This window comes from Microbacterium sp. LWH3-1.2 (genome assembly GCF_040675855.1).
Classification (GTDB): Bacteria; Actinomycetota; Actinomycetes; order Actinomycetales; family Microbacteriaceae; genus Microbacterium.
Genome location: NZ_JBEGIK010000001.1, coordinates 843,686 through 1,297,255, shown reverse-complemented (window position 1 = coordinate 1,297,255; position 453,570 = coordinate 843,686). Strand labels below are relative to the sequence as shown.

The 453,570-nt window shown below is 70.0% G+C and carries 404 protein-coding genes, 7 tRNA genes, 4 pseudogenes and 1 riboswitch (2 of these 416 only partly in view); of the genes and pseudogenes, 199 read left to right on the top strand and 216 right to left on the bottom strand.

The features are described 5' to 3' along the window. Together MRBLWH3_RS06070 and xylA are read right to left on the bottom strand one after the other, a co-directional pair. Positions 1-307, bottom strand: partial view of a xylulokinase gene (locus MRBLWH3_RS06070; protein ID WP_363429657.1) — the 5' end (the start) only. 998 nt of this gene lie to the left of the window's left edge; 307 of the gene's 1,305 nt are visible here — the first part of the coding sequence; it begins with the start codon at positions 305-307; the stop codon falls past the left edge of the window. A gap of 125 nt (positions 308-432) precedes the next feature. Next, on the bottom strand, positions 433-1,623 hold the full coding sequence (gene xylA / locus MRBLWH3_RS06065) for a xylose isomerase (protein ID WP_363429655.1): 1,191 nt from the start codon (positions 1,621-1,623) through the stop codon (positions 433-435). A gap of 363 nt (positions 1,624-1,986) precedes the next feature. Between xylA and MRBLWH3_RS06060 the strand changes: the two genes are divergently transcribed. Both MRBLWH3_RS06060 and MRBLWH3_RS06055 read left to right on the top strand, forming a co-directional pair. After that, complete coding sequence (locus MRBLWH3_RS06060) at positions 1,987-2,253, top strand: hypothetical protein (RefSeq protein ID WP_363429653.1); 267 nt, start codon at positions 1,987-1,989, stop codon at positions 2,251-2,253. Between the two features lie 85 nt (positions 2,254-2,338). Then, a complete protein-coding gene (locus tag MRBLWH3_RS06055) occupies positions 2,339-3,508 on the top strand; it encodes an ROK family transcriptional regulator (protein ID WP_363429651.1) in 1,170 nt (389 codons plus the stop codon). 2 nt (positions 3,509-3,510) lie between these two features. Here the strand turns inward: MRBLWH3_RS06055 and MRBLWH3_RS06050 are convergent, their stop codons facing one another. Further along, the gene (locus tag MRBLWH3_RS06050; RefSeq protein ID WP_363429649.1) at positions 3,511-4,506 is read right to left on the bottom strand and encodes a LacI family DNA-binding transcriptional regulator; all 996 of its coding nucleotides are present in this window, start codon (positions 4,504-4,506) and stop codon (positions 3,511-3,513) included. A gap of 173 nt (positions 4,507-4,679) precedes the next feature. Between MRBLWH3_RS06050 and MRBLWH3_RS06045 the strand changes: the two genes are divergently transcribed. From MRBLWH3_RS06045 to MRBLWH3_RS06030, 4 genes are read left to right on the top strand one after another with little or no spacing between them, the layout of a single operon-like run. Then, positions 4,680-5,969, top strand: coding sequence for an ABC transporter substrate-binding protein (locus MRBLWH3_RS06045; protein ID WP_363429647.1), 1,290 nt, complete (start codon positions 4,680-4,682; stop codon positions 5,967-5,969). Between the two features lie 12 nt (positions 5,970-5,981). After that, positions 5,982-7,007, top strand: a complete 1,026-nt coding sequence (locus tag MRBLWH3_RS06040) for a carbohydrate ABC transporter permease (RefSeq protein WP_363429645.1) — start codon at positions 5,982-5,984, stop codon at positions 7,005-7,007. Beyond that, positions 7,004-7,888 (top strand): carbohydrate ABC transporter permease, encoded by an 885-nt coding sequence (locus MRBLWH3_RS06035; protein WP_414685302.1) that lies wholly within the window; start codon positions 7,004-7,006, stop codon positions 7,886-7,888. The genes MRBLWH3_RS06040 and MRBLWH3_RS06035 overlap by 4 nt, the downstream gene beginning before the upstream one ends. After that, positions 7,885-10,182: a beta-glucosidase family protein gene (locus MRBLWH3_RS06030; protein WP_363429643.1), complete on the top strand. Its 2,298-nt coding sequence runs from the start codon at positions 7,885-7,887 to the stop codon at positions 10,180-10,182. Before MRBLWH3_RS06035 ends, MRBLWH3_RS06030 begins: the two co-directional genes overlap by 4 nt. Before the next feature lie 74 nt (positions 10,183-10,256). On the opposite strand, the gene MRBLWH3_RS06025 is transcribed toward MRBLWH3_RS06030, so the two are convergent. The 3 genes from MRBLWH3_RS06025 to MRBLWH3_RS06015 are packed head-to-tail and all read right to left on the bottom strand — an operon-like array spanning position 10,257 to position 13,290. Next, entirely contained in the window at positions 10,257-11,336 is a 1,080-nt protein-coding gene (locus MRBLWH3_RS06025) for a Gfo/Idh/MocA family protein (RefSeq protein WP_363429641.1), read from the bottom strand. Next, positions 11,333-12,025, bottom strand: a complete 693-nt coding sequence (locus MRBLWH3_RS06020; RefSeq protein ID WP_363429639.1) for a ThuA domain-containing protein — start codon at positions 12,023-12,025, stop codon at positions 11,333-11,335. The genes MRBLWH3_RS06025 and MRBLWH3_RS06020 overlap by 4 nt, the downstream gene beginning before the upstream one ends. After that, positions 12,022-13,290: a Gfo/Idh/MocA family protein gene (locus MRBLWH3_RS06015; protein ID WP_363429637.1), complete on the bottom strand. Its 1,269-nt coding sequence runs from the start codon at positions 13,288-13,290 to the stop codon at positions 12,022-12,024. The genes MRBLWH3_RS06020 and MRBLWH3_RS06015 overlap by 4 nt, the downstream gene beginning before the upstream one ends. Positions 13,291-13,505: 215 nt before the next feature. Between MRBLWH3_RS06015 and MRBLWH3_RS06010 the strand changes: the two genes are divergently transcribed. Both MRBLWH3_RS06010 and MRBLWH3_RS06005 read left to right on the top strand, forming a co-directional pair. Then, a complete protein-coding gene (locus MRBLWH3_RS06010; protein WP_363429635.1) occupies positions 13,506-14,921 on the top strand; it encodes an aspartate aminotransferase family protein in 1,416 nt (471 codons plus the stop codon). 37 nt (positions 14,922-14,958) lie between these two features. After that, positions 14,959-15,258: pseudogene (locus MRBLWH3_RS06005) on the top strand (hypothetical protein); the annotation flags it as partial. 141 nt (positions 15,259-15,399) lie between these two features. Here MRBLWH3_RS06005 and MRBLWH3_RS06000 read toward each other — a convergent pair. The 7 genes from MRBLWH3_RS06000 to MRBLWH3_RS05970 form a co-directional block, all read right to left on the bottom strand. After that, on the bottom strand, positions 15,400-15,723 hold the full coding sequence (locus MRBLWH3_RS06000; RefSeq protein ID WP_363429633.1) for an ATP-dependent DNA ligase: 324 nt from the start codon (positions 15,721-15,723) through the stop codon (positions 15,400-15,402). A gap of 42 nt (positions 15,724-15,765) precedes the next feature. Further along, positions 15,766-16,341 carry a helix-turn-helix domain-containing protein gene (locus MRBLWH3_RS05995; RefSeq protein ID WP_363429631.1) on the bottom strand — a complete coding sequence of 192 codons (576 nt, stop codon included), beginning with the start codon at positions 16,339-16,341 and terminating at the stop codon, positions 15,766-15,768. 68 nt (positions 16,342-16,409) lie between these two features. Further along, positions 16,410-17,969 (bottom strand): SLC13 family permease, encoded by a 1,560-nt coding sequence (locus MRBLWH3_RS05990; protein WP_363429630.1) that lies wholly within the window; start codon positions 17,967-17,969, stop codon positions 16,410-16,412. A 162-nt stretch (positions 17,970-18,131) separates the two neighbouring features. After that, a complete protein-coding gene (locus tag MRBLWH3_RS05985; RefSeq protein WP_363429628.1) occupies positions 18,132-19,292 on the bottom strand; it encodes a cystathionine gamma-synthase in 1,161 nt (386 codons plus the stop codon). Further along, positions 19,289-20,320 carry a pyridoxal-phosphate dependent enzyme gene (locus tag MRBLWH3_RS05980; RefSeq protein ID WP_363429626.1) on the bottom strand — a complete coding sequence of 344 codons (1,032 nt, stop codon included), beginning with the start codon at positions 20,318-20,320 and terminating at the stop codon, positions 19,289-19,291. The genes MRBLWH3_RS05985 and MRBLWH3_RS05980 overlap by 4 nt, the downstream gene beginning before the upstream one ends. Positions 20,321-20,484: 164 nt before the next feature. After that, positions 20,485-21,102, bottom strand: coding sequence for an FMN reductase (gene msuE / locus MRBLWH3_RS05975; RefSeq protein ID WP_363429624.1), 618 nt, complete (start codon positions 21,100-21,102; stop codon positions 20,485-20,487). Continuing rightward, positions 21,099-21,959 carry a sulfurtransferase gene (locus tag MRBLWH3_RS05970; RefSeq protein WP_363429622.1) on the bottom strand — a complete coding sequence of 287 codons (861 nt, stop codon included), beginning with the start codon at positions 21,957-21,959 and terminating at the stop codon, positions 21,099-21,101. The genes msuE and MRBLWH3_RS05970 overlap by 4 nt, the downstream gene beginning before the upstream one ends. Before the next feature lie 192 nt (positions 21,960-22,151). Here MRBLWH3_RS05970 and MRBLWH3_RS05965 point away from each other — a divergent pair, with 192 nt between their 5' ends. Beyond that, complete coding sequence (locus MRBLWH3_RS05965; RefSeq protein WP_363429620.1) at positions 22,152-22,766, top strand: hypothetical protein; 615 nt, start codon at positions 22,152-22,154, stop codon at positions 22,764-22,766. Between the two features lie 3 nt (positions 22,767-22,769). On the opposite strand, the gene MRBLWH3_RS05960 is transcribed toward MRBLWH3_RS05965, so the two are convergent. Beyond that, positions 22,770-24,893 carry a RecQ family ATP-dependent DNA helicase gene (locus MRBLWH3_RS05960; protein WP_363429618.1) on the bottom strand — a complete coding sequence of 708 codons (2,124 nt, stop codon included), beginning with the start codon at positions 24,891-24,893 and terminating at the stop codon, positions 22,770-22,772. 150 nt (positions 24,894-25,043) lie between these two features. On the opposite strand from MRBLWH3_RS05960, the gene MRBLWH3_RS05955 reads away from it, so the two are divergent. Next, the gene (locus MRBLWH3_RS05955; protein WP_363429616.1) at positions 25,044-25,388 is read left to right on the top strand and encodes a DUF6412 domain-containing protein; all 345 of its coding nucleotides are present in this window, start codon (positions 25,044-25,046) and stop codon (positions 25,386-25,388) included. Between the two features lie 83 nt (positions 25,389-25,471). Next, the gene (locus MRBLWH3_RS05950) at positions 25,472-26,224 is read left to right on the top strand and encodes a YidC/Oxa1 family membrane protein insertase (RefSeq protein WP_363435331.1); all 753 of its coding nucleotides are present in this window, start codon (positions 25,472-25,474) and stop codon (positions 26,222-26,224) included. A 20-nt stretch (positions 26,225-26,244) separates the two neighbouring features. Here MRBLWH3_RS05950 and MRBLWH3_RS05945 read toward each other — a convergent pair whose 3' ends face one another. After that, positions 26,245-27,303: an FUSC family protein gene (locus MRBLWH3_RS05945; protein ID WP_363429614.1), complete on the bottom strand. Its 1,059-nt coding sequence runs from the start codon at positions 27,301-27,303 to the stop codon at positions 26,245-26,247. A gap of 11 nt (positions 27,304-27,314) precedes the next feature. Beyond that, complete coding sequence (locus MRBLWH3_RS05940; protein ID WP_363429612.1) at positions 27,315-27,941, bottom strand: TetR/AcrR family transcriptional regulator; 627 nt, start codon at positions 27,939-27,941, stop codon at positions 27,315-27,317. Between the two features lie 131 nt (positions 27,942-28,072). Here MRBLWH3_RS05940 and MRBLWH3_RS05935 point away from each other — a divergent pair, with 131 nt between their 5' ends. Beyond that, positions 28,073-28,891 (top strand): sugar phosphate isomerase/epimerase family protein, encoded by an 819-nt coding sequence (locus tag MRBLWH3_RS05935; protein WP_363429610.1) that lies wholly within the window; start codon positions 28,073-28,075, stop codon positions 28,889-28,891. After that, positions 28,891-30,021, top strand: coding sequence for a Gfo/Idh/MocA family protein (locus MRBLWH3_RS05930; RefSeq protein ID WP_363429608.1), 1,131 nt, complete (start codon positions 28,891-28,893; stop codon positions 30,019-30,021). Before MRBLWH3_RS05935 ends, MRBLWH3_RS05930 begins: the two co-directional genes overlap by 1 nt. Positions 30,022-30,145: 124 nt before the next feature. Here MRBLWH3_RS05930 and MRBLWH3_RS05925 read toward each other — a convergent pair whose 3' ends face one another. From MRBLWH3_RS05925 to MRBLWH3_RS05905, 5 genes are all read right to left on the bottom strand, one after another. Beyond that, positions 30,146-31,423 (bottom strand): ATP-binding protein, encoded by a 1,278-nt coding sequence (locus MRBLWH3_RS05925; protein ID WP_363429606.1) that lies wholly within the window; start codon positions 31,421-31,423, stop codon positions 30,146-30,148. A gap of 308 nt (positions 31,424-31,731) precedes the next feature. Then, positions 31,732-32,592, bottom strand: coding sequence for a 3-methyl-2-oxobutanoate hydroxymethyltransferase (gene panB, locus MRBLWH3_RS05920; protein WP_363429604.1), 861 nt, complete (start codon positions 32,590-32,592; stop codon positions 31,732-31,734). Beyond that, positions 32,592-33,437: a pantoate--beta-alanine ligase gene (gene panC, locus MRBLWH3_RS05915; RefSeq protein WP_363429602.1), complete on the bottom strand. Its 846-nt coding sequence runs from the start codon at positions 33,435-33,437 to the stop codon at positions 32,592-32,594. Before panC ends, panB begins: the two co-directional genes overlap by 1 nt. Continuing rightward, entirely contained in the window at positions 33,434-34,171 is a 738-nt protein-coding gene (locus MRBLWH3_RS05910) for a Rossmann-like and DUF2520 domain-containing protein (protein ID WP_363429600.1), read from the bottom strand. The genes panC and MRBLWH3_RS05910 overlap by 4 nt, the downstream gene beginning before the upstream one ends. Positions 34,172-34,374: 203 nt before the next feature. Next, entirely contained in the window at positions 34,375-36,729 is a 2,355-nt protein-coding gene (locus MRBLWH3_RS05905; protein ID WP_363429598.1) for an arylsulfatase, read from the bottom strand. Positions 36,730-37,061: 332 nt separating this feature from the next. Between MRBLWH3_RS05905 and helR the strand changes: the two genes are divergently transcribed. Next, positions 37,062-39,236, top strand: coding sequence for an RNA polymerase recycling motor ATPase HelR (gene helR / locus MRBLWH3_RS05900; RefSeq protein WP_363429596.1), 2,175 nt, complete (start codon positions 37,062-37,064; stop codon positions 39,234-39,236). A gap of 138 nt (positions 39,237-39,374) precedes the next feature. Here the strand turns inward: helR and MRBLWH3_RS05895 are convergent, their stop codons facing one another. Further along, positions 39,375-39,842 (bottom strand): hypothetical protein, encoded by a 468-nt coding sequence (locus MRBLWH3_RS05895; RefSeq protein WP_363429594.1) that lies wholly within the window; start codon positions 39,840-39,842, stop codon positions 39,375-39,377. Positions 39,843-39,888: 46 nt separating this feature from the next. Next, the gene (locus MRBLWH3_RS05890; RefSeq protein ID WP_363429592.1) at positions 39,889-40,812 is read right to left on the bottom strand and encodes a S1C family serine protease; all 924 of its coding nucleotides are present in this window, start codon (positions 40,810-40,812) and stop codon (positions 39,889-39,891) included. Between the two features lie 263 nt (positions 40,813-41,075). On the opposite strand from MRBLWH3_RS05890, the gene corA reads away from it, so the two are divergent. Next, positions 41,076-42,074, top strand: a complete 999-nt coding sequence (gene corA, locus MRBLWH3_RS05885; protein WP_363429590.1) for a magnesium/cobalt transporter CorA — start codon at positions 41,076-41,078, stop codon at positions 42,072-42,074. Positions 42,075-42,266: 192 nt separating this feature from the next. Beyond that, entirely contained in the window at positions 42,267-42,656 is a 390-nt protein-coding gene (locus MRBLWH3_RS05880) for a DUF5684 domain-containing protein (RefSeq protein ID WP_341994504.1), read from the top strand. A 61-nt stretch (positions 42,657-42,717) separates the two neighbouring features. Here the strand turns inward: MRBLWH3_RS05880 and MRBLWH3_RS05875 are convergent, their stop codons facing one another. The 3 genes from MRBLWH3_RS05875 to MRBLWH3_RS05865 form a co-directional block, all read right to left on the bottom strand. Continuing rightward, on the bottom strand, positions 42,718-43,233 hold the full coding sequence (locus MRBLWH3_RS05875) for a zinc-binding dehydrogenase (RefSeq protein ID WP_363429588.1): 516 nt from the start codon (positions 43,231-43,233) through the stop codon (positions 42,718-42,720). Between the two features lie 88 nt (positions 43,234-43,321). Continuing rightward, positions 43,322-43,762, bottom strand: coding sequence for a VOC family protein (locus tag MRBLWH3_RS05870; RefSeq protein WP_363429586.1), 441 nt, complete (start codon positions 43,760-43,762; stop codon positions 43,322-43,324). Positions 43,763-43,866: 104 nt separating this feature from the next. Beyond that, positions 43,867-44,235 carry a hypothetical protein gene (locus tag MRBLWH3_RS05865; RefSeq protein WP_363429584.1) on the bottom strand — a complete coding sequence of 123 codons (369 nt, stop codon included), beginning with the start codon at positions 44,233-44,235 and terminating at the stop codon, positions 43,867-43,869. A 42-nt stretch (positions 44,236-44,277) separates the two neighbouring features. On the opposite strand from MRBLWH3_RS05865, the gene MRBLWH3_RS05860 reads away from it, so the two are divergent. Further along, positions 44,278-44,739: a methyltransferase family protein gene (locus MRBLWH3_RS05860; RefSeq protein WP_363429582.1), complete on the top strand. Its 462-nt coding sequence runs from the start codon at positions 44,278-44,280 to the stop codon at positions 44,737-44,739. A gap of 177 nt (positions 44,740-44,916) precedes the next feature. Here MRBLWH3_RS05860 and MRBLWH3_RS05855 read toward each other — a convergent pair whose 3' ends face one another. Then, on the bottom strand, positions 44,917-45,318 hold the full coding sequence (locus tag MRBLWH3_RS05855) for a PPOX class F420-dependent oxidoreductase (RefSeq protein WP_363429580.1): 402 nt from the start codon (positions 45,316-45,318) through the stop codon (positions 44,917-44,919). A gap of 124 nt (positions 45,319-45,442) precedes the next feature. Here MRBLWH3_RS05855 and MRBLWH3_RS05850 point away from each other — a divergent pair, with 124 nt between their 5' ends. After that, on the top strand, positions 45,443-46,300 hold the full coding sequence (locus MRBLWH3_RS05850; RefSeq protein WP_363429578.1) for an aldo/keto reductase: 858 nt from the start codon (positions 45,443-45,445) through the stop codon (positions 46,298-46,300). A 46-nt stretch (positions 46,301-46,346) separates the two neighbouring features. Here MRBLWH3_RS05850 and MRBLWH3_RS05845 read toward each other — a convergent pair whose 3' ends face one another. Beyond that, a complete protein-coding gene (locus MRBLWH3_RS05845; protein ID WP_363429576.1) occupies positions 46,347-46,649 on the bottom strand; it encodes a hypothetical protein in 303 nt (100 codons plus the stop codon). A 119-nt stretch (positions 46,650-46,768) separates the two neighbouring features. Between MRBLWH3_RS05845 and MRBLWH3_RS05840 the strand changes: the two genes are divergently transcribed. The 3 genes from MRBLWH3_RS05840 to MRBLWH3_RS05830 all read left to right on the top strand — a co-directional run bounded on the left by MRBLWH3_RS05840 (position 46,769) and on the right by MRBLWH3_RS05830 (position 50,077). Continuing rightward, positions 46,769-46,859: transfer RNA gene (locus MRBLWH3_RS05840), tRNA-Ser, on the top strand. 795 nt (positions 46,860-47,654) lie between these two features. Continuing rightward, positions 47,655-48,638, top strand: a complete 984-nt coding sequence (locus tag MRBLWH3_RS05835; RefSeq protein ID WP_363429574.1) for an alpha/beta hydrolase — start codon at positions 47,655-47,657, stop codon at positions 48,636-48,638. 116 nt (positions 48,639-48,754) lie between these two features. Further along, positions 48,755-50,077, top strand: coding sequence for an MFS transporter (locus MRBLWH3_RS05830; protein ID WP_363429572.1), 1,323 nt, complete (start codon positions 48,755-48,757; stop codon positions 50,075-50,077). A 50-nt stretch (positions 50,078-50,127) separates the two neighbouring features. Here MRBLWH3_RS05830 and MRBLWH3_RS05825 read toward each other — a convergent pair whose 3' ends face one another. After that, positions 50,128-51,123 (bottom strand): LacI family DNA-binding transcriptional regulator, encoded by a 996-nt coding sequence (locus tag MRBLWH3_RS05825; protein ID WP_363429570.1) that lies wholly within the window; start codon positions 51,121-51,123, stop codon positions 50,128-50,130. Between the two features lie 147 nt (positions 51,124-51,270). Here MRBLWH3_RS05825 and MRBLWH3_RS05820 point away from each other — a divergent pair, with 147 nt between their 5' ends. From MRBLWH3_RS05820 to radA, 7 genes are all read left to right on the top strand, one after another. Continuing rightward, entirely contained in the window at positions 51,271-52,107 is an 837-nt protein-coding gene (locus tag MRBLWH3_RS05820) for an alpha/beta hydrolase (RefSeq protein ID WP_363429568.1), read from the top strand. Between the two features lie 41 nt (positions 52,108-52,148). Next, positions 52,149-53,651 (top strand): stalk domain-containing protein, encoded by a 1,503-nt coding sequence (locus MRBLWH3_RS05815; RefSeq protein WP_363429566.1) that lies wholly within the window; start codon positions 52,149-52,151, stop codon positions 53,649-53,651. Continuing rightward, a complete protein-coding gene (locus tag MRBLWH3_RS05810) occupies positions 53,648-54,919 on the top strand; it encodes an MFS transporter (protein WP_363429564.1) in 1,272 nt (423 codons plus the stop codon). The genes MRBLWH3_RS05815 and MRBLWH3_RS05810 overlap by 4 nt, the downstream gene beginning before the upstream one ends. Beyond that, positions 54,916-56,400 carry a sucrose phosphorylase gene (gtfA, locus tag MRBLWH3_RS05805; RefSeq protein WP_363429562.1) on the top strand — a complete coding sequence of 495 codons (1,485 nt, stop codon included), beginning with the start codon at positions 54,916-54,918 and terminating at the stop codon, positions 56,398-56,400. Before MRBLWH3_RS05810 ends, gtfA begins: the two co-directional genes overlap by 4 nt. A 178-nt stretch (positions 56,401-56,578) precedes the next feature. Beyond that, the gene (locus tag MRBLWH3_RS05800; protein WP_363435329.1) at positions 56,579-57,952 is read left to right on the top strand and encodes an MFS transporter; all 1,374 of its coding nucleotides are present in this window, start codon (positions 56,579-56,581) and stop codon (positions 57,950-57,952) included. A gap of 52 nt (positions 57,953-58,004) precedes the next feature. After that, on the top strand, positions 58,005-58,958 hold the full coding sequence (locus MRBLWH3_RS05795; protein WP_363429560.1) for an L-lactate dehydrogenase: 954 nt from the start codon (positions 58,005-58,007) through the stop codon (positions 58,956-58,958). Between the two features lie 127 nt (positions 58,959-59,085). Next, on the top strand, positions 59,086-60,456 hold the full coding sequence (gene radA / locus MRBLWH3_RS05790) for a DNA repair protein RadA (protein WP_363429558.1): 1,371 nt from the start codon (positions 59,086-59,088) through the stop codon (positions 60,454-60,456). 177 nt (positions 60,457-60,633) lie between these two features. On the opposite strand, the gene MRBLWH3_RS05785 is transcribed toward radA, so the two are convergent. The 6 genes from MRBLWH3_RS05785 to MRBLWH3_RS05760 all read right to left on the bottom strand — a co-directional run bounded on the left by MRBLWH3_RS05785 (position 60,634) and on the right by MRBLWH3_RS05760 (position 66,250). Beyond that, positions 60,634-61,044: a dehydrogenase gene (locus MRBLWH3_RS05785; RefSeq protein ID WP_363429555.1), complete on the bottom strand. Its 411-nt coding sequence runs from the start codon at positions 61,042-61,044 to the stop codon at positions 60,634-60,636. 132 nt (positions 61,045-61,176) lie between these two features. Then, complete coding sequence (locus tag MRBLWH3_RS05780; protein ID WP_363429553.1) at positions 61,177-61,893, bottom strand: FadR/GntR family transcriptional regulator; 717 nt, start codon at positions 61,891-61,893, stop codon at positions 61,177-61,179. Between the two features lie 128 nt (positions 61,894-62,021). After that, positions 62,022-62,795 (bottom strand): 3-oxoacyl-ACP reductase, encoded by a 774-nt coding sequence (locus MRBLWH3_RS05775; RefSeq protein WP_363429550.1) that lies wholly within the window; start codon positions 62,793-62,795, stop codon positions 62,022-62,024. Between the two features lie 11 nt (positions 62,796-62,806). Next, complete coding sequence (locus tag MRBLWH3_RS05770) at positions 62,807-64,165, bottom strand: aldehyde dehydrogenase family protein (protein ID WP_363429548.1); 1,359 nt, start codon at positions 64,163-64,165, stop codon at positions 62,807-62,809. After that, a complete protein-coding gene (locus MRBLWH3_RS05765) occupies positions 64,162-64,887 on the bottom strand; it encodes a gamma-glutamyl-gamma-aminobutyrate hydrolase family protein (protein WP_363429546.1) in 726 nt (241 codons plus the stop codon). The genes MRBLWH3_RS05770 and MRBLWH3_RS05765 overlap by 4 nt, the downstream gene beginning before the upstream one ends. A 7-nt stretch (positions 64,888-64,894) precedes the next feature. Next, positions 64,895-66,250 (bottom strand): glutamine synthetase family protein, encoded by a 1,356-nt coding sequence (locus MRBLWH3_RS05760; protein WP_363429544.1) that lies wholly within the window; start codon positions 66,248-66,250, stop codon positions 64,895-64,897. Between the two features lie 189 nt (positions 66,251-66,439). Here MRBLWH3_RS05760 and MRBLWH3_RS05755 point away from each other — a divergent pair, with 189 nt between their 5' ends. Beyond that, complete coding sequence (locus MRBLWH3_RS05755) at positions 66,440-68,008, top strand: amino acid permease (RefSeq protein WP_363429542.1); 1,569 nt, start codon at positions 66,440-66,442, stop codon at positions 68,006-68,008. A 130-nt stretch (positions 68,009-68,138) separates the two neighbouring features. Here MRBLWH3_RS05755 and MRBLWH3_RS05750 read toward each other — a convergent pair whose 3' ends face one another. Together MRBLWH3_RS05750 and MRBLWH3_RS05745 are read right to left on the bottom strand one after the other, a co-directional pair. Then, a complete protein-coding gene (locus MRBLWH3_RS05750; RefSeq protein WP_363429540.1) occupies positions 68,139-68,834 on the bottom strand; it encodes a hypothetical protein in 696 nt (231 codons plus the stop codon). A 76-nt stretch (positions 68,835-68,910) separates the two neighbouring features. Further along, positions 68,911-69,438 carry an amino-acid N-acetyltransferase gene (locus tag MRBLWH3_RS05745; RefSeq protein WP_363429538.1) on the bottom strand — a complete coding sequence of 176 codons (528 nt, stop codon included), beginning with the start codon at positions 69,436-69,438 and terminating at the stop codon, positions 68,911-68,913. Positions 69,439-69,511: 73 nt separating this feature from the next. On the opposite strand from MRBLWH3_RS05745, the gene MRBLWH3_RS05740 reads away from it, so the two are divergent. The 4 genes from MRBLWH3_RS05740 (at position 69,512) to MRBLWH3_RS05725 (ending at position 77,432) form a co-directional block, all read left to right on the top strand. Continuing rightward, positions 69,512-72,895, top strand: a complete 3,384-nt coding sequence (locus MRBLWH3_RS05740; RefSeq protein WP_363429536.1) for a DUF2126 domain-containing protein — start codon at positions 69,512-69,514, stop codon at positions 72,893-72,895. Continuing rightward, positions 72,892-75,426 carry a circularly permuted type 2 ATP-grasp protein gene (locus tag MRBLWH3_RS05735; protein WP_363429534.1) on the top strand — a complete coding sequence of 845 codons (2,535 nt, stop codon included), beginning with the start codon at positions 72,892-72,894 and terminating at the stop codon, positions 75,424-75,426. The genes MRBLWH3_RS05740 and MRBLWH3_RS05735 overlap by 4 nt, the downstream gene beginning before the upstream one ends. Next, a complete protein-coding gene (locus MRBLWH3_RS05730) occupies positions 75,423-76,343 on the top strand; it encodes a transglutaminase family protein (protein ID WP_363429532.1) in 921 nt (306 codons plus the stop codon). The genes MRBLWH3_RS05735 and MRBLWH3_RS05730 overlap by 4 nt, the downstream gene beginning before the upstream one ends. Before the next feature lie 78 nt (positions 76,344-76,421). Further along, positions 76,422-77,432, top strand: coding sequence for a zinc-binding metallopeptidase family protein (locus tag MRBLWH3_RS05725; RefSeq protein ID WP_363429531.1), 1,011 nt, complete (start codon positions 76,422-76,424; stop codon positions 77,430-77,432). A gap of 91 nt (positions 77,433-77,523) precedes the next feature. On the opposite strand, the gene MRBLWH3_RS05720 is transcribed toward MRBLWH3_RS05725, so the two are convergent. Then, the gene (locus MRBLWH3_RS05720; RefSeq protein ID WP_363429529.1) at positions 77,524-80,049 is read right to left on the bottom strand and encodes an ATP-dependent Clp protease ATP-binding subunit; all 2,526 of its coding nucleotides are present in this window, start codon (positions 80,047-80,049) and stop codon (positions 77,524-77,526) included. 205 nt (positions 80,050-80,254) lie between these two features. Here MRBLWH3_RS05720 and MRBLWH3_RS05715 point away from each other — a divergent pair, with 205 nt between their 5' ends. Further along, entirely contained in the window at positions 80,255-80,992 is a 738-nt protein-coding gene (locus tag MRBLWH3_RS05715) for a hypothetical protein (RefSeq protein ID WP_363429527.1), read from the top strand. Further along, the gene (locus MRBLWH3_RS05710; RefSeq protein ID WP_363429525.1) at positions 80,989-81,222 is read left to right on the top strand and encodes a helix-turn-helix domain-containing protein; all 234 of its coding nucleotides are present in this window, start codon (positions 80,989-80,991) and stop codon (positions 81,220-81,222) included. Before MRBLWH3_RS05715 ends, MRBLWH3_RS05710 begins: the two co-directional genes overlap by 4 nt. 682 nt (positions 81,223-81,904) lie before the next feature. On the opposite strand, the gene MRBLWH3_RS05705 is transcribed toward MRBLWH3_RS05710, so the two are convergent. From MRBLWH3_RS05705 to MRBLWH3_RS05690, 4 genes are all read right to left on the bottom strand, one after another. Next, on the bottom strand, positions 81,905-82,867 hold the full coding sequence (locus tag MRBLWH3_RS05705) for an endonuclease domain-containing protein (protein WP_414685298.1): 963 nt from the start codon (positions 82,865-82,867) through the stop codon (positions 81,905-81,907). Between the two features lie 406 nt (positions 82,868-83,273). After that, positions 83,274-84,011, bottom strand: coding sequence for a hypothetical protein (locus MRBLWH3_RS05700; RefSeq protein ID WP_363429523.1), 738 nt, complete (start codon positions 84,009-84,011; stop codon positions 83,274-83,276). 127 nt (positions 84,012-84,138) lie between these two features. Next, the gene (cls, locus tag MRBLWH3_RS05695) at positions 84,139-85,605 is read right to left on the bottom strand and encodes a cardiolipin synthase (RefSeq protein ID WP_363429521.1); all 1,467 of its coding nucleotides are present in this window, start codon (positions 85,603-85,605) and stop codon (positions 84,139-84,141) included. A gap of 164 nt (positions 85,606-85,769) precedes the next feature. Beyond that, positions 85,770-85,964, bottom strand: a complete 195-nt coding sequence (locus MRBLWH3_RS05690) for a hypothetical protein (RefSeq protein WP_056372494.1) — start codon at positions 85,962-85,964, stop codon at positions 85,770-85,772. A gap of 178 nt (positions 85,965-86,142) precedes the next feature. On the opposite strand from MRBLWH3_RS05690, the gene MRBLWH3_RS05685 reads away from it, so the two are divergent. Beyond that, the gene (locus MRBLWH3_RS05685; RefSeq protein ID WP_363429519.1) at positions 86,143-87,450 is read left to right on the top strand and encodes a DUF4192 family protein; all 1,308 of its coding nucleotides are present in this window, start codon (positions 86,143-86,145) and stop codon (positions 87,448-87,450) included. Positions 87,451-87,479: 29 nt separating this feature from the next. Here the strand turns inward: MRBLWH3_RS05685 and lysS are convergent, their stop codons facing one another. Further along, positions 87,480-88,994, bottom strand: a complete 1,515-nt coding sequence (gene lysS / locus MRBLWH3_RS05680; RefSeq protein WP_363429517.1) for a lysine--tRNA ligase — start codon at positions 88,992-88,994, stop codon at positions 87,480-87,482. Positions 88,995-89,121: 127 nt separating this feature from the next. Between lysS and MRBLWH3_RS05675 the strand changes: the two genes are divergently transcribed. Then, a complete protein-coding gene (locus tag MRBLWH3_RS05675) occupies positions 89,122-90,351 on the top strand; it encodes an MFS transporter (protein ID WP_363429515.1) in 1,230 nt (409 codons plus the stop codon). A 28-nt stretch (positions 90,352-90,379) separates the two neighbouring features. Here the strand turns inward: MRBLWH3_RS05675 and MRBLWH3_RS05670 are convergent, their stop codons facing one another. From MRBLWH3_RS05670 to tilS, 13 genes are all read right to left on the bottom strand, one after another. Further along, positions 90,380-91,174 carry an MBL fold metallo-hydrolase gene (locus tag MRBLWH3_RS05670; protein ID WP_363429513.1) on the bottom strand — a complete coding sequence of 265 codons (795 nt, stop codon included), beginning with the start codon at positions 91,172-91,174 and terminating at the stop codon, positions 90,380-90,382. A 27-nt stretch (positions 91,175-91,201) separates the two neighbouring features. Further along, positions 91,202-91,474, bottom strand: coding sequence for a hypothetical protein (locus tag MRBLWH3_RS05665; protein WP_363429511.1), 273 nt, complete (start codon positions 91,472-91,474; stop codon positions 91,202-91,204). Beyond that, entirely contained in the window at positions 91,471-92,184 is a 714-nt protein-coding gene (locus MRBLWH3_RS05660) for a Rossmann-like and DUF2520 domain-containing protein (RefSeq protein WP_363429509.1), read from the bottom strand. Before MRBLWH3_RS05660 ends, MRBLWH3_RS05665 begins: the two co-directional genes overlap by 4 nt. After that, positions 92,181-94,001: a PH domain-containing protein gene (locus MRBLWH3_RS05655; protein WP_363429507.1), complete on the bottom strand. Its 1,821-nt coding sequence runs from the start codon at positions 93,999-94,001 to the stop codon at positions 92,181-92,183. Before MRBLWH3_RS05655 ends, MRBLWH3_RS05660 begins: the two co-directional genes overlap by 4 nt. Further along, positions 93,998-94,639 carry a PH domain-containing protein gene (locus MRBLWH3_RS05650; protein ID WP_363429505.1) on the bottom strand — a complete coding sequence of 214 codons (642 nt, stop codon included), beginning with the start codon at positions 94,637-94,639 and terminating at the stop codon, positions 93,998-94,000. The genes MRBLWH3_RS05655 and MRBLWH3_RS05650 overlap by 4 nt, the downstream gene beginning before the upstream one ends. Next, on the bottom strand, positions 94,611-95,078 hold the full coding sequence (locus MRBLWH3_RS05645; RefSeq protein ID WP_363429503.1) for a DUF3180 domain-containing protein: 468 nt from the start codon (positions 95,076-95,078) through the stop codon (positions 94,611-94,613). Before MRBLWH3_RS05645 ends, MRBLWH3_RS05650 begins: the two co-directional genes overlap by 29 nt. Further along, a complete protein-coding gene (folK, locus tag MRBLWH3_RS05640) occupies positions 95,075-95,632 on the bottom strand; it encodes a 2-amino-4-hydroxy-6-hydroxymethyldihydropteridine diphosphokinase (RefSeq protein WP_363429501.1) in 558 nt (185 codons plus the stop codon). The genes MRBLWH3_RS05645 and folK overlap by 4 nt, the downstream gene beginning before the upstream one ends. Next, positions 95,629-96,024, bottom strand: coding sequence for a dihydroneopterin aldolase (folB, locus tag MRBLWH3_RS05635; protein ID WP_363429499.1), 396 nt, complete (start codon positions 96,022-96,024; stop codon positions 95,629-95,631). Before folB ends, folK begins: the two co-directional genes overlap by 4 nt. Beyond that, entirely contained in the window at positions 96,024-96,851 is an 828-nt protein-coding gene (folP, locus tag MRBLWH3_RS05630; RefSeq protein ID WP_363429497.1) for a dihydropteroate synthase, read from the bottom strand. Before folP ends, folB begins: the two co-directional genes overlap by 1 nt. Then, positions 96,848-97,438, bottom strand: a complete 591-nt coding sequence (gene folE, locus MRBLWH3_RS05625) for a GTP cyclohydrolase I (RefSeq protein ID WP_363429495.1) — start codon at positions 97,436-97,438, stop codon at positions 96,848-96,850. The genes folP and folE overlap by 4 nt, the downstream gene beginning before the upstream one ends. A gap of 9 nt (positions 97,439-97,447) precedes the next feature. After that, positions 97,448-99,457: an ATP-dependent zinc metalloprotease FtsH gene (ftsH, locus tag MRBLWH3_RS05620; RefSeq protein ID WP_363429493.1), complete on the bottom strand. Its 2,010-nt coding sequence runs from the start codon at positions 99,455-99,457 to the stop codon at positions 97,448-97,450. 148 nt (positions 99,458-99,605) lie between these two features. Then, positions 99,606-100,157 (bottom strand): hypoxanthine phosphoribosyltransferase, encoded by a 552-nt coding sequence (gene hpt / locus MRBLWH3_RS05615; RefSeq protein WP_363429491.1) that lies wholly within the window; start codon positions 100,155-100,157, stop codon positions 99,606-99,608. Between the two features lie 14 nt (positions 100,158-100,171). Continuing rightward, on the bottom strand, positions 100,172-101,170 hold the full coding sequence (gene tilS / locus MRBLWH3_RS05610; protein ID WP_363429489.1) for a tRNA lysidine(34) synthetase TilS: 999 nt from the start codon (positions 101,168-101,170) through the stop codon (positions 100,172-100,174). A 73-nt stretch (positions 101,171-101,243) separates the two neighbouring features. On the opposite strand from tilS, the gene ppa reads away from it, so the two are divergent. After that, a complete protein-coding gene (ppa, locus tag MRBLWH3_RS05605) occupies positions 101,244-101,777 on the top strand; it encodes an inorganic diphosphatase (protein ID WP_363429488.1) in 534 nt (177 codons plus the stop codon). A 67-nt stretch (positions 101,778-101,844) separates the two neighbouring features. Here the strand turns inward: ppa and MRBLWH3_RS05600 are convergent, their stop codons facing one another. Further along, on the bottom strand, positions 101,845-103,224 hold the full coding sequence (locus MRBLWH3_RS05600; protein ID WP_363429486.1) for a peptidoglycan DD-metalloendopeptidase family protein: 1,380 nt from the start codon (positions 103,222-103,224) through the stop codon (positions 101,845-101,847). A 249-nt stretch (positions 103,225-103,473) separates the two neighbouring features. Between MRBLWH3_RS05600 and MRBLWH3_RS05595 the strand changes: the two genes are divergently transcribed. From MRBLWH3_RS05595 to MRBLWH3_RS05580, 4 genes are all read left to right on the top strand, one after another. Further along, positions 103,474-103,546: transfer RNA gene (locus MRBLWH3_RS05595), tRNA-Glu, on the top strand. A 20-nt stretch (positions 103,547-103,566) separates the two neighbouring features. Next, positions 103,567-103,640, top strand: a tRNA-Asp gene (locus MRBLWH3_RS05590). Between the two features lie 77 nt (positions 103,641-103,717). Continuing rightward, positions 103,718-103,790, top strand: a tRNA-Phe gene (locus MRBLWH3_RS05585). A 345-nt stretch (positions 103,791-104,135) separates the two neighbouring features. Continuing rightward, positions 104,136-104,261, top strand: coding sequence for a hypothetical protein (locus MRBLWH3_RS05580; RefSeq protein WP_363429484.1), 126 nt, complete (start codon positions 104,136-104,138; stop codon positions 104,259-104,261). 59 nt (positions 104,262-104,320) lie between these two features. Here the strand turns inward: MRBLWH3_RS05580 and MRBLWH3_RS05575 are convergent, their stop codons facing one another. Beyond that, positions 104,321-105,034, bottom strand: coding sequence for a ThuA domain-containing protein (locus tag MRBLWH3_RS05575; protein ID WP_363429482.1), 714 nt, complete (start codon positions 105,032-105,034; stop codon positions 104,321-104,323). 90 nt (positions 105,035-105,124) lie between these two features. On the opposite strand from MRBLWH3_RS05575, the gene MRBLWH3_RS05570 reads away from it, so the two are divergent. Next, positions 105,125-106,144: a LacI family DNA-binding transcriptional regulator gene (locus MRBLWH3_RS05570; protein ID WP_363429480.1), complete on the top strand. Its 1,020-nt coding sequence runs from the start codon at positions 105,125-105,127 to the stop codon at positions 106,142-106,144. Positions 106,145-106,154: 10 nt separating this feature from the next. Here the strand turns inward: MRBLWH3_RS05570 and MRBLWH3_RS05565 are convergent, their stop codons facing one another. Further along, positions 106,155-107,993, bottom strand: coding sequence for a beta-L-arabinofuranosidase domain-containing protein (locus MRBLWH3_RS05565; protein ID WP_363429478.1), 1,839 nt, complete (start codon positions 107,991-107,993; stop codon positions 106,155-106,157). Between the two features lie 65 nt (positions 107,994-108,058). Between MRBLWH3_RS05565 and MRBLWH3_RS05560 the strand changes: the two genes are divergently transcribed. Next, the gene (locus MRBLWH3_RS05560; RefSeq protein ID WP_363429476.1) at positions 108,059-110,245 is read left to right on the top strand and encodes an alpha-galactosidase; all 2,187 of its coding nucleotides are present in this window, start codon (positions 108,059-108,061) and stop codon (positions 110,243-110,245) included. A gap of 23 nt (positions 110,246-110,268) precedes the next feature. On the opposite strand, the gene MRBLWH3_RS05555 is transcribed toward MRBLWH3_RS05560, so the two are convergent. The 6 genes from MRBLWH3_RS05555 to MRBLWH3_RS05530 all read right to left on the bottom strand — a co-directional run bounded on the left by MRBLWH3_RS05555 (position 110,269) and on the right by MRBLWH3_RS05530 (position 117,697). Continuing rightward, on the bottom strand, positions 110,269-111,351 hold the full coding sequence (locus MRBLWH3_RS05555; protein WP_363429474.1) for a Gfo/Idh/MocA family protein: 1,083 nt from the start codon (positions 111,349-111,351) through the stop codon (positions 110,269-110,271). Further along, complete coding sequence (locus MRBLWH3_RS05550; RefSeq protein ID WP_363435323.1) at positions 111,348-112,103, bottom strand: ThuA domain-containing protein; 756 nt, start codon at positions 112,101-112,103, stop codon at positions 111,348-111,350. Before MRBLWH3_RS05550 ends, MRBLWH3_RS05555 begins: the two co-directional genes overlap by 4 nt. A gap of 32 nt (positions 112,104-112,135) precedes the next feature. After that, positions 112,136-114,457 carry a beta-glucosidase family protein gene (locus MRBLWH3_RS05545; RefSeq protein ID WP_363429472.1) on the bottom strand — a complete coding sequence of 774 codons (2,322 nt, stop codon included), beginning with the start codon at positions 114,455-114,457 and terminating at the stop codon, positions 112,136-112,138. Further along, on the bottom strand, positions 114,457-115,365 hold the full coding sequence (locus tag MRBLWH3_RS05540) for a carbohydrate ABC transporter permease (protein ID WP_363429470.1): 909 nt from the start codon (positions 115,363-115,365) through the stop codon (positions 114,457-114,459). Before MRBLWH3_RS05540 ends, MRBLWH3_RS05545 begins: the two co-directional genes overlap by 1 nt. Continuing rightward, a complete protein-coding gene (locus MRBLWH3_RS05535) occupies positions 115,365-116,354 on the bottom strand; it encodes a carbohydrate ABC transporter permease (RefSeq protein WP_363429468.1) in 990 nt (329 codons plus the stop codon). The genes MRBLWH3_RS05540 and MRBLWH3_RS05535 overlap by 1 nt, the downstream gene beginning before the upstream one ends. Positions 116,355-116,416: 62 nt before the next feature. After that, a complete protein-coding gene (locus tag MRBLWH3_RS05530; protein WP_363429466.1) occupies positions 116,417-117,697 on the bottom strand; it encodes an extracellular solute-binding protein in 1,281 nt (426 codons plus the stop codon). Between the two features lie 266 nt (positions 117,698-117,963). On the opposite strand from MRBLWH3_RS05530, the gene MRBLWH3_RS05525 reads away from it, so the two are divergent. From MRBLWH3_RS05525 to MRBLWH3_RS05510, 4 genes are all read left to right on the top strand, one after another. Then, positions 117,964-118,965, top strand: a complete 1,002-nt coding sequence (locus MRBLWH3_RS05525) for a LacI family DNA-binding transcriptional regulator (protein WP_363429464.1) — start codon at positions 117,964-117,966, stop codon at positions 118,963-118,965. A gap of 2 nt (positions 118,966-118,967) precedes the next feature. After that, on the top strand, positions 118,968-119,849 hold the full coding sequence (locus MRBLWH3_RS05520; protein WP_363429462.1) for a nucleoside hydrolase: 882 nt from the start codon (positions 118,968-118,970) through the stop codon (positions 119,847-119,849). 228 nt (positions 119,850-120,077) lie between these two features. Then, entirely contained in the window at positions 120,078-122,561 is a 2,484-nt protein-coding gene (locus MRBLWH3_RS05515; RefSeq protein ID WP_363429460.1) for a glycosyl hydrolase family 95 catalytic domain-containing protein, read from the top strand. Between the two features lie 3 nt (positions 122,562-122,564). Beyond that, positions 122,565-123,890 (top strand): enolase C-terminal domain-like protein, encoded by a 1,326-nt coding sequence (locus MRBLWH3_RS05510; RefSeq protein WP_363429458.1) that lies wholly within the window; start codon positions 122,565-122,567, stop codon positions 123,888-123,890. Here MRBLWH3_RS05510 and MRBLWH3_RS05505 read toward each other — a convergent pair. Then, entirely contained in the window at positions 123,880-124,641 is a 762-nt protein-coding gene (locus tag MRBLWH3_RS05505; RefSeq protein WP_363429456.1) for a FadR/GntR family transcriptional regulator, read from the bottom strand. The two genes, MRBLWH3_RS05510 and MRBLWH3_RS05505, sit on opposite strands and share 11 nt — an antisense overlap. Before the next feature lie 228 nt (positions 124,642-124,869). Between MRBLWH3_RS05505 and MRBLWH3_RS05500 the strand changes: the two genes are divergently transcribed. After that, positions 124,870-125,121, top strand: coding sequence for an SCO7613 C-terminal domain-containing membrane protein (locus MRBLWH3_RS05500; protein ID WP_363429454.1), 252 nt, complete (start codon positions 124,870-124,872; stop codon positions 125,119-125,121). Positions 125,122-125,130: 9 nt separating this feature from the next. Here the strand turns inward: MRBLWH3_RS05500 and MRBLWH3_RS05495 are convergent, their stop codons facing one another. Further along, positions 125,131-125,646, bottom strand: a complete 516-nt coding sequence (locus tag MRBLWH3_RS05495; protein ID WP_363429452.1) for a glycine cleavage system protein R — start codon at positions 125,644-125,646, stop codon at positions 125,131-125,133. A 134-nt stretch (positions 125,647-125,780) separates the two neighbouring features. Then, positions 125,781-126,146 carry a hypothetical protein gene (locus MRBLWH3_RS05490; protein ID WP_363429450.1) on the bottom strand — a complete coding sequence of 122 codons (366 nt, stop codon included), beginning with the start codon at positions 126,144-126,146 and terminating at the stop codon, positions 125,781-125,783. Between the two features lie 147 nt (positions 126,147-126,293). On the opposite strand from MRBLWH3_RS05490, the gene MRBLWH3_RS05485 reads away from it, so the two are divergent. After that, positions 126,294-127,457, top strand: a complete 1,164-nt coding sequence (locus MRBLWH3_RS05485) for a xylanase (RefSeq protein ID WP_363429448.1) — start codon at positions 126,294-126,296, stop codon at positions 127,455-127,457. Positions 127,458-127,705: 248 nt separating this feature from the next. Further along, on the top strand, positions 127,706-129,280 hold the full coding sequence (locus MRBLWH3_RS05480) for a sugar transferase (RefSeq protein WP_363429446.1): 1,575 nt from the start codon (positions 127,706-127,708) through the stop codon (positions 129,278-129,280). 234 nt (positions 129,281-129,514) lie between these two features. Here MRBLWH3_RS05480 and MRBLWH3_RS05475 read toward each other — a convergent pair whose 3' ends face one another. Both MRBLWH3_RS05475 and MRBLWH3_RS05470 read right to left on the bottom strand, forming a co-directional pair. Further along, complete coding sequence (locus tag MRBLWH3_RS05475) at positions 129,515-130,795, bottom strand: glycerophosphodiester phosphodiesterase (RefSeq protein ID WP_363429444.1); 1,281 nt, start codon at positions 130,793-130,795, stop codon at positions 129,515-129,517. A 288-nt stretch (positions 130,796-131,083) separates the two neighbouring features. Then, positions 131,084-137,101 carry a DUF7594 domain-containing protein gene (locus MRBLWH3_RS05470; protein ID WP_363429442.1) on the bottom strand — a complete coding sequence of 2,006 codons (6,018 nt, stop codon included), beginning with the start codon at positions 137,099-137,101 and terminating at the stop codon, positions 131,084-131,086. A gap of 501 nt (positions 137,102-137,602) precedes the next feature. Between MRBLWH3_RS05470 and MRBLWH3_RS05465 the strand changes: the two genes are divergently transcribed. Continuing rightward, positions 137,603-138,970, top strand: a complete 1,368-nt coding sequence (locus tag MRBLWH3_RS05465) for a glycosyltransferase family 4 protein (protein ID WP_363429440.1) — start codon at positions 137,603-137,605, stop codon at positions 138,968-138,970. A gap of 195 nt (positions 138,971-139,165) precedes the next feature. Here the strand turns inward: MRBLWH3_RS05465 and MRBLWH3_RS05460 are convergent, their stop codons facing one another. Beyond that, the gene (locus MRBLWH3_RS05460) at positions 139,166-142,921 is read right to left on the bottom strand and encodes a LamG-like jellyroll fold domain-containing protein (protein WP_363429438.1); all 3,756 of its coding nucleotides are present in this window, start codon (positions 142,919-142,921) and stop codon (positions 139,166-139,168) included. Between the two features lie 230 nt (positions 142,922-143,151). On the opposite strand from MRBLWH3_RS05460, the gene MRBLWH3_RS05455 reads away from it, so the two are divergent. After that, positions 143,152-143,868 (top strand): CDP-alcohol phosphatidyltransferase family protein, encoded by a 717-nt coding sequence (locus tag MRBLWH3_RS05455; protein WP_363429436.1) that lies wholly within the window; start codon positions 143,152-143,154, stop codon positions 143,866-143,868. Positions 143,869-143,878: 10 nt separating this feature from the next. Here MRBLWH3_RS05455 and MRBLWH3_RS05450 read toward each other — a convergent pair whose 3' ends face one another. Further along, positions 143,879-145,081 (bottom strand): hypothetical protein, encoded by a 1,203-nt coding sequence (locus tag MRBLWH3_RS05450; RefSeq protein ID WP_363429434.1) that lies wholly within the window; start codon positions 145,079-145,081, stop codon positions 143,879-143,881. Continuing rightward, a complete protein-coding gene (locus MRBLWH3_RS05445) occupies positions 145,078-146,217 on the bottom strand; it encodes a glycosyltransferase family 4 protein (protein WP_363429432.1) in 1,140 nt (379 codons plus the stop codon). The genes MRBLWH3_RS05450 and MRBLWH3_RS05445 overlap by 4 nt, the downstream gene beginning before the upstream one ends. Before the next feature lie 117 nt (positions 146,218-146,334). Here MRBLWH3_RS05445 and MRBLWH3_RS05440 point away from each other — a divergent pair, with 117 nt between their 5' ends. Together MRBLWH3_RS05440 and MRBLWH3_RS05435 are read left to right on the top strand one after the other, a co-directional pair. After that, positions 146,335-146,889 (top strand): DapH/DapD/GlmU-related protein, encoded by a 555-nt coding sequence (locus MRBLWH3_RS05440; protein WP_363429430.1) that lies wholly within the window; start codon positions 146,335-146,337, stop codon positions 146,887-146,889. After that, entirely contained in the window at positions 146,886-147,989 is a 1,104-nt protein-coding gene (locus MRBLWH3_RS05435) for a glycosyltransferase (protein ID WP_363429428.1), read from the top strand. The genes MRBLWH3_RS05440 and MRBLWH3_RS05435 overlap by 4 nt, the downstream gene beginning before the upstream one ends. Here the strand turns inward: MRBLWH3_RS05435 and MRBLWH3_RS05430 are convergent. Further along, a complete protein-coding gene (locus MRBLWH3_RS05430) occupies positions 147,986-149,401 on the bottom strand; it encodes a hypothetical protein (protein WP_363429426.1) in 1,416 nt (471 codons plus the stop codon). The two genes, MRBLWH3_RS05435 and MRBLWH3_RS05430, sit on opposite strands and share 4 nt — an antisense overlap. Before the next feature lie 267 nt (positions 149,402-149,668). Between MRBLWH3_RS05430 and MRBLWH3_RS05425 the strand changes: the two genes are divergently transcribed. After that, positions 149,669-151,309 carry a polysaccharide biosynthesis tyrosine autokinase gene (locus tag MRBLWH3_RS05425; RefSeq protein ID WP_363429424.1) on the top strand — a complete coding sequence of 547 codons (1,641 nt, stop codon included), beginning with the start codon at positions 149,669-149,671 and terminating at the stop codon, positions 151,307-151,309. 9 nt (positions 151,310-151,318) lie between these two features. Then, a complete protein-coding gene (locus MRBLWH3_RS05420; protein WP_363429422.1) occupies positions 151,319-151,882 on the top strand; it encodes a hypothetical protein in 564 nt (187 codons plus the stop codon). A 9-nt stretch (positions 151,883-151,891) separates the two neighbouring features. Here MRBLWH3_RS05420 and MRBLWH3_RS05415 read toward each other — a convergent pair whose 3' ends face one another. Continuing rightward, entirely contained in the window at positions 151,892-153,790 is a 1,899-nt protein-coding gene (locus MRBLWH3_RS05415) for an endo-1,3-alpha-glucanase family glycosylhydrolase (RefSeq protein WP_363429420.1), read from the bottom strand. Between the two features lie 369 nt (positions 153,791-154,159). Here MRBLWH3_RS05415 and MRBLWH3_RS05410 point away from each other — a divergent pair, with 369 nt between their 5' ends. Together MRBLWH3_RS05410 and MRBLWH3_RS05405 are read left to right on the top strand one after the other, a co-directional pair. Next, positions 154,160-154,891 (top strand): SGNH/GDSL hydrolase family protein, encoded by a 732-nt coding sequence (locus MRBLWH3_RS05410; protein WP_363429418.1) that lies wholly within the window; start codon positions 154,160-154,162, stop codon positions 154,889-154,891. 111 nt (positions 154,892-155,002) lie between these two features. Next, positions 155,003-155,473, top strand: coding sequence for an adenylyltransferase/cytidyltransferase family protein (locus MRBLWH3_RS05405; protein WP_363429416.1), 471 nt, complete (start codon positions 155,003-155,005; stop codon positions 155,471-155,473). A gap of 57 nt (positions 155,474-155,530) precedes the next feature. Here MRBLWH3_RS05405 and MRBLWH3_RS05400 read toward each other — a convergent pair whose 3' ends face one another. Next, positions 155,531-156,679, bottom strand: coding sequence for a glycosyltransferase (locus MRBLWH3_RS05400; protein ID WP_363429414.1), 1,149 nt, complete (start codon positions 156,677-156,679; stop codon positions 155,531-155,533). Positions 156,680-156,854: 175 nt separating this feature from the next. On the opposite strand from MRBLWH3_RS05400, the gene MRBLWH3_RS05395 reads away from it, so the two are divergent. The 6 genes from MRBLWH3_RS05395 to MRBLWH3_RS05370 all read left to right on the top strand — a co-directional run bounded on the left by MRBLWH3_RS05395 (position 156,855) and on the right by MRBLWH3_RS05370 (position 163,939). After that, positions 156,855-157,088 carry a glutaredoxin domain-containing protein gene (locus MRBLWH3_RS05395; RefSeq protein WP_363435320.1) on the top strand — a complete coding sequence of 78 codons (234 nt, stop codon included), beginning with the start codon at positions 156,855-156,857 and terminating at the stop codon, positions 157,086-157,088. Between the two features lie 103 nt (positions 157,089-157,191). Further along, the gene (gene kynA, locus MRBLWH3_RS05390) at positions 157,192-158,040 is read left to right on the top strand and encodes a tryptophan 2,3-dioxygenase (RefSeq protein WP_363429412.1); all 849 of its coding nucleotides are present in this window, start codon (positions 157,192-157,194) and stop codon (positions 158,038-158,040) included. Next, positions 158,040-159,020 (top strand): amidohydrolase family protein, encoded by a 981-nt coding sequence (locus tag MRBLWH3_RS05385; RefSeq protein ID WP_363429410.1) that lies wholly within the window; start codon positions 158,040-158,042, stop codon positions 159,018-159,020. The genes kynA and MRBLWH3_RS05385 overlap by 1 nt, the downstream gene beginning before the upstream one ends. Continuing rightward, a complete protein-coding gene (locus MRBLWH3_RS05380) occupies positions 159,007-160,365 on the top strand; it encodes a kynureninase (protein ID WP_414685297.1) in 1,359 nt (452 codons plus the stop codon). Before MRBLWH3_RS05385 ends, MRBLWH3_RS05380 begins: the two co-directional genes overlap by 14 nt. 143 nt (positions 160,366-160,508) lie before the next feature. Further along, positions 160,509-162,296 (top strand): aldehyde dehydrogenase family protein, encoded by a 1,788-nt coding sequence (locus MRBLWH3_RS05375; RefSeq protein ID WP_363429408.1) that lies wholly within the window; start codon positions 160,509-160,511, stop codon positions 162,294-162,296. Beyond that, a complete protein-coding gene (locus MRBLWH3_RS05370; protein ID WP_363429406.1) occupies positions 162,293-163,939 on the top strand; it encodes a GMC family oxidoreductase in 1,647 nt (548 codons plus the stop codon). Before MRBLWH3_RS05375 ends, MRBLWH3_RS05370 begins: the two co-directional genes overlap by 4 nt. Positions 163,940-164,152: 213 nt before the next feature. On the opposite strand, the gene MRBLWH3_RS05365 is transcribed toward MRBLWH3_RS05370, so the two are convergent. The 3 genes and pseudogenes from MRBLWH3_RS05365 to ypfJ form a co-directional block, all read right to left on the bottom strand. After that, positions 164,153-165,724 carry a DEAD/DEAH box helicase gene (locus MRBLWH3_RS05365; protein ID WP_363429404.1) on the bottom strand — a complete coding sequence of 524 codons (1,572 nt, stop codon included), beginning with the start codon at positions 165,722-165,724 and terminating at the stop codon, positions 164,153-164,155. Between the two features lie 562 nt (positions 165,725-166,286). Continuing rightward, a pseudogene (pip, locus tag MRBLWH3_RS05360) lies at positions 166,287-167,252 on the bottom strand (prolyl aminopeptidase); the annotation flags it as partial. After that, complete coding sequence (gene ypfJ, locus MRBLWH3_RS05355) at positions 167,249-168,118, bottom strand: KPN_02809 family neutral zinc metallopeptidase (RefSeq protein WP_363429402.1); 870 nt, start codon at positions 168,116-168,118, stop codon at positions 167,249-167,251. The pseudogene pip and the gene ypfJ, both read right to left, overlap by 4 nt. Before the next feature lie 94 nt (positions 168,119-168,212). Between ypfJ and MRBLWH3_RS05350 the strand changes: the two genes are divergently transcribed. From MRBLWH3_RS05350 to MRBLWH3_RS05340, 3 genes are all read left to right on the top strand, one after another. Continuing rightward, positions 168,213-169,238 (top strand): malate dehydrogenase, encoded by a 1,026-nt coding sequence (locus MRBLWH3_RS05350; RefSeq protein WP_363429400.1) that lies wholly within the window; start codon positions 168,213-168,215, stop codon positions 169,236-169,238. Positions 169,239-169,295: 57 nt separating this feature from the next. Continuing rightward, a complete protein-coding gene (locus tag MRBLWH3_RS05345) occupies positions 169,296-171,068 on the top strand; it encodes a cation:proton antiporter (protein ID WP_363429399.1) in 1,773 nt (590 codons plus the stop codon). 100 nt (positions 171,069-171,168) lie between these two features. Further along, the gene (locus MRBLWH3_RS05340; protein ID WP_363429397.1) at positions 171,169-171,660 is read left to right on the top strand and encodes a recombinase family protein; all 492 of its coding nucleotides are present in this window, start codon (positions 171,169-171,171) and stop codon (positions 171,658-171,660) included. A gap of 13 nt (positions 171,661-171,673) precedes the next feature. Here the strand turns inward: MRBLWH3_RS05340 and MRBLWH3_RS05335 are convergent, their stop codons facing one another. From MRBLWH3_RS05335 to MRBLWH3_RS05280, 12 genes are all read right to left on the bottom strand, one after another. Beyond that, on the bottom strand, positions 171,674-172,426 hold the full coding sequence (locus MRBLWH3_RS05335) for a hypothetical protein (protein ID WP_363435314.1): 753 nt from the start codon (positions 172,424-172,426) through the stop codon (positions 171,674-171,676). Further along, a complete protein-coding gene (locus MRBLWH3_RS05330; protein ID WP_363429395.1) occupies positions 172,423-174,054 on the bottom strand; it encodes a serine/threonine-protein kinase in 1,632 nt (543 codons plus the stop codon). Before MRBLWH3_RS05330 ends, MRBLWH3_RS05335 begins: the two co-directional genes overlap by 4 nt. Further along, entirely contained in the window at positions 174,051-175,463 is a 1,413-nt protein-coding gene (locus MRBLWH3_RS05325; protein WP_363429393.1) for an FHA domain-containing protein, read from the bottom strand. Before MRBLWH3_RS05325 ends, MRBLWH3_RS05330 begins: the two co-directional genes overlap by 4 nt. After that, positions 175,463-176,314, bottom strand: a complete 852-nt coding sequence (locus MRBLWH3_RS05320; protein WP_363435311.1) for a PP2C family protein-serine/threonine phosphatase — start codon at positions 176,312-176,314, stop codon at positions 175,463-175,465. The genes MRBLWH3_RS05325 and MRBLWH3_RS05320 overlap by 1 nt, the downstream gene beginning before the upstream one ends. Continuing rightward, the gene (locus MRBLWH3_RS05315; protein WP_363429391.1) at positions 176,314-177,570 is read right to left on the bottom strand and encodes an RDD family protein; all 1,257 of its coding nucleotides are present in this window, start codon (positions 177,568-177,570) and stop codon (positions 176,314-176,316) included. Before MRBLWH3_RS05315 ends, MRBLWH3_RS05320 begins: the two co-directional genes overlap by 1 nt. Continuing rightward, on the bottom strand, positions 177,567-180,125 hold the full coding sequence (locus MRBLWH3_RS05310; RefSeq protein ID WP_363429389.1) for a transglutaminase-like domain-containing protein: 2,559 nt from the start codon (positions 180,123-180,125) through the stop codon (positions 177,567-177,569). Before MRBLWH3_RS05310 ends, MRBLWH3_RS05315 begins: the two co-directional genes overlap by 4 nt. After that, a complete protein-coding gene (locus MRBLWH3_RS05305; protein ID WP_363429388.1) occupies positions 180,122-181,384 on the bottom strand; it encodes a DUF58 domain-containing protein in 1,263 nt (420 codons plus the stop codon). The genes MRBLWH3_RS05310 and MRBLWH3_RS05305 overlap by 4 nt, the downstream gene beginning before the upstream one ends. After that, complete coding sequence (locus MRBLWH3_RS05300; RefSeq protein WP_363429386.1) at positions 181,384-182,355, bottom strand: AAA family ATPase; 972 nt, start codon at positions 182,353-182,355, stop codon at positions 181,384-181,386. Before MRBLWH3_RS05300 ends, MRBLWH3_RS05305 begins: the two co-directional genes overlap by 1 nt. 52 nt (positions 182,356-182,407) lie before the next feature. Further along, a complete protein-coding gene (locus tag MRBLWH3_RS05295; RefSeq protein ID WP_363429384.1) occupies positions 182,408-188,467 on the bottom strand; it encodes an Ig-like domain-containing protein in 6,060 nt (2,019 codons plus the stop codon). Between the two features lie 214 nt (positions 188,468-188,681). Continuing rightward, positions 188,682-191,030, bottom strand: a complete 2,349-nt coding sequence (locus MRBLWH3_RS05290; protein ID WP_363429382.1) for an excinuclease ABC subunit UvrA — start codon at positions 191,028-191,030, stop codon at positions 188,682-188,684. Between the two features lie 196 nt (positions 191,031-191,226). Further along, complete coding sequence (locus MRBLWH3_RS05285) at positions 191,227-193,473, bottom strand: LLM class flavin-dependent oxidoreductase (RefSeq protein WP_363435308.1); 2,247 nt, start codon at positions 193,471-193,473, stop codon at positions 191,227-191,229. A 35-nt stretch (positions 193,474-193,508) separates the two neighbouring features. Beyond that, positions 193,509-194,081, bottom strand: coding sequence for a DNA-3-methyladenine glycosylase I (locus MRBLWH3_RS05280; RefSeq protein ID WP_363429380.1), 573 nt, complete (start codon positions 194,079-194,081; stop codon positions 193,509-193,511). A 244-nt stretch (positions 194,082-194,325) separates the two neighbouring features. Here MRBLWH3_RS05280 and MRBLWH3_RS05275 point away from each other — a divergent pair, with 244 nt between their 5' ends. After that, positions 194,326-194,730: a glucose-6-phosphate dehydrogenase gene (locus MRBLWH3_RS05275; RefSeq protein WP_363429378.1), complete on the top strand. Its 405-nt coding sequence runs from the start codon at positions 194,326-194,328 to the stop codon at positions 194,728-194,730. Positions 194,731-194,850: 120 nt separating this feature from the next. On the opposite strand, the gene MRBLWH3_RS05270 is transcribed toward MRBLWH3_RS05275, so the two are convergent. Then, positions 194,851-196,956, bottom strand: coding sequence for an acyl-CoA dehydrogenase (locus MRBLWH3_RS05270; RefSeq protein ID WP_363429376.1), 2,106 nt, complete (start codon positions 196,954-196,956; stop codon positions 194,851-194,853). Between the two features lie 194 nt (positions 196,957-197,150). Here MRBLWH3_RS05270 and MRBLWH3_RS05265 point away from each other — a divergent pair, with 194 nt between their 5' ends. Together MRBLWH3_RS05265 and MRBLWH3_RS05260 are read left to right on the top strand one after the other, a co-directional pair. After that, on the top strand, positions 197,151-197,510 hold the full coding sequence (locus MRBLWH3_RS05265; RefSeq protein WP_363429374.1) for a VOC family protein: 360 nt from the start codon (positions 197,151-197,153) through the stop codon (positions 197,508-197,510). 52 nt (positions 197,511-197,562) lie between these two features. Next, positions 197,563-198,807: a GNAT family N-acetyltransferase gene (locus MRBLWH3_RS05260; protein ID WP_363429372.1), complete on the top strand. Its 1,245-nt coding sequence runs from the start codon at positions 197,563-197,565 to the stop codon at positions 198,805-198,807. Between the two features lie 3 nt (positions 198,808-198,810). Here MRBLWH3_RS05260 and MRBLWH3_RS05255 read toward each other — a convergent pair whose 3' ends face one another. Then, positions 198,811-200,508 carry a formate--tetrahydrofolate ligase gene (locus MRBLWH3_RS05255; protein WP_363429371.1) on the bottom strand — a complete coding sequence of 566 codons (1,698 nt, stop codon included), beginning with the start codon at positions 200,506-200,508 and terminating at the stop codon, positions 198,811-198,813. A 135-nt stretch (positions 200,509-200,643) separates the two neighbouring features. Here MRBLWH3_RS05255 and MRBLWH3_RS05250 point away from each other — a divergent pair, with 135 nt between their 5' ends. From MRBLWH3_RS05250 to MRBLWH3_RS05240, 3 genes are all read left to right on the top strand, one after another. Then, on the top strand, positions 200,644-201,105 hold the full coding sequence (locus MRBLWH3_RS05250) for a GNAT family N-acetyltransferase (RefSeq protein ID WP_363429369.1): 462 nt from the start codon (positions 200,644-200,646) through the stop codon (positions 201,103-201,105). 233 nt (positions 201,106-201,338) lie between these two features. Next, positions 201,339-202,817 carry an APC family permease gene (locus MRBLWH3_RS05245; protein ID WP_363429367.1) on the top strand — a complete coding sequence of 493 codons (1,479 nt, stop codon included), beginning with the start codon at positions 201,339-201,341 and terminating at the stop codon, positions 202,815-202,817. Further along, positions 202,814-203,707, top strand: coding sequence for a universal stress protein (locus MRBLWH3_RS05240; protein ID WP_363429365.1), 894 nt, complete (start codon positions 202,814-202,816; stop codon positions 203,705-203,707). The genes MRBLWH3_RS05245 and MRBLWH3_RS05240 overlap by 4 nt, the downstream gene beginning before the upstream one ends. 296 nt (positions 203,708-204,003) lie before the next feature. Here MRBLWH3_RS05240 and MRBLWH3_RS05235 read toward each other — a convergent pair whose 3' ends face one another. The 3 genes from MRBLWH3_RS05235 to MRBLWH3_RS05225 form a co-directional block, all read right to left on the bottom strand. After that, the gene (locus MRBLWH3_RS05235) at positions 204,004-204,951 is read right to left on the bottom strand and encodes a glycoside hydrolase family 3 C-terminal domain-containing protein (protein ID WP_363429363.1); all 948 of its coding nucleotides are present in this window, start codon (positions 204,949-204,951) and stop codon (positions 204,004-204,006) included. Between the two features lie 66 nt (positions 204,952-205,017). Next, the gene (gene recQ / locus MRBLWH3_RS05230; RefSeq protein ID WP_363429361.1) at positions 205,018-207,006 is read right to left on the bottom strand and encodes a DNA helicase RecQ; all 1,989 of its coding nucleotides are present in this window, start codon (positions 207,004-207,006) and stop codon (positions 205,018-205,020) included. A gap of 217 nt (positions 207,007-207,223) precedes the next feature. Then, entirely contained in the window at positions 207,224-207,760 is a 537-nt protein-coding gene (locus MRBLWH3_RS05225; RefSeq protein WP_363429359.1) for a DUF1697 domain-containing protein, read from the bottom strand. Positions 207,761-207,931: 171 nt separating this feature from the next. On the opposite strand from MRBLWH3_RS05225, the gene MRBLWH3_RS05220 reads away from it, so the two are divergent. Beyond that, positions 207,932-208,810 (top strand): SDR family oxidoreductase, encoded by an 879-nt coding sequence (locus tag MRBLWH3_RS05220; RefSeq protein ID WP_363429357.1) that lies wholly within the window; start codon positions 207,932-207,934, stop codon positions 208,808-208,810. 97 nt (positions 208,811-208,907) lie between these two features. On the opposite strand, the gene MRBLWH3_RS05215 is transcribed toward MRBLWH3_RS05220, so the two are convergent. Together MRBLWH3_RS05215 and MRBLWH3_RS05210 are read right to left on the bottom strand one after the other, a co-directional pair. Then, a complete protein-coding gene (locus MRBLWH3_RS05215; RefSeq protein WP_414685294.1) occupies positions 208,908-211,562 on the bottom strand; it encodes a DEAD/DEAH box helicase in 2,655 nt (884 codons plus the stop codon). 164 nt (positions 211,563-211,726) lie between these two features. Further along, a complete protein-coding gene (locus MRBLWH3_RS05210) occupies positions 211,727-212,584 on the bottom strand; it encodes an SGNH/GDSL hydrolase family protein (RefSeq protein ID WP_363429355.1) in 858 nt (285 codons plus the stop codon). A 203-nt stretch (positions 212,585-212,787) separates the two neighbouring features. Here MRBLWH3_RS05210 and MRBLWH3_RS05205 point away from each other — a divergent pair, with 203 nt between their 5' ends. From MRBLWH3_RS05205 to MRBLWH3_RS05175, 7 genes are all read left to right on the top strand, one after another. After that, positions 212,788-213,114 carry a GNAT family N-acetyltransferase gene (locus MRBLWH3_RS05205; protein ID WP_363429353.1) on the top strand — a complete coding sequence of 109 codons (327 nt, stop codon included), beginning with the start codon at positions 212,788-212,790 and terminating at the stop codon, positions 213,112-213,114. 14 nt (positions 213,115-213,128) lie between these two features. Further along, a complete protein-coding gene (locus tag MRBLWH3_RS05200) occupies positions 213,129-214,115 on the top strand; it encodes a pirin family protein (protein WP_363429351.1) in 987 nt (328 codons plus the stop codon). Between the two features lie 146 nt (positions 214,116-214,261). After that, on the top strand, positions 214,262-214,813 hold the full coding sequence (locus tag MRBLWH3_RS05195; RefSeq protein WP_363429349.1) for an ECF transporter S component: 552 nt from the start codon (positions 214,262-214,264) through the stop codon (positions 214,811-214,813). An 80-nt stretch (positions 214,814-214,893) separates the two neighbouring features. Then, positions 214,894-216,816: an ABC transporter ATP-binding protein gene (locus tag MRBLWH3_RS05190; protein WP_363429348.1), complete on the top strand. Its 1,923-nt coding sequence runs from the start codon at positions 214,894-214,896 to the stop codon at positions 216,814-216,816. Further along, entirely contained in the window at positions 216,813-217,661 is an 849-nt protein-coding gene (locus tag MRBLWH3_RS05185) for an energy-coupling factor transporter transmembrane component T (RefSeq protein WP_363429346.1), read from the top strand. The genes MRBLWH3_RS05190 and MRBLWH3_RS05185 overlap by 4 nt, the downstream gene beginning before the upstream one ends. A gap of 33 nt (positions 217,662-217,694) precedes the next feature. Next, positions 217,695-218,567 (top strand): siderophore-interacting protein, encoded by an 873-nt coding sequence (locus MRBLWH3_RS05180; protein ID WP_363429343.1) that lies wholly within the window; start codon positions 217,695-217,697, stop codon positions 218,565-218,567. Next, complete coding sequence (locus MRBLWH3_RS05175; protein WP_363429341.1) at positions 218,564-219,178, top strand: ECF transporter S component; 615 nt, start codon at positions 218,564-218,566, stop codon at positions 219,176-219,178. The genes MRBLWH3_RS05180 and MRBLWH3_RS05175 overlap by 4 nt, the downstream gene beginning before the upstream one ends. A gap of 167 nt (positions 219,179-219,345) precedes the next feature. Here MRBLWH3_RS05175 and MRBLWH3_RS05170 read toward each other — a convergent pair whose 3' ends face one another. Together MRBLWH3_RS05170 and MRBLWH3_RS05165 are read right to left on the bottom strand one after the other, a co-directional pair. After that, a complete protein-coding gene (locus tag MRBLWH3_RS05170) occupies positions 219,346-220,509 on the bottom strand; it encodes an acyl-CoA dehydrogenase family protein (protein ID WP_363429339.1) in 1,164 nt (387 codons plus the stop codon). A 148-nt stretch (positions 220,510-220,657) separates the two neighbouring features. Further along, a complete protein-coding gene (locus MRBLWH3_RS05165) occupies positions 220,658-221,974 on the bottom strand; it encodes a M15 family metallopeptidase (protein WP_363429337.1) in 1,317 nt (438 codons plus the stop codon). A 217-nt stretch (positions 221,975-222,191) separates the two neighbouring features. On the opposite strand from MRBLWH3_RS05165, the gene MRBLWH3_RS05160 reads away from it, so the two are divergent. Then, positions 222,192-223,910, top strand: coding sequence for an Rv2578c family radical SAM protein (locus tag MRBLWH3_RS05160; RefSeq protein WP_363429335.1), 1,719 nt, complete (start codon positions 222,192-222,194; stop codon positions 223,908-223,910). 10 nt (positions 223,911-223,920) lie between these two features. On the opposite strand, the gene MRBLWH3_RS05155 is transcribed toward MRBLWH3_RS05160, so the two are convergent. Next, on the bottom strand, positions 223,921-224,841 hold the full coding sequence (locus MRBLWH3_RS05155) for an alpha/beta fold hydrolase (RefSeq protein ID WP_363429333.1): 921 nt from the start codon (positions 224,839-224,841) through the stop codon (positions 223,921-223,923). 70 nt (positions 224,842-224,911) lie between these two features. On the opposite strand from MRBLWH3_RS05155, the gene MRBLWH3_RS05150 reads away from it, so the two are divergent. The 11 genes from MRBLWH3_RS05150 to MRBLWH3_RS05100 all read left to right on the top strand — a co-directional run bounded on the left by MRBLWH3_RS05150 (position 224,912) and on the right by MRBLWH3_RS05100 (position 233,668). After that, on the top strand, positions 224,912-225,574 hold the full coding sequence (locus tag MRBLWH3_RS05150; RefSeq protein ID WP_363429331.1) for a TetR/AcrR family transcriptional regulator: 663 nt from the start codon (positions 224,912-224,914) through the stop codon (positions 225,572-225,574). A gap of 406 nt (positions 225,575-225,980) precedes the next feature. Continuing rightward, the gene (locus tag MRBLWH3_RS05145; RefSeq protein WP_363429329.1) at positions 225,981-226,910 is read left to right on the top strand and encodes an MOSC domain-containing protein; all 930 of its coding nucleotides are present in this window, start codon (positions 225,981-225,983) and stop codon (positions 226,908-226,910) included. 88 nt (positions 226,911-226,998) lie between these two features. Beyond that, positions 226,999-227,433: a Rid family hydrolase gene (locus tag MRBLWH3_RS05140; RefSeq protein ID WP_363429327.1), complete on the top strand. Its 435-nt coding sequence runs from the start codon at positions 226,999-227,001 to the stop codon at positions 227,431-227,433. A gap of 62 nt (positions 227,434-227,495) precedes the next feature. Then, positions 227,496-228,458 (top strand): PDR/VanB family oxidoreductase, encoded by a 963-nt coding sequence (locus MRBLWH3_RS05135; RefSeq protein WP_363429325.1) that lies wholly within the window; start codon positions 227,496-227,498, stop codon positions 228,456-228,458. Positions 228,459-228,461: 3 nt separating this feature from the next. Beyond that, on the top strand, positions 228,462-228,722 hold the full coding sequence (locus MRBLWH3_RS05130; protein ID WP_363429323.1) for a MoaD/ThiS family protein: 261 nt from the start codon (positions 228,462-228,464) through the stop codon (positions 228,720-228,722). A gap of 4 nt (positions 228,723-228,726) precedes the next feature. Further along, a complete protein-coding gene (locus MRBLWH3_RS05125) occupies positions 228,727-229,866 on the top strand; it encodes a ThiF family adenylyltransferase (RefSeq protein WP_363429321.1) in 1,140 nt (379 codons plus the stop codon). Positions 229,867-229,906: 40 nt separating this feature from the next. Next, positions 229,907-230,971 carry a GTP 3',8-cyclase MoaA gene (gene moaA, locus MRBLWH3_RS05120; RefSeq protein ID WP_363429319.1) on the top strand — a complete coding sequence of 355 codons (1,065 nt, stop codon included), beginning with the start codon at positions 229,907-229,909 and terminating at the stop codon, positions 230,969-230,971. Between the two features lie 29 nt (positions 230,972-231,000). Further along, complete coding sequence (glp, locus tag MRBLWH3_RS05115) at positions 231,001-232,251, top strand: gephyrin-like molybdotransferase Glp (RefSeq protein ID WP_363429317.1); 1,251 nt, start codon at positions 231,001-231,003, stop codon at positions 232,249-232,251. After that, entirely contained in the window at positions 232,244-232,723 is a 480-nt protein-coding gene (gene moaC, locus MRBLWH3_RS05110; protein WP_363429315.1) for a cyclic pyranopterin monophosphate synthase MoaC, read from the top strand. Before glp ends, moaC begins: the two co-directional genes overlap by 8 nt. Next, entirely contained in the window at positions 232,720-233,217 is a 498-nt protein-coding gene (locus MRBLWH3_RS05105; protein ID WP_363429313.1) for a MogA/MoaB family molybdenum cofactor biosynthesis protein, read from the top strand. Before moaC ends, MRBLWH3_RS05105 begins: the two co-directional genes overlap by 4 nt. Next, positions 233,210-233,668, top strand: a complete 459-nt coding sequence (locus tag MRBLWH3_RS05100; protein ID WP_363429311.1) for a molybdenum cofactor biosynthesis protein MoaE — start codon at positions 233,210-233,212, stop codon at positions 233,666-233,668. Before MRBLWH3_RS05105 ends, MRBLWH3_RS05100 begins: the two co-directional genes overlap by 8 nt. A gap of 79 nt (positions 233,669-233,747) precedes the next feature. Here the strand turns inward: MRBLWH3_RS05100 and MRBLWH3_RS05095 are convergent, their stop codons facing one another. The 4 genes from MRBLWH3_RS05095 to MRBLWH3_RS05080 all read right to left on the bottom strand — a co-directional run bounded on the left by MRBLWH3_RS05095 (position 233,748) and on the right by MRBLWH3_RS05080 (position 238,423). Next, a complete protein-coding gene (locus MRBLWH3_RS05095; protein WP_363429309.1) occupies positions 233,748-234,770 on the bottom strand; it encodes an ABC transporter permease in 1,023 nt (340 codons plus the stop codon). Further along, positions 234,767-235,714, bottom strand: a complete 948-nt coding sequence (locus tag MRBLWH3_RS05090; protein ID WP_363429307.1) for an ABC transporter permease — start codon at positions 235,712-235,714, stop codon at positions 234,767-234,769. The genes MRBLWH3_RS05095 and MRBLWH3_RS05090 overlap by 4 nt, the downstream gene beginning before the upstream one ends. Positions 235,715-235,734: 20 nt before the next feature. After that, positions 235,735-237,279 (bottom strand): sugar ABC transporter ATP-binding protein, encoded by a 1,545-nt coding sequence (locus MRBLWH3_RS05085; RefSeq protein WP_363429305.1) that lies wholly within the window; start codon positions 237,277-237,279, stop codon positions 235,735-235,737. Between the two features lie 136 nt (positions 237,280-237,415). Then, positions 237,416-238,423, bottom strand: a complete 1,008-nt coding sequence (locus MRBLWH3_RS05080) for a sugar ABC transporter substrate-binding protein (RefSeq protein WP_363429303.1) — start codon at positions 238,421-238,423, stop codon at positions 237,416-237,418. On the opposite strand from MRBLWH3_RS05080, the gene MRBLWH3_RS05075 reads away from it, so the two are divergent. Both MRBLWH3_RS05075 and MRBLWH3_RS05070 read left to right on the top strand, forming a co-directional pair. Continuing rightward, positions 238,422-238,571, top strand: coding sequence for a hypothetical protein (locus MRBLWH3_RS05075; RefSeq protein ID WP_363429301.1), 150 nt, complete (start codon positions 238,422-238,424; stop codon positions 238,569-238,571). The two genes, MRBLWH3_RS05080 and MRBLWH3_RS05075, sit on opposite strands and share 2 nt — an antisense overlap. A 661-nt stretch (positions 238,572-239,232) precedes the next feature. Continuing rightward, the gene (locus MRBLWH3_RS05070) at positions 239,233-240,510 is read left to right on the top strand and encodes a glycosyltransferase (protein WP_363429299.1); all 1,278 of its coding nucleotides are present in this window, start codon (positions 239,233-239,235) and stop codon (positions 240,508-240,510) included. Positions 240,511-240,521: 11 nt separating this feature from the next. Here MRBLWH3_RS05070 and MRBLWH3_RS05065 read toward each other — a convergent pair whose 3' ends face one another. Continuing rightward, complete coding sequence (locus tag MRBLWH3_RS05065) at positions 240,522-242,222, bottom strand: DEAD/DEAH box helicase (RefSeq protein ID WP_363429297.1); 1,701 nt, start codon at positions 242,220-242,222, stop codon at positions 240,522-240,524. 275 nt (positions 242,223-242,497) lie between these two features. On the opposite strand from MRBLWH3_RS05065, the pseudogene MRBLWH3_RS05060 reads away from it, so the two are divergent. The 4 genes and pseudogenes from MRBLWH3_RS05060 to MRBLWH3_RS05045 form a co-directional block, all read left to right on the top strand. Continuing rightward, positions 242,498-243,250: pseudogene (locus MRBLWH3_RS05060) on the top strand (hypothetical protein); the annotation flags it as partial. A 128-nt stretch (positions 243,251-243,378) separates the two neighbouring features. Next, the gene (locus MRBLWH3_RS05055; RefSeq protein ID WP_363429295.1) at positions 243,379-244,008 is read left to right on the top strand and encodes an antibiotic biosynthesis monooxygenase; all 630 of its coding nucleotides are present in this window, start codon (positions 243,379-243,381) and stop codon (positions 244,006-244,008) included. 61 nt (positions 244,009-244,069) lie between these two features. Continuing rightward, complete coding sequence (locus MRBLWH3_RS05050; protein WP_363429293.1) at positions 244,070-245,155, top strand: DUF998 domain-containing protein; 1,086 nt, start codon at positions 244,070-244,072, stop codon at positions 245,153-245,155. Between the two features lie 313 nt (positions 245,156-245,468). After that, positions 245,469-246,272, top strand: coding sequence for an MBL fold metallo-hydrolase (locus MRBLWH3_RS05045; RefSeq protein WP_363429291.1), 804 nt, complete (start codon positions 245,469-245,471; stop codon positions 246,270-246,272). Between the two features lie 6 nt (positions 246,273-246,278). Here MRBLWH3_RS05045 and MRBLWH3_RS05040 read toward each other — a convergent pair whose 3' ends face one another. Beyond that, positions 246,279-246,548, bottom strand: coding sequence for a hypothetical protein (locus MRBLWH3_RS05040; protein WP_363429289.1), 270 nt, complete (start codon positions 246,546-246,548; stop codon positions 246,279-246,281). Between the two features lie 49 nt (positions 246,549-246,597). On the opposite strand from MRBLWH3_RS05040, the gene MRBLWH3_RS05035 reads away from it, so the two are divergent. Beyond that, positions 246,598-247,749 (top strand): hypothetical protein, encoded by a 1,152-nt coding sequence (locus MRBLWH3_RS05035; RefSeq protein WP_363429288.1) that lies wholly within the window; start codon positions 246,598-246,600, stop codon positions 247,747-247,749. Between the two features lie 110 nt (positions 247,750-247,859). Here the strand turns inward: MRBLWH3_RS05035 and MRBLWH3_RS05030 are convergent, their stop codons facing one another. The 3 genes from MRBLWH3_RS05030 to MRBLWH3_RS05020 all read right to left on the bottom strand — a co-directional run bounded on the left by MRBLWH3_RS05030 (position 247,860) and on the right by MRBLWH3_RS05020 (position 250,734). Continuing rightward, complete coding sequence (locus tag MRBLWH3_RS05030) at positions 247,860-248,939, bottom strand: ABC transporter substrate-binding protein (protein WP_363428691.1); 1,080 nt, start codon at positions 248,937-248,939, stop codon at positions 247,860-247,862. A 295-nt stretch (positions 248,940-249,234) separates the two neighbouring features. After that, entirely contained in the window at positions 249,235-250,341 is a 1,107-nt protein-coding gene (locus MRBLWH3_RS05025; RefSeq protein WP_363435302.1) for a fatty acid desaturase family protein, read from the bottom strand. A gap of 189 nt (positions 250,342-250,530) precedes the next feature. Continuing rightward, positions 250,531-250,734, bottom strand: a complete 204-nt coding sequence (locus MRBLWH3_RS05020; RefSeq protein ID WP_045296627.1) for a cold-shock protein — start codon at positions 250,732-250,734, stop codon at positions 250,531-250,533. Between the two features lie 621 nt (positions 250,735-251,355). Here MRBLWH3_RS05020 and MRBLWH3_RS05015 point away from each other — a divergent pair. Continuing rightward, positions 251,356-252,570 (top strand): MFS transporter, encoded by a 1,215-nt coding sequence (locus MRBLWH3_RS05015; RefSeq protein ID WP_363435299.1) that lies wholly within the window; start codon positions 251,356-251,358, stop codon positions 252,568-252,570. 42 nt (positions 252,571-252,612) lie between these two features. Here the strand turns inward: MRBLWH3_RS05015 and MRBLWH3_RS05010 are convergent, their stop codons facing one another. From MRBLWH3_RS05010 to MRBLWH3_RS04995, 4 genes are all read right to left on the bottom strand, one after another. After that, positions 252,613-253,107, bottom strand: coding sequence for a hypothetical protein (locus tag MRBLWH3_RS05010; RefSeq protein WP_363429286.1), 495 nt, complete (start codon positions 253,105-253,107; stop codon positions 252,613-252,615). A 377-nt stretch (positions 253,108-253,484) separates the two neighbouring features. Next, entirely contained in the window at positions 253,485-255,578 is a 2,094-nt protein-coding gene (locus tag MRBLWH3_RS05005) for an iron ABC transporter permease (RefSeq protein ID WP_363429283.1), read from the bottom strand. An 11-nt stretch (positions 255,579-255,589) separates the two neighbouring features. After that, positions 255,590-256,624, bottom strand: a complete 1,035-nt coding sequence (locus MRBLWH3_RS05000) for an iron-siderophore ABC transporter substrate-binding protein (RefSeq protein ID WP_363429281.1) — start codon at positions 256,622-256,624, stop codon at positions 255,590-255,592. Positions 256,625-256,707: 83 nt separating this feature from the next. Then, positions 256,708-257,565: an ABC transporter ATP-binding protein gene (locus MRBLWH3_RS04995; RefSeq protein ID WP_363429279.1), complete on the bottom strand. Its 858-nt coding sequence runs from the start codon at positions 257,563-257,565 to the stop codon at positions 256,708-256,710. A 128-nt stretch (positions 257,566-257,693) separates the two neighbouring features. Here MRBLWH3_RS04995 and MRBLWH3_RS04990 point away from each other — a divergent pair, with 128 nt between their 5' ends. Together MRBLWH3_RS04990 and MRBLWH3_RS04985 are read left to right on the top strand one after the other, a co-directional pair. Next, positions 257,694-258,257, top strand: coding sequence for a TetR/AcrR family transcriptional regulator (locus MRBLWH3_RS04990; protein WP_363429277.1), 564 nt, complete (start codon positions 257,694-257,696; stop codon positions 258,255-258,257). Between the two features lie 95 nt (positions 258,258-258,352). Beyond that, complete coding sequence (locus MRBLWH3_RS04985) at positions 258,353-259,777, top strand: DHA2 family efflux MFS transporter permease subunit (protein WP_363429275.1); 1,425 nt, start codon at positions 258,353-258,355, stop codon at positions 259,775-259,777. A gap of 53 nt (positions 259,778-259,830) precedes the next feature. On the opposite strand, the gene MRBLWH3_RS04980 is transcribed toward MRBLWH3_RS04985, so the two are convergent. From MRBLWH3_RS04980 to urtA, 8 genes are all read right to left on the bottom strand, one after another. After that, positions 259,831-260,400 carry a TetR/AcrR family transcriptional regulator gene (locus MRBLWH3_RS04980; RefSeq protein WP_363429273.1) on the bottom strand — a complete coding sequence of 190 codons (570 nt, stop codon included), beginning with the start codon at positions 260,398-260,400 and terminating at the stop codon, positions 259,831-259,833. Further along, complete coding sequence (locus tag MRBLWH3_RS04975) at positions 260,400-260,963, bottom strand: TetR/AcrR family transcriptional regulator (RefSeq protein WP_363429271.1); 564 nt, start codon at positions 260,961-260,963, stop codon at positions 260,400-260,402. Before MRBLWH3_RS04975 ends, MRBLWH3_RS04980 begins: the two co-directional genes overlap by 1 nt. After that, complete coding sequence (locus MRBLWH3_RS04970) at positions 260,963-262,681, bottom strand: purine-cytosine permease family protein (RefSeq protein WP_363429269.1); 1,719 nt, start codon at positions 262,679-262,681, stop codon at positions 260,963-260,965. Before MRBLWH3_RS04970 ends, MRBLWH3_RS04975 begins: the two co-directional genes overlap by 1 nt. A gap of 60 nt (positions 262,682-262,741) precedes the next feature. Further along, the gene (gene urtE, locus MRBLWH3_RS04965; protein ID WP_363429267.1) at positions 262,742-263,422 is read right to left on the bottom strand and encodes an urea ABC transporter ATP-binding subunit UrtE; all 681 of its coding nucleotides are present in this window, start codon (positions 263,420-263,422) and stop codon (positions 262,742-262,744) included. Continuing rightward, positions 263,422-264,243 (bottom strand): ABC transporter ATP-binding protein, encoded by an 822-nt coding sequence (locus MRBLWH3_RS04960; protein WP_363429265.1) that lies wholly within the window; start codon positions 264,241-264,243, stop codon positions 263,422-263,424. Before MRBLWH3_RS04960 ends, urtE begins: the two co-directional genes overlap by 1 nt. Then, a complete protein-coding gene (gene urtC, locus MRBLWH3_RS04955; protein WP_363429263.1) occupies positions 264,240-265,331 on the bottom strand; it encodes an urea ABC transporter permease subunit UrtC in 1,092 nt (363 codons plus the stop codon). The genes MRBLWH3_RS04960 and urtC overlap by 4 nt, the downstream gene beginning before the upstream one ends. Beyond that, on the bottom strand, positions 265,328-266,212 hold the full coding sequence (gene urtB / locus MRBLWH3_RS04950; protein WP_363429261.1) for an urea ABC transporter permease subunit UrtB: 885 nt from the start codon (positions 266,210-266,212) through the stop codon (positions 265,328-265,330). The genes urtC and urtB overlap by 4 nt, the downstream gene beginning before the upstream one ends. A gap of 114 nt (positions 266,213-266,326) precedes the next feature. Next, positions 266,327-267,628, bottom strand: a complete 1,302-nt coding sequence (gene urtA / locus MRBLWH3_RS04945; protein ID WP_363429259.1) for an urea ABC transporter substrate-binding protein — start codon at positions 267,626-267,628, stop codon at positions 266,327-266,329. A gap of 276 nt (positions 267,629-267,904) precedes the next feature. On the opposite strand from urtA, the gene MRBLWH3_RS04940 reads away from it, so the two are divergent. The 7 genes from MRBLWH3_RS04940 (at position 267,905) to MRBLWH3_RS04910 (ending at position 273,519) form a co-directional block, all read left to right on the top strand. Beyond that, complete coding sequence (locus MRBLWH3_RS04940) at positions 267,905-268,207, top strand: urease subunit gamma (protein ID WP_363429257.1); 303 nt, start codon at positions 267,905-267,907, stop codon at positions 268,205-268,207. A gap of 9 nt (positions 268,208-268,216) precedes the next feature. Then, the gene (gene ureB, locus MRBLWH3_RS04935; protein WP_363429255.1) at positions 268,217-268,549 is read left to right on the top strand and encodes an urease subunit beta; all 333 of its coding nucleotides are present in this window, start codon (positions 268,217-268,219) and stop codon (positions 268,547-268,549) included. Further along, positions 268,549-270,252 carry an urease subunit alpha gene (locus MRBLWH3_RS04930; protein WP_363429253.1) on the top strand — a complete coding sequence of 568 codons (1,704 nt, stop codon included), beginning with the start codon at positions 268,549-268,551 and terminating at the stop codon, positions 270,250-270,252. The genes ureB and MRBLWH3_RS04930 overlap by 1 nt, the downstream gene beginning before the upstream one ends. Beyond that, positions 270,252-270,926 (top strand): urease accessory protein UreF, encoded by a 675-nt coding sequence (locus MRBLWH3_RS04925; protein WP_363429251.1) that lies wholly within the window; start codon positions 270,252-270,254, stop codon positions 270,924-270,926. Before MRBLWH3_RS04930 ends, MRBLWH3_RS04925 begins: the two co-directional genes overlap by 1 nt. Next, entirely contained in the window at positions 270,919-271,701 is a 783-nt protein-coding gene (gene ureG / locus MRBLWH3_RS04920; RefSeq protein ID WP_363429249.1) for an urease accessory protein UreG, read from the top strand. The genes MRBLWH3_RS04925 and ureG overlap by 8 nt, the downstream gene beginning before the upstream one ends. A 4-nt stretch (positions 271,702-271,705) precedes the next feature. Continuing rightward, entirely contained in the window at positions 271,706-272,437 is a 732-nt protein-coding gene (locus tag MRBLWH3_RS04915) for an urease accessory protein UreD (RefSeq protein WP_363429247.1), read from the top strand. A 74-nt stretch (positions 272,438-272,511) separates the two neighbouring features. Then, entirely contained in the window at positions 272,512-273,519 is a 1,008-nt protein-coding gene (locus tag MRBLWH3_RS04910) for a HoxN/HupN/NixA family nickel/cobalt transporter (RefSeq protein ID WP_363429245.1), read from the top strand. An 11-nt stretch (positions 273,520-273,530) separates the two neighbouring features. Here MRBLWH3_RS04910 and MRBLWH3_RS04905 read toward each other — a convergent pair whose 3' ends face one another. Next, positions 273,531-273,824: a hypothetical protein gene (locus MRBLWH3_RS04905; protein WP_363429243.1), complete on the bottom strand. Its 294-nt coding sequence runs from the start codon at positions 273,822-273,824 to the stop codon at positions 273,531-273,533. Between the two features lie 516 nt (positions 273,825-274,340). Between MRBLWH3_RS04905 and MRBLWH3_RS04900 the strand changes: the two genes are divergently transcribed. Continuing rightward, a complete protein-coding gene (locus tag MRBLWH3_RS04900) occupies positions 274,341-274,616 on the top strand; it encodes a MerR family transcriptional regulator (RefSeq protein ID WP_363429241.1) in 276 nt (91 codons plus the stop codon). Between the two features lie 37 nt (positions 274,617-274,653). Here the strand turns inward: MRBLWH3_RS04900 and MRBLWH3_RS04895 are convergent, their stop codons facing one another. From MRBLWH3_RS04895 to MRBLWH3_RS04885, 3 genes are all read right to left on the bottom strand, one after another. Continuing rightward, positions 274,654-274,854 carry a hypothetical protein gene (locus tag MRBLWH3_RS04895; RefSeq protein WP_341995034.1) on the bottom strand — a complete coding sequence of 67 codons (201 nt, stop codon included), beginning with the start codon at positions 274,852-274,854 and terminating at the stop codon, positions 274,654-274,656. A 155-nt stretch (positions 274,855-275,009) separates the two neighbouring features. Beyond that, a complete protein-coding gene (locus tag MRBLWH3_RS04890) occupies positions 275,010-275,489 on the bottom strand; it encodes a DUF6326 family protein (protein WP_363429239.1) in 480 nt (159 codons plus the stop codon). Between the two features lie 96 nt (positions 275,490-275,585). Continuing rightward, positions 275,586-275,942: a zinc-binding dehydrogenase gene (locus tag MRBLWH3_RS04885; RefSeq protein ID WP_363429237.1), complete on the bottom strand. Its 357-nt coding sequence runs from the start codon at positions 275,940-275,942 to the stop codon at positions 275,586-275,588. A 114-nt stretch (positions 275,943-276,056) separates the two neighbouring features. Between MRBLWH3_RS04885 and MRBLWH3_RS04880 the strand changes: the two genes are divergently transcribed. After that, a complete protein-coding gene (locus MRBLWH3_RS04880) occupies positions 276,057-276,731 on the top strand; it encodes a TetR/AcrR family transcriptional regulator (protein WP_363429235.1) in 675 nt (224 codons plus the stop codon). 101 nt (positions 276,732-276,832) lie between these two features. Here the strand turns inward: MRBLWH3_RS04880 and moeB are convergent, their stop codons facing one another. The 6 genes from moeB to MRBLWH3_RS04850 form a co-directional block, all read right to left on the bottom strand. Then, positions 276,833-278,008: a molybdopterin-synthase adenylyltransferase MoeB gene (moeB, locus tag MRBLWH3_RS04875; RefSeq protein WP_363429233.1), complete on the bottom strand. Its 1,176-nt coding sequence runs from the start codon at positions 278,006-278,008 to the stop codon at positions 276,833-276,835. Beyond that, positions 278,005-278,817, bottom strand: coding sequence for a thiazole synthase (locus MRBLWH3_RS04870; protein WP_363429231.1), 813 nt, complete (start codon positions 278,815-278,817; stop codon positions 278,005-278,007). Before MRBLWH3_RS04870 ends, moeB begins: the two co-directional genes overlap by 4 nt. Next, positions 278,780-279,019 (bottom strand): sulfur carrier protein ThiS, encoded by a 240-nt coding sequence (thiS, locus tag MRBLWH3_RS04865; RefSeq protein ID WP_363429229.1) that lies wholly within the window; start codon positions 279,017-279,019, stop codon positions 278,780-278,782. Before thiS ends, MRBLWH3_RS04870 begins: the two co-directional genes overlap by 38 nt. Continuing rightward, a complete protein-coding gene (gene thiO / locus MRBLWH3_RS04860; RefSeq protein ID WP_363429227.1) occupies positions 279,016-280,233 on the bottom strand; it encodes a glycine oxidase ThiO in 1,218 nt (405 codons plus the stop codon). The genes thiS and thiO overlap by 4 nt, the downstream gene beginning before the upstream one ends. 8 nt (positions 280,234-280,241) lie before the next feature. Next, on the bottom strand, positions 280,242-281,975 hold the full coding sequence (gene thiC, locus MRBLWH3_RS04855) for a phosphomethylpyrimidine synthase ThiC (protein ID WP_363429226.1): 1,734 nt from the start codon (positions 281,973-281,975) through the stop codon (positions 280,242-280,244). Continuing rightward, a riboswitch (TPP riboswitch) is annotated at positions 281,974-282,082 on the bottom strand. (Overlaps the previous gene by 2 nt.) Before the next feature lie 52 nt (positions 282,083-282,134). Next, the gene (locus tag MRBLWH3_RS04850; RefSeq protein WP_363429225.1) at positions 282,135-282,734 is read right to left on the bottom strand and encodes a TetR/AcrR family transcriptional regulator C-terminal domain-containing protein; all 600 of its coding nucleotides are present in this window, start codon (positions 282,732-282,734) and stop codon (positions 282,135-282,137) included. 77 nt (positions 282,735-282,811) lie between these two features. On the opposite strand from MRBLWH3_RS04850, the gene MRBLWH3_RS04845 reads away from it, so the two are divergent. From MRBLWH3_RS04845 to MRBLWH3_RS04820, 6 genes are read left to right on the top strand one after another with little or no spacing between them, the layout of a single operon-like run. Beyond that, positions 282,812-283,459 (top strand): biotin transporter BioY, encoded by a 648-nt coding sequence (locus tag MRBLWH3_RS04845; RefSeq protein WP_363429224.1) that lies wholly within the window; start codon positions 282,812-282,814, stop codon positions 283,457-283,459. Then, positions 283,456-284,550, top strand: a complete 1,095-nt coding sequence (locus MRBLWH3_RS04840) for a class I adenylate-forming enzyme family protein (protein ID WP_363429222.1) — start codon at positions 283,456-283,458, stop codon at positions 284,548-284,550. The genes MRBLWH3_RS04845 and MRBLWH3_RS04840 overlap by 4 nt, the downstream gene beginning before the upstream one ends. After that, positions 284,540-285,664 carry a thiolase family protein gene (locus MRBLWH3_RS04835; protein ID WP_363429220.1) on the top strand — a complete coding sequence of 375 codons (1,125 nt, stop codon included), beginning with the start codon at positions 284,540-284,542 and terminating at the stop codon, positions 285,662-285,664. Before MRBLWH3_RS04840 ends, MRBLWH3_RS04835 begins: the two co-directional genes overlap by 11 nt. Then, a complete protein-coding gene (locus MRBLWH3_RS04830; protein ID WP_363429218.1) occupies positions 285,661-286,344 on the top strand; it encodes an energy-coupling factor ABC transporter ATP-binding protein in 684 nt (227 codons plus the stop codon). Before MRBLWH3_RS04835 ends, MRBLWH3_RS04830 begins: the two co-directional genes overlap by 4 nt. Continuing rightward, positions 286,338-286,949 (top strand): energy-coupling factor transporter transmembrane protein EcfT, encoded by a 612-nt coding sequence (locus MRBLWH3_RS04825; RefSeq protein ID WP_363429216.1) that lies wholly within the window; start codon positions 286,338-286,340, stop codon positions 286,947-286,949. Before MRBLWH3_RS04830 ends, MRBLWH3_RS04825 begins: the two co-directional genes overlap by 7 nt. Beyond that, positions 286,946-287,272 carry a CHY zinc finger protein gene (locus MRBLWH3_RS04820; protein WP_363429214.1) on the top strand — a complete coding sequence of 109 codons (327 nt, stop codon included), beginning with the start codon at positions 286,946-286,948 and terminating at the stop codon, positions 287,270-287,272. The genes MRBLWH3_RS04825 and MRBLWH3_RS04820 overlap by 4 nt, the downstream gene beginning before the upstream one ends. Positions 287,273-287,314: 42 nt before the next feature. Here the strand turns inward: MRBLWH3_RS04820 and MRBLWH3_RS04815 are convergent, their stop codons facing one another. Both MRBLWH3_RS04815 and MRBLWH3_RS04810 read right to left on the bottom strand, forming a co-directional pair. Further along, on the bottom strand, positions 287,315-287,692 hold the full coding sequence (locus MRBLWH3_RS04815; RefSeq protein ID WP_363429212.1) for a hypothetical protein: 378 nt from the start codon (positions 287,690-287,692) through the stop codon (positions 287,315-287,317). A gap of 61 nt (positions 287,693-287,753) precedes the next feature. Continuing rightward, positions 287,754-288,464: a lysophospholipid acyltransferase family protein gene (locus MRBLWH3_RS04810; RefSeq protein ID WP_363429210.1), complete on the bottom strand. Its 711-nt coding sequence runs from the start codon at positions 288,462-288,464 to the stop codon at positions 287,754-287,756. 90 nt (positions 288,465-288,554) lie between these two features. Between MRBLWH3_RS04810 and MRBLWH3_RS04805 the strand changes: the two genes are divergently transcribed. After that, positions 288,555-289,235 (top strand): DUF2461 domain-containing protein, encoded by a 681-nt coding sequence (locus tag MRBLWH3_RS04805; RefSeq protein ID WP_363429208.1) that lies wholly within the window; start codon positions 288,555-288,557, stop codon positions 289,233-289,235. Positions 289,236-289,476: 241 nt separating this feature from the next. Next, positions 289,477-290,208 carry a flavodoxin family protein gene (locus tag MRBLWH3_RS04800; protein ID WP_363429206.1) on the top strand — a complete coding sequence of 244 codons (732 nt, stop codon included), beginning with the start codon at positions 289,477-289,479 and terminating at the stop codon, positions 290,206-290,208. Positions 290,209-290,261: 53 nt separating this feature from the next. On the opposite strand, the gene MRBLWH3_RS04795 is transcribed toward MRBLWH3_RS04800, so the two are convergent. From MRBLWH3_RS04795 to MRBLWH3_RS04785, 3 genes are read right to left on the bottom strand one after another with little or no spacing between them, the layout of a single operon-like run. Further along, positions 290,262-290,549 (bottom strand): dihydrofolate reductase family protein, encoded by a 288-nt coding sequence (locus tag MRBLWH3_RS04795; protein ID WP_363435296.1) that lies wholly within the window; start codon positions 290,547-290,549, stop codon positions 290,262-290,264. 54 nt (positions 290,550-290,603) lie between these two features. Continuing rightward, positions 290,604-292,274: an alkaline phosphatase D family protein gene (locus MRBLWH3_RS04790; protein ID WP_363429204.1), complete on the bottom strand. Its 1,671-nt coding sequence runs from the start codon at positions 292,272-292,274 to the stop codon at positions 290,604-290,606. A 37-nt stretch (positions 292,275-292,311) separates the two neighbouring features. After that, positions 292,312-292,902, bottom strand: coding sequence for a dihydrofolate reductase family protein (locus MRBLWH3_RS04785; protein ID WP_363429202.1), 591 nt, complete (start codon positions 292,900-292,902; stop codon positions 292,312-292,314). An 899-nt stretch (positions 292,903-293,801) separates the two neighbouring features. Between MRBLWH3_RS04785 and MRBLWH3_RS04780 the strand changes: the two genes are divergently transcribed. The 3 genes from MRBLWH3_RS04780 to MRBLWH3_RS04770 all read left to right on the top strand — a co-directional run bounded on the left by MRBLWH3_RS04780 (position 293,802) and on the right by MRBLWH3_RS04770 (position 297,428). Further along, the gene (locus MRBLWH3_RS04780; protein WP_363429200.1) at positions 293,802-294,728 is read left to right on the top strand and encodes an ABC transporter permease; all 927 of its coding nucleotides are present in this window, start codon (positions 293,802-293,804) and stop codon (positions 294,726-294,728) included. After that, positions 294,722-295,684: a carbohydrate ABC transporter permease gene (locus MRBLWH3_RS04775; protein ID WP_363429198.1), complete on the top strand. Its 963-nt coding sequence runs from the start codon at positions 294,722-294,724 to the stop codon at positions 295,682-295,684. The genes MRBLWH3_RS04780 and MRBLWH3_RS04775 overlap by 7 nt, the downstream gene beginning before the upstream one ends. 103 nt (positions 295,685-295,787) lie before the next feature. Then, complete coding sequence (locus MRBLWH3_RS04770) at positions 295,788-297,428, top strand: ABC transporter substrate-binding protein (protein ID WP_363429196.1); 1,641 nt, start codon at positions 295,788-295,790, stop codon at positions 297,426-297,428. A 1,092-nt stretch (positions 297,429-298,520) separates the two neighbouring features. Here the strand turns inward: MRBLWH3_RS04770 and MRBLWH3_RS04765 are convergent. The 6 genes and pseudogenes from MRBLWH3_RS04765 to MRBLWH3_RS04740 form a co-directional block, all read right to left on the bottom strand. Further along, positions 298,521-301,709 (bottom strand): annotated as a pseudogene (locus tag MRBLWH3_RS04765) (efflux RND transporter permease subunit); the annotation flags it as partial. Positions 301,710-301,803: 94 nt separating this feature from the next. Then, on the bottom strand, positions 301,804-302,175 hold the full coding sequence (locus MRBLWH3_RS04760) for a fluoride efflux transporter FluC (RefSeq protein WP_363429194.1): 372 nt from the start codon (positions 302,173-302,175) through the stop codon (positions 301,804-301,806). Further along, on the bottom strand, positions 302,172-302,585 hold the full coding sequence (locus MRBLWH3_RS04755; protein ID WP_363429192.1) for a fluoride efflux transporter FluC: 414 nt from the start codon (positions 302,583-302,585) through the stop codon (positions 302,172-302,174). Before MRBLWH3_RS04755 ends, MRBLWH3_RS04760 begins: the two co-directional genes overlap by 4 nt. Before the next feature lie 9 nt (positions 302,586-302,594). Continuing rightward, positions 302,595-303,611 carry a DNA topoisomerase IB gene (locus tag MRBLWH3_RS04750; RefSeq protein WP_363429190.1) on the bottom strand — a complete coding sequence of 339 codons (1,017 nt, stop codon included), beginning with the start codon at positions 303,609-303,611 and terminating at the stop codon, positions 302,595-302,597. A 72-nt stretch (positions 303,612-303,683) separates the two neighbouring features. After that, positions 303,684-303,950: a DUF7218 family protein gene (locus tag MRBLWH3_RS04745; protein WP_363429188.1), complete on the bottom strand. Its 267-nt coding sequence runs from the start codon at positions 303,948-303,950 to the stop codon at positions 303,684-303,686. A gap of 45 nt (positions 303,951-303,995) precedes the next feature. Beyond that, positions 303,996-304,880 carry an SDR family oxidoreductase gene (locus tag MRBLWH3_RS04740; protein ID WP_363429186.1) on the bottom strand — a complete coding sequence of 295 codons (885 nt, stop codon included), beginning with the start codon at positions 304,878-304,880 and terminating at the stop codon, positions 303,996-303,998. Positions 304,881-305,092: 212 nt separating this feature from the next. On the opposite strand from MRBLWH3_RS04740, the gene MRBLWH3_RS04735 reads away from it, so the two are divergent. After that, a complete protein-coding gene (locus MRBLWH3_RS04735) occupies positions 305,093-305,257 on the top strand; it encodes a hypothetical protein (protein WP_181911764.1) in 165 nt (54 codons plus the stop codon). A gap of 168 nt (positions 305,258-305,425) precedes the next feature. Here the strand turns inward: MRBLWH3_RS04735 and MRBLWH3_RS04730 are convergent, their stop codons facing one another. Further along, positions 305,426-306,208, bottom strand: a complete 783-nt coding sequence (locus MRBLWH3_RS04730) for a MerR family transcriptional regulator (protein ID WP_363429184.1) — start codon at positions 306,206-306,208, stop codon at positions 305,426-305,428. Between the two features lie 282 nt (positions 306,209-306,490). Here MRBLWH3_RS04730 and MRBLWH3_RS04725 point away from each other — a divergent pair, with 282 nt between their 5' ends. Then, a complete protein-coding gene (locus MRBLWH3_RS04725; protein ID WP_363429182.1) occupies positions 306,491-307,417 on the top strand; it encodes a DUF4097 family beta strand repeat-containing protein in 927 nt (308 codons plus the stop codon). Between the two features lie 5 nt (positions 307,418-307,422). Further along, positions 307,423-308,031, top strand: a complete 609-nt coding sequence (locus MRBLWH3_RS04720; RefSeq protein ID WP_363429180.1) for a PadR family transcriptional regulator — start codon at positions 307,423-307,425, stop codon at positions 308,029-308,031. A 187-nt stretch (positions 308,032-308,218) separates the two neighbouring features. On the opposite strand, the gene MRBLWH3_RS04715 is transcribed toward MRBLWH3_RS04720, so the two are convergent. Further along, positions 308,219-308,758 (bottom strand): universal stress protein, encoded by a 540-nt coding sequence (locus tag MRBLWH3_RS04715; protein WP_363429178.1) that lies wholly within the window; start codon positions 308,756-308,758, stop codon positions 308,219-308,221. A 167-nt stretch (positions 308,759-308,925) separates the two neighbouring features. On the opposite strand from MRBLWH3_RS04715, the gene MRBLWH3_RS04710 reads away from it, so the two are divergent. Together MRBLWH3_RS04710 and MRBLWH3_RS04705 are read left to right on the top strand one after the other, a co-directional pair. After that, positions 308,926-309,123, top strand: a complete 198-nt coding sequence (locus MRBLWH3_RS04710; protein ID WP_018173852.1) for a DUF3073 family protein — start codon at positions 308,926-308,928, stop codon at positions 309,121-309,123. Between the two features lie 31 nt (positions 309,124-309,154). Next, entirely contained in the window at positions 309,155-309,565 is a 411-nt protein-coding gene (locus MRBLWH3_RS04705) for a hypothetical protein (RefSeq protein ID WP_363429176.1), read from the top strand. Between the two features lie 123 nt (positions 309,566-309,688). Here MRBLWH3_RS04705 and purF read toward each other — a convergent pair whose 3' ends face one another. Continuing rightward, complete coding sequence (gene purF / locus MRBLWH3_RS04700) at positions 309,689-311,149, bottom strand: amidophosphoribosyltransferase (RefSeq protein WP_363429174.1); 1,461 nt, start codon at positions 311,147-311,149, stop codon at positions 309,689-309,691. 35 nt (positions 311,150-311,184) lie between these two features. Continuing rightward, positions 311,185-312,336 carry a phosphoribosylformylglycinamidine cyclo-ligase gene (purM, locus tag MRBLWH3_RS04695; protein ID WP_363429172.1) on the bottom strand — a complete coding sequence of 384 codons (1,152 nt, stop codon included), beginning with the start codon at positions 312,334-312,336 and terminating at the stop codon, positions 311,185-311,187. Between the two features lie 94 nt (positions 312,337-312,430). Here purM and MRBLWH3_RS04690 point away from each other — a divergent pair, with 94 nt between their 5' ends. Continuing rightward, positions 312,431-313,042: a zinc-binding alcohol dehydrogenase gene (locus MRBLWH3_RS04690; protein ID WP_363429170.1), complete on the top strand. Its 612-nt coding sequence runs from the start codon at positions 312,431-312,433 to the stop codon at positions 313,040-313,042. 8 nt (positions 313,043-313,050) lie between these two features. Here MRBLWH3_RS04690 and MRBLWH3_RS04685 read toward each other — a convergent pair whose 3' ends face one another. Continuing rightward, entirely contained in the window at positions 313,051-313,404 is a 354-nt protein-coding gene (locus MRBLWH3_RS04685; RefSeq protein ID WP_363429168.1) for a potassium transporter Trk, read from the bottom strand. A 156-nt stretch (positions 313,405-313,560) separates the two neighbouring features. Beyond that, positions 313,561-313,929: a sterol carrier family protein gene (locus MRBLWH3_RS04680; RefSeq protein ID WP_363429166.1), complete on the bottom strand. Its 369-nt coding sequence runs from the start codon at positions 313,927-313,929 to the stop codon at positions 313,561-313,563. Positions 313,930-314,102: 173 nt separating this feature from the next. On the opposite strand from MRBLWH3_RS04680, the gene purD reads away from it, so the two are divergent. Both purD and MRBLWH3_RS04670 read left to right on the top strand, forming a co-directional pair. After that, on the top strand, positions 314,103-315,377 hold the full coding sequence (gene purD / locus MRBLWH3_RS04675; protein WP_363429164.1) for a phosphoribosylamine--glycine ligase: 1,275 nt from the start codon (positions 314,103-314,105) through the stop codon (positions 315,375-315,377). Positions 315,378-315,380: 3 nt separating this feature from the next. Beyond that, a complete protein-coding gene (locus MRBLWH3_RS04670) occupies positions 315,381-315,773 on the top strand; it encodes a hypothetical protein (RefSeq protein WP_363429163.1) in 393 nt (130 codons plus the stop codon). A 94-nt stretch (positions 315,774-315,867) separates the two neighbouring features. Here the strand turns inward: MRBLWH3_RS04670 and MRBLWH3_RS04665 are convergent, their stop codons facing one another. The 3 genes from MRBLWH3_RS04665 to MRBLWH3_RS04655 form a co-directional block, all read right to left on the bottom strand. Continuing rightward, the gene (locus tag MRBLWH3_RS04665) at positions 315,868-316,026 is read right to left on the bottom strand and encodes a hypothetical protein (protein WP_169583593.1); all 159 of its coding nucleotides are present in this window, start codon (positions 316,024-316,026) and stop codon (positions 315,868-315,870) included. Positions 316,027-316,089: 63 nt separating this feature from the next. Further along, complete coding sequence (locus MRBLWH3_RS04660) at positions 316,090-317,592, bottom strand: DHA2 family efflux MFS transporter permease subunit (RefSeq protein WP_363435293.1); 1,503 nt, start codon at positions 317,590-317,592, stop codon at positions 316,090-316,092. A gap of 71 nt (positions 317,593-317,663) precedes the next feature. After that, the gene (locus tag MRBLWH3_RS04655; protein WP_363429161.1) at positions 317,664-318,284 is read right to left on the bottom strand and encodes a PadR family transcriptional regulator; all 621 of its coding nucleotides are present in this window, start codon (positions 318,282-318,284) and stop codon (positions 317,664-317,666) included. Positions 318,285-318,386: 102 nt separating this feature from the next. Here MRBLWH3_RS04655 and MRBLWH3_RS04650 point away from each other — a divergent pair, with 102 nt between their 5' ends. Both MRBLWH3_RS04650 and MRBLWH3_RS04645 read left to right on the top strand, forming a co-directional pair. Continuing rightward, a complete protein-coding gene (locus tag MRBLWH3_RS04650) occupies positions 318,387-318,740 on the top strand; it encodes a hypothetical protein (protein WP_363429159.1) in 354 nt (117 codons plus the stop codon). Positions 318,741-318,819: 79 nt separating this feature from the next. After that, positions 318,820-319,791 (top strand): phosphoribosylaminoimidazolesuccinocarboxamide synthase, encoded by a 972-nt coding sequence (locus MRBLWH3_RS04645; protein WP_363429156.1) that lies wholly within the window; start codon positions 318,820-318,822, stop codon positions 319,789-319,791. 25 nt (positions 319,792-319,816) lie between these two features. Here the strand turns inward: MRBLWH3_RS04645 and MRBLWH3_RS04640 are convergent, their stop codons facing one another. After that, a complete protein-coding gene (locus MRBLWH3_RS04640) occupies positions 319,817-321,394 on the bottom strand; it encodes a hypothetical protein (RefSeq protein ID WP_363429154.1) in 1,578 nt (525 codons plus the stop codon). Next, complete coding sequence (locus MRBLWH3_RS04635) at positions 321,376-322,179, bottom strand: ABC transporter ATP-binding protein (protein ID WP_363429152.1); 804 nt, start codon at positions 322,177-322,179, stop codon at positions 321,376-321,378. Before MRBLWH3_RS04635 ends, MRBLWH3_RS04640 begins: the two co-directional genes overlap by 19 nt. A gap of 142 nt (positions 322,180-322,321) precedes the next feature. Between MRBLWH3_RS04635 and MRBLWH3_RS04630 the strand changes: the two genes are divergently transcribed. Together MRBLWH3_RS04630 and MRBLWH3_RS04625 are read left to right on the top strand one after the other, a co-directional pair. Next, complete coding sequence (locus tag MRBLWH3_RS04630) at positions 322,322-323,668, top strand: uracil-xanthine permease family protein (protein WP_363429149.1); 1,347 nt, start codon at positions 322,322-322,324, stop codon at positions 323,666-323,668. Between the two features lie 122 nt (positions 323,669-323,790). Beyond that, a complete protein-coding gene (locus MRBLWH3_RS04625; protein WP_363435290.1) occupies positions 323,791-324,630 on the top strand; it encodes a VOC family protein in 840 nt (279 codons plus the stop codon). A 175-nt stretch (positions 324,631-324,805) separates the two neighbouring features. Here MRBLWH3_RS04625 and MRBLWH3_RS04620 read toward each other — a convergent pair whose 3' ends face one another. The 5 genes from MRBLWH3_RS04620 to MRBLWH3_RS04600 all read right to left on the bottom strand — a co-directional run bounded on the left by MRBLWH3_RS04620 (position 324,806) and on the right by MRBLWH3_RS04600 (position 330,757). Further along, positions 324,806-325,846, bottom strand: coding sequence for a LacI family DNA-binding transcriptional regulator (locus MRBLWH3_RS04620; RefSeq protein WP_363429147.1), 1,041 nt, complete (start codon positions 325,844-325,846; stop codon positions 324,806-324,808). 55 nt (positions 325,847-325,901) lie between these two features. Further along, positions 325,902-327,380: a glycoside hydrolase family 1 protein gene (locus tag MRBLWH3_RS04615; protein WP_363429145.1), complete on the bottom strand. Its 1,479-nt coding sequence runs from the start codon at positions 327,378-327,380 to the stop codon at positions 325,902-325,904. 67 nt (positions 327,381-327,447) lie between these two features. Then, positions 327,448-328,356 carry a carbohydrate ABC transporter permease gene (locus MRBLWH3_RS04610; RefSeq protein WP_363429143.1) on the bottom strand — a complete coding sequence of 303 codons (909 nt, stop codon included), beginning with the start codon at positions 328,354-328,356 and terminating at the stop codon, positions 327,448-327,450. Further along, positions 328,353-329,381: a carbohydrate ABC transporter permease gene (locus MRBLWH3_RS04605; protein WP_363429141.1), complete on the bottom strand. Its 1,029-nt coding sequence runs from the start codon at positions 329,379-329,381 to the stop codon at positions 328,353-328,355. The genes MRBLWH3_RS04610 and MRBLWH3_RS04605 overlap by 4 nt, the downstream gene beginning before the upstream one ends. Before the next feature lie 134 nt (positions 329,382-329,515). Next, the gene (locus MRBLWH3_RS04600; RefSeq protein WP_363429139.1) at positions 329,516-330,757 is read right to left on the bottom strand and encodes an ABC transporter substrate-binding protein; all 1,242 of its coding nucleotides are present in this window, start codon (positions 330,755-330,757) and stop codon (positions 329,516-329,518) included. Positions 330,758-331,103: 346 nt separating this feature from the next. Here MRBLWH3_RS04600 and purS point away from each other — a divergent pair, with 346 nt between their 5' ends. Together purS and purQ are read left to right on the top strand one after the other, a co-directional pair. Then, entirely contained in the window at positions 331,104-331,352 is a 249-nt protein-coding gene (gene purS, locus MRBLWH3_RS04595; protein ID WP_363429137.1) for a phosphoribosylformylglycinamidine synthase subunit PurS, read from the top strand. Then, positions 331,349-332,056: a phosphoribosylformylglycinamidine synthase subunit PurQ gene (purQ, locus tag MRBLWH3_RS04590; protein ID WP_363429135.1), complete on the top strand. Its 708-nt coding sequence runs from the start codon at positions 331,349-331,351 to the stop codon at positions 332,054-332,056. Before purS ends, purQ begins: the two co-directional genes overlap by 4 nt. Positions 332,057-332,074: 18 nt before the next feature. Here the strand turns inward: purQ and MRBLWH3_RS04585 are convergent, their stop codons facing one another. Beyond that, positions 332,075-332,506: a DUF1761 domain-containing protein gene (locus MRBLWH3_RS04585; protein ID WP_363429133.1), complete on the bottom strand. Its 432-nt coding sequence runs from the start codon at positions 332,504-332,506 to the stop codon at positions 332,075-332,077. Positions 332,507-332,610: 104 nt separating this feature from the next. On the opposite strand from MRBLWH3_RS04585, the gene MRBLWH3_RS04580 reads away from it, so the two are divergent. Next, a complete protein-coding gene (locus MRBLWH3_RS04580; protein ID WP_363429131.1) occupies positions 332,611-333,543 on the top strand; it encodes a 2-hydroxyacid dehydrogenase in 933 nt (310 codons plus the stop codon). Between the two features lie 20 nt (positions 333,544-333,563). Here the strand turns inward: MRBLWH3_RS04580 and MRBLWH3_RS04575 are convergent, their stop codons facing one another. Beyond that, positions 333,564-334,118, bottom strand: a complete 555-nt coding sequence (locus MRBLWH3_RS04575) for a nucleotidyltransferase family protein (protein WP_363429129.1) — start codon at positions 334,116-334,118, stop codon at positions 333,564-333,566. Positions 334,119-334,206: 88 nt separating this feature from the next. On the opposite strand from MRBLWH3_RS04575, the gene MRBLWH3_RS04570 reads away from it, so the two are divergent. From MRBLWH3_RS04570 to MRBLWH3_RS04530, 9 genes are all read left to right on the top strand, one after another. Further along, the gene (locus tag MRBLWH3_RS04570; RefSeq protein WP_363429127.1) at positions 334,207-335,382 is read left to right on the top strand and encodes an XdhC family protein; all 1,176 of its coding nucleotides are present in this window, start codon (positions 334,207-334,209) and stop codon (positions 335,380-335,382) included. Further along, positions 335,379-336,737, top strand: a complete 1,359-nt coding sequence (locus tag MRBLWH3_RS04565; protein ID WP_363429125.1) for an 8-oxoguanine deaminase — start codon at positions 335,379-335,381, stop codon at positions 336,735-336,737. Before MRBLWH3_RS04570 ends, MRBLWH3_RS04565 begins: the two co-directional genes overlap by 4 nt. Positions 336,738-336,747: 10 nt before the next feature. After that, on the top strand, positions 336,748-337,590 hold the full coding sequence (locus MRBLWH3_RS04560) for an FAD binding domain-containing protein (RefSeq protein ID WP_363429123.1): 843 nt from the start codon (positions 336,748-336,750) through the stop codon (positions 337,588-337,590). Beyond that, positions 337,587-340,340, top strand: coding sequence for a molybdopterin-dependent oxidoreductase (locus tag MRBLWH3_RS04555; RefSeq protein ID WP_363429121.1), 2,754 nt, complete (start codon positions 337,587-337,589; stop codon positions 340,338-340,340). The genes MRBLWH3_RS04560 and MRBLWH3_RS04555 overlap by 4 nt, the downstream gene beginning before the upstream one ends. 162 nt (positions 340,341-340,502) lie before the next feature. After that, the gene (locus MRBLWH3_RS04550) at positions 340,503-341,624 is read left to right on the top strand and encodes an ABC transporter substrate-binding protein (protein ID WP_363429119.1); all 1,122 of its coding nucleotides are present in this window, start codon (positions 340,503-340,505) and stop codon (positions 341,622-341,624) included. Positions 341,625-341,646: 22 nt separating this feature from the next. Beyond that, positions 341,647-342,516, top strand: coding sequence for an ABC transporter ATP-binding protein (locus tag MRBLWH3_RS04545; protein WP_363429117.1), 870 nt, complete (start codon positions 341,647-341,649; stop codon positions 342,514-342,516). Then, on the top strand, positions 342,516-343,325 hold the full coding sequence (locus MRBLWH3_RS04540) for an ABC transporter permease (RefSeq protein WP_363429115.1): 810 nt from the start codon (positions 342,516-342,518) through the stop codon (positions 343,323-343,325). Before MRBLWH3_RS04545 ends, MRBLWH3_RS04540 begins: the two co-directional genes overlap by 1 nt. Further along, entirely contained in the window at positions 343,322-344,182 is an 861-nt protein-coding gene (locus MRBLWH3_RS04535; protein WP_363429113.1) for an ABC transporter permease, read from the top strand. Before MRBLWH3_RS04540 ends, MRBLWH3_RS04535 begins: the two co-directional genes overlap by 4 nt. 73 nt (positions 344,183-344,255) lie before the next feature. Beyond that, complete coding sequence (locus MRBLWH3_RS04530; RefSeq protein WP_363429111.1) at positions 344,256-344,873, top strand: TIGR00730 family Rossman fold protein; 618 nt, start codon at positions 344,256-344,258, stop codon at positions 344,871-344,873. 34 nt (positions 344,874-344,907) lie between these two features. Here the strand turns inward: MRBLWH3_RS04530 and MRBLWH3_RS04525 are convergent, their stop codons facing one another. The 6 genes from MRBLWH3_RS04525 to MRBLWH3_RS04500 form a co-directional block, all read right to left on the bottom strand. Further along, positions 344,908-345,597 carry a YoaK family protein gene (locus MRBLWH3_RS04525; RefSeq protein ID WP_363429109.1) on the bottom strand — a complete coding sequence of 230 codons (690 nt, stop codon included), beginning with the start codon at positions 345,595-345,597 and terminating at the stop codon, positions 344,908-344,910. Between the two features lie 55 nt (positions 345,598-345,652). Then, a complete protein-coding gene (locus tag MRBLWH3_RS04520; RefSeq protein ID WP_363429108.1) occupies positions 345,653-346,969 on the bottom strand; it encodes a Zn-dependent hydrolase in 1,317 nt (438 codons plus the stop codon). Then, a complete protein-coding gene (locus MRBLWH3_RS04515) occupies positions 346,969-348,201 on the bottom strand; it encodes a pyridoxal-phosphate-dependent aminotransferase family protein (RefSeq protein WP_363429106.1) in 1,233 nt (410 codons plus the stop codon). The genes MRBLWH3_RS04520 and MRBLWH3_RS04515 overlap by 1 nt, the downstream gene beginning before the upstream one ends. Continuing rightward, positions 348,198-349,823: an AtzH-like domain-containing protein gene (locus MRBLWH3_RS04510; RefSeq protein WP_363429104.1), complete on the bottom strand. Its 1,626-nt coding sequence runs from the start codon at positions 349,821-349,823 to the stop codon at positions 348,198-348,200. The genes MRBLWH3_RS04515 and MRBLWH3_RS04510 overlap by 4 nt, the downstream gene beginning before the upstream one ends. Then, positions 349,816-350,913: an acetamidase/formamidase family protein gene (locus MRBLWH3_RS04505; RefSeq protein WP_363429102.1), complete on the bottom strand. Its 1,098-nt coding sequence runs from the start codon at positions 350,911-350,913 to the stop codon at positions 349,816-349,818. Before MRBLWH3_RS04505 ends, MRBLWH3_RS04510 begins: the two co-directional genes overlap by 8 nt. Before the next feature lie 89 nt (positions 350,914-351,002). Beyond that, the gene (locus MRBLWH3_RS04500) at positions 351,003-352,304 is read right to left on the bottom strand and encodes a dicarboxylate/amino acid:cation symporter (protein WP_363429100.1); all 1,302 of its coding nucleotides are present in this window, start codon (positions 352,302-352,304) and stop codon (positions 351,003-351,005) included. A gap of 295 nt (positions 352,305-352,599) precedes the next feature. On the opposite strand from MRBLWH3_RS04500, the gene MRBLWH3_RS04495 reads away from it, so the two are divergent. Further along, positions 352,600-353,313 carry a FadR/GntR family transcriptional regulator gene (locus MRBLWH3_RS04495; protein WP_363429098.1) on the top strand — a complete coding sequence of 238 codons (714 nt, stop codon included), beginning with the start codon at positions 352,600-352,602 and terminating at the stop codon, positions 353,311-353,313. A 37-nt stretch (positions 353,314-353,350) separates the two neighbouring features. Here MRBLWH3_RS04495 and allB read toward each other — a convergent pair whose 3' ends face one another. The 3 genes from allB to MRBLWH3_RS04480 all read right to left on the bottom strand — a co-directional run bounded on the left by allB (position 353,351) and on the right by MRBLWH3_RS04480 (position 357,201). Beyond that, positions 353,351-354,742 carry an allantoinase AllB gene (allB, locus tag MRBLWH3_RS04490; RefSeq protein WP_363435288.1) on the bottom strand — a complete coding sequence of 464 codons (1,392 nt, stop codon included), beginning with the start codon at positions 354,740-354,742 and terminating at the stop codon, positions 353,351-353,353. Positions 354,743-354,829: 87 nt separating this feature from the next. Further along, on the bottom strand, positions 354,830-355,543 hold the full coding sequence (locus MRBLWH3_RS04485) for an aspartate/glutamate racemase family protein (RefSeq protein WP_363429096.1): 714 nt from the start codon (positions 355,541-355,543) through the stop codon (positions 354,830-354,832). After that, complete coding sequence (locus MRBLWH3_RS04480; RefSeq protein ID WP_363429094.1) at positions 355,540-357,201, bottom strand: NCS1 family nucleobase:cation symporter-1; 1,662 nt, start codon at positions 357,199-357,201, stop codon at positions 355,540-355,542. Before MRBLWH3_RS04480 ends, MRBLWH3_RS04485 begins: the two co-directional genes overlap by 4 nt. 230 nt (positions 357,202-357,431) lie before the next feature. On the opposite strand from MRBLWH3_RS04480, the gene MRBLWH3_RS04475 reads away from it, so the two are divergent. The 4 genes from MRBLWH3_RS04475 to MRBLWH3_RS04460 all read left to right on the top strand — a co-directional run bounded on the left by MRBLWH3_RS04475 (position 357,432) and on the right by MRBLWH3_RS04460 (position 360,916). Beyond that, positions 357,432-358,046 (top strand): helix-turn-helix domain-containing protein, encoded by a 615-nt coding sequence (locus tag MRBLWH3_RS04475; RefSeq protein ID WP_363429092.1) that lies wholly within the window; start codon positions 357,432-357,434, stop codon positions 358,044-358,046. 112 nt (positions 358,047-358,158) lie between these two features. Beyond that, on the top strand, positions 358,159-358,683 hold the full coding sequence (gene uraD / locus MRBLWH3_RS04470) for a 2-oxo-4-hydroxy-4-carboxy-5-ureidoimidazoline decarboxylase (protein WP_363429090.1): 525 nt from the start codon (positions 358,159-358,161) through the stop codon (positions 358,681-358,683). A 5-nt stretch (positions 358,684-358,688) separates the two neighbouring features. Next, positions 358,689-359,873, top strand: coding sequence for an FAD-dependent urate hydroxylase HpxO (gene hpxO / locus MRBLWH3_RS04465; RefSeq protein WP_363435285.1), 1,185 nt, complete (start codon positions 358,689-358,691; stop codon positions 359,871-359,873). A gap of 461 nt (positions 359,874-360,334) precedes the next feature. Then, on the top strand, positions 360,335-360,916 hold the full coding sequence (locus tag MRBLWH3_RS04460) for a pyridoxamine 5'-phosphate oxidase family protein (protein ID WP_363429088.1): 582 nt from the start codon (positions 360,335-360,337) through the stop codon (positions 360,914-360,916). A gap of 11 nt (positions 360,917-360,927) precedes the next feature. Here the strand turns inward: MRBLWH3_RS04460 and MRBLWH3_RS04455 are convergent, their stop codons facing one another. After that, positions 360,928-361,446, bottom strand: a complete 519-nt coding sequence (locus tag MRBLWH3_RS04455; RefSeq protein WP_363429086.1) for an adenine phosphoribosyltransferase — start codon at positions 361,444-361,446, stop codon at positions 360,928-360,930. 73 nt (positions 361,447-361,519) lie between these two features. Between MRBLWH3_RS04455 and MRBLWH3_RS04450 the strand changes: the two genes are divergently transcribed. The 3 genes from MRBLWH3_RS04450 to MRBLWH3_RS04440 all read left to right on the top strand — a co-directional run bounded on the left by MRBLWH3_RS04450 (position 361,520) and on the right by MRBLWH3_RS04440 (position 365,613). Beyond that, positions 361,520-363,226 (top strand): glycoside hydrolase family 13 protein, encoded by a 1,707-nt coding sequence (locus tag MRBLWH3_RS04450; RefSeq protein ID WP_363429084.1) that lies wholly within the window; start codon positions 361,520-361,522, stop codon positions 363,224-363,226. A 36-nt stretch (positions 363,227-363,262) separates the two neighbouring features. Next, positions 363,263-364,279: a LacI family DNA-binding transcriptional regulator gene (locus tag MRBLWH3_RS04445; RefSeq protein WP_363429082.1), complete on the top strand. Its 1,017-nt coding sequence runs from the start codon at positions 363,263-363,265 to the stop codon at positions 364,277-364,279. A 107-nt stretch (positions 364,280-364,386) separates the two neighbouring features. Then, positions 364,387-365,613, top strand: coding sequence for an amidohydrolase (locus tag MRBLWH3_RS04440; protein ID WP_363429080.1), 1,227 nt, complete (start codon positions 364,387-364,389; stop codon positions 365,611-365,613). A 60-nt stretch (positions 365,614-365,673) separates the two neighbouring features. Here MRBLWH3_RS04440 and MRBLWH3_RS04435 read toward each other — a convergent pair whose 3' ends face one another. The 3 genes from MRBLWH3_RS04435 to MRBLWH3_RS04425 all read right to left on the bottom strand — a co-directional run bounded on the left by MRBLWH3_RS04435 (position 365,674) and on the right by MRBLWH3_RS04425 (position 368,100). Next, complete coding sequence (locus tag MRBLWH3_RS04435; RefSeq protein ID WP_363429078.1) at positions 365,674-366,132, bottom strand: SRPBCC family protein; 459 nt, start codon at positions 366,130-366,132, stop codon at positions 365,674-365,676. A 17-nt stretch (positions 366,133-366,149) separates the two neighbouring features. After that, positions 366,150-366,854 carry a hemerythrin domain-containing protein gene (locus MRBLWH3_RS04430; protein ID WP_363429076.1) on the bottom strand — a complete coding sequence of 235 codons (705 nt, stop codon included), beginning with the start codon at positions 366,852-366,854 and terminating at the stop codon, positions 366,150-366,152. Positions 366,855-366,999: 145 nt separating this feature from the next. Beyond that, complete coding sequence (locus MRBLWH3_RS04425) at positions 367,000-368,100, bottom strand: VanZ family protein (protein WP_363429074.1); 1,101 nt, start codon at positions 368,098-368,100, stop codon at positions 367,000-367,002. A gap of 95 nt (positions 368,101-368,195) precedes the next feature. Between MRBLWH3_RS04425 and MRBLWH3_RS04420 the strand changes: the two genes are divergently transcribed. The 3 genes from MRBLWH3_RS04420 to sufU all read left to right on the top strand — a co-directional run bounded on the left by MRBLWH3_RS04420 (position 368,196) and on the right by sufU (position 372,164). Continuing rightward, entirely contained in the window at positions 368,196-370,322 is a 2,127-nt protein-coding gene (locus MRBLWH3_RS04420) for an APC family permease (RefSeq protein WP_363429072.1), read from the top strand. A gap of 91 nt (positions 370,323-370,413) precedes the next feature. After that, positions 370,414-371,715: a SufS family cysteine desulfurase gene (locus tag MRBLWH3_RS04415; RefSeq protein WP_363429070.1), complete on the top strand. Its 1,302-nt coding sequence runs from the start codon at positions 370,414-370,416 to the stop codon at positions 371,713-371,715. Continuing rightward, the gene (gene sufU / locus MRBLWH3_RS04410; protein WP_363429068.1) at positions 371,712-372,164 is read left to right on the top strand and encodes a Fe-S cluster assembly sulfur transfer protein SufU; all 453 of its coding nucleotides are present in this window, start codon (positions 371,712-371,714) and stop codon (positions 372,162-372,164) included. The genes MRBLWH3_RS04415 and sufU overlap by 4 nt, the downstream gene beginning before the upstream one ends. A gap of 92 nt (positions 372,165-372,256) precedes the next feature. Here sufU and MRBLWH3_RS04405 read toward each other — a convergent pair whose 3' ends face one another. Both MRBLWH3_RS04405 and MRBLWH3_RS04400 read right to left on the bottom strand, forming a co-directional pair. Continuing rightward, positions 372,257-373,117 carry a DUF4097 family beta strand repeat-containing protein gene (locus MRBLWH3_RS04405; protein WP_363429066.1) on the bottom strand — a complete coding sequence of 287 codons (861 nt, stop codon included), beginning with the start codon at positions 373,115-373,117 and terminating at the stop codon, positions 372,257-372,259. Next, positions 373,117-373,611 (bottom strand): toxin-antitoxin system HicB family antitoxin, encoded by a 495-nt coding sequence (locus tag MRBLWH3_RS04400; RefSeq protein WP_363429064.1) that lies wholly within the window; start codon positions 373,609-373,611, stop codon positions 373,117-373,119. Before MRBLWH3_RS04400 ends, MRBLWH3_RS04405 begins: the two co-directional genes overlap by 1 nt. Positions 373,612-373,812: 201 nt before the next feature. On the opposite strand from MRBLWH3_RS04400, the gene MRBLWH3_RS04395 reads away from it, so the two are divergent. Next, positions 373,813-376,338, top strand: coding sequence for a sensor histidine kinase (locus MRBLWH3_RS04395; protein WP_363429062.1), 2,526 nt, complete (start codon positions 373,813-373,815; stop codon positions 376,336-376,338). Beyond that, positions 376,335-377,018 carry a response regulator gene (locus tag MRBLWH3_RS04390; RefSeq protein ID WP_363429060.1) on the top strand — a complete coding sequence of 228 codons (684 nt, stop codon included), beginning with the start codon at positions 376,335-376,337 and terminating at the stop codon, positions 377,016-377,018. The genes MRBLWH3_RS04395 and MRBLWH3_RS04390 overlap by 4 nt, the downstream gene beginning before the upstream one ends. 140 nt (positions 377,019-377,158) lie before the next feature. Here MRBLWH3_RS04390 and MRBLWH3_RS04385 read toward each other — a convergent pair whose 3' ends face one another. After that, complete coding sequence (locus tag MRBLWH3_RS04385) at positions 377,159-378,061, bottom strand: TerC family protein (RefSeq protein ID WP_363429058.1); 903 nt, start codon at positions 378,059-378,061, stop codon at positions 377,159-377,161. Between the two features lie 146 nt (positions 378,062-378,207). Between MRBLWH3_RS04385 and MRBLWH3_RS04380 the strand changes: the two genes are divergently transcribed. After that, positions 378,208-378,882, top strand: coding sequence for a GAP family protein (locus MRBLWH3_RS04380; RefSeq protein WP_363429056.1), 675 nt, complete (start codon positions 378,208-378,210; stop codon positions 378,880-378,882). 59 nt (positions 378,883-378,941) lie between these two features. Here MRBLWH3_RS04380 and MRBLWH3_RS04375 read toward each other — a convergent pair whose 3' ends face one another. The 3 genes from MRBLWH3_RS04375 to MRBLWH3_RS04365 are packed head-to-tail and all read right to left on the bottom strand — an operon-like array spanning position 378,942 to position 381,220. Next, entirely contained in the window at positions 378,942-379,820 is an 879-nt protein-coding gene (locus MRBLWH3_RS04375) for an alpha/beta fold hydrolase (protein WP_363429054.1), read from the bottom strand. Positions 379,821-379,838: 18 nt separating this feature from the next. Next, on the bottom strand, positions 379,839-380,819 hold the full coding sequence (locus MRBLWH3_RS04370) for an SRPBCC family protein (protein WP_363429052.1): 981 nt from the start codon (positions 380,817-380,819) through the stop codon (positions 379,839-379,841). A 2-nt stretch (positions 380,820-380,821) separates the two neighbouring features. Next, positions 380,822-381,220, bottom strand: coding sequence for an ArsR/SmtB family transcription factor (locus MRBLWH3_RS04365; protein ID WP_363429050.1), 399 nt, complete (start codon positions 381,218-381,220; stop codon positions 380,822-380,824). Between the two features lie 199 nt (positions 381,221-381,419). On the opposite strand from MRBLWH3_RS04365, the gene MRBLWH3_RS04360 reads away from it, so the two are divergent. Next, on the top strand, positions 381,420-382,223 hold the full coding sequence (locus tag MRBLWH3_RS04360; protein WP_363429048.1) for a CPBP family intramembrane glutamic endopeptidase: 804 nt from the start codon (positions 381,420-381,422) through the stop codon (positions 382,221-382,223). Between the two features lie 109 nt (positions 382,224-382,332). Here MRBLWH3_RS04360 and MRBLWH3_RS04355 read toward each other — a convergent pair whose 3' ends face one another. The 4 genes from MRBLWH3_RS04355 to MRBLWH3_RS04340 are packed head-to-tail and all read right to left on the bottom strand — an operon-like array spanning position 382,333 to position 387,143. Continuing rightward, complete coding sequence (locus tag MRBLWH3_RS04355; protein ID WP_363429046.1) at positions 382,333-382,626, bottom strand: hypothetical protein; 294 nt, start codon at positions 382,624-382,626, stop codon at positions 382,333-382,335. A 29-nt stretch (positions 382,627-382,655) separates the two neighbouring features. After that, a complete protein-coding gene (locus tag MRBLWH3_RS04350; RefSeq protein ID WP_363429044.1) occupies positions 382,656-384,827 on the bottom strand; it encodes a tripartite tricarboxylate transporter permease in 2,172 nt (723 codons plus the stop codon). 22 nt (positions 384,828-384,849) lie between these two features. Continuing rightward, positions 384,850-386,025, bottom strand: a complete 1,176-nt coding sequence (locus MRBLWH3_RS04345) for a hypothetical protein (protein ID WP_363429042.1) — start codon at positions 386,023-386,025, stop codon at positions 384,850-384,852. Between the two features lie 26 nt (positions 386,026-386,051). Continuing rightward, on the bottom strand, positions 386,052-387,143 hold the full coding sequence (locus MRBLWH3_RS04340) for a PrpF domain-containing protein (RefSeq protein ID WP_363429040.1): 1,092 nt from the start codon (positions 387,141-387,143) through the stop codon (positions 386,052-386,054). A gap of 219 nt (positions 387,144-387,362) precedes the next feature. On the opposite strand from MRBLWH3_RS04340, the gene MRBLWH3_RS04335 reads away from it, so the two are divergent. The 5 genes from MRBLWH3_RS04335 (at position 387,363) to MRBLWH3_RS04315 (ending at position 392,831) form a co-directional block, all read left to right on the top strand. Beyond that, the gene (locus tag MRBLWH3_RS04335; protein ID WP_363429038.1) at positions 387,363-388,316 is read left to right on the top strand and encodes a LysR family transcriptional regulator; all 954 of its coding nucleotides are present in this window, start codon (positions 387,363-387,365) and stop codon (positions 388,314-388,316) included. A gap of 62 nt (positions 388,317-388,378) precedes the next feature. Continuing rightward, positions 388,379-390,712, top strand: coding sequence for a phosphoribosylformylglycinamidine synthase subunit PurL (purL, locus tag MRBLWH3_RS04330; protein WP_363429036.1), 2,334 nt, complete (start codon positions 388,379-388,381; stop codon positions 390,710-390,712). A 106-nt stretch (positions 390,713-390,818) separates the two neighbouring features. Further along, complete coding sequence (locus MRBLWH3_RS04325; protein WP_181911767.1) at positions 390,819-390,956, top strand: hypothetical protein; 138 nt, start codon at positions 390,819-390,821, stop codon at positions 390,954-390,956. A 72-nt stretch (positions 390,957-391,028) separates the two neighbouring features. Further along, complete coding sequence (locus MRBLWH3_RS04320) at positions 391,029-391,835, top strand: hypothetical protein (protein WP_363429034.1); 807 nt, start codon at positions 391,029-391,031, stop codon at positions 391,833-391,835. Between the two features lie 39 nt (positions 391,836-391,874). Beyond that, entirely contained in the window at positions 391,875-392,831 is a 957-nt protein-coding gene (locus MRBLWH3_RS04315; RefSeq protein ID WP_363429031.1) for a hypothetical protein, read from the top strand. A 159-nt stretch (positions 392,832-392,990) separates the two neighbouring features. On the opposite strand, the gene MRBLWH3_RS04310 is transcribed toward MRBLWH3_RS04315, so the two are convergent. The 6 genes from MRBLWH3_RS04310 to MRBLWH3_RS04285 form a co-directional block, all read right to left on the bottom strand. Continuing rightward, the gene (locus tag MRBLWH3_RS04310) at positions 392,991-394,058 is read right to left on the bottom strand and encodes a 1-acyl-sn-glycerol-3-phosphate acyltransferase (RefSeq protein WP_363429029.1); all 1,068 of its coding nucleotides are present in this window, start codon (positions 394,056-394,058) and stop codon (positions 392,991-392,993) included. After that, the gene (locus MRBLWH3_RS04305; RefSeq protein ID WP_363429027.1) at positions 394,058-394,966 is read right to left on the bottom strand and encodes a patatin-like phospholipase family protein; all 909 of its coding nucleotides are present in this window, start codon (positions 394,964-394,966) and stop codon (positions 394,058-394,060) included. The genes MRBLWH3_RS04310 and MRBLWH3_RS04305 overlap by 1 nt, the downstream gene beginning before the upstream one ends. A 123-nt stretch (positions 394,967-395,089) precedes the next feature. Then, positions 395,090-395,977, bottom strand: a complete 888-nt coding sequence (locus MRBLWH3_RS04300; RefSeq protein ID WP_363429025.1) for a glycine betaine ABC transporter substrate-binding protein — start codon at positions 395,975-395,977, stop codon at positions 395,090-395,092. Then, positions 395,974-396,975, bottom strand: coding sequence for an ABC transporter permease (locus MRBLWH3_RS04295; RefSeq protein ID WP_363429023.1), 1,002 nt, complete (start codon positions 396,973-396,975; stop codon positions 395,974-395,976). Before MRBLWH3_RS04295 ends, MRBLWH3_RS04300 begins: the two co-directional genes overlap by 4 nt. Continuing rightward, the gene (locus MRBLWH3_RS04290) at positions 396,972-398,321 is read right to left on the bottom strand and encodes a quaternary amine ABC transporter ATP-binding protein (protein WP_363429021.1); all 1,350 of its coding nucleotides are present in this window, start codon (positions 398,319-398,321) and stop codon (positions 396,972-396,974) included. The genes MRBLWH3_RS04295 and MRBLWH3_RS04290 overlap by 4 nt, the downstream gene beginning before the upstream one ends. Before the next feature lie 639 nt (positions 398,322-398,960). Beyond that, positions 398,961-399,254, bottom strand: coding sequence for a chorismate mutase (locus tag MRBLWH3_RS04285; RefSeq protein WP_045302127.1), 294 nt, complete (start codon positions 399,252-399,254; stop codon positions 398,961-398,963). 133 nt (positions 399,255-399,387) lie between these two features. Here MRBLWH3_RS04285 and MRBLWH3_RS04280 point away from each other — a divergent pair, with 133 nt between their 5' ends. Continuing rightward, complete coding sequence (locus tag MRBLWH3_RS04280) at positions 399,388-400,611, top strand: AI-2E family transporter (RefSeq protein ID WP_363429019.1); 1,224 nt, start codon at positions 399,388-399,390, stop codon at positions 400,609-400,611. A gap of 430 nt (positions 400,612-401,041) precedes the next feature. Here MRBLWH3_RS04280 and MRBLWH3_RS04275 read toward each other — a convergent pair whose 3' ends face one another. From MRBLWH3_RS04275 to MRBLWH3_RS04265, 3 genes are all read right to left on the bottom strand, one after another. Beyond that, positions 401,042-402,229 (bottom strand): lactonase family protein, encoded by a 1,188-nt coding sequence (locus MRBLWH3_RS04275; protein ID WP_363429017.1) that lies wholly within the window; start codon positions 402,227-402,229, stop codon positions 401,042-401,044. Between the two features lie 97 nt (positions 402,230-402,326). Beyond that, the gene (locus tag MRBLWH3_RS04270) at positions 402,327-403,613 is read right to left on the bottom strand and encodes an adenylosuccinate synthase (RefSeq protein ID WP_363429015.1); all 1,287 of its coding nucleotides are present in this window, start codon (positions 403,611-403,613) and stop codon (positions 402,327-402,329) included. A 247-nt stretch (positions 403,614-403,860) separates the two neighbouring features. Beyond that, entirely contained in the window at positions 403,861-404,874 is a 1,014-nt protein-coding gene (locus tag MRBLWH3_RS04265) for a GlxA family transcriptional regulator (protein WP_363429013.1), read from the bottom strand. A gap of 151 nt (positions 404,875-405,025) precedes the next feature. Here MRBLWH3_RS04265 and MRBLWH3_RS04260 point away from each other — a divergent pair, with 151 nt between their 5' ends. Further along, the gene (locus MRBLWH3_RS04260) at positions 405,026-405,847 is read left to right on the top strand and encodes an alpha/beta fold hydrolase (RefSeq protein ID WP_363429011.1); all 822 of its coding nucleotides are present in this window, start codon (positions 405,026-405,028) and stop codon (positions 405,845-405,847) included. Positions 405,848-406,096: 249 nt separating this feature from the next. Here MRBLWH3_RS04260 and MRBLWH3_RS04255 read toward each other — a convergent pair whose 3' ends face one another. Beyond that, positions 406,097-406,288, bottom strand: coding sequence for a hypothetical protein (locus tag MRBLWH3_RS04255; RefSeq protein WP_363435282.1), 192 nt, complete (start codon positions 406,286-406,288; stop codon positions 406,097-406,099). 80 nt (positions 406,289-406,368) lie between these two features. Here MRBLWH3_RS04255 and MRBLWH3_RS04250 point away from each other — a divergent pair, with 80 nt between their 5' ends. Next, positions 406,369-406,881, top strand: coding sequence for a DUF1990 family protein (locus MRBLWH3_RS04250; RefSeq protein WP_363429009.1), 513 nt, complete (start codon positions 406,369-406,371; stop codon positions 406,879-406,881). A gap of 9 nt (positions 406,882-406,890) precedes the next feature. Here MRBLWH3_RS04250 and MRBLWH3_RS04245 read toward each other — a convergent pair whose 3' ends face one another. Beyond that, the gene (locus MRBLWH3_RS04245) at positions 406,891-408,147 is read right to left on the bottom strand and encodes a D-alanyl-D-alanine carboxypeptidase family protein (RefSeq protein ID WP_363429007.1); all 1,257 of its coding nucleotides are present in this window, start codon (positions 408,145-408,147) and stop codon (positions 406,891-406,893) included. Between the two features lie 290 nt (positions 408,148-408,437). Between MRBLWH3_RS04245 and MRBLWH3_RS04240 the strand changes: the two genes are divergently transcribed. The 9 genes from MRBLWH3_RS04240 to MRBLWH3_RS04200 all read left to right on the top strand — a co-directional run bounded on the left by MRBLWH3_RS04240 (position 408,438) and on the right by MRBLWH3_RS04200 (position 418,243). Further along, complete coding sequence (locus tag MRBLWH3_RS04240) at positions 408,438-408,581, top strand: hypothetical protein (protein WP_363429005.1); 144 nt, start codon at positions 408,438-408,440, stop codon at positions 408,579-408,581. A 57-nt stretch (positions 408,582-408,638) separates the two neighbouring features. Further along, positions 408,639-408,887: a hypothetical protein gene (locus tag MRBLWH3_RS04235; protein ID WP_363429003.1), complete on the top strand. Its 249-nt coding sequence runs from the start codon at positions 408,639-408,641 to the stop codon at positions 408,885-408,887. Next, positions 408,884-409,639 carry a Pr6Pr family membrane protein gene (locus tag MRBLWH3_RS04230; protein ID WP_363429001.1) on the top strand — a complete coding sequence of 252 codons (756 nt, stop codon included), beginning with the start codon at positions 408,884-408,886 and terminating at the stop codon, positions 409,637-409,639. The genes MRBLWH3_RS04235 and MRBLWH3_RS04230 overlap by 4 nt, the downstream gene beginning before the upstream one ends. Before the next feature lie 253 nt (positions 409,640-409,892). After that, complete coding sequence (locus MRBLWH3_RS04225) at positions 409,893-410,627, top strand: Pr6Pr family membrane protein (protein WP_363428999.1); 735 nt, start codon at positions 409,893-409,895, stop codon at positions 410,625-410,627. A 90-nt stretch (positions 410,628-410,717) separates the two neighbouring features. Next, entirely contained in the window at positions 410,718-412,160 is a 1,443-nt protein-coding gene (argG, locus tag MRBLWH3_RS04220; RefSeq protein ID WP_363428997.1) for an argininosuccinate synthase, read from the top strand. A 130-nt stretch (positions 412,161-412,290) separates the two neighbouring features. After that, positions 412,291-412,932, top strand: coding sequence for a TetR/AcrR family transcriptional regulator (locus tag MRBLWH3_RS04215; protein ID WP_363428995.1), 642 nt, complete (start codon positions 412,291-412,293; stop codon positions 412,930-412,932). Further along, positions 412,929-413,606 carry a hypothetical protein gene (locus tag MRBLWH3_RS04210; RefSeq protein WP_363428993.1) on the top strand — a complete coding sequence of 226 codons (678 nt, stop codon included), beginning with the start codon at positions 412,929-412,931 and terminating at the stop codon, positions 413,604-413,606. The genes MRBLWH3_RS04215 and MRBLWH3_RS04210 overlap by 4 nt, the downstream gene beginning before the upstream one ends. Next, entirely contained in the window at positions 413,603-415,456 is a 1,854-nt protein-coding gene (locus MRBLWH3_RS04205) for a YhgE/Pip domain-containing protein (protein WP_363428991.1), read from the top strand. The genes MRBLWH3_RS04210 and MRBLWH3_RS04205 overlap by 4 nt, the downstream gene beginning before the upstream one ends. 186 nt (positions 415,457-415,642) lie before the next feature. Beyond that, positions 415,643-418,243: a penicillin acylase family protein gene (locus MRBLWH3_RS04200; protein ID WP_363428989.1), complete on the top strand. Its 2,601-nt coding sequence runs from the start codon at positions 415,643-415,645 to the stop codon at positions 418,241-418,243. A gap of 3 nt (positions 418,244-418,246) precedes the next feature. Here the strand turns inward: MRBLWH3_RS04200 and MRBLWH3_RS04195 are convergent, their stop codons facing one another. The 8 genes from MRBLWH3_RS04195 to MRBLWH3_RS04160 all read right to left on the bottom strand — a co-directional run bounded on the left by MRBLWH3_RS04195 (position 418,247) and on the right by MRBLWH3_RS04160 (position 425,935). Beyond that, a complete protein-coding gene (locus MRBLWH3_RS04195) occupies positions 418,247-418,393 on the bottom strand; it encodes a hypothetical protein (RefSeq protein ID WP_363428987.1) in 147 nt (48 codons plus the stop codon). 40 nt (positions 418,394-418,433) lie between these two features. After that, entirely contained in the window at positions 418,434-418,790 is a 357-nt protein-coding gene (mnhG, locus tag MRBLWH3_RS04190) for a monovalent cation/H(+) antiporter subunit G (protein ID WP_363428985.1), read from the bottom strand. Continuing rightward, complete coding sequence (locus MRBLWH3_RS04185) at positions 418,790-419,056, bottom strand: monovalent cation/H+ antiporter complex subunit F (protein WP_220288949.1); 267 nt, start codon at positions 419,054-419,056, stop codon at positions 418,790-418,792. Before MRBLWH3_RS04185 ends, mnhG begins: the two co-directional genes overlap by 1 nt. Further along, a complete protein-coding gene (locus tag MRBLWH3_RS04180; RefSeq protein ID WP_363428983.1) occupies positions 419,053-419,652 on the bottom strand; it encodes a Na+/H+ antiporter subunit E in 600 nt (199 codons plus the stop codon). Before MRBLWH3_RS04180 ends, MRBLWH3_RS04185 begins: the two co-directional genes overlap by 4 nt. Beyond that, positions 419,649-421,232, bottom strand: a complete 1,584-nt coding sequence (locus MRBLWH3_RS04175; protein WP_363428981.1) for a Na+/H+ antiporter subunit D — start codon at positions 421,230-421,232, stop codon at positions 419,649-419,651. Before MRBLWH3_RS04175 ends, MRBLWH3_RS04180 begins: the two co-directional genes overlap by 4 nt. Next, entirely contained in the window at positions 421,229-421,786 is a 558-nt protein-coding gene (locus tag MRBLWH3_RS04170) for a Na(+)/H(+) antiporter subunit C (protein WP_363428979.1), read from the bottom strand. Before MRBLWH3_RS04170 ends, MRBLWH3_RS04175 begins: the two co-directional genes overlap by 4 nt. Then, complete coding sequence (locus tag MRBLWH3_RS04165; RefSeq protein ID WP_363428977.1) at positions 421,783-424,713, bottom strand: Na+/H+ antiporter subunit A; 2,931 nt, start codon at positions 424,711-424,713, stop codon at positions 421,783-421,785. Before MRBLWH3_RS04165 ends, MRBLWH3_RS04170 begins: the two co-directional genes overlap by 4 nt. 154 nt (positions 424,714-424,867) lie before the next feature. Then, on the bottom strand, positions 424,868-425,935 hold the full coding sequence (locus MRBLWH3_RS04160; protein ID WP_363428975.1) for a LacI family DNA-binding transcriptional regulator: 1,068 nt from the start codon (positions 425,933-425,935) through the stop codon (positions 424,868-424,870). A gap of 82 nt (positions 425,936-426,017) precedes the next feature. On the opposite strand from MRBLWH3_RS04160, the gene MRBLWH3_RS04155 reads away from it, so the two are divergent. After that, positions 426,018-427,247 (top strand): MFS transporter, encoded by a 1,230-nt coding sequence (locus tag MRBLWH3_RS04155; RefSeq protein WP_363428973.1) that lies wholly within the window; start codon positions 426,018-426,020, stop codon positions 427,245-427,247. Positions 427,248-427,283: 36 nt separating this feature from the next. Here the strand turns inward: MRBLWH3_RS04155 and MRBLWH3_RS04150 are convergent, their stop codons facing one another. After that, the gene (locus tag MRBLWH3_RS04150; RefSeq protein ID WP_363428971.1) at positions 427,284-428,591 is read right to left on the bottom strand and encodes a MinD/ParA family ATP-binding protein; all 1,308 of its coding nucleotides are present in this window, start codon (positions 428,589-428,591) and stop codon (positions 427,284-427,286) included. Positions 428,592-428,731: 140 nt separating this feature from the next. Here MRBLWH3_RS04150 and nucS point away from each other — a divergent pair, with 140 nt between their 5' ends. The 4 genes from nucS (at position 428,732) to MRBLWH3_RS04130 (ending at position 433,591) form a co-directional block, all read left to right on the top strand. Then, a complete protein-coding gene (gene nucS / locus MRBLWH3_RS04145; RefSeq protein WP_363428969.1) occupies positions 428,732-429,427 on the top strand; it encodes an endonuclease NucS in 696 nt (231 codons plus the stop codon). Positions 429,428-429,490: 63 nt separating this feature from the next. Next, the gene (locus MRBLWH3_RS04140) at positions 429,491-430,210 is read left to right on the top strand and encodes an HAD hydrolase-like protein (RefSeq protein WP_363428967.1); all 720 of its coding nucleotides are present in this window, start codon (positions 429,491-429,493) and stop codon (positions 430,208-430,210) included. Beyond that, complete coding sequence (locus MRBLWH3_RS04135; RefSeq protein WP_363428965.1) at positions 430,203-431,474, top strand: hypothetical protein; 1,272 nt, start codon at positions 430,203-430,205, stop codon at positions 431,472-431,474. The genes MRBLWH3_RS04140 and MRBLWH3_RS04135 overlap by 8 nt, the downstream gene beginning before the upstream one ends. A 38-nt stretch (positions 431,475-431,512) precedes the next feature. Next, the gene (locus tag MRBLWH3_RS04130; protein ID WP_363428963.1) at positions 431,513-433,591 is read left to right on the top strand and encodes a bifunctional lysylphosphatidylglycerol flippase/synthetase MprF; all 2,079 of its coding nucleotides are present in this window, start codon (positions 431,513-431,515) and stop codon (positions 433,589-433,591) included. A 94-nt stretch (positions 433,592-433,685) separates the two neighbouring features. Here MRBLWH3_RS04130 and MRBLWH3_RS04125 read toward each other — a convergent pair whose 3' ends face one another. After that, a complete protein-coding gene (locus MRBLWH3_RS04125) occupies positions 433,686-433,892 on the bottom strand; it encodes a cold-shock protein (protein ID WP_229384785.1) in 207 nt (68 codons plus the stop codon). Between the two features lie 372 nt (positions 433,893-434,264). On the opposite strand from MRBLWH3_RS04125, the gene MRBLWH3_RS04120 reads away from it, so the two are divergent. The 3 genes from MRBLWH3_RS04120 to MRBLWH3_RS04110 all read left to right on the top strand — a co-directional run bounded on the left by MRBLWH3_RS04120 (position 434,265) and on the right by MRBLWH3_RS04110 (position 435,962). Further along, positions 434,265-434,897 carry a GntR family transcriptional regulator gene (locus MRBLWH3_RS04120; RefSeq protein WP_363428961.1) on the top strand — a complete coding sequence of 211 codons (633 nt, stop codon included), beginning with the start codon at positions 434,265-434,267 and terminating at the stop codon, positions 434,895-434,897. 45 nt (positions 434,898-434,942) lie between these two features. Then, positions 434,943-435,434: a GNAT family N-acetyltransferase gene (locus MRBLWH3_RS04115; RefSeq protein ID WP_363428959.1), complete on the top strand. Its 492-nt coding sequence runs from the start codon at positions 434,943-434,945 to the stop codon at positions 435,432-435,434. A gap of 105 nt (positions 435,435-435,539) precedes the next feature. Beyond that, positions 435,540-435,962 carry a hypothetical protein gene (locus MRBLWH3_RS04110; protein ID WP_363428957.1) on the top strand — a complete coding sequence of 141 codons (423 nt, stop codon included), beginning with the start codon at positions 435,540-435,542 and terminating at the stop codon, positions 435,960-435,962. On the opposite strand, the gene MRBLWH3_RS04105 is transcribed toward MRBLWH3_RS04110, so the two are convergent. Next, positions 435,944-436,027 (bottom strand) — tRNA-Leu (locus tag MRBLWH3_RS04105). The genes MRBLWH3_RS04110 and MRBLWH3_RS04105 overlap by 19 nt on opposite strands. A gap of 158 nt (positions 436,028-436,185) precedes the next feature. Here MRBLWH3_RS04105 and MRBLWH3_RS04100 point away from each other — a divergent pair. From MRBLWH3_RS04100 to pknB, 7 genes are all read left to right on the top strand, one after another. Further along, entirely contained in the window at positions 436,186-436,929 is a 744-nt protein-coding gene (locus MRBLWH3_RS04100) for a DUF3662 and FHA domain-containing protein (protein ID WP_363428955.1), read from the top strand. Beyond that, a complete protein-coding gene (locus MRBLWH3_RS04095) occupies positions 436,926-437,459 on the top strand; it encodes an FHA domain-containing protein FhaB/FipA (protein WP_363428953.1) in 534 nt (177 codons plus the stop codon). The genes MRBLWH3_RS04100 and MRBLWH3_RS04095 overlap by 4 nt, the downstream gene beginning before the upstream one ends. Before the next feature lie 18 nt (positions 437,460-437,477). Continuing rightward, a complete protein-coding gene (locus tag MRBLWH3_RS04090; protein ID WP_363428951.1) occupies positions 437,478-438,716 on the top strand; it encodes a PP2C family protein-serine/threonine phosphatase in 1,239 nt (412 codons plus the stop codon). Next, positions 438,713-440,107 carry an FtsW/RodA/SpoVE family cell cycle protein gene (locus tag MRBLWH3_RS04085; RefSeq protein ID WP_363428949.1) on the top strand — a complete coding sequence of 465 codons (1,395 nt, stop codon included), beginning with the start codon at positions 438,713-438,715 and terminating at the stop codon, positions 440,105-440,107. The genes MRBLWH3_RS04090 and MRBLWH3_RS04085 overlap by 4 nt, the downstream gene beginning before the upstream one ends. Next, a complete protein-coding gene (locus MRBLWH3_RS04080; RefSeq protein WP_363428947.1) occupies positions 440,108-441,568 on the top strand; it encodes a peptidoglycan D,D-transpeptidase FtsI family protein in 1,461 nt (486 codons plus the stop codon). Next, positions 441,565-443,274, top strand: a complete 1,710-nt coding sequence (locus MRBLWH3_RS04075) for a serine/threonine-protein kinase (RefSeq protein ID WP_363428945.1) — start codon at positions 441,565-441,567, stop codon at positions 443,272-443,274. Before MRBLWH3_RS04080 ends, MRBLWH3_RS04075 begins: the two co-directional genes overlap by 4 nt. Before the next feature lie 94 nt (positions 443,275-443,368). After that, positions 443,369-445,063 carry a Stk1 family PASTA domain-containing Ser/Thr kinase gene (pknB, locus tag MRBLWH3_RS04070; protein ID WP_363428943.1) on the top strand — a complete coding sequence of 565 codons (1,695 nt, stop codon included), beginning with the start codon at positions 443,369-443,371 and terminating at the stop codon, positions 445,061-445,063. A gap of 22 nt (positions 445,064-445,085) precedes the next feature. On the opposite strand, the gene MRBLWH3_RS04065 is transcribed toward pknB, so the two are convergent. From MRBLWH3_RS04065 to MRBLWH3_RS04055, 3 genes are read right to left on the bottom strand one after another with little or no spacing between them, the layout of a single operon-like run. Continuing rightward, complete coding sequence (locus MRBLWH3_RS04065; protein ID WP_363428941.1) at positions 445,086-445,727, bottom strand: anthranilate synthase component II; 642 nt, start codon at positions 445,725-445,727, stop codon at positions 445,086-445,088. Further along, the gene (locus MRBLWH3_RS04060) at positions 445,724-445,912 is read right to left on the bottom strand and encodes a hypothetical protein (RefSeq protein WP_363428939.1); all 189 of its coding nucleotides are present in this window, start codon (positions 445,910-445,912) and stop codon (positions 445,724-445,726) included. The genes MRBLWH3_RS04065 and MRBLWH3_RS04060 overlap by 4 nt, the downstream gene beginning before the upstream one ends. After that, positions 445,912-446,670 (bottom strand): class E sortase, encoded by a 759-nt coding sequence (locus MRBLWH3_RS04055; protein ID WP_363428937.1) that lies wholly within the window; start codon positions 446,668-446,670, stop codon positions 445,912-445,914. The genes MRBLWH3_RS04060 and MRBLWH3_RS04055 overlap by 1 nt, the downstream gene beginning before the upstream one ends. A 97-nt stretch (positions 446,671-446,767) precedes the next feature. On the opposite strand from MRBLWH3_RS04055, the gene MRBLWH3_RS04050 reads away from it, so the two are divergent. Then, positions 446,768-447,007 (top strand): cell division protein CrgA, encoded by a 240-nt coding sequence (locus MRBLWH3_RS04050; RefSeq protein WP_045301992.1) that lies wholly within the window; start codon positions 446,768-446,770, stop codon positions 447,005-447,007. 163 nt (positions 447,008-447,170) lie between these two features. Here the strand turns inward: MRBLWH3_RS04050 and MRBLWH3_RS04045 are convergent, their stop codons facing one another. Then, positions 447,171-448,064: a rhomboid family intramembrane serine protease gene (locus MRBLWH3_RS04045; protein ID WP_363428935.1), complete on the bottom strand. Its 894-nt coding sequence runs from the start codon at positions 448,062-448,064 to the stop codon at positions 447,171-447,173. Between the two features lie 92 nt (positions 448,065-448,156). Then, positions 448,157-448,729: a peptidylprolyl isomerase gene (locus MRBLWH3_RS04040; RefSeq protein WP_363428933.1), complete on the bottom strand. Its 573-nt coding sequence runs from the start codon at positions 448,727-448,729 to the stop codon at positions 448,157-448,159. A 96-nt stretch (positions 448,730-448,825) separates the two neighbouring features. Here MRBLWH3_RS04040 and MRBLWH3_RS04035 point away from each other — a divergent pair, with 96 nt between their 5' ends. Continuing rightward, entirely contained in the window at positions 448,826-449,341 is a 516-nt protein-coding gene (locus tag MRBLWH3_RS04035) for a DNA helicase (RefSeq protein WP_363428931.1), read from the top strand. After that, complete coding sequence (locus MRBLWH3_RS04030) at positions 449,334-449,831, top strand: aminoacyl-tRNA deacylase (RefSeq protein WP_363428929.1); 498 nt, start codon at positions 449,334-449,336, stop codon at positions 449,829-449,831. Before MRBLWH3_RS04035 ends, MRBLWH3_RS04030 begins: the two co-directional genes overlap by 8 nt. Before the next feature lie 15 nt (positions 449,832-449,846). On the opposite strand, the gene MRBLWH3_RS04025 is transcribed toward MRBLWH3_RS04030, so the two are convergent. The 3 genes from MRBLWH3_RS04025 to MRBLWH3_RS04015 all read right to left on the bottom strand — a co-directional run bounded on the left by MRBLWH3_RS04025 (position 449,847) and on the right by MRBLWH3_RS04015 (position 450,518). Further along, positions 449,847-450,287, bottom strand: a complete 441-nt coding sequence (locus MRBLWH3_RS04025; protein ID WP_363428927.1) for an NUDIX hydrolase — start codon at positions 450,285-450,287, stop codon at positions 449,847-449,849. Between the two features lie 73 nt (positions 450,288-450,360). Further along, a tRNA-Ala gene (locus MRBLWH3_RS04020) sits at positions 450,361-450,433 on the bottom strand. A gap of 11 nt (positions 450,434-450,444) precedes the next feature. Continuing rightward, positions 450,445-450,518 (bottom strand) — tRNA-Ile (locus MRBLWH3_RS04015). Between the two features lie 76 nt (positions 450,519-450,594). Here MRBLWH3_RS04015 and MRBLWH3_RS04010 point away from each other — a divergent pair. Beyond that, on the top strand, positions 450,595-451,320 hold the full coding sequence (locus tag MRBLWH3_RS04010) for a VIT1/CCC1 transporter family protein (RefSeq protein WP_414685283.1): 726 nt from the start codon (positions 450,595-450,597) through the stop codon (positions 451,318-451,320). Between the two features lie 57 nt (positions 451,321-451,377). Here MRBLWH3_RS04010 and MRBLWH3_RS04005 read toward each other — a convergent pair whose 3' ends face one another. Both MRBLWH3_RS04005 and gyrA read right to left on the bottom strand, forming a co-directional pair. After that, complete coding sequence (locus tag MRBLWH3_RS04005; protein WP_363428923.1) at positions 451,378-451,782, bottom strand: DUF3566 domain-containing protein; 405 nt, start codon at positions 451,780-451,782, stop codon at positions 451,378-451,380. Further along, positions 451,779-453,570, bottom strand: partial view of a DNA gyrase subunit A gene (gyrA, locus tag MRBLWH3_RS04000; RefSeq protein WP_363428921.1) — the 3' portion only. The gene runs 851 nt beyond the window's last position; 1,792 of the gene's 2,643 nt are visible here — the last part of the coding sequence; its start codon lies off the right edge, out of view — the gene reads right to left on this strand; its stop codon occupies positions 451,779-451,781. Before gyrA ends, MRBLWH3_RS04005 begins: the two co-directional genes overlap by 4 nt.

Here is a 453,570-nt window from a genome sequence, read left to right as displayed (position 1 = left end):
TGAGGTCGGCCGCGGCCTGGGCCGAGCGGGTGTCGTTCCACAGCAGCGCATCGCGGACGACTCCGCCGTCGGCATCGAGCGCGACCATGCCGTGCTGCTGCCCGCCGATCGCCCACGCCTCGACGTCGTCGATCCCGCCGGCGTCGGCGATCGCCGCCTGCAGTGCGCTCCACCACGCCTCGGGGTCGACAGACGTGCCGTCGGGGTGCGACGCGCGCCCCTGCCTCACCACCGCCTGGGTCGAGGCATCCGTGATCACGACCTTGCAGGACTGCGTCGACGAGTCGACTCCCATGACGAGGCTCATGTGCGCTCCTTCACGCGCTCATCCCTCCGCGAGACTGCATCGGAGCACCGAGACTGCAGCGGTGGCTTGCTGTGTCGGCGCCCCGATGCTGTCTCGCGAGGAGGGAGGGGGGGGGACGGATGCCGTCAGCCGCGGGCGCCGAGCAGGTGCTCGGTCGCGAGCTGCTGAAGGCGGACGAAGCCGAAGCCCTTGCCTCCGAGGTAGACCGACGGGTCGAAGTCCTCGTACGCCGAGCGGTCGGCGAGGAAGTCGTCGTACGACTCGCCCTCGTTCAGGGTCGGCACCGACAGCTCGTCGACCTTCGCAGCGGCGAGCGCCTCCTGCACCTCGGGGTCGGCGCGGAAGGCCGCGGCGCGCTCCTTCAACAGCAGGTAGGTACGCATGTTCGCGGCGGCCGAGTCCCAGACACCGGTCTCGTCCTCGGTGCGCGAGGGCTTGTAGTCGAAGTGACGGGGGCCGTCGTAGGCAGGGACGCCGCCGGGGCCGCCGTTCTCCAGCAGGTCGACGAGGGCGAACGCGTTGTGCAGGTCGCCGTGTCCGAACACGAGGTCCTGGTCGTACTTGATGCCGCGCTGGCCGTTGAGGTCGATGTGGAAGAGCTTGCCGTGGTACAGCGCTTGCGCGATGCCGGCGGCGAAGTTCAGGCCCGCCATCTGCTCGTGACCGACCTCGGGGTTGAGGCCGACCAGCTCGGGACGCTCGAGCGAGTCGATGAACGCGATCGCGTGGCCGAGCGTCGGCAGCAGGATGTCGCCGCGCGGCTCGTTCGGCTTCGGCTCGATGGCGAAGCGGATGTCGTACCCCTTGTCGGTGACGTAGTCGCCGAGGAGGTTGACGGCCTCGCGGTAGCGCTCGAGGGCGGCGCGGATGTCCTTGGCCGAGTCGTACTCGGCGCCCTCGCGGCCGCCCCACATGACGAACGTCTTCGCGCCGAGCTCGGCGCCGAGGTCGAGCTGGCGGAACACCTTGCGCAGGGCGAAACGGCGCACGTCACGGTCGTTCGACGTGAAGCCGCCATCCTTGAAGACGGGAGCCGAGAAGAGGTTGGTCGTCACCATCGGGATGATGAGGCCGGTGTCGTCGAGCGCGCCCTTGAGGCGGTCGATCTGGGTCTGGCGCTCAGCATCCGTCGATCCGAACGCGAACAGGTCGTCGTCGTGGAAGGTGAGGCCGTACGCGCCGAGCTCGGCGAGCTTCTCGACGGCGTGCACGACGTCGAGGTGATTGCGGGTCGGCCCACCGAAGGGATCGGTGCCGTTGTAGCCGATGGTCCAGAGGCCGAACGAGAACTTGTCGGCGCGGGTGGGGGTGGGCATGACGCTCCTTCGCGAGAAATGTTGCTGCCGACAACCTATACCAGAACGCATGCTGCGTCCAGCCCGCATCACTTGCGAACGGCCGTCGGTGCGCCTCGATGGCCGCCCTGTATCCGGTTGTGACCGGAAGTTCACCGGGCATTAACACGGCCGCGGAGGACAGGGCGGACAATGATCTCGGGACGAGATCCGCTTCGCGGCGACGTCGGCATTCAGTCGCTAGTCGGCCTTTCCCACCTGCGTCAACCCCTGTGCGGGCGCTCACCGCCAGGCGGAGGTCGGGGCATGACGAGAGGAGTCTCCCCAATGGTGCTCGAGAGGCCGTCCTCACCCGCGCGGCGCAGTGCGCTGCGATCGCGGGTCATGCCGTCACTCAAGGAACTGCCGCCGCGGCGCCCAGAGCCCCCGGCCCCCGAAGACTCACCCGTCCGGTGGGAGCGAATCGACATCGATCGCTACGAGGTCCGCGCCGGCGGAGCGACCATCGGCTTCATCGACGTCGTCGGAGCGGTGTTCGTCGTCCTCGCCGGACGTCGCTATGACCGGGCCGTCGAGGTGCTCCAGACGCTCGATTTCACGACGGCGGTCAGGTCGATCTCGCCACCCGGCGCCGAGCACGCTTCCACCTGATCCCCCGGACCCCGCGGTGCGACCCGTTTGACCGCCCGCGCAACAAATCCCGGGACGCCGCCCCGCCGCACCCTACAGTGAGACGGTGAGCGATCCGTCCGCAGCCGAGGGTGTGCGTCAGCGCAACCTGGCCAGGCTGCTGCGTCTCGTGCACCTCGAAGGCCCGCTCTCCCGGGCGCGGCTGACCGAGTCCACCGGGCTCAACCGATCGACGATCGCCGACCTCGTCGCCGAGCTGGTGCGGGAGGGGCTGGTCGTGGAGCGTGCGCCCGACCCATCCCGCCGCGTCGGGCGCCCTTCTCCGGTGGTCATCGCCGACGCACGGGTGATGGCGATCGCGGCCAACCCGGAGGTCGACGCCCTCACGATCGCCGCCGTGGGGCTGGACCGGGGCATCCCGGTCCGCGAACGCATCGAGCTCGACCACTTGCTGTCACCGGATGAGACAGCGCGGCTCATCGCCGAGCGCGTCGAGAACTGGCGGGCCGGCGAACTCGCCGGCGCGCGCATCGTGGGCGTCGGACTCGCCGTGCCAGGGCTCGTGCGGGCGGCGGACGGGCTCGTCCGCAACGCCCCCCACCTGCACTGGGCCGACGCGCCGGTTCGCGATCTCGTCGCTGACGCCACCGGCCTGCCGACCGTCGCCGGCAACGACGCGACTCTGGGTGCGATCGCCGAGCACCTCTTCGGCGCCGCAGCCGGCTTCGACGACGTGATCTATCTCAACGGCGGCGCCAGCGGCATCGGCGGCGGCCTGATCGTGCACGGACAGCCGCTGCTCGGCGCCGGCGGCTATACGGGCGAGTTCGGTCAGAATCGCCCCGGCATCGCCTCGGCGACCGACCGTCGCGCCGACGACGGCGTCCTCGAGGACGAGGTCAGCAGATCCCGGCTGCTCGCCGCCGTCGGACTCCAGACGGCCGACGAGCCCGCGCTCGCGGCGGCCGTGGCCGCCGCAGGCCCGACCGCGGCCGAGGAGGTCGCGCGACAGCGCCGCATCCTCTCGACCGCACTTGCCAACGCCGTCAACGCGCTCAACCCCTCGGTGGTCGTGCTCGGCGGCTTCCTCGCCACCATCGCCGCGGTCGATGTGCCGGGACTCGGGGCCCTGGTTCAGGAGCAGACCATGTCGGCGACCAGCGAGGAGCTCCTCATCCGCGTCGCATCACTGGCGGAGGATCGTCTGCTCATCGGCGCCGCTGAGGCCGCCTTCGCCGAACTGCTCCGGGATCCGGGCGGCGCAGCTCGGAGCTGACCTCACGGTGGTGGCGCGGTGGTCTCCCGCGGCACGAGGCGCGTCGGCAGCTTCACATGCGTGACCGCCGGGGTCTTCCCTTCCATGAGCCCCAGGAGCATGCCGACCGCCTCGGCGCCGAGCACCTGCATGGGCTGGCGCACCGTCGTGAGTGCGGGCGTGGCCTTGGACGCCTCGGGCACGTCGTCGAATCCGATGACCGACAGTTCGCGCGGGACGTCGATCCCCAGCTCGGACGCGACCCGGACGATCTCCAGGCCCGAGGTGTCGTTGGCGGCGAAGACCGCGGTCGGCCGGTCAGATCGGCGGAGCATCTCGAGGGCGGCCACGCGCACGGCGTCCTGCTGGTAGCTTCCCGAGCCGACGAGAGCCGGGTCCAGGGGGATGCTCGCATCGGCCAGCGCTCGTCGATAGCCGGCGTCGCGCGCGATCGACGATCTGAGATCAGGGCGACCCGCGATGAAGCCGATGCGCGTGTGCCCGAGTTCGATGAGGTATCGGGTGGCCAGCAGCGCGCCACCGAAGCTGTCGCATTCGACGGTGGGGAGATCGGCGGGACCCGTGTGCGGGTCGATGGCGACGACCGGCACGTCGGCGCCGACGTTCACCACGGTCGGGGTGACCATGATCGCGCCGTCGATGAGCGTGCCGCTCAGCCGTGAGAGCGACCGCCGCTCCCACCCCTCCGCGGCACCGTGCGAGCCGGAGTACGCGAGCAGGTCGTACCGCGAGTCGCGCAGTGCCTCGCCCACGCCCTTGAGTATCTCGGCACTGAAGGGCTCGAAGTCCGCGACGAGGACGCCGATGACACCCGTCTTGCGCGATCGCATGCTGCTGGCGATGAGGCTCGACTCGTAGCCGAGCTCTGCCACGACGGCGAGAACCCGGTCCACCGTCTCACTTGCCACTCCATAGCGCCCGTTCACCGCTTTGGAGACGGTTGCGACCGACACGCCGGCGGCCGCGGCGACATCGGTGATCGTAGGACGACGGGTCATATCTCGAAATCATAACGGCCTCGAAACCGTTATTGAAAACGTTTGACAAGATATTTGTTGTCAACACAGACTTTTCTCACCCGGTCTGCACGCCGGGCGGTACGCGACCCGATCGCGTCGACCACCGGCACCTCGCAGCAGAGGTGCCCCTCGAAGAAGAGACGGGAAATCACATGATGGGCAAGAGAATCCTCGCGGGTTCTGCAGCACTGGTCATCGGCGCGCTCGCGCTCGCCGGATGCAGTGCCGGCGGCGGCAACGAGAGCGGAGACGGCAACGTCGAGATGACGCTGTGGCAGAACTCCACCACCGGCCCGGGCCAGCAGTTCTGGAAGGACGCGATCGCCGCGTTCGAAGACGAGAACCCCGGCGTCACGATCAAGATGCAGTCGATCCAGAACGAGGACATGGACGGCAAGCTGCAGACCTCGCTCAACGCGGGCGACCCGCCGGACATCTTCCTGCAGCGAGGCGGCGGCAAGATGGCCGCCATGGTGCAGGCGGGCCAGCTGATGGACCTGACCGGCAAGATCGAGGGCGAGGCGAAGGACAACATCTCGGAGGGCTCCTTCAAGGCCGAGACCTACCAGGACAAGGTGTGGGCGATGCCCCTGTCGGTGCTTCCCGGCGGCATCTTCTACAGCCAGGACCTCTACAACGCAGCGGGCGTCACCGAGACCCCGACGACCATCGACGAACTCGTCGAGGTGAACGACAAGCTGAAGGCCACCGGCGTCGCTCCGCTCGCGCTCGGCGCGAAGGACGCCTGGCCGGCAGCCCACTGGTTCTACTGGTTCGCGCTGCGCGAGTGCTCCCCGAAGACCGTCGAGGAGACCGGCGACTCGAAGGACTTCAGCGACCCGTGCTGGCTCAAGGCCGCAGAGGACCTCGCGGACTTCGCCGCCACCGAGCCGTTCAACGAGGGCTTCCTCACCACCTCCGCCCAGCAGGGCGCCGGCAGCTCGGCGGGCCTCGTCGCCAACCACCAGGCGGGTGGCGAACTGATGGGCGCGTGGGACCCGGGCGTGATCGCCTCGCTCACCCCGGATGAGAAGCCTCTTCCCGACCTGGCGTGGTACCCCTTCCCGGAGGTTCCCGGAGGCGAGGGCGAGCCGGGCTCGATGATGGGCGGCCTCGACGGCTACTCGTGCTCCGCGCAGGCGCCGAAGGAGTGCGTCGACTTCCTCAACTTCATCGCGTCGGATGCCCAGCAGACCGCCTACTACAAGGCGTTCAACTCGCCCCCCGTCAACCAGGCCGCGCAGGCCGAGGTCACCGAGCCGTACCTCCAGCAGATCCTCGAGGCCTACAACGCGGCCCCGTTCGTCTCGCAGTGGCTCGACACGATCCTCGGGCAGAACGTCGGCAACGCGCTCAACGTCGCCGTGGTCGACATGCTCTCCGGCCAGAGCTCGCCCGACGAGATGATCGCTGCGGCCAACTCGGCCGGCGCGAAGGGATAAGGAACACTCCGCATGCACAAGAGCGCGACACCGAGCACGGACGATCGCCCGGAGACGGATCTCGCGCAGCGGACCGGGGGCGGCGGCGACACGCCACCGCCCCCGGCATCGCCGCGCCGCCGGCGCCGCGGGATCGGATGGTCGGGCCGCCTGGAGATCGCGGTGCTGGTCGGACCCGCACTGATCTTCTTCGTCGGCTTCGTCATCTTCCCGGTGATCATGGCGGCGTACTACGGCTTCTTCAACTGGCACGGCTACGGCCCGCCGACCGAGTTCATCGGCCTCAAGAACTACGTCACGATCCTCACCGACCCTGACTTCCAAGAGGCGCTGGGCCACAACGGCTTCATCATGGTGATGTCACTCGTGCTGCAGGGGCCCGTCGCGCTGCTGCTGGCGCTCCTGCTCAACCGCAAGATGCGCGGGCAGTCGATCATCCGCGTGCTCATCTTCGTTCCCTACGTGATCGCAGAGGTCGTCGTGGGAACCGGCTTCAGCCTGATGCTCGCCACCAACGGCGCGCTCAACGGGCTGCTGGAGAACCTGGGCCTCGACCAGCTCACACGCGACTGGCTGGCAGATCCCAGCATCGCGATCTGGACGCTCATGGCGATCCTGACCTGGAAGTACGTCGGCTTCGCCGTCATCCTCTTCCTGGCCGGTCTCCAGGGGATCCCGGAGGAGCTCTACGAGGCGGCCGCCATCGACGGGGCCACCTACTGGCAGATCCAGCGGCGGATCACGATCCCGTTGCTCGGCCCGACGCTGCGCATCTGGGCGTTCCTGTCGATCATCGGCGCGCTCCAGCTGTTCGACCTCGTCTACATCATCTGGGGCCAGTACGTGGCACCTGTCGCCGGCACCTCGACGATGGCGACCTACATGGTCGCCAACGGCCGCAACGCGGGCAACTTCGGGTACGGCAACGCCGTCGCCGTCGTCATCTTCCTCATCTCCCTCGTCGTCGCGCTCGTCTACCAGCGCTTCGTCCTGCGCCGCGACACGGCGGGGGCACTCACCGAAAGGACCGACGGATGACCGCCGTCCCCGTCGCGATCGACGCTGTCGCGACCACGCCACCGCCCGCGCCGCGGCGCCAGCGCATGCGAGCCGGCACCCCCGCCGTGTACTTCGTCGCGCTCGTCGTGATCGCGCTGATGCTCGGACCGGTGATCTACATCATCCTGGGCGGCTTCCGCTCCAACTCGCAGATCACCACGAACCCGGCGGGCCTGCCCGATCCGTGGGTGTTCACGAACTACCTCGACGTGCTCACGCAGAGCACGTTCTGGACGCTCGTGCTCAACTCGACGATCGTGGGGGTGGCCACCACGGTCGGAGTCATCGCGCTGGGCCTGATGGCCAGCTACGTCCTCGCCCGCTACCACTTCCGCGGGCGCGGGGCACTGTACGCGCTCTTCGCCGCGGGGCTCATGTTCCCGATCACGGTCGCCATCACGCCGCTGTACATCGTGGTGCGCGACATGGGACTGATCAACACATTGGCCGGCGTCATCCTCCCGCAGATCGCCTTCGCCCTGCCGACGACGATCATCATCCTGGTGCCGTTCCTGCGGGCCATCCCCGACGAGATCCAGGAAGCGGCCTTCATCGACGGCTGCAGCAGACTCGGCTTCTTCTGGCGGATGGTGGTCCCGCTCGCGGTGCCCGGGGTGATCACCGTAGGGATCCTCGCGTTCATCGCGAGCTGGAACAGTTACCTGCTGCCGCTGTACCTCCTCAACGACAACGCGAACTTCACGCTCCCCCTGGGCGTGCAGGCCTTCTCGTCGCAGTACTCCGTCGACACCGCGAAGGTGCTCGCCTTCACCTCGCTGTCGATGATCCCCGCGCTGGCGTTCTTCAGCCTGTTCGAGCGACGGATCGTCGGCGGTCTGACGGGAGCGGTCAAGGGATGAGCGACAACGGACTGCGCGCCGCCTCGGAGCGCGTGCTCGCACTGCACGCCCGGATGTCCCTCGACGAGAAGCTCGCGCAGCTCGTCGGGTACTGGGTAGACCAGGGGAACGAGGTCGTCGCGCCGATGGCCGGCGAGATGGTGACCTCGACGCGGTACGAGGACGCCACCGCCCACGGCATCGGACACCTCACGCGCGTCTACGGCACGCGGCCGGTGGAACCGGTCGCCCGAGCCGAGTGGCTCTGGGCGGAGCAGCGACGCCTGCGGGAGCAGACGCGCCTCGGCATTCCCGCCATCGTGCACGAGGAGTGCCTCACCGGGCTCGCCGCGTGGAAGGCGGCGACCTTCCCGACGCCGCTGGCCTGGGGCGCGGCCTTCGACCCCGAACTGACCGAGGAGCTGGGCGCGGCGATAGGCCGCTCCATGGCGTCGCTCGGAATCCACCAGGGCCTCGCACCGGTGCTCGACGTCATCATGGACCCCCGATGGGGTCGTGTCGACGAGTGCATCGCCGAGGACCCCTACGTCGTCGGCACGATCGGCACCGCGTACGTGAAGGGACTGCAGTCGGCCGGCGTCCACGCCACCCTGAAGCACTTCGCGGGGTACTCCGCGTCGCAGGCGGGCCGCAACCACGCGCCCGTGCACATGGGGCATCGGCGGCTGCAGGACATCATGCTCCCGCCTTTCGAGATGGCCGTCCGCGACGGCGGGGTGCGGTCGGTGATGAACTCGTACGCCGAGATCGACGGTGTCCCCGTCGCCTCCGATCCGCAGCTGCTCACCGCACTCCTGCGCGATGAGTGGGGATTCGACGGCACCGTCGTGGCGGACTACTTCTCCGTCGCCTTCCTCCACGCCCTGCACGGGGTCGCGGCGGACCTCGGCGAGGCCGCGCTGCTCGCGCTGCGCGCCGGGATCGATGTGGAGCTGCCGACGGGCGACGCGTTCGTCGAGCCCCTGCGCGCGCTCCTGGACTCGAACGTCCAGGCGCGCGCCGATGTGGACCGCGCCGTGCTGCGCGTGCTCTCGCAGAAGGAGGAGCTGGGCCTGCTCGACGAGGACTTCTCGTCGCCGCCGACCCAGATCGAGCTCGATGGCCCGGAGCTTCGCGATCTCGCCCGGCGGACGGCCGAGGAGTCGGTCGTTCTGCTGGCCAACGACGGTGTGCTCCCACTGGCGGCGCCGCGCACCATCGCCCTCCTCGGCCCCAACGCCGACGCGGCGGAGTCTCTGATGGGCTGCTACTCGTTCGCCAACCATGTGCTCGCACACCACCCGGGCACGCCGCTGGGCTTCGCGATCCCCACGGTCGCGGAGGCGTTGCGCACCGAGTTCCGCGGCGCGGACATCGTGCTCGAACCGGGCTGTGACGTCGAGGGGGACGACGAGCACGGCATCGCGGCCGCCGCCCGCGCGGCGGCCGATGCCGAGGTCGCGATCGTGGTCGTGGGCGATCGCGCCGGCCTGTTCGGACGGGGCACCGTGGGCGAGGGCAACGACGTGGACGACCTGGAGCTGCCCGGTGTCCAGCGCCGGCTCGTCGAGGCCGTGGTCGCCACGGGCACCCCCACCGTCGTGGTCGTCGTCTCCGGCCGCCCGTACGCGATCGGATGGATGCTCGACGGCGCCACTGCTGCGGCTGCGGTGCTGCAGGCCTTCTTCCCCGGGGAGGAAGGCGGACCCGCGATCGCGCGCATCATCTCGGGCGCGGTCGAGCCGTCCGGCCGGCTGCCGGTGTCGCTTCCTCGCTCGGCGGGCGCCCAGCCGTACACGTACCTGCACCCTGTCCTCGGCGGCCCCACCGAGATCACGAGCGCCGACAACACGCCGGCGCGGCCGTTCGGCTTCGGGCTGACGTACACGTCGTTCGTCCGAGATGATCTCGCCGCTTCGGATGCCGCCACCGACGGCACGATCACGGCGCAGGTGCGCCTGTCGAACGTGGGCGACCGTTCGGGCACCGATGTCGTGCAGCTCTACGCGCGGGACCTCGTCGGCTCGGTCACCCGCCCCGTCGCGCAGCTGCTCGCGTATCAGCGTGTCACCCTCGAGCCCGGGGAGTCGGCGACGGTCACCTTCTCGGTGCCGACGTCGCGGCTCGCCTTCACCGGACGCGACGGTCATCGCATCGTCGAGCCCGGCGCGGTGGACCTGTGGGTCGGCGGATCGTGCGCCGAGCGCGACACCGAAGCCCGTATCGAGCTCCTCGGCTCCGTTCACCCGATCACCGCCGACGCGCCTCGGAGGGCGACGGCGACGATCTCGGCCCTGGTCCCCGACCCCCGGTGATCGAGAAGGGCCCGGAGTGCCGCTCGCGGCGCTCCGGGCCCTTCGTCGTTCGCGCTGACCACCGCGCATGGTGGTCAGAGGCTTCTCCAGACCTCCGCGGCGGTCAGGGGCACGAGCGACGGCCGCTCCACCGTCGTCGTCAGCGCCTCGCGCACACCCGAAGCGGCCGATGCGGCGAGCGCGGTCATGATCTCGAGCACGTGCAGCGCCATGGCGCCGCTCGCACGCCCGTCGCCCGCGACCAGGTCCAGAAGCCCGATGCCGCGCCCGGAGTCGACGTACCCCGCCGACGGCTCGAGCGTCTCCCACATGCCGCCGCGCGCATGCAGCTGCACGTCGCCGGCGAAGTTGTTCGGGTCGGGAACGATGAGCGACCCGTCGACGCCGTGCACCTCGATCGGTGCGGCGGTCGAGCGCACGCCGTCGAAGCTCATGGTCACGGTCGAGATCGCGCCCGATGCGTGATGCAGGATGCCTGTGAGGTGCGTGTCGACCTCGACAGGGACGCGCTCCCCCACCCTGGGGCCGGAGCCGATCACACGCTCGTCGCGCGACCTCGACGACGCACCCGACACCGCGGTCACGGGTCCGAGCAGCTGCACGAGCGACGTCACGTAGTACGGCCCCATGTCGAGCAGCGGTCCGCCGCCCTCGCGGTAGTAGAAGTCGGGCTGCGGATGCCACGACTCGTGGCCCGCAGAGATCCACATCGCCGACGCCGACACCGCTCGCCCGATCCGCCCGCCATCGATCGCCGCCCGCGCCGTCTGCACGCCGGTGCCGAGCACCGTGTCCGGCGCACCCCCGACGCGGACGCCCGCGGCGGCCGCAGCATCCGTGATCCGCGCAGCGTCCGCGAAGGTCGCCGCGAGCGGCTTCTCGCCGTACACGTCCTTGCCGTGCGCGATGGCGGCGAGCGCGACCTCGGCGTGCGCGGCGGGGATCGTGAGGTTCAGGATGGCACGGATGCTGCGATCCTCGAGCATCTCGCCGGTCGTGAGCGCGCGGCACCCGGGGATGCCCTCGACAGCGGCCTCGGCGCGGGCCACGTCGAGGTCGGCGACGGCCGCGATGCGCACGCTCGATGCCGGGAGCAGCGTGTCGAGGTACTGGCGGGAGATGACGCCGAGCCCGACGATTCCGATGTCGGTCACCGCGCGGCCCACAGCATCCCCCGTTCGATGATCGTGCGGACGTTCGCGTCCTGCAGCACGTCGAGGCTGTGCCCCGGCGTCGAGACGAAGACGCGGCCCTGGCCCCAGTCCCGCGTCCAGACCGCGGGCGAGACGATCGGCCGATGCCACGGGTGATAGGGCTGCACGGGGTGCGTGGTGGTCGCCAGCACGTCGATGAGATCGTCGTGCAGCACCCAGTACTGCTCGGTGGTGAGGGGGAAGTCATCGATGCCGGCGGTGATGTCGTGCGTGCGGCCGAGCTCGGTGAGCTCGACGGTGTAGTCGAGGTAGTTGTCGGTCTGGTCGCCGTGCACCTCGTCGGGGTGCTTCGACGGGTGGGTCGCGAACTGGCCGCCCACGAGCTGGAGGTAGTCCGAGCTCGCACGGAACGAGTCGGCGATGCCACCGTGCCAGCCGGCGAGGCCGGTGCCCGCCGCGACGGCGTCGCGAAGGCCGCGGATCGCCTCGTGCGATGCCTGCGACATCGTGACGGACTGCAGCACGAGGTCGACGGTCGCCATGCGGTCGGCGTCGGCGTACACCTCGGGGTCGTCCTCGATGGTCACGTCGAAGCCGCTGGAGCGGAGGAACGGCAGGAACAGGTCGGTCGCCTCGATCGGATGGTGGCCGTCCCATCCGCCGCGGACGACGAGGGCGGTACGGGTCATGCGGGGGTCCCTTCTTCATCCCGCTCGTTGAGCGAGCTTGCTTCATCCCGCTCGTTGAGCGAGCTTGCGAGTCGAAACGCGGTGGCTGCCACCGGCGTGAGGATGCTGTCGTGGGCGGCGCTCTGCTCCACGGCGGCGAGGACGCGCTGCACCTGCGTCGCGTCGGCGAAGCTCGGCGACACCGGAATCTCGCCGGCGACCGCGCGCACGAAGTCGACGGCCTGGTGAGCGAACAGGTGCTCGTAGCCGAGCCCGTGGCCTGCGGGCCACCACGCTCCGGCATATGGATGCTGCGCCTCGGTCGCCTGCACGCGCCGGAAGCCCTGCGCGACATCGGCGGCGGCATCATACACCTCGAGCTCGTTCATGCGCTCGAAGTCGAACGCGATCGCACCGCGGTCGCCGTTGATCTCGATGCGGTTGGCGTTGCGGCGTCCGGTCGCCATACGGGTCGCCTCGAAGACACCGAGGGCGCCGCCGTCGAAGCGCGCGGTGAAGGCGGCGGCGTCGTCGACGGTCACCGGCAGCCGGTCGGAGGTGTCGGCGGCGACTCCGCCGAGCCCCTCGACCGCGGAGCGGCGGGGACGCGAGGTGACGAACGTGCGCATGATGGCCGAGACGGCGGTGATCGCCTGGCCCGCGAGCCATTGCGCGGTGTCGACGCTGTGCGCGCCGATGTCGCCGAGGGCGCCCGAGCCGGCGCGGTCACGGTCGAGGCGCCACGTGTGGGGCGAATCGGGGTCGCTCAGCCAGTCCTGCAGGTACTGCGCGCGCACGTGGCGGATCTCACCGATGCGCCCTTCCGCGATGAGCTGGCGGGCGAGTGTCAGCGCCGGCGTGCGGCGGTAGCTGAAGCCGCACATCGCGACGACGCCGGACCGGACGGATGCTGCGGCCGCAGCATCCGTCATCTCCTGCGCTTCGGCGACCGAGTTCGCGAGCGGCTTCTCGCACAGCACGTGCTTGCCGGCGGCGAGTGCCGCGAGCGCGATCTCGGCGTGGGTGTCGCCGGGCGTGCAGATGTCGATCACGTCGATGTCGTCGCGCTCGACGGCTTCGCGCCAGTCGACCCCGTGCTCCGGCCACTCCCAGCGCGCGGCCGCCGCGGCCGTCGCGTCGGCGCGGTGGCCGACGAGGAGCACGCGCTCCGGCGCGAGCGGGAGGTCGAAGAAGTGCGGCGCCGTGCGCCAGGCTTGCGTGTGCATGCGGCCCATGAAGCCGGTGCCGATCAGCGCGACCCGCAGCGGCGATGTCATCGTCGTCATCGTGGTGTCCCTTCCCGGACCGACGATGCCATCGAGGCTCGCGTCGGTCGAAGATCTTGCGCAAAACTGGTCGCCGGGCGTGTGCTCCGTCGCCGCGGCTCCCCGTGAGCGTCCGGACGGACCGCTGGTCGCAGCATCCGTTCCGGACGAAACGTCGCATGTCGACGCGCGGGGCGCGCGAGTAGCGTGGGAGCACGTCCGACGGAAGGCTCCACATGTCCAGTACCGCGCAGTCCGTGACCCGACGTCCTGCCCGCAGCGACGCCGAACTGCAGCAGATGGCGAAAGACCACCTGTGGATGCACTTCGCCCGCCAGTCCGTGATGACCGACGGACCGGGTGTGCCGATCATCGTCAAGGGCGAGGGGCACCACATCTGGGACTCGCAGGGCAAGCGGTACATCGACGGCCTGGCCGGCCTTTTCGTCGTGGCTGCGGGCCACGGCCGCAAGCGCCTCGCCGAAGTGGCCGCGAAGCAGGCGGAGCAGCTCGCGTTCTTCCCTATCTGGTCGTACGCGCACCCCGCGGCCATCGAGCTCGCCGACCGCCTCGCCGACTACGCGCCGGGCGACCTCAACAAGGTGTTCTTCTCCACCGGCGGCGGCGAAGCGGTCGAGACCGCGTTCAAACTCGCGAAGTACTACTGGAAGATCCAGGGCCAGCCCACCAAGCACAAGGTGATCTCGCGCTCGGTGGCGTACCACGGCACGCCGCAGGGCGCGCTCGCCATCACCGGCATCCCGGCGATGAAGTCGATGTTCGAGCCGGTCACCCCTGGCGGCTTCCGCGTGCCGAACACGAACTTCTACCGTGCCGACGACATGGGCGCACCCTCGGGCAGCCTCGAGGAGTTCGGCGTCTGGGCGGCCGATCGCATCGAGGAGATGATCCTCTTCGAAGGCCCCGACACCGTCGCTGCGGTCTTCCTCGAGCCCGTGCAGAACTCGGGCGGCTGCTTCCCCCCGCCCCCCGGCTACTTCCAGCGCGTGCGCCAGATCTGCGACAAGTACGACGTGCTGCTCGTCTCCGACGAGGTCATCTGCGCGTTCGGGCGCATCGGCCACATGTTCGCGTGCGACGCCTACGGGTACGTCCCCGACATGATCACGTGCGCGAAGGCCATGACCAGCGGCTACTCGCCGATCGGCGCCACCATCGTGAGCGACAGGATCTACGAGCCGTTCGCCCACGGCGACCGCGCGTTCTACCACGGGTACACCTTCGGCGGTCACCCGGTCTCGGCTGCGGTCGCGCTCGAGAACCTCGACATCTTCGAGGAGGAGGGCATCAACGAGCACGTGCGCGAGAACTCGCCGCTCTTCCGCTCGACCCTCGAGAGGCTCACCGACCTCCCCATCGTCGGCGACGTGCGCGGCGACGGGTACTTCTTCGGCATCGAGCTCGTCAAGGACAAGGCGACGAAGGAGACGTTCGACGACGACGAGTCCGAACGGCTGCTTCGCGGGTTCCTGTCGAAGGCACTGTTCGACGCCGGACTGTACTGCCGCGCCGATGACCGCGGCGACCCCGTCATCCAGCTCGCGCCGCCGCTCACGATCGGGCCGAACGAGTTCGACGAGATCGAGCAGATCCTGCGCAGCGTCCTCACGGAGGCGTGGACGCGACTCTGACCCCACCCTTCGGCCCGGCCGGGGTTATGGTTGGCGCGTGGGCACGATCTACTACGGCGGCGGCGCCATGCCGATCCATATCGAGGACCGCGCACTCGCGCACCTGAAGGTCGTCATCGCGACGAAGCTGCGACGCGATGAGAGCTTCACGCTGTCGTGGAAGCACCCTGACGACCAGCCCAGGGGCCGCAGCACGATCTGGCTGCACCCGTCGATCCCGCTGCGCTTCGTCTTCGACGATCCCGAGCCCGCGGAGCTCAGCCGCCAGTGGATCGAGGAGCTCGCGAACTCGGCCAGCTCCACCGGCGGCATCATGCTGGTCGCCGAGCACTTCGACACCGGCCCGGTGCCCGTGCAGGGCGTCGAGGGCGACAGCCCCGACGTGACGCTCGGTAATGTCGATGTCGACCACCTGGACGTCGACCGTCTCACCGTGGGCGGCACCGAGGTGACCCCGGACGACGTCGCCCGGTAGCGCTCACTCCTCGGTCGCGGGCCGCGCGTCGTCCTCTTCGGGCTCAGGCAGGATCGACAGCCCGCTGGGACCGCTTGCGGAGAGCATGAGCTCTTCGACCCAGCGGCGATTGATGCGCGGCTGACGACTGCCGAAGAAGTGGAACTGGATCGGCACTGCGGGGTGGATCCAGAAGCTCCGCCGGCCGCTGCCGTCGCCGATCTCGACGTCGAACATGAACGGCTCGGAGCGTCGCAGCTTGTTCATCATGACGATACGAAGATGCGCCAGCGTGCGGTCGTCGATGTCGACCGAGTTGGCGTTGGTGTCGTAGATGAACCGGCCCATGGCAGGAGCCTAGTGCCGGATCAGCGCGGCGCGAATGCTTGATCAGCGCGGTGCGAACGCCGCCGAGAACAGTGCTCGCGCCCGGCGTGCGACCGCCCGACGCCGGGCCGGATCGGCACGGGCCAGCTCGGTCGCCAGCATGCCCGTCGCGAGGGTCACATCCTCGGTCTCGACATGCGATCCGATGCGCCCGGCGGCCCGGTCACGGGCGACGAGACGCTCCACGAGCGCCTGGAATCGCGCGCCGAGCGACGCGACCCGGCGGTCGGAGAGATCCGCGGTGATGAGCTCGATGAACGCCGTCGACACGACCGCCTGATCGACCACGCGGTCGAGCAGGTCGTCGATCGTGCGATCGGGCGACGCCGTGTACTCCTCGAGGTCGCGCACATTGTCTTCGAAGACGGCGACTGCGAGGGCGGTTCGGTCGGGGAAATGACGGTACAGGCTTCCTTGCCCGACGCCGGCGCGCTTGGCGACGGCGCTGAAGGGGGCCTGCAGGCCGCCTTCGGCATAGACCTCACGGGCAGCGGCGATCAACGCCTTCCGGTTGTCGGCTGCTGCGGCGGGGCCTCGGTTCTGGCGAGGGAGCGCACGGGGGGATGCGGTGCTCGGCACGGGTGTAGCCTAGTACCGGACGCTGTTGTCCGGTAGAAGCCGCCCCGAAGGATCCACATCCGGCGGCGTCAGAACGGCCAGACGAGCGGGACGTACCAGACCGCCGTCACGAGGAAGAGCAGCACGAGCGGCAGGCCGAGCTTCCAGTAGTCGCCGAAGCGGTACCCGGCCGGCTCCATCACCATGAGGTTCGCGGGCGTCGCGATCGGCGTCAGGAACGCCGCCGCACCCGCGACCGCCAGCGCCATCATGAACGGTTGCACCGAGACCTCGAGCGACCGCGCGACCGCGATGGCGATGGGCGCGACGATGAGCACCGTCGCGGTGTTGCTGATGAGCTGCCCGAGCACGACCGTCAGCCCGCACAGGGCGAGCAGGGCGACATGCGGCCCCGCGTCACCGAGGAACGACAGCATCCCGTCCGCCACGAGGTCCGCCGTGCCGGTGCTGATGAACGCCGTCGACAGAGGGATCATGCCGGCGATGAGCACGATGGTCGTCCACGAGATCGAGTGATACGCCTGCGTCACCGTCACCGTGCGGGTGAGCACGAGGGCGCACGCGGCCAGCAGCGCGGCCACCGCAGGGGGGACCAGCCCGGTCGCGAGCAGCAGGATCATCGCGAGCAGGATGCCGATCGCACGCTTCGCACCCTTGCCGAGCGGCACTGAACGACGCAGCTGCGCGGGGTCGTCCACGGCGAGCACCCCGGGCTGGTTCGTCTTGCGCGTCAGGTCGTCCCACGCGCCCTGCAGCAGGAGGGCGTCGCCGGCCTGCACGACGAACTCGGTGCCCTTGAGCTGCTCGTCGCCGCGACGCGCCGCGAGCACCACCAGGTCGCCGTCGGGTGTGGTCATGCCGGCGCACACGTGCTTGCCGATGAGCGGCGACCGCGGGGCAACGACCACTTCCGTGACGCCCGTCTCGGGGCCGAGCAGCATGCCGGTGTCGAGGGTGAGAGAGTACTGCTGGCGCAGCAGACGCGCGTGTCGCACGAGGTCGAGCGGCATCAGCGCGCCCGTGCGCTCCGGCACGAGACCGCCGCCGACGAGGAGGATCGCGACGGTGCCGAGCAGGACGGGGATGCCGACCAGCGCGAACTCGAAGAACCCGAACTCGCGCCCGCCCGCGGAGGCGGCGAACTCGGAGACGATGATGTTGACCGGGGTGCCGGTGAGCAGCAGCAGCGAACCGGCCGATGCGGCGAACGCCAGCGGCATGAGGAGCCTCGACGAGGCGATGCCCGCGCGGGCGGCGACGACCACCACGAGCGGCAGCAGCGCGGCGACCGCGCCGTTGATGCTGATGAGCGCCGTGAGTCCCGCGACGAGGAGCGCGATCACGATCAGCAGCGTCGAGCGCTTCGTGCCGGCACGGCCGATCACCTTCTGCCCCGCCCAGGCGGTGACGCCGGTGGCGTCGAGCGCCTCGCTCACCACGAAGAGGCCCGCGATGAAGAGGACGGTCGGATCGCCGAACCCCGCGAGCGCCTGCGGCAACGTCAGCACGCCGGTGAAGAAGAGGGTCAGCGCGACGCCGATCGCCACGACGCCGATCGGCACGTGGTTGCTCACGAAGGCGACCACCGCGAGCCCCAGGATGACGAGCGTTGCGGTGACAGGGTCCACGGCCCCAGCGTAGCCACCGCCCCACAGCCGGTCCGATGTCAGCCGCGGAGCGTTGCGCGGCCGGCGACGTCGTAGGCCAGCTCGACGGCGTCGAAGATCGCCGCGTCGACGGTGCGGATGCCGGGCCTCGCGGGTCATGCCCCGAGCCCGCGTCCGGTCGTGTCAGAGCCCGGAGAGCGCCTGGTCGAGGTCGGCCAGGAGGTCGGCGGACGACTCGATGCCGACGGAGAGGCGAACGACCTCCGGCGGGACGGCGAGCTCGGTGCCGCGCACCGAGGCGTGCGTCATCTCGTCGGGGTAGTTCATGAGCGACTCGACGCCGCCGAGCGACTCGGCCAGCTGGAACAGGCGCGTCGACTCGGCGAAGCGACGTGCGGACGCGGCATCCGCCAGCGCCACCGACACGATCCCGCCGAACCGGCTCATCTGCCGCCCCGCGAGCTCGTGCCCGGGGTGCGAGGCGAGCCCGGGGTAGTAGACGCGCGCGACCGAGCCGTGGCCCGACAGGAACTCCGCGACCTCCTGCGCGTTCTCGCTGTGCCGCTGCATGCGCAGCGCCAGCGTTTTGATGCCGCGCGTCGTCAGCCACGCGTCGAGCGGGCCCGACACGGCGCCGACGGCGAACTGCAGGAACTTCACCTCGCCGTACAGCGTGTCGTCGTTGAGCACGAGGGCGCCTCCGACGACGTCGGAGTGCCCGCCGAGGTACTTGGTCGTCGAGTGCACGACGACATCGGCGCCGAGCGCGAGCGGCTGCTGCAGGGCGGGCGACGCGAACGTGTTGTCGACGACCACCAGCGCGCCGGCCTCGTGGCCCAGGCGCGCGAGCCCGGCGATGTCGGTGATGCGCAGCAGCGGGTTGCTCGGCGTCTCGACCCACACGATGCGTGCCGGGCGCTCTTCGAGGGCCGCGCGCACCGTGTCGAGGTCGCTCATGTCGACGACCCGCACGCCGACCCCCCAGCCGCCGAGCACCCTGGCGATGAGCCGGTAGGTGCCGCCGTAGACGTCGCTTCCGAGCAGCACCTCGTCGCCCGGCTTCAGCGCCGCGCGCAGCAGCGCGTCCTCGGCGGCGAGACCCGACGCGAACGACAGCGCGTGCGCGCCGCCCTCGAGGGCGGCCAGCTGCGTCTCGAGCGCGGTGCGCGTCGGGTTTCCGCTGCGGCCGTACTCATACCCCTGGCGCAGCCCGCCGATGCCGTCCTGCGCGTACGTGGTCGAGAAGTGCACCGGGGGGATCACGGCGCCCGTCGTCGGGTCGAAGGCCTGCCCGGCGTGCACCGCACGCGTCTCGAAGCCGCGGTCGTTCGTGGATTCGGTCATTCGGGTGCTCCTTCGGTGGGGGTGACGGATGCCTCGTGCCCGGCCTGCGCACCGGGCACGAGGTCGGCGGGTGCGACGTCGAAGCCGTGGTCGCGCATCCAGCCGTCGTCGTAGAACCGGTGGAGATAGCCGCGGCCGTGGTCGGGCAGCAGGACGACCACGACGGCATCGGCGGGGAGATCGCGCGCGGTGCGCAGGGCCGCGACGACCGCCATCCCGCTCGATCCGCCGACGAGGAGCCCCTCCTCGCGGGCGAGGCGCCGCGTCATCGCGAACGTCTCTGCGTCGGAGATCCGGTGGATCTCGTCGGGCACCGACGGGTCGTAGCTCTCGGGCCAGAAGTCCTCGCCGACGCCCTCGACGAGGTAGCCGTGCAGGGGTCCACCCGAGTAGATCGACCCCTCGGGATCGGCTCCCACCACCCGCACGCGGCCACCCGACACCTCGTGCAGGTAGCGGCCCGTGCCGGTGATCGTGCCGCCGGTGCCGATGCCGGCGACGAAGTGCGTGACGCGGCCGTCGGTGTCGCGCCAGATCTCCGGTCCGGTGCTCTCGTAGTGACTGAGCGGCCCGTTCGGGTTCGCGAACTGGTTCGGCTTGAACGCCCCGGGGATCTCGCTGACGAGCCGGTCGGCCACGCTGTAGTACGAGCGCGGATCCTCGGGAGGCACGCTGGTCTCGGTCACGACGACCTCAGCGCCGTAGGCCTTGAGAACGTCGACCTTCGCGCCGGCGAACTTGTCGGGTACGACGAAGATCATCCGGTAGCCGCGTTCGATGGCCACGAGCGCGAGACCCACGCCGGTGTTGCCGCTCGTCGGCTCGATGATCGTGCCGCCGGGCTTCAAGAGACCGTCACGTTCGGCGGCATCGATGATGCGGCCGGCGATGCGGTCCTTGGCGGAACCGCCGGGATTGAAGTACTCGACCTTCGCGAGCACCGTCGCGGCGATGCCGTCGGTGACACGGGTCAGCTGGACGAGAGGGGTGTCGCCGACGAGGTCGGCCACGCTCTGGGCGTAACGCACGTTGTGTCCTGGAGTGTTGCCGCGCGGGTGCGCGGGGGGGGGTTGTCAGGGTCTACTGAGGTCTGCGTGAAGCGAGGGCTTCAACAGCAGGGGCGACAACACCGACCGGTCAACACGAACGTCAGTCTATGGGGATTGGCGGCACTGCGTCGAGACGCCGCGGCTCACCAGGTCGCGACGTACTCCGATCGGCGGACGAGTGCGGCCTGCTCGACGAGCGGCAAGGATCGGTCGACGGCCTGCCCGACGCGGCGCACGACCTCGGGCGAGGTCAGCTCGTAGTCCCCGAAGTCGCTGTTCGACGCGTAGACCCCGATCGGCAGGGTCAGCGCCTGGAAGAAGCCGAACAGGGGTCGCAGCTGGTGCTCGATGATGAGCGCATGCCGCTCGCCGCCGCCGGTCGCTGCGAGCAGCACCGGCGTGCCCACGAGGTCGTACTGCCCGACGAAGTCGAACAGGTGTTTGAACAGCCCCGTGAAAGACGCCCGGTACACCGGGCTCGCGACGACGAGCAGGTCGGCGGACTCGATCGCCTGCAGGGCGGTCTCGACCTCGGGGGCGACCTCCTCGCGGGTGAGCGCGCCCGCGAAGCCGGCGCCGAGCCGCGCGATCTCGATGAGCTCCGTCTCCGCGGGGATGCGCTGCGCGACGCCGGCGAGGATCCTTCGCACCAGCGCTGTCGTGCGGCTCGGCTCATGGAGCGAGCCCGACACGCCCACGACGCGCAGCGGACGGTCGGCGATGGTCTGGATCGCGGGGGCATCCCGCAGCACCTCGGTCATACCGGCACCACGTCCAGCGACGGCGCAGGGCCGACGGCGGCGAGACGACCGCGCGAGCGCGACCACTGGCTCCACGAGCCGGGGTAGACCACGACGTCGATGCCGGCGAGCGCCCCGGCCAGCGCCGTGTGGGTCGCTGCAATGCCCGAGCCGCAGTACGCCGCCACCGAGACGCCGTCGGCCACGCCCGCTGCCGCGAACTCGGCGCGGATCTCGTCGGGGGAACGGAACCTGCCCGCCGTGAGGTGGACGGTCGTCGGAAGATTCACGGCGCCGGGGATGTGACCGCCGACGGGGTCGAGCGGTTCGGCGTCGCCGCGGTACCGTTCGGGGGCACGCACATCGAGCAGCAGGCCGTGGTCGGGCCACTCCTCCACGCCGTCGATGTCGGCGACGCCCTCGGTGATCTCGTCGAGCACGACGTCCCCGGACCGCCTGGGCTGGACGTCGCCGGTGTCCAGCGGGAGGCGTTCTGCCAGCCAGCCGCGCAGGCCCCCGTCGAGCACGCGGACGTCGGCGAGCCCCGACCTCGTCAGCACCCACCAGGCACGGGCGGCGGCGACGGAGTGCACGTCGTCGTACGCGACCACCGTGTCGCCGTTGCGAATGCCCCACCGCCGCGCCGCGGCCTCGAGCTGTTCGCGCGGCGGCAGGGGATGACGCCCCTCGCGCGGATCGCCGCGGCGAGCCAGTTCGTGATCGAGGTCGACATAGACGGCGCCGGGCAGGTGCCCGTCGAGGTACGCCGGCCGCCCCTCGGGCCGGTCGAGCCGCCAGCGCACGTCGAGGATCCGCGGCGGGGTGCCGCTGCGGATGAGGTCGGCGAGCTCGGTCGGCGAGATGAGTGGGGAAGGCATGCGGCCATGCTCGCCCGGCCCCGGACCGCGCGGAACGTCGCGACGACACACGCCGCGACACGACGACACGAGGCGTCACACGGTGTCATGTGCCGGCGCACCCGCCCGGCCCTGCGCGGTGTGTCTCGGGGCGAATCCGGGGCGGGCTCTGCGCGCGGCCGTACGATTCCGCAAGAACCGATGGAGGAACGGATGCCGCACCCTCGCGCGACACGTGAATCCCGGGCACCGCGGCGATCGCTCGCGGCCCGGATGCTCGCTGGACTCGCCATCGCGGCGGGGCTCACGCTCCTCGCCGGATGCGGCAACGGGGGGATCCCGATCCCCACCGCGCTCCCGACCCAGTTGCCCACCGGGTTGCCCACGAGCCTGCCGACGCGGACGGCCTCCCCGGAGCCGACGGCCGAACCGACGCCGGAACCGACGCGGACGCCCGTCCTTCCGACCCGCTCCCCCGGGCCGACGCCCGAGCCGACTCCCGAGCCCACCGCCGAGCCCACCGCGACGCCGGAGCCGACGCCCGAGCCCACGACGCCCGTCCCGGTGCGCACGGCGCCGCCCGAGCCGACCGCGACCCCCACGCCCGAGCCGACGGCCACCACGCCCCCCACACCTACCTCGACCCCGACGCCCACGCCCACGCCGACGGCGACGCCGACTCCCTCGCCCACCGCCGAGGCGGGCGACAACGCCGCCGCGCCGATCACCTGGGTGCCGTGGGTCGTGCTGGTGGTGCTGCTCGTCGCGGCGGCCGTGATCTACCTCATCGTGCGTCGGCCGCGGCCGAAGCCGCCGACCGAGACCTGAGGTCTAGCCGCGGAGGGCCAGCGCGAAGGGCAGCACCTCGCTCGCACCGGCGCGGCGGAGCTCGCGCGCGGCGACCGTGAGGGTCCAGCCGCTGTCGACGCGATCGTCGACCAGCAGCACCGGTCCGGCTGGGACGTCGAGGCCGGTGGTGGAGAACCGCCCCCAGACCCCGGCGACCCGGAAGGCGCTGTTGCCGCCGGCATGGCCGTTGGGACCGCCGTCGACGAGGCCGAGCGCGCCCAGGAACGGCAGGCGGCCGATCTCGGCGATCCCTTGCGCAAGCGAGGCGACGAGCTGCGGCTTGGTCCGCGACGGCATCGCGACGACCGCGACGGGGCGATTCTCCCAGCCCCACTCCGCGAGCACGCGCACGCACGCCGCGAGCACATTCTGGGGAAGCGGCGCATCGGTCGCCCCCGCCGCGAACAGATCCCGGAGCGCGCCGCCCCAGCCGAGGTCGGTGAGACGCGCGAGCGCACGCCCTTCGCCGGCCTGCTCGTCGGCGGCGATGCGGCCCTTGACCGGCACGCCGAGCCGGTCGGCGCCGGTGGGCCACTGGCGCCGAGGCTCGATCGGCACTCCGACGCGGTCGAGGGCAGCGGCCGCGGCATCCGTCGCTCCCGCTCCGATGGCCGTCGGGAACCAGGCGCCGGCGCAGTTGTCGCACCTCCCGCAGGGCGCGGCCGTGTCATCGTCGAGCGAGCGCTGCAGGAACTCCATCCGGCACGCGGTGGTCTCTTCGTAGTCGATCATGTGCTGTTGCTCGGCGACGCGCTCCGCAGCGATGCGACGGTAGCGCTCCTCGTCGTACGTCCACGCCTCACCGGCGGCGATCCATCCGCCGCGCACCCGGCCGACAGCCCCGTCGACGTCGAGGACCTTGAGCAGCAGCTCGAGCGGAGTGCGGCGGATGTCGACGACCGCTTCGAGCGCGGGTGTGGACATCGGCCCCGCCGATGCGGCGAGCGCGGCCAGCACCCGCTCTGCGCGGTCGCGGTCGGGCATCGAGGCCGTCGCGAAGTAGTGCCAGATGTCGCGATCCTCGACCCCGGGCAGCAGCAGCACGTCGGCCGAGTCGGTCGCGCGGCCGGCGCGGCCGACCTGCTGGTAGTACGACACGGGCGACGACGGCGCGCCGATGTGCACGACGAAGCCGAGGTCGGGCTTGTCGAACCCCATGCCGAGCGCGCTCGTCGCCACGAGCGCCTTCACGCGGTTGCCCTTGAGGAGAGCCTCGGATTCTTCGCGCTCGTCGGTGTCGGTCTGCCCGGTGTAGGCGCGCACGTCGTACCCGCGCTCACGCAGCAGGCGTGCCGTGTCGTTGGCGGCCGCGACCGTGAGGGTGTAGATGATGCCGGAGCCCGGCAGGTCGCCGAGGTTGCTGATGAGCCACGCCAGCCGGCTCGGCGAGTTCGGAAGACGCAGCACACCGAGGCGCAGCGAGGCCCGGGCAAGCGGCCCCCGGATCGTGAGGACGCTCGAGGAGGCTGCTCCCGAGCCCGCGATGCCGGCGTCGAGCTGCTCGGCGACGTCGGCGACCACACGGCTGTTGGCGGTCGCGGTGGTCGCGAGCACCGGCACGCCCGCGGGCATGCGCGCGATGAGATCGCGCAGGCGCCGGTAATCCGGACGGAAGTCGTGCCCCCAGTCGCTGATGCAGTGCGCTTCGTCGACCACCAAGAGCCCGATGCGGGCGACGAGCTGCGGCAGCTGCTCGTCGCGGAAGGACGGATTGTTGAGCCGCTCGGGCGACACGAGCAGCACATCGACCTCGTCGCGGTCGAGCCGTGCGAGCACGTCACCCCATTCGTGCGCGTTCGTCGAGTCGATCTTCACGGCCCGCACCCCGGCGCGCGCAGCGGCGGCGATCTGGTCCCGCATGAGCGCCAGGAGAGGCGACACGAGCACGGTCGGTCCCGCCCCGCGCCGTCGCAGGAGCAGCGTCGACACGAAGTAGACCGCCGACTTGCCCCACCCTGTGCGCTGCACCACGAGTGCGCGCCGGCGCTCGTCGACAAGTGCTTCGATCGCCTCGAACTGGCCGTCGTGGAAGTCGGCATCGTCGCGTCCGACGAGCGTGCGCAGCACCTCGAGGGCCTCGGTGCGGGTCGTGGTGGTCGCTGTCACCCTTCCACCCTGCCCGACACGACCGACACCGGCGACCGCGCGAGCGCCCGATGGGGAAGCCACGTGCTCCGCATGCCCGAGCGCCGCGGTGGGGGCGCGGCGGACGCCAGTCGCCCGCGTGGTACCGTGGCCGCGACAGAGGGGGTGCGCGTGATCGAGACCATCGCCGCGGGCCTGCGCCTCGTCATCGAGGTGCTCGGCTCCGCACTGCGTCCCGCAGCGGAGTTGCTCGGCTCGGCTGTCCCATCGCTGCTCGAGATCTCGCCGGTTCCGCACCCGGAGGCCGGCGCACTCGTGATCGCGGTCGCCGTGCTCGCGACCCTCGCGCTGCTGGCCGTCGCGATCGCCGTTCTCTTCTCCCCCCTTCGAGGGATCGCCGCCGCGGCGCACCCGCGGCGGGCGATCTCCGACGCGACGCGGCTCACCGCGTCCCACCCCGACGCTCCGGGGCACTCCCGTCCGCGCGCTCCGGGTTCCGCGGCTCTGGCCGCGTAGCCCGACGCACGTCTTCCTCAAGGACCTTCGCCGGTGCCTTCGTGGCCGCACGCCACGAACCGACACCCGACGAATGGACGCCCATGGACCTTTATGCCTTCCCGCCTGTCGCCGCGACCCTCGACGCGGCCTACTCCCTCCTGATGGGGCTCGCCGCGCTGCTCGAGCCTCTCGCCGGATCCGCGGCGGCCGCGGCATCCGTCATCGCGCTCACCCTGCTGGTGCGCGCCGCGCTCATCCCGGCCGGCATCGCGCAGGCCAAGGCCGAGCAGACTCGCAGCCGTCTCGCGCCGAAGCTCAGGGAACTGCAGCGACGCCACAAGCGCGACCCCGAGCGGCTGCAGCGCGAGACCAGAAAGCTCTACGCCGACGAGAAAGCCTCGCCATTCGCGGGCTGCCTGCCGATGCTCGCGCAAGCGCCCGTGGTCGCGATCGTGTACGCGCTCTTCCTCCACACCTCGATCGCCGGACACGCCAACGCGCTGCTCGCCCATGAGCTCATCACCGTCCCGCTGGGCACGAGCCTCGTGGGCGTGGTCGCCGCGGGAACGGCCTCCGCGGCGACCCTCGGGGTGTTCGCAGCGGTGCTCGCCGTGATCGTCGTGGTGGCCGAGATCACACGGCGCGCGTTCCGCCCAGAGATCGAGTCGACACCGGATGCTGCGCCCCTGGCAGGCGCCGGCGTGGCGAGGCTCACCGGAGTGCTGCCGTTCACGACCGCGGTCTTCGCGGCGTTCGTGCCGCTCGCCGCGGCCCTGTACCTCGCCACGACCGTCGCGTGGACGCTGGCCCAGCGGCTCGTGCTGCGGAAGGTCTATCCGCTCGCGACGGCGTGAGGCCGCAGCATCCGTCCGGATCAGCCCGCCAGGTCGTCGCGCGCGTGCAGCAGACCGCTCACCGCACCGAGCACCGCGCCCGCGAGCGTGTCGACGACGCGTTCCGTCGCGACCGCGACCGTGTCGACCGCGCCCGTCGCTGCACCCGTGAGCAGAAGCACGAGCGGCGTGATGAAGACGAGGGCGAGAGCGTAGTTGCGTACGACGAACAGCTCGATCGTGAACTGCAGCGCGCCCAGGAGCAGCGCGAGCCACAGCGCCGGAATCGGCAGCGGAGCGAGGAGGAGGTAGACGCCGACGCCGAGGATCGTGCCGATCATGCGATGCAGACCGCGGCTGAACGCGGCCCGCCGGTCGGCGGCGACGCCCACGACCGCGATCGCGGCACCGACGATCCAGTACGCACGGTCCGGGTCGACGAACAGTCCCACGCCGATGCCGACCACCGTCACAAGCGCGACTCTGGCCACCAGCATCCGCTCACCCGGCGGCCACGACGGGCCCGGCAGCACCTCGCGCAGCGGCCGCGCGGCGAGGCGTCGCCGGCTTCGCAGGATCAGCGGAGCCAACGACACGAGCGACGAGAACAGGATGCCGCAGGCCACCGCGCCGACGGAGGTCGCGGCATCCGCTCCCGAGGCGACGACGTGCGCCGACAGCCCGTACACGAGCACGACGAAGAGGGGACCGGGCGGACCGACCGCGAAGCCGAACATCGCCACCGCCGCGGCGATCGCGACCACCGCGAGTCCCACCAGCGTCGCCACTGCAGACCGACCCACGAGGGCGCCCAGCACCGCTGCGAGGACGAGTCCACCGGCGACGAAGGGCACGGCACGCGCCCGCTCGCGCACCGCGAGATGCGTGCCGTAGAGCGCGACGAACGCGCCCGTCGCCGCCTGGAAGCCGAGGTCAGGACGCCCGAGCAGCGTCATCGCGGCGATCGGCACCGCCATCGCGATCGCGGCGCGCAGGCCGATCGCCCACCGCGGTGCCGGCGCGGGCGCGAGGCGGAACAGACTCGTCGCCGCGTGGTGCAGGTCGGCTGCGAGACTCCGGCCGGCGTTGCGGTGCGGCATCCGTGCTCCCGTCAGTTCGCCGGATGCTCGGCGCGCGCCGGCTCCGAGAGCAGCTGGTCGAGGAGGGCGAGCGCGGCGTCCTGCGGAGCGTCGGGGTCGAGCAGCCACTGGGTCTGCAGACCGTCGGATGCGGCGATCACCAGCGCTGCGGTGGCCATCGGGTCGACGTCGGCCCGGATGCGGCCCGCGCGCTGATTGTGCCGCACGCGTTCGGCGATCTCGGCGCGCACGCGCGCGAAGCGCTCCGTCGCGAACTCGCGAGCGGCGGGGTGCCCCTCTGCCAGGGCCGAGGCGACGAGCGACGAGTAGAGCTGCACGAGGCCCTGCACCTCATGGTTCGCGTCGCTCCACCGGCGAAGGAGCTCGGTGGGCGTCACGTCGGGCGGGGTGGGCTCCCGGTCGTCGCCGCGCGCCTCGGACTGCCGGTAGACGGCGATCAGGAGCTCCTCGAGCGACCCGAAGTAGTGCTTCAGCGCGGCGTGAGTCACGCCGACCTCCTGGGCGATGGCCCGGAGGCTCGTGCGGTCCGAGCCGCGCTCCGCGAACACCTCGATGGCGCGATCGAGGATCTCCTGGCGACGGGCGACGCCCTTCGCGTACGACCCGCGCAGGGTCGCCTGGTGCTCCTCGTCGGCCATGCCACCATGCTATCGAAGAAAAACCTCCATCTGGAGGTTTTCGTGATACCGTTTCCCGCATCGAGGCGGGTCCGTCCGCGCTCGCCACCCCAGACAGACCTGTCGAAGCAGACACCGAAGGAGCGCGACCGATGCCGGTCCAGACATCCATCCAGCTGTTCACCGTCCGCGAGGCTCTCGACGCCGACCTCGACGGCACCCTGGCCGAGCTCGCCTCGCGCGGCTTCACCGCCGCCGAGCCCTACGACTTCGTCCACCGGGCCGAGCCCCTCGCTGCCGCGCTGAAGGCGAACCGCATCGCCGCGCCGACCGGCCACGCGTTCCTCGCCTCGACATCGTTCATCGGCCCCGACGGCACGACGACGACCCGCGCGGTTCCCGCCGCGGAGGCCGTCTTCGACGCCGCCGAGACCCTCGGCATGACCACGGTCATCGAGCCCTACACCGACCCCGCGCTGTGGCAGAGCCGGGAGCACATCGCCGACATCGCCCAGCAGCTCAACGCCGCGGCCGAGCTCGGCGCGGCCCGCGGCATCCGTGTCGGCTACCACAACCACGCGCACGAGCTCGAGGCGACCTTCGACGGCAAGACCGGCCTCGAACTCCTGGCCGACCTTCTCGACGAGCGCGTCGTGCTCGAGATCGACCTGTACTGGGTCGCCCGCGCCGGTATCGACTCGCCGACCCTCCTGCGCACCCTCGGCGACCGCGTGATCGCCGTCCACGTCAAGGACGGCACGCTCGAGGCCGAGGCCGTCGCCGCCTACCCGCCGGCCGATCAGGTCCCCGCCGGCCAGGGCGTCGTCCCGCTCGCCGAGGCGATCGCCGCGGCGCCGGCCCTCGAGGTCGCGATCGTCGAGTTCGACCACTTCGACGGCGACCTGTTCGGCGCGGTCGAGAAGAGTCGCGTCTTCCTCGAGGAGACGCTCAGCGAGAAGGCAGCCGTCTGATGGCGACGACTTCCTCCGGAGTCGTCGGCGTCGGCATCATCGGCGCGGGCAACATCAGCGACCAGTATCTGACGCACCTGTCGAGCTTCCCCGACGTGCGCGTCATCGCGATCGGCGACGTCCTCGAGCAGCGCGCCAGGGCGCAGGCCGAGAAGTACGGCGTGCCGCACGCCGGCGGCGTGGATGTCGTACTGAGCGACCCGGACGTCGACATCGTCGTGAACCTCACGATCCCGGCCGTGCATGTCGAGGTCTCCGAGGCGATCATCGCCGCCGGCAAGCACGTGTGGACCGAGAAGCCCATCGGCATCGACCGCGAGGAGTCGGCGCGACTGCTCAGGACGGCGGATGCCGCGGGCCTGCGCGTCGGCGTCGCGCCCGACACCGTGCTCGGCCCGGGCGTGCAGACGGCCAAGCGTGCGATCGCGCGCGGCGACATCGGCCGCCCGCTGTTCGCGACGACGACCTTCCAGTGGCAGGGCCCCGAACTCTGGCACCCGAACCCCGCCTTCCTCTACGCGAAGGGCGCCGGCCCTCTGCTCGACATGGGGCCGTACTACGTCTCCACGCTCGTGCACGTCTTCGGTCCGGTCGCGTCGGTCGCCGCTCTCGGGCTCCGGGGCGTCCCGACCCGCACCGTCAAGTCCGGCGAGCTCGCCGGCCAGGAGTTCCCGGTCGAGATCCCGTCGACCCTGTCGGTGCTGATGGACTTCGAGCAGGGCGGTCACGCGCAGAGCCTCTACAGCACCGACTCGCCGCTCAAGCGCCACGGCATCGTCGAGATCAACGGCACCGAGGGAACGATCGTGATCCCCGACCCGAACAAGTTCGGCGGCGACATCTCGATCATCCGTCCGCTCACCGACGCGACGGTGGGCGAGCAGGAGATCCTCGAGGTGCCGCAGGAGGGCGTGCTCGCCGGTCGCGGCCTGGGCCTGCTCGACATGGCGCGCTCGATCCGCGACGGCCGCCCGCACATCGCCACCGGCGAGTTCGGCTACCACGTGCTCGACACCCTGCTGTCGATCGAAGAGGCGGCCGCGTCGCGCACCTACGTCGACGTCGCGAGCACCCTCGGCGGGGTCGGCTCGCTCCCCGCGGACTTCGACCCGCTCGCCGCGACGCTCTGACGCGACACCCTTTCGCGCGCGAGACCCGTTGCCGCCTGGCAGGGGGTCTCGTGCAGGAACGGATGCCTCGGCCCTGGCATCCCGTCCGCACACCGCACGACCTTTCCATGGGCTCTGAACGCCGCTATAGGCGGCCGACCGTCTCGATGTCCTCGAGGAAGTCGGCGGCGACCTGGGCCGAGACCGTGGCGCGGGTGCCGGCGATCGCGGCGGTGTAGTCGTCCATGAACGGCCCTTCGGGCTCGGACGAACCCGAGTCCACAGCGTTCTCCAGGGCCGACTGCGACGCCTTGCGCGCCGCGAACTCGATGTCGGCGGGAGAGAACCCGTCGGTCATCGTGACCAGCTCCGGCACGTCGATCCCCACGGCGGCCTCCGGGATGTACCGGCGCCAGATCGCATCGCGGGCCTGCTGGTCAGGAAGGCCGATCGGGATCACGTAGTCGAAGCGGCCGTGGCGGAGGAACGCGGCATCCAACGACCTGATGAAGTTCGTCGCGCAGATCAGGAGGCGTCCCGGCTGCTCACGGAAGGCCGGAATGATCTTGAGCAGCTCGTTCGTGACGCCCTGCGTGGGAGACGGCGGCTCGCCCTGCCGGTGCGAGGCGATCTCCTCCACCTCGTCGATGAAGACGACGGCGTGCTCGAGCTCGGCGATGGTCGCGAACGTCTCGCGCAGCGCCCCCGCCAGCCCGCCGGGGTGCGACGCGAGGCGCGACGGGAACACCTCGACGAACGACCACTCCAGTCGGGAGGCGATCGCTTTCGCGAACGTCGTCTTGCCGGTGCCGGGCGGTCCGAACAGCACGATCGCGCGCGGCGGCACGACACCGAAGCGCTCTGCGAGCTCGGACTGGGCGAGCGGCAGCACCACCCGCCGCTCGAGCAGTTCCTTCTCGGTGTTCATGCCGCCCACCGCGTCCCACAGTCCGCGAGGCAGCACGCGGCCGCCGAGCTCGGCGAGGCGCTTGAGCTCTTCGCGCTGCACCGGGATGTGCCGCTCGAAGTAGTGCAGGTCCTGCATCAGCTCGAAGCCCTGGTGCAGGAATGCGCCCATCCGGGTCTCGGCGGCCGGCATGAGCGCGGACAGCTTGGAGATGCCCTGCGGTGCCATGCGCGCCTCCAGCGCGGCGAGGAGGGAGGAGCCGATGCCCACGCCCCGCGCGTGCGAGGCGGTGGCGAGGAAGACGACCCAGCCCTGCGCGTGCGCCGCCCGGCCGATCGCGGCGCCGACGACCTGCTCGCCCACGACGGCGACCACGGCGTGATCCTTCGCGCACGACGTGAGCACCTCGGACAGGCTGTACACCGGCACGACGCCCTCGGCGGTGACCTGCTCCCAGAGCCGGAGAATGCCGTCGACGTCGTCGGCGTGATAGTCACGGATGCGCCAGCCTGCCATGGCCCGGACTCCCTTCGTTGCGAGGTGGGTCGCCTCAGGCTACCGAGCCGCTGGGTGCTCGGACAGCCGGATGACGCGCGCCCGCCGGACGGTCTGTCAGGCTGCTGGAACGAGGATGTCGCGCACCACTTCGCCCCGCTGCGCGTCGGCATCGAGCAACCGACGCCACGATCTCGGCCGAGGAGCGGCTTCCGGTTCGCCTGCGGGACGAGGTGCTCCCCGCGCGCGTGCCGATGCCGATGTACGGCTTCCAGACCACGCTCGTGGCGAAGTAAGCGCGGAGCAGGACGGATGCCGCGGCCCGGACGTCAGTCGCGCGAGCGGGCGTCGAGCTCGGCGCGGGCGGCCTCGATCGCGACGTCGGTGGCCGAGTACCCGTGCTCGGGGCCGGGAAATACCCCGCCCCGAACCTCGCGGGCGTAAGCGGCGACGCCGGCCACCATGTCGGGCCCGATGGCGCCGTAGCGCTTGACGAACGCCGCGGTCTTGCCCTCGGTGATGCCGAGCAGGTCGTGGATCACGAGCACCTGGCCGTCGGCGGGTCCGGCGCCGATGCCGATCACCGGGATCTCGAGCGCCGGCAGCACGACGGCGGCGACATCGGCGGGCACCGCTTCGATGACGAGCACGCTCGCGCCGGCGTCCTGCACGGCGAGGGACTCGCGCACGATGCGGGCGGCCGACTCCGCGGTGCGCCCCTGGGCGCGAAGGCCCCCGAGAGCCACCGCCGTCTGTGGCGTGAGGCCCACGTGCGCGACGACCGGGATGCCCGCCTCGGCGATCGCTCGGATGCGGCTGAGCCGCGCCCCTCCCCCGCCCTCGAGCTTGACGGCGTCGGCGCCTGCCTCCTTGACGAACCGGATCGCGGTCGTGACCGCCTGCTCGTCCGACACCTCGGTCGACCCGAACGGCAGGTCGGCCACGACGAACGCCGACTGCACGCCGCGGCGCACGGCGCCGGCGAGCACGAGCATCTCGTCAACGGTGACTGCGACGGTGGAATCGTGCCCGAGCACCACCTGCGCGCCGGAGTCGCCGACGAGCACCATGTCGACCTCGGCCTGCTCCGCAACCCGAGCGGTCGGGTAGTCGTATGCCGTGACCATCACGATCGGCTCGCGGCGCGCCTTCATCTCGGCGAGTCGCTGCAGGGTGACCTGTGCGCGCATCACGCACCTCCTAGGACGGTGTTGTCTATGAGCCGCGTGCTGCCGACGCGGGCCGCGATCGCGACCAGCACCGGTCCGTCGACGACCGAGACGGGGGCGAATGTGAGCGGGTCGACGAAGGCGACGTACTCGGGACGGATGCCGGATGCCTCGAGCGTCGCCAGCGCTCGGGCGTGCAGCGCCTCGGTGTCGGCGATGCCGGCGGCCGCAGCATCCGTCACCTCCTGGAGGGCATGCGGGATCGCGAGCGCCCGCGCGCGCTCTTCGGGCGAGAGGCGGGTGTTGCGACTGGAGCGGGCGAGGCCGTCCGCGTCGCGCGACGTGGGACACACGACGAGGGTGACCGGGATGCCGAGGTCGGCCACGAAGCGGCGGATGACCGCGACCTGCTGGGCGTCCTTCGCGCCGAAGTACGCGTGGTCGGGAAGCGCCGCGAGCATCAGCTTCGTCACGACCGTCGCAACGCCGTCGAAGTGCGCACGGCCGCGCTCGGCGCCCTCGAGGGTCTCGGCGATCGCGCCGCCGACGCTCACGGTGGTGGCGAAGCCGTCGGGATAGACCTCGGAGGTCTCCGGGGCGAAGACGACGTCGACTCCCTCGGCCTCGGCGAGCGCGAGGTCGGCGTCCTCGGTGCGGGGGTACGCGGCGAGGTCGGACTGCTCGTCGAACTGCGCCGGGTTGACGAAGATCGTCATGACGACGGTCTCGTCGGTGTCGCGGGCAGCACGCAGAAGGGTCGCGTGCCCCTCGTGGAGGGCGCCCATCGTCGGGACGAGGCCGATGCTGCCGCCACGGCGCTCCCGCAGCGCGGCGCGCAGGTCGGCGACGGTGCGGACGACGATCATGAGCCCGCTCCCTGCCGCGCGCGAAGGTCGCGCGTGGCGGCGACCAGGGCGTCGAAGAGTTCGGCGCGCTCCGGGAGCCGCTCGGCCACGGCGGCACGCTGGCGGGCGACGGTCTGCTCGTCGCCGCGGGCGATCGGACCGGTGAGGGCGGCGGCGCCGTGCCCCTCCCAGTTCGCGACCGTCGCGCGCACGAGCGGTGCGAGCGCCTCGCGGGGAACGCCCGCGGTCGCGGCGAGGTCCTCGGCGAAGCACTCGAGCGTCACGAGGAAGTTCGAGGCGATCGACGCTGCCGCGTGGTACGCGGGCCGGTCGGCGTCGGATACGTCGAACGGCCTCATCCCCAGCGCGCCGGCGAGCGCGTGCGCCATGGCGAGGGCCTCCGCGGTCGAGCCGGCGAGGGCCGCGGGCACGCCCTCGAAGGAGGTCTCGCCGGTCACGGTGGTGAGGGGATGGATGCTGAGCGCCTCGTGCGGCGCGAGCGGCTCGAGCGTCGTCGCGCCCGAGAAATGCCCCACGACACAGCCCGGTGCGATGAGCGCCGCGGCCGCACCGATCTCGGCATCCGGCACCGCCAGCAGCACGATGCCGGCGCGTTCACCCGTCGCGCCGCGACCGAGGGGACCCTGCACGTCGACACCCGCTTGCCGGAGCGCGGACACCATCGCGCGACCGACGCGACCGTCGCCGACGATCGCGACGCGGGCAAGCGCGCGCGCGGAGTGCGAGTCCGGCATCGTCGTCGTCTCCCGTCACGGCGCATGGATCCGGTCCAGGACGACTGAACCAGGTTCAAAAATACCCGCGACGACGCGAGCAGGCGAACGCGACGGATCGCGCTTCCGGGATGCGGCACACCGACGGGAGCAGCATCCGTCCACATTCTGAACGGGAGCGGCCCCCGACCGGCGAGGATCGAGGGCCGCCGCTTCGGATCCCGCTACGCCTGGGCGGGCACCTTGTACGCGACGTGCACGCGGCCGATCTCGCCGTCGAAGGCGAACGGCATCTTGTCGACGTACGCCCGCGACACAGCGCCGCCGTACGCGCGGCCGACGTCGAGGCAGTCGTTGGCCGAGAAAAGCAGCGGCGCGCTGACCGGCACCGTTCCCGACGCGACCTCGGCGTCGTCGACGCGCAGCACGACGCTGAGCGGGCCGCCCGGTCGCGGTTCGAGGTACGAGGTCTCGATCTCGATCGTGTGGTCGCCGGGAGCGAGGGTCTCGGTGGCAGCGATGGTCGTCCGCTGCACGAGGAACAGGTTGTACTCGTACGTCAGGACGCCGTCGACGACGAACGCCGTGAGGCCGCCGCCCGCGCCGCCGAGCTTGTACAGGACGCCGTTGGCCATGTCGCCGACCTTCACGTCGATGGACACGATGTTCGGCTTGTTTCCCAGGGCGGGGGCACAGAACTCGGGCACGCGGAACGTCTCGCCCGAGAACTCCCACTCGGTGTACGGCGGGGAGATGCGCAGCTCCGGGTGGAAGGGCACGACCCAGAGCCCGCCGCCGATGGGGAGCACCTTGTTCTTCGCCGCCTCGATCGCGAAGAGCTCCTTGAGCCCGGCGAGCTTCTCGGGGTGCTGGTCGGCGAGGTCCTTCGACTGGCTCCAGTCCTCGTCGAGGTTGTAGAGCTCCCACTTGTCTTCGGCGGGCGTCCAGGTCTGGATGCCCGCCGGCACACCGGGCACCCAGGGCAGGCGCGGCCCGGTCGTCGAGGCGATCCAGCCGTCCTCGTAGATCGACCGGCTCGCCATGATCTCGAAGTACTGCACCCGGTGCCGCCCCTCGGCGGCCTTGTCGTCGATCGAGTAGGCGAAGCTCGTGCCGTCGATCGGGTCCTGCGGGATGCCGTTGACCGTGTCGGGATGGGAGATGCCCAGGATCTCGTAGATCGTCGGTGCCAGATCGATCACGTGGTGGAACTGGGTGCGCGGCACGGGGTCGTGCTCGATGCGCCCAGGCCACTGGATGAACATCGGGTTGCGGGTGCCGCCGAGGTGCGAGGCCATCAGCTTCATGCCCTGGTATGGCGAGGAGCCGGCCCAGGCCCAGGCCGCGTGGTACTGGTTGTCCGTCGCCGGCGTGCCCAGTGCGTCGAGGCCGCCGAGCTCCTCGAGAGCCGCGATGTGCTGGTCGATCGTGGTCGGGATCATGTTCTGCGCGAGCAGCTCGCTGATCGTGCCGTTCTGACCCTCGCCCGATGAGCCGTTGTCGCCCCAGATGTAGATGACGATCGTGTCGTCGGCGTACCCCAGTCGCTCGAGCTCATCGACCACACGGCCGGCCTGCACGTCGGCGTGCTCGCCGAACCCGGCGCACACCTCCATGAGACGGGCCTGGAACGGCTTCTGGTGATCGGGGATGTCGACCCAGCCCTGCAGCGAGTCGGGCCGGGGCGTGAGCACGGCATCCTCGGGCACCCAGCCCGCCGCCTTCGCCCCGGCGAGCGCGTCCTCCCGGTAGGAGTCCCACCCGTCGTCGAAGACGCCCTTGTACTTGTCGGCCCACTCCTTGTGCACGTGGTGCGGGCCGTGGATGGCGCCGGTCGCCCAGTACATGAAGAAGGGCTTGTCGGGAGAGAGCGCCTTGTGGTCGCGCAGCCACGAGATCGCATCGTCGGCGATGTCCTCGCTGAGGTGATACCCCTCCTCCGGCGACTTCGGCGGCAGCACCGACGTCGTGTTGCGCACCAGGTTGGGCTCGTACTGCGACGCCTCGCCCGCGAGGAAGCCGTAGAAGTACTCGAAGCCGTTGCCGGTCGGCCAGTTCTCGTAGGGGCCGGCCTTCGTCGTCTCTTCGGCGGGCGTGTTGTGCCACTTGCCCCACGCCGCGGTCGAGTAGCCGTAATTGCGCAGCACCTCGGCCATGGTGGCGCTCGACTTGGGGATGTGGCCCGAGTAGCCGTCCCAGTCGTTGGCGAGCTCGGCGATCTGACCGGCGCCGACCCGGTGGTGGTTGCGACCCGTCAGCAGCGAGGCGCGGGTCGGCGAGCACATCGACGTGGTGTGGAAGCGGTTGTAGCCGATGCCGCCCCGGCGGATGCGATCGAGCGTCGGTGTGGCGACCTTGCCGCCGAGGGGCGCCGGGAGCGCGGGCCCGGCGTCGTCGATGAGGATGACGAGCACGTTGGGCGCGTTCTCGTTCAGGTGGCGCTCGGGCGGCAGCGGCGAGTACGTCGACTCGGCGAGCGTGCGGCCCGCGTAGCTGCCCGACGGCTTCGGCGCGAAGGGCAGCACCCGTGCGGGTGGGAGCGGCTCCCCCACGACAGAGGTGCGGTCGTCAGCGGTCATGCGTGTCTCCTGTCCCCGAGCGGTGGGCGTGCGCAACGGGCCCCCGGAGGTCACCGTATAGAGCGGCGCGCTCGGCGGGCATCATGCGGATCGCGTGAACACCTCCGCCGAGGTGAACGACGCGTGACAGCCGAGCGAGTTGGAGGGGTGAGGCGGGGGCCTGCGCACGCAGAGGCGCGACCGTCCTGCCACGACCAGGATATCCGCGCGTGGGGGACTTGCGGCAAGGGCCCCACGAGGGCGCATACTGGTCGGTCGCGACGCTCCTGCCCCGTTCCCCGCCCACTCCCTCCGCCCGAAACCGCGTCGCGAAGCCGCCTGGAGCCGATGCCGTGAACACCCCTTCGATCAGCGATTCCAACCCGAGCTCTCCCTCAGCCGACCTCACCGCCTTCCACCTTCCCGCCCGCCTCGCCGCCAAGGCCGACCCGGCGCTCATCGGCCGCGACGAGCAGCACTTCGCCGCGATCGCCGACACCCTCGAGCGCTCGATCGCGGGACTCGAGCTGCGCCTCGACGAGCTGCGCCGCCGCCCCGGCGGGCACGGCCAGGCGGGTGTCGAGCGCGACATCGAGATCCACCGCGTCTCCGCGCGGCTGCGGGTGCTGCGCCGCTTCGGGGTCGACGCGTGTCTGGGCCGCATGGTTCCCGCCGACGGCTCCGAGCCCGTCTACATCGGCCGCTTCGGACTCACGGATGCTGCCGGCCACCGCCTGCTCGTCGACTGGCGTACGCCCGCCGCCGAGTCCTTCTTCGCCGCCACGCACGCGCACCCCTCCGGCCTCGTGAGCCGCCGTCGGTACCGTTGGACCGGCGGCCACGTCACCGACTACTGGGACGAGGTCTTCACCGCCGAGGGACTCGACCACAATGCGGCCCTCGACGACCAGTCCGCATTCATCGCGAGCCTCGGCGCGAGCCGCTCGCCCCGCATGCGCGATGTGCTCGGCACGATCCAGGCCGATCAGGACGCGATCATCCGTGCCGGCTCACGGGGTGCGCTCGTCGTGGACGGCGGCCCCGGCACGGGCAAGACCGTGGTGGCGCTGCATCGCGCCGCGTACCTCGTGTACTCCGACCCGCGCCTCGGCGAAGGGCGCGGCGGAGTGCTGTTCGTCGGCCCGAGCCCCGCGTACCTCTCCTACGTCGAGGACGTGCTCCCGAGCCTCGGCGAGGAGAGCGTGCAGACCTGCACCCTGCGGGACCTCGTGACCGAGGGCGCAGCGGCGGCGCCCGAGATCGACCCCGTCGTCGCGCGCCTGAAGGCAGACGCGCGCATGGTGGACGCGATCGAGCCCGCCGTCCGGCTCTACGAGGAGCCGCCCACGGAGGGCCTGCTCGTCGAGACACCGTGGGCCGAGTTGCGGTTCGCTCCCCAGGACTGGGCCGAGGCGTTCGCGTCGGCCGAGGCGGGCGTGCCCCACAACGAGGCGCGCGACCAGGTCTGGGAGACGGTCCTCGACATGCTCACCGACCAGGTCGACGGCGAGGAGGTGCCGCTGCATCAGCTGCGGCGGGCGCTGGCCCTCAACGAGGAGCTGACGCGCGCCTTCGGTCGCGCGTGGCCGCTGGTCGAGGCATCCGTTCTCGTGTCCGATCTGTGGAGGGTCCCCGCGTATCTGCGCCGCTGCGCTCCCTGGCTCGAACCGGATGAGATCGCGGCGCTCGAGAGATCGGATTCCGCGGCCTGGACGACCGCGGATCTGCCGCTGCTCGACGCGGCCCGGCGCCGGCTGGGCGATCCGGGGGCGTCGCGACGACGCCGGGAGCGCGAGGCGAAGCTCGCGCAGGAGCGCGAGTACATGGCGCAGGTCGTCGACCGTCTGAAAGAGGCCGGCGACGAGATGGTGCAGTGGCTCGACGGCGACGACCTGCGCAACAGCCTCGTCGACGAGTCGGTGCTCGACACCGTCGACCCCGACCTGCTCGCGGGGCCGTTCGCGCACGTGGTCGTCGACGAGGCGCAGGAGCTCACGGATGCGCAATGGCGGATGCTGCTGGCCCGCTGCCCGTCGCGCAGCTTCACGGTGGTCGGCGATCGGGCGCAGGCACGGCACGGCTTCCACGAGTCGTGGCAGGAGCGCCTGGAGCACGCGGGTCTGACCGAGGTCGGCGTGTCGTCGCTCACGATCAACTACCGCACGCCGAGCGAGGTCATGATCGAGGCCGAGCCGGTGATCCGCGCCGCGATCCCCGACGCGAACGTGCCCACGTCGATCCGTTCGAGCGGGGTGCCGGTGCGCCGCGGCACGGTGGCGGAGCGCGACGGCATCCTCGCCGAATGGCTCGACGGGCACGGCGAGGGTGTGGCGTGCGTCATCGGCGATCCGTCCTTCGCCCCGCGGGAGCGGGTGCGCTCGCTCACCCCGGAGCTCGCGAAGGGGCTCGAGTTCGACCTCGTCGTGCTCGTCGAGCCGTCGACGTTCGGCGATGGGATCGAGGGCGCGGTCGACCGCTACGTGGCGATGACCCGCGCGACCGAGCGGCTCGTCGTGCTGGAGGGTTAGCGGTCAGGCGCCGCACCGACGCGTGACCGGGCCGCGGACGACCGCTTCGACGCCGACCGCATGGCGTCATTCGTCGTGAAACCACCCGGGACTGGAGCAGCTCGGCGTCGACGACGACACGTGCGTGCCCGCGACAGGTCAGCGGCGCTGCACGTAATGGCGCACGGTGTCGTCCCGCTCGACGAGGAACCGATCGTCGTCCGGGTAGTACACCGCCCTGTCGATGTCGTCGCCCGCGAATCCTCGGATGCTGCTCAGGCTGTCCCACCGCGAGACCGTGAGGATCTCCGTCAGACCGTTGGGAAGTTCGCGCGTGAGCGTCCACGCACCCCGGTTTCCAGGGATCGAGCGATACTCTTCGATCCTCGTCCGCTCGACATACTCGACATATTCGTCGCGGTCCTCTGTGCGGATCACTCCGCGCCACACCCGCACGATGTTCCGATGGTGGCTGTGGTCTTCGACGTCGGGCTCCGCGCGCGCGACATCGGCGATCTCTTCCTCAGGTCGCGGCGGGATCGTCTCGTCGACCTCGAGCTCAGGGATGCTCGACTCACCCGGCCCCGGCACGTGGGCGTGAGAGAAGTGCTCGTCATAGGTGGACACCGCGACTCCTTCCTTCGGCGACAGTCACAGCGTAGATCCCGCGCGTTCAGCGCACCCGCAGTTCCTCCGGCAGCACCACGACGTCGACCAACGCGCCGTTGCGCCAGACCGTCATCTCCATGCGGCGACCGATCGCCCCCTCGACCATGCGACGCTGCAACGCCGTCGGATCCGCGATCGGGACGCCGTCGAGCGACAGCACGATATCGCCGATGCGGGCGCCGGCCACGGCGGCGGGACTGTTCGAAGAAACCGACACCACCTGCATCCCGACCTTCGACCCGGCCTTCGCCGCGACCTCAGGCCCGAGCGGCACGGTCGAACCCGCGATGCCCAGCCACGCACGCCGCACACGCCCCTCGACTCGCAGGGCGTCGATGATCTCGCGCGTCGTCGCGTTGATCGGCACCGCGAGCCCCAGCCCGATGCCGGCGACGGCGGTGTTGACGCCGACCATGTGGCCCGCGCTGTCGGCGAGCACTCCTCCGCTGTTTCCCGGGTTGAGGGCCGCGTCGGTCTGGATCACCTCGTCGATCACCCGACCCGAGCGGGTCGGCAGCGAGCGTCCGAGTGCCGACACGATCCCCGCGGTCACGCTGCCCGAGAACCCGCGTGGATTGCCGAGGGCGACCACGAGCTGCCCGACTCCGAGCTTCGAGGCATCCCCCATCGTCAACGGGGGCGGGGTGTCGATGTCGGCGCGGAGCACGGCGAGGTCCGACAGCGGATCGGCGCCGATGACGGGTGCCGCCGCCACCGTGCCGTCCGGAAACGCGACCTCCACCCCGATCGCGCCCTCGACCACATGCGCGCTCGTGAGCAGGTGCCCCTCCGACGTGATGACCGACGCGCTGCCCGCACCCGCGCCCTGGCGGGTGCGCACACTCACCGCCGCGACGGAGGGCAGCACGATCTGCGCAACGCGCATGACCGTCGAGGAGTAGGCGTCGAGTGCCTCCTGGTCGTCCACGAGACCAGTGTCGACCCGTGACGGATGCTGCGGCCGAAGTTCGCCGAAGGCGGAAGCCCTCCCAGGTGGAGGCATCCCACCGATTGAGCACTCGCGTGCCGATCAGCGTGAGCCAGCGCGAGGGCGTGCCGGTCCGCGGTGTCCGCCACGATCCAGGCCCGACCCAGCGTGTCCTCGTCGCCGACGCGAATGCGCACCGTCCGTCCGTCGGAGAAACGTGAGGATCGTTGCCCGCCGAGCCGCGCACCAGGGAGAATTGCCCGATGCCCATCGTCGACAACGGCGTGTACGTCGCCGGTAAGCGGATCGAGAATCCGTCGAGCCTCGCCGAGACCTTCGAGTACACCCGCGCGCAGCACGGGATGGCGTGGATCGGGCTCTTCCGCCCGACCCCGGAGGAGATCGCCCAGGTCGCCGACGAGTTCGCCCTGCACTCGCTCGCGGTCGAGGACGCGCTCACCGGACACCAGCGATCGAAGCTGGAGCGCTACGGCGACATCCTCTTCGTGGTGCTGCGTCCGGCGCGGTACATCGATGAGAGCGAGACGGTCGACTTCGGCGAACTGCACGTCTTCGTCGGCCCCGACTTCATCGTGACGATCCGGCATGCGGAGTCCCCCGACCTGAGCCGGGTTCGTCGGCGGATGGAGCAGGAGCCCGAGCTGCTCGCCCTCGGGCCCGAGGCCGTGTTGTACGCGATCCTCGACGAGGTGGTCGACGAATACACGCCGGTCGTCGAAGGCGTCGAGAACGACATCGACGAGATCGAGGACGCGCTGTTCGAGAATGGCGGCGTCTCGCTTTCAAAGCGCATCTACGACCTGTCGCGCGAGGTGATCACGCTGCAGCGCGCGGTCGCGCCGCTCGCCGACATGCTCGAATCGCTCCAGCGCGGCGCGCCGAAGTACGAGGTCGACCTCGAACTGCAGCGCTCGCTCCGCGACGTGCATGACCACGCCCTGCGCATCATCGACAAGACCGCGGCGTTCCGCTCGATCCTCGACAACGCCCTCACCGTCAACGCGACGATCGTCACGCAGCGCCAGACCGATACAGCGCTCGTGCAGAACGAGCAGGTCAAGAAGATCTCGGGATGGGCCGCGATCCTCTTCGGGCCCACGCTCGTCGGCACCATCTACGGCATGAACTTCGAGTACATGCCGGAACTGGAATGGCCGCTCGGCTACCCGATGGCGCTCGCCCTCATGGCGGCCACGAGCCTCACGCTGTACTGGGTCTTCCGCAAGCGCCACTGGCTCTGAACCGGTGCGGGGAAAGGGTGCCGCGCCCCGCGGCATCCGTTCCCGCACGCCGCGTCAGACCCCGCCGCGTCAACGCGTTTGAGCATCGAGCGGGCGGGCGGCACCAGGGTCGCCTGATCGGCCTCGACACGTCTCCGATTTCTTGTCATGGCGCTCCCGGCTCTCGCCACGTGAACCCAATACGCTCAGCGCATGATCTTGCTCTCAGACATCGAACCCATCAACCAGGGCGTCTCCGCCGGTGCCGTCTTCGGCTACGTGGTCGTCGGCCTCATCTACTGGATCGCCTCGATCGCCGCCTACTGGAAGACGTTCACGAAGGCCGGCTACCCCGGATGGCTCGCGATCATCCCGATCGTGAACCTGTTCGTGCTCGTCAAGGTCGCGGGGTACTCGGCCTGGCTCGGACTCCTCTGGTTCGTGCCCATCGCCAACCTCGTGCTCGCGATCATCGTCGCCTTCCGCAACGGCCGCGCATTCGGCCACGGCGGCGCGTTCTCTTTCTTCCTGCTGTTCCTGCTCAACCCGATCGGGTACTTCATCACCGGCTTCAGCAACGACACCTACACCAAGCCCGCCTGAGTCCGCTCCGCTGACAGATCGAACGCCCCCGGCTGCGGCCCGGGGGCGTTCCCGTGTGCGGTCACAGCGCGACGTGGGATTTCGGGCCGGGCCCCGCCCCTTCCGGCCGCGTGCCGGCGAGGATCGCGGGCAGCACCTCGAGAGTGACCGTCGCGGCGACCAGCGGGCGCGGGTCGACGACGGCGGAGGCGTCGATGGTGCCCGGGAGGCCGGGTGAGGCGCTGAGCACGCCGACGGCCGTGACGTCCGTCAGCGCCAGGGCGCGGGTGTGGATGAGGCTCGGAGTTCCCGCGAGGCCGATGTAGACGACCCGCCCGCCGGGTTCGACCAGCTCGAGCGCCTTCGCGGGAAGCTGCGGGGCGTTGGATGCCTCGATCACGGCGTCCCACGGCAGCGGAGGCATGCGCTCCTGGGTCCAGATGTGGTCGAAGCCGAGCGAGCGGGCGAACTCCAGCGCGCGCCAGAGCGTCCTTCGCTCAACGACCGGGCACCTGGCCGTCCTCGCTCGTTGAGCCACGATCCCGGCCCGCGTGCAGGAGGCGGTGATGCCGGTCATCGTCATCGGCGTCGCGCTCATGTTCGTGCCGGCGCTCGTCGGGCTGTCGCCGGAGACGGCGCCGGAAGTGCGCGCGCAGCTCGAGCCGCCGCCCTCCTGGGTCGTGGGCTCAGTCGTCGAGCCGCTGCCCGAGTTCGATGATGAGACCCTCCGGGCCGCGCACGTAGCAGACGAGCCACTGGTCCTCGTAGTTCACGAGCTCGGCGATGGTGTCGTACCCCGCAGCGCGGACCTTTCCGAGCAACGCCTCGACGTCATCGACGCGGTAGGCCAGATGGCGCAGGCCCAGCGTGTTCGACGGGAGATCGCCGACGGATGCCGGGCTCTCCGGTCGCAGGAACCGCGAGAGCTCGATCGCCCCCGAGCCGTCGGGCGCGGTGAGGAAGACCATCTCGACGTCAGTGCCGGTCAGCCCGTTGACACGATCGGCCCACGGGCCGCCGACGCGCGCCTTCTCACTGCGGCGGAACCCCAGCACGTCGAAGAAGTCCGCCACCGCCTCCAGATCCTGGACGATGACGCCGACGTGCTCGAAGCTGCGGATACCCACCCTCGCGACCTTAGGCGTCGGGCGGCAGCAGCGGTACCCCGAGGCGAGTCGGATGGTGTCCGACGCCGGATCGGCGGCGCCGGCTCGGCTCAGCTCAGCTCAGCTCAGCTCAGGCCGAGAGCGAGGGCGCCGAGAGCGATGACGGCGACGACCAGCCCGCCCGCGACCGCAGCGCTCCCTCGTCTGCGCCGCGACAGCCACACCGGCACGTCGAAGAGCTGCACGATCGCCGTGATGGCGGCGATCGCGAAGATCCAGCCCGACACCTCCCACGCCCACGCGAACGCGACGGCGGCGGCGCCGATCAGCGCGGCGACGACCATCGCGACGCAACGGACGATCAGATACCAGGCCGTCGCGCGCGCCTCACGGTCGTCCGGGCTCTGGTCCCGCAGCGTCTGCCGCCCCCCGAAGATGCCGAGCGAGTTCACCACCGCGCAGACCAGCGCCAGCGCCAGCAGGAGTCCGTCCATGGGCCCACGGTAGGGCAGGGGCGCCCGGGTTACACTGCGAGCATGGCGGACGCGCCGGCCTACCGGATCTGGCCGCCGGTCGCGCTCGGGGTCCCGCTCGTGGCCGGGTGGATCCTCACGGCCGTCGCGGGCGACCCGGTCACTCTGCCGATCGGGCCCTCCCGTGCGTTGGCCGTCATCCTCGTCGTCGCGTTCGCACTCTGGAACGGCTGGGCGATGTGGCTCATGGCCAGGCACCGCACCGCGCTGCTGCCGGGCGGTGCGACGCGCGAGATCCTCGACCGCGGTCCGTTCCGCGTGAGCCGGAATCCGCTGCACCTCGGTCTGATCGCGCTCGACGTCGGTCTGGCGCTGTTGTGGCCGTCGTTCTGGGCGCTCGTGTTCACGCCCCTCGGGGTGGCGGCCCTGTGGTGGGGCGCCGTCGCGCCCGAGGAGCGCTACCTCGGCGAGAAGTTCGGCGCCGAGTACGACGGCTACCGCGCGCGGGTGCGTCGCTGGCTCTAGATGGCCGCGATCAGCCGTCCGGACTCGATGGCGAAGGCGTCGGCGCATTTGCCGTTTCTTGCGGGCGAGGAGCCGGTCGCGCTCGGCGAGAACTCCCCGGTACGGCGTCGTCGGCGGATGCCCAGCGTACGGCGTCGGCTCCACCCGGAGGCCGCCGAGGATCTTCGTCGCACGACCCTAGGAGGCGGCGCGGTCCTCTCGGAAGAGGCCGCCGCTGCCCATCGCGCGCGCAGGGGTCAGAAGGATGGCGACGCGGAGCGGGTTCACGCGCGGCGGGCGGTACCGCTCGGTATAGAGGGCCACCGCGAGCGCGACCTCGTCGGGGTCATCATGGACCGCCGCTGTGCCCTGGAAGGAGAGCCAGCGAGCGCCGTCGACCTGGCTGATCGTGGCGGTGCCGTCGCGCCGCACGTTGCGGACCTTCTGCGAGTCGCGCGACGTGATGATCCGCAGCACCCCGTCGTGCAGCGTGAAGCCGACCGCCACCGCATGGATGCCGCCCCACGGCGCCAGCGTCGAAAGCGTGCCGATGTGTCGCTCGTGCACGAACTCGACGCCCGCCTCCGACAGTTCCCGCACACACTCCAGGCTACCGGGAGATTCGGCGTCGTGACGCGAGGGGGGCTCCCGCCGGGACCGCGCACAACCTACAGTCGTTGAGAGACCCGAGAGGCGCCTCCAGCACCCCGAGGAGGAGGCAGGCGTGGTGACCAGCATCCCGCTTTCGAGCGGAGCACGGATGCCGCAGCTCGGCCTGGGCGTCTACCTCGTGACCGACGTCGCAGTGTGCGAGTCGAGCGTGAGGTCCGCCCTCGGCTCGGGGTACCGGCTCATCGACACCGCGGCCGTGTATCGCAACGAGCGGGCGGTGGGACGCGGCATCCGTTCGTCCGGAGTCCCGCGAGAGGACATCTTCCTCACGACGAAGCTGTGGCCCTCCGACTACCGATACGACAAGGCGCGCGCCGCGATCGACGGCTCGCGGGAACGGCTCGACTGCGGACCCCTCGATCTGCTCCTGCTGCACCAGCCCGTCGGCGACGTGAAGGGGGCGTGGCGGGCGATGGAGGATGCCGTCGACCGGGGCGTCGTCCGGGCTATCGGGGTGAGCAACTTCACCGTGTCCGACCTGGAACGCCTGCGCTCGGTGGCGCGGATCCCACCCGCCGTGGACCAGGTGGAGCTGCACCCCCACTGGCAGCAGCCGGAGCTGCTCCCCTACCTCGCCCAGCACGCGATCGCGGCGGAGGCGTGGTACCCGCTCGGTCACGGTTCGACCACGCTGCCGGCAGAGCCCGCGGTCGTGGGAGCGGCGGCTGCGCACGGGAAGTCGGCAGTGCAGGTGATCCTGCGCTGGCACGTGCAGCGGGGGTTCGTGGCGATTCCGAAGTCGACCAATCCCGCGCACATCGCGGCGAACATCGACGTCTTCGATTTCGAGCTCAGCCCCGCCGAGATGGCCGGGGTCGACGCGCTCGGCACGGACCGTCCGACGTTCCGCCTTCCCCGCTGGATGATGGCGGCCACGATGCCGCTGGCGCACCCGCGACCCCTGGGGTAGAGGTGCCGGGTGATCAGCGAAGGTCGTGAGGCTCGTCTGAGCCGGCTCAGCCGGTGCGCGTGCCGACGATGGTCGACGGCGGGAACGGACCGGCCTGCGCGGTGCCCGTCAGCCGGTTGCCGACGACGTGCAGCGTGACGGCCAGCGACATCGGCAGCGGCGCGACGAGGTCGAGCGAGAACTCGGCCGTGTCGCCCGAGACCGTGCCACCGCGGATCGCGATCGGGCCGGTGGGGCCGATCGCGGTGCCGGTGAGCGAGCTGCCGACGGTGATCAGGGTGACGTCGAAGTGGTGGGAACCCGCCAACGTCGCGACCTCGAGCGCCCACTTGCCGTCTATCGCTGCCACGCCGATCTCTCTTCCGCTCGGACGACCACGCGGCCGTCGAGGCCATTCTGCTCGACCTCGAGCCTGCGCGCACAGCACCGATTCGCGGCATCCCGTCGTCGTGTCGTAAGCTTGTCGGCGGTGACGTGTCCGAGCGGCCGAAGGTGCAACTCTCGAAAAGTTGTGTAGGGTAACCCCCTACCGTGGGTTCAAATCCCACCGTCACCGCCATTTTCCCAGATCAGCCCCATTTTCTATGGGGCTGATCTGCGTTCGGGAACAGACCTCGGACAGATGAAGGCCGTTTCGTTCCCACTTTGTCCGCACGGGCGGCGTGACGCGGGCCCATGCCGGCGGTTTCCGCGTGCGAATCCTGCGGTTCCGGCTCGGAGCGCGCGGCATCGCGGCTCATCTGCGCGATCGGCGTGACCACGGTCGTCACCGTGGGAGAGGAATCTGAGCGCGCTCTCAACTTGGTCTGCAACCACCGCCCATCAAGCACCGACGGCTAAACATTTAGCTCCGAACCCTCAGACGACAATTCGCGCCTTACCGAGCGGTCACTCCCTCAAAATCGCGAGAAACAGAGGGCTGACAGCCGAAGGATCCGCCGGCAGGTCTCTGGTTGACAAGCTTGACCGCCTCTGGATAGCATCCGAGACCAGAAACATTCAGCTAATCTATGAAAGATTTAGCACGACGAAAGAGTCGCTGTGTCCGTCCTCACCTGGACCTTCGAGAGTCGCCATCTCGTGCGAAGGACCTCGGTCTCCGTCCTGCTCCCCGGCCGCCCACGCGAAGAGGTTCCGGCGCGCTTCTCGTTCATCGCTCGAGTGCGGGGCGCGAGCGCAGAGAGCCCGGCGGTCTGCACACCACGACCTGTGGCGGCGTCCTCTACATCACCGATCACCACGCCGAGCGGTCGCGCAACATGGCGTACCTGATCGCGGATCTTCTCGCCTGATGCCCGTCGAGACCTCGAATCCGCAGCACCCGACCGTCACCCTTTCCGAGACAGGAGTTCCCATGACCACCCTCCCTCCGACCGTCCGCCCGCCGTTCGACGAGGAGCTGGTGCCGCAGCTCGAAGCCATGACCTCCTTCATGCCCAAGCTGCTCGCCGATTCCCTCCCGCAGATGCGTCAGATGATGGTCGACGGGATCCCCGACCTCCCCGAACCAGACCTGACGGCCGGAGGAGCGGTGGTCGTCGAGGAGATCACCGTGCCCGGACTGCACGGCGCGCCTGAGGTGCCTGCGCTGATCCTGCGCCCGTCGAACGGCGCAGCCATCGCGCCCGCCGTCCTTTACGCCCATGGCGGCGGAATGGTCCTCGGCTCTGCGCGCCTGGGTCCTGACGTGCTCTTCCTGGAGCGCGTCGCACGGGGCGAACTCGTCGTGGTCTCTGTCGACTACCGGCTCGCTCCCGAGCACCCGCACCCCGCCCCTGTCGAGGACTGCTACGCGGCGCTGCGCTGGCTCTCGGAGCACGCCACCGAGATCGGAGCCGACCCGGACCGTCTGATCATCTGCGGGATGAGTGCCGGCGGCGGTCTCGCAGCGGGCACGGCGCTGATGGCGAGGGATCTCGGCGGGCCCGCTCTGACGCATCAGATCCTGATCTGTCCCATGCTCGACGACCGCATGACCACGCACAGCTCTCAGATGCTGCTCGACGAGGGCGGATGGGATCGGGAGTCGAACGAGTTCGGATGGACGGCGCTGCTGGGCGAGAAGCGCGGCGGTGACGATGTGTCGCCATACGCCGCGCCGGCGCGTGCGGAGGATCTGTCGGGTCTGCCTCGGACGTACATCGACTGCGGATCCGTCGAGACCTTCCGAGACGAGATCCTCGATTACGCGCGGCGGCTCTCCGAGGCCGGCGTGAGCGTCGACCTCCATATGTGGGGCGGCGGTTTTCATGGTTTCGAGGGCGTGGTGCCGGATGCTGCGCTCGCCCGGGCATCCAGATGGGTGCGGGAGGAGTTCACCGCTCGCGCGCTCGCGTGAATCGCCCCAGGAGAATCGGCGCAGCGAGGGCCGACATATCGTGCTAAATATCAGCCCTGTTAGCTTGATAGTACTCAGGAAGACACCGTCTCCTGAAGCCCGACAAAGGAGTCCCCATGACCACCCCGACACCAGATCTGCCCCTGGCCACCACCGCCGTCGATATGGAGGAGGTGCCCTCGGCGACCGCTCTTCGTGAGCCGAACGGTTACCGAGCGAAGTACTTCTTCGCATCGATCGGCCTCTTCCTCGCGATCTTCGCTCCGGGCCTCGGTGGCATGGCGGTGAAGATCCAGTCGCTCGTACCGCTGGAGGAGGCGGGCACTGCTCTCGGGATCGTCACCGGCATCGGCGGGTTGTTCGCGATCGTCACGCAGCCGCTCATCGGGCGGCTGTCAGACCGCACCACGTCGCGTTGGGGCATGCGCAAGCCATGGATCGTGGTCGGGACGGTCGGCACCTTCCTGTCACTGCTGGTCATCCCGCTCGCGCCGAGCGTCGCCGTGGTCGCGATGGGATGGTCCGGCGCGCAGTTGTTCGTCAACGTCGCGCAGGCGGGATTGACCGCCACCATCGCAGACCAGGTGCCCGAGCGTCGACGCGGTCGCGTCTCCGGGCTGGTCGGGGCGACAGCCCCGATCGGCATCGTCCTCGGTGCGTTCGGCCTCACTCTCCTGCCGACGGACCTGCTCCGCATGGGCATCCCCGCCGTCATCGGATTGGTCGCGGGACTCGTCTTCGCGCTGACCCTGAAGGATCGCGTGCTGAAGAGCCGTCCGGCGCGGTTCAACGTCAAGGAGTTCTTCGCAGCGTTCGTCTTCAACCCCGTGAAGTACCGCGACCTCGGGTGGGCATGGCTCACGAAGGCGATGTTCGTGTTCGGCTACGCGTCGATCGTGACGTACCTCCCGCTCTACCTGGCCACGAACTTCGGAATGACCGCCCCCGGGGACCAGCTGCAGTTCAATCTCTACTGCACGATCGTCATGACCGTGTTCAACGTGGCGTTCGCGCTCATCGGTGGAGTATGGAGCGACCGCGTCGGCAAGCGCCGTGTGTTCGTGACCTGGGGCGCGGTGATCACGTCCTCGGGCGTCGCCCTCTTCGCCATCGCGCCGACATTCGGTATCTCCGCCGGGCTCGTCGCGCTGCTCGTGGGCCAGGCGCTGATCGGGATGGGCGGAGGGCTCTTCCTCGCGGTCGACATGGCGCTCTGCATCGAGGTGCTGCCCGACAAGAATCAGATCGCCAAGGATCTCGGCATCCTCAACATCGCGAACCTGCTGCCCGTTGCCTTTGCGCCGTTCTTCGCAGGGATCATCTTCATCCCGCTGGGCGATTCACTCTTCGGGGCCGGCTACGCGACCTGGTTCCTGGCCGCAGCGGCCGTGTCGTTCGCGGGCGGGCTGCTCGTCTACCGGATCAAAGGAGTGCGCTGACGCGCGATGTGATGGTATGACGCCGACGGCAGCGTGCGCTGCCGTCGGCGTCATACCGTCGCTGGGGAGCTCGCGCGAACGACGAGGGTGGTCTCGAACGAGCGGATGACGCCGATCATGGCGTCGCGGTTCGTGACCGACTGCTGAAGCGTCCTCGCGCACTCGAGGCTCATCTCGTCGACGGGCACCCTCACGCTCGACACAGCGGGGCGCACGACCGTGTTGATCGGACTATCCCCGTAGGACACCACCTCGACATCGTCCGGCACGGTGAGACCCCTCCGGGTCAGCCCCTCCATCACGCGAGCCACCATCTGATCGTTCAACACGAAGATCCCCGTGCGCTCGTCGATCGATATGGCGTCGATCGCTGCGTCGAAGCCGGCCGCATCGTAGACATCGGCGAAGACCTGCTGAACCTGTGCGGATGAATCCGCTCCTCCACTTTGGCGGAGCGTGTCGGAGAATCCGACGGTACGCAGGCTGAGAGCGCGGCTGGCGTGCGGCGGCGCAACGACGGCGAACTGGCGCAGGCCGCGTTCGAGGAAGTGCTGCATGACCGTTCGCCCGGCGCCGTAGTCGTCAACGACCACGGATGCGCACCCCCGCGCCGTGCGGTTGTACAGCGCGATCGGGATGTCGAACGAGTGCTCGTCGATGAACGCGACATCTTCGTCGGTGAGGCCGACCATGATGGCGCCCCGCGCGAACTCCGGGGTGATCCACTGCGACTTCTCGGAGAGTCGCCCGCGCTCGAACGGCAGCACCATGCAGTCGACGGCGAGGCCGTTGTCGCGCACGAACGCGCTCGCACCCTCGAAGAACTGCCTGATCGGTCCCGACTCGAAGTCGCTCGGGGTCAGGATCACCCACAGCGGCGGGGTCGATGCTCGCGAACGGCGCGATGACGGGACCCGGACATAGCCGAGGTGGCGGGCCGCTTCGAGCACGGCATCACGAGTCTCGGGTGCGATTCGGAACTCGTCCGCACGCCCGCCGAGGACCACCGACGCCGTGGTCGATGAGACGCGCGCGCGATCCGCCACGTCTCGGAGCCTCACTCCATTTCGTCGAACCATCGGGTAACACCTCCGAGCTAAATGTTAGCTTTGCTAGCGTGAATTGTCGAACGGCAGTTCCCACGCTGGTTCCCGCCCGCTGCGCCGTTCGACTCCCGACCGAAAGGGGTCAGCATGTCGGTGATGACATGGAACTTCGAAAGCCGGATGCTGCGGGGCAACACGGAGATCACGGTGATTCTTCCGGACATGCCGCGCACTCGCACGCCTGCGGAGCACTTCGCTGCCGATCGGCGCCACCCTGTTCTCTGGCTGCTCCACGGGACGTTCGGCGATCACACCGATTGGCTGCGCAAGACCAACATCGAGGTCTACGCCGAGGAGCGGGGGCTGGCCGTCGTCATGCCGAGCGCGCTGAACAGCGACTACTCGAACTGGTCCGGCTTCTCGCTGGGGTACCACGCGTACGACTACCTCACCGATGAACTGATGCCGATGATCTACGGGAGTCTTCCGGTCTCCGCCGCGCGTGAGAACAACTTCATCGCGGGTCTCTCGATGGGTGGCCGCGGCGCCATGAAGTTCGCCGTGAACCACCCGGATCGATTCGCCGCCGCCGCTGTGCTGTCGGCCGCGCCCGTCGATCTGTCCGCCATCGACGAGGAGACACTCGCCGGCTCGGACGACTTCATGATGCGCCGACTGCGCGGTCAGGTCGAGAATGCGGGCGGACTCGCTGCATACCGGGATTCTCCAGACAACACCTGGGCCCTCGTCGAGCGCTTGGCAGCGAGCGGCGACCTGCCGCGTCTGTTCTTCGCGGTCGGCGGCGACGATCTGCTCGCCGACCGTCTCTTCCCGGAGTTCCGTGCCCACGCCGAGGGCAGCGGACTGGACGCTGAGTTCTGGACCAGCCCCGGACACGACCACGAATGGCGGTTCTGGGATGCGGCGATCCAGCGTGCCCTCGACTTCTTCCGCCTCCCGATGCAGGAGTCGAACCGATTTTGAACGAGCCGACATCCGACCGATCCGCTGATGAGGCCCCGCGCGTGGCGCTCCGCCCGCCATCGTCCGTTCAGCTGCGGGCCGGCGACCCCGACGACGACAACCGTGAGTATCTGCCTGAGAGCCTGAAGGAATCGCGGGTGGTGGTGAACGAGAACGGGAACAACTCGCAGCCGTATCCCGCTCGTCTCCGCGAGCACCGGGCCGTGCTCTCCGACGGCGTCGCGCACGAGTGGTACTCCTTCGTGCCGGAGAACTACGATCCTTCCGCTCCCTCGCCACTGGTCGTGTCGCTGCACGGTGGCCTCATGACCGGCTGGGGGCAGGCCGTGTACAGCTCATGGACGATGATCGCCGAGCGGGAGGGCTTCATCGTCGTGTTCCCGAACGCGACTTCCCGACGGATGTGGACGTTGGACGTCGCCGCCGAGCACATCGAGGCGGCGACGACGCCGAACCCGGCCATGGTCTACCTCGATCCGCCCGCGGACACCATCGAGGACTTCGCCGACATGAAGTCGATCATGGCCCTCATCCAGTGGGCGTGTGGCGAGTACGCCGTCGACACCCGACGCGTCTACATCCAGGGGATGTCGATGGGGAACTCCATGGGCGACCAGTTCGCTCGGCGGTATGGCGCGCTCCTCGCCGGCGTCGCAGGATCGGGCGGCCCCTCGGCACTCGGGCTTCTCTACGACGCGGACGGGCTGCCGCTGAACCGGAGCGGACCCGTCCCGACCTGGCTGACCCTGTGCGAGTACGACACAGCGCCTCCCTTCGCGGGAGGGACCGACCGCGCGGTCTTCCGAGGCAACCGCGACTACTGGCTCGCGGTCAACGGCTGTGATCGTCTGCCGCGACTCCGTATCGACGGCCACGACAATTTCGCGTTCTACGAGGGAGGAGCGGCGCCCTTCGTCTTCCGCGACGTCAAGAACCGCGACCACGGTCAGACCTTCGACGAGGCGGAGCTCGTCTGGAGCCACCTCTTCTCGGGGCAGCGCCGCGCCGAAGACGGAGCGGTGATCACGGATGCCCCCCGCGCGCCGCGCGAGGGAGACCTCGCCGCCGTGGCGGTCGCGGACGCCCGGTCGCGAGCATGGGTCGCGGGTCGGCCCGTGGCGTTGGGCGGCACCGCGATCCGGCGCACCGCGTGGAAGTACCACGGGGTCGTCGGCGACCCGTTACCCCGAGGCGAGCACATCCTCGTCCCGGTGACCTTCTTGGCTCAGGCCTTCGGGGGATCCGTGTCGGTCGCGGCCGACGGGTCGACGGCGGAGTACCTCCTGTCCGGCGGACGCAGACTCACCTTCGCGGCGGGGTCGATCGGGTGCGTGGTGGACGACACGCTCCGCGCGATGACCATCGAGACCGTGCTCACGGAGGGCACCCTGCACGTCCCGATCGAATGGATTGCGACGCATCTCCTGGGCCTTCATGCGTCGACGTGCGCCGGTGTGCTCTTCATGACCGACCATCATGCGCTGCTCTCCACGCACATGGCGCACCTGATCGACGACCTCCTCGCCGATGAGGTGGCGGGGTGACGTCGTCGGTAAGCGAGCGCGACGCCGCCGCGGAACGCGAGCGCGAGGGGCCGCGACGGCGTCGCGGGCGTGTGCGCCCCGCGACCATCTGGTCGCGGGGATTCGCGCTGATCCTCGTCATCAATCTCGTGATCAGCATTGCGCAGTACATCGCGCTGGCGATCGTGCCGCTGTACGCCTCGGATCTCGGAGCGTCTGCTCTGGTCATCGGCGTCGTCGCGGGCATCTTCGCGGTGACGGCGCTGGGAGTCCGTCCCTTCGTCGGGCCGGCCACGTTCCGCTTCCGGCACAGCCGACTGCTCGCCGTGACGGCACTTCTCATACTCGCCGCCTTCGTCTGCTACTCGTTCGCGGATTCGATCGCCGTGCTGGTCGTCGGGCGACTGCTGCACGGGATGGGCATGGGGCTTCTCGCGCCAGTGGCTCTCATGCTGGCCAGCAATGCCCTCCCCTCGTCGCGGATGGCCTCGGGGATCGGGGTGTTCTCCCTCGGTCAGGCCGTCGCCATGGCGGCCGGACCGGCACTCGGAATATGGCTGATCGGCGTGCTCGACTACCGCGGCACATTCCTCATCAGCGGCGGATTCATCGTGCTCGCTCTCTTGCTCTCGTTCGCGGTGTCGAGTCCGCCGGCACAGGAGACGGGGCCCCTCCGGATCACGTGGCGACGGATCGTGGCGCCCGAGGCCCTGCCCGCCGCCATCGTGATGTTCTTCCTGGCGGGCGCATACTCCGCCGTGAACTCCTTCATCGTGATCTATGCGAAGGGAGCCGGCGTGGCGGACATCGGATTCTTCTTCACCGTGTACGCCGCGACCCTCCTGATCAGCCGCCCGGTGGCCGGTCGTGTCGCCGATCGCTTCGGTCTGCTCAGCGTCGTCGTGCCCGGAATGCTGCTCTTCGCCGCGTCCTTCGTCCTCATCGCGAACGCGCGGACGCTGGCGGAATTCGTCCTCGCCGGGGTCCTCTCGGCGTTCGGCTACGGCGTGTGCCAACCGGCGATCCAGAGCCTCGCACTGCTGTCCGTGTCGAAGGAACGTCGCGGAGTGGCCGGCAGCACCACATATATGGGCGTCGACCTGGCGTATCTGGTGATGCCCGTCGTCGCCGGATGGATCGTGTCCATGGCCCACACCGAGGATCGAAGCGGGACGGATGCCTATTCGGTCATGTTCGTGTGGATGCTGATCCCCATCGCCGTCGCATTGCTCGTGTACATCGCCGTCAGCCTGCGCTCCCGCTCCTCAGCACGGAAAGAAACACCATGAAACCCATCTCGAACCAGCCGATGCTCATCTCCTACGCCGACAGCCTCGGCGGCGATCTCGCCCGTCTCGAAGCGGTCATGGATCGGGAGTTCGCGGGCGCCTTCGGCGGAGTTCACGTGCTGCCCTTCTTCCGCTCTTCGGGTGATCGCGGCTTCGCCGTCATCGACTACGACGAGGTGGACCCGGCGTTCGGCGACTGGGACGACCTGCGTCGCATCGCGGAGAAGTACTATGTCATGGCCGACTTCATGATCAACCATGTATCCATCCGCTCCGCCGAGTTCCGTGACTACATGGAGCGCGGAGAGGACTCCCCGTACCGCGAGATGTTCGTCCACTGGGACGAGTTCTGGCCGGCGGGCGAGCCCACCGAGGAGGAGATGGCGATGCTGTACCGGCGCAAGGCACAGGGACCCTACAAGATGTTCACCCGCGCCGACGGCACCGAGGTGCGGCTGTGGAACACCTTCTTCGACGAGCAGGTCGACATCGATCCGCGGAGCGAAGCCACTCAGGAGTACTTCCGGCGCAACCTCGGGCGGCTCGCCGATCTGGTCCCGCTGATTCGCTTCGACGCGTTCGCATACGCCACAAAGCGTCCGGGGACGAGCTGCTTCTTCGTCGAGCCCGACGTGTGGGAGGTGCTGGACATCGGGATGGAGCCGCTCCGCGAGCGCGGTACGCAGATGCTGCCCGAGATCCACGAGAACTACCGCGTCCAGCTGGCAATGGCCGCGCGGGGGCATTGGGTGTACGACTTCGCGCTGCCGATGCTGATGCTGCACGCGCTCATGAGCGGGCGCACCGACCGGCTGCGCCACTGGATCGAGATCTGCCCCCGCAAGCAGTTCACGACGCTCGACACCCACGACGGCATCGGGGTGGTGGACGTCGCGGGCCTGCTCTCCGACGACGAGATCGATCTGGTGTCCGACCGCGTCAACGCGAAGATCGCCGACAGTCGGCAGTTCGTGAAGGCGCCCCCGGGGATGGTCAAGCGCGGCGCCGAGAAGGCGCGGCAGTATCAGCTCATGTCGAGCTTCTACTCCGCCCTCGACGAGGATGACGACGCCTATCTGCTCGCGCGCGTCCTCCAGTTGTTCGTCCCCGGAATCCCGCAGGTCTACTACGTCGGTCTCCTGTTCGGCGAGAACGACGTCGACGCGCTGAAGGCCTCGGGGGACCCGCGCGGGATCAACAGGCATGACTACACGACCGCGGAGATCGTGGAGAGGGTCCGCCGCCCTTACGTCGCACAGCTCCTGGACATCCTCCGCTTCCGGAGCGAGCACGCGGCGTTCGACGGCGAACTCCGGCTCGAGGGCAGCTCGGATGACGGCGCTCTCATCCTCACCTGGGTCAACGGCGAGCACGAGGCGGCCCTTCACGCGGACGTGGCCCGCCACGAATTCCAGATCATCGCGACGAACGTCGACGGGGTCCGCGCACTCGTCTTCGAATCCGCCGTACAGAACGCGTGACGGCGGCAGTCGACCCGGACATCGCCGGTGTCGTCTCGCGGCTCCGGGAGCTCGAGATGCAGGTCGGGGTCATGGGTTCAGATCCCACCGTCACCGCCAACCGGTGTCGCCGGGCGGGTCTAGCGTGGAGACCGTGACCCACGATCATCCGGCGGAGGCGGCATCCGTCGCGGGACGTATGGCCACGACGCAGCGGTACGTGCTGTGGATCGCGGTGCTCGCCTCGTTCGTCGCGTTCCTGGACGGCACGATCGTGAACGTCGCCCTGCCGGCGATCAGCGACGAACTGGGCGGCGGCATCACCACGCAGCAGTGGGTCGTCGACGCGTACCTCATCACGCTCGGTGCGCTGATCCTCGTCGCGGGAGCCGTGAGCGACGCCTACGGGCGGGTGCTCGTGCTGCGCATCGGGCTCATCGGCTTCGGCGTCGCCTCCCTGGCCATCGCCGCGGCTCCGACGGCCGAGTTCCTCATCGTCGCGCGGGCCGTGCAGGGAGCGGCGGGCGCGTTCCTCGTTCCCAGCTCGCTGGCGCTCATCACCTCCAACTTCAGCGGACCGGCGCAGAGTCGTGCCATCGGCATCTGGACGGCGACGACCACGTCCGCCATGATCGTCGGTCCGCTGCTCGGCGGGATCCTGGTCGACTTCGCATCGTGGCGGTGGGCGTTCCTCATCAACATCGTGCCGATCGGCATCACGATCATGCTGCTCGCGCGGGGCGGGTTCCGCGACACCCGGCGCCCCGATGCGTCGATCGACTGGCTCGGCGCGGCGCTGTGCGCTCTCGGCCTCGGCAGCATGGTCTTCGCCCTCATCGAGCAGCCCGATCAGGGGTGGGCCTCCCCCGCGATCTGGCTCCCGCTCGTCGTCGGCGCAGTGCTCTTCCTCGCGTTCGTGCTGCGGCAGCGCACGGTGCGGCACCCGATCCTTCCGCTCGACCTGTTCCGCGTGCGCAACTTCTGGACGGGCAACGTCGCGACCACGTTCATCTACGGCGCGCTGGCCCTCAATGGGCTCGTCGTGGTCGTGTACCTGCAGGAGGGCGCCGGCCTGCCCGCCACCCTCGCCGGACTCGCGAGCCTGCCGATGACGATCCTGATGATCCTCTTCAGCTCCCGCGTCGGCGCGCTGAGCGGCCGGTGGGGGCCGCGCTTCTTCATGACCGTGGGGCCCCTCACGATGGGCGTCGGCGCGCTGCTGCTCCTCACGGTGGGGACGGTCTTCTCGTACTGGTGGCAGGTGCTGCCGAGCATGATCGTGATGGGCGCCGGCCTGGCGCTCACCGTCGCACCGCTGACGTCGGCGATCCTCGGCTCGATCGAGCCCGAGCGCTCGGGCATCGCCTCCGCCGTGAACAACGCGGTCGCGCGCGTGGCCGGACTCCTCGCCATCGCCCTGCTCGCCACCATCGTCGGGGGCGCGCTCGACCTCGAGGGCTTCCACCGCTCGGCCATCGTCACAGCCGTGCTCATGATCGCTGGTGGGATCACCTCGTTCTTCGGCATCCGCAATCCGGATCGCGCGCGCGACTCGGGTATCGTCGCGCCTTAGACCCGGCGGCCGGCGGTGGCTCGCAGCATCCGTGGACTGCAAGACTGGCGCCATGGCCGTCATCGAGAATTCGAAAGTCACCATCGTCGGAGCCGGCAGCGTCGGCTCGAGCGCCGCATATGCCGCGCTCATCCGCGGTTCCGCCCGCCACGTCGCCCTGTACGACATCGCCACCCAGAAGGCCGAGGCCGAGGTGCTCGACCTCGCGCACGGCACGCAGTTCACGGGCACGAGCGACATCATCGGCGGCAGCAACCTCTCGGTGGTGGAGGGGTCGCACGTCGTCGTGATCACGGCAGGAGCGAAGCAGAATCCGGGTCAGACGCGCATCGAGCTCGCCGGGGTGAACGCCGGGATCATGAAGACGATGATGCCGCAGCTGCTGAGCGTGGCACCCGACGCCGTCTACGTCATCGTCACGAACCCGTGCGACGTGCTCACCGTGCTCGCACAGGAGCAGACCGGCCTCCCGCCCGAGCGCATCTTCGCGTCGGGCACGGTGCTCGACACATCGCGTCTGCGCTGGAAGCTCGCCGAGCGCGCCGGGGTCTCGACTTCGAGCGTGCACGCGTACATCGTGGGCGAGCACGGCGACACCGAGTTCCCGCTGTGGTCGAAGGCCACGATCGGCACTGTCCCGATCCTCGAGTGGGTCACCCCGGCGGGCGATCGCATGACGGTCGAGGAGCTCGACCAGATCGCCATCGACGTGCGCGACGCCGCCTACAAGGTGATCCAGGGCAAGGGCGCGACGAATTATGCGATCGGCCTGTCGAGCGCGCGCATCATCGAGGCGATCCTGAATGACGAGCGCGCGGTCATGCCCGTCTCGCCCGTGCTGCACGACTTCCACGGCGTCGACGGCGTGGCCCTGTCGGTGCCGTCGCTCGTGAGCGCGGCCGGCGCCGTACCCATCCGCGAGACGAAGTTCGCCCCCGATGAGCTCGAGCTGTTCCACGCCTCGGCCGACGCGCTGAAACAGGTGGCGGAGTCGTTGCGCGGCTGATCGGGCCGACGTGAGGGGGACGGATGCTGCGCCCCGCGGCATCCGTCCCCTCAACCGCGCGGGCGGGGCCGTCGTTCCCGCGCGCGGGCTCGCGGGAGATGTCGCGGGCTGGACGTAGGCTCATCGCATGCCCGCTGCCCGACGCCCGACGCAGACCGTCCCTTACCGGTGCACCGAGTGCGGCTGGACCACGGTCAAGTGGGTCGGGCGCTGCGGCGAGTGCCAGCAGTGGGGCACCGTGGTCGAGGCCGCCGAGCAGACCGGCATCCTCCGGTCGGTCACGCCGGTGTCTCCCGGCGCGGGGCGCGCTGCCCAGCCGATCACGCGCATCGACACGTCCGACGCCCCGCGGCGCACCACGGGTGTCGGCGAGTTCGACCGCGTGCTCGGCGGCGGGCTCGTGCCGGGCGCCGCCATCCTGCTGTCCGGCGAGCCGGGCGTCGGCAAGTCGACCCTGTTGCTCGAGGTCGCCGCGCAGTCCGCGAAGGCCGGGCGCCGCGTGCTCTACGCGAGCGCCGAGGAGTCGACGGCGCAGGTGCGGTTGCGTGCCGAGCGCACCGGCGCCCTCCACGACGAGCTGTACCTCGCGAGCGAGACCGACCTCGCCACGATCCTCGGGCATGTCGACGACGTGACCCCCGATCTCCTCATCGTCGACTCGGTGCAGACGGTGTCGTCAGCGCTGTCGGAGGGCATGGCCGGGCATCCGTCGCAAGTGCGCGAGGTGGCGGCGACGCTGATCCGCATCGCGAAGGAGCGGGGTCTGCCGACGATCATCGTCGGCCATGTCACGAAGGACGGCTCGATCGCGGGGCCCCGCATCCTCGAGCACCTCGTCGACGTCGTGTGCCAGTTCGAGGGCGACCGGCAGACGTCGCTGCGGTTCGTGCGTGCGCTCAAGAACCGCTTCGGGCCGACGGACGAAGTCGGATGCTTCGACATGACCGGCGCCGGCATCGCCGAGGTTCCCGACCCCAGCGCGCTGTTCCTCGGGCACGGCAGCACCGAGCCGGGAACGTGCGTCTCGATCGCGCTCGAAGGCCGACGCGCGCTCCCCGTCGAGGTGCAGGCTCTCACGATCGACAGCAAGTCGGGCAACCCGCGGCGCATCGTGAACGGCGTCGATGCCGCACGGGTCGCGACCGTGCTCGCGGTCCTCGAGAAGCGGATGAAGATCAAGACCTCGGATCAAGACGTGTACGTCTCGACGGTCGGCGGGGTGAGATTCGCCGAGCCCGCGGCCGACCTCGCGATCGCTCTCGCCGTGGCCAGCGCGGTCGAGGGATGGACGATTCCCCGGCACATCGCCGTGGTCGGCGAACTGAGCCTGGCCGGCGAGGTGCGGCCCGTCACCCAGGCGACGCAGCGGCGCAGCGAAGGAGCGCGTCTCGGCTATCGGGACGTCATCGACCACCGCTCAGGATCGCTGGGCGGCGCCGTCAGTGACGTGCGGGTACGGTCGAAAGCCCGGCCCGGTGAGGACATCCCCGGGTTCTGAGGTTCGGCTCAGCGGCCGCGAGGCCGGCGTCGGCGCCCGGCGTCGACGTACCCGAGCATGATGGGGATCACGAGTCCAGCCGCGCACACGACTCCGACGAGCAGGAATTCCACCCGGTGAGTCTGCCCCGTGGTCCCCGCGGACGCAAACCCTTCGCTCGGAGTGTCCGAATCCGCTTCAGGCGTCGAGCGCGGCGATGAGGTCGGCGGGCGAGGCCTGCAGCGGGTGGGGTCCGGCGATGTCGAAGAAGACGGTGGTGATCTCGTTCTCGTGCGCTCCGAGGAAGGAGCGCAGCCACGCCGGCGACTGGAGCGCGACGCCCGGCGGCAGCGTCTCGGGCTTGTGTGCGGCGTCGCTGAACAGCAGCAGTGCGATGTCGCCGGTCCTCGCGTCGCGGTAGGTCCAGACCTCGCCGACGTCGAGCGGGTTGTCGCGGTGGCCGGGCCGCATCAGCGGCACGACGGTCGGCCCGTGCCGCAGCGCGAAGGCGACGGCGGCCATGTCCTGGGTCTGGAGCGCGTCGCCGAGCTGCGTGTTGCGGAACTCGAGCGGTTTCTTCGCCTTCTTCGCGCGCTTCTTCCCTGCCACCCGTCCAGCGTAATCGCCCGCAGAACCCCGCCTCCTCTGCTCACCTGCCGCGATCTGCCGCGCGGCTCAGCACTTCGTGACAGGTGAGCGGAGAAACCACAGACAGGACGAACGGTGGGCGCGGCAACGACGTCAGGCGAGGAAGCCGCGCAGCAGGGCCTCCGAGCCGGCGAGGTGTTCGAGGATGGCGGCTTCCGCAGCATCCGGTCGCCCGGCGAGGATCGCGGTCACGATCCGCTCGTGCTGGACGTTGGAGTGCTCGATGTTGCGAGGCAGCAGGGGGAACGTGTCGAGCCACTCGTTCACGCGCGCGCGGTTCTCGGCGGCGAGCGCGACGAGGGACGGGACTCCGGCGAGCTCGGCGATCGTCAGGTGCAAGAGGGTGTCGAGCCGGCGATAGTCGGATTCGGATGCCTCGGCCACGACCTCGTACCGCGCCCACAGCTCGTCGCGGGCGGCGGGGTCGAGCGTACGTCCTGCGGCGGCGCGGGCCGCGCCGGCTTCGAGCACTCGCCGCAGGCCCAGGACGTCTTCGAGCTCGGCGGGCGTGACGTCGCGCGGATGCGGCGGCTGCGGCAGCGGATCCGCGACGAACGTGCCGCCGTATCGCCCGCGGCGGCGCACCAGGTAGCCGGTGTCGGCGAGTTCGCGGATCGCCTCGCGCACGGTGTCCCGGCTCACGGCGTACAGAACGGCGAGCTCGCGCTCCGACGGCAGCGACTCCCCCGGCGCGACGACTCCGAGCCGGATCGTCTGCACCAGGCGCGCGACGGTGTCTTCGAGCGCGTTGCCCTCGCGCACCGGCCGGTAGACGGCCTTGCGCACCTCCTGCAGCGGGGCGTCGGTCATGACTGCGCCCCCCTTGCCTGCACCGATCGCAGGACGACCCCGATGTGATCCGCCCGGCACGCCGGTTTCGGCATCCGGTCGGACAATCGGTCCTGCAGACGGTACAGGGTTCGCATCGGAGTCAGACCTCACAGCGGCGTGACATAGGCGTTCGTGATGCCGCCGTCGACCACGAATGCGGTCGCCGTGATGAACGACGCGTCGTCCGAGGCCAGGAAGGCGACCGCGGCGGCGAGCTCCTCGGGCTCGGCGAATCGGCCCATCGGCACGTGCACGAGCCGGCGCTGCGCACGCTCGGGGTCCTTGGCGAACAGCTCCTGCAGCAGCGGGGTGTTCACCGGCCCTGGGCACAGGGCGTTCACGCGGATGCCCTGCCGTGCGAACTGCACGCCGAGCTCGCGGGTCATGGCGAGCACGCCGCCCTTCGACGCGGTGTACGAGATCTGCGAGGTCGCCGAGCCGAGCAGCGCCACGAACGACGCCGTGTTGATGATCGACCCCTTGCCCTCCGGCACCATGTGCCGGAGGGCCGCGCGGGAGCACAGATACACCGACTTGAGGTTCACGTCCTGCACGCGGTCCCACGCCGGCAGTTCGGTCGTCTCGATCGAGTCGTCGTCGGCCGGCGAGATGCCGGCGTTGTTGAACGCGATGTCGATGCGGCCGAACTCGGCGGCGACGCCGTCGAACACCGCGTCGACCTGCATCTCGTCGGCGACGTTCACCTGGCGGAAGACGCCGTCGACCTCGTCGGCGGCGACCTCGCCGCTGGCCGGGTCGAGGTCGGCGATCACGACACGCGCGCCTTCCGCTGCGAACCGTCGCGCCGTCGCCAGCCCGATCCCGGACGCGCCGCCCGTGATGATCGCGACCCGGTCCTTGAGCCTCGCCGTCAGATCCATGCTGTTCCCTCTCAGTCCGTCGCGAAGAAGACGTTCTTGGTCTCGGTGAAGTGCTCGGCCGCGTCGGGACCGAGCTCGCGCCCGAGACCCGACGCCTTCATGCCGCCGAACGGCGTCCAGTACCGCACCGACGAGTGCGAGTTGACCGACAGCACACCGCTCTTCACGCCGCGCGAGACCCGCACCGCGCGGCCCAGGTTCTCGGTCCAGATGGAGCCGGCGAGTCCGTAGATCGTGTCGTTCGCCAGCCGTATCGCGTCCGCCTCGTCATCGAACGGGAGCACCGCGACGACGGGGCCGAAGACCTCCTCCCGCGCGATGCGGTCGCCGCGACCGGCCAGCACCACGGTCGGCGCCAACCAGAAACCGTCGCCGTCAGGGGCCGAGCCGCGGAACGCCACGTTGGCGCCGTCGAGGAATCCCTCGACCGTGCTCCGATGGGATGCCGAGATCAGCGGCCCCATCTCCGTCGCCTCGTCTGCGGGGTCGCCGACGCGCCACGCCCGCACCGCGGGCTCGAGCAGCTCGAGGAACCGGTCGTACACCGACCGCTCGACCAGGATCCGGCTGCGGGCGCAGCAGTCCTGGCCGGCGTTGTCGAACACGGCGCCCGGCGCCGAGGCCGCGGCCCTGTCAAGGTCGGCGTCAGCGAACACGATGTTGGCGCTCTTGCCGCCGAGCTCCAGGGTCACGGGCTTCAGCTCGCGCGCACAGCCGGCCGCGACATCCGTTCCCACCGATGTCGAGCCGGTGAAGACGACCTTGCGCACGTCCGGGTGCGAGACGAAGCGCTGCCCGACCACCGAGCCCGAGCCGGTGACCACCTCGAAGAGACCCTCCGGCAGTCCGGCGAGACGCGCGAGCTCCCCGAGGCGCACCGCGGTCAATGGGGTCAGCTCCGCCGGCTTGAGCACGACCGCGTTGCCTGCGGCGAGCGCCGGCGCGAAACCCCACGACGCGATCGTCATCGGGAAGTTCCACGGCACGATGATCCCGACGACCCCGTACGGCTCGTGGAAGGTCACATCGAGACCGCCCGCGACCGGGATCTGCCGCCCCGAGAGCCGCTCGGGCGCACCGGCGTAGAAGTTCAGCACCTGAGCGACGTGCGACGCCTCCCACCGGGCCGACCCGATCGGGTGCCCTGAGTTGAGCACCTCCAGCTGCGCCAGCTCCTCGACGTGCGCCTCGACGACACCGGCGAACGACCGCAGCGCGTCGGCGCGCGCGACCGGCGGCAGCGACGCCCACGAACGCTGTGCGGCGACGGCGCGCGAGATCGCGGCATCCGTCTCGTCCACGCTTGCCCGCGCGATCCCGCGGATCGGCAGCGCAGTCGCCGGGTTGATGACGGTGAACACGGCGCTCATGCGGTCGGTACTTCCCGAGCTGCGTAGACGGAGGCCTCGGCCACGAGTCCCGCGAACAGCCGGCGGTCCTCCTGGTTCTGCTCAGGGTGCCACTGCACTCCGAGGACGTAGCCCTCGCCATCGGACTCGAACGCCTGCACGAGGCCGTCGTCGGTGTGGGCGGTCGCGACGAGGCCGTCGCCGAGCCGGTCGACGCCCTGATGATGGTAGCTGTGCACCGCGAGCGCGCCGGGCCCGACGAGCCTCGCCAGACGCGAACCCTCGTCGACCATGACGTCGTTCGTCGCGAAGACGCCGCCGCCGACGCGGAACCGTTCGGTGCCGAGCGCCTCCGGCAGGTGCTGGTGCAGCGTGCCGCCGCGCGCCACGTTCACGAGCTGCAGGCCACGGCAGATCGCGAGCACCGGCAGCCGTCGCTCCTCCGCGCCCCGGAAGAGCGCCAGCTCCCACGCGTCGCGATCCGGGCGGGCAGCGTCCGTGAGCGGATGCCGCTCGGCACCGTAGAGCTCCGGCTGAACGTCCAGGCCGCCGGTGAGGATGAGTCCGTCGAGCCCGTCGAGCACCGCGTCGGCAGCGATCTCGGGCTCCGGCTGCGGAGGCAGCAGCACCGCGATGCCGCCCGACGACGTCACCGAGTCGAAGTAGACCTGCGGCAGGAAGGCCGCCCGCACGTCCCACACCCCTTGCTTCGCCTGCTCGAGGTACGTCGTCAGCCCGATCACCGGCCTCCTAGAGGCGTTCGAAGCCACGGACCCTCTCCCAGTCGGTCACGGCCGCGTCATAGGCCTCGACCTCGATGCGCGCCTGGTTCAGGTAGTGGTCAACCATGTCGTCGCCGAAGGCCGCGCGGGCGATGGCCGACTGGTCGAACAGCTGCGCCGCTTCTCGCAGCGTCGTCGGAAGGTGGTCGACGCCCGCCGTATAGGCGTTGCCCTCGAGTCGATCGGGCAGCGGCAGCTCGTGCTCGACGCCGTGAAGCCCTCCCGCGATGATCGCGGCGATGCCGAGGTACGGGTTGACGTCGCCGCCGGGCACACGGTTCTCGACGCGCAGCGATGAGCCGTGGCCGATCACGCGCAGCGCGCACGTGCGGTTGTCGACACCCCACGCGATGCCGGTCGGGGCGAACGAGCCCTTCGCGAACCGCTTGTACGAGTTGATGTTCGGCGCGTAGAGCAGCGTGAACTCGCGAAGGGTCGCGAGGATGCCGGCGATCCAATGCTCCATGAACGGGCTGAAGCCGTGGTCGCGGTCGCCGGCCATGACGGGATCGCCCGCCGCAGAACGCACCGACAGGTGGATGTGGCAGCTGTTGCCCTCACGCTCGTTGAACTTCGCCATGAAGGTCACGGACTTGCCGTGGTGCCCGGCGATCGCCTTCGCGCCGTTCTTGTAGATCGCGTGCTGGTCGGCGGTCTCCTGCGCTTCGGCATAGCGGAATGCGATCTCCTGCTGACCGAGATTGCACTCGCCCTTGACGCCCTCGGTGTAGAGGCCGGCGCCGTCCATCGACAGGCGGATGTCGCGCAGCAGCGGTTCGAGACGGCCCGACGCGAGGAGGTCGTAGTCGACGTTGTAGTCGGTCGACGGCGTGAGATCGCGATAACCCTTGGCCCAGGCATCCCGATAGGTGTCGTCAAAGACGATGAACTCGAGCTCGGTGCCCGAGAAGGCGACGAGACCGCGGTCGGCGAGGCGCTGACGCTGGCGGTTCAGGATGTCGCGCGGCGACTGGACGACGGGCCCGCCGTCCTCCCATGTGAGGTCGGCCATGACGAGCGCGGATCCGGGGAGCCAGGGGATGCACCGGAGGGTGGAGACGTCGGGCCTCAGCATCATGTCTCCATAGCCGGTCTCCCAGCTCGACATCGCGTAGCCGTCGACCGTGTTCATGTCGACGTCGACCGACAGCAGGTAGTTGCACGCCTCGGCGCCGTGAGGCAGCACCTCTTCCTGGAAGAGCCGCGCCGACACGCGCTTGCCGACGAGCCGGCCCTGCGCGTCGGCGAACGCGACGACCACGGTGTCGATGTCACCGGCGGCGATCCCGGCGTTCAGCTGCTCGACGGTGAGGTTGCCCGGCATCCGTCCCTCCTCCTGCTGTCGACGTGCGACGAGACTCGTGAGCGCGGCCCTCCCGAACCGCGCTCACCCGCACACTCTAACCAGAATCCGTTCCAAAGGTAGACACAGCCGACCAATAGGCACCACAATCGGCGAAAGCGCATGAGCGCGACCCGAGCGCACCTTCCTTCGCGAATCCTTGGAGGACCGATGTCCCAAGCGAGCAGTGCCAGTCCCTCGGAATCCCCGGCATCGTCGACCGCCGGCTCAGCGAAGGTCGCGGGAGCGACCTATACGAGGGCAGGCCAGGACTACTTCGAGAAGCGCGGCCTGAAACGAACTGCCGGCGTGTGGGGTCTGTGGGGCCTCGCCGTCGCCGCGGTCATCTCGGGCGACTTCTCGGGATGGAACTTCGGCATCGACTTCGCCGGCTTCGGCGGCATGCTGATCGCCTTCGTCATCCTCGTCGCCATGTACTACGGCATGATCTTCTCGATCGGCGAGATGGCCGCCGCCATGCCGCATACCGGCGGCGCCTACTCGTTCGCCCGCTCCGCGATGGGTCCGTGGGGCGGCCTCATCACCGGCGCCGCCGAGACGATCGAGTACGTCGCGACGACCGCGGTCATCGTCTTCTTCTCGGCCTCGTACGCCGACGCCATCACCTCCGAGCTGCTCGGGCTGACACTGCCCGGCTGGGTATGGTGGATCATCCTGTACGCGGTCTTCATCGCCCTGAACGCCGCCGGCGCCAGCATCTCGTTCACATTCGCGATCGTGGTCTCGGTGATCTCGATCGGCATCATCCTGGTGTTCTCCGCGATGGCGCTGTTCTCGGGCGCCTTCCAATGGGGGAACCTGTGGGACATCGTCCCCGACCCCGGCCAGACGGAGTTCCTGCCGCACGGCGTCCTGCCGATCCTGTTCGCCCTCCCGTTCGCCATGTGGTTCTTCCTCGGCATCGAGGAGCTTCCGCTGGCGGCAGAGGAGTCGCACAACCCGGTGCGCGACATCCCGCGCGCGGGCTTCTGGGCGCGGGGCACGCTCATCGTCACCGGTCTGCTGGTGCTGTTCCTCAACACCGGCGTGCTCGGCGCCGAGGCGACGGGTGTGGCCGCCGAACCCCTGCTCGACGGCTTCCGCGCCATCGTCGGCGACCAGCTGGCGGCGCTCCTCGCGCTGTTCGCCCTCGTGGGTCTCCTCGCCTCGCTGCAGGGCATCATGTTCGCCTACGGTCGCAACATGTACTCGCTCTCCCGCGCGGGCTACTACCCGCAGTTCCTGTCGCTCACCGGAAAGCGCAAGACGCCCTGGGTCGCGCTGGTGGTCGGGGCGGTGATCGGCTTCATCGCGCTGGTCATCATCGAGTTCGCCGGCGGCTCGGGCAGCGTCGCAGGCGCCATCGTCCTCAACATCGCGGTGTGGGGCGCGGTGCTCGCCTACTTCCTCCAGATGGTGTCGTTCATCATCCTCCGCAAGAAGCTGCCGAACGTGGAACGCCCCTACCGCAGCCCGTGGGGCATCACGGGAGCGGTCATCGCGGCCGCGATCGCGCTCCTGATCTTCGTCGGATTCCTGCTCAACCCCACGTTCCTGCCCGCGATCATCGCCATCGCGGTCGTCTACGTCGTTCTGCTCCTCGGCTTCGGCCTCTTCTTCCGTCACCGCCTGGTGCTCTCGCCAGAGGAGGAGTACGCGATCTCGGGCGGCTCCCACGGAGACCCGCAGGCGGAGGGCTATGACGCGATGGAGACCGAGGTGTTCGGCGACAAGTCCTAGGTGTTCGGCCAGAGCACCTGTGCGAGGGGAACGGAGCGGGGCGCCCTGGGGGACGCCCCGCTCCACTGCGTCACGCGGGCGCGGAGTGACTGCGCCCCGCGATCTTCGTGTAGCTCGGGGTACGGGTCGGTCAGTAGAGCAGGAACTGCTTCGGCTCGGTCGAGGGGATGCCGCCGATCTCGACAGAGAGATGGTACGAGGCACCGCCCCCGGGAGCCATCGGCCGGTTGCCGTCGGCGCAGGTGCCGACCGCGGACCGGGTGCGATCCCACGAGAGGGCCGTCGCGCTCGACACCGTCTGACCGGCAGCGATCAGCACGATCATGTCGCTGGGCTCGCTCTGGCAGTCGGTCGACCGCCACCAGATGTCGTCGCCGCTGGTGACCGTGAAGGACTGGGCAGTGGTGCCGACGTTCATCGTGCAGTCGGGGCCGTTGTTGGTGAGCGTGATGGTGAACTGCGGCTGCTGATCGCCCGCGTACGTGTCGGCGCTGGTGACGGGCTCCACCGTGATCTCGCTCGCGACACAGGGCTGTGCGGAGGGGGTCGCCCCGGGCGTCGGAGTCTGGCCCTCGACGACCGCGCCCTCGACGGCGCCGGTGTCGGTTCCTCCCGTCGTCGCCTGCGACGACGGGACCGGCAGCGACTCGGCGGTGTTCTTCGTCTCGGGCTTCTCGGCGGAAGACGGGGTCGCGGCACCCGCCCACGGTTGCGCGATCAGCAGCCAGATGACTGCCGCGATGGCCAGCAGCCCTACGATCAGCACGAGCCGTCGGCGACGGTACACCGCCTTCGAGGGACGACGTCGGGGGGTGGTGCCGGTCATGCTCACAGGCTAACGGCGGGCGTCGCCTTCTCCCGTCGGCGCGCCCGGATGCCTCGACCCGGCGGCTGCGCGCAGATCAGAGACGCTTCAGCATGCGGGTGTTGCCGAGCGTGTTCGGCTTGACGTGCGCGAGGTCGAGGAACTCGGCGACGCCCTCGTCGGGAGAGCGGATGAGCTGCGAGTAGACGTCGGGGTCGACGACCTGCTCGCCGATCTGCTCGAACCCGCGGCGTGTGAAGAAGTCGACCTCGAACGTGAGGCAGAACAGGCGCGTGAGGCCGAGCGCGCGGGCGTTCGCCTCGAGACCCTCGACGATCGCACGACCCACGCCGTGGTGCAGCCAGCCGTCGGCCACGATCAGGGTGCGCACCTCGCCGAGGTCCTCCCACATGACGTGCAGCGCGCCGCACCCGATGATGTCGCCGTTCGCATCCTCGGCGATGAGGAACTGCTGGGTCGCCTCGTAGAGCACGACCAGGTCCTTGCCGAGAAGAATCCGCCGCTGCACGAACGGCTCGAGGAGCGCCTGGATGCCGCGGACGTCGCTCGTGCGCGCCGGCCTCACGGTGAACTCTGCCGGATGTGCGTCTTGCGGGGGAGTCACCGGTCCACAGTAGACCGCGGACGAGGAGGAAATCTGTAACTCTCCCGCAACAGGGTTGCACCAGGCTGTCCTCATGTCGATCAAGGTGGCGCTCGAGCATTACACCAGCTATGAGTTCGCACGACCCGTCAGGGTCTTCCCTCATGTGATCCGGCTGCGCCCCGCTCCGCACTCACGCACCCCGATCGAGGCGTACTCGCTCGAGATCAGCCCGAAGGAGCACTTCGTCAACTGGCAGCAGGACCCGTTCGGCAACTGGCTCGCGAGGATCGTGTTCCCCGAGAGGGTCAGCAGGCTTGAGATCACCGTCGGTCTCGTGGCCGATCTCATGGTGATCAATCCGCTGGACTTCTTCGTCGAGGAGTACGCGGAGCGGTTCCCGTTCCAGTACGAGCCCGACCTCGAGGCGGACCTCGCGCCGTATCTGCGCCCGGTGACCCACAGCGTGGATACGACCCGCTGGCGTGAAGCGCTCCCCCCGCTCCCCGCCGACGGCGTACCGACGGTGACGTTCCTCGCCGACCTCAATCGCGCGGTGCACGGCGACGTGGCCTACACCGTCCGAATGGAGACGGGCGTGCAGACGCCCGACGAGACCCTCTCCCTCGGCATCGGCTCGTGTCGCGACAGCGCGTGGCTGCTCGTCAGCCTGCTGCGGCAGTACGGGCTCGCGGCACGCTTCGTGTCGGGCTACCTCGTGCAGCTGTCCGCCGATCAGGCGGCGCTCGACGGGCCGAGCGGCCCCGAGGCGGATTTCACCGACCTGCACGCGTGGGCCGAGGTCTTCATCCCGGGCGCGGGGTGGATCGGACTGGACCCGACCTCGGCGCTCTTCGCCGGCGAAGGACACATCCCGCTGAGCGCGACCCCGCACCCGTCCAGCGCGGCGCCGATCACCGGTGCGACCGACCCTGTCGAGGTGTCGTTCGCCTTCCACAACGAGGTGCGGCGCGTCCACGAGGACCCGCGCACCACGAAGCCGTACACCGCCCATCAATGGGAGCGGATCGATGCGCTGGGCGAAGCGGTCGACGAGCGACTTCGCCGCGGCGACGTGCGCCTCACCATGGGCGGTGAGCCGACATTCGTGTCACTGGACGACGCCACCAGCCCGCAGTGGAACACGGACGCCGACGGACCCGCGAAGCGCGCGCTCGCCAACACCCTCGCCGAGAGGCTGCGCGACGCCTACGCGCGCGGGGGCGTGGTGCACCGGGGTCAGGGCAAGTGGTACCCGGGCGAGCCGCTCCCGCGCTGGAACATCGCTCTGCAATGGCGCACCGACGGCAACACGCTCTGGCACGACCCTGAGCTGTTCGCCGACCCGTGGGACGCCACCACGGATGCGACGACCACCACCGACACCGCCGAGGCCGTGGCCCGTCGGGTGACCGAGCTGCTGGGCCTGCCCGCCGGGAGCCTGCTGGCCGCTTATGAGGATCCCCTCGCGGAGCTCGCGGACGACCTGCGCCGGCCCGAGGGGCCGCGTCCGGATGCCGAGCCCGACGCCGACCACGTCGCCGCGCTCGACCAGGCCCTCACCCAGCCCACCGCGTGGGTGCTGCCGTTGACGACCGGGGCAGCCTGGACCAGTCCCGCCTGGCGCTTCCGGCGTGGGAGACTCGTCCTCAGCCCGGGCACGAGCGCGGCCGGGCTGCGGCTGCCGCTCGACGCCATCACGTGGACCGATCCCGAATGGCCGGGTGAGCCGTCGTACCTCGACGCCGGCCCGCCGCTGGAACCCGGCATCCCGGCCGTCGAGGTCGTGGATCCGGTCGGGGCCGCGACGACGGCGCTGGCGTTCGAGGAGCGCGACGGCCACCTGCACGTCTTCCTCCCGCCGACACAGGATCTCGAGTCGTACGCGAACCTCCTGCACGTCATCGAACGAGCCGTCGCCGACACCGGCGGACGCGTGGTGATCGAGGGCTACGGCCCGCCGCCCGACGCCCGTCTCACCCAGCTCGTCGTCACCCCCGATCCGGGGGTGATCGAGGTCAACGTGCAGCCCACGTCTTCGTGGCGCGATCAGCGCGATCTCACATTCGCCCTTTACGAGCAGGCGCGGCTCTCGCGACTCACGACCGAGAAGTTCGACCTCGACGGCACCCATACCGGGACAGGCGGCGGCAACCACCTGACCCTCGGCGGTCCGAAGCCGATCGATTCTCCTCTGCTGCGCCGGCCGGACCTGCTCGCGTCTCTCATCTCGTACTGGCAGCGGCATCCGTCCCTCTCCTATCTCTTCTCGGGGCGGTTCATCGGCCCGACCAGCCAGGCGCCCCGGTTCGACGAGGGACGTCCCGAGGCGGTGTACGAGATGGAGATCGCGCTGCAGGAGCTCCGCCGGCTCACAGCCGCGACGGCGGCGGCGGATTCGGCGACGACCGATCCCGCGACGACCGATGCCGCGGCGACAACCGGCCATCCGGCCCCATGGGTCGTCGACCGGGCGCTGCGGCACCTGCTCACCGACCTCACCGGCAACACCCACCGCGCCGAGTTCTGCATCGACAAGCTCTACAGCCCCGACTCGAGCCGGGGCCGACTGGGGCTGCTCGAGCTGCGCGGGTTCGAGATGCCGCCGCATCCCGAACTCGCGCTGGTGCAGGCGCTCCTCGTCCGCAGCCTCGTCGCGATGTTCTGGGAGAAGCCCGTCGTCGCCCCGCTGACCCGCTGGGGGACGGCGCTGCACGACGATTTCCTCCTCCCCCACGGCGCCGTGCGCGACGTGTACGAAGTGGTCGCCGACCTGCGTGCGCACGGCATCGCGTTCGAGGAGACGTGGCTCGACTCGTTCACCGAGTTCCGGTTCCCGCGGATCGGTATGAGCCGCATCTCGGCGACGGCCGGCTCCACGGTCACCCGCCCCGACCTCGAAGGCGGCTGGACCGGATTCGCCTCCAGTGCCGGCGGCGACACGATCGAGCTGGAGCTGCGCCAGGCCATCGAGCCGTGGCACGTGCTCGGCGAGGAGGCGACCGCCGGCGGAACGGCCCGTTATGTGGACTCGTCGGTCGAACGCGTGCAGGTGAAGGTGCACGGCATCGATCCGGCGCGACACCTCGTTGCCTGCAACGGCGTCGAGGTGCCGCTCACGTCGACGGGGCATCTCGGCGAGTACTACGCGGGCGTCCGATTTCGCGCGTGGCAGCCGTGGTCGGCCCTGCACCCCTCGATCGGCGTCCACTCCCCCCTCACGTTCGAGGTGGTCGACATCGGGTCGGCGACGAGTCTCGGCGGCGGCACCTACCACGTCGTCCATCCCGGCGGACGCGCGTACGAGCATCCGCCTGTGAACGCCAACGAGGCGGAGGCACGGCGATCCGGTCGCTTCGAGCCACGGGGCCACACACCCGGCGCATTCGACGTCGCCGGCGCGCGTGCGGCGGGCCGGCGGGCGGCGACGCCCGATTATCCCCGTACGCTCGACCTGAGGAGGATTCCGACGGCGTGACGGTTCTGCGCGACTATGCGGCGGCAGTGTCTCAGGCGACACTGCCGCTGATCGCGCCCACGGGCCTCGAGGGAGGCCTCGCCCTCGCGTCGGTGACGAGGTACGACGAGGTCGTGGCGCCCGACGGTGCGCTGCGCCCGGCCTGGAAGGCGATGGCGTCGGTCGCGCTCTCGCTCACGCCCGAGGAGTTGCAGCGGGTCGACGGCGAGATCGCCCGGTTCCTCGCCGACGACGGCGTGACCTATGCGCCGCCCGGCGGTGCACCCCAGCCGTGGCTGCTCGATCCCGTGCCTCTGGTGATCGACGCGACCACGTGGGCTCACCTCGAGATCGGCCTGGCTCAGCGCGCGGAACTGCTGAACGCCCTCCTGGTCGACCTCTACGGTGCGCAGACGCTGCTTTCGTCGGGCGTCCTGCCCGCAGCGACGGTCTTCGCCCACGCGGGCTTCGCCCGCCCTGTCGCACGCCCCAGCGCGAGCGACGCCCAGCCGCTGCTGCTCTCGGGCACCGACCTCGGACGCGACGCCGACGGACAGTGGCGCGTGCTCGCCGATCGCGTGCAGGCGCCGTCCGGACTCGGGTTCGCGATGCAGAACCGCCGGGTCATCTCCCAGGTGCTTCCGGACCTCTTCCAGGAGAGCGACCTGCACCGCATGGAGCCGTACTTCGCGGCGTTGCGCGCCGCACTGATCTCCTCCGGCGAAGGCATCGACGACCCCAGGGTCGTGGTGCTCTCACCCGGAGCCCGGTCCGAGACGGCGTTCGACCAGGCGTTCCTCGCGAACGCGCTGGGTTTCCCCCTCGTGCAGGGAAGCGACCTCGTCGTGCGCGACGGGTGGTTGTGGACGAAGCCCGCCGGGTGGCCCGCGACGGCCCCGACGGAGCGCGTGGACGTGGTGCTGCGTCGCGTCGACGCGGAATGGTGCGACCCGCTCGAGATGCGCGCGGACTCGCGACTCGGCGTGGCGGGCCTGGCCGAGGCTGTGCGCCGCGGGCGCGTGCGCCTGGTCAACGGTCTCGGGGCGGGCGTTCTCGAGAATCCGGCGCTGCTGCCGTTCCTGCCGGCCGTGTGCGAGCACCTGCTGGGCGAGCAGCTGCGGCTGCCCGCCGTACCGACGTGGTGGTGCGGACGCCCGGATGATCTGGCCCACGTCCTCGCGCGGATCGCAGCGGGCGACGAGACGCTCCTGGTGCGCCCGATCGATCGCCCTCGTGCCGCGGTCGCCGGTCTCGATCCCGACGAGCTCGCCGCACGCATCGCCGCCGCACCCCACCGGTTCGTCGGCCAGGACCTGCTCCCGCTGTCGCAGGCGCCCGTGTGGAACCCCTCAGGCGCCGCGGACGCGCGCCCGCTCGTGCTGCGGGCGTTCACCCTCCGGTACGGCTCGGCCTACCGCCCGCTCGTCGGCGGGCTCGCATCGGTGCGCGAAGAGCCCGACCAGGCTCCGACCACGAAGGACGTCTGGGTCCTGAAGGCGACCGACACGGATGCCGACCAGGGCCTGCCCGAGATTGCGCCGCCGTCCCTCGGCCGCGCGGTGCCCACGCCGTCGCCGCGCGCGCTGGAGGACATGTTCTGGGCCGGTCGTTACGCCGAGCGCGCCGAGGACATGCTGCGGCTGCTGCTGACCACGCAGGCGCAGTTCGACCAGTCCGGCGGGCAGCCGATCGCCCCGGACGAGCCCACGCGGGTGCTCATGGGCGCTCTGCGCCGGCTTGCCGGATCGCGGTGGACCGACCCCGACACGGAGTTCCGCTCGCTTCTGCTCGACGGCGCCCGCGCAGGCTCGGCGGCGCACTCCATCTCCCACCTCCGCCGCAGCCTGGAGGGAGTGCGCGACCAGCTGTCGGGCGACACGTGGCGGGTGTTCTCGGGCATCGACCGTGCCACCACGGCGCTGCATGCGTCCGACCGGCCGCACCGCACGGCGGAGTCGGGCGGACGCATGCTGACGTGCATCCTGTCGTTCCACGGCGTGACGGCGAGCATGATGCGCGACAGCGGGTGGCGGATGATCGAGGCCGGGCGTGCGCTGGAGCGCGCACTCCAGGTGTGCCATCTGCTGGCCGCAACCGCCGTGGATCGCCGCACGCCGCGGGTCGATCGCGAGGTGCTCGAGACCATGCTGACGGCGGCGGAGAGCGTCGTCACGCATCGCCGGCGCTACCGGGGGTCGGTGCGCATCTCCGATGCCCTCGAGCTGCTGCTGCTCGACCGTGACAATCCTCGATCGATCGCTTTCGCGCTGGCCGAGCTGCGCGTGCATCTGGCCGCGATGCCGGCGTCCACCGGCTCGACGCGCCCCGAGCGTCTGCTCCACCACCTCGAAGGCGCGCTGCGCGCCACGGATGTCGCGCGCCTCTCGGCGAGCGTCGACGACCGCCGCGGCGAGCTCGAGGATTGGCTCGCCGACACGATCTCGCACCTCGAGCAGATCGGGGTGTCCATCGGGCACGTGCACTTCGAGGCCGGTCCGCCCGCCGTGCCGCTGTCGGCGCTCGCGCTCATCGAGGAGATGGTCGGCGCATGAGGTATCGCGTGACGCACCGCACGTCGTACGGCTACAGCAGGGCCGTGCAAGACAGCGTGGGCCTGTTTCATCTCATTCCGCGGCAGCTGCCGTGGCAGCAGGTGCTGGCGAGCCGGGTGGTCGTCACGCCCGGTCCGGAGGATCTGAACGCCGACACCGACTACTTCGGCAACTCCACCACCTACTTCCATGTCACGAGATCGCACCGCGAGCTGGAAATCGAGTCGACCAGCGAGGTCGTCGCCGAGGTGCCCGTGTACGACGAGGCAGCGCTCCAGACCCCCTGGGAGTTGTCGCGCCCGCTCCTCGCCTCGGACGGCGCCGCCAGCACGGCCGCCGATGCGTGGAGGGCGACGGACTACGCTCTCGAGTCCGCCCGCGTCGCTCACCTGCCCGAGGTGGCGGATTACGCCGCGGAGTCTCTTCTCCCGGGCCGTCCGATCGGCGAGGCCGCCACCGACCTGATGCAGCGCATCCATCGCGACTTCGCCTACGACAGCACCGCGACCACGGTCACGAGCACCGTCGCCGACGTGATGCGCAAGCGCGCCGGCGTCTGCCAGGACTTCGCGCACCTCGCCCTCGCCTGCCTGCGCGGGCACGGTGTCGCCGCCCGATATGTGAGCGGCTACCTGGCCACGCAACCTCCCCCCGGCAAGGAGCGGGTGGTCGGCGCCGACGCGTCGCACGCGTGGCTGGCGGTCTGGATGCCCGGATCCGGACAATGGCTCGCGATCGACCCCACCAACGACCAATGGGCGAACGAGCGGTACGTCACGGTCGCGTGGGGACGGGACTACGGCGACGTCTCACCCGTCAAAGGCATCATCTACACGAAGGCCAAGAAGTCGACCCTGCGCGTATCGGTCGACGTCGCGCCGCTCGATCACGCGCCCCTCGCGCCTGCGGCGTCGTAGCGCGGCCGCGCGGAGTCGTGGCGGCCGTGCGGCATCGCCGCGACGCGTTGCGGCGTACACGTGTGCTTGGCTGGAGCGATGAAGGCCTATAGCTGCCGCGTGTGCGGGAACGCCCTGTACTTCGAGAACTCCGTCTGCGTCTCATGCGGTACGGCCTTGGGCTACTCGCGCGGTGAGCGCGGCCTCGTTCCCGTCGACGCACGCGGCGTCTACATCGACGCTGACGGGTGGATATGGCACGTGTGCCGCAACCTCGGGCTCTCGGGTTGCGCGTGGCTCGCACCGCTCGAGGGCGGGCAGTGCTTCGCGTGCGACCTCACCCGCACCCGGCCAGCCGACGCCGACAAGGCAGGCCTCGCGAACTTCCTCCTCGCCGAGCGCGCCAAGCGCCACCTCGTCGCGGAGCTGGACGGACTCGGCTTCCCGGTGACCGGAAAGAGCAGCGACGCGGCGAACGGCCTCGCCTTCGACCTGTTGTCATCCAGCCGTCGTCCGGTGACGACCTCCCACGCCGACGGGGTCGTGACGATCGACCTGGCCGAGGGCGACGACGCCTACCGCGAGCGTATCCGCAACCAGCTCGCCGAGCCCTACCGCACGATGCTCGGCCATTTCCGCCACGAGGTCGGGCACTATTTCGAGTGGCAGCTGGTGACGCTCGCGGGCGACCCCGACGTCCAGGCACGGGCCCGAGAGCTGTTCGGCGACGAGACCGCCGACTACGCGGCATCCGTCGATCGGCACTACGCCGATGGCGCGCCTGCAGGCTGGCAGAGGCAGTTCATCTCCGCGTACGCCTCGATGCATCCCTTCGAGGACTTCGCCGAGACGTGGGCGCACTACCTCCACATCTGCGACGCCATCGAGACCGCCGTCGAGTTCGGGCTGGTGCCCGCCGCGGAACTCGTCGGTCGCGCGCGCTTCCGAGATCTCGTCACCGACGTGTGGGTACCGCTCTCCGGGGCGCTCAACCTCATGAACCGCTCCATCGGAAAGGACGACCTGTATCCGTTCGTCCTCGCCGAGCCGGTGCTCGACAAGCTCGACTTCGTGGCGTCGCTGCGCCCCGCGCGCGCGAGCGGGAGCTGAGCTGTGGATCGTGCCGCGGGGAAGCCTCGTCACCAGCGAGAACGGCGAAGAGCGGATGCCGCGGCATCCGCTCTTCGTCGTCATCAGGGGTCTACGAGTTGGCTGCGAGGTCCGGCGTCGCGGTGATCTCGCCGTTGTGGACGACGCCGACCGCGACCTTCTCACCGCGCGGGCCGTGTTCGAACACGAACTCGCCGTTCTCGGCGTCGACCTTCACGTGGTCGCCGGCGTCGAGCTCGCCGTGCAGGATCTTCTCCGACAGGCGGTCCTCCACCTCGCGCTGCATGGCACGGCGCAGCGGCCGGGCGCCGAGTGCCGGGTCGAAGCCGATCTCGATCAGCTTGTCCTTCGCGGCATCCGTCAGCTCGATCGTCATGTCGCGGTCGAGCAGGCGCTCGCCGAGGCGCTTGGTGAACAGGCCCACGATCTGGCGCAGCTCGTCCTTGTCGAGCTGCGGGAAGACGATGATGTCGTCGACGCGGTTGAGGAACTCGGGCTTGAAGTTGCGCTTCAGCTCCTCGTTGACCTTGCCCTTCATGCGCTCGTAGGTGGTGCCGCTGTTGCCCTCGACCTGGAAGCCCACCGGGCCACCGGCGATCGCCGACGAACCGAGGTTCGTCGTCATGATGATCACCGTGTTCTTGAAGTCGATGACGCGACCCTGACCGTCGGTCAGGCGACCCTCTTCGAGGATCTGCAGCAGCGAGTTGAAGATGTCGGGGTGGGCCTTCTCGATCTCGTCGAAGAGCACGACCGAGAAGGGCTTCCGGCGCACCTTCTCGGTGAGCTGGCCGCCCTCTTCGAATCCGACGAACCCGGGAGGGGCACCGAACAGCCGCGAGACCGTGTGCTTCTCGCCGAACTCCGACATGTCGAGCGAGATCAGCGCGTGCTCGTCGTCGAAGAGGAACTCGGCGAGCGCCTTGGCGAGCTCCGTCTTTCCGACGCCCGTGGGGCCGGCGAAGATGAACGAGCCCGACGGGCGCTTCGGGTCCTTGAGGCCCGCGCGCTGGCGGCGGATCGTCTTCGAGAGGGCGGCGATCGCCTCCTCCTGGCCGATGACGCGCTGGTGCAGCGCCTTCTCCATGAAGACGAGACGGCTCGACTCCTCCTCGGTGAGCTTGAACACCGGGATGCCGGTCGCCTGGGCGAGCACCTCGGCGATCAGGCCCTCGTCGACCACGGCGTGGCTGGCGACGTCACCCGAGCGCCATTGCTTCTCGAGGCGCAGGCGCTCGGCGAGGAGCGACTTCTCCTCGTCGCGCAGCGACGCGGCCTTCTCGAAGTCCTGCTCCTCGGAGGCGCGCTCCTTGTCCTCACGGACCTTGGCGATCTTGTCGTCGAACTCGCGCAGCTCGGGCGGGCTCGACAGGATCGACAGACGCAGGCGGGCGCCGGCCTCGTCGATCAGGTCGATGGCCTTGTCGGGCAGGAAGCGGTCCGAGATGTACCGGTCGGCGAGGTTCGCCGCCGCGACGATCGCGCCGTCGGTGATCTGCACCTTGTGGTGCGCCTCGTAGCGGTCGCGCAGGCCCTTCAGGATGTTGATCGCGTGGGGCAGGCTCGGCTCGGCGACCTGGATCGGCTGGAAGCGGCGCTCGAGCGCAGCATCCTTCTCGAAGTGCTTGCGGTACTCGTCGAGCGTCGTCGCACCGATCGTCTGGAGCTCGCCGCGAGCGAGGAGCGGCTTCAGGATCGAGGCGGCGTCGATCGCGCCCTCGGCGGCACCGGCACCCACCAGGGTGTGGATCTCGTCGATGAAGACGATGATGTCGCCGCGCGTACGGATCTCTTTGGTGACCTTCTTCAGGCGCTCCTCGAAGTCGCCGCGGTAGCGGGAACCGGCGATGAGCGAGCCGAGGTCGAGGGAGTAGAGCTGCTTGTCCTTGAGCGTCTCGGGCACGTCGCCCTTGACGATGGCCTGGGCGAGGCCCTCGACGACCGCCGTCTTTCCCACACCGGGCTCACCGATGAGGACGGGGTTGTTCTTGGAGCGGCGCGACAGGATCTGCATCACGCGCTCGATCTCCTTCTCGCGCCCGATGACCGGGTCGAGCTTGTTGTCGCGCGCGGCCTGCGTGAGGTTGCGGCCGAACTGATCGAGAACCTGCGAGCCGCCCTGCGTCGTGCCCTGGGTCTGCTCGCCCTGGCCGCTCGCGACGCCCGCGGGCTCCTTGCCCTGGTAGCCCGAGAGCAGCTGGATGACCTGCTGACGCACCTTGTTGAGGTCGGCACCGAGTTTGACCAGGACCTGGGCGGCGACGCCCTCGCCCTCGCGGATGAGGCCGAGGAGGATGTGCTCGGTGCCGATGTAGTTGTGGCCCAGCTGCAGGGCCTCGCGGAGGCTGAGCTCGAGCACCTTCTTGGCGCGCGGCGTGAAGGGGATGTGGCCGGTCGGCTGCTGCTGACCCTGGCCGATGATGTCCTGCACCTGTTCGCGCACGGCATCGAGCGAGATTCCGAGGCTCTCGAGGGCCTTGGCGGCGACGCCCTCACCCTCGTGGATGAGACCGAGCAGGATGTGCTCGGTGCCGATGTAGTTGTGGTTCAGCATCTTCGCCTCTTCCTGGGCGAGGACGACCACACGACGGGCACGGTCGGTGAATCTCTCGAACATCGTTCACTCCTCCGGGGCACCTCGGGTCGGTTGACCCACTGCGCCTTACATCGAGGGTAGCCAGCGGCTCGTGAGCGCACGGCCGTGTTCGCCGTGGGCATAGCGCGCGGGGGCGGGCCTTGACAGGGGACGGATGCCTTGCGCCGCAGCATCCGTTCGGTTTATCGTTTTTCGATAACAACGTTTATCGATATGGAGACGTTCCATGGTCTGGCAGTTCCTCGCGCTGTGGGTCGGTGTGCCGGTCCTTGTCGGCACTATCGTCGTGGTCCTCATGGTGCGGATCCGTCGCACCGGCGAACCCGGGGTGCTGTCGCGCCTCGAGGAGTGGGTGGTCGCCGCGGTGGGAACAGGCGCGATGCTCGTCGCGGCGGGGAGCGCCGTCCTCCTCGTGGGGACCGCGGTGCAGGTCTTCGCGGCGGACCCCTCGCGCGTCGCGGGCTTCCCGCTCGCGAACGCCCTCGTGCCCGAGTTCACCGAGAAGTCCGACGCGATCGTCGGCGCCGGGTATGAGTCCGTGTGGCTGGACGTCGCGGGCCTGCCGGACGGGACGCGCTGGCTGCTCTCCCTCGAGTCCGCACTGCCGCTCCTTGCGGCGCTCGCGATCGGCGTCGCCGTCTCGTGGCTCGCGATCGCTCTGCTGCGGGGGCGTCCGTTCGTCCGCTCGCTGCCGAACGTCGTCGGAGTCGCGGCCATCGCGGTGCTGGTCGGTGGGATCGGTTCCCAGGTGGCCGCCAGCGCGGCACGGGGATCGGTCGCCGCGTTCCTGGCCGAGCGTGTGATCACCGCCGGCGACATGGGCGCCGGGCCGTACGAGGGGCTCACGGGCTGGACCCTCGTACTCGATCTCGCGCCGATCGGCTGGTCGCTCGGGCTCGCCCTCGTGGCGGCGGCCTTCCAGATCGGCACCCGCATGCAGAAGGATACGGAGGCCCTGGTGTGAGCCCAGCGGACGACGACGGACCCTCCGGCGTCCACTGCCGCCTCGACGAGCTGCTGCTCGAGCGCGGGATGACGCTCACCCGGCTCTCGGAGCTCGTCGGCGTCTCGGTCGTGAACCTGTCGATCCTCAAGAACGATCGCGCACGCGCGATCCGCTACTCGACCCTGTCGGCGATCTGCCGGACGCTCGATTGCGAGATCGGCGACCTGCTCGTCCGGGCCGACACCTGACATCGCCCCCTGCTCGCCCCCACCCCCGCTGCGCCCCCACCCCCGCTCCGCCCCGCCCCCCTGCTCCGCCCCCACCCCCACCCCACCCCCGCCCTCCTGCTCACCTGTCACAAAGCGCCGAGGTGGGCGACACTTCGCGCCAGGCGAGCCGCAGCACCCGGGGCCGAAGTCGCTCACCTGTCACAACGCGCCGAGGTGGGCGGCACTTCGCGCCAGGCGAGCCGCAGCACCCCGGGCCGAAGTCGCCCACCTGTCACAAAGCGCCGAGATGGGCGACACTTCGCGCCAGGCGAGCCGCAGCACCCCGGGCCGAAGTCGCCCACCTGTCACAAAGCGCCGAGGTGGGCGACACTTCGCGCCAGGCGAGCCGCAGCACCCGGGGCCGAAGTCGCTCACCTGTCACAACGCGCCGAGGTGGGCGACACTTCGCGCCAGGCGAGCCGCAGCACCCGGGGCCGAAGTCGCTCACCTGTCACAACGCGCCGAGGTGGGCGGCACTTCGCGCCAGGCGAGCCGCAGCACCCCGGGCCGAAGTCGCCCACCTGTCACAAAGCGCCGAGACGGGTGGCACCTTGCGCCAGGCGAGCAATGTGGATTCCGGATGCTGCGGGCCGCGGCATCCGGAATCTGTGCACTCTCGTCGCTGTGAAGCAGCGACGTGGACGGTGCGGCGGCGGTCGACTCAACCCCGGCGACGGATCGCCGCGCGCACCCGCTGCACCGCTACCGCAGGCTGGTCGAAGAGTTCGGCCTTGGTGATCTGGACGACGATCCATCCTGCGGCGCGAAGTCCCTCGTAGCGCGCGATATCGCGCGCCCATTGCTCCGGATCGAGGAGGTGATGCGCACCCTCATACTCGATCGCGATCTTCAGGTCAGGGTAGGCGAGGTCGACGCACCCCAGGTAGATGCCGCCTGCGAAGACCTCGTGGTTACGCTCGGGCTCGCGCAGACCGTGATCGATGAGCGTGAGGCGCAGCCAGGACTCGGTGCGAGATGCGGAGTCGGTTCGCACGCGCGGCAGCGCCAGTCGGGCGGCCACCACGCCGACTCTGCGGCCCGCCGAGACCGCGGTCTGGAGATCGGCGAGCGTCGCGAGCGGCGATTCGACGCGCCATGTCCGGACCACCGCATCTCCGGCCGCGACGAGGTCGTACGGATCGATCAACTGTCGTCCGAGACTCGCCCAGACCGCCGCGGGCGTCGCGATGACCAAGCCTGAGCGCTCATCACGCGTGGCGGTCACAAGCGACGGCTTGGCTTCGTGCCCGCGGACACCGAGACTGCGGGGAAGCCGTCGCGGGCGGAACACCGACACATGCAGCAGCGATCGCGCGACCAGGAGGTACGGGAGAGGAATCCCGAGGATGACCGCGGCGGTGATGTGGCTGAAGAACTCGCCCTCGGACATCCGCGTCGCGTAGGCGAGCGCCCGTGCGAGGTGGGCTCGCTCGGCGGGACCGAGAGCCCGGCCCCAGCGATCCATTTCGAGCTCCTCCGGGAGGGTGGCGTCGCTGACCACTCGCACCCCGTGAAAGGGCTTGTCCACGTCGGTGCGACGCAGCCGCCCGGTCGACACTCCGGCACTCTTCGCCTGCCGAACGGAGAACCGGGGCCCGAGGTCTTCCGGGAGGGGTCGCATCACACGAGAAGCATGACCTGCGTGCCGTCCGCATCGTGGGTGTCAGTTCGACTCTGTGGAGGGTCCACGACCCGGCCGGCGTGTGGAGGAAGCAACGTCTGGACCCCGCACTCCTCGGCTCCCCTGTCCCAAAATGTCGATGCGGGCGACAATTCGGGACAGTCGAGCACCTCAGTGCCGGGGCCCCGCGGGTGAGCGCAGGTCAGGACCCGGTTGCGGAAACGGAGCCATAGATGCCGAGGCGCGACCCCGCCCTCCCCGCTCACCTGTCACAAGGTGCCTCGTCGTCCGACACATCGTGACAGGTGAGCAATAATCGCGCCGGCGTCCGGAGCTCACCTGTCACGAAGTGCCACTCGGAGCGGCCGCTTGTGACAGGTGAGCAGAAGGCACATGAGCTGGGCCGGCGTCAGTTGGGGTAGATCGGGATGCGGATGTTGTCGAACTCGCCGCCGGTGAGGATCGCGAAGGTCTCTGCGTCCTCGTCCTCCAGGCCGTTCACCGCGGTCACGACGCCGCGCGCGGCCATGTCCATCGTGCAGACCTGGTCGGCAGGCGGGGTGACGAACGTCACCGTGACCTCGGTCGCGCTCGTCGGCTCGGTGCTCTCGACCTGCGGCGCGCAGGAGGAAGAGCCCCACGACAGGATCACGAACTGGCCGTCGACATCGGTCCATCCCGCGCTCGGCAGGTAGTCCGTCTCGCCGCCCACCGCGAGGCCCGAGACGCCCTCGAGATCGGTGTCGCCGCGCCAGCCGTCACCGGTCACCTCGATCTCCACGCCGTTGACGGGATCGACGTCGGCAGGCGTGCCCACGAGAGTCACCCGCGGAACGAGGTCAGCCGTGCAGGCCTCGTCGTCCTCGGCGTCGACGAGGGTGACCATCATGACGCCGTCGTCATAGGTGGCCTCCTCGGCGACCGGGATGCACGTCGAGCTGCCCTGCGTGACGATGCCGATCATGCGGCCGCCGTCGAGCCAGGCCGCGCCGACCTCCTGCTCGTTGCTGCTGTCGTCGTCGTTGCCGGTCGCAGCCGGCGTCGGAGTGGCGCCGCCGCCGGCGGGCACCGCGCAGGCGGTCAGAAGGCCTGCGGCGAGGAGCGCCAGGCCGAGCCCGGCGAGCAGTGAACGGGAGCGAACGGGCATGCGAGGCCTCCTGGAGTTCCGCGGACGCCATCCCCCCGCGGCATCCGTCACCCATATCGTGTCGCATAACGGCCAGGAATCTCAGTACCCGGGTCACGTCGAGGTCACGATCCACGGGGAGAACGCCCTACTGCAGCGCCGACGTGAGGCGCGCGAGATTGTCGAGCACCGTTGAGCGCAGCGGCTGCTTCTCCCACTCCTCGAGCGTGAGTTCGCGCGAGAGCGATCGGTACATGTCTTCCACCGCGCGCATCTGGCGCACGAACTCCTCACCGCGCACGAGCACGGAGATCTCCATGTTGAGACCGAACGAGCGCATGTCCATGTTGCTCGAGCCCATGATCGCGACCTCGTCGTCGATCGTGAGGCTCTTGGTGTGCAGGATGAACGGCTTCTTGTACATCCAGATCTTCACACCCGCGCGCAGAAGCGCTTCGTAGTAGCTGCGCTGCGCGTGGTACACGATCGCCTGGTCACCCTCCTCCGACACGAAAAGCTCGACATGGATGCCGCGCTGGCACGCCGTCGTGATCGCGAGCAGCATCGCCTCGTCGGGCACGAAGTACGGGCTCACCACGATGATCTTGCGCTGCGCCGCGTAGAGGAGCCCGGCGAAGAGCTTGAGGTTGTTCTGGAACTCGAACCCCGGCCCCGACGGCACGATCTGGCAGTCGAGGTCGCCGGGCCCGCTGCGCACATCGAAGAGGTCGATCTGATCGGTGAGCACCTCGTCGGTCTCGCTGTACCAGTCGCTCAGGAAGACGGCGTTGACGGATGCCACGACCGGGCCTTCGATGCGCGCCATGAGGTCGACCCAGTGCAGGCCGCGCTTGATGTTCTTGCGCAGGTTGTACGTCGAGTCGGTGACGTTCTGCGACCCGGTGAAGGCGACGCGGCCGTCGACCACGAGGAGCTTGCGGTGGTTGCGCAGGTCGGGCCGCTGGTACTTGCCGCGCAGCGGCTGCACCGGGAGCATGAGGTGCCACTGCGCGCCCATCGCGGTCAGGCGCTTGAGGGTGCGCTTGTAGAACGGCTTTCCGCGGTTCGCCCAGTGGTCGAGGAGCACGCGCACGGTCACCCCACGCGCCGCCACCTCTTCGAGGGAACGGAAGAAGTTGTCGGTCGCGGCATCCGCCTGGAGGATGTAGAACTCGACGTGCACGAACCGCTCGGCTTTGCGGATGGCGTCCGCCATCGCATCGAGGCTCTGCTGGTATTCGGGGATCAGGTGCGCGGCGTTGTCGCCGGCCAGCGGCATCGCGCCGAGATTGCGGTTGAGTGTCACGAGCGACGTGAACCAGCTCGGCGCGTGCGGGCGCAGCGTGCCGAAGTCCAGCGACGCGCTGGTGTCGTGGATGTAGTCGTTGATGCGCTCCTGCTTGCGGCGGCGCTTGCGGGGAAGCCGGGGGTTTCCGATCAGCAGGAACAGGAACACGCCGATGATCGGGATGAAATAGATCGCCAGCAGCCACGCCATCGCCGCGGTGGGGCGGCGATTGCGCGGGACCACGATGATCGCCGTGACACGGATGACGATGTCGACGATGAAGACGAGCACCACCCACCACGTCGCGTCGAACGTGATGGTGATCATCGAGCGGCGCCTCTCCCCGGTCATCGGGCGGATCCGCCCGACGGACGCGCCGATCGAGCGGTGAGCCCACACTATCGGGGGCGGCGGACCCGGCCGCACATCCGGGAGCGGTCGGTGCGGCCGCACGTCATCGGATGCGCATCAGCCTTCGATGCCTGCGCCGATCAGGCGTCGGTGGAGGCGGTGCCGGGCGCGACCGGAGGCAGCCCGCGCTTGGCGCGCTCCTCGGCCTCGATCTTCGCGTACACGCGGCGCTCGGTGCGGTCCGCGCGGACGATGCTGCGCAGCACGAAGAAGAAGATCAGCGACACGAGGACGGTCGGCAGGAGCGTCCAGAGCGCCGCGACCCAGTAATCCATGCCTTCAAGGATACGCCGTGCGGGTATCGCCTCCTCCCCAGCGGTCTCGCCGGACGTCTGATCGGGGGTTCGTCCACAGGGGCGCGCCGCCTCCTCCCCAGAGCACGTGTTCGCACCGAGCCGATGCGATGGCTGTGGAGACTGCGGCGGAGGGCTCGGCCGTCACGACACTCGTCCCATGACCCCCACCGTCGTGAAAGCCGCGGATGCCGCGCAGTTCCTCTCCTTCGTCCCCCGCATGCTCGGCTACCACCCGACGCAGAGCCTCGTCGTGATCCCGTTCCACGGCGCCCGCAGCCTCGGCGTGATGCGGTTCGATCTCCCCGGCGGCGACCACGACGCCGTCGACCGGATCGCCGCAACGGTCACCGGCATGGTGTGCCGGCTCGCCGAGGCCGACGCGGTCGCCGCGATCGCGTACACGAACGCGAGGTTCTCAGAAGACGAACGGATGCCGCATCGCGACCTCCTCGCCGCGCTCGAGGGCCGCGCCGATGCGTGCGGCCTGCGCGTCACCGATCTGCTGTGCGTCGCGAGGGACGGGTGGGGATCGTTCCTCGACGCCGAGTGTCCCGCCGCGGGCAGGCCGCTCGGCGACCTGAAATGGATGGGTTCGGGAGACATCCCCGAGCCCGACGGCGACCAGGCGACCGGCGCCGAGCTGCCGGAGTGCTCGGTCGAGGAGCGGGAGCGGGTCGCGAAGGCGATGATCGCGCTCGACACCGCGGTGGCGGTGCTGTGCGGACCGACCGCGGAAGGCGGCACCGCGGCCCGCACCGCGCGGTCGGCTCGGACCGCCGCGTGCGACGACGCGGTCGAGGGCTCCGCTCGCGCCGCTGTCGCCGTCGACGGCGGACGGCCCCTCGAACGCGCGAGCGACCTCGGCCCCGTGCCCGCGCCGGTGTCGGACGCGGTGGAGGATGAGGCATCCGTCACCGACGACGAGGCGCGGGTCGACCCGCAGGCGCTCGCCGCGGTGTGCCGGTTCGACGATCTGCCCGGGTTCTTCGAGAACGCCCTGGCGCGACCGCGCGACGCGGCGGACGCGTACGATGCCGCCGCCCTCGTATGGTGCCTCGCGCGCCCGTCGCTGCGAGATGTCGCGCTCGTGCAGTGGAGCGGCAACCTCGCCGAGGGCGACGAGGCGTTCGACGCGCAGCTGCGGTGGGAATCGGGCGAGGAGTATCCGGCGCATCTCGCGATGCGCATGTGGGGCGAGGGCGACCGGCCGGAGGTGTCGCGCCTCGAGACCGCGCTCGAGCTGGCGCGGTATTCGGCCTCGGTCGCGCCCCGCGACGCGCGGCCGGGGCCTCTCGCGATGTGCGCGTGGCTGTCGTGGGCTCTCGGCCGCTCGACACACGCAGCCGCCTACGCCGACCGCGCATGCGAGATCGAGCCCGAGCACGGGCTGTCGCAGATCGTGCTCTCGTTCGTGAACGCGGGGCACCTGCCCGACTGGGCGTTCCGGCGCGCGGACGCCCGGTGATCCCCGTGCGGATCGATCCAGCCGGCGGACTACTTGACGAGCGGGAAGAGGATCGTCTCGCGGATGCCGAGCCCGGTCACCGCCATGAGCAGACGGTCGATGCCCATCCCCATGCCACCGGTGGGCGGCATGCCGTGCTCGAGCGCGCGCAAGAACTCCTCGTCGATGCGCATCGCCTCGAGGTCGCCCTTGGCGGCGAGCTTCGCCTGCTCGACGAAACGCTCGCGCTGGATCACCGGATCGACGAGTTCGGAGTAGCCGGTCGCGAGCTCGAAGCCGCGCACGTACAAGTCCCACTTCTCCACGACGCCGACGATCGAACGGTGCTCGCGCACGAGCGGGCTCGTGTCTACCGGGAAGTCCATCACGAAGGTGGGGCGCACGAGGCCCGGCTTCACGTAGTGCTCCCACAGCTCCTCGATGAGCTTGCCGTGGATCGCGTGCGGCGGCAGGTCGACCCCCTCGGCCTCGGCGAGCGCGACGAGGTCCTCGAACGGCGTCTCGGGCGTGATCTCGCGGCCGGCCGCCCCCGACAGCGACTCGTACATCGAGAGGCGGTCCCACTGGCCGCCCAGGTCGTACTCGGTGCCGTCGGCCCAGGTCACCGTGGTCGACCCCGAGATCGCGATCGCCGCGTTCTGGATCAGCTCCTGCGTGAGGTCGGCGATGCCGTTGTAGTCGCTGTACGCCTGGTAGGCCTCGAGCATCGCGAACTCCGGGCTGTGCGTCGAGTCGGCGCCCTCGTTGCGGAAGTTGCGGTTGATCTCGAACACCCGGTCGATGCCGCCCACGACGGCGCGCTTGAGGAACAGCTCCGGCGCGATCCGCAGATACAGGTCGGTGTCGAACGCATTGGAGTTCGTGATGAACGGCCGCGCGGAGGCCCCGCCGTGCTGCACCTGGAGCATGGGGGTCTCGACCTCGATGAAGTCGTGGGAGGCGAACGTCTGCCGCAGGCTCGCGTTGACCTTCGCGCGGGCGACGACCGTCTCGCGCGCCCGATCGCGCACGATGAGGTCCAGGAAGCGGCTGCGGACGCGGCTCTCCTCGCTGAGCTCGGAGTGCAGGTTCGGCAGCGGCAGCACGGCTTTCGACGCGATGCTCCACTCGGACACCATGATGGAGAGCTCGCCGCGCCGGCTCGAGATGACTTCGCCCGATACGAAGACGTGGTCCCCGAGGTCGACGAGTTCCTTCCATGCCTGGAGCGACTCGTCGCCGACCGCCGCGAGCGACACCATCGCCTGGATTCGGCTGCCGTCGCCGGACTGCAGCGAGGCGAAGCAGAGCTTGCCGGTGTTGCGGCTGAAGACGACGCGGCCGGCGACGGCCGCGGTGACGCCGCTCTCGGCGCCCGCCTCGAGGTCGGCGAAGCGCTGGCGCAGCGCCGGGATCGTGTCGGTGATCGGCACGCTGACCGGATACGCCCCGCCTGCGGCATCCGTCCGCTCCGCGATCAGACGCTCGCGCTTCGCCAGTCGCACGGCCTTCTGCTCGAAGACTTCCTCTTCGGTCGGCTCATCGGGCGCGGTCGCGTCGGTCACGGGGTGTGCTCCTCGGTGGGGGTTCTCCGCAGAACGCGGACCCCCAAGTCTACCGAGGTGCTCCACGGCGCGAGTAAGGTCGGGGGCGGCTCATCGAACGCCTACCTCGACACGATCGGACGACGCGATGTCGCAAGCTCGTCGCACGATGTCGGATCTCGCCGGGTTCTGGGCCGTCGCAGCCGCCTTCACGACCGTCACCGCCTACGCCACGGTGCCCACGCCGCTGTATCCGCTCTACCAGGCGGCCGACGACTTCCCCGTTCCGGTCGTGACCTTCATCTTCGCCGCGTTCGCGGTCGGAGTCGTGGTCAGCCTGTTCCTGATCGGTCACATCAGCGACTGGGCAGGGCGACGCCGGATGGCCGTGATCGCGGTGCTCGTATCTGCGCTCGCGGCAGTCGTCTTCATCCTCTGGAACTCGGTTCCCGGCCTCATCGCCGCGCGATTCGTCGACGGGGTCAGCGTCGGCATGCTCAGCGCCGCGGCGACGGCTCATCTTGCCGAACTGCGCTCGAAGGCGCGACCCCGGGAGACGCCGGTCGTCGCAGCGTCGGTGGCCGGAGCAGCCAATCTCGGCGGACTCGCGCTCGGACCGCTCGTGGGCGCTCTGTTCGCCGAGTTCGCTCCCGACCCGCTGGAGCTGCCGCACCTCGTGTTCCTGGTCCTCTTCCTCGCGGCGGCGCTCGTGCTGCACGCCGTGCCCGAGACCGTCGACACCTCTGCGCCGCATACGGCCTACCGCCCACAGCGGCTGGCGCTCCCCGCCGGGTCCGGCGCGGCCTTCGCCGCGGCGAGCACCGGCGCGGCGGCCTCGTTCGCGCTCTTCGCGCTGTTCACGTCGCTGGCTCCGACCTTCCTTCACGACACATTCCAGGTCTCCGATCACCTGGTGGACGGTGCGACCGTCTTCGCCGTCTTCGGCGCTGCAACGGTCGCGCAGGTGCTTCTGGTCCGCGTCGCGCAGCCGGCGCAGCTTCTCATCGCGATGCTGTGCTTCGCGGCGGGTCTCCTGTCCATCGCCGCGGGCGCGTTGATCCCTGCTCTCGCGCTCTTCATCGCGGGCGGCATCGTCGCCGGTGCCGGCGCCGGCATCATGTTCCGCTCGGCGCTCGCCGCGGCGAGCGCGCTCGCTGCACCCGATCGCCGAGGCGAGACTCTCGCGCTGCTCTTCCTCATCGCTTATGGGGGCCTCGTCGCGCCGGTGCTCCTCGTGGGCCTCGCCCTTCCCTTCGTGGGTGAGACGGCCGTGCTGCTCGTCTTCTCCGCGGTCGTGCTCGTCGCGACGCTCGGCGCGGGTATCGCGATGCGGCGCCACTCGCTCCAGGCGGCCCCGCAGGACGACCCGGCAGGCTGAGCCCGGCTCGACGCGAGTCGGATCGAACTCAGCCGAGCTCGATCGGCACGCCGAGCGGTGCCCAGCGCACCCGCTCCCGCACGTGTCCCGGAGCAGCGCCGAAGACGGCCGCGGCGGCCTCCTCCTGCTGCGAGAAGTGGCTCCAGCCCTCGACGTGCATCGGCACGGCCACGCCGGGCTCGGCGAGCCCGATGAGTTCGACGGCGTCGTCGGCGTCCATGGTGTACGCGAGCGGTCCGGTGAGCGGGAACTTCACGGCGCCGATGTGCACCAAGGCCACATCGGGTCGCAGGCCCGTCGCGGCGCGGCGCAGCGCGCCGTACATCACTGTGTCGCCCGTCATCCACAGGCCCGGGCGCGCAGCGCCGCTGAGCGTGAGGGCGAACCCGACCACGGGGCCGACGATGGGGCCGGTAAAGGGAGCACCGTGCCGGCACGGTGTCGCCGTGACCACGAGGGAGCGCTTGCCGTCGGCGGTGAGGGTGACAACGTCTCCGGGAGCCAGCCCCCGCGCGTCGGGATGGGCGGCGTCGGAGGTCAGCGCCTTCGCGCCGGCGACGGTGGTCAGCACCGTCCGCGCCACCGACAGTCCCGCCCGGCCGGCGTCGTCGAGATTGTCGGCGTGGTGATGGTGGCTCAGCAGCACCACGTCGACCGGGCCGACCTCCCGCAGCGCGATCGCCGGACCGGTGGTCTTGCGCGACGACGTCCCCAGTGCGAAGGAGTACGTCCGTCCCGGCGGGTCGAAGGTGGGATCCGTGAGGATCCGCCACCCTTCCCATTCGACGAGGGCGGTCGGACCGCCGATCCGCATGACACGCATGTCGCCCTCCCCGCACTCGGACCCGGGTCAGCCCAGGTAGATCTCGCCGTTGTCGATGAACCGGTGTCCCGCCACCGAGGCGGCGATGAGCGCCAGTGCGCGTCCGCTGCTGCCTTCGCCGACCGGCAGGAATGTCGCCGGATCGACGACGCTGAGGTACTCCAGCCGTATGCGCGGCTCTCCCATGAGCGCCGACTGCGCAGCAGCGATGCACGCGTCCACGCCGCGATCCGCGTTCGCGGCCGCCGCGGCGCGGACCTCGGCGCGCCGAGCCCGCAGCTCGTCGACGGTGCTGATCATCCTTGGACCGTAGCGGGGGGCTCGGCTCCAGGACCGGAGCCCGCCTCCGCCAGCGCGTGCTCGATCGTCGTGTGCGCGAGGGCGGAGAGGAACGACCCCGGCTGCGGCACGCCCGCCTCGGCGAGCAGTGCTGTCGCCTGCCGCACGATCGAGCGGGAGAAATCGCGTGCGGTCGCGATCGCCTCCGCATACGCAGGCCTGGCCGACTCGTCGACCACGACCGGCTCGCAGCCGAGCTCGACGGCGAGCGCCTGCGCGATCGGCAGGACGGGGGCGGGGGCGGTCACGGCGGCGTACGCGCTCGAGAGCGCCCGCAGATCCATCGAGGTCCCGCTGAACTCGATCGCGGGGTGCACGGCGAGCGGGATCGCCCCCATCACGACGGCGGCCGACAGGATGCCGGTGCCCCAGGCCGGATCCGTGTGCAGCACGAGCTGCCCCGGCTGCCACGCACCGACCTCCGCGAGACCACCGACCAGCCCCTCGAGCTGGTCGTGCGGTACTGCGACGATCACCAGCTCGCTGCGGCGGACGACCTCGGTGGCGTCGAGGACGGGAACGCCGGGAAGCATCGCCTCGACGCGCTCGGGGTCGGAGCCCTGCGTGATCCCCACGAGCGCGTGCCCGGCTCCGCCGAGCGCGGCGCCGAGCACCGGCCCGACCCGTCCGGCGCCGATGATGCCGACGCCGAGGCGACCGTCCCGGCTCACCGGCGGTCCTTCCCCGGCTGCGCCACGACCGTGTAACCCACCGGCGGAGGGGGCACGGATGCTGCGGCGTGAGCGTCTGCGCCGCCGGCAGGTGGCGCGGGGGCCGCGGCGGCGGGGACGTACGACTCGGGCGTCACCGCGACGGAGTCGGCAGCATCCGTCTCGTCCTCCGCCCAGCGGTGGGTGCGGTCCGCGAGCGCGGCGCGCACCGACCCGCGGGCGACGTCGTCGAAGAGCGCGAGCGCGCTGTCGCGGTCGACCGCCGCGAGGAAAGGTGAGACCGGGCCGGTCACGACGTGCGCGCGCACGTTGGTCACGCGCGACGCGCGGTCGAGCGGCCCCTGGTACAGCCCGAGGCTCTGCAGCCGCGCGAGCGGCAGGATCACGAGCTTGCGCCACACCACGCCGCGTCGCATCAGGAGCACGTCCTCGGTGAGGCGGAAGCCGTTGCGGCGGTAGGAGAACGGTCGGATCCACCACGCACGCGTCGGCGTGTTCGTGAAGGTGTCGCCGTCGGTCGGCCCGAAGATGCCCTGCTGGACGATGAGCGCGCGCTCCTCCTCGGACAGCGAGGGCTGCAGAAGGCGCAGCACCCGCTCGACGTCCGCCGCCGTGCCGACGGGCAGCACCGTCGTGAACTGATCGGTCGTGCTGTCTGCGGCGCTGCGGCCGGTGAGGCGGTTGATGCGGATGGTCCACCATCCGGCGGGGCGCCAGAAGATCCCCTGCGTCACCTCGACGGCGTGCACGCGGCCGGGCGGGACGATCTCGGTGATCGTCGTGAAGAGCCCGAACGTGATGCGCACGCCGTCCGGCGTCGGCGCGATCGAGTAGCGCAGCGAGCGGACGATCGAGCGCACCCAGTACGCGCCGAAGCCGATGATCGCGGGCACGAACCCGAACAGCAGCCACGTCACGCCCTGGCTGACGCCGATCACGATCGCGACGATCGCGAACAGAAGGCCCAGCGTCGAGGTGCTGAGGACATGCGATGCCACCAGCCGGCCGACCGGGATGTGGACGACCGATTCGAGTTCGGCGACCGGGGCCTCTGGCCCCTCGATGAGTCCGGTGATCTCGCGACCGACGGTCTGACTGAGAGAGGCGACCCGGCCGGGCTGCCGGGGTGCTGCCGCGCCGGAGGGACCCGTGGACATCGCGAGCCTGCGCCCCGACGCGAGGCGCAGGATGTCGGCGCGGACCGCCTCGGCGTTGGAGGTCGAGAGGTACTCGAGCTTGACGTTGGCGTCGGTGCCCGCCCCCACGACCTCGAGCTTGGCCATGCCGAGCAGCCGCGCGATCATCGGACGCGTGAGGTTGACGCCCTGCACGCGGTCGAGCGGGGCACGCCGCTGCGTGCGGAACAGGATGCCGCTGCGGACCTCGACGTCGTCACCCGTGATGCGGAACGTGTGGAAGCGCCACGACGTGTAGAACACCGTGACCAGCACGATGAGGGCAGCGAGCACCGCGACGCCGGCGAGCACGTAGAGGTTGTTCGCGATGATGAAGTCGACCGGGTCGCCGCCGACCTGCTCCCACTCCACCACCTCGTCTCCCACGCCCGGCGCGAGCCATGGCAGGAAGAGGTACAGCAGGCGATCGCGCAGGTTCGCGATGACGATGCCGATGACGACGATGAGGAACAGCCCGCCGCGCAGCAGCGGGGTGAGCGGATGCAGGCGGTGCCATTCGCCGTCGCTGAGCGGCGAGCGCACGAGCTGCGGCGGCGGCGCGCCGGCGCCGGCGGGAGCGGCGGCCGACGGTACGCCCCGCCCCGCGGGCGCCGGTTCCGACGGCGGAAGCGGATCGCTCATAGCCCCGTGCGCCGGCTCTCGGCGACCTCGACGAGGTGGTCGCGGAGCGTCTCCGCGGTGGACTGGGCGAGGCCGGGGATCACCACGCCGGTCGCGGCGGCGGCGGTCACGAACTTGAGCTGCGCGATGCCGAAGCCGCGGTCGAGCGGGCCGTGCGTGATGTCGATGAGCTGCATGCGACCGTAAGGAACGGCGACGAAGCGCTGCCACAGGATCCCGCGGCGGAAGACGAGGTCGTCGTCGCGCATCTGGTACCCGATCGCGCGCGCCTGCCGGGGAAGGATGGCGAGCGTCCACGCGAGGATCACCGTCATGATCCCGCCGGGGATCCACGCCCACAGCTGGTGCATGAGCAGCGTGAGCACGAGTGTGGCCGCGATGACGACGAGGAGGAACGACCCCGTCGAGATGAACTGCACGGTCACGTACTTCGGCGAGATCTGGTGCCACACCCCGCTCTCGAGGGCGAGGCGGTTCGCGGACCGCGGCTCGACCAACCGCTCGAACCCCGGGGCGGCGTCGGAGACAGCCGCCGCGTCGGTGGCTGTGGATTCGCGGTTCGAGTCCGGGTGGCTCGCGGTAGCGCCGGGGGTGTGGGGCGAAGCCCCATCAGGCATCGCCTCCGGGCTGTTCGTCATCGTCGTCCTTCCGGATGGTGCACAGGTGCTCCGCGACCAGACCCGCGGCGACCAGCAGGGCGCCGCACACGGTCGTCGCGATGACCGTCCCCAACGAGCCTAGCGAGGGCGTGACCGGTCGGGTCGCGAGGAAGATCCACAGCCCCGCACCCAGTCCGCCGATCGCGGCGCCGACGATGCTCGACGCCTTGGCGAGCATCGCGATGCGCACCGCGCGGAACGGATCGACCTTCGCCTTCGATGTGCCGCGGGTGGCCCGGCGGATCGGGATCGCGAGTCCGACTACGACCGCGCCCAGCAGCACGAGAAGGATCGGCAGCGTCACCGCGGGCGTGAACGTGGGTCGCCCTGCCGAGGTCAGCAGCTGATCCACGAGGAACCCCGCCGCGACCCCGAGGATGGCCGCGATGATCAGCACCCCCGCACCCGTGCGCTTCATCGGGTCTCCGACCGCAGCCGGCGCAGCGCCTCGTCAACCCGGCCGACGCCGGGGATCACGGCGTCGGGGTCGACCGTCAGCCATGGACCCAGCACGAAGTCCCGCTCCGCCGCGCGCGGGTGCGGGAGGAGAAGCCGCGGATCGTCGCTGACGACGGCGTCGTAGGCGATGAGGTCGAGGTCGAGCGTGCGGTCCTCCCAGCCTCCTTCGCGCGCGGAGCGCGTGGTCGACCGCACCCGGCCATACCGTTGCTCGATGGCATGGAGGTAGCCGAGCAGCACCGACGGCGCCAGGCGCGTGGTGAGGATGGCGACGGCGTTCAGGTACGCCGGGGCCGAGGCATCCGGTCCTTCCGGCTTCAGAGCGACCGACTCGATCGGCTCCGAGACCCGCACCGCGTCGACGAGAGGCACCCGCGCGAGGTCTTTGATCGCGGCCGCCATCGTTTCGGCGCGATCGCCGAGGTTGGCGCCGAGCGCGACGACGGCTTCGACCGCTGTACGCGGGTGACGCTCGACGTCGCCGTCGAAGCCCTGCGCGAGACGGCGGTTCACGAGCCCACCGCCCACGCCGGGTCCACGGGGCGGCCGCGGCGGATCGTCACCGACACGTCGGAGAACGGGACCGCGATCGGGGCCCGGGGCTTGTGCACGGTGACCGCGACCATCCGCACGAGGTCGTACGAGAGGAGATCGTCGGCGATGCGCGCCGCGACGCCCTCGATGAGGTTCAGCGGCTCACCGCCGACGAGTTCGACGATGCGCTCGGCGACCTCGCCGTAGTGCACGGTGTCGCCGACGTCGTCGGTCTCGGCAGCCTCCGCGGTGCTGAGGGACAGAGTCACGTCGACGACGAACTCCTGGCCCTCACGCCGCTCGTCCTCGAACACCCCGTGGTATCCGTAGGCGCGCACGCCCATGAGCGTGATCTCGTCGATGAAGTCCATCAGCCCTCCCGGCCGTCTGATCCGTCCGCGCCCGCCCAGCGTCCGGCGACCACCAGAGCATCTCGCGTGGCGGCGACATCGTGGACGCGCACCGCCCAGACCCCCGCCTGTGCCGCAAGGGCGCTCGTCACCGCGGTGGCGAGGTCCCGCCGGGCCTCTGAGGCATCGGCGGGGTCCTCCGCGAGCGCCTCGGCGAGGAACCGCTTGCGGCTCGTGCCGATCAGCACGCGCTGACCCATCTCGACGAAGCGGTCGAGCCCTCGCAGCGTCTCCCAGTTCTGCTCGCCGCGTTTGCCGAAGCCGATGCCGGGGTCGACGATCACCCGCGAGGGATCGATGCCCGCCGCCGCGGCCGCCTCGATGCGGGCGGCGAGCTCGCCGACCACGTCGGCGACGACATCGTCGTACACGGCGCTCGCGTACATGTCGGCGGAGTGGCCGCGCCAGTGCTGCAGCACCACGTCCGCGGCGGCGGAGGCGACGGTCGCCAGCATCGCGGGATCCGCCATGCCGCCCGAGACGTCGTTCACGATCCGCGCGCCCGCCTCGACGGCCGCGGCGGCGGTCGAGGCGTTCATCGTGTCGATGCTGACCACGACGCCGGCTTCCGCCAACGCCCGCACCACCGGGAGCACCCGCTCCTGCTCGACCTCGGGGCTCACGCGCTCCGCACCCGGCCGCGTGGACTCGCCGCCGACGTCGAGGATGTCGGCGCCCTGCGCGCGCAGCTGGAGCCCGTGGGCGACGGCGGCGTCGGCATCCACGTAGCGCCCGCCGTCGCTGAAGGAATCGGGCGTCACGTTGACGACGCCCATGATGAGGGTCATCCGCGACCAGCTCCGATCAGGGCGACGAGCTCGGCCCGCGCGGCGGGGTCGGCGAGCTCGCCGCGCGCCGCGATCGTCACGGTCGAGGCATCCGGCTGGCGTCCGCCCCGCATCGTGACGCACTCGTGCGACGCGTCGAGCACGACCAGCACGCCACGCGCGTCGAGGGATCCGGCGATCACGTCGGCGATCTGCTCGCCCAGGCGCTCCTGCACCTGGGGACGCGACGACAGGATGTCGACGACCTTCGGCAGCGCGCCGAGTCCGACGACCTGCTCCCCGGGGAGGTAGGCGAGGTGCGCGTGCCCGCGGAAAGGCAGGAGGTGATGCTCGCACACCGAGCGGAAGATGATGTCGCGCAGGATCACCGCTCCCGACGGCAGCGTGTCGGGCGCCGGCCCGCGCGACACCGAGATGGTGTGCGCGAGCGGGGCAGAGGCATCCGTCCCCACTCCCGCGAAGAACTCGGCATAGGCGTCGGCGACGCGCTCGGGCGTCTGCTTCAGTCCGGGGCGCTCGGGGTCTTCGCCGATCGCCTCGAGCAGTTCGCGCACGAGCGCGGCGACGCGCTCACGATCGACGGCCATAGGCCGAGCCTACGCGGTCGCCGGGCGCGCCTGTCCGGTGGGGCGGCGCTTGGTCGCCTTCTCGGCAGCCGGCAGCTCGTCGGCCTCGACGCTCGCGGCGAGACCGGCCTCGTCGCGGCGCTGCGGCACCTCGACCGGCGGCAGCTCCGAGACGGGACGCTGCTCGCTCGACAGCCACTGCGGGCGCGGCGGCAGGCGCTTGACGTCCTTGAAGAGCTCGGCGAGCTCCAGGTGGTCGAGCGTCTCCTTCTCGAGGAGCGCCAGCGCGAGCTTGTCGAGCACGTCGCGGTTCGCGTTGATGACCTCGTACGCCTCGTTGTGCGCCTGCTCGATGAGGTCGCGCACCTGGACGTCGACGCGCTCGGCGACGCGCTCCGAGAACTCGCGGCCGTGGCCCATGTCCCGGCCCATGAAGACCTCGCCGGAGGACTGGCCGAGCTTGACCGGGCCGATGTCGCCCGTCATGCCGTACTCGGTGACCATCTTGCGAGCGATGTTCGTCGCCTTCTCGATGTCGTTGGACGCACCGGTCGTCGGGTCGTGGAACACGATCTCTTCCGCGACACGGCCGCCCATCGCGTAGGTGAGCTGGTCCTGCAGCTCGTTGCGGGTGACGGAGTACTTGTCGTCGAGCGGCAGCACCATCGTGTAGCCGAGGGCCTTGCCGCGCGGGAGGATCGTGACCTTCGTGACGGGATCGGTGTGGTTCATCGCCGCCGCCGCGAGGGCGTGGCCGCCCTCGTGGTACGCCGTGATGAGCTTCTCCTTGTCCTTCATCACGCGGGTGCGGCGCTGCGGGCCGGCGATCACGCGGTCGATGGCCTCGTCGAGTGCGCGATTGTCGATCAGCTGTGCGTTCGAGCGGGCGGTGAGGAGGGCGGCCTCGTTCAGCACGTTGGCGAGGTCGGCGCCGGTGAAGCCGGGCGTCTTGCGGGCGACGACCTCGAGGTCGACGCCGTCGGCGAGCGGCTTGCCGCGGCCGTGCACCTCGAGGATCCTGGTGCGGCCCTTCAGGTCCGGCGCGTCCACGCCGATCTGGCGGTCGAAGCGGCCGGGGCGAAGGAGCGCCGGATCGAGGATGTCGGGGCGGTTGGTCGCCGCGATCACGATGACGTTCGCCTTGGGGTCGAAGCCGTCCATCTCGACGAGCATCTGGTTGAGCGTCTGCTCGCGCTCGTCGTGGCCGCCGCCGAGACCGGCACCACGGTGGCGGCCGACGGCATCGATCTCGTCGATGAAGATGATGGCCGGCGCGTTGTCCTTCGCATTGTTGAAGAGGTCGCGCACGCGGCTCGCGCCGACGCCGACGAACATCTCGACGAAGTCCGAACCCGAGATCGAGTAGAACGGTACGCCCGCTTCACCCGCGACCGCGCGGGCGAGCAGCGTCTTGCCTGTTCCGGGAGGGCCGTACAGCAGCACACCCTTCGGGATGCGGGCGCCGACGGCCTGGAACTTCGACGGGTCCTTCAGGAAGTCCTTGATCTCTTCGAGCTCTTCGATCGCCTCGTCGGAACCCGCGACGTCCTGGAAGGTGACCTGCGGCATCTCCTTCGTCACGAGCTTCGCGCGCGACTTGCCGAACTGCATGACCTTGCTGCCGCCGCCCTGAGCGCTCGACAGCAGGAACCAGAACAGCAGACCGAGCAGCAGGATCGGCAGGAGGAGGGAGATGAACCCGTCGAACCACGTCGCGCGCGGTACGGCGTCGTTGAAGCCGTCCTTCGGGTTCGCCTCGTTGACCGCGTCGACGACCTCGGCGGCGCGCGCGGAGACGTAGTAGAACTGCACGTCGGTCGCGCCCTCGTACTCCTTCGAGAGCTTCATGTCGACGCGCTGGTCGCCGTCGGTGTTGACGACCTCGGTGACCGTGTCGCCCGAGAGCAGCTCGAGACCCTCCTGCGTGGAGATCTGCTTCGCGCCGCCCAGGCTCGAGATGAGCGAGAACCCCACGATGAGGAAGACCCCGATCAGCAGGACATAGAAGAGCGGGTTGCGTGTGATCTTCTTGAAGTCCATGGCGCGGGCGCGAGCCCGACCCCTTTCGTCGACGTGCCGCCGCGGACGGGAAAACCCCCGTCGGCGGTTGAATCAGGGTATCGCGCGATTCCTCAGCGCCGTCTGTGCATTCGCCCCGGGCGTAATCACAGTCCGCCGGGTGCGCAGCTCAGCTGTAGACGTGGGGCGCGAGCACGGCGACGTCGCGCAGGTTGCGGTACTTCTCGGCGTAGTCGAGGCCGTAGCCGACGACGAACTCCGTGGGGATGTCGAAGCCGACGTACCGGCAGCGCACCTCGACCTTGGCGGCCTCGGGCTTGCGCAGCAGCGCGAAGACCTCGACGGATGCCGCCCCGCGGGCCGCGAAGTTGTCCAGCAGCCAGCTGAGGGTGAGGCCCGAGTCGATGATGTCCTCGACGATCAGCACGTGCTTGCCGAGGATGTCGGTGTCGAGGTCCTTGCGGATCTGCACGACACCGCTGGACTTCGTGCCGGCGCCGTACGACGAGACGGCCATCCAGTCCATCGTGACGTGCTTCTCGAGCGCGCGCGAGAAGTCGGCCATGACCATGACCGCGCCCTTGAGCACGCCGACCAGCAGAAGGTCTTCGTCCGCGTAGTCGTCTGCGACCTGCGCCGCGATCTCATCGAGCTTGGCTCGGATCTCCTCCTCGGTGACGAGGACTTCGGTGATGTCGCTGGAGACGTCGGCCGCGCGCATGGAGAAGAGTCTATTCAGACGCGGGCCGAGAACTCGATCCGTCCGCCGATCCGGCGGGCGCGGCATCCGGGCAGGTCGATCGGCCCCTGACCCGCCCAGTCCGTGACCAGGCGCGCCACCTCGAGCGTCTGCATCCGCGTGAGGCTCTCGTGGAACTCGCTCGCCACCACGTGCCGGATGATGCGGTTTCGCAGGGCCGCCGGATTTGCGGCGAGCGCGGCCACCGACACCGAGATGCCGGCCTCGGCGTGCTCGACGATGTCTTCGATCGTCTCGTCGATCATCTCGTCGAAGGCCTCGGCGTCCTCGCGCAGCTGCGCCGCGGTGCGCGCGAGCGCCTCGGCGATTCCCGGCCCGAGCTCGGACTCCAGGACCGGCAGCACGGCAGCGCGCACACGCGCGCGCGCGAAGCGCGGGTCGGCGTTGTGGGGGTCGTGCCACGGCTCGAGGCCTTCGGCCGCGCACGCGGCCAGAGTGGTGGCGCGGCGCACGCCGAGCAGCGGACGCACGAGGGCGATCTCGTCGACGACGGATGCCTCGGCCATGCCCTGCAGGCTGGCGGCCCCCGCGCCGCGGGCCAGGCCGAGCAGCACCGTCTCCGCCTGGTCGTCCAGCGTGTGGCCGGTGAGGATGGCGGCCGCGCCGACGGCCCTGGCACCATCGGCGAGGGCGCGGTAGCGCGCGCCGCGCGCTGCGGCCTCGGGACCGCCCGCGACCCCGACCGCGACGCGCACGACGCGGGCATCGAGCCCGAGGGCCTCGGCCTTCGCCGCCGCGGAGGTGGCAGCATCCGTCGATCCGTCCTGGAGGCCGTGGTCGACGGTGAGCGATGCCGCGCGGAGACCGAGCTTCGGGGCTTCGAACGCCATTGCGGCTGCCAGGGCGAGGGAGTCGGCACCGCCTGACAGCGCGACGAGTACGGTCGTGCCGGGTTCGAGACCGGTGAGGACCCGGCGCACCGCGAGCCGCACCTCGGCGACGGCGGGGTCGAGTCCGGGTCTGCGCTCCTCCACCAGCCCACCGTACCCGCGACGTGCCGCGACTAGGCTGGTCGCGGCAATCCACAGTCTTCGAAGGAGCACCACTATGGGCGCGTACGACGCCGTCATCGAGATCCCGCGCGGCAGCCGCGTGAAGTACGAGGTCGACCACGGCACGGGCCGCGTGTTCCTCGACCGCATCCTCTACACGCCCATGGGCTACCCCACCAACTACGGGTTCTTCGAGAACACCCTCGGTGAGGACGGCGACCCGCTCGACGTTCTGGTGATCCTCGACGTCGACCTGGCGCCCGGCATCCTCGCGAGCGTGCGTCCCGTCGGCGTGCTCAAGATGAGCGACGAGGCCGGCGGCGACGACAAGGTCGTCGCGGTGCTCGCCAAGGACCCGCGGTGGGCCCACATCCAGGACGTCGGCGACATCTCCGAATACCTGCAGAAGGAGATCGCGCACTTCTTCGAGCACTACAAGGACCTCGAGCCCAACAAGTGGGTCAAGGTCGACGAGTGGGCGAACGCCGCCGAGGCCGAGCGACTGGTCGGCGAGGCCTTCGACCGCTTCAAGGAGCACGACGCCGAGACCCGCACGCAGGGTGAGGGCGTCGCCCCCAGCACGCTCTGACCTGTCTTCTCATGCGAGAACCGGATGCCGCGGCATCCGGTTCTCGTCGTTTCAGGCGTGTTGTCGGTCAGACCGAGATGCCGCGCTCCGCCATGAAGTTGATGGGATTCGTCGTGCCGCCGTTGACGTAGGTCTCGAAGTGCAGGTGGCAGCCGAACGAGTTGCCGGTGTTGCCCTCGCTCGCGATGAGCTGGCCGGCGTTCACCCACTGCCCGACGCCGACGAAGATGCCGCCCGAGCGGATGTGGCCGTAGCCGGTGCCGATGCCGCCGCCGTGGTCGATCTTGATGTAATTGCCGTAGCCGCCGTTCCAGCCGGCGTAGACGACGCGACCCGCCGATGCGGCGTAGATCCCCGAACTGCAGCCGGCCGCGAGGTCGACGCCGTAGTGGAAGCCGCTGGAGCAGTAGCTGTTGCCGCACTGCACGGTGCGGGGGCCGTAGCCGGAGCTGCGCCAGCCGGACGAGGGTCGCGCCCAGCCCGAGCCGACGACGGCTCCTCCGCCGCCACTGCCGCCTCCACCGCCACCGCCACCGCCCTGGTTCTGCTGGGCGAGGCGCTCCGCCTCGGCGCGCGCTGCTGCCGCCGCGGCCTGCCGCTGTCGCTCCTCTTCCTCCTTGCGGAGGCGCTCACCCTCTTGGTAGTCCGCGATGGTCTTCGCCGTCGCGTCCTGCAGGGCCGCGAGCTGTGCCTCGAGTTCGCCGCGCTTCGCGTTCTGCGCGTCGAGCGCGGCCTGCGCCTCGTCGGCGGCCTTCTGCGCGGCGACCATCTTCTCTTCGGCAATCTTCTGCAGCCGGTCGCGCTCGGCGCGCTGCACGGCTGCCTGGTCGCTCAGGCTCTGCGCCGAGTCGCGTGCGGTGACGGCCTGCGCGTACACGTCCTGGTTGCGCTGGACGAGCTTGTCCATCGTGCCCAGTCGCGCCAGCAGGTCGTCGGCGCCCGCGGCCGAGCCCGCGAAGAAGAGCTCCAGCGACGTGTCGTCGCCCCCGTTGCGATAGAGCTGCGCCGCGACCCGGCCGGCCTTGTTCGCGGCCTCCAGCGCGGCTCCGGCCTGCTCGTCGGCCTGCTGCTGCAGCTGGTCCGCTCGCAGAGCCGCGTCGAAGTACGCCTGCTGAGCCACGTAGAACTCGTCGGCGAGCTGCTGCGCGACCTGCTGCTTCGCGGCGACGTCGGCCTCGAGCCCCGCGATCAGCTGCTGGATCTTCGTGATCTCGGCGGCTTTGGCCGTCTCGTTGTTCTTCGCGGCGACGACGTCGTCCCACGACGGGTAGTCGGCGGCGAACGCGGGAGCGACGCGCGGGCCGAGCGTTCCGCCGGCGGCGCCGAGCACCGCGACACCGAGGATGCCGAGCCCGAGCGCCGTGCGCCGGTTCATCGACGGCCAGAGCCGCCGCTGCTCACGGGCGGATGGAGCGCACCCGCAGTCCACGGAGGTGTCGTCGGACACGGCCTGATCAGTGGCGTTTTCGGGCTGCACCGGATCCCTCCCTCGCGGCGTCAACTCGTTTCACACTAGCAACATCAGTAACATGTGCAACCCCCCAGAGGTGGACGGCGACCGCCGCCTCGGGTAGCGGTCACCCGGTCAGTGTGCGCCTCTGCGAGAAGTTGCACAAGGGCGGCGCGCCCTCGATTCGCGTTTTCGCGGGGAGTTACGTATGCTTGGTCCTCGGCAGTGAGCCCCAAAGGTTCACCCGGCCCCATCGTTTAGCGGCCTAGGACGCCGCCCTTTCACGGCGGTAGCACGGGTTCGAATCCCGTTGGGGTCACTCAATAACTCAACAAGCATGGCCCTGTAGCGCAGTTGGTTAGCGTGCCGCCCTGTCACGGCGGAGGTCGCGGGTTCAAGTCCCGTCAGGGTCGCTCCGAGCGACGGGCCCTTTTTTCGAAGAGGGCCTTTCGTCTAGGACGCGGCAGGTCTTGTATAAGAGATGCCGCAAGGCTCTGTAGCTCAGTTGGTAGAGCGTTCGACTGAAAATCGAAAGGTCACCGGATCGATGCCGGTCGGAGCCACTGAAACCCCCGCGTAGCTTCTACATCGCGGGGGTTTCGTCATTCCCGGCCCCGTCGACCGCCTGCCTCAGCCATCGGCTCGAGACGGGAGCGTCTCCTCCGGCCCCTCGATCCAGGCCGCACGAGGGGCCGGGTCCTGCCGCGAGCGGCGGCTGCGGCGAGTGCGGCATTCGCGCACCCACGAGCCGGCGCGTCCCGGTGCGACGACGTCGGGTATTCGTCCACCAGCCGGGTCCAGCGCAGCGCTGCCGCCCGGGCTCTCGGCCGCGACGCGGTCGAGCCGATCCCGGATGCCGCCGCCGCCATCAGCTCGTCCTTGGAGCCGAAGTGCTTGTGGAATCCGCCATGGTTGAGGCCCGCGGCCGACATGGCCTCTCGCTGGCCCTCGGCGTGACCGCGCGCTGGTGCGGCGCCGTCGTCGTCCTCCTCGCGACGGCGGCGACCGTGTTCCGTGTGCGCACGGCGGGTTGACGCCCGGGCTGCGGGTCCGGACCCATCCCGCGTCATCTATCACGGCCAGGCCGCCGTGGTCATGGACGGCGAGTCGCCCAGAGCATTCCCCGTTCGATGATGGTGCGGACGCTGACGTCGCGCAGGACGGACAGACTGTGACCGGGGGTCGCGACGAAGACGCGACCCTGACCCCACTCGCGCGTCCACACGGCGGGCGAGGTGATGGGGCGATGCCAGGGGTGGTACGGCTGGACTGGATGAGTGGTCGTGGCCAGCACGTCGTTGAGGTCGTCGGTGAGCACCCAGTACTGCTCGGTGCGGAGGGTGAAGTCCTCGACGCCGACCATGATCTCGTGCGAGCGCCCGAGGTCCGTGAGGTCGACCGTGTAGCAGAGGAAGTTGTCGGCCTCGACGCCCTCGCGCGCGTCCGGGTGCCTGGACGGGTGGGTGGCGAACTGACCGCCGATCAGCTGCAGGTAGTCGGAGCTGTTCCGGTACGAGTCGGCGATGCCGCCGTGCCAGCCGGCCAGGCCGGTGCCGCGTTCGACGGCGCCGCGCAGGCCGGCGAGCGCATCGGCCGAGATCTCGGACATCGTCACGCACTGCAGGATCAGGTCGGTGCGGTTCATCACCTCACGGTCGGCGTAGACCTCATTGGACTCCTCGATGCGCACGTCGAAGCCCTGCTGCTCCAGGAACGGCACGAAGATCTCGGTCGCCTCGACGGGTCGGTGACCCTCCCATCCACCGCGCACGATCAGGGCGCGGCGTCCCTCGTATGTCGTCGTCATCGACTTCATCCTCCGCATCGACGGGTGCTACGCCGTCACACTGCCACCGCGCGGAAGCGAAGCGTATGAACTTTGCGCAAAAATGGCTCTATGAGCGACGGCGCACGTGTGACCCTCAGTGCGGTGGCCGAACACGCAGGGGTGAGTGTCGCCACGGCGTCGCGGGCGCTCCGCGCGCGGGGCGAGATGGCCGCCGAGACGCGAGCTGCAGTCCTCCGCGCGGCGGCCGAGCTCGGTTACCCCGGCACCGGTGCGGGGCGGGGCCGGCCGCGCCGTGGCACCTCGTTGATGTTCGACCTCGTCCTCGGGCACTTCCACGACCCGTACACCGAGGAGATCACCGCGGGAGCCCGCACCACCGCTTCGTCGCTCGGCTACGACCTCGTGCTGACAGCCGAGCGGGACGACCCCGCGCACGACTGGCCCGAACGCATCCGTTCCCGCGGCTCCGCCGGCGTCGTCGTCGGACTCATCACCCCCACGAGCACGCAGATCCTCGCGATGCACCGCGCCGGCATCCCCCTCGTGCTGATGGAGCCCCCCTCCGAGTCGTCCAGGCCGCTGCCGAGCGTCCGCACGACCGACCGGGCGGGTGGTTCGGCGGCCGCCGAGCACCTCATCTCCCGGGGAGCCCGTCGCTTCATCGTCATCGGCGGCGCACCCTCGTACCGGTACGGACGCGCGCGTGTCGACGGGTTCACCGCAGCCCTGGGCGAGCTCGCGCCCGGAGCGCCGTGCGTACGGACGAGCGCCGACTGGAGCGCGTGGGACGCTCGCCGTGCGTGCGCACGGGCACTGTCGGAGCTCGGCGGCGAAGGCCCCGTGGGGATCTTCGCCTGCTCGGACGAGATGGCCGCCGGCGCTTATCGGGCGGTCACCGACAGCGGGCTCGGCATCCCCCGCGACGTGCTCGTGGTCGGCTTCGACGACGTTCGGGGGGCGCGTTGGCTGCAGCCGTCGCTCACGACCATCCGCCAGCCCATCCGCGAGATGGCCGCGACCGCAGTGCGTCTTCTGGCCCGCTCCGCAGCCGGGGATGAGGTGGCGCCCGAGGCGATCGTCATGCCGACCGAGCTCGTCGAACGCGGCTCGACCCGCACCGCGATGTAGGTCGGCGAAGCTACGCCGAGCGCACCGGGAAGTACACCGAGTAGCGCTCGTCGACCACCTCGTGCAACGGCACGAACCGGATCGCCTGGGACTGCCCCACGCTTCGATAGCGCGTGAGCCATTGAGTCCACTGCCGCTCGTCATCGGGCGCGAGCATCGTAGCCGCGTCGTCCGAATCACCGATGAGCGCCACTTCGCGATCGACCAGGCCCGCCAGGACGGTCGGACCCTCCACGAAGGCGACTGTCGCCGGCTCGTCGGGGATCGGCACCGTCCGTACGACGAACGGGAACTCCACCGCGATCTCGGTCTCGCCGCCGGGATGAGCGACGTCGAGCCACCGGTCCGCGCGCTGCCAGGACGCCTCGGTGTGCACGCGGGGTTCGGCCGAGATCCACGCCGGCACGCGCAGACGCACCTGACTCGCGCTTCCTGTGACGGTGACGCGCACGCGAAGCGCCCGCGGACGATGACGGTCGCCGCCCGGTCCGGCATTGGCGTCGGGACCGACGTACCGCGCGTCGTCGAGGACGACGATGTCGATGCGTGCGCCCCGGTCGGGGAAGTCACCCCGGACCGGCACGTACTGCGCCACCGTCAAGGCGCCGCCCGGTGCGGCGTAGAGGGCAGACTGAGCATGACGGGTGTGCGCCTGCACGAGCGTGCCGTGGCAGCACCAGAAGTCCTCGGTGGGGCTGCCCCACTCCTTGCGTGCGCCGCCTTCGAGCGGGAGGAAGTACGCCACCATGCCGGTGCGCGGGTTCTGCTGTGCGAGCAGGCCGTTGTGCAGGTTGGTCTCGATGTAGTCCAGCGCCTCGACATCTCCGGTCCAGCGGAAGACCACGTCCGCCAGCCGGATCATGTTGTACACCGAGCAATGCTCCTGGGTCTTCGACCCCCGGCGGGCGGCGAACGCGAAGGGCGGCGTCCAGATCTCTCCCGAGGTCTGCCCGCCGGTGCAGAACGTGCCGCGCTCCACGACCGCGGACCGCCAGTACGCGGTCACGACGTCGCGCCACCGCCCCTCTCCGGTGACCTCGTAGGCGCGGGCGGCCCCGAGCACCTCGGGGATCGTGGTGTTGGCGTGCATGTTCGTGAGCACGTCGTCGCCCGCCCGCAGCGGGTCGAAGACAGCGCCGTGCCAGTAGCGGTCGAGCAGCTCGCGGTACTGCTCGTCACCGGTGGCCTCGAGCAGGTCAGCCCACACCTCGAGCATTCCACCCGTCTCGACATCGAGGATCCGCTGGAAGCTCGCGGTGTCGAACCCGCGCGCCCACCGGGCGATCGCCGCCGCCGCGCGGTTCGCGATCGCGAGGGCGCGCTCGTCGCCGAGGTCCCGCCATACGTCCATCAGCCCCATGAAGGTCTTGTGGATCGCGTACTGGGGCGCCCACGTCTCGCGGCCTTCGCCCAGTCGCCGCAGAAACGACTCGGGGGTGGCGAACACCCATTCCCCGCCGTTCTCGTCCTGGCACCGCTCCAATGCAGCCACAACGTTCTCGAGGCGGCCTCGCAGCACCGGGTCCCCGGTGGTGGCGATTTCGCGCGCCGCCGCCGACATCCAGTGACCGAGGAAGTGTCCCCGCAGCAGCGAGCCCGGGGTCTCCCAGCCCCAGTGCCGATCGAGTCCACGGTCGGCGACGCCGGAACGCGAGGGATGCAGGTGCCAGGCCTGGTCAGTGACCCCGGCCTCGAGAAGGTGGTTCTGCAGAAGGTTGCGCTCCGTCAGCGAGACGAGGTACTCGCGGTTGAGACGTCGGCGGTTCTCGAACGTCCCGGGCGCGAGCCTGACCCGTTCGGGCGCGAGGGCGGTTGCGGCCGGAGCGGGGGTGGCGGGGTGGAGAGTCACGTTCCTCCTGGTGAGATCGATCTCTGACTGTACTCCCCTCCCCCTTCGCCACCAAGATAGTGCGTATGAGTGATCTTCGCGTCGTCCATCTGTCGTCCGATGATGTGTCGGTGGTGGTGACCCAACGCGGCGACGAGCTGCCGGCGATCCTCCACTGGGGCGCGCGCCTGGATGTCTCGGATGACGACCTGTGCGCGCTCGCCTCCATCGATCATCGGCCCGGATTGTCCGCTGATTCGGACGTACCATACCGACCGAGTGTGCTCCCGGAACACTCGCGCGGCTGGTTCGGCAGCCCCGGACTGAGCGTGCACCGCGGTGGTCGCGCGTGGTCCCCGCGCTTCCGCGCCGCGCCGCTGCTCGTGGCGGGCACGCCGGTCCCTGTCGGTGCGATCTCGCTCGGAGCCGCGAGCATCACCGCCGAGGGGAGCGACGAATGGGCAGGGATCGGCGTCGTTGTGGAGATCGATCTCACGCCTGCCGGCCTCTTGCGCACACGAGTCGGCGTGCGCAATCTCGGCACCGTCGCGAACGACGTGGACGTCGTCGAGGCCCTCCCGGCGCTGCCGGTGCCCCTGCGCGCGAGCGAGATCCTCGACTTCACCGGCAGGTGGGCTCACGAGCGGATCCCGCAGCGCCATCCCGTCGTCCGCGGCACCCACGCTCGCGTCTCGCGCCGCGGCCGCACGGGTCTCGACGCCACCACCGTCCTCGCCCTCGGTGTGCCGGGTTTCGCCGCCGACGCCGGTGAGACATGGCTCTGTCACGTGGGTTTCAGCGGTGACCACGAGCACGCCGTGGAGCGCACCGACGGGTACCTGGCCTTCCGCGGCGGCGAGCTGCTCCTTCCCGGAGAGGTGCGCCTGAAGGCAGGCGACGAGTACGTGACGCCGTGGGTGTTCGGCGCGTACGGCGACGGGTGGGACGCGGCATCCGCGCGGTTCCATACGTATCTGCGCGATCGCAACCGCGCCGGCGACCGGCCGCGACCGGTCACCTTGAACGTGTGGGAAGCGGTGTACTTCGATCAGGATGCCGCGGCCCTGACCGAGCTGGCAGAACAGGGCGCGGCTCTCGGCGTCGAACGGTTCGTGCTCGACGACGGCTGGTTCCGGGGGCGACGGGACGACCGCTCCGGCCTCGGCGACTGGGAGCCGGATCCCGGGGCGTGGCCGGACGGACTGCGCCCGCTGGCCGATCGGGTGCGCTCGCTGGGAATGGAGTTCGGACTCTGGGTCGAGCCCGAGATGATCAACGAGGATTCCGACCTCGCCCGGGCCCACCCCGACTGGATCCTTCGAGCCCGCGACACCCTGCCCGCGCGCTACCGCTTCCAGCAGGTGCTCGACTTGACCAACCCCGATGCGTACGCGCACATCCGCGACCGACTGGACGCTCTTGTCACCGAGATCGGCGTGAGCTACCTGAAGTGGGACCACAACCGCGACCTCGTCGACGCCGGGCATCCGGCCACCGGCGCGCCCGCGGTCCACGACCAGACCATCGCGGTGTATCGGCTCCTCGACGAGCTGCGCCGCCGGCATCCCCAGCTCGAGATCGAAAGCTGCGCGTCGGGCGGGGGCCGGGTCGACCTCGGCATCCTCGAGCGCACCGACCGTATCCACCCCTCCGACAGCCATGACCCGGTCGACCGCTTCCACATCCTCGGCTGGACCGGCCTGCTCGTACCGCCCGAGATGATGGGATCGCACGTGGCCTCTGCGGTCTCCAGCACCACCGGGCGCACCTCCACACTCGCCTATCGCTGTGCCGTGGCGTTCCTCGGGCATTTCGGCATCGAGTGGGACATCCGCGAACTGAGCGGCGACGAGCGCGAGGTGCTCTCCACCTGGATCGCGCGCTGGCGTCGTCACCGCGACCTCATCTCCACCGGCCGAGCCGTGTCGGGTTCGAGCGATCTCGGCGGCCCGTCGCTGCGGGGCGTCGTCTCGCCCACCCGCGACGAGGCGATCTACGCGGTGGTGACGCCGTCGACCAGCGCCGACGCGATGGCGCACATCCGTCTTCCTGGACTGGACCCCCGTCGCCGTTACCGGCTGACGGCGAACGCCCCCGAGTCGCTCGGTCCGCCCTGGCAAGTCCCCGCCTGGCTGGGCGGGGCGACGCCGGACCGCGCCGACGACGGCAGCGCCCCCGTGCTCAGCGGCTCTGCACTCGGGGTCGTCGGGCTCGACTTCCCCGTGTTCCACCCCGAACGGGCGGCCATCCTGCACGCGGAGGCGGTCTCATGAACCGGGCCGCCGACTGACGGCGGTCAGCGCGGCGGCGCCCCGGTCCAGCTCGCGATCGCCTCGGCGAGGGCGTGGTCGCCACTCGCGCGCGCCGCCTCCGCGGCGTGTGCGGATGCCGCAGCGAAGACGTCGTCCAGATGCACGGTCTGGCCCGCCCGAGCCGAGGCGAGGGCCGCCTCGACCATCGCGAGGCTCCAGATGTTGGCGCGTACCTCGCCGGAGGGGACCGCACCGCCGTCCAGGGCGGTGACGAACTCGGCCAGCGCGGCATCGAGCCCCTCCTCCGCGTCGCCGACGGGCACTGTTCGCGGCTCGCCGTCGCGGTGCTGCGCGTGCACCCCTGATTCGCCGTCCCAGGTCACCGAGCCGGTGGCGGTGCTGGCCCGCCAGGACCCGTTCCACGAGGTCGTCAGGCCGTCGGCGCACCAGCTGCCGGAGTAGGCGAATCGGGCGCCATCCGCGAAGCGGAAGACCGCTTCTGCTGCGGCGTCCCCGCGGTACCAGCTCCATGGCGGCGAGAACTCGTCGCAGTACACCGAGACGGGGTCGGCGCCGAGCACGTATCGCGCCTGATCGAACGTGTGGATGGCCATGTCGATGAGGAGGGGAGATTCCATCTCGTCCCGGAATCCGCCGAAGCGCGGGTTCTGGAAGAACTGCGAGGTCAGCTGCGCGGCGCCCCCCGCGGCGGCCACCTCGTCGCGGAAGGAGCGGATGCCGGCGGAGTACCGCCGTGACTGGCTGGTGGCAAGCAGCACGCCGGTGAGCTCGCTCACCGCGGCGAGCGCGAGCCCGTCCGACACGGTCGGGGTGACGGGCTTCTCGCTGAGCACCGGCACGCCGTGCCGCAGGGCGGCTTCGCTCACCGCGCGGTGCGCCTCGGGGATGGTGACGTTCAGGAGCATCCCGGGGCGCCCTGCGGCGACGAAAGCCTCATCCACCGACGCCACGCACGGGATATCCCATCTCCGCTCGCCGGCGGCCGCGCGTGCGGTCCCGACCGACACGTCGACGATCGCGCTCACACGGAGGTCGTCACGACGGGCGACGGTGTCGAGCCACGCGCGTCCCATTCCTCCCGCGCCGACGACGACGACATCCCTCATGAGAGCACCTCGCCGTCCCACTCACGGGGTGTGTCGAACTCGTCCGCGCGGTGCATCGCGAGGCGGGGCACGGTGCGGGCGCGGTCCTGCCCGGCCCACGCTGCAGCATTGGCGAGGACCCGCTGGATGTCGGGCTGGTGGTAGACGGGATAGTCCTGGTCACCGGGCGAGAAGTAGAAGATTCGACCGTGGCCGCGCGAGAACGTCATGCCCGAGCGGAAGACCTCTCCCCCGGTGAAGCTGGACACGAACACCAGCTCGTCCGGGGCGGGCACGTCGAAGAACTCGCCGTACATCTCCTGCGAGGGGATCACGATCGGATGCGGCACGCCGATCGCGATCGGATGCGTCGGGGCGACCGTCCACACCAGCTCGCGATCGTCGGCCTGTCGCCAGCGCAGCGAACATGTCGTTCCCATGAGACGGATGAAGATCTTCGAGAAGTGGCCGGAGTGCAGCACCACGAGCCCCATTCCCCCGAGTACGTGGCGGTGGACACGCTCGATGACGGCGTCGTCGACGGCGTCGTGGCGCAGGTGACCCCACCAGAACAGCACGTCCGTCTCTGCGAGGCGCTCCTCGGCAAGTCCGTGCTCGGGGTCGTCGAGCGTGGCGGTCTGGACGACTGCGTCGTCCGGCAGCAGCCGGCGGAGCCCCGCCGCGATCGTGCCGTGCATGGTGTCGGGGTACAGCCGCTGCGTCGTCCCGTCATGCTTCTCGTGGTGGTTCTCCCCCCACACGAGCACGCGGATCCCTGAGGCCTGTGGTGATGTTGCCGCTGATGTCACTGTTCTGGCGTTCCTTCCGTGTCGTCCACATCCCACGCGGTCCTGCCCGCCCGAGCCAGGAGGACGCGCCGGTCTCCGGATAGACGGATCCGAGCCTCCACAGGACGGTCCGCCGCCGAGGGTCCGGCTGAGAGCACCACGACACCGGGGTCGACGGCCAGCCGGCCATCGGCCCCGGTGGCGGCCAGGCGTGCCGCCTCGAGCGTGAAGAGCACGGTGCGACGCTCGCCGGCGGGCACGCGGATGCGGGCGAAGCCGACGAGCTGAATGTCGGGGCGCACCACGGACGCCGACGGGAAGGACGCGTAGAGCTGGACGACCTCGACGCAGTCGGCGCCGCTGTTGCCGACGGTCACCGTCACCTCGGCCGCCCCCGTCGTGGGGACGATGAGCGGTGCGGACAGGTGCTCGTACGAGATCCGCCCTGGAGTGAGGCCGAAGCCGAACGGGTACAACGGCGTGGGGTCGGCGACGGTGATCCCCGCGTTGTGCAGACCCAGGGGCGGCTGCAGGTACGTGCCGCCGCCGCCGGGGGTCCGTGGGATCTGCACCGGCAGACGGCCGCTCGGGGTCACTCGTCCCGACAGGATCCCGGCGAGGGCTCCGGCCCCCTCGGCTCCGGGGAAGAACGCCTGCACGATCATGGCCGCCGCGCCGTAGGCGCCCAGGGCGTACGGCCGTCCCGAGACGACGACGAGTGTGGTCGGTGTGCCGGTCGCGAGGACCGCGCGGACGAGTTCGTCCTGGCGCCCCGGCAGACGCAGATCTTCGGCGTCGCAGCCCTCTCCCGAGGTACCGGCGCCGAACAGCCCCGCGACGTCGCCGACGACGATGACGACCGCGTCGCTGTCGCGCGCCAGGTCCACCGCCTCCTCGATCCGTGCCTGCCCGTCGCCCAGGATGGTGCACCCGGTTTCGGCGCGCACGACGGACGCGTCGAACTCGGCGCGCACCGCCTCCTCGATCGTCGGGATGGCGATGCCGGGGTCATGCCCGGGGTACTTCGTGAGCACGTGGTTGGGGAAGGCGTAGCAGCCGAGGAGGCTGCGGTACTCGGCGGCGGCGGGCCCGATGAGTCCGATGCGCGCGCCCGGTCGCAGCCCTGCAGTGCCGTCGTCCTTGAGCAGGACGATCGATTCCTCCGCCAGTCGCGACGACAGCGCGCGGTTGCGCTCTCCGTCCAGGCACACCTGCTCCGCGCCATCCGGGACGACCGCCCCGCCGTCGAGGAGTCCCGCTTCGATCTTGTGGCGCAGGTGCCGGACAGCGGCGCGATCGATGTCGCTTTCCTCGACCAGCCCTGCGCGCACGAGCCGAGGCAGGGCGGCGTACGCGACCGTCGAGGGCAGCTCGACGTCGACGCCCGCCCGGAGGGCCAGGGCGCCGGCGGCGGCGGCGTCACCGGCGACGCGGTGCATCGACACCAGGAACGGCACCGCCCAGTAGTCGGCGACGACCGTGCCGTCGAAGCCCCACTCGGTACGCAGCACGCCGTCCAGCAGTTCCCGATTGGCGGTGCTCGGGATGCCGTCGACGTCGGTGTACGAGGTCATGACGCTGCGGGCCCCGCCCTGCCGGAGCGCCGTCTCGAACGGAGGCAGCACCGTGTCGGCGAATTCGCGCGGACCCATGCTGACGGGAGCGTGGTTGCGGGCTCCCCGCGAGGCGGCATACCCCGCGAAGTGCTTGAGAGTGGCTATGACGCCGGCGCTCTCGAGGCCCGCGACGTACGCCGCCCCGAGCTGGCCGACGACATAGGGGTCTTCGCCGAGCGTCTCTTCGACGCGGCCCCAGCGGTAGTCGCGGACGACGTCGAGCACCGGGGCGAGTCCCTGGTGCACACCGATCGAGCGCATGTCCTCGCCGATCGCGCGAGCCATCTCGCGCACCAGGTCTTCGTCGAAGCTCGCGGCCCATGCCAGCGGGGTGGGAAAGGCGGTGGCGCCGAAAGCGGCGAGACCGGTCAGGCACTCCTCATGCACGAGCGCGGGGATGCCGAGCCGCTGCTGAGCCATCACCTTCTGCTGCAGCTCGCGAAGCCGGGTGACACCCTCGCGCACGGTCACCGGAGCCGTGCCGAAGACTCGGGTCAGCTGACCCAGGCCGTGGGCGAACGGGTCACCGGCCTCGGCGGCCGCGGCGTCGCCCTCGAGCTTGGGGGCGAAGGCGTCGGCGTCGTCGGTGAGCCACACCGACCCCAGCTGCGCGACCTTCTCCTCCAGGGTCAGCGCGTCGACCAGGGCCTGAGCGCGCTCGCGCGCGCTCAGCGTTGTATCGCGCCACCGACCCTCGTCGACGACGCCTGCATTCGCGCTCATCAGCCCTTGAACGCTCCGTCCATGATCCCGGCGACCATGCGCCGACCGACGAAGAAGAAGACGATCAGAAGCGGCAGGGTGGCCATGAACGATCCGCCCATCGTCAGCGCGAGGTCGATCGTGCGGTTCGCCTGCAGCTGCTTCAGGACGATCTGGACGGTGAACAGCTCGGGCGACTTCAGCACGATGAACGGCCACATGAAGTCGTTCCACACCGCCGTGAAGGTGATGAGCCCGAGCACGAATGCCGCCGGACGGACGACGGGGAAGCCGATGCGCCAGAAGATCTGCCAGCTGTTGGCCCCGTCGATGCGCGCAGCCTGCATGAGCTCGTCGTTCAGCGTCGTGGCCATGTGCTGGCGCATCCAGAAGATGCCGAAGGCGCTCGCCAGTCCCGGGACGATGATCGCCTGGAGCGTGTCGACCCAGTCGAGCCACGAGATGATGAGGTACTGCGGGATCACGCTGAGCTGCGCCGGAACCGTCATGGTCAGCAGCACGATCAGGAACAGCGCGTTCCGGCCTGGGAACTCGAGCTTCGCGAACGCGAAGCCGGCCAACGCGCACAGCAGCGAGGCGATGACCGCGATGGCCAGCGACACGATCACGCTGTTGATCAGCGATTGGAAGAACGGCACCGTGTCGAAGACCTTGCCGGCGATCTCGAAGAAGTTGAACCCGGGGTACAGCCGCGGCGGCATCGAGGTGACCGCCGATGCACCCACGGAGGCGATGACGAACATGTAGTAGAGCGGGAAGACGCTGATGAGCACCGCGATGATGAGCATCAGGTAGACCGGCCACGACACATGGCCCGCTCGGGCGCCGCGTCGGGACCGACGCTTCTTCGGACGCGCGAGCGCCTCCTGGCCCGCCAGCGGGACCGCCTGATCGATGACGTCGGACATCAGCGCGCCTTCCGGGTGCGAGTGGTCAGATAGAAGTTGATGAGCGAGACGACGACGACGATGACGAAGAGCGCCACGCCGATCGCCGAGCCGTATCCGAACTCGAACTGACCGAAGCCCTGCTCGTAGAGGAAGAGGGCGAGGGTCTGGCACTGTCGTCCGCCACCGCACGTGAGGCCGGACTCGGGGGCGACCAGCAGCGGCTCGGTGAAGATCTGCAGCCCGCCGATCGTCGACATGATGACGGTGAAAATGATGATGGGGCGCAGCGACGGGATCGTGAGATGGATGAACTGCTGCCATCCCGATGCACCGTCGACCGACGCGGCCTCATACATCTCCCGCGGAAGCGCCTGGAGCCCCGCGAGGTAGAGGAGCGTGTTGTAGCCGAACCACCGCCACATCACCATCGACGAGATCACCACCCACGAACCGACCTGCGAGGACAGGAAGTTCACGTCGGGGATGCCGAAGATGTTGAGCACCCAGTTGATGAGGCCGAAGTTGCGGTCGAAGATCTGGGCGAAGACCAGGGCGGTGGCCGCCACCGAGGTGATGTAGGGCACCAGGAGCGTCATGCGGAAGAAGTTCGCCCACTTGAGAGTGGCCTGGTTGAGCAGGTGGGCGAGTCCGAGCGCCAGCGCGAGCTGCGGGATCGTGGACAGGAGGAAGATGCCGAACGTGTTCACGAAGGCGTTCCAGAACCGGGGGTCCTGGAACAGCCGCTCGAAGTTGGCGAGTCCGACGAAGGTCTGCTCGCCGATCGGGTTCCAGTCGAAGAGCGCCACGTAGAAGGTGAAGACGAGCGGAAACAGCCCGAAGACGGCGAAGATGACGAAGAACGGCGCGATGTAGAAGTAGGGCGCGATGCGCTCGCCGATGCTCTGGCGGATGCGCGACGGTGGGCGGTCGCGACGGCGCGTCTTGCGCACGGAGATGACGGTGGCGGTGGCGGTCGCCGTGGTGGTCGCGGAAGCGGTGACGGTCATGGTCCTCGGCCTCGGTCGGGACGGTGGCCCGGGCTGGCCCGGGCCACCGTCTGTCGAAGGGGTCAGCCCCCGAGGGCTGCTTTCGCGCTGTCGAGTCCCCGCTGCCAGGCATCCTCGGGCGCGACGTTGCCCGCCTGCATGTCGACGAGGGCGTTCAGGAGCGCAGCGCCGATCGCGCTGGTGTCCGGTCCGTTGTAGAACGACTGGAAGTTCAGGACCGACTCGCTCATGATCTGACCGATCGGGGAGTCGCCGTAGAACGGGTCGGTGTAGCTCTTGACCTCATCGCTTTCGAGGGCCGCCTCGGCCGCGGGGAAGGTGCCCGTCGTGGCGAAGTGCTCGGTCTGCCCCTCCGGCGACAGCATCGTCTCGATGTACTGCCAGGCGGCCTCTTTGTTCTCGGCTCGGGCGGGGATCGCGATGACGCTGCCACCCCAGTTGCCGCCGACCCCCGGGATGGAGGCGATGCGCCACTTTCCCTCGGTGTCGGGCGCGTCGTTCTTGAGGCCCGAGAGGATCCACGACGGCGCAGTGGTGACGGCGAAGGCACCGTTGGCCTTGCCGGGCGCCCAGCCCGACGACCAAGCCGGGATGTCGGCACTGAGCCCCGCTTGATAAGCGCGCACCGCGACGTCGAACGCTTCCTCGACCTCGGGGTTGGTGTCGTAGATCAGGTCGCCCTCGGGCGTGTAGTACTTCTGGCTCACCTGGTTGACCGTCGAGAAGAAGACCGATGTCTCGACGTTGTCGACGAACGGCTCTCCGGTGGCTTCGGTGTAGCGCTCGCCCATGGCGATGAAGTCGTCCCACGTCGACCACATCTTCGCCACCTCGGCCGGGTCGGTGGGAAGGCCCGCCTTCTCGAACAGGTCTGCCCGATAGGCGAAGGCCAGGCCGCCGACGTCGGTGGGGATGCCGATGATGGATCCGTCCTCGGCGGTGGCTCCGTCGATGGCCCAGTCCAGGTACCCGTCGCCGATGTCGTCGCCGCCGAGCGTGCGCAGATCGATGAAGTTGCCGGGGTTCTCGACGAACTTTGGCAGGTCGTCGTTCTGGATCATGACCAGGTCGGGCACGCGGCCGCCGGCCAGGGCCGCCGTCAGCGCGGTCGCCGTCTCGGTGGTGCTGCCGACCTCCGAAAGCTTGACCTTCGCGTCGGGGTTCTTTTCGAGGTACCGGTCGACCGAGTCCTTCTGGCCGATCCCGGTGAACGACCAGAACTCGAATTCGGCGTTCGGGTCCCCGGCTTCGGAGCCGGAGCCGGACCCTCCCGAGCATCCGGAGACCAGCAGCGCGAGAGCGCCGAGGGCGGCGATGGGCAGGGCCAGTTTGCGACGATTCACAACTGCTCCTCTTCTTCGGGGGACATGTGAGAGCGGGTGATGGCGGAATCTTGCGCCGTGAGAGATCGATCTCTCATCCGCGAGCCAGAGTAGCCATGAAGGGCTCGAAAGCACAAGACCCTGCCGAAAAGCGCCTGACTTGAGAACTCCGGGGATTGAAGGCACGATGTGCCGATCGGAATGCCACGCAGGCGGAGCGGCGCGTGCAATGATCGACGTGGTCGTGAGATCGATCTACGGCCAGTGCGCATTCTCGGAGGAGAGCCATGGCCCGACCCACCATCATCGATGTCGCCCAGGCGGCGGGCGTCTCGCGCGCCACCGCCGCGCGCGTGCTCGCGGGGGCCACGAACGTCGACCCCACGATGACCGAGGCCGTGGTACGCGAGGCCCGGCGGCTGGGCTACGAGACGAACTTCGCCGCGCGAGTGCTGCGAGGGGGGAAAGCAGGCTCGATCGGACTGGTCATCGCCTTCGACGAGCTCGGCAGCCTCAGTGGCACGTTCTTCACCGCCGTGCTCAAGGGCGCCGCGAAGGGCCTGTCCGCCGGCGAGGTGCAGCCGGTTCTGCTTCCCGCCGATCACGAGGATCTCGACAGGATCCCGCGGTTCCTGCGCTCGGGAGCGCTCGACGGCGTGATCGTGATCCTGCAGCACGAGATCACCCACCTCGTCGAGAGCCTCGCCGACTCGCCCATTCCGGTCGCCTGGGTGGGCAGACCGCACGCCGACATCGGCCGGGAGCCGATCGTGATCGACTCCGACAACTACGGCGGCGGCGTCCTTGCCGCACGCGCACTCATCGAGCGCGGACGGCGTTCGATCGGGATCATCACCGGCCCCCTCGATCTCGAGCAGGCCCGCGAGCGTACGCGCGGATGGACGGACGAACTCGCCCGTCACGGCATCCCGCCCGGCCCGATCGTGCACGGCGACTTCACCCTTGACAGCGGCACTGCGGCCATGGCGCGTCTGCTCCAGCGCGCCCCCGACCTCGACGGGGTCTTCGCGTCGTCCGACCTCATGGCCGCCGGGGCGATCCGCGTCCTGCAGGCGGCCGGGCGCCGTGTGCCCACGGACGTATCGGTGGTCGGTTTCGACGATGTGCTCATCGCCAGCACATCCGACCCGCCGCTGACGACCGTCCGGCAGCCCCTGGAGGAGATGGGCAGGGCGGCGGCCGATACGCTCCTGGCGACGATCCGCGGATTGCCGGCCGAGAAGGAGCAGCTGCTGCCCACGTCGCTCGTCCGTCGCGAGTCACTCTGACGATGCCGCTCCCGCCGCACAAGGTGCTCATCAGCACGGATGCCGCGAACGAGGTCGACGACCAGTTCGCCATCGTGCATGCTCTGCTCTCGTCCGTCCTCGATGTACGGGGGATCCTCCCCGCCCATTTCGGACGACAGGGCAGCCGCGGCGAATCGCGCGCCGAGGTCGAACTCCTGCAGTCCATGCTGGGAGCATCCGGGCGCGGCGTCGTTGCCGACGGCGCGGATGGGGCGCTGGCGGACGAGAAGACGCCGCGCCCGTCGGCGGCTTCGGCTCTGATCCGGCAAGAGGCGCGATCCGACGACCGGCGCCTTCGCGTGGCCGTGCTGGGTCCACTCACCGATGTCGCGTCAGCACTGCTGGAGGACCCGGGCATCGTCGACGACGACCCGCTGATCGTGTGGATCGGCGGCCCTCCGTACGAGGGGGTCGTCGGATACTCGCCCGAGTTCAACCTGTCGAACGACGTGGCGGCTGCCAACGTCGTGCTGGCATCCGGAGTCGAGATGTGGCAGATTCCGATGTCCGTCTACACGATGATCGGGGTCGGGCACGCGGAACTCGTCGAGCGCCTCGGCGGCAGCGGTGCGCTCGCGGAGTACCTCGTCGAGCGCGTGATCGCCTTCAACGCCCGGATCGACTACGGGCCGATGGACTTCCGCTCGCTCGGCGACAGCCCGGCCATCGGCGCTCTGCTGAATCCGCTCGGCGCCCGCTGGAGCCTGCGCCCGCCGCCGCGATTCGGGGCCGACAGCGAGGTGGCCGGCACCGTCGACACCTCACACCGCATCCGCGTGTGCGAGGCCGTCGACACCCGTTGGCTCATCGAGGACATGTTCGCCAAGCTGCAGGCCTTCGGCCGAGGCGAGGTACGACTGTGAGCGCTCGACCGCATCCCGGATCCTCGATAAAGATTCAATGAATCTGGGTCCACATGCTTGTGAACATCAGAAGGTGGAGGAGAACAGGCGCATTATCTCGGCAAGTATGCGCGCGTCGCGCGGGACGGTGCCGGCTCGAGGACGTCCCGACGTGTTATTCATTGGATGATTCTCGATATCGTGGAAGCGGTGGGCTCGTCAGAGGCCACACGGGAAGGAGACAGCGTCGTGCCCCACAGAACAGGGTTCTGGAGCTCGTCGGCCGGCCTGGACTGGGAGCACGGTCTCATCGCAGGAACGGGCAGCCTGGGCGCGGTGCTCTCCGGAGCACCCGAGCGTCACGTCGTGCATGTGTGCCACGAGGAGTTCTTCGTCCCGGTGAACTCCGCCATCGCCGCGCCTCGCACGGGCCCCGTGATCGACGAGGTCCGCGCCGCCGTCCTCGCCGGCGACACCGACGCGGCAGCCGCGATCACCTCGCGGGTCGCGTGGGACGACGGGTACGAGGGACGGATGATCTGGACCGACCCGTTCGTGCCCGTCGCAGCACTGTCGTGGGTTCCGGACGAAGCGCCACGCGTGTGGACCTACCGCAGGTCCGGAGAGTTTCTGACGGGACGGGTGGAGGTCGAGTGGTCCGCCGCGGACACCGACCGCAGCGGAATCGCGATCGTGCCCGATCGCGCTGCCGGCACCCTGTTCCTCGAGTTGTCATCGAGTCGCGACATCCGAGGTGTGCTGTCCCTCGACCCCGGGGACGGCGCACGCGGAATCGGCGACTATCCCTCCACGGACTACGGCGTTTTCCTCACCGAGACGAGCGCTCTGGAACCAGGACGATGGGTCGTCGACGTGGAAGTCGACGCCGGGACCCTGCCCCCGTTCGTGCGGCAGCACCCGCCGAGTCCGTGGTCGCCGACCCGCGCCCGGCTCAGCGTCGAGCTGCCGGCGGGCCTGGACCCGCAACCCGTGGACGGCGGTGTGCGGATCCGCGTTCCTGCAGGCGCCGCGACCCGCCTGCCGATCCGCGTCGAAGTGTTCGGCGGGCTCGGGGAACCAGCCGAACCGTCAGGCGTGACGCACGCATCACTGTTCGCCGCGTGCTCGCTCGACCTCGACAGCGACATCGGCGACGACCACTCCTATGACGAGGTGCTCGAGCGCGCGCGTGAAGGAGATGCTCCGTCCGTGCTCGCCGCGATCGAGCTCGCCTTCGCCTCGGGGCGCCACACGATCCTGTCGGCGACCGGCGTGCTGCCGCCGACCCTCGTGGGGATCTGGCAGGGGACGCGGCGACCGGCCTGGTCGGGCGACTGGACCCAGAACGGCAATGTGCAGCACGGCGGCGTCGCATCGCTGGTGGCTTCGGGGACCCCGGAACTGCTCACCTCGTACCTCCGCGCCGTCTTCCGTCACACCGACCACTACGCGGAGAACGCCGAACGCGTCTTCGGCGCTCCGGGCTGGCTGCTGCCCGCGCGCTTCGACTCTCACGGCCGCAGCAACCACTTCGCCACGTCCTACCCCCACCTCTACTGGATCGCGGGTGGCGCATGGATCCTCCGGCTGGCTTGGGACCAATTCAGCGCGACCGGCGACCTCGCGACCCTCCGCGAGTATGCATGGCCGCTCGCCCAGAACGTCATGGCGTTCGCCACCGCCATCGGCCTGCCCGATGACACCGGCACGCTCCATCTTGTGCCGTCGTACTCGCCCGAGAACACGCCGGGCAATCGCACGAATCCGATCGCCGTCGACGCGACCATGGACGTCGCCGCCCTCCGCGATGCTGCGCGGCTCGCGATCCGGATCGCGGATCTCCTCGGCGAGAACGCCGATCGCGCCGCGTGGGAGTCCTTCGCGGAACGCCTTCCTCCGTATCGCGTCGCCGACGACGGCACCTTCGCCGAATGGCTCGACCCCGGCCTCGCCGAGGAGCTCGGGCACCGGCATGCGTCGCAGCTCTATCCGTTCTGGTACGAAGAGGACGACGCGGCGCAGGCCCCTGAGCTTCGTCGGGCAGCGATCGAGACCATCCGCAGGAAGCTGGCATGGCGGGACGAGCGGCCCTGGGCCGGTGAAGACGGGCGCATGGAGATGGCGTTCGGGCTGGTCGGACTCGGGCTGGCGGCCGCGCGCCTGGGAGACTCGGATGCAGCCCTGCGCTGCGTGGAGTCCCTCGCACGCGATTTCTGGCGGTCCAACGCGGTGTCGACGCACGACGGCGACTCGATCTTCAACGTGGACGCGAGCGGTGGGCTGCCGGCCGTCGTGATCGAGATGCTCGTGCAGTCGCAGCCGGGATCGCTCGTGCTGCTGCCCGCGTTGCCGGCCGCCTGGGCCTCGGGATCACTCCGCGGCGTGCGGGCGCGGGGCGGCGTCCTCATCGAGGAGTTGCGGTGGGACGCCGACGGCGCGACCGCCGTCATCCGGGCGGTTCCCGGGTCCGAGGCGGCTCGCACCCGCGAGATTCTGAACGTGAGCGGACTCGGGTCCTCCCTCACGGTGGACCTGTCGCGTGGCCCGCACACCCTCCGGCTCGGCCCCCGCACTGCATCGACCCCGCCCCGCCCTGCGAGGTCAGCTGACCGCGAGCTCGACCGCGATGAACGCCAGGTGCTGCCGGCCGGAGGGGCTATCAGGCGAACCGGACTCTCGAGACGCCACGATACATCGAATGATATTGGGTGCAACAACCTGACGGAGGAATGATTAATGGCGATCATCAGCGGTATCCGTGTGCATGACATACGCTTCCCCACGTCTCTCCTGGCCGACGGCTCCGATGCGATGAACAAGGACGGCGACTACTCGGCCGCCTATCTCGTCCTCGAGACCGACAGCGACCTGCGCGGCCACGGCTTCACCTTCACGATCGGTCGCGGAAACGATCTCTGCGCCGAGGCCGCCCGGCAACGTGCCGAGCCGCTCATCGGGCGGGATGTGGACTGCCTGCTCGACGACCTCGGCGGGGTCTACCGTGAGCTCGCCGGCGACTCGCAGCTTCGCTGGCTCGGCCCGGAGAAGGGCGTCGTCCACCTCGCCATGGCCGCGGTGATGAACGCGCTCTGGGACATGGCCGCCCGGCGTGCCGGAGTGCCCCTTTGGCGACTTCTCGTGGACATGACGCCGGAGCAGCTCGCTGATGCGGCGGATCTGAGGTATCTCTCGGATGCGCTCACCCGTGAAGAGGCTGTCGAGATACTCCGCGCGGCGGAGCCCGGGCGACAGCGCCGGATCGCGGAGCTGACCGCACGGGGCGGGTACCCGTGCTACACCACCAGCGCGGGCTGGCTCGGATACTCGGACGACAAGCTCCGGGCACTCCTCCAGGAGGCGAAGGACGAGGGTTATCGCCACTTCAAGATCAAGGTGGGTGCCGACCTCGAGGAGGACCGCCGACGCCTCCGTGTCGCTCGCGAGGTCGTCGGATGGGACGCCGAACTCATGATCGACGCCAACCAGGTGTGGGATGTCCCTCAGGCGATCGACTGGGTCAACGAACTCGCCGAGTTCCGCCCCCTGTGGATCGAGGAGCCGACCAGCCCCGATGATGTGCTGGGGCACGCCGCCATCCGCAGGGCGGTCAGCCCGATCGGCGTGGCGACCGGCGAGCACGGCATGAACCGCGTGCTGTTCAAACAGATGTTCCAGGCCGAGGCGATCGACTTCTGCCAGCTCGACTCCGCGCGCCTGGCGAGCGTGAACGAGATCCTGTCCGTCTACCTGATGGCGCAGAAGTTCGGGGTTCCGGTGTGTCCGCACGCGGGTGGCGTCGGTCTGTGCGAACTCGTGCAGCACCTGTCGATCTTCGACTTCGTCGCCGTGTCGGCGTCGCTGGACAAGCGACTCACCGAATACGTGGACCACCTGCATGAGCACTTCGTCGATCCCGTCGTCGTCTCGAACGGGCACTACGTACTGCCGTCCAACCCGGGCTACAGCGCCGAGCTGCACGAAGAGAGCATCCAGCGGTACGAGTTCCCCACCGGCAGCTACTGGCTCGACCGCAGCGCGAAGGAGGTGCTCGTCAGCCGCTAGACGACCCTGGCGGCTGATCGCCGCCCTCGACCGGATGCTGCGCCGCGAAGACTTCGACACCCAGCAGGTGCGCCGCCATCCGGATGCGCGCTCGTTCGGCGTCGCGGGTGCGGAGCGCGGCGAGGATGGCCCGGTGGTCGGCATGCGCCTCGCCGAGCGAATCGCGTTCCGTGATGGCGCGCCAGAGGCGGCCGCGAAGTGTGCGTGTCATCAGACTGTCGATCAACGCGGCGAGCGCGGGGTTGCCGCTGGCGACGGCGATGTGCCGATGGAAGGCGGCGTCCGCGTCGATGAACGCCTCGGGCTCGAGGTTGCCCGAGGCCAACTCGGAGTCGATGTCGGACAGGATCTTCTCGAGGTCGTCGAATTCGGCGTCCGTCAGCCTCACTGCCGCGAGCCCGGCGGACTCCGTCTCGAGCACGCGTCGTACGGCGAGCAGATCGACCGACTGAGTCGCCTCCTGCAGTCCAGCCCAGAATTCCAGGGGGCGCAGCAGCGAACCGGGGTCGAGCTGGGTCACGTACGTGCCGTCGCCCTGACGCGTCTCGAGCACTCCGAGGGTGGCGAGCGATCTCACCGCCTCCCGCAGGGAGCCTCGCGACACCCCGAGCTGTGCAGCGAGTTCCTTCTCGATCGGGAGCCGGTCGCCGGCCCGCAGTTCGCCGGAGGCGATCATCCGCTTGACCTGGTCGATGACGTGATTCGACCTCGAGACCGGACCCGGTGAAAGGCTTTCAGTCTTAGCTGCCACGCGATCAGTGTATGCGCGGTCATGTCGCGATTCGTTCAATCAATGCGCCCGTGAGCCCATACATTGAGTCATCCGCGGCAACCCGCCTCACCCTTCGCACCGCGGTGGTGACGTCAGCTCGCACGCGTCCGCGAGAGACGCAGGATCGACCGCAGTCCCGCCATGCATCCGCCTGCTGTGGAGTTCGCATCCGCTAGCACGTACATATATTGATCCGATGTTTACCGTATGCACGTCGGCGTCGGGCGTCGCCCAATCCCAGCGGCCGTCCGGCCCGGCGATGTAGCCATCGGGATCGTCGTGCTGCCGGTCGAGAACGTGCTCGCGTTCATGGTGCAGATCGGGCGCGGCATCGAGGCGATGCCCTGGTGGATCACCCTGTCGGTGGTCGGCGCGGTGCTGCTCATCATCGCCGTCGGCTACGAGCGGCGGGCCGGCGACGGCGACGGGCTCGCTGCCCGGCTCCGCGACCTCGCCTGACGGCGGGGGTCATGGCTCGAGCGTGACGTCGACCTGGATCTCGCTCGCGAGGCGCTCGAGCTCGCGGGTGAGGGCGTCCAGATCGACGGATGCCGGCACCCTGGCCTTCACCGTGGCCTCGAACAGCCGGCCGCCGTACATGGCCGCCTCCCGAGTCTCGGTGGTCATGCGGTCGATGTTGATGTCGTGGGAGCGCAGGACTGTCGTCATCTCCCGGACGATCCCCGGATGGTCGTTGCCGATCACCTGGAGGGTGATCGGGCGCATGGCGGCAGCCTCCGCGGAGGGCTCGGAGCCTGTGCTGACCGTGACAGAGAGGAGTCCGTCGAGCACCGACAGCGACTCACGGAGCTCGTCCGCGCGCCCCGGGACGACCGAGACCTCGACGACCCCGGCGAACACGCCCGACAGCTCGGCGAGCTGGCTGTTCTCCCAGTTCCCGCCGTGGCGGTCGACCACATCGGCGACGGCCGCGACGAGACCGGCTCGATCGCCTCCGGCAAGCGTGAGCACGAGGATCGTCATGGCTCACAGCGTACCCATCGGGCGCCGGCGGGTTGAGGGGGGCCGCTCGGCGAGTACGCACGCCATCCGCGCGACCTCGATGCGATGGTCCTTGGCGCCGCCGGCGCCGGTCGCCGCGGGCGGCAGGCGGTGGTTCAGCGAGGGGCGAGCTCGGAGGTCACCGGGAACGGCAGTCGGAAGCGCTCGGGGTCCGCCCCGACGGCGGAGGCGGCGCCGTATTCGTCAGCCACGACGGTGACTCCCCGCGCGCTCGCCTCGGCGATCCGCACCGGGCGCGCGGTGCCGTCGGGAAGTCGCAGGATCCACTGGTCGGCGAGATAGCCGATCCCGAGCTCGTCGAGCAGCTCCTCGGCGGCGAGCCACTCGACCGCGCCGACGCCGTCCGGGGTGCGTTCGCGGCCGAGCAGGTCGAAGACGCGGAACCCGTCGCCGGAGGCGAGCATCCATCCCAGGATCTCGCCGTCGGCGCGACGGTGCTCGATCCAGTCGGCAGGCAGCATGAGACCCGAGCCTAGCGACACCTCCGGCGCGAGGCGACGCGCATCATGCACAACCCGCGTCGCGGTCGGGCGGCGGGCGGCGGCATCCGGGTAGCATCCCCTCAGAGATCGCACGTGGGGATGCGCGGTCCGGATCAGGGGATTCGTATGGCCACCTTCGGCACACCTCCCGCCCGACGACCGTCGGCGCGGGTGCGACGCCGGCGCCTGTTCGCGGGCATCGTGGGCGCCGTCGTGCTGCTCGCCGTGATCGGCGGCACGGTCGCCGCGATCGGCTTCGCGCGCGCGGGCGCCGAGGACCGGGGAACGGGTGCTGCACCCTCCGCGACCGAGTCGCCTGCACCGACGCCCACCCCGACGCCGCCCACGGCCGAAGAGCAGCTGCTCGCCTCCTCCACCGACCCCGCGGCGTGCGCGGTGAGCTTCGCGGGCGATGGCATCGCCGACGCACCCATGCTGCAGACGCAGGGGGCGCTGTACGCAGGACTTCCCATCCCCTCGCGCGATGGGCTCGTGTTCGCGGGCTGGTATGCGACGCCGGCGGATGCGGCCGCCTTCGCCATCCCGGCACGCGTCAACGGCTCCGAGCCCGTCGTGTGCACCGATCAGCGCGTCACGCTCCACGGCGCGTGGATGAGCCCCGCGCAGAACGAGGCCGAGGACGCCCGCATCCCGATCCTGATGTACCACCAGTTCACCGCAAACCCCCAGGGTGAGAGCGGCTGGCTGCGCGGGAACTACGCGTACATCGGCGACTTCGACGCGCACATCAACCACATCGCGACGACGGGCTTCTACCTGCCGACGTGGGACGAGCTCTCCGCGTTCATCGACGGACGCCTGTTCCTGCCGACCCACTCGGTGATCGTCACAGACGACGATGCCGACCAGACGTGGTTCGACCTCGCCGCACCTGTCGTGGACGAGTACAAGGTGCTCACCACGTCGTTCATGATCACCGCCTACCGGCAGGACCCGCCGCCGAACCTCTACGTGCTGCGCCGTTCGCACACGCACGACATGCACCGCGCGGGCGCGAACGGCGACGGACTCATCACGAACCTCTCGGTGCCCGAGATCGTCGCAGACATGGACACCTCGTTCGGCGTGCTCGGGGTCAAGGAGATCGTGGCCTACCCGTTCGGGCACTACAACGACACCGCGAAAGAGGGCCTGCGCCAGGCTGGATGGGAGATGGCTCGCACCATCGAACCCGGCTACGTCACGATCGGCACGGACAAACTCGCCCTGCCCACCGTGCGCATCAACTACGGCATGGGGCTGGACGCGCTGATCAACCTCATCGGGTGACGGCGGCGAGCGGAACACCGCGCATTACAGGGTCGAATTAACCGCTGTCAAGTTTTTCGTGAGAAGCCTCTTCCGATCGGGCCCCCACAGCAGTACATTTACAACGCGCAGGGGGGCGCGGTACCCGAAACCAACGTTCCCTTTCGACCCGACAACCCGGCCGGGTCTGCGCACTGGGGTTGGTCAGTTCGACGTTGCCGTCGCGCCGTCCGACTGGGGAAGCACATGTCTGCTAAGGACGCGTCGTCGTGCGCGCGGTGGACCGCGGTCTGAAGCCGACCGCGATCGACGCGGCGCCCACGGGCGCCGGAGGAGTGACCCGAACGCTCCTCCGACGTCCACCCCTGACGCGCCCGATCTTCGACGTGCTTCCCGACGCGATCGCCCCTCGCGTACAGCCGTCGCTGGAGCGCCGCCACCTCTGGGAGCGGCGCTACCGGCGGCGGTTGGTCGCGACCGATGCGGCCTGCGTCACCGCGGCGGCCATCGCCGCGATGGTCTTCGAGACGGGGGTCACCCCCTCCCTCGCCGCCCTCGCCCAGCCGGCACGCATCGGGGTCTTCGTCGTCTGCGCCTGGATGGCGCTGCTGTGGCTCGCCCGTACGCGCGAGGCGTCGGTGCTCGGCGCGGGAGCCGCCGAGTACATGCGCCTCGGGCATGCGACGGGATTCGCCTTCGGCATCCTCTCGACCGTTTTCATCCTGGCTCAGCTGCCCGGGTTGCGCGCGCAGCTCATCATCGCGCTCCCGTGCGGGCTGGTCGCGCTCGTGCTCACCCGCCGACTGTGGCGCAAGTGGCTGATACACGAGCGCGAGAGGGGCGAATGCGTCTCCCGGGTCATCGTCGCCGGCGACCGCGACGAGGTGGAGTACGTCATCGACAAGCTCATGCACGACCCGCACCACGCGTACATGGTGATCGGCGCGACGACGACGGACGGGGTGTTCGAACCCATCGACATCGAGGATCACCACTACCCGGTGATCGGCTCGATCCGCCTCACCGCGAGGTATGGACGTGAGGCCGGCGCCGACGCCATCGTCGTCGCCAGCACGCCTGAGAACGACCGCGACTTCGTACGGCGACTGGGGTGGGAGCTGGAGGGCAGTGCGGCGGAACTCGTGCTGTGCAACAGGCTCACCGACGTGGCAGGGCCGCGCCTGTCACTTCGACCGCTCGACGGACTGCCCCTCGTGCAGGTCAAGATCCCAGAGTTCGAGGGGGGCATCCACGCCATCAAGCGGGGGATGGACGTCGTGCTGTCGCTGCTCGCCCTCGTGCTGATCGCGCTCATCGCACCCTTCGTGGCGATCGCCATCAAACTCGATTCGCGTGGGCCGGTGCTGTTCCACCAGCTGCGAGTGGGCCGTGACGGCCGGCAGTTCTGGATGCTGAAGTTCCGGACGATGGTCGCCGACGCGGAGATACGGCGCGCCGAGCTGGTCCCCCACGACGAGGGCGCGGGGCCGCTGTTCAAGGTGAAGGACGACCCTCGCGTGACGCGGGTGGGGGCCGTGCTGCGAAGGTTCTCCATCGACGAGCTGCCGCAGTTCGTGAACGTGCTGCGCGGCGACATGAGCATCGTCGGACCCCGTCCGCCGCTGCCTTCCGAAGTGACGTCTTACGACGGCACCGTGTACCGCCGCCTGTACATCAAGCCCGGAATCACCGGACTCTGGCAGATCAGCGGGCGCAGCGATCTGTCGTGGGACGACAGCGTGCGGCTCGACCTGCGCTACGTCGAGAACTGGTCCATCGCGACCGACCTCATGATCATGTGGCGCACCGCGCACGTGATGATCGCGCCGAAGGGGGCCTACTGATGCTCCCGCGGACGACTTGGCCGGCGACAACGGCGTCGCCGGCCGCCAACGACCGGATCCGCGGTCACACGCCGCCATACCCGCCGTGTGCAAACCGGCGATCGCGTGTGACGACAGCCCGTTCCCCCAAGCGGGCGTGGCCGCGGGTCCCTGGGGTGGCGTGGAGCACGTCACATTCCCGCAGAGGAATACTTCTCCCGCACCATTCCGGGTAGCTCATCTGCTGAGGTGCGGTCACCCCGAGACGACACGGAGTCCCGAGAATTCGACCGCCTGGTCCGTCTTGTAATCCTTGAACAGGCGCACCCAGGCGCCGCGGAGAGTCGTGCCCGTGAGGACCGCCTCGAGCGCGGTGCGGTCACCCACCGTGACGTGCACGCGGTCGTCGTCGAGGTCGATCCGGATACGCACCGCAGAGCCTGCGGTCGGCGCATCCACCTTGCCGGCGGACACCGGGGACCCGGTCACACCCCGCTCGTACGGAGCGATCTCGATCGTCCCGTCGACGTCGAGCGTCAGCTGACAGCCGGTGGCATCTCCACGCTCGCCCTGCCCTCCCGGCGCGTCGCCGCTCAAGGCGAACACCACGCCGGCGGACCCCTCCGGCGGGATGGCATCCGGCCAGGCGATGGTCGCCTCCAGTCGGCGGAGCCCTGTCCCGGCGGCGGCGAGCGAACCCATCAGGTAGCTGGTCGCACGAGCGCTCTGAATGCGCAGGGATTCTCTCGACGGGACGAACGCGGGCTGAGACGACCAGCCCAGGGTGTCGATCGCCGAGGGCAGGTCGCCGGCTGCTCGCCTCCCGGTGGCGAAGGCGTCGCGATCCGCGGGCCGACCGCCGAGGAGGTAGGGGACGTTGGAGCACATCATCCCCGTGACGCCGAGTCCGGCGAGCCGCTCCACCTGATCATGGAACCGCACTTCCCAGCACATCACCGGAAGGCCCGTACGGACAACCTGCAGGATCAGCTCGTCGGACGCCCCCGTGGGCACTCCGAGGATGTCGAACGTCGCCGCGAACTCGTCCAGGCGATCGAGCTGTTCCTCGTCGAAGTAGCCCCAGGTACGGTAGCCCCTCTCCTTGGCAGCGCGCACCTGTGCGGCCGGCGCCCATTGCTTCCACACGAAGCGCTCCGTGGGACGGGCCTGAGCGTCCAGGATGTCGAGGATCGGCATGGTGTTGGTCCCCTGCTTGTCCTCGATGAAGATGAGCACCTCCGGGCCGAGTTCCCGGAGCGCGTCCTCGAGCCTCGTCACCGGCTCCAGCGGGGTGTTGACGCCGAGCCAGCTCCGTGCGTCCACGTCGAGGGCACTCACCTCCCTCCACGTCATGTCGCCGATCTTCCTGTCCACACCGAGCACCCGCTGGGCGGACAGGTCGTGATGGCAGACGAGGACGCCGTCCGAGGTCGCGCAGACCGAGATCTCGATCGCGTCCGCACCGGCAGCTTTCGCGTTCCGGTAGGCGGCGAGGGTGTGCTCCGGCCAGTTGTCGCCACTCCCGCGGTGCCCCACGTAGAACCTCGTCCGAGCGAGCAGCTCGGATACCGAGGATGGTGCCGGTGGGCGCGAGGGGGTGGGCGTGGGCGAGAGAGACGGCGAGGGGCTCGGAGGCGCCGCGTTCGGAGCGGGCCGCGGGCCAGGCACAGCCGTGCAGCCCGCCAGCAGCGCGGTCGACAGTCCTACGATCAGAAACCCGCGCCGCGAGATCGGAGACGGTGTCATGGCCTCTCTCCCGTTCCTCGTGGAACGCCCGCCGAGCCCTTCAGCGAGCAGGCGCCTCGGACCCCGCGATCTGCGGACTTACGGCACCGCTGTATAGGTGAGTGTCAGGGTGGGGCGGTACGCAGCGGTGGTCGCCTCCCGGGACCAGATCCGGACGTTGTCCGTCCCGGCCACGCTCGACATGCGCACCGTCACCGTCTGACCCGCCCGCCCGGCGAGGTCCGCCGCGCTGAGGGTCGCCGTGTAGGCGGTGTTGACAGCGGCGGCACCGGACAGCTGGCCGATGGCACCGGACGCCGTCTGCGTGATCCTGTTGTTCCACGTCATCGTCGACTCGTCCCACGTGCCCGACATCAGGTGGAAGACATGGGTGTCGGCAGATGCGGCAGTGGCGTCTGTCGACGTGCGTACCGCGAGCGAGACGGCCGTCAGCTGCATGCCGGCCGGCGCCGCCGGCAGTGCGAACGACATGAACGACTCGATCGCCGTGTTGAACCGCGACGACAGCTGGTTGGTCGTGCCGTACAGCCCGGCAGCGTTGCTGGCGGCCACCATCGTGTCGGCGGTGGTGGCCACCGTCTGCACGACGGGCGGCACCGCCGGCGGTGTGATGGTTGCCGTGGCCGCGGTCGATGCCGCGCTGACATTGCCCGCAGCATCCCGAGCGGTCACCTTGTAATGCCACGTGCCCGTCGGCCGCCCGTTGTCGGCATAGGACGTCGTGGTGACGTCGGCGAGCCGGGACGATGCGTCCGCGGTGAAGTCCCCCGCGGCGCCGCGATAGACCGTGTACCCGGTCACTCCGGTGTTGTCGGTGGATGCGGACCACGTGAGGTTGACGTCGGCATTGTTGACGACGGATGCCGAGAGATCCGTCGGCACCGACGGCGGCTCCGTGTCGGGGCCGGCCACGGGGGTGAACGTGAGCTTGACGGACGGCCGGTACGTCGACGACGTCGCTTCCGCGGACCACAGCCGGACGTTGTCGCCGCCCGCGCTCGACATCCGCAGCGTGACCGTCTGCCCCAGGGCCGACGCGAACGGCTCGGGGCTCAGCGCGACGGTGTACGGCGTGTTGAGCGCCGCTGCACCCGTCAGACTGCCGAGCACGCCGGAGACCGTCGTCTGCGGGCGGTTGTTCCAGTTCACCGCGGCCTCGGTCCAGGCTCCGGACATCAGTCGGAAGTCATGGGCGTCCGCGGACGCGGCGGTGGTGTCTGTCGACGTGCGCACCGAGAGGACCGCGCCGGTCAGCGCGGTGCCGGCGGGCGCTGCCGGCAGCGGAACAGCGAGGAACGACTCGATCGTTCCGCCGGTCCCGCGGGACGACAACTGGTTCGACGTACCGTAGAGCGTCGCGGGAGAGGACTGCGCGACCATCGCGTCGTCGGTGATCGGCACGGTGATCTCGACCGGCGTGCCGCCGTTCGCGAGGATGGTCGCGTAGGTGCTTGCAGAGGCGGCGCTCACGTTGTTCTCGGCGTCCCTGGCCGTCACTTTGTAGTACCAGATCCCCTGTGGGCGCCCGTTGTCCCTGTATGTCGGCGCCGTCACGTCGGCGATCTTCGAGGCGGCGTCGGCGGTGAAGCCCGCCGTCGTCCCTCGATGGACGCTGTAGCCGGTGACGCCCACATTGTCCGTCGAAGGCGACCAGGTCACGGTCACGTCCGCATTGTTGGCGACCGAGGTCGCGAGCCCGGTCGGCACGGTCGGCGCCTGCGTGTCAGGACCGGAGACGGGCGTGAACGTCAGCCGCAGGGATGGGCGGTAGGAGGCCGACGACGCCTCCGCGGACCACACTCGCACGTTGTCGCTGTTGGTTCCCGACATGCGCAGGGTCACCGTCTGCCCGAGGAACGAGGACAGTCCGTCCGCGCCCAGAGCAACGGTGTACGGCGTGTTGAGGGCCGTCGCGCCGTTGAGTGTGCCGAGCACGCCGCTCGCGGTCGTGGTCGGGCGGTTGTTCCAATTGACGGCGTCCTCGCTCCACGCGCCCGTGACGAGCCGGAACTGAGGCGAGTCCGTCGTGGCGGCGGTGCTGTCGTTCGACGTGCGGACCGACAGCACCGCGCTCGTCAGCACGGTCCCCGCGGGTGCCGCCGGCAGCTCCAGCCGGATGAACGACTCGATCGTGCCGCTCGTGCCACGCGCCGACAGCTGGTTGGACGAGCCGTACAGCGTGGTGGGCGCGGACTGCGCCACCATCGCATCCTCAGTGGGCGTCAGCGTGACCTCGACCGCCTGCGACGGCGGCTCGACGGTCACCGATGCGGATGCTGCGGCGCTGATGTTGCCCGCGGCATCCTGCGCCGTCACCTTGTAGTACCACGTGCCGGCGGCGCGACCGGTGTCGACATGACCCGGCGTCGTGACTTCCGCGATGCGGTTGCCCGCACCCGGTGTGAAGCCTGCGCTCAGGCTCCGGTACAGGACGTAGGAGGTGACGCCGCGATCGTCGGTCGAGGCATCCCACGACAGCGTCACATCGGTTCCGCTGGACAGCGTCGCCGTGAGGTTGCCCGGCGTGCTCGGGGCGGTCACATCCGGTGGGACGATGGTCACCGCTGCGGTGTTGGAGGGCCCACTGGCGTTGCCGGCCGCGTCTCGTGCCACGACGCGGTAGTACTTCGCTCCGGCCGAGAGTCCGCTCTCGCTGAACGACGTGCCGGCGACCGTCCCCACGAGCGTTCCGTCGACGATGGCGAAGCCCGAGGTGGTGCCTCGGTAGACCGCATACTCCGTCACATCGACGTTGTCGGCCGAGGGCGCCCACGTGACGCTCACGCCGTCCGCCCCGGTCTGCGTCGCGGCCGCGCTGGCGGGCGCGGTCGGCGCATCGATGTCGGTCACATCGAGCTGCCTGGCAGACGAGGGTGCGCTCTCGTTGTCTGCCCCGTCGACCGCGGTCACCCGGTAGTAGTACGTGCCGAGTGCGGGCGATCCCTCGTGGTACGAGGTCGTGGCGGTGGTCGCGAGGAACGAGTCCGCGTCAGCGGCGAAATCGACCGTCGTACCCCGGAAGACCCGGTACTCGAGCACGCGGGTGTTGTCGGTCGACGCCGTCCACGAGACGTCCACCCCACCGGAGCCGTGCGTCGCGGCGAGGCCGGACGGCACGCTCGGCGGGGCGACATCCTGCACCCCGAGGGCATAGTGCCGCGCGATCTCGGTGGCGCTCAACCCACCGCCGTAGAGCGAGAACTCATCGAGCGTCCCCCGGAAATAGGAGTTCAACGGCGCCGACGGCCAGCTGGTGAGGTTGCCTCCGCCGATCCGCCAGTATCCGTTGCTGGTCTCGGCCCCGGTGACGGTGCTCTGAGCCACCAGCGCGCCGTCGACGTAGAGCTTGCGACCCGAGGAATCCAGGACCCCGACCGCCTGGTGCCAGTTGCCGTCGGCGTAGCCCAGCGGGCTGGTCACGACGACGTTGCTCGAGCCGACCCTCGAGCCGAAGACGAGATTGCCGTTCGACGTCATGTACAGGTGCTTGTCGTAGCTCGTGCCGTTGCCGGTCTGCACGTTCTCGAATCCGAACAGCTTGCCGCCGGGGGTCGTCGTGTTGAACCAGATCTCGCCGGTGAACGCCGCCGAGGGAGCGAGCGAGGCCTGGGTCGCGACCGTGCCGAGGAGAGTGCCGGGGGTCGTCACCGCGGTGTTGCCGGGGATGATGCCCGGCTGACCCTTCGTGACGCCTGTCCGATACGTGCCGGGGTAGGTGCCGAAGCGTGCGGCGTCGGCGGCGGTGTTGCTCGACGCCTCGCCGAGACGCCAGTACAGCGTCGGGTCGGCAGCGAAGACGCGTGTTCCGTACGCATCGGCGGGTGCCTGGTTGAGGCCCAGGTCCCGACCGGCCGCCTGATAGTGGTCGGCCACCGCGCCCGCGGTGAGCGCGGTCGCGTAGACGGCCGTCTCGTCGATCGAGCCCGCGAAGAAGTTGCTCGTCGGGCGGTTCGGCCATCCGGAGAGGTTGTCACCGCCGACGTGCCACACGCCCCAGTACGCCTGAGCGACGGAGTTCGTGTTCTGAGCGACGCGGACCCCGTCGATGTAGAGCGCCATGCCGCCGGCGCCCTGCGTGCCGACGATGTGGTGCCACGATCCGTCGTTCAGAGCGCCGGGCGAGGTCAGCGTGACGGTCGAGCCGGTGTACGCGCCGAAGAGCACACGACCCGTATTGGTCATGTAGAGGTGACGGTCGTAGCTCCCACTGAGGACCGTGGCTCCGGTGTCCGTGCGCGGGCGCCCGCTTCCGAATCCGACGATCTTCCCTCCGCGGGTGGTCGTCGTCTTGATCCACGTCTCGACGCTGTAGGTCGTCGGCGCCGGAGCCAGACCCTGATGCCAGACGTAGTCGTCGGCACCGTCGAAGACGAGCGAACCGCTGGGGTCATTCGGTTCCGGTGTGTCGGTCGAGCCGGCGGTGCCGTTCTCGAGGACGCCGGCTTGTCGGCCGGTGTTCGTGGCGGAGGCGGAGGCATCCTGCAGCCACGAGGCCGCAGCATCCCCACGCCAGAAGATGGCCGGCGCGCTCGCGCGGACGGATGCTGCGTAATCGGCGACCGACGCGACCGCCGTCGCCGTCGCGACCTGGGAGAGAACAGAGGTGTTCGTGCCGTCGGTCGCCCGGACGCGGTAGGTGTACGTCTGCCCCGCGACCACGTCGGTGTCGACGAACGTCACCTGCGGGCGGTTCCACCACACCGACGAGGACGCACCGCTCCAGATGGGGGTGGACGAGTTGTTGCGGAACACCTGATAGGTCAGCGGGGAGTCGTCGTCGTCGACCGAGGTGCGGATCCGGACTTCGATGGAGCCGCTGCTCTGGGCCACCGCAGCCACGGCCGGAGCCGGCGGGTTGCCGGTGTCGGTGGTCCCGAAGCGCGTGAGGTGGTCTTGTGCCGCGCCGTTGATCGTCGTGAAGTCACCGCCGCTCCACATGTACCGCTGCCCGGTGGACTTGCCGGTCGCGATGACCAGGGCGCGTGGCCCGATCCCCTCACCGATCCCGTCGTTGGACTTGGGGTCCCAGGCGAAATGCGATCCGTCGACGGTGCTCTGCGCAAGGAAGTAGTGGCGCATGCCGTCCTGCTGGAAGTGCATCTCGTCGCAGTTGTGGCCGTGGCTCACCGAGTAGAGGCTCGTCTGGTCCTGCAGCGTCATCTGGGTGGCACCGAGACAGGTGTCGCGCCACAGCTGGTCGCCCGTGGCCCACGAGAACGCCGCACGCCCGTCGAAGACCCCGCCGCCGGTGCCCTCGTTGGAGATGTAGAACTTGCCGTCGTCTCCGCTGAAGATGTGCTTGGTCACCGATGTGTTCGCGATGAACCCGGACGGGTAGGTGCGGATATTCGCACCCGTGACGGCGTCGACGACGGCGATCGAGTGCGAGTACGCACCGTTGACGTTGAAGAAGTCCCCGCCGACCGCGACCTTCGTGCCGTCCGGCGAGACGCCGATGCCGCGTCCGATGTCGTCGACGTTCGCCGTCCAGGGAAGCAGCGCGCCGGTCGTCACGTCGACAGCGGCGAAGCGCTGGCGCGACTCGCCGCCCACGGTGAGGAACATCCCGCCGAAGTACATCGTCGTCCCCTTCACCGCGATCGTGTGCACGATCGACGAGATGCTGGGCAGACGCAGGCTGGTCACCGTGCACGTGCGCACATCGATCTGGGCGATGCGGCCGGTCGACACCCCTCCGACGTTGGAGAAGTTGCCACCGATGTAGACGCTGTTGCCGTCAGGCGCGGTGACGGCTGCATAGATCGCCGGGGTGCCGCCCACCAGAGACAGACTGAGCTGGCAGCTGTCGGGGTTTCCGGTCTCGGCGTCGAGGATCGCAAGACCGTTCGTGGCGATAGACGAGCCCGCTCCCCCTTCGGGCGGGCGCAGCTCGCTGAACGTCCCACCGGCCACGACCTTGCCGGCCGATTGCGCGAGCGCGTATACCGTCCCGTTGGTCTGCCACGTGGGTAGTTCATCGGCGGTGAAGCCGACGCCTGGCGAGAGTGCCGAGGCTCGCTCGGACGGTGTGACGGCCACGAGACCGACGACGAGTGCCAAGGATGCAACAACACCCACCCAGTTACGTGAGACCACAGGTCACGCTCCCCAATGCCCACGATCGGGTCCGCGGGCCTCCCAGAAGCACCGTCGGGTTCCCAGTCGCGGGCTCGGACACTCTCCCCTGAGTGCGGCGCTCGGCATTCGGGACGATGCTACGCACACTGTACATCGCGGTCCGCGCTTTGTCTCCCCACGATTTGTGCACCGGTGCCCGCGTGCGCTAGGCGTCAAGGATCCCTGGTGAGGCAGGTGAACGCCGCACGTCCGGGCGGCGTATTCCGCGTGACGCCGCCGCGATGTATGGTGTGCCCGAAGACACGCACCCTGCCGGCAGGTGGGGGGCTTGCCGGTCGATGAACCCGAAACCGTCGACCGGCCTAGTCGACGGTCGTCGTACCCGAAACCGACGGCCGGCGTACCCGAGATCCACGGCGGACGTCGCCCGAGATCGAGGGGGGAGGACGGACGGCGCGTCAGAGCGCTCTCCGGGGTGATGCGTCGCGACGAAGTGGTCGGGCGCGTCTGGGAGGACAGATGGCTGGGCGATCGACCGGTGTCACGCAGCGCCGAGCACCGCGTGTGCTGTTCATCGGCATCAACTACGCGCCCGAACCGACCGGCATCGCGCCGTACACGGCGGGCATGGCTCAGGCGCTCGCAGGGCGCGGATGGCACGTGGGCGTGATCACGACCCACCCGCATTATCCGTGGTGGAAGGTTCAGGACGGCTTCGGCGGCTGGAAGCGTGTGGAGCAGCAGGAAGGCGTCGACGTCACGCGTCTGAGCCACTACGTGCCACACCGCCACACCATGGTGGATCGAGCGCTGTCGGAGGTGACGTTCGGCGTGAGAGCCGACCTCTCCCCTTGGCGGCATCCGGACGCCGTCGTCCTGGTCAGCCCGGCGATGATCTCCTCGCGGCTGGCCGCCGCCCGGGCCGCGCTCTCAGGGATCCCGACGATCGTCTGGGTCCAGGACATCTACACGCTCGGCGCCCGTGAGACGGGTGCCGTGTCCCGTCGGGCGGAGACGATCGCGGCGCTGGAGCGCGGACTGGTGAGATCGGCCGACCGTGTCGTGGTGATCCACGACCGGTTCCGCCGTGTTCTCCGGGAGGAGCTCTCCGTCGACACTCCCGTCGACGTCGTGCGGAACTGGTCGCACGTGACGACCGATGACGCCGGGCGCGACCGCGCGCTGCGCCGAGAGCTCGGCTGGGGAGACGACGTCGTCGTCCTGCACGCCGGGAACATCGGCGCCAAGCAAGGGCTGGAGAACGTCGTCCTGGCGTCGCGCGAGGCCGAGCGCCGTGGATCCCGCGTGAGATTCGTCCTCCTGGGCGATGGGAACCAGCGTCCGGCACTCGAGGCCATGGGCGCGTGCTCGCGACTGCAGTTCCTCGATCCTCTGCCCGACGGCCTGTTCGAGCGCGCCCTGGCATCCGCCGACATCCTTCTCGTCAACGAGCTTCCAGGGCTCACCGAGATGGCCGTCCCCAGCAAGCTGACGACGTACTTCGCGACCGGGCTTCCGGTGATCGGGGCCGTCGATTCGTCGAGCATCACGCACGATGAGATCTCCGCCGCGGGCGCCGGCCCCTGCGTTCCCGCCGGCGACCCTGGTGCGCTGGTCGATGCGGCGGAACGGTTGGCGACGGATCCCGCCGCCGCACGGATGTTCGGCGAGTCGGCGCGAATGTTCCGGGATCGTCATCTGGATGTCGAGGCAGCGGTCACGGCATTCGAGGGGAGCCTGACGAGGGCGATCGCCTCCGGCCGTCGCGCGCCGGTCAGCGCGCTGGCCGGTTCGATGGGCAGGGGACTGGGCACCATCGCGCGCCACGCATCGGCCGGCGCGGGTGGTGGCGATCGGCCTCTCACCGGCCGGCACCGCCATCCCTGAGCGGGCCACGGCATTCCGGTCGGCGGGCGCACCCTCCCGGTGGCGAGCGCGCTCTGCCGGCGGCGGGCGCACCCTGCCGGTCGGCGGGCGCACCCTCCCGGTGGCGAGCGCGCTCTGCCGGTGGCGGACGGACCAGCCCGGCGGCGGGACTCGCGGCTCACCGATCCGCTCGCCCCCCACCGGGCCTTCACTGCGTCAGGGTGTCGTGTAGACGAGGGTGAGGGTGGGACGATAGTCCGCTGCCGTGGCCTCCCTCGACCACAGCCGCACGTTGTCACTGCCCGCCGCACTCGACAACCGGAGAGTGACCGACGTGCCGGCCAGCGGTGCGAGATCGCTCGCCGACAGCGTCGCGGCGTACGGCGTATTGACGGCGGTCGCCCCCGTGAGCTGCCCCAGAACGGCGGCACTCACCGTGGTCGGGCGGTTGTTCCACGTGATCGTGCCCTCCTGCCACGTGCCGCTGCTCAGCCGGAACTCATGGATGTCGGTCGATCCGGCGGTCGGATCGGTCGACGTCCGCAGCGAGATCGTCGCCGACGTGAGGACCTGCCCGGCCGGCGCGGCCGGGAGGTCGAACCGCAGGAAGGACTCGATCGTGGTGTTGAACCGCGACGAGAGCTGGTTCGTCGCCCCGTACGCGAACGTCGGGTTGACCGCTGCGGCCATCGAGTCGGCGGACGTCACGATCGTCTGCGTCGTGGGTGGAGCCGGCGGACTGGTCACCACTGCGTTCGCCGCAGCCGACGCCGCGCTCACGTTCGACGACGCGTCGGTGGCGGCCACCTTGTAGTACCAGGTTCCCTGTGGTCGGGCACTGTCGGTGAAGGTCGTCTCCATCGCGTTGCCGATACGAGAAGCGTCGTTCGCGGTGAACCCGGCCGCCGTGCCCCGATAGACGATGTAACCGGTGACGCCGACGTTGTCGGTCGAGGCATTCCAGTTCAGCTCGACGTTGTTTCCACCTTCGACGGTCGCCGTCAATCCCGTGGGCACGCTCGGAGCGGTGTTGTCGGGGGCGACGATGACGACGGAGGCCGCGCTCGACGCGCCTGAGACGTTTCCGGCGGCGTCGCGGGCGGTCACCTTGTAGTACCACGTCCCCTCGGAGAGCGGCGCGTCATGATACGAGGTGCCGACGACATCGGCCTGGATGAGGGTATCCGTACTCGGTACGAAGCCGGCGTCCGAGCCTCGGTAGAGCGCGTACCCCGTCACCCCTGCGTTGTCGGTCGAGGCGGTCCACGAGACATCCGCCGCCTGCCCCGCCGCCACCGCGTTCACGCCGGTCGGCGTGCTCGGCGGGACGCCGTCGACGACGGTGACGGGAGCGGATGCTGCAGAGGCGGCGCTCGCGTTGTTCGCGCCGTCGAAGGCCACGACCTTGTAGTAGAAGGTGCCCGGAGGCGGCGCCACGTCTTCGAACGTCGTCCCGCTTGCCGTGCCGCGGAGCGTGTCGGCGGCGGGAGTGAACCCGGCCGTCGTGCCTCGATAGACCCGGTACCCAGCCACGCCGACGTTGTCGGTCGACGCGGACCATGCCACGTCCACGTTGGCACCGTCGAACGAGGCCCCGACGCCCTGGGGCGTGCTCGGCACGACGGTGTCGACGAATCCCGTTCCCACGTTGAAGTGGTTCTGGACCTGCTGCTGGGAGAGCGCCTGGTAGTACACCGCTGTCTCGTCCAGCTGCCCGTCGAAGTAACGGTTCACGAGGTTGTTTCCCGTGGTCGGGTAGCCGTTGAGGCTGTCACCGCCGACGTGCCACGTGCCCGTGTACGTGCCGCTGCCGGTCGTGGCGTTCTGCGCCTGCAGCGCCCCGTCGACGTACAGGCGCATGCCGCCGGGACCCTGCGTGCCGACCACGTGATGCCACTGCCCGTCGTTGAACGCGGTCAGGCTGCGCAGCGTCGTCGTGCCGAAGCCGGCGCGTACGCCGAAGCGGAGGAAACCGGTCCCGTTCTCCATGTACACGACGCGGTCGACGGTCCCGCTGGTGCGGTCCGTCCCGTTGTCGGAGCGAGGACGCCCGTTCGAGGATCCGTAGTTCGCGAGCGCTCCGCCGGTGGTGGAGGTCGTGCGGAACCAGGTCTCGACCGAGTACACGGTGGGCCCGGGCGCGATGACGTCATTCCAGATGTACTGCGGCAGGCCACTCGCCTGCGTATCGGTGAAGGTCGCGCTCCGACTTGCGTCGTTGGGGATCGCACCGGCCGCATTGCGGTCGACGCCGTTCTGCGCCAGACCGTTGAGGCCGACGACCGTCTGACCGGCGCTGTCGATGATCCACTGCGCGTTCGTCGTGTCGTCGTAGCGGTAGTAGAGCCGCGGCTGATCCGCGACGACGGTCGATGCATAGACCGATCCCGTCGACGACGCTGTGGCCGTCACCGTCCCCGTCAAGGCGCTCTGGTTGTTCGCCCGGTCGATCGCCCGCACGCGATATGTGTAGCTCGTACCGGGTGCGACGTCCGTATCGACGAATGTGGCCTGGTAGCGGTACCAGTGCTTCGACTGGGCCACGCCGGTCCATACCGGTGTCGTCGTGTTGGTCCCGCGGTACACGGCATACGTGATGTCGGAGTCGTCCGGATCGTAGACGCCCCGGATGTTGACCTGGATCGCATTCGGTGTGATGGCGCGCGCCGCGACTGTCGGCACCGGTGGTGCGCCCGTGTCGGTGGGACTGAACCGCGTGAGTCCCTGCTGGTTCGCGCCGTTGACGCGAGTGAACTCGCCGCCGACCCACAGGTACGCAGTGCCGTTCGTCCCCGGCCCGATCGCGATCGAGCGCGGGCCGATGCCTTCGCCCGTCCCGTCGTTCAGCTCGGGAAGCCAGCCGATGTGCAGCTGGGTGGGATCAGCAGCGTGGGTCACGGACAGGAACGTGCGCCGCCCGTCCGGGAACATCCCCATCGCTCCGCAGTCATGGTGGTGGTGGGCCTCGAACAGCAGCCCCTGGTAGGGCAGGATCGCCTGGAAGGCACCGGCGCAGTTGTCGCGCCATGCCTGGCTGTAGTCGGACCAGTTGTACGCGAGCGCGCCATCGAAACCGGCGAACCCTTCTTGCGCCACGAAGAACCGCGTGCCGTCGGAGCTGATCATCTTCGTGCGGGACGTGTTCCCGACGGTGTTGGCAGGCCAGGTGCGCAACACCGCTCCCGTCGTCGAATCCACGACGGCGAAGCTGTGGGATGCCGATCCGTTGATGTCGAACCAGTCACCGCCGATCGCCAGCCGGGTGCCGTCCGGGGACAGCTGGAGCGCATCGCCACGGGCGTTCTTGCCGGGTACGACGGTGGTGCTGTAGAGCTCCTCTGTCGCCCCGGACGCATTGGCGACGAATGCGGTCTGCAGTGCGCCTGCGCGGTTCACCTTCGCGAAGCTGCGCCTGGTCTGTCCGGCGACCGTCTGGAACACGCCGCCGAAGTAGACGAAGTCGTTGGAGGGCTCGATCTCGAGCACGTAGTTCGAGATGCCTGTCACACGGAACGGCGTGACAGTGCAGGTCGCGACATTGATCTCGGCGAGCCGGCTCACCGCCACGCCGCCGATGCTCGTGAACTGGCCGCCGACGAAGACCGTATTGCCGTCGGGTGCGGCTTTCACGGCGTATACCGCTGCCGTGCCGCCGCTGAACGCGACGGGCAGCTGACACGCGTCCGGCTCGCCCGTCGCGGCGTTGAGAATGGCGAGACTCGTCAGGTTTCGCGCAGTCCCCGACTGCCCTGCGCCAGGCCGGATCTGGCTGAAGGTTCCGCCGACGACTGCCCTGCCGCGGGAGATGGCCACCTGCCAGACCACGCCGTTGGTCTGCCACGTGGGCAGCGCATCGGCGCTGAACGGCAGATCAGGTGAGAGTGCTTTCGCCTCTTCCGCCGGTGGTAGAGCGATCAGTCCGATGGCGAGCGCCGCAACAGCGGCGACGCTCGCGAAAATGCGAGTACGCACGTGAAACCCCGTTCCCAGATATTCGAGACCGGTCGTCGCACTTCCCCCGTGGATCACCGGTCGCCCACAGGCTCCCCGTCCGCGGGCACACGTGCTGTCGCTGCGCTTCGGCATCATCGTCGTCGGGTGCAACTTGCCAGTACGCTTGACGCGGAGTTTACACGACAGGGCGCCAGACGCCAGGGTGGATTCCAACACTCGCACCACGAGGTGCGGAGGCATGGGGGGACATGTCCGGCCTGACCTTTCGCGAAGCCCTGGGTTCCTTGTCGAGCTCCCAGAAGACTCGAGCGGGCGTCTCGCTGTATTCGCGGTACATCAACCGTCCCGTCGGTCGCGTCTTCGCGGCGGCAGCCGCCTCCGCCGGGGTATCGCCGAACGGCGTGACCGCCGTCTCCGCGCTCTGCACCGCACTGGGCTTGATCGTGCTCGTCCTCAGCCCAGCCGGCTGGGTCACCGGTCTGGCCGTCGCGATCCTCCTGGCGCTCGGGTTCGCCCTGGACTCCGCGGACGGTCAGGTCGCGCGACTGACCGGACGCGGCAGCCTCGCCGGAGAGTGGCTCGACCACGTCGTGGATGCGGGAAAGATGGTCGCGGTCCACGCCGCGGTGCTGATCGCGGCGGCGGCTCAGGGGCTCTTGGCCGGGGCGTGGCTGCTGCTTCCCCTCGCCTACATGCTCGTCGCGGTCGTGCTGTTCTCTGGAATGACGATCTTCGAGCTGCTCCGCCGCACTCGGCCGCATCAGGCCGATCCACCCCGGTCCCCGTCGACGATCCGTGCGCTCGGGCTCCTGCCGGCGGACTATGGCGTCCTCGCTCTCGCCTTCCTTCTGTGGGGCTCATCGCAGATCTTCTTCGCCGTCTACGCCGCGCTGGGGGCCTTGACCGCCCTCATCACGATCGCGCTGCTCATCAAATGGTTCCGGGTCCTGCAACGGAGCGGCTGACCGATCGAGATCAGGGCGTCTCACGCGTGTCGCGTCGGTAGTGGAACAGCGCGACGGGGATGAACAGGAGCGGAGCGGAGATCGCGTTCGCGCCGAATCCGAGGATGAGGCTCCACTCGTCACCGCCGAGGGCGTAGCCGATGAGGAACCCCGCCGTCGTGACCGATGCGATGACGATGCGGACCACAGTGACCGCGGACTGATGATCGAGCACTCGGAGCACGATGCCGTGGATGCCCGACCAGCCGGTCAGGATGGTCGACGCCCCGACCAGCACCATGCCGAGGAGAAGGTCAGCGCGCTCGACGCCGGCCGGCGCCCACCCCGTGGACCAGATGACGCCGGTGAGGATCGCGACGACGGCGGTCGCCAGGAGACCGAGCCGGATGCTGGCGCGCCAGCCGCGAGCGATGACCGCCGACGCCTGCCGATAGTCGACGTGCGTGGCCCCGTCGGCGATGATGTTCGTCGTCGTCGCCGCGAAGGCCAGATTCAGAGGTCCGAGAAGGGTCTGTGCAAGCCGCACTCCCCCGATCAGATCGTTCGCGCCGGAGCCGGCGAGCACGAAGAGCGGCAGGGAGACGATGAACTGGCCGACGACGAAGTCGAGCGTCTGCCATGCTGCCGACGAGCGGTAACGGCGGTACGGATACGTGCCGACGCGCAACGGAACCTGCGGAAGGACCACAGCAGCCGCGATCGCGCACGAGACGCCGATGACGAGCATGAACGACAGCGGCGTGGCGGCGAGAAGGGGCAGCGCCGTCGCCGAGACGAGCGTCAACCGGATGCCGTCGCCCGCGGCGACGGCCCAGCGCCGGCCCGAGCCGATGGCACGGTAGCGCACCCAGTCGTAGAACACCGGAACGGCACCGGCGATGCCGATGAGCCCCGCCTCGGTGGGAGCGGCCCCGGTCGAACTGATCGCGATCGCGGCCACCGCGAGGGCGGACAGCGACGAGACGACCAACATGTATCGCGCCGGCACCAGCGACGCGGAGTCCGTTCGCTGGAAGATCAGTGCGGGCTGGTAGAGGGCGGCCCGGGATGCTCCGACCGCGAGCACGCCGGCCAGCGTGATGATCGAGAACGACGTGAAGGCCGGAGGATCCATCCGGACCGCGGCGATCAGCATGGGCACCGCCCCCGCAGCGCTGGAGAGGATCTGCGCGATCGTCAGCGGGCGGGGAAGCCGCAGACGACGCCGGCTCATTTCGCCGCCGCTCGGATCGCGGCCTCCAGGTTGGCGCCGACGGCCTCGACGCCGAACCGGTCCGGCGGTGCGGACGCCATCGCCAGTTGCCTCGCGAGATGCGCGTCGTCGCGGAGGAAGCTCGCGAGAACCGCCGCCAGCGCTCGGGTCTCGACAGGGTCGACGGCGACCGCGGCAGCGCCCGAATCGACGATCTCCTCGGCGGCACCGTCGCGCGTGGACAAGACGACGGGACGCCGGGAATTCACCGCCTCGAAGCCCGCCAGCGAGCGATAGTCGCCTTGCGTCGGGCAGACCACGACATGCGCGCGCGCGTAGTCGGCGGCCACCTCGTCGTGCGACCTCCCGCCGTGGAAACGGACCCGCTCGCCGAGCCCGAGCTCGACGACCTGCTGCTGAAGCACCGCGCGCTCCGGCCCGTCTCCGACGACATCCAGCGTCCAGTCGCGTGCGTGGTCGGGAAGCACAGCCAGGGCGGCGAGGAGGAGGTGGAGCCCTTTCCGGCGCTGAAGGCTGTTCAGGAAGAGAAACCGCACGGGGCCGCCGTCGTCCGAACCGGCTGAGGCCTCGCCCGGCTGAGATGTCAGGTACGGCCCGACGCGCAGCCGCTCTGCACGGATGCCGAGTCGCGCCCGCGCGTACTGTGCCGTCCGGTCGTTGCTCACCAGCACGATGTGGGACCGACGCGCAAACGCCCTCTTCACGGCCGTCGCGAGTCTGCCGTCACGACCGCCGCGGAACGAGGGGTCGGATTCGATCAGCTGGACGACTCGACGTCGTCGTAGGTGCGCCACGGTCGCCGAGACAAGCGCCGTGGGGGTGAACTCGACGATGACGACGACATCGGTCGGACGCCTCAGCATCCGCCACGCCGTGCCCGGCGTCGGGACCCGGAGGTTTCCCGTGTAAGTGAACTCTCCCACCAGCCGGTCTCGTCGCCGCATCCAGAAGCGCAGGTCGGGGGCGAGCGGAAGCTCAGGGTACCGGTCGACGGGATAGTCCTCCCTCACGAGAACGGCGGCACCCGGAAACCTCGCGGCGAACTGCCCGAGGACCTCGCGGAAGTAGGCCAGATCGTCCCCGAACCCGAACGCGCCGCTCACCCACACCGCTCGCAGGTGATCGGACGCTGTCACCCGGCCCTCCCTCGACCCCGTGTTGATCGAGCGCGACGGCAATCGGCGGTCGGCGAGGCGCGCTCGAGTGGATCATAACCGCTGACCAGCGAAAAACTCGTGGCTAGGATGTGGCCCATGGGCGGACGACGGAGTCTTGCCGGCTTCACCGGCGCCGGTTATGACAGGGGACGCGGCATCGCCTGGCAGGCGACGTGGCAGCTGGCCTCCAGCCTTCTCGTCATGCCCTGGTTCGTGCCTGCCAGGCTCCGCGTCAAGGTTCTCCGAGCGTTCGGCGCGAGGATCGGCGACGGAGTCAACTTCCGTTCCGGCGTCCGCGTCCACTGGCCCTGGAAGCTCACGATCGGCGACGATACGTGGATCGGCGAACGCGCGTGGATCCTCAATCTCGAACCGGTGATGATCGGCAGCGACGTCTGCATCTCACAGGGCGTGTTCCTCTGCACCGGCAGCCACGATCGGCACTCGCCCACCTTCGAGTTCGACAACGGCCCGATCACCATCGAGGACGGCGCGTGGGTCGCAGCGCGCGCAACCGTGCTGCGGGGCGTGACGGTGGGCAGGGATGCCGTCGTGGGAGCCACGGCGCTGGTCACGTCGGACGTCGCGCCGGGGTCCGTCGTCCTGGCCCCGCGGGCGTCCGTTCGCGGTGGCGTGGAATCGGCCAGATGAAGATCCTCGCCATCGTCACGCTCGTCAGCCCGCTGGGCGAGTACGGCGGACCGACCCGGGTCGCGATCAACCAGCTGCTCGCGCTTCAGGAGCGGGGGCACCAGGTCGTGCTCGCCGGGACGCAGCGAGGCTTCGATGGAAACGTCCCCACGGAGCTCGAAGGCGTGCCGGCGAAGCTGTTCCCCGCCCGCACGATCCTGCCCGCGAGCGGATTCGCCGGGCTCGGCTCACCCGAGCTGTGGAGAGCGGTCCACCGCCACGCGCGGGAGTTCGATGTGATCCACGTGCATGCCGCGCGCGACCTCGTCACGCTCCCATCGGCGCTCATCGCGCTCGCACGCAGGGTCCCCATCGTGGTGCAGACGCACGGCATGATCGACGAGACGAGCCATCCTCTCGCCATCCCCCTCGATCTCGCGCTGACACGCCCCGTCCTCGCGCGCGCCAAGATCGTCGCGTATCTGACGTCCCGCGAGCGGGCATCGCTGGAGGTCGTCTCCCGCGGCGGGGCGAGACTGGAAGAGCTTCCCAACGGGGTCCCGCTCGCGACCCAGGGAACCATCACCGGCCCCGCCGGCGTGCTGTATCTGGCTCGCCTCGCCGCCCGCAAGCACCCGGTCGCTTTCGTCGAGGCGGCTGCGCGAGTCGCGCCGGAGTTCCCCGAAGCCGCCTTCGCGCTGGTCGGGCCCGACGAAGGTGAAGGCGCGTCCGTCCTCGCCGCGATCTCCTCCTCGGGACACGCCGATCGCATCCGCTGGGAAGGTCCCGTCGGCATGAGCGGGGCGGTGGAGCGGATGCGGAGGGCCACGGTGTACGTACTGCCCAGTGTGGACGAGCCCTACCCGATGTCGGTGCTGGAGGCGATGTCGGTCGGGCTGCCCGTCGTCGTCACCGACACCTGCGGCCTCGCGTCGTTCGTGCGGGACCATGACGCGGGCCTCGTGACGGACGACACGGTCGAGAGCCTCGCGGACGCCGTCCGCACCCTGCTCGCCGACCCGGACCGAGCCGCCGCGATGGGCGCTCGGGGCGGGATTGCCGTGCGATCTGAGCGCAGCATGGCCGCCATCGCCCAGCGCCTGGAGACGTTCTACCGCTAGCCCGACCGCACATGCGCTGCATCGGGGTCGGGCGGTGGTAACGGATCCGGCTTCGCACCGGGCTGCGCCGTCCTGGGGCCGCGGACCACGATGATGCAGACGATGGTGAGGAACAGCGCTCCGGTCGCCTGCAGGAGCGATCCGCGCAGGAGGATCGTCATGAACACCGGCAGGATTCCTCCGACGATGGCCCATACCCCGCCGGCACGGAAGGCGGGCACCGTCCGGCTGTCCATTGCGCGCAGGACGACTCCGATGAGCAGGAAGGCGATCACGACCGCGATGATGCCGCCGTTCACGAGCGCCTCGGCCCACGTCGGTGCTGAGAGGTTGTCGAATGCATATCCTCGGTACTCTGCCAGCAGGATGCCGGTATCCGTCGGCTTGTTCGCCCACAGAGCGCGAGGGACCCAGAACAGGACGCTCCCGGCGAACTGACTCAACGGTGTGACGAGACCATCCAGCCAGTACGACAGGGCGTTGGCCACCTGCCAGAACGCGTCGTAATCCGGGTTGGACAGGTACTCGGCGAAGAATCCGGATCGCGTGCTCACCTCCCCGTCCGCGCGGCGGAACGCGTCGGCGATCGGGAAGACGAACAGGAACCCGGCGATCGCCGCCAGCATGGTGATCCGCGCTCGTCGGCGCGTGGCGACGGCACCCGCGAAGACGGCGAGGGCGAAGGCGACCGTACCGAACGAATACCTCGCGCTCGTGACGGGATTGACGATGAGCAAGAGGATCGCCGCACCTGCGACAGCGCCGATCAGAGCGATGCGACGGCTCTGGTCGTTGCTGGCGGTGCGACGAAGCTGGGCCAGGGCGCCGACCGAGACGAGCAGGGGGTAGATCCCGCTCGCGAAGACCACGCTGCGCACCGCGGGGTCGGGCCACACCGCCGCGCGCGCCGCGGCGGCCGCGTCCCGGCTGCCGAGCAGGGCGACCGCCCCGAGCCGCGACAGGACGTAGCCGCTCAGGGCCAGCGATATGAGGGAGAGCACGACGGTGCCCCAGCTGCTGACCGAGCGGACCGCGACTCGTCGTCCCTCCCCATGGCGACGGCTTTCACGCAGCATCCACAGCAGACGCCCGATCTCGTAGCAGAGGACTCCGAGCAGGACGACTCCCGCCGTCGGCATATCGAGACCCGTGTCCACCCCCGGCGTCGTCGTCGACGTCAGCCCGGACAGGATCTGGGCGGTCGGAGCGATGCCCATGAAGATGTAGACGAACAGCCAGAAGAAGAAATCGAACAGCCTCGGGGTTCCCCGCACCCAGAGGAAGGAGAGCCGGACTCCGGCCCACACCACGAGCGCGAGCGTCATGATCCAGGCGTCGCTGCGCGGCAGGTCGGCGACGTCGGCGACGAGGAACGCGGGGATCCCCACTGACAGGACCGCGAGAGAGGTCACGAGGAACAGGATGCGCAAGCCTCGGCGCAACTCGTCACCAGCGGCGTGGGCCGCGCGGGAGGCCGCTCGCCCGGAGACAGGGCGCCCGGGCCGCGGGCTGGGTTGCGGGAACTGATCGGTTCGCGTCATCGGGCGCCGTCCACAGGGTGTTGGCAGGGGCTGAGCGCTCAGTCCGGGGTTGTAGATTTCTCTGCGGTTGGGGGGAATTATATGGGGATGGGGGAAATTGTGGTTGGGTCATACCCCTCGACGTGATGGGGCGAGGGTATGGAGACCAGAAGCATGCTGCGGCTCGTCCGGCATCACTGGGCGGTCGTTGTGGCCTGTCTGATGCTCGGCGTCCTCGGGGGGTGGGCGCTCGTCGTCGCCGCGCCGCGTGAGTACACGGCAAGCGCCGACGTGTTCGTCACCGTCACGGGCGGGGCCAGTACCGGGGAGCTCGCGCAGTCGTCCAACTTCTCGCAGCTGCAGGCCCGCAACTTCAGCGCGGTCGCCACCCGCGAGGTGGTGCTGGAACCTGTCATCGAGTCGCTGGAGCTCGATGTCACCATCTCCCAGCTGCGACGTCAGGTCTCGACATCCGTTCCCCTGAATACCAGCGTCATCACCATCTCCGCGACCGACGAGTCGCCCGAGCGCGCGGCGGCCATCGCCAACTCGGTGTCCACGTACCTCGCCGAAGTCGTCCCCTCTCTCACACCCCGCGTGGACGGCCAGTCGCCCGTCCGCCTGCAGGTCATCGAGTCCGCGACTGCGCCGTCGGCGCCCTCGTCCCCGAATGTGCCGCTTCTGCTGCTCACGGGAGTGCTCGCCGGGCTCGTCGCGGCGGCTGTCGTCGTCGTGCTGCGCGGGGTCGTCGACGCCCGCGTCCGCGACAAGGAGCAGGTCGCGGAGATCACCGGGCTGCCGGTGCTGGGGGTCGTCTCCTTCGACCGGCGCGCGCAACGCGATCCCATCGCGGTCGTGAAGAGCGGGTCCCGGCGCGGCGAGGAGTACCGGCAGCTGCGAGCCAATCTCCGGTTCCTGCAGCCCGGGGACCCCCACAAGGCGTTCTCCGTGACGTCCTCGCGCCCCGGGGAGGGCAAGAGCGCGACCGCGGCGAACATCGCCGCCGCACTGGCAGCTTCGGGCCTCGAGGTGTGCCTCGTGGAAGCCGACCTGCGCCGCCCCACCCTCAGCGATGTTCTGGACCTTCCGGAGTACACCGGCTTCACCGACGTGCTCACTGGGGACATCACCCTCGACGAAGCGATCGTCAGCTGGGGACCCGACGACCTCAAGGTCGTCCTCGCCGGCTCGCGGCCACCCAATCCCAGCGAGCTGCTCGAGTCCGCCGCCGCCAGCGAGGTCCTGCGGCGGATCCGCGAACGCTTCGACGTCACCATCATCGACTGCCCACCGCTGAACCCCGTACCGGACGGCGCCGTGCTGGCCCGGCTGCTCGGCGGCGTCATCCTGGTGATCGGCGCCCGCGTGCTCCGCGTGCGCGAACTGCGGCGGGCCATGGACCGGCTCGCAGCGATCGGCGCCTCCGTCGAGGGCGCCGTCTTCAACCTGTCCCGAGCGCGAGAAGACCACCGCTACAGCTACTCACCGGCCAAGGCGCCCGCCCGCCCCACCGAATCGGAGACCGACGCCGTGCCCACGGCGACCTCCGGTGAAAGCGACCGAGAGGCCGACGCGATTCTCGACGCCGATACGTCCGCCAGCCGGGGTGAGCGCGATCCGCTGGCGGACGAGTACGAGCGGAGCGGTGTCGCGGACAGCTTCGCCGACGACGAGGACGACATCGACGATATCGAGTGGACGACCGACGAAGGCTCCGATGCCCGGTCGCCCCGACGCCGCTCGGCGCGACGCGCCAGCGTCCCGCCCATCCGTGGGGTCGACTCGTCGCGCGACGCCTAGCGATTCATCGTGAGCGACGGTCTGGGCTCGATTCTCTTCGTCTGCACAGGCAACGTCTGTCGGTCGCCCTACCTGGAGTGGGGACTGAGGGGCGCGCTCGAGTCCGCAGGAGGACCGGCCATCCGATTGGCATCGGCCGGTCTGGCCCCGCTCACCGGTCACCCGATGAGCAGTCCGCTTCTCGAACGACTGCGGGATCGCGGAATCGACGCATCGGAGTTCAGAGCTCGCGGTCTGACGGAGGCGATGGTCACCCGAGCCGACATCGTGCTCACCGCGGCGCGAGGGCATCGGCAGTTCATCGTGCGTCAGCTCCCTGCCGCGGCGACACGGACATTCACGGTGCTGCAGTTCGCGCGTCTCTTGAGGGCGCTTCCGGGGCGAGAGGGTGCGGTCGCCGACCTTCCGACGCTGGCACGGCTCGCCCACCAGGCGCGGGGCATGGCCGGCGCGTCGACCCCGCATGACGATATCGAGGATCCGTGGAAGCGGTCGCGTCGCGTCTACGCACGGAGCGCACGAAAAATGGATGAGGTGCTCGAGGGTGTCCTCGAGCACCTCATCCTGCGATGAGCCCCTGGCCTACCAGCTGCTGACCGCGTAGTACTGCAGGTCCTGCACGTACGGTGTCGAGACGACGGCGTAGGGAGACGTGACCGACTCCGCCGTCGCGCCCGAACGGACGATCTTCGCCGAGACACTGCCCAGCTTGAGCGGCACCGTGTAGGCGGAGACTCCCGCCGGAGCGGAGAAGCTCGTGGTCGTCCCGCCGACGGTGATCTGCACGGTCGCCGGCGACGGCAGCCACACCAGTGCCTCCACCATGTCGCGCGCGGGGGTCGACGTGCCGTCGAGCGCAGGGGCGCCCATCAGCGACTGGGGGTACGACGGCTTGGCGCTGACGAACTGGGTGCGATGGGTGAGAACGATGGCGTCCGAGGTGACCGCCGGCTGCGTGCCCGTGTGGAACCACGAGGTGTAGTACCGCGTCAGGTCGAGGAAGGCCGAGCCGTGGTCCTGCGACGGCGCGATCTGGGTGGACTCGCTGTAGTCGTTCCAGGTCACGAGCTGGACGTAGTCGGCCTTCTCGGCGATCGCCTTGTTCCACTGCGCCCGCACGGAGGCGGTGTTGTTGGCTTCAGCCCACGACAGCGAGTTGAAGCGAACGTCCTGAACCGCGACGGGTGCCATCCACGTCTTGCCGAGCGCATGCGCACGGGCCACGTTGTTGGCGCTGTTCAGCGTGGTGCGCTCGGTGCGCGTCCCCCAGTTGCCGAAGCCGTCCGCGATCGGAGCGAAGGCCTTGAGGTTCGCGTCGCTCGCGTTGTTGAAGACGGCCTGGAACGAGATGGGCAGCGCGTACTTGGTCTCGAGCAGGTTGATGACCTGGGTCCACCAGGAGACCGAGGCGCCTTCCGCCTTGAAGCTGGACAGCACGTACTCGCCGTCCTCCTTGTAGGCGGAGCCGGACTTGTAGAGCTGGCTGAGCAGGGAAGCCGCCGTCTCGGGGGTGGCAGAGGTGAACCCGGAGGAACCGTCGACCATGGGCACGACGGCGAACCCGCCGACCTGAGCCGCTGCCTTCGTGAGGTTGACCGAGGCGTCCCAGTTCTGGCCGCCCGTGCTCATGAGGTTGAGCGTGAAGCCGTCGATGCCCGCGGACTTCGCCTGACGGACCTCGGTCGCGAAGTTGTCCACGCGCCACTCGGTCGCGGTCGATACTCCGGGAGAGATGGGACGGTCGCGCAGGAGGCCACCCACGGATGCGAACTTGCCGCCCTCACCATCCGGGCTCAGGTAGTTGCGCGTGTAGTAGTCGGTCGACTCGGTCTTGTTGTCGATCGACAGCGGGTACGGCACGAAGTAGTGCGCGAAGACGAGCGGGCCATCGCCGGGGGTTGCGGCCGGCGGCGTGGGCGTCGGCGTCGGTGTCGGCGTCGGTGTCGGTGTGGGTGTCGTCGAGACCGGCGCCGTGCTCACCTCGATCCGGGGCACATCGGCGTTGAAGCGCTCCATGCGCAGCTGGATGTAGCGCTGACTGTAGTTCAGAGCCACGGCGAAGTCACCGGTCGTCGAGATGGATCGGATGTCGAGCGGGATGCGGAGGGTCTGTCCCTTGACGGCGGTCGCGCTGGGCTGCGACACCGCCGCGCCGGTCGGTCCAGGCTGGTTCTCGTGCGTCAGCGAGGACGACTTCCACGAGGCGGACGTCGGGTACGCGACGAGGCCGGGTGTCGTGGCCGTCGTGCTGTTCACCTTGACGACGAGCGTCGCCGCTGTCACCTCGCGCCCGGCGAGCGAGTCGCCGTCGAACTTGAGGTAGGTGCGATCGGCCGAAGCGGTGGCGCTCAAGAGGCCTGTTTGCGGCACGGTCGGCTGGCGTGTCGTCGTCCAGGCGCTGTCCGTGGCGGTCAGGACCGCCGAGTCGTCAGCGGCGGCACGATCCGCGCCGGTGCTGAGCGGGAACAGTACGCCTGCCACGACGGCGGCGACGATGAATGCCCCGAGTGCTTTCGCACGGCGAGGGGCTGTGAACCGGGGAAGGGGGGAGGATGATTTGAGTTGTTCAGTGTGGGGAGATGTCACGAGTCAGTCTTGTCCTTGTTCCGATTGTTCGGCCTGGCCGCGCGACGACCCCCATCGGCGAACGGTGTTCCTAACGATCAGGTCACGTTAGCCGGAGAGCAATTCCCTCTCCTAATCGAGGATGGGTATATTAGACGATTCTCAGGATTCACGAGTGTGCCACACAGCGTGACCCGAGACATCTCGGCTCCTTGTCGCTAGCATTGCCTCGTCGGCCCGGGACCCGAACCAGGCCGGGTCTGTCTGCTGGGGACGACCATGCGAATGCTCCGTAGAGACATCGGCGGCATGCCGCTGTGGGCGATCGCGCTTGTCGCCGTCGCGGTGATCGTGATCGCCGTCCTGCTGGGCAACGCGTCAGCCGCAGACGGAAAGGCCCCCCGGTACACCGCTCCCAGCGATGCCACCACGCCGACGATCCCCGAGCCCATGCCGCTTGCCGTCTTCATCGGCGACTCCTACACACAGGGCGTGGGCGGTGGCGGCGTGCAGTGGCCGGCACTGCTGGGCGAGGCACACGGGTGGGATGTCGACAACCTGGGCCTCGGGGGGACGGGATACGTCCGGACCTCCGACGTCAACGGCTGCGGTCGTGCGTACTGCGGGAACTATGGAGAGGCGATCGACGAGATCGTCGGCTCACCGACGTACGTCGTCGTGTCCGGAGGCCGCAACGACTTCGGGCTGCCGGCGACCGACATTGCGGCGGCCGCCGACGCGGCGTTCGGCGAGCTCCGCACTCGCTACCCGCACGCCGAGATCTTCGCGATCAGCCCGTGGTTCGACGACGACCCGCCCCCGTCCGATCCCGCAGAGTTCACGCAGGCGATCCAGACGGCGGCACTGAATCACGACGTCACCTTCCTCGATGCCGGTCAGCCGCTCTTCGGACGACCTGACCTCGTCGCAGAGGACGGTCTGCACCCCAACGCAGCCGGCTACCAGGCCATCGCTGCCGCCGTCGCCGCGGTGCTCGACCCTCAGCTCCAGCAATAGGTCGGCGATCGAGTTGCGACGACGCCCCTCTGTCCGAGCGGTCGGGACTGCTGTAAGGTGCCGCCAACAGACCCGGTGTGTGGGACACCGAGGGATTCACATGGGGGAATCATGGCTGTACGCATCGGCTACGCCGCTGGGGCTTTCGACTTGTTCCACGTCGGACATCTCAACATCCTTCGACACGCCAAGGAGAACTGCGACTTCCTGATCGCCGGTGTCGTCAGCGACGAGATGCTGCGGCTCACGAAACACGTGGAGCCTGTCATCCCGACGGTGGAGCGCGTCGAGATCGTCCGGAGCATCAGCTACGTCGACGATGTCCACATCGAGGACGTTCCTGACAAGCTCGAGACGTGGCGGCAGCTCCATTTCACGCACTTCTTCAAAGGTGACGACTGGCGCGGCACAGAGAAGGGCGCGCGACTCGAACGGGAGTTCGCGGCGGTGGGCGTCGAGGTCGTCTACTTCCCCTACACCGTGCACACGTCCAGCAGCGCCCTGCGGCACGCGCTCGAAGCGATGGCGGCATCGCACCCGCGCGATGAAGCGCTCACCGAGGGCCTCATCGCGAACGGCTGAGTGACATGCCGAGAGGCCTGTGGAGAACGAATGCCGCGGGCCGAGGCATCCGTTGGTCTAAAGCTCGCCAGGCTGCATGGCCTCGTGGTCCAGCTCCTCGACGAAGCGGCGGGCAGGGCTCGGCTCCACGCCCGCCTTGCGGGGCGCGTAGACCACGAGAGAGTGGAAGAGGAAGCGCAGGAAGAACGCGACCACGAGAGTGATCGCCGTCGCGACGACCGCCGAGATGTGTCCGGTCGAGACCATCATCGCGACGATCGGGATGCGGATCACGGCCTCGGCGTTGTTGAAGGTGAACGACTTCGCGAAGCGCAGCCAGACACCGGAGGCGCTCTCGCGCATGTCCTGGAAGACGAAGCGCTCCTGCAGCAGGAAATTGCCGATGATCGTGACCTCGGCGGCGACGATCGCGGCCACGATGTAGTCCACGCCCCAGTGGGTGAGCGCCCAGACGATCGCGACGTTGGCGACGGCACCGAGGCCGCCGATCACGGCGAACAAGGACATCTTCCCGAAGCGCAGCGCGGTCAGCTGCGTGAGGAAACGCAGCCCCTGCCGCACCGACGCCTTCGATTCGCCCCCGTGACGATCGGCGAAGTCGAACGGGATCTCGGCCACGCGCATGGGACGGCGCGCGAGGATCTCGAGCAGGATCTTGAAGCCGCGGGGCCGCAGCTGCTCGGAGTCGATCGTGCGCCGGTCGATGAGGAAGAACCCGGTCATCGGGTCGGAGACGTCCTTCAGCCGGATGGGGAACATCGCGCGCGTCACCGCGGTCGACCCCTTCGACACCATCACACGAGTACGGTCGGCGAGCCCGCCGGCGGTGCCGCCGCCGGCGTAGCGCGAGGCGATCACGAGATCCACGTCGCCGCGCGAGAAGCGGTGCCAGAGCTCGGGGATCTCTTCGGGCGGATGCTGCAGATCGGCGTCCATGACGAGACAGGCGTCCGCCTCGGCCGCCGCGAAGCCCTCCATCACGGCTCCGCCGAGCCCGCCGACGGGACGATCGCGATGGATCAGCCGGACAGGCAGGGATGCGGATGCCGCGACTTCCCGGATCACGGCGGGGGTGGCGTCCGTGCTGTCGTCGACGAAGATGATCTCGGCGTCGAGGCGGTCCTGCACCGCGGCGGTGACACGCCGGACGAGCTCCGCGATGTTGGGAGCCTCGTTGTACGTCGGAACCACGATCGACAACTGCATCGCTGGCCATCCTCCCACGCGGGGACGCCACGTCCCATCGGGGTTCAGCACACGCAGGGGAGACCCTCGGTCTGCGCACGGTGCGTGATCCGACGTCGTGCACGGCGCCCACCCAGGATCTATCCCTGAGAATGGAGTGGTGACTTCCCCCGCGTCCTCCCCCTCTTCCCTCACGATGTTCGGCGCCGACTGGTGCCGCGACTGCATCCGCACCAAGAAGCAGCTCGAAGAGCTCGGCATCTCGTACACCTACGTCGACCTCGTCGCCGACCCCGCCGCCGCGGACGTCGCCCGCGACATCTCGGGCCGCACCAACATCCCGGTCGTCGTGTACCCGGATGCCTCGCACCACGTCGAGCCGTCCAACGCCGACGTCGAGGCGAAGCTGCGCGAGCTCTCGCTCATCTGAGGCCCCCGGCTTCGCGCTCGTCGAGCGGGCTCGCGAGTTGAAAACCATTCGGACCATCGCGACACCCTGACGCCGCGGCATCCGTCCGAATTAGGCTGAGGCCGTGAGCGTCGAACGCAATACCCGGGCGATCGAGGGATCCGTCGTCACCGACTTCGAGGACCGCATGAGCTACGGCGGCTACCTCGATCTCGCGACCCTGCTGTCGGCCCAGCGACCGCTCAGCGACCCTGAGCACCACGATGAGCTGCTGTTCATCGTGCAGCACCAGACCACGGAGCTGTGGCTGAAGCTCGTGCTGCACGAGCTCGGCTCCGCCTGCCGGCTGCTGCGCGAGGACCAGCTGGCGCCAGCGCTCAAGTGCATCGCACGCGTCAAGCACATCCAGAAGACCCTCACCGAGCAGTGGTCCGTGCTCGCGACCCTCACCCCCGCCGAGTACGGGCAGTTCCGCGGCGTGCTGGGCAACGCCAGCGGCTTCCAGTCCGCGCAGTACCGCGCCGTCGAGTTCACCCTCGGCAACAAGAACGCGGCGATGCTGCGGGTGTTCGCCTCGGATGCCGCCGCCCACGCGCTCGTCGGGGCGGCACTCGAGGCACCGAGTCTCTACGACGAATTCCTCGGGATGCTCGCCCGCTCGGGCTACCCGGTCCCCGCCGAGGTGCTCGAGCGCGATGTCACGAAGGCGTGGACCTACACGCCGGAGCTGGTGCCGGTGTTCACCGAGATCTACCGCGACCCCGAGGCCCACTGGGCGGCCTACGAGACGTGTGAGGAACTCGTCGACCTCGAGGACAACTTCCAGCTGTGGCGCTTCCGTCATCTCAAGACGGTCGAGCGCATCATCGGCTTCAAGACCGGCACCGGCGGCTCGAGCGGTGTGCCGTTCCTGCAGCGGGCGCTCGACCTCACCTTCTTCCCCGAGCTGTACGCCGTGCGGACGGAGCTGTGATGTCGCACGATCCCGACGCGCTGCGCGAACTCCTCGGCCCGGGTGCCGCGCTCTGCCACCGCGCCATCACCGGCGACCACGGCGTCTCGCTTCCCCCGTTCATCGACCATCACGTGCACTTGCACCTCATCGATGAGAGCGCGCTGGCTGCGGGCGGCATCGCCGGCGTGGTCGATCTCGGCGGCGATCCGGTGGCGCTGGCGCGGCGCAAGGACCACAGCATTCCGCGCGTGGCATATGCCGGCGCGTTCCTCACCGCCGTCGGCGGATACCCGGTCGGGCGTCCGTGGGCACCGGCCGAGATCGCCCGCGAGATCGCCGACGCGTCGACGCACCCCGGCGTCGCCGGCGGCGCGGCCACGGCGGTCGACGAGCAGGCGTCGTTCGGGGCATCCGTGATCAAGGCCTCCCTCAACAGCGTCGCGGGACCGGTGCTCGACCCGGCGGCGCTGGCCGCGATCGTCGAGGTCGCGCGCGAGCGCGGGCTCCCGGTCGTCGCGCATGCGGAGGGCGACGGGATGCCGCGGCTCGCCCTCGACGCGGGGGTCGACGGCTTCGCGCACACCCCGTTCACCGAGTTCGTCGGTCGCGCCTTCACCGCGCACGCGGTCAAAGCCGGCCAGGTGTGGATCTCGACGCTCGCGATCCACGAGGACGACGAGGAGGCGGCCGAGTTCGCCCGCGTGAACCTCGCGGGCTTCGCGGCCGCAGGCGGGCGGGTGCTCTACGGCACGGACCTCGGCAACGGCGAGCAGCCGGTGGGCGTGAACCCCGCCGAGGTCGCCGCGCTCGACCGGGCGGGCATCCGCGGTGCGGCGCTCGTCGCGGCGCTGGCCGACCCGTGGCCACTGGCCGACCCGCCCTCGGGCGTCGCGACGTTCATTCCGGGGTCGCCTCCGACCGGGCTCGACGAAGTCGCCGAGTGGCTGCGCGGCGCGACGGTGGTACCCAGCGAGGAGCTCATCCATGACGACCACTGACCCCGCACCCGCCGGGTTCGGGGCGCACGACGAACGTTCGGGGCGCGCGAGGCACGCCCCGAACGTTCGCGACGCGCCCCAAGCCGGCGTGGAACCCGCTGCGGCATCGGCGACCGAGCCGCTCGAGGACGCGGCATCCGTTCTCGACCAGAGCGACCCGCTGCGCCGCCACCGCGACGCGTTCGTCGGAGCCGAGACGTCGCTCGTGTACTTCGACGGGAACTCGCTGGGCCGTCCGCTGCGCGCGAGCGTCGAGCGGCTCGCCGCATTCGCCCGCGACGAGTGGGGCGGGCGCCTCATCCGGGGCTGGGACGAGTCGTGGATGCAGCTGCCCTTCGACATCGGCGACGCCGTCGGCCGCACGGCGCTCGGCGCCGCGCCCGGACAGACCGTCATCGGGGACTCGACGACCGTGCTGCTGTACAAGCTGCTGCGGGCGGCGTTCGACGCCGCCGTCGCCGCGGATCCGGCGCGCGTCGAGCTCGTCGTGGACCGCGACAACTTCCCCACCGACCGCTACGTCGTCGAGGGCATCGCCGCCGAGCGGGGCGGGCGCGTGCGCTGGATCGACGTGAACCTCGCGGGCGGGGTCTCCGCCTCGGCGCTGCGCGAGGCCGTGGGACCCCAGACGGGGGTCGTGCTGCTGTCGCACGTCGCGTACCGGTCGGGATATCTGACGGATGCGGCGACCCTCACCCGGATCGCGCACGACGCCGGCGCGCTGATCCTGTGGGACCTCTGCCACTCAGCCGGGTCCGTGCCGGTCGAGGCTGACGCATGGGACTTCGACCTCGCAGTCGGCTGCACCTACAAGTACCTCAACGGCGGGCCGGGCTCGCCGGCGTTCGCGTACGTCGCATCGCGATTGCAGGATCGGCTGGCACAGCCCATCCAGGGGTGGATGGGCTCCGCGGACGTCTTCGCGATGGGCCCGTCGTACCGGCCGGCCGACGGCATGCGGCGCTTCCTCTCGGGCACGCCCCCGATCGTCGGCATGCTCGCGATGCAGGACACGCTCGCCCTGCTCGAGGAGGTCGGGATCGAGGCCGTGCGGGCCAAGTCGGTCGCTCTCACCGGGTTCGCCGTCCGCGTGGCCGACGAACTCCTCGCCCCGCTCGGGGTCGCGGTGGCGTCGCCTCGCGATCCCGCCGAGCGGGGCGGCCACGTGACACTGTCGCATCCGTCGATGCGCGCGGTCACCGCGCGGCTGTGGGCGCAGGACGTCATCCCCGACTACCGTGACCCCGGCGGTCTCCGCATCGGGCTCTCCCCGCTCTCGACGTCGTTCACCGAGACGCTGGAGGGCTTGCGGGCGGTCGAGACCGCGGTGCGCGCCGAGTCCTGACCCTGAGCTGACCCTCCGTGCACGCCACGGTGACATCGGGTCGCACGAACGCTGACATCGAGTCCCGCCTGGCGTGACATAGGATGCCCCCTGACAGACTCGCCCGAGCCGGGTCCCGGGACGCGAGTGCGAAGGAGAGCAGCATGGCACCCCCGTCGTCGCCCTCGGCGAAGGCCGCCGCGAAGCCGCGCGCGAAGAAGTCCGCCTCCCCTGCCGCGGCGCATGCCCTCCCCGCCGACGTGCGTTCGGCCCTCGATGCGGACATCGATCGGCTTGAAGCGGGCGCGCGGGTGTGGGTCGCTCTCACCCTCGACCAACGGGCGCGCCTGCTCGGCCGCATCCGCGACGCCGTCGGCACCGTGGCCCAGGAGTGGGCCGACGCCGCGACGATGTCGAAGGGCCTGACGCCTGGGCATCCGTTGTCCGGAGAGGAATGGCTCGGCGGACCCTATGCCGTCGTCGGATTGCTCGACGCGCTGCGCGAGACGCTCGAGGCGCTCGCGAAGGGCCGGAGTCCCCTCGACGGCGTGACGCTCGACGAGGCGCCGGGCGGGCGTCTGCGGGCGCGCACCTTCCCCCTCAACGGCACCGAGAAGTTCCTGCTGTCGGGCTTCACCGGCGAGGTGTGGTTCGAGCCGGGCGTCTCCGCGGTCGAGGCGACACGCGCGGCGGGCCTGGCCCAGCTGACGCCGACCCGGTCCGGCGGCGTCGGCCTCGTGCTCGGTGCGGGCAACGTCACCTCGATCCCCGTCGCCGACGTGCTGTACGAGCTGTTCGCGCACAACCGCGTTGCTCTCCTCAAAGTCAACCCGACGCAGAACGCCCTCGTCCCGGTGTTCGAGCGGGCCCTCGCCCCGCTGATCGAACCCGGCTTCGTGCGCATCGTCCGCGGCGATGCCGCGACCGGCGCGTACCTCACGTCGCACCCTCGCTTCGCCCACGTGCACATCACGGGCTCGGCGCTCACGTTCGACGCGATCGTGTGGGGAACGGGAACGGATGCTGCGACCGCACGCGGGTCCGGAACCCCGAAGCTGCGGGTGCCCATCACGGCGGAGCTCGGCGGCGTCTCGCCGATCATCGTGGTGCCGGGCCGCTGGACGGCAGCGGACCTGAAGTACCAGGCCGAGCACGTCGCGACGATGCGCCTGGTGAACGCCGGACACAACTGCATCGCGGGCCAGGTCGTGATCGTGAGCTCCGACTGGCCCCAGCGCGAGGAGTTCCTGCGCGAACTGCACGCCGCGTACGCCGCGGCCCCTGCGCGCCCGGTCTGGTACCCTCGGGCCGACGAGCGGCTGGAGGCCGCGGCATCCGATTATCCTGATGCCGTCTGGAGTGCCGACCGCACACGCGCGATCGTCGAGGTCGGCGCGGGTGAGGGCGCCGACCCCGTCGAGACGATCGAGTATTTCGCACCGATCCTCGGGGTCGTCGAGGTGGGCGGCACCGGTCAGGAGTTCCTCGACGCGGCGGTGGCCCACGCCAACGACAAGCTCACCGGCACGCTCGGCGCGAACGTGCTCATCGACCCGGTCACCGAGGAGGCGCTCGGCGACGGGTTCGAGCGCGCGATCGCCGAGCTCCGCTACGGCGACATCGCGATCAACACGTGGACGGCCTTCAACTTCCTCACCGCACGCCTCACGTGGGGCGGCTTCCCGGGATCGACGCTCGCCGACGTGTCGAGCGGGCTCGGCGTCGTGCACAATGCGCTGCTGCTCGACCGCGTCGAGCGGTCTGTCGCGCGCGGCCCGTTCCGTCCCTTCCCGCGGTCGGTCGGCAAGGGCGTGTTCACGATCCTGCCGACGCCGCCGTGGTTCCTGAGCTCGCGCACCGGCGCCGAGGTCAGCGCCGGACTCACGAGGTACCTCGTCGACGGCAAGCTGCCCGGGCTCGTGAAGACGCTGACGAAGGCCATGCAGGCGTGACCGCCGGGTTCGGCGGCGATGGCCTCGAGGCCGACTACGTCGTCGTCGGCGCGGGATCAGCGGGGGCGGCGCTTGCCGCGCGACTGAGCGAAGACGCGAACGTCTCGGTGCTGCTGCTCGAGGCGGGTGGGCCCGACAAGGCGCTCGAACTGCACGTGCCGGCCGCCTTCTCGAAGCTGTTCCGCGGCGCGTACGACTGGAACTACGACACGGTGCCGCAGCCGCGCCTCGAAGGCCGCACGGTCTACTGGCCGCGCGGCAAGACGCTGGGCGGGTCGTCGTCACTCAACGCGCTGATGTGGATCCGCGGCTTCGCCGCCGATTACGACGAGTGGGCGGATGCTGCGGGCCCGACCTGGTCGTGGAACGCCCTGGTCCCCTACTTCCGGCGGGTGGAGCGCACTTCCGATCCGGCCGACCCGACGCAGGGCGTCCACGGCCCGCAATCGGTCGAGCACCAGCGCGACCCCCGGCACCACACGACCGCGTTCCTGGCGGCGGCGCAAGAGGCGGGGCATCCGTTGACACCGCCGAATCTGCCGACCGGACAGGGCTTCTCGCAGACGATGGTGAGTCAGCGCCGCGGCGCCCGTGTCTCGACCGCCGATGCGTACCTGCGTCCGGCGAAGAAGCGGCGCAACCTGCGCGTCCTGACCCAGGCGCTCGCCCGGCGCGTGACGTTCGCCGTCGGCAGTGAAGGGTCGGGGCCCCGCGCCACCGGCGCGTACGTCGAGATCGACGGCATCACCCGTCATGTGCGGGCGCGTCGCGAGGTCGTGCTGTCGGGAGGGGCCGTCAACACCCCCCAGTTGCTCATGCTGAGCGGCATCGGCCGGGCGGACCACCTCGCAGAGCACGGCATCGAGGTCGTGGTCGATGCGCCCGGCGTCGGCGCCAACCTGCAGGACCACCTCGTCGCCGGACTCGCTCCCGCGGCTCACGGCGGCACGCTCTACGACGCGACGAAGCCCGCCGAGCTGGTCAGGTACCTGGCCACGCGCAAGGGGATGCTGACGTCCAACGCGGCCGAGGCATACGGGTTCGTACGCACCCCCGTCGCCGATGCTGTCGGCGTGCCCGAGGGTCTCCCCGACATCGAGATCATCTTCGTGCCCGGTCCCTACATCGGCGAGGGCCTCGTTCCGATGCCTGCGCACGGACTCACGGTCGCCGCGATCCTGCTCCGTCCCGTCAGCCGTGGCACGATCCGTCTCGCGTCATCGAACCCCGCCGAGGCGCCGCTCATCGACCCCGCGTACCTCTCCGACGCCGACGGCGTCGACGCCGCGACGCTGCGCGCCGGCATCGCCGAGTGCGAGCGCCTCATCGACACCGAGGCACTGCAGGCGATCACGACCGGCGGGTGGGTGGTCCCCGAGCACGGCGAGCGCATGACGCCGGCCGAACGCGCCGAGCTGTCGCTCCGCCGCTACTCTCACACGCTCTACCACCCCGTCGGCACGGCACGGATGGGGACGGATGCCGCATCCGTCGTCGACCCCGACCTCCGCGTCCGCGGGGTCAGCGGCCTGCGCGTGGCGGACGCATCCGTCATGCCCACAGTGATCCGCGGCCACACGAACGCGCCCGCGATAGTGATCGGCGAGGTCGCCGCCGACCTCATCCTCGGCCGCCGCGTCTGACCCTTCTCGAGGTCGGCCCCCGCCGCCCGCGGCTCCGGCTCCGCAGCATCCGTCCTGCTCGCCCGTCGCTCACCTGTCACAGAGTGCTGCCTCATCCGGCACATCGTGACAGGCGAGCTGAGGGGCACCGCCACAGACGAACGTTCGCCTGGCACGAAGTGCTGCGGTGGGCAGCAGATCGTGACAGGCGAACGATGCGGAGGGATGCGGGGGTCAGCGGCCGCCGCGGCGGTTGGTGCCGTTGGGGCGGACGACCGAGCCCACCATGAGCTTGCCGCTGCCGCCGGACGAGGCGCGCCGGCCCGGGGTGCGGGGGTTGCCGGCGGCCTGGGCCGAACGCGAGTGGCCGGCACTCTGGTCGTGGCGCTGGTGCGAGGCCTTGTCGTGCGCGGCGGCGGCGTCGCGGCGCTGACCGCCCGCGGCCTGCTGACGGCCGGTGCCCTGGGCCGAATCACCCTGGCCGGAACCGCGACGGCGACGGCCGCCCCCGGAGCGGCCGGCGGTGGCGGCATCCGTCTCGCGCGCCTCGCGCGCGGCGCGCTTGCGCTGCGCGTTCGCACCCTGGCTGGTGCCGCGCGGGGTCTCGGCGACCGGGACGGGCTTCACGTACGGGGCGACCTGGCCGACGAGCGCGACGACCTCGGGCGAGGTCGCGGTGACGGCGACCGGCTCGACCGAGATGGCGGCCTTGCGCAGCAGCTGCGACACGTCGCGCTTCTGCTCGGGCAGCACGAGCGTCACCACGGCACCCTCCGCGCCCGCGCGAGCGGTGCGGCCCGAGCGGTGCAGGTACGCCTTGTGCTCCATCGGCGGGTCGACGTGGATGACGAGCTCGACGTCGTCGACGTGCACGCCGCGGGCCGCGACATCCGTCGCCACGAGCACCTTGACGGAACCCGACGAGAACGCCGCGAGGTTGCGGTCGCGGGCGGCCTGCGACAGGTTGCCGTGCAGATCGACGGCAGGGATGCCCTGGCCGGTCAGCTGCTTCGCGAGCTTCTTGGCCTGGTGCTTGGTGCGCATGAACAGGATGCGGCGACCTGCTCCCGACGCGAGAGCCTTGACGACATCCTTCTTGGCGTCGGCGTCGGCGAGGGTGAAGACGTGGTGCGTCATCGCGGCGACGGGTGAGTGCGCCTCGTCGACGGAGTGCAGCACCTCGTTCTGCAGGAAGCGGCCCACGAGCTTGTCGACCCCGTTGTCGAGGGTCGCGCTGAACAGCAGGCGCTGGCCGCCGGACGGCGTCGCGTTCAGGATGCGCGTGACACCCGGCAGGAAGCCGAGGTCGGCCATGTGGTCGGCCTCGTCGATGACGGTGATCTCCACCGCGTCGAGGTGCACGAAGCCCTGCTTCATGAGGTCCTCGAGGCGGCCCGGGCACGCCACGACGATGTCGACGCCGGCGTTGAGCGCGTTCACCTGACGATTCTGGTTCACGCCACCGAAGATCGTCGTGGTGGTGAGGCCGTAGGCCTTCGCGAGGGGGGCGAGGGTCGCATCGATCTGGGTTGCGAGCTCGCGCGTCGGCGCGAGCACGAGGCCGAGCGGACGGCCCTTGCGGCGGTTTCCGCCGGCGAGCTTGCCGCCGAGGCGCGCGGCCATCGGGATCGAGAAGGCGAGGGTCTTGCCCGAGCCGGTCTTGCCACGGCCCAGCACGTCGCGGCCGGCGAGCGTGTCGGGGAGCGTGTCGACCTGGATCGGGAACGCGGTGGTCTTGCCGCCCGCGGCGAGCGCGTCGACAAGGGGCTGCGGCACGCCGAGCGCGCCGAACGAGGTTTCGGTCATGAGGGGTGTTCTCCGGGCACGCAAGTGCCCTGTCGGTGGCCGGGGCGTATCTCGCCCGCGGGTCGCCGTACGAAAGATGTCAGCGCGGTTCTTCGGATCGGGGTCCGGATGCCGGCGAGGGAAGCGTTCTACGACGCGAGAAGCGCACGAAGCGCTGCAAGGGTTCCCACCCTACCAGTGGACGGCTGTGCGTTCCGCCGCGGTGTGCTCGGCTGTGCGCCCGCGCTTGGGCGTTTCCACACGCTCGTTCCTCGCTCGCTCGACGACCGCGAACAGGGTTCCGCGCCCTGGGTCAGAGACCGGCGGTGTCCTTACTCTTCTTCGACCGCTTGCGGACGCGCTCTCCGCGGAGTTCGGGCTCGGTGGACGACAGGTCCTCGGGGTCGGTCGCACCCTCGGAGTCGGCTCCGGTCTTGTCGGACGCCTCCGCGCCGGACTCCTCCTCGGGCTCCGGTTCGGCCTCCGCGTCGGATTCCTCGTGCTCCTCGCCGGCCCCGGGTTCCTCGGTCGCTTCTGGCTCGCCGGTCGCCTCGGCGTCGGCGGAGTCCTGGACGGGGGCCTCCGCGAAGCGGTCGGTCGCAGCGCGCAGCGCGGACGCGATGCCCGGCTCGGACGCCGCGTGCGCAGCATCCGTGATCATGACGAAGTCCGCCTCCGGCCAGGCGCGATGCAGGTCCCACGCGGTCATGGCGGGGGTGCAGACGTCGTAGCGGCCTTGCACGATGACGGCCGGGATGTCGCGGATCCGACCCACGTTCGCGATCAGCTGCTCGGGCTCGAACCAGCCGCCGTGCAGGAAGTAGTGGTTCTCGATGCGGGCGAACGCGACGGCCGCGCGCGGCTCGGTCATCGCCTCGATGAGCGCGGGATCGGGCAGCAGCGTGAGGTTCGCGGCTTCCCAGCGCGACCAGGCGACGGCGGCCGGCACGTGCACGTCCGGATCGGGGTCGGAGAGCCGGCGGTGGTACGCCTCCATGAGCTGCGAGCGCTCGAGGATCGGGATGGGGGCGATGAAGTCCTCCCACAGATCCGGGACGATGGATGCTGCGCCCCCCTCGTAGAACCACTCCAGCTCGTGGCGGCGCAGCGTGAAGATGCCGCGGAGCACGATCTCGGTGACGGCCTGCGGGTGGGACTCGGCGTAGGCGAGGGCGAGCGCACTCCCCCACGAGCCGCCGAAGACCTGCCATCTCTCGATGCCGAGGTTCTTGCGCAGGAGTTCGATGTCGGCGACGAGGTGCCATGTGGTGTTGTGGCGCAGGTCGGCATCGGGCTCGCTCGCGTGCGGGGTGGAGCGTCCGCAGCCGCGCTGGTCGAGCAGGATGATGCGGTACCGCTCGGGGTCGAAGAAGCGGCGGTGCCAGGGCGACGTTGCGGCGCCCGGTCCGCCGTGGAGGAACACCACCGGCTTTCCCTCGGGGTTTCCGCTCTGCTCGTACGCGATGCGGTTGCCCTCGCCGGCGATGAGCGTGCCGGTGTCGTAGGGCTCGATGGGCGGATAGAGGATGTCGTCGAGGTGTTCGTTCATAGGCTTCCCCCCGAGACCGCGAAGGTGTCGCACGCGGATGGCCCGTTCCGGTAGCCGGTCTCGAACCAGCGCTGGCGCTGCTCGCTCGAACCGTGGGTCCAGGATTCGGGGTTCACAAAGCCCCCCGACTCCTGCTGGATGTGGTCGTCGCCCACCGCGCCGGCCGCGTTGATCGCGTCGGCGACCTGCTGCTGGGTGGGCTCCTTCAGATACGGTACGCCGTTCTCGTCGCGCTGCCCGGTCATGTCGCCGACCCACGCGCCGGCGAAGCAGTCCGCCTGCAGCTCGGCCCTCACGCCGTTGCTGTCGGGACCGGTGCCGTTATTGGGGTGCTGATCCATGATCCCGGCGATGTACTGGACGTGATGGCCGTACTCGTGGGCGAGGACGTAGAGCTGGGCGAGGTCGCCGGCGGACGCGTCGAACTGCTGGCGCAGGAGGCCGAAGAACGTGGGATCGATGTACACGGTCTCTTCGGGAGGGCAGTAGAACGGGCCGGTCTGGTGGGAAGCCGTGCCGCAGGCAGTGCCCGTCTGCTGATCGACGATGATCAGCTGAGGCTGCCGGTAACCCTGCACCTGCGTCTGCCAGTACTGGTCGAGCACGACGCTCCCGGCGGCGAGACGGCAATCGTCGTCGGCGTTCGCGTCGGCGCCCGTCTCGCACTGCTGGATCTCGGACTCCTCCCCGGACCCGACCTGCGGCTGCGAGGGGATGACGCTCGACAGGTCTTGTCCGGTGAACAGCTGGAACAGGATCACCGCGATCGCACCGAGGCCGGCGATGCCGCCACCCGCCACCGCCACGCCTCCACCTCGACGCCGCGCCGTGTTCCCCCCGACGTTGGCGTTCTCATTGAACGTCATGCCAGTCACGGTACCCCGACAGCCCTCTGCGCAGCAGGAACCATTCCCGAATCACCGGGAATGAGTACAATGCCGCCGGTCTAGGCTCGGGAACATGGCGATCGAACCCACGACCGTGACCATCACCGGCGGCGGAGGCCAGATCGGCTACGCCCTGATGTTCCGCATCGCCGCGGGAGACATGCTGGGCCCGGATCGTCCGGTCAGGCTGCGGCTGCTCGAGATCCCGCAGGGCATGCGCGCGGCCGAGGGTGCGGCGCTCGAGCTGCAGGACTGCGCGTTCCCGCTGCTCGCCGACGTGGACCTCACCGACGACCCTCTCACCGCATTCAACGGCACCCGCATCGCGATGCTGGTCGGCGCGCGGCCGCGAGCGGCGGGCATGGAGCGCGGCGACCTGCTCGCTGCGAACGCGGGGATCTTCGGGCCGCAGGGCAAGGCGATCGGCGCGGTCGCCGACGACGACGTGCGCGTCGTCGTGGTGGGAAACCCCGCGAACACGAACGCGCTCATCGCTGCGGCATCCGCTTCGCCCGACATCCCGTCAGGGCGCTTCACCGCCCTCACGCGCCTCGACCACAACCGCGCCCTCGGCCAGCTCGCGGGGGCGCTCGGGATCGCAGCGGGCGACATCGCCGACGTCGTGATCTGGGGCAACCACTCCGCGACCCAGTTCCCCGATGTCTCGCATGCGACCCTGCCGGATGCGACATACGTGCTCGACGCCCTGGCCGAGCGCCTCGGCGGCGAGGCCGCAGCGAGAGCATGGCTCGACGACGTCTTCATCCCGCGCGTGGCGAAGCGCGGGGCCGAGATCATCGAGGTGCGCGGCTCGTCGTCGGTCGCCTCGGCGGCGAACGCGGCGATCGACCATGTGCGCGACGAGCAGCTCGGCACGCCCCGCCGCACCTGGACGTCGGCGGCGGTCGTGTCGCGCGGCGAGTACGGCGTCCCCGAGGGACTGGTGTGCTCGTTCCCCGTCCGCTCGAAGGGCGGCCGTGACGGGTACGAGGTCGTCGAGGGACTCGACCTCGACGATCGCGCACGTGCGCGGGTCGCCGCATCCGTCGACGAACTCGCCGCGGAGCGCGACGCGGTGCGTGCGCTCGGCGTGCTCTGACCCATCGACCGATCGCCCGGCGAAGGGCCGAAGCGGCCCGGCAATAGGCTCTGAGTCGTGGAAGCCCTGATCGTCGTCATCATCGCGATCGTGGTCATCGCGCTCGCGACGGCGGTCGCCCCGAGACTCGGGATCGCGGGGCCGCTGATCCTCGTGCTCGTCGGCGGCGCGGTCAGCCTGCTGCCGTTCGTCGAGATCCCCGAGATCAACCCCGAGTTCATCCTCGTCGGCGTGCTGCCGCCGCTGCTCTACTCGGCGGCCGTCTCACTCCCCGCGATCGAGTTCCGCCGGGACTTCGGCCCGATCGCGGGCCTGTCGTTCCTGCTCGTCATCATCAGCTCGGTGCTGCTCGGGTTCTTCTTCATGGCCGTGATCCCGGGCATCCATCCGGCCGTGGCGGTGGCGCTCGGGGCGATCCTCAGTCCCACGGATGCGGTGGCCACCTCGATCGTCAAGCGCCTGGGCGTGTCGCGCCGTGTGGTGACGATGCTCGAAGGCGAGAGCCTGTTGAACGATGCGACGGCGCTCGTGCTGCTGCGCACGATGATCGCGTCGGTCGGGATCGCGACCAGCGTCAGTGGCGACACCCGCATCGGCTTCGGGTTCATCCCCGCGTTCGCGTGGGGTGTCGTGGTGGCGGTGGTCGTCGGCGCGATCGTGGGCTGGCTCAACCTGAGGCTGCGGGCACTCATCAAGAACTCGGCGGCGAACACGGCGATCGGCTTCGTCGTGCCGTTCATCGCCTACATCCCCACCGAGGAACTCGGCGGGTCCGGCCTCGTGGCGGCGGTGGTCGCAGGGATCGTGACCGGCCAGGGTGCCGCACGGTGGTTCACCCCCGAGCAGCGCCGATCGGACGAGCACAACTGGCACACGATCGAGCTCGTGCTCGAGGGCGCCGTCTTCCTCATCATGGGTCTCGAGCTGCGTGACATCGTCACGCAGAACGTCGAGCAGCACAACGGCCTCGGCACCGGTCTCGGGATCGCGCTCGGAGCGCTGGCGATCATCATCGCCGCGCGCGCGGCGTACGTGTCGCTGCTGGTCTGGCTGCAGAGCCGGCGCGCCCGCGGGCGGCAGCGCACCCGCCTCGAGGCGATGAACTCGCGGCTCGACCAGATCGCGGACGGCTCGGCCGTGCCCGCCCCGCGATACCGCGGCCGGCGCGGCGAGGTGTCGTTCGACGACCCGCGCGCGCAGCGGCGGCTCTCGTCCATGCGGACGCGGGTGTCGCGGGCGCTCAGCGACCTCGACTACTACCAGGCTTCGCCGCTCGGCTGGAAGCATGGCGCCATCATCGTGTGGGCCGGCATGCGCGGCGTGGTGACGCTCGCCGCGGCGCAGACGATCTCGAGCGACGTCACGGATGACCGCGCGCTGCTGGTGTTCATCGCGTTCGCCGTCGCGGTCGGCAGCCTCATGCTGCAGGGCTTCACGCTGCCGTGGGTGGTCAGAGCGCTGCGGATCGAGAGGGCGGGCGACGACAGCCTCGACAAGGCCGAGCAGTCGGCGCTGGACGATGAGCTGCGCGACGCGGCGATCGGCGCGCTGTCGGATCCCGCGCTGCGCCGGCGAGACGGCTCGGAGTTCGCCGAGGACCTCGTCTCGCTCGTCGGCAGCCGCATGGTCGACCCGCCCGACGACGCGGAGGGACTCCCGAACCGCGATCTGCTCGAGCTCCGGCTCGCGATGATCGAGGCGATGCGCGGGCGCCTGAACGAGCTGTCGTCGGGAGGCGAGTACAGCACGCCCGCCCTGCGGCACGCCCTGGCCGAGCTCGACGCCGACCAGTTGAGCCTCGAGCTGCGGCTGGACGACGAAGAGGACTGAGCCCGGGGTTGGGCGCCCCGCTCGAGCGTTTCGACTCGCAGGCTCGCCCAACGAGCGGAAAACCGGGTGAGAGAATGGGGAACGAGCGAGGGGGCCTCACATGAGCGAGACGACGCAGACGCCCGATGCGGCGCACACGCACGCGGCTGCGACACCGGGGTCCGTCGCGGCCGACACTGCGCCATTGCATCTGCCGCACCCGGCGGCCGAGTGCCCCAAGTGCTTCACCGAGCTGCAGCAGAACCGCAACTGGTGGCTCGCCCGGCCCGCCGGCTCACGCCTCGTCGGTCTCGTGATCGCCCGCGACGACATGCCCTCCGTGGTGGAGCAGCGGGGCGACCTCACGCGCTTCGGTGTGCCGATCGAAGGCTTCCGCCACCCCGCCCCTGAGACCCTCGAGTCGTGGGAGGAGCGCCTCGTCCGCCTGCTCGGCACGCTCGTCCGCGGCGACGTGCTCGTGGTGGCGAACGTGCACGCCCTCGGCCGTGACATCGACGAGGAGACGCGCACCGTCACGGAGCTGCACCGCCGCGGTGTCGTGGTGAAGGTCGTCAGCCACGGCGGCCGTCACCTGTACGACGCCGGCCGCTGACGCGGCGCCCGCTTCACGCGTCGTCCTCTCCATACGCGTCGTTCTCGCCGCTGAGCGCGTTCCCGCGCTCGACGTCCAGGAGGGGAAGGTCATCGCGCGTCACCAGGCGTGCCGCGATCGCGTGCTCGACGAGCCGCACGCGGCGGTTGGTCGCGTAGGAGCGCACCCCGCCCCGCATGCCCGGAACACCGACCCGGTCGAGCTTGTCGCAGACGTTGTCGAGCTTGCGGTTGAAGCGGGTGAGCGTCCAGCCGAGGCGCTCGGCGGCCTGCGCCGATGTCGGCAGCTCGCTCATGCCCGTGCCCTCGCGCCGCAGCACGGGCTCGGCGAGCGCGAGGATCATGACGCGCTGGCTGTGGGTCAGCGGCACCTCTCCGATCGTCGACAGCCCGTCGTCGTCGGCGGGCGGCTGCGTGTCGCGGAAGGTCGGCTCGGCCGCGTGGATCGTGAGCTCGTACGTCGTGGGGCCGGCGCTGAAGATGACGGACGTCGCAGCGAAGACGAGCGGCAGCCGTGCACCCGGTGCCAGCCACGCCTGCACGCGTCCGCCCGAGTCCGTGACCGTCGCCGACAGGCGCGAGCCCACGTTCGAGAGCAGCCAGAGCCCCTCGACGCTCTGGATCGTGAGGAAGTTGCGGTGCAGGAAGAGGTTGTCGTCGATCGCGAGGTCGCCCTCGCGGCCCACCGTGAAGACGGTGCCGGGCGCGACCGAGAACTCCTCGCCCGCGAACTCGACCCTGAGTTCGTCGACCTCTGCGGCTGTCACGGTGTGCACCCCCGGGTCTTCTCGGGATCCTGCTGCTGCGTGCCGTTCGCGCGGACCAGCGTGACGTCGACGCAGGTCTGCCCCGTGGCGGCGGCCGCGACCACGATCTCGGGCTCGTCGACCGACTCCGTCTCGCCGGTGGTGTCGGTCAGCGACACGGTCTCGACGATGTAGAAGTCGCCGTCCTGCGGGTCGGGGTTCTTCCAGGTGAACTTCATACCGCCCTCGGCGGGTGCTCCGACGACGTCCGTCACGGCCGGCACGACCGTCGAGAGCGGGTCCTGCGGCTTCGACGATTCCGACGGCGCCGGCTGCTCCTGCGCGTCGCCCGACAGGATGCCCGGCAGAGATACCCCGACGATGACCGCGACCATCACGAGCGCGGCAGCACCGAGCCCGATCCACAGTCCTGTGCGACGGCGACGCGGGGGCGCAGCATCCACCTCCTCCTGTGGAGGGGCCGCGTCGAAGGCGGGTGCACGGACGATCGTCTCGTCGAGCGACACCGGCAGCCCGACCTGGTCGCGCCGGACCGTCTGCTCGTACGCCGACGCCGGGGTCATGGGCGCGTGCCGGGCTACCGTCGCGGTCTCGACGGGGGCCGGATCGAACCGCGGCGCGTTGGCCCGGCTCGGCGCGGTCGCGGCCGACGGACGGGTCATGCCGGCCGCCGGCGTCGTCTCAGGGTTGATGCTGACGACACCGCGGACGCGGGTGAGGCCGTCGTCCTCGTCCTCCTCGACGTCTTCCGGCGCGTGATCGTCGAGGATGTCGATCGGGGTGACGGAGTGCGACAGCTCGATCTGGGCGGTCTGCAGCGCGCGGGCGAAGGCCAGGGCGCTCTCGTACCGGTCGACGGGCGCCTTGGCCATCGCGCGCTCGAGCACGCGCTGCAGTGACGGGGGCAGGTCGGCGCGGGCGAGGGCGGGGAGCGGCAGCGTCTCGATGCGGTGGATGAGCTCGGCCGCACCGTTGCGCTGGCCGGGCAGCTCGAACGGCGAGCGTCCGGCGAGGAGCGTGTACACGGTCGCGCCCAGCGCGTACACGTCGGAGCGCGGGTCGCTGCGCGGCACGTCGGCGAAGGACTCCGGCGGCGACCAGGGGATCGACAGGCCCGCCGACTCGGCGGCCGCGTTCGTCGTCGACGCGATGCCGAAGTCGGTGAGCGCCGGGCGGTTGTACTCGGTGACGAGGATGTTCGCGGGTTTGATGTCGCGGTGCAGGACACCCGCGCGGTGCGCCGTCTCGACGGCCGCCGCGACTTGCACGCCGACGCGCAGCGACTCCGCGATCGAGAAGGGCTCGCGCCGATACCGCACCTGCAGGTTCGGCCGCGGGCAGTACTCCATCACGAGGTACGGGCGGCCGTCCTTGGCAACCCCCGCCTGGTAGATCGTGACGATCGCCGGGTGCGTCGACAGCATCGCCATGACGTTCGCCTCGGCGGTGAACTCCTCGACCGAGCCGCTCGACATGCGCTCCGTGAGCAGCACCTTGACCGCGACGCGGCGCTTGGGCAGCTGCTGCTCGTAGAGGTAGACGTCGGCGAAGCCGCCCGAACCGAGCAGGTCGACATAGGTGAAGCCGGGGAGGTCCGGCGGCGCCATAGGCGCGCGCTTGCCGCTCACGTCAGCCCCTCGATCGCGACGGTGATGCCGTCGCCCAGATCCAGCACGTCGCCCGGGATCACGACCGTGCCCTCGCCGGGGTGCAGTCGCACCGGCTCGGCGCCCTGGCGGAGGAGGGTCGTGCCGTTCGTGGTGCGCAGGTCGGTCGCGACGATGCTCTCGCCCTCGACCCGCAGCTCGACGTGGCTGCGCGAGATGTCCTGCTGGGGGCTGTCGACGGCGACCAGGTGCGGCAGGTCGGTGCCGCTCACGCGGGTCGAGCGCGGGCGCCGGCCGATCACGACGGTGCGGTCGAGCGGCAGCACCTGCCCGGTCGAGACGCGGATGCGACCCGGTGCCGGCGGGCGCGGCGGCGCGAGCGGCGCGGGGGTCGAATCGATGGGGAAGACGGATGCTGCGCCCCCGACGCCGCCCGCCGCCTCGCGCAGTGCGCGGGCCTGGGCGATCGAGATCGTCGCACCGTCGTGGTCGCCGGCGGGTGCGGGCGGCGCGGCCGGGGCGCGGTGCTCGTCCTCGCCCTCGGGGCGGACGGCGGCGTCCTCCACGGAGCGGATCACCGTGGCGCCCCACAGGTCGTCGAATCCCGTGGCGGACTCGTCTTCACCGGTCGGCGCCGGGCCGGTGGAAGGCAGCGGCACGACGGTCGCGGCGGGTGCGGCGAGGGCCGAGTCGAGGGGAAGCAGGGTCTCGGCGTCGACGACCGACGGCACGGAGTTCGAGTCGATGAGCCCCGAGGCGGCCGTCCCCGGTGCCGGCTCCGTCCCCGCCTCAGGCGCCGAGACACGGGCAGGTTGCCCGACACGCCGGGCCGCGGCATCCGTCTCCGGCGTGTCGCCATCATCGACCCGTGTTTCGGCAAGGACGGGAGGCGCGGATGGCGGCTCCGACACCGCGGGCGCCACCGGGACCTCGCGCCGGCGCGGACCCGGCGCGACCTCGGCGGAGGCGTCGCCGGCAGCCGTCGAGGCACCGGTGGGCGCAGCATCCCAGTCGATCCTGCTCGCCAGCACGATGCCGTCGGCGATCGGGAACTCGGCCGGGGCATCGGAGCCCGCCGTCGTGAGCGCCACGCGCGCCACGCCCGGGATCACGCGCTCGGTCCAGGTCGTGACCCCGGCGCCCGACACGCGCTCGGCGGCCGTCGCGTCGATGTCGAAAGCGAAGTCACCGCGGACGGCGACGCGCACGCCGTCACCCTCGGCGAGCGCCACCGCGAACGCCGGGATCGCGGTCAGCGACGCGCCGTACGCTCCGGTGAGCGCCTCGATCACCCCGCCGAGGCCGCGGCCGTCAGCGAGCACCGACCTGATGCGGGTGAGCAGCGCGGCGGAGGTGCCGGGCTCGAGCACCGCGAATCCGCGCGGGGTGACGGCGGCCGGCGTGGTTCCCGGGGCGTACAGCGTGGGCATCAGAATCCTCCCGTGACCACCGCGCGCGGCAGCGTGTCGCCGTCGATGTCGGCGTCTTCCTGAGCGGGGGCACTCACCGGAACCGTATCGCGTTCGCACGCACGGCTCGTCCGGGTGCGAACCGCGAGAGCGTCGACGACGATCGCGGTGATGTTGTCGCGACCGCCGCGCACCATCGCCTCGTGCACCAGCCGCGTCGCTGCCGCCTGCGGGTCGGCCTCGGCGAGGAGGATGCCGTGGATCGCGTCCTGCTCGAGCTCGCCCGACAGCCCGTCGGAGCACACCAGGATGCGGTCGTCGTCCTCGGCGGGGATGAGCCAGTAGTCGGGTTCGGCGTCGCTGCCGGCGCCGATGGCCCGCGTGATCACGTTGCGGCGGGCATCCCGCTGGGCCGCGTCGGCGGCGAGCTGCCCGCTGTCGACGAGCTCCTGCACGACCGAGTGGTCGACGCTCACCTGCTCGAAATGCCCCTCGCTGAGGCGGTACGTGCGCGAGTCGCCCAGGTTGATGGCCAGCCAATAGCCCTCGCCGTCGACGTCGGCGATCACGACGCCCGCGAGCGTCGTGCCGGCACCCGCACCGGCCCCGGCCGGCAGAGCCGCGACACGGCGGCGCGCGCCGGCGACGCCCGCATGCACGTCGTCGATCGTCAGGCTCTCGCGGCCGATGAGCGCCGAGAACTCCTGGATCACCGTGGCGCTCGCGATCTCGCCGGCATTGTGGCCGCCCATGCCGTCGGCGACGAGGAACAGCGGCGACACCGCGAGGTACGAGTCCTCGTTGATGCGGCGGCGGAGGCCGGCATCCGTGGCCGCGCCGAACGCGACCGCGATGGGCGGGGATCCTGTCATCACGCCAGGCCCACCATTACTCGCCGGTCTCCGAACTCCAGCGTGTCGCCGTCGCGCAGGTTCGTGCGGACGCCAGGGGTGAGCGGGATCCGCCCGCCGTCGCGGACCAGCGTCGTGCCGTTGGTCGAGTGGCGGTCGGCGATCCACGCCCCCACGGCGCCGCCGCCGACCTCGAAATGCGTCTTCGACAGCGACAGCGTCTCGTCGCGCACCGGGATCGCGACCGCGCCGTCTTCGCCCGCGGGGTTGCGGCCGTACAGGGTGCGGCCGTACACGGCCATGCGCGTCCCGTCGTCCCACGTGAGCACCGCGAGCACCGGCGCGCCGTCGTACAGCGCGGCCCGCTGGGCCGGCGGCGGCACGACGATGCGCGTGGACTCGACGTCCTCTTCTTCGACGGCGGGGATCACGGATGCTGCGACTGCAGCGTTCGCGACAGGCACGGCCGGCGCCGCGGTCGCGAGGGCGGTCGCGCCGAGCGGCTCGGTCGTCGTCGCCGCGGGGAACGGCATGGTGACGCTGGGAAAGGACTCCGACTGCGGCGGATGCGCGACCGTCGGCTCGTGCGCGCCCCAGGGGATGTCGTGGATCACTCCGGTCGGCACGGGAAGGGCCGGACGCGTCGCGGCCCGGTTTGCCTCGGGCATGAATCCCGCGGCGGGCACCGGGGCCGCGGGCCGCGGCGATGGCGCCGGCGGCAGTGGTGCGGCGCTCGGCGGCGGCGGGAGGTACGGGTTCGCCGTGGCGGTCGCCGCGGGCGCCGGGGGCGCCGGGGGCGCAGCATCCGTGTTCCGGATGTCTACGACGACCGCACGCGCGGCCATGTCGTGCCAGCCCTGCCGGCGGCCGCTCGCGTCGAAGAGCGGCGTGAAGCATCCGACCACGATCGACGCGGCGAGGCTGAACACGAGGTTGCGCAGGATCGCGCGCCAGAATCCGATCGGACCGCCGGAGGCGGCGTCGTGCAGGCGCAGGCCGAGGATCCGCTGCCCGATCGAGCCACCGAGGCTGCCCTGCATGGCGGAGTAGAGGAGCCACCAGACGAGCAGCAGCAAGCCGATCCCGACGGAGCCGAGCAGCATCATGACCGCCAGGCTGTCGCGCCCCCACGCGGGGCCCACACCGAAGATGATGCCCAGGACGATGCCGACCAGCACCGCGCCGATCACGCAGGCGACGCCGATGTCGATCGCGAACGCCCCCACTCGGCGTCCGATGGTCGCCGCAGGAGCGGCGCCAGGGGGGCTCACGGTCATTCGTTCTCCTGTGCGGGGTGGGCGGAGGCCTCGGGTGCGCTCCGGGTCGTGCTGCCACGGCGCGAGCGCCGGGTCGAGCTGTTCGGCGTGTCGGGGTCGTGCGCCGGGGTGGCGGCGGGCTGCTCTGTCGCGCGCGCCGGGTCTGTTGCGGGCGCCGGGTGCGCAGCGGACGCCGGGCGCCCCGGCGGCGCCGGACGTGCCGGCAGCGCGAGCCGCGTGCCCTCGAGGAGGGTGCGGATGCTGAGTCTCGCGCCCAGACGCTGCCACACCGAGCGTCCCTTCGCCATGCCGCCGACGATCTCGTCGACCTGCGTCCAGAAGGCCTCGATGTCGTCGGGCGACGGCTCGGTCGGCCCGAACACCTCCAGGTCGGCCCGCGAGGCGAGCGTCGCGACCCGCGGCTCGGAGAACGCCGCCGTGAGCACGCCGGCGTCCTCCTGGCGCGTAGCGCCGGCGCGCACGGGCGCGCCGAAGTCCGAGGCGCGGTCGACGAGTTCGTCCCATCCTCCGCTGATGCGGTCGGAGGCGCGCTCGGCCTCGCGGCGCTTGCGGCGGCGCGCGGCCTTCAGGGCGCCGATGACGATGAACGGGGCCAGCAGCACGGCGAGCAGACCCAGCGCGCCGACGCCGATCGACACGATCGTCCACAGCAGGCCCGCGTCGAAGGCGTTCTCGTCTTCCGAGCCACGGTCGTCGGCGACGGTCGGCGGCAGGTCGACGGGCTCCGTCGGCGGGGGCGGGGGCTGCAGCACCTGCGGCTTGGGGTCGGCCTTGGGCTTCGTCGTCTGGTCGCTCGGAACCTGGTCCTCGGGCGGCGTCGGGTCGAACGGGACCCACCCGGCGTCGTCGAAGGCGACCTCCACCCACGCGTGGAGCGTGTCGCCCGTCGCGGTGTAGACGGGCTGGCCGGCCTGGTCCTCGTCAGGGTAGAACCCCATGACGACCCGCGCGGGGATGCCGACCTGGGCCGCGAGCAGCGCCATTGCCGTCGCGTACTGCTCGTCGTCACCCACCATCTGCTCCGAGCCGAGCAGCGTCGCGATGCGCTCGGCGCCGTGGCCGGCGCGCGAAAGCGGCTGTCCGGCGAGCCCGTGGCTGAAGTAGCCGCCCTCCGACAGCATCTGCTGCAGGGCTCGCACCTGCTCGACGGGTGTCTCGGCCTCGGCCACCGTCTTCGACGCGATGTCGGCCAGAGACTCGGGGACGCCGACCTGCTTCGGCATCTTCAGCGGCGCGAAGTTCTGGTCTGCGAGCGCCTCGTCGCTCGGCACTTCGGGGATCACGGCGTCGAGGGTGTACTCGTCGCCCTTCTCGAGGCCGAGGGTGACGACGCCGGTGTCGGTCGCCTCGTTGTAGTGGGCGGTGCGGCGCAGGTCGTCGGCACGGGCGCCGTCGAACGTGACGCTTCGGACGGCGCCGGCGTCCGGCATCCACACGCTCTCGAGCTCGCCGATCTCGACGTGCACCGTCGCCGGCGTGCCGTCCGCGCCGGCCGACATGTTGGTGCGCGCGGGGGCGAAGGCACTCGACGAGCCGCTGCCGTCGTCCGACACGTTGTAGACCGTGCCGTTGTAGGCATCCATCGTTGCCAGGCGCATGCGCGCGCCCTCGGGCAGGCCGCTGACGGTGAAGAGCGGGTCGTCGGGGTGGTCCCGCACGTAGGCGCGGAACGACTGCAGGGGGCTGGCGAACTCACGGATGTCGAACGGTGGGATCACGACGTCGCGCAGCACGTAGCGCGGCGACGACGGCGCCGCGAACCCGCTCGTGGCGACGCCGACGACCGCGGCGATCGCGACGACGGCACCGCCCGTGAGCACGCGGCGCACGCCGGCACCCGACTTCGCCGGCCCCTCGCCGACCGAGATCGCCGCGGCCTGCGGCTGCCATGCCTGGCGCAGGGCGAGCCAGACCGCGCCGGCGAGTCCGAACACGACGCCCTGAATCACGGGCACGAACGGCTCGGAGGTGCCCAGCGCGATCTCGATCGCGAGGAACCCCGCGGCCGGGATCAGCGCCCATCCGGCGCTGCGCAGGCGCAGCGCGAGGGATGTCGTCAGCACCGCCGCGACGAGCGACAGGATGAGGGGGACGATGAGATGGCCGTCGTCGGTCGCGACGGGGGCGATCGTGGTGAGGAGCTGCTTCCACGACATGACGACGCCGAGGGCGAGCTGACGCAGCGTCTCGAGCGTCGGGATCACGCCCGCGACGGTGGTGTGCGGCAGGGCGAGGGTCCCGCCGAGGAGGAAGTAGACGGCGGTCGTCGCGGCGGTGAGGAGCAGGATGCCCCAGCGGTACAGCCGGCCGAGCACGGCCAGTCCCATGCCGAGTACGAGGCCGCCGAGCGCGGCGACGAGGTAGCTCGCGCCGTCGAACGTGGGCGCGAAACCGATGAGGGGGATGAGCAGCAGCAGTGCGACCGCGCCGAGGTCGAGGATCCAGCGACGGGTCGGCAGGGCGTCGGCACGCGGAGTACGGGAGACGGATGCTGCCGCCTGCGGTGACGCGGAAGCCCCGGCGCGCGTCGGGAGCGGGGTGACCGGCGCGGTCATGCGAGCACCTTCCGGAGGGCGTTCGGGAGCTGTTCGAGCGCGCCGAGGGTCACGACATCCGCTTCTCCGATCCTCCGAAGCGACGGCGCGGCGTGGTCCGCCGACGCGACGACCGCGAGCACGCGCGCGCCGAACGGCAGGCGGCTGCAGGCCGTGCGCAGGTCGCCCCGGTCGACCTTGCTGCCGCACACGAGCACGACCACGCTCGCGAGGGGCAGCGTCGCGGCGACGACGCCGGCGAGCTCGACGACCGAGCCCGCCTTCGGCTTCGAGTGGCCGAGCGCCGACAGGGAGTCGAGGAACTGCTTGCCCGAGCCTGACGGCAGAGCGCGCTCCTGCACCCGCACCTCGACCCGCTGCGAGTCGCGCAGGGCGCGGAGGCCGAGGGAGCCCGCGGCCGAGATCGCGAGTTCGAACTCGTCGTCGTCGCGGTAGTCGGCGGGGCTCGTCGACAGGCCGATCACGAAGTGCGAGCGGCGCGTCTCCTCGTACTGGCGCACCATCATGTGTCCGGTGCGCGCGGTCGACTTCCAGTGCACGTGACGCAGGTCGTCGCCCGGCTGGTACTCGCGCAGCGCGTGGAACGAGACGTCGTCGGGCGACAGGTCGGTCGCCGGAAGCCCCTCGAGGTCGCGCAGGAACCCGAGCGACTGTCCGTCGAACAGGACGGTGCGCGGGTGCACGAAGAGGTCGACGGGCTCGTCGCGGCGGTGCACACGCTCGAAGAGGCCGAGCGGATCGCCGCGCACGACGCTCACCGGGCCGACCTTGACGACCGCGCGCCTCGATGTGGGGATGGCGAAGAGCTCCTCGGCCGAGTCGCCGGCCGCCAGCCGGTTCACGTCGAACACGCCACGGCCGTTTCCGACCGGCAGCAGCACCCGCGAGGGCAGGATGGCGCGCAGGCCGGTGTTCGCGAGGGTGAGCGCACCCACGGCCCGCTCCCCCACGACGACGCGCGTGCGGTTGAGGTCGAGCGACACGTCGTACGCGGTGCGCCCGATGAGGAACAGCAGGCACAGCGCCAGCACGCCGGTGATCGAGATCGCCGCCACGGTGAGCTCCCACCAGCCGAGCGCCTGGCCCGCGATCCACAGCGTGAGCGCACCGGCGATGAGCACCCAGGCGACGGGGCGCACGACCCCGAACACGCGGCCGAGCACGGTGCCGGCGCGCCGCAGCGCACCGAGCACCAGCTGCCCGTACCAGGCGCGGCGGTCCTGAGCGGTCGCCGTCTGCCCGAGTGCTTCCGTCGTCATCAGGCCGCGGACCTCGCCTGCGGTGCAGCGACCGACTCGAGGACGCGCGCGATGACGGCTTCGGCCGACGTGCCGGCGAACTCGGCCTCGGGATCGAGCACGATGCGGTGCGTCCACACCGGCGCGACGAGCGCCTTCACGTCGTCAGGAAGCACGAAGTGGCGGCCCTGAGCGGCGGCGTAGACCTTGGCCACGCGGATCATGGCGAGCGAGCCGCGCACCGAGACGCCCAAGCGGGTGGCCGGGTCGTTGCGGGTCTCCTCGGCGAGCTGCGCGGTGTAGCGCAGCACGGCGGGGTCGACGTGCACGGTGCCGGCGAGGTCGGCCATGTCGGCGACCGCGCCCGTCGTGATGATCGCGGGAAGGTGCGCCGACGGGTTGCGGTCGGCCGCGCCCGCGAGGATGCGCTCGGCCACAGCGAGGTCGGGGTAGCCGATCGACGTCTTCACCAGGAAGCGGTCGAGCTGCGCCTCGGGCAGCTTGTACGTGCCCGCCTGCTCGATGGGGTTCTGTGTCGCGATGACCAGGAACGGGCGGCCCACCTCGTGGGCGACGCCGTCGACCGTGACGCGCGACTCCTCCATGACCTCGAGCAGCGCCGACTGGGTCTTCGGAGAGGCGCGGTTGATCTCGTCGGCCAGCACGATCGAGGCGAAGACCGGGCCGCGGTGGAACTCGAAGCGGTGCGAGGTCTGGTCGTAGATCGTGACGCCGGTCACGTCCGACGGGAGCAGGTCCGGCGTGAACTGGATGCGGCTCGACGTGCCCTGGACGGTGGCCGCGAGTGCCTTGGCGAGGCTCGTCTTGCCCGTGCCCGGGGCATCCTCCAGAAGTACGTGGCCTTCGGCGAGCATCGCCGAGAGCACCAGCGCCACGACCTCGCGCTTGCCCATGAGGGCCTGGTCGACGTTGTCGACAAGTCGCGCGAAGGTGCCCTGGAACCAGGCCGCCTGTTCGGGGGTCATCGTCATGAGTGTTCTCGTTCTCTCGTTGCGTGTCGTGGAGGATGCCGCGACTCGGGGGCTAGTACCAGTTCATCGCGTCGGCGTTGCCCCAGCCCTGAATGGTCACCCACACGCGGTTTCCGGGGAAGCCGTAGTAGCAGTTGGCGCGCACGGTGCCGTTCTCGGGAACCCACGTCGTGCTGGCGCCTCCCCACGAGCCGCTGTTGTCGTTGCAGCGCAGGTGGTAGTTCCCGGCGGGGAAGTTCTTCACCGTGACCGCCATGTAGGCGCACGAGGCCGACCCGCAGTCGCCCCAGCTTCCGGACGCGCCCTTGACGGTCTGCGCTGAGGGCTGCGGCGGCGCGACAGTGGTCGCGGCGTCCGAGACGACCGCACTCCACTGGCCCGCGGCATCCTGCGCCCGCGCCTCGATCGTGTGCCGCTCGCTGTAGCCGTAGTTGTTGCTGCGCGAGCCGCTGTTCGCGACGTTCTGCCAGCTGCCGCCGTCGATGCGGATCTGCATCTGGGTGATCGCGCGGCCGTTCTCGGACGGTGGGCTCCAGCTGAACGTGATGCTCGTGCCGTTCGCGGTCGCCGACACGCTGGGATTGTGCACCGGGCCGTAAGGGATTGCCTGATTCGACGCCGTCGACGGGTCGCCGTTGTAGCGGACGCCGTCCATCGCCGTGTACGCGCGCAGTCGGACGGTGTACGTCGTGCCGTTGCTGACGCCGCCGATCGTCCTGCCGCTGAACGCCTGCCAGCCGCCCCCGTTGAGCGAGTACTCGTACTGGACCTCGCCCGCGCTCGCGCCGTTGCCGTCCGCCGGCGTGTAGGTGACGTCGATCGTGCTGTCGCCGCGGGGCGTCGTGGCCGAGACGTTCGTCGGGGCGCCCGGCACGCCGAACGCGCGACGGGGTGCCGAGGTCGCGCCCCACTCGCTCCATCCGGCCTTGTTCGAGGCACGGACGCGGAACGTGTAGTCGCTCGTGGACGTCGTCACGTTGACGGCCTGGCGGGTCTGCGAGCCCGGGATGCCGGTGATCGTCCTGACCACCGACGAACCCTGCAGCACCTGCACCTCGTAGCCCGACACGGCATCGCCGTTGTCGGCGGGCGGCGCCCAGACGACCTCGAGCTGCGCCTGGTTCCCCACCGGGTCGAGTCGGTTGACCGACGGCGCCGCAGGCGGCTCGGGGGCGCGTGCCGGGATCTCGCTCACCGACCACGTGCTCCAGCTGGACGGCTCGGGGGCCCGGTTGTGCGCCTGGACGCGCACCTGGTACGCCACGCCATTCTGCAGCCCGTCCCACACCGTCGAGTTGCCGGTGACGTCGGTCTTCTGCGAGACGCCCGACGGCGGCGCCGGCGAGATCTCGAGCGTGTACTTCTCCACCGGCGAGCCGGGGGTCGTCGGGGTCACCCACGCGACGTTGAGGCTCCGGTCGCCGAACGTCAGGCTCGGCGCCGCAGGGGTGTCGGGGCGCGCGTCGGGGCGGGCCGTCTCGGACGGCGCCGACGGGTCGGACGGACCGACGCGGTTCTCGGCGACGACGGTGAAGTTGTACTCGACGTTGTTGGTCAGCCCGTCGAGCGTGCACGTGGTGGCGAGGCATTCCTTCTCGTAGTTGCCCGCGGTCGACGAGACGAGGTACCGCTCGATCTCCGCGCCGTTGTTCGCCGGCGGTGTCCACGAGAGCACGACCGTGCGGTCCTGGACGCTCGAGACGATCGGGGTGCCCGGCACATCGGGCTTGCCCTGGACGGTCAGTCGGATGCGTCCCTCGACCTCGCGGTCGGGATCGCCCGTGGCGTCCTGCACCCGGTAGCGGACGGTCATGGTGCCGAAGAACTTCGCGTCCGGGGTGACCTTCACGTCGGTGCCCGACACGACGACGTCGCCCTGACCGGTCTCGAGGATGGCCGTGGTGACCTTGAGCGGCTTGTCGGGGAACGGGTTCACGTCGTTGCTGAGCACGGGAACGGTGACCGTCTTACCCTGGTGCGCCTCGTCGACGATGTCGTCGTTCGCGGTCGGCAGCTCGCGAGTCGACGCGATGACGCGGACGTTCACGGTGCCCTCGATCGGCTCGGTGGTGCCGTCGGTGATGCGCAGGCGAATCGTGCCGGCCGTGCCCTTCTTGGTATCGGCGGCGGCGCTGACCTTCAGCTCGTCCCCGTCGATGGTCGCCGACATGCCGTCGGGCGATCCGCCGACGATCTGGTACTCGATGCGGCCCTCGTCCTCGGGGTCGGGGTCGGTCGTGAGCCCGCCGAGGTCGAGGGTCGTCGCGTCCTCGCCGGGTGCGACATCCATCTGTCCGTTCACGAAGGTGGGCTGCTGGTTCTCCGGTGGCAGCACGGTGATGGGCAGGGTCAGCGTCGCCTTGCGGCCCTCGGGGTCGTCGGGACCCGTGCCGTCGGTCACCTCGAACGTGATCGCGTCCGGCCCGAAGTAGCCCTGTGCCGACGTGTAGACCAGGGTGGTCTGGTCCTTGATCAGCGATGCTCCGTCGCTGTGCGCAGCGGTGACCTTCGCGGCCTCCGTGATGACGACCTTGCCGCCGCCGGCGGCGCGCACATACTTCGACAGCGCCAGCTCGACCGTCTCGCCGCTCTTGACCTCGACCGGCTCGGTCGAGATGAGGGTGGGCGGCAGCGACGACAGCGACGGGACGTGGATGAACGCGGATGCCTCGTTCCCGTCGCGATCCGTGATCGTGTAGGTCACGAGCCGGCCGGTGTCGCCGAGTGTGACCCGCACCTTGCCGTCGGCGAGCACGCGCGAGTTCGCATCCGCGACCTCGAGCTCGAGGTCGTCGACCGTGCCGTCGGGGTCCTCATCGTTCGCGAGCACCTCGAGGTCTACGACGGCGTCCTCGACATCTGCGGCGCGCACATAGTCGTCCCGGGCGACGGGCTTCTGCAGGGGCACGTCCTCGGCGACCGTGATCTGCAGCACGGCCTTCGCCTCCGCGCCGCGCGCGTCCCGGATCGTGTATTGCAGCGATGTCTCGACAGGCTCCGACGGCGAGGTCACGACGACGCGGTTGCCGTCGACTCTCGCCTTCAGCCCCGCCACGTCCGGCAGGATCAGGCCGTTCTTGACGATGCCGAACTCGTCGCCGTCGGGGTCGGAGTCGTTGGCGAGCACCGGCACCGCGACCGAGCGGCCGGTGCGCATGATCACGGAGTCCTTGACGGCATAGGGCGCCTGATTCACGCCCTCGGCCGGCGCGACGCCGACGCGGATCGTCGCGGTGGCCTCGGCGCCGAGGCGGTCCCTCACACGGTAGGTGAAGGTGTCGACGCCCGCGGTGTCATCGAACGCCTCGTACACGAGGAAGTCCGAGCCGGTCTCCGTGATCCGCCCCTTGCCCGGCGAGGAGGCGAGCCCGACGAGCTCGACGGAGTCGCCGTCGGAGTCGATGCCGTCCAGCGGCACCGCGATGCGGACGCGACTGCCGGCGAGCACGCGCGCGGTGATGTCGCGCGGTCGCGGTGCGGCGTTGGTGTCGGCGTTCACCGGCAGCACCTGGATGGTGATGTACCCGGCATCCTTCTGTCCGGTGCTGTCGACGGCCTCGTAGGTCGCGTAGGCGGTGCCCGGCTCGTCGGACGCGCGGAAGCGCACCGTGTCCTGCGAGACGAAGATCTCGCCGTCCTCGGGCTCGGTGAGCGGCGGCACCAGGTCGGGTGCGACGTGGATCGTATCGCCGTTCGGGTGGTAGTCGTTGTCGAGCACCGGGATCGTGACGACGTCGCCCGCGCGCACGACGACCTGATCGTCGTTGGCGACCGGCGGGCGCAACTGCGCCGGAGCCGGGATCGGGATGACGATGACGTCGCCTTCGGCCGACTGCGAGCCGTTCGAGATCCGGTACGAGATCCGCACCTGCTCCGACAGCGCCGCCTGGTCGCTGATGCGGAGGGTCTCGTGGTTGAGCACGGCCACCGCGACGCCCGAGTTCGGCTCGACGGTCACCGACTGCACGACGAGGATGCCGCCGGACGGGTCGGAGTCGTTGGTGAGCACGTTGACCAGCACCTCACCGCCGCTGGGCAGCAGCGCGACGTCACGCACGGCGACGGGCGGCAGATCGGTCTCGCCCTCGGGGAGGACGTCGACGCGAACGATTCCGGGGACGCCGGCGGCGCCCGCCGCCACCATGTACTGCACGTAGTAGGTGCCCGGCGTCGCCGAGCGGAACGTGAAGGTCTTGTTCGCGTAGTCGGGGGCGATGTCGGCGCCCGACACGGGGTCGACGCGGGCGAGGCGGAGCGGCTCGCGGCCAGCGCCCACGTCGTTCGCGAGCGGAGAGATTGTGGCCGTCTGTCCGGAGCGGACGGCGATGTAGTCGGCGTTCGTGACCGGGTCGATCGACCCCACCGGGCGCACGTCGAACCGCACGGTGCCGACGGTCACGTCCGAGCCGTCGGAGACGGTGATCTCGACGTCCTTGCGTCCCTGCGTGCCGCCCACCGCGCGGTAGGTGATGCGGCCGTCGGAGGTGTAGTCGGCCTCGTCGCCCTCGGCCGGCTGGACGGAGCCGAGGAACACGTCGTCACCGTCGGGGTCGATCCAGTCCGGCAGCACGTTGTACGTGATGGTGCCGCCGGCTTCGACGGCGACCGTCGTCACCCGGTTCTGCTTCGGCGGGGAGTTGACGTCCCAGCCGTGCACCGAGAACGACACCTTCGCCGTGTCGGTGCCGCCGCGTCCGTCGGACACCTCGTAGGTGAAGGATGCCGATCCCTGGGCGTCCTCCGGGACCGCGATCTGCAACGCCCGTCCGTTGTCGATCGACTGGATCTCGCCGACCGACGGGCCGCCGTCGACCACGCGCGTGGTCAGCACGTCGCCGTCGGGGTCGCTGTCGTTGTCGAGGACGGGGAGGATCGTGGTGCGGCCCGGACGCACGCCCAGGTCGTCGTCGTTGGCGTCGGGCGGGGTGTTGATCTCGGAGCGTTCGGGGAGGACCGTCTCGGTCGTCTCCTCGGTGGTCTGCTCGTCGTCCTCGGTCTCGCCCTCGGGAGGGGTCATCTCGTCCCAGTTGTCGACGCGCTGCAGGTCGTCGACGGCCATCCACGTGGCACCGCCGACGACGTCGTTGAGCACCACGACGTCGCGGTTGACGCGGAACTTCAGCAGCGACGTCGGCTCGATGCCGTCGATGTCGACCGCGAGGTCGTCGGCCTCACCCGCGCAGTCGCGCACGAACCGGCCCGAGCCCGTCCACGCGGCGTAGCCGCAGCCCTCGAGCCACACCGGCTCGGCGGGGGCGCCGTCGGCTCCGGCCTCGGCGGTCGTGGGCTCCGAGCCGTCGAACGGCACGCGCACGAGCGCCGCGGCCGTGGAGAGCGAGACGGCATCGGATGCCGCGGACGGCTGCTGCAGGACGGCGCTGCGTCCGCCGTCGACCACGGTCCTGCGACCGTCGACGATCACGGTGCCGGTGGCGGTGTCGAGCACCGCCGGCTTGTCGCCCACTGCCGTGACCGAGAGCTCCGCATCGTCGCCGATGTCGGGCAGTCCGGAGCGGCTCGGCTCCTCCGCAGTGCCGTCCGCGCCGAGGCGGATCGTGACGAGCTCTGAGGACTTCGGCGAGACGGCGTAGACGACGCCGTCGACGCCGACGGCGACATCCGCTCCCTTGCCGACGTTGGCGGTCGGATCCGTTCCCTCGATCTGGAACGAGCCGACGCTCGCGCTCGAGACGACCCACAGGTCGCCGGAGGCGGGGTCGAGGATCGCCACAGTGTCGCCGCCGAGCGCCACGTCGGCGCCACCCGGCACTCCTGCGGCGCCCGAGAGCGCGACCATCGCGGGATCGACGACGCTCACCGTCGAGCCGGCGTCGTCGACGACGAGGACGGTGCTGCCGGACTGGAGGATGTCGTAATCGTCGCTGGTGGTGCGCAGGGCCCCGTCGAGCACCTGCGACTCGTGGTTGAAGTGACCGACGAGCAGGCTGGACTGCTTCGTCACCCACACGCCGCCGTCGTGGAGGTCGACCTCGGTGGTGGGCACGCCCTGGTAGACGAACGCGAGCGTCGTGATGGTGACGGCAGCGGCGGTCACCGCTCCGGCCGACGCGAACGCGCGCGGGCGCGCGCGAAGCCAGGCGAATGAGCTCATGGGGACGTCGGCCTCCTCCGGGGCATCGTGCGTCTTGTCGTGGCGTGGGACCCCGGCGAGGGGCGTCGCGAGCTCACAGAAGACCTGGGGGAACACCCCAGCCTAACGCGCGCCTGCAGGTGCGACGAGACCGGGAGTGTCAACTGGGGAGATCGTATTCCGCCTGATCAGGCCCGATCGATGGGGACAAACACCCATCCGCCTGGGCGGCTCGTCAGGCGCCGACGTACTCCCGCAGGTGCTGGGCCGTGAGAGTGTCGGCGCCGGCGACCAGGTCTGCCGGGGTTCCCTCGAACACGATCAATCCGCCGTCGTGTCCGGCACCCGGACCGATGTCGATGATCCAGTCGGCGTGCGCCATCACCGCCTGGTGGTGCTCGATCACGATCACGCTGTTGCCGGCTTCGACGAGGCGGTCCAGCATCCCGAGCATGTTCTCGACGTCGGCGAGGTGCAGACCCGTCGTCGGCTCGTCGAGCACGTAGATCGCGCCTTTCTTCGCCATCGAGATCGCGAGCTTGAGGCGCTGCCGCTCGCCGCCCGAGAGCGTGTTGAGCGCCTGGCCGAGCGTGATGTAGCCGAGTCCGACGTCGATCATGCGCATCAGGGTGGTGTGCGCGGGGCCCTTGGAGAAGAAGACGGATGCCTCGGCCGCCGACATCGCGAGCACCTCGGCGATGTTCTTGCCGTCGAGCGTGTACTCGAGCACCTCGTCGCTGAAGCCCGACCCCTCGCACAGCTCGCAGAGCGTCTCGACCGTCTGCGTGAAGCCGAGGTTCGTGATGATCACGCCGAGGCCGCGGCACGCGGGGCATGCGCCCTCGGAGTTGGCGCTGAAGAGCGCCGGCTTCACGCTGTTGGCCTTGGCGAACGCGGAGCGGATCGTGTCGAGGATGCCCGTGTAGGTCGCCGGGCTCGAGCGCCGGTTGCCCTTGATCGGCGCCTGGTCGACGACCACGACATCGTCGAAGCCCGGCACGTTCCCGTGGATGAGCGACGACTTGCCCGAGCCCGCGACGCCGGTGACGACGGTGAGGATGCCGAGGGGCACATCGACATCGACCTCTTTGAGGTTGTGCTGGGTCGCACCGCGGATCTCGAGTGCACCCGTCGCGGCGCGCGTCGACGCCTTGAGCCGGGCGCGGTCGTCGAGGTGGCGCCCGGTGATCGTGCCGGAGGTGCGGAGGCCCTCGACATCGCCCTGGTACTGCACCTCGCCGCCCGATCGACCGGCGCCCGGCCCCAGGTCGACGATATGGTCGGCGATCTCGATGACCTCGGGCTTGTGCTCGACCACGAGCACCGTGTTGCCCTTGTCGCGCAGGAGCTTCAGCAGCCGGTTCATGCGCTGGATGTCGTGGGGGTGCAGGCCCGCCGTCGGCTCGTCGAACACGTAGCTGATGTCGGTGAGCGCCGACCCGAGGTGGCGGATCATCTTGGTGCGCTGCGCCTCGCCGCCCGAGAGCGTGCCCGAGGCGCGGTCCAGCGACAGGTAGCCGAGTCCGATGTCGATGAAGGAGGCGATCGTCTGACGCAGCCCCACCATGAGCGGGGCGACGGACGGGTCGTCCACCGTGTCGAGCCACGCCGCGAGGTCCGTGATCTGCATGGCCGCGGCATCCGCGATGCTCGTCCCGTTGATCTTCGACGACCGGGCGCCTTCGTTGAGCCGCGTGCCGCCGCAGTCGGGGCAGGGCAGGAACTTCACGGCGCGGTCGACGAACGCGCGGATGTGCGGCTGGAGGGAATCGCGGTCCTTCTGGAGCATCGACTTCGTGATCTTCGGCACGAGACCCTCGTACGTCATGTTGATGCCGTTGATCTTGACCTTCGTCGGCTCCTTGTAGAGGAAGTCCGCGCGCTCCTGGTCGGTGTAGTCCTGGATGGGCTTGGCCGGATCCACGAAGCCGGACTCGGTGAACCCCTTCACCATCCAGCCGTCGGGGTTGTACCCGGGCACCTGGATGGCGCCGTCCTGCAGGGACTTCGTCTTGTCGTAGAGCTCGTCGAGGTCGACATCGCTCACCTCGCCGAGACCCTCGCAGCGCGGGCACATGCCGCCGGTGATCTCGAACGAGCGGCGCTCCTTGACCTGCTTGCCGCCCTTCTCGAGGGTGATCGCGCCGGCGCCCGAGACGGACGGGATGTTGAACGAGAACGCCTGCGGCGAGCCGACGTGCGGCTGGCCGATGCGGCTGAACAGCAGCCTCAGCATCGCGTGCGCGTCGGTCGCGGTGCCCACCGTGGACCGCGCGTTCGAGCCCATGCGCTCCTGGTCGACGATGATCGCCGGGCTCACGTTCTCGAGCGCGTCCACCTCGGGGCGGTTGAGCTGCCCCATGAACTGCTGCACGAACGTCGGGTACGTCTCGTTGATGAGCCGCTGAGACTCGTTCGCGATGGTGCCGAACACCAGCGACGACTTGCCCGACCCGCTCACCCCGGTGAACACGGTCAGCCGCCGCTTCGGGATGTCGACCGACACGTTCTTGAGGTTGTTCTCGCGGGCGCCGACGACGCGGATGACTTCGTGCGAATCAGCGATGTGGGAGTCCGATGCCATGCGCACGAGTATGCCCGCCCACCCGGACACCGCGCTTCCTGAATCCTGCTCGATCCTGTCGCCTTGATCGTCGAAACCACCCCTTCTCGCCGAGACCACCCGGTTCGGACCGCCGGAACCGGGTTGATTCGGCGAGAAGGGGTGGTTTGGACGGGGATGGCGTGCGGGAGGCAGACCCCAGGATGGATGCTGCGGCTCAGGCCGCGTCGGACTCTGCAGGCTCGATCGCGAAGTTGTCGCGGAAGACGCACGTCGGGTCGTACGCCGCCTTCACGCGCCGCAGTCGCTCCAGCGTCGCGGGCGGGAAGGCCTCGGCGATGCGCTCCGGGCGCTCGGACGAGTCGAAGCTCAGATACATGCCGTCGACGTGGTCGGCGAGGGTGCGCCACTGCGCGTCGAGCCGGTCGGGGTGCGAGCCGAGGGCGGCGACCGAGAAGTTCGCCGACCGATGCGCGTACGCGGTCGCGTCCTCCTCGACGTCGGCCACGGCGCCGCCGACCGCGCGGAGCTGGAAGAACGGCACCGCGCCGGATCGCAGCATCCGTTCCACCGCCGCCGCGAAGGCGGGCGTGACATGGTCGATGAGACCCGAGCGGGAGTGCGGCTCGCCCGCGCCGTGCTGCGGGCCGAGGTCGGCATTCGCCATGATCTGCGGATACGTCGTGAGCTGCACGGACTGCTGTACCAGCGGCGCGAGCTCGGCGAAGGGCTGCAGGCGCGCGATGATCGTGTCGGGGTCGTCGGAGTCGACGACCCCGTAGAGCTGCACGACCTGGGGCTCGCCGGGGCGGGGCCCGCCGGTGAGCAGGAACAGCGTGAGGTCGCGCGGCGACGACTCGACGATGCGGCCGTACCCTTCGAGGAACTCCGCCACGTCGTCGACCTGGAACGCGAGCTGCGCGTAGCCCACCTGGCCGACCTCGTCGACCTCGAACTCGAACGCCGTGACGATGCCGACGTTGGCGCCGGCCCCGCGCACCGCCCAGAAGAGGTCGGGGTGGGTCGCAGCGTCCGTCCGCACGATCGAGCCGTCGGCGAGCACCACCTCGGCGGCGCGCAGATGGTCGATGGTGAGCCCGTGCTCGCGGGCGAGCAGACCGATGCCGCCGGCCGTCGCCAGGCCGCCCACGCCCACGCCGCCGTAGTCGCCCGAGGTCAGCGCCCAGCCGTGCTCTCCGAGCGCCGCGGCGACCTGCGCCCAGCGCGCGCCGGGACCGATCCGCACGAGCCGGCGGTCGGCGTCGAGCACCTCGATCTCGTCGAGGCGGCGGAGGTCGATCACGATGCCGCCGTCGTTGGTCGAGCGGCCGCTGATGCCGTGGCCGCCGCTGCGCACCGCGAGCGGGAGCTCGGGATGCCGCCGCGCGAACGCGAGCGCCTCCGCGACCTGTTCGGCCGACCCGGGCTGCAGCACGAGGCCGGGGCTTCCGCCGCGCATGTAGGTGGCGCGCACGTCGCCGTAGTCGAAGTCGCCGGGCTCGATCGCGCGGACGCCGGCCGGCACGTCGTCGTAGGCGATTCCGTCACGGCGTGCGGCGAGCGCCGCCGCGGAACGGACGGATGCTGCGGCCGTGCCTCGCCGGCCGCGCTCGGCGGCGACGAGCTCGCGCACCGCGGGGGCGACCTCCTCGCCGAACCGCTGGAGGAGGTTCGGGTCGTCCGCCGCGATGATGAACGTGCCGATGCCGTCGTCGAGCGCGAGCCGCGCGAGGCGCTCGGCGAATTCACGCGACTCGGCGGCGAGCTGCCCGATGTTGAGCAGCCGCCGGATCTCTCGCGGGTCTCGGCCGACGGACTGCGCGGCCTCGTCGATCGCGGCGTTGCCCTTGGCGAGATCGCCGGGCTTCAGGTAGCCGAGCGACGGCAGCCACCCGTCGCCCTTGCGACCGGTGAGCGAGAGCATGCGGGGCTTGTATGCCCCGATGTGGATCGGGATGTCGTGCGCCGGACGCGGACCGCGCTTCGCGCCGTGCACCGCGTGGTACTTCCCGTCGGTGAAGACGCCCCGGCGCTCGTCGGTGCGCCACAGCTCGCGCATCAGGTCGATCGCCTCCCCCAGCGCCGTCACGGCCTGACCAGGCGTGAGGCGCGTGCCGCCCATCGCCTCGATGGCATCCCAGAAGCCTCCCGCACCGAGGCCCAGGTCGAAGCGGCCGCCCGACAGCAGGTCGATGCTGGCCGCCGCCCGCGCGACGACGGCCGGCGGGCGCAGCGGCACGTTCAGGACGTTGGGCGCGATCCGGATCGTGTCGGTGCGCGCGGCGACGAACGACATGAGCGTCCAGGTGTCCAGGAACGCCGGCTGATACGGGTGGTCCTGGAAGGTGACGAGATCGAGATCGGATGCCTCGGCCACCTGCGACAGCAGCACCGGGGCCTCGGGGCTCGCGGCGGAGGGGGTGACGAAGGCCCCGAATTCGAGGGGGTGTCCGTAGTCCACGATCCATTCGAACGCACGGGGCGCGTTCGTTGTTCCGCTCAGTCGACGCGCCAGCAGCCGTCGACGTGGTCGTCGACCATGCCCGCCGACTGCATGAGCGCGTACATCGTGGTCGGCCCGACGAAGCGGAAGCCGCGCCCCCGGAGCGCCTTGCTCATCGCCTCGGCCTCCGCGGTGATCGCGGGCACCTCCGCGAAGGTTGCGGGGCGCTGATGGGCGGCCGGCGCGAACGACCACATGACGTCGTCGAGCTCGCCTGGCTCGAGCTCGAGCACCAGCCGCGCATTGGAGATCGTGGCCTCGATCTTGGCGCGATTGCGGATGATGCCGGCATCCGTCATCAATCGTGCGACGTCGTCTTCGCCGAACGCCGCCACCACCGCGGGTTCGAAGCCCGCGAATACCTCGCGGAAGCGCGGCCGCTTGCGGAGGATCGTGATCCACGACAGCCCCGCCTGGAACCCTTCGAGGCTCATCTTCTCGAAGAGCGCGCGGTCGCCGTGCAGGGGCACCCCCCACTCCTCGTCGTGGTAACGGGCGTACTCGAGGTCGTCGCCGACCCACGCGCAGCGCGCGCGGCCGTCGGCGCCGAGGCGGACATCAGTGCTCACCGCGCCAGCCTAGGCTTGCCCGCCGACGTCAGTGCCGCAGCATCCGTTCGACCCGAGAAACCTCATCCGCGCCGAGAAACCACGCGCGCCGCGATCTCTTCGCAGTTCTGCGGTTCCCGACGCTCAGGCCGCGGCGGCCACGCGGGCGTCCGCCCTCTCGTCACCGGGTCGATTCCCGGATGCCGCCCGCGTCGCTTACCTTGGAATGTCGGGTTGCTCGCGCCCGCGGCTGGGAGGCAGGACCATGAAGATCGTCGCGTCGGCGGATTGGCGGGACTCGGTCCCCTTCGAGAACCCTGTGCTCCTCGCGGACGTGGTCCCGGGCGAGGCGACGCGCTGCTTCACCTGCGGTCCCGACTCCGAGCCGCTGCCCCGCACCGAGCTGTGGGCGTACAAGCACCGGCATCCCAAGAATCACGACGGCTACGTCCGTTTCTACTGCGCGTATCACGTGCCGGCAGCGGCGATCGTCCCTCAGCCGGCGGCCGCGCCGACCGCACGGTCGAAGTCGTCCTCGCCTCGTCCGGCCGCCGAGCGCCGTGTCGCCAAGCCGGTCGTCCCCGAGCGCATCCGCGCGATGTGTCCGAACTGCTTCATCGAGATCTCCGCAACCGGTGAGTGCGGCAACTGCGGCTGGACCGCGTCCTGACCCGATGCCGATCCTCATTTGAGGATGGTTGCCGAGATGCGGAGCTGTCGTCACGGATCAGCCCGCATCCCGGCTCCGCTCCTCAATTGAGGACGCCTGCGTCCGGTGTGAGCCGCGGCGTCACTTCTTCTTGAGCGACTTCTCCGACACCGGTGCGCTGCCCGACGCGGCGAGCGCACGGTAGTACTCGCGCGCCTCGTCCTGGCGCTCGCGCTCGGCACCCGACGCGATCGGCGCGCGCACGTGCTCGGGCGCGAAGCCGTAGGCATCGACAAGATCCTGGGCGTGCGGACGCAGCCGCGCCGCGAGCCGGTCGATGTAGCGGGAGACGGATGCTGCGCGCTGCGTCGACAGTCGCCCGTTGATGATGTACCACGCGAGGTGCTTCTCGATGAGGTGCAGTCCGAACAGATCGCGCAGCCACGTCAGCACCTGCTTGGTGCCCTCGTCGGAGACGCGGCTCACGCCGTCGGTGAAGGCCTCCCACTGCAGGAGCTCGCCGTGTGCGCGGGCCGCCTCGATCAGTTCCGCCTGGTGGCTGTTGAACAGTGCCGCCGCCTCGGCGGGCGACAGCTTGGGCGCCGGGCGCAGCGCGGCGGCGACATCCGCCACCATTTGCTGCACCCGGCCTGCGAGCAGCTCGTGCTGCTGGTCGGTGCGCAGGCCGAGCTCGATCGAGCGGGCGGTGGAGCCCAGGTCGGCGACCGTCTGCCCGAGCTGGCGGAGCCCGGCGCCGTGGAACAGCTTGCCCGCCGTCTGCCGAGCGGCGTAGCGGGCCAGCTTCGCGGCATCCGCCCCCTTGAACTGCTTGGCGTAGTCCGACAGGAGGCGCTTGCCGACCAACTGGAGCAGGACGTTGTTGTCTCCCTCGAAGGTCACGTAGACGTCGAGGTCCTGGTGGAGGCCGACCATGCGGTTCTCGGCGAGGAAGCCGGAGCCCCCGCAGGCCTCTCGGGCCTCCTGGATCGTGCTCAGCGCGTTCCATGTGCTCAGCGGCTTGAGCGCCGCGGCGAGGGTCTCGAGGTCTTCGCGCTCCTCGGGGGTGTCGGTGCGACCCGAGAAGACGGCGTCGAACTTCTTCAGCAGCTCGTCGTGGCTGAAGAACTGCGCGTAGTTCTGGGCGAGAAGCGGCAAGAGGCGCCGCTGGTGCTTGCCGTAGTCGAGCAGCACGACCTCCTCGGTGCCCACGCCCGAGTCGAACTGCCGGCGCTGGTTGGCGTAGGTCAGGGCGATGCAGAGGGCGAGCGCGGTTCCGGTCGTGGCGGCCCCGTCCAGCGACACGCGGCCCTGCACGAGGGCGCCGAGCATCGTGAAGAAGCGGCGGCCCGGCGTCGGGATGTCGGACGTGTAGGAGCCGTCCGCCGCGACCTGGCCGTAGCGGTCGAGCAGGTTGAAGCGCGGGACCCGCACCTGGTCGAACGCGAGCCGGCCGTTGTCGATGCCGTTCAGGCCGCCCTTGACGCCGTCGTCCTCGCTGACGATGCCCGGCAGCATCGCGCCCTCGTCGTCTCGGATCGGCACGAAGAAGCAGTGCACGCCGTAGTTGACGCCGCCCGTGATGAGCTGCGCGAACACCGTGGCGGCCTTGCCGTGCAGCGCCGCATTGCCGAGGTAGTCCTTGTAGGCGCCCCGGAACGGCGTGTGGATCACGAACTGCTCGGTCTCGGGGTCGTAGGTCGCGGTCGTGCCGATGGCCGCGACATCCGACCCGTGTCCGGTCTCCGTCATCGCGAACGCGCCCGGCAGGCTGAGGTCGATGACGCCCTCGAGCCATGCCTCATGGTGCTTCTCGGTGCCGAGCTGGAAGATCGCCGATCCGAACAGACCCCACTGCACACCCGACTTGATCTGCAGGCTCGGGTCGGCGAGCACGAGCTCCTGGAAGCCGGCGAGGTTGGCGCCGTTGTCGTTCAGCCCGCCGAACTTCTCGGGCATCGCGCGACGCGAGCCGCCGTGCTCGACCAGCAGGTGCAGCTGCGTGAGCACGCGCTCGCGGTGCTCGGGCATCGACTGCCCCTCGATGCGCCAGAACGCGGGGTCCTTGATCATCTCGCGGGCCTCGCGACGGGTCTGCGCCCATGTACCGAGGAGCAGATCGGTGACCGCGGCGATGTCGATGCGGGGATCGGATGCCTCGGCCGCGGTGTGCGGAGCGGTCGGCGCTCCGCCGGCAGGCGTGTTCTTGTGGACAGCGGGCTTCTTGGTGCGGACGGCGGCGTCAGCCATGTGCATCACCTCTCGGTGCAATGGACAGGATCAAGTTCACCTCGACCGTAGGACTCCCACAACCTCACCTCAAAGCGTCTAGTGGATGTCCACAACCGAGGTGCGCGACGGGTCATCGGCGCGTTGTGCGAGGCGCACAGGCTGACGCGCGTACGGCCTGTGCGTCGTCGCTGGACGGTCGTAGGCTCATCGCCATGGCACCACCGCCGACGGCCATCACGACAGCGTTCATCCCCGTGCACGACCCGCGCGCGAGCGCGCACTGGTACGCGGACGCCTTCGGCCTGGGCATCCTCGAGGAGAGCGACTTCTCGAGCGTGCTCGCGGGGTCGCACGGGCAGGTGACGCTGATGGGCCCGAAGAGCGGCATCCATGTCGAACCGGGCCTGCCGTGGGCGACCTGCAACTTCCGCGTCGACGACCTCGCCTCCGTGCACGAAAGGCTCACCAGGCTGGGCGCGCACCCGGGTGATGAGCTCGGCGACCCCGAGCGCTGCCTGTTCTTCACTGCGACCGATCCCGACGGGAACACCATCCTCGTCACCGACCGCTGACAGACGGCTCCTCGACCATGCACGCGTCCGACGGCGCCGTGACCCTCGCCCCGTGGGGACGCGGCGACCTGCCGCTGCTCGAACGCGCGAACACGCCCGAGATGAGGCGCATCTCGGCGGTCCCGAGACGGCGGCCGAGCTCGACGAGCGTCAGCAGCGCTATCTGCGCCTCGCAGAAGCCGGCGAGGCGGCCATGTACCGGATCGAGGTCGACGGCACGCCGGTGGGGGGCATCGGGTACTGGCAGGCCGAGGAGGACGGCACGCCGGCGTGGGAGACCGGGTGGAACGTCTTCTCCGAGTGGCAGGGCCGGGGGATCGCGCGCGCGGCGCTGCGCCTGGTCATCCGCCTGGTCGCCGCGCGAGGCGACCGCGAACTGCTCGTCGCCTACCCGGGCGTGGACAATCCCGCGTCCAACGCCCTGTGCCGTGCCGCGGGCTTCACGCATCGCGGGTCGGGCACCGAGCCGTGGCGCGGGGGTGAGCTCTCGTTCAACATCTGGGTGCTCGACCTGTCGCCGCTCGACCTGGACGGCCGCGAACCCGACCTCGACGAGCGGTTCGACGAGGGCGTCCTCGACGAGAAGGTGTGGTGGCCGTACTACCTCCCGCACTGGTCGTCGCGCGAGCGCACCGCGGCGGGCTATTCGATCGCCCCGGACGCACTCGAGCTGCGCATCGACGCGGAAACACCCCCGTGGTCGCCCGAGTTCGACGAGGGCAACCGCGTCTCGCACCTGCAGACCGGGCAGTTCTCCGGACCGGCCGGCAGCCCCATCGGGCAGCACCGCTTCCGCGAGGGTCTCGTGGTGCGCGAGGCGCAGCCCGAGCGCCGGCTCCACCTGCCGCGGTTCGGCGTGATCGAGGTGCGGATGGCCGCCGTGCGCCACCCCGACGCGATGGTCGCCTTCTGGCCGATCGGCTTCGAGGACAGCCCCGACGACTGCGGCGAGATCTGCATCGCCGAGATCTTCGGCTCCGAGATCGATGACGAGGGCGGCTGGGTGGGCGTCGGCGTCAAGGCGCAGCACGATCCGCGGCTGCGGCAGGACTTCGAGAAGATCCGGGTCGAGGGCGACCTCACGGAGATGCACGACTACGCCGTCGAATGGACCTCCGACGAGCTGCGGTTCTTCATCGATCACCGCTGGGTCAAGACCGTGCGCCAGAGAATCGACTATCCGATGCAGCTCATGCTCGACATCTACGAGTTCCCGCGCGCCGACGGCGCACGCGACGCCTCCGCTCTCCCCCACGTGCTGCGGGTCGAGCGCGTCCGGACGTTCCCGCCGACCTGAGCGTCAGAAGAGCCCGACGATGCGCCCGTCGTCGTCGACGTCGATCGTGTTGGCTGCGGGCACGGCCGGCAGACCCGGCATGGTCATGATGTCGCCGCAGATCATCACGACGAATCGCGCCCCCGCCGCCAGCCGCACCTCGCGGATGTCGACGACGTGGCCCGTCGGAGCACCGCGCAGCTTCGGATCGGTGGAGAACGAGTACTGCGTCTTCGCGACGCACACCGGGTAGCCGCCGTAGCCCTCGTCCTGCAGGCGCTTGATCTGCGCCCGGACGGCGGTCGACGCGGTGATCTCGGACGCCCCGTAGATGCGCGTCGCGATCGCGCTGATCTTGCGCCACAGGGAGGCGTCATCCGGATACGTGAAGCGGAGAGCGGATGCTGCCTCCTCGGGTTCGGCGGCGCGCGCGTCGCAGAGCCTCACGACCTCGCGCGCCAGATCCTCCGCCCCGGCGCTCCCCTGGGCGAAGTGCTTCGCGACCACGGCCGTGACCCCGACGGACTCGGCAGCCGCGACGAGCGCCGCTGTCTCAGCATCCGTGTCCTCCGCGCGGTGGTTGACCGCGACGACCGTCGGGATCCCCCAGGTCTCGCGCAGGGTCTCCAGATGGCGCAGGAGGTTTGCGGTGCCGTGTTGGAGGGCCGCGACGTTCTCGCGCGGGAGGTCGGCGACCTCGACGCCGCCGTGGTACTTCATCGCGCGCACCGTCGCGACGACCACGGCCACGTCGGGCCGGAGGCCGGTGGTGCGACACAGGATGTCGACGAACTTCTCTGCGCCCAGGTCGGCGCCGAAGCCGGCCTCGGTGACGACGTAGTCGGCCATGCGCAGCGCGGAATCGGTCGCGAGGTACGAGTTGCACCCGTGTGCGATGTTCGCGAACGGCCCGCCGTGCACGAACGCCGGCGTGTGCTCGAGGGTCTGCACCAGGTTCGGGGCGAGCGCGTCGCGGAGGATCGCCGCCATCGCGCCGTGCGCGTGCAGGTCGCGGGCGCGGATCGGGGTGCGGTCGCGGGTGTACGCGACAACGATCTCACCGAGGCGATCCTTGAGGTCGGCGAGACCGGTCGCGAGACAGAAGATCGCCATCACCTCGCTCGCCACCACGATGTCGAAGCCGTCCTCGCGGGGATAGCCGTTGGAGGGGCCGCCGAGCCCGATCACTGCGTCGCGCAGCGCCCGGTCGTTGACGTCGAGCACGCGCCGCCAGGTCACCCGGCGTACGTCGATGCCGAGCGCGTTGCCGTGGTGCACGTGGTTGTCGATGAGCGCCGCGAGCAGGTTCGTCGCGATGCCGATGGCCGAGAAGTCGCCGGTGAAGTGAAGGTTGATGTCCTCCATGGGCACGACCTGCGCGTAGCCGCCGCCTGCCGCTCCGCCCTTCATGCCGAACACCGGCCCGAGCGCGGGCTCGCGCAGGCAGATCATGGCCCGCTCGCCGATGCGGGTGAGCGCGTCGCCGAGGCCGACGGTTGTCGTGGTCTTGCCCTCCCCCGCGGGCGTCGGCGAGACGGCGGTCATGAGCACGAGCCGCCCACGCGACCTTTCCCGGAGCGTGCGAAGGTGCCGCAGCGACACTTTCGCCTTGTAGCGGCCGTAGGGCTCGAGCTCCTCGTCAGGAATGCCGAGCCCCTCGGCGATCCGGGTGATCGGCCAGAGTTCGGCCCGCTGTGCGATCTCGATGTTGCTCGTGGCCACGCCGTTCTCCCCTGACACGTTCCCGGCCCCCGCCCCGTCGGCGGGCGCCGTCGCCCGCCGCTGCCAGCCTAGGGGGCGGGTCGTGGATCCACAGGAGCACGTGACGCGGGGCTCACGCATCTCTACCGTTGAGACATGGCCCCTCAACCGGTGCGCAGAGCGACGGTCGACGATGCCGATGTCGTCGCCCGCCTGCTGCACGACTTCAACACCGAGTTCGACACCGACACGCCCGGTCCGTTCGTGCTGGCCGAGCGGCTGCGGCGCCTTCTCGCCGACGGGCAGACGCTCGCCCTCCTCGGCGGGGAGCCCGCCAGTGGCGTCGCGCTCTTGACGCTGCGACCCAACGTCTGGTACCCCGGACCGGTGGCGCTCCTCGACGAGATGTACGTCGTGCCTGACGCCCGAGGCGGCGGCATCGGCGGCGCGATCGTGGACCGACTGATCGCGGACTGCCGTCGTGACGGCGTGTCGGCGATCGAGATCAACGTCGATCAGGCCGACGTCGATGCGCAGCGCTTCTACGAGCGACACGGCTTCCAGGGCGTCGACCCCGATACCGGCGAGCGGGCGTACTACTTCTCGCAGGAGCTGTAGTCCGCGGGTCAGGACCCTGAATCGGGGGCGCCGGCGACAACCTCCGATTCTGTGCTTCCTCCGAGCGGACGGATGCTGCGCCGCGAGGTCGTGGCGCGGCATCCGTCCGCCCTGCCGCCTGTCTGGACTCTCAGACAGGTGCGCGCAGCACGGGTCTGTACCGGCTGCGCCTCGCCCACCAGACTGGGGAGACCCGGGCGCGATGGCCCGGGCCACCTCGTGGGGAGTCCGACATGGCCGCACTCGGCGAGCAGCTCTTTCGACGCAAGCCCATCGTCATCCAGCAGAAACACCACAAGGGCGAAGAGCTCGCCCGGAACATCGGCACGTTCCAGCTCATGATGTTCGGCGTCGGCGCGACCGTCGGCACCGGCATCTTCTTCGTTCTGAGCGAGTCGATCCCCGAGGCGGGCCCTGCGGTGATCATCTCGTTCATCGTCGCCGCGATCTGCGCCGGCCTCTCGGCGCTGTGCTACGCCGAGCTCGCCTCCGCCATCCCGGTGAGCGGCTCCACCTACTCGTACACCTACCACGCACTGGGCGAGATCTGGGCGGTGATCATCGCGGGCTGCGTGCTGCTGGAGTACGGCGTCGCCGTCTCGGCGGTCGCTGTCGGCTGGAGCGGCTACTTCAACGAGCTGCTCGAGAACACCCTCGGATTCCGGCTGCCGGATGCCCTCTCGGTGTCATTCATCCCCGGATCCGATGGAGCGGCGACCGGCGGCATCATCAACCTGCCCGCCGTCGTCCTCGTGGGCCTGTGCTGTCTGCTCCTCATCCGAGGGGTCGCCGAGTCGGCCACGGTCAACACGATCATGGTGCTGATCAAGCTCGGGGTGCTGGCGCTGTTCATCGTCCTCGGCTTCACCGCCTTCAACGCCGACCACTTCGAGGACTTCTTCGCGTTCGGCGCAGCCGGCATCAGCGCCGCCGCGGCGACGATCTTCTTCTCGTTCATCGGCCTCGACGCCGTCGCGACGGCGGGCGAGGAGGTGCGCAATCCGCAGAAGGCGCTCCCGCAGGCGATCATCGGCGCCCTCATCATCGTCTCGACGGTGTACATCCTGGTCGCGATCGCGGGGCTGGCCGCCGAACCGGTCGAGTTCTTCTCGACCGAGGAGGCCAGCCAGGCGGGCCTCGCGCAGATCCTCGAGAACATCACGGGCAACCCGGTCTGGGGCACGATCCTCGCGGCCGGCGCGGTCGTCTCGATCTTCTCGGTGACGCTGGTGACGCTCTATGGCCAGACCCGCATCCTGTTCTCGATATCGCGCGACGGCCTCGTCCCCCGCCGGTTCCTCAAGGTCAACGCCAAGACCATGACGCCGATCTACAACACGATCGTCGTCTCGGCGATCGTCGCGGTCATCGCCGGGTTCGTTCCGTCGGACTACCTGTGGGACACGGTCTCGATCGGCACGCTGGTCGCCTTCAGCGTCGTGGCGCTCGCGGTCATCGTGCTGCGGCGCACGAAGCCCGACCTCGAGCGGCCCTTCCGGGTTCCGCTCTACCCGGTGGTGCCGATCCTCACGATCGCCGCGTGCGTCTACATCCTGTCGGGGCTCGCGGCCGTCACGTGGGTGATCTTCGGCACCTGGATCGCGATCGTGCTGCTCTATTACTGGTTCTACGGACGGAAGCACGCGACGCTGAACGACTACACCTCTCCGGAGCAGATCGCCGAGCCGATCCATCCCGAGGACGAGACGTGACGTACCTCGTCGGCTACGGACCGCGCCACGACGATCGCAGCGCGATCGAGCTCGCGTTCCAGTTCGCTCGCTCGCATCCCGAGCCGGTCGTCGCGGTGTCGGTCGTTCCGCGGGGGTGGGGCACCCCGCTCGCCGGCGGCGTCGACCGCGAGTACGAGGAGTGGGCCGCGGGCGAGGGGCGGCTGAGCGCGGAGCTCGCCCTGGCGGACTTCGCCCACCACCCCGGCATCCCCGCCGAGGCGGTGTGGGTCGCAGGCAGGTCGGCGCCCGCGACGCTGATCGAGCAGGCGGTGGCGCGGGACGCGCGGATGATCGTGGTGGGATCTGCCGAGGATGCCGAGCCCGGGCGCATCCGGCTCACCTCCAAGACCGACCGGCTGGTCCATTCCTCACCCCTGCCGGTGGCCATCGCGCCGCGCAGCTACCGCACCAGCAGCGCGGTCACGAGGGTGACCGTCGGCTTCCGCGACGACGACGCCAGCTGGTCGCTGCTGAACCGTGTGGCCCAGTTCAGCCGGATCGCGTCGGCCCGAATGCGCCTGATCACGTTCCTCGTGAATCCGTCGCGTCGTCCGGTCACCACCGACATCAGCCACGCGCAGACCCAGGTCATCGAGCTGTGGGCGGTGCAGGCCGCCGCCGCACAGCAAGAGGCGGCCGCGCACCTGAAGACGCTCGGGTTCTCGGACGACGAGCTCGAGTACGGCATCGCCGCCGCCGGCGACTGGGGCACCGCGGTCTCGTCGGTCGGCTGGACCGAGGGCGATGTCATGGTCGTGGGGTCATCGTCGACGCACCGTCTGGCCCAGGTGTTCCTGGGCTCCAGCGCCTCGAAGATCCTGCGCCACGCATCCGTGCCCGTCGTGGTCGTGCCCGGCGTCGCCGGGTAGCCCCGCGCCCGTTCCGCCGGCACCGCCGCTCGGCGGCGCACAACTCAGGCAGAACGGCGCGAAGCGCCGCCGCAACAGCCTCCCGCGGCCGTTCTGCCTGAGTTATGCGACTGTGGGCGTCCTGGACTCACGCCCGGCGCCGCCGGTAGCTCGGCCAGGGCACGGCAGCCGGCACGCCCGCCCGTTCCGCCGGCACCGCCACTCGGCGGCGCACAACTCAGGCAGAACGGCGCGAAGCGCCGCCGCAACAGTCTCCCGCGGCCGTTCTGCCTGAGTCATGGCCCGTGCCTGGCGGTCTACGGCTTGAGCGAGAGGCCGTGCCCGAAGCGGAACAGCGGGTCGGCGGTGTCGAAGGGGACGTCGGGACGGGATGCCTCGACCGCCGCCATCGAGCCCGGCACATCGAACGGCAGCTTGCCCGTCGCCGGGGCCGCGCCGGTCAGCACGTCCAGGAGCGCGTCGGCCCCCGCGCCCCAGTTCGCTGCGACCGCGGCTGCGACCTCCACGATCGGGCCGAGGATCGCGGGACGATCGAGGAACACGTCCACGATCGTCGGCACGACCGCCGACACCTCCCGCACATGGGCGACGACCTCCTCGGGGAAGTCGAGCGACCCCGCGTGGAAGAAGTTCTCGAACATCGTGCCGCGCTGCTCGTACGGCGCCTGCAAGCGCAGGATCGCAGCATCCGCTTCCTCCGGCGTCTGGACGACCTCGCCGAACCGCGCTGCCACGTCGGGCGCGACGCCCTCGACGTAGAGCTTCACACCGCGGCGCAGGGGCAGGGTGCCGTCGTTCGAGAGCACGGTGATCGAGGCGCGCTGCGCGGCCTCGCCGGCGGCCCGGAACTCGATCGACCCGACGATGGCGTCGGCCGCCTCGACGTCGACGAACGGGTTCTCGAACAGGCCGAGCTCGAACTTCTCGCGGAGCAGGCGGCGGGCGGAGACGTCGAGGCGCTCCTCACTCACAAGGCCGTCGCGCACGAGGCCGAGAAGCAGCGACGGGTCGTGCGCGCCGCCGAACTGGTCTGCGCCGGCGTCGAGGATCTTCACCATGCGTTCCGCGGGGGTGAGGTGCTCGACGCCCCACGCGCGGGCGGCGAAGTCCGTGCCCATGATCGGCTGATCGGTGACGAGGCCCCAGTCGGTGCAGACGATGCCGTCGAAGCCGAAGCGCTCGCGCAGCAGGCCCGTGAGCACGCCCTTGTTGAAGCCGAAGCCAACCTCCTCGTACGCGCACATCGTGGCGCTCGGTGGGAGCACACGAGCTGGCGGGGCTTTGCGACCGCCTGACGCGGCCGCCCCACGTCAGTCGGCGGCGACCACCGCGAGCACGGCCTCGCCGTAGGCCTCGCGCTTCTTGGCGCCGATGCCCGAGACGCCGTCGAGGTCGGCGAGGCTCTCGGGCCGGCGCTCGGCGAGCGCGCGCAGCGTCGCGTCGCCGAACACGATGTAGGCCGGCACGCCGAGCTCTTTCGCGACGCCGGCGCGCCAGGCGCGCAGCGCTTCGAACAGGCCGGCGTTCGCGGGGTCGAGACTCTCGGGAGCGGTGGTCTTGCGCACGCGCGCAATCCCGCCGGAGCGGCCCATCACGTCGCGGCGGAGGGGCACGGGCGTCTCCCCGCGCAGCACGCCGGACGCCGACTCACCGAGAGCGAGCGTGCCGTACTCGCCGCGGGCGACCAGGATGCCGCGGGCCAGCAGCTGGCGGATCACACTGCGCCAGTCCTGATCGCTGAGGTCGGCGCCCAGCCCGTACGTCGAGATCCGGTCGTGGCCCTGCTGCCGGATGCGGTCGGTCGAGGCGCCGCGGAGGATGTCGACGAGGTGGCCCGCACCGAACGCCTGGCCGCGCTCGCGCTGCAGCCGCACGATCGTCGACAGTAGCTTCTGCGCGGGCACGAGCCCGTCCCACGTGTCCGGCGCCTCGAGGCACGTGTCGCAGTTGCCGCACGGGGCCGAGGCTTCGCCGAAGTAGGCGAGCAGGTTCTGGCGGCGGCATCCGACCGTCTCGCACAGGCCTAGCATGGCGTCGAGGTGCTGACCGAGCCGGGTCTTGAACGCGCGGTCGCCGGGCGACTGGTCGATCATGCGGCGCTGCTGCACGACGTCGCCGAGCCCATAGGCCATCCACGCGACGGATGCCTCGCCGTCGCGGCCCGCGCGGCCGGTCTCCTGGTAGTACCCCTCGACGGACTTCGGCAGGTCGATGTGCGCGACGAAGCGGACGTCGGGCTTGTCGATGCCCATGCCGAACGCGATCGTCGCGACCATCACGACGCCGTCCTCGCGGAGGAACCGGGACTGGTTCGCGGCGCGCGTCTCGGCGGGAAGGCCCGCGTGATACGGCAGGGCGTCGACGCCCTGCGCAGAGAGGAACTCGGCCGTCTGCTCGACCGACTTGCGGCTCAGCGCGTAGACGATGCCCGCCGCGCCGGACCCCTGCGAACGGATGAACGCGACGAGCTGACGCCGCGGGTCGGACTTGGCCTCGATGCGGTACTGGATGTTCGGGCGGTCGAAGCTCGACACGAAGTGGCGCGCCTGCGGCAGCTGCAGCCGCTCTGTCATCTCGCGGTGCGTCGCGGGCGTCGCCGTCGCCGTCAGCGCGAGGCGCGGCACCCCGGGGAACCGTTCGGCGAGGGCGCCCAACGCGAGGTAGTCGGGCCGGAAGTCGTGGCCCCACTGCGACACGCAGTGCGCCTCGTCGATCGCGATGACGCTGAGCTTTCCCCGCGCGAGGAACCGCAGCGTCGTCTCGGTGTTGAGCCGCTCGGGGGCGACGTAGAGCAGGTCGAGCTCGCCCGCGAGGTATGCGCGCTCGACGGCCGCGCGTTCGGGCGGCGCCTGCGTCGAGTTGAGGTAGGCGGCGCGCACGCCGTTGGCGACGAGCGCATCGACCTGGTCGTGCATCAGCGCGATGAGGGGGCTCACGACGAGCCCCGTGCCCGGGCGCGCGAGCGCAGGCACCTGGTAGCAGACGCTCTTGCCGCCACCGGTGGGCATGAGCACGACGGCGTCGCCGCCGGCGATCACGTGGTCGACGATCGCGCCCTGCTCGCCCCGGAACGCGTCGTACCCGTACACCTCTCTCAGCACAGTGCCGGCGTCGACGCCGGCGAAGTCCCGGCGAGGACCGGCTCCTGCGAACGGGTCGATCGACGTCGAGCCGCCCGCCACCGGGTCGGGCGGCGGCATCCATCCGTCCTCCGGCGGCGCCCACGAGTCGTCGGGCGGGGGCGCGAACTCGGGCTCCCACGCGAGGTCGGCGTACGGGTCGCCCTGGGGGATTGTCACCTGTCCCAGGGTAGCCGCGGCATCGGACGCGCTCCCCCCGCGCGCCCGCCCCGGTGCACAAGTCGAACCCCACTCAGTTCCCTGGGTCGTGTGGAGGAGCCTCTCGGCATCCTCAATTGAGGATCGGGGCCGAGACGAGGGGCGGCGCGCCGGGATGGGGTCCGCATTCCGGCCCTGGTCCTCAATTGAGGACAGGTGAAGCCGCGCCACGGCGAGTTCAGCACCACTTGGCGGCGAGGGTCGTGATGACGTTGAGGTTGCGGTTCGTCGCGACCCCGAGCAGTTTCGCGGCTCCCAGCGGATCGACGTTGCCCGCCTGGTACCCCGGCCCCAGCAGGGCGTGCGCCGCGCGTCCGCTGACGACCATCTCCCCGGCGTCCGTCGCCATCTCCGCGATGCGCGCGACGGTGGCCTTCGGCAGCCCGTCCTTGAGCAGGTAGACGTAGTGCCGCGCCAGTCCCGGGTGCTTCTCACTCAAGATCGAGGCCTCAGCCGCGATCGCCTTCAGCTCGGCCGTCGTGAACACGATCGCCGGCACCTCGAACCCTCGGTCGGCGGCGAACGCGTCCTCGAGCGCCTTCTCGATCTTCGCCCGCGAGCGCATCGGTGTCGTGAACCGCACGTTGCCGGTGTTGATGTGCGTCTCGACGTCGGTGAACCCGACGCCCTCGACCACACGCACGATGTCGGCCTTCGGGAACTTCCGGTTCGCCCCGAGGTTGATCGCCCGCAGGAACGCCACGTAGGTCGGCATGCCGCCATCATCCCCGAGAACGCCGCCCCCCATGCGGGACCGGGTCCGGCGATCCGCTAGCCTCGTCGCATGCAATGCCTGTGACCCGTCTCCGTCACCACCCCGTCTTGCGCGATCCGCGCGGACGCAGAATCACGGATGCCGCGTGCCGGCGTCCTCGAAAGGCATCGCATGTTCTCCTCCCCGTCGTCCCTGCCGCTCGCCGGCAAGACCGCTCTCGTCACCGGCGTCTCGCGCCGGCGGGGCATCGGCTTTGCCGTCGCCACCGAGTTCGCGCGGCTCGGCGCCGACGTCTTCCTCCACCACTACCGCCCGCACGACACACGCCTGCCGTGGGGCGGCGACGACCTCGACGCCGTGCGCGAGGCCCTGCGCGCGGAACTCGCGCCGGGCGCGCAGCTCGGCGACATGAGCGCGGACCTGCGGGACGCAGCATCCGTCCCCCTCGTCATCGGGGCCGCGAAGGCGCTGACGGGGCGGCTCGACATCCTCGTCTGCAACCACGCGCAGTCAGGCGACGACGGGTCGATCCTCGACATGACGGCCGAGCGGCTCGACGCGTTCTGGCAGACCAACACGCGGTCGACGCTGCTGCTGACGCGGGAGTTCGCGGCGCCGCACGCGGGCGCACCCGACCCCGCCTCGCGTCCCGGTGAGCGCGTCGAGCGGCGGGGTCCGTTCGCCGAGCCGACCGGGCGCGTGTTCTGGATGACGTCGGGGCAGATCCACGGAGCGATGCGCGGCGAGGTGGCGTACGCGGCGAGCAAGGCCGCGCTTGCCGGCGTCACGAAGACGGTGGCGGCAGAGCTGCTCGACCTCGGCATCATCCTCAACACGATCGATCCGGGTCCCGTCAACACGGGCTACCTCGATCCCGAGACGACCGACCGGCCGCTCGAGGAGATCGAGGCGTGGATGCGGTCGACGCCCTTCGGCCGCTACGGCGAACCCGCCGACCCCGCACGCCTCATCGGCTGGCTCGCGACATCCGACGGCGCGTGGGTCGTGGGCCAGGTGTTGTCGACCGACGGTGGCCTCGGGCTCGGCTGACGTCGACCGGAACAGGAGACCTGGCGAGCACAGGGCGCTTCGCCACCCGCCCTCCCGCCTACGCCGGATCTCCTGATCCCGCAGACGCAGCGCGCGGTTACAGCCGCACGACCTCGGTCACCCTCACGACCGCGGTGCCCGCCTCCTCCGAGGCTGCGAGGTCGACGACGCCGCGGATGCGCCAGTCGTGGTCGCCCGCCGGGTCGTCGATCGTCTGCTCGACGCGCCAGACCCCCGACGCCGCAGCATCCGTCTCGTCCACGGTCACGAGCCGCGGCGACCGCGCCGCGCCGCCCGTCAGGATCGCGTCGTGGTCGTCGAAGTAGGCGTCGAGCGCGGCCGGCCAGTCGACGTCGGGGTCGAGGTCGACGAGCTCGTCGTCGCGCTGCAGCGCGGCCAGCTGCACGCGCCGGAACAGCTCGTTGCGCACCAGCACGCCGAACGCGCGCCGGTTCGTCAGCACCGACGGCGGCGCGGGCGGAACGACGGGCGCCGATGGGTCGTCGACCGGGTTGACCAGCGCCTCCCACTCGTCGACGAGGCTGGAGTCGACCTGCCGCACGACCTCGCCGAGCCACGCGACGAGGTCGTGCAGCTCATCGGTCTGCGCCTCGGCGGGCACGGTCTGCCGCATCGCACGGTACGCGTCGGAGAGATACCGCAGCACGAGGCCCTCGCTGCGGGCGAGCTGGTACAGCGAGATGAGCTCCGAGAACGACAGTGCCCGCTCGAACATGTCGCGCACGACCGACTTGGGCGACAGCTCGAAGTCGCGCACCCACGGCTGGCTCGACGCGAACACCTCGTACGCCTGGCTCAGCAGCTCGTCGAGCGGCTTCGGGTAGGTGACCTCTTCCAGCAGCGCCATGCGCTCGTCGTAATCGATGCCGTCGGCCTTCATGGCGGCGACCGCCTCGCCGCGCGCCTTGAACTCCTGCTGCGACAGGATCGGCCGCGGGTCGTCGAGCGTCGCCTCGATGACACTCACCACGTCGAGCGCGTAGTGCCCGGTTCCGACTCCCGCACTGACGCGCGATGAACTCCACGCATCCGGTCCGGGGGGCGTCTCCTCACCCGATCCGGCGGGCTCGCCGATCGGATTCGTGGAGTTCTGCGGGCCGGTGGGCCGGTCCTGCGGGTCGAGCAGCTCGATCGCGGCGAGCGCGAACGGCGAGAGCGGCTGGTTGAGGGCGAAGTTCGGCTGCAGATCGACGGTGAGACGGATGCCTCTACCCGCGGCATCCGGATGCCCGGAGCGATCGATCTCGACCACGCCGGCCGTGAGCAGCGTGCGGAAGATCGCGATCGCCCGACGCGCGAGCTCGTAGCGCCGGGCGCGCGGCTCGTGGTTGTCGAACACCAGGGATCGCACGTTCTCGAACACGTCGCCGCCGCGTGCGATGACGTTGATGAGCATGGCGGCGGTGAGCTGCAACTGCGGCACGAGGGGCTCGGGCTCGGCCTCGACGAGGCGCTCGAAGGATCCGAGGCCCCAGTTGACGATGCCCGTCGGCGCCTTCTTGCGCACGATCTTCTTGCGCTTGGCGGCGTCGTTGCCGGCCTTGCGGAGCGCCGCCTCGTTCTCGATCTCCCACTCCGGCGCCATCACGACCACGGTCCCCGAGGTGTCGTACCCGGCACGGCCGGCACGGCCTGAGATCTGGTGGAACTCGCGCGCCGTCAGCTGCCGCATCTTCGTGCCGTCGAACTTCGACAGGGCCGTGATGAGCACGGTGCGGATCGGCACGTTGATGCCCACGCCCAGGGTGTCGGTGCCGCAGATGACGCGCAGCAGCCCGCGCTGCGCGAGCGTCTCGACCAGGCGCCGGTAGCGCGGCAGCATGCCCGCGTGGTGCACGCCGATGCCCGCGCGCACGTAGCGCGAGAGCGTGCGGCCGAACGCGGTCGTGAAGCGGAAGCCGCCGATCGCCTCGGCGATCGCATCCCGCTGCTCGCGGGAGACGATCCGGATCGACGACAGCGCCTGCGCCCGCTCCATCGCGGCGGCCTGCGAGAAGTGCACGATGTACACCGGCGACTCGCCGGTCTCGAGCAGCTCCGCGACCGTCTCGTGGATGGGCGTCCGGGCGTACGAGAAGTGCAGGGGCACGGGGCGCTCGACGCCGGTGATGCGCGAGACCGTGCGGCCCGTGCGGCGCTCGAGATCCTCGGCGATCGTGGTGACGTCGCCGAGCGTCGCCGACATCAGCACGTACTGCGCGCGGGGCAGGAGCAGCAGCGGCACCTGCCAGGCCCACCCGCGCTCGGGGTCGCCGTAGTAGTGGAACTCGTCCATGACGACCTGATCGACCGCGGCGTCGGCGCCCTGGCGGAGCCCGAGGTTGGCGAGGATCTCGGCCGTGCAGCACACGATCGGGGCGTCGGGGTTGACGGACGAGTCGCCGGTGACCATGCCGACGTTCGCGGCGCCGAAGATGTCGACGAGCGCGAAGAACTTCTCGCTCACCAGCGCCTTGATCGGCGCCGTGTAGTACGTGCGCCCGCCGCGCGCGACACACGCCGCGTGGGCAGCGACCGCCACGAGGGACTTGCCCGTGCCCGTGGGCGTCGACAGGATCACGTGGGAGCCCGACACGATCTCGATGACCGCCTCGTCCTGTGCGGGGTAGAGCGCGAAGCCCTGATCCCCCGCCCACTCGACGAACGCGTCGTACAGCGCGTCGGCGTCCGGCGATCCCGATGTGGATCCGGATGCCGCGGCCGCCGCCGCGATCGTCTCGAGAAGCGTCACCGTCCGAGTCTGCCAGGTCGCAGCATCCGCTCTTCTGCCCCTGGGGTGGGGGACGCCTCCTCCGCCGATCCGGAACGACAGCAGACGATGACGGATGCCGCGGCTGCGGCATCCGTCATCTCATCGGCCGCGGCACCGTGGCGTGAGCGGCCGTGGCGTCGGCTCTACAGCACCGACAGGATCACTTGCGCGTAGGCGGTGTATCCGGCGTACGTCGGGTGCAGGAAGCCGGCCGGGTCGTTCACCGGGTCGAGTCCCCACCACGGGTCGCTCGGCGCCTCCGGAACGAGCTGCACACCGTGCCCGGCGAACGCCTCGACCACGCCGGCGTAGACGACGTTCGCACCGTTCTCGGCGGCGATCGCCACGGCTGCCTGGATGGCGCCGTTGAGGGTGCCCGTCGCGCTGTTCACGGCGAAGACGAGGGAAGTGAGGGCCTGGCACCCCTGGATGCTCAGGAACTCCAGACACTCTTCGAGGTTCACCGGCTCGAGCAGGTAGGGGTAGCCCGTGACGACGATGGTGGCGTTCGGCGCGCGCTGCGCGACGCCGGCGATCAGCATCGCGAGCGGCTCGATCAGCCCGGGTGCGTCGCCGATGACTGCCTGGACCGCCGCCAGGCAGGCGTTGAGGTCGCCGCCGTCCGGAACCGTCGCGCACGGTGCGTAGACGGTGTCCAGGCCGAGGTCGTTCGCGCCCACGGTGAGCGTCACGAGCGTGGTGCCGCGGTTCACCTGCGACAACTGGGCCCACGTGTCGTCGATCGTCGCCCCGGTGCAGGCGGCGTTGCGGAGCAGACTGATCCTCGGCACGTCGTCGAGCTGGGCGGCGTAGCCTCCGTCGGTGCGCGCGCACGAGTCGAGGGGAACCCCTCCGCCTTGGCCCGCCGCGATGGAATCGCCGAGAGCCACGTATTTCGCCACCGGCTGCGGCGGCGCGGCCGTCGCGCTTGCGGCCCCGGCGCCTGTCAGGCCGAGGGCGAGTGCCACCGCCGCCAGCGCGGCGAGAATGCGTCGTTTCATGATTCCCCTTCGAATCCTTGACCGGATCGACTCCCCCGAATCGACCCGCGGCTGCATCGCCGTGCTCCTCGCCCCGCACGGACGCCGCGGATGACGCCGACGTTAGACCCGCCGCATGCTTCCCGCCAGGGGTGCACGTGTGCGCGCGGTGGCGGAATCGCGCGGCGGCGACGTACGTTGAGAACGACGACGGAAGGATTGACGTGACCGAGACGCAGACACAGACGCAGACCATCGTGACCCGCAACGACGAGGACCGCCGCTACGAGGTGCACGTCGACGACGTGCTCGCCGGCTTCACCGTCTTCCGCATCGACCCCAGGGGGCGCCTGCACTTCCCGCACACCGAGGTCGACCCGGCCTTCCGCGGTCGGGGCCTCGCGCAGATCGTCGTGGCGGAGGCGATGGCGGATGCTGCGCGCCGAGGCGAGACGGTCGTGCCGCACTGCCCCGTGGTGACGAAGTACCTGCGCAGCCACGACGTGCCCGGGCTCACCGTCGAGTGGCCCGACCAGCCGCACCCGGAGTGATCGGAGCCGCTGACGTGACCCGACTGGACGCCGACGACGCGGTCGCCACCGAATCCGCGGTCGAGTGCGCCGGCCCGCGCACTCTGCTGCTCGAGGCCCGCGAGGTGCCGCTCGGCGGCGTCCGCGCCATGTCGGTGCACCGCGCGCTGCCGCAGCGCGAGCTGCCGCTCGTCGGCGCCTGGTGCTTCCTCGACAGGTTCGGACCGCAGGAGACGCGCATGCGCGTCGAGCCCCACCCGCACATCGGTCTTCAGACCGTCACGTGGCCATATCTCGGGGACGTGCGCCATCGCGACTCCGTCGGCAGCGATGTCGTCGTGCGCCGCGGCGCCCTCAACCTCATGACGAGCGGCGCGGGCATCTCGCACTCCGAATACTCCGTGGGAGAAGACGCCGCACCCCTCGACGCGCTGCAGCTCTGGGTCGCCCTTCCCGAGTCGCGCCGACACGGCGGACCCGCGTTCGAGCAGCACGCGGTGCTGCCTGAGCTGGCGCTGCGCCCGATCACGGGTGAAGCAGGATCGGCCACGATCGTGCTCGGCGAACTCGCCGGCGTCGCGTCCCCCGCCACGGTGTACACGCCGATCGTCGGCGCCGAGCTGCGGATTCCGGCCGGCTCGAGCGTCACTGTGCCGCTCGACCCCGCCTGGGAGCACGCGCTCGTCGCCGTCTACGGCGAGGCCGCGGTCGTCGCGGACGCGGGCGACGACGTCGTCGTCGACGCGGCGCACCTCCTCTACCTGGGCACGCACCGAGACGACGTCGTGATCTCGAGCCCTGCCGGTGCGACGCTGTTCCTCCTCGGCGGCGAGCCCTTCGAGGACGACGTCGTCATGTGGTGGAACTTCGTCGGCCGCACCCACGAAGAGATCGTCGAGGCCCGCGAGGCCTGGGAGTCGGGCTCCGACCGTTTCGGCCACGTCGTCGACCACGGGGACGAGCGCATCCCCGCCCCGCCGATGCCGGCCGTGCGCCTCACGCGGCGCCGCCGCCGCCTGTGACGTTCCGCGCACACGCGTTCGGATGACGGATGCTGCGGCGCGCAGCATCCGTCATCCGCAACGCAGAGGAGCCCGGGCCTCAGATGAATCTCGGTGAATGAGGATTCAGTGAGAATCGCGCGGCCCCATCCCAGTACGCTGGGCAGGTGGCGGCCCGCACCCGGATTTCGACGAGCGTTCTGCTCACCTGTGCCGCGATCGGCGTCGCGACCGGCGTTCTGCAGGCGGGCGCGGGGGCGATCAGCGGCTTCGTCTCGGCCGGCGCGCCGATCCTGTACGGGCTCGTACTCGGTGTCCACGTGCTGCCCGGCGTCGTGGCGCAGGAGCTGCTCCGCCGCCCCTGGGTCGCGCTCATCACCCACATGGTCGCCGCGCTGGTCGCGAGTGCTGTCGTCCCCCTCTGGATCGGCCGCTACATCGGCACCGCCCTCCTCGTCGGCGGGCTCCAGGAGCTCGTCGCGGCGACCTCGCGCTACAAGCGCTGGGAGCCGTGGCGCTTCTTCCTCTCGGCGGTGATCGTGGGCGCGGTCATCGCGGCCGCCATCTGGATCGCGGCCGATGTGACGCGCTTCCCGCTGTGGGGGCAGATCGTGTACGTGGCCCTGTTCGTCATCGGGCCCGTCGCCTGGACGGCCGTCGGCCTCGCGATCGGCTCCGCACTGCGCCGCGCGGGGGTCGCCCGGCGCAGTCAGCGCTGATTCGCGCGTGCGCGGTGCCGTTTCGCCGCCATCGGGTCGACCGGTAAGTTAGGGAAGGCTAAGTTTCCCTCGACGATCGGATGCCCGTGTCCTCTGCCGTGCCGTTGCTGCGGGTGCGCGAGCTCGGCGTCACCCACGACGGCGAGACCACGCCGGCGCCGGCATCCGTGTCGTTCGACATCGCCCAGGGCGAGGTCGTGCTGCTGCTCGGACCGAGCGGGTCGGGCAAGTCCACGCTGACACTCGCGCTCAACGGGCTGCTGCCGCAGGCCGTGCCGGCGACGGTGACGGGGGCGGTCGAGGTGGACGGGCTCGACACCCGGGCGACGCCGGTCGCCGAGCTCAGCACGCGCGTCGGCATGGTCTTCCAGGACCCCGACGCGCAGCTCGTGACCGGCACGCTCCTCGACGAGGTGGCGTTCGGACCGGAGAACCTGCGGATGCCGGTGTCCGAGGTGCTCGCCCGCGCCGAGGAGGCGCTGCGTCGAGTAGACCTGTGGGAGCGCCGGCGTGAGAACCCCGATCGCCTGTCGGGCGGCGGACGCCAGCGGCTCGCGATCGCGTGCGCCCTCGCGATGGGCTCGCCCCTGCTCGTCCTCGACGAGCCGACCGCGAATCTCGACCCTGCCGGGATCGAGGAGGTCTACGCGGCGCTGGCCGAGCTCGTCGCCGCCGGCGACCGTGCCATCCTCCTCGTGGAGCACAACCTCGACGCCGCCGTCGGGTTCGTCGACCGGGTCGTCGTGCTCGACCATGACGGATTCCTCGCCGCCGACGGCACCGTGGACCACGTGCTGCGCGACCGCGCCGAAGACCTGCACGCCATGGGCGTGTGGCTGCCGGTGTCGACGATCGCCGCCCTGCGGCTCCGCCGCGCCGGGTTCACGCTCGACCCGCTGCCGCTGACACCCGACGAGCTCCGCACCGCGCTCGACGCGGAGCCTGCGCCGATTTCTCGCTCGTTGAGCGAGCGAGGAACGGGGTCGTCGAGCGAGCGTGCGAGTCGAGACGCAGAGTCGGAACGCGCAGAACCGGCGAGCAGCGCCGCCCGACTCATCACCGTCCGGAACCTCACTCTTCGCCGCGGACGCACCGAGGTGCTCCACGGCATCGACCTCGACATCCCCCGCGGCTCCTTCGTGGCCATCGTCGGGGCGAACGGCGCGGGCAAGACGAGCCTCATCCAGGCTCTCGCCGGGGTCGTCTCCCCACCCAAGGGCACCGTGCACGTCGACGGGCTCGACGTCGGCCGCGCCGACGCCCGCACCCTCGGCTCCCGGATCGGGTTCGTGTTCCAGAACCCCGAGCATCAGTTCATCGCGCACACCGTCTTCGACGAGATCGCGCACGGCCTGCGCGGACGGCGTCTCTCCGAGGGGGAGGTGCGAACCCGCACCGAGGCTCTGCTTGATCGGTTCGGACTTGCGGCGAAGGCCGACAGTCATCCGTTCCTGCTGTCAGGTGGGCAGAAGCGCCGCCTGTCGGTGGGCACCGCGCTCGTGGCCGGAGCCCCGGTGCTCGTGCTCGACGAGCCGACCTTCGGCCAGGACCGCGCTCGCGCCGACGAGCTGCTCTCCCTCCTCTCGGAGCTCAACGCCGAAGGCACCACGATCGTCGTCGTCACCCACGACATGCAACTCGTCACCGACTACGCCGACCGCACCGTCGTGCTCGCCGACGGCCGCGTGCTCGCCGAGGGCCCGACCGCCGACGTCTTCGCCGACGACGCGCTCATCGCGCGCGCGGGCCTGCGCCCGCCGCCGCTCCGCCGTGCTCTCCTGGGGGTGCGCAACCACCCCGAGCTCGCACGCGTCGCCCGCCTCGCCGACCTCCCCGGCACGTACACGCCCACTCCGCCCACCGTTCTCAGGACCGACGCCTCGAATCCGGTCGAAGCCGGGCACTTCCCCCCGCCCAGGTCCATCCGTCCTGAGAACGGCACGACCCCCGGCGCAGATGCCGCACCCGTTGCCACCCCGCACACGACGGGAGGCGCCGCGTGACCGACACCGGCCCTCTCACCGCGGCGACGGCGGCGCACTCGACGTTCGATCCCTACGCGCGGCGGGTCGAGGCATCCGCTGTTCGATTCCTGTATGGAATGAACCCGCTCGCGAAGCTCGCCGCCCCGCTGCCAGCGATGGTGCTGCTCGTGTTCGTCCGGGATGCTGCGACCCCGGCGGCCTTGCTCGCGCTCGCGTACGTCGTGCTGCTGGTGGGGGCGTCGTTCACGCGACGTCTCGCGGCGATCCTGTTCCTGGCGCTGCCGCTGAGCGCGCTCGTGATCGGCTTCGGGTTCGCCCTCTGGACCGATGCGTCGCGGGTCGACCAGTCCGTCGTGGTGTGGCAGATCGGCGGCTGGACGATGTACGGCGGAGCCCTCGAGGTCGGCTTCGCGACGGGGCTGCGCCTCGCCGCGATCCTCGCCCTCACGCTCATCGCCGGCCTCTCGACAACCGGCCCCGACCTCGTGCGCGCCGCCGTCCAGCAGCTGCGCGTTCCCTACCGCATCGGGTACACGGCGCTGGCGGCATTCCGCTTCGTCCCGCGGTTCGGGCATGAGCTGGACGTCATCCGCCAGGCGCACCGCGTGCGTGGCGCCCACGGCGACCGCGGACCGTTCGCCGCGATCGCCCGCTGGTTCGGGTACGTCGTGCCGCTCATGGCCGGCGCGATCCGCCACGCCGAGCGCGTCGCCCTCGCGATGGACGCGCGCGCGTTCGGCGCCCACCCCGACCGCACCGAGCGGTACCTCGTTCCGTGGCGCACGCGCGACACGGTGTTCGTGATCGCGTTCTGGGCGGCGTCGGCCGCGGTGTTCGCCGTCTTCTTCCCCTGGGGCCTCTGAGACCCCCTCGCCCTCCCGACAAGGAGCACCGACATGGCCCATCCCCGACTGGTCAAGCCCGAGACGCAGGGTCTCGTGCACCTCACGGTGCTGCGCACCGAGCGCCTGTCTGCGCACTGGATCCGCGTGACGCTGGGCGGCGGCGAGATCGACCGGTTCCGGCCGATGGGTTACGACCAGTGGTTCCGCCTGTTCCTCCCGCTCGGCGGCGACGAGGGCCTCGAGCGACTCCCCGCGAAGGCGAACAAGATGCTCGGGTACCTCAAGTACCTTCGCATCCCCGACGGTGTGCGGCCCGTCATGCGCAACTACACCGTCCGCGCCTTCCGTCCCGCGACGGCCACCACGGGCGCCGAGCTCGACGTCGACTTCGTGATCCACGGCTCCGCGGCCGACGGCACGGCCGGCCCGGCCTCGCGGTGGGCGCAGTCATGCCACGCGGGCGAGAGCGTCGTCGTGATCGACGAGGGCCTCACCTTCAACCCCGACCGCGGCACCGATCGGGTCGTGCTCGTCTCCGACGAGACGGGCCTTCCCGCGATCGCCGGCATCTGCTCCTCGCTGCCGTCGCACGCCACCGGGCTCGCGATCGTCGAGGTTCCCTCGGCCGAAGACGCCCTCGACTTCACGCACCCCACCGGCGTCGCCGTGCGCTGGATCGTCCGCGACCCCGACGTCAAACCCGGAACCCCGGCCCTGCAGGCGCTCCGCGACGCCTCGATTCCGGATGCTGCGTTCCACGCGTACGTCGTCGGCGAGCAGGCCCTCGCGACCGAGGGTCGCCGGCACCTCGTCGGCGAGCGCGGCATCCCGAAGGACGTGGTGAGCTTCTGCGGCTACTGGCGCGTCGGAGCCGCGTCGCCCGCCCCGAAGTCCCAGCGCGCGACGGCCGAGGCCCACTCGTGAGCGGGCCCGCCGCGGCGCCCACGCCGCCGCGGAGCACCCGCGGTCGCGTGACGACCGCGTACCTGCTGACATGCGCCGCGATCGGCGTCGCCGGCGGCGTGATGCTGTGGGGCGCCGGCTGGATCTCGACCGTGCTGTTCGCCACCGTGCCGTTCGTCTCGGTCGCGGTCGCCGGGCTGTGGCTGCTGCCCGCGACCGTCGCCCTGCGCCTGCTCGAGCGGCCGTTCGCCGGCGTCCTCGTGGGCGTGATCTCGGGGCTCGTGGTGTTCCCGTTCCTCGGCGCGGCGATCTGGTGGGCGTTCTTCGCCGAGCTGGCGTTCCTCGTGACCCTGTACCGGTCGTGGCGCACGTGGCAGTACTACGCCGGCGCCGTCTTCGTCGGAGCGATCTACCCCGTGCTCGCCGCCGAGTCCTTCAACCTCTGGGCCATGCAGCCGTGGGTGCTGGTGGCGTTCTTCGCCCTCACGATCGCGAGCTGCGTCGCGGGCGTCGCACTCGGGATCCTCGTGGCCGACCGCCTCCGCAAGGCGGGCGTCGCGAAGCTCGCCCGCCGCCGCGGCCTGGCCTCTCGCGGCCTCGGCCGCGGCGCCGGTCCCGCCGGCCAGCACTGACCCAGGAGGCTCCCCGCCCACGCCCTTCCGGCGACTCGCCGAGATTCCCGAGCCTCGCCACGCTTCCTGGCGACTCGCCACGACGCATGGCGCAGCACTCGAACGGATGCCGCGACGCGGCGCCTTCGAGGAGGCGCCGCGTCGCGGCATCCGTTATCGAATAAGGGTCAGCGCTTGCCGACGATCTGGCGGGACACGATGTCGCGCATGATCTCGTTCGTGCCGCCGTAGATGCGGTGCACGCGGGCGTCGAGGTAGGCGCGGGCGATCGGGTACTCGGTGATGTAGCCGTAACCGCCGTGCAGCTGCACGCCGACGTCGAGGAGCTCGGCTTCGCGGTCGGTCGTCCAGAACTTGACCTTCGCGGCCTCTTCGGCGGTGAGCTTCTCGTCCCTGTACAGCATCAACGCGCGGTCCACGTAGGCCCACATCACGTCGACGGTCGTCGCCATGTCGGCGAGCTTGAAGCGGGTGTTCTGGAAGTCGGCGATGCGCTCGCCGAACGCCTCGCGGCTGAGCACGTAGTCGCGCGTCCAGACGAACGCCGCCTCACCGGCCGCCGCCGCGGCGACGCCGATCGACAGGCGCTCGAGCGGGAGATTCATCATGAGCTGGATGAAGCCGAGCCCTTCCTTCCCCCCGATGAGGTTCTCCTCGGGCACGAACACATCGGTGAACGACAGCTCGGCGGTGTCCCAGCCGTGGAAGCCCATCTTCTCGAGCTTCTTGCCGTGGTCGAAGCCCTGCATGCCGTCCTCGAGGATCAGCAGGCTGAACGCGTCGGGACGGTTGCCCTCGCCGGTCTTCACGAACGTCACGACCATGTCGGCGGTCTTGCCCGACGAGATGAAGGTCTTCGCGCCGTTGACGATGTAGCCTCCCTCGACCCGCTTCGCGGTGGTCTTGATGCCGCGCAGGTCGCTGCCCGCACCCGGCTCGGTCATCGCGAGGGCGCCGAGGATCTCGCCGGTCGCCATGCCGGGAAGCCACTTCTCCTTCTGCTCCTGCGTGCCCATGTGCACGATGTACGGCACGGCGAGGTCGTCCTGGATGCCGAGTGCGCCCGACAGCGAGCCCAGGCCTGCGCCGATCGTCTCTTCGAGCACGATCGCGCGGAAGCGGTAATCCTGCAGCATGCCCGCGCCGCCGAACTCCTCCGGCACCGACAGGCCGATGATGCCGGCCTCGCCCGCGGCGAGCATGGTGGCGCGGTCGATCTCGCCGTCGGCGTCCCACTGCTTGCGCTTCTCGTCCGACGCGTAGCGCTTGACGAACTCCTTGACGACGTCGCGGAACGCCTCGTGGTCCTCGTCGTAGATCTCGCGCTCCATGATGCGCCTTCCTCTCGTCCTCGAGTCTGCGTCGAGACGCCACTCCGCTGGAATTGCATCTCACAACATATGGTACTCAGTTTCAGCGGTTCACGGATGCTGCGAGCCGCGGCATCCGTCATCCGCAGAGTAGTGCCGACGCCCGACGTCAGCCGAGGTAATCGGGAGCCGGGTCGAGCGCGAAGAACTCCTCCAGGGAACTCCACCCGCCCTCGTGGTAGGCCTTCGCGAGCTCGGGACCGATGTAGCGGAGGTGCCACGGCTCGGGGAGGTAGCCGGTCACGGGCGTGGCCCCGTCCGTGTAGCGGACGATCCAGCCGTGCTCCCAGGCGTGCTCGGCGACGAACTGGCCCTGCGGCGTCGCGGCGAGCTGGTCGAGCGTGCCGCACGCACCGGCGCACGCGACGACGTCGGCGCTGAGGCCCAGCTGGTGCTCGCTGTATCCGGGTCGCGCGCTCACCTGGTCGGCGCGCTCGCCCTTCTCCGCGAAGTGGCGCCCGTACGTCGCCTGCTGGGTCTGGTACGAGCGGAAACCGCTCTCGAGCGCGATCTCGCCGACTCCGGCATTGCGGGCGGCGGTGGCGAGCGAGGCGAGGGCGGATGCCGCGTCCGACCGCAGTGCGCCGCCTTCGACGTTGCGCACCCCGTCGGGAAGGACGAGCGCAGTAGGGCGGTAGTCGATCGGGTTGGCCGGACGGATCTTGTCCATCACGGTCCACACCCGGGCGGAGTCGCCGAGGTCCACGCAGGGAGCGCGCCGCTCGACGACCGCGGCGCGGAACGCCTCGCCGCCGCCGGCCGCGGCGATCGCCGTCTCGTCGTCGCCGCGCTGCACGGCGGAAGCGACGTCCGGGAGGGTGCAGATGTCGGAGGCCGGCGGTGACACCTCCACCCGAGGAACGGGAAGCAGCTCGATCCGGGGCGGCTCCGCCGTCATCGTCCGTGCGGAATCGGCGCCGGCGGCTCGCTGCTCCGTCGGGAGCATCATCGCGGTCATCGCGGCCGACCCCAGCAGGAGGGCGGCGCCCGTTGCGAGCCCCGCCACGACCATCAAGCGCTTGGTGAGCCGGCGCGGCCGTGCGTGGCGGACGGGTTGAGCGCCCTCGTCGACGTCGAGCAGCTCGTCCGCGCGCGCCGCCCGGCGCTCGCTGACGACGGGCCGGGGCGAACGGACGGCGCGTCGACGCCCGCGAACCCGCGCCTCGGGAATGCGGTGCGGCGTCGAATCGGTCGGTTGCGGCGCAGCGCCCGTGGGGCGCAGCTCGAGCGGCAGGGCAGACGGCGCACTCACCGCGAGGGAGCCGGGCACGAAGTCGTCACTGGGCAGTTCGAACGCCGCCAAGCCGTGGATGGCATCGGTCTCGGTGCCGGCGGTGGCGCGTGAGACGACTGCAGCGGCGGTGGCCGGGGCGGCTGCGTCCCCCGTGGCGGCTGCACCGGGCGTGGCCGGGGCGGCTTGCGCCACGCGGGCGCGCCTCTCGGCCTCTTCGCGCATCGCTCGGGCGGCACGACGAGTCTCGGGGGCGGCTCGGGGGGTAGCGAGCCGGCCAGGCTCCGTCACGTCAGCCATTCTGACCTGTGATGGCCCGTTTTGGCCAGGCACGCGGCATCCGTCCCGTCGATGTTCTAGACACGGTCGCGCGAGCCTTGACTTGAGTTCGAAGATTTGTTCTCATGGATGCATGAGGTGGCAGGGACAGGAACTCGGCGTTGCGGATGCTGCAGCCCTGCCCGGCCTCGAACAGCTGAACGGCCTGGTGCGTTCGGTGACGACCCCCGAGTTCGCCGGGGTGACGTTCCACGAGGTGCTCTGCAAGTCCGCCCTCAACCACGTGCCGAGCGCGTCGGCAATGCCCTTCGACTGGACCGTGAATCCGTACCGCGGATGCAGCCATGCATGCGTCTACTGCGTGCATCCCGACACGCAGGTTCTGATGGCCGACGGCCGCAGCAAACGAATCGGCGACGTGCGCGCCGGCGACGAGGTGATCGGCACGCAGCGCGAGGGCGCGTCTCGCCGGTATGTGCGGGCGACCGTGTCCGCCCAATGGGGCACGCGCAAGCGTGCCTACCGGGTGACGCTCGCCGACGGCACCGAGTTGGTCGCCAGCGGCGACCACAGGTTCCTCACTGAACGCGGCTGGAAGTATGTGCAACCGGCGCCGGCCGGCTCGCCGCAGCGCCCGTTCCTGACGACGAACAACAGACTGATCGGCTTCGGCACCGGCGGCGTGATTGCGGATACGACAGTGACCGATGCTTACCGGCAGGGCTATCTGAGCAGCGTCCGACTCCTCGGCGGGCTTCCGGCGCGTCGACGTTTCTTCGAGCTCACCAGGCCGGCGATCACCCGGAGACTGAACCTGATCGGCGACGCGGTGAAGTCTGACGCGCCGCTTCGCGTCGTCTCGATCGAAGACCTCGGCGAGACGATCGACATGGTCGACATCACGACGTCGACCGGGGACTTCATCGCGAACGGCGTGATCAGTCACAACTGCTTCGCCCGGGGCACCCACGAGTACCTCGAGCTCGATGCAGGGCGGGACTTCGATACGCAGGTCGTGGTGAAGGTGAATGTCGCCGACGTGCTCGAGAAGGAGCTGCGGCGCGGCAGCTGGCAGAACGAGCCGGTCATGCTCGGAACGAACACCGATCCCTATCAGCGCGCCGAGGGGCGCTACAAGCTGATGCCAGGAATCGTGTCGGCGCTCACGGAGTCGGGTACGCCATTCTCGATCCTCACGAAGGGGACGCTGATGCGGCGGGATCTGCCACTCCTGAAGGAAGCCGCCACCCAGGTGCCCGTGACGCTCGCGATGTCGATCGCGGTGTTCGACGACGAGCTGCAGCACCTCATCGAACCGGGCACGCCCAATGCCACTGCGCGTCTCGAGACGGTGCGCGCGGCGACCGAGGCAGGGTTTCGCGTCACGGTCTTCCTGATGCCGATCATCCCGCACCTCACCGACTCGATCGCGGCGATCGACCACTCGCTCAGTCGCATCAAGGCGGCCGGCGCGGTGCGGGTCGTGTACGGCGCCCTGCACCTGCGGCCGGGCGCGAAGCAGTGGTTCCTCGAGTGGCTCGCCGAACGGCACCCCGAACTCGTGTCGTCGTACCGAGGGCTGTACCCCGGTGCGACGGCGTACGCGCCGAAGGCCTATCGCTCCTGGCTCGCGAAGCGGGTGCGTCCACTGCTGCGCGTCCACGGCCTCGACGGTCGCGCCGAAGAGGAGCATCCGCGCGGCGGCCCCGTGGCGGGTCTCGCCGACCGCGCCGACGCACGCAGCGCCCCGCCGATCGTCGTGACGTCTCGCGGACGCGCCGCGGCGACCTCGTTGCGGGCGGCATCCGCGCGGCCGACACCCGGAGCCGAAGCATCCGCTCGGCTCTTCTGAGTACGCAGCGCTATGCGGCGACAGACACCGCAGCGGACTCCTCGACCGTCGCCAGCGGCATCGGCTCGGGGAGCTGGGCGCCCACGTGCGCGAGCACGGCGTCGAGCACGGCGTCGTCGGTGAGGATGCGGTTGTGCCCGAGCCCCTTCGTCGCGAGCAGCTGCGACGCCGGGTTCGCGGCGACGATCCGCCGGGCCTCGCCGAACGGTACGACGCGGTCGCCGTGGTCGTGGGCGACGAGGAGCGGCACCCCGACCGGGAGTGGGCGTCGCACGGTCGACAGCCAGGCGAACGGGTCGGGCTCTCCGGGGAAGTACCGGGTCGCGAAGAGCTCCCGCATGCTCGCCGCCACTGCGTCGGGGTAGCCGAGCATGCCCTGGAACTGGCTCAGCAGCAGCTCGGCGTCGGCGGGTGCGGCGATGGTCACGACGCGCGCGGCATGGATGCCACCGGCGACGCCGACGAGGGTCGCGAGCCCGCCGAAGGAGTGGCCGACCATGGCGTCGAACGATCCGTGGCGCTCCTGGAGAGCGGCGAAAACGCTGAGCCAGTCCACGAGATACGTGCCCCGGCCACCCGACGCGCCGTGGGCGGGTGCGTCGAAGGAGACGACGCGATACCCCTCGGCGACGAGCTCGCGCACGAGTACGGAGAACTGGCTCGCGCGGCCGTTCCAGCCGTGGGACAACACGGCCGTGCGCGGACCGTCGCCCCACTCGTAGGTGTCGACATCGACGCCGCGGCGGTCGATCCCGGGGATGCGCACCGCGCGCAGTCGAGCGCGCAGCATCGTGGGCTCGTCGTCGGCGTGCACGGGTCTCGGCTTGTTGACGTATCCGAAGAGCGGCATGGCCACGGCGGCTCCCCACTGGGGCGAGACCGCAGCCGCGGCGCGAACGGACACGCCGGCGGCGGCGAGTGCGAGAGTCATGATGCTCCGATCAGAAGAATACGAACGATCGTACTTATGAACACGAACGATCGTACGGTAATCTACGGGTGTGACACAAGCCCCCGTCGACCGGCGCCGCCTACGAGGCGACGAGTCGCGTCGCGCCGTGCTCTCGCACGCGGTCGACACCGCGACGGTCGACGGCTTGGAAGGGCTCACAATCGGGCGGTTGGCGGATGCCTCGGGGCATAGCAAGAGCGGCATCGCGACGCTCTTCGGCTCGAAGGAGCAGCTGCAGCTCGCCGTCGTGGCCGCTGCCCGTGAGGTGTTCATCCACCGGGTCGTGACGCCTGCCCGCGCACGCACGCCCCGCGGGCTCGTGCGCGTATGCACGCTGCTGGGCGACTGGCTGGACTACTCGCGCGACCGCGTGTTCCGCGGCGGATGCTTCTTCGCCGCGACATCCGTCGAATTCGACGCGAAGCCGGGCGTCGTCCGCGACGCGATCGTCGCCGCCTCGAGCGAGTGGGAGGACTATCTCACCGTGAGCATCGAGTACGCGATGGCCGCCGGCGAGCTGCCTCTGCTCGACGACGCGCGGCAGCTCACCTTCGAGATGGTGTCGTTCCTCGAGGCGGCGAATACTCGATCCCTGCTGCACACGAGCGAAGAGCCCTACCGCCGCGCCGAGGTCGCGCTCCGCGCGCGCCTCACGTCGCTCGGCGGCGACCCCGGGCTCGTCGCCTCGATCGGCGCGGCGCCGGCCGTCTGACCCCGGCCGACGCACCGCCTCCCTCCGCCCCGCGCGAGCCCCCTGCGCAGCCTCGCGAGCGGGGCCACAATGTTACAGATGGCGAGATTCCTGCTGACGGCGATGCCCTTCACCGGGCATGTCACGCCGTTGCGGGCCGACGCACAGGGACTCGTCGCACACGGCCACACCGTGCTTACGGAGCTGAAACGTGCGCGAAATGTTGCGCGGCTACTGTCGAGCTCGTACCTCTTCCCACGGCAGGGCGCCCGGGCGAGAGAAGGATCACGGCCCTAGTGATCGAAGCGCCAGCTTCAATCCACATCTGAACCAAGCCGTTCCGAGGGATCCTTCTCATGCTTTTGCAACTGTCTGAAACCCTCTGCGCGGTCGGTTCCACTCCGAAAGAGGGTATGACATGCCTGCTATGAGTGACACCCTGGCGACTGCGGCGACGGTTTCCGTCGGGAAGGTGCAGCGTATCTTCCGTTATCCCGTCAAGTCCATGACAGGCGAGGAGCTCACCGAGTGCGAACTCGATGAGAAAGGTCTCGTCGGAGACCACCTCTGGGCGGTTTTCGAGACTGCCACCGGCAAGATCGCGAACAGCAAGAATCCGCGCAAGTGGGCCAAGATGCTCACTCTCCGCGCGGCGTACGTCGAGGAGCCGCGCGTTGGCGGCGAGATACCGCCCATCGCGATCACGTTCCCGGACGGAAGAGTCGTCAGGAGTGACGACGACGGCATCGACCAGGCGCTGAGTGCGGCGCTCGGGATCGACGTCCACCTGTCGACCATGGAGAACGTTCCGAGCACCAAAGCCGAGATGATCTGGCACGAGATGCTCGGCGACAACGCCTTCCGTCAGATGGGCTCGACGAACGAGCATGGAGAGCACCAGATCGACTTCGACCTGTACGGCGCTGAGGGTCGTTCGTACGACCTCGGCAACTTGCATCTGATGACGACCTCCTCACTGGACCACATGAAGTCGATCAACCCCGACGCGACGTACGACCCGAGGCGGTACCGCCCGAACTTCCTGCTCGAGACCACCGAACCGGGGTTCATCGAGTCCGACTGGGTGGGCAAGAGCATCCACCTGGGAGAGACCACATCGACGGTCATCATGAACACCGTTCGTTGCATCATGACGACCCTGCCGCGGGAGGATCTTCCTCTCGACCGGGCCACGCTCCGCGGTCTCGTGAAGCACAACACTCGCGTCGTCGAGCCGTTCGGGGACTGGGCCTGCCTCGGCATCTACTCGAACATCACCAAGCCCGGGAAGATCTCGATCGGCTCAGACGTCTCAGTCTCCGTCGAACTCGCCCCCGCCCTGGATCTCGGCTTCTGAGCCAACGACCCGCCCCGCGTCGCCGTCGCCACATCCCGAGGCGACACGGCGCGCTCATCCAACTCGCAATAGGCAGGAAGCATCAGAAATGACCACACTCACCAAGTCGGCACCCGTCGAAATAGTCGCGCCGGAGGGCACCACTGGGCGCGCCATCAGGGACCAGTTCCACGTCGCGGCGGCCTACCGGGCCGGGCACAGGATCGAACTGTCGGGTCAGACCGGACATCGTGTCGATCTCTCACTCCCGGAGTCGATCCAGGACGAGATCACCCAGGCCTTCGTCAACGTGACCGAAGTGCTCGAGGCTGCAGGCGCCGGGTGGGAGGACGTGTTCGCCGTGCGCACCTACCATACGATCCCGGCTGGCGCCTCGACCATCGACGGCGAGGCGATCGAGGCGGTCATCGCGACCTTCGCCACCCTGATGCCGAACCATTACTCGGTGTGGACGGCGATAGGCGTCCCCGCGCTCGCCTTCGAGGGACAGCGGTTCGAGGTCGAGATCACGGCGAACGCATGAACCTCTCCGGTGGCGACGATTGCGTCGCCACCGGATGGTCTTCGCCTCCTGGCAACTCCACCATGTCAACAGATACTCAGATCTTCCACGACCCGCTTCAGCTGGTCGTGGCCAAACGAACGTTCATCGCCCATCGTGTCGCCGTCCTCGAGCTCCGCCGTCCCGACGGCGGAATGCTCCCCGAGTGGACGCCCGGTTCGCACATCGCCCTCCACCTGGACGGAGAAGCCATGATCCGCGAGTACTCGCTCTGCGGCGACCCCACCGCACGGGACGTGTGGCGCATCGCCGTGGCCCTCGTAAAGGACGGACGGGGCGGCTCCCGACACGTCCACGAGCAGCTGCACGAGGGCGTCTGCGTGGAAGTGATCCGACTGGCCAACCTGTTCCGCTTCGAGCCCGCCGCGCGACCCCACTTCGTCGCGGGCGGGATCGGGATCACTCCGATCCTCCCGATGATCGCCACCGCTGCGGTTGCGGGCCAAGACTGGCGGTTGCTCTACCTCGGGAAGGATCGGGCGACGATGCCCTTCGCCTCCGAGCTGGAGGACCTGGGGGCGCAGGTCGTGCTCGCTGAGTCGTCGATGCGGGGACGGGTCGATCTCGCCTCGTACGTGACGGAGAACAAACGCGACCACTTCTACTGCTGCGGACCGGAGGGTCTGATCGAGGCCATGGAGACGATCGCGAAGAACAACGGCGTCTCGCTCACGGTCGAGCGCTTCACACCACGTGTGGTCCAGGCGCCCGCAGGCGAGGCGCCATTCGAGGTGATCATCGAGCCGACCGGCCAGACCGTGCAGGTGCCACCCGACAAGACCACGCTGCGCGCGCTGCTGGAAGCGGGCGTCCCCGTTCCGAACTCGTGCGGCGAGGGCACGTGTGGGTCGTGCGAGATGGTCGTGCTCGCGGGCGAGCCCGACCATCGCGACTCGATCCTGTCGGACGACGAGCGTGCGGCGAACGACTGCATGTTCGTCTGTGTATCGCGGTCGCTCACCCGATCCCTGACCCTGGAGCTCTGACACATGAACAAGACATCCATCGCCGCTTCCACCGTACGGGTGCGGTTCTTCGCCGCCGCGAAGGCCGAGGTCGGCTCTGGCGAGGCGACCTGGGGCATCCCGGACGGCACTACGATCGCCCAGGCTCTGGTCGCCGCAGGACTGGAGCGGAGCGCGGTCATCGCCCGCAGCAGCTTTCTCGTCAACGGACTCGCGGCGACCCGCGATGCGATGCTCCGCGACGAGGACGAGCTCGATGTCCTCCCTCCGTTCGCCGGAGGCTGAGTCGATGATCCCCCTCGCTCACCGCGCATCGCCGCTCAGCGCCGCTGAGCTCACCCGCTACTCTCGGCAGATCGCCATGAGCTCGATCGGTCACCGTGGCCAGCTACGGCTGAAGTCGGCACGGGTACTCGTCGTCGGGGCCGGTGGACTCGGCTCTCCTGTGATCGCCTACCTTGCTCGGGCCGGTGTGGGCACGATCGGGGTCATCGACGACGACCTGGTCGCCGAGTCGAACCTGCACCGTCAGATCGTGCACGACGACCTCACTGTGGGACAGCACAAGGTCGAGTCCGCCCTCGCGAGCATCGCGCGCGCCAATCCCCATGTGAGGGCTGTCGGCCATCGAGAGCGTCTCGACGGCCGCAACTGGCGACGGGTATTGGAGGGGTACGATCTCGTGGTCGACGGGACCGACGACTTCGCGACGCGCTATCTCGTCTCCGACGCGACCACCGAGTTGGGGCTCCCGTGCGTGTGGGGGACCGTGCTCGACACGGACGGACAGGTCGCGACGTTCTGGTCGCACTCGCCCCTCGGAGTCACGCTTCGGGACCTCTACCCGGACGAGCCCCCGGCCAGCGCCCTCAGCTGTGCGACGGCAGGCGTGCTCGGACCGCTGTGCGGGGTTGTCGCGTCATGGATGGCGGCCGATGCGGTCAAGATGATCGTCGGCCTCGGCGAGCCACTGCTCGGCCGGATGCTCAGCATCGACGCGGTCGACGGATCGACGGTCGAGATCCGAGTGCGCCGCCGGAACGACGAGGCCTCGTCGACGGGCATCGATCGTCATCCCGCAGAGCCGGTCCCCGACTCACCACACGACCTCATCTCATGGATATCGGTGTCCGAGTTGAGGCTCCGGCTTCACCAGCCCGACAGCCTCCTCCTTCTCGACGTCCGCGAGGACTGGGAGCGGAAGATCGCCTGCATCGAGGGCTCTGTCGGGATCCCCCTCGCCGAGCTCGACCCGGACGCGATCACCGCACTGCCCGACTTGCCGATCGTCGTCCACTGCCACCGCGGCAGCCGGGCACGTCTCGCGCGGGAGATCCTGAACGCGAACGGACGTCCCGACGTCCACGTCCTGCACGGCGGCATCGACGAGTGGTCGGCAGCTGTCGACTCCACGATCGCCCGGTACTGACCGGGAGCCGAACGATGTCTTCCCCCTCTGAAGGAGTGGCATGGCCCTGAACATCGGCATCCCACGCACCCGCGCCGCTGGGCTCGTCGACCGCTTCGGTCGGGTCGCGACCGACATGCGCTTGTCCGTGATCGACAAGTGCAATCTGAGGTGCACATACTGCATGCCCGCCGAGGGCATGGCATGGCTTCCCCAGCGCATGCTGATGACGGCCGACGAGATCGCCCGCCTGGTCGCGATCGGGCATCACGACCTCGGCGTCGGGGAGCTCCGACTGACCGGGGGCGAACCCCTCGTGCGCCAGGATCTGGAGTTCGTCGTCTCCCGTATTCGCGAGGAATGCCCGGTGCTGCCGATCTCGATGACGACGAACGCCGTCGGGCTAGACCGTCGCGCGCAGGACCTCCGCGACGCGGGGATGACGCGGATCAACGTCTCTCTCGACTCGCTCCACCCGGACACGTTCGCCACGCTCACGCGCCGTCCCTTCCTCGATCGTGTGCTCGACGGCGTCCGTGCCGCAGCACAAGCGGGCTTCGGGCCCATCAAGATCAATGCAGTGCTCCTGCGCGGCGTCAATGATCTCGAGGCACCTGACCTGCTGGAGTGGGCGATCGACCAGGGTCACGAACTCCGATTCATCGAGCACATGCCGCTCGATGGCGACCGGGCCTGGCGCGAGGACCGGATGATCTCGGCCTCCGAGATCCGGATGCTGCTCTCCACCCGGTTCACCCTTTCGCCCGCTCCCGAACTGCGCGGCGGGGCACCGGCCGAGCTGTTCGAGGTGCGGCGGCGTAGGCAGTCCCCTGAATCTCCCGCGCTCGGCAGGATCGGGCTCATCTCCTCGGTCACCGAACCCTTCTGCGCCGCCTGCACGCGAACGCGCGTCACGGCCGAGGGCCGCGTGCGGTCGTGCCTGTTCTCCCACGAGGAAACCGATCTGCTCTCGGAGATGCGCGCAGGCGCGACAGACGCCGAGATCGCGAAGCGCTGGCGTGAGGCCATGTACACGAAGCCACGCGCGCATGGATCCGAGACGGTCGGTCTTTCGAGCGCCGACTTCGTGCAGCCCGAGCGATCGATGAGCGCCATCGGGGGCTGACCCGCATCCACCACACCCGAGGACGACGAATGACATTCACGAACCGACCAGTCGACGTGCATCGGGCGATCGTGGCCCAGCTCGTGGCCGGGATCGCCCGCACCCCCGAGACTGTGGAGCTGCGCGACGTCGCCGTTGGCCCCCCACGCTCGCTTGCATCCGATGTGCCCGCCGCCGCGGAGCTGCCGGCCTTCGACAACAGCCAGATGGACGGGTTCGCGATCCGCTCCGCCGACGTCCGGTCATCGACGCCACAGCGGCCTGCGCACCTGCGGGTGATGGGACACCTCGCCGCTGGAGAGCACGGCGGGCAGGTGGGGGCCGGCGAGGCGTGGGCCGTCATGACCGGGGCCCCCATCCCCGGCGGAGCCGATGCGGTGGTCCCGATCGAGGAGAGCGGATTCACTTCGTTCCCGGCCCGCGACGCCGACGCGATCCTCACAGTCACGACGCCGAGCCCGGTCGGCAGGTTCGTCCGCGCTCGGGGCTCCGACGTGCGCGCAGGCGATCCGGTCGGCTCGGTCGGCAGTCCGGTCACACCCGCCCTCGTGGGCGCGCTCGCCGCGACCGGCGTTCAGCGCATCGCCGTGCAGCGCCCGCTCCGGGTGCTCGTCATCGCAACCGGCTCCGAGCTGAGGAGATCCGGGGATCCGGATCGGCCCGGCACGATCCTCGACGCCAACACGCTCATGCTGGGCGCTCTGCTGACGCCTCTCGGTGTCCGGGTGGTTGAGCGGGGGCCGGTTCCGGATGACCCGCGCGAACTCATGCGGCTGCTGGAGTCGTGCTGTGGCGAGGTCGATCTGGTCATCACCGCGGGAGGTGTGAGTCGAGGCGCGCACGAAGTCGTGCGCGACTGCCTGGCGCCACGCGGAGTGGAGTTCGGCACGGTCGCGATGCAGCCGGGAGGCCCACAAGGCGTCGGGATCGTGCAGCTCGCCGGAGGAGAGTTGCCGGTGGTCGCGCTGCCGGGCAACCCCGTGAGCGCCCTCGTGAGCGCGGAGGTGTTCCTGCGGCCGGCGCTGCTGGCAGCGACCGGACGGTGGGCGTACCGGCCCGCGTCGACGGCGCCGCTAGCGGAAGCTGCCCAGTCGCCCGCCGGCAAGCTGCAGGTGCGGCGCGGCCGCCAGGCGCACGATGGCCGCATCCACTTCGAGGGGGGCACGGCATCCCACCTTCTGCACGCGTACGCACGGTCGACCTTGCTCGCGTTCATCCCGCCCGAGACGACGACGATCAGCGTCGGCGACAGAGTCGAGTTCTGGAGGATCGATGAGTGAAGATATGCGACTGACGCACTTGCGCGCGGACGGCGCCGCCCACATGGTGGACGTCGGAGAAAAGGCAGTAAAGGCCCGGCGCGGGGTGGCCGAGGCAACCGTGGTGACGCGACCCCACGTGATCGAGTTGATCGCAGACGGCGAACTCCCCAAGGGGGAGGCCATCGGCGTCGCCCGCCTCGCCGGAATCATGGCGGCCAAGGAGACGAGCCGCCTCATCCCGCTCTGCCACCCGTTGCCGATCACCGCGGTCGAGGTCGACGCCACGATCGACGTCGACAGGATCGTGCTCCGCTCCGCCGTGTCGACTGTGGGCCGCACCGGTGTGGAGATGGAGGCGTTGACCTCGGTCGCGGTCGCCGCCCTCAGCGTCTACGACATGATCAAGGGCGTCGACCGCTCCGCCAGCATCGTCGACCTGCGCTTGGTCGAGAAGTCGGGCGGGCGCTCGGGAACGTGGACCCGCCTGTGAACGCGGCTGTCGTGGTCGTCGCGTCGACGTCGGCCGCACAGGGCCGCACGACCGATGAGACCGGTCCCGTGATCGCCGGCTGGCTCGCCGAGCGCGGATGGCGGCCCGACGTGCGAGTCGTGGCCGACGGCGACCCGGTCGGCGAAGCCCTCCTCGACGCCATCGCCGATCGAGTGCGAATCGTCATCACCACGGGCGGCACCGGGGTCAGCCAGACGGACGTGACACCGGAACAGACACGTCCGCATCTGGACAAGGAGCTGCCCGGCATTCCTGAGGCGATCAGATCCCTCGGTGCGAAATCCTCACCCCTCGCGGCGCTCTCCCGGGGTCTCGCCGGATTCGCCGGAGACACCTTCGTGGTGAATCTGCCAGGCTCCCCGTCCGGCGTCACCGACGGGCTCCAGGTGCTAGCGCCCCTCATCGGGCACCTCCTCGACCAGTTCTTCGGCGTCCGCCCACCCATCACGACACGGAGCAGGCATCATGTTTGAGGCACATACACCCGCATCCGCCGACGAGCGCCGTGTCGTGCTCGCCGGCGTGACCGACCTTCCGATCGGAGCTCAGGCGCTGCAGCACGATCTCGTCGGGATCGAGGACGGCGCAGTGGTCACGTTCGAGGGGGTGGTTCGCGACCACGACGAGGGAAGGCCGGTGACGGCGCTCAGGTACAGCGCGCATCCGACCGCGGGCGCCGCTGTGCTCCAGGTCGCGCGCGAGATCACCCGGCAGTACCCCGCCGTGACCGTCTCGGTGGTGCACCGCACCGGTGACCTCGTGATCGGCGACTGCGCGCTCGCGTGCGTGGTCGCCTCCGCTCACCGGCGTGAGGCGTTCCAGGCCTGCGCGGAGCTCGTCGACCTGGTGAAGGAGCGCGTTCCGATCTGGAAAGAGCAGCACTTCGGCGACGGCTCGACGGAGTGGGTCAACGCCATCGGCTGAGCCGGCACGATCGACCTCCCCCGATGGCGAATCGGTGAGTGCCTTCCAGGCTGCTCACCGATTCCCCATTGGGTGATCCCTACTGCGTCGAACCCGCCTGCACGACATCCAGAGAAGTCCGTCTGCCCGGGAGGAGGAGTCTGGTCAGCCACGCGGAATGGGAGTCCCGCAGCACGTCGACGACGATGATCAAGAGCAGCAGCGCCCCGATGGCAAGCTGCTGCACGTTCGCCGGCACGCCGTTGAGGGACAGGCCGGCGGTGAACGTCGAGACAATGAGCGCACCCAGCACGATGTTCACCATGCCGCCCTTTCCGCCGCCCATCGCGAGGCCCCCGATGAGCGCCGCCGTGATGGCGGAGACCAGCACCGGCTCGAAGGCGAACGGCGCACCGCTTCCGGAAGCGATCGACGAGAGCGCTCCGGCGAGGGAGGCCAGAGCGCCTGAGCCGAGGAACGCAATCCCGATCGGTCGCAACTGGGGCACCCCCGCCGCACGCGACTCGCTGCGGCCACCTCCGACGGCGTACAGCTCGCGGCCGAATCGGGAGTAGGCGAGGAACAACCCGACCGCCACCACCACGAGGATGGTGACAAGGCTGAAGGGGGAGATGATTCCGATCCGAGAGATCAGGGCGTTGGACACTCCGAGCTGGTCGATGGGCACCGAAACCACCTGCTCGTTCGCAATCACGTTCGCAAGGCCGCGGAGGGCGAACATGCTGCCGATCGTGAAGACCAGCGAGCTGATGCGCAGCCGCGCGATCAGAAGCCCCTGCACCAGTCCGAACACCCCGCCGATCGCGGTCGCCAGCAGGATCGCGGGGACGATGCCGAGGGGAAGCGCGCTCACGACCACTACGCCCCCCACGGCGGCCATAGAACCCACCGAAAGGTCGAGCTCGCCGACGATGATCGTGATGCCCACACCAGCGGCGATGAGACCGAGGAAGGCGAACCCCTGCAGAACCCCGAACACGCGGTCGACGCTCGCGAATCGAGGGTCGACCGCGATGAACAGCACCCAGACGAGGGCAAGGATGATGAGCTGAACCCATGGAACGCTCAGTCGCCGGCGCATGCGCATGGCGGTCGTGGTCATTTCCTGATCTCTTTCCGTGCTGATAGAACCCGATAGATGCTGACCGCTGCGATGACCACGATGCCCTCCACGAGCAGTCGGTAACCGTAGCTCCACTCGCGCAGGAGCATGACGTTCATCAGCAGCGCGATGAAGACAGCACCGATCGCCGAGCGAAGCGGCGATCCGTGGCCGCCTCGGATGGCCGTCCCGCCGATGAGCACGGCGGCGATCGCGTCGAACGTGAGCCCCGAGAACTGGGTCGCGTTCGCGCGATCGAACGTCACGACCGACAGGATCGACACCAGCGAGACCGTCACACCAGCGAGCCCGAAGGCGAGCATCGTCGTGGCGCGCACGGAGATCCCCGTCGCACGGGCGGCGAGGCGGTTCTCACCGAGCAGCCGGATCGCACGTCCCGACCGCGACCGCGCACTGTAGATCGTGAGAATCACGGTCACGATGACGAAGACGTACGTCTGCACTGGGATGCCGAACACGATCATGTCGCCGAAGAACTCGACCGCGGGGAACGTGATCGTCTTGCCCCCGGTCACGGTGACGACGAGCCCCGCCAGCGCAGCCCCCACGGCGAGCGTGACGACGAGCGGGTTGGCGCCCAGACTCACAATCAAGCCCTGCAGCATCCCGATCGCGATGCCGACGGCAAGAGCGGCGATGACGCCGACCCATGCGGGGATGTCTGCGGCGAGCATCATGGCCAGTGTCACCGCCGACATCGCTGCGGACTGCTCGACCGACAGCGGGAGGAAGTTCCCGGAGATGGTGACAAACGTGAGTCCGACGGCGACGATCCCGGTGAGCGTCGCCGAATTGACGATCGCGATGACGTTTCCGAAGCTGACGAACGCCGGAGTGGTGAGCGCGAACACGACGAGAGCAACGGCGAGCACGACGACCGGCGCAAGGTGGAGCGGCAACGCCGTGGGTCGGATCGGAGCCACGCGGCTATCTGTGACCTGGATCATGCGGCGACCTTCCCGTGAGTGACGTCGATGAGCAGCTGTACCTCGTCGAGCTCCGCCGCCGGGGCCGAGCGCACCAAGGCGCCTCGATAGAACGTGAGGACGGTGTCGGCAAGCCCCAGCGCCTCCGAGGTATCGGACGACGCGAAGACCACGATGATCCCCTCGTCAGCCAGGCGCCGCAGCTCCGTGTAGATCTCCGCGCGGGCACCGATGTCGACCCCGCGGGTCGGTTCCTCGATCAGGAGCACGCGAGGGTTGATCGCGAGCCACTTGCCGAGCACGACCTTCTGCTGGTTCCCCCCGCTCAATGCGCCGACCGCTGTACCGAGCCGCTCGTGGGCGACGTTCATCTTCGACGCCAGCGACCGCGCGAGCGCCCTGGCGACCCGGGGCCGGTACCAGCCCCACCGTGACACGGAGCGAAGCGCGGTCGAAGCAAAGTTGTCGGTCACCGTGAACGAGAAGAAGAAGCCATCCCGCTTGCGGTCGTCGGAGCAATACGCGATCCCTGCCTTGATGGCGGAACGAACGGATGTCGCGGCGATCTCCTCGTCGCCCATGCGGATGGAGCCCGCCAGCACGTCGTCCCGCCCGGCGATGCTTCGCGCGAGGGACGGCGCGCCCGAGCCGATCTGCCCGACCAGCCCCACGATCTCGCCCCGTCTCACGGTCAGATCGACCGGGGTCGTGATCTCCGCGGTGCGGAGGCCCACGATCGTCATCCGCGCCTCGGCGCCCTTCAGGTTGGCCTTTGGTGGGTAGATGCTGCCGAGCGATCGGCCGAGCATCATCTCGACGAGATCGGGCAGGGGGGTGTCGGCGATAAGCACCGGGGGGGCACTGCGCCCACCGCGCACCACGGTGGCGCGGTCGGCGATCTCATAGACCTCGCGAAGACGGTGCGTGACGTAGATCACGCCGTGCCCGGCATCGACCAGGCGACGCACCACACCGAGCACACGCTCCGTCTCGACGTCGGCGAGGGCAGCGGTCGGCTCGTCGAAGACGATGATCCGCGCTTCCCGGGACACCACCCGCGCGATCTCAATCAGCTGTCGCTCCGCGATCGTCAGCTGAGCGACGGGCACGAACCACTTCCATTCCTCGAGACCGACGAGCTCGAGGTGCGGCCGCGCGAGCACCGCCAGACGGCGAGGGCTCCACGGGCCGGACAGCCGTGTTCCGACGAAGATGTTCTCTACCGCGCTCAAAGTCTCGACGAGACTCAGCTCCTGCTGAACGATCGCGATCCCCGCGCGCTGCGACTCCAGCGGACTACCGATCTGGTGAGTCTGCCCGGCGATCGTGATCGTGCCGCCGTCGGGCTGGACCAGACCGCCGAAGGTCTTCACCATCGTGCTCTTCCCGGCGCCGTTTTCGCCGAGGAGCGCCATAACCTCCCCAGCGCGCAGCTCGAAGTCCACGCCGTCGAGCGCCTGGGTCTGACCGTACGACTTCGTCAGGCCTTCGACCTTCAGTAGAGTCCGCGACTGGTAGACCGGGCGAGGTGGTTGGGTCGTTCTCTTGTGCTGGATGCTCATTTTCTTTCGCTCTACATTCCGATGTCGTCCTCAGGCCGGGGAGCACGCTTTGACGGCGTCCCTGGCCTGTACGAATGTGCGGGGGTCGGCCCACCCCGTAGGCCGCAGGGAGCGGGCCGACCGATGGCTCTGTCGATCAGAAGTCGCAGAGAGTGTCGACGCCCTGTCCCCAGAGCTTGAAGGCGGCGACGTTCTCGGCGCTCGCGGCCGGATCGTCGAAGGCCCCCATAATCGGGGGAAGCGGAACGTAGTTGTACTTCGCCGGCGTGAACGAGAGGTCGGGAACCGCGTCGGCGTCGTCGGGGAGTTGGTGAGTCTCCTCGTCGCTCAGCTCGCCGCCGTTGCCGATGAGAGTCTTCAACACGGATGCGCTGAGGGTGCCCTCATACTCGGGGCTCTGGGCGACTGTCGAGAAGACGTCGCCCGAGCTGGTCGCGGTGCCCCGCCCGTTGCAGACGCCGTTGGAGACCGCCACGTCGACGCCTGGCGTGAGGCCGGCTTCGGTGAGCGCTCGCAGCGTGCCGGTGCTGACATCGTCGTTGAAGGTGAAGACGAGGTCGATGCCTTCCGCGAGGGGGCCCTGCAGCGACTGGGACACCTCGGTGTAAGTCGCGTCCGGGGTCAGAGCGGGGGAGTTGATCGTCGCCAGGACGTTGAAGCCGGCGCCCGCGGTGGCCTCCTCGAACCCGGTGATGCGGTCGATCGATGCGCCGAACCCGACGGGACCGGTGACGACGAGCACGTTGCCACCTGGTGAGTGCAGCTGCTTGCCGTCGGCCTCCATCGCGTCACGTGCGGCGATCAGCCCGTTGCCGATGTTCTCCCCGGCGACGAGGTCGCTGATGCCAGCAAAGGCCGTGAAATAGTCTTCCGACTCCGGCAGCGGCCGCTGGTTCACCTGTACGATCGGCACCCCGAGGCCGCTCAGCCGGCTGAGTGAAGCGATACTCGCCTGGGCGTCGGAGGGAAACCACAAGATGCCCGCCGGCTTGTCGCCGGATGCGAGGTACTGCTGCACCTGGGTGTCCTGCTCCGCCTGGTCGAAGTTGTTCTCGATGACCGTCACGGAGAAGTCGTCCTCTTCGAGGGTCAACCTTGCGTTGTCGATGAGCTTCGAGACATAGGGGTGCGCGGAGGTCGGCATGAACAGCACGACCTCTCGCGAGCCATCGCTCGATGTGCTTGCTGTGCTCCCGGACGAGCAGGCGGTCAGCCCGACGGTAAGTGTGATCGCTGCGGCGGATGCGACCACAGCTCTGATTGGTGACAGTTTCATTGGGTTCCTTCGATGAGTCACCAGAGGAACACCAGTCAGGGTTGACCGATGTTGCCTCGTGGCGCACCGATCGCCAACGAAGGCCTGCTCGTCGAAGTGCCGTGAAGAGAAGGATCCGCCAAGACGCTCGGTTGAGGTGGGGATGAAGCAACGCTTCGGTCACGAACTGTGACCCTTCTCTCTATTGCGATTGGCCGCGACGAGAGGTACGGGATGAAGCTACCAGCCGATCATTTCCTCAACATTTCCGCGAAATGTCATCAAAAGCGTCATCGATGTGGTCGGTGATGGGCTGGCGTTTTCGTGTGCCTCGGCCGTCGATCGGACGGTTTCGCCCCGGTCGGGGATGACCTCGAACCCGCCAGCCCACAGCGCGGTGACTAGACGCTATGGCGTGTTGAGTCGGGGCCTCCCCTCGCCTAGAACGTGGGTTGTGAGGCGGGGGTGTCCCGGCTTGCCGAGCCACATATGTGAGGGACGCCTCAGTTGATTCGACGCACCGAGCTGGCCGCAGCGGCCGCCGATGCAGGCGTCCCCCGACGACGGGGGTTACACCGCCGGTCTCGACTGACAACCGTGGCTCCGCGACGCCGAACCGCGCGCACCACCTACCGAGGCCCCGGCTGCCGCACGCGGGCCCCTGGTGCACGCTCCCCCGGTTGCGACACGATGTCTCAATGACCCGATTCCTGGTGACGGCGATGCCCTTCACCGGGCATGTCACGCCGTTGCGGGCTGTCGCGCAGGGACTCGTCGCGCGCGGTCACGACGTGCGCTTCTACACCGGAGCGGCGTTCCGCGAGGGGGTCGAGGCATCCGGAGCCGTTCTCGTGCCGTGGAGCGAAGCACCCGACTTCGACGAGAACGATCTGCGCGCGACCTTCCCGCGACTCGAGGGCCGCAAGGGCCTCCGGCAGGTCTTCGTGAACCTCGAAGACGTCATGATCAACACCGCCCCGGCGCAGGTCGCCGATCTGCAGGCCGAGTGGGACCGCAAGCCCTGGGACGCGCTCGTCACCGACGACACCTCCATCGGCGCGGCTCTCTTCGCCGACCGGTCCGGCTGTCCGCGGGCGACCGTCGCCGTGCTGCCGCTCCACCTCACGAGCCGGCAGGGGCCGCCGAGCGGTATGGGCCTCACACCTGGCCGCAATCCGCTCACGAAGACACGCGATGCTGCGCTGCGAGGCATCGCGCCGCTCGCGATGCGGCCGCTGACCAAGCCGATCGTGCGGGCGCGGGTCGCGGTCGGCCTGCCGCCCGCCTCGCTGACATTCGAGCAGACGGTGCTGTCGCCGGAGAGGATCCTCGCCACCGGGTCATCCTTGCTCGACTTCGCCCGCACCGACCGCCCCGCTCACCTCGACTTCGTCGGCGTCCTCACCGCGCTGCCGGCCGCGCCGACCGACCTTCCGCGATGGTGGGGCGACCTCGACGGCCGCGTCGTCGTGCACGTCACGCAGGGCACGCAGAACATCGACCCGACCGACCTCATCCGCCCTGCGCTCGACGCACTCGCCGACCGGGACGTGCTCGTCGTCGTGTCGACGGGCGTGCGCGGCCGCGACGAACTGCCGTTTCCCGTCCCCGCGAACGCGCGTATCGCGGGGTTGCTCCCTTATGACGAACTCCTCCCGGCCACCGACGTCGTCATCACCAACGGCGGCTGGGGCGGCACGCTCGCCGCGCTCGGCCACGGCATCCCGCTGGTCATCGCGGGCGGCGACCTCGACAAGCCCGAGATCGCGGCGCGCGTTGCGTGGACCGGCGCGGGCGTCGACCTCCGCACGGGAACGCCGACGGCGGCCCAGGTGGCGGCGGGCTTCGAGCGCGCCTCGACGGATCGGTCGATGACGGATGCTGCCGCCCGCGTCGCCGCCGAGCTCAGGTCCCTCGGGGGAGCGCCGCGCGCCGCCGAGCTGCTCGAAGGGTTCGCGGCCCGGCCGGGGCGGTGAACGACGTGACGTCAGCGCCCGGCGAGTTCCTCGAGCAGGTCGTCGCCGGGGCGCACGTCGTCGAACGGCGCCTCGATGTCGGCGCGCTCGAGCAGGTCGGCGAGGCGCTCGCGCCGCGCCCGCGTCACCAAGGTGACGACGGTCCCCACCCGACCGGCGCGGCCGGTGCGACCGGACCGATGCAGGTACGTCTTGTACTCGTCGGGCGCGTCGGCCTGGATCACGAGATCGATGTCGTCGACGTGGATGCCGCGGGCCGCGACATCCGTCGCCACCAGCACGTCGATCCGACCCGACGTCAGCTTCTCGAGGTTGCGCGTGCGGCGCGCCTGGTCGAGGTCGCCGTGGAGGGCGAGGGCGCGGATGCCGACCTCGTCGAACTGCTCCGCCAGCATCTCGGCGAACGCCCGCGTGCGCGTGAACACCAGCGTCTTCCCCGAGCGGTCGACGAGCGAGCGCAGGATGTCGCGCTTGTCGCGGTGGTCGACCACGAGCACACGGTGGTCGATCGTGCCGGAGTGCTGGGTCTCGCCCGCGACCTCGTACACCGCCGGCTCGGTGAGGAACTCGCCGACCAGCGACGACACCTCGCCATCCAGCGTCGCCGAGAACAGCAGCCGCTGCGCGTCGCGGGGCGTGCGGCGCATGATCCGCTGCACCGGTTCAAGGAACCCCAGCTCGCACATGTGGTCGGCCTCGTCGAGCACGGCGACGCGCACCTGCGAGAGATCGAGCGCGCGGGACTCGACCAGGTCTTCGATGCGCCCCGGCGTGCCGATGACGATGTCGATGCCCTTCTTCAGCGCCCCGAGCTGCCGCGCCTTCGGCACGCCGCCGTAGATCTGCGTCGTGAACAGGCCGACGCTGCGGGCGATCGGCTGGATCGTCGCATCGATCTGCAGCGCCAGCTCACGCGTGGGCGCGAGGACCAGCGCGCGCGGCGGGCGGCCGAACTCGCGCTTCTGCCCGGCCTGCGACCGCAGCACGCTTTCGACGAGCGGTGCACCGAACGCGATCGTCTTGCCGGATCCGGTGCGCCCGCGCGCGAGCACATCGCGACCGTCGAGGATCGCGGGGATCGTCGCGGCCTGGATCGGGAACGGATGCTGCGCCCCGAGCTCCGCGATCGTCTTGACGATGTTCTGGCCGAGGCCGAGATCGGCGAAGGTCGCGCCCTCGATCTCGGCGGGCGCGACCGCGTCCGCCTCGAGCCGCGCGTGCACGACGTCGCGGCGAGCCGGCGCGTCCCGACGCGGAGCCGTATCCCGGCGCGGCTCGACGTCTCGTCGCGCACCCGCATTCCGCCACGGCGCAGCGTCCCGCCGAGGGGCTCCCTCCCCGCGCGTTGCATCCCCACGTCCGGCGTCCCGGCGCGATGCATCCCCACGTCCCGCATCCCGGCGGTCGTCGCGTGCGGGTCCCGGCCGCCCGCGGTCGTCGCGCGAGTGCGTCCGGATCGCCCGCGCCTCGTCCCGGCCCGCGCGCTCCTGCTCGGTCCAGCGGCGCTTCGGGGCCGCCGCATCCGTGGATTCCGCGCGGTGTCCGCGGTGCCCGGCGCTGCGGCTGCCCGGCTTTCCGGACGACGATTCGCCGGGCCGGCGCCTGCCGTCCTGACCGTCGCGACCTTCGCTCGCCGCACGGTGCTTCGGGTTGTGCCGGGGGTCGAAGTTCTTGGCCGCGCGACCGCCGCCCGGCTTCTTGTTCTTGGGCATCCGGCTCCTCCAGGTGCGGGTCAGCGGCACCCGCACGCCGTCCACGCGGCGCGGCGCGTGAACCGGCGTGTCCAGCGTACCGGGCGTCGTGCGTGCGCCACGGAGGCCCCATACACCATCGACCAGCGCTTTCCCTGCTCGACGGGATACAGTTTCGGTAAGCGGTTCGCCGCTGAACTGGGGATCTACCGTCTTGACCAACGGGCCCCGGACCGGGGGTTCTTTGGGGGGATGTCCGGCTTCGGGCACGCCGTGCAGAACCGATCGTGAGTCGAATGCCTCCCACGACCCTTTCCGACGCTCCACCGGTCACCGTCTCGCCGTCGCGCGCGACGGCTGCCGTCAGCGCGTCGACGCTCACCCGCGTCGACCCCGAATTCGCCATCGCCCGGGCTCTCTCGCGCGCCGCGACGAGCACCTCCGCCGATGCCGCTGCCCGTTCCGCGACGACGACCACCGCTGTCGCGGTCACCGCCACAGTCACCCCGGTCACGACCACCACCGTCGCGACGACTCCGTCCGAGCCCGCAGCCGCCGCGACCGATCCCGCCTACATCGCCCACCGCATCGGCCGGCTGGCCGTGCTGTCGCTCCCGGTCGGGGTGGCGGTCGCGATCCTCACCACGCAGGACGCGACATGGTGGCAGCTCCACTTCTCGCAACTCGGCACCCACACCGACTTCTCGGGCCGCACGTTCAACAGCATCACGATCTTCTCGGGCTTCCTCCTCGCGGTGTACGGCGTGCTGATCGCGGTGGCGCTGCCCCGCGGCATCCGTCGTCGTGCCTCCCGCGCGTTCCGCGGATCGATCGTGTCTTCCGGCCTGTTCCTCACGGGCGTCGGGCTCGTGCCGATCCCGGTGAGCCCTGTGGGGCACGACCTCATCGCCACCGCGCTGGGTCTGTCATTCCTTTCGACGGTCGCGACGGGACTTGCGATCCCCGGTCGCAGCCGACGGTTCCGCGGGACCACCCTGCTCTGCGTCGCTCTTCTCGCCACGGGCATGGGCGTGCTCACCGCCGGACTCATCACCCTCGCGCTCTTCGAGTTCGTCGCCTTCGTCACGATGGGCGTCTGGCTGCTGTCGCTGCCGCGCGCCCTCGCCCCGGCGCCCGCGCCCGTCCAGCCGAGCACCACCCTCCCGGCTTCCGCAGAATGGGTGGCATGGCAGAACCCGTGGCCCACCCCATCACCGTCGCGATCGAACGGCGCATCGATCCCTCTCGCACCGTCGAAGCCACGAGCTGGATGCAAGCCGGCACCGATCTCGCCGCCGGCTTCGCAGGGTTCCTCGGCTCCGGCTGGGTACGCGCCGGCGAAGGCAGCGACCTCTGGTACATGCTCTACCGATTCCGCGACATCCCGACCCTCGAAGCCTGGGAGGACTCACCGCAGCGATCGTGGTGGCTCGACTCCGGCCGCGCCTTCGCGAGCGAAGTCAGGGTCGAGCGACGCACCGGCATCGAGGGGTGGTTCGACGCCCCGTTCGCCACTCACGTCGAGTCGCGGCATCCGGATCACACGACTTCACCGGTCACCGGCCCGGTCCAGCAGCCCATCCCATCCGCCCCGCCGCGCTGGAAGCAGGCCGTCACGATCTGGCTCGGGTTCTTCCCCACGAACCTCCTCGCGTCGTGGCTTCTCGGCTTCGTCCCGGGCTTCGCGGAGTGGCCGCTGATCGCTCGCGTGCTGCTGTCGACGGTGCTCCTCACCCCGGTCATGACGTACGCGGTGCTCCCATGGGTGACCCGGATGCTGCGGCCCTGGCTCCAGCGCGGCGCTTGACGGACCGAATCTTCGTGCGCCGATCACCCTCGGGGATCTCACGCGGTCGTACTCTGACCTCGTGAGCACTGTGAACACCCCGGCGCTGCCGGACGCCGCTCCCCCGACGCCGGGGCGCCGAGCGGAGTCCGAGGCGGTCTACGCCGCGTTCGCCGCCGGCATCCTCGGCGCGATCTACGGCCTGCTGGTGGGCATCTTCGCCCCCGATCTGCAGCTCGCCGGCGTCGCCGACTCGTTCTCGGTCTGGGCCGCGTGCGGCGCGGCGGTGGTCGCCGCCGTCGCATCGACGCTCGAGTACTGGCGCTCCCGCAACCGGCCGGGCCAGCAATGGCGTCAGTCGCTGCCGTCGTGGAAGTACATCGTCAACACGGTCTCGGTCGTCATCGTGCACACGGCGCTCGCGTTCGTCGCGGTGTACGCGTTGTACCGCGTGCTGGCGATGGGCTTCATCGGACTGCCGATCGTGACGTTCTGGTCGGTCGTGCTCATGTCGGTCACGCTCGGTCTCACGACCTGGTTCGTGTATCTGTCGGTGTCGGCGATGACGACGCAGCGCATGTCGTCGCTGCTGCTCACGTTCATCGCGATCGGCACGCTCACCGCCATGGTGACCACCCCCGACCCGAAGTGGTGGACGATCCACTTCAGCCACCTCGGCACCTTCGAGGACGACCTCTCGAGCTGGGTCTTCAACGGCACCCTCATCGCCGCAGGACTCCTGGTGACGACGTTCGCGGTCTACGTCGCCAACGACATGCGCGAACTCACCGAGGCGGGCATCCTCCAGAACCCGCGTGCGGTGCGGACGGTCCCCGTGCTCTTCGTCATCATGGGCGTCATGCTCGCGTGCGTCGGCATCTTCCCCGTCGACGTGAACATGCCGGCCCACAACCTGTCGGCATCGGGCATGGCCGTGATGTACCTGGTTCTGCTCATCGGCGGCCCTCGGTTCTTCCGCGGCATGCCTCGCACCTACTTCGTCGCGTCGTGGGCATTCCTCGCCGCCATGGTCGCGTCGGTGATCCTCTTCATCCCCGCGGTCGGCTACTTCTCGCTCACGGCGTTCGAGATCATCGTCTTCGCCCTGATCTTCGGCTGGATCGCCGTGTTCATCCGGTTCCTCGGCGTCGCGGGCCGCAAGGACTGATGAGCAAGCGGATGCTGCGGGCCGCAGCATCCGTCATCCACCACGAGTCGCCGTGCGCGAGGAAGACGCCGACGCGGCTGCCGTCGAAGACGAACGGCAGGGCGGTGTCCGCGGGATGAAGAGGATCACCGACGCGACCACGGCGAAGCAGTCGGTGCCCACGCCCAGGTAGCCGCCCGCGCTCTCGAACAGCGTGAGCCCGTGGTACTCGAACGGTGTCGACGTGCACGCCGGGCCGCGGGCTGGATCACGGGTCCACACCCGGACTAGCGTCGTCTTCGAGCGATCGCACACCCGTCTGCGGAGGCACCCGATGCTGAGCCACGTCGCCGAGGGCGTTCTCACCCACGAGAGCGACTTCATCCAGACCCAGGCCACCGTGGTGCTGGGGCAGGCCGGCGTGCTCCTGGTCGACCCCGGCATCACCCGCGCCGAGATGGCGGCCCTCGCGAACGACCTCCGCGAGCTCGGCCGGCCGGTCGTCGCGGCGTTCTCGACGCACCCCGACTGGGACCACGTGCTCTGGCACCCGAGCCTCGGCGAGGCGCCCCGCTACGGGACGGCCCGGGGCGCAGCATCCGTGACCGAACTGCTGGCGATGGCGGACTGGAAGGAGCAGGTCGCCGAGGGGCTGCCGCCGGAGTACGCCGACGAGATCCCGATGGAACTGCTCGGCCTCATCACCGGCCTGCCCGAGGGGACCACGCACCTCCCCTGGGCCGGCCCCGCCGTGAGGATCCTCGAGCACCGGGCGCACGCGCCGGGGCACGCCGCGCTGCTCGTCGAGGGGAGCGGAGTCCTCGTCGCGGGTGACATGCTGTCCGACATCCTGATGCCGTTCCTCGATCTCCAGGCCGACGACCCGATCGGCGACTACCTCGCCGCGCTCGACCTCTTCGACAGCGTCGCCGACGGGGTGACCGCGGTCATCCCCGGCCACGGCTCGGTCGGCGGTGCCGACGAGGTACGCCCGCGCATCGCGCAGGACCGCGCCTACGTCGAGTCCCTTCGAGACGGCCGCGCTCCCGACGACCCGCGCATCGGCCCGTCGGCCCCACTGGACTGGCTCGTCGACGTGCACGACTGGCAGGTGCAGTCGCTCGCCGAGCGCGGCTGACGTCGCTCAATCGCCGGGCGGTCGCACGAAGACGTCGACCGTGTCGCCGCGGAAGTGGAAGCGGACGATGCTCCCTTCGGGGAGCCACCGGCCGAACCCGTCGCCTTCTTCCGGCTCCGCGCCGGCGGCCGGATCGGCGGAGATGTCCGCCTGAGGACCGTAGGCGCGAGCGCGCAACGCGTTCAGCTCGCGGCGGTCGTCGGCCGCGCGCGAGGGTCTTTCCGTGCGTTCGAGCGACTCGGGGTCGGAGTCCGGTGCGGAGGGCGTTCCGTCCACGGTCTCAACGTACGCCCCAAGGACGCCGGAATGGGTGGACAATCAAGCCATGGCGCGCGGCGCGTGGTCGCAAGGAGCACGCCTCGAAGCTGCCGCGGTGCGGGTGGAGAGGCAGCTGCACCGTGACGGGGTGATCGAAGCGCGACGGTTCGCCGTGCGCACCGAAGCGCGGGCGATCGTCGTCGCCGCGCTCGCGTTCGGCGTCGGCCTCGCGGGCGGTGCCCTGGGATTCTGGGGCCGTGCGGCACCTGTGTGGGAGGGGGCGTCGGTCGGCGCGGCCGGCATCGTGGTCGCAGCATCCGTCACCCTCGCCGCTGCGTCGGTGAGCTATCGGCTCGCCGCCCGCGATCCTCGGCAGGCATGGTTGATGGGCGTCGCACACTCGCGGCGACGGTGGATGACTGCGGCGCTGGCGATCTCGCTCGCGGCCGTGTTCGCCATGGTGCAGTGGGTGCTGTTCCACGCCGCGTCCCTGATCTGGCCCGGCGCCGCAGTCGACACGATGACGGCGACCATGATCGTCGCCGTGGTCGCCGGCGGGTGCGGCTACACCGCGTTCACGCTTGCCGCACATGTCACCGCGACCCGGCTGGTGCTGCTGCTGTTCGCGGTCGTGGCCACCGGGTTCACGGTGAGTGTCGCGACGACGCAGGACGACGAGTGGTACCGCCTCAACTTCAGCGAGCTGGGCGGCCGCGGCGGAGTGACCTCCGCGGTCTTCAACGTGACGCTGATCCTGGCGGGCGGGGTGACGGCACTGCTGGCGATGTACCTGCTGACGAGTCTGGAGGCGTGGGCGCGCACCGAGTCCCGCGTCACCCGAACGAGGGCGCTCATCGTCTACGTCGTGTTCCTCGTGCTCGCGGCGTGCTTCATCGGCGCCGCGCTCGTGCCGGTCACCTTCAGCCAGCTGGGCCACAACATCTTCGCCATCGGGATGGCCATCGTCTTCGGGGGCTTTCTCCTCGGCCTTCGCTGGGTGCTGCCGTGCCTGCGCTGGCCGATCATCGCGCTCGCCTTCGCGGTGGCGGCGGGCATCTTCTTCTCGGCGAGCCTGTTCTGGATCGGGTACTACACCCTCGCCACCCACGAGATGGTGTGCGCCGGCCTCGTGGTCGGGTGGCTGCTGCTGTTCACGCGCACGCTCGCGGCGGCCGGGCGAGCCGACGCGGCGGCCGCGGATACGGACGCTGCCGCGTAGCGCCGCGGCGGCGATCCGCGCAAGTCAGCCTGACGCGGCCACCTAGGTGGATAGGCGAGAAGCGAGAGGGACGGCACACTGCCGTCCCTCTCGCTTCTGCTCGTTCGTGGTCAGTCCTCGCCGAGTCCTGCGGCGGAGACGGGTTCTTCGCCTTCGGCTTCGAGCTGCTCGTTGAGCAGGCGCAGATCGAACAGGCCGTCGATGGACCCGTCCTTCTGGGTGCCGGCCTGGATGCCGTTCTCCACCAGCGTCTGGAACGTGTCGGCGTGCGGGTCGACCGAGAACGTCACGTGCTCCAGCGCGCGCTGGATCACGGCGTCGGCCAGCGGTTTACCGGTCTCCTTCTCGATCGCCCCGTTGATCACGCCGGGGGCGTCTTGCGGGTTGTCGGCGATCCACTGCACCGCGGCCTCATGACCGGTCAGCAGGTCGGCGACCACATCGGGGTGCTCGTCGAGGAACTCCGTGCGCACCAGCAGCACCGTGGTCGGGAACTGGCCGTCCTCCCACAGGTCGGCCTCGTCCTGCAGCACGTGCGCGCCGGCGTCGATGATCAGCCGCGACACCCACGGCTCGGGCAGCCACGCCCCGTCGAGCTGCCCGTCCTGGAACAGCGTCAGCGTCTGCGCGTTCTCCGTCGGCGTGATCTGCACATCCCCACCCCCGGACGTGTCGGTGTCGAACCCCTGATCGGCCAGCCACACCCGCGCCGACACATCCTGCGTGTTGCCCAGCTGCGGTGTTGCGATCGTGGTGCCTTCCAGATCGGCCGGGTCGTCGATGCCGTCGCGCACCACCAGCGCCGCCCCGCCGGTCGCCGCGCCCGCGACGATCCGGGCGGACTGACCACCGGACTGGATGAACGTGTTGATCGACGGGTTCGGGCCGATATAGGTCGCATCGATCGCCCCCGCCGACAGCGCCTCGATCGCGGCAGGGCCCGCGTTGAACACCTGCGTGGTGACCTCCACGTCACCCAACGCCTCGGCGAACAGGCCCTCCTCCAGGCCGACCAGGGCGGGAGCGTGGGTGACGTTCGCGAAATACCCCAACCGCAGCTCGCTCACCGACGCACTGTCTCCCCCGGCCGACGACTCGCTCGAGGATGCTGCCGCGGAAGCGCAGCCGGCCATCATCACGGCCACGAGTCCCAGGGATGTGAGTGCTGTCGCGGTGCGGATCTTGTTCACGGTGTCGCCTCCTTCAGGTTCAGTGTCGCCTGTGCGGGATGAGGTGCGGACGGGTTCAGTCGCGCACGATCCCGGCGACGATCCAGCCGCCGGGCGGGGGTCCTTCCGGGCCCATGGGCGAGCGTAGAAGCGCCGAAGCCGCCGACCCATCCGGGCCGTCAAACACGGTCACCGAGCGTCATCGTCGGACACCCGAGTTGCGTTCGGAAGTGTGCAGGACCGTGTTGATCTCGTACTCGTCGACCAGCCCGGCCCGCGTGGCGCACCTTCCTGCGCGCCAGGCGGAGCGCCTCCGTCAGGCTCGGCGGTAGGTTCCGACGACGGGGCAGTCGAAGGGATCGCGTGCGGCCAGGCCCACGCGGTTGAGGTACGCGACGACGATGCCGTACGAGCGCCAGAGGGTCGTCTCGGCGTACGGCACGTCAAGGGCGCGGCACTGGTCGATCACGATCTCGCGTGCGCGCGCCAGGTGCGGGCGGGGCATGTTCGGGAAGAGGTGGTGCTCGATCTGGTAGTTGAGCCCGCCCATGAGCATGGTCGCCCACCAGCCGCCGCTGATGTTGCGGGAGGTGCGCACCTGCTTGCTGAAGAAGTCGAGCCTCGCGTCCTCGGCGATGATCGCCATGCCCTTGTGGTTCGGCGCGAAGGACGCGCCCATGTAGACGCCGAACACCGCCAGCTGCACACCGAGGAACGCGAACGCCATCCCCAGCGGAAGGAAGAGGAACACCGGCGTCCAGATCACCGCGAAGCGCACCGTGATGAGCGCGAGTTCGACCCAGCGGTCCTTGACGCCCTCGCGCGAGAACAGGTGCCGGAACGCGTGCGCGTGCAGGTTCAGTCCTTCGAGCGTGAGCAGCGGGAAGAACAGCCACCCCTGCTTGCGTGTCACGAGAGCGCGCAAGCGGCCTGCGGACGCGGCATCCGTCTCGAGGAAGGAGATCGTGTCGATCTCGATGTCGGGGTCCTTGCCCACCCGGTTGGGGTTCGCGTGGTGGCGGTTGTGCTTGTTGTTCCACCAGGAGAGGCTGATGCCCACGATGCCGGCGGCGAGGATGCGGGCGAGCCGGTCGTTCGCGGGACCGGAGGCGAGGATCTGTTTGTGCGCCGCCTCGTGCGCGAGGAACGCGACCTGCGTGAACAGGATTCCGAGGGCGCCGGCCATCAGCAGCTGGTACCAGGTCTGCCCGAGCAGGATGAAGCCGGTGATCACGCCGGCGAAACCCAGGAGGAGGCCGACCCCGACGAGGGCGTAGAACCACTCGGCACGACGGAGCAGACCGGTCTCGCGGACGACCTGCGACACCTCGGTGTATGCCCGGGCCATCGGCGGGAACTCGGTGGTGCCGGCGTACGTCTGACGGATGGGACCGAGCCGGGACTCGAGAGCGGTGGAGGAGATGATGCACCAGTTCCGATGGGGACCGCGTTCGGCCGTTGAGAAGCCAGAGGCGGTTGCCCATCGCTGCCCTCAGGCTACGTGGGTCCACATGAGTCGCAAGGAATACCTCCCCATTCCCGGGTGACCCTCAGGTGAACAGCAGCGCCCGCCCAGGCCGAAGCCGGGGCGGGCGCTGTTCACGCGGGAGCGTCAGAGCGGGCGGATGTTCGCCGCCTGCATGCCCTTGGGGCCCTGCTCGGCGTCGAACTCCACCTTCTGGTCTTCGCGAAGCTCCTTGAAACCGCTGCCTGCGATCGCGCTGAAGTGTGCGAAGAGATCGGCCGAGCCGTCATCGGGTGCGATGAAGCCAAAGCCCTTCTCGGAGTTGAACCATTTCACGGTGCCAGTGGCCATCGTGTCTTTCCTATTCTTCGGGCCGCCGGAGCGACCGGGGGTGCCGCGCCGACGAATGCGGTGCGGACGTACGGGAACCGGTGCCGGTGTCGACAACGGGGAGGGAACGGATGCTGCGACCGCCGCGCGCGCGTTGTCCGGCGTCGCGTGGAGCCCGAGGTCTTCACCGCGGGGTCCGTGCGCGCGGAAACCGCGCGGCGTCGTGTCGATGAAGCCGGCATATTCGGCGGCGCGCGTCGCGACGTGGACGTCGTCGTCGGCCTGTCGCCAGGCGAGCGCCGGTGGAGCGGAGTGCATGTTCGTGTGTATTCGTTAGTCAGGCGCGAAGCGATGAGCTATCGCGGCGGGCGGCGTGCAGAAGCCGCGGGAAGGGTGCGAGTTCAGACCTGCGTCTCCACGATGAGGCAGAGAGGTGAACGCGCGGTTCCCTGCAGGGAACGTGTCAGTGTAGCACGGGCGTCTGCGTTCACCGAAAAGCGGGGTAGCCGGGCGGGCGTGCAAGGGATACGGTCGCGTTGTCGTCCGAATCCGGTGGAAAGAGGCGGTGTCGCCATCTCCAAGACAACTACCGCACGAAGGCTGCCGACTCCGCGCAGGGTGCAAGGCACGTATTACACGCTCATGCTGGGCAATACGCTCGCCGCGTCGCTCATCTGGGGTGTCAATACGCTGTTCCTGCTCGACGCCGGGCTCTCCAACCTCGAGGCGTTCGCGGCGAACGCCTTCTTCAGCGCGGGAATGCTGATCTTCGAGATCCCCACCGGCGTCGTGGCCGACACGGTGGGGCGTCGCGCGTCGTATCTGCTCGGCACGGTGACGCTGGCGGTGACCACGATCCTGTACTGGATGCTGTGGGTCTGGCAATCGCCGTTCTGGGCGTGGGCGGTCGTCTCGGTGCTGCTCGGTCTGGGCTTCACGTTCTTCTCCGGGGCCGTCGATGCGTGGCTCGTCGATGCGTTGAAGGCCACCTCCTATCAGGGCAGTCTCGAGACCGTCTTCGGCCGCGCGCAGATCGTGGGCGGGGTCGCGATGCTGTCGGGATCGGTGCTCGGCGGCGTCATCGCTCAGGTGACGAACCTCGGTGTGCCGTTCCTGCTGCGGGGCGCCATTCTGCTGCTGATGTTCATCGTCGCCGCACTGCTGATGCGGGACCTGGGGTTCACGCCCGACCGGAGCGAGAGCCCGCTGCGCGCGACACGCACCGTCCTACGGGCGTCCATCCGCTATGGCCTCGGTGATCCGCCCGTGCGCTGGCTGATGCTCGCGAGCCCGTTCACCACCGGTGTCGGGTTCTACGTCTTCTACGCATTGCAGCCGTACCTGCTGGAGCTGTGGGGCGACGAAGAGGCGTACACGGTCGCGGGCCTCGCGGCCGCTCTGGTGTCGGGCACCGCGATTCTCGGCGGCGCCCTCGCCCCCTGGGTGCGAAAGCTCTTCCGCCGGCGCACATCGACGATCCTGCTGGCGACCGTCACCAGCGCGCTCGTGCTGGTCGGGATCGGTCTCGTGCGCAACTTCTGGGTCGCCGTGGTGCTCGTGGCGCTCTGGGGCGTCGCCTCGGCCATCGATGACCCCGTGCATCGTGCCTACCTCAACGACATGATCCCGTCGAAGCAGCGCGCGACCGTGCTCTCCTTCGACTCGCTCATGGGCTCGAGCGGCGGCGTCGTCATCCAACCGGCGCTCGGCCGGGTGGCAGATGTCGGTGGCTACGGTGCCTCGCTGGTGTGGAGCGGGGTGATCTCGGCGGTCGCCATTCCCTTCGTCCTGTTGAGCCGAAGGCAGAACGCACCCGCCGACACCGCCCGCGAGGTCACCCCTCAGACGCCCCAGTGATCCCGGGCGCCCGCGCACACCATGGGCCTGCGCTGCTCTCCCTCACCACTCGCGGGAGTCGCCCGTATTGCCGTGGTCCCGGCTCAGGATGCCCGGCACGCCGTGGCGGTGGTGCGTCCGTCCTCCGTCGACGGGGGCGGTCTCGTGCCCGGCCAGCTCGTGGATCCACGGCGGCTGCTGGTCCATCGTCACCGAGCCGGCGCCCGTTGTGAAGTACGCGACGACCGGAGTGCTCGCGACGAACGCAGCGGCGATGACGGCGCCGTCACGGATGCGCACCAGCGCGTCGCGCGCCAGCAGATCGCGCATGAGCCTCGCGAACGCGCCGGGATCGACGGATGCCGCCGCGTCCGGCTCGTCGGGCAGCTCGGCGCGCAGCTGGCCGACGATCTCCTCGCGTTGCGTGGCCGAGAGCCCCGAGAACGCGGCGGCGTACGCCTTGTCGGCGACGCTCGCCGGCACGTTTCCCAGGACGTACGCGTACCGCGCGATCTGCTCGTCCGCCGTGATGACCTGCTGAGCGTGCCGCCTCTTCACGTTCCCTCCCCACACCCGGTGAGCGCCAGAGTACGCTCACCGCCCCCGCGGCGTCGATGGGGCGATCGCGGCCCGGGACGCCGTTTGCGGCGTGCTCCCGGACCGCGATCAGTGCGCGAGAACGCGTCAGGCGATGCGGGCGCCCGCGTCGCGCACCGAGCCGATGGTCGAGGCGTTCACGCCGCCCGCGATCGAGAACGGCACGCCCGACCTCCTTCGCGCGAGCCGGCTGTCGGCCACGCTGATCAGGTCGACGACGACTCCCTGGCGTGGCCGTGGTGTGCGTGAGTCACGACGAATCCGTGATCGATTCGTCGGACATCGTGGTCCGCCTCATGCGGGCCGGATCGCCTGAGCCCGTCCCACGCGCGCGGCCGTCAGGCGTCGCGCGAGCGCCAGAGCAGCCACACGAAGTACGGGGCGCCGATCAGCGCGACGACGAGCCCGGCAGGAAGCTGGGCGGGCGCGAGGACCGTCCGCCCGAGAGCGTCAGCCGCACCCACGAGCACGGCGCCCAGCAGGACCGCGACCGGTATCACGCGGCCGTGCCGCGAGCCGACGAGTGCGCGCGCGGCATGCGGTGCGACGAGCCCCACGAATCCGATGACCCCGACCGCGACGACGCTCAGCGCCGCGAGCACGGCGGCTGCGACGAGCAGCAGCAGGCGTGTCCGTTCGAGGCGGATGCCGACGAGCCGCGGAGTGTCCTCGTCCATGGCAAGGATGTCGAGGTCGCGCCGATGCGCGAACACGACGGGGAGCGCGATGACGAGCACGATCGCGAGCGGGATCACCTGCTCCCAGATGCGACCGTACGTCGTACCCGAGAGCCACGTGTAGATCTTCGGCGTGTCCCACGGGTTCGAACGCAGCAGCACGAAGGTCGTCAGGGCGACCGCGCCGTACGAGACCCCGATGCCGATGAGGATGAACCGGTCGGCGCTGAGGCCGCCGCGCCAGGCCAGCCCGTATACGAGCGCGAAGGCGAGCATCCCTCCGATGACGGCGGCGACGAGCATCCCGAACGTCGTCGCGGTGGCGCTGGTCACGACGAGCACCGCGCCCAGACCGGCGCCGCCGGTGATGCCGAGCAGGCTGGGATCGGCCAGCGGGTTGCGACTCACCGCCTGCGTGACGCTGCCCGCGAGGCCCAATGCGGCGCCCGCGACGACGGCGGCGATGACACGGGGGGCGCGCTCGTCGAGTGCGAAGGCGATGCGCGGGGGTGCGGCATCCTGCAGCCACAACAGGATGTCGCCGGTCAGCAGCCGCGTGCTCCCGAGGAGCATTCCGGCCAGCACGACCGCGCCGAGGGCGATCGCCGCGACGACGACGACGATCACGAAGCTCCGGCCGCTGCGCACCCCGATGCGGATCGTGGGCGGGCGCCGGGTAGGCCCCGAGTCCCGCAGCCGGCGAGCCATCACGACGAGCACGACCGCGCCGAAGACCGTCGTGGCGACGCCCGTCGGCACCGCGATGGCTCCCTCGGGGCCGATGAGGGCGCGCAGCAGCGCGTCCGCGAGGATCACGACGATCGCGCCGATCAGTCCCGAGAGCGGGATCAGCAGCAGGTGCCGGCCGAGCGCCGGGACGACGCGCGCGAGCAGCCGGGCGAGCACGGGCGCGCACAGGCCGACGAAGCCGATGGGCCCGGCGAGGGTCACGGCCGTCGCGGTGAGGAGAACGGAGAGAAGGATGCCGCTGATCCGCGTCGAACGGATCGGCACGCCGAGCGACGACGCGGTGTCGTCGCCGAGGGCGAGCACGTCCAGGCGACGCGACATGACGAGGGCGAGCACGACGGCGACGACGACCACAGGTGCCGCGCGCAGGAAGCTCTCGAGCCCGAGCTGGGAGAGGCTGCCGCTGCCCCACGCGAGGAGGCCCTTCGTCTCCTCCGAGAAGAGCACGAGCAGCGCCGACGTGCCGGCCTGGAAGGCGAGCGCGAGCGCCGAGCCGGCGAGGACCAGACGCGTGGTCGAGGTGCCCGCCCCGCCGGCCAGGCCGAGCACGAGCGCGGCGGCGGCGAGGCCGCCGGCGAAAGCCACGAAGCCCGACGCCCAGATGGGCACGGCGACGCCGAAGGCCGCGACCGCGGTCACCGCGAGGTATGAGCCGGCGGTCACGCCGAGGGTGTCGGGCGAGGCGAGGGCGTTGCGCGACAGGGACTGCATCAGCAGACCCGCCACGCCCAGGGCGATGCCGACGCCGACCCCGGCGGCAAGACGGGGCACCCGCGAGCCCCACAGCACCTGGGCGTCGGCGAGGATCGCGCCGCTCGTCCCCTGCGTCAGGTGCCACCCGGCGGCCAGCACCAGTACGACCAGGAGCCCGAGCAGCACGCCGATGGCGGCACCGGTCGTCGAGCGAGCGAGCCGAGCCGGCGCAGCACCCTGCACGGGCGCCGGATGCGCAGCATCCGTCCCGTCGCCGACGTCACTCGAGGTGCGAGTGGCTCGCTCGCTCAACGACCCACCGCTCACCGGGTGATCGCGGCGACGTAGGCGTCGATGAGCTGCTCGGCCGAGCGCGGCCCGCCGAACGTCCAGATGCCGCCGGGGAACGGCGCGATGCGGTCCTCGGCGACGGCCGGGATCGAGGCCCACGCGGGGTTCTCGGCCGCAGCGTCGACGAAGCTCTCGGAGTCGGGGTCGACGGTGCCCGTGTAGAAGAGGCTGGCGTCGCCGATCGTGGTCATGCCCTCGATGTCGGTCTGGCCCAGGCCGTAGGCCGGGTCGACCTCGCCCGTCCATGCGTTCGTGAGGCCGAGCTCCTCTCCGATCTCGCCGACGAGCGAGCCCTGGCCGAACGGGCGCAGCGACACGTTGCCGCCGTCGACCCAGCCGTCGAAGTAGACGAAGTCGGTGACGGCGGGGGCGGCGCCGGCGATCTCGGCCTTCGCGTCGGCGAGGTGCTGTTCGAACTCGTCCTTCACGACGTCGGCGCGTTCGGTGCGCCCGGTCGCCTGGGCGATCAGGTCGAAGGTGTCGAGCATCTGCCCGATCGGATCCTCGGCGTTCGCACCCAGCGTCGCGAGTACCGGCACGCCGTACTCCTCGAGCTGCGCGATGATCGCGTCGTCGCGCGTGTACGCCTCCACGATGACGAGGTCGGGCTCAGCCGCGAACAGCGCGTCCAGATTCGGCTCCTGGCGCGTGCCGACGCTCTCGACGCCGGCGGGCAGCTCCTCGGCGGTGTCCCACGTGCGGTAGCCATCGGCATCCGCGACCGCCACCGGCGTGAGGCACAGCGACAGCACGTCCTCGATCTGCTGCCACTCCAGCACGGCGACCTTCGCAGCCGGCTGGTCGAGCGTGATCGTGCGGCCGAACGCGTCGGCCAGCTCGACCGGCTCGGTCGACGTCATGGTCGAGTCCTCGGCGCAGCCGGCGCTGGTCGAGACTGCGGTGTCGGTGTCGGCGCCGGCACTGTCGGAGACCGCTGTGGTGCCGCACGCGGTCAGGGTGAGGGCGACGGCGCCGAGAACGGCGAGGGCGGCGAAGGGCTTGGGCATCGGGCAGGCTCCAGACATGTGTGAGGGAAGGGGTTGGTGCTACAGGGGTCGGGCAGGGCGGGCGGGCGGCCCGGGGTCGAACGTCAGGCGGGGATGGCTGCGGCGCGGCGGGCGCGTTCGTGATGGCGCCCGCGCGGGATCACGCGCACACGCCCGGTCGCGTCATCCACTGCCGTGTCGATGCGGAAGCCGTACACCTCGGTGAGGTTCTCGCCTGTGAGCACATCGTGCGGCGTGCCCGTGGCGTGCATGCGGCCGCGGCACATCAGCACGACTTCGTCGGCGACGGATGCCGCGTGGTCGAGGTCGTGCAGCACCACACCGACCGCGGTCCCCTGGTCGGCGAGGTCGCACACCAGGTCGAGGGTCTCGATCTGGTAGCGCAGGTCGAGGTGGTTGGTGGGCTCGTCGAGCAGCAGGGTGCCCGTGCCCTGTGCCAGCGCGGTCGCGAGCCACACGCGCTGCAGCTCGCCGCCCGAGAGCTGGTCGACCGGGCGATGCCCCATCTCGGCGAGCCCGGTCAGCGCGAGCGCGCGGTCGATGGCCTCGCGGTCGGCGTCGGTGACCCCGGAGAAGCGGCCACGGTGAGGATGCCGGCCGTACGCGACGACATCGCGCACCTCGAGCCCCGACGGGTGGGGGCGCGACTGCGAGAGCATCGCGACCGTGCGGGCGAACGCCTTGGCAGAGAGGGATGCTGCGTCCCGCCGCCCGTCGGCACCGTCGATGTGCACCGAGCCGGCGTCGATCCGGTGCAGACGCGCCAGGGCGCGCAGGGCGGTGGACTTGCCGCTGCCGTTCGGACCGATCAGGGCCGTCACGATACCGGGCCGGAGGTGCAGCGAGACCTCGTGCACCACCTGGGTGCGGCCGTAGCTGAGCGCCAGCGTGTCGCCGTGCAGCTCGTCCGTGGGTCGCGCGAGGGCGCCATCCGTGATCACGTTAGGTGAGCCTAAGCTATGTAGGCGGCGCGTTCAACATCGTGACGTGGTGAGCGCACCCCGTGGGAGCGACTGCTCAACCAGAGAGTGATTGACCACTCACCTCTGGTGAGTGTACAGTCACTCCCATGACATCGCGCAGCTCCATCCTCTCCACGGCCGACACCCGCCGGCCCATCGTCGCGGCGGCTGCGCTGCGCGAGTTCGCGCGGGGCGGCTATCACGGCACCACGGTTGCGGCCGTCGCCGGCGCGGCGAAGATCTCTCCGGCATACGTCTTCAAGCTCTACCCGCGCAAGGAGGCGCTGTTCGTCGCCGCGCTCGAGGCGTGCTTCGAACAGATCGTCGCCGCGTTGGCCGAGGGGGCGGATGCTGCAGGTTCGCCCGAACCGGCGGCCGTGCTGGATGCGATGGGCGGCGCATACGCTGCGCTCATCCGCGACCGCACACTGCTGATGCTGCAGGTGCACGCACAGTCCGTGGCCGACATCCCCGAGATCGGCGGAGCACTTCGAGCGGGGGTCGCACGCGTCACCGAGTTCGCCAAGGAACGCTCCGCGGGCAGCGACGACGACGTGCAGCGGTTCATGGCGTACGGGCAGCTGTGCCACCTCATCGTGACGACGCGGATCGACGAGATCTCCGAGAGTTGGGCGCAGACGCTGGCGCACGGCATCCGTCACCCCGACTGAACGGTATGCGCGACGCCTGACGTCTCGTGTGCCCCGAAGAGTGAGTGACCACTCACTCTACCTCTCCCATCACACCCCTCGAAAGGATCACGACCATGACCACCACCCCCACGCCGGTCGCCGCGCCAGCGCCGACCGCCCGCAGCACCCGTCGCTGGCTCGCGTTGAGTGTGCTCGCTCTCGCCCAGTTCCTCGTCGTTCTCGACGCGTCGATCGTCAACATCGCCCTGCCCGTCCTCGGTGCACAACTCAGCATGGACACGGCCGCCCTCGCGTGGGTCATCACCGCCTACGTCCTCGCCCTCGGCGGCCTGCTCCTGCTCGGCGGTCGCCTCGCCGACCGATACGGCCACCGCCGCATCTTCCTGATCGGCACCGCCGGCTTCGTTGCCGCGTCGGGGGTCGCAGGCCTGTCGTCCACCAGCGAGATGCTGCTGGCGGCACGAGCGCTGCAGGGCGTCTCGGCGGCGCTGCTCGCCCCCTCCGCGCTCGCGCTGCTGACCCAGCTCTTCCCCGAGACCGGCGACCGCACGAAGGCACTCGGCGTGTGGGGCGGGGTGGCGGGCATCGGCTCCGCCGCGGGCGTCCTGCTCGGCGGGATCCTCACAGCCACGCTGGGATGGCAGTCCGTCTTCTTCGTCAACGTCCCGATCGGCGCAGTCGTGCTCGTCACGGTCCCGCTGCTCGTCACGCGCGACGCTCCCGCCACGCACGGAGGGCTCGACATCCCCGGAGCAGCAACCATCACGGGCGCCCTCGTCGCGGCCGTCGGCGCGCTCAGCGCGATCGAGCAGGTCGGACTGTCGCATCCGCTCACCCTCGGCCTGGTGGCGGCCGCGATGGTGCTGGGAGTCGCGTTCGTCCTCATCGAGCGCCGCGCCGCCGAGCCGCTCGTCCCGCTCCAGATCTTCCGCAACCGCAACCTGACCGTCGGCAACGTCGTCATGCTTCTCATCGGAGCCGCGATGGTCGCGCTGTTCTTCGCGCTGTCGGTCTACATGCAGGCCGTGCTCGGGTACGACGCGCTCACGACGGGGCTCACCCAGCTGCCGCTGGCGGGCGCCCTCGTCATCGTCGCCGGCGTCGTCCCTGCCGTGATCACCCGGATCGGCACGAAGACGACGCTCATCGGCTCGCTCCTCCTGCTCGCGGGAGGCCTCGTCTGGCTGTCGTTCGCGCCTGCCGAGGCGCAGTTCGTCACCGACATCCTCGGGCCTGGCATCCTGATCGGGATCGGTATGGGCGGCGCGTTCGTCACCACCACCCAGCTCTCCGTCGACGGTGTGGAAGGCGGCGAATCGGGCCTCGCGGGAGGCCTGGTCAACACCAGCCAGCAGATCGGCGGCGCACTCGGCCTTGCCCTGCTCGGCACCGTCGCAGCACTGCGCACGGAGATGCTGCTCCACGACGGCGTGGCCGCGCCCGAGGCTCTGACCAGCGGCTTCTCCTGGCTCTTCCTCGGCACCGCCATCGTCGCCGTCATCGCTGCGATCGCCGCCGGGCTGGCTCGGGAGCACTGATCCGATCCGTCCATGGCCGAGCGGGGTCCGCGGCGGAGCGGATCACGTGCGCCTCACCCGAGATCGCGAATCGGGTCCAGGATGGCCTCTGCCGCCCAGGTCGCGGCGTCGGCGATGTCGCGGCCGCTCATGCCGAGTTCGCGCCGCATCGTCACCCAGGTCGCGGCGGAGTCGAGGTGGCACAGCGCGGCGACGACGGCTCGCCGGTCGGCGTCGGCGAGCGCCGGAGCCTCCCGGCGCAGCATCCCGTCGAATTCCTCGCGATGCGGTGCGGGATCTGAGCCGTTGACCCCGCGCATCGCCGTCTCGGCCACGACATGGGCCAGCTCGGGCCGCCGATCGTACGCCTCCATCGCTTCACGGATGGCGATCGGCACGTCGAAGATCGAGTCGGACTCGGCGCGCGTGAAGATCGTGCGTTCGATCCAGGCCGCCGTCGCGAGGAGGAGGTCGACGCGCGTCGGGTAGTAGCGGAAGACGGTGCGCTCGCCGACGCCCGCGCGCAAGGCGATCAGGCGGAAGGACACATCGTCGGTTCCGACCTCATCGATGAGCTCGGTGTAGGCGGCGAGGATCGCCGCCTGCGTCCCCGAGACCTCCGACGCCGGTGCGGGCGTCGCCATCACGCCGCCCGATTCGCCTCGGTCGCGGCGGGCAGCACCCGCCGCAGGGTGAGGTCGAACACCCCGAACGTCTCGTCGGCACTCATGTCGAATCCGGTCCGCATCCGTGCCCAGAACATCGGTGAGACGAAGTACCGGACGGATGCTGCGGCCCGCCGCGCGTCGCGACGGTTCAGGTTGGGTGCCGCGGCCTCGATCATCGCCACGATCGCCTCGGTGATCGGCGCGGCGGGGTCGTCCGCGGTCGGCGAGAGTGCTCCGCCGCGGGCCGCCACGAAGGCGAACGCGGGTTCGGCGTCGTACGCGCGGAAGCGCGCGCGCACCGCCTCACGGAACTCGGCCGGCGTGCGGACGTCCAGGACCGGGAAATACTCGGCCTCGATCCACCGCCCGAGCGCCTCGAGCAGATGCGACCTCGTCGGGAAGCGACGGTAGATCGTGCGCTCCGAGACGTCCGCGATCTCCGCGAGGTCGGCGTACGAGATGTCGTCGAAGGTGCGCTGGCGCAGCAGCATGGCAGCGCTCGCGAGGATCGCAGACGGAGTGTCGACGATCTCGTCCATCACAGCATCCTTCCCCGCTCGTCTCGATGAAGCGTGGCCGGCTCCGCCGGGAGGACGTACCGGTCGGAGTCGTCGAGCGTCAGTGCCAGAGATGAGACGAACTGCAGCTCACCCCGTGGTCCTGACTCGGCCGAGGCCAGCATATCCGGCCGTTCGAACGTGTAGCCGGTGACGTGGCAGCGCAGCCGCTCGCCGGACGGATTGCCGTCGTCGTCGAGGATCGGGGTCGGGATGCCGTCCGATCTGCGTCGAAGGTAGTACCGCCCGCGCGTCACGACCGCCATGAGCGGGGTGACGACGGCGGCGACACCGATCGCAACGAGGACGGAGAAGGGCTGCATCGCCGGGCCGAAGACGCCGGCGAAGCACAGGAGTGAGAGGAGCGACGCAAGGCCCACCGAGACGGGGCCGACCGGATTCCAGTTGTGCAGCATGCCGCGGCGGAACTCCGGATAGCGCGGCGACAGCCGCAGCAGGTGCTTGTTGATCACGATGTCGGCGGAGATCGTCACGAACCAGGCCATGACGACGTTCGCATACAGACTCAGGACGAAGGAGATGAGACTGAAGACGTCCATCAGCATGAGCGAGAGTGCGATCGCCAGGTTGAAGATGACGAACACGGTTCGACCGGGGTAGCGCTTCCTGACCCGGGTGTACACGTTCGACCAGGCGAGCGAGCCGGAGTACGCGTTCGTCACGTTGATCTTGACCTGCGCGACGACGATGAGGAGGAGTACCAGTGCGATGGCGATCCAGTCCGGCACCAGCGACTGGTACATGCCGAGGAATTGCTTGACGGGCTCGGCGGCACGGTCGGTGAGTGCCGGGTCCACCTTCGTCACGAGGTAGACCGCGAGGAAGAGCCCGATCACCTGCTTCGTCCCGCTGAAGATCACCCAGCCGGGACCGCTGAACACGAACGCCGCCCACCACGACCGGGAGTTCGCGGCGGTGCGGGGCGGCATGACGCGGATGTAGTCGATCTGCTCGGCGAGCTGCGGGGTCAGCGCGAAGCACACCGCTGCGCTGGCGACGATGGCACTGAAGCTCACGGTGCCGTCGGAGGCGCCGGTGAACCCGACGAACGCCGTCACTGCGTCGGGCTGTGTGAACACGACCCAGATGAGCGGGAGCAGCGCAAGCGCGAGCCAGAGCGGTGTGGTCCAGAACTGCAGCCGCTCCAGCGCGCGCATGCCGTAGATCACGATCGGGATCACCACCACTGTGGAGATCACGTAGCCGATAGGCAGCGGAATGCCCACCGCGACCTCCAGGCCCTGAGCCATGATCGCGCCCTCGAGCGCGAAGAAGATGCACGTGAAGCCGGCGAACACCACCGTCGTGATGATCGAGCCGTGATAGCCGAAGCCCGAGCCGCGGGCGATGAGGTCGAGGTCCATGTTGTACCTCGCCGCATAGAACGCGACCGGGAAGCCGACCATGAAGATGATCACGGAGGCGAGGAGGATGCCGAGGACGGCGTTCGTCGTGCCGTGCTCCAGTCCCACGCTCGCGCCGATCGAGAAATCTGCGAGGAAGGCGATCGATCCGAGGGCCGTGCCGCCGACGGACAGCGCGCTCCAGCGCCGGAACGAGCGCGGCACATAACGGAACGCGTAGTCCTCGAGGCTGTCTTCGGCGGCGGAGCGTGCGTCCCCGCCCCACGCGCCGGCTCTCACGCCCAGCGCATGCACACCCACCTCCAGCGCTTCCACGATGACTGGATCCTGCCGCAGGCGTGTTTCGGCCGCGTTGCCGCGCGGAATCGATCTGAATCAGATCGCCATCGCGTCACGCACCGTGTCGATGGCGCCGGCCCCGCCCTGCCCGGTGATCGTGATCCGGCCCGACTGCAGCACGTAGAAGGTGTTCGTGGACCGGAGTGCGAATCCGACGTGCTGCTCGACGAGCAGCACCGACAGGTCGCCCCTCCGAGTGAGGTCGATGATGACGCGCTCGATGTCGGCGACGATGTTCGGCTGGATGCCTTCGGTCGGCTCGTCGAGCACGAGGAGCTTCGGCTTCGTCAGCAGCGTGCGGGCGATCGCGAGCTGCTGGCGCTGACCGCCGGAGAGCAGCCCGGCGCGCCGTCCCAGCAGGTCCTTCAGCACCGGGAAGAGGTCGAAGACCTCGTCGATGTCGGACTGCCGCTTCGCCACCAGCTGCAGGTTCTCGAGCGTCGTCATCTGCGGGAACGACTGCTGCCCCTGGGGGACGTACCCCAGTCCTCGCTTCACGCGCTGGGAAGGCGGCATCCGTGTGACGTCCTCGCCGTCGATCAGCACCTGGCCGCTCATCACGGGAATCAGCCCGGTGGCGACGCGCAGCAGGGTCGTCTTGCCCGCGCCGTTGTGACCCATGACGGACACCGCCTGGGACGTGGGGATCTCGACCGTGACGTCGTGGAGCACCTTGGTGCGGCCGTAACCTGCGGTGACTCCCTTGATCTCGAGCATCAGTGATCGCCCTTCCCTTCGACGGCGGCGTCCGCGGCCGAGCCGAGGTAGACCTCCTGAACCCGCTTGTCGGCCTGCACCTGCTCGACCGTCCCCGCGGTGAGGAGCTTGCCCATGTGCATGACGGTCACCCACTCGGCGTAGTTGCGAACGAATTCCATGTCGTGCTCGATGACGATGATGGTGCGCTCGTCGCCGATGCGGCGCAGCAGCTGACCGGTCTCGTCGCGCTCGTCGGCGTTCATGCCGGCGACGGGCTCGTCGAGGAACATGACCTTCGCGTCCTGCACGAGCAGCATGCCGATCTCGAGCCACTGCTTCTGGCCGTGCGCGAGAGTTCCCGCCGGCTTGTCGCGCAGTTCGGCCAGCCCGATCGTCTCGAGCGCCTCCTCGACGTACGAGGGCACGCCGCGCCGGGTCAACGGCAGTCGCCACGCTTTGCGGTGCACCCCGCCGGCGATGTCGAGGTTCTGCAGCACCGAGAGCTCGTCGAACACCGTCGCGGTCTGGAACGTTCGGCCCACACCCGCCCGGATGATCTTGTTCGTCTTCATCGACAGCAGGTCCATGCCGTCGTACGTCGCCGTGCCCGTGGCCGGGACGAGCCCGGTCAGCGCGTCGACGAGCGTCGTCTTGCCGGCGCCGTTCGGCCCGATCAGGAAATGCACCTGCCCCTTGAGCATGAGCAGGCTCACGTCGTCGACGGCCGTGAACTGGTCGAAGGTCACGGTGAGGTTCGACACCTTCACGGACGTCTCGGCATCCGGAGTCAGCGGCTGCCCGGCACCCTCGAGGGGAGCCGTCGATTCGGTCCCGCTCATGCTGCGAGCCTCCTCTCGGCCCGGGAGCGCCGGTCCGCGCTGGACCGCACGGTCGTCCACATCCTGCCGAAGAGCGAGGCCAGCCCGTTCGGCAGGAACAGGGTCACCACGATGAAGAGCAGGCCGAGGATGTAGATCCAGCCCTCCGGCCAGCTCGAGGCGAGACTCGATTGGCCCCAGCCGATCGCCATCGCCCCGAGCACCGGGCCGAAGAGCGAGGCCCGGCCGCCGAGCGCCACTCCCGCGATGAACAGGATGGACGCGGAGGCGCCGATCTCCTGGGGCGTGATGATGCCGACCAGCGGCACGAACATCGCCCCGCCGATGCTCGCCATCACCGCGGCGATCACGAAGGCGACGAGCTTGATGTTCGCCGGGTCGTACCCGAGGAACCGCACACGATCCTCGGCGTCTCGCGTCGCGAGCAGGAGCTCGCCGAACCGGCTGCGGTACAGCTGCCACGCCACCAGCATGCACACGATGAGAAGTCCCACCGTGATCATGTAGATCATGAGCTTGTTCGCGTCGTCGTTCAGCACGTAGCCGAAGAAGTACTTGAAGTCGCTCAGCCCGGTGTCGCCGCCCGTCTCGCGGATCGTCGAGCTGACGAGCACCGCCAGTGCGACGGCGAGCGCCTGGGTCAGGATCGCGAAGTACGCCCCCTTCACCCGGCGCTTGAACAGCGCGTAACCGAGGACCCCGGCCACGATCACCGGCAGCAGCACGATCGCCAGCACCGTGAACCATTCGCTGCGGAAAGGCTCCCAGAACGCGGGGACGGCGGCGAGCGGATCGTACAGGATCATGAAAGTCGGAGTCGCGTCGGGCCCGGCGGTCTCGAGCGTGAGATGCATCGCCATCGAGTAGGCGCCGAGCGCGAAGAAGACGCCCTGCCCCATGACGAGCATTCCGCCGCGGCCCCAGGCCAGGCCGATGCCGACCGCGACGATCGCCCACGCGCTGTACTTGCCCAGGTTGTTGATCCAGTGCATCGAGAGCACGGACGGGGCGACGACCAGCAGGAGCACCGCGAACACCGCGATGCCGATGAGCGAGTACCACGGGTTGAGCTTCGTCAGCTTGTTCATGCCAGCCCCCTCGTCCGCACGGTGAACAGGCCCTGCGGGCGGACCTGGAGGAAGATCACGACGAGGACGAAGGCGAGCACCTGCGCGAGGCTTCCGCTCGTCATGTCCGCGAAGAACGCCATCGCGACACCGATCACCCACGCGGCGATGATCGTGCCCTTGATCTGGCCGATCCCGCCGGCGACCACGACCAGGAAGGCGGGAATGATGTACTGCACGCCCATCTGGGAGTTCGTGCCGCCGATCAGCGAGGCGGCGACTCCCGCGACCCCGGCGAGCCCCGACCCGACGAAGAACGTGATCCGGTCGACGTTGCGGGTGCGCACGCCGACCGTCTCGGCGAGGTCACGGTTCTGCACCGTCGCACGGATCCGACGCCCGAACGACGTGTACTTGAGCCACGCGGCGAGCGCGGCCACGCACACCAGCGCGAGGAGGATCGTGAACGCCTGTCGGTAGGGCCACGCGTAGCCGAACACGTCGATCTGCCCCTGCAGCCACCCGGGGTTCTCGACCGGGACGCCCTGGGCGGGGAAGATCTGCAGCGCGACCTGCTGCAGGATCAGCGAGACGCCGACCGTGGCGAGCAGCGTGTCGAGCGGTCTGCGGTACATCCACTGGATGATGCTCACCTCGAGCAGCAGTCCCAGGAGACCGGCCACCACGAACGCGACCGGGAGTGCCACGGGTATCGAGATGTCACTGGAGGGGATGACGAGCTGGGTCAGGTAGGTGACGAAGGCGCCGACCATGATGAACTCGCCGAGCGCCATGTTGATCACCCCCATCTGACCGAAGATGAGCGTGAGCCCGAGGGCTGCCAGAAGAAGCAGCGCACCCACGGCGCTGCCGTTGAGCAGCGGGGGTATCAGTGCGTCCATGTGCGATCACTCCCTTCTGTGCGAATGCGTCCATGCGGATGCAGGGTGCGGATCGGATGGGATGCTGAGGCCCCGAGCCGTGCGTGCGGCACGGGGCCCCAGCATCCGTGAGAATCAGCCCGCGGCGGCGACCAGCGAGTCGCGGACGTTCGCGGGGAACCAGTCGTACTCGTAGAGGTACGGGTCGGGCTCGATGAACGCGTCGGACTCCCAGACGATGTCGAACTGGTTCTCGGCGTTGATCTTGCCGATGTGACCCGGCTTCGAGATGTGGTGGTTCTCACCGTCGAGCGTGACGACGCCCTCCGGCGCGTCGACGGTGATCTCGTTCTCGACCGCTGCCGCGTTGACCGCGTCGACGTCGAAGGATCCGGCGGCCTCCACGAGGGCCTTGTAGAGGTACATCGAGATGTAGGCGGCCTCCATCGGGTCGGAGGTCACGCCGCTCGAGCCCGGGTAGGCCTTCCAGGCCTCGATGAACGCGGGGTTGTTCGGGGTGTCGAGCGACTGGAAGTAGTTCCACGACGCGTAGTTGCCCGTCACCTCGTGGCCCATGGCCGGCGCCTCCTCCTCGGCGATCGACACCGAGATGATCGGCGTCGTCTCGGGCGAGAGGCCCGCGTCGTAGTAGGCCTTGATGAAGCCCACGTTCGACGAGCCGTTGATGGTGTTGAAGATGAAGTCGGGCTCCGCCGCGGCGATCTTCGCCACCTGCGTGGTCCAGTCGTCCTTGTCGAGCGGCACGTACTCCTCGCCGACGATCTCGATGCCGAGCTCCTCCGCGTAGAGCTTGATGATCGCGTTCGCGGTGCGCGGGAAGACGTAGTCGGAGCCCGCGAGGAAGAGCGTCTCGACGCCCTGCGAGGCGAGGAAGTCCATCGCCGGGATGATCTGCTGGTTGGTCGTCGCGCCGGTGTAGTAGATGTTGGGCGAGGCCTCGAGGCCCTCGTACTGCACCGGGTAGAAGAACAGTCCGTTGTGCTCCTCGACGACCGGCTTGACGGCCTTGCGGGAGGACGAGGTCCAGCCGCCGAAGATCGCGGCGACGCAGTCCTGGGTGAGCAGCTTCTCGGTCTTCTCCGCGAAGGTGGGCCAGTCGGTGGCGCCGTCTTCCTGGATGTACTCGATCTGCTTGCCGAGGATGCCTCCGTCGGCGTTGATCTCGTCCGCGGCCATGTGCAGGACGTTCGACACCGTCTTCTCGGAGATCGCCATGCCCCCGGTGAGGGAGTTGAGGAACCCGAGCTTGATGGTGTCGCCGGACGTGTCGACGCAGCTCTCGGCGGCTGCGGCCGACTCCGTCGGGGCGGCTTCGCCGGCGCGGCTGCCGCAGCCGGACAGGACCAGGGCGGCGCTGGTGGCGAGCGCCCCCGCGGCCAGGATCGCCCGGAGGCGCTTCCTGTGGGTGGTGATCATGCTGTGCTCCGTTTCAAGGGTGATGCGGTGCGTTTCGGGTGTGATGCGGTGGGGTGCGAACCGAGCGCACAGGCGCTGCAGGTTGGTCCAACCATGGGGCTGCGGCATTACATTGCCATTGCTCGAACGTATCGAGCGTGTAAACACTGCGAGCGTCGAAGTCGCTGATTCCGTTGATTTTCCGCACTTCTCGGAGAGCCACGCGCGCGCGAAAGAACGTCATCGCTCCCAGGCGATGGCAGACTTCTGACACGCATCGACCAGGAGGGAGCACTCATGCACCTGTCACCCGCAGACACGGAGAAGCTGCTGCTCGCGGTGGCGGGCATGGTGGCGCGCGATCGCAGGGAGCGCGGCGTCAAGCTCAACCATCCGGAGGCGGTCGCCCTGCTGTCGACCTGGGTCATCGAACGCGCCCGGGACGGCGCCGAGGTGGCTCAGCTGATGACCGAAGGACGAACCGTGCTGAGCCGGGGGGACGTGATGGACGGCGTCGCCGACATGCTCGCGGACGTACAGGTCGAGGCGACGTTCCCCGACGGCCGCAAGCTCGTCACCCTCCACCACCCGATCGACTGAGGAACTGCCATGGCATCAGGTTCAGCATCCGGTCCCGGCGCCATCCGGGTCCGGCCCGGATCGATCGAGCTCAACGCCGACCGCGCCGATGACGAGCGCCTCGACCTCGTGATCCTCAACACCGGCGACCGGCCGGTGCAGATCGGCTCGCACATCCACCTGCCCGACGTGAACGCCGCGCTGGAGTTCGATCGCAGCGCGGCCGCGGGCTTCCGTTTGGACATCCCGTCCGGCACATCCGAGAGGTTCGAGCCCGGCGTCTCCAAGCGCGTCGCGGCCGTCTCGCTGCGCGGGAATCGACGTGTGGCCGGCATCCAGATCCGATCGACGGAGGACGACTGATGGTGCGCATCGACCGCGAGCGGTACGCCCGCATCTACGGGCCGACCACGGGAGACCAGATCCGCCTCGGCGACACCGACCTGTGGATCGAGCTCGAGGACGATCTCACGGTCGGCGGCGAGGAAGCGGTGTTCGGCGGCGGCAAGTCGATCCGCGAATCGATGGCACAGAGCACGCTCTCCCGAGCGGAGGGAGCGCTCGACACGGTCATCACCAACGCGGTGATCCTCGACTGGTGGGGCGTCGTCCGCGCCGATGTCGGCATCCGCGACGGTCGCATCGTGGGAATCGGCCGCGCGGGCAACCCCGACATCGCCGACGGCGTCGACCCGCGACTGGTGATCGGCCCCTCCACCGACGTGATCTCCGGGGAGGGGAAGATCCTCACCGCCGGCGCCATCGACTCCCACGTGCACCTGCTCTCCCCCTCGCAGATCCATGAGGCGCTCGCGACCGGCATCACGACGATCGTCGGCGGCGGCACAGGCCCATCCGAGGGCTCGAAGGCGACGACGGTGACCCCCGGCGCGTGGCACCTCGAGCGGATGCACCGCTCGCTCGACCGGCTGCCGGTGAACGTCCTGCTGCTCGGCAAGGGCAACACGGTGTCGAGGGCGGCCTTCGAAGAGCAGGCTCTGGCCGGCGCGGCCGGCTACAAGGTCCACGAGGACTGGGGCTCCACACCCGCGGCGATCGACGCCAGTCTCCGTGCAGCCGAGGAGTGGGGACTGCAGGTCGCCCTCCACAGCGACTCGCTCAATGAGGCCGGATTCGTCGAGTCGAGCATCGCGGCGATGGCGGGCCGCAGCATCCATGCCTTCCACGTCGAGGGTGCCGGCGGCGGCCACGCGCCCGACATCCTGTCGATCGCGAGCCTGCCGTACGTGATCCCCGGGTCGACGAACCCGACCCTGCCGCACACCGTCAACACCGTCGCCGAGCATCTCGACATGCTGATGGTCTGCCACCACCTCAACCCCGGCGTGCCCGAGGACCTCGCCTTCGCGGAGTCCCGCATCCGTGCCACCACGATCGCCGCGGAAGACATCCTGCACGACATGGGGGCGATCTCGATCACGTCCTCCGACGCTCAGGCCATGGGGCGTATCGGCGAGGTGGTCACGCGGACCTGGCAGGTCGCGCATGTCATGAAGGCCCGCCGCGGGTCGCTCGGGGAGAGCCTTCCCGCCGACAACGAGCGTGCACGCCGCTACGTGGCCAAGTACACCGTCAACCCTGCGATCGCTCACGGCATCGACGACGAGGTCGGCTCGGTGGAGGTCGGTAAGCTCGCCGATCTCGTGCTGTGGGATCCGCGGTTCTTCGGCTTCCGTCCGAGCGTCGTCGTCAAGGGCGGCGGACTGGTCTGGGGCGCGCTCGGCGACCCCAACGCATCGATCCCCACGCCGCAGCCGGTGCTGATGCGCCCCTCGTTCGTCGACGCGATCGGCGGTTCACTGTCGGTCTCGTTCGTCGCGCCCGCGGCGCTGGAGGCCGGACTCGAGGAACGGCTCGGTCTCACCCGCCGGCTGCTGCCGCTGCGTTCGACGCGCGAGGTCGGCAAGGCCGACATGCGCAACAACGACGCTCTCCCCCGGATCGACATCCGGCCCGACACGTTCGACATCTCGATCGACGGCGAACGCGTCGAGCCCGCGCCCGCCGCACGTCTTCCCCTGGCCCAGCTCTACCAGCTGTTCTGATGCCGCCCCTCCCGTCCTCCACCGCCGCCCTGCTGCTGGCCGACGCACGGCTGCCTTCGGGCGGTCACGCGCACTCTGCCGGAGTGGAGCCCGCGGTGATGGCGGGAGTGGATGCTGCGCACCTCGGCGCGCTCCTGCACGGCAGGGCCGCGACCACCACGCTCGTCGAGGCGGGCACGGCCGTGGCTGCGCGGCACGCCCGCATCACGGGCGGGGAACTCGACGCCGTAGAGGCCGCGTGGGCCGCGCGCACCCCGAGCCGGGCACAGCGGGATGCCGCGCGTCTGCTCGCGCGAGGGTACCTGCGCGTGGGCGGCACACTGCTCCCGGGCGACGAGGCCATCGCCGCGTGGCGGGAGCGCCCGGTGCCGCCGCCGCGCCCGTGCGTGCTCGGCGTCATCGCCGCCGGGCTCGACGTGCCGCCGCTGGAGCTGGCGCGGCTCGTCGTCTACGAAGACATGCAGGCTGCGGCGGCCGCCGTGCTCAAGCTCGAGCCGCGCGATCCACTCGAGCTCGTGTCGCTCGTGATCGAGCTGTGCAGCGGGGTCGACGACCGCCTCGCCGCGATCGCCGCGATCACCGATCCCGCCGGTATCCCCGCACTCACCGCACCACAATCCGAAGCGTGGGCCGAGGTCCACGCACGATCCACCAGGAGGCTCTTCCGTGCCTGAATCCCCCGCATCCCGCGCTCTGCGCCTCGGCGTCGCCGGCCCGGTCGGCACCGGCAAGTCATCGCTCATCGCGACGATCTGCCGCGCCCTCGCCGACGAGATCCGCATCGGCGTCATCACGAACGACATCTACACCGATGAGGATGCCCGCTTCCTCCGCTCTGCCGGCGTGCTTGAGCCCGAGCGCATCATCGCCGTCGAGACCGGTGCGTGCCCGCACACCGCCATCCGGGATGACGTCACCGCGAATCTCCTTGCGGCCGAGGACCTCGAGCGCGCGTTCGCGCCGCTGGACATGGTGGTGATCGAGTCCGGCGGCGACAACCTCACCGCCACGTTCTCGCCGGCACTCGTCGACGCGCAGATCTTCGTGCTCGACGTCGCCGGCGGCGGCGACGTGGCCCGCAAGGGCGGACCCGGCATCGGCCGCGCGGACCTGCTGGTCGTCAACAAGACCGATCTCGCGCCCTATGTCGGCGTGGACGTCCCGCAGATGGTCGCCGACGCCACCGCCGCGCGCGACGACCGGCCCGTGCTCGCCCTCTCGCGCACCGACGCGCCCTCGGTCGCCGCGCTGCGCGCGTGGGTGCTCTCGGTGCTGGCCGCGCACCGCGCCGGGTCGCACATCCCGCAGGACCCCGGGCCGATGGCACCGCACTTCCACGCCGACGAGGAAGGCAACGGCTTGCTCCACACGCACGAGGACGGCGAGGCGCCCCACGCGCATGCGGCGGACGAGGCCGCGCACAGCCACGCCGACCACGTGCACCCGTGAAGCCATGAACCCCACGGTCGTCGACATCTCCCCGCGCGGAGCGGATGTGTCGTGCGCGCTGGCAGGCGAACTCATCGTGCCGCGCCTCGTGCGTCGACACGGGAGATCCGCCGAAGTGGCGCTCGTCGCCGGGCGCGCGATGCTGCTTCCCGGCGACGACGTCCGCATCCGGATCGCGGTCGGCGCGGGCTGCGCGCTCAATCTCGTCGACATCGGCGGCCTCGTCGTCTACGGGCGCCCGGGAGAAGCCGGCGACGCGTCGCAGTGGCACGCCCGCGTCGACCTCGAGCCCGGCGCGCGCCTCGCCTGGGAGGGTCTTCCGACGGTGGTCACGGATGCCGGTTCCCTTACGCGGTCGCTGACCATCACGCTGGCCCCCGGTTCGTCGGCGGTCCTGCGCGAGACCCTCGTCCTCGGCCGCACCGGGGAGCGCGGCGGCCGACTCACGGCGGAAACAGATGTCTCCGACGTGATCGGCCCGCTCGTGCGGGAAACCCTCGAGGTGCGCGGCGACTCCCCCGTCCCCGGCATCCTCGGCCCGAATCGGGTCATGGACAGCGTCATCACCGTCGGGGAACAGGCGTCCGTCGCCGAAATCGAGGGTGCGACCCGTCTCGAACTCGAGCGAGGAGGAACGGTGGTGCGCTACCTCGGCGACGCTGCGCATGAGAGCCCGCTCGAGGGCCTCCTCATCGCCGCAGCGCGGCTCGAGCGGGAACCCGCACCTGTCGCGTGAACGACGAGGGAGAAAGCGGCGCGCTCTCGGCCCCAGGACCGGCGCCCGTCGGATCGGGAAGGAACGGAGCATCCATGAATCGCATGACACCGGCAGCACGCCGCGTGCTGATCGTCGCCGGCGCGCTCTTGATCGTCAGTTGGGCGCTGTTCGCGATCGTGGTGCTGCCCGGCGACCATCAAGCCGGCACATCCACGTTCGGGACCGGTCTGGCCGTCACGGCCTTCGTGCTCGGCATGCGTCATGCGTTCGATGCCGACCACATCGCCGCCATCGACAACACGAGCCGCAAGCTGGTGGCCGACGGGAAGGACCCGTCGAGTGTCGGCGTGTGGTTCGCGCTGGGGCATTCGACGGTGGTGCTGGTGGCGGTCGGCCTCGTGACCGCCGGAGTCGGAGCCCTGACCTCCCAGATCGGGGCGGAGGATTCTCCACTGGGTGTCTTCACGGGGGTGTGGGGGCCCACAGTGTCGAGCGTCTTCCTGCTCGCCATGGCAACGGCGAACCTGGTCATCCTCTTTCGACTTCTCCGTCACGCACGCGGAGGCGCCCCCGTCCAGGACGCCCCCGCGGCTGGCGGCCCCATCTCGGTGGTCATCGCGCGCACCGCGGCCACGCTGGACGCCCCGTGGAAGATGTTCGTCGTCGGCCTGCTGTTCGGGCTGGGATTCGACACCGCTTCCACCATCACGCTGCTCCTGATCGCCGGCGGGGCGGGCGTCGTCATGCCGTGGTACGCGGCGATGGTTCTGCCGCTGCTGTTCACCGCGGGGATGGTGACGTGCGACGGCATGAACAGCATCGTCACGGCGAGGCTCTATCGATGGTCGGCGGATCGTCCCGAGCGGCGGCGCCGCTACAACGCCACCCTGATCCTGCTCTCGGTCACGGTCGCCTTCATCGTCGGGACCGTCGGCCTGTGCGGCGTGCTCGTCGACTCCGCGGGAGTCCGGTGGGCACCCGTGGAGGCCGTCGCGGCGACGAATCTCGATTCGTTCGGGTTGATCATCGTCGCCGCGCTCCTCATCGCGTGGCTCACCGGCTGGATCTTCGCCCGCTCGCAGCGCGCGGCCACAGCATGACCTCGCAGCGACTACACCGCCACTGCGAGGTGGGCACCGGCCGGTGGCCGGTGCGGAATGGGGATCGGTTTCGTTCTGTTCGGCATGCGGGCGACCACATCCTCCAGCACGGAGTGGACCGAGTGATACCAGCGGTCGAGGGCAAGACCGCGCACCCACGTCACTTCGTACTCGTCGAGGTCCGCCTGCCAGATGTGGGCGATCACTCGGCGGGGATCGCCCTCGTCGCACGTGAGGTCGTGAACGACCCATTCCAGATCGTTGACCTGCTTGGCCTCGAATCGAGGATGAGGGCCGAGATCCATGGTGACTCCCTTCCGTTCGCGCGGGTGCCGGCCGCGGATGTTGCGGCCAGCACCACGCGTCGGCACGGCCGCCGATAGCGCGGGCGCTCCGTGGCCGGGCCGAATCTTCAGACGCGGGGGCGGGTCTCCGCAGGAGGCGAACGAACCCGGGTGCGAAGAACACTCCTCTCACCGGGGCGGATGAATCGGAGCGATCTCGCAGCGGGAAGGACCATGACCGCGCGCGATGGCAGCTCGGCCGACGACGTCGCCGTTCGCGCCGGGAACGACCGCCGGACGATGCGGAAGAATTCCTCATCGACCCATCGCTGGTCGGCGCCGGGCGAATCTGCCGGTTCGTGCGCCTGCGGCGCTTCGGCGCGCGCTGCCACGAGCATCATCGAGAACCACCTCTTATCCACTTCACCCGAGAACTGAAGCCGTCACTCAAGACGGAGATAATCTGCGATCTGTGTTGTAGATTTTTTGTAACTCACCGTGAAGCATGCCGCAACGCCTTTTAAGGAAACTCTCAGAATGCCGGACCGCAACTCCTCGACTCCGCTCTACGGGATCGCCGTGGCGGCCGATCTGCTGGGGATACCGGAGGCCAGCCTGCGGCTCTTCGAGAGCAAGGGGCTGCTGACGCCGTCGAGGACGCAGGGCGGTACCCGTCGCTACAGCGACGACGATCTCGTGCGCCTTCGGCGAATCGCCGAACTGCGCGAGCAGGGCCTCAACCTCGAGGGCGTGCTTCGAGTACTCGAGCTCCAGGACGAGAACCAGGCGCTGCGGGACGAACTCGCAGGCTGAGGCCTCTGCGACGGCGAGGGCGTATCACGGGGGACGCCTAGAGGCGTCTCACGTAGATCGCAGTTCCTGCCTCCTCATCCTCGACGTCGAGGCGATACTCCTCGCCCCGGAACCACGCCGCGGTGGGGATCGATCCGTCGGACTCCCGGTCTCGGACCTCGACGCCGACGGCGACCCGGCGCTGCCCGCCGGTGGCCACTTCGTCGAATCGGGCCTCGAACGTGTCCGGAGGTGCCATGAGGTGAGCGTACGCCCACGGCGCGGACCATTCGGGACAACATGAAGAGTGGCGATGGCCAAGGTCCCCGTCGGCGCCACGGTCGGTTGCCGAGAGAGCGCGCATCCGGGCTCGTAGCGTCGCAGGATGAGCGGCGGTTCCGACGTAGGTATCCGTCATCGTCGAAGGTCGGTCGTCGCGGGATCTGCGGGGGCGACGGCGGGGGTTCGGGGCCATGTCCAGGCGGAGCGCAGGATGAAGGCCAGGAGCAGCACCTCGATTCCGATGGAGAGGCAGTAGAAGAAGGCCCATTCCCAGGTCGCTCCGGCGGCATTGAACATCGAGTAGGGGATGTAGAGCGCGGCGACGGCGAGGTTCGTGGCGCGGTTCACCTTGGCGGGCATCATCAGGGAGAGCATCACCATGACGGCGGGAAGCGCCACCGACGCGAGCATCACGGTCAGCAGGGTCGGGGTGACCTCGAACCTCCAGACGAGACCACCCAGGATGCTGTCGACGACACCGGGCTTGTAGAAGTTGAGGATGTCGACGTAGACGTAGAGGAACATGAAGCTGGTCCATGCGGCCGCGAGCTTGGCCTGCACGGGGATCCGCGGGTAGTCGAGCAGGTTCGGGGTTTTCGTTCGGATGGTCATCGGTCTTCTTTCACGAGGAGCGGTTCGTCCGCCGGAGTGGCGGCTGGTTCGGCGGGTGCATGCGCACGAGTAGGGTCGTTCTCGTCGGCCCGGTCGTCAGACGGTGATCACGACCTTCCCTCGGGTGTGGCCGGCCGCGATGCAGCGGAGGGCGTCGGCCGCTTCGTCGAGCGTGTAGGTGCGGTCGATGACGGGCGCGACCTGCCCGGTCGTGAGCAGGTCGGTCGGACTCAGGAGGTCCTCGCGCCTCCCGAACGACGCGAACGGCCTCTGCCGCTGACCGGAGAACCCGGACAGTACGCGCGCTGTACGATCCGACCGCGGGGGCCGATCCAGCGCCCGCCGCGCCCGCTGTCGGGGACGAGGCTGCCGGTGGGCGTCAGCGCTCGGCGCACTGCAGCCAGGGGCTGTGCTTCCACCTTGTCGAGCATCCGATCGCTGGTCGATTCCCACGCTGGCCTCCCCAAGTCTGAGCGACAGCCGTCGCTCGTACACCGTACGTCGTACGCTGTACTATGGCCGTACGCCGTACGATTGTCAAGCCGTCCCAGCCAGCGAGGAGACTCCGTGCCTGCGAAAAGACAGCGCCAGGTCGCCTCCGACCTGGGATTGAACAGACAGCGGGTCGTGGTCGAGGCGATTCGCCTCGCAGATTCCGAGGGAATCGACGGGCTGAGCATGCGCAGGCTGGCCGACGCGCTCGGCGCGGGCGTGATGTCGCTCTACCACTACGTCGCGGGCAAGGAGGAGTTGCTCGACACGATGATCGACATCGTGTTCGAGGAGATCGAACTCCCGCCCGAAGAGGGCGACTGGCAGTCAGCGATACGACGGCGGGCGACATCCGCGCGACAGGTTCTCGCACGACACCCGTGGGCGAACGGTCTGATGGAGTCGCGGACATCTCCCGGGCCCGCGAACCTCCGCCACCACGAAGCGGTCACCGCCCGCCTCCGGCGGGCCGGCTTCTCGGCCTTGATGGCGACGCACGCCAACTGGGTGCTCGACAGCTATGTCTACGGTTTCGCGCTGCAGGCAGCCAGCCTGCCGTTCGACACCGCGGACGAGCTCGCGGACGTGATCGAGGATGCCTATCTGCCTCAGCTGCCTCATGACGAGTTCCCCTACCTCCACGAGTCAGCCACGGCGCTCGTCGCTGCCGGCTTCGACCCGGCGGAGGAGTTCGTCTTCGGCCTGGACCTCGTCCTCACCGCTCTCGAGCCCCTGAGAGACTCCGCGTAGCCGAGCTCGCGGACCGTTGCGCGGCGGGGTGAGGGTTGGCTCGAGCCGGCTGTGGTGGCGGGCCCATCGCTCAACGCGCGATCGACGGCGCGCGCCGGTGATCAGGGTCGGCCGGACAGCGCAGTCCATCGGTCGAATCCTCCGGCGAGGACACGCACATCCCGGTGCCCGGCGGCTGAGAGGAGCATCGCCGCGGCCCGCGCACGCGGCCCGGCTGCGCAATAGACGATGATCGGGAGCTCGGAGGGCACGCCGAGGCGACCCGGGCCGTCGCTGCGGAGCCGGGTGAGCGGCACGGAACGGGAGCCCGAGATATGCGCTCGAGCGTGTTCGTCCGCCTCGCGGACGTCGAGCAGCTCGAACGCCGCCTGGCCCGACGAGCGCTCGAAGAGCGACGTGCGCAGCTGCTCGACGGTGATGATGTCGGGTGCGTCGGTAGCCGGGATGCTGAGGCCGCACGGATCTCCCTGATGTCGGACCTCGGCGATCGGCGGTCGGTCGGAGTCGGGCTGGATCCTCAACTCGCGCCAGGTGGCCTCAGCGAGGTCGAAGACGGCGAGCCGCCCGAGCAGAGGTCTTCCGGTGCCGGTGATGAGCTTGATCGCCTCCCCGGCCATCATCGAGCCGGCGACTCCGCAGAGCACTCCCAGCACGCCGGCCTCGCCGCACGATGGGGCCGATTCCGGCGGAGGGACGTCGGGGTAGAGGTCGCGATAGGTGGGTCCGCAGGTGTTCCAGAAGACGCTGACCTGGGCGCCGAATCGGAGGATCGAGCCCCACACGCACGGCTTGCCGGTCACGGCGGCAGCATCGGACACGAGGTAGCGGGTCGCGAAGTTGTCTGCGCCGTCGATGACGAGGTCGTACTGCTCGAACATCGTCACGGCGTTCTCGCTCGACAGGCGCACCGGATGGGTGCGGACCTCCACCAGGGGGTTGAGCGCGGCGAGCGCATCGCGCGCCGAGTCGACCTTGAGGCGGCCGACATCGCCGACGCCATGGACGATCTGGCGCTGCAGGTTGCTGGCTTCCACGCGGTCGTCGTCGACGATCCCCACCGTGCCGACGCCGGCGGCTGCGAGGTAGAGGAGGACCGGGGATCCGAGTCCGCCGGCGCCGATGACCAGCACGCGCGCGTTCTTCAGCCGCCGTTGACCCGTCCCGCCGATCTCGGGAAGAAGGATGTGCCGGGAGTACCGGTCGAGTTCTTCGGGCGCGAGCGTCGGCGCCGGAGGGACGAGCGGTGGCGGGACCACCCGAGCCGAGGCGGTTGTCATAGGTCCGGTCGTCCTTCCATGGCGGAGGAGGCTCGGGCGGCGGCGCGGCGGGGGATGCGGCCCGACCGGTGGGCGAGCCGCCCGGCGACGACGGCGTGTCGGAAGGCCGTCGCCATGCCGACGGGGTCCTGTGCGCGGGTGACAGCGGTCGCCAGCAGCACGGCGTCGCAGCCGAGCTCCATGGCGAGGGCGGCGTCGGATGCAGTGCCGATGCCGGCGTCCAGCACGATCGGGACGCCGGCCCGTTCGACGATGAGGGAGATGTTGTGCGGGTTGAGGATGCCGAGCCCTGTCCCGATCGGCGCGCCCAGCGGCATCACGGCGGCGGCGCCCAGTTCTTCCAGGCGCAGGGCGAGTGCCGGGTCGTCGTTGGTGTATGCGAAGACGACGAATCCCTGGCCGACGAGCTGCTCGGTGGCGGCGGCGAGTTCGGCGCCATCGGGGAGGAGGGTGTTCTCGTCCGCGATCACCTCGAGTTTTATCCAGTTGGTGGACAGCGCCTCGCGTGCCAGTTCGGCGGTGAGCACCGCCTCCCTCGCGGTGAGGCATCCTGCAGTGTTCGGAAGCAGCCGGATGCCATGGTCGTTCAGGAGCTGGAACAGGGAGCCTGTGCTCGACGGGTCATGCCGACGCATCGAGACGGTGGTGAGTTCGGTGCCGGAGGCCCGCAGGGCGTCGCCGAGCAAGGCATGGCTCGGGGCTCCGCCCGTGCCCATGATCAGTCGTGAGCCGAGGTCGACGCCGTCGATGCGCAGGGTGTCGGTGGCCACGTCAGCCTCCCTGTGTGGCGCTGACGATCTCGACCGCATCGCCGTCGGCGAGCTGCTCGCGTGCCCATCCCGCGCGAGGGACGATGACCGAGTTGACCGCGACGGCGATGCCGAGGGTCCTGCCGTCGGGGATGGTGCCATCGGTGGCGACGCGAACGCCCAGGATCCCTTGCACCAGATCGGCGACCGACTGAGGCGCGGACGCGTGATGGGGTTCGCCGTTGACGGTGATCGTGGTCATCGGTGGAGCCTTTCTGCCAAGAGATCTGCGGGAGCGGTGGTGAATCGATCGGGGCGGAACGGGCTCCATCGCGGATCGGCGCGGCCGTCGATGAGCCCGAGGGCGATGTCTGCGGCGAGCGGGGCGAGAAGGACCCCGTGCCGGAAGAAGCCGGTCGCGACGACCAGCCCGGGGACGGCCGCGCCGTTCCGGCTCCGAACGCGGCCCAGCAGAGGTGCGTTGTCGGGTGTGCCCGGTCGCGGCCGCGCCGTCGCTTCGATGAGCGGCAACTCCCCCACCGCAGGAACAACCTGCTGCGCGTCACGCAGGAGCCGGTGCACGCCACCTGCGGACACAGCATCCAAGCCGTCCTCGCGCTGCGTCGCGCCGACGACGAGCGTGCCGTCGGAGCGGGGCACCAGGTAGACGCTCTCCCCGTGAACCAGGGCACGCACCGTGCTTCGGAGAAGGTGGCGGAGCCGCTCGGGCACCCGCAGCCGGAGGACGTCGCCGTACACGAGCCGAAGCGGGAGATCGAGCCGACCCGGAAGTCCCTGGATGGCGCGCGCACCGACCCCGTTCGCGAGCACCACCTCCGCCCCGCCGATCGTCGTACCATCCGCCAGCCGGACGCCGATGACATCGGAGTCGTCCGCTGCCCGGTCGAGATGCAGGAGCCCGACTGCCTGCACGCGGACGATCCCCACCTGCCGCCCCTGGCGGGCCGCGCGCACGAGCTCGTCGAGGAGCCGGGCCGCGAGCATGCGGGGGTCGATCTGATGGTCGCCCGCAACACGGTAGACACTGGTCACCCGCGGCCCGAGCAACGGTTCGCGGATTCGAGCGTCGCTCGTCGTCAGCGGCTCGACGTCGAGCTGAGCACGACGATGGGCGGCGTGGAGATCTGCCAGCGCCTGCCGGTCCCCGTGGTCGACACCGACCAGCAGCGTCTCGTTGCGGAGGTAACCCACCGCCTCGTCCACCGGTTCCAGCTCGCGCACGAATCCGGGATACAGTGCCGCGGACTCCCGCATCGCGGGCAGGAGCGCATCCTCCTGGAAGTTGTACTCGCTGACCGGAGCGAGCATTCCCGCCGCCGCGAAGGTGGCTCCCTGAGCCGGAGCCGGGTCGACGAGTTGCACCGAGCGCCCGCTCCGCGCGGCGCGCCACGCGATGCTCAGCCCGATGATCCCTCCTCCGACGACGATCACATCGGCTGTCGATCGGTCGGCCATTGCGAGCCCTACTGCGCCCGCAGCGCCGTCACGGGAAGGTAGACCCTCCCGCCGGAATCCCTGAACTCCGCGGCCTTCTCCACCATCCCGGCGGCCCGCGCGGACTCGGTGACGAGCCCGAACTGATCGCGGATGTCCTGCGAGATGCGCATGGAGCAGAACTTCGGCCCGCACATCGAGCAGAAGTGCGCTGTCTTCGCCGGCTCGGCCGGCAGGGTTTCGTCGTGGAATGCCTCCGCCGTGACCGGGTCGAGCGACAGCGCGAACTGGTCCCGCCACCGGAATTCGAACCGCGCCTTCGAGAGCGCGTCATCCCGAGCATGCGCGCCCGGGTGCCCCTTCGCGAGGTCGGCTGCGTGCGCGGCGATCTTGTAGGTGATCACGCCGGTCTTCACGTCGTCGCGGTTCGGCAGCCCGAGGTGTTCCTTCGGGGTGACGTAGCAGAGCATCGCCGTCCCGTAGCGGGCGATCTCGGTGGCCCCGATCGCGGACGTGATGTGGTCGTAGCCAGGCGCAACGTCCGTCACGAGCGGCCCGAGCGTGTAGAACGGCGCACCGTCGCACAGCTCCTGCTGGCGCTCGACGTTCTCGCGCACCAGATGGAACGGCACGTGGCCGGGGCCCTCGACCATCACCTGGACGTCGCGCTTCCACGCCCGCCTGGTCAGCTCGGCGAGGGTGTCGAGTTCCGCGAACTGCGCGGCGTCGTTGGCGTCGGCGATCGATCCCGGACGAAGTCCGTCACCGAGCGAGAAGGCGACGTCGTACTGGGCGAAGATCTCGCAGAGCTCGTCGAAGTGGGTGTACAGGAAGTTCTCCTGGTGGTGCGCCAGGCACCAGCCGGCCATGATCGAGCCGCCGCGTGAGACGATGCCGGTGACCCGCTCGGCCGTGAGCGGAACGTACCGCAGCAGCACGCCGGCGTGGACGGTCATGTAGTCCACGCCTTGCTCGCACTGCTCGATGACCGTGTCGCGATAGACCTCCCAGGTGAGCGCCGACGCGTCGCCGTTCACCTTCTCGAGCGCCTGGTAGATCGGCACAGTGCCGATCGGCACCGGCGAGTTGCGCACGATCCACTCGCGGGTGGTGTGGATGTCATCCCCGGTCGACAGGTCCATCACGGTGTCGGCGCCCCAGGTCGTCGCCCACTGCAGCTTGGACACCTCGTCGGCGATCGAGCTCGTCACCGCGGAGTTGCCGATGTTGGCGTTGATCTTCACGAGGAATGCCTTGCCGATGATCATCGGCTCCGACTCGGGGTGATTCACGTTGCTCGGGATGATCGCCCGCCCGGCCGCGACCTCGGAGCGCACCAGCTCCACGTCGCAGCCCTCGCGCAGTGCGACGAACCGCATCTCCGGGGTGATCACCCCGTTCCGGGCGTAATGCATCTGAGTGACCCTGCGCCCCGCCTTCGCCCGGCGCGGGCGGCGCTTCTCGCCTTTCCATTCGACGGATGCTGCGCCCCGGCGCACCGCGGAACGGCCGTCGTCGTGAAGGTCGCGGTCGCGGCCGGAATACTCGTCGGTGTCGTCGCGGGCGACGATCCACTTCTCGCGCAGCGGCTCGAGTCCCCGCTCCGGGTCGCTCTCAGACCCTTGCGTGCGGTACACGGTCACGGGTGCGTTGGTCGAGCCGTCGGGAGACGGGTCCAGCAGAATCTGGTCGACAGGCACTCGGATGTCGTGTTCGGCGTCGTGCAGATGCGCGAGAACGCGTGATGAATGGACGGACTCCATGGAGGCGACTCCTACTTCCTTCGCCGGCATTACCCGGACAGGTTCGAACGGTCGCGGGCCGCGTCAGCCCGATCTCAGCCCTTGCGAGGGCACCCGTGTGGATAGCGCAACGGTACCGCAACCGTCCGGGCCGACGCACACCGTGTCGGATCCCGTCGGTCAGCCGTCGAGGCGACGGGACCGCAAACCCCCCACGAGGAGTTCGACACCGAACGCGAAATCGGCCTCGGGGACGTCGTCGTGCCGGAGTGCCCCAGGCGGGTCGCCGTGAACGCCCAGTTGGCGGTACTGCTGTCGTTGCTGCTCGTGCAGGACCTGACCGAGCACGAAGTGCAGCAGGGCGGATGTCGCCCGACGGACCGATTCGTCGTCGAATCCGCCGGCGGCGATCGCTGCGGCGAGGCGCTCGTGCGCTGCCCGGGATCCGAGCCCGAGAGCGAAGGTGCTCGCGACGAGCTCAGCACCGTCGCGGTGGGCCAGCAGCGCTCGGCGCAGCGCGGAGGCTTCGGCGCGAACCCGAGACGCCCAATGCAGGTCAGCCGATCCGGGGTCGACCTCGGTGACGATCCGGTCGGAGAGTTCCGCCAGCAGGCTCTGCTTGTTCGGGAAATGCCAGTAGAGGGCGCTGGGCTGCACCTCCAGCGCGGCCGCGAGCCGGCGCATCGTCAGGTCGGGGAGGCCGTACTCGTCGAGGATCCGCATCGCGGCGTGCGCCACCTCGTCACGGGTGTGACCCCGATTTGCTCTCGCCGTCCCCATCAGCCCACTATATTGAACACTGTTCTAGTGAACGGTGTTCAGGTGACACTCCTCCCCGGCAGAAGGGACCTCGTCCGATGGCCACACCCCCCGCTTCCTCACTCGACCGACCGGCACGCGCGAGCGCACTCGACGCGACCGCTCTCGCCCGCGTCGCGGTGTTCGCCGCCATCATCGCCGTCCTGGGCCTGCCGGGAGGGTTCACGATCCTGGGGTCGGTCCCGATCACGGCGCAGACTCTCGGCGTGATGCTCGCGGGCGCCATCCTCGGCCCCTGGCTCGGTGCGCTCTCGGTCACGGTGCTGCTCGGTCTCGTCGCGGCGGGCATGCCGCTGTTGGCGGGCGGTCGCGGCGGGATCGGGGTGTTCTTCGGACCGTCCGCCGGCTACCTGCTCGGGTGGATCGCCGGCGCGATCGTGATCGGGCTCATCGTGCACGCCGGCGGCCGCAAGCCCACGACCGGGCGCACGCTGCTCGGGATCGTGGTCGGCGGCATCCTCGTCGTCTACGCCTTCGGAATCCCGGTGCAGAGCCTCGTGACGCGACTGCCGCTCGGAGAGACGGCGCTGACCAGCCTGGTGTTCGTGCCCGGCGACCTCGTGAAGGCCGTGCTCGCGACGGCGATCGTGGTCTCGCTGGTGCGGGCATACCCGCGGGCGTTCCGCCGGACGTGGACGATGAAGCCCGCCGCCGTGGCCGACAGCGATCCCACCACCGTGTCGTGATCATCCCGCTGGGCGGCGAGGTCGCCGGTCTCCTCGAGCGTGTGCGCGAGGTTCGCGATGCGGGCGACATCCCGCTCGTGGGCGATCCTCGCTGGCCCCGCGCCCAATGGGAGGCGGTGCTCGGGGCGGCAGCAAAGGCCGGCTCGCCCGAGGGCATCGCCTGGGCCTCGCTCACGTCGGGGAGCAGCGGCAGTCCACGGCTCGTTCTGCGCACCGCATCCTCGTGGAGCGACTCGTTCCCGGCGATCTCGGAACTGCTGTGCGCGGATCCGGGCGAGGCGGTGGCACTGACCGCGCCGCCCGCCTCCTCGCTGACGCTCTTCTCGATCGCGCACGCACTGTCGGGTGGCCCGCGCCCGGTGCTCGGCGCCGTCGACGGCGCGGAGGTCACGTGCCTGCACGGCACTCCGCAGGCACTGCGGGCGATTCTCGACGCGGGCGCGCCACCGCAGCTGCGGACCGCGCTCGTGGGGGGCTCGCACCTCGACACCGCGCTCCGGGAGCGGGCGCGGGTTGCCGGCATCCGTGTCGTGTCTTACTACGGGGCGGCCGAGCTCTCGTTCGTCGCCATCGACCACGGCGACGGAATGCGCGCGTTTCCCGGCGTCGAGCTGGCGATCCGCGACGGCGAGCTGTGGGTGCGGTCGCCGTTCGTGGCGTCCGGGTACGCGGGCGCGCCCGGTCCGCTGCGCCGCGACGGCGATTGGGCGACGGTCGGCGACCGCGCCGAGCTCATCGACGGACGACTGCGTCTCCTCGGACGCGCGGACGATGCCATCCTGAGCGCATCCGCGACGATCGTGCCCGAGGAGGTCGAAGAGGTTCTGCGCACGATCCCGGGTGTCCGCGATGCGATCGTGTTCGGTCTTCCACGCGAACGGATCGGGGCGCTGATCGCGGCATTCGTCGAGCTCGAAGGCCCCGGCCCCGACGCCGCTCTGCGCGAGATCATTGCGACGCGCCTGGCACCGGCGCATCGCCCACGCCAGTGGTTCGCCGGCGAGCTGCCGCGCACCGCGTCGGGCAAAGCGGCGCGCGCCGAAGCCGTGCGCCGAGTGTGCGATGGGGAGGTGTCGCGCCTTGTCGTCTGACCGCGACCCCGTGATCATCGCCGCCCGGCGGACGCCCATCGCCACGCGTGGCCGGGGACTCGCTGGACGGAGCGTCGGCGACCTCGGCGGGGCAGTGATCCGAGAGGCACTGGCGGATGCGCAGGCACTGACCTGTTCGCCCGTCGACGTGGCCGACGTCCTGCTCGGCAACTGCATGGGCCCGGGTGGCAACCCCGGGCGGATCGCCGCACTTGCCGCGGGGCTCGGTCCCGAGGTTCCTGGCGGCACCGTCGACAGGCAGTGCGGCAGCGCGCTCGCCGCCGTGGTCGACGCGGTGGCCGCGATCCGCGCGGGCGACGAGCGCGTGCGGGTGGCCGGGGGCGTCGAGAGCCCCTCGACCGCCCCGGTGCGCATCACGGACGGCGTGCCGTACGACCGCGCCCCCTTCACCCCGCCGGGCTTCCCCGACCCCGACATGACACGGGCGGCCGAGGACCTCGCGGCGCACGACGGCATCCCACGGAGCCGGCAGGACGCACATGCGGCGCGCAGTCACGCGCGGGCGCGGGCCGCGCTCGCCGCCGGTCGCTTCGACGCCGAGCTCGTCCCGTTCGCGGGACTCCGCCACGACGACGCGATCGGCGGCGCCGAGCCGCTGCTGCCACGACTGCCTGCCCTCTTCCCCGGCGGAACCGTCACGGCGGGCACCTCGACGCGCATCGGCGACGGCGCGGCCGTCGTCGTCGTCGCTCCCGCCGGCACCGCGCCCGGTCTCGCCGTACGCACGGCCGCGGTGGTCGGCTGCGACCCCGCGCTGCCCGGCATCGGCGCGGCGCCCGGCATCCACTCCGCGCTGCGCGCAGCAGGCGCGACGGTCGCCGACGTCGAGGCGTTCGAGATCGTGGAAGCCTTCGCCGCGCAGAGCATCGCCGTGCTCGACCGAATCGGCGTCGACGAGGACGACCCACGGGTGTGCGCGGACGGCGGCGCGCTCGCCCTCGGTCATCCGTGGGGCGCGAGCGGGGCGGTCGCTCTGGTGCGGCTGTTCGCCCGGCTCGTGCGCGCGGACCGGCCGGCGGGCACGCTCGGTGTCGCCGCGGCGTCGGTCGGCGGTGGGCTGGGAATCGCCGCCGTCGTCGAGGTGGTGCGATGACGATCCGGCTGGTCGCCGCCGATCTCCGCCTCGGCGAGACCGACGTCCTGCGCGACGTGACGGTCGACCTCGCCGCGCGCACCGTCGCGGTCATCGGCGAGAACGGCTCGGGCAAGTCGACGTTCGCCCGCCTCATCGGCGGCCTGGTGCGACCCACCAGCGGGACGATCAGCGTCCTGGGGCTCGACGCTGTCAGGCATGCGGCGGAACTGCGACGACGCACCGCGATCGTGTTCAGCAACCCCGACGCGCAGATCGTGATGCCCACCGTCGCCGAGGACGTCGCGTTCTCACTCCGGGCCGAACGGATGCCGCCCGCCGACGTCCGCGAACGGGTCTCAGCCGCCCTCGCGAGGTTCGGGCTCACGCCGCTCGCCGACCGCTCCGCGCACGACCTGTCGGGCGGACAGAAGCAGCTGCTCGCGCTGTGCGGCGCGTTCGTGCGCCACCCCGACCTGGTGATCGCAGACGAGCCGACCGCCTACCTCGACGCCCGCAATGCGCGCCGTGTCGCCGACCACCTGCTCCGGGACGAGGGGCACCGGCTTCTCCTGGTGACCCACGACCTCGCCCTGGCGCAGCGCTGCGAGCAGGCGGTGCTCTTCGCCGGAGGGCGGGTCGTGGCGGTCGGTGAGCCCGGGGCTGTGGTGGCCGAGTACGAGGCGGCTCTGCGATGCTGACGCTGTACCGACCCGGCGACAGCTGGCTCTATCGGATGCCGGCCGGTCCGAAGACGCTCCTGCTCCTCGTGCTGGTGCTCGGTGTGCTCGTCCTGCCGTCCCAGTGGTGGACGGTGGGTGCGGCGGGCGCGATCAGCGTCATCGCCTACGCGGTGGCCGGCCTCCGAGACGGCGCATGCGGCACGCGGGAACTGGGCCGTCAGCTGTTCGCGATCCGCTGGGTGATGCTCATCACGGTCGCGGGGCAGTTGCTCTTCCTCGGGCCCGAGGCCGCCGTCGCCAACGCCGCCCGGGTGACTGCCTCCCTCGTCCTGGCGGCTCTGCTCGTCCTCACCACCCGCGTCAGCGCCCTGCTCGACGCCTTCGAACGCGGCTTGCGCCCGCTGCGACGCATCGGCGTCGACAGCGAGCGGACCGCGCTCCTGCTGACAGTCACGCTCGGCACCGTTCCCGTGTTGGCACGACTCGCCGCCGAGGTACGAGACGCCCAACGCGCCCGCGGCGCGCGCGCGAGTCTGCGGCGGTTCGTCGTCCCGTTCCTCGTCATCTCTCTCAAGCACGCCGATCAACTCGGCGACGCCCTCGCCGCCCGGGGCCTGCGATGAACCGCGGCCGGCCGGCCGTGCGAGGCGCCGTCGTCGACGCCGAGACGCGCTGCATCCACTACGCGACACCCCTCGACGTCATCGCGATCAAGTTCCCGTGCTGCGACGAGTTCTACCCCTGCCACCTCTGCCACCACGAGGCGGCCGGCCACCCGGCCGAGCAGTGGCCGACGGAATCGAACCACGAGCAAGCCATCCTCTGCGGCGCCTGCGGACACCTCCTCACCATTGCGGCGTACGCCCACACGAACGCGTGCCCGGCCTGCGCGGCATCATTCAATCCGCGCTGCAAACTGCACTGGGACCTGTACTTCGACACCTGAACGTGCGAGCCGGCGACGTCGCCAGCGGCGGTTCCGGGCATGTCAGCCCTCGTCGTCGCTCGCCGACAAACCGAGCGCTCGGCGGGCGTCCTGCAACGCTGCCTCGTATGCGTCTCGCTTCCCTTTGCCGTCGGGTCTGCCTCGACCGATGATGAACCCGTCTTCGACGGCGGGTTCATCCGCCTCCGTGTCGGCTCGGCGCCTGAGAGCAGCATCCAGCATCGCGTCGAACCTGCCGGCGCGTCCGACCGCTTCCACCGCGTCTACCGTGGAGCGCACCGCCGCGCGCGTCTCAGCGTCAGCCGCCAGAGCCCGGTGGGACTTCCGGTAGCTGAGCCAGGCGACGATCAATGCGCCGACGCCGGTGAGCGCCCCGACGAGGGAGCCGATGCTTGAAATCCAGTCCGTCACCGATGGCATGGCGCAACGATATCGACGTAGGCGTAAGTCGGCGCGTCCTGTGCGGTTCTGCCGGACCGGCTCAGTCGCGCGACGTCGCGTTCACGCTGCCGGAGCGTTCCTGCCCGCTCAGGCGTGCGATGGCGGTCATCATGCGCTCGGTGATCTCGCGACGAGCCTTGCCGTCCGGCACGCCCTCGAGGTCGGCGAGGTCGAGCGGCTCGCCGAAGTGCACCTCCAGGCGCGGCCTCCCCGGCAGCAGATGGCTCAGCGGCTTGGCGGTGCCGGTCCCGATCAGCCCGACGGGCACGACGGCGGCGCCCGTGTCGCGGGCCATCCACGCCGCGCCGCCGTGACCCTCGTGCAGCTTCCCGTCGCGTGAGCGGGTTCCCTCGGGGAATACCGCGAACACGCTCCCGGCCCGCAGGATGCTGCTGCCCGCGTCGAGCGCGGCACGTGCATCGCGGCCGGTCGCACGGTAGACCGGGACACCGCCGATCGATGTGAAGAACCAGCGCTTGACGCGGCCGAGCATCCCGGATCCCGTGAAGTACGACGACTTGATGAGGAACTGCACGGGGCGGGCCGCGGAGGTCGGGATGATGACCGTGTCGAGCGACGCGAGGTGGTTGCTCGCCAGCAGCACCGGCCCCTCCTCAGGCACGTTCCCCCGACCGACGATGCGCGGGCGGTAGAACAGCCAGAACAACGGGCGCAGCACCACCCGCCCCAGGAAGTAGACGGCACCGGGCCGCGGTGCAGGGGCGGGGCCCGGCGGAGCAGGCACTGTCACCTCGCCACCCTATCCGTCGTGACGGGGTCCGATCCCCGGCGTGGCGTCGATCGGCCACTGCCCGCGGCATCCACTCGCTACGATCGGCGGGTGGGATTCGAAGGACTCGATCGCGACGCCGTTACGTTCTACGCCGAGCTGCGCGCCCACAACACGAAGACGTGGTGGACGGCGAACAGAGCGCGCTACGACGCGGTCGTTCGCGGGCCGTTCGAGGCGCTCGGTTCGGAGCTCGAGCCGGAGTTCGGTGCCGTGAAGATCTTCCGCCCGTACCGCGACGTCCGCTTCAGCGCCGACAAGACGCCCTACAAGCTGCACATCGGGATGGTCTCGCAGGCGCGAGTTGCGCACTATCTTCAGCTGAGCGAGGACGGCCTGATGCTCGGTGGCGGCATGTATGACGTGCCGCCCGCGGCGCTGGCGCGCTTCCGCGAGGCCGTCGACGATCCGCGCACCGCCGAAGATCTCGACGCGCTGATCGCGGAGCTGCGCAGCGCGGGCTTCGAGCTCCTCCGCGAGGATGCCCTCAAGACCGCGCCCCGCGGCTACCGCGCCGACCATCCGCGCATCCAGCTGCTGCAGCTCAAACGACTCGCGGTCGGCAGGCGGGAGCCTCCCGCCGACTGGATGTGGACGCCTGACGCGTACGACATCATCGCCGACGACTGGCGCACCGTCTCGACCTGGTGCGCCTGGCTGACGGAGACGCTCGGCGCCGAGCTGCTCGAGGCCACCCGGTCGCCGAGGCGGGGCGGCAGCGACCGGATGTGACGATCGGTTCCCGCTGACGCACCCGCGATCAAACCCGGCGTACACCCTTCGATCGTCGGCTGCAACGACATCCCGCTCGCCGCGCGGCCGGCTGCAGCGCGCCACGCCGAACGGGAGGGGCTGGGCAACACTCCGAGCTCGAGTCCGCCCCTACTTCCGCACGGACCCGTCGATCCGTCGCAGCGATGCACGATGTCGGGTGGCCTGCCGAGCTCGGCGTTCCGGGCGTATCGTCAGCGGCATGACCGGTCCGACCAGCCCGCCCGCGACGTATGACGACCTCCGTGCGGTCTACATCAACTGCACCCTCAAGCGCAGTCCCGAGCTCTCCCACACACAGGGGCTGATGAACCACAGCATCGACCTCATGCGCGCGCAAGGCGTGAGCGTCGACGTGATCCGCTTCGTCGACCACGATGTCGCAACCGGCGTCTACCCCGACATGCGCGAGCACGGCTGGGACACGGACGCGTGGCCGGACGACATCTGGCCGCTCATCGATGCTGCCGACATCCTCGTGATCGGCGGACCGCTCTGGCTCGGCGACAACGCGTCGATCACACGCAAGCTGATCGAGCGGCTCTACGCGATGAGCGGACTGTTCAACGATCGCGGCCAGTACATCTACTACGGGAAGACCGGCGGGGCGATCATCACCGGCAACGAGGATGGCATCAAGCACGCCTCGATGGCGATCCTCTACAGCCTGCAGCACATCGGGTTCGTCATTCCGCCGGCCGCGGATGCGGGCTGGATCGGCGAGGTCGGTCCCGGTCCGAGCTACCTCGACCCCGGATCGGGCGGCCCCGAGAACGACTTCACCAACCGCAACACCACCTTCATGACCTGGAACCTGCTGCACATGGCCCGGCTCCTGAAGGACGCCGGCGGGATTCCGGCATACGGAAACCTGCGCAAGAAGTGGGACGACGGCGAACACTTCGGGTTCGACGCCAACCCCGAGTACCGCTGAACCGCATCCTCAGCGACGCGAAGCGGGCGGCTCGAGGCATCCCGTGCCTGTCGTCAGTACCGGAGACGGTATCGAAGGTGAGTGACGCCACCCTCCCCCGACAGGACCCTGATCCGTTCGAGCTCCCGGCCAGGAGAGCGCGAGGCCTCGAACAGGCGGCGCCCGGCTCCGAGCAGCACCGGGATCAGGTGGATCTCGATCTCATCGAGCAGGCCCGCGGCGATCGCGCGCTGCGCTGTGGCGGCACCGTGCACCAGCACGTCCTTGTCTCCGGCCGCCCGTCGAGCGGCATCGACATGTACAGCACCGTGTTGCCCATCCCGACTCCGCTCTGCGTCGATAGATGAATTGTCCTCCTGACTGCGGGTCAGCGGTGAGGCACCCCGCGAAGCAGATCAGTACGAGACTCGGGAGTCTCCCTTCGCCGGCACCGTGATGGATGCCACTTCTTGAAGACGAGGATGCAGTTCGTCTCCGTCCTCCACCACGCCGGTGTGCCATGTCATCGTCAGCCCATCGGCGCCGTCCTGCAGCAGCGCGAGGTTGTTGTCGAACCACGGACCCTTCACCGTCTTCCAGCGGAAGGGCGGGTCGGGAACCTTCGCGGAATGCGCCGCTGCGGCCCCCAGCGGCGTCGCTGCGCCATACGACATCACGACCGAGAACCAGCGCAGGAAGCGTGGCAACGGGTTCCGCATGGGTGAGCAGACTGCCTGCACGATTCGGCTGCCGTTCTCACGCTCGACCTCGGCCAGATACGAGAAATGCACATCACCGGACAGGTAGGTCACCGTCAGCGGCGAAGGGCCGCGGTCGCCGTCTGCCAGCTCCGCCGTGATGCCGGCAACCGCCTGGAAGCTGTTCTGAAATGCCCCCCAATGCTCCAGGTCGAAGGTCCGTCGCAGTCGTTCCCCGACCCACGCCGCCGGTCGGCCCCAGGCGCCTTGTGCGATCGCCTCATCCCAGGCCTCGACATGGTGCAAACCCAGCGGCAAGAGGAACGGCAGCGAGGTGGCTATCAGAACGTGGCGGAATCCGCCCCGCATATGGTCGTCGAACCAGGTGAGCTCTCGATCGTTCAGCAGCCCTCGGGCCGACGGGGTGAGATCTCTCGAGACGCGGGAATCCAGGACGATGAGACGGGTCGCATCGAAGTCTCGGGAGTAGCTCCAGCGGTAGCTGTTCGGTTCCTTGTCGCAGCGGTCGGCGAACTCGTCCAGCGCGGCAGTGAGGTCGCGGGAAGCATCGTCGTCGCGCCCACTGATCTGCTGCCACATCTGGTCAGCAGCACGCTCGCGCGGCGACAGGTTGCCGAGGTGCTGGTACACCCAGTACGACGCCAGGCCCGCGACGATGCGCTCGTGCCACCAGGAGGTGGCTTCCATCTTCCGCTTCCAGTCGAGCGAGGCGTTCCAGTCGTCGCGGATGTCGTGGTCATCGAAGATCATCGCGCTCGGCACGCACGAGAGCAGCCACCGATTCGCGCCGTCCGACCACGCCAGTCGGTAGAGATGGGCGTACTCCTCGAAGTCTTTGAGCTCCTTGCCCGGTTCCTCGTGAATGTTCCGGCGGGCACGGATGAATGCCTGCATCTCCTTGGTGGTCGAATCGGCGTACACCTGATCGCCGAGGAAGAGCATCAGATCCGGTCGGGCCTCGCGGCCGTCGGCCACCGCGAGCGCGAAGGCGCGCAACGAGTCGACGCCATGGGTTCGATTGCCCGACTTGTCGTGGGGAACACTGGTGCGGCACGAGCCGTAGGCGATGCGCGACCGTTGCCCGCGCGTGCGCGTGGCGATCACGGACGCGGGGAACTCAGAGCGTGAATCCGGCCAGACGGACACCCCGTCGATATCGATCTCGTACGGCGAGACGCTGCCGGGCTCGAGCCGGTCGAGTTCGACGAGGGCGTAGTGGTGGCCGTGCACGGTGAAGCTGCGCGCCTGCCACGACCGTCCGTCCGCGTGGACGCTCACCCGACAGTCGGCTCGCGTCTCCACCCAGATGCTGGCCGACGTCTCATCGACGTACCGAAGCATCGGCCCCAACAGCAGCGGGGATCCCATGAACCCGTTCTACCGCGATGGACACCACAGCGGCCAGTCAGAGGGGCGGGCGGCGCACCCGGTAACGCAGGTGAAGCACCCGGGTGCCCCGAACAACGACGTCGGGGTCTTCCAACAGGTGCTGCGAGTCGATGGACCCGAAGTAACGCTTGCCCGATCCGAGCACGACGGGTGCGACGTCCATGCGCACCTCGTCGACCAAGCCTGCGGCGAGCATCTGGCCGCCGACGTCGCCAGCAGCGACCTCGATGATGCGGCCGCCGGCGAGCTCCTTCGCTGTGATCACGGCCGCCTCGATGCCGTCGACGAAGTGGAACGGCGCGGCGGGGTCCCAACCCTCGGGAGCCGGTCGGTGGGTCACGACGACGACGTGGTCGATTCCGCTCGGAGGCTTCCCGTCCCAGCCGCCCGTGATGTCGAAGACGTGGCGACCGGTGATCGTCACCCCGATCTCGTCCCAGTACGGCCGGATGTGGTCGTAGGACGCTTGCGACACATTCAGTACGCCGCTGTGGTCCAACGGCACGTCCCCGCTGAGCAGCCATTCGAACAGTGGGCCGGGATCGTCGTTGTCGGCCGCGATGAAGCCATCCACCGAGACGGACGCGTTCATGACCACCTTCCCCATGACTTCCTCCTCTGTTCGGAGCCCCGAGTCTCGTGTGCGGCGAGCGGGTCACTCTTGTAAGAAGTCACCCCGATGGCGGGCAGCGGGAGCGGTGCCGACGCAGCGCGGTACCCTTCGAGAGACTCAGCGACCCCGAGGTGTGCCGAGACAGGGGCTTCGGGCGCTGCGGGGGCATCGACGACGGGAGCCCGCTCTCGTCGTTGCGCGGCCTCCAGTTCGGAAAGTCGAGCCTGGGCCGCCACATCCCCAGCGATGTCCGCATTCGGTCCGTAGACGCGTTGTCGCCGGCGCTGCAGTTCGTCTGGTGGTTCGAAGTCGGCCGACCCTCGCGGCGCACCCATGCCCCGATTATCCGCCCGGGTACAACGGCCGGAAAGGGAGTACCTGGGCGGGGGGATCACCCAGATCTGAGCCCCCGCGATCGACGCGGGGCTCTCGCCCGCTCGATGCGCAACGAGCGGTTCAGATCTTCCGAGTGCACGTGACCGACACAAGGCGGGCTCGCCCGCGGGCGGACGTAAGGGGCGACTGATCACACCCGCCTGCCCGGAGATTCAGGGTGAGTGACCCGACATTAGTCTGATGACTGCTTTCGCTTTGACGAAAGCGCGGAGTCGAGGACCATGCCCCTCATCTCTTCCGGCGTGCCTTCGGCATGCTTTCACCGACGCTTGACACGTGGACGGGCGGAGCGGATAATTTCAGTCATCAGATGATTACGTGAACATTTGAGCAGTAGCATTGGATGCACGAAGAGCAAGAGAGACGAAGATGTCGCCCAACAGCACCTCGGACGCCGCGGAGGCTGGCGTACCACGATGGATGACTCATTCCCTCGATGGAGTGAGCATCTCATGGTGACAACAGCTCCGCCGCTCGCCGGATCCCAGAAGCTCCGTGTGAAGAGCAGCACCCGCGGCTGGACCGCCGCCAAGCGCAGCTTCCGCCGCCACTGGCAGCTCTACCTGCTGATCGCTGTCCCGATCGTCTGGTTCGCCGTCTTCCGGTACTGGCCGATGAGCAACGCCATCATCGCTTTCAAGGACTACAACGTCGTTGAAGGGGTGTGGGGAAGCGACTGGGCCGGCCTCGAGTATTTTCAGCGTGCCTTCGAGAACCCGCGCTTCTGGACGCTGGTGTCGAACACCTTCATCCTGTCCGCACTCGTCCTGATCTTCAGCTTCCCGGTGCCGATCGTGCTCGCGATCGCCCTGAACGAAGTGCGAAGCACCTTCTTCCGCAACACCGTGCAGATGGTGACATACGCGCCTTACTTCATCTCGACCGTAGTCGTGGTCTCCATGACCTTGGTGTTCCTGTCTCCCCGGATCGGTCTCGCCAACCAGTTCCTGAATATCTTCGGAGTTCAGTCGATCGACTTCCTGAGCAATCCAGATCTCTTTCGGCCCATCTACGTCATCAGCGATATCTGGCAGACCACAGGTTACGCGGCGGTAATCTACCTGGCCGCGCTCGCCGGAATCGACCCGAGCCTGCACGAAGCAGCACGTATCGATGGCGCGACTCGGGTCCAGAAGATTCTCCATGTTGACATCCCCGGCATCCTGCCGACAGCGATGGTCATCCTGGTCCTCGGAGTCGGCAACGTCATGGCGATCGGCTTTGAGAAGGCGTTCCTGCTGCAGAATCCGCTGAACCTTGCCACATCGGAGATCTTGCCCACGTACACATACAAGGTCGGCCTGCTCAACGCGGACTTCAGCCAGGCCGCGGCTATCGGGCTTTTCAACGCCGTGATCAACCTCGTGCTGCTGCTGGTCGTCAACGTCGTGGCCAAGCGAACCACCGGGAGCGGACTATGGTGACCACAGACGCCCCGAGGACCGAAACAGCGGCCGTGACGCTCCCTCGGCATCCCGCCACCCGCCGTCAGCGCTCGACGCATATCAAGGACCCGCTGATCGATCGCGTCTTCATGATCGGCGTCTACGTTCTTCTCTCGGTGTTCCTGCTCGTCGTGCTTCTGCCCTTGGTCTACATCGTGGCCAACTCGTTGAGCGATGCATCGGCAGTGTCTGCTGGGCGAGTGACGTTCTGGCCCGTGGACTTCTCGCTCGAGGGCTACCAAGTCGCGTTGCAGAATCCGCAGATTCTCACCGGCTTCCTCAACTCGCTCTTCTACACCACCGTGGGGACCTTCATCAGCGTGGCGCTCACCGTCGCCATCGCGTACCCGCTTTCACGGAAGGACTTCTTCGGGAGAGGGGTGATCAGCGCAGGAATCGTCTTCACGATGCTGTTCACCGGTGGACTGATTCCGACGTACCTGGTGGTTCAGTCGCTCGGCTTGCTGGACACGAGGTGGGCGCTCCTGCTGCCCCAGGCGATCAGCGTGTGGCAAGTCATCATCGCGATGGCGTACTTCCGCACATCGCTGCCAGAGGAGCTCTACGAGGCCGCCCAGCTTGATGGCGCGAGCGACATGAAGTTCCTATGGTCCGTGGTGCTTCCATTGTCCAAACCGATGCTGGCGGTGATTGCGCTGATGTACGCGATCTTCCAATGGAACTCCTACTTCGACGCACTGCTCTATCTGCGCGACGCGGATCTGTATCCGTTACAGCTCGTGCTGCGGAACATCCTCATTCTCAATCAGCCGGCCGCCGGAATGGACCCCACCGAGGTGATGCGACGCGCGCAGATGGCCGACTTGCTCAAGTATTCGCTGATCGTGATAGCAACCGTCCCCGTCATGCTTATCTACCCGTTCATCGCTCGTCATTTCACCAAAGGCGTCATGGTGGGCGCGGTGAAGGGCTGACTCCAGCCCGCTTCCAGCGGACCCCACGCCGTCTCCGTCTGCACCACGGATACGACCACCGCGCCTCGGCGCACACGCATCGATCCAAAGAAGGGTTACTCCAATGCCATCACTCAAAAAGCCCGCTGCAGCCATTGCCGGCGTCGCAGTCGTAGCCGTCGTACTTGCCGGTTGCACTCCGGGGCAAGCTAACAACGACGAAGACGTGATCACGATCTTCGCTCCGCAGGACGCGAGCACCGATCTCGAAACCAATGTCTTCACCAAGGCCATCGAGGAGAAGTTCGACGTCGATCTCAAGTTCCAGACGACGACCTACGACGGCGGTGCAGCCGCCGAGGCACGCCAGATCTCGCTGGCCAGCGGGGACTACCCCGACGCGTACATGCTGATCCCGTGGGTCAACCAGTTCAGCCCGTCCGAGCTCCTCAAGCTGGGCAAGCAGGGCGCGATCCTGCCACTGAACGATCTCATCGACGAGTACGCGCCCAACATCAAGTCGGCGTGGAGCGACTGGCCCGCGGCGGAGCAGCTAGCGACCACGCCTGACGGGACGATCTACGGAATCCCGCAGTGGAACGACTGCTACCACTGCTCTTACCCGAGCAAGCTCTGGATGAACACTCAGTGGCTCGAGACCCTCGGACTCGACGTCCCCAAGACGACGGATGATCTCTTCGCCGTGCTGACGGCATTCAAGACGCAGGACCCCAACGGCAACGGCGTGGCGGATGAGATTCCGCTGACTGGGAGTGTGTACGACTCGGTGGTGCCGTTCGTCATGGATGCATTCATCGCCAATAACTGGCACGGGGGTGCGGCCGGACAGCCCCTGTCTCTGGGGCTCGACGGCGACACCGTTCAGCTCCAGCCGGCTCAGGACGGGTGGCGTGACGGCCTTGACTACCTCCACCGTCTCTGGGAGAACGGGCTGATCGACGAATCCGCGTTCTCGCAGGACTCCACCGCGCTCGTCGCGAAGAACAGCGGCGAGGGCGAACCCGTCACGGGGGCCTACAACGGCAACAACCCCTGGGGATTCATACAGGTGGGAATGGACGACGCCCGCGACACGCAGTATGACGCAATCGCGCCTCTCGTCGGCGCAGAGGGCCAGGTCGCGACTTACATCCAGCCGGGCACGCCGGGCGCGACCTTCGTCATCACCAAGGCCGCGAGCGAGGAAAAGCAGAAGAAGCTCATCGAGATCCTCGACTACCTGTACACCACGGAAGGTCAGCTAGCCGGCCAGTACGGGCCGGAGGGTGTCAACTGGCTGAAGCCCGTCGACGGCGACGTCGCACTGGACGAGAACCTCGAGCCCCTCTACAAGAGGGTGCCGGCAGATCCTGACAATAAGGAGATGGCCAACACCTCCTGGGCGGCGATCGCGCAGTACAACAGCAACGCGACGTTCCGAAACTCCGAGGTGCAGCCGCTCGACATCTACTCGCCGGAAGGATTCGAGCGCCGGCTGTTCGAAGCCACCAAGCTCTACGACGGACTGCAGAGCGACGCCTCCTTCCCGTACTGGAATGTATGGGTGCCGGAGGAGGATTCCGCCGAGCTGTCCACGCTGCAGACGAACGTCGAAACCTTCATCACGACATCGGCGGCAGAATTCATCACCGGCTCCAAGGACATCGGTGATGACGCGGCGTGGACGGCATACCTCGACGGACTCGAGGGCCTCGGGGCGCCTCGATACATCGAGATTTGGCAGAACGCCTACGACGCCTCCTGATCTCAGAATCGGCTGGGGTGCCGCAGCTCGCACTGCGGCACCCCTCTATCCGGAGCGCCAGAGACAGCGAATCAGCCTCGACAGCCCTGCCCACCAATCCATGGACTCCTTCCAGCTCGGCAACGTATCAAGGCCCCGAGGTGACCTGCGCCAGCGGTGCTCGTTGATCCCGCGCGGTGAAAGCGCCCCTGAGGCCGCGCTCAGCGCGCGACCCACGGGATAGTCGCAGCGGAAATCGCGCTCCGACCAAGACGTGTCTCAGTTGGCGTCGTGAGGACGATCCTCGCCGCTCTCGCGCTCGTCGGCCGGTGAGGGTCCACCCTCGGGTGTGCCGTCGTCCTCGTCCGCGACAGGCTCTGCCTCATCAGCCGCGGACTCGGCCTGCCCGGGCTCGGGCGAGCTCCCGCCGTGTTCCTCGGGCTCGCCATCGGGCGTCGGGTGATCTGCGGGCTGGACGTCGGACGCTTGCGCGTCCCGCACCCCCGCGCCCGTCTTCTCGATCTCGGAGTCGCTCGCGACGTCCCGGTCCGGTTCGATCTCCGCCTCGCCGGCCGGGTGTGACTCAGCGTCCTCGGCCGACTCTGAGTCGTCGCCCCGCTCCTGGCCGGGAGTCTCCGCGTGCTCCACCGCATCTGTCGGCACGGGCACTGCGTCGAGCGCCTGGCCCTCAGCACCCGACTCGACCTCGACACCAGCGTCCGTGTCGGCCGGGGCAGGTGCCGCGTCCGACACATCGGCGTCCTGCTCGGCAGCGGGCTCGAGTTGAGGCTCGTGAGGTTTCCCGGTGTCGGTGTTCGCGCTCTCGGGCGCAGACGACGTCGTATCGGACTCGCCCGCAGCAACTATTCCGAGCACCTCCGGCTGCGTCACTTGGTCGGCTCCAACGGGCGCCGGGGTCGAGTCCGACACCTCGACGTCGGGGCCCTCCTCGATCACGGGTATGGCGATTCCCGCGGTGTCCGTCGCGACCGCGCCGCCGGCCTCCCGCTGCCGACGCTGCCGACGGGTCTCGAACGCCTCCGCACCCGCGACCCCGGCGGCGCCGGCGGCGCCTGCCGATCCCGGGCCGACACCAGCCTCAGCACCAGCCACAACCGCACCTGCGCCGGCGCCGACGAGCACGCCCGCGGCCCTAGCATCCGTACCGCCGTCCGGCCCATCCCCATCAGGAGCCGGGACACCGCCGTCGCCTTCATCGCGGCGACGGCGCCGCTCGATGCGCCGTTCCCTCGCGCCCTCGACGAGGTTGTAGAGCGTCGGCAGCACGAGCAGCGTCAGCACGGTCGACGACACAAGGCCGCCGATCACGACGATGGCGAGGGGCTGCGAGATGAATCCGCCCTGACCGGTGATCCCGAGCGCCATGGGCGTGAGCGCGAAAATGGTCGCGAGCGCCGTCATGAGGATCGGGCGGAGGCGTCGCGAGCCACCGGCGACCGTCGCGTCGTGAGCTGTCAGGCCCTTCTCCCGGTACTGGTTCACGAGGTCGACGAGCACGATCGCGTTCGTCACGACGATGCCGATGAGCATCAGCACGCCGATGAGCGACGCGACACCGAGCGGCACGCCCGTGATGATCTGCAGCAGGATCGCGCCGGTCGCCGCGAACGGCACCGAGACCAGCAGCAGCAGCGGCTGGCGGAGGGACTTGAAGGTCGCGACCATCACGATGTAGACGATCAGGATCGCGGCGAGCAGGGCGAGGCCGAGCTGCGAGAAGGCGTCCTGCTGCTGCGTCACGACGCCGCCGAGCGTCGCGTCGGCCGACGACGGCAGGTCCGCGTCGGCGAGAGCCGTCGTGACCGAGGCCGTCGCGGTCTGCAGGTTGTCGGTCGACGGGGTCACCGTGACGGTCGAGGTGCGCCGGCCGCCCTCGGTGGTGATCGAGGTCGGGCCTTCGCTCTCTTCGACGGTCGCGACCTGCTCGAGCGGGATCGGGCCGGTGGCGCTCGGCACCTGCAGCTGGCGCAGGTCGTCGAGCGAGGCGGGCGTCTCGGACGCGGCGAGGTACACGGTGAGCGACGTGTCGTCGATCTCGACCGTGCCGATCGACTGCGGCTGCATCGTGTTCGACACCAGCGCGCCGACCGCCACCTCCGAGAGGCCGAGCTCCGCGGCCTTGTCGCGGTCCACCGTCACGGCGATGTACGGCAGCGAGGCCGACAGGTTGCTCGTGACCTGACCCACGCCGTCGGCTCCGTCGACGGCCGAGATCACAGCATCCGTCGCGTCCTGAAGGGTCGAGGAGTCTGGAGCCGTCACGTCGATCGCGATATCGGTCGAGCCGAAGCCGCCGCCACCAGCGGCGACGGTGATCTCGCCGGCGTCGTCGAGGTCGGCGACCGCGTTCTGCACCTCTTCGCGGAGCGCGACCTGGTCGACACCGGGATCGGTCGTGATCGAGTAGGTGATCCCGCTGCCGCCGCCCGAGAACGCATCGCGCAGCGCCGAGCCGCTCGAGCCGATCGACACCTGCACGGTCTCGATGCCGTCGATGCCGAGGAGGATCTCCTCGACCTGCTCCGCCGCGGCGCTCTCGGCTTCGAGCGAAGGAGCGGGGCCGATGTCCTGCGTCATCGTGAACGTGTTCTGACCCGAGTCGCCGAGGAAGTTCGTCTTCATGAACGGCGCGGCGGCGATCGTGCCGACGAGCACCAGCACGGCGAGCGCGAGCGTGATCCACGAGTGCCGGAGCGTCCAGCGCAGGATCGGCAGGTACGACTTCTGCAGTCGGCTCGGCGGCGCAGCCGGGTCCTCGGGGTCGACCGCGACGCCTTCGGCGTCGAGGATCGGCTTGCCAGGCTTCAGGAACCAGTACGCAAGCACCGGCACGATCGTGAGCGCCACGAACAGCGACGCGGTCATGGCGATCGTCACGGTCATCGCGAACGGCCGGAACAGCTCGCCCGTGACATCGCCGACGAACGCGATCGGCAGGAACACCGCGACGGTCACGATCGTCGAGGCCGTGATGGCCGAGGCCACCTCACGCACCGCGCGGCGGATGGAGTCGCCCTTGTCGGCATCGCCGACGTAGTGCCTCTTGATGTTCTCGATGACGACGATGGAGTCGTCGACCACCCGCCCGATCGCGATCGTGATCGCGCCGAGGGTCAGGATGTTGAGCGAGTAGCCGAACGCCTGCAGGCCGATGAACGTGATGAGGATGCTCGTCGGAATCGAGATCGCCGCGACGAGGGTCGAGCGCACCGACAGCAGGAAGATGAAGATCACGATCACCGCGAAGACGAGGCCGAGCAGGCCCTCCTTCGCGAGGGTGTCGATCGACTCCTGGATGTAGGGCGCCTGGTCGAAGACGACGGTGAACTCCGCACCGTCGAGCGAGTCCTCGAGGTCGGGCAGCACCGCGAGCACGCCCCGCGATACGTCGACCGTGTTGGCCGCGGGCAGCTTCGTGACCGCGATCGTGAGCGCCGGCTCGCCGTTCACGCGCGAGATCGTCGTGACCGGGTCGGCCTCTTCCTCGACGGTCGAGACGTCCCCGATGGTCGTGGGGCCGGCGACGAACTGGTCGGCGGTCGACGGCACCAGCGGCAGCGCCGCGATCTCATCGACCGAGCCGATCTTCGCGCCCGTCTGCACCATCAGGGTCTCGTCGCCCTCGGTGATCTCGCCGCCCGGGAACAGCACGCCGTTCTGGTCGAGCGCATCGCGGATCGCCTGCTGCGTGAAGCCGGCCTCGGCAAGGGCCGCCTGGTCGGGCGTGATCGTGACGCGCTGGCCCACTCCACCGACGATCTGCGCGGCATTGACGCCCGCGACATCCTCGAGATCCGGAATGACGGATGCCTCGAGCTGCGACTGGATCGTGGCCTCGTCGTCGTAGCCCGTCACGGCCAGCTGGATCACCGGGAAGTCGTCGATGCTCGCCGAGATGACGTTCGGCTCGACCCCGGCCGGCAGCTGTGACTTGATGCGGTTGATCGCCTGCGTCATCTTCTGCTCGGCGGTCGCGAGATCGGTGCCGTAGGTGAACGACGCCTGCACGATCGACGCGTTGGTGGTGCTCGTCGCGCTCGTGGACTCGAGCCCCGGAACGCCCTGGATGGCGGTCTCGATGGGCACCGACACGTCGTTGCTCACGACCTCGGGCGACGCGCCCGGGTAGGACGAGACGACGATGAGCGCGGGGAACTCGATCGAAGGGATCAGTTCCTGCTTGAGGTTCGTGAGCGCGAGACCGCCGAAGATGGCGGCGACGATCGTGATGAGCGCGATGAGCGCGCGGTTCTTGAGACTCAGAACGGCGAGGTTCGACACACGGAGGCCTTCGCTGGTGAGGTGATGATGCAGGGGGAGGGCGGGAGCCCGCTCGATACGGAGATGTATCGCGGTTCAGTATTTCATGCGGCTCTCATGAAACCGCTCCCCCGAGGAGCAGCCCGAGCCCCGCGGCGACGGCGGAGAGCGCGAGGGTGCCGCCGAGGTTGAGCGCGGCGTGGCGCCAGCGCTTTCGCTGGGCGAGCAGCACGGTCTCGACCGACACGGTGCTGAAGGTCGTGTAGCCGCCGAGCAGGCCCAGCCCCAGCACGAGCGAGAGCTCGGGGGCGATGGACGTTCCGAGCCCTGTGATCACGCCGAGCGCGAAGGAGCCCGAGACGTTCACGACGAGGATCCCCACCGGGAACCGCGCACCCGTGGCGGGGGTGAGCCACCGGTCGACGAGGTACCGGAGCCCCGCACCCGCGCCTCCCGCGAGGGCGGCGAGCAGCAGCCACAGGCTCACTGGGCGTCCTCCGGGTACTCGACCTCGCCCGGCCGGTCGGCGATGCGGCGTCCGATGAACAATCCGACGATCGCGCCGATGACACCCGCGATGACGGATGCCGCCGCCAGCCCCGCGGCGAGCCACGGTGTCGTGACCCACAGCGCCGTGGCCACCGCGAACGCGCTGTAGGTCGTGAAGCCGCCCAGGACGCCGGTGCCGAGGAACGAGCGGAGAACCGGGCGCCGGTCGTCGAGCCAGCCGACCACGACCCCGAGGATCAGGGATCCGACCACGTTGATCCCGAGCGTCACCCAGGGCACCGCCGTCGGATCCGTCACGGGGTCGAGCACGAGCGCCCGCGCGAGGACGCCGATCGCGCCGCCGGCCACCGTCACCCCGAGGATGCGGGGATCGACGGGCTGCGGCATCCCTTCACGCTACTCCGCGAGCTCGACGTCCTCCGGAGGCTGGGGCTCGCCGCCGCGGCGTGCGGGCTTCAGCAGGAGGGCGCGGATCGCGGACTCACCGCTCCTGGAGAGGTCGAGGAGGTGTCCGTCGCGGTACCGGGCGAAGACGCGAGGGTCGATGTACGAGCCGCGGGCGACCGACGGGGTGTTGCCGAGGGCCTCGGCGGTCGCGCGCACGGCGAGCACCTCGGCGCGCTTGCGCTCGGGTGTGGTGTCGACGGTGCCCATGCGAGCGAGCGCCTCGGCGGCGAGGATGGTGCCGCGGAGCGTTCGGAAGTCCTTGGCGGTGAACTTGCCGCCGGTCAGCGACCGGACGTACGCATTCACCTCGGCGGGGGTCAGCGGCACCCGCCTGCTCCCGCGCTGCCACGCGAGCAACGGCGCGCGCGGCCGCCCCGTCGCGAGCAGCTCGATCGCCGCGGCGAGCTCGGCGTCGTCGAGCTCCAGCAGCTGGCGCTTGCCGCTCTTGCCGGGAAAGGCGAACGTGATGACGGATGCTGCCACCGCGGCATCTCGTCGCTGCAGGGTCGTGAGACCGCGGCTGCCGTGCGCGGTGAGATAGCGCTCCGATCCGATGCGCGGCGCGGCCTCGTCGAGGAGCCGGAATGCGACGGCGAGCACGCGTTCGCGGTCGAGGGCTTCGCGGCGCAGCGACGTCGTCACCCGGGCTCGGGCGCGCGGCAGTGCCTCGGCGAGCGCCAGCGCCCTCGCGAACTTGCCGCGGTCGCGGCCGGCGGTCCAGGTGGGGTGATAGACGTACTGCCTGCGGCCGGCGTCATCGACGCCCACCGCCTGGATATGCCCGTCGGGGCGCGTGCTGATCCACACGTCCTGCCAGGCGGGCGGGATCACCAGCGCCTGGATGCGGGCGAGGTGGCGCGGTCCAGGAGGGCGCCCCTTGGCGCCGACGTACCGGAAGCCCGACCCGGAGCGCAGCCGACGGAAGCCGGGATCCTCGTAGGGACGGACTCGGACGAGCTTCGGCATCCGTTCACGCTACCGAAATCGCCAGGTCGGCCGACGGGCTCGGGTTACCCGCCGGCCGAGTCTCCCCCGACGTCAGTGGTTGCGGATCATCGAGATGAGCTCGGACTTCTTCTTGCCCGAGTACCCCTTGAGACCCAGCTCCTTCGCGCGCTTGCGCAGCTCCGGAACGGTGCGATCGTCGTAGTCCTCGGCGTTGCCGCCGCGTTTGCCGATCTTCTTGCGGCCCTGGCTCGCCGCGGCGTTCGAGATGCGCGCGGCCTTCTCCTTCGAGGCACCGTCCTTGCGGAGCTCCTCGTACATGTCGCGATCCTTCAGGTTCGATCCACGTCCTGCGGGCATCGCTTCCTCCTTCCCTGGTCGCTCCCGCCGCAGCGGGTGCGGGTTTCACAGACCCTTGCCCCCGGTGACCGGAAGGATCGCCCCGGAGGTGTACGACGCCGCGTCGCTCGCGAGGTACACGTACGCACCGGCGAGTTCGGCGGGCTGACCTGCACGGCCCAGCGGCGTGTCCTGTCCGAATGTGGCGAGGCGCTCAGCATCCCAACCCGTCGCGGGAATGAGGGGCGTCCAGATCGGTCCCGGCGCGACGCCGTTCACGCGGATTCCCTTCTCGCCGAGCTCTTCGGCGAGCGCTTTGACGAACGCGACCTGCGCCGCCTTCGTCATCGCGTAGTCGATCAGTCCGGGAGAGGGGTTGAACGCCTGGATCGACGTCGTGACGATGATCGACGCCCCGGGCTTCAGGCGCGGGATCGCGGCGCGGGCGGTGAAGACCTGCGCGAAGAGGTTGGTGCGGAACACCCGCTCCAACTCTTCGGTCTCGAGCTTGTCGAGACCTTCGCGGTCCTGCTGGTAGGCCGCGTTGAGCACGAGTACGTCGAGGCCGCCGAACTCTTCGACGGCGCGCTCGACGATCTCGGCGCAGAAGTCCTCGTCACGCAGGTCTCCCTCGAGCGGCAGCGCGCGCGCACCGCTCTCCGTGATCCGGCGGGCGGTGTCTTCCGCGTCCTCGTACTCCTCGGGCATGTAGGTCAGCGCGACGTCCGCTCCTTCGCGCGCGAACGCGATGGCGACGGCCCGGCCGATGCCGGAATCACCGCCCGTGATGAGGGCGCGGCGGCCGTCCAGGCGCTGCGCTGCGCGATACGACTCTTCGCCGTGATCGGGTTCGGGACGTGTCTCGCCGGTGAGCCCCGGCTGATCCTGGTGCTGCGCGGGGAAGCCGTCCTCGTGGTGAGCGGTCGTCGGATCGGTCGCGGATGTGCTCATACCGCGAAACTACGGACGTGGCCATGAACCCTCACGGGGGTTGACAGCGCCCGCCCGACCGCCCTACACGCAGCGCCGTCCCCCGGCGTATCACCGGAAAACCGGCGTCGTCAACCCCCTACGGACACCGCCCGGCGGGTGCCACTGTCGATATGTGCCCACGAGGCACGCGATGCATCACATGCATCGACGACGAAGAAGGAGAAGCTCCTATGAACCTCGCCCTGATCATCATCATCGTCGTCGCGATCATCCTTGCGATCGTCGGCGGCCTCAATTCGGCGCTGAGTTGGCTGCTGTGGGTGGCCATCATCGTCGGAGTCATCGCGCTGATCGCCTTCCTGTTCCGAGTCATCAGCGGCGGACGAGGCACCTGACCTCTGCACCACAGGATCAGTTGACGGACGGATGCCGCGGCCACTGGTGGCCGCGGCATCCGTCCGTCCTTTCCGCGCGAGGTGCGGCGCGACCCACCTCCCCATCCCCGTTCACCTGTCACGAAGTGTCGGTCGCCCCGGCACATTAGGACAGGTGAGCGAGAAGAACTATAGGTTCGCCTCGGCATATACGCGGAGCGCATCGCGCACGAACTCGGCGCCGTGCGTGCCGCCCTGGCTCGTCGCGTAGTTCGCGCCGAAGCGCGGGTCGGCGACATACATCTCGCCGAGGCCGATCACGTAGCCCTTCACGTCGCCGCCGGGCGCCGCCGCGGGAGTCCCGGGAATGCCGGTCAGCCACTCGACGTGCCGCTTCGCGACCGCCTGAGCCTCCTCACTGTCGGGTGCGATCCCGGATTCCGCGGCCGCGATCCAGTCACGGCCGAGGTCCGAAGCGCGCTGCTGCCACGCGGACTTCTCATCGGCGCTCATCGAGCGCCACCAGCGGTCGCTGTCGGCGTACGCCTTCTTGCCCCAGCGCTGTTCGACCTCGTCCTTGTACTGCGTGTGGTCGAAGCCGTCGAACATGTCCTCTGCCATCAGTCGTTCACCTCCTCTCACTGCACTGATCGTGTTCTCGACCGACGCGATCTGCCGCGCCACCCGGTCCTGCTCCTGTCGGAGCCATGCCAGGTGCGCCTCGAGGGCGGGCACCTCGCCGGTCTCACGCTCGATCACCGCCGCGATCTGCGGCAGCCCGAGCCCGAGCTGGCGCAGCAGCAGGATGCGCTGCAGCCGCACGAGCGCGGCCTGGCCGTAGTACCGGTATCCGTTGCGGCCGATGCGCGACGGCGCGAGCAGGCCGATGTCGTCGTAGTGGCGCAGCGTCCGACTCGTGGTGCCGGCGAGCTTCCCGATCTGCTGGATCGACCACTCCTGCTCCTCTTCCATGACGACCTCCTTCCACTTTTCGTCGTCGCTGACCACGTTAACGGTTGACGTTGCGTCAAGGTCAAGGCCTCGGCATCCGTCCCGTCCCTCGTTTGGGGCGCGCCAGGCGTAGTCGGGGCGCGCGCCGCGCGCCCCGAGCGTTCGCCGCGCGCCCCACACCAGGAAGACCCTGGGGATCGCGCACCGGAGACTTGACAAAGACGCGATATATCGTGTTACCCTCGAATCACGCGATATATCGCGACTTGAATCACCCCTAGAGATACCGCAGGAGAAGCAGTCATGACCCTGGAGAAGTGGATCATCCACCCGGGCGAGACGCGCGTCATCGACATCGAGACCGTGCGCACGCTCAAGATCGGCCTCGTCGGCGGACAGGTCGACGTGATCGCCCACGACGAGCCCGGCATCCGCATCGAGGTCCACGACGTCACCGTCAAGGACCTCCGCATCGAGGTCGCCGACGACCACGTCGAGATCGACCACCCGCAGCTGCGATGGGACAACTTCCTCGAGGTGTTCCGCAACTTCGGCACCTCCGGCCCCAAGGCCGAGGTCAGCGTCGCGGTCCCGCGCGACGTCGCTCTCACCCTCGGCGTCGTCAGCGCGAGCGCCCTCGTCTCGGGCTTGCAGGCCGACGCCTCGCTCAACACCGTGTCGGGCGACATCATCGTCGACGGCCTCACCGGCGACCTCTCGGTCAACGCCGTGTCGGGCGACGTGCAGGTGCGCGAACTCGTCGGAGCCCTCAACGCCAACAGCGTCTCGGGCGACGTGGCCGCCACCGGCGTCCTCCGCAAGGCCACCATCGACACCGTCTCGGGCTCGGTGCTCGTCGACTCGACCGGCGACATCCTGTCGGTCGGCCTCAACACCGTCAGCGGCACCTCGACCGTGCGCCTCGACGAGGGCCACCCGGCCAACTACGTCATCCGCAGCGTCAGCGGCCGCGTCCAGGTCGACGGTGTCGTGCGCTCCGGCAACGGCACCGGCCCGACCACCAACTACGCAGGCTCCGTCGGCGAGCTCAGCGGCAGCTTCGCCGACGTGCGCGCCCACAGCGTGTCAGGCGACATCACCGTGCTGCGCCGCGCGGCGCCTGCGGTGACGGATGCTGCGCCCCCGGCCTCCGTCGACGCTCCGGCGTCTGCGCCGGCTGATGCCGGCCCGTCGGCCGAGGCCGCCGGCGTCGACGAAGAGGAGTGGTGAACGCCATGACCCCCGTCTTCTCGCACGGCGACCTGCGCCTGTACCTGCTGAACCTGCTCGATGAAGGCCCGCGCCACGGCTACGACATCATGCAGGCCCTGTCGGACCGCACCGGGGGAACCTACACCCCCAGCGCCGGCACCATCTATCCGCGTCTGGCGAAGCTCGAAGAGGAGGGCCTCGTGACCAAGACCGTCGACGGTCGCAAGACCGTGTACGCGATCACGGAGGCCGGCCACGCCGAGGTGCAGTCGCGCGCGGGCGAGCTCGAGGGCATCGAGGCCGGCCTCGCCGACTCCGTGCGGCTCATCGCCGACGAGGTGCGCGGGAGCGTTCGAGAGGCGATGAAGAGCCTCCGCGCCGACCTCGCCGCCGCATCGCGCGACGAGCGCGAGTCCACGCCGCAGCCCTCGCGCGAGGACGACCCCCGTGTGCGCAGCCGTGAGCAGGTGCAGCGCGTCGACGCCCTCGTGAACGAGTTCCGCGCGAACGTGCGCGGCGATGTCCGCGTCCACGTCGCCCGCGGGGGCGAGCTCGCCGCCGCGGTGGTCGATCAGCTCGCCAGCGAGCTCGACCGCGTGGCGCGCGACGTGACGCGCGCGCTGCGCGGCTGAGCCGCAGCATCCGATGTTCGAAACGCCCTGGGCCTCGCCGTAGACCCAGGGCGTTCCGAGTCTGCGTTCCGACTCGGTCGTTCCTCGCTCGCTCAACGACCGGGACCGCAGCCTCGCTCGTTGAGCGGTGAGCGCTCTGGCGCCCGCAGTCGAAACGCCGCGGGCATCCGAGAAAGCGCGGGCCCGGTCAGGCGGGCCAGATCTCCTCGTCGTCGGGAACCGGCTCGCCGAGCGGCACGATCAGGATCGGTCGGTGCTGCCGGTGCGCAAGGCGCGCGCCGACCGAGCCGGTGAAGAACTCGCGGACCGACTCGCCGAAGCCGCGCTTGCGGGTGCCGACGACGATGAGGCGGGCGTCGATCTGGTCGGCGAAGTGCTTGATGGCCATCGCGGGGTCGCCGACGAGCTGGCGCACGGTCCATTCCGGCCCGGCATCGCCGACAACGGATGCCGCGGCATCCTGCACCTTCGCGAGCTCCCCTTCACTGGCAGCGATGTTGATGTCGATGGGTGCGGAGTGGACGTACCCGTCGGGGTCCTCGTAGGTGACGAAGCGCGTGACGTCGACGTGCACGACCACGAGCGGCACTCCGAAGAGCTTCGCGTAGCGCGCCGCCTCCTTCAGGACGCGCGGCGACTGGTCGGGGATGACCCCGGCGATCACCGCCCCGTGGAGGCCCTCATCTGTCGTCGGATCGCCTTCCGGCTCGGATGCCTCGTCGGTCATATGTCCGCACTCCTCCTCCGCGGTGGCGTCGGAACCGCCGGGGTGCGGGGGCTCCGTGTTATCCTGAATGCTACTCTTACCGGTTCGAAGCCGGATTCGTGAATGCCCGGGTTTGCGCGGCTGAGAGCCCGCAAAATAGCCCGCGATCCTAAATGAGGGGGTCTCGCATGGGGCGTGGCCGTCAGAAGGCGAAGCACACCAAGATCGCCCGAGAGCTGAAGTACGACACGTACAGCGTGAACTACTCCGCGCTCGAGCGCGAGCTCGGTCACCACAGTGAAGACGAGTACGTCGACAAGTGGGCCGACCAGTACAGCGACGAAGACGAGGACGAGACCTCGCCGCTCTCGTCGTCGCAGGCGTAGCACTTCGCTCGCCGGCCGCCGTCTCGGCGGCATGACCGGTGTTCGTCGACCCGTGCGCGCGCGTGCGCAGGCCGAGGAGCACGAGGACCCTCGGGAACAGCTGGGCGCTATCCCGCGCAGTACCACCCACAGCCACGGCGCCGACGTCGACGCCGAGAGGAAGCCCGCGAGCCCGCGCGCGACCGCGATGCCGAACAGCGGTTGCGTGGCGGTCCAGCGCGTGACCGGTAGCGGCACCATAAAGGATGCCGGCAGGCCCATGAACCCGAAGAGCGACAGCAGCGCTCCCGCCGTGGCCGGGGCCACGCCGGAGATGTCGACCAGACGCCTCGGCACCCATGCGAGCATCGTGGAGGCGATGATGCTCGGCACCGCGAACGCGACGAGCAGCGCCCAGGCGACCGGGACCCGCCACATGCGGCCGACCGCAGCGGCAACGTGACCGGCACGATGCCGCCGAGCGCGAGGGTCCTCCCCTGCCGGAGCGGGCGGGCGGCAGACAGTTCAACTCGTCCAGGCTCTGCGCGCGAGCGGGTGTGCCTCGGCCCGCGGAGCGTGCGGAGGGTCAGGACTCCTGGGAGCCCTCGACCCAGGCGAGGTACTCGTCGGTGACGGTGCCGGTGATGTAGCGGCCGTCGAAGCAGCTCATGTCGAGGTCCTCCACGTCGGAGCCCTCGAGGATCGCCGCCTTGAGGTCTTCGACCTCCTGGTAGACGACGAAGTCGGCGCCGAGCTCGTCGGCGATCTCGGGGATCGTACGGCCGTGGGCCACCAGCTCGTGACGAGACGGCATGTTGATGCCGTAGACGTGCGGGTAACGCACGGGGGGCGCGGCCGAGGCGAACGTGACGCTCTTGGCCCCGGCATCCCGTGCCATCTGGATGATCTCCTTCGACGTCGTGCCGCGCACGATGGAGTCGTCGATGAGGAGCACGTTCTTGCCCTTGAACTCGCTCGACATGGCGTTGAGCTTCTGGCGCACGCTGCGCTTGCGGGCCGCCTGACCCGGCATGATGAACGTGCGGCCGACGTAGCGGTTCTTGTAGAAGCCCTCGCGGTACTCGACGCCGAGCTTGCGCGCGACCTGCATGGCGGCGGGGCGCGACGAGTCGGGGATCGGCATCACGACGTCGATCGCCTCCTTCGGCGTGTACTTCGCGATCGTGTCGGCGAGCCGGTCACCCATGCGCAGGCGCGCCTCGTAGACCGAGATGCCGTTCATCACCGAGTCGGGGCGGGCGAGGTACACGTACTCGAACGAGCACGGGACGAGCTGCGCGTCGGTGGCGCACTGCTTCGTGTGCAGGTTGCCCTCGAGGTCGATGAAGACGGCCTCGCCCGGGTCGACGTCGCGCACGACCTCGAACTCGCCGTTCTCGAGCACGAGCGACTCGCTCGTGACGACCCATTCGTAGTGGCCGTCCTCGTGCTTGCGCGTACCGAGGATGAGGGGACGGATGCCGAAGGGATCACGGAAGGCCAGAAGGCCGTAACCCGCGATCAGCGCGATCGCCGCGTACGAGCCCTCGACGCGCTCGTGCACGCGCGTCACGGCGTGGAACACCTGCGCCGGGTCGAGCTCGAGCCCCGAGATCGACGACTGCAGCTCGTTCGCGAGCACGTTGACGAGCAGCTCGGTGTCGGACGACGTGTTGAGGTGGCGGCGGTCCTTGTGGAAGAGCTCCTGCGTGAGCTCGCGGGTGTTCGTGAGGTTGCCGTTGTGCACCAGGACGATGCCGTAGGGCGCGTTCACATAGAACGGCTGCGCCTCTTCTTCGTTCGACGCGGTGCCCTTGGTCGCGTAGCGCACGTGACCGAGGCCGATCTCGCCGAGCAACACCCGCATGTCGCGCGTGCGGAACGACTCCCGCACCTGCCCGCGCGTCTTGTGCTGGTGCACGACGCCGTTGCGCTCGGCGGTGGCGATGCCCGTGGAGTCCTGACCGCGGTGCTGAAGAAGGAGGAGGGAGTCGTAGATCTCCTGGTTGACGGACCTGCGGCCCACCATTCCGACGATTCCGCACATGGGTGTTGCCCGCTCCTGCTGTGTTCTGATCCGGCTCAGCGAGCCGCGTGGTCTGCATACGCGCCGACGAGGCGCACCGCGCCGCCGTCGACGCCCTTGGCGCCCTGCTCCCAGTGGCCGTCGGCGGGGCGGTCGCCGGTGTGCACGACACCCACCTGCCACGTCGCGATGCCTTCACGGGAGAGAGCGGATGCTGCGGCCCCGGCTTTGTCGGCCGACACGACGGCGAGGAAGCCGATGCCGAGATTCCAGGTGCCCTCGGTCGCCTCGAGCTCGAGATCGCCGAGGTCGGCGAGGACGCGGAACACGGGGGACGGCGACCACGTCGACCGGTCGACCTCGACCCACGTACCCTGCGGCAGCACGCGCGCGAGGTTCGCGGCGATGCCGCCACCGGTGACGTGGCTGAGGGAGTGGACAGCGTCGCCGGTCTCGGTGATGAGGCGCAGCAGCGGCAGCGTGTAGAGGCGGGTCGGCTCGAGCAGCGCCTCGCCCCACGTGGTGCCGAAGTCGGCGGCGTTGTCGCCGTACTGGATGCCGGAGCCGGCGACGATGTGGCGCACCAGCGAATAGCCGTTGGAGTGAAGGCCCGAGCTCGCGAGCGCCAGGACGACGTCGCCCTCGCGCACCCGCTCGGCGCCCAGCACGCGCGACGCCTCGACGACGCCGGTCGCGGCGCCCGCGACGTCGTAGTCGCTGATGCCCAGGAGGCCCGGGTGCTCGGCGGTCTCGCCGCCGACGAGGGCCGTGCCGGTGGCCGAGCAGCCGTCGGCGATGCCGCGGACGATGTCGGCGATGCGCTCGGGGAAGACCTTGCCGCACGCGATGTAGTCGGTCATGAACAGCGGCTTCGCGCCGACCACGACGATGTCGTCGACGACCATGCCGACGAGGTCCTGACCAATCGTGTCGTGCTTGTCGATGGCCTGCGCGATGGCGACCTTCGTGCCGACGCCGTCGGTGCTGGTCGCCAGCAGCGGCTTGTCGTAGGCCTTGAAGGCCGTCGCGTCGAAGAGTCCGGCGAAGCCGCCGACGCCGCCGAGCACCTCCGGGCCGTGGGTGCGTCGCACCGCCGACTTCATCAGCTCGACGGCGAGGTCGCCGGCGGCGGTGTCGACGCCCGCAGCCTGGTACGGGTTCACAGGCTGTTCGGGACGGGAGGGGGCATCGCGTTCGGATGAGGCCACGGCTACCAGCCTACCGGCGACACACCTGGACGGACGCCGGGCGCCATCGCTGTTACGGCGGCGCGACGTCTCCGCCCGGATCTACAATGGTCGCATGGGCGGCGCCGGTGCTCCGGAATGGCTGATCCGCGAAGACGCCGGTCAGCCGGTTCTTCTCGCCCTCTACCTGAGACAGGTGCTCGGCATCCGCTCTCCCGAGGAGCTGCCGCACCTGCGCGGCATCCCTCCCCGCGCGAACGATCGGTCCGAAGAGGCCCAGGCGCTGCTCGAACGGCAGTGGCGCGAGTTCTGGGCGATGACCGTGGAGCCGCAGGCGCACCCGTCGCCGGTCCCGCTCGACCTGGTCGACGGCTTCGACACCGCGCTGGCCCTGCCCATCGAGGGCTGCGAGGATCTGCGGGCGGCCTTCGAGCCGCACGCGGTCGAGGCGCTGGCTTTCGCGCAGTCCGCGAACGCGCGGTACCGCAAAGAGGCGTCGCACAGCACGGGCACCGCGTACCGCGCCTACGCGGGGGCGATCGCCGAGCACGAGCGGCAGGTCGGCCGCCGTGCGCACTCGTTCGAGCTGAACGTGCAGGTGCTGCCGTTGAATCAGCGTGGCGTGTGGTGGATCGGCTCGCTCACGGTCGCCGTCACCGACGGACTGCGCGGGGATGTCGCGGCCTTCGACGCCGCGATCCACCCGATCATCGCCGAGCTGGCGTAGACCGCGGGTCAGTGGGCCGGGCCATGCCCGTTCGTGCCGGGCTCGGGGTCGACGTGCACCTGCTCGTGGTCGACAGCGACCTGGTGCGTGCGAAGCCGTGACCGGCGGTCGAGGATCAGCGCGAGGATGCCGCCGAGGGCGAGGCCGATGGGCGCGCAGATGAGCGCCAGGAAGCCGAACACCTGTGCCTGCGAGTACAGGACGCCGGTGTTGGGGCTCACTTCGGCCGTGCCGTTGAAGGCGAACGTGAGGATCATCGCCACGAAGACGCCGATCAGCGCCCCGACGATCAGGAATACCGAGATCTTCGGTGCTCGTCGCACGCGCACGGTCTCGATGCGGTCCTGGCTGTGCTCGGGCATGTACCCATTGTCCCACCCGGCGAGCGGATCGCGCCCACGCGAATGGCGGACGATCCGGACCACCACGAGGAAGGCGGTCGTCGGGTGAGCGCGGAGTCGAAACGCAGTGCCGGAACGCCCTGGCCGTTCGGCCGACGAAACGGGACGGGCCGGCTGTCAGGGGCGCAGGGGCAGGAGGTCGGAGATGTCGGCGCGCGTGCCCGAGGCGCTGATGCGACCTGCGGCGGCAGCATCCGTCCACTGCACCGTCCCGGTCGCGAGCGCGATCCACGTCGCGGGGTCGGTCTCGACGACGTTGGGCGGCGTGCCGCGCGTGTGCCGCGGCCCCTCGACCACCTGCACCGCGCCGAACGGCGGCACCCGGACCTCGACCGAGTTGCCCGGCGCCCTCTCGGCGAGCAGCTGCAGCAGATATCGCACGGCCGTCGCCTTGTCGGTGCGCGCGGGCGGGAGGGATGCCGCGTCCGCCGCCGCGACCGCGCTCAGGGCCGCGCGGCCGTCGTCGGTCGAGATCTTGCGCGCCACGTCTCCCACGCTACGCCGCCCGCCCCGCCTTTTGCAGGAGCCAACGGTGGCGGCGGCCGGAGCCCGCCCGGAATCCCGGGGCCGCTGCGTGACCGCCCCACGCCGATCCTGCCGACGGTAGGCAACCCGACCCGCTCGAAACAGCGCGAGGGGCCGCCGGTAGGCTGGAACGCGTGAAGATCCTGGTTCTCGGCTCGGGCGCGCGGGAGCACGCCATCATCCTGGCGCTGCGGTCGGAGGAGGCCGAGCACGAGATCTTCGCGGCTCCCGGAAACGCGGGCATCGGGCAGGACGCGCAGCTCGTCGCCCTCGACCAGAACGACCCCGCGGCGGTCAGCCAGTTCGCGATCGACCACGACATCGCCCTCGTCGTGATCGGCCCCGAGGCCCCGTTGGTCGCCGGCGTCGCCGATGCGGTACGCAAGCGCGGCATCCCGGCGTTCGGGCCCGGCAAGGAGGCCGCGCAGCTCGAGGGCTCCAAGACGTTCGCCAAGCGGATCATGGAGGCCGCCGGCGTTCCGACCGGCCGTGCCGTGCGCGCGCACACGCGCGCCGAGGCCGAGGCCGCGCTCGACGAGCTCGGCGCTCCGCACGTCGTCAAGGCCGATGGGCTCGCCGCCGGCAAGGGGGTCATCGTCACCTCCGACCGCGAGGCGGCGCTGGCGCACGCCGACGACTACCTGCCGTCCGGCGCGGTGCTGATCGAGGAGTTCCTCTCAGGCCCCGAGGTCTCGCTCTTCTTCCTCAGCGACGGCGACCACGTGCTTCCGCTCAGCCCCGCCCAGGACTACAAGCGCCTGCTCGACGGCGACGGGGGTCCCAACACCGGTGGCATGGGCGCGTACTCCCCGCTCCCCTGGCTCGACGGCAGATTCGGCAGCGAGCGCGAGTTCGTCGAGCTCGTCACGCGGGACATCGCCGAGCCCGTCATCCGTCAATTGGATGCTGAGGGCACGCCGTTCATCGGGCTCCTCTACGCCGGTCTCATCCTGACCGACGACGGGGTCAAGGTCATCGAGTTCAACGCCCGCTTCGGCGACCCCGAGACGCAGGTCGTTCTGCCCCGGCTCGTGGACCCGCTGTCGGAGCTGCTGCTGGCCGCAGCATCCGGTCGCCTGGAAGATCTCCCTCTCCCAGCCTTCGCGAACGACGTCGCCGTGACGGTCGTGCTCGCGAGCGAGGGCTACCCGGCGTCGCCCGTGACCGGTCGCGCGCTCACCAACCTGCGCGAGGCCGAGGCGGTCGATGGAGTGCACCTGGCGCACGCCGCCACCGCCGAGACCGACGGCGGCCTCGTCGCGACCGGCGGCCGCGTGCTCAACGTCGTCGGTGTCGGCACCACGTTCGTCGAGGCCCGCCACCGCGCCTACCGCGCGCTCGGCGCGATCGGCCTCGAGGGCGGCCAGCACCGCACCGACATCGCCGCGCGCGTCGCCGAAGGGCTCTGAGGCATGCGTCGGCGCGCGGCATCCGTCACCTGCATCGCGCTTCTGCTGCTCGTCGGTGGGGCCGTGTCGGCGTGCTCGGCGAGCGTCGACATCGAGGCACCGGGCAAGGAGCTGATGGACCAGGCGCACCAGGTCGCGAATGAGGCCCTGGTTGCCGCCGCGACCACCGGGCTGCAGGCGCTGCAGGCGACCGGCGCGGTCACCGAGGAGGCCGTGCGTGACGCGCTCGAGAAGGCCGGGGCCGCCGAGGTCGAGACGCGTGTCGTCGGCGACAGCCTGCTGTTCGGCGCAGAGGTCTCCGGCGGGTGCGTGTACGGCTCGGTCGGCGCCACGGGCACTGTCTCGATTGACCTCGGCGGCGTGAACGCCGACGGAGGGTGCCTCCGCGAGGAGTGACAGACCGCGGGTCGGCCGATCGGACGAGGCGATTCGAGCCGGGCGGCCGAAGCGGCGCGGCATCCGTCGTCGTGATCCCCGCTGCTCGCGGGGCTCAGGTCTGACGGCGGATGAAGCGCATCAGCCAGGCGATCACCGCGATCACGATGATGACGAGGCCGATCCACAGCAGGAACTTCGCTGCCTCGATGAACACTCCGAGCAGCAGCAGGACGATTCCGACGATGAGCAGGATCACTGCGAGTCCGGTCATGTGACCATGGTGGGCGGTGGGGATGCCGCCCACCAACCTCTTGACAAGCCCCCCGGAACGGGGTTACTCCGACGAGGCAGCGGCGTTGGCCGCCTGCCATTCCTCCGTCGACGTGCTCTTCGGCCGCCGCAGGAAGAGCACCACCACGACGCCGACGAGCATGACCGCGGCGGGGAGCAGGATGGCCTGTGCCATCGCCTGAGAGAAGCCGTCGATGACGAACGGGGGCAGCGCTCCTTCGCCGAAGCCGCCCGACGCATCGGACGCACCCGGCAGGTTCGCCTCGAGGCGGGCCTGCATGAAGGCCGCGATCGATGCCGAGCCGATCACCGATCCGATGGTGCGGGTGGTGTTGTAGATGCCCGCGCCCGCGCCGGCCTGCCGCGGCGGGAGGTTGCGGGTTGCGGTCGTCGCGAGCGGACCCCACATTCCGGCATTGCCGATGCCCATGAGCGCCGACGGAAGGAGGAACATCCAGATCGGTGTGTCGACGTTCATGAGCGACGAGTACCAGAACAGCGATCCCGCGACCATGAGGAGGCCTGGCACCAGCAGGAACCTCGGGTCTGTGCGGTCGAGCAGGCGGCCGGCGAACGGCGCACCGACTCCGGACAGCACCGCCATCGGGATGAGCAGCAGCGCCGATTCGGTCGGGGTGAGCCCTCGCGCGAGCTGGATGAAGAACATCAGCGGCAGCGACATGCTCGTCACGGTGAACCCGACGATCGCGATTCCCAGGTTCGATACCGAGAAGTTGCGATCGCGGAACAGCGGCAGCGGCACGAGGGGCTCGTTCCTCGTGCGCGCCTGGGTCCAGATGAAGAGCGCCATCACCGCGACGCCGCCCACGATCATGGCCCACACCCACGGCGCCCAGTCGTACTTCTCGCCCTCCTGCAGACCGAACACGATGAGGAAGAGGCCGATCGCGCTCAGCACGACGCCGACGACGTCGAAGCGATGCGGGTGCGTCTCGAGCTTCGGCACCAGGATCCAGGCGAGCACGAACGCGATCACACCGACCGGGATGTTGATGAAGAAGATCCACTCCCAGCCGAGCCCGTCGACGAGCAGGCCACCGGCCAGAGGTCCGACGAGCGTGGCGACGCCCGCGGTGGCGCCCCACAGGCCCATCGCCGCGCCGCGGTGGTTCGGCGGGAAGGTGCGGGTGATCACGGCCATGGTCTGGGGCGTCATGAGAGCCGCGCCGAGGCCCTGCACGGCGCGCGCCAGGATGAGCATCTCGAGCGTGCCCGACAGGCCGCACCACAGGGACGCGAGCGTGAACACCGAGAGGCCGATCAGATAGATGTTCCTCGGCCCGAATCGGTCGCCGAGGCGGCCGGTGATCAAGAGCGGCACCGCGTAGGCGAGCAGATAGGCCGACGTGACCCACACCACGTTGTCGAGGTTGTTCGTGTCAGGGTCGAGCGCTGCCTTGATCGCGGGGTTCGCGACCGAGACGATCGTCGTGTCGACGAGGATCATGAAGAAGCCGATGACCAGCGCCCAGAGCGCGGGCCAGGGGCTGCGGGGCTTGTGCCCGACGGCGTATGCCCCGGTGATCGCGCCGGCGACCGGGGCGGTGGCGGATGCCGCACCCGCTGTGCGGGCGGAGTCCGGGGTTTCGGGGGTGGTCACTGTCGTGCTGCCTTTCTCTGGGCGAGATAGGGTTCCGTGGGAGTGGGCGGCGGACCCCAGGCGAACTCGGGGTCGGCGAGGCGCGGGAGGATCGAGTCCATCCACGCGAGTTCTGCACGCAGGAGTGACAGTTCGCGGTCGATCTCGATGAGGTACTGCTCGGGCACGCCCTTGTCGAGGGCGTGGCGGTGGCCGCCCTCGAGGGATGCGAGCGCCGCGGCGAGCGCCGCGCGACGGCTGCGGAGCAGCCCGATCGCCTCGTCGCGATCCAGCCCGTGCACTTCCGCGAGCGCGACGCGGAACTCGACCGGGCGGTCCACGCGCGGAAGCTCGCGGCGCACCCATTCGAGGACGGCGGCGGCGCCGGCATCGGTCTGCGCATAGGTGGTGCGCTCGGGGCGATTGCCGTCGCGGTCGACGCCCACCTCGGCGATCAGTCCTGCCCGTTCGAGCCGGCTGACCGTGTGGTAGACCGTGCCGTTCGTGATCGTGACGAGCCGGTCGTCGCGGCGGAAATGCATCAGCCGGATCATCTCGTAGGGGTGCATGTCGCCCTCGCTCAGCAGGGCGAGCACAGCCACCCCGAGCGGGGTCAGGCGGGCGACGGCGTCATTCACGGTCGATCACTCCAGTTCGATTAGTCCATGTGGACTATACGCGTCTTCTGCGCGCCACGCACCCCTCGCGCAGCGTCGGCGGGGAGTCGTAGCGTGTGGGGCATGGCAGACAAGGGCGCCGCGCGCAGGGAGAAGTTCCCGGAGTCGTACGAGATCTTCGATCCGATCGTGGCGAAATGGACCACCCGCCCCGACGTCGCCCTCGGGGCGATGTTCGGCTCCGAGGGGCTGAACGTGCGCGGCAAGGTGTTCGCGTTCGTGACCTTCGAGGGTGCCCTCATGGTGAAGCTGCCCGAGAGCCGCGTCGGCGAACTGGCCGACGCCGGCGAGGCCGAACCGGCCGTCATGCGCGGCAGGCCGATGCGCGAGTGGGCGACCGCGAAGGCGGATGCTGCGGACCGCTGGCCCGCGCTCGTTGCCGAGGCGTTCGCGCACGTCGACGCGATCACGCCGTGACCCCGTCCGCCGCCGCGCAACCGGCGCCGGAGACCCCGCAGCCCCGAAACCTGCCGTACCCACCCGGGATAATGGACGGGTGACGGCTATCCCCACCCCCACGACCGAGCTCTCCGGCTGGCGCCACGCCTACTCCGGCAAGGTGCGCGACCTCTACGTCCCGGCGGAGACCGCCGAGGGTGCGACGCCGGAGCGCATGCTCGTCGTCGCGAGCGACCGCGTCAGCGCGTTCGACCACGTGCTGTCGCCGGGCATCCCGGGCAAGGGCGAGCTGCTCACCACCCTCAGCCTGTGGTGGTTCGACCGGCTCGCGGGCGCCGACGGCGGCCGCAGCATCCCGAACCATCTCGCCGCCTCGCACCAGCTCACCCGGGGCGCTGACGGCAAGGCGAACACCGCCGACGACGTCAAGAGCCTCATCCCGGATGCCGTCACCGGGCGCGCCATGGTCGTGAAGAGCCTCGACATGCTGCCGATCGAGTGCGTCGTGCGCGGGTACCTCACCGGGTCGGGCTGGGCGGAGTACCGCGAGAACGGCACGGTGTGCGGTATCGCGCTGCCCGACGGCCTCTCGAACGGCGACCGGCTGCCCGAGCCCATCTACACCCCCGCCTACAAGGCTCCGCTGGGCGAGCACGACGAGAACATCTCGTACGAGCGCACCGTCGAGCTCGTCGGCGCCGAGCGCGCGGCCGAGCTGCGCGAACTCTCGCTCGAGATCTACGCGCGCGCAGCCGCGACCGCCGAGGCGCACGGCGTCATCCTCGCCGACACGAAGTTCGAGTTCGGCCTCGACGGCAACGGCGTGCTGACCCTCGCCGACGAGGTGCTCACGAGCGACTCGTCACGATACTGGGACGCTGCGGCCTGGGCCTCCGGAACGACACCCGAGGAGCGCATGGCGAGCTTCGACAAGCAGATCGTCCGCGACTGGCTCGCCGCGAACTGGCCGGCTCCCCGCGAGGGCGAGCCCCCCGCGCTGCCCGCCGACATCGTCGAGCGCACCACCGTCCGCTACCGCGAGTTGCTCGAGCGCCTCACCGCCGCCTGACACCGCGCCGCGGCATGCGCGGCCGTCACGCGTTCTTCATCGCCTTCAGACGTGCGAGCAGCACCGGGCCGCTGCGGTCGAGCATCCGCCCGCCGATCAGGATGCCGGCGACGAGCACCGCGGCGCCGAACGCGATGCCGATGGCGAAGGCGATCCAGCTCAGGGCCGGGCTCTGCATGAAGTACCCGGCCACGCCGATGATCAGCGCGGGCGCCGAGAGCGCCAGCGCCACCAGCCAGATGCCGAAGAAGGCCATGCCCTGCAGGAACGTCGTGCCGGGGACGCGCTTGAACGGGTTGTCGCCGGAGCCCGGCACCGGCACCACGAGCTGCGCCGACGTGACGGCGCAGACGCCGTAACAGGTGAACAGGATCCCGAGAGCCATCCCCAGGATGCCCGGGAGCTGTGTCCAGTCGCCTGCCAAAGCCAGCGGCAGGATGGCCGCCAGGAGCACCAGCGGCACCGCGACCGTGGCGGCGGCCAGGGTGCGGCCGAGCCGGTCGGCGCGGCCCGGTGCTCCCGTCGCGATCTCGGTCCCGAACGCCGTTCCGTCGTACGAGATGTCGGCGTAGACCACGATCCCGATGATGAACGCGATGATCGGCGCCGAGAACGCCAGCGCCACGAGCGGATCGCCGCCCCGCGCGTAGAACCACAGGAGCACAGGCACGAGCGGCACCGCGATGAGCTGGCGCAGATACCGCGGGTCGCGCGTCCAATACGTGACCGCCCGCGCGAAGACGGCGCCTGCAGCGCCGGTCGGAACCCGCCCGAACCACCCGATCGACCCGGCGCGTACGGCCGCGGCCGACGCGAGCCGGGGGCGGACGAGGGAGCGAGCGAGCGATGCCCGCCACAGCAGCCACAAGGCCGCAAGGGTGGCGAGCGCGATCAGAAGCTTCGCCGCGGCCGCGGGCAGGTCGCCCGCGGCGGCGTCTGCCGGCACCGCCCACGCGGCGCCGAGCGGCGTCCAGCCCAGCAGCGGCAGCAGCTCGGCGAGCGTGTCGGCGTTCACCGTGACGCCGGTGGCGATGCCCGCGATGATGGGTCCCGCCAGGATGAGCGGGATGAAGACGAGGATGCCCGCGACCTCGCGGAAGCGCCGGCCGCCGCCGAACCCGGACGCGACCGTGGCGACGGCACGCGAGGCGACCACCGCCGTGAGGATCGCCAGCGGCGTGCTCACCAGCCATGCCAGGACCGCGGCCGGCCAGTGCGCCCACGTCGCGATCGTGGCGACGGCGGCGACGGAGGTGATGATGCCGGGGATGCCGCACACGGCGGCGAGCGTGAGCGCGACCATCATGCGCGTGGTCGTCATGGGGAACACGACGAGACGGTCGGGGTCGAGCGTCGTGTCGACGCCGAATGCCACGAGCGGGATGAGGGCCCACCCGAGGGTCACCAGCGACCCGGCGCCGACGACGACGATTCCGGCGAGCCGGACGTCTGCGAATCCCAGGGCCACGAGTCCGGCGATGATCCCCGTCAGGACCACCGCGCCGTACAGCGCGCCGAGGATGAACCCGACCAGCTGCCACGGGCTGCGTGCGAGCTGATTGCCGAGGACGCGGAACCGCAGTCTCAGGAGCGTCGCAACCATTCCGGTCCCTCTGTGTAGCGGCGGCCGCCGACGAGCTCGACGAAACGGTCCTGAAGCGACTCCCCCGCCCGCACGTCGTCGACGGTGCCGGCGACGAGCAGGCGACCCGCGGCGACGATCGCGACGTGGTCGCACATGCGCTGGACGAGATCCATCGAGTGGCTCGAGACGATGACCGTGCCGCCGCCGGCGACGTAGCCGGCGAGGATGTCCTCGATGTTCGCCGCCGACACCGGGTCGACCGATTCGAACGGCTCGTCGAGCACGAGCAGCCGCGGTGCGTGGACCAGGGCGCACGCCAGCGCGATCTTCTTGGTCATTCCCGCTGAGTAGTCGACGACCATCGTGCCCGCAGCATCCGTCATGTCCATGAGCGAGAGCAGGTCGGCCGTGCGCTGGGCGATCTCGTCGTGCGGGAGGCCGAACAGCAGCCCGTTGTAAGTGACGAGCTGCTCGCCCGTGAGCCTGTCGAACAGCTTGACGCCGTCGGCGAGGTTGCCGACCATCGCCTTCGCCTTCACGGGTTCGCTCCACACGTCGACACCGTGCACGAGCGCCTGCCCGGCGTCCGGCATGAGCAGCCCCGTCGCCATCGACAGCGTGGTCGTCTTGCCGGCGCCATTCGGACCGACCAGCCCGTAGAACGATCCGGCGGGCACGCGCAGGCTGACGTCGGCCACTGCGAGCTTCTCCCCGAACCGCTTGTGGAGTCCGCGGAGCTCGAGCGCCGCGACGTCGCGCGCCGCATGGGTGGACGGTGTCGTCGGTGTCGCTGGGTCGGTCACATCTCTCCGTCGGTTCGGGCATCGAGGGTCCGGGGATGAGCCGGTGTCGTTCAGCCTCTCGGATGCCGCGTGGCCGGGCAACTCGCGCGCACCCGCTCGCTAGGGTGATCCTCGCACCATCACCCGAGCGCAAGGAGCGCGCATGCCTTCGTGGACCATTCACGGCAACGGCCGGACCGTCGAACCCGGGAAGGTGGTGAAGCCGGACGAGCGGCTGAACTGGGCCGCGACCGTCGCGATCGGCGCGCAGCACGTCATCGCAATGTTCGGCGCCACGTTCCTGGTGCCGGTGCTGACCGGCTTCCCGGTCTCGACCACGCTGCTCTTCTCGGGCATCGGAACGCTGCTGTTCCTCCTCATCACGAAGAACCGGCTTCCCAGCTACCTCGGTTCGTCGTTCGCCTTCATCGCGCCGGTCACCGCCGCGACCGCGTCGCAGGGGATGGGGTCGGCCCTCGCCGGCATCGTCGCCGTCGGCGTGCTCCTCGCGGCCGTCGGCTTCATCGTGCAGTTCGCCGGCCTCGGGTGGATCGAGAAGCTGATGCCACCGGTCGTCGCCGGCGCCATCGTCGCCCTCATCGGCTTCAACCTCGCGCCGGTCGCGTGGCAGAACTTCCAGCAGGCGCCGATCACCGCGACCGTCACACTCGTGGCCGTGATCCTCGGCAGCGTGCTGTTCCGCGGGTTCCTCGGACGCATCTCGATCTTCCTCGGCGTGATCGTCGGCTACATCGTGGCGCTCGTGCGCGGCGAGGTGAACTTCGACGCCGTGAACGAGCTCGTCGCGAACGGGCAGTGGGTGGGCCTGCCGACCTTCCAGTTCCCGACGTTCGGCAACCCCGGAACCTGGAGCGTCATCGCGATGTTCCTGCCGGTCGTGCTCGTGCTCATCGCCGAGAACGTCGGACACGTGCGCGGTGTCGCGACGATGACCGAGGCATCCGTCAACCAGTACACCGGCCGCGCGCTCATCGCCGACGGAGCTGCCACCGTGCTCGCGGGCACGTTCGGCGGCTCGGGCACGACGACGTACGGCGAGAACATCGGGGTGATGGCCGCGACCCGCGTGTACTCGACGGCCGCGTACTGGGTCGCGGGCGTCTTCGCGATCCTGCTGTCTCTGTCGCCCGTGGTCGGCGCGGTGTTCAACTCGATCCCCGCCGGCGTGCTCGGCGGCGTCACGACCGCACTGTACGGCCTCATCGGCATCATCGGCATCAAGATCTGGGTCGACAACCGCGTCGACTTCTCGCGCCCGGTCAACCAGTACACCGCCGCCGTCTCGCTCGTGATCGCGATCGCCGGATTCACCATGGTGTGGGGCGATTTCCAGCTCGGCGCGATCGTCATCGGCGCGGCCGCGGCCCTGCTGATCTACCACCTCGGCAATGCCATCGCGCGCTGGCGCAAGACCGGCGCCGACGACGGCGGCCCGCTCCCCACGGTCGGCCAGCTCGGCGGCGACCCGCGGGACTCGCGGGTCACGTAGGCGGCGGGTCGCGGCATCCGTCCCCTTCTCTGGACAGGAAGGGAATGGATGCCGCGGGCAAATGGTTGTAGCTACACGTGAATGAGACCGCGCACCCCGACCGCCTCGCCGCCGACACCTCCATGGGCGCTGTGACGCTCCTCGTCGGAGACCTCGACGGCATGACCGCGTTCTACCGCGACGTCATCACCCTCCAGGTGCTGTCGGCCGAGGGCGACGAGGTCGTGCTCGGACGCGCGGGCCGCCCGGTCGTCATCCTGACGCACGAGCCGGCCCTGCGGCACGCGAGCCCCGGCGCGGCCGGGCTCTTCCACACCGCGATCCTGTTCGGTACGCGGGAGGCTCTCGCGGCGGCGCTGTACAACGTCGCGCAACGCGCACCGCACACCTTCACCGGGTCGGCGGACCACCTGGTGAGCCAGGCCTTCTACCTCACCGATCCCGAGGGGAACGGCGTCGAGCTGTACTGGGATCGCGCCCGGACCGAGTGGTCGTGGACCCACGGCAGCGTCGAGATGGCGACGCTGTACCTCGACCCCAACGGGTTCCTGCGCGAGCACCTGAGCGAACGGGCCGCGAGCGGCGGCACCGGGCAGGACGCGGCATCCGTCGGTCATGTGCACCTGTCGGTCGGCGACGTCGCGAGCGCCCGCGCCTTCTACGTCGACGCGCTCGGCTTCGACCAGACAGCGGCGATGGGCGACCAGGCGCTGTTCGTGAGCGCCGGCGGCTACCACCACCACATGGCGATGAACGTGTGGAACTCGCGCGGCGCAGGGCCGCGCATGCCGGCACTCGGCCTCGGCCGCGTCGACCTGGCCCTCCCCGACGCCGATTCGCTCGGCGAGCTCGCCGAGCGTCTGCGCCACCACGGCCTCGAGGTGCGCGACGACGGCCGCACGGTCTCGTTCGACGACCCGTGGCTGAACCTCCTGCACGCCACGGCGCCCGGCCGCGGCTGACCGTCGCCGCCGAGGCCCCCACCTCCGCTCACCTGTCGCGAAGTGTCGGTGTGGACGGCAAGTCGTGACAGGCGAGCAGTCAAGGCTCGGAGCCACGGACGCTCAGCTGTCGCAAAGTGCCGGCTGCAGCGACATCTTGTGACAGGTGAGCAGGGGACGCGGGGCAGGGGACGCGTCAGACCGAGTCGCGGACGACGAGCTCCGTCTCGAGGATGGTGACGTGCCGCGGATGCCGCCCCGCGAGGAGGTCGAGCAGCACTGTGGCCATGCGCTCCCCTTGTGCGAAGGACGGCTGGCGCATCGTCGTCAGCTGGGGGATGACGGACGTCGCCACCGGCGAGTCGTCGAAGCCGATGAGGGCGACGTCCTCGGGGACGCGCAGCCCCTCCGCCGCGAGCACCGTCAGCACGCCGCGCGCCATGAGATCGCTGGCGACGAAGACCGCGTCGGGCCGGGCTCCCGTGGCGAGCACCCGGCGCATCGCGTCGGCGCCGCCGTCAGCGGTGAAGTTGCCGTCCTCGACCGCGACCTCGTCGAGGTCCCACGCCGCGAGGGCGTCGCGGTACCCCTGCAGACGGTCGACGCCGGCGGGCATGTCGCGCGGCCCGGTGATCGTCGCGATGCGGCGGCGGCCGCTCTCGATCAGGTACACCGTGGCGTCGTACGCCCCACGGACGTTGTCGACGTCGACGTAGTAGTCGCGCTCGCGCTCGCGCACCGGCCGCCCGCCGTAGACGACGGGCACGACGCTCGCGATGCGGTCGATGAACGTGTCGCTGGTGTGGTGCGAGACCACGATCGCGCCGTCGACGGCGCCTGAGCGCACATACGAGGTCGTCTTGTCGCCCGGGTCGTCGCTCGCGATGAAGAGGTTGAGCACGTAGTCCGAGCGGCTGAGGCGTGAGTTGATGCCCGACACGATCGCCGCGAAGAACGGGTCGCCGAAGAACCGGGTGGTGTCCTCGGGCACGATGAGCGCGATCGCGTGCGTCTTCTGGCTCGCGAGCGACCGGGCGGCGCGGTTGGGGACGTAGTTCAGCTCGCTGATCGCCCGGGTCACCGATTCGAGAGCTTCCGGACTCACGGCGGTCGAGCCGTTCACGACGCGGGAGACCGTCGACCGCGACACCCCTGCGGCCGCCGCGACCTCTTCGATCGTCACGGCGTGCGCGCTGCCGGGTCCGCGCTGGGCATGCCGCATGGCATCGGTGCTCATCCCTGTCCCCTCCTCCCCGGATGCTACTGCGCGGCAGACATCCCGTGGCGCAGTGCTACGACGCGAGGGTCGCCGCGCGCGCGGACTCCAGGTCGATCGCCCGGGCGCCGATGATGCGGCTGTACTCGAGCGCGCTGTCCTTCGGCGTGCGCTCCTGGGTGTCGTAGTCCACGCGTACGATACCGAACCGCTTCTCGTACCCCCACGCCCACTCGAAGTTGTCGAGCAGCGACCAGTAGAAGTACCCGCGCACGTCGACGCCGGCCTCGGCAGCGTCGAGGATCGCACCGAGGTGCCCGCGCAGGAACTCGACGCGGTCGGCGTCGTGCACGTGCTTCACGTCGCTCTCGACGACGAGCTCGTCGTCGTAGGCGGCGCCGTTCTCGGTGACGTACAGCACCGTGCCGGCCGGCTGGGCGTATTCGTTCCACACCCTTTCGAGGAGCGTGGTGAGCCCCTCGGGCTGCACCTCCCACTGCATCGGGGTGCGGAGCAGTCCGCGCTCATGCCAGTAGATGCCCTCGTGCGAGGGGAACGGCGAACGGCCGGGGCGGTCGGTCGGGGCGTCGCCACCGATCGGCGGGTTCACCGGCTCGTGTCCGCCCACGTACTCGCCGTGGTAGTAGTTCACGCCGAGCGTGTCGATCGGCGTCGCGATGGTCTCGAGGTCGCCCGGGCGCACCGCGGCCTCCCATGCGGCGATGGCCGCGGCATCCACCTTGCGGATGTCTTCGACGATGTCGGCCGGGTACTGCGCGCGGAAGATCGGGTCGAGGAACCAGCGGTTGAACTGCCCGTCGATGCGGCGTGCGGCGTCGACATCGGCCGGGTCGCTCTCGTCGACCGGCTCGGCGACCGTGAGGTTGAGCGTGATGCCGAGCTTGAGCGACTTGTCGCGTGCGCGCAGCTCGCGGACGGCCTGGCCATGGCCGAGCAGGAGGTGGTGGGCGGCGAGCACACCCTCCTCCACGCTGTAGCGGCCCGGCGCGTGGATCCCCGCCGTGTAGCTGAGGAACGAGGAGCACCACGGCTCGTTGAGCGTCGTCCAGACGTCCACGCGGTCGCCCAGCGCGTCGTGCATCGTCAGGGCGTACTCGGTGAAGAGGTCCGCCGTGTCGCGGTTCGCCCAGCCGCCCTTCTCCTGGAGCGCCTGCGGGAGATCCCAGTGGTAGAGCGTCAGCCAGGGCAGGATGTCGGCCCCGAGCAGCTCGTCGACCAGTCCCTTGTAGAAGTCGAGGCCCTTCAGGTTGACCGCCCCGCCGTCGGGTCGCACACGCGACCACGACGTCGAGAAGCGGTACGTCTGCAGGCCCAGCTCCTTCATCAGCGCGACGTCGCCGGGATAGCGGTGGTAGTGGTCGCACGCCACATCACCGTTGTCGGCGTTGATCACGGCGCCCGGCACGCGGCAGAAGGCGTCCCAGATCGAGTCGCGGCGGCCGTCCTCGTGGGCGGCGCCCTCGATCTGGAAGGCGGCGGTCGCAGCGCCGAACAGGAAGTCCTGGGGGAAGGCGCGAGGGATCGCGGTCGTCATGAGGTCAATGATCCTCTCGGGGAACGTCGGTGTCAGGATGCCGAAGGCGGAGGGTGGGAAAGATGGCCTAGCCCTTGACGGCGCCGGCCATGATCCCGCTGACCAGCTGCCTGCCTGTGAAGGCGAAGACGATGAGCAGCGGAATGGTGGCGAGGAGCACGCCGGCGAGCACGACCGAGTAATCGACGAAATAGTTCGACTGCAGGAGCGAGAGCGCCACCGGGAGGGTCGGGCTCTGCCGGTCGAGCACGATGAAGGGCCAGAAGAACTGGTTCCACGCGCCGACGAAGGTGAAGAGGAACAGCATCGCCGCCGCGGGACGCGCGGCGGGCACGCCGACGGTCCAGAACGTGCGGATCATGTTCGCCCCGTCCACGCGCGCCGCCTCGATCAGCTCGTCCGGGACGGTTTGCGACAGGTACTGCGTCATCCAGAACACGCCGAAGGCGCTCGTGAGGGCGGGGATGATGATCGCGCCGATCTGCCCCGTCCAGCCGAGGTCGGAGAACAGGAGGTAGAGGGGGACGACGCCGAGCTGCATCGGCACCGCCATCGTCGCGACGACGAAGGCCAGCAGCCACTTGCCGCCCGGGAAGCGGAGCTTCGCGAACGCCCAGCCTGCGAGCGTCGAGAACAGGACGACGGATGCTGCGATCACGGTGGAGCTGAAGATCGAGTTCCACAGCGCCAGCCAGAAGTTGACGGCCGGGTCGTTGATGACCTTCAGCGCGTTGTCGATGAAGTTGCCGCCGGGCAGCCACGACATGTCCGGGTCGTTGATGGTCGAGGCGTCGCCCGAGCCGATCAGGAACGACCAGTAGTAGGGGAAGATCGCCGAGACCACGACGACCCCGAGACCGATGTACACCCAGAACCCGGCGCGCACGCCGCGGATCCTCGTGGTCCGGCGGCTCCGGCGCGCGTTGGGGAGGTTCTCCTCGACGACCGCGAGAGGCGGGGTGCTGATGGCGCTCACTGCTGGGCTCCCTTCCGGCGGCGGCGTCGTCGGATGACTCCACGGCCGCCCTCGTCGCGCACGAGGGCACGGGTGATGGCGAGGTTGATGAGGCCGATCGCCAGGATGATGATGAAGAGGATCCACGCCAGTGCGGCGGCGCGGCCGAAGTTGAACTCGCCCCAGCCGATGTTGTAGAGGTACAGCGTGATCGTCAGCCACTGGTTCGCGGCGCCGCCGCGGCCGAAGGTGTCGAACATGCGCGGCTCATCGAAGATCTGCAGGCCGCCGATCGTCGACGTGATGATGACGAAGATGAGGGTCGGCTTGAGCGACGGGAGCGTGATGTTCCAGAACTGGCGGAACGCGCCGGCACCGTCGACGGTCGCCGCCTCGTAATACTCCCGGGGCACGGCCTGCATCGCGGCGAGCAGGATGAGCGCGTTGTAGCCGGTCCAGCGGAAGTTGACCATCGTCGCGATCGCGACGTGGCTCCAGAACGGGTCCTTGTGCCACATGATGGGCTCGAGGCCGATGCCGGCGAGGATGTTGTTCACGAGACCGTGGTTGTCGCCGAACATGTTGCTGAAGATCAGCGCGACGGCGACCGGCGCCATGACGTACGGGAGCAGGACGCTCATCCGCCAGAAGGTCTTGGACCGGATGTTCTTGTCCAGCATCGCCGCGATGAACAACGCGAGGATGAGCTGCGGCACCGACGACAGCAGGAAAATGCTGAAGGTGTTGCGCAGGGCGGTCCAGAAGTCCGCCTGGGACAGGATCCAGATGTACTGGTCGAGGCCGACGAAGGTGCCGGAGCCTCGGACCAGGTCCCATTCCTGGAACGAGATCACCGCCGTGTAGACGATCGGGAAGAGTCCGACGATCGCGAACAGGATGAAGAACGGCGAGATGTAGAGATAGGGCGAGACCTTCAGGTCCCAGCGGCTCAGCTTGTGGGAGAAGGAGAGGACGCGCGGCTGGCGTTGCGGATCGGGCCGATCGGCCGGCCCGGATGCCGTGGTGCGGGTGGCGGTGGTGGTCACCGGTGGCTCCGATTCGGATGTCGAGGGTGGGCGTGGAGGCGGAGCGCGTGCGGGCCGGGGGGACCCGCACGCACTCCGCTTCTGCTGTCAGACCTGGTCCGTGGAAGCGGATCGGATCGTCGGTGTCGGCCTGATCAGAAGGCCTCGACCTCGGCGACGTACGTGTCCCACGACGTCTGCGCGTCCTCGACGCCGTCGAAGACACGGGTGATGGCGTCCTGCAGCGCGGTGTTGTACTTGAAGTAGTCCGCGCTCTTGTAGGGGGTGACGGTGATCGCCTCGGAGCGGTCCGCGAAGATCGTGCCCGTGGGCGCGTCGGCGAAGTACTCGTTGGTCGAGTCGGTGATCGACGGCGCGCTCTGCGCGTCCAGTGCGCTCGGGTAGGCGCCGACGTTCACGAACGTCTTCTCCTGCTGCTCCGGAGCCGTCAGCCAGTCCGCGAGCTTGAGGGCCTCGTCGACATTCTTGCCGTTGGCCGGGACGGTCAGGTACGAGCCACCCCAGTTGCCGCCGCCGTTCGGGAACGCGTTCGCGATCTCCCAGCCGGTGACCTCGGGGGCGTTGCCCGAGATGATGCCGAGCATCCACGGCGGGCACAGCATCGCGGCGAACTCGCCGTTGGCCATCGACGCGTTCCAGTCGTCCGACCACTGGCCCGAGTAGGCCGAGTTCGGGATGCCCCGCTCGACGACGAGGTCGTAGGCCGCCTCGAGGTCGGGGTTGTCGGTCGCGACGACGGTGCCGTCGGGCTCGTCGTACGGGAACTCGATCTGGTTGACGATGCCCTGGAACGCGGAGTTCGCAGAGTCGAGCATCGGCTTGCCGGTCGCGGCCTTGTACTGGTCGGCCAGGTCGAAGAAGGTGTTCCAGTCGCCGTCGATCTGCGAGGCGACCTCGTCGGGTGTCGAGGGCAGCCCCGCGGCGGCGAACAGGTCGGCGCGGTAGCAGACGGCCTGCGGACCGATGTCGGTGCCGAACCCGACCAGGCGGCCGTCGGCGTCGGTCGCGGCCGCTTCCTTCCACTCGACCCAGCGGCCCTTGGCGCTGTCGGGCACCTCTGCGAGCAGGTCGGAGTACTGCATGGCCTCGGCGAACCAGTCGACCTCGACCGCTTCGATGTCGGCGAGGCCCTCCTTGCCGAGCTTCGCGAAGAAGTTCGTGCGGGCGTCGTCGGTGATGGCGGCCTTGTTGTGGACGATCTTGATGTTCGGGTTCTCGTCCATGTACTCCTGGAGGAGTTCGTCGTCGTACCCGAAGTCGTTGAACGTGGCCAGGGTCAGCGTGATCTCGCCGTCTTCGCCGCCGGCGTCGTCTCCGCTGCCGCCGGCGCAGCCGGCGAGGACGATGGCCGAAGCCGAGAATGCGGCGATCACCATGGCGCTTCTGCGGAAGGCGCGTGCGTTCACTGTCACTCCTTTGTGTTGTCAGGGTCGTGTGTGTTGCAGGATCGGCGCGGAGGGAACCGTGCCGGATGATGGTCGTGGGAGCGTTCCCATCGATCGAGACGAAACGCTATGGGATCGCTCCCACGAAGTCAAGGGAGCGCTCCCACGGATCGATCACGGTTGTGTCACGGGGTTTCGCGGGCCCCGAGAAACGCCGGGCGCGAGGGCCCGTAGACTGGAGGGGACCCCTGCCCGCGACATCCGGCGTTTCGACTCCTCGCTGCGCTCGTCGCTCAACGACCGATAGCTGCGGCCTGCGGCCGCCAGGAGGATCCACATGCCCACCATCGTCGTCGACGTCATGCCCAAGGCCGAGCTTCTGGACCCGCAGGGGAAGGCCGTCTCCGGTGCATTCGCCCGTCTCGGCGTCTCCGACTTCAGTGGCGTCCGCATCGGCAAGCGGTTCGAGCTCACCGTCGACGGCGAGGTCACCGACGAGGTGCTCGCCGAGGCCCAGCGCATCGCCGACGAGATCCTCTCGAACTCGGTGATCGAGGACGTCGTCGGCATCGAGGTCGTCGAATGACCGCCCGCATCGGAGTCATCACCTTCCCCGGCTCCCTCGACGACCGCGACGCGCAGCGCGCGATCGAGATCGCCGGCGGCGAGGCGGTCGCCCTCTGGCACGGATCGCACGACCTCGACGGCGTGGATGCGCTGGTCCTCCCGGGCGGCTTCAGCTACGGCGACTATCTGCGCGCCGGAGCCATCGCCGCGCTCGCGCCGATCATGGCGGAGGTGAAGGATGCCGCGGCCAAGGGCATGCCGATCCTCGGCATCTGCAACGGCTTCCAGATGCTCGTCGAGGCGCACCTGCTGCCGGGCGGTCTCATCCGCAACGCGCACCAGCAGTTCATCCGCCGCGACCAGAAGCTGCGCGTCGAGAACAACGACACCGCGTGGACCAGCGATTTCGCCTCCGGCCAGGAGATCGTGATCCCACTGAAGAACGCCGACGGCGGCTACATCGCGTCGGAGTCCGAGCTCGACCGCCTCGAGGGCGAGGGCCTCGTCGCCTTCCGCTACCTCGGCGTCAACCCGAACGGGTCGCTCCGCGACATCGCCGGCATCGTCAACGAGCGCGGCAACGTGGTGGGCCTCATGCCGCACCCCGAGCACGCCGTCGAGCCCGGCTTCGGCCCCGACACCGCGGCCGCGATGCGGTCGGGCGTGGACGGCCTGTCGTTCTTCACGTCGGCCGTCGCCGCCGTGGTGGGCGCCGCCGCCTGAGAGGCAGCATCCGTTCCGCTACACGGTTCCGGACGGCGGCCACACGCCGATGATGAGCGCCATCACGACGATCGTCACGAGCTCGTGCGAGATGTTGAGCACGGTGAGCGACGACGGCCGTCCCTCGAAGGCGTCGTGCGTGATGAAACGGGCCGCGGTGAAGCCTGCCCAGAGGATCACGCCGGTCAAGAGCGCCGCCCACAGGTAGCTGCCGCCGTAGAAGTGCCATGCGATCGACGCGGCGCCCGCCAGCACCCACGCGGTCACGAAGCTGACGATCACGGTCACCACGATCGGCACCACGGCGGTGGCACCGGGCCGGTCCATGTCGACGTTCGCGAGCTTCGCCCAGCGCGTGCCGAACACCTTCGGCGTGTACCAGATCGAGCCGACGACCATGCTCGACGCCGTCGCGATCAGCACCGCCCAGTAGTTGATCTCGGGAACCACGTCCGCCTCCTCCCGCGCGCCGCAGGGGTCGCGGTCGCCGCTCGACGCGAGCGTAGCGCCGCCCGATGACACCGGCGGTGCACCGCGCCGGTAGCGTGGAGCGGGTGAGCACAGACACCCGGATTCTCGTCGTCAGCGTCCCCACCGAGCAGCTCGCCGCGGATCTCGGAGCCCTGCCCGACAACGTCGAACTGGTGGTGTGGCCGATGGATGCTGCGGCCCCGCGCGACCGGTTCGACATCGTGGTGCCGCCGTACATGTCCACGGCCCGCGTGCTCGAGCATCTCGAGGGCGTCGAGGTCGCGCTCGTGCAGGGTCAGTCGATCGGCTACGACGGCGTCGCCGACGCCCTGCCCACGGGGCTGGTGTTCGCCAACGCGGCGTCGGTGCACGAGACCTCGACGGCCGAGCTCGCCGTGGGACTCGCCCTCACGGCGCAGCGGCACATCGACGCGTTCGCGGTGGACACCGCCGCCGGCCGCTGGGCCCCCGTGTTCGCCGAGAGTCTCGCCGATCGGCGCGTGCTGCTGCTCGGCTACGGCGGCGTCGGCAAGGCCGTCGCGGCGCGACTGCAGCCCTTCGAGGTCGAGCTCACCCCCGTCGCATCGCGCGCCCGGGACGAGGACGGCGTTGCGGTGCACGGCATCGACGAGCTGCCCGAGCTCCTCCCCCACGCCGAGATCGTGATCCTCACGCTGCCCGGAGGCGAGGCCACGCAGGGCCTCGTCGACGACGCGTTCCTGTCGGCGCTGCCCGACGGCGCGCTCATCGTGAACGTCGGCCGCGGCACCCTGGTCGACACCGATGCGCTCGTCGACCACGTGCGCCGCGGACGCATCCGCGCCGCCCTCGACGTCACCGACCCCGAGCCGCTCCCCCAGGGGCACGCGCTGTGGGGTCTTCCCGGCGTACTCATCGCCCCGCACGTCGGCGGCGCGTCGAGCGCGATGCGCCCCCGGGTCGCGAAGCTGGTGCGCACACAGATCGAGCGTCTCGCCGCCGGCGAGCCGCCGATCAACGTCGTGCTCGGCGGCTGAACCGCGCTCGGTGCCCGCTGTCACCGAACGTCGATGTCGGCGCCCGACCACAGGTCGGCGCACTCGACCTCCACGGCGCCGTGCCCGGCCAGGTACGCGCGCGCACCGCGGTCGCCGGTGAGGCTGCGGATCATCGACGGCAGGTGGTTCGCCCCGATCGCGACCGGGTGACCCGGACGCCCGCCGTACACCGCCTGGGCCAGGCCGTCCCGCGGCACCGGCCCGAGGAAGCTGAGCACCCGCGCGACCGCCTGCGGCGCAGCATCCGGAGTATCCACCGGCGTGACGACCGCGACGTCGCCGTCGGCCACCGCCTCGAGCCCCGCGCGGAGCGCCGCCGACAGCCCGACGGCCCAGTCGGGCGCGACGACCACCCGTGCGTCGTCGGGGGCGAGCAGCGCCACCTCGCGGCCCCGCGCACCGACCACGACGACGACCTCGTCGCACCCTCCCGCGCGCAGCATGGCGGTCGCCCGCGCGACCCACGGGCTTCCGTCGGGCGATCGTACGAGACCCTTCGGACGGCCGTACCGGCTGCCGGCTCCCGCCGCGAGCACGATACCGCACACTCGCATCCGGCTCCCCCTGTCACCCGGGCCCGCGGAGCGCGGGGCGTTTCCTGAGCGTAGCCCGCGCGAAACATCGCGCGCCTAGCGTGACCGCATGCTCGAACTCGCCCGGGATCTGCTGCCGCTGCTGCGGTCGCAGGTCCCGCTCGGCGCGGTCACGGTCACGCGGGTCGCGCGCAGCGCGCCGCGAGGCCCCGGCGCGACGATGGCGGTGACGGCGGACGGTCGCGTCATCGGCTCGATCTCGGGCGGATGCGTCGAGGGAGACGCCGTGCTGCTCGCCCACCAGTCCCGCCTCACCGGCCGCCCGCAGACCACGCGCCTGGGGTTCTCGGACGACGCCGCCCACGCCGCCGGACTCGCGTGCGGCGGCAGCGTCGACGTCGTCTCCTATCCGGTCCGTGCGGAAGGCCCCGTCATCGAGTCTCTCGAGGCGGCCATCGCCGGACGCGGGGTGACGGTCGGGGTGGCGCTGTCGGGCCCTCACGCGGGCGAGACGATGGACGAACGGATGCTGCGCCTCGCTGTCGCCGCCGACACCCTGGCTCCGGCGATCGGGAGACGCGACTCGCTCGTCCTGCCCGGTGCGTACGCGGGGCACGACGTCCTGGCGATCTCGTCGGCACCGCGCCCGCGGCTCATCCTTCTCGGGGCGGGCGAGCACGCGGCGGTGCTCTGCCGCGTGGCGACCGCGGCCGGTTTCGCCGTGGAGGTGTGCGACGTGTGGTCGACGCTCGTGACACGCGAGCGGTTCCCCGACGCGGTGCGGCTCGTGGCCGGGCTGCCGCAGGACTACCTCGCCGGGCTCGACCCGGAGAAGCTCGACGCCCGTACCGCGATCTGCGTCCTGACGCACGACGAGCGCGTGGACGTGCCCTCGCTCCAGGCTGCGCTCGCGTTGCCCGTCGGCTTCGTCGGGGCGATGGGCGCGCGGGCGACCGTCGGGCGCCGCGCAACGCTGCTGCGGGAGCGCGGCCTCGGGGAGGGCGCCCTCGCCCGCGTGCACGCGCCGCTCGGACTCGACCTCGGCGGCTCGACGCCGGAGGAGACCGCGGTGTCGGTGCTCGCCGAGATCATCGCGGCTCGTCACGGCGGTTCGGCGGTCGCGTTGCGGGATCGGTCGGGCCCGCTCCACCGGCGTCCGTCGACCGCCGCAGACCCGGCCGCCGTCGATGTCGACGTCTCCCCCGCCGCGCGCGTCGATGTCGCCGCGGGGTCGTGCGCAGCATCCGTCGTCCCTTCACCGGTCTCATCGGCAGGAGCCTCATGACCCGCACGATCATCGAGCACGCGCACGTCGCCACGGTCGACGCCGCAGGCACCGAGCATCGCGACGGGCATGTCGTGATCGAGGACGGACGCATCGCCGCGGTGGGGGCGGGGCCGGCGGATCCCACGCTGCGAGACGGCGCCGAGCTCGTCGACGCGCGCGGCTGCCTCGTCACCCCGGGCCTCATCAACACCCACCACCACCTGTACCAGTGGCTCACGCGCGGCTACGCGCAGGACGCGATCCTCTTCGACTGGCTGACGGCGCTGTATCCGCTCTGGTCGCGTATCGACGCCGACCTCACCGGCGTGGCCGCCGCCGGGGCGATGGCCGTGCTCGCCCGGTCGGGCTGCACGACCGTCGGCGACCACCACTACGTCTTCCCACGAGGATCCGGCGACATCGTCGGCGCGATCGTCGACGCCGCCTCGACGGTGGGTGTCCGGCTGCACGCGACGCGCGGGTCGATGGACCTGGGCGTCTCGCAGGGCGGGCTGCCGCCGGACTCGGCGGTGGAGACGACGGATGCTGCGCTCACGGCGTCGCACGAGGCGGTCGAGCGGTACCACGACCCGGCGTTCGACGCGATGGTCCGCGTCGCGATCGCACCCTGTTCGCCGTTCTCGGTGACCGCGGACCTGCTGCGGGAGTCGGCGACGCTGGCGCGGTCGCTGGGGGTGCGGTTGCACACGCACGCGTCGGAGACCGTCGAGGAGGACGCGTACTGCGCCGAGCACTTCGGCCGCACTCCGACGCAGTATCTCGAGGATCTCGGGTGGCTCCGCGACGACGTGTGGATGGCGCACGCGGTGCACCTCGATGAACCGGCGATCGCGCGTTACGCGGCGACGGGCACGGGCGTCGCCCACTGTCCCTCGTCGAACGGGCGGCTGGGAGCGGGGATCGCACCGGTGCGGGCGCTGCTGGATGCCGGAGCCCCCGTGGGACTCGGGGTGGACGGCGCCGCGTCCAACGAGTCGGGGCAGCTGGGCGTCGAGATCCGGGAGGCTGTGCTCATGGGGCGCCTGCGCACCGGATCGGACTCGATGAGCGTGCGCGACGGTCTGCGCATGGCCACGATGGGCGGAGCACGCGTACTCGGCCGGGAGCGGGAGATCGGATCGCTCGAGGCCGGCAAGCTCGCCGACATCGCGGTGTGGCAGGTCGACCGGATCGAGCATGCCGGCATCCTCGATCCGGTCGCCGCCCTCGGGCTCGGCGCGCTGCCGCCGCTGAAGCGCCTGTATGTCGGCGGACGCGTCGTCGTCGAGGACGCGACGCTCGTCACCGCCGACGAGGACCGTCTCGCTCGCGCGGTGGCCTCGGCATCCGTCACCCTCGCCGAGCGGCTCTGACGAGGCACGCGTGGACATCACCTCGGTCACCTCGTTCCGGCGGGCGCGCACGCGCGACGACCTCGTACTCGCTCCCGGCGAGACGTTCATCGCGGGCGGCACGTGGCTCATGAGCGAGCCCCAGCCCGACACGACGGGGTTCGTCGACCTCACGTCGATGGCATGGCCGGCGCTCGAGATCACGGGCGCAGGCCTGCGGATCGGCGCGACCTGCACGATCGCCGAACTCGTCGCGTGGGCTCAGGGTCGCGCATCCCTACGTGTGCCGGAGCGATGGGCGGCAGCATCCGTCATTCCCCCTGCCGCCCACGCGCTGCTCGCCTCGTTCAAGGTGTGGAACACCGCCACGGTCGGAGGGAACGTGTGCCGCGCGTTCGCCGCCGGATCGATGACGGCACTCGTCGTGACGCTCGACGGAATCGCCGAGGTGTGGCGCGCCGACGGCTCGGCGTACCGGGTCGCGGTCGCCGACCTGGTGACAGGCAACGGCGAGAACGCGCTCGCGCCCAGCGAGGTGCTGCGTGCGATCGACGTGCCGGCCACCGCGCTGCGGGCGCGCACGGCACTGCGCAAGATCGCCCTCGCCGAGCACGGCCGGTCGGGCGCCGTGGTGTCGGGGCGGCTCGACGAGGACGGCTCCTGCGTGATCGTGGTGACGGCTGCGACGGAGCGTCCGACGGTGCTCCGCTTCGCGGGGATCCCGGATGCCGCGACCCTCGCCGCGGCGATCTCAGGCGCCGCGGGCTACTACTCGGACCCGTTGGGTGCGGCCGACTGGCGGCGCGGCGTCAGCGTGGTGCTCGGCGAGCGGATCCGCTCGGAGCTGCTGACGGACCTGGAGCGCGCGGCGTGAGACTCGAGGTCAACGGCTCGCCCGTCGACGTCGAGCCCCGGGCCGGCCAGTGCCTGCGCACGCTGCTGCGCGAGAGCGGGCACCACGAGGTGAAGAAGGGGTGCGACGCGGGAGACTGCGGCGCCTGCTCGGTGCTCGTGGACGGCGTTCCGATGCACTCCTGCATCGTGCCCGCCGTTCGCGCCGAAGGAGTCTCGGTGACGACCGCGGCCGGTCTCGCGTCCGGCGACCGCCTCCACCCGGTGCAGGAAGCGCTGATCGAGCACTTCGGGTTCCAGTGCGGCTTCTGCACGCCGGGCATGGCCGTGACGGCGTCGACGCTGTGCGCCGGCGACCTCCCCGACCTCGATCGCCGCATGAAGGGCAACCTGTGCCGCTGCACCGGGTACCGCCCGATCCGCGAGGCCCTCGAGTCGGTGCTCGGCCCCGTGCGCGAGACCGGGGCTGCCCCGGACGTCGGAGAGCTCCGCGTGGGAGAATCCGCGCGGCCCGAACCGGGGCGGCGGCTCGTGCAGGGCCTCGAGCCGTATACGTTCGACACCGACCTCGCCGGCGCGCTCGTGCTGCGGGTGGTCGGCTCGCCGCACGCGCACGCGCGCGTCACGAGCATCGACGCCGCCGCGGCCCGCGCCCTGCCCGGGGTCGTCGCGGTCTTCACCCACGAGAACGTCACTGCACGGCGGTACTCGACGGCGCGGCACGAGCTCCGCGAGGACGACCCCGACGACACGCGTCTGCTCGACGACGTCGTTCGGTTCGTGGGGCAGCGGGTGGCCGCCGTCGTCGCCGAGACGGCCGAGATCGCGGATGCCGCCTGCCGCCTGATCGATGTGACCTACGAGGTTCTGCCGGCGGTGTTCGATCCCGAAGAGGCGCGCAGGCCGGGTGCACCGCTGATCCATCCTGACCGGCGACCGCAGGACCGCGTCGCCGAGGCGCACCGCAATGTCATCGCAACCCTGCATGACGGCATCGGCGGCGACGCGGACGCCGCGCTCGCGGCGAGCGCCGTGACGGTCTCGGGCACGTGGCGCACGAGCCGCGTGGCGCACGCCCAGCTCGAGACGCACGGCGCGATCGGCTGGCTCGACGACGAGGGCCGGCTGGTCGTGCGGTCGAGCACGCAGGTGCCCTTCCTGGTGCGCAACGAGCTGTCGCGGCTGTTCCACCTCCCCCGCGAGCGCATCCGTGTGTTCGCCGCCCGGGTCGGGGGCGGGTTCGGGGGCAAGCAGGAGATGTTCACCGAAGACCTCGTCGCCCTCGCCGTGCTGCGCACCGGCCGCCGGGTCGCGTACGAGTTCTCGCGCGCCGACCAGTTCCGCCGCGCGTCGGTGCGGCATCCGTTCCGCGTGACGGTGACACTCGGGGCAACGGCGGGCGGCGTCCTCACCGCCGTGAAGCTCGACGTGCTGAGCGACACCGGCGCGTACGGCAACCACGGCATCGGCGTCATGTTCCACGGGTGCGCCGAGTCGATCAACGTCTACCGGAGCCCCGTGAAGCGCGTCGACGCGGAGGTCGTCTACACGAACACGGTGCCGTCGGGCGCATTCCGCGGGTACGGGCTGGGGCAGGTGATCCTCGGTGTCGAGTCCGCGATGGACATGCTCGCCGAGAAGCTCCAGATCGACCCGTTCGACCTTCGGCGCCTCAACGCCGTGCGCGAGGGAGATCCGCTCCTCACGGTGCGCGACGAGCACGACGAAGACCTCGTCTGGGGCAGTTACGGCCTCGACCAGTGCCTCGACGACGCCCAGGCCGCGCTGCAACGCGGCAACGGCGTCGAGGCGCCGGAGGGATGGCTCGTCGCTGAGGGGATGGCACTGTCGTTCATCGCCGCCATGGCCCCCGGCGGGCACCACGCCCACACCGTCGCGACGCTGCGGCCCGACGGCGTCATCGTCGCTGCGGCCGGCACCGCCGAGTTCGGCAACGGCACGAGCACCGTGCTGCGGCAGATCGCGGCGACCGTGCTCGACGCCGAGCCCGAGCGCATCGTGCTGCGTACCGCCGACACCGACCTGGTCGCCCACGACACCGGGGCGTTCGCGTCGGCTGGGGTCACCGGTGCAGGAAAGGCCCTGACAGCGGCGTGCACCGAGCTGCGAGGTCGCATGCTTGCGACGGCATATGCCGTCGCGGGCTCGCCCGAGGGCGTCGAGCCCGAGCTCGCCGCCCGCGGCGTGCAGATCGGCGAGCGCCTCGTCACGTTCGACGAGATCGTGGATGCTGCCCCCGCCGAGCAGCGGACCCTCGCGGGACTCGTGGGTCGTGGCAGCGAGCACGGCGACGAACGCAGCCTGTCGTTCAACGTCCACGCGGTCCGCGTGGCCGTCGACCCTGAGACCGGCGTCGTGCGGGTGCTGCAGTCGGTGCAGGCCGCCGACGCCGGGTACCTCATGAACCCCGCGCAGGTGCGGGGCCAGGTCGAAGGCGGCGCAGCGCAGGGGCTCGGCAGCGCGCTCTACGAGGAGGTGTTGATCGGCCCCGACGGCGCCGTCGCCAACCCGGCGTTCCGGCAGTACCGGGTGCCGCAGTTCGGTGACATCCCCGTCACGGAGGTGCTCTTCGCCGACACCTCCGACACGGTCGGGCCGTTCGGGGCGAAGTCGATGAGCGAATCGCCGTACAACCCCGTGGCCGCCGCCGTCGGCAATGCGATCGCGCGCGCGGTCGGCCGTCGCCCGTTCCGCCAGCCCTTCACCCGCGAGCGGGTCTGGCGGCTGATCCACGGGATCGACGAGCACTGACTCCCGGCCGACTCCGGCGAGACCGGATGCCGCTGTCCGCGGCATCCGGAACCACCTGTCACACCGCCGAAACACCCTGACGCACCGGCTGAAACGCGCCAGGCCTAGCGTCGGCGTGATCACATCACTGTGCCCACACCGCATGAAGGGAAGCCACACCCGATGGCACGACACAGCAACATGGGGCGGCGCGGCCGTCTCGCCGCCGGCGCAGCGGCGCTCATCGCCTCCGCCCTCGTCTTCGCCGGCTGCGCCTCGGGCGGCACCGCCGCACCCGGCTCGACCGAGGGCGGCGACGAGGGGGCCTCGTTCGGCGAGATCAGCGTCCAGTACTCGTGGATCAAGAACGAGGAGTTCGCCGGCGAGTTCTACGCCTACGAGAACGGCTACTACGACGAGGCCGGCTTCGACGAGGTCATCGGCATCTCGGGCCCCGACACGGGCGTCGCCAAGCTCCTGTCCGGTACCGTCCAGGTCGCCCTGAGCGACGCCGCGTCACTCGGCGCCGCGATCGCGGAAGAGGACGCACCGCTCAAGATCATCGGCGCGACCTTCCAGAAGAACCCGTTCACGATCCTCTCGCTGGCCGACGGCGCCGACATCATGACTCCCGACGACCTCGTCGGCAAGACGATCGGCGTGCAGGACTCGAACGCCTCGGTGTTCGCCGCACTGCTCAACGCCAACGGCATCGACCCCGCCGACGTCACGGTCGTGCCCGTCGACTTCGACCCGACGCCGCTCATGAACGGCGAGGTCGACGGCTTCATGGCCTACCTGACGAACGAGGCGCTCACGGTCGAGCTCGCCGGCTACGAGATCACCAACCTCTCGTACGCCGAGAACGGCGTCCCCTACGTCGCAGAGACGTTCAGCGTGACCGACCAGTACCTTGCCGAGAACAAGGAACTGCTCAAGGCGTTCCTCATCGCTGAGATCAAGGGCTGGACGGACGTCTTCACGGAGTCGACCGACGACACCGTGAGCCTCATCGAGCAGTACTACAACCAGGCGGCCGCGGAGTCGGAGGACGGACTCGAGGCGGTCTTCGGCGCCCTGGATCCCGAGAAGACCGCCCTCGGCCTCGAGGCCGAGAAGCTGCTGATCTCGACGGAGGAGACGGAGGCCAACGGCCTCTTCACGATCTCGGACGAGCTCAAGGAGCAGACCATCGCCTCACTCGCCGCCGCCGGCTGGGATGTCTCCATCGACGACCTCTTCGACACCACCATCATCGACGAGATCTACGAGGAGAACCCCGAGCTCAAGGACTATCTGCCGTAGTCCGGTAACGGCTGCCTTCATCATGACCGAGACCGACATCACGGATGCCGCGGCCACCGCGTCGCCGGCGGGGGAGACCTCGCCGGCGTCGCCGGCCCCGTCACCGCAGGGCTCCGGCATCCGCATCGACGGGCTGAGCAAGACGTTCCAGACCGGCCGCGGCGGAACCGTCACGGCCCTGCAGGACACCCACCTGCACACCGACAAGGGGTCATTCCTCGCCCTCCTCGGCCCCTCGGGCTGCGGCAAGTCGACGATCCTCCGCATCCTCGCCGACCTCGAGACACCCACCACCGGCGAGGTCTACGTCGACGGCAAGACCCCGGCTCAGCTGCGCCGCGACAGCGAGCTGGGCATCGCGTTCCAGGACCACGCGCTGCTGCCCTGGCGGAGCGTGCTCACGAACATCAGGCTGGTCTTCGAGATCGCCGGTCGCCGCCCCGACAAGGCCTACATCGACGAGCTCATCGCGCTCGTCGGGCTGAAGGGGTTCGAGAAGGCCAAGCCCGCGCAGCTCTCGGGCGGCATGCGCCAGCGCGTGTCGATCGCCCGCGCGCTCGCCCTCAAGCCGTCCGTGCTGCTGCTCGACGAGCCGTTCGGCGCGCTGGACGACATGACGCGCCAGAACCTGAACCTCGAGCTGCTGCGCATCTGGACCGAGAAGCCCGCCACGACGCTGCTGGTGACCCACGGCATCTCGGAGGCGATCTTCCTCTCGGACCGCGTGGCCGTGATGTCGCCGCGACCCGGGCGCATCAAGGAGATCATCGAGGTCGACCTGCCCCACCCCCGCACGCCCGACCTGCAGCGTTCGCCCGAGTTCCACGAGCTCGTCGACCGAGCGTCGGAGCTGCTCTTCGGCGCCGACGGCCGCGCGGCCGCGGAGTCCTGATGCGCGGGCGCACCCTCCCGGGCTGGCTCGCGGGGCTCATCGGCGCGGCGGCGCTCGTCGCCGCGTGGTGGCTGTTCTCGGTCACGGTGTTCCAGCCGCCGCCGGGAACGACGTTCACGCCCGTACCCTCCCCGTTCGTCGTGTTCCAGACCATCTGGCAGGACGGGCTCGCCGCGTACTGGTCGGTGTTCCAGGTGACGATCACCGAGGCCGCGATCGGCTACGCGTGGGGCAACGGGCTGGCCCTGCTCATCGCGGCGACCGTGCTGCTGCTGCCCCGTATCGAGACGATCGTCGTGCAGATCGCCGTGGTGAGCTACTGCCTGCCGGTGGTCGCGGTCGGCGGCATCGCGATCGTCGTGCTCGGCGGGGCCAAGCGCGCCGGCGACCCGAGCGCCACCGCGATCTTCCTGGCAGCACTCGCGGTCTTCTTCACGACCGTGGTCGGCGCGCTGCTGGGCTTCCGCTCCTCCGACAGGGCGAGCCTCGACGTCGTACGCGTCTATGGTGGCTCACGCTTCACACAGCTGCGCAAGGTGCGCCTGATCGCCGCTCTTCCCGCGATCCTCAACGCGCTGCAGATCGCTGTGCCGTCCGCGTTCCTCGGCGCGATCCTCGGCGAGTACATGGGCGGCACCGACCGCGGCGTCGGCATCACGCTGATCCGACTGCAGGGCGACCTGGACTCGGCGCGGGTGTGGGCGGTGTTCCTGCTCTCGGCGGTCGTCGCCCTCATCGGGTACGCGCTCGTCGGCCTCATCGCGCGCGCGGTGACCCCTTGGGTGTCAGGCAAGGCGGTGGCCGCATGACCGCCACCGCTCCCGCCGCCATGCCCCTCGAGGCGGCCCCGCACACGGCCAAGCGCGCCACCGCGATCTCGCGCGCGGTCGGCCGGTCGCTCCTCAACGCGCTCCTCACGTTCGTCATCGTGCTCGCCCTGTGGTGGGCGGTGGTGAACCTCACCGGCATATCGCCGTACGTGGCCAAGGGCCCGGCAGACGTGTGGGAGTTCTTCTTCACGTCGCCCGAAGCCGCCGAGAACCGGGCCGAGATGATGCCGCTCCTGGGGCAGACCCTCGCCGATGCCGCGATCGGCTTCGTCGTGGGCATGCTCGTGGCGATCGTGCTCGCCCTCGCGTTCTCGCTGTCGCGGTCGGTCGAGATGGGCGTCATGCCGCTCGCGCTGCTCCTGCGCTCGGTGCCGCTGGTCGCGATCGCCCCGGTCATCATCCTGATCACCGGTCGCGGGACTCCCGCATCCGTCGCCGTCATCGGCTCGATCGTGGTGCTCTTCCCCGCCCTGGCCTCGATCATGTTCGGCCTGAGCCGCGCGTCGAATGAGAGCCTGGACCTCGTCCACGTCTACGGCGGCGGCCGGGCCACACAGCTGCGCAAGGTCAACGTGCCGGGTGCGCTCCCGTCGCTGTTCGCCGCCGCCCGGGTGTCGGTGCCGGGCGCTGTGACCGGTGCGCTTCTGGCCGAGTGGCTGTCGACGGGTCAGGGCATCGGCGGCATGATCCAGAAGTTCAGCGCTTCGGCCCGCTTCGACGAGCTGTGGGCATCGGTCGCCCTGATCACGATCGTGACGCTGCTGCTCTACAACGTCGTCCAGGTCGCCGAGAACATCGTGCTCGCCCGCATGGGCATGACCACCTCCGCCCGCTGACGCACAGGAGGATGATCGGCGGATGTTCCCGCGCTGTCACGGCATGGAAACACCCACCACCTAGCGTCGGTTCATGGAACGCTTCACGATCACGGTCTTCTGCGGTTCGTCCCCCGGCAGCGACCCGGTCTATGCGCGGGCGGCCCGAGCGGTCGGCGAGGCGATCGGACGCGCAGGAATGAACCTCGTGTACGGCGGCGGGCACGTCGGTCTCATGGGCACTGTCGCCGATGGGGCGCTGCAGGCCGGAGCTCACGTCACGGGCGTGATCCCGCGGGCGCTTCAGGCGCGCGAGGACGCGCACCATGAGATCAGCGAACTGGTGCTCGTCGACACCATGCACGAGCGCAAGACGATCATGGCCGACCGCGCGGATGCCTTCCTCGCCCTGCCGGGCGGTCCAGGGACGCTCGAGGAGCTGACGGAGCAGTGGACGTGGGCGCAGCTGGGCATCCATGAGAAGCCGGTCGGCGTGCTCAACATCGCCGGCTACTTCGACCCGTTGCTGGCGTTCGTCGCGAACATGCGCGACCGCGGCTTCACCCATCCGCGCTACACCGACATGCTCGTGGTGGCCTCCGAGCCCGATGAAGCTCTCGCGCGGCTCCGCGACTACGTGCCGCCCGTGCGTTCGGAGGCCTCTCCCGGCGCTGAGATGACCGGCGCGCTGTCGATTCCGCTCCGCCCCTGACGATCGAGCATCCGCTTCCGAGTCGATCGCCGGATCAGGCCGCGCGCGCCCGCCGGTGAACCTCGCCGGCGATCACGACGATCGCCGTGACCACCGCGGCCAGGAGCACGCTCCACGAGAAGTGGATGTCGACCAGGTGGGCACCCGACCACGCGCCCAGGCCGATCAGCACGACCGACAGGAGCCGGCGGGGCCAGGGACTGCCGCCGTTGCCGCCTGCAAGCCGCGAGTCGTAGACGAGGCCCACCAACGTCGAGGTGACGACGACCGTGGTGACGTCCTTCGCGCCCACCGCGCGTGCGGCGCCCGCCTGGACCCCCATGGCGAGTCCGAGCAGCGCGGTGAGCACGTTGTGATCGATGACATCGATGCTCTCGCGTGCGGCGCCCAGACCGGCGGCGACGAGAAGTGCGATCGTCACGAGGAGCAGCAGCAGGCTCGTACGACCCGACCATCCGGACGTCGTGCCCCGGCCGGCCCTTCCCGCGACCGCCGCACCGGCGATGAACGCGATGAGCGCGACGATCGGCCCGAGCACCGGCAGGTCGTCGGCGCCTGCGAGACCCATTCCGAGGATCACGACGTTGCCGGTCATGTTGCCCGTGAAGACGCGGTCGAGCCCGAGGTACCCCGCTGCGTCGATCACACCCGTCGAGAATGTCAGCGCGAGCATGCACCACAGCTCGACCCTCTCCGGCTCCTGCCTGCCCCACATCGCTCTCATGAACTCCTCGATCCCTTCCCTTTGGCCGCGGCATCCTGCCGCCGCCGCGTCGATGTCACGCGCGGTCGGCGGCGAGCTGCAGCACAGACTCGGCGAGCGCCTGGATGCCGCGGGCGACGTCGCCCGCCGACACGGCCTCGTCGGGGTGGTGGCTGATGCCGTCGGGGTTGCGCAGGAACAGCATGCCGACTCCGGTCAGCGCGCCGATGGCCATCCCGTCGTGTCCGGCGCGGCTGAAGATCACCGCCGGGTCGTCCGCACCGGCGGGCAGCGTCGACGCGATGCCCTCTCGCACGACGTCCTGCAGCAGCGGCTCGCAGAAGACGGCCGGTGCGCTGTGCACCTCGCGGGCGCGCCAGCGCAGCCCCCGGCGCCCCATGATCTCGTCGAGCTCGCGCTCGATCGCGAGCCACACCCGGTCGCGCTCACCGTCGAACTCGCCGCGCAGGTCGAGCGACAGGCGGGCCTCGCCGGCCACGACGTTGACGGCGCCGGGGTACGCCTCGAGCTGGCCGACGGTGCCGATGATGTGGTGCTCGCCGCGGCAGATGCGCTCGACGGCGAGCGCCGCCTCCGACGCGCCGAGCAGCGCGTCGCGCCGCCGGTCGTACGGCGTACCCCCGGCGTGCCGCGCCTCGCCCTCGACCGTGAGCTGGAACCGCCGCGCCGACGCGATGGACGACACCACCGCGAGCGACTCGCCCCGGTCGTCGAGCTCGGGCCCCTGCTCGATGTGCGCCTCGAGGTAGCCGACCAGCTCGTCGGGGCGACGCGCGGCCTCGGCCACGCGTCCGGGGTCGAGGCCGAACTCCAGGAACGCCTCGCGCAGCGTCGTGCCGTCGGCATCCGTCAGGGCCCACCAGTCGTCGTTCCACTGCCCCGCCACCGCCGACGAGCCGAGCAGCGCCTTGCCGAACCGGGTGCCCTCCTCGTCCGAGAACGCGACGATCTCGAGCGCGAAGGGCAGCGCAACGGCGGATGCCTCGCCCCGGGGTGCGGGCGACCGCAGCAGCCGCACCACCTCGAGGGCCATCAGCACCCCCACGATCCCGTCGAACCGACCGGCGTCGGGCACGGTGTCGAGGTGCGAGCCGAGCAGCAGCGCCGGGGCGCCGGGATCCGGCGCGCCCCCCGCCGCCGCGCGATCGATGCGGCCGAGCTGGTTGCCCACCGCGTCCTGCCGGGTGGTCATGCCGACCTCACGCATCCACTCGGCGGCGAGCCGGTTGACGCGCGCGTGCTCGGGCGAGAGGTAGACCCGCTCGATCGATCCCGGCGTCGCCGAGATGCGCGCCAACTCGTCGCAGCGCGCCATCACGCGGCGCGCGGCGACCGCGATGCGGTCGCGGTCGATGCCGGCCAGGAGGGACATCACGCGCGCGGCGCCCGGTAGACGTCGGTCGCGGCATCCGTCCCGCCGCCCGCCGGAACCGTCGCGCCGAAGCGCCTGAGCACGGCTTCGAGGGCGGCGAGGGTGGTGAGGACCGCGTCCTCGCGGGCGTTGTAGCCCATCGTGCCGATGCGCCATACCCGCCCGTGCAGCGGGCCGAACGACGTGCCGATCTCGATGCCGAAGTCCTCGAGCAGCGCGGCCCGCGCGGCGTCGCCCGGCACCCCGACAGGGATCTCGACCGCGACGACGTTGTTCATCTTGTGCCCCAGGTCGCCGAACACCTCGAGGCCGAGTCCCTGCACGCCGGCGAGCATTGCCGCCCCGGCGACCCGGTGTCGCTCGATGACGGCGTCGCGGCCCTCCTCCAGCAGCACCCGCGCGCACTCCCGCGCGGCGTAGAGCATCGAGGTCGCCTCGGTGTGGTGGTTGAGGCGTCGCGGCCCCCAGTAGTCGAGGATCATGCCCAGGTCGAAGTAGTTCGAGCGCACGAAGTCGGACGCCGACGCGTCCCCGTCCTCCCGGATGCCCGCCTCGATGCGCGCCCGTGACCGCACCACCTCGACGGCGCTGGGCGACAGCGTGATCGGCGCCGACCCCGACGGACCGCCCAGGCACTTCTGCAGGCCGGCGGTCGCGGCATCCACTCCCCATTCGTCGGCCTCGAACGCGTTGCCGCCGAGCGACGCCGTGGCGTCGGTGTAGAACAGCACGCCGTGCTTCGCGCACACGGCGCCCAACTCGTCCAACGGCTGGTTCATCGTCGTCGACGTGTCGCCCTGCACGAGGGCGAGCAGCGTCGGCTTCACCCGCACGATGGCCTCTTCGATCACCGACACCGGGAAGACCTGCCCCCACGCGGTCTCGATCGTGTGCACCTCGGCCAGCGCCCGCTCGGCGATCTCGGCGAGCAGGTGCCCGAACCTGCCGAACACAGGCACCAGGACGCGGTCCCCGGGCCGGATCAGCGAGATCAGCGCCGCCTCGATCCCGGCGCGCGACGTGCCGTCGATCAGCAGCGTCGCGTCGTTCGCGGTGCCCCACACGCCCCGGTACAGCTGCTGCGTCTCGGCCATCGTCGCCGTCATGAACGGGTCGTACTGCCCCACGAGCGGTGCGGACATCGCCCGCAGCACGCTGGGATACGCCGAGATCGGCCCCGGGCCCATCAGCAGGCGGGCGGGCGGGTCGATCGGGCCGGGGAAAAGGGTCATCGGTTCACTCCAGAGGCGGAAAGTCGGTCGGCGAGCCGTCGCGCGAGGCGCACCAGCGCGATGTCGGTGCCCTCGCGCGACACGAGGCAGGCGCCCACCGGCGCGGGCCCCAGCGCAGACGGCACGGTGAGCAGCGGTGCCGACACCGCTGGAAGGCCCGCCACCGCCGCCGGCGTCGTCATGCGCAGGGTCGCGGTGCGCAGGGCGTCGATCCGTTCGCCGGCGAGCCCCCGCGCGGGCGCCGCACCGGGTGCCGTCGGAAGCAGCAGCACGGCACTGCGCACCCGGTCGCGCACGAGGTCGCGGAGCGGGGCGAGGAGCGAGCGAGCGGATGCCTCGTCGTCGGCGGTCACCGCGGCGGCGGCGCGGAACCGCTCGGCGACGGCGGGGCCGACCGCTCCGGGGTGGGCTTGCAGCCAGGCGCCGTTGTTGCGCCACGCCTCGGCCGCCTGCACGGTGCGGAACGGGACGAGGTAGTCGTCGAGGTCGCCCAGCGACACGCGCTCGATCGCCGGGGCATCCGAGTCTGCGGCGAGGGCGCCGAGCAGCGTGTCGAATGCGTCGCGTGTCGTCGGCTCCGCCGCGTCGAGCGCCTCCTCGGGCACGGCGAACCGCCATGGCAGGTCTTCGCCCGACTCGCCCCACCTCCCGCGGCCGGGATCGTCCTCGTCGGTCGCCGCCGATGCGTCCGTCCCGTCGTAGCTCAGGCACCAGTCGGCCACGCGCTGGAGCGTGTCGCCGTCGCGGGTGAGCCACCCCACCGTGTCGAACGACTGCGCGAGCGGCAGCATCCCCTGGCGAGGGACCAGCCCGTGGGTCGTCCGCAGACCCCACAGCCCCTGGTACGACGCGGGAACGCGCACCGATCCGGCAGTGTCTGTCGCAAGGCCGATATCGGCCTGACCGGTCGCGACGGCAGTGGCCGGCCCGCTCGACGATCCGCCGGGGAGGGCCCCGGGGAGGGCGCCGTTCGGCGGCGTGCCGTAGTGCGCGTTGTCGCCCGCGATGGAGTACGCGAACTCGTCGGTGCGGGCGATGCCGCGCAGCGACGCTCCGCCGCGCAGCAGATCCGAGACGGCGGGCGCGGTGGTCGTCTCGCGACGGGCGCTGTCGAGGTAGACCGGGTTGCCCGCGCCGATCCGGTAGCCCTTGATGGCGAAGAGGTCTTTGACGGCGACCGTGAGCCCCGCCAGGGGTCCCTCCCACGCGCCCTGGAAGAGGGGGTCGCCGACGGTGCGCCAGACGGTGCGGTCGAGCGGCTGCGCCCGCGGGGTGACGTGGGCCGCGGTGATGCGCCATGCGCCGTCGATCCGCTGCCACAGCTGCGTCTGCAGGCCGCGCCCGCCGCCGGCGTAGCGCGAGACGGACACCAGGAGCGCAGCATCCGTCCCTACCGGCCGGTACTCGATGCGCTCGATCGTGCGCGGCGCGACCCCGCCCCGCGTGCCCCGGAAGGCCGAGATGGCGTCGTGGCCGACGAGCAGACCCGCCCCATCGCCGCGCAGGGTCTCGGGCCCCGGGGCGAAGGTGTGGTCGAGCACCGCGATGTCGTCGGCGACGATCGCCGCCTCGTAACGCTCGAACGCCGCGAGCAGATCGGCGGGGACCGATGCCTCAGCCACGGCTCACCCCCTCGAAGTCGGCCTCGCGGATCCGCGCATGAACACCGCAGACGATGTCGACGACCTGGGAGATGTCGAAGTCGGTCGCCGCGGAGAGGTAGGCGTAGGCGAGGTGCTCGTCCATGCCGTACCGGGCCTGCAGGAGGGCGAGCGCCGCGCGGACCGCCTTGCGCATCGCCTCGCCGAGGTCGGGGTCGAGCCCGGTCGGCACGAGGTACTCGCCGGTGTGCACGAGCGGCCCGGCGAGCTCGCCGAACGCAGCGAGCGCCTCGGCGCGCGGCACCACGTCGAACCGCAGCGTGGCACGCAGCGATGCTTCGAGCGCGGTGAGCGCGACCTCGCCGTCCCCCTGCGCGAAGTGCGGGTCGCCGACGTACGCGAGCGCCCCCTCGACCTGCACCGGGAGGTAGAGCACGGCGCCCTCGACGAGCAGCTTGATGTCGATGTTGCCGCCGTGCTCGCCGGGCGGCACCGAGTGCGGCCGGTCGTCGGAGTCGACGGCTACACCCATGGTGCCGAGGAACGGCGCGAGCGGGAACTCCACGACCCGATCGCCCCCGTCGACGAGCGGCAGCACGCCGACCAGCCCGGTGTCGCGGTGCTCGACGGGGGCGAAGACGCTGACGTTCGCATTGCCACGGGGCAGCTCGGCCGGCAGCGCGCCCTTGCCGTGACGGTTCGAGATGACGCCGTAGGGAACGCGGGGGTCGAGCTGTTCCACGGTGATCTTCAGCAGGTCTCCCGGGGCCGCGCCGGCGACGTGGATCGGGCCCGTGACGACATGGGGTCCGTCGGCCGCCGGGTCGCGTGCGAGCGCTGCGGCGATCTCCACGGCGTCCTCCAGCACGGATGCCGGGTCCACCCCGTGTGCTCCGAAGAACGCCAGCGGATCCTTGCCCTGGTCCTCGAGGATGCCCTCGTGGCTCACCGTGTCGATCGTGACGGTCTCACCCGGCGCGATCGTGAGGGCTGCGGCATCCGCCCGACAGGGCAGCCGACCCCACATCACCGTCGCGGGCGTCGCCGGAAGGTAGTGGTCGCCGGGGGTGGACCCGGTGTGCGGTTGCAGAACGAGGAAGGGGGTGTGCACGGCTCCAGTCAACTCGAATGCCGCCGCAAAGGCATCTTCAGCCGCCCGCGGCACCGCGCGCGCGCCGGGGACTGCGGATCTCGGACGCATCAGTCGGCAGCATCCGCCTTCTCGAACTGCGCGTTCAGCGCTTCGAGGTCGACGGCGTCGGTCGTGACGGTCTTGGTGCCGTTGTAGACGTCGCGGTCGATCTCGTTGCTGGCGTTCGCCACGAGCATGGCGACGAAGGTGTCGCCGTTGACGTTGAGGAAAGTGCGGAAGATTCCGGCGAACCAGTCGACCGCGATGAGGAGCCCCACCGCCTCGAAGGGCAGGCCGAGCGAGGTCGCGAGGAACATCGCGACGACGGGGAAGCCGCCGGGGACGGTGATGGTGCCCATGTTGAGGAGGATGGCGAGCGCCATGCCGAGAACGATCGTCCCGAAGTCGAGTGTCATGCCGCCCGACTGCGCGAGGAACATCACGACGATCATGTAGTTGAGCACGGCGCCGTACGAGCCCATGGTGAGGCCGACCGAGAGCGTGAAGTTCGCGACGGCCTGACTCACCCCGACCTTCTCGACAGCGGATCGCAGCACGGTCGGGAAGGTGACGGCCGAGCTGGTCGTGGTGATGGCGATCAGGGTCTGATCGGCGAGCTTGCTGGGAAGCCGCGCCGGGTTGAGGCCGGTGCGCAGCCACACGACCAGGACGAAGAGGGCGAAGAGGATCAGCACGCCGACGAGCGTCGACCCGAGGTACTTCAGGGCGCTCGTGATGACGGCGAACCCGACGGTGCCGGCGAGATTCGCCAGCAGGCAGAACACGCCGATGGGTGCGATCAGCATCACGAAGCGGATCATCGTCAGCACGACCTGCTGGATCGATTCGAAGAACTCGAGAACCAGCCGGTTGCCCGTCTTCGAGATGTAGGCGTTCAGGGCGACGCCGAACAGCAGCGAGAAGATGATGATCGGAACCATGGTCGCCGTCGACATGGCCGCGAAGATGTTCGTCGAGACGAAGTTGAGCACGGTGTCCTGCCAGCCGGCGGTCTCGCCGGCGGCGTCCTCCAGCGTCGGATCCACCGCACCGGAGAAGTCGATTCCCGCGCCGGGCTGGATCAGGACGCTGATCACCCACGCGATGATCGCGGCCACGATCGAGAACCCGATCATCCACTTGAACGTGCGGAAGGCCAGCTTCCCCATGCCCGACCCGGTCATCGAGCCCGTCGCGACGATGACCGACGACATGACCAGCGGCACGATGGCCATCTGGATGAGCCGGATGAACAGGTCGCCGATGAACTTGAGATTGGCTGCCCACTCGCCCACGATCAGGCCGAAGACGACGCCGAGGATTGCGGCGACGCCGATCTGGAACGCCGGGTGCTTCAGAGTCTTCTTCATGTGTGCCTCCGTTCGCGGGGCGCCGACCAACGATCGGACGCCGGGACATGATCACGCTAGAGACTCTGGCGGCGCCGATTGCATGAATTGGTAGGACCGTAACGGGGTTTTTACATGAGGCCGACTCCTCGAAACCTGCTCGATACGCAAGCGGTCTTCGACCGGCCGGCGGATTGGTCCTACCCATTGACCGTGGAGTGGGTCGGGTCATCGGAGACGCACGCGCATGCCACACTGAGAGACGACCGGGGCATCGCACTCTGCCCGCCGTTCGTGGCCTGCTGGGAGGGCGACCGTGACCGACCGCCGCCAACCGGCTCCCTTCGCCCGGCAGGGCGGTTCGGTCGCCGATGACGTCGTGCGCCACCTGCAGCGGCTGATCGTCACCGGCGTTCTCGCGCCGGGTGAGCGGCTCGCTCCCGAGCGTTCCCTCGCCGTGGAGCTCGGCGTGTCTCGGAATGCGCTCCGGGAGGCACTGCTGCGCCTGGAGCTGCTCGGACTGCTCGACCGACAGCAGGGTCGTGGCACGAGGGTGTCGACGAGCCTGCCGCTGATGGCGACCTTCACCGCGCACCTCGAACACGATGCCGCGCAGTTCCACGATTCCGCCGAGCTGCGCATCGTCGTCGAACCGCAGATCGCGCGGCTGGCGGCGGGGCGGATCGAGGCCGACGAGCTCGACGCCCTGACGAGCCTGCTGCAGCAGTCGGCGACGACCCGCGACGCGGACGAGTCGGTCCGCCTCGACGTGGCGTTCCATGTGGCGGTCGCGCGCGCCACGCGGAACGCGCTGCTGGCCTCCCTCAGCGAACTGACCGTGGCATGGACCGTGGAAGCGCGGGTGTACTCGCACCTGGAGGATCACGGTCGGCAGCTCTCCTATGCCGGGCACACGCGGATACTGCGCGCCCTCCAGGCGCGCGACGGCGACGCCGCCGAGGCCGCGATGCGTGTGCACCTGGACGAGATCGCCGAGGTCATCGAAGAGGCCCGCGACTCCGGCGCATGAGTGCCGGCGGTCCGCGCCCCGCGTGCAGCAAGCGACGTCACGCGACGGTGTGCACTGCCGCGCTCAGCAGCCGCCCGCGCGGTCGCCCGCGGAACTGGGGCGCCGCTCCCGCGCCGCCTTCGGTGACGTCGTAGATCGATCGCCCGTGCAGCCAGGTGCGGCGCACGCGTCCGGTGAGCAGCCGCCGGTCGTACGCGGTGATCGGGTTCTTGTGGAGCAGCTCTTCTGCACGGATCTCGAACGGGTCGTCCAGTCCGAAGGCCGTGAAGTGCGCCGGCGCCCCGACCTCGAGCACGCCGACATCGTCGAGCCCGGCCACCGCGGCCGGCCCCGTCGTGTACAGCGGCAGGATCGTCTCGAACGGGATGCCGCGGCTCCGCGCTTCGGTCCACACAGCTGACAATCCGACCTGGAGGCCCGCGATGCCCCCCCACGCCAGGCCGAAGTCGCCGTCCCCGGAGCGCTTGAGATCGACCGTCGACGGCGAATGGTCGCTGACGATCGCGTCGATCGTCCCGTCGACGACGCCCGACCAGAGCAGGTCGCGATTGGAGGCCTCGCGGATCGGCGGGCAGCACTTGAACTCGGCCGCACCGTCGGGGATCTCCTCGGCGGCGATCGTGAGGTAGTGCGGGCAGGTCTCGACCGTGAGCGCGATCCCGTCGGCCTTGGCTGCACGGATCGCGGGGAGCGAGCGCGCGTCGCTGAGGTGCAGGATGTGCGCCCGCGCACCCGTGCGGCGCGCCTCGGCGATGACGGCGTCGATGGCGGACGCCTCGCTCGCGGGGGGCCGCGACGCCAGGAACGCCGCGTACCCCCGCCCGAGTGCGGCATGCTCGTGGAGCAGGGCGGGGTCTTCGGCGTGCACGATGAGGCGCGAGCCGAGCGCGGCGATCTCCTCCATCGCCGCCGCGAGCTGCGACCGGTCGAGGTGGCCGAACTCGTCGACCCCGGACGGCGACAGGAAGCACTTGAAGCCGTACACGCCCGCCGCGTGCAGCGGGCCCAGCCGGCCGAGGTTCCCGGGCACCGCGCCGCCCCAGAACCCCACGTCGACGTAGGCCGCCGGCTTCGCCGCGGCCCGTTTCACCGTGAGGGCCTCGGGCGTCGTCGTGGGAGGCACGGAGTTCAGCGGCATGTCGACGATCGTCGTCACGCCGCCGGCCGCCGCCGCGAGGGTCGCCGACCGGAACCCCTCCCACTCGGTGCGCCCCGGCTCGTTGACGTGAACGTGGGAGTCGACGAGCCCGGGAAGCAGCACGGCGTCGTCGGGCACGATCGCCGCGCCCCGCACGAATGCCGCGGGCGACTCGATCGCGGTCACCACCCCGTGCTCGAACACGATGTCGGCCGGGTGGAAGGCGCCGTCGATCCACGCCCGCGAGGCCTGGATGCGGCCGCTCTTATCGCCGCGGATCCCCAGCTGCATCACGTGTGACCTCCTCGGGCTCTGCCTCACAGCATCCCGCGAAGATGGTCCCCGTGGAATGCCCTGTCATTACGGCGACATGAACCGTCACACCAGCAGGCCGCGATGAGGCGGCGGGGCGTACTCGTCGCGCTTGCTCGTGCCGACGGCCATCCGCGCCATGCCCGCAGCGATTCCGACGGCGGCGGCCACCCCGTCCACCACCGGCACGCCCACCCGGCCGGCCAGAGCATGGCACAGGTCGGCCATTCCTGCACAGCCGAGCACGATCGCGTCGGCTCCGTCCCGCTCCACGGCCTCCAGACACCGTCCGGCGATCACCTCGAAGGACTCGGAAGTGGTGTCCTCGAGGTCGAGCACGGGAATGCCCGACGCGCCCAGAGAGACGCAGGCCCGCGTCATCCCGTACCGCGACACCAGGTCGCGGGCACGCCCGAGCGTGCGCGCCAGTGTGGTCACGACGCCGAAGTGGCGCCCCGAGATCGATGCGACGTGCATCGCGGCCTCCGCGATGCCGACCACCGGGGCCTCCGTCAGTTCGCGCGCCGCATCGAGCCCCGGGTCGCCGAAGCATGCGATGACGTACGCGTCGCTGCCCCCGTCCGCGAGGTCGCGTTCAATCAGCTCGACCACCGCGACGGCGGCGAACGCCTCGTCGACGTGGCTCTCGATCGCCCCCCGCCCCTCGTCGGGGCAGACGGCGACGACCTCGACCTCGGGCCCCGCGACCTCCCGGGCGGCGGCCGCGATCTTCGCGGTCATCGCCCGGGAGGTGTTGGGGTTGACGAGGGTGATCCTCACGCCTTGTCCTCGGCGACCACGGGGATCTCGGACGAGACCGCGGGCGGCTCCGACGCGGCCGTCGCCGCCGCGCCGTCGGTCGTGCCGTCGGAGATCCCGTCGGTCTCCCCCTCGAAGGTCGGCACCCGCGGGTCGAGGCGCTCGAAGAGCACGAACAGGAAGTACCCCAGCCCGCACCCGATGAACCACGTGTAGTTGCTGATCCAGGCGACGTCGAAGAGGCCGAGGTCCGCGAACAGCTTCGGGAAGATCGCGATGAGCACCGTGGGGATGCCGGCGGCCAGCAGCGTCTTCAGGGCGTTGGGGTTGTAGCCCTTCCGGTACCAGTACGGACCGCTCTCGTCCATCGTGAACATCGCGTCGGTCTTGATCCGCTGTCGCGCCGCGATGTAGTAGCCGGCGATGAGCAGCCCGAACAGCGGGCCGATGAGCGCGGCCAGCACCCCCAGCGAGTAGTGGATCGCATCCGCGTTCGAATACCAGTTCCACGGCATCAGGAACACCGAGCCGACCGCGGCGATCATTCCGCCCATGCGCCACGAGATCTTCTGCGGTGCGACGTTGGAGAAGTCGAATGCCGGCGAGATGAAGTTCGCCACGATGTTGATGCCGACGGTCGCGGTGACGAACGTGAGCCCGCCGAGCAGGATCGCGAACGGCGTCCCGATCGCCTCGACCGTGTGGATCGGATCGACGATGAGCTCCCCGAACACGGGGACCGTCGCCGCAGCCGTGATGACCGTCAGGATCGAGAAGAAGAGGAAGTTCACCGGCAGACCCCAGAAGTTGCCGCGCTTGACCTGGCGGAACGACTTGCCGTAGCGGGCGAAGTCGCCGAAGTTCAGCATCGGGCCCGAGAAGTAGGCGACGACGATGCTCACCGCCATGGCCATGAGGCCGATCGTGCCCCAGAAGTCGGTGGGGGCGGCATCCGGGTCCGACAGGTTGAGGTTGATGTTCTCCCAGCCCGCCTCCGAGACCAGGTACACCGCGAGGATGATCATCACGACGTACACCGCGGGACCGGCCCAGTCGATGAACCGGCGGATGACCTCCATGCCGTTCCAGAAGAGCGCCACTTGGGCGATCCAGAGGATGGTGTACGAGATCCACCCGAGCGCCGAGAGGCCGAGGAACCCGACCTCGAGGAGCGCCTCGGAGCCTGGCACGAACTTCAGGAAGATGATGTTCAGCGACTCGGCCGCGAGGAACGTCTGCACGCCGTACCAGGCGATCGCGATGATGCCGCGGATGATCGCCGGGATGTTGGCGCCCTTGATGCCGAAGATCGCGCGGTTCACGACCGGGTAGGGCACGCCCGTCTTCTGGCTCGGCTTGGCGACGAGGTTCGTGAAGACCTGCACGATGACGATGCCGACGACCAGGGCCACGAGCACCTGCCACGCCGCGATGCCCAGCGCGAAGAGGGAGCCCGCAGTGACGTAACCTCCGACCGAGTGCACGTCCGACATCCAGAACGCGAAGATGTTGTACCACGACCATTTCTGCGTGCGCAGCGGCGCGAGGTCCTCATTGGCGAGGCGCGGGTCGTACTCCGGCTTCATGTTGCCCGAGCCGACCGGGTGGCCGGCGGCTTCGACGATGTCCTGCGGGGCGGTGGGTGGAGCGGCGGCTGCCTGCTCGGGGGTGGGGGTCATGCGCGTACCTTCCAGGTTCCCAGCGGGGACGGATGCCCCGCATCACGGTGAGCGAGGACCACGACGTGGAGTCCGCGGCCTGGTGGTGCTGCTAGTGAAGCTATTGCTTCACGTTTCCCTTCGGGTTTCCGCCCTGTAACGCGTTTGTGAAGTTGACACTTCACGGCCGCGAAGGTTCCCCGTCCGACAGCCGGGGCCGCCGGCCAGGCGCGGATGGCTAGGATTCACGCATGACGCTCGACCGCGAGGCCGTCCTCGACGCCGCCACCCAGGCCGGAGTGGGCGCGCGCCTGCGCGACCTGCGCCTGCAGCGCGGGATGTCGGCGCGGTCGCTCGCCGACGCGCTGAGCATCTCGCCGAGCGCGGTCTCGCAGATCGAGCGAGGTGTGCTGCAGCCCAGCGTGTCGCGGCTGATCGCCATCACCGACGCCCTGGGCGTGCCGCTGGCCGCGGTCTTCGACGCCCGTGCCGGAGGTGCCGCCGAGGCCGACACGACCGTCGCCGGGTTCGCGCTCCAGCGTGCCGCCCACTCCTCGAGCGTGACGCTCGACAGCGGCGTCGCGTTCCGGCGGCTGTCACCCGGCCCGACGCCCGGCGTCGACCTGTTCGAGTCCGTCTATCCGCCCGGCGGCACCGCGCATCCCGATACCGAGCTGTTCCGTCACGACGGGTACGAGGTCGGCAACATGATCTCGGGCGAGTTGACCATCGACTTCGACGACGAGCGCGTGGTCCTTCGTCCGGGCGACTCGATCAGCTACCCGTGCTCGCGCCCGCACCGCATCCACAACACCGGTACGGAACCCGCCGTGGCTCAGTGGCTCATCGTGCACCCCGACCGCTGACCGCGGGACCCACTCCGGTGCCTGGCCGGGCGACGGTCACACGCTCGTCACAACGCGGAAATCCCCACCGAACGGCACACCGGTAGCGTCCGGGACGAGGGGATCGATCGACGTGAGAATCGAAGAGTTCGACGAGCTGGACACGGAGTCCGCCTACGCGCTCGTCGCTGTGTGGGCCGCGATTCCCGCATGGGTCGATACCCTCGTCGCGGATCGGCCGTACGGCTCGGTCGGCGCGCTCGCCGCCCGCGCCGCCGAGCTCGCCGCCGGGTGGACGCGCGCCGACCTCGACGCCGCTCTCGCGCACCATCCCCGCATCGGCGAGAAGCTCGCGAGCGAGGGCGAAGAGGCTGCGGCATCCCGCCGCGAACAGGCATCGATGACGGATGCCGGCGCCGACGTCACCGCTCGGATCGCCGCGGGCAACGCCGCCTATGAGGCGCGGTTCGGGCGGGTCTTCCTCATCCGCGCGGCGGGCCGGTCTCCCGAGGAGATGCTCGCCGCACTCGAGCGCCGCCTCCGGGGTGACGACGAGACCGAGGCCGCCGAGGCGACGGGCCAGCTCGCCGAGATCGCCCTCCTCCGGCTTCGCGCAGCGATCCACGACGGTCACCAGGACGAAGGAGCTGCATCGTGAAGATCATGATCATCGGGGCCGGGATCGGTGGCACGAGCGCGGGGATCGCGCTCAGGCGACTGGGCCACGAGGTCGTGATCTACGACAGGATGCGCGAGAACAAGCCGGTCGGCGCCGCGTTGTCGCTGTGGTCGAACGGCGTGAAGGTGCTCAACTGGCTCGGCCTCGGCCGCGAGGTCGCCGCGCTCGGCGGCCGTATGGACCATATGGCGTACGTCGATGGGCACACCGGCGAGCAGCTGTGCCGCTTCAGTCTCGAGCCCGTGACACAGCAGACCGGCCAGCGTCCGTACCCGGTGGCGCGCGCCGATCTGCAGACGCTGCTGATGCGCACGTTCGGCGTGGACCGCATCCGTCTCGGGATGCGGATGGTCGCCGTCTCGGACGACGGCCACACCGTCACCGCGACCTTCGCCGACGGCTCGACCGACACCGCCGACATGCTCATCGGCGCCGACGGCGCCCGCTCGATCACGCGCGATTACGTCAGCCGCGACGGTGACGACGCCCCCCGCATCGAGCGCACCTACTCGGGGTACACGAATTTCAACGGGCTCATCCCCAGCGACCGGCGCATCGGCCCCGCCGACCAGTGGACCACCTACGTCGCCGAGGGCAAGCGCGCCGCCGTCATGCCCGTCGAGGGCGACCGCTTCTACTTCTGGTTCGACGTGCCGCAGCCGGCCGGCCTGCCGTATGAGCGCGGCGACGGCGTCGCACCCCTCGTCGAGGCGTTCGGGGACTGGGCGCCCGGGGTGCAGGCGCTCCTCGGGGCCATCGATCCGACGGTCTCGCTCAACCGCGTCGAGATCTGGGATATCGACCCGTTCCACACGTGGGCGCGCGGCCGCGTCGCGATCCTCGGCGACGCCGCACACAACACCGCGCCCGACATCGGGCAGGGTGCCTGCTCGGCGCTGGAAGACACCTTCGCCCTCGCCATCGCGGTGGCGACCAACACGGTGAGCGTCGAGGACACCCTCCGACGCTACGAACGCAGCCGCACCGAGCGTGCCGGGGAACTCGTGCTGCGCGCGCGCAAGCGCGGCGACGAGACCCACGGCTATGACCCCGCCGCTACGGCCGCCTGGTACGCGAGCCTGCGCGGCGCCGACGGCGCCGGCATCATCCGCGGGATCGTCGGCAACATCGAGGGCAGCCCGATCAACCTCGGCGCCGGTGTGATCTGACGCCCGGTGACCTCGGAACCGCGGTGCCGTCGGTGCCCTCGCGGCGGCTCGTCTTCACGGCGACGGGGCCCCGGTATCCGGTCTCCGGGGTGCCCGCCGCCGTCCTCCGGCAGAGGGCGCTCGCGCACTGCCTCCGCCTCCTCGTCGAACACTGGCAGGTCCGCGGATGCGCGACACCCGCTCTTCCGGGTGCGCCTGCTCCGTGGCTTTGCGGATCCGACTCGCACGTGTGCGCTCCGTCGCGGTGGATCGACGATAGAAGCGCCTCCGGGCTGGCGCCAGGGAGTCGACGAAGTCGTCGCCGGGAATTCACGTTGGGAAACAGGACCGCAATGCCCCGAGACGCCTCCGTCGTTCTTCCGGTCGGGAGGTCGATCGGTTCTCCCGGGGGTGCGTGACCGGTGGGCTCTTCACATCTTCGTCGCACTGAGGTACACCCGAAGGTGAGGACGGTGATGCGGATGAACGATTCTCCCCCGGCAGACCGGACACCCGGAGTGGAACACCTCCCCGCATCGACGTGCTGGGAGTACGTGCAGCAGGCTCGGCTCGGTCGCCTCGCGGTGATCAATGCCGACGGCGCTCCCGACATCTTCCCGGTGAATCACCTGGCCCATGAGGGGGCGCTGTTCATCCGCACCGCGCGCGACCCGAAGCTGCTTCACATCGCCCACCATCCAGCGGTGGCGTTCGAGGTCGACGGGCAGATCGGCGACGCGTACTGGAGCGTCGTCATCCGAGGGGTGGCGGAGCGGGCGACCCGCGAGGACGAGCTCCGAGACAGCGGCGTCCGCCGGCTCGCGTCGTGGAGCCCGACCCTCAAGCTCTTCGTCATCAAGGTGGTCGTCAACACCATCACGGGCAGACGGTTCCCCGTCGACGCCGGTCACGCCGACCGTGTGATCGCATTCGAGCCGGAGGCGACGACCCCGCCGCCGGAGCGGGCACATCCGGTGCGCGGGGAACGGCCCGAGCCGATCCCGCACTTCGTGCCGCGCACCGGCCCGAACCCGGTCGTGCCCGATGAGGGACCGGATCTCTGATGCGGCGCCGCTCAGGCGGTGAAGACCGTGTGCACGTCGCCGACGACCTCGCGGCCGCTGAGGGCCGTCAGCTCCATCAGCACCGCCGTGCCCACCACGACCCCGCCCAGCGTCTCGACGAGTTCGTGCGCCGCCACGAGTGTGCCGCCGGTGGCGAGCACGTCGTCGACGAGCAGCACCCGGGCGCCGCCCGCGATGTCGTCGTGCGCCTCGATCGTGGCTGTGCCGTACTCGAGCGAGTAGGTGACGGATGCCGCGGGCAGAGGCAGCTTGCCCGCCTTGCGGATCGGCACCAGGCCCACGCCGGCCTCCATCGCCACGGCGCCCGCGAGCAGGAACCCGCGCGCCTCGACCCCGGCGACGACGTCGAACGATCCCTCGAACGGGGCGATCATCGCGTGGATGACGGTGCGCAGGGCCGAGGCATCCGCCAGCAGAGGCGTGATGTCACGGAACTGGACGCCCGGTTCCGGGTAGTCGGGGATCGTGCGGATGAGGGACTCGGCGCGCGTGAGGGCTTCGGACAGCACCCGCCCACCCTACGCCCGGCCTCTTCGCGTCTTGATGACGAAACGGTGTAAGCGCTTGCATTATGCTGGCCGGATGACTTCCGCAGAGACCGTCGAGCGCACAGACGCGTTCCTCGCCCCCCTCCCCGGCAGCGCCACGGAAGAGGGCGGGGCAGAGTGGTGGCGCACCGCCGTCATCTACCAGATCTACCCGCGCTCCTTCGCGGACGCCTCGGGCGACGGCATCGGCGACCTCCCCGGCATCACCTCGCACCTCGACGACCTCGCGCACCTCGGCATAGACGCCATCTGGCTGAGCCCGTTCCAGCGCTCGCCCCAGAAGGACGCCGGCTACGACGTCAGCGACTACTGCGACGTCGACCCGCTGTTCGGTACGCTGGCCGACTTCGACGACATGCTCGCCGCGGCGCATGAGCGCAGCATCCGTGTCATCGTCGATCTCGTCCCGAACCACTCGTCCGACCAGCATGAATGGTTCCGGCAGGCGCTCGCCTCAGCTCCCCACAGCGCCGAGCGGGCGCGGTACATGTTCCGCGACGGCAAGGGCAAGAACGGCGAGCTCCCTCCGAACAACTGGGAGTCCGTCTTCGGCGGCCCGGCATGGACTCGCGTCGTCGAGGCCGACGGCCAGCCCGGCCAGTGGTACCTGCACCTCTTCGACTCGTCCCAGCCCGATTTCGACTGGTCGAATGAGGAGGTGCGCGAGGAGTTCCGCCGCATCCTGCGCTTCTGGCTCGACCGCGGGGTCGACGGCTTCCGCGTCGATGTCGCTCACGGCCTCGTCAAGGCGGACGGGCTTCCGGACTACATCCCGAACCCCGAGGCCGGCTCGATGGGCGGCGAAGAGGCGAACGTGCCGTACTGGGGACAGGACGCCGTGCACGAGGTCTACCGCGACTGGCGCAAGATCCTCGAGGAGTACGACGGCCACCGCGCCCTCGCCGCCGAGGCGTGGCTGCCGACCGCGGAGCGCACCGCGCAGTGGGTGCGCCCCGACGAGATGCACCAGGCCTTCAACTTCCCGTATCTGTCGACCGAGTGGAACGCCGCCGACCTCCGTGAGGTCATCGCGGTCTCGCTGCACGCGTTCCCGAGCGTCGGCGCGCCTTCGACCTGGGTGCTGTCGAACCACGACGTGGTGCGCCACGCGTCGCGACTCGCGCTGACGGCCGAGAACCCGCAGGGTCACGGCATCGGCCCCGACTCCCCCGGCCAGCCGATCCCCGAGGTGGGACTGGCACGCGCCCGCGCGGCCACGACGCTGATGCTGGCCCTTCCCGGCTCGGCGTACCTGTACCAGGGCGAAGAACTCGGCCTGCCCGAGGTCATCCACATCCCCGGCGACGCCCGCCAGGACCCGACGTGGTTCCGCACCAACGGTGAGCGCTACGGCCGCGACGGCTGCCGCGTGCCGATCCCGTGGAACGCGGATGCCCCGGCCTACGGCTTCAACAGCACCGGTGCGTCGTGGCTGCCCCAGCCCGCCGAGTGGGCCACGCTCGCGCGCGACACGCAGAAAGGTGTCGAGGGCTCCACGCTCGAGCTGTACCGTGCACTGCTCGCCGAGCGCCGTGCACGGTCGCTGGGTGTGGGCCCGCTGGAGTGGATCGACGGATACGGAACGGATGCTGTGGCATTCCGCAACGGGGATGTCACGGTCATCGCGAACACCGGATCCACACCGATCGCTCTTGCGGACGGTATCGTGATCGCGTCGAGCGGTCCGCTCGCCGACGGGGAGCTCCCGGGCGACACGACGGTCTGGCTCGAGACCGCCTGACACCCGCGCCGAGCGACGAGAAGGTACGGTGACGACGTGGTCAGCATTGACGAGGTCGCGCGCGCGGCGGGCGTCTCGACGGCGACCGTCTCGCGCGCACTGAGCGGGCGCGGCCATGTCTCGGCCGGAGCGAAGGCGAAGGTCGAGGAGGCGGCCAAGAGCCTCGGCTACGTGGTGTCGGCATCGGCCTCGAGCCTGGCCTCGGGGCGCACGCGCAACATCGGCGTGCTGGTGCCCTTCCTCGACCGGTGGTTCTTCTCCACCGTGCTGAGCGGCATCGCGTCGGCGCTGATGCGCCGCGGGTACGACATCACGCTCTACAGCCTCACCGCCGACCGGGCCGAGCGCCATGATGTGTTCGACACGTTCCTCAGGCGCCAGCGCGTGGACGGGGTCATCGCGATCTCGCTCGCGCTCGGCCAGGAGGAGACGGAGCGCCTCGTGGAGCTCGACCTGCCGGTGATCGCGATCGGCGGGCCCAACCCGCTGCTCACGACCCTGACCGTGGACGACGTCGCCGTCGCGCGCCTGGCCACCGAACACCTGCTCGCGCTCGGCCATCGCCGGATCGCGCACATCGGCGCGAGCCCCGAATTCGACATCGACTTCCACATCCCCACGCAGCGGCGGCAGGGCTTCGAGCAGGCGCTGACCGACGCCGGCATCGAGGTCGGCCCGTCCCTGTTCGAACCCGCCGACTTCACCATCGAGGGCGGCTTCCGCGCGGCGAAGCAGCTGCTGGGCAAACCCGGCAGCCGGCCGACGGCGATCTTCGCGGCCTCCGACGAGATGGCGATCGGGGCGTTGCTGGCCGCCCGCGAACTCGGCTACCGGGTGCCCGAGGACCTCTCGGTCATCGGCATCGACGGCCACGAGCTCGGCGAGTTCTTCCGCCTCACCACGGTCGACCAGTTCCCGCTCGGCCAGGGCGAGCGCGCCGCCGCCGCGATCCTCGAAGCCCTGGAGTCGTCGGATGCCGAGATCCCGACACACCGGCCCGGCGAGCTGCCGTTCGAGCTCATCGTGCGCGGCTCGACCGCCCGCCCCCAGTAGTCCTCTCTCCTCGACCCACCTCTTCCTGCTCACCTGTCGCGAACTGCCGTGCGGGGCGACACATCGTGACAGGGGAGCAGCGATCGTCGCCGCGTAGGCTCGACCGCATGACCCTCGACCTCGAAGCGATCTACGTCGATCTGCACCGGCATCCGGAACTGTCCTTCCAGGAGACCCGCACGGCGGGGGTGATCGCACAGCACCTGACCGGGCTCGGCATCGAGTTCGAGGAGGGGATCGGCAAGACCGGCGTCGCCGGGGTCATCCGCAACGGCGAGGGACCTGTGGTGTGGTTGCGGGCCGACATGGACGCTCTGCCCGTGCCCGAGCAGACCGGCCTCGAGTACGCGAGCACGGCGCGCGGCACCGACCCGGCCGGCAACGACGTGCCGGTGATGCACGCCTGCGGGCACGACATGCACGTGACGGCGCTCCTCGGCGCCCTCGAGCGCCTGGTCGCCACCAAGGACGAGTGGTCGGGCACCATCGTCGCCGTCTTCCAGCCCGCCGAGGAGTACGGCGCGGGCTCCCAGGCGATGATCGCGGACGGCGTGCTCGACCGCTTCCCGAAGCCCGACATCGTGCTCGGCCAGCATGTCACCCCGCTCCCCGCGGGCACCATCGGAGTGCGCAGCGGCACGCAGATGGCGGCGTCCGACGGCATCACGGTCACCCTGCTCGGCCGCGGCGGTCACGGCTCGCGCCCGCAGGCGACGATCGACCCCGTCGTCATGGCCGCGGCCACCGTCATGCGCCTGCAGACCATCGTGTCGCGCGAGGTCGACCCGCGCGACGTCGCGGTCGTGACCGTCGGCTCGATCCATGCGGGCCTCAAGAACAACATCATCCCTGCCGAGGCGAAGCTCGAGCTGAGCCTGCGCTACCCCGACGACGAGGCCCGCTCCCGCGTGCTCGAGAAGGTCGAGCGCATCGTGCGCGCCGAGGCCCAGGCCTCGGGCGCCGAGGAGCCGCCGGTCATCGTCACCGACCACACGCTCCCCCCGACGATCAACGATGTGCACGCGACGGCACGCCTGGTCCTCGCGTTCGACGCGGCGTTCGGCGAGGGGACGGTCATCGACCCCGGCATGTTCACCGGCAGCGAGGACGTGTCGTGGTTCGCCCGCGAGGCCGGCGTGCCGCTGGTCTTCTGGTTCTGGGGCGGCGTGGATCCGCGGAAGTTCGCGGAGGCGTTCGCGGCGGGCACGGTCGAGCGCGACATCCCGACCAACCACTCGCCGTTCTTCGCCCCGGTGCTCCAGCCCACGCTGAGCCGCGGCGTCGACGCGCTCGTGGTCGCCGCGCGCGAGTTCCTCGGGACCCCGACGGCGTAGGCGCTGGACGGATGCCGCGGGCCGCAGCATCCGTTCCGTCCGGCCTTCTCGCCGCCAGCGTCAGTCGGACCCGGCGACGGCCCTCGCGCGCGCGTCCTCGGCATCGAGCAGCCGCTGGAGACCGCGGAAGTCGCGCATGAGGATGCGGGCGAGGACGAACGTCGGCAGCAGCGCGACGAGTCTGAGCCACCCCGCGACGTCGCCCCCGTAATCGGCGAGCACGCGGGTGCCGCCGCCCTCGGGTGCGCACGCGTACTCGACACGCGAGTTCCACGGCGAGGTGGAGTGCCACACGACCCGCACCTCGGGCTCGACGACCTCGAGAACGTCTTCGAAGCGGACGCGAAAGGGGCCGGTGATGCGGTCGACCGCCGTCCAGCGGCTGCCCACGCTCGGCGGCCCGTCGCCGACGCGCCGGCGGAGTTCGACCGCGGGCGCCCACTCATGCCAGGTGCCGGGGTCGGCGAAGTACCGGAAGACGCGAGCGGGCGGGTGGTCGAGATGCACGTCCAGCGTCACGCGTCTCCACATGGCCGTCACACCATCGCCGGAACCGGGCCGTCGGGGTAGAGCTCCCGCATCGCCCTGTCGTACTGCCGCTTCATCAGCAGCCCGTAAAGGAGCCGGATCGGCGCGGGGATGTTCGCGCGCATCCACTCGTCACGCTCGCCCTCCGGCACGCTGGCGACCAGCAACCCGAGCTGGAGCGACATGATGTCCTTGCCGAGCTCCTTCCGATGCGCCATCAGCTCGGCCCGCGTGTGCTCCTCCATCCAGTCCCACTCCTGCTGGGAGAGGACGGCGCCGGCGACCGGCATGATGTCGTCCTCTTCCTGTCCCAGATGCGCCACGAGGGTGTCGCGGAGATGCTCGATGTCGAGCGCGAACGCATCGCGCAGCGCGGCATCCGCCGTGCGGAGCCACGGCTCGAGCTGCGGCTCGATCCGTGCGAGCTGCGCGGCGACCTCGGCGTGCTGCGCACGCATCTGGTCGACGTGCAGCGCGCAGCCGGGGTCGCGCGACACGAGCTTGTCCCACAGCGCGGCGTCCTCGGTCTCGTGGTGCATGTGCAGCGCGTAGAAGTCGAGGTGGGCGTACCGGCCGACGATCGCGGCACGTTCGACGTCGGCGGGTGGCACGCCGCGCACGAGCTCCGGCAGCTCGCGGTACAGCCAGCGGAAGATCCTGTGCACGAGGATCAGGCCCGACGTGTCACAGCCGGGTTCCTGCCCTTCCGGCATGGCTCCGGAGGAGGGCAGCCTGGTAGCCATATCGCACCCCCGATCCCCGCAGCTCGTCGACCTCGGCGACCCCAGGCGGTGATCAGCGGGATTCTACTCCCGGACCGCACGTCGCCCCAAGGCCCCGCCAGTCGGGGCGCGGGTGTCAGCGACCGGGGGGCGCGGCGGAGCCGGGGGGCGCGGCATCCGGTTCCTCCCCCTCCCGCGCATCGGCGAGGCGCTGACCCGACGCGAGACCCGGGAGGCCCCGACGCCCATCGGTCGTGAGCACCAGAACGATCGAGACGGCCGCGAAGACCGTGGCCACGAAAGTCCATGCCCCGGGCAGGGCGTTGAGCACGAGGTAGCCGCCGATCCCGCCGATGAAGCGCAGGAAGCGCGCAAGCCCCACCGGGAGCGGCCCGCCGGTGAAGCGCAGCTGTACCGTGTGGTCGCCGATCGTGCCCCCGGTCGCGAGCGTCGCCACGAGCCACACGATGATCGGCACGGCAGAGCCGATCAGGCGCGCGGCCGATCCGTCGCGGACGGCGGCGTCCGCACCGAGCAGATAGAGCACGAGCTGCACCACGACGACCACCACGAGGCCGAGCACCCAGGCCGCGAGCCCGTCGCACAGCATGCCCAGCAGGCGTCGGCCGCGGGTCACCGGCTGTGGCTGGTCCGCATCGGACAGGCGGGGCGACCCGCGGTATCGCCGCGGCACGGCGAGCGCGAGCAGCGATCCGAGCACCGCACCCAGGGTGTTCGTGAGCAGGTCGTCGACGTCGAACACGCGGTAGGCGCAGGGGTAGAGGCCCCAGACGCCGGTGAGCTGGCTGACCTCGACGAAGCCCGACAGCCCAAGGCCGGCGACGAGCGCCGTGATCACGCCGCGGCCGCCCAGCACCCGCAGGAAGAAGCCGAGCGGCACGAAGAGGAGGACGTTGAGAAGCAGCTGCAGCACGGCGGGATCGGTCGCGAACGCGCCCCCGCGACGCACCAGGGCCCCGCGCAGGTCGTCGGCGATCGCGGTCACATCGGTGTTCACGCCCACGCACGCGATCGTGTCGGGGTCGGGCAGGGGCACCAGCGTGTAGGTCCAGATCGCCATCACGGAGACGAGCGCGGCGCCCCAGATCACGAAGCGCCCGACGCCGAATCCGCCGCGTCGACGGTAGCTGAGCGCGACGAAGGGGACGAAGAGCACCACCCCCACGACCAGCCCGAGGGTGATCGCGAGCACACCCAGGATGATCTGCTCGTCCACGCTACGAGTGTCCCAGGGAGGCACGCGCATGGATTTCGTGAGGATGGCCGTCTGGATGCATCCTCACGTTCCTCTCACGAGTAGCGTTACGGGCCGTGACGAATGAAAGCCGCGAGCAGTCGGTGGATGAGACGCCCATCGCCAAGCGCCTCATCCTGGGCGACCCGCTCGCGTCCACCGACTCCGACGAGCATCTGCTTCCGAAGAAGAGGGCGCTGCCGATCTTCGCCTCCGACGCGCTGTCGTCGGTCGCGTACGCTCCGCAGGAGCTGCTTCTCATCCTGCTGACCGGCGGCCTGGCGTTCCTGGCGTTCGCGCCGTGGGTCGCCGCCGCGGTCATCGTCCTGCTGACCGTCGTGGTGATCAGCTACCGGCAGCTCATCAAGGCCTACCCGTCGGGCGGCGGCGACTACGAGGTCGCCCGCAAGAACCTCGGCGAGATCCCCGGCGTGATCGTGGCATCGGCGCTCCTCGTCGACTACGTGCTCACGGTCGCCGTGTCGATCGCTTCCGGCGTCGACAACATCATCTCTGCGCTGCCCGGCCTCAACCCCTGGCGCATCGAGCTGGCTGTCGGCTTCGTCATCCTCATCGTCGTCGTCAACCTGCGCGGGGTGCGCGAGGCGTCGAGCGCCTTCGCGATCCCCACCTACATCTTCATTGGGTCGGTCGGAGTGATGATCGTCGTCGGCCTCTTCCAGATCGTGACCGGCAACCCGCCCGTCGCCTCCAGCGCCCAATACGAGGTGCAGACGGAGAGCCTCACGCAGGCCGCCGTCATCCTGCTCGTGCTGCGCGCGTTCTCGAGCGGCTGCTCGGCCCTCACCGGCGTCGAGGCCGTCTCGAACGGCGTGCAGGCGTTCCGCCAGCCGAAGGTGCGCAACGCCCAGTCCACCCTCGCCATGATGGGCGGCATCGCGATCCTGCTGTTCGCGGGGCTCACGGCGATCGCACTCGTCTCCGGCGTGCATTACGCCGAGAACCCTTGTGACCTCATCGGCTTCGACTGCTCCAACCCGCAGCCGAGTCTCATGGCGCAGGTGTCTTCGGCGGTGTTCGGGATGAACTCGATCCCGTTCTTCATCATCCAGGGGGCGACCGCGGTGGTGCTGCTGCTGGCAGCCAACACGGCCTTCAACGGGTTCCCCCTGCTCGGCTCGGTGCTCGCGCGCGACGGCTACGCGCCGAAGGCGCTCAACACCCGCGGCGACCGCCTGGTGTACTCCAACGGCATGATCATCCTGGGCCTCGTCGCCATCGGCGTGCTGATCGTCTATCAGGCGAACCTCACGAACCTGATCCAGCTGTACATCATCGGCGTGTTCGTCTCGTTCACGATCGGGCAGATCGGCATGATCCGGCATTGGATCCGAGGGATCCGGGGCATCCGCGAGCTCCCGGCTGACACGCGCCGCAGCGCTTCGACGCGCACCGAACTGTTCGGGCTGCGCAAGGGGCTCGTGATCAATTCGGTCGGCGCGACGATGACGGCATCCGTCCTCGTCATCGTGACCATCACGAAGTTCACGCATGGCGCATGGCTCGTCTTCCTCGCGATCCCGATCCTGTCGTTCCTCATGGTGGGCGTGCACCGCTACTACCGCGACGTCGACCACGAGATCGCGATGGACGACCACATCCACTTCGGCTCGACGGGCGACGTCGCCCTCATCCTCGTCAACAAGCTGCAGAAGCCCGTCGTGAAGGCGGTCGATTACGCCCTCGCGGCCAAGCACGACAAGACGTTCGCGGTGCACGTCTCCGTGACCAAGGAGGATGCGGCCGCCCTCGAGGCGGAATGGCGGGAGCACCGCATGCCGATTCCGCTCAAGATCATCGAGTCGCCGTACCGCATATACGCGAGCCCCATCGCGGAGTTCGTGAAGAAGTACCGCGAGGAGCACGGGTCTGCGGTGGTCACCGTCTACCTGCCGCAGTACATCGTCGGCCACTGGTGGGAGTCGCTCCTGCACAACCGGCGCGCCCGCCGCATCGCGCAGCAGCTCATGCTCGTGCACGGCGTCTCGATCACGCTCGTGCCCTGGCTGCTGGACTCGTCGGAGCTCATCTACGGCCGCCGCTCGCGCGCGCTGCCCGGCGATGACCGCGCCGGACGCGCCGCCGCCCCCGAGGTGCATCGGGTCGGCCGCCGCGCGATCCGGCCCGCGGGCCCACCCGAGAAGGCGGACGCCGCGGAGCCATCGATCACGACCAAGCCCTGACGCCGGCACCGGGCGCGAACCCGAACGCGCTCGCTCGATCCCTGTCGGCCGTGCCCGCCCGGGGTCGCGGCATCCCGCGTAGCCTTGAGGGGTGAGCTCTCCCGCACCCGCACCCTCCCAGGCCGCGTCCCTGGACGCCGCCGCTCTCCGAGCCGACTTCCCGATCCTCGGGCAGCGCGTGAACGGCGAGCGCCTGGTCTACCTCGACTCGGGCGCGACGAGCCAGAAACCGCAGGCGGTCATCGACGCCGAGGTCGACTTCCTCACGCGCGCGAACTCGGCCGTGCACCGCGGGGCCCACACGCTCGCCGCCGACGCCACCGAGCTGTTCGAAGACGCCCGCGCCACGGTCGCCGGCTTCGTCGGCGCGCGCCCCGAGCAGCTGGTGTGGACCAGCGGCGCCACTGCCGGCCTCAACCTCGTGGCTTATGCCATCGGCAACGCGAGCGTCGGCCGCGGCGCCCCCGCGAGCGCGCGCTTCACCCTGGAGCCTGGCGACGAGATCGTCATCACCGAGACCGAGCACCACGCCAACCTCATCCCCTGGCAGGAACTGGCCGCCCGCACTGGGGCGGTGCTGCGTCACATCCCCGTCCGCGACGACGGGACGCTCGACACGGATGCTGCGGCCGACGTCATCGGCGAGCGCACGCGCATCGTCGCGTTCACGCACGTCTCGAACGTGCTGGGCATCGTGAACCCGGTCGCCGAGCTCGTCGCGCTCGCGCAGGCGGTCGGCGCCGTGACGGTGCTCGACGCGTGCCAATCCGCGCCGCACCTGCCGCTCGACCTCCCCGCGCTCGGCGTCGACCTCGCGGTGTTCTCGGGCCACAAGATGCTCGGCCCCTACGGCGTCGGAGGCCTGTACGGCCGCGCCGACGTGCTCGAAGCCCTGCCGCCGTTCCTCACCGGCGGCTCGATGATCACCACCGTCACGCTCGACGAGGCGTCGTACCTGCCGCCGCCGCAGCGCTTCGAGGCCGGCACGCAGCCGGTGTCGCAGGCGATCGGGCTCGCGGCCGCGGCGCGCTACCTCGACGGCGTCGGCATGGGGGCCGTGCACGCGCACGAGAAGGCGCTCGAGGCCCGCATGGGCGAGGGCCTGCGCTCGATCCCGGGTGTGCGCCTGCTCGGCGACGCGCCGGGCGCCGAGCGCGTCGGGCTGTGGGCGTTCGACGTCGACGGCGTGCACGCGCACGACGTCGGCCAGTTCCTCGACGCCCGAGGCGTGGCCGTGCGGGTCGGGCACCACTGCGCCCAGCCGCTGCACCGCCGGTTCGGGCTCACCGCCTCGGTGCGCGCGTCGACTCAGCTCTACAACACGGCAGACGACGTCGATGTGTTCCTCGACGCCCTGTCGGGCGTGCGCGCGTTCTTCGGAGCCGGCGCATGAGCGGCCTCGAATCGCTCTACCAGGAGCTCATCCTCGACCACTCCAAGCGCCCGCACGGCAAGGGTCTCGGCACCGAGGACGGCAGGGTCGCCACCTCTTACCAGCGCAACCCGATCTGCGGCGACGAGATCACCCTCCGCGTGCGCCTGTCCGACGACGGCACGACCGTCGACGAGGTCACGTGGGACGGTGCCGGCTGCTCCATCTCGCAGGCGTCGGCGTCCATGCTCGCCGCGCTGATCGAAGAGGAGGAACGGATGCCGCGGGCCGAGGCATCCGCTCTCATCGAAGGCTTCCGCGAGGCGCTGCGCTCGCGTGGCGAGATCGTCCTGGACGAAGAGGTGTTCGGCGACGCCGCGGCGCTCTCGGGCGTCTCGAAGTTCACCGCGCGCGTGAAGTGCGCGATGCTCGCGTGGGTCGCCTTCGAGGACGCCGCGTCGCGCGCATAAGAAGCGGCGTAGCCGGACCCCCGGCCGTTGAGCGAGCGACGAACGAGCGAGTCGAAACGCGGCCCGCGAGCGAACCCCGGGCCGGACGATCCTCAATCCCCGCCCGCGACCGGATGCGTGCGGTGCACCGTGATGTCGCCGTACCCGGCGCGGGCGTAGAGCTCGACCGATGCCTCCCCCTCGATGGGACCGGCGTCCGCGGCCAGCTCGTTGCGCACCACACCGTGCCGGCTCGACACGTCGAGCCAGCAGGCCGTGCCTGAACGGATGCCGAGGTCGACGGCCCCGTATGACGCCTCGACCCGCGCCGTGCCGCCGTTGAGGTCGCCGATGCGCACCGGACCGTAGGCCGAGCGCACCGTGAGGGCCGGGCCGGGATCGCCCAGATGCACGACTCCGCTCGACGTCGCGATGTCGGCCGCGCCCGAGACCGAGCCGACGTCGATCCCGGCGTCCGATCCCTTGAGGCGCAGGGCTCCGTCGACGATGCCGATGCGTGCACGGCCGGACGTGATGTCCACATCGGCGTCACCGCGCACGTGCTCGACGCGCAGCTCGCCGTGGCCGAGGCCCAGATCGGCGCGGCCGGTGCGCTCGAGGGTCGCGTCGCCGTAGTCCAGCGCGATGCGCGCGGTGCCGACGACGCCCGCGACGCGGATCGAGCCGTACTTGAGCGCGAGTGAGACGTCCGACCCGGTGGGGATGCGCACCGACACGTCGACCGAGTCGCCCGAGCCGAAGAGGTTGAACCGCACCGGGCCGACGATGCGCAGGTCGGATCCCGCCTGCGTCACCCTGACGGCCTCGGATGCGCTGCGGTCGCCCGCGCGATGCGGATTCGCGGGCGCGACGTCGACGGCGAGGTCACGACGGCGCTCGGCGACGACGTCGATGCGGCCCGTCTGCAGCTCGATGCGCACGGCCGCCGGGCCCGACACCGGGAACGTCGGCATCAGCGCACCCAGCCCGTGTACGCGGAGCTCGAGCCGCGCGCCGGCGGGGGTGCGGGCTCGACGGCGGCTGCGACGGCGCGCACGAGCCACGTGTTGAGCGAGAGCCCCTCGGCGGCGGCCGCCGCCTCGGCGCGCGCCTTGAGCGAGTCGGGCAGGCGCAGGGTCGTGCGCGCGGTCGCGTCGTCAGGATCGTCGGATGCTGCACCCGCGAGTGCGACGGGACCGCTCGGGTGGGGTGCCGCCTCGGTGGCAGAGTCCGGCTCGGGGCGGACGACGACGAAGTCGACCTCCCGTCCGCGCAGGCGCAGATCGACCGACCCGGGCGCGAGCTCCCGCGTGATCTCACCGGCCGCCTCGGACAGCGCCTCGAGGATCGAGAGCCGCGCCGCGGGTTCGAGCGCCGCCGCGATCCGCGCCGCGACCTCGGCGGTGTCGGGGGCGGCAGCTGCCGTGAGCTGCCGCTGAAGCTCCTGGACATGCGTGGCGATCTGCATGACGTCAGAGTGACATCAGCATGGTGTCATGTCAACGCCACGCGTGAATCGCGTCCACAACCCGTGAGCGTCGGCCCGGACCGCAGCATCCGTCCCTCTCCTGCTCACCTGTCACAAACCGCCGGGCGACGCGACACATCGTGACAGGCGAGCAGAGAAGGGCGCAGGCCGTCGGCCCGGGGGGAGACGTAGGGTGAGCACGTGAAGCGCGGGAAGCTGCGGGTGCTGCTCGGCGCGGCGCCGGGCGTCGGCAAGACGTACGAGATGCTCGAAGAGGGCCGCCGCCTCGCCGACGACGGCCGCGACGTCGTGATCGCCGTCGTCGAGACGCACGGGCGGGCGGCCATCGCCGCGCTCATGGACGGGCTGCCCGCCGTGCCCCGCACGGTGGTGTCGCACCGCGGCGTCGAGCTCAGCGACATGGACCTCGAAGCGGTGCTCGAGCGCAGCCCCGAGATCGCGCTCGTCGACGAGCTCGCCCACACGAACGCGCCGGGCCTCTGGCATGCGAAGCGCTGGCAGGACGTCGCCGACCTGCTCGACGCGGGCATCGACGTCATCACGACGGTGAACGTGCAGCACATCGAGTCGCTCGGCGGGGTCGTCGAGCAGATCACGGGGATCGCGCAGCGCGAGACGGTTCCGGATGCCGTCGTGCGAGGCGCCGACCAGGTCGAGGTCGTCGACCTCTCGCCACAATCGCTGCGGGACCGCCTGTCGGCCGGGCTCGTCTACCCGGCCGAGCGGATCGACGCGGCGCTCTCGAACTACTTCCGGCTCGGCAACCTCACGGCCCTGCGCGAGCTCGCCCTGCTCTGGCTCGCCGACGAGGTCGACAGCGCCCTGAAGTCCTATCGCGCCGAGCACGGCATCGAGGGCGCGTGGCAGGCGCGGGAGCGCGTGGTCGTCGCCCTCACCGGCGGCTCGGAGGGCGAGACGCTGCTGCGCCGCGGCGCCCGCATCGCCGCGCGGTCGGCGGGCGGCGAACTGCTCGCCGTGCATGTGTCGAGCCAGGACGGCCTGCGCGCGGGAGACCCCGGTGCCCTCACGGCGCAGCGGGCGCTGGTCGAGTCTCTCGGCGGCACGTATCACCAGGTGGTCGGCGACGACATCCCGCGAGCGCTCGTCGAGTTCGCCCGCTCGGTGAACGCGACGCAGCTCGTGATCGGCGTGAGCCGGCGCGGCCGCCTCACGACGCTGTTCACCGGACCCGGCATCGGGGCGACGGTGATCCGCGAATCGGGCGACATCGACGTGCACATCGTGACGCACGACGCGGCGGGCGACCGGTTCCCGCTGCCGCGCGTGACCGGTGGCGCCCTCAGCGTGCGCCGCCGCGTGCTCGGGTTCGCGCTCGCCCTGATCGGCGGACCGCTGCTGACCTGGCTGCTGGTGTCGATCCGCAGCGAGGACACGATCACGAGCGACGTGCTGGCGTACCAGCTGCTCGTCGTGGTGGTGTCCCTCGTCGGCGGCATCTGGCCCGCGGTCTTCGCCGCGGTGATGTCGGGGTTCACCCTGAACTACTTCTTCGTCGCCCCTTACTACACCGTGTCGGTCGCCGACCCACGGAACGTCTGGGCGCTCATCCTCTACGTCGTGATCGCCGTGCTGGTGAGCTTCATCGTCGACCGCGCCGCGCGCGCGGCGCGATCCGCCCGCCGCGCCGAGGCCGAAGCCGAGCTGCTCGCGAACGTCGCGGGCAGCGTGCTGCGCGGGGAGTCCGCCGTGCCCGCTCTGATCAGCCGCACGCGCGAGTCGCTCGGCCTCGCCGGCGTGCGCCTCGTCGATGCCGACGGCACCGTCGTCGCGACCGACGGCGAGCCCGTGCGCGACGGCCGGTACGAGGCTGTCACGGTCGCGCGCCGCAACGGCGGCCCGCCGGCGATGCTCGAGCTGCACGGCCACGTGCTCGATGCCTCAGAGCGCCGGCTCATCGACGCCGTCGCGGCCCAGCTCTCCGCTGCCCTCGAACACACCGACCTCACGGCGACGGCGCGGCAGGCCGGGGCGCTGGCCGAGACGGACCAGGTGCGCAGCGCGCTGCTGTCTGCGGTGAGCCACGACCTGCGCCGCCCGCTGGCCGCCGCCGTCGCCGCCGTGGGCGGGCTCCGGGCGGCGGGGCCGAACCTCTCGCGCGAAGACCGGGCCGAACTGCTCGCGACGGCCGACGAGTCGCTGACCACGCTGGCCGCCCTCGTCACCGACCTGCTCGACGTCAGCCGCGTGCAGGCGGGCGTGCTCGCGGTGTCGCTGCAGCCCGTCGACAGCGCCGGCGTCGTGCTGGCCGCTCTCGACGAACTCGACGGCAGCCCCGACCGATTCGAGCTCGCGCTCGACCCGGAGCTTCCGCTCGTGGAGGCCGATCCGGTGCTGCTTCAGCGCGTGCTCGTGAATGTGCTCGCCAATGCCGCGCGCCACTCCCCGGCGGGCTCGCACGTGCGGGTCTCCACGAGCCGCCTGGGCCGCACGGCCGAGATCCGCGTGATCGACCACGGCACGGGCGTCTCGCCGGAGCGCCGCGACGACATGTTCGTGCCGTTCCAGCGGCTCGGCGACACCGACAACACCGCGGGTCTGGGGCTGGGACTGGCCCTGTCGAAGGGTTTCACCGAGGGCATGGGCGGTACGCTCGCCCCCGAGGACACCCCGGGAGGAGGCCTCACGATGGTCATCGCTCTGCCGGTCGCGGACGCGATCACCGCCCGAGAGAGGTCGCTCACGTGAAGGTCCTGATCGCCGACGACGATCCCCAGCTCGTCCGGGCGCTGCGCATCACGCTCGCCGCGCACGGCTACGAGGTCATCGCCGCACCCGACGGGGCCGCAGCGATCGCCCTCGCCGCCAAGGAGCATCCCGACATCGTGATGGTGGACCTCGGGATGCCGCGCCTGGACGGCGTGCAGGTCATCGAGGCGCTGCGGGGCTGGACGACGGTCCCGATCATCGTGGTGTCGGGCCGCACCGGCTCCGCCGACAAGGTCGAGGCACTGGACGCCGGCGCGGACGACTACGTCACCAAGCCGTTCCAGATCGACGAGCTGCTCGCACGGCTCCGGGCGCTGTCGCGGCGCGTGACCGCAGCATCCGGTGTCCCCGTGGTCGCCTTCGGGGACGTCGTCGTCGATCTGTCGATCAAGACGGTCACGCGCTCGGGCGAGCGCGTGCACCTCACGCCGACGGAGTGGAAGATCCTCGAGTTCCTCGCCCGCAACCCCGGCTCGCTCGTGACGAGGCAGGCGCTCCTCAAGCACATCTGGGGCACAGAGCAGGTCGCCGACACCGGCTACCTTCGGCTCTACATGTCGCAGCTGCGCAAGAAGCTCGAGTCCGACCCGGGCAACCCCGCGCACCTGCTCACCGAGTCGGGCATGGGATACCGACTGCTCGCCGACACCGCCGCCTGAGCCGGTGCGCCCGCCGGGCGCCGTACGGCGCGGCGGTCAGGGATGGATGCTGCGCTCCGCCGCATCCGTCCCCGTCCGAGAGACCACGATCCGGCGCACAAACCACGCGGGACGCGGTTTTCCCGCACGTTCTCGGTTTCTCAGCCGAGGCCCTGGCGCTCCTCGGCAGCCGACGGCACCGCGTCGCCCGCCACGGGCTTCGACGAGAGACCCACCGAACCGGCGCCGGGGTCCTTCGAGAGGGCGGCGGCGACGGCGACCGACTCGTCGACGTCGGGGTACTGCGGGCGCAGCTGCACCGGGACGCGGCGGCGCTGCTCGCGCTTGGCCTTGCGCGCCGCGGCCCACAGGTTGAGCGCCTCGACGAAGATCGCGAACGCCATCGGGCCGTAGATGAACGCCTTGTCGATGTGGAAGCCGAAGCCCTCCGCGACCAGGAAGACGCCGATCAGCAGGAGGAACGACAGCGCCAGCATCTTCACCGTGGGGTGCTTGTTCACGAACGCGAAGATGTAGCGCGACGCGAAGAGCATGATGCCGAACGACAGCACGACGACCGTGATGATCACGACGAGGTTCTCGGTCATGCCGACGGCGGTGATGACGGAGTCGAGCGAGAACACGAGATCGAGCACGAGGATCTGCGCGATCACCGAGCCGAACGTGACGCTCTTGCCCCCGCCGGCGCCGTGCTCGTCCTCGGCGCCCTCGAGCTTGTGATGGATCTCGGTCACGGCCTTGTAGACCAGGAAGAGGCCACCGGCGATGAGGATGATGTCCTTCCACGAGAAGCCGAGCTCGCCGATGAAGAAGACCTCCTCCTTGAGGGTGACGATCCACCCGGCGAACAGCACCAGGATCACCCGCATGAGCATTGCGAGCGTGAGGCCGAGGTTGCGCGCCTTGGCCTGCTGCTCCTTGGGCAGCTTGGACGCGAGGATCGAGATGAAGATGACGTTGTCGACGCCGAGAACGACCTCGAGCACGAACAGCGTCAGGAACACGGCGATCAGATCGGGCGTGAAAGCGAAGGAGAAGTCCACGCCGCCATCGTACGAGGCCGCGGTGAACGGGCCGCCCGGCGGAGGAAGCGTTGCGCGCGCACCCGGAGGCGGTCGGCGGCGCCGTGCGGCAGGATGAGGACGCGCCCTCGTCCCGCCGCGAGGGAGACGGGGGGTCGAGGTCGCACATGGGCACCGTGCTCTGGTATACGATCCCGATCGCCCTGGCGATCGCGCTGAGCGTGTTCCCGATCGTCTCGGTGCTGGTGCTGCTGCTCGCCCCCGACCCGATGAGGCGCAGCGTGCTGTTCACCGGCGGGTGGTTCGGCGGACTCCTCGTGCTCGTCGCCGCTTTCACCATCGGTGCGGCGCTCATCCCGGACGAGGCGCGCGGCCCGTTCCCGCCCTGGGCTCATGTGGTCGAGATCGTCATCGGCGTCGTCCTGATCGTCATGACGCTGGTCGTCGGCCGGCGCGCCCGTCGAGCCGACACGGCGAAGAGTCTCGACCTGTCGGGCCTCGCGAACGGGATGACGGGCCCGCGCGCGTTCGCGTTCGGACTCATGATGAACGTCCGGCCGAAGAACATCGTCCTGACGGTCGCGGGCGGTCTCGCGATCGGCGCGGCCGCGCTGGACCTCGTCGCAACCTCGACGATCGTCGTCATCTTCACGGTCGTGGCCGCGTCCACCGTCGCCGGGCTGGTGGTCGTCTGCGCCGTCGGCAGGACCCGGGTGCGTCCGGGACTGGACCGCGTGCGAGTCTTCCTCGTCGACCACGCGTCGGCGGTGCTGCAGGTCGTCGGCGTCCTCGTGGGCGCGCTGTTGATCGCGATCGGGACCGTGCGGCTCGTCAGCGGATGAAAAGAGGAGACGGATGCTGCGCAGCATCCGTCTCCCTCATACCTCAGTCGGCGCGGCACTCAGTCGAGGATCTCCCGGAGGCGTACCGCGAAGCCGGCGGGGTCGCCCGGAAACCCCGGCTGATCCGTGAAGCCCGCGTGATGGCTCGGGAAGTCGGCGACCGGCCGGTCGAGCAGGGCGGCGACTCCGCGGGCGCCGCGCGCGGCGAGCGTGTCGCCGGATTCCACACCCGCCGCGATCACGAGCCGGTCGCCCAGCCCCCGCAGCCGGTCGCCGTCGACCCGGTAGACGATGGTCGCCGGCATGTTCCGCAGCAGCGGGTTCGTGCGGGTGCCGTCGTCCTCCGCCGACATGCCGAACATCGCGGGGTCGGGCGCGGGCTGATCGAGATAGTCGTCGGGCACCGGACCGTCGAGCATGACGAACGGGATGAACGTCGCCATGGCGGCGCCGTCGCCCTGTTCGGCGTAGGTGCGCTTCATGTGGGCGACCACCGCGAGCACTGCGTCCCGGTCGGGGAGCACCTCCGCGAGAGGAGGCTCGTGCACGACGGCGATGCGCACGTCCTCGGGGTGAGCCGTGACCAGCGCGAGCAGGTTGACCGCCCCGCCGCTGGTGCCGAACGCATCGACGGGGCCGCAGTCCAGCGCCGCGATCACGCGATGCAGATCCGCCGCGTGCTGCTCGACCGTGATGTCGGCCGTGCCCGCCGGGTTGCGTCCGGCGCCGCGCGGGTCGTAGGTCACCACGGGGCGATCCGCGAACTGCTCGGCCAGCAGTGCCAGTCCGCCGGCGTCCATCGGCGCGGCGAAGAGGAACAGCGCCGGCCGGTCCGCGGTGGCCGCGCTCAGATCCCCGTGGATGTCGTACGTGATCGCGTCCTCGCCCGTTCCCACGACGTGGGTGGCGACGGTCCGCTCGACGGTGCTCTCGGTCATCTCGGCTGTTCCTCCGACTCAGACCTGCGCCAGGACGCCCTCGAGGCGGCCGTAGCTGGCCTCCATGCCGTCGGTCATACCGGTGGCGAGGACGATGTCTCGGGTCTCCTTGTCGGGATACTCGATGAGGAGGGTGATGAGGGTGGCGCCGTCCTCCTCATAGAGGTTGAGGTCGTTGAGCGTCGACGGGTAGTCGGTGCCCGTCATGTGCTCGGTGGTGACGGCGCGGCGCGGCGCCTCGGACAGCACCGTCTCGCCGTCGAATCCGAAGGTCTCGCCCTCGGTGTCTGCGACCGGCTCCCACTGGTAGCGATATCTGCCGCCCACCGACGGGTCGACCTCGCACACCGACATGCGCCAGCCGTCGGGGCCGAGCATCCACTTCTCGAGGAGCTCGGGCTCCTGGTGGGCGCGCCACACGAGGTCGATCGGGCCCTCGATGAGCCGCGTGATGCGCACGTGGGTGTCGTCGAGGATCTCGGTCTGCGTGCCCTTGCCGGCGGAGAAGGCGCGCAGACCCTCGAGCACGCGGTCGAGCTGGTTGATCGCCATCGTCGAGCCCTCGACGGCGCCCATCGAAACGACCTTCTCGAGTGCCTCGGCCGAGTCGAAGTGGGTGGTGTTCACCAGACGCGACCCCGTCGGCGTCGGGTCGAACGCGAACACCATGCGCGAGGTCGGCATCTCAGGCAGCACCTTTCCCTCGCCGTCGGCGAATGAGTCGAGAGCGGTGAACGTGCGCGGACCGTCGATCTCGAGGAACTCCCACACCCCGTGGTACTGCTCGCCCCTGGGGCTGGTCATGTGGTACCTGGCGCGGCCGCCGGCGGTGAGGTCGAACTCCGTGAAGGTGGCGGGGTACCCGGGAGGGCCCCAGAACCGCTCGAGCTGTCGCGGTTCGGTGAAGGCCTCCCACAGCCGCTCGACCGGAGCGGCGAACTCGGCCGTGAGCGTCATGGTGAGCGCTTCCGGATCGGTGGTGACGTCGGTGACGGGCATCGTCATTCTCCTTCGTTCCTGCGTTGATCGTGCTTCGGTCCTTCGGTGGTGGTGCCGGACGATCCGGCAGGCTCGGCGAGCAGCGCGTCGAGCCGGTCGATGCGGGCACGCCACATCTCCTCGTAGCGGGCGAGCAGTGCGCGCGCGCGGGCGATCATCTCGGGATCCGCCCGGACGAGGCGTTCGCGCCCCTCGGCGCGCTTGACGATGAGGCCGGCCGCCTCGAGCACGGTGACGTGCTTCTGCACCGCGGCGAACGACATGTCGTACTCGCGGGCGAGCGCCGACACGGAGTACTCGCCCGAGAGCGTCCGACGCAGGATGTCGCGCCGGGTCGCCGCCGCCAGTGCGTGGAACACGCGGTCGATCTCGTCATCGCTGAGCCCAATTCCTACAACCATTTGGTTGTAGGTTAGCCCCGCTGGCAGCATCCGTCAACCGCATCTCCTGTCGGGAACTCACCGCGGCGCAGCACGCCCAGGGCGTGTTGATCACGTTGCTCGATGAAGCACGACGAGAACAGCGGCCGGAGCGTCAGCCGACTGGCGGACGCGGCGTTGATGTGCGTCTTCGCTCGTGGCGCACTGTCATACTCCACGTATGAATCCCGCCTCGCTTCGTGTTCGACCCCGCGTTTGGATAGGTTTCGCTATCTGGCTCGCCTACGTCGCGGTTGTCTTCGGCGTGCAGGTGGCGAGCGGGATCCCTTATGACCAGTGGGGTGACAGCGGCAGCAACCTGTTCTGGGGAGGTGGCGTCTCCCTCATCGTCGCGACCATCCTCCTCGCTGTCACGACCTCCGTTCTCGGGTGGTGGCGCCCCGCGCTGTTCGAGGATGCTCGGAGTCGTCACCGGTGGCCGATCTTCGTGCCGATCCTTCTTGCGCTCACTGCGGTTCTGACGTTGGTTCTGACGGATTGGGCGGCCTACGACGGGGCGTTCTTCGCGGCGTCGCTGGTGCTTCTTCTCGTCGGTTTCACTGAGGAGATGACCTCTCGCGGTCTGATGGTGGTCGCGTTACGCAGTCGCCTGTCCGAGGTGTGGGTGTGGTTCATCAGCTCCGCCGCGTTCGGTCTGATGCACTTCATGAACTTCTTTCTGGGTCAGGACCTCGTGCCCACCCTCGTGCAGGTGGGTAGCGCGTTCGCCATCGGGACGGTGTTCTACATCGTTCGGCGCACGACCGGGACGCTCATCTGGGCGATGGTGCTGCACGCAGTATGGGACTTCTCCGTCTTCGCTGTCGGGCACGGCGATCCGAGCACTGTGGTTCACTCGCTCGGTCTGGTACAGATGGGCATCGGCGTGCTTGCGCTCGCCACGGTCTGGTTCACCTTCCGCAGCGTGCGTGCCGCCGACGAAGCCGCAGCCGACCACCAGCCCGTGAAGATCAGTCGGTCTTGATCCACATCAGGGCCGCTGCGAGGCACCACGTGATCAACACGGCCCAGAAGCCGCGGCAGCGGTTGGAATCCCACCCACCGCGGCCATCGGCCGATCGCGCGGGAGCGCGCTACCGGCCGAGGTCCACCGTGAGTGCCTCGGCTTCCAGGTCTACGATCGCCACCGCGTCCCCGCGGGGGCGGAGGCGACCGGCCGTGATCGTCACCCGGTCACCCTTCGCGACGGCGGTGCGCGCTCGCTGTGCGAGGGATCCGGTGACGTGCACGGCGTACGCCAGGCGGCCGTCCCGCGATATCCCGAACGACGCGTGCGGCACCTTGTCCGGCAGCCGGTAGATCAGCGTGACCGGCGTCGCGACCGTGCCGCTCACTTCGGTGCCGAGCTTCTCGCGTGATGTGTGCATCGTGTTCCCCATGTTTCAGGTCGGACAGGTCAGATGAGCGCGGTCAGGAGCCCCTGCGGCAGGTCCACCGGCACGAGCGAGGGGAGCACCAGCAGGAAGAGGAAGATCGCGGCGGTGTAGATGACGGCGGTCTTGATCCGCACCCGCGCCTGCAGCAGCAGGAAGGCGGGGACGAAGATCATGGATGCCGCGAGGTAGCCGAGCAGCGACACCAGCACGAGGAAGGCCCCCATCCACGCGAAGGTGAGGAACGCGTGGCGCGTGCGGTGCGGGTCGCGGGCCTCAGGGTGGACGATCTCCTCCGACAGCTCCGTGAGCACGAGGCCCGTGTCGGGGTCGTAGGCACTGTCGGCGCCGTCGGCGGTCGAGGACGACCCGGCCGGGCGGTCGCCGCCCTGCGCCGCCGCGACCGCGGGGCCGCCCGCCGGCACGACCTCGGACGAGGCATCCTCTCCTCCGGCGTCGCCCTCGGCGACCCGGGCTGCTGCGGCCTTCGACGTACGCCACAGCCGCAGCTCGTTGACCAGGAAGAGGATCGAGAGCGCGAGGCCGATCCAGCCGATGAGCTGCGGCAGGAGGCGCGCCTCGGGAGAGTACGACGACGACATCACGAGCGACCCGGCGAAGATCACGACGGCGCCGACGGCGGTCCACCGCGACCACACGGTGCCCTTGAGCGGGGCCTCGGCGTCGATCGCGTTGTGGGTCGCGATCTCCTTGGCCGACGGGGCCCTGAGCTTCGTGCGGATGGCCTTGACGAGCACCCAGATGATGGGGAGCACGAGCACCGCGAAGAAGACCAGCGTGCCGGGGCGCAGCATCCATTCGAACCCGTCGTACAGGCTCTCCGTGAGGAAGTAGTAGCGCTCCATCGGGATCGCGAGCACGAAGCCGATGAGGAACGGGGCGCGCGGCATGTCGATCGACTTGAGGATCCAGCCGGCGATGCCGAGCAGAAGCATGATCCACAGGTCGCCGAGCTGGCCGCCCTCCTGGAACGAACCCAGGAACATCACCACCACGAGCCCGGCGGCGAGCGCCGCGAACGGCACCTTCGTGAGGGACGACAGCGGCTTGACGGACAGGAAGCAGAGCAGGGCGCCCAGCACCGACGCGATCGCGAAGGTCCAGATGATGAGGTACATCAGATCGAGGTGCTCGCCGATGATGTTCGGCCCCGGCTGGATGCCATAGGTGAGCAGCATCCCGAGGAGCATCGCCGACGGCACGCCGCCGGGGATGCCGAAGAGGAACGTCGGGATGAGGTCGCCCGCCTCGACGGAGTTGTTCGCGCTCTCCGGACCGACGATGCCGCGGGGGTCGCCCTTTCCGAACTGGCGCTTGTCCTTCGCGGTCGCAACGGCCTGGCCGTAGGCCATCCATGTGCCCGCGGTCGCCCCGACGCCGGGAAGCACGCCCGCGACGATGCCGATGAGCGACCCGCGGATCACCTGCGTCCAGTGAGTGAGCCATTCTCGGATGCCGCTCCCCCAGCCGCCGGTCACCTTGACCGGCGTGCCGTCGGGGCGGCGCTGCGAAGCGCGAGACGCGATCTCGGCGAGGCCGAAGACGCCGAGGGCGATCGCGACGAGCGAGAGCCCGTCACCGAGGAACAGGCTCCCGAACGTGAAGCGCTCCTCGGCCGTCGTGGGCGCGATGCCGACCATGCCGACCAGCAGGCCCAAGAGGCCCGAGACGAGACCCTTCACGAGGTTGCCGCGCGACAGGACGGCCGCGAGCGCGACGCCCAGCACCGTGAGCATGAACAGCTCGGGGCTCGCGAACGACAGCACGAGGGGGCGGGCGAGCGGGATGGCGAGGGTCAGGCCGATCGCACCGATGATGCCGCCGGCCATCGACGAGAGGAACGCGAGGCTCAGCGCGCGCTTGGCTTGGCCCTTCCTCGCCATCGAGTACCCGTCGAGCATCGTGACGGACGCGGATGCCGAGCCCGGCGCGCCGAGCAGCACGGCCGAGACCGTGTCGGAGGTGTGCACGACCGCCAGCGCGCCGATGAGCAGGGCGAGGGCGGACGCGGGGTCCATGCCGAAGGTGATCGGCAGGAGGATCGCGACGGCGGCGGTGCCGCCGAGGCCGGGGATGAGGCCCATGACGAGGCCCGCGAGGACCCCGGCGAGCATCATGAGCAGCAAGTGCGGGTCGGCGAACGACGCGAGCGCTGCCATGGCTGAGTCGAGCATGATCGTTCCTTGTTCCGGTGCGTCAGTGCACGGTGATGTCGTAGTCGTTCTCGAGCAGGTCGGAGACGTACTCGCGGGTGGCCGCCGAGACCGTGTAGGCCTTGGCGACCTGTTCGGCGACTTCGTCGTCGGCGAGGATCGGATAGCCTCCGAGCACCTCGGCCGCCTTCTCGTTGAAGTCGGGGTCGCCGGCCATCTTGCGTGCGCTCTCGCGCAGGAGCTCGACGGCCGCGTCGGGGGTGCCCTGGGGTACCCAGAGTCCCTTCTGGTACGTGTACGTCAGCCCGAGGAGGGTCTTGTAGGCCTCGTAGGCGTCACCCGACGGCGCTTCGCCGTTGAGCTGCTCGTACACCTCGACGACCGTCGGCACGTCGGGGAAGTTGGGGTCGCGCACCACGTCGCCCTTGTCGTCGAGCTGCCCGAAGCTCATGAGCGCGACGGCCGATCCGTCGGCGATGAGCGGCTCGACGGCCGAGTGGTATGCGCTCGTGGTGGTGTAGTCGATGTCGATCTCGCCGCGCTGGAGGGCGAGGTTGACGGGACCGCGCCCCTCGAACCCGAACGTCGATGAGACGTCCGCGCCGAGGAGGTCGAAGGCGACGAGGGTCGTGAGGTCGAGACCGGTCGCGGTGATCCCGCCGAAGACGAGCGGGGTGTCTCGGTCGACGAGGTCTTCCACGCCGGTGACTCCCGCACCCGAGCGGGCGTAGATGACGCCGCCGGTGCCGTTGACGAGGATCGGGATCATGTCGGCGAACGAGTACTTCACGACGTCGCGGTCGAGCACCCACGGGACGACCGTCGTGGCGGTGCTGACGAGCAGCTCGGTCCCGGTCGGCTCGGCGTTCTGCGCGAAGTGGTTGGAGCCCGTGATGCCCTCTCCGCCCGCCTCGTTGACGGGCGCGAAGCCCGGGTTGCCCGGGATGAAGTGCGCCATGTCCTGCCCGACGAACCGCGCCCATGTGTCTGTGCCGCCGCCTTCGGCGAGGGGGATCATCACCTCGAGGGTCTCGCCGGCGAAGTCGCCGTCCTCGGTTGCGGACGGCGGATTGAGGATGCCGCCGGCCACTGCGGTCGTGACGACACCGACGATCGCGGTGATCGCCACGAAGGCGGCGACCACCCCGGGCTTGTGCGGGGGCGGGTCGGCCGGGACCGAGGATGTGACCGGGACTTCCGTGTCCGTGGTGGAGGGCATCGTTGCTCCTTGGTGCGGTGCAGACTTTACGCGTACGCGAGCGCGACTGCAGGGAGGGGGACTTGGGCCCGGGCGAGCAGCCGGGCCGTGCGGACGGTTCCGACGACGTCTCTTTCGCCGTCGGTGCGGCGCCAGGTGCCGACGACGCCCGCGGGGGTGCGGATGCGGAGGTCGGTGCCGCCGGCGAGCGCGGCGCGCTCGACCAGCGAGCCCGCGATGTCGGCGGCCATCGTGATGGCGACGCTTCCGGTGATGGCGAGCGCCGGATGCGGCGCGCCCATCGACAGCATGAGCACGTCGATGTCCGAGATCTCGGCGTCCTGAGGCGACTCGACGATCGCGAGCTTCGGGACCGCGCGCGGTGCGCTCTCTCGCGTCTCCGCCAGACCCATCGCAACCGCTGCGGCGCGGCGCACGGCATCCAGGAACTCCAGCTCGGGTCGGACCGCGACGATCCAGTCGTCGTACGGCACTCCCGCGAGCCCCGCGGCCGCCGCGGGCACGACCACCACGGGAGCGCCCGCGTCGACGAGGGATGCCTCGACGGCTCGGCCTCCGACGCTCAAGGTCTCCCGGGCCCGGCCCGTGGGCAGGAGGTGCCCCGTCGTCTGGCCGGCGGGGTTCTCGAAGCCGAGACCAACGGCGATGCCCGGGAAGGGAACTCCGGGGATGACGGTGTCGAGCTCGGGCTCCCAGCGTCCGTCGGGTGTGGCGACGCGCTGGATGAGCACCTGTCCCGTGTTGGTGTTGCGCACGCGCACGGTCGTGACGTCGCCCACGGGCCGCACCCACGCATGCTCGAGCGCGTACGGTGCGACCACCGCGGAGCAGTTGCCGCAGTTGGAGCCCCAATCCACGCGCGGTTCGTCGATGCCGACCTGCGCGAAGGTGTAGTCCACGTCGACATCGTCATCCTCAGAGGGCGCGACGATCACCGCCTTGCTCGTCGTCGAGGTGGCGCCGCCGATGCCGTCGACCTGACGGTGATCCGGGCTGCCGTAAAGGCGGAGGAGGACCTCGTCGACCGTGGACCCGGGCACGGCGAGGGCGTCGCGCTCGAACACCCAGCACTTGCTGGTGCCTCCGCGCATCCACGATGCGGCGATGTAGTGGGTCATGATCCTCCGTCGAACGGTCGCGTGAGCGGGTCGATGACTCGATGGTGAAGGCACGATCCGTTAATCACCAGGTCGAAAGTGCGAACATCCTTTAAGCACTTCTTACGCATGCATCACGGATCTGTGCGGTGAGGTGCCCATAGTGACTGCGATAGCCTGGAATCAGGCACTTACGTCACTCAACGCCCGTTAAGGAGCGCTTCACGTGAAGGAGCGGACATGCTGGACCTGAATCGCATGCGCGTGCTGCTGCGGGTGATCGAGCTGGGCTCGATGACAGCGGCGGCGGAGAGCCTCTACAACTCCCCCTCAGCCATCTCTCAACAGCTGCGCAAGCTCGAGACGGAGGTGGGCCAGCCCCTCCTGCACCGCCGCACCGACGGCATCGTGCCGACCGATGCGGGGAACATCCTGGCCGCGCACGCCCGCTCGATCCTGAGGCAGATGGATGCTGCGGAGTCCGACCTGCGTCGCCTGGCCGGGCTCGACGGCGGCTCGGTGAGCGTGGGGACATTCCCGACGCTCGGCAGCTCCTTCCTGCCCCTCGCCATCAGCCGGTTCCGCAAGGAGAACCCGTCGATCACGGTGGAGGTGCGCTCCAGTCGTATCGAGGGGCTCATCGACATGCTCGCGCGCGGCGATATCGGCCTGGCGCTGCTGTGGGAGTACGACTGGAGTCCCCTCGATCCGCGGCAGTTCGAGCTGACCCGGGTCTTCGAGGAGCCGACTGTGCTGCTCGTCGCGCGCGATCACCCGCTCGCCGACCGCACCACCGTGCGCATGCGGGAGTTCGGCGACGAACCGTGGATCATCCGTGCCGACGACCACCCCGTCGCCGAGCTGCTCCAGCGCACGTGCACCGCGGCGGGATTCACGCCGCGCATCGCGTTCCGCGCAAACGACTATCTCGAGGCGCAGGCGATGGTGAGCGCGGGGATCGGGATCGCGCTCGCTCCGCACTCGGCGGTCGTGACGCGGCATCCCGGCGTGCGCGCCCTGGGGCTCGGCGGGGACGCCCCTCAACGGCGCGTGCTGCTCGCGCAGCGGCGCGATCGGCTGCGGGCTCCCGCTGAGGTGGCGTTCCAGAACGTCGTGCTGGACCTCGGCAGCCGATGGCCCGAGGACTCCCCCGACCAGGGGCCCGGCCCGCACGCCAGCGGGCGGGCGAAGTGACGGACGACGAGCCGAATAGACTGTTCAGGTCCGGCATCCCCGAATTTCTGGAGCTGAGCCGCGTGACCACCCCCGCTTCGACCGCTGTCGCCGATACCGTCGAGAACGCCACCGCCACCCCGGAGAGGGAGCAGCCGTACGCGGCGCTCGGTCTCAAGCCGGACGAGTACGACAGGATCCGCGAGATCCTCGGCCGCCGCCCCACGTCGGGCGAGCTGGCGATGTACTCCGTCATGTGGTCGGAGCACTGCTCGTACAAGTCCTCGAAGATCTACCTCCGCAAGTTCGGCGAGAAGGTCTCGGACGAGATGAGGACCCGCCTCATGGTCGGCATGGGCCAGAACGCCGGCGTCGTCGACATCGGCGAGGGCTGGGCCGTCACCTTCAAGGTCGAGTCGCACAACCACCCGAGCTACATCGAGCCGTTCCAGGGCGCCGCGACGGGCGTCGGCGGCATCGTGCGCGACATCATCTCGATGGGCGCGCGCCCGGTCGCGGTCATGGACCAGCTGCGCTTCGGGGCCATCGACAACCCCGACACGGCGCGCGTGGTGCACGGCGTGGTGAGCGGCATCAGCTTCTACGGCAACTGTCTCGGGCTCCCCAACATCGGCGGCGAGACCGTGTTCGACGCTGTATACCAGGGAAATCCGCTCGTGAACGCCCTCGCGGTCGGTGTCCTCCGCCACGAGGACCTCAAGCTCGCGAACGCCACCGGTGCCGGCAACAAGGTCGTGCTGTTCGGCGCCCGCACCGGCGGCGACGGCATCGGCGGGGCATCCATCCTCGCCTCCGACACGTTCGCCGACGGCGGCCCCACCAAGCGCCCCGCGGTGCAGGTGGGCGACCCGTTCGCCGAGAAGGTGCTCATCGAGTGCTGCCTCGAGCTCTACCGCGACGAGCTCGTCGAGGCCATCCAGGATCTCGGCGCGGCCGGCATCTCCTGCGCCACGTCGGAGCTCGCCGCGAACGGCGGCTCGGGCATGCGCGTGGACCTCGAGAAGGTGCTGCTGCGCGACCCCACGCTCACGCCGGAGGAGATCCTCATGAGCGAGAGCCAGGAGCGCATGATGGCGATCGTCGCGCCGGAGAAGCTCGACGCGTTCCTCGAGGTCGTCGGCAAGTGGGACGTCGAGACCTCCGTGCTCGGCGAGGTGACCGGCGACGGGCGCCTGCAGATCTTCTGGCACGGCGAGCAGATCGTCGACGTCGACCCCTCGACGGTCGCGGTCGACGGTCCCGTGTACGAGCGCCCCGTGGCCTACCCCACCTGGATCGACGCGCTGCGCGAGGACTCGGCATCCGCCCTCCCGCGTCCGACCGACTCAGAGACGCTGCGCGAGCAGTTCACGAAGCTCGTGGCGAGCCCCAACCTCGCCGACACGTCGTGGATCACGAACCAGTACGACTACTACGTCATGGGCAACACGGCGCTGTCGTTCCCGGACGACGCGGGCATGATCCGCGTCGACGAGCACTCCGGCCTCGGCTTCGCGATCGCCACCGACTGCAACGGCCGCTACTGCCAGCTCGATCCGTACCAGGGCGCCAAGCTCGCCCTCGCCGAGGCGTACCGCAACGTCGCCGTGAGCGGGGCCGAGCCGACCGCCGTCACCGACTGCCTGAACTTCGGCTCTCCCGAGAACCCCGAGGTCATGTGGCAGTTCTCGCAGGCCGTGGACGGTCTGTCGGACGGATGCCTCGAACTCGGCGTTCCCGTCACCGGCGGCAACGTCTCGTTCTACAACCAGACCGGCGACCAGCCGATCTTCCCGACCCCCGTCGTCGGCGTGCTCGGCATCATCGACGACGTCGCGCGCCGGATCCCCTCGGGCTGGCAGGACGCCGGCGAGAACATCTACCTCCTCGGCGTCACCTCGACCGAGTTGTCGGGCTCGCAGTGGGCGGGCACGATCCACGACCACCTCGGCGGTCGCCCACCGGCGGTCGACCTGGCGCAGGAGAAGAAGCTCGCCGAGCTGCTGCACGCCGCGGGCCAGCAGTCGCTCGTCTCGTCGGCGCACGACCTCTCGTCGGGCGGCCTGGCGCAGGCCCTCGCCGAGACCGTCATGCGCTTCGGCGTCGGCGCCCGCGTGTGGCTGAACGAGATCATGGAGCGGGACGGTGTGGATGCCGCCACCGCACTGTTCTCGGAGTCCACGGGCCGTGTCATCGTCTCGGTGCCGCGCGAGGACGACGTCAAGTTCCGCGGCCTGTGCGACGGCCGGGGCTACCCGGTGCTGCGCATCGGCGTGACGGACTCGGCGGCGGACGGCGACGAGCCGGCGCTCGAGGTGCAGGGCCTGTTCACGGTGCCGCTCGCGGAGCTGCGCGACCTCTCGACCTCCACGCTGCCCGACGCCTTCGGCCCGATCGTCACCGAGCACACCGCCTGACGCACGTCGAGCTGCCCGTTCGGGGCGTACGGCGCACGGTCGGGGCGCGCGCGATGCGCCCCGAACGCGAGCGGTGCGCCCCGAACCCACAAGTAGGATGGGGCGCATGGCGGCGGAAGACGACGAGTACAGCGGTTTCAACGACACCCGGCAGCGGCGCGTCAAGATCATCGCATGGGTGACCATCGTCGCCCTGATCCTCGTCGGCGGCGGCGCCACCGTCTTCGCCCTCCTCTTCGGCTGACGTCGCGCGGATGGCCGAGGTGTCAGCGGACTCCCGGCGACAACCGCGCTATATCGCGTTTATCATGGCAGAGTGGAGCCCCTCCTCCTCATCATGTCGAGCTTCTGGTGGATCGCTCCGGCAGCCGCGGGCGCCGGGGCGGCGACCTATGCGGGCATGACGACGCGCAGCCGCCGGGCACGTCGCCTGGAACTCGATGCCGCCCGCGCAGAGGAATCCCAGGCGTATCGCGACCTGGTCGCGGCCAAGGCCCGCCTCCGCACCGCGCAGGCCGACCTGCTGACCGCGAAGTCGCGCTCCTCCGTCCTGCCCACTCATGCCGCCGAGGCGCGGCGCGAGCTGCAGGCGGCGAGGCAGGACGAGAAGACCGCATCTCTGGCGCTGCGCGCGAGCCGCACCCGCGTGAAGGCGGGCTACGCGCAGTACCGCGCCGCCTCCTCGCGCGACCCGCTGCCGATCGACCGCCTGTACGCCGTCCACGACAGCGTCAACACGCGATGGCTGGCCTACGAGACCGACATCGATAAGGCGCTGGCGTATCCGCAGATGACCGACCCGCGGCAGGCGGCGACCGTCGTCTTCCTGCGCGCGCAGCGCGAGGCCCTCGCGAAGCGCCCGACCCTTCGCGACCGCGTGACGCCGCAGCAGTTCCTGGAGTACCGGGTCGCGGTGAGCCACCTCGAGGCGACGTTCGCCGAGGCCGAGCGGCAGGCGGGGGTTCCCGGCGCGGCGCCCCCCTCCTCGGCGGGCGCGACGGCCGCCGCCGGGCTCACCGCCGCGGCGGCGGTGCTCGCCGAGATCGCCGACCGCCTTCCCGCGCTGATCGCACGGATCCCTCCGCCCCGCGCGAGCGAGCCGCCCGCTGGCAGGGTGCCCTGAGCCGACCACGCGGCGGCGACCGGCCGTTAGCATGACAGTGTGCAGCAGTTCTGGGAGTTCGCGGGCAACTTCTGGTGGCTCGTCTTCCCGCTTATGGGCATCCTGGGCATGGTCGGCAATGCCTGGGAGCGTGGCGCGCGCATGCGCCACAAGCGCCGCCTCGAGGTGATGCACGCGAAGGCCGAGCTGAAGGCCGCCCAAGCCGCTGCCCGCGGAAAGGCCGTGCCCGCGGCTGCGCTCCCTCCGATCACCGCACCGACGGCGACCGCTGCTTCTGCACACGGCGCGTCGGCGTCCCGCGAGACGCAGGTGACCCAGCTGGAACGCCTGTTCGCGACGCATGACGCCGTCACCGCGCGCTGGCTCGAGTATGAGCTCGACGTCGCGAAGATCATCGCGTTCCCGGCCATGAGCGACGGGCGTCAGCCGCTCACCGCCGCATTCCTGCGCGCCAAGCGCATCGCCGACGGGCTGCGTCCCGCCTCCGCCAAGGCGCGCCTGTCGAAGGATCAGCTCGCCGAGTACCGCAACGCGGTGGCCGACTTCGAGGTGGCCTTCGACGTCGCCGAGCGAGACGCGCGACGCCTCCGCGACTCGACGTTCACCGAGGACGAGCGCAAACGCCTCGACACCGCCAAGAAGCTGCTGACCGTCGCAATCGACGAGGCCGCGACGCCGGCCGAGCGCCAGCTCGCGTACCGCCGCGTGCGCGAAGAGCTCGACGGGCTCATCTCGATCTCCGACGAAGCGATCGAGGTGCTCGAGAACAAGGTCATGCTCGAGCTGGGCCCTGTCACCAACACCACGTCGACGGCGGCGGATGCCGCGCCCCCGCCCCGTGCGGAGACCTCGGCATCGCCCGAGCCCGAGCCCGAGCCGCTTCCCGCGCCGAAGCGCCCGAGCACCACCCCTCCGCCCGCCGCGACGTGGCCGGTGCCGTCCCGCGGCAGCGGAGATTCGCCGGGCCGCGTGACGCACCCCAAACCCCACCGCTGACCACCCCGCGCCGAGGCGTTTCGACTCCGGGCGCGGGAGCGCCCTCCGCTCAACGGGGAAGTCAGCGTCGACCCGCGCTCATCCCGGCCCTTGAGCGAGCCTGCGAGTCGAAACCCGCCGAACCCAGCGAGCAGCGCCGGTCCGAGTCGTCCCTCCGCGTCAGGCGGCGAGCTCGGGGTGGGCGTCGATCCAGCCATCGATGCGGGCGAACCACTCGAAGAGCCACGCGGCGCGCGCGTCGAGGTCGTCGGGGATCTCCGACCGGGGCACGCGCCACGCGCGCATCGTGATGCCCTTGTCCATCGGCAGCTCACGCCAGATGTCGCGGAGGGTGTGGAGCCGCTCGAGGCCCGTGTGCGCGATGAACACGACGTCGGCGTCGGGGGCGTCATCCAGCGCCGCGTGCATGCCGCCCGGCTGAGGCGCCATGACGTGCGTCATCGCCTCGGCCCGTTCGGCCATCGCCTCGCGGCCCGCGTCGCGCAGCCTCTTGATGCGGGAGCGGCGGCGGGTCGGACTGACCTGACCGCCCTCGGGGAAGATGACGAACGCGTCTTCGGGACCGAGCCCGGCCGCGAGCTCGCCGAGCGCGTCCTCGACCCGTGAGCCGCCGCCGCTGCGACCGTGGCCGAACCCGGACGGCACGATGAATCGAGCGGGGATCCGGTGCAGGAGGATGTCGATCGCGGGATCCCACTGCAGCGTGTACTTCAGCACGATGCGCGGACGGCGCCCGACCTCGTTGAGCAGCGTGTGGATGAGGATGAACGAGTCGCCCGGGCCGCCATGCCGGCTCGCCACCACGAGCGGGGTGCCGGGGGCGAACAGCGTGTCGAAAGCGGCGCGGCCGGTCGCAGCATCCGTTCCCTCCGATCCCGTCGTCGTGATGGTGAGCCGCAATACGCCGCCGAAGATCCAGAAGAGCACGCGCAGCGCCCAGGCACCGAGCCGGTAGTGGGCGGTCACGAAGGCGGGTCGGCGCAGGGCGTACCCGAAGCCCGACGCGATCCACAGTGCGAAGAGCGCGATCACGAGCATCGCGTCCCACAGCAGGTACACGGTCACGAGCCACAGCACGCGGGGCAGCCGGAAGCGCCCCGGAACGAGCGACGTGAGCGCGAGGGCGACGAGCAGCCACAGCGGCGTGAGGGCCAGCATGAGGAGCGCCGCCACGATGACGAGCGGAGCGAGAAGGAAGCGACGCAGCCACGTCGGGAGCATCCGCATCAGGTCTCCTCGTCGGCTCGGGGCGTTTCGTCTCCGCCGTTCGACTCGCGAGCTCGCTCAACGAACGGGGAGGTGCTCCCGGCATCCAGCCCGCGGTCCGCGAGGAACACGCGGCCGGCGTCGTAGGCGGCGTCGATGCGGCGGCGGACGGTGTCCATCCGGCGGTACGACATGAGCGAGTCGTCGCCCTCGATCCCACCGCCGCTGGGCAGCACATGCAGGGCGACGCCGGTGGGCAGGGTCGCGACGTCGCGAGCGTAGCGGTGCCGGCGGGCGATCTCGAAGGCCACGCGCGCGGTGTCGACCGCGGACTTCGGCGCGACGAGCGGGGTCTCGATGCGGCCGACCTGCAGCACGTAGACCGTGGTGGCGCCCACCGCCACCGCTTGTTCGATCGGGATCGAGTTGACGATCCCGCCGTCGATGAAGTGCTCATCGCCGATGCGGGTGGGCGGCAGCAGGCCGGGCACCGACGCCGACGCGAGGATCGCCTCGATGAGCGGCCCCGACTCGAACACGTGCTCCGCCGCGCGCTCGATGCTCGCGGCAACCACGCGCAGGCGCACGGCGAGGTCTTCGAACGTCGTGTCGGCGCCGAGCGCCCGCTCGAGGAGGTGCTGAAGCGGCGCGGGCGAGTTGAGGTGCGTCTTGGTCTTCACGAGTCGCGTGAACTGCGCGAACAGCGAGTCCCCGTACACCGCGTTCGCCTCGGGCGAGGTCCACGCGTCGAGCAGGCGCTCGATCACCGCGGGCGTCGGGTCGCTCGCGACGAGCGCGCCGTTGATCGCGCCGATCGACGTGCCGACCACGACATCGGGGCGGATTCCGGACTCCAGCAGGGCCCGCAGCATCCCGATCTCGACGGCGCCGCGCACACCCCCGCCGCCGAGAACGAAGGCCACCGTCATGCCCACACCCTATTGCGACGCCGGCCGCCGGACCGCGATCCCGGACGTCGAGCGGGCGTGCGAGTCGAAACGCCCCGGATCGGCGAGCAGCACCGACCCGGGGCCTGTCCGGCGCGACGGCCGTCAGCGGGCGAGCGTGTCTACGTACTCCCGGTTGTCGGCGATCCACTCCGCCACGACCCGGCCGTAGTCGTCGCCGTCGTACTGGCCGAACATGGCGTCCTCGAGCGAGTACAGCAGCTCGTTGTCCATGCGGAACTCCTCGAGCCAGTCCGAGATCTCGGGGAACTCGTCCGCGAACGAGGTCGACGCCACCGTGTGGATCCCCTCGGCGTCGCCGAGCAGACCGTCGGGGTCTTCGAGGTCCTTCAGCGGGAACGCGTTGTACGCCCAGTGCGGCCGCCAGAGCGTCACTGCCACGTCGCGTCCGGCATCCGTCGCGGCCTGCAGCTCGGTGAGCATCGCGGGCGTCGACGACGTCACGAACTCCATGCCTTCGAGACCGTACCCGGGGATGACGTCGTTCTGCGTGACGGTGACGAGCCCCGACCCCGCCTCGATGCCCACGAGACGGTCGCCGAACACGTCGGCATTCGCGGCGAGCTCGGTGAGCGAGTCGATGGGGGCGTCCTCGTTCACCGCGATGGTGAGCCGGGCCTCGTCGTTCCAGGCACCCAGGTCGACGAGCTCGTCGCCGTACGTCTCCAGGTACTCGGCGTGCGTGAGCGGCAGCCACGTGTCGAGCGTCAGATCGTAATCGCCCTTGGCGATGCCGGTGTAGGCGGCCGCGGGGTCGGCGTATTCGAGGTCGACGGCGTAGCCCTTCTCCTCGAGCACCGCCTTCCACAGCTCGGACGCGGCGATGCCCTCGTCCCAGCCGTTGAACACGGCGATCTTCAGGTGGCCCTTGCCGGGGCCGCCGACGCCCGTCTGCACGAGCGCGCCGTCGACGAGCAGTGCGGCGGTTCCGGCCAGGGCGAGTCCGGCCGCGATGATGCGTCGCTTGGTCATGTCGATTCCCCTCTGTCGCCTGAGGCCGGGACGGGCTCGGGCCGCTCGGCGGGAGCATCGGGAACGGATGCTGCGCCCTCGGCCGTCGCGACCGGCCTGGTGTTCACGGGCGCCGGGGCGGCAGCATCCGTTTCCCTGTTCGTGACGCTTCGGGCGCGAGCCTTGCGGGCGCGGGGCTGGGAGAAGCCCGACGTGACGCGGTCGAGGATCATCGCCAGGATGACGACCGAGAGGCCGGCTTCGACGCCGAGGCCGATGTCGATGCGGCTGAGGCTCTGCACGACCTGGCCGCCGAGGCCGCCGGCGCCGACCATGCCCGCGATGACGACCATCGACAGGCTCAGCATGATGACCTGGTTGACGCCGGCCATGATGCTCGGAAGGGCGAGCGGCAGCTGGATCTGGCGCAGGATGCGCCCAGGCGAGGCGCCGAAGGCGTGGCCGGCCTCGACGATCTCGGGGTCGACGCCGCGGATGCCGAGCTCGGTGAGGCGCACGCCGGGGGCGAGCGCGAACGCGATGGTCGCGACCATGCCGGGCACGGGGCCGACCCCGAAGATGAGCATCGCCGGGATGAGATAGACGAACGCGGGCATCGTCTGCAGGAAGTCGAGCACGGGCCGCAGGACCGCGGACACGCGGTCGCTGCGCGCGGCCCAGATGCCCATCGGCACCGCGATCGCGATCGCGACGACCGCGGCGAGGATCACCAGCGCGAGGGAGTCCATCGCGTTGCCCCACTGGCCGACCGCAACGATGACGAGGAGCCCGACGGCGCTGCCGAGGGCCAGCACGAGACCCTTCGACCAGTAGGCGAACGCGGCGATGACGGGGATCACGGCCCAGAACGGCGGGGTCGACAGCGAGGCGTCGAGCCAGTCGTACAGCCCGCGGAAGATCACCGCGACGACGTCGAAGAACCCGCCGAGGGCGTGGATCACCCAGCGCACGCCGGTCTCGACGACATCGCCCAGCGGAAGACGGATCGGGTCGCTCATCGCTGGGCTCCTTCCGTGGCGGGGGCGGCCTGGTGGGCGCCGACCTGCGTCGGAGGCGCGGCGCGGCCCGCGGCCGCGGGTTGGTCGACCACCTCGAGCGTCTGCGTGATGACGCCCGCCGGCACCGTGGCAGGCGCGTCGATGATGGGGTTCTCACGGGTCACGGGCGGGATGTCGCCGAGGGCGGCGAGCAGCGTCACGCGAGGGATCGTGCCGACGAGGCGCCCGGCGTCGTCGATGACGGCGACCGGAACCGGGCTCTCGACGGCGCGCTCCACCACGTCGGTGAGAGGGTCGTCGACATGCACGGCGGGCCGGCTGCCCCGCACCAGCGATCGCAGATCGGTGCGGCCGTCCTTGACGGCGCGGATGACGGCGCGGTCGGTGACCGAGCCGAGGAACCGGCGGTTCTCGATGACCGAAACCGACCCCACCTGCAGGTCGCGCATGACGCGGAGCGCTCCGCGCACGCCCGCGCTCACCGGCGTCGTCGCGACAGGCGGTGCCATGACCGAGCCGGCGGTCAGCACGCGGGCGCGGTCGACGTCCTGCACGAACTGTGCGACGTAGTCGTTCGCCGGGTCGGTGAGGATCTCCTCCGGCGTGCCGTTCTGCACGATGCGGCCGTCGCGCATCACGGCGATGCGGTCGCCGAGGAACATCGCCTCGTTGAGGTCGTGCGTGATGAAGACGATGGTCCGGCCGAGCTCGCGCTGCAGCTCGACGAGCTGCTCCTGCATCTCGCGACGGATGAGCGGGTCGAGCGCCGAGAAGGCCTCGTCCATGAGGAGGATGTCGGTGCCCGAGGTGAGCGCCCGGGCGAGACCGACGCGCTGGCGCATGCCGCCCGAGAGCTCGTCGGGCATTGCGAGGGCACGATCGGCGAGGCCGACCTTCTCGAGGATCTCGCGCGCCCGCGCGCGCCGCTCGTCGCGCCCGATGCCCTGGATCTCGAGGGCGTAGGCGGCGTTGTCGAGCACGGTGAGGTGCGGCAGCAGCGCGAAGTGCTGGAACACCATCGAGATGGAGCGCTGACGGATGCCGCGCAGGGCCTTCGCGGACGCCTTGGTGACGCTCTGTCCCTGGACGAAGACGTCGCCGGTCGTGGGTGGCAGCAGCCCGTTGAGCATGCGCAGCACGGTGGACTTGCCGGAGCCTGACAGCCCCATGATCACGAAGATCTCGCCGGGCTGCACGAGGAGGCTCGCGTCGATCACCGCGGCCGAGCCGGCGTCGGCGACGTCGGCGCGCGTCGCACCGGCCCGCAGGCGTTTGACGGCGTCCTGGGGATTGCGTCCGAAGACCTTGAAGAGATTCCTCGCCTCGATGGCAGGCGGAACGGTCACTGTGCACCTCGGCAGCTCCGGTGTGCGGGGGCTGCATCGGTCACGCCCGGGTGACGGCCGTCCCCGCGCCGGATGTCGGATCCGCGCGACGGCCGCCGACCATACGCTCGCCGGTCTGACGCTCAGGCGACACCAGCGACCGCGGACTGGTCGGGAGGGGCCCGAGAAGGGCCTCAACCACCGTTTCACGCGCCCACGGGGGCGGCAAATTCGACACCGGCTGGCCGTTTCGGTAGCTCGCGCACGCGCGATATCACACGGGCGGAGTTGACGGCGCACCGGCTTCCATGGTTACTGGGCGACGCGAGCGCCGTCGACGCCTTCGTCGCCGGGCGTCAGGTGATCCACCGCGAGAGCCGGGGGAACGTCGCATCCGTCACCGTCCTCCGCGTCCTCATGCTCGCCGGGCGATCACCCGCTTCGAGGTGTGGGGCCGGGTCATGTCTTCCCTGGTGGGCCTCGGGGCGGTCGGGTTGGCCGCGGGGGGCTCGTCCTCACCGTCGCGATCGGCGGGATCTCCTACCTCACGCTGCGGCGCACGGTTCCATGATCAGAGGGAGACGACGGATGCTGCCACCCGACGATCAGGCCGGGTGGCAGCATCCGTGTTCCACGTGAACGTTCCACGTGAACGGGAAGTCAGCGCGAGTCGGCGGCCTCGGTGTGGTGGCGGATGACCTCGGCGACCACGAAGTTGAACCACTTCTCGGCGAAGGCCGGGTCGAGGTCCGCCTGCTCGGCGAGACTGCGCAGGCGCGCGGTCTGCTGCTCCTCGCGCGCCGGATCGGAGGCGGGCATTCCGTGCTCGGCCTTCAGATGGCCTACCTGCTTGGTCGCCTTGAAGCGCTCCGCGAGCAGATACACCAGGGCGGCGTCGATGTTGTCGATGCTGCTGCGCAGCCGCGCCAGCGTCGTGGTGGGGTCTTCGGTCATGGCGCTCCTTCTCGCCCCTCGACGATACCCGAGCGGCTGAGCGCCCCCGCCGTGATGACGAGGCGTCACCCGATCCGGGTGAAGTTGCCGCGCGCCCTCGTCGCGCGCACCGCCCAGCCCTAGAGTGTGACCCATGACCGATGCCTCGCCCACCCTCGGTGCCACCGCCGCCGAGGCTGCTGATCCCCTGTCCGCCGATGCCGCGGCGGGCACGGACGGTTTCCCGACCACCGCCGCCGCCCCCGCGGAGACCGCGCCCGACGCCGCCCCGGTCTTCACCGGTGAAGCACCGGAGGGCAAGACGTTCTGGGCGAACCTCAACAGCCCGTTCCGGTTGGGCCTGGTGCTGACGCTCGGCGGACTCGCGGCGATCGCCCTGGGCCTGGCGTTCTGGAACCTCTCGACGATCATCATCTACGTCGTGTTCGCGCTGTTCGCGGCGCTCGGCCTCGATCCGGTCGTGCGCTGGTTCGGGCGGCACAACGTGTCGCGGCCGTGGGCGATCGTGATCGTCTACACGGCGTTCGCGCTGGTGCTCACCGGCATCCTGCTCCTCGTCGTGCCGACCCTGATCAAGCAGATCAGCGCTTTCTTCACCGACCTGCCGACGACCATCGCGAACTTCCAGAAGTCCGACTTCTACGGCTGGCTCAGCGACACGTTCGGGTCGCAGGTCGGCCAGATCACCGACCAGGTGGAGAAGTTCCTGACCAACCCCGCGAACATCGCCGCCATCGGCGGCGGCGTGGTGAACTTCGCCGTGAGCGTGGGCACGACGATCTCGGGCCTCATCATCGTGCTCGTGCTGAGCCTGTACTTCCTCGCGGGCCTCCCCGCCATGAAGGTGGCCTTCAACCGCTTCGTCGCTGCCCGCAACCGCAAGAAGGCGGCGGCTATGACCGACCAGATCACCGACTCCATCGGCGCCTACCTGATGGGCATGGTGGTGCTGGCGTTCTGCAACTCGGTGGTCGCCTTCCTGCTGCACCTTTTCCTCGGGCTGCCGTTCCCGGCGCTGATGGGCGTGCTGGCATTCCTCATCACCCTGATCCCGCTCATCGGTTCGGTGCTCTACTGGATCACGGCCACGACGATCGCGCTCTTCACCGGCGGCTGGGTGCCTGCGCTGATCTTCGCGATCATCTACCTCATCTACATGCAGCTCGAGGCATACGTGCTCACGCCGAAGGTCATGAACAAGGCGATCTCGGTGCCGGGTGCCCTCGTCGTGATCGGTGCGATGGTCGGCGGAACGCTGCTCGGCCTCCTCGGCGCGCTGGTCGCCATCCCGGTGACCGCATCGATCCTCCTGATCATCAAACAGGTCTTCATCCCCAAGCAGGACGCCAAGATCTGACACTGCGAACGCCGTGCCCGCACCGCGGGCGCGGGGGTTGTCGGCGCCCGAGGCCGCGCGCTTCTGTGCGGGGCCATCGTCGAGCTCGGCGCGCCCAGCCGCTCCGCCGCCGCCGACGCGTTCGAGCCCGACCTCGCCTCCACCACCTGAGACCTCCGTGCGTTCCTCAATTGAGGATCTGGGCCGAGATGAGGAGCCCGGCCCGGCATTTCGCTCCGCGTCCCGGCAACGCTCCTCAATCGAGGATCCGCATCGACTCAGACGGAGCAGAGGACGGATGCTACGGCCCGGCGGAATCGGTCAGTTCTACCGATTCGGACCGGCGGCGGCCACTCCTGACGTGAGGAAGGAGGTCATCGTGGACACCTCAATTGAGGAGCGAGAGGGTCCGAGGCGAGACGACCACCAGAGGCAGCGACGTCGGTCCCGGTCAGCGCACGGGGAGCAGGCACGTCGGCGAGGGGACCTCGGTGCGGTGCCGCACGCGGCCCGGCACGCCCGTGCGCACGTCGAGCGTGAGCGAGGCGACCTCGTTCGACAGCTGCCCGGCGACGAGCAGGATGTCGCGCACGACCACGTGGTGCCGCGGCCAGTCCACCCCGGCGTCCACGAGGGCGACCGGCTGGACGAACTCGCCGGCGCCGCGAACCCGGAGCGTCGCGAGCGTGTTGCTGCCGCGGACGCCGGCGTAGACGAACTCGCCGTCGCGCGACGCCGCAAGCTCGGCGCCACTGTCGCCGGGAAGGGCACCCAGCGACGTGCCGCCGACGAGGCCCCAGGTGCCGTCGGCCGCGGGAGCGAGCACGAACAGCTCGCACGAGAACTCGGTGACAACATACAGATGCCCGCTCGGGTGCCACACCATGTGCCGCGGACCGCTGCCTTGCGGCAGCGCGACCTGCTGCACCTGCCGCAGTCCGTTCGTCCCGTCGCGCCAGAACCGTACGACGTCGTAGCCGAGGTCGGTCGTCGCGATGATACCGCCCGGCAGGAACGCCGCCTCGTGAGCACGAGAGGGACGGGAGCCGGATGCCTCGGCCGCGGCTTCGTCGGCTGCGGCGGCGGCGCGGTCGTGGTCGGGGACGAGGTGCGCGTACTCCGCGCCGGCGGCCTCACGCAGCGCGCGGGCGGCCGCCGCGAGGTCGATGTCGCCGGCCTGCTCCGGCGGGCCGTCGGGTCCGTACGGGTCGACGGCCGCGGGAGCGATCACCGGCGACGAAGGTCGGCCCGCAGCATCCAGGTCCATCCGGACCACGCGTCCGTCGCCCCAGCAGCTGGCGACGAGGAAGCGGCCGTCGGGCGACACCGCGGCGTGGCACACGGCCTCGCCCGCGGCGACGGGCGCGCCGAGCGGGGCGAACGTCGCCTCCCCGATGCGGCGGAACGCCTGCACCTGCTGCCGAGCCTCGAGCGCCGCGTACACGACATCGCCCGGGGAGACGGTCAGGGAACCCGGGTGCGGCACCAGCCATGACGGCGAGTCGGTCGTGGCGACCTCACCGGCGAACGCGAGCGGGCCGCCCGCCGAGGCCTCGTCGGCGACGCCGGCGAGCAGCATCCCGAATCCGGACGCACTACCGCCCATGTCGGCGGTGTAGCCGCCCAGCCAGAACTTCATGCGTCTCCGTAAGGCTCGGGGCGTCTCGTCACGCGTAGACCTGCACTGGGCGAGCGAAGCGAGTCGAGGTGTCGCTCAACGACCGGGTGGGCGAGCGTCAGTCGACGAGGTCGTGACGCACGATGACGGCGTCGCGAGCGGCGCCCACGCCGATCACCGAGATGCGGGTGCCGCTCATCGCCTCGAGCGCGAGGACGTACTGCTGCGCCTCGAGGGGGAGTTCGTCGAAGGTGCGGGCGCCGGAGATGTCCTGCTTCCAGCCGGGGAAGTACTCGAGGATCGGCTTCGCGTGGTGGAAGTCGGACTGGTTCACCGGGACCTCGTCGAACCGCTCGCCCTCGACCTCGTACGCGACGCACACCGGGATCTCGTCGAGGCCGGTGAGGATGTCGAGCTTGGTCAGCACGAGGTCGGTGATGCCGTTGATGCGCGTGGCGTAGCGGGTGATCGGCGCGTCGTACCAGCCGACACGGCGCGGGCGGCCGGTGGTGGTGCCGAACTCGAAGCCGCGCGAGCGCAGGAAGTCGCCGTTCTCGTCGAACAGCTCGGTCGGGAACGGGCCCGAGCCGACGCGCGTCGTGTAGGCCTTCACGATGCCGACGATGCGGTCGAGGCGGTTGGGGCCGACGCCCGAGCCCGTCGCCGCACCCCCGGCCGTGGCCGACGAGGATGTCACGAACGGGTAGGTGCCGTGGTCGACGTCGAGCATCGTCGCCTGGCCGCCCTCGAAGACGACCACGTCCCCTGCGTCGAGGGCGTCGTTGAGCAGCAGCGACGTATCGGCGACCATCGGCCGCAGGCGCTCGGCGTACGACAGCAGGTCCTCGACGATCTCGTCGGCGGTGATCGCGCGGCGGTTGAAGATCTTGACCAGCAGGTGGTTCTTCTGGTCGAGGGCGCCCTCGACCTTCTGGCGCAGGATGTTCTCGTCGAAGAGGTCCTGCACGCGGATGCCGACGCGGTTGATCTTGTCGGCGTAGGCCGGGCCGATACCGCGACCGGTGGTGCCGATCTGGCGCTTGCCGAGGAAGCGCTCGGTGACCTTGTCGAGGGTGCGGTGGTACTGCGTGATGATGTGAGCGTTCGCGCTGACGCGCAGGCGCGAGGTGTCGAGACCGCGGGCGTGGAGCGCCTCGAGCTCGTAGAAGAGCACCTCGAGGTCGATGACGACGCCGTTGCCGATGACCGCGTTCACGCCCGGAGACAGGATGCCGGAGGGCAGCAGGTGCAGCGCGTACTTCTCGTCGCCGATGACGACCGTGTGGCCGGCGTTGTTGCCGCCGTTGAACTTGACCACCCAGTCGGTGCGCTCACCGAGAAGATCGGTGGCCTTGCCCTTGCCCTCGTCTCCCCACTGGACTCCGACGATCACGATGCCTGGCATGGGCTACTCCCCCGTTATCGGACGGTTACACCCCATCCTATCGGGACGGTTCGTGACGCCTTCCGGCGCCGTGAGTCCTCCCGTGGCATCCGATGTGGGACGCACGTATGACGCCGCGGGAACGGTGAGGGGCGGATCGCCTCGTGCGAAGGAGGCCGCACGCGACGCAGGTCGCGTGCCGAGACGGGCACGCCATTGCGCGGCGGCTCGCGGAGCGCGGGCCGGAGTCAGCCCTGCCGCCGTGCGATCAGGAGGCGAGTTCGAACCCGTCCTCCTTGCGCCGATCCTGCACCGACGCATGCGCGGAGCGGAACCGGCGCTGGTACTGCGAGGGCGAGATGCCCAGGCGCGCAATGAACGCGCGGCGCAGGGCCTCCGCACTGCCGTAGCCCGCCTGCGCGGCGGTCTCGGTCACGTTCGTCCCTGCTTCGAGGTGAACGCGGGCCAGATCGAACCGCACCGCCATGACGTACTCCGCCGGCGACTGGTCGAGCTCCTCGCGGAACCGGCGGGTCAGATGCCGAGGGCTCACGGCCACCAGGGCGGCGAGCGCCGGCACGGTCCACGCCCGGGCCGGATCCGCGTCGACGAGGTCGGTGGCACGGCGCACAATCGACGCGGGCTGCGCGCGGGCGCGCAGCGGCACCGAGTACTGGGACTGGCCGCCCGAACGCTGCAGGTACACCAGCAGCAGCTGGGCGACCTGCCGCGCGACGTCGGCGCCGTGGTCGTCCTCGACGAGGGCGAGCGCCAGATCGATGCCCGCCGCGACCCCGGCCGACGTCGAGACGTCGCCGTCGCGCACGAAGATCGCGTCCGACTCGACGCGCACCCCGGGGTAACGCCGTTCCAGTTCCGGCGCGAACTTCCAGTGCGTCGTGGCACGCCTGCCGTCGAGCGCGCCGATCTCGGCGAGCACGAAGGCGCCGCTGCAGATGGAGACCACACGGCGTGCTCGCGCGGCGAGGGCGGCCGCAGCATCCGTCAACGGCCCCTGTGCGAAGTCGCGAGGCGGCAGCTCGCTGCCCGGCACGATCACGGTGTCGAAGTCCCCGGCTTCCCGCGCCGCACCGTGCACCGAGACCGTGCCGCCGAGCGACGTCATGACGTCGCGCCCGTCGGGCGAGAGCAGCACGACCTCGTATCCCTGCACGGCCTGATTGGCTTCGACGAACACCTCGGCCGGGCCGACGTAATCGAGGCTCTTCACGCCGTCGAACAGCAGGAACGCGATTCGCCGTGGGACGGAGGTCGAGTGCATCCCTCCATCCTGTCCCGAATCGTGGGATGCGAGGCCGCTGGAGCGGGGCGCCGCGGGCGCAGATCGTGGAGGCTCGATGGTGGCGCCGTCGCCCGTGACGGCTCCGGCGAGTGGGGCGACGGGTCGGCCCGACGATCGCAAGGAGTCCGCCATGCCGACCTTCACCACTTCCGACGGCACCGAGATCCACTACACCGACTGGGGCGCCGGGAAGCCGGTCGTGCTGAGCCACGGCTGGCCGCTGAGCTCCGACGCATGGGCCGTCGAGTCCAAGCTGCTGGCGGATGCCGGCTACCGGGCCATCGCGCACGACCGCCGCGGTCACGGCCGCTCGACCAACACCGACCGCGGGCATGACATGGACACCTACGCCCGCGACCTCGCCGAGCTCATCGAGCACCTCGACCTCACCGAGCTCGTCGTGATCGGTCATTCGACCGGCGGCGGCGAGGTCGTGCGCTACGCCGCGCAGCACGGCCAGGGCCGTGTCCGCAAGGTCGTCACCGCCGGCGGCGTGCCGCCGATCATGGTGAAGTCCGACATGAACCCCGAGGGCACCCCGATCGAGGCCTTCGACGGCATCCGCGCCGGCGTGCTGGCCGACCGCTCGCAGTTCTACAAGGATCTCGCCGTGCCGTTCTACGGCTTCAACCGCGAGGGCGCCGCGGTCTCGCAGGGCCTCATCGACGACTTCCAGCGCCAGGGCATGCTCGCCGGTCTCGCCGCGGCGTACGAGTGCGTCAAGGTCTTCTCCGAGACCGACTTCACCGAGGACCTGAAGGCGCTCGACGTGCCGATCCTGCTCGCCCACGGCTCGGACGACCAGATCGTGCCGATCGCCGCGGCTGCCGAGAAGTCCATCGGGCTCGTCGCCGACGGCACCCTGAAGGTCTACAAGGGCGCCCCGCACGGCATCTCGGGCGAGTACCAGAAGGCGCTCATCGCCGACATCCTCGCCTTCATCGCGAACTGATCGCAGGCACGGCTCGGGAGCCCGCCGTCGGGTGGGGCTCCCGGGCTCGAGGCACGAGGAACGGCACCGGGCCGCGTTCGAGGACGCGATCCTCGGCGGACGGCTGCATCCAGCACGACGCCGGCGGGATTGCCGCCCGCGGGGTCGGACGAGAAGGCCGTCCAGCGCTGAATGTCGATCGAGGTCACCCGGTCGCGATAGGTCACCCTGGGGCGCACCGGTCGCCGCAGGTCGGCCGATTCCCGCCGATCAGCGAGTGCGACGGCGGCGGGCGATCCCGATCCAGATCAGCACCAGGCCGATCACGAGCACGATCGGACCGATCGTGGCCCACAGCGTGGACCCGGTCATCGACGACCCCTGCAGCACGCCGACCCCCTGGAGGGTCCACAGCAGCCCGACAGCGCCCAGGATCACGCCGGGCACGAGGAACGGCCACATTCGCTTCACGGTCCCGACTCTAGGGTCGCGGCTCCCCTGGCGACAGGCCCCGTCGAACCGGGCGGTGGCAGGATCGAGGGGTGGCCGACGGCGAACGTGCGTCCTGGACGAACCCGGCGAGCGCGGAGTGGCGCGAGCGCCCGGGGGGCTTTCGACGCTGGGAGACGTCGACCCATCTCGGCGACGGACCGGCGGTCTGGGATTGGGCGGGGACCGAGGTGCTGCGGTGGGGCGTCAAGACCCGCAGCGGCTTCAGCGTCAGGCCGAAGGCGACCGCGGTTCGTCCCGGCGACCGGCCGGTGATCGTGGCGCACCCGTTCGGGCTGTCGGTGCGCGAGCCCGTCGAGGTCGTCGCCGTCGTCGACGAGAGCGACCGCGTGGGCTTCGCTTACCGGACGCTCCCCGGCCACCCGGTCACGGGCGAGGAAGCGTTCATCGTGCACCGCGACGGCAGCTCGGTGCTGCTGACCATCCGCTCGTTGACGCGCCCGGGTCGCGGGCACTGGCGCGTGATGTACCCGGTGCTCCTCCTGGCGCAGGCGGTCGCCCGCCGCCGCTACCTTCGCGCGCTGCGCGTCCGCGCGGCGCGCTGAGCGACCCCTCTACTGGCCGCCGAGCTCGCCAGGATTCGTGAGGCGCCATGTGTCAGTCGGCGGGACGATGGTGCCGTCGATCTCGATCGGAGACGTCGCCGTGTTCGGCCCTGCCGTCCATGTGATGGTGCCGATCACTTCGCCGTCCGTGTAGGTCTTCGGCGTCGTCGTCGTCATCTCCACGGCGATCGGGGTGTCGGACCACGTGAAGATCGTCGTGTAGTCGGAGACGACGACCTGCGCCGACGAGCCCCACGGCGCCGTGATGGTGCCGATCTGCTGATCTCGCTCGGCCACCGGCACCTCGTGGAAGCCGGCACGGATGCTGTCGATCAGCGCCATGACGTCGTGATTGACGTTCGCGCGGGTGTAGCCCCCGAGCACCACTCCGGTCACGCTGAGCGGCTCCGCCGTCCCGACGGGGACGGATGCGGTGAACAGCAGGTTGTAGGTGCCCTCTCCGAGGTTTCCCGTCTTGAGGCCGGTGATCCCGTTGCTCCCGAGAAGGTCGTTGGTGTTCACGATGCGGCCCGGACCGGGCAGCGAGAGGGACGACGTCGCGGCGACGCTCGCGATCGTCGGATTCGCGGCGGCGAGCTTGCCGAGCGCGATGAGGTCGGCCGGGGTGCTGGTGTTGCGTGCATCCAGGCCGGTGGGCTCGACGAGCGTCGTGCCGGTGAGCCCGTTCGCCGCGAGCCACCGCTGCGCGGCACCGCGGAAGGCGCTTTGCGATCCGAAGGCCCATGTCGAGACGGCCTCCGCGTAGTTGCTCGCCGAGGGGATGAGCATCGTCGCGATCGCGTCGTGCAGCGACATCGAGCTGCCGGTCGGCATCGCCGCGATCGTGGCGCCCCGCACGTAGTACTGGTCGTAGAGGTCGTGGTCGGCCTTGCTGAAGGTGATCGTGGGGCCGGGATCCGAGGCGTCCGCCAGCGGATGCCGATCGAGGATCACGAGCGCCGTGATGACCTTCGTGATGCTCGCGATCGACCGCGGCTCGCCGGTCCCGCTCGTCGCCCAGATGCCGCTCGCGTCCGTCCCGAGGTACGCGTCGCCGCCGGCGATCGCTATCGCGGACGCGCCGGTGGACGGGAGGGCGACAGCGGCGGCCGCCGGCACCGTCACGGGCGGCTCGTGCGTCTCGACGACAGGAGCGCTCACCGGTGCCGTCAGCGCCCACCACACGTACCCGCCGGGGACCGCGAGCAGCACGAAGAGCACGATCGCGGTGACGATCAGCCCGATGCGTCGGCGACGGCGCCGCACCTGCGGATCGACCCAGCGGCGCCCCAGGACCTCGCGCTCGTCATTGAGCAGCTCGGCGAGGTCGGAGAACTCATCCGTGGGCTGCTGCGGCGTCGAAATGGATGCTCCCCTCGTGCATGCTGAACCCCATCATGCATCATTGAGACTCCCCGTCTCACCACCTTCTTGTCGGGTCGTGCCGGAGCGGGGTGCGGCCGGCGGACTCGCGGCCCGACGTCGCTTGGCGAGATCAGGCGATCTGAGGGCGGCAGGACGATTCGGCTCGGATCGTCCTGCGCGGGACAGATCTCGTGATCCGGAGAACGGATGCTGCGCCCCCGGTCGCGCCGGACGCGGTTCGTCGTAATGATGGGCGCAAGAGCGGCGCCGAGTACGCCACTCCGGTCGCGATCGTGCCCTCCGTGGACCCGGAGCCGGTGCTGATCGGCCGGTAAGTCCTCGTGTGGAAGCATGTTCACCGACCCCGAGCTCCCCCCACCAGCTGCTCCCGGATGAGCTCGATCATCCTGTCCGTCGGCCGCGACCAGTACCGGCCTCCACCGGCGCTGGCGAAGCTGGTGAAGTGGCGGGCGGATCGGTGCATGGGGCCCGGCTGCGGGATGCCGGGTGGCGCCATCCCGTGGACCTCTCCCGCCGGCCGCCGGTACCTCGTCAAGCCGGAGCGTGCCGTCCCCGTGTTCCGTTCGACGGACCACGGCGACGCACCGCGACACACCCCGGTCGGTATGGTGAGCGCATGACGCGCACGCGGGGATGGGCGACGGTGTGGACGGTGCTGCGACTCGCGATGGCGGGGGTGACGGTCGCCGCGATCTCGGCCCAGCTGACCAAGTCCATCGGCACGGCCATCGAGCTCGGCCGCGACGTCCCGACGACGATCGCGAACTTCTTCAGCTTCTTCACGATCCTCTCCAACGCCGCCGCCGCGGTCGTGCTCGCCTGCATCGCGCTCTGGTACCTGTTCAAGGGACGGAGAACGGATGCTGAGCCCCACGGTCCCGCGGTCGCACTGGCGTGCGTCAGCACGTACATGATCATCACGGGCATCGTCTACAACACCCTGCTGCGGGGCATCGAGCTGCCGACGGGCAGTGCGCCGATCCCGTGGTCGAACGAGGTGCTGCACCTGATCGGCCCGATCTTCCTGCTCCTCGACGTGTTCCTCGGACCGCTCCGCCGAGCCCTCCCCTGGCGCACCCTCTGGGCCGTGGTCGCGTTCCCGATCGTCTGGGTGATCTACACGATGATCCGCGGACCCCTCATCACCAACCCGGTCAGCGGTGATCCGTTCTGGTACCCGTACCCGTTCCTCAACCCGAACAACCCCGGCGGCTGGCCCTCGGTGGTCCTCTACGTCATCGGGATCGCGGCCGCGATCGTCGCGGTCGGCGCCTTCGTCGTGTGCTGGGGACGGCGCCGAGGGGCAGCCGCGAGTGCGTCGGATGACGCCGGGGAGGCGGCATCCGTCCCCTCCTCCGTCGCGTCGGACTGAATCCACCAGCCGTTCCCACAGGCTGAATCATGTCCCCCGAACGGCGGACACGCCCGGATTTCCGCGGCTTTTGTCGACGTTGTCCACCAAACGGTGGACACGTTGTAGCTTCCTGACAACGCGGGGTCCCGGGCGCGCGTTTTCCGCACGTTGCCCACACAAAGGTTTGATACACCCCCGTATCCGCGGGAGTACATCTGTGCTCGGGGCAGAAAGCGACACGCACTACGCGTGATGTCGAAAGGGGTAGGACATGCACTGGGCATGGTTCCGAATCGCCGCGGCACTCACCGGGATCTCCGGAGTCGTCGCGGGTTTCATCGTCAACGTAGACCGCGCAGCGCGCCAGGGGCACGGCCTCGGCGATGTGCTGGCGAACTACTTCAGCCTGTTCACGATCGTGTCGACGCTGCTCAGCATCGTCACACTGTTCGTGGCCGCGTCATGGGCGATGCGGCACCCGGGCTCCTCGCGCGAGCCGTTCGGCGTCGCACTGGCTCTGGCGGCGGTCACGGGTCCCGTGCTGCTGCTCGGGCTGGTCTACAACGCGCTGCTGCGCGGACTGCCGTCGGCCGTCGCGCTCGGCGACTCCGCCGGGATCGCGATGCTCGACAAGTACGCGGCCGAGGTGCTGCACGTGGTCCTGCCGATCTACTTCGTGCTGGACCTGCTGCTGGCCCCCCGCCGGCGGGCGCTGCCCTGGTGGTCGCTCGCCGTGCTGGTCGGCTACCCGCTGGCATGGACGACGTACACGATGGTCCGCGGCGAGCGCGTCGCGAACCCCGACGGCACCACACCGTGGTGGTACCCGTACCCGTTCCTCGACCCGCACGGCGCAGGCGGCTACTCGTCGGCGTTCACCTACATCGGCGTGATCCTGGTCGGCTTCCTGGCGATCGGCACGATCATCATCCTGATCGGCCGGTACCGCGAGAAGCGGTCCACACGCCACGGTGCACCGGTCGCGCGCCACACGCTGTTGATCTGATGAGCGCCACGGGGGGAGGCCGCAGATGCTGCGGCTGCGGCGGCCGACGCATCGCGGGCGGCATCCGTCCTCTTAACTAGACTTGAGGTCATGTCGAAGGTCCTCCAGTCCCTGCCCGTCGGCGAGCGCGTCGGCATCGCCTTCTCGGGAGGACTTGACACCTCCGTGGCCGTCGCGTGGATGCGCGACAAGGGCGCCATCCCCTGCACCTACACCGGCGACCTCGGCCAGCCCGACGAGGACGACATCGACGCGATCCCGAGCCGGGCGCTCGAGTACGGCGCCGAGGTCTCGCGCCTGGTGGACTGCAAGCCCGCCCTTGTCGAGGAGGGCTTCGGCGCCCTCGCGTGCGGCGCATTCCACATCCGCTCCGGCGGGCGCACCTACTTCAACACGACGCCCATCGGCCGCGCCGTCACCGGCACACTCCTCGTGCGCGCCATGAAGGAGGACGGCGTCGACATCTGGGGCGACGGCTCCACCTACAAGGGCAACGACATCGAGCGGTTCTACCGCTACGGCCTGCTCGCGAACCCGGCGCTGCGCATCTACAAGCCGTGGCTCGACGCCGACTTCGTCACCGAGCTCGGCGGGCGCAAAGAGATGAGCGAGTGGCTCGTCGAGCACGGCTTCCCCTACCGCGACTCCGTCGAGAAGGCGTATTCGACCGACGCGAACATCTGGGGCGCGACGCACGAGGCGAAGACCCTCGAGCACCTGGACGTGTCGCTCGAGACCGTCGAGCCCATCATGGGCGTGCGCTTCTGGGACCCGTCGGTCGAGATCGAGACCGAAGACGTCACCGTCTCGTTCGAGGCCGGCCGCCCCGTCGCCCTCAACGGCATCGAGTTCGCCGACCCGGTCGCACTGGTGTTCGAGGCGAACCGCATCGGAGGCCGCCACGGCCTGGGCATGAGCGACCAGATCGAGAACCGCATCATCGAGGCGAAGTCCCGCGGCATCTACGAGGCACCGGGCATGGCGCTGCTGTTCACGGCCTACGAGCGCCTGGCCAACGGCATCCTGAACGAAGACACGCTCGCGACGTACCACGAACAGGGCCGCCGTCTCGGGCGCCTCATGTACGAGGGCCGCTGGCTCGAGCCGCAGTCGCTCATGCTGCGCGAGTCGATCCAGAAGTGGGTCGGGTCGACGATCACCGGCTCGGTCACGCTGCGCCTGCGCCGCGGCGAGGACTACACGATCCTCGATACCACCGCCCCGCGCCTGTCGTACCACCCCGACAAGCTCTCCATGGAGCGCGTCGGCGACGCCGCGTTCGGTCCCACCGACCGCATCGGCCAGCTCACGATGCGCAACCTCGACATCGCCGACTCGCGCGTGCGGCTCGAGTACTACGCGTCGAAGGGTCTCATCGGCGGCGCGACCGGCGAGCTCGTCGGCCACCTCTCGCAGGGCGAGGCCGGCGAGATCACCGAGCACGCCTCGCCCTTCAGCTCCGCGCAGGAGGAGCTCGCGGAGGCGACGGATGCTGCGAACGAGGCGTCGGCGTTCGACCTGGGAACCGACTGAATCGGCCCTTTCCCGGTCGTTGAGCGAGCTTGCGAGTCGAAACGCCCGCGGCGCGGTCGCAACCTGGGTCCCGGCCGTGAACTCCTGAGATAAGTTGCACACTGTTGTGCAACTTATCTAACGTGGAGGCATGACCTCCCCGATCGATGCTGCGCGCCGTCCGCGGCGCGACGCTCTCGAGAACCGCGCGGGCATCCTCGCCGCGGCTCATGTCGCCCTCGCGCACGACCCCCGCGCGTCCGTCGATGCCATCGCCCGCCAGGCCGGCCTGTCGCGCCGAGCGCTCTACGGGCACTTCGACGACCGCGATGCGCTGGTGCGCGAGCTCGTCGCGCAGGGTGCGACGCGGTTCAACGCGGTGGCCGACTCGATCGACGATGCCGACGCGCGGGTAGCGCTCGCCCGCCTCGCCGCTGCCCTCTGGAACGAGGCCGCGCACGTGCAGGTGCTCGCGGCGATCGCCCTCGACGAGGCGCACCTCGAAGAGACCGCGACGGCCCTCGCGCCGCTCCGCCGCGCCGTCGTGCGCATCGTGCGCGACGGGCAGGACGCCGAGGTGCTCCGCACCGACGTCGCCGCGCCGACGCTCGCCCGCCTCATCGAAGAGACCGCCCGCACCGTCATCACCCGCATCGACGCCTCGTCTCCCGCCGCCCGCGACCTCGCGGTGCGCGCGGTGCTCAGCATCGCCGGCCTCTCGTGGCGGCAGGCTGACGCGCTGCTCGGGGCGCATCCCGAGGTCCTGGCGAGCCCCGAGGCGGCGAGCGCGTGAGAGTCGTGCTCGACGCGATCGGCAAGGGCCGGCGCGAGCACGCGCTGCCGGTGACCTCGGCCTCCTTCGAGTCCGGCCGCGCCACACTGGTCGCCGCCGAGACGGCGCAGCGGCCGACGGTGCTCGGTCTCATCGCCTCCGGCCGCATGCGCCCCGACACGGGCCGCGTGGAGCTGGACGGGCGGACGGATGCCTCGGCCCTCCGCCGCCGGGTCGCCCTGGTCGACGCTCCCGAGGTGTCGGAACCCGAGCCCAACGTCACGCTCGCCGGTGTGACCAGTGAGGAGCTCATGTTCGCCGGACGCCGCTCCGACCCCGTCGCGGTGCGACGCTGGCTCGAGGAGCAGGGTCTCGGGGACGAGGCATCCGTCCCCGTCTCGAACGTCGACCCCGCAGGCCGCGTGCGTGCGCTGTGCGAACTGGCGGTGCTGCGCAAGGGCGTCGAGGGGATCGTGCTGGTCTCCCCCGACCGCCACGGTGGCGCGCCCGCCGCCTGGTGGGCCGTCGCCGAGGACTTCGCCGGGCGCGGCTTCGCGGTGCTCGTGATCGCGGGGCAGGCCTCGCAGCGAATCGAGCGGGCGGGCGAGTCGGAACGCGCCGTCAAGACGCCCCGAACCATCGGTCGACCCCACGTGCGCAGGTTCACCGCCCGCACGAAGGGTGGCGGGGCGTGAAGGTCCCCCAGATGATCCTCGCCGAGCTCCGGCGCCTCGGATCCACCCGTATGTCGCTCATCGCCCTCATCGCGCTCATGGTCGTGCCGATCCTCTACGGCGGCCTGTACCTCTGGGCGAACCGCGACCCGTATGGGCAACTCGACCAGGTCCCGGCGGCGCTCATCGTCGCCGACGCAGGCGCCGAGCTCAACGGCACCGCGCGCAATCTCGGCGACGAGGTCGCGCAAGAGCTCATCGAGGACGGCACGTTCGACTGGCACCTGGCCACCGCCGAGGAGGCCGACGCGGGTCTCGACGACGGCAGCTACGACTTCGCCGTCGAGCTGCCCGCCGACTTCACCGCGGCGATCGCGTCGATCACGACCGGTGACCCGCGCCCGGCCGACATCATCCTGCACACCAGCGACGCCAACAACTACCTCGCCTCCACCATCGGCACGCAGGCGGTCGAGCGCATCCAGGCGACGATCACCGAGAAGGTCGTGGCCGAGGCCGGGCTCACGATGCTCGACGCCCTCGACACGATCCGTGTGCAGTTGACGGATGCCGCCGCCGGCGCTTCTCAGCTGGTCGGCGGTCTCGCCCAGGCCGGTGACGGCGCGTCGCAGCTGACCGACGGCGCTGCCCAGCTCGCGGCTGGAACCGCCCAGCTGCGGGACGGCGCCGCCCGGCTCTCCGACGGTGCCGCCCAGGTCTCGGACGGCGCGGCCCAAGTGGCCGGCGGCACCGCACAGCTCGACGCCATCGCGGACCGGATCGGCGCAGCATCCGCGTCCGCGATCTCGACACTGCCCGAGGTGCGAGACGATATCGCCGCGAAGCTCGCTGAAGCCGGACTCGACCAGGAGAAGATCGACGATGTGCTCGCCGCGCTGGATCCGGTGGGCGACGGCCTCGACGCGGTGGACAGCCGCGTGCAGGGCGCCGTCGCCCAGATCGACCGGCTGAACTCCGGCGCCCAGCAGGTCTCGGCGGGCGCGGCATCGGTCGCCGCCGGCTCCGCCACGCTCGCATCGGGAACCGCGACCGCCGCGGACGGCGCGGCAGAGCTGCGCGATGGCGCGGCGACGCTCGGCAGCGGCCTCACGCAGCTCGAGGACGGCGCCTCGCGGCTCCGCGACGGTCTCTCCGAGGGTGCCGCCCAGCTGCCCTCGTACGACTCCGAGACCCGTCAGGCACAGGCCGACACCCTCGCGGCCCCGGTCGACGTCGAGCGCTCGTCGCTCACGCAGGCGCAGAACTACGGCGCAGGACTCGCCCCGTTCTTTGCGGCCCTCGCGGGTTGGATCGGCATCTACGCACTGTTCCTCATCGTCAAGCCGGTCTCCAAGCGCGCGGTCACGGCGCTGCATTCGCCGATCCGCATCACGCTGGCCGGATGGGCGACCCCAGCCCTCCTCGGCGGCGTGCAGATGCTGGGCCTGTTCGGCGTGCTGTCGCTCGCGCTCGGCTTCTCATTCGCCCACCCCCTCGCGACACTCGGCATCCTGCTGCTGGCCTCGGCCACGTACGCCGCGATCGTGCTCGCGCTCAACGTCTGGCTCGGCTCGGTCGGGCAGTTCCTCGGCCTCGTGCTCATGGTGCTGCAGCTCGTGACCGCGGGCGGGACGTTCCCGTGGCAGACGCTGCCTGCGCCGCTGGCGGCGCTGCACCACGTACTGCCGATGGGCTACGTCGTCGACGCGATGCGCCAGGTCATGTACGGCGGCAGCGCCGACCGCGTCTGGCTCGACCTCGCCGTGCTGCTCGCCTGGCTCGTCGGCGCAGGCGTGATCGCCGCGATCGGGGTCACCCGCATGACCCACTTCCGCACCCTGCGCGACCTGCAGCCCAGCGTGATCGGATAGCGGGAGTGGCACAGGGGGACCCACGCCCCGAGGGGCCGGTCGGGCGATGAAGGCCCAGCGTGATTCGGCCTGGGGCGCGGCTCGGGGTTAGCATGCGGATTGGTGCTGCTGCGACCCGACCGCACGCGGCACCGAACATCGCGGTGTACGGAACCGCGTATCCCCCCTCGCCTGAAAGCCCTTTCAATGACGAAGCCCCAGCCCTCGCCCTATGCCGTCGACGACACCGTCCATCGCCGGCCCGTGGGGCGGATCATCGGGATCACCCTCTTCAGTATCCTCGCGGGGATCGTGGTGCTCGCCCTGATCGCGGTCGGCTTCGTCGCGTACACCGCGCAGCGCTCGTTCCCGCAGCTGAGCGGCGAGGTGGAGGCGGCCGGGCTCGAGGCCGACGTGACGGTGCAGCGGGATGCGCTCGGCATCCCCACGCTCACCGCGGATTCGTCGCACGACCTCTTCTTCGCCCAGGGTTACGTGCACGCGCAGGATCGGTTCTGGGAGATGGACTTCCGCCGGCACGTCACGAGCGGGCGCCTCTCCGAGATGTTCGGCGCGTCGCAGCTCGGCACCGACAAGTTCCTGCGCACGCTCGGCTGGCATGAGATCGCCGAACAGGAGGTGGACGCCCTCGACGCCACGGAGCGCGCCTACTACGACGCCTACGCCGACGGCGTGAACGCCTACCTCGCCGACCACCAGGGCCCCGACGCCTCGTTCGAGTACGCCGTGCTGGGCCTGCAGAACTCCGACTACGCGATCGAGCCGTGGACTCCGGCCGACTCTGTCGCGTGGCTCAAGGCGATGGCCTGGGACCTCCGCAGCAATATCGAGAGCGAGACGGAGCGCGCGGTCATGGCGCCGGACTTCTCCGAGGCCGAGATCGACCAGCTCTACCCCGGCTACCCGTTCGACCGGAACCCGGTCATCGTGCCGAAGATCTCGGCGGTGCCCGCGCTCGGCACAGCTCCCGACCCTCCTGAGACGGATGCGACCGCCTCGTCGATCGAGTGGACGGAGGTCGGCAGCGTGATCGAAGCCGTCGGCGAACTGGTCGGCGGCGCCGGTGAGGGCATCGGATCGAACTCATGGGTGGTGTCGGGCAACGTCACCGACACCGGAATGCCGCTTCTCGCCAACGACCCGCACCTCGGCGCGTCGCTGCCGAGCGTGTGGCACCAGATCCAGCTGAAGTGCTCGACGGTCACTGAAGAGTGCCCGTTCGATGTGGCCGGATTCGGCTTCTCGGGGCTTCCCGGCGTCGTGATCGGCCACAACGAGCGCATCGCGTGGGGCTTCACGAACCTCACCACCGACGTCACGGACCTCTATCTCGAGAAGGTGGACGGCGACTCGTACTGGTACGACGGCGCGTTGGTGCCGCTCGAGACGCACACCGAGACGTTCAAGGTCGCGGGTTCTGACGACGTCGAGCTCGAAGTCCGTTCCACGGTCAACGGCCCGATCGTGTCCGGCCTCACCGGCGACTTCACGTCGATCGCCGAGGCTCCCTCCGTCGGGACGGGCGGCACCGTGACAGAGACGCCGGCCGACGCACCCGAGGGCGACGATGCGGTGAGCCTGCGCTGGACCGCACTGCAGCCCGGAACCACGGCATCCGCGATCTTCGCCCTCAACACCGCCAAGGACTTCGACGACTTCCGCGGCGCGGCGGCCCTCTTCGACGTGCCGGCGCAGAACCTCATCTACGCCGACGTGGACGGCAACATCGGTTACCAGACGCCGGGCAGGCTGCCGATCCGCGGCGCCGGCGACGGCTCGATGCCGCAGCCAGGGTGGGACTCGACGTATGCGTGGCGGGGCTATATCCCGTTCGAGGAGCTCCCGGTCTCGTACAACCCGACCGAGGGGTACATCGTCACCGCGAACAATGCCATCGCGGGACAGGACTACACCCATCCGCTCACGCGCGACTGGGACTACGGCTGGCGCGCAGCCCGCATCACCGAACTGATCGAGCGGGCGATCGCGAAGGGCCCGGTCACCGCGGACGACCTCAACGCCGTCCAGGCCGACAACTACTCCTTCATCGGCATGCGCCTCACGGCGGCCTACGCCGACGTCACCACGGGCGACGACGAGACGGATGCCGCGCTCGACCTCCTGCGGGAGTGGGACGCTCAGAACGACGCGGACTCCGCGGCGGCCGCGTACGCCAACGTGCTGTGGGACACTCTCGCCGAGAACGTGTTCGTCGATGGGCGCGAGCGCTCGGCGCCGATGAGCGGTCAGGGCCGTCAGTTCCTCGTGATGGACGCGCTGCTCGAGGACGAGACCTCGCCCTGGTGGACCAACGACGAGCTCGGCGTCGACGGCATGGCCGACATGCTGAAGCGCTCCGCCATCGATGCCTACGAGCGACTCGTCGACGACCAGGGTGACAACGCTTCGCGCTGGAACTGGGGCAGCCTGCACGCCCTCCCGCTCGAGAACGGCAGCTTCGGCACCTCGGGCATCGCCGCCATCGAGTGGCTCTTCAACCGCGGTCCGTTCCCGGTCGGCGGCGGCTCGTCCGTCGTGAACGCGACGGGGTGGGACCTGACCCAGAGCTTCTCGACCGTCACCGTTCCGTCGATGCGCATGATCATCGACCTGTCCGATTTCGACGATTCGCGCTGGAACCAGCTCACGGGCCAGAGCGGCCACGCCTTCCACACGAACTACATCGACCAGGTGGAGTCGTGGCAGAAGGTCGAGCTGACCCCCTGGGCGTACACGCCCGACGCGGTCGAGGCGGCCACGACCGACACCCTCGTGCTCACGCCCTGACGCTCAGGTGACGCGCTCGATGACGTAGCCGTCCTCGGCGAGGGTATCGGCCATGAAGGCGGCGCACCACCGGGGCCACGCCTCGTCGTAGACCCCGCCCAGCTCTTCAGTCTCGAAGCGAGAGCGCGCTTCGGTGCCGGCCCAGGCCAAGGCCTACCGCGAGCGGAAGGAGGGCACTGCCTGGGCAGGGTCAGCCGCCGGAGGCGGGCGGAGTGCGCTTGGACTCGGCGAGCTCGTCGACGTGCAGCGCCGCCTCGTCGATGGTGCCGTTGCGGTACGCCTGCCGGCCGACCATGTGCGCCGAGAGAGGCGCCGTCGCGAGCTGGACGAGCACGACCGGCACGAGGAACGCGACCACCGGCCACGACCGCAGCGACAGCGCGATCGCGAGGCAGATGAGGATCATCCCGAGCACCTGCGGCTTGGTCGCGGCATGCAGGCGGGTCGGCACATCGCGAAAGCGCAGCACGCCGATCGCGGCGGTGAGGCAGAGGAGCGCGCCGATCAGGATCAGGATCACGGCGGCGAGGTCGAGCATGGCGGCCATCAGCGGTCCTGGTCCCTTCTCGCGACGAATCGCGCGATCGAGATCGACCCGAACACCCCGACAGCCGCGATGATCAGCAGCACCGGCAGCGTGCGGGTGTGGTGGTTGATGGCCATCTCCGCGCCGAGCACGCACATCACCAGGGTGAGCAGGACATCGGATGCTACGGCCCGGTCGAGGATCGAGGGCCCGATGACGATGCGCCACAACGTGAGCAGCGCCGCGACCGCGAAGATCACGTAGATCGCCAGCAGCAGCACGTTCATCGGGAACCCCCTCGGGCCAGGGAGCCATGGGGGGCGGCATCCCTCATCGCCTGGAGCTGGGCGCGCGAGCCGACCGCTCTCACGATGCGCTCCTCCCAGTGATGCACGCTCGCGCGCTGCTTCTCGACGTCGGCGTCGTCGCGCACGCCGATGACGTGGAGGTACAGGATACGACGGTCGCGGTCGGTGTCGACGATCAGCGAACCGGGGATGAGCGAGCACGTCACACCGACGTGGGTCATGATGAGGTCGTCGTCGGTGACGAGCTGCGCGGCGATGATCGCGGACCCGGGCTGCCGGCGGAAGTCGAGCACCTGCCACGCCACCGTCAGCGAGCCGAGGACCACGGCCACCAGGAACTCCACGACGAACACGAGTCCCCACCAGATGTTCACGCGGCCCGACAGCTCGACGGGCGGCAGCCGGAAGATGCGCGTGACGACGAGGGCGGCGACAAGCCCCGTGACGAACGCGAGCCACGTGAACTGGCCCCACAGCAGCATCCACAGGGCGATGAGCCATACGAAGAACGGCAGCTGCCGCCACGCGGTCACGAACCCGCGGCGGAGCCGGCCCTGAGGCAGGTCGGGGCTCACGGGGTCTTCTCCGTTCCCGCGGCGTCGTCTTCGAGCTGGGTCAGCGACACCGGCTGCAGCAGCGCCTCGCCGATGCGCGTGCACACGTCATAGAGCGGCCCGGCGAAGATCGTGAGGGCAACGGTGATCGCGACCATTCCGGTGGTCGCGGCGGTCATGATCTTCGGGATGACGCGGCGCTCGGTCTCGACACCGGCGGCGGGCGCCGAGCCGAGGTAGGAGATACGCGCCTCGGTCTCGGCCGAATCCTCGTCCTCTCGCCAGAAGGAGAGGTTCCACGCCCGCATGAGCGCATACAACGTGAGGAGGCTGGTCAGGATGCCGCCCACCATCAGCACCATCATGATCGGCGTGCCGACCTGCGCGGCGGCGTCGAACAGCGCGAACTTGCCGATGAAGCCGGAGAACGGCGGCAGGCCGCCCAGGTTGACCGCGGGGATGAAGTACAGGACCGCGATGACAGGCGCCGCCTTCATCAGGCCCTTGACCCGGAGTATCGACGTCGATCCCGCGCGACGCTCGACGAGGCCGACCGCGAGGAACAGCGTCGTCTGCACCACGATGTGGTGGACCATGTAGTAGATCGTCGCGCCGATGGCTGCGGGCGTCGCGATCGCGAGCCCGAAGATCATGTAGCCGATGTGGCTCACGAGCGTGAACGACAGGATTCGTTTGAGCTCCGCCTGGGCCACCGCGCCGAGCACTCCGACGATCATGGTCGCGAGCGCCACCCACATGAGCAGCTGGTTCACGTCGTTGTCGAGGAACAGCTCGGTCTCGGTGCGGATGATCGCGTAGACGCCGACCTTGGTCAGCAGGCCCGCGAAGACCGCGGTGACCGGGGCGGGCGCGGTCGGGTACGAGTCGGGCAGCCAGAACGACAGCGGGAAGACGGCGGCCTTGATACTGAACGCGAGCAGCAGCATGAGATGCAGGATGAGCTGCGTCTCCTGCGGCAGCTCGCCCATGCGCTCGGAGATCTGCACCATGTTCACGGTGCCGAGCGCGCCGTAGATCATGGCGATCGCCGCGAGGAAGAGGATCGACGACACCAGCGAGACGACGATGTAGACCACACCGGTGCGGATGCGCGACTCGGTCGAGCCGAGCGTGATCAGCACGTATGAGGCGACGAGCAGGATCTCGAAGCCGACGTACAGGTTGAAGAGGTCGCCCGCGATGAACGCGTTGAAGATGCCGGCGCCGAGGATCAGGTACGAGGGGTGGAAGATCGAGACCGGGGTGTCGTCGTCGCCGTCGGCCGCACCCTGTCCGACGGAGAAGAGAAGGACGGCGAGCAGCACGATGCTCGACACGACCACGAGGAGCGCCGCGAGCCGGTCCACGTAGAGCACGATGCCGAACGGGATCGGCCAGCCGCCGACCGACACGGCGATCGGCTTGTCGCCCGCGTCGACCACGTAGAGCAGGATCGCTGCTATCACCGTCACGGCGGTGAGCGTCACGACCGAGACCGCCACCTGCGTCTTGCGATGGCGACCCGCGATGAGGGCGACGGCGGCACCGAGGAGGGGCAGCGTCACGAGCAGCGGGACGAGGGCGGGAGCGAGCTCGATCATGCGCCGTCGCCCCTGTCACGGGAACCAGCGCCGTCGTGCCCGTCGGGGCGATCGACGGGCGCGTCGTCGCGCACACCCGCGATGTCCTTCGCGCCGAGGATCATGATCGGCGCGGTCGCGGTGCCCACGAAGTCGGTGGTGGCATCGTCGTCAGCGTCTTCGATCTCGGTTTCCACGTCCATGGTGTCCTCGTCGGCGGCCCCGCGAGAGCGCACCTCGATATCGGCTTCGTCGTCGGTGACGGTGTCGGCCTGACCGAGCTGCCAGGAGCGGTAGATGAGGGCGAGAAGGAACGCCGAGACGGCGAAGGTGATCACGATGGCGGTGAGCGTGAGCGCCTGCGGGAGCGGATCCGACATCTCGTCGACGGATGCCGCGCCGAAGAACGGTGCGACGCCCGGGCGACCCATCACGATCAGGAGGAGCAGGTTGGTCGCGTTGCCCAGGAGCAGGAACCCGATGAGCACACGGGTGAGGCTGCGCTCGAGCATGGCGTAGACCCCGCACGCGAAGAGCACGGCCATCACGACGATGAGGACGAGCGACACGCTCACGAGACCATCACCCCCTGCTGCTCGCGTGCTTCCTGCGCCTGGCGGTCGACCTCGGCGCCGAGGCTGCGCAGCACGTCCAGCACGAGGCCGATGACGACCAGGTACACGCCGATGTCGAACAGCGTCGAGGTGACGAACTCGACGTGTCCGAGCAGCGGCACGTCCCACACCCAGAAGTAGCTCGTGAGCGGCTGGTCGCCGAGGAACACCGGCACGATCGCACACGCGACCGCGATCGACATGCCCGTGCCCAGCAGTCGTCCGGCGTCGGTGGGCGCGGCGGCGCCGAGCTCGTAGCGGCCGCCCGCGATGTAGCGCATGACGAGGGCCATGCCCGCGACGAGACCGCCGGCGAACCCTCCTCCCGGCAGGTTGTGGCCGGCGAAGAGCAGATACAGCGAGACGATGATGATCGTGTGGAAGAGGATCCGCACGATCACCTCGAGCATGATCGAGCGGTTCTCGGGCCGCACGCGCTGGCCGCCGACGAGCCACGCCATGCGGCCGCCGCCGGCGCCGCGCGGCCGCACGCCCTCCGCGGTCTCGACCAGCGGACGCCGCGTGCGGATCGCACCGGTGGGCAGTGACGAGATCGCCCTGGAGAGCGTGTCGGCGCGGTGGGTGACGAACACGAGGGACGCCACGCCCGTCGCTGCGAGGATCAGCACCGACAGCTCGCCCATGGTGTCCCAGCCGCGCAGGTCGACGAGGGCGACGTTGACGACGTTCTTGCCATGGCCGAGCTCGTACGCCAGGTCGGGGAAGGAGTCCGAGATCGGCTTCTCGACACGGGCACTGGTGGCGACGATCGCCACGAGGGCCATCGTGATGCCGACCGCCGCGCCCAGCACAGCCCGGGCCACGGGCCACACCGAGGCATTGTGCTCGCCGAGGCGCGACGGAATGCGCCGCAGGACGAGTGCGAACGCGACGAGCGTGACCGTCTCGACGAGGATCTGCGTGAGCGCGAGATCGGGCGCGCCGCTGGTCGCGAAGAGCAGCACCATGCCGACGCCCGTGACCGACACCAGCACGACGCCGGTGTACCGCTTTCGCGCACGGATCGCGATGAGCCCCGCGGCGATCATGATCGGAGCGACGAGCAGCTGCGTGGGCGTCTGGTACGCGTCGAGCTTCGCCTGCCAGTCGTCGCTCGCGAGCAGCGCAGTCGCCTCGGCCGCGACGAACACGACGAAGATCGTGCCGACGTACACCGGCAGCGAACCGCGCTGCGTGAGGCTCGTGGTGATCACCGAGAGGCGCGCGACCACGCGCAGCGTGCCGTTGTACGCTTCCGCCGCGGTGAAGGGCAGCAGGCGCCTCGCCGGACGCCAGCTCGGCGTCAGCCAGAACACGAGCACGCCGATCGCGATCGTGGCGAGCGAGATCCACAGCGCCGGCTCGAGGCCGTGCCACAGCGCGAGGTGCGCAGGGTGTTCGGGAGCAGCGACGCCCGGAGTCGACGGCGGCGCCTGGTCGGCATAGGGCGCGAAGACCTTGTCGAGCCACGGCGCGAAGGCTCCTGCGACGACGGTGAGGCCCGAGAGCACGATCGGCGCGACGAGGAATCCGATCGGCGGGTCGGGCCATTCCGTATCGGGCATACGGTCGCCGCTCGCCGCGCGCTTGGTTGAGAAGGCGCCCCACAGGAAGCGGATGCCGTACCCCGCGGTCAATACCGAGCCCAGGGCGACGCCGACCAGCGCGACGATCCCCCACACCGCGCCGCCCAGGGCCTCGTGCAGCAGTGAGGCGAGCGCGCCCTCCTTCGCGACGAAGCCGATCGTGGGGATGACGCCGATCATCGACGCGACGGCGATGATCGAGAACGTCGCCATGACCGGTGCCTGCCTACCCACCCCCGAGAGCTCGGTCAGGTCGCGTGTCGACAGTTGTCGGTCGATGACGCCGACCACGAGGAACAGCGCCGACTTGAAGAGGGCGTGACTCAGCAGCAGCGCGAGACCTGCGAGCGCAGCATCCCTGGTCCCGTAGCCGAGCACGACTGTCAGAAGGCCGAGCTGGCTCACGGTGCCGAAGGCGAGCACGCGCTTGAGGTCGGTCTCGCGCAGCGCCTGGAAGCCGCCGAGCAGCATCGTGAAGACCCCCAGCGCGACGACGATCGGCCGCCACGTCGGAGCGATGGCGAAGACCGGGGCGAAGCGGGCGATCAGATAGATGCCCGCTTTCACCATGGCCGCTGCGTGCAGGTAGGCGCTCACCGGAGTGGGCGCCGCCATGGCACCCGGAAGCCAGAAGTGGAACGGGAAGATCGCCGACTTGCTGAGCGCTCCGACGAGGATCATCACCAGCGCGGCGTCGACGATCGGGCCGGACGGCGCTTCGGCGAGGATCGTCGAGATGCTGGAGGTGCCGGCGTCGACCACGAGCAGCACGACGCCGATGAGCATGACGAGTCCGCCGAGCGTCGTCACGAGGAGGGCCTGAAGGGCCGCACGACGGCTCGCCGCACGCTTGTTGTAGTACCCGATGAGGAGGTACGACAGCACGCTGGTGACTTCCCAGAACATCACGAGGACAACGAGGTCGTCGGTGAGGACCAGTCCGTACATCGCGCCCGCGAAGGCGAGGAGCACGGCGGCGAACTGGCCGAGATTCTCCTTCTTGCCTCGGAAGTACCAGCGGCAGTAGATCATCACGAGCGCACCGACCCCGGTGACGACCAGCGTCATGAGCCACGACAGCGTGTCCATGCGCATCGAGAGCTCGATGCCGAGAGGTGGGATCCAAGCGTATGTCTCGAACGGAATATCACCCGCCAGCACCTGCGGCGTGAGCAAGGCGGCGTAGACGAATCCCGCGATCGGGAGGACCGCGGCGACGTAGAACGCGCGGGCGCCGATGCGCGCCACCAGCCACGGCAGAAGGACCGGGACGACCGCGAACGCGCCGAGAACGAGGAGCATTCGGGCCTCCTCGGGGTCGTCGGCAACGCACATCAGAGGACGACGGCGCAAAGCCCAGGCGATCGGGGTGTCGAAACCCATCCTAACGGGCGTGTCGCGCCCGATCGCCCGAACGGCATACATCGCAGCCCCGTCCGGGGGTGTTGCGGGCTGTTCAGGCGCGCGTGGGTGCCGGCCCCGTGGTGTTGCCCTCGCGGAAGGTGCAGGTGAACCGGATCGACGCCGCAGGGGTGCCCTCGAGCATCGCTGCGACGGCGGCGCCGGCCGCGCGCCCCTTGTCGGTGGCGGGCTGCACGAGGGTGGTGAGCTCGTACGGAGCGAGGCCGTCGACGACGATGCCGTCGAAGCCGGTGACGCTGACGTCCTCCGGCACGCGCAGACCAGCTTCTTCGGCCGCCCGGATGACCCCGGCCGCGAGCAGGTCGCTCTGCGCGATGACCGCGGTCGGTCGCCGGTCGGGGTCGGCGAAGATCTCGCGGCCGGCCGCGAACCCCTCGTCGATGAAGCTGCCCGCGGCGGCGAAGGCGGCAGCGTCCGGGAAGACGTCGAGGGCGCCGGCGAGCCGCTCGCGGGTGACGTCCACGGTGACCCCCGTGTCGTCGTGCAACCAGCCGCGCTTCCAGTCGACCCGTGCGGGCAGCGTCACGACGGCGGCTTCGCGGTGTCCCAGCGCACGCAGATGACTCGCGGCCTGGCGCTGGGCCTCGCGGTTGTCGAGCCCGATTCGCGGCACGTCGTCGCCGGCATCCCCTTCGATGACGACGACGGGGATGCGGCGCGCTTTGACGGTCTCGAGCGACTCGCGCAGCAGACCGCTGCAGCCGATGAGCACAGCGGCGTCCAGCGGCGCGGTGGTGAGCGAAGGCCCGCTCCCGGTCGGTTCGTGGTCACGGAGGAGCAGCAGGCCAGCGCCGAGTGGGGTGACCGCATCGGCGAGGCCGTCCATCATGAGGGTCTTCACCGGGTCGAGGAACGCGGTGCCCAGGTGCTCCTCGAACACCACGCCCACGATCCCCGAGCGGCCTCGGCGCAGCGACGCCGCGCGCGGGTCGGGGCCGGTGTAGCCGAGCGCGGCGGCAGCGTCCAGCACGCGGCGGCGGGTCGAGTCCGACACCGGCGTCTTGCCGCTGAACACCACGGAGGCGGTCGACGGCGAGACGCCTGCCTCACGGGCGACGTCCGAGATCGTGGCGCGGCGGATGCCGGTGTCCTGACGGCTCATGCTGTCACGATCGTAGCCCGTCGCGAACAGGTGTTGTCGAATCGATTCGGGCATCGCCGAATCGATTCGCTAGCATGTGCGGATGGACACCGCGCTCACCCGTCGGCAGCTGGTCGCCTGGCGCACCGCGATCTTCACGATCTTCCTCATCATGGGAGTGGGCTTCGCGTCGTGGGCGTCCCGCCTGCCCGCGGTGAAGGTGGACCTGGGCATCAACGACCTCCAGGTGGGCGTCCTGCTGTTCGTGGCGGGCGCCACCTCGATCGTGGGCCTGTCGCTGGCCAATGTGATCGTCGCGCGCTGGGGCGCGCGACGGGGCATGTTCGCGACGATCATCACGTTTGCGCTCGGCGTCGCGCTCGCCGGCGTCGGCGTGGAGTTCACGCAGTCGTACGTCGTCGCCGCCGTCGGGCTCGGACTCATGGGTCTCGGCATGAGCGCCACCGACGTCATGATGAACGTCGAGGCGGCCGCAGTGGAGCAGGCGTTCGAGCGCACACTCATGCCGCTGTTCCACGCGTTCTTCAGCCTCGGCACGGTCGCGGGCGCCGGACTCGGTGTCGCGATGGCGGCCCTCGGCATCGGAGTCGGCTGGCACCTCGCCGCCGCCGGCCTGCTCGTCGTTGTTGCCGGACTGGTGTCGCTGCGCGCCGTCCCCGTGCGCGAGAGCATGCACGACGACCCCGCGACGAGCAGCACGCGCCGCGAGCGCTTCGCCGAGGTCCTGGCCGTCTGGCGCGATCCGCGCACCTACGCCATCGGCGCCATCATGCTGGGCATGGCCTTCGCCGAGGGCAGCGCCAACGACTGGCTCACGATCGCGATGGTGGACGGCCATGACCAGACCGAGGCCGTCGGCGCCATCGCGCTGACCGTGTTCTCGGTCGCGATGACGACGTTCCGCATCCTGGGCGGTCCGCTCGTGGACCGGATCGGCCGCGTGTGGTCGCTGCGCATCCTGTCGATCGCGGCCGGCGTGGGCCTGGTCATGTTCATCCTCGCGCCGAACCTGCCGATCGCCTTCATCGGCATCGCGCTGTGGGGCGCTGGGGCCTCGCTCGGCTTCCCTCTCGGCATGTCGGCGGCGGCGGACGACCCCGGCAAGGCGGCTGCGTCGGTCTCGGCCGCCGCGACCATCGGGTACCTCGCGTTCCTGTGCGGTCCGCCGATCCTCGGCTGGATCAGCCACGAGATCGGCATCCTGCCCACGCTCTGGATCATCGTGGGTCTCATCGCGATCTCGGGACTCGCCTCCGGCGCCGCGAAGCCGATCGCCGGATCGAAGGTCGGCGCGGGGCACGCCCACCACTGAGCCGGCGCCGATCCCGGTCGGATCTCACCGAACGGGTCAGAGGCGGTCCGTCACCGTCGCCGCGACCGTGAGCCACGCGTCGCGGGTCTCTGGCGACAGCGCGTCGAAGTCGATGGGCCCGCCGTCGACCAGCGACGGATCGAACGGTGCGTTCACGACGGCGGACGTCACCCGCTCGAAGTGCTGCGAGAGGCGCGACTCGAGCTTGCGATCCGGGCGCGAGGACGGCGCCGTGAGCACGGTCACCGCCTCGTCGATCTTCCTGCCGAAGCCCTTCTCGCGCAGGCCGTCGAGCAGCCACGCGGCGCTGGCGGCCGTGTCCTCGCGGACGGTCGACACGATCACGAGCTGGTCGGCGGCGGCGACGGCCGCGACCCAGTTCGACGCGCGCATGTTGTTGCCGGTGTCGACGATCATCAGGCGGTAGTACCGGCGCAGAAGTGCGTGGAGCCGATCGAAGGCGGCCGCGTCGATCGTCGAGGAGGCCGCGGCGTCCTCGTCGGAGGCGAGCACGTCGAAGCGCGCGTCGACCTGTGTGCGGACGTAGTGATCGAGCGCCGCGAGGCTCGACCCGCGGAAGTTCGACGCCTCGTCGAGGTCCTCGAGCAGGTCGACGGCGGTGCGGTGGTGCGGGGCGTGCTGCGCGCGCCACCCGAGCGTGCCGCGGGTCTCATTGTTGTCCCACGCGAGGGTCGCCCCGCCGCGCAGCGTCCCGAAGGTCGCGGCCAGCAGCAGGGTGCTCGTCGTCTTGTGCGCGCCGCCCTTCGGGTTGAGCACGACGATCGTGCGCGGGGCGTCGAGACGACGCTGAACCCGCTTCTCGCGGTCGAGCCGCGACCGCTCGACGCGGCCGGGTGCGGGAGAGATGAGGCCTCCCGTCGCCCGGCGCACAGCACCCTGCCAGCCCGTCGTCGCGCGCGGGCGGGCGCCGACACCGCCGCGCGAATCGAGCAGATCCTGCACGGTCGGCCGCGCCGCATCCTCCACCACGGGCGCGAGCGTCGGCACCGCTGCCACCGGCGTCGGCGCCGTGACCGGGACGGCCGCCACCGGGGCAGGAGCGACCGCGGGAACCGCCGTCGTGTCCACCGCCGCCTCCTCCAGCGCCTCGTCGAACGTGCCGTCCGGATGAACGACGAGAGGCCAGCGGGACGAGCCCTCGACGAGCGTCGCGTGGGCCGGTTCTCCGGCGGATGCTGCGAGCTGGCGGATCTCCTCGACCACGCGGTCGCGCAGGGCGAGGCTGTCGGGGGCGACGACCTCCGCCACCTCGCTGCCGACGTGGAGCTCGGCGACGGTGCTGGACAGGATGTGGACGGTCGCGTCGGGGTGACGAGAGTTCATCGGTTCTTCTCCGGAGGAAGGGACGGCGTGGGGGGCCGTGGTCTGAGGGTCGCACGGAAAGCACAGCAGTGCGCGCAACGAGGGCAAAGGCTATCCGACGAGCCTGCGGGCGAGCTGATGCGGGAGGCTAGGCTCTTCGGGTGCGTCTCGTCATCGCCCGCTGCTCGGTCGACTACACCGGGCGGCTCAACGCCCACCTGCCCCTCGCCACCCGCCTGCTGGTGCACAAGGGGGACGGGTCGCTTCTGGTGCACTCCGACGGCGGGTCGTACAAGCCGCTCAACTGGATGAGCCCGCCGTGCCGGCTCGACGTCGAGGTGCCCGACGAGGAGGCGGCGTCCGCCGGAGTGCTCGAGCACTGGCGCGTGACCCACGCCAAGACCGGGGACGCACTGCTGGTGCGCATCTACGAGGTCATCCACGACTCGTCGCACGAGCTCGGCATCGACCCGGGTCTGCAGAAGGACGGCGTCGAAGCCGACCTGCAGCGCCTCCTCGCCGAGCAGGTCGACGTGATCGGAGACAACCTCACGCTGGTGCGCCGTGAGTTCCCGACGGCGATCGGCCCGGTCGACCTGCTGCTGCGCGATCCCGAGGGCGGCACGATCGCCGTCGAGGTGAAGCGCCGTGGCGACATCGACGGAGTCGAGCAGCTGACGCGCTACCTCGAGCTGCTCGGCCGCGACCCGCACCTCGCTCCGGTGACCGGTGTCTTCGCCGCCCAGGAGATCAAACCGCAGGCCAAGGTGCTCGCCGCGGACCGCGGCATCCGTTGCGTCACTCTCGACTACGAGGGCATGAAGGGGATCGAGTCCGGCGCACCGCGCCTGTTCTAACCGCCGAGGGTGCACCACCCTCGTACGGAAGGGGTCGGTGTCTGCTCCGCATAGGCTGGTCCTATGCCGAGCCGATCGCCGTGGACCTGTGTGCTGTGGGATGTCGACGGAACGATCGTCGACGCGTCCGACGGCATCCTCCGCCGCCTCACGATCGCCCTCGAGCACTTCGGCAAGCGCCCGCCGACCCGCGCCGAGCTCGTGCACTGGATCGGGCCGCCGATGTACCAGTCGTTCCAGGTGAACGTCGGCATGACGCCCGAACAGGCGGCCGAGGCGGTCACCTTCTACCGAGGCCTCAACAAGACCGACGGGTACACGACGGGCGCGAAGCTCTTCCCCGGCATGGGTGAGCTGATCGCGGATGTCGCGGCCTGCGGCATCCCGCAGGCCACCGCCAGCTCGAAGCCCGAGGTGCAGGTGGTCGCGCTCATGGACTACTTCGACCTGTCGACCTCGCTCACCGCGATCGTCGGCGCGACCCCCGACGAGAAGACGCTCAGCGCCAAGGCCGACATCGTCGCCGAAGCACTGCGTCGCCTCGCCGCCGCGGGCGTCGACACGAGTCGGCCGGTGCTCGTCGGCGACAGGCACCATGACGTCGAGGGCGGTGCCGCCCAGGGCGTGCCCGTGATCTTCGTGCGGTGGGGCTTCAGCTGGCCGCACGAGTCCGAGGGCGCGCAGGCCGTGGTCGACGATGTCGACCAGCTGCGCGCGCTGCTGCTGTTCGGCGAGTACGCCGACGAGGGCGCGGCCACCGCCGCCGGCGTCGCCGATGCCTGAGCTCGCCGCCACGATCCTGGGGTGGCTGGTGCCGGCCCTGGTCGTGTTCGGCGTGACGGCGATCGCCGTCGCCGTCATCGCATGGGCCGTCCGCCGTGCCCGGCGCTCACCGCGTGCGCGCGCATCCGCCGAGAAGGCGCGTGCGAAGGCGGGTGCGATGCTCGTGCAGCTCGACGACGAGGTCGGCGAGCTCGACCTCGAGGTCGGCCTCTCCGGCGCCCTCTACGGCGGCGATGCGCCGTCGTCGCTGCGGCGGGCACGCCTCACCGCGCAGCACGTGCGTGACGACGCCTTCGAGGAGTACCGCGCGATCAGCGATCCCACGGTCGCCCCCCACGAGGTCCACCGCGTCTCGGCGCGCATCGAGCGCCACGCGGGCGAGGCTCTCGCGGCCGTCGCCGCCGCCCGGCAGGAGCACGGCGCGTGGGTCACGGCGAACGTGTCGGCGGCAGGGCAGATCGACGCGGCCCGCCGCCGCCTCGCCGAACTGAACGCGTCGATGGGCGATCCGGCCGCGCTCGTCGCCGACCTCTCGTCCCGCTTCGCCGAGGAGGAGTGGCGGGATGCCTCGCGCTCGGCGCATGCCGCCCTCTCGGAGGTGTCCGCCGCCCGACGCCACCTCGACGCCGCGTCGTCCCGTGCCGCCGACCCGTCGCTGAGCGCCCTCTCCGAGCTCGCCGCGGCCGAGCGGGCGCTCCGCCAGGCGGAAGCCGACGCCCGCAACCTCGAAGAGTCCCACCGGCTCGTGCTGCAAGCCGCGCAGGCCGTGCCGGACGAGATCGCGTCGGCGCGCAACGCCGTGCGCCAGGCCGCCGTCACGCGCGAACATCTCGACGCCCCCGACGCCGCACGGCTCGGCGCGGAACTGCACGCCATCGATGGCGAGCTGAACCGCATCGAGACGGATGCTGCCCGCCGCCCCACCCGCACGGTCGACGCCATCGCGCGCCTGCGCAGCCGGCTCGACCTCGCGCTGGGTGACGCACGCACGTCCCAGCAGCGCCTGCGCGGCGCGCGCACCGCCCTCCCCGGCACCCTCGCCGCCGCGCGCGGCGCACTCGCGCGGGCCGAAGCATCCGTGTCCCGTTCCCGTGCCGGAGCCGACGCACGGTCGAGGCTGCTCTCGGCCCAGCGCGAGCTCGCTCGGGCCCGCCAGGCGCAGGACCCGGTGGCCGCGCTCGACGCCGCCCGCCGTGCGATGCGCGACGCCGAGGATGCCAAGGCACTGGCGGACTTCGCCCGTCAGGCGGGCCCGCCCGGATAACGGGGACAGCAGCAGAGCCCCCCGCTATCGTGAACCCCATGAGTGACGGGGCGACTCAGAAACCGAACCGAGTGCTCGCCGGCGCAGGGCGGATTCCGGCGACCTTCACGATGATCGCGCTGATCCTCGTGGCGGGCGTCGTGTGGCAGGGGCTGTGGCGGCCGTTCGAGGACTCGGACCTCTTCGACTCGGTCGCGTACGGGCTTCCGGCCTTCGAGGCGGGGCGATGGTGGACGCCGGTCACCGGAACGTTCTTCGTCAACGCGCCCTGGGTCTACGCGTTCACCATCGCAGGCTTCGTCGGCATGGCCTACCTCGAGTTCCGGCGCGGATGGCGCATCGCGCTGGCCTACTACTGGGTCGGGCAGCTGTTCGCGATCTTCGCCACCGCCCTCGTGCTGTGGGGATGCTCCGCGATCGCATCATGGGACTGGGCGCAGACCCAGGCCGCGGCACTGGATGTCGGCCCGTCGGGCGGCACGATGGCCTGCATCGCCGCGGCCGTCGGCCTGCTGCGGAGCCCCTGGCGCGTGCGTGCGTGGCTCGTGCTGCTCGGCTTCGTGTTCGTGGCGATGCTCTTCTGGGGCACGCTCGCCGACCTCGAGCACCTGCTCGCCGTGCTCCTCGTGCTCTTCGTCGACCGATCGCTGCGCGTCCAGCGCACGACGATGCGCGAGCAGCGCCTCATCGCCTTCATCTCGGTGCTGGTGCTCGGCGCGGTCGAGGTCATCACGATCCTCGTGCCGACGAACGGCCCGTTCGGACCGACCGAGCCCGCCTCGGGCGGGTTCTGGGATTTCCTGATCGACGTCGTCATCATCCTCATCATCGCCAACGGGCTCCGGCGCGGACGCCGGTGGGCGTGGGTGCTCGCGGTGATCCTCGCTGTCTTCAACATCCTGACCGCTCTTCTCGTCGGGGTGGCCATCATCGTCGCCTCGCAGGCCCAGGTCGAGGCGACGATCGACGGCGAGACCGAGCTGGCCCTGGCCAGTGGCGCGATGTGGCTGCTCATGCTCATCTACCTGGTCTGGGTGCGCCGTGCCTTCCGCGCTCGGCGGCGTTCGCGGATCGGCCTGCAGCCTCATCCGGGGGTCGAGGACGTGAAGCGGATGCTGCACGCCCACGGCGGCGGGACCCTCTCGTGGATGACGACCTGGGAGGGGAACACCTACGCACGCACGACCGACGGCATCGTCGCCTACCAGCGGCGCGCGGGTGTGGCGCTGGCCCTCGCCGACCCGATCGGTCCGGAGGCGTCGCGCGCGGCATCCGTGGAGGAGTTCATCCACGATGCCGAGCGGGCGGGACTGGTCCCGTGCTTCTTCAGCGCGGACGAGGCCACGCGGGCCGCGGTGCCGGCGTCGTGGCGCAGCCTGGTCGTCGCCGACGACACGATCGTCGACCTGCCAGGGCTCGAGTTCACCGGAAAGCGATGGAACTCGGTGCGCTCCTCGCTCAACCGCGCGGGTCGTGAGGAGATGACTTTCCGCATGACCCGCCTGAACGACGAGTCGTGGGGCGTCCAGCAGCAGCTGCGGGCCATCTCGGAGATGTGGGTCGGCGACAAGGGCCTCCCCGAGATGGGGTTCACGCTCGGCACGCTCGTCGAGGCCGAGGACCCGGAGGTGCGCCTCGCCCTGGCGCTCGCTCCGAACGGCGACGTCGACGGTTTCCTGTCGTGGCTGCCGGTCTACGGCGAGGGCGGCACCGTGAAGGGCTGGACCCTGGACCTCATGCGACGACGCGAGGGTGGCTTCGGCCCCGTGATGGAGTTCCTGATCGGCTCGTCGGCGAGGCTGTTTTCCGACGAGGGCGCGGAGATCATGTCACTGTCGGGGGCGCCGCTCGCCCACGACTACCCGCCGGATGCCGGAATGATCGCTGCGCTCAGCGACAAGCTCGCCGACGCGCTCGAGCCGGTCTACGGGTTCCGGTCGCTGCACCGTTTCAAGGAGAAGTTCCACCCGCGGTACGAGACGATGTACCTGCTCTACCGCGACGAGAGCGACCTCACACGGATCGGCGGAGCGCTCACGCGGGCGTTCCTACCCGACGCGACGCTGCGTCAGTTCGCCGGCGCGGGACTCGAGCTCGTGCGCGGCGACCGCGAATGAGGCCTCCTCGCACCGCCGCCGGCGCGCGACGAAGCCGCGGCACCCACCCATGGGATACCGCGGCTTCGACCGCGTGAAGCGATCGGTCCGCCGATCAGATCGGGCGGATGTTCTCGGCCTGGAGGCCCTTGGGTCCCTGCGCGATCTCGAACTCGACGCGCTGGTTCTCCTCGAGGGAGCGGTATCCACCCGACTGGATTGCGCTGTAGTGCGCGAAGACGTCTGCGCCGCCCTCATCGGGAGCGATGAAGCCGAATCCCTTCTCCGAGTTGAACCACTTGACGGTGCCCTGCGTGCTCATTACTTGCCGTTCTTCGTTGATCTCGTCGCGATTGCGACGATTGCATCCAACGTAGTGAACCGGCGGCCGCGCGGCGAGACCCAGTTGCGAAGGTGACACAAATGTTGCAGAGCAACCGGTGGACCACGGGGCCATCGTCCGCCCGGGCTGAGCTTGGCTCGAAAGCCCGGGCGTCGACGGATCCCCCCGGATAGGCCACGTCTTAACGTGGACAGGGCTAATCGTACCGATATATCGGCGCGAGAGCGAGGCCGGATCCTCAGCGTTTCCGCACTTTCTGATGGGGTCCGGCGGGTTCTCCGGGGAACCTCCTGAGGGCCGCCTCAAGAGGGTCTATGCAGGTGAATCCTCCGGCGTACACTGGTGCCACTCATGACCGCCCCCTTCGTCCCGCTCGAGCCGAGCCGCGCCGTCCTCGGAGACGAGGTGTACGCGCGCCTGGGCGAGGCGATACTCGACGGTCGGCTGGCCCCTGGCGAGCGGCTGCGCGACCAGGAGCTGGCGGAATGGCTCGGGGTCTCGCGCACTCCGGTGCGCGAGGCGCTGCAGCGACTGGAGCGCGCCGGCCTGGTCGAGGTGTCGCCGCACCGCTACACACGGGTGTCGCATCCCAACCAGCAGGACGACACGGTCGAGCTCGTCGCCTTCAACATGGGGCTCGCCGTGCGCATGGCATCGGCTCGCGCTGACGCCGAGGCGCTCGAGATCGCGCTGGAGCGGCTCGACGACGTCATCGCCGCGTCTCGCGCGAACGACGCCGAGGCCCTCGCCGTGGCCAGCCACGCCTTCTTCTCCGTGGTCACCCAAGCGAGCGGCAACTTCGCGCTGCGGCAGTTCGTCCGCGAGTACGAGTTCGCGATCCGGCGCGACATGGTGGGCTGGCGACCGTTCATCGAGTGCCCCATCGGCCGCACGGCCGCCTACGAGGAGTTCCGCGCCGCCTTCGTCGCCCGCGACGCCGACCGTGCCGAATCACTGCTGCGCAGCATCCACGGCCTGAACTGATCTCCCGCTCTTCTCGGTGACGGATGCCGCGGCTACCGTGAAACCGTGCACCATATCGAGCTGCGACCCGTCGACGAAGACGACCTCGACGCCATCTTCGAGATGATGCGCGACCGCGAGGCGATCGCGATGGCCGCCTTCACCGCCGAAGACCCCGACGACCGCGACGCCTTCGACGCGTGGATCGCCCGTGAGTTCGCCACGCCCGGCGTGCTCTCGTTCGTGATCACCGAGGACGGCGGCTTCGCCGGGACCGCGGCATCCTTCACTATCGACGGCGACCGCGAGGTCACCTACTGGATCGCGCGCCACGCGTGGGGCCGGGGCGTCGCGACCGCAGCGCTGCGCCATCTGATCTCGCGCGAGCCCATACGCCCGCTCTTCGCCCGCGTCGCGGCGCACAACACAGCCTCGATCGCCGTGCTCACCAAGGTCGGCTTCACCGAGGTGTCGCGAAACGTCGACTTCGCCCCGGGCATCGGCCGCGAGATCGAGGAGATCGTCTTCACGCTCCCGCCCGCGCTCGACGGCGCGTGAGCGCGGGGAGACAGGCGCGGACTCCGGGGTGGGTCTCGTCGGCCATTGGCCATTGGACCCCTCGGTCCGCCGTGCACTCGAGGACATCGCGGGTGCGCTGAGGCGATGCTCACGGTTCCCTTCATCGAAAGAGATGTGTCGATGGCTCTGGGACGCGAGGTGCCATGGGACGAGGTACTCGCACTCGCGGCATCCCGGCAGCCAGCCGTGGAACGTATCCTCGACGCATCTGGTCGCGCACTGGGGACCCTGATCGCAGCGGTCGCCAACCTCACATGCCCTGACCTGGTGATCATCGGCGGCACGACCACCACACCCGGACAGAACACGGACTCGAGCAGCCTCCGACATCGGTCACTCGTGCCGGGCGTGTGGGCGACGAGCGGGAATCTTGCGCTGGGGACGACCCGTCCGGAGCGGAAACGAAGAGGCCGGTCGGAGCTCTTCGCCTCCGACCGGCCTCTTCGATGCGTGAGGACCGCTGCTCTGAAAAAGAACAGGGCCCGCTGTGCGCGAGGGGGGAGTTGAACCCCCACGCCCTTTCGGGCACTGGCACCTGAAGCCAGCGCGTCTGCCTATTCCGCCACTCGCGCGAGCCGCGTGATCCTTCAGATCCCGCGAAACTCAACTTCCCGAGGATATCATGCGTCGCGGCCCCTTCCGAACTCACCTGATCGGGGGCGCGATCCATCACGGGTACAGCGTGTGCAATTAGCATGTAGCAACCGGCACCCCCCTCTAGAGGAGCTCCGTGGGACTACTTGACAGCTTCGAGAAAGGTCTGGAGCGCGCAGTCAACAGCGCGTTCGCCAAGACCTTCCGCAGCGGCATCCAGCCTGTCGAGATCGCATCGGCCCTGCGCAGCGAGCTCGACAAGAAGGCGGCCGTCGTCAGCCGCGACCGCATCCTCGCGCCGAACACGTTCACGGTGCGACTGTCGCCCGCCGACGACGATCGCATCTCAGCGCTCGGCGACGCGCTCCTGCACGAGCTCGACACGCTCGTCCATGCGCACGCGAAAGCACAGGGATACTCGTTTGCCGGCCCCGTGACGATCGCGATCCGACGCGACGAGGAGCTCTCGACCGGCACCCTCCGCGTCGAGTCTTCGACCGCCCAGGGTGGGCGCGTGTCGTGGCGCGGCGTCGTCGACGTCGAAGGGCGCCGCATCCCGCTGACGAAGTCGCGTACCGTCATCGGCCGCGGCAGCGACGCCGACATCACGGTCGCCGACTCCGGCACGAGCCGCAGGCACGTCGAGATCCTCTGGGACGGCGAGCGCGCCATGGTGCGCGATCTCGGCTCCACCAACGGCACGATGCTCGACGGTCGCAAGGTGACCGAGGCGGCGCTCCCGCCCGACGCCACCGTGCGCATCGGACGCACCGACATCGTGTTCCGCGTCGTCGCGCAGGCGAGTGCGGTCAGGCCGGCAGCATCCGTCGACGATGCGACCCGGGCGTTCGACCCGCAGGAGAGGGGCCCGCTGGCATGAGCGAGCTCACCCTGCTGCTGCTGCGCATCGGATTCCTGGTGCTGCTGTGGGCGTTCGTCTTCGCCGTCGTGTACTCGCTGCGCGCCGACCTTTTCGGAGTGAAAGTCAGGCGGATGCCGGATGCTGCAGCCGCCGCAGCGGCCGCACCCGCGGCATCCGCTCCCGGCTCCGCCTCGTCCGTCACCGCACCGGTCGCGGCCGCGCCGCCGGCCAAGCCCGGTGGACCCGCGACGACCGCCACCGCGTCGCGTATCGTCATCACGAGCGGACCGAAGACCGGACTCGAACTTCCGTTGGGGAACGAGCCCCTCACGATCGGCCGCTCGAGCGAGTCGGGCCTCGTCGTCCGCGATGACTACACGTCGAGCCACCACGCGCGCCTCGTGCTGTGGGGCGACCAGTGGATGATCCAGGATCTCGATTCGACGAACGGCACCTGGCACGACGGCGTGCGTGTGACCGCCCCGGTCCCCGTGAACCTCGGCGCTCCGATCAAGGTCGGCGCGACGACGTTCGAGCTGCGGAAGTAGCGGGCGGACCCCTCGCACATGGTCTTCCAGGGCTCGAGCGCCGCGATCTCGCACACCGGCAAGGTGCGCTCCAACAACCAGGACTCCGGGTACGCCGGCTCGAACCTGTTCGTCGTCGCCGACGGCATGGGAGGCCACGCCGGCGGCGACGTCGCGTCGAGCCTCGCGATCTCCCGACTCGAGGGGCTGGACAGGCCGTTCGAGTCGACCGCCGAGGCGGAGCGGGCGCTGCGTGACGCGATCTCGGACGCCGCGGTCGACCTGGTCGACACGGTCGGCGTCCGGCCGGAGCTCGCCGGCATGGGCACCACCGTCAGCGCGCTGATCATGGTGGACGACTACGCCGTCATCGCCCACATCGGCGACTCGCGCATCTACCTGTTCCGCGACGGCGCCCTCACCCAGATCACGACGGACCACACGTTCGTCCAGCGCCTCGTCGACTCGGGCCGCATCACTCCCGAGGAGGCGCGCTACCACCCGCGTCGCTCCGTGCTCATGCGCGTGCTCGGCGACATGGACACCGACCCCGAGCTCGACACGTTCATCATGCCGACGCAGCCCGGCGACCGCTGGCTGCTGTGCTCGGACGGGCTGTCGGGCGTGGTCGACGACCCCCATACGTCCAAGGCCCTCGGGCTGGGCCTCGCTCCCGGCCGTACGGCCGACAACCTGCTCAAGCAGGCTCTCGACGGCGGCGCCCCCGACAACGTCACGATCGTCATCGTCGACGTCGGCGGACAGCATCCGCTGTTCTCGGGAACGCCCACGATCGTCGGGTCTGCGTCGAACCCGGTCGGCGTCGAGGTGCCCGCGGCCGCGCCGCGGCGCTCGAGCTGGCTGCACCCGAACCGCCAGGCGGCCAACGAGCCCACCCACTTCGAGCCGGCGCCCGAGTTCCTCGAGGAGCTCATCGAAGAGGATCGCCGGCGCGCCCGGCGGCGCCGCATCGGGTGGATCGCGGGCGTCGCCCTCGTGCTCGTGATCATCGCGGGGGCCGCGTGGCTCGGCTACCAGTGGACGCAGACGCGCTACTTCGTCGGGGCGGATGAGGACACTGTCGTGATCTACCAGGGCGTTCAGCAGAACATCGGCCCGATCTCACTGTCGACCCCGTACGAAGACACCGGGATCCCGCTCGATTCGCTGTCGGAGTTCGCCCGTGCGACGGTGGAGGGGACGATCTCGGCGAACTCGCTCTTGCATGCGCGGCAGATCGTGTCGGGAATCAGCGACCTGGCGGGAGGAGGCGGATGAGCGCCCCCACGAGCACACCCACCGACGCGGTCTCGACCGATACGGCCGTCGTGCGGGCGCTGCGTCGCATCCGCGTGCCGCAGACCCAGCGCAACCGCGAACTGGCGCTGCTGATCTTCGCGTTCGCGATCAACGGCTCCGCGATCGCACTCGTGCAGCTCGGCGCGCAGGACTTCATCGACTGGACGTTCCTCGTCTACTGCGGCGGCCTCACGGCCCTCGTGATCGCGCTGCACATCCTGCTGCGCCTGCGCGCCCGCGCCGCCGACCCGTTCGTCGTCCCGATCGCAACGCTCCTCACCGGACTCGGCCTCGCGATGATCTACCGGCTCGACCTGTACTGGGAGCGCCACGGGTGGGACGCGTTCTCGACGCGGCAGCTCGCGTGGGCGGCGATCGCCCTGGTCGCGGCGATCCTCGTGGTGATGTTCCTCAAGAACTACCGCGTGCTGTTCCGGTACACGTACATCTTCGGGTTCGTCGGCATCGTGCTGCTGATCCTGCCGGTGATCCCAGGACTCAGCGGCGGCGGCAACGCCGACGTGTGGGTCGACCTCGGCTTCTTCACCTTCCAGCCCGGCGAACTCGCGAAGATCGCCCTCGGCATCTTCTTCGCCGGCTATCTCGTCCGCACGCGGGAGAGTCTGACCTCGACCGGCACGCGCTTCCTCGGCATGACCTGGCCCCGCGCGCGCGAACTCGGGCCGCTGCTCGTCATCTGGCTCGTGTCGCTCGGCATCATCGTGCTGCAGCGCGACCTCGGCACCGGCGTGCTCATCTTCGGCATGTTCGTCGCGATGCTCTACGTCGCCACGGGCAAGACCAGCTGGGTGCTCATCGGCGTCGTGCTCGCGGTGTCGGGGGCGTTCCTCGCGTCGCGGATCCTGCCGTACGTGGGCGCGCGCTTCAACAACTGGCTCGACGCGTTCAACCCCGAGCTGATGGACGACTCCAGCTACCAGCTCGTCAACGGCATCTTCGGCATGGCGAACGGAGGCCTGCTGGGCACCGGCCTCGGCCAGGGGCGGCCGTACCTGACGCCGGTCGCCGAGAGCGACTACATCCTCCCGGCGCTCGGCGAGGAGCTCGGCCTCATCGGGGTCTTCGCGATCCTGTGCCTGTACATGGTGTTCACGAGCCGCGGCATCCGCATCGGCCTCGCCGGGCAGGACGACTTCGGCAAGCTGCTGGCGACCGGCCTGTCGTTCACGATCGCCCTGCAGGTGTTCATCATGGTCGGCGGCGTCACGCGGCTCATCCCGCTCACCGGCCTCACCACGCCGTTCCTCGCCGCGGGCGGTTCGTCGCTCGTGGCGAACTGGATCATCGTGGCCCTCCTCCTGCGCATCTCCGACGCCGTGCGGAGCCGGCCGAGGGTGGTGATCGGCTAGATGACCAAGGAGCTGCGCCGACTCAGCATCCTGATGCTGGTCATGTTCCTCGCGCTGTTCGGGTCTACGAGCTGGATCCAGGTGATCCAGACCGACGAGCTCGCCGCGAACCCCGCGAACCGCCGCGCACTGTACGACTCGTACGAGGTGCAGCGCGGGTCGATCATCGCGAGCGGCTCGGCCATCGCGTCCTCGGTGCCCTCGGGCGACCTCTACAGCTGGCAGCGCGTATACACGGATGCCGAGATGTGGGCGCCCGTCACCGGCTATATCAATCCCGCCCTGAACTCGGCGACCTGGATCGAGCAGGCGATGAACCAGGAGCTCAGCGGCACGGCGGGCTCGCAGTTCCTCTCGCGCGTCGAGCGCATCTTCACCGGGCAACCCCCGCGCGGATCGAACGTCGTGCTGTCTCTCGACGCCGACGTGCAGCGCGCGGCGTACGAGGCGCTCGGCGATCTGCAGGGCGGCGTGATCGCTATCGAGCCGTCGACCGGACGCATCCTCGCCATGGTGACGAGCCCGAGCTACGACACCAACGTGCTCGCCTCGCATGCCACGGGCGAGGTCAACGCCGCGTACGACGCTCTCGTCGCCGACCCCGGAAAGCCGCTGTCGAACCGCGCGATCGCCGGCGATCTCAACCCGCCCGGGTCCACTTTCAAGCTCGTGGTCGCCTCGGCGGCCCTCGCGTCGGGCGAATACACGCCGGCGTCGACGCTCCCCAACCCGGCGACCTATCAGCTGCCGCAGTCGTCGAGCGTCGTGCACAACGCCAGCGGCGGCACGTGCGGCGGCGGCGACACGGTCACGCTCGCCGATGCGCTGCGGCTGAGCTGCAACATCCCGTTCGCCGAGCTCGCGGTCGAACTCGGCGACACCGCGATCCGCGAAGAGGCCGAGAAGTACGGCTTCAATCTGTCGTTCGAGCTGCCGGTCACCTCAACGGCGTCCGGCTATCCCCGCACGATCCAGGACGACGCGCAGACCGCACTGAGCGGCTTCGGCCAGGGCCAGGTCACCGCGACGCCGCTGCAGATGGCGATGGTGTCGGCGGGCATCGCGAACGGCGGGATCGTGATGGACCCGAGGATGGTGGACCGCGTGATCGGCCCGGATCTGTCTGTTCAGAAGACCTTCGACGACAGTGAATTCGGGCGGGCGCTCGAGGCGGACCTGGCGGACGAGCTGGTTCAGATGATGGTCGCCAATGTCAGTGACGGTGCCGCGTCGGGTGCAAGAATAGACGGGGTCGACGTGGCCGGAAAGACGGGAACCGCGGAGAACACGGGCGATGAGCCGTACACGCTCTGGTTCACCGGGTTCGCACCTGCCGACAACCCCGAGGTCGCCGTCGCCGTGGTCGTCGAGGACGGCGGCAGGCAAGGACAATCGGGCAGCGGCAACACCATCGCCGCTCCTATCGCGAAGAAGGTCATGGAGGCGGTGCTGGGACGATGAGACCGACGCAGGGCGTGACCTTCGGCGGCCGATACGAACTCGATTCGCGCATAGCGATCGGCGGCATGGGCGAGGTCTGGGAGGCGACCGACCACGTCATCGGGCGAACCGTCGCCATCAAGATCCTCAAAGACGAGTACATGGGCGATCCGGGCTTTCTGGAACGCTTCCGTGCCGAAGCCCGCCACGCGGCGCTCGTCAACCACGAGGGCATCGCCAGCGTGTTCGACTACGGCGAGGAGAACGGCAGCGCCTTCCTCGTGATGGAGCTCGTTCCCGGCGAGGCACTGTCGACGATCCTCGAGCGCGACGGAACCCTGTCGACCGACAAGACCCTCGACATCGTCGCTCAGACGTCCGCGGCGCTTCAGGCGGCGCACGCGGCCGGCCTCGTGCACCGCGACATCAAGCCCGGCAACCTCCTCATCACGCCCGACGGGCGCGTGAAGATCACCGACTTCGGCATCGCGCGCATCGCCGACCAGGTGCCGCTCACCGCCACCGGACAGGTGATGGGGACCGTGCAGTACCTGTCGCCCGAGCAGGCGTCGGGACACCCGGCGTCCCCTGCCACCGACATCTACTCGCTCGGCATCGTCGCTTACGAGTGTCTCGCGGGCAAGCGCCCGTTCACAGGCGAGTCGCAGGTCGCGATCGCGATGGCGCAGATCAACGAGCAGCCGCCCGCGCTGCCCGCGACGGTCGCCGTTCCCGTGCAGAACCTCGTGATGGCGATGATCGCCAAGAAGCCCGAGGAACGCCCGGCGTCGGCGGCAGCCGTCGCGCGCGCCGCCTCGGCGCTGCGCCGTGGCGATGTCGCCGCCGCCGCGGCGGCGGTCCCGGCGATCGCGGGCGCGGTCGCCGCAGGCGATGCGGCGACCCAGCTCCTCGCCTCCGGCTCCGACACGTCTGCGGCGACCCGCCTCCTGCCCGCACCGGGCGAAGAGGGCGCCGACGAGACCCCGGAGAAGAAGAAGCGCAGCCCCTGGACGTGGCCGCTGATCGCGCTCATCGCCCTGCTGCTGCTCGTGCTGATCGGCACCATCTGGGCGGTCGTCGCGAACTCGGGCAACGAGCCCGAACCCGACCCGACGAAGAGCTCCGCCTCGCCGTCCGCGACGCCGACCGACACTCCGACCCCGACGCCCACCACGGTGAACGTCGTCGCGGACGACTACGTCGGGCAGGACTGCCCCACGGCGTCGGCCGCCCTCGACGCTCTCGGCCTCGGCGCGAACTGCCAAGAGGGCAACGCCTCGCCCGACGAGGCCAGCGTCGGCAAGATCTACAGTGTCACCCCGACGGGAAACGTGCCGAAGAGCACGATCATCGAGCTGACGACCTACGCGGGCCAGACCCCGATGCCGCCCCCCGCGACCCCGACGTTCCAGGGATCACCGGCGACCGTCGAGCCCGGCGGCGACCTGACGGTGATGTGGGACGGCTACACGTGCCCATCGGGCACCGGCTCGGTGAGCTCGTACACGTTCGCAGTCCAGAACGGCACGATCGCCAACGGCCCGAACTTCCCGCAGAACGCGCGCAACGCGACGGTGACCGCGGGCGACACGGCCGGTCAGACCGTCATCGTCACGTACACCGTGACCTGCAGCGGCGGCACGGCGGGCAACCGTACGTCGGGTGCGTCCGGCGAGGCGACCGTGCTGATCGAGGCCGCGACCCCGACTCCGACGCCCACGCCGTGAGCTTGGCTGAGTGAGTCCTCCGAGCGGGTCGTACGGCACGTGCGACCCGCTCGGGCTCGGCTAGTGTGGCTGATGTTCCAGGCAGGGAGTGACCGTGACAGCTGAGCCGCGCGTGCTTTCGGGGCGCTATCGCATCGATGAGCCGATCGGCCGGGGCGGCATGGCGAGTGTCTACCGCGGGTACGACCTCACGCTCGGCCGCGAGGTCGCGATCAAGATCCTCGACCGCGAGCTGGCCGACGACAACGCGTTCCGCACCCGGTTCCGCCTGGAGGCGCAGGCAGCTTCCCGCATGGCGCATCCGACGATCGTGCGCGTCTACGACGCCGGCGAGGACTCCCTGACCACCCCGGACGGCACGGTGCGCCCCGTCCCGTTCATCGTGATGGAGCTCGTCAAGGGACGCCTTCTCAAGCAGATCATCGCTGCGGGCCCGGTTCCCGTGACGGATGCCGTCCGCTACGTCGACGGCATCCTCGAGGCTCTCGAGTACTCGCACCGCGCGGGCGTCGTGCATCGCGACATCAAGCCCGGCAACGTCATGGTGACGGATGCCGGTCAGGTGAAGGTCATGGACTTCGGCATCGCCCGCGCCGTGTCGGATTCGTCGTCGACGGTCGCCGAGACCACGCAGATCCTCGGCACCGCCGCGTACTTCTCGCCTGAGCAGGCCAAGGGGGAGCCCGTCGACGCGCGCGCCGACGTGTACTCGACGGGTGTGGTGCTGTACGAGCTCTTGACCGGCCGCCAGCCGTTCCGCGGCGAATCCCCGGTCGCGGTCGCGTACCAGCACGTGAGCGAGGCACCGGTCCCGCCGTCCGAGGTGAACGAGACCGTGCCGCGGGCGCTGGACACGGTCGCGCTCCGCGCCCTCGCGAAGGATCCGTTCCAGCGCTACCAGGACGCAGCAGGGTTCCGCGAGGCCCTCGACGCGACCGTCGACGGCAGGCAGCCCACCAAGCGCCAGGTCGGCGCCCTCACGAGCGAGCTCTACGGACCCAACCCGCGGCAGGCCGCCGAGACCGCACGATCGCTGCGTCAGCTGAGCACCGACACCACGATGAAGCGCACGCAGGCCGGGCCACCGGTCGCGTGGATCTGGGCGGGCGTGGCGCTGCTCGCGGTGCTGCTCATCTCGCTGCTGTTCTGGGTGCTCACGATCCAGCCGCGCGACGAGCTTCCGGGCAACGCGCGCGAGGTGCCGGACGTGTCGGGGATGACGTACGAGCGGGCGAACGACACCCTCGCCGAATCGGACCTCCGCGCGATCCGCGTGGACGAGGAGAGCACCGAGGTCGCGGAGGGCAACGTCATCCGCACCGATCCCGACGCCGGGACGTCGGTCACCCCGGATCAGCAGGTGAAGGTCTACGTGTCGACCGGCCAGCAGATGTCGACCGTGCCCACGCTCGCCGGACTGGGACAGGATGCCGCGACCACCGCCATCACCGGAGCGGGCCTGCAGCTGGGCACCATCACGCAGCAGAACGACAAGGATCTCGCCGCGGGAACGGTCATCTCGAGCAACCCTGTCGACGGGTCGAGCGTGCCCACCGGCACGATGGTGAACCTCGTGGTCGCCTCCGGCCGGGTGGCCATCAACGACGTGCGGGGCTACACGGTGGACGCCGCGACGCGGGAGCTCGAGGGACTCGGCCTGACCGTGATCCCCGCGGAAGACCCGAACTGCGCGGGCTCCACCCCGCCGACGGTGTCGTCGCAGTCGCTGACGCCTGGCGACGTCGCCGTGCACTCGGAGATCACGCTGACGTACTGCACGGGCGCCTGAGCCGACGGCACGCCGCCCCGGCTCAGCGCCGGGGACTCAGCGCCGCACCCCGGGCCGCGGCATCCGTGTACCCGACCGAGGCGAGCCAGTTGCCGAGCAGCCGATAGCCCCCCTCGGTGAGCACGCTCTCGGGGTGGAACTGCACCCCGACGATGGGGGCGGTGCGGTGCGCGACGCCCATGATGACGCCGCTCGCCGTGCGGCTCGTGACGACGAGGTCGTCGGGCAGCGTCTCGGGAATGATCGCGAGCGAGTGATAGCGGGTCGCGGTGAACGGATCGGGCAGTCCGTCGTAGAGGTGCGAGGAGTCGTGGTGCACGAGCGACGTCATGCCGTGCATCAGCTCGGGGGCGTGGTCGACCGTGGCGCCGAACGCCTCGCCGATCGCCTGATGACCGAGGCAGACTCCGAGGAGCGGGATGCCGCCCGCCGCCGCCGCATGGACCACCTCGATCGACGCGCCGGCGTCGCCGGGGCTTCCTGGTCCGGGGGACACGAGGACGCCGGGCCGACCGGAGATGGCGCGCGCGGGGTCGCCGAGGGCGTCCGCCTCGACCAGGTCGGTGTCGGCGCCCAGCTCGTGGAGGTACCCGATCAGGGTGTGCACGAAGCTGTCGTGGTTGTCGACGACGAGGACCGGCGCCGACGCCGAGGGGTCGGTCACGACAGCGGAACCCCGCCCGGTGCGGCGGGGAGCGTCACAGTGACCTCCTGCGGGTTCACGAACTGGCTCACCCACGGGAAGACGTAGAAGAGGAGTCCGTACAGCACCGCGGCGATCAGCACGAGCAGGATGAGGACCCGTACCCACGCCGGGCCGGGAAGGATCCGCCAGAGACCCGCGTACATCAGGCCACCGCCTGGAGGGAGGCCGGCTCGCCCACGGAGCGGGGGGTGAACGACTCGAACACACCGTACGCCACGATGCGCTCGGTCATCGCATACATCGGGCTGCAGCTCGTGAGCGTGATGTAGGCCGTCCCCGCGGGGACGTCCATCGCCTGGGGGACCGGAAGGAGCACCTCGACCTCGTTCGGAGTGACGTACTCGAGGGTGCGGAAGCGGTACGTGTACCAGCCCTCCTGCGTCTCGACGACGATCGCGTCGCCGACGTGCAGATCGGCGATGCGGTTGAAGGGCTTGCCCCACGTGGTGCGGTGCGCGGCGAGGGCGAAGTTGCCCGGCTCGCCCGGCATTCTCGTTCCCGGGTAGTGCCCGATGCCTATGGGATCGAGGGTGCGGGCGCGCGTCACACCGCCGGCCATGCGCACGGCGTAGTCGGCGCCGAATCGGGGGATCCGCATGACCGCGAACTCCACGCCGTCGGCAGGCTCGGCGAGCACGGGGGGCGCCGAGGTGACGGGCACGACCTCGGGGTCCGCCTCGGAGCCCGTCGTGGGGGCGGGCGCGGCCTCGGGATTCTGCTCCTCGTATCGCGCCTGCCATTCCTGCGACAACTCGGTGCCTTCGGCGTTGCGCTCGGCGCCATAGATGAGGTCGCCTACCCACAGCTGCCACACGACGTAGAGGAGCACGATGACGCCGGCGGTGATGAGGACCTCGCCGATGACGCCGACGACGGACGTGCGCCGGCGTGGGGTCCTCACCCTGCGGGCAGATCGCCTCGGGCCGGGCAGCGCGTCATCCACAGGTGGATTCTAATCAGGGCGGGCTGTGGCGTGGCTGGCAGTTAGACTCTTGTGCATGGCACGACCCGGCAAAGACGACGACTCTCTCGTCGAGCGCGCAGAAGGCGAAGCCGCACCCAACCCGGTGTGGTTCAAGCCGATCATGATCGGACTGATGCTCATCGGTCTGGTGTGGATCCTCGTCTTCTACCTGAGCGGCATGGCGTTCCCGATCCCCGACATCGGGGCATGGAACCTCGTGATCGGCTTCGGCATCGCCTTCATCGGCTTCCTGATGACGACGCGCTGGCGATAGCGACACTTCGAAGAGAAACCCCGGTCTCTGACGACCGGGGTTTTTCCGTGCCCGGATGCTGCGAATCCGGCCGATCCGGAGTTGTTAACAAGTCTGTTAACACCTGTGAATTACACCCATGTCATTCTCCCCAGGGTGTGGATGAACCTGTGGATAACTCGGGTCAGAGGATCACGAGCGCCGGGAAGAAGACGGGCACGAGCAGCAGCGCCACCAGGCCCGCACCGACGGCGACGAGCAGGCCGATCTGCAGTCCGCGCTGGCGGACCGCACGCGTGCGCGTGAAGATGAAGGCGACGAGCAGCCCGACGACGAGTCCGCCGACGTGGGCCTGCCACGACACGTTGAATCCGGGAATGAACCCGATCACGAGGTTGATTCCGAGGACAAGCGCGATGCCGGCGATGTTCGCGCCGATGTGACGCCCGATCACCAGGAGCGCTCCGAAGAGGCCGAAGATGGCCCCGGATGCCCCGACCACGGGCGTCGTGAACGACAGGAGCGTCACCGCGACCGAGCCGCCGAGTGCGCTCAGCAGATACAGCGTGAGGAATCGCCAGCGCCCGAGAAGAGGCTCGAGACTTCGCCCGATCATCCACAGGGCCAGCATGTTGAGTCCCACATGCCAGATGCCCGAATGCACCAGCGCGACGGTGAGCAGACGCCAGGGCTGGGAGGTGCCCCTGAACTCGGGGTAGAGCAGCGGCGCCCAGAAATACAGCGCGTCCTGGACGGCGCCGCCGAAGCCGCCGGGGATCAGCGTGAGCAGGTAGACGAACGCCGTGATCGCGATGATCGTGTAGGTCACGACCGGCTGCCCCGACGACGCCGACATCGCGCGAGGGCGAGACCACCGTCGCTCCGCCTTCTTCTGCGCGGGCGACTGCGCCTTCTGCTGGTCGCGCAGGCACTCCGGGCAGATGACTCCGACGGCGCCCTGCGTCTGGCACTCCGGGCAGATCGTGCGCAGGCAGCGCTGGCAGAGCACGAAGCTCTGTCGGTCCGGATGCCGGTAGCAGAAGTTTTCGCGATTGCGCTGGAAGTCCTGCGTGCTCACGCGGGCCCCGTCTCTGTCTTGCCTGGGTCAGGGATGCGGACGTCCGGGTCCGGGCAGCGCGCGCTGCTCCGGACCCGGTCGGCACCGAGCGCTCAGACCGCGGCGATGTCGATCGACTCGATGACGACGGGCTCGACCGGGCGGTCGCCGGCAGCCGTCGGCACCTCGCTGATGGTGTCGACGACGGCCTTCGATGCGTCGTCGGCGACCTCGCCGAAGATGGTGTGCTTGCCCTGCAGCCACTCCGGGCCGCGCCCACCCTGGCCGGGGACCGTGATGAAGAACTGCGAGCCGTTGGTGCCCTCGGGCTGACCGGTGATCGCGTTGCGGCGCAGGCCCGCGTTCGCCATGGCGAGCTTGTACGGAGCGGTGAAGGTGAGCTCGCCGTTGATCTCGTCGTTGAAGTTGTACCCGGGACCGCCGACGCCCTGACCGAGCGGGTCGCCGCCCTGGATCATGAAGCCCGAGATGATCCGGTGGAAGATGACGTCCTTGTAGAGCGGTCCGTCGCCCGGCTTGCCGGTCGCCGGGTGCGTCCAGGCCTGCGAACCGTCGGAGAGGCCGATGAAGTTCTGCACCGTGCGAGGCGCCTGGTCGCCGAACAGGTTGACGACGATGTCGCCGTAGTTGGTGTGGATCGTTGCGACAGCAGTGTGAAGCGGCATTCCTACATTGTCTCAGAGTTCCCTGCAACCCCTCCCGTCTCAGCGGTCGTCTGGCAAGATGAAGAGACCGACATCCCCACGACAGGGAGGGCAACCGTGAGCCTCAGCCGCAAGCGCAAGAAGGAACTCCAGAAGCTTCAGAAGCAGGCCGGAAACCTGTGGGAGGCCCAGCAGGTGCTGGTCGGGGAGGCCGCGACCGTCGCCCGTGAGGCGAGTCGCCAGCTCGGTCACTACGGTCGCGAGCAGGTCAAGCCGCAGGTGCAGGCGAGCTACGGCAAGTACGCCGCCCCCTACGTCGACAAGGGCAAGAAGGTCGTGAACAGCACGGTCATCCCCGCTGCGGGCGCCGTGGTCGGCTCCGCGCTGTCGGTGTGGGACGCCGCGAACGAGCAGCGCTCGCACCTCGCCTCCGGGCGCGGGTTCGCCTTGCCGTCGTCCTGGGCGAAGGCCGCGCCGGTTCCGGCGAAGAAGGGCATCGGCGCCGGCGGCGTCATCGCCATCATCCTCGGGGTCGCCGCTGCGGTCGGCGTGCTGTACGCCGCGTGGCAGACGTTGCGCGCCGATGACGAGCTCTGGGTTGCGGACGACCCGCTGCGCGCACCGGATGCCTGAGCCCACCACGGGGGAGACTCTGACCGGGGTCGACCGCGTCCGCGCGGCGGCGGCCGAACGCAGCCTCGACGTCGAGATCCGGGAGCGTCCGGCGGCGAACAGCCTGCCGGAGGCTGCGGCGATTCTCGGCATCCCGCCGTCGGGAATCGTGAAGACGCTCGTCGTCAAGCGCAGCGACGACACCTACTTGTTCGCCCTGATCCCAGGCGACCGCGCGATCTCGTGGCCCAAGCTGCGCGCCGTGGTGGGCGTCAATAAGCTCCAGCTCCCTGACCCGGCGCGCGCGCTGGCGGCCACAGGCTACGAGAGGGGCACGATCGTGCCCCTCGGCAGTACGCACGACTGGCCGATCTTCGCGGACGGCGAGATCGTGGGCCAGCGCATCGCGATGGGAGCCGGCGCCCACGGGTACAGCATGTTCGTCGACGCCGACGCGCTCATCGCCGCGTACGGCGCGACGGTCGCCGACATCTCGCAGCCCATCGACTGACGGCACCGGTATCGGTCAGTCCGCCGGTGGCAGTTCGATCCCCGCCATGTCGAGGGCGATGTCGACCAGTTTGACCCGCTGAAGGCCGCGGACCTCTGCGAGGGAGAACCACTCGGCGCGATCCGTCGAGCCACCGGTCTCGTTGCGGAGCTTGCCACCCGTGATGCGTGCGCGATAGACGATGCGCAGCGTGTGCAAGGGAAGGTCCGAGCCGGGCTTGAGCCTGCGCCCCGGGGGAACCACACGGGAGTGGATGCCGAGGAGCCCCTCGATCTCGACCCGGTAGCCGGTCTCTTCCTTGACCTCACGGCGGGCGGCGCTCGCGGGGTCCTCACCGGGCTCGAGCCCACCGCCGGGCATCGTCCACGCGGCACGGCGACCCTCGTTCCAGTGCGCGAGCAGCAGCCGGTCTTGATCGTCCATGATCACCGCGTAGGCTGCGACGCGCAGGTCCATGCTTCACCCTAACCGCGCCGGCCTCGTGGGAGAACGCGGAAGCCGGTCCCTCTCGGAACCGGCTTCGTGTCTGTGGAGCCTAGGAGATTCGAACTCCTGACATCCTGCTTGCAAAGCAGGCGCTCTACCAACTGAGCTAAGGCCCCGGGGCTTACGGTGGGGCTACCAGGACTTGAACCTGGGACCTCTTCATTATCAGTGAAGCGCTCTAACCGCCTGAGCTATAGCCCCGCTTTGACTGCGGAACCTGCGCTCCGCAACCTCCAAGACTTTACCCGACGATTCTTGATTTCACGAATCGGCCTGGTTGACTGGGCTCGTGGCGCGGACTTCTCACCCCGGCGAGCCGCACGGCGTCGGCCTCGGACAGCGACTCAACTGGCTGCGTGCGGGTGTTCTCGGGGCGAATGACGGCATCGTGTCGGTCGCCGCGCTTGTCGTCGGGGTTGCGGGAGCGACGACGAACACCGGGGCACTGTTCACCGCCGGAATCGCCGGTCTCGTCGGCGGCGCCATCTCGATGGCCCTGGGCGAGTACGTCTCGGTGAGCAGTCAGCGCGACTCCGAGCGGGCGCTCATCGCCAAGGAGAGCGGGGAGCTGCGTGACATGCCCGACGCGGAGCTCGAAGAGCTGACACAGCTCTACCGCGACCGCGGTCTGACCGACGCCACCGCCCGTCAGGTCGCGCATGAGCTCACGGCGCACGACGCGTTGTCCGCGCACCTCGAGGTGGAGCTCCACATCGACCAGCACGACCTCGTGAACCCGTGGCACGCCGCGACCTCATCCGCGATCGCGTTCACTCTCGGCGCGCTTCTGCCGCTCCTGGCGATCCTGCTCCCACCGCCCGAGTGGCGCGTGCCCGTCACTTTCGTCGCCGTACTCGTCGCCCTGGCCGCGACCGGAACGATCTCCGCCCACCTCGGCGGTGCCCCCAAGGCGCGGGCAGCCACCCGCCTCGTGCTCGGAGGCGCGTTCGCCCTCGTCGCGACCTGGCTCATCGGTACGCTGCTCGGCACCACCGTGGTGTAGGCCGCACACGCCGAGCGCCGGCATCCGTCATCGAATACCGGCGCCGAGCGTCGTGCGTCAGTTCGAGGTGAAGCCGACCAGCAGGCCGCCGGTCACCTTGACCGCCAGGTTGTAGATACCTGCGATCACGGCACCGAGCACCGTCACGACCACGAGGTTCAGGATGGCGACGACCGCCGAGAAGGCCAGCACCTGCGGGAAGTTGATGAACTGCGAGAGCAGGATGCTGCCGTCGGAGAAGCTCGCGAAGAACTTGTCGGCCTCACCGATGAGGCCGGTGGTCTGCACGACCAGGAACACCATCACGAAGGCGACGACCGTCACTACCGCGATGGCGATCGCGGCGAGGAAGGACAGCTTCACCGCGGACCAGAAGTCCACGTACACCAGCCGCAGGCGAACCTGCTTGGCGCTGGTCTTGTGACTGGATTTCTTTGCGAGCTTGTCGGCTACCGTGCTCATGCGTCAGTGCTCTCTTCGGGGGTCTCGGGGGAGGCATCCGACCCGTCGTTGTCTTCTGATGACGGGATCTCCGGTGACGGTTCCTGCTCGGCTCCGCCAGGGGCATCCTCGGGTTCTTCGGCGAGGCCGCGTTCACCGTTACGGGCGATCGCGAGGATGCGGTCGTCGTCGCCGGAGCGGGCGAACACGACACCCATCGTGTCTCGACCCTTGGCGGGGACCTCGGCCACGGCAGAGCGTACCACCTTGCCGCTGGCAAGAACCACCAAGACCTCGTCGTCCTCGGAGACGATCAGACCACCCGCGAGATCGCCGCGATCCTCGTTCAGCTTGGCCACCTTGATGCCCAGTCCGCCGCGGTTCTGCACGCGGTACTGGTCGACCGCGGTGCGCTTCGCGTACCCGCCTTCGGTCACCACGAACACGTAGCCGTCGTCGGTCGCGACGGATGCCGAGAGCAGGCTGTCGCCGGGGCGGAAGTCCATTCCCTTCACCCCGGACGTCGAGCGACCCATCGGTCGCAGCGCCGAATCGGTCGCCGAGAAGCGCAGCGACATGCCGTGGCGGCTGATGAGGAGGATGTCGTCGCCTTCGTCCACGAGCAGGGCGCTGACGACCTCGTCCTCGGGGCCGGCCTCGACCTCGTCGCCTTCTTCGGGGACCTGGCCGCGGATCTTGATGGCGATGATCCCGCCCTGACGGTTGGTGTCGTACTCGGTGAGTCGCGTCTTCTTGACGAGACCGCTGCGCGTCGCGAGCACGAGGTAGGTCGCGACGGAGTAGTCGCGGATGTCGAGGATCTGGGCGATCTCCTCGTCGGGCTGCAGAGCGAGGAGGTTCGCCACGTGCTGGCCCTTGGCGTCGCGTCCGGCCTCCGGCACCTCATACGCCTTCGAACGGTACACGCGGCCCTTGTTCGTGAAGAACAGCAGCCAGTGGTGCGTCGTGGTGACGAAGAAGTGCTCGACCACGTCGTCGGCCCGCAGCTGCGCGCCCTTGACGCCCTTGCCGCCGCGGTGCTGCTGGCGGTAGTTGTCGCTGCGCGTGCGCTTGATGTAACCGTCGCGCGTGACCGAGATGACCATCTCCTCTTCTGGGATCAGGTCTTCCATCGACATGTCGCCGTCGAACCCATGGAGGATGTGCGTGCGGCGCTCGTCGCCGAACTTGTCGACGATCGCCGTGAGCTCCTCGCGGATGATGTCGCGCTGGCGCTGCGGTGTGGCCAGGATCTCCCTGTAGTCGGCGATCTGCAGCTCGAGCTCGGCGGCCTCATCGATGATCTTCTGCCGTTCGAGGGCCGCGAGCCGGCGCAGCTGCAGTTGGAGGATGGCATCGGCCTGCGCCTCGTCGACGTCGAGGAGCTTCTGCAGTCCCTCGTTCGCCTCCTGGGCGTTGGGCGACCGGCGGATGAGCGCGATGACCTCGTCGAGCGCGTCGAGCGCCTTGAGGTAGCCGCGCAGGATGTGCATGCGCTCTTCGGCCTTGCGCAGACGGAAGCTGGTGCGACGGACGATGACGTCGATCTGGTGCTCGAGCCACAGCGTGACGAAGCCGTCGAGCGACAGCGTGCGCGGCACGTTGTCGACGATCGCGAGCATGTTGGCGCCGAAGTTCTCCTGCAGCTGGGTGTGCTTGTACAGGTTGTTCAGCACGACCTTCGCGACGGCATCCCGCTTCAGAACCACCACGAGGCGCTGACCTGTGCGGTCCGAGGTCTCGTCGCGGATGTCGGCGATGCCGGTGATCTTGCCATCGCGGGCGAGGTCGCCGATCTTGACCGCGAGG

What these genes read in the sequence shown, in the direction of transcription:
- MRBLWH3_RS05775 (WP_363429550.1), bottom strand. Translation starts at nt 62,795, where the DNA reads ATGGATCTGACGGCGAGGCTCAAGGACCGGGTCGCGATCATCACGGGC.
- MRBLWH3_RS05525 (WP_363429464.1), top strand. Translation starts at nt 117,964, where the DNA reads ATGGCCCGACCCACCATCATCGATGTCGCCCAGGCGGCGGGCGTCTCG.
- MRBLWH3_RS05035 (WP_363429288.1), top strand. Translation starts at nt 246,598, where the DNA reads ATGGCGCGCGGCGCGTGGTCGCAAGGAGCACGCCTCGAAGCTGCCGCG.
- MRBLWH3_RS05245 (WP_363429367.1), top strand. Translation starts at nt 201,339, where the DNA reads ATGGCCGCACTCGGCGAGCAGCTCTTTCGACGCAAGCCCATCGTCATC.
- MRBLWH3_RS04800 (WP_363429206.1), top strand. Translation starts at nt 289,477, where the DNA reads ATGACCGGTCCGACCAGCCCGCCCGCGACGTATGACGACCTCCGTGCG.
- MRBLWH3_RS04540 (WP_363429115.1), top strand. Translation starts at nt 342,516, where the DNA reads ATGCGCGGGCGCACCCTCCCGGGCTGGCTCGCGGGGCTCATCGGCGCG.
- MRBLWH3_RS05800 (WP_363435329.1), top strand. Translation starts at nt 56,579, where the DNA reads ATGGCCACGACGCAGCGGTACGTGCTGTGGATCGCGGTGCTCGCCTCG.
- ureB (WP_363429255.1), top strand. Translation starts at nt 268,217, where the DNA reads ATGGCATCAGGTTCAGCATCCGGTCCCGGCGCCATCCGGGTCCGGCCC.
- MRBLWH3_RS04310 (WP_363429029.1), bottom strand. Translation starts at nt 394,058, where the DNA reads ATGCGGATGCTCCCGACGTGGCTGCGTCGCTTCCTTCTCGCTCCGCTC.
- MRBLWH3_RS05930 (WP_363429608.1), top strand. Translation starts at nt 28,891, where the DNA reads ATGGCGACGACTTCCTCCGGAGTCGTCGGCGTCGGCATCATCGGCGCG.
- MRBLWH3_RS05820 (WP_363429568.1), top strand. Translation starts at nt 51,271, where the DNA reads ATGTCGGTGATGACATGGAACTTCGAAAGCCGGATGCTGCGGGGCAAC.
- MRBLWH3_RS05865 (WP_363429584.1), bottom strand. Translation starts at nt 44,235, where the DNA reads ATGGACGGACTCCTGCTGGCGCTGGCGCTGGTCTGCGCGGTGGTGAAC.
- MRBLWH3_RS06050 (WP_363429649.1), bottom strand. Translation starts at nt 4,506, where the DNA reads ATGACCCGTCGTCCTACGATCACCGATGTCGCCGCGGCCGCCGGCGTG.
- MRBLWH3_RS05795 (WP_363429560.1), top strand. Translation starts at nt 58,005, where the DNA reads ATGGCCGTCATCGAGAATTCGAAAGTCACCATCGTCGGAGCCGGCAGC.
- MRBLWH3_RS04565 (WP_363429125.1), top strand. Translation starts at nt 335,379, where the DNA reads ATGACCCGCACGATCATCGAGCACGCGCACGTCGCCACGGTCGACGCC.
- MRBLWH3_RS04570 (WP_363429127.1), top strand. Translation starts at nt 334,207, where the DNA reads ATGCTCGAACTCGCCCGGGATCTGCTGCCGCTGCTGCGGTCGCAGGTC.
- MRBLWH3_RS04535 (WP_363429113.1), top strand. Translation starts at nt 343,322, where the DNA reads ATGACCGCCACCGCTCCCGCCGCCATGCCCCTCGAGGCGGCCCCGCAC.
- MRBLWH3_RS04075 (WP_363428945.1), top strand. Translation starts at nt 441,565, where the DNA reads ATGAGACCGACGCAGGGCGTGACCTTCGGCGGCCGATACGAACTCGAT.
- MRBLWH3_RS04160 (WP_363428975.1), bottom strand. Translation starts at nt 425,935, where the DNA reads ATGAGCCGTCAGGACACCGGCATCCGCCGCGCCACGATCTCGGACGTC.
- MRBLWH3_RS04140 (WP_363428967.1), top strand. Translation starts at nt 429,491, where the DNA reads ATGCCGAGCCGATCGCCGTGGACCTGTGTGCTGTGGGATGTCGACGGA.
- MRBLWH3_RS05170 (WP_363429339.1), bottom strand. Translation starts at nt 220,509, where the DNA reads ATGGAGCGCGAGATCTACGACGAGGACCACGAGGCGTTCCGCGACGTC.
- MRBLWH3_RS05425 (WP_363429424.1), top strand. Translation starts at nt 149,669, where the DNA reads ATGGAGACCAGAAGCATGCTGCGGCTCGTCCGGCATCACTGGGCGGTC.
- MRBLWH3_RS04430 (WP_363429076.1), bottom strand. Translation starts at nt 366,854, where the DNA reads ATGCCGGAAGGGCAGGAACCCGGCTGTGACACGTCGGGCCTGATCCTC.
- MRBLWH3_RS04830 (WP_363429218.1), top strand. Translation starts at nt 285,661, where the DNA reads ATGACGATCCGGCTGGTCGCCGCCGATCTCCGCCTCGGCGAGACCGAC.
- argG (WP_363428997.1), top strand. Translation starts at nt 410,718, where the DNA reads ATGTCGAAGGTCCTCCAGTCCCTGCCCGTCGGCGAGCGCGTCGGCATC.
- xylA (WP_363429655.1), bottom strand. Translation starts at nt 1,623, where the DNA reads ATGCCCACCCCCACCCGCGCCGACAAGTTCTCGTTCGGCCTCTGGACC.
- MRBLWH3_RS04200 (WP_363428989.1), top strand. Translation starts at nt 415,643, where the DNA reads ATGACGAAGCCCCAGCCCTCGCCCTATGCCGTCGACGACACCGTCCAT.
- MRBLWH3_RS05650 (WP_363429505.1), bottom strand. Translation starts at nt 94,639, where the DNA reads ATGACGAACAGCCCGGAGGCGATGCCTGATGGGGCTTCGCCCCACACC.
- MRBLWH3_RS04690 (WP_363429170.1), top strand. Translation starts at nt 312,431, where the DNA reads ATGGGCGGCGCCGGTGCTCCGGAATGGCTGATCCGCGAAGACGCCGGT.
- MRBLWH3_RS04740 (WP_363429186.1), bottom strand. Translation starts at nt 304,880, where the DNA reads ATGAGCACATCCGCGACCGATCCGACGACCGCTCACCACGAGGACGGC.
- MRBLWH3_RS04095 (WP_363428953.1), top strand. Translation starts at nt 436,926, where the DNA reads ATGAGCGAGCTCACCCTGCTGCTGCTGCGCATCGGATTCCTGGTGCTG.
- MRBLWH3_RS05210 (WP_363429355.1), bottom strand. Translation starts at nt 212,584, where the DNA reads ATGAAACGACGCATTCTCGCCGCGCTGGCGGCGGTGGCACTCGCCCTC.
- MRBLWH3_RS05000 (WP_363429281.1), bottom strand. Translation starts at nt 256,624, where the DNA reads ATGCCCAAGCCCTTCGCCGCCCTCGCCGTTCTCGGCGCCGTCGCCCTC.
- MRBLWH3_RS04300 (WP_363429025.1), bottom strand. Translation starts at nt 395,977, where the DNA reads ATGACCAAGCGACGCATCATCGCGGCCGGACTCGCCCTGGCCGGAACC.
- urtE (WP_363429267.1), bottom strand. Translation starts at nt 263,422, where the DNA reads ATGCTCGAGATCAAGGGAGTCACCGCAGGTTACGGCCGCACCAAGGTG.
- MRBLWH3_RS05760 (WP_363429544.1), bottom strand. Translation starts at nt 66,250, where the DNA reads ATGCCGGGCAACCTCACCGTCGAGCAGCTGAACGCCGGGATCGCCGCC.
- MRBLWH3_RS06015 (WP_363429637.1), bottom strand. Translation starts at nt 13,290, where the DNA reads ATGACGACGATGACATCGCCGCTGCGGGTCGCGCTGATCGGCACCGGC.
- MRBLWH3_RS04960 (WP_363429265.1), bottom strand. Translation starts at nt 264,243, where the DNA reads ATGAGCGGGACCGAATCGACGGCTCCCCTCGAGGGTGCCGGGCAGCCG.
- MRBLWH3_RS04870 (WP_363429231.1), bottom strand. Translation starts at nt 278,817, where the DNA reads ATGCGGTCGAGATCGTCAGCGCCACACAGGGAGGCTGACGTGGCCACC.
- urtB (WP_363429261.1), bottom strand. Translation starts at nt 266,212, where the DNA reads ATGGACGCACTGATACCCCCGCTGCTCAACGGCAGCGCCGTGGGTGCG.
- MRBLWH3_RS04360 (WP_363429048.1), top strand. Translation starts at nt 381,420, where the DNA reads ATGAATCCCGCCTCGCTTCGTGTTCGACCCCGCGTTTGGATAGGTTTC.
- MRBLWH3_RS05405 (WP_363429416.1), top strand. Translation starts at nt 155,003, where the DNA reads ATGGCTGTACGCATCGGCTACGCCGCTGGGGCTTTCGACTTGTTCCAC.
- MRBLWH3_RS04900 (WP_363429241.1), top strand. Translation starts at nt 274,341, where the DNA reads ATGCCGGACCGCAACTCCTCGACTCCGCTCTACGGGATCGCCGTGGCG.
- ypfJ (WP_363429402.1), bottom strand. Translation starts at nt 168,118, where the DNA reads ATGACGTTCAATGAGAACGCCAACGTCGGGGGGAACACGGCGCGGCGT.
- MRBLWH3_RS05910 (WP_363429600.1), bottom strand. Translation starts at nt 34,171, where the DNA reads ATGCCGGACTCGCACTCCGCGCGCGCGCTTGCCCGCGTCGCGATCGTC.
- MRBLWH3_RS04120 (WP_363428961.1), top strand. Translation starts at nt 434,265, where the DNA reads ATGACCGCCCCCTTCGTCCCGCTCGAGCCGAGCCGCGCCGTCCTCGGA.
- MRBLWH3_RS05145 (WP_363429329.1), top strand. Translation starts at nt 225,981, where the DNA reads ATGAGTGACACCCTGGCGACTGCGGCGACGGTTTCCGTCGGGAAGGTG.
- MRBLWH3_RS04650 (WP_363429159.1), top strand. Translation starts at nt 318,387, where the DNA reads ATGGCAGACAAGGGCGCCGCGCGCAGGGAGAAGTTCCCGGAGTCGTAC.
- MRBLWH3_RS04025 (WP_363428927.1), bottom strand. Translation starts at nt 450,287, where the DNA reads ATGGACCTGCGCGTCGCAGCCTACGCGGTGATCATGGACGATCAAGAC.
- MRBLWH3_RS05235 (WP_363429363.1), bottom strand. Translation starts at nt 204,951, where the DNA reads ATGTGCGCGTACGAGGAGGTTGGCTTCGGCTTCAACAAGGGCGTGCTC.
- radA (WP_363429558.1), top strand. Translation starts at nt 59,086, where the DNA reads ATGCCCGCTGCCCGACGCCCGACGCAGACCGTCCCTTACCGGTGCACC.
- MRBLWH3_RS05770 (WP_363429548.1), bottom strand. Translation starts at nt 64,165, where the DNA reads ATGAGCGCCGTGTTCACCGTCATCAACCCGGCGACTGCGCTGCCGATC.
- MRBLWH3_RS06040 (WP_363429645.1), top strand. Translation starts at nt 5,982, where the DNA reads ATGCACAAGAGCGCGACACCGAGCACGGACGATCGCCCGGAGACGGAT.
- ftsH (WP_363429493.1), bottom strand. Translation starts at nt 99,457, where the DNA reads ATGGACTTCAAGAAGATCACACGCAACCCGCTCTTCTATGTCCTGCTG.
- MRBLWH3_RS05750 (WP_363429540.1), bottom strand. Translation starts at nt 68,834, where the DNA reads ATGACCGGCACCACCCCCCGACGTCGTCCCTCGAAGGCGGTGTACCGT.
- MRBLWH3_RS04600 (WP_363429139.1), bottom strand. Translation starts at nt 330,757, where the DNA reads ATGGTGATCGCCGCATTCTCGGCTTCGGCCATCGTCCTCGCCGGCTGC.
- thiC (WP_363429226.1), bottom strand. Translation starts at nt 281,975, where the DNA reads ATGGAGTCCGTCCATTCATCACGCGTTCTCGCGCATCTGCACGACGCC.
- MRBLWH3_RS04850 (WP_363429225.1), bottom strand. Translation starts at nt 282,734, where the DNA reads ATGGGGACGGCGAGAGCAAATCGGGGTCACACCCGTGACGAGGTGGCG.
- MRBLWH3_RS05545 (WP_363429472.1), bottom strand. Translation starts at nt 114,457, where the DNA reads ATGAGCGCGAATGCAGGCGTCGTCGACGAGGGTCGGTGGCGCGATACA.
- MRBLWH3_RS04750 (WP_363429190.1), bottom strand. Translation starts at nt 303,611, where the DNA reads ATGCCGAAGCTCGTCCGAGTCCGTCCCTACGAGGATCCCGGCTTCCGT.
- MRBLWH3_RS04150 (WP_363428971.1), bottom strand. Translation starts at nt 428,591, where the DNA reads ATGAACTCTCGTCACCCCGACGCGACCGTCCACATCCTGTCCAGCACC.
- MRBLWH3_RS04665 (WP_169583593.1), bottom strand. Translation starts at nt 316,026, where the DNA reads ATGACCGGACTCGCAGTGATCCTGCTCATCGTCGGAATCGTCCTGCTG.
- MRBLWH3_RS05070 (WP_363429299.1), top strand. Translation starts at nt 239,233, where the DNA reads ATGACCCGATTCCTGGTGACGGCGATGCCCTTCACCGGGCATGTCACG.
- MRBLWH3_RS05085 (WP_363429305.1), bottom strand. Translation starts at nt 237,279, where the DNA reads ATGAGCATCCAGCACAAGAGAACGACCCAACCACCTCGCCCGGTCTAC.
- MRBLWH3_RS05700 (WP_363429523.1), bottom strand. Translation starts at nt 84,011, where the DNA reads ATGCCCGTTCGCTCCCGTTCACTGCTCGCCGGGCTCGGCCTGGCGCTC.
- MRBLWH3_RS05320 (WP_363435311.1), bottom strand. Translation starts at nt 176,314, where the DNA reads ATGACAGGATCCCCGCCCATCGCGGTCGCGTTCGGCGCGGCCACGGAT.
- MRBLWH3_RS04235 (WP_363429003.1), top strand. Translation starts at nt 408,639, where the DNA reads ATGAGCTCGATCATCCTGTCCGTCGGCCGCGACCAGTACCGGCCTCCA.
- MRBLWH3_RS04575 (WP_363429129.1), bottom strand. Translation starts at nt 334,118, where the DNA reads ATGCGAGTGTGCGGTATCGTGCTCGCGGCGGGAGCCGGCAGCCGGTAC.
- MRBLWH3_RS05875 (WP_363429588.1), bottom strand. Translation starts at nt 43,233, where the DNA reads ATGAGCGCGACGCCGATGACGATGACCGGCATCACCGCCTCCTGCACG.
- MRBLWH3_RS04185 (WP_220288949.1), bottom strand. Translation starts at nt 419,056, where the DNA reads ATGAACGTGCTGCTGCTGGCGATCTACGTGATCTTCGCGGTCGCGGCG.
- MRBLWH3_RS04090 (WP_363428951.1), top strand. Translation starts at nt 437,478, where the DNA reads ATGGTCTTCCAGGGCTCGAGCGCCGCGATCTCGCACACCGGCAAGGTG.
- MRBLWH3_RS04280 (WP_363429019.1), top strand. Translation starts at nt 399,388, where the DNA reads ATGACCGATGCCTCGCCCACCCTCGGTGCCACCGCCGCCGAGGCTGCT.
- MRBLWH3_RS04725 (WP_363429182.1), top strand. Translation starts at nt 306,491, where the DNA reads ATGACCCTGGAGAAGTGGATCATCCACCCGGGCGAGACGCGCGTCATC.
- MRBLWH3_RS05155 (WP_363429333.1), bottom strand. Translation starts at nt 224,841, where the DNA reads ATGACTCTCGCACTCGCCGCCGCCGGCGTGTCCGTTCGCGCCGCGGCT.
- MRBLWH3_RS05135 (WP_363429325.1), top strand. Translation starts at nt 227,496, where the DNA reads ATGTCAACAGATACTCAGATCTTCCACGACCCGCTTCAGCTGGTCGTG.
- MRBLWH3_RS04255 (WP_363435282.1), bottom strand. Translation starts at nt 406,288, where the DNA reads ATGTGGCCGTTCCTCGTGCCCGGCGTGATCCTGGGCGCTGTCGGGCTG.
- ppa (WP_363429488.1), top strand. Translation starts at nt 101,244, where the DNA reads ATGGGCGCGTACGACGCCGTCATCGAGATCCCGCGCGGCAGCCGCGTG.
- MRBLWH3_RS04260 (WP_363429011.1), top strand. Translation starts at nt 405,026, where the DNA reads ATGCCGACCTTCACCACTTCCGACGGCACCGAGATCCACTACACCGAC.
- MRBLWH3_RS05965 (WP_363429620.1), top strand. Translation starts at nt 22,152, where the DNA reads ATGCCGCACCCTCGCGCGACACGTGAATCCCGGGCACCGCGGCGATCG.
- MRBLWH3_RS04460 (WP_363429088.1), top strand. Translation starts at nt 360,335, where the DNA reads ATGAACGATTCTCCCCCGGCAGACCGGACACCCGGAGTGGAACACCTC.
- hpxO (WP_363435285.1), top strand. Translation starts at nt 358,689, where the DNA reads ATGATCATCGGGGCCGGGATCGGTGGCACGAGCGCGGGGATCGCGCTC.
- MRBLWH3_RS05410 (WP_363429418.1), top strand. Translation starts at nt 154,160, where the DNA reads ATGCTCCGTAGAGACATCGGCGGCATGCCGCTGTGGGCGATCGCGCTT.
- MRBLWH3_RS04175 (WP_363428981.1), bottom strand. Translation starts at nt 421,232, where the DNA reads ATGATCGAGCTCGCTCCCGCCCTCGTCCCGCTGCTCGTGACGCTGCCC.
- MRBLWH3_RS05675 (WP_363429515.1), top strand. Translation starts at nt 89,122, where the DNA reads ATGTCGCAAGCTCGTCGCACGATGTCGGATCTCGCCGGGTTCTGGGCC.
- MRBLWH3_RS06035 (WP_414685302.1), top strand. Translation starts at nt 7,004, where the DNA reads ATGACCGCCGTCCCCGTCGCGATCGACGCTGTCGCGACCACGCCACCG.
- MRBLWH3_RS04525 (WP_363429109.1), bottom strand. Translation starts at nt 345,597, where the DNA reads ATGAGAGCGATGTGGGGCAGGCAGGAGCCGGAGAGGGTCGAGCTGTGG.
- MRBLWH3_RS05580 (WP_363429484.1), top strand. Translation starts at nt 104,136, where the DNA reads ATGGTTGAGGCCCGCGGCCGACATGGCCTCTCGCTGGCCCTCGGCGTG.
- MRBLWH3_RS05665 (WP_363429511.1), bottom strand. Translation starts at nt 91,474, where the DNA reads ATGATCAGCACCGTCGACGAGCTGCGGGCTCGGCGCGCCGAGGTCCGC.
- MRBLWH3_RS05880 (WP_341994504.1), top strand. Translation starts at nt 42,267, where the DNA reads ATGATCTTGCTCTCAGACATCGAACCCATCAACCAGGGCGTCTCCGCC.
- MRBLWH3_RS05315 (WP_363429391.1), bottom strand. Translation starts at nt 177,570, where the DNA reads ATGACCGTGAGCCCCCCTGGCGCCGCTCCTGCGGCGACCATCGGACGC.
- MRBLWH3_RS04895 (WP_341995034.1), bottom strand. Translation starts at nt 274,854, where the DNA reads ATGGCACCTCCGGACACGTTCGAGGCCCGATTCGACGAAGTGGCCACC.
- MRBLWH3_RS04720 (WP_363429180.1), top strand. Translation starts at nt 307,423, where the DNA reads ATGACCCCCGTCTTCTCGCACGGCGACCTGCGCCTGTACCTGCTGAAC.
- msuE (WP_363429624.1), bottom strand. Translation starts at nt 21,102, where the DNA reads ATGACCGAGGTGCTGCGGGATGCCCCCGCGATCCAGACCATCGCCGAC.
- MRBLWH3_RS05655 (WP_363429507.1), bottom strand. Translation starts at nt 94,001, where the DNA reads ATGAGCGATCCGCTTCCGCCGTCGGAACCGGCGCCCGCGGGGCGGGGC.
- MRBLWH3_RS05395 (WP_363435320.1), top strand. Translation starts at nt 156,855, where the DNA reads ATGTTCGGCGCCGACTGGTGCCGCGACTGCATCCGCACCAAGAAGCAG.
- MRBLWH3_RS05365 (WP_363429404.1), bottom strand. Translation starts at nt 165,724, where the DNA reads ATGACCGAAACCTCGTTCGGCGCGCTCGGCGTGCCGCAGCCCCTTGTC.
- MRBLWH3_RS05720 (WP_363429529.1), bottom strand. Translation starts at nt 80,049, where the DNA reads ATGTTCGAGAGATTCACCGACCGTGCCCGTCGTGTGGTCGTCCTCGCC.
- MRBLWH3_RS05780 (WP_363429553.1), bottom strand. Translation starts at nt 61,893, where the DNA reads ATGACCGACGCCCCGCTGCAGGAGGTGCGCAAGGCCGTCTACCGGCCG.
- MRBLWH3_RS05265 (WP_363429374.1), top strand. Translation starts at nt 197,151, where the DNA reads ATGGCACCACCGCCGACGGCCATCACGACAGCGTTCATCCCCGTGCAC.
- MRBLWH3_RS04480 (WP_363429094.1), bottom strand. Translation starts at nt 357,201, where the DNA reads ATGACCCCCACCCCCGAGCAGGCAGCCGCCGCTCCACCCACCGCCCCG.
- MRBLWH3_RS05685 (WP_363429519.1), top strand. Translation starts at nt 86,143, where the DNA reads ATGACCCCCACCGTCGTGAAAGCCGCGGATGCCGCGCAGTTCCTCTCC.
- folP (WP_363429497.1), bottom strand. Translation starts at nt 96,851, where the DNA reads ATGACCCTCATCATGGGCGTCGTCAACGTGACGCCCGATTCCTTCAGC.
- MRBLWH3_RS05575 (WP_363429482.1), bottom strand. Translation starts at nt 105,034, where the DNA reads ATGACGACGACATACGAGGGACGCCGCGCCCTGATCGTGCGCGGTGGA.
- cls (WP_363429521.1), bottom strand. Translation starts at nt 85,605, where the DNA reads ATGATCACCATCACGTTCGACGCGACGTGGTGGGTGGTGCTCGTCTTC.
- MRBLWH3_RS05300 (WP_363429386.1), bottom strand. Translation starts at nt 182,355, where the DNA reads ATGACGATGACCCCCGAACAGGCGGCCTGGTTCCAGGGCACCTTCGCG.
- MRBLWH3_RS04060 (WP_363428939.1), bottom strand. Translation starts at nt 445,912, where the DNA reads ATGTACGCGGGTCTCTGGCGGATCCTTCCCGGCCCGGCGTGGGTACGG.
- MRBLWH3_RS04985 (WP_363429275.1), top strand. Translation starts at nt 258,353, where the DNA reads ATGACCACCACCCCCACGCCGGTCGCCGCGCCAGCGCCGACCGCCCGC.
- MRBLWH3_RS04515 (WP_363429106.1), bottom strand. Translation starts at nt 348,201, where the DNA reads ATGACCCTTTTCCCCGGCCCGATCGACCCGCCCGCCCGCCTGCTGATG.
- MRBLWH3_RS05400 (WP_363429414.1), bottom strand. Translation starts at nt 156,679, where the DNA reads ATGCAGTTGTCGATCGTGGTTCCGACGTACAACGAGGCTCCCAACATC.
- MRBLWH3_RS04400 (WP_363429064.1), bottom strand. Translation starts at nt 373,611, where the DNA reads ATGCAGATCGCCACGCATGTCCAGGAGCTTCAGCGGCAGCTCACGGCA.
- MRBLWH3_RS05520 (WP_363429462.1), top strand. Translation starts at nt 118,968, where the DNA reads ATGCCGCTCCCGCCGCACAAGGTGCTCATCAGCACGGATGCCGCGAAC.
- MRBLWH3_RS05835 (WP_363429574.1), top strand. Translation starts at nt 47,655, where the DNA reads ATGACCACCCTCCCTCCGACCGTCCGCCCGCCGTTCGACGAGGAGCTG.
- MRBLWH3_RS05275 (WP_363429378.1), top strand. Translation starts at nt 194,326, where the DNA reads ATGAAGATCGTCGCGTCGGCGGATTGGCGGGACTCGGTCCCCTTCGAG.
- MRBLWH3_RS04685 (WP_363429168.1), bottom strand. Translation starts at nt 313,404, where the DNA reads ATGCCCGAGCACAGCCAGGACCGCATCGAGACCGTGCGCGTGCGACGA.
- MRBLWH3_RS04980 (WP_363429273.1), bottom strand. Translation starts at nt 260,400, where the DNA reads ATGGCGACGCCCGCACCGGCGTCGGAGGTCTCGGGGACGCAGGCGGCG.
- MRBLWH3_RS04905 (WP_363429243.1), bottom strand. Translation starts at nt 273,824, where the DNA reads ATGGATCTCGGCCCTCATCCTCGATTCGAGGCCAAGCAGGTCAACGAT.
- MRBLWH3_RS04845 (WP_363429224.1), top strand. Translation starts at nt 282,812, where the DNA reads ATGGCCACACCCCCCGCTTCCTCACTCGACCGACCGGCACGCGCGAGC.
- MRBLWH3_RS05500 (WP_363429454.1), top strand. Translation starts at nt 124,870, where the DNA reads ATGCACGTCGGCGTCGGGCGTCGCCCAATCCCAGCGGCCGTCCGGCCC.
- panC (WP_363429602.1), bottom strand. Translation starts at nt 33,437, where the DNA reads ATGATCGTCGTCCGCACCGTCGCCGACCTGCGCGCCGCGCTGCGGGAG.
- MRBLWH3_RS05860 (WP_363429582.1), top strand. Translation starts at nt 44,278, where the DNA reads ATGGCGGACGCGCCGGCCTACCGGATCTGGCCGCCGGTCGCGCTCGGG.
- MRBLWH3_RS05015 (WP_363435299.1), top strand. Translation starts at nt 251,356, where the DNA reads ATGCTGGGCAATACGCTCGCCGCGTCGCTCATCTGGGGTGTCAATACG.
- MRBLWH3_RS05440 (WP_363429430.1), top strand. Translation starts at nt 146,335, where the DNA reads ATGGGCGGACGACGGAGTCTTGCCGGCTTCACCGGCGCCGGTTATGAC.
- MRBLWH3_RS04755 (WP_363429192.1), bottom strand. Translation starts at nt 302,585, where the DNA reads ATGCCGCAGCCCGTCGATCCCCGCATCCTCGGGGTGACGGTGGCCGGC.
- MRBLWH3_RS05020 (WP_045296627.1), bottom strand. Translation starts at nt 250,734, where the DNA reads ATGGCCACTGGCACCGTGAAATGGTTCAACTCCGAGAAGGGCTTTGGC.
- MRBLWH3_RS04350 (WP_363429044.1), bottom strand. Translation starts at nt 384,827, where the DNA reads ATGCTCGACTCAGCCATGGCAGCGCTCGCGTCGTTCGCCGACCCGCAC.
- MRBLWH3_RS04335 (WP_363429038.1), top strand. Translation starts at nt 387,363, where the DNA reads ATGCTGGACCTGAATCGCATGCGCGTGCTGCTGCGGGTGATCGAGCTG.
- MRBLWH3_RS04295 (WP_363429023.1), bottom strand. Translation starts at nt 396,975, where the DNA reads ATGAGCGACCCGATCCGTCTTCCGCTGGGCGATGTCGTCGAGACCGGC.
- MRBLWH3_RS04370 (WP_363429052.1), bottom strand. Translation starts at nt 380,819, where the DNA reads ATGCCCGTCACCGACGTCACCACCGATCCGGAAGCGCTCACCATGACG.
- moeB (WP_363429233.1), bottom strand. Translation starts at nt 278,008, where the DNA reads ATGACAACCGCCTCGGCTCGGGTGGTCCCGCCACCGCTCGTCCCTCCG.
- MRBLWH3_RS04275 (WP_363429017.1), bottom strand. Translation starts at nt 402,229, where the DNA reads ATGAAGTTCTGGCTGGGCGGCTACACCGCCGACATGGGCGGTAGTGCG.
- MRBLWH3_RS04135 (WP_363428965.1), top strand. Translation starts at nt 430,203, where the DNA reads ATGCCTGAGCTCGCCGCCACGATCCTGGGGTGGCTGGTGCCGGCCCTG.
- MRBLWH3_RS05250 (WP_363429369.1), top strand. Translation starts at nt 200,644, where the DNA reads ATGGCCCCTCAACCGGTGCGCAGAGCGACGGTCGACGATGCCGATGTC.
- MRBLWH3_RS05755 (WP_363429542.1), top strand. Translation starts at nt 66,440, where the DNA reads ATGTCCCAAGCGAGCAGTGCCAGTCCCTCGGAATCCCCGGCATCGTCG.
- MRBLWH3_RS05490 (WP_363429450.1), bottom strand. Translation starts at nt 126,146, where the DNA reads ATGCTGCCTGCCGACTGGATCGAGCACCGTCGCGCCGACGGCGAGATC.
- MRBLWH3_RS04005 (WP_363428923.1), bottom strand. Translation starts at nt 451,782, where the DNA reads ATGAGCACGGTAGCCGACAAGCTCGCAAAGAAATCCAGTCACAAGACC.
- MRBLWH3_RS05730 (WP_363429532.1), top strand. Translation starts at nt 75,423, where the DNA reads ATGAGGTATCGCGTGACGCACCGCACGTCGTACGGCTACAGCAGGGCC.
- MRBLWH3_RS04620 (WP_363429147.1), bottom strand. Translation starts at nt 325,846, where the DNA reads ATGAGCACCGATGCCATGCGGCATGCCCAGCGCGGACCCGGCAGCGCG.
- MRBLWH3_RS04125 (WP_229384785.1), bottom strand. Translation starts at nt 433,892, where the DNA reads ATGAGCACGCAGGGCACCGTCAAGTGGTTCAACTCGGAGAAGGGATTC.
- MRBLWH3_RS05140 (WP_363429327.1), top strand. Translation starts at nt 226,999, where the DNA reads ATGACCACACTCACCAAGTCGGCACCCGTCGAAATAGTCGCGCCGGAG.
- moaA (WP_363429319.1), top strand. Translation starts at nt 229,907, where the DNA reads ATGGCCCTGAACATCGGCATCCCACGCACCCGCGCCGCTGGGCTCGTC.
- corA (WP_363429590.1), top strand. Translation starts at nt 41,076, where the DNA reads ATGCCCATCGTCGACAACGGCGTGTACGTCGCCGGTAAGCGGATCGAG.
- folB (WP_363429499.1), bottom strand. Translation starts at nt 96,024, where the DNA reads ATGGACTTCATCGACGAGATCACGCTCATGGGCGTGCGCGCCTACGGA.
- MRBLWH3_RS04380 (WP_363429056.1), top strand. Translation starts at nt 378,208, where the DNA reads ATGGGCACCGTGCTCTGGTATACGATCCCGATCGCCCTGGCGATCGCG.
- panB (WP_363429604.1), bottom strand. Translation starts at nt 32,592, where the DNA reads ATGCGCGCACAGGTCACCCTGCAGCGACTCGCCGAGATGAAGGCGCGC.
- MRBLWH3_RS04405 (WP_363429066.1), bottom strand. Translation starts at nt 373,117, where the DNA reads ATGCCGACGTTCCCGGTGTCGGGCCCGGCGGCCGTGCGCATCGAGCTG.
- MRBLWH3_RS04530 (WP_363429111.1), top strand. Translation starts at nt 344,256, where the DNA reads ATGGAACGCTTCACGATCACGGTCTTCTGCGGTTCGTCCCCCGGCAGC.
- gtfA (WP_363429562.1), top strand. Translation starts at nt 54,916, where the DNA reads ATGAAACCCATCTCGAACCAGCCGATGCTCATCTCCTACGCCGACAGC.
- MRBLWH3_RS05075 (WP_363429301.1), top strand. Translation starts at nt 238,422, where the DNA reads ATGAACAGCACGACCTCTCGCGAGCCATCGCTCGATGTGCTTGCTGTG.
- MRBLWH3_RS06020 (WP_363429639.1), bottom strand. Translation starts at nt 12,025, where the DNA reads ATGACCCGTACCGCCCTCGTCGTCCGCGGCGGATGGGACGGCCACCAT.
- MRBLWH3_RS06045 (WP_363429647.1), top strand. Translation starts at nt 4,680, where the DNA reads ATGATGGGCAAGAGAATCCTCGCGGGTTCTGCAGCACTGGTCATCGGC.
- MRBLWH3_RS05725 (WP_363429531.1), top strand. Translation starts at nt 76,422, where the DNA reads ATGAAGGCCTATAGCTGCCGCGTGTGCGGGAACGCCCTGTACTTCGAG.
- glp (WP_363429317.1), top strand. Translation starts at nt 231,001, where the DNA reads ATGACATTCACGAACCGACCAGTCGACGTGCATCGGGCGATCGTGGCC.
- MRBLWH3_RS05570 (WP_363429480.1), top strand. Translation starts at nt 105,125, where the DNA reads ATGAGCGACGGCGCACGTGTGACCCTCAGTGCGGTGGCCGAACACGCA.
- MRBLWH3_RS05310 (WP_363429389.1), bottom strand. Translation starts at nt 180,125, where the DNA reads ATGACCGCGCCGGTCACCCCGCTCCCGACGCGCGCCGGGGCTTCCGCG.
- MRBLWH3_RS05100 (WP_363429311.1), top strand. Translation starts at nt 233,210, where the DNA reads ATGTTTGAGGCACATACACCCGCATCCGCCGACGAGCGCCGTGTCGTG.
- MRBLWH3_RS04050 (WP_045301992.1), top strand. Translation starts at nt 446,768, where the DNA reads ATGGCACGACCCGGCAAAGACGACGACTCTCTCGTCGAGCGCGCAGAA.
- MRBLWH3_RS05455 (WP_363429436.1), top strand. Translation starts at nt 143,152, where the DNA reads ATGTCCGGCCTGACCTTTCGCGAAGCCCTGGGTTCCTTGTCGAGCTCC.
- MRBLWH3_RS04890 (WP_363429239.1), bottom strand. Translation starts at nt 275,489, where the DNA reads ATGACCATCCGAACGAAAACCCCGAACCTGCTCGACTACCCGCGGATC.
- MRBLWH3_RS05985 (WP_363429628.1), bottom strand. Translation starts at nt 19,292, where the DNA reads ATGACCGAATCCACGAACGACCGCGGCTTCGAGACGCGTGCGGTGCAC.
- MRBLWH3_RS05065 (WP_363429297.1), bottom strand. Translation starts at nt 242,222, where the DNA reads ATGCCCAAGAACAAGAAGCCGGGCGGCGGTCGCGCGGCCAAGAACTTC.
- MRBLWH3_RS05220 (WP_363429357.1), top strand. Translation starts at nt 207,932, where the DNA reads ATGTTCTCCTCCCCGTCGTCCCTGCCGCTCGCCGGCAAGACCGCTCTC.
- thiS (WP_363429229.1), bottom strand. Translation starts at nt 279,019, where the DNA reads ATGACCACGATCACCGTCAACGGCGAACCCCATCACGCGTCCGCGCCT.
- MRBLWH3_RS04500 (WP_363429100.1), bottom strand. Translation starts at nt 352,304, where the DNA reads ATGAAGAAGACTCTGAAGCACCCGGCGTTCCAGATCGGCGTCGCCGCA.
- MRBLWH3_RS05190 (WP_363429348.1), top strand. Translation starts at nt 214,894, where the DNA reads ATGCCCGTGTCCTCTGCCGTGCCGTTGCTGCGGGTGCGCGAGCTCGGC.
- MRBLWH3_RS04990 (WP_363429277.1), top strand. Translation starts at nt 257,694, where the DNA reads ATGACATCGCGCAGCTCCATCCTCTCCACGGCCGACACCCGCCGGCCC.
- MRBLWH3_RS05670 (WP_363429513.1), bottom strand. Translation starts at nt 91,174, where the DNA reads ATGCGTGTCATGCGGATCGGCGGTCCGACCGCCCTCGTCGAATGGGAA.
- MRBLWH3_RS05740 (WP_363429536.1), top strand. Translation starts at nt 69,512, where the DNA reads ATGTCGATCAAGGTGGCGCTCGAGCATTACACCAGCTATGAGTTCGCA.
- MRBLWH3_RS05270 (WP_363429376.1), bottom strand. Translation starts at nt 196,956, where the DNA reads ATGGCTGACGCCGCCGTCCGCACCAAGAAGCCCGCTGTCCACAAGAAC.
- MRBLWH3_RS04785 (WP_363429202.1), bottom strand. Translation starts at nt 292,902, where the DNA reads ATGGGGAAGGTGGTCATGAACGCGTCCGTCTCGGTGGATGGCTTCATC.
- MRBLWH3_RS05385 (WP_363429410.1), top strand. Translation starts at nt 158,040, where the DNA reads ATGTCGCACGATCCCGACGCGCTGCGCGAACTCCTCGGCCCGGGTGCC.
- MRBLWH3_RS05295 (WP_363429384.1), bottom strand. Translation starts at nt 188,467, where the DNA reads ATGAGCTCATTCGCCTGGCTTCGCGCGCGCCCGCGCGCGTTCGCGTCG.
- MRBLWH3_RS05940 (WP_363429612.1), bottom strand. Translation starts at nt 27,941, where the DNA reads ATGGCCGACGAGGAGCACCAGGCGACCCTGCGCGGGTCGTACGCGAAG.
- MRBLWH3_RS05945 (WP_363429614.1), bottom strand. Translation starts at nt 27,303, where the DNA reads ATGCCGCACCGCAACGCCGGCCGGAGTCTCGCAGCCGACCTGCACCAC.
- MRBLWH3_RS05095 (WP_363429309.1), bottom strand. Translation starts at nt 234,770, where the DNA reads ATGACCACGACCGCCATGCGCATGCGCCGGCGACTGAGCGTTCCATGG.
- MRBLWH3_RS04030 (WP_363428929.1), top strand. Translation starts at nt 449,334, where the DNA reads ATGCCTGAGCCCACCACGGGGGAGACTCTGACCGGGGTCGACCGCGTC.
- MRBLWH3_RS05055 (WP_363429295.1), top strand. Translation starts at nt 243,379, where the DNA reads ATGGGTGGCATGGCAGAACCCGTGGCCCACCCCATCACCGTCGCGATC.
- MRBLWH3_RS04545 (WP_363429117.1), top strand. Translation starts at nt 341,647, where the DNA reads ATGACCGAGACCGACATCACGGATGCCGCGGCCACCGCGTCGCCGGCG.
- MRBLWH3_RS04475 (WP_363429092.1), top strand. Translation starts at nt 357,432, where the DNA reads ATGACGCTCGACCGCGAGGCCGTCCTCGACGCCGCCACCCAGGCCGGA.
- MRBLWH3_RS05375 (WP_363429408.1), top strand. Translation starts at nt 160,509, where the DNA reads ATGGCACCCCCGTCGTCGCCCTCGGCGAAGGCCGCCGCGAAGCCGCGC.
- MRBLWH3_RS04155 (WP_363428973.1), top strand. Translation starts at nt 426,018, where the DNA reads ATGGACACCGCGCTCACCCGTCGGCAGCTGGTCGCCTGGCGCACCGCG.
- MRBLWH3_RS04910 (WP_363429245.1), top strand. Translation starts at nt 272,512, where the DNA reads ATGAATCGCATGACACCGGCAGCACGCCGCGTGCTGATCGTCGCCGGC.
- MRBLWH3_RS05045 (WP_363429291.1), top strand. Translation starts at nt 245,469, where the DNA reads ATGCTGAGCCACGTCGCCGAGGGCGTTCTCACCCACGAGAGCGACTTC.
- MRBLWH3_RS04165 (WP_363428977.1), bottom strand. Translation starts at nt 424,713, where the DNA reads ATGCTCCTCGTTCTCGGCGCGTTCGCGGTCGTCCCGGTCCTTCTGCCG.
- MRBLWH3_RS04265 (WP_363429013.1), bottom strand. Translation starts at nt 404,874, where the DNA reads ATGCACTCGACCTCCGTCCCACGGCGAATCGCGTTCCTGCTGTTCGAC.
- MRBLWH3_RS04775 (WP_363429198.1), top strand. Translation starts at nt 294,722, where the DNA reads ATGGTGACCACAGACGCCCCGAGGACCGAAACAGCGGCCGTGACGCTC.
- MRBLWH3_RS04550 (WP_363429119.1), top strand. Translation starts at nt 340,503, where the DNA reads ATGGCACGACACAGCAACATGGGGCGGCGCGGCCGTCTCGCCGCCGGC.
- purQ (WP_363429135.1), top strand. Translation starts at nt 331,349, where the DNA reads ATGACCGCCCGCATCGGAGTCATCACCTTCCCCGGCTCCCTCGACGAC.
- MRBLWH3_RS04440 (WP_363429080.1), top strand. Translation starts at nt 364,387, where the DNA reads ATGACCCTCGACCTCGAAGCGATCTACGTCGATCTGCACCGGCATCCG.
- MRBLWH3_RS05225 (WP_363429359.1), bottom strand. Translation starts at nt 207,760, where the DNA reads ATGCCGACCTACGTGGCGTTCCTGCGGGCGATCAACCTCGGGGCGAAC.
- MRBLWH3_RS04130 (WP_363428963.1), top strand. Translation starts at nt 431,513, where the DNA reads ATGAGTGACGGGGCGACTCAGAAACCGAACCGAGTGCTCGCCGGCGCA.
- MRBLWH3_RS05130 (WP_363429323.1), top strand. Translation starts at nt 228,462, where the DNA reads ATGAACAAGACATCCATCGCCGCTTCCACCGTACGGGTGCGGTTCTTC.
- MRBLWH3_RS05180 (WP_363429343.1), top strand. Translation starts at nt 217,695, where the DNA reads ATGGCCCATCCCCGACTGGTCAAGCCCGAGACGCAGGGTCTCGTGCAC.
- MRBLWH3_RS05340 (WP_363429397.1), top strand. Translation starts at nt 171,169, where the DNA reads ATGAGCGAGACGACGCAGACGCCCGATGCGGCGCACACGCACGCGGCT.
- MRBLWH3_RS04715 (WP_363429178.1), bottom strand. Translation starts at nt 308,758, where the DNA reads ATGACCGACGAGGCATCCGAGCCGGAAGGCGATCCGACGACAGATGAG.
- MRBLWH3_RS04820 (WP_363429214.1), top strand. Translation starts at nt 286,946, where the DNA reads ATGAACCGCGGCCGGCCGGCCGTGCGAGGCGCCGTCGTCGACGCCGAG.
- allB (WP_363435288.1), bottom strand. Translation starts at nt 354,742, where the DNA reads ATGCAGCTGGGGATCCGCGGCGATAAGAGCGGCCGCATCCAGGCCTCG.
- MRBLWH3_RS04670 (WP_363429163.1), top strand. Translation starts at nt 315,381, where the DNA reads ATGCGTCGGCGCGCGGCATCCGTCACCTGCATCGCGCTTCTGCTGCTC.
- urtA (WP_363429259.1), bottom strand. Translation starts at nt 267,628, where the DNA reads ATGATCACCACCCACAGGAAGCGCCTCCGGGCGATCCTGGCCGCGGGG.
- MRBLWH3_RS04925 (WP_363429251.1), top strand. Translation starts at nt 270,252, where the DNA reads ATGCCGCCCCTCCCGTCCTCCACCGCCGCCCTGCTGCTGGCCGACGCA.
- MRBLWH3_RS05970 (WP_363429622.1), bottom strand. Translation starts at nt 21,959, where the DNA reads ATGCCTTCCCCACTCATCTCGCCGACCGAGCTCGCCGACCTCATCCGC.
- thiO (WP_363429227.1), bottom strand. Translation starts at nt 280,233, where the DNA reads ATGGCCGACCGATCGACAGCCGATGTGATCGTCGTCGGAGGAGGGATC.
- MRBLWH3_RS05465 (WP_363429440.1), top strand. Translation starts at nt 137,603, where the DNA reads ATGGCTGGGCGATCGACCGGTGTCACGCAGCGCCGAGCACCGCGTGTG.
- MRBLWH3_RS04375 (WP_363429054.1), bottom strand. Translation starts at nt 379,820, where the DNA reads ATGACCGAGAGCACCGTCGAGCGGACCGTCGCCACCCACGTCGTGGGA.
- MRBLWH3_RS04745 (WP_363429188.1), bottom strand. Translation starts at nt 303,950, where the DNA reads ATGCCCGCAGGACGTGGATCGAACCTGAAGGATCGCGACATGTACGAG.
- MRBLWH3_RS05160 (WP_363429335.1), top strand. Translation starts at nt 222,192, where the DNA reads ATGAGGTGGCAGGGACAGGAACTCGGCGTTGCGGATGCTGCAGCCCTG.
- MRBLWH3_RS05925 (WP_363429606.1), bottom strand. Translation starts at nt 31,423, where the DNA reads ATGGCAGGCTGGCGCATCCGTGACTATCACGCCGACGACGTCGACGGC.
- MRBLWH3_RS05715 (WP_363429527.1), top strand. Translation starts at nt 80,255, where the DNA reads ATGGTCTGGCAGTTCCTCGCGCTGTGGGTCGGTGTGCCGGTCCTTGTC.
- MRBLWH3_RS05435 (WP_363429428.1), top strand. Translation starts at nt 146,886, where the DNA reads ATGAAGATCCTCGCCATCGTCACGCTCGTCAGCCCGCTGGGCGAGTAC.
- MRBLWH3_RS04340 (WP_363429040.1), bottom strand. Translation starts at nt 387,143, where the DNA reads ATGACCCACTACATCGCCGCATCGTGGATGCGCGGAGGCACCAGCAAG.
- MRBLWH3_RS04915 (WP_363429247.1), top strand. Translation starts at nt 271,706, where the DNA reads ATGAACCCCACGGTCGTCGACATCTCCCCGCGCGGAGCGGATGTGTCG.
- MRBLWH3_RS05645 (WP_363429503.1), bottom strand. Translation starts at nt 95,078, where the DNA reads ATGAAGCGCACGGGTGCGGGGGTGCTGATCATCGCGGCCATCCTCGGG.
- MRBLWH3_RS04705 (WP_363429176.1), top strand. Translation starts at nt 309,155, where the DNA reads ATGACCGGTGTTCGTCGACCCGTGCGCGCGCGTGCGCAGGCCGAGGAG.
- MRBLWH3_RS04040 (WP_363428933.1), bottom strand. Translation starts at nt 448,729, where the DNA reads ATGCCGCTTCACACTGCTGTCGCAACGATCCACACCAACTACGGCGAC.
- MRBLWH3_RS04940 (WP_363429257.1), top strand. Translation starts at nt 267,905, where the DNA reads ATGCACCTGTCACCCGCAGACACGGAGAAGCTGCTGCTCGCGGTGGCG.
- MRBLWH3_RS04790 (WP_363429204.1), bottom strand. Translation starts at nt 292,274, where the DNA reads ATGGGATCCCCGCTGCTGTTGGGGCCGATGCTTCGGTACGTCGATGAG.
- MRBLWH3_RS04975 (WP_363429271.1), bottom strand. Translation starts at nt 260,963, where the DNA reads ATGGACGAGATCGTCGACACTCCGTCTGCGATCCTCGCGAGCGCTGCC.
- MRBLWH3_RS05125 (WP_363429321.1), top strand. Translation starts at nt 228,727, where the DNA reads ATGATCCCCCTCGCTCACCGCGCATCGCCGCTCAGCGCCGCTGAGCTC.
- MRBLWH3_RS04225 (WP_363428999.1), top strand. Translation starts at nt 409,893, where the DNA reads ATGCACTGGGCATGGTTCCGAATCGCCGCGGCACTCACCGGGATCTCC.
- MRBLWH3_RS04615 (WP_363429145.1), bottom strand. Translation starts at nt 327,380, where the DNA reads ATGACGACCGCGATCCCTCGCGCCTTCCCCCAGGACTTCCTGTTCGGC.
- MRBLWH3_RS04215 (WP_363428995.1), top strand. Translation starts at nt 412,291, where the DNA reads ATGACCTCCCCGATCGATGCTGCGCGCCGTCCGCGGCGCGACGCTCTC.
- MRBLWH3_RS05495 (WP_363429452.1), bottom strand. Translation starts at nt 125,646, where the DNA reads ATGACGATCCTCGTGCTCACGCTTGCCGGAGGCGATCGAGCCGGTCTC.
- MRBLWH3_RS04305 (WP_363429027.1), bottom strand. Translation starts at nt 394,966, where the DNA reads ATGACGGTGGCCTTCGTTCTCGGCGGCGGGGGTGTGCGCGGCGCCGTC.
- MRBLWH3_RS05380 (WP_414685297.1), top strand. Translation starts at nt 159,007, where the DNA reads ATGACGACCACTGACCCCGCACCCGCCGGGTTCGGGGCGCACGACGAA.
- MRBLWH3_RS06060 (WP_363429653.1), top strand. Translation starts at nt 1,987, where the DNA reads ATGCCGTCACTCAAGGAACTGCCGCCGCGGCGCCCAGAGCCCCCGGCC.
- MRBLWH3_RS04270 (WP_363429015.1), bottom strand. Translation starts at nt 403,613, where the DNA reads ATGCCAGGCATCGTGATCGTCGGAGTCCAGTGGGGAGACGAGGGCAAG.
- MRBLWH3_RS04625 (WP_363435290.1), top strand. Translation starts at nt 323,791, where the DNA reads ATGGGCGCTGTGACGCTCCTCGTCGGAGACCTCGACGGCATGACCGCG.
- MRBLWH3_RS05690 (WP_056372494.1), bottom strand. Translation starts at nt 85,964, where the DNA reads ATGGATTACTGGGTCGCGGCGCTCTGGACGCTCCTGCCGACCGTCCTC.
- MRBLWH3_RS05555 (WP_363429474.1), bottom strand. Translation starts at nt 111,351, where the DNA reads ATGAGGGATGTCGTCGTCGTCGGCGCGGGAGGAATGGGACGCGCGTGG.
- MRBLWH3_RS05485 (WP_363429448.1), top strand. Translation starts at nt 126,294, where the DNA reads ATGGCCACCTTCGGCACACCTCCCGCCCGACGACCGTCGGCGCGGGTG.
- MRBLWH3_RS04520 (WP_363429108.1), bottom strand. Translation starts at nt 346,969, where the DNA reads ATGTCCCTCCTGGCCGGCATCGACCGCGACCGCATCGCGGTCGCCGCG.
- MRBLWH3_RS05905 (WP_363429598.1), bottom strand. Translation starts at nt 36,729, where the DNA reads ATGACCGCTGACGACCGCACCTCTGTCGTGGGGGAGCCGCTCCCACCC.
- folE (WP_363429495.1), bottom strand. Translation starts at nt 97,438, where the DNA reads ATGGCCGTCGATCGTGAGCGCGTCGCCGCGCTCGTGCGCGAACTGCTC.
- MRBLWH3_RS05950 (WP_363435331.1), top strand. Translation starts at nt 25,472, where the DNA reads ATGGACCTTTATGCCTTCCCGCCTGTCGCCGCGACCCTCGACGCGGCC.
- MRBLWH3_RS04365 (WP_363429050.1), bottom strand. Translation starts at nt 381,220, where the DNA reads ATGGTTGTAGGAATTGGGCTCAGCGATGACGAGATCGACCGCGTGTTC.
- MRBLWH3_RS04345 (WP_363429042.1), bottom strand. Translation starts at nt 386,025, where the DNA reads ATGCCCTCCACCACGGACACGGAAGTCCCGGTCACATCCTCGGTCCCG.
- MRBLWH3_RS05535 (WP_363429468.1), bottom strand. Translation starts at nt 116,354, where the DNA reads ATGACCGTCACCGCTTCCGCGACCACCACGGCGACCGCCACCGCCACC.
- urtC (WP_363429263.1), bottom strand. Translation starts at nt 265,331, where the DNA reads ATGAACAAGCTGACGAAGCTCAACCCGTGGTACTCGCTCATCGGCATC.
- MRBLWH3_RS04285 (WP_045302127.1), bottom strand. Translation starts at nt 399,254, where the DNA reads ATGACCGAAGACCCCACCACGACGCTGGCGCGGCTGCGCAGCAGCATC.
- MRBLWH3_RS04730 (WP_363429184.1), bottom strand. Translation starts at nt 306,208, where the DNA reads ATGGAAGAGGAGCAGGAGTGGTCGATCCAGCAGATCGGGAAGCTCGCC.
- moaC (WP_363429315.1), top strand. Translation starts at nt 232,244, where the DNA reads ATGAGTGAAGATATGCGACTGACGCACTTGCGCGCGGACGGCGCCGCC.
- MRBLWH3_RS05450 (WP_363429434.1), bottom strand. Translation starts at nt 145,081, where the DNA reads ATGAGCCGGCGTCGTCTGCGGCTTCCCCGCCCGCTGACGATCGCGCAG.
- MRBLWH3_RS04630 (WP_363429149.1), top strand. Translation starts at nt 322,322, where the DNA reads ATGCCTTCGTGGACCATTCACGGCAACGGCCGGACCGTCGAACCCGGG.
- MRBLWH3_RS04640 (WP_363429154.1), bottom strand. Translation starts at nt 321,394, where the DNA reads ATGGTTGCGACGCTCCTGAGACTGCGGTTCCGCGTCCTCGGCAATCAG.
- MRBLWH3_RS04230 (WP_363429001.1), top strand. Translation starts at nt 408,884, where the DNA reads ATGACGCGCACGCGGGGATGGGCGACGGTGTGGACGGTGCTGCGACTC.
- purF (WP_363429174.1), bottom strand. Translation starts at nt 311,149, where the DNA reads ATGTGCGGAATCGTCGGAATGGTGGGCCGCAGGTCCGTCAACCAGGAG.
- MRBLWH3_RS05560 (WP_363429476.1), top strand. Translation starts at nt 108,059, where the DNA reads ATGAGTGATCTTCGCGTCGTCCATCTGTCGTCCGATGATGTGTCGGTG.
- MRBLWH3_RS05325 (WP_363429393.1), bottom strand. Translation starts at nt 175,463, where the DNA reads ATGCCCACGCTGTACGCCCCGGGAACCACGCCGGCCGCCGTCACCCCG.
- MRBLWH3_RS06010 (WP_363429635.1), top strand. Translation starts at nt 13,506, where the DNA reads ATGTCCAGTACCGCGCAGTCCGTGACCCGACGTCCTGCCCGCAGCGAC.
- MRBLWH3_RS04325 (WP_181911767.1), top strand. Translation starts at nt 390,819, where the DNA reads ATGGCGGCGGAAGACGACGAGTACAGCGGTTTCAACGACACCCGGCAG.
- mnhG (WP_363428985.1), bottom strand. Translation starts at nt 418,790, where the DNA reads ATGGCCGCCATGCTCGACCTCGCCGCCGTGATCCTGATCCTGATCGGC.
- MRBLWH3_RS05305 (WP_363429388.1), bottom strand. Translation starts at nt 181,384, where the DNA reads ATGACGACGGAAGCACTCGGGCAGACGGCGACCGCTCAGGACCGCCGC.
- MRBLWH3_RS06000 (WP_363429633.1), bottom strand. Translation starts at nt 15,723, where the DNA reads ATGGGCCGGTTCATCTACGACACCAACGCCAACTCGGTCGACATCGAC.
- MRBLWH3_RS05830 (WP_363429572.1), top strand. Translation starts at nt 48,755, where the DNA reads ATGACCACCCCGACACCAGATCTGCCCCTGGCCACCACCGCCGTCGAT.
- MRBLWH3_RS04930 (WP_363429253.1), top strand. Translation starts at nt 268,549, where the DNA reads ATGGTGCGCATCGACCGCGAGCGGTACGCCCGCATCTACGGGCCGACC.
- MRBLWH3_RS06030 (WP_363429643.1), top strand. Translation starts at nt 7,885, where the DNA reads ATGAGCGACAACGGACTGCGCGCCGCCTCGGAGCGCGTGCTCGCACTG.
- MRBLWH3_RS05540 (WP_363429470.1), bottom strand. Translation starts at nt 115,365, where the DNA reads ATGTCCGACGTCATCGATCAGGCGGTCCCGCTGGCGGGCCAGGAGGCG.
- MRBLWH3_RS04770 (WP_363429196.1), top strand. Translation starts at nt 295,788, where the DNA reads ATGCCATCACTCAAAAAGCCCGCTGCAGCCATTGCCGGCGTCGCAGTC.
- sufU (WP_363429068.1), top strand. Translation starts at nt 371,712, where the DNA reads ATGAGCGGCCTCGAATCGCTCTACCAGGAGCTCATCCTCGACCACTCC.
- MRBLWH3_RS04815 (WP_363429212.1), bottom strand. Translation starts at nt 287,692, where the DNA reads ATGCCATCGGTGACGGACTGGATTTCAAGCATCGGCTCCCTCGTCGGG.
- purS (WP_363429137.1), top strand. Translation starts at nt 331,104, where the DNA reads ATGCCCACCATCGTCGTCGACGTCATGCCCAAGGCCGAGCTTCTGGAC.
- MRBLWH3_RS04110 (WP_363428957.1), top strand. Translation starts at nt 435,540, where the DNA reads ATGCTCACGGTTCCCTTCATCGAAAGAGATGTGTCGATGGCTCTGGGA.
- MRBLWH3_RS04825 (WP_363429216.1), top strand. Translation starts at nt 286,338, where the DNA reads ATGCTGACGCTGTACCGACCCGGCGACAGCTGGCTCTATCGGATGCCG.
- MRBLWH3_RS05290 (WP_363429382.1), bottom strand. Translation starts at nt 191,030, where the DNA reads ATGGCATCGGACTCCCACATCGCTGATTCGCACGAAGTCATCCGCGTC.
- MRBLWH3_RS04710 (WP_018173852.1), top strand. Translation starts at nt 308,926, where the DNA reads ATGGGGCGTGGCCGTCAGAAGGCGAAGCACACCAAGATCGCCCGAGAG.
- MRBLWH3_RS05350 (WP_363429400.1), top strand. Translation starts at nt 168,213, where the DNA reads ATGGCGATCGAACCCACGACCGTGACCATCACCGGCGGCGGAGGCCAG.
- MRBLWH3_RS04080 (WP_363428947.1), top strand. Translation starts at nt 440,108, where the DNA reads ATGACCAAGGAGCTGCGCCGACTCAGCATCCTGATGCTGGTCATGTTC.
- MRBLWH3_RS04355 (WP_363429046.1), bottom strand. Translation starts at nt 382,626, where the DNA reads ATGCACACATCACGCGAGAAGCTCGGCACCGAAGTGAGCGGCACGGTC.
- MRBLWH3_RS05080 (WP_363429303.1), bottom strand. Translation starts at nt 238,423, where the DNA reads ATGCCGACCTCCGCGCACCCCTATGTCTCGAAGCTCATCGACAACGCA.
- MRBLWH3_RS04450 (WP_363429084.1), top strand. Translation starts at nt 361,520, where the DNA reads ATGACTTCCGCAGAGACCGTCGAGCGCACAGACGCGTTCCTCGCCCCC.
- hpt (WP_363429491.1), bottom strand. Translation starts at nt 100,157, where the DNA reads ATGCGCGCGGCCGACGTCTCCAGCGACATCACCGAAGTCCTCGTCACC.
- MRBLWH3_RS05935 (WP_363429610.1), top strand. Translation starts at nt 28,073, where the DNA reads ATGCCGGTCCAGACATCCATCCAGCTGTTCACCGTCCGCGAGGCTCTC.
- MRBLWH3_RS04085 (WP_363428949.1), top strand. Translation starts at nt 438,713, where the DNA reads ATGAGCGCCCCCACGAGCACACCCACCGACGCGGTCTCGACCGATACG.
- MRBLWH3_RS05510 (WP_363429458.1), top strand. Translation starts at nt 122,565, where the DNA reads ATGGCGATCATCAGCGGTATCCGTGTGCATGACATACGCTTCCCCACG.
- MRBLWH3_RS04735 (WP_181911764.1), top strand. Translation starts at nt 305,093, where the DNA reads ATGAACCTCGCCCTGATCATCATCATCGTCGTCGCGATCATCCTTGCG.